Below are 450823 nucleotides of genomic sequence, written 5' to 3'. Positions count from 1 at the left end.
GCAAGGCGAAGGTTTCGCCGCCGACGTAGATCGTGTTTGGCTGCGTGGCACTGCGCACTTCGTCCACGTAGGCCTGCGTGTAGACCTGGGCGAATTCGGCCGGATACATCCAGACCAGATTGTGCATGGCGACAGCCATCACGGCGATCCCCGCCGTTTGCGCCATCATGTGACGCATGGATTTCTGGTTGATCATCCCGCCCAGAACAAAGGCCATGACGGCAGCGATGCCGAAATCCATCAGCATGACGATATGTGCCGATGTCGGATCTTCCACGATGCCCGCAAGGTTGAATCGCCCGTATCGGGCCGCAGCCAAACAGGCCAGACCGACAATCAGCGCCATCAGAAGGCCAAAGAGCGTTGGTTTTGCGTGCTTGCCCTTGCCCAGAACGGCGGCCTTGGACACTCGCTTGGGAATGTTGATCCCCGATTCCGGGTCGCGATAGTAGATGTTGCGTGGGTCTTCGATGCGCTTGATCCGCGCGTTGAAAACCGACAGCTGCTCTTGCATGCGGTCCGACATGTGCCTGTGCCTCGTCCGTCATCGCCCCCGCGTTCGGATATGCAATCCGATCAAGGCCGAAGTGAGGCAGCGCCATGACGGCACCACGGCAGTTATGTCTTGTTGCGCAAATCATACTTAGCCGACGGATCCTTCCAGCGAAATCGCCACAAGCGCCTGCGCTTCCATCGCGAATTCCATTGGCAGTTCCTGCAGCACTTCCTTGCAGAACCCGTTGACGACAAGTGCGACCGCTTCCTCTTCATCCATGCCACGGCTGCGGCAATAGAACAGTTGGTCGTCATCCACCTTGGATGTTGTCGCTTCGTGTTCCACGCGCGACGAATTGTTGCGCACTTCAATGTAAGGCACTGTATGCGCACCGCATTTGTCGCCAATCAAAAGCGAGTCGCATTGCGTGTAGTTGCGCGATTCCTTGGCTTTTGGGTGCATCGACACAAGACCGCGATAGGTGTTCTGCGCCTTGCCCGCGCTGATCCCCTTGGAGACGATCCGGCTCTTGGTGTTCTTGCCCAGGTGCACCATCTTCGTGCCGGTGTCGGCCTGCTGCATGTTGTTGGCGATGGCGATCGAATAGAATTCGCCCTGGCTTTCGTTACCGCGCAGGATGCAGCTTGGATATTTCCATGTGACGGCAGAGCCGGTTTCGACCTGCGTCCATGACACCTTGGACCGATCACCCCGACAGTCAGCGCGCTTGGTCACGAAGTTATAGATGCCGCCATTGCCGTCTTCATCGCCCGGATACCAGTTCTGGACCGTGGAATATTTCACCTCGGCGTCTTCCTCGACGATGATTTCCACGACGGCTGCGTGCAACTGGGCCGTGTCGCGCTTGGGTGCGGTGCAGCCTTCAAGATAGGACACGTATGATCCTTTGGCCGCAATGATCAGTGTGCGTTCGAACTGCCCTGTGTTTTCAGCATTGATGCGGAAATAGGTGGACAGTTCCATCGGGCAGCGCACCCCTTCGGGCACATAGACGAACGACCCGTCCGAAAAGACCGCGCTGTTCAACGTCGCATAGAAGTTGTCAGACGGCGGCACGACGGTGCCAAGGTACTTTTTCACAAGGTCGGGGTGCTTTTCGATCGCCTCGGAGATCGAACAGAAGATGACGCCGGCCTTTTCAAGCTCTTTCTGAAAGGTCGTGCCGACGGATACGGAATCAAAGACCGCATCAACGGCGACCTTGCGACCTTCCGCTGGCATGTTTTCGGCCCCTTCGACGCCCGCCAGAATGGCCTGTTCCTTCAGCGGAATCCCAAGCTTCTTATAGGTTTCCAGCAGTTTGGGATCGACATCGTCCAGCGACTTGGGCTTTTCTTCCATGCTTTTCGGGCGCGCATAGTAATAGATGTCCTGAAAGTCGATGTCAGGATAGCTGACCATGGCCCAGGTCGGTTCTTCCATCTTTTCCCAGCGGTCAAAGGCCGACAGACGCCAATCTGTCATCCACTGGGGTTCCTTGTTCTTGCTGGAAATCAGCTTGACGATGTCGGGGTTCACGCCCTTGGGGGCGTATTCCATCTCGATCTCGGTGTTCCAGCCGTGTTTGTAGGTGCCGGAAAGTTCTTTTACCGCGTCAACGGTATCCTGATCGACACCATCTTTGACGTCCACATTGTCCAAAGCAGCCATATCTCTTTCCTCTCAAGCAGCGGCCGTTGCGCCGCGCACCTTTGTTCTTTTCGCGGTCCATGCGTCAACGAAGCGCAAGACCTCTTCTTCCGTGTTCTGCGGCCCCAATGACACCCGCAAGGCAGACCCCGCCGCATCATCATCGTAGCCAAGGGCCTGCAACACCTTGCTGGCCTTGACCTTACCGCTGGAGCACGCAGAGCCCGCCGATACGGCAAACCCCGCCAAATCCATCGCCATGACCTGCGTTTCGCCTTTCCAGCCTGCACTGATCATGCAGGACGTGTTCGGCAATCGCGCAAAGTCTTTCCCGACAAAAATAGTACTCTTTTCTGCCGCGCCAATGGCCTTTTCTAGAATATTTCTAAGTTCTGCAACCCGGTCCCAGACCCCGTTCGCCAAATCCTGTTGCGCCGCAGCGCATGCGGCACCGAATCCGGCAATCGCCAGCACGTTTTCCGTTCCCGACCGACGGCCCATTTCCTGACCGCCGCCTTTGATTTGTGCGGCGATTTCATGCCCTTGCGGCACGATCAATGCGCCGATGCCTTTGGGGCCGCCAAATTTGTGGGCCGACAGGAACACCATTTCCACACCGGACCAGCCGTAAGCGAACGGCAGTTTTCCGAAACCTTGCGTGATATCGGAAACGGCAAGTCCTTTGGGCAATGCTTGCACGATACCTGTTTCAGAGTTGGCCAACTGAAGCGCCGTATGCGCCGGATCGCTGACCTGCACGACGCCATTCACCACCGGCAGCACCGGATCAACCCACGCCAAAACAGCCTCGTGTTCCAGTGCAGAGGCATGAAGCCCGCGCCCCGCCAGGGCAAGTGCCGCCGCTTCGGTCGCGCCAGAAACAAAGATTACATCGGCATTCGATGCGCCAACCGCCTCGGCCACTGCCATCCGGGACTTTTCGACAAGTCCTTTGGCCGCGCGCCCTTCGGCGTGGACAGACGACGGGTTTCCCGCGACATCCATCGCCGCGATCATCGCAGTGCGCGCTTCGTCGCGCAGGGGTGTTGTCGCGTTGTGATCGAAATAGATGCGCTGTCGTTCAGGCATCGTCGTCCACCACTTCAAACAGGGCTGGCACCGCTGGACAGGGTGCAAGCCCGTTGCTGACGACATCAGACAGACGCGCCTGATGCAAAAAGACATAGACCTGTGCAGACAGTCCTTCCCACAAACGGTTGGTCATGGATTGCGCCCGCGACCCGGACGCCGCCCCCGACGCCCCTGCCCCTTTGTGCAGCGCGTTCACAGTTTCATCCACAGCTTCAAGCACATCTGACACGCGAATGTCCGAAGGCGGGGCGGCCAGACGATAGCCGCCGCCCGGACCGCGCACGGATTCGACAAGACCGGCGCGGCGCAATTTCACGAACAACTGCTCCAGATAAGGCAAGGAAATGTCCTGTCGCTTGGAAATTTCGGTCAGATTTGTCAGCGTCCCACCGTCCTGCAATGCAAGATCGGCCATGGCGACCATCGCATAGCGACCTTTGGTGCTGAGTTTCATCGCGCAAACCCCCGTAAATCCGCAATTCCATTGACGTGGGCGGCGCACATGATTAGGTCAAGCCAACCCCGTCGGACGCCTTGAGCGGTCGATTTAGAATCCTTCTAAAGTGCCTGAGCGTTTTCGTCAAGAAAAGCGCGGGCCCCACGAAACGGAACAGAATGCCCGAAGTCATCTTCCCCGGCCCAGAAGGCCGCCTCGAAGGCCGCTACCATCCGCAAAAAGACCGTGATGCACCGATTGCGATTGTCCTGCATCCACATCCGCAGTTCGGCGGTACGATGAACAACCGGGTCGTCTATAATCTGCATTATGCATTCTATAACATGGGCTTTACCGTGTTGCGGTTCAATTTCCGCGGCGTCGGTCGCTCGCAGGGCGAATACGATCAGGGCGTGGGCGAACTGTCTGACGCGGCATCCGCACTCGACTATCTGCAGTCGATGAACAACAACGCAAAACATTGCTGGGTCGCCGGGTTCTCTTTCGGTGCCTGGATCGGCATGCAGCTTTTAATGCGACGCCCCGAGATCACGGGCTTTATCAGCGTATCACCCCCGGCGAACATGTATGACTTCAGCTTTCTTGCGCCCTGCCCGTCATCCGGTTTGATCATCAACGGCACGAACGACCGTGTGGCCCCGCCGCAAGACACCGTGAACCTTGTGAACAAATTGCACGAACAAAAGGGTATCACGATCACGCACGAGTGTATGGAAGGTGCCGGTCACTTCTTTGAAGACCCGCACATGGATCCGATGATCGACCATGTCACCGATTATGTCCGTCGTCGCCTCACGGAAAACACGCGCTGATCCATGAACTATACCGAAGAAACAGCAAACGAACTGGCGGATTTGGCGCTCGCCGAAGCAGAAGCATCGGGCAGCCCGAAAATCGTTGACCAGATCGGTGAACTGCTCGGCGCATCTTCACAGTCTTTGCAAGAAGCTTATCTGACCGCCGTGCGGGTGCGCCGTGCAGAAGCCCGCGCGCGCGAATTGCTGGCCGAAGCCGCCATCAAGCGCGGTGCGCAGCCGCCAGCCAAGCGTGCCCCGAAACCGGCACCTGTTATCGAAGTTGCGCAAACCGTGGAAGAACCGCCCGAACCGGCTGTCGAGGAGACACCGGTCGAGGACGCACCAAAGCCCAAGCGTAAGGGATGGTAGGACAATGCCTGCGCCGCAAGAAGCAGACATCTTCCTTGTTCCTCTGCTGAACGGCGATCACACGGTCGGTCAGGTCATCGAAGTCGAAAAAACACCAGAGAAAAGTGTGCTCTGCCTTTTGTCGCTGAAACGGCTGACACCGGACGACACCTCCGCGCCTTTGAACCTTTCCGAAATGATCGCACTGGTGCTGACGCGCCCTGATCACTTTGCCGATGGCACTTGGCCGATCATCGGGTTCGAACAACTGCCGCAGATCGAAAAGGTCTTCAAACTCGCCGAGGCCAAATCGAACGGGTTTGAAAACGTCGCAATCCACGAACCTGCAATCATTGAAGCGTTCGCGAATGCGTGCCACGGACATTATCCATGGGATGCGTTTCCCGATCCGCAGTTCTTCGACCGCCTTCTTGTCACGAAAGCCGCGCGACCACCTGCTGCGCGCATGAAATCGCAATTTCCCGCATGAGCGAACGGATCCACCAGCAACTTGCGTTCCTGAACGAGGCGGACAAGCTGAAATCCGTCGTGCGTGGAACAACGCTGAATGACGCGACCCGGCGCGAGAATTCGGCCGAACACAGCTGGCATATCGCGCTTTATGCGCTGGTCATGGCCGAACACGCCGAACGACCTGTGAATGTCGACCGCGTGATCAAGATGCTGTTGCTGCATGATCTGGTAGAGATCGACGCGGGCGATATCCCGATCCACAGTGCTGCCGCACGCGATGTCGCAGCGCAGGCCGCGATCGAACAGGCTGCCGCTGATCGTATCTTTGCGTTATTGCCGGCTGATCAGGCGGACGCGTGTCGCGCGCTTTGGGACGAATTCGAAGCGGCAGAGACAGACGACGCGATTTTCGCAAAATCCATCGATCGTGTGCAGCCTGTCATTGCCAACCTTGAATCCGGCGGTGGATCGTGGCGCGATTTCAACGTGACGGTTGAACATCTGGAAACACGGGTCGGGATCAAGGTTCGTCGCGGCGCCCCCGCTATCTGGGAAGCGCTTTCTGCGCGAATTAACGTGTGGTTCAGCACCAACACATGAATCACCCTCTATACAAAGCCACCTAACAGGCTTAGGCGCACCCCATCGCCGCACCGAAAGACCGATTTGATGATCCAGACCCTCGCCGATGCCCTTGCCAAGCAAGGCTACGACACGCTGACCCCTGTGCAAGAGGCCGTTACCGACCCGCAGCACGAAGGGCATGATCTGCTTGTGTCCGCGCAAACCGGATCGGGAAAGACGGTGGGCTTTGGTCTGGCTATCGGGCCGACGATCCTGAACGATGACGGACACTTTGGCCCTGCCGACACACCCCGCGCGTTGATCATCGCGCCGACTCGTGAACTGGCGCTGCAGGTCAAGCGCGAGCTGTCATGGCTTTACGCCGGTGCCGGTGCTGTCATGGCGTCCTGTGTGGGTGGCATGGATATGCGCACCGAAAAGCGCACGCTGGAACGCGGGGCTCATATTGTCGTCGCTACCCCTGGACGTTTGAAAGATCACATCCTGCGCGGCTCGCTTGATATGTCGGGTATCCGCGCAATCGTGCTGGATGAAGCGGATGAAATGCTGGACCTCGGCTTTCGTGAAGACCTAGAATTCATCCTTGGCAAAGCGCCCGAGACCCGCCGCACGCTGATGTTTTCAGCAACCGTCCCGCCGATGATTGAAAAGCTGGCCAAATCCTATCAGCGCAACGCGATACGGATCAGCACCGTCTCGAAGGCGACGCAACATACCGATATCGCCTATCGCGCACTGACCGTGGCCCAGCATGATGCGGATAACGCGATCATCAACGTGTTGCGCTATTACGAAGCCCCCAATGCCATCGTTTTCGCCAATACCCGCGCAATGGTGACACGTCTGACCACCCGCCTGTCCAACCGGGGTTTTGCGGTTGTCGCATTGTCGGGTGAATTGTCGCAAACCGAACGCTCGCACGCATTGCAAGCCATGCGCGACGGACGTGCGCGGGTCTGTGTGGCAACCGATGTGGCGGCACGTGGCATCGACCTGCCGAACCTTGAACTGGTGATCCACGCAGAACTGCCCACCAATGCGGAAACACTGATGCACCGGTCCGGTCGGACCGGTCGCGCGGGTCGCAAAGGCATTTCGGCGATGATCGTGCCGCCCAAGATGCGCAGGCGCGCAGAAAATTTGTTGAAGTGGGGCAAGCTCAAGGCCGAATGGGCAGCACCGCCCTCTGCGGATGAAGTGCAGGCGCGTGATGAGGAACGTCTGCTGACGGATGACGTCTGGACCGAGGAATTCACCGAAGGCGAACGGGCCTTCGCTGAAAAGCTGCTGGCGCAACACGCACCAGAGAAAATTGCCGCCGCCTATCTGCGCCTTTATGCCGGCAAGGCATCCGCCCCGGAAGACATTGCCATTATTGATCCGAACGCCCCGCCACCACCGCGTGAAAAGCGCGAGCGCAAGGAACGCGAGCCCTTTGGTCCGTCCAAGTGGTTCAGCGTCGATGTCGGGCGCGAAGGCAAGGCCGAAGCCCGTTGGCTTTTGCCAATGATCTGCAAGGCCGGTGACATCACAAAGCGTGAAATCGGGGCGATCCGTATCCAGCCGAACGAAACCTTCGTCGAGATCAGGGAAGATGCGGTGCCAGGATTCCTGAAAGCCGTCGGCAACGATATGCGGCTTGAAAATCAGGCCACCCTGAAGGCGCTTGATGGCGTGCCGCAGATCAGCGAACGCGGTGCGCGGCCCAGCAAGAAGTCCTATGACAAACCACAAGACCGGTCGGCCCCACCACCATCGCGCGCCCCGCAACAAGACGCGATCAAGCCAATCCCCGGTGCCGCCGATGATCCCGCACCTTACAAGCCGCGCAGCAAACCGCCTCGCAAGGATCACGGCGACGCGGTGAAAGCGAAAAAGCCATTCAAAAGCAAGGACGGTGGCAAACCTGACTTCAAAGGCAAGGGCGACGCAAAGCCACCGTTCAAGAGCAAAGGTGATGCAAAACCTCCCTTCAAGGGCAAGAGCGATGGCAAACCGCCACGCAAGGGCAAGCCCGGTGAAAAGCCGTTCCGCAAGCCGGACGGTGCGAAACCGGCAGGCAAGCCGCGCGCAAGTGCGTCCGATACGTCAAAGCGATTTGTCCCGCCAGGCGGCAAACCACGGTCAAAACCGGGTGGAAAAGGACCAAACGCAACACCGAAACGCCGGTCAAAATAAGGCGTTCCGCACGATCTACAGGCCGCGCCACATTCTTGCCTTATTTCCGCCGGTTTTCGGCCAAGGTCGTGTGCAACGGTTTTTCTACACCCGCTAAGAGGTGACGCGCAGGGACAACGCGCAACAAAGGCAGCAAAAGGAACAGGACCATGGCATCGGCACAGCCTATCGGGACGTCCACTCCAAAGAATTCAAAGCCACAGAAACCTGCGGCAACGGCAAAGAAACCTGAAGACGGCAAAGACAAACCGCTGATCTTCAAGGATTTTGCCAGTATCTGATCCACGCGGACGATCAGCCAAAGTGATGGCGCACCCCTCCCTTGCGCTGTCTTGAGGCTCCGCTCCGGCCAGTGGTGCGCGCGACCTTTCTCCTCCCGTTTGGTCGATCCGCCGCTGGCCCTTTTTTTGGTCAGGCGCTAGGATTTGCCCATGGCTGACCTGACAACCATTCGCAACATCGGCCCCGCCTTTGCAAAGGAACTGAAGGCTGCTGGCATATCCTCTGCCGAGGCCCTGAGAGAGGTCGGCGCGGATGCCGCGTACGAGAAACTCTTGCAGAATGGCACGCGACCGCACTTTATCGCCTACTACGTGTTGCACATGGGCTTGCAGGGCCGCCCGTGGAACGATTGCAAGGGCGCGGAAAAAGACGCCCTGCGCAAGAAATTCGATCAGCTGAAATCCCAAAGCTTTGATACGGATCGCTCTGAACTCGAACAATTCCTGAACCGGATTGGGGTCATCGACCCTCCTGCCTGACCGGATTCATCCCTTTTTGCGGGTTCGCTGCAGGCAAATCAGACGATTTGGATGTGAACCCCCTTCACATTTCCGTGATGGATTGCTATGTTAAGGGTATGAACATAGAACAGGATATCGACTTTGAACTTGCGGCGCTGCGCAAAATCGCGTGGCGCATGGATGCACTTTTTTACATTCCGCGCACAAATATTTCTGTCGGGCTCGACAATATTCTCGGTCTCGTGCCCGTGGTTGGCGACACGATGGCCCTGCTTCCGTCGGTCTGGCTGATCTGGAAGGCGCGCCAGTTGGGTGCCACGCCCGGCGCATTGGCATATATGACGTTGAACACGCTGGCCGACTATTTCATCGGCATGGTCCCCATCGTCGGTGACCTTTTCGACGTGCTTTATAACGCAAATATCCGCAACTACCGTGCGCTCGAACGGAACCTGAACAAACGGGCGGCCCGCGCGGCGGTCGTGCAGCCTGCGCGCAGCCTGCCCCTGCCCGGCTAGTTGATCCGGGCAACCCCGACGACATAATTCTGACCGTACGCTTTCGCGCAGCGCGGGCAGGTCGTGTAGAAGAAATAAACATCTTCGCTTGTGCTGCCTCTTTGCGCGGCCAGCGATTTCATCTCTTCATACCACTGCTTTGCGTCGCGATAGGGTCCTTCGAACACCTTGGTGACGAAATCGCCCGACAGCGTGGTCATGTCTTCATCCGCGACAACGCCGGACACCGAAAAATAGTGGTCTGCTTTCCAGCGTGACTGATCCTGGCTCAACACGATGATGTCGTCTTGGTCGTATGCGCCGGCCTCTTCGATATGGTTCTGCACGCGGCCAAAGACCGTGCCCATATTCAACGGAATATGGACAGCTGACCTGGTCGTCGCCTTGACGAAAGGTTTGTCTTCGAAATGCAGGGTCTGATCGTCCCATCCGTCGGGATTGAATTTCGGACAACAGCCGGTGGTATTGATGCTTTGGTCCAGATGCGGAACGGCGTTCGTTTGCATGCGTGCCTCCTTCTTGGCCACGTGCATTCTAGCATCCCGCAGACTGCCTTTATTGATTTTCGTCAACCACGACACACGAAACCGACAGGCAAAGAAAAAGCCGCCGCACCTGGCGGCGCAGCGGCTTTGTCAGTTTGGCAGAGATCGCTAGATTTAGCCGACCAGTTCGAGTCCCGAAAAGAAGAACGCGATTTCTTCTGCGGCTGTTTCCGGCGCGTCAGAGCCGTGGACAGAGTTTTCACCGATGGAAAGCGCGAATTCCTTGCGGATCGTGCCAGGTGCGGCGTCTGCGGGGTTGGTTGCGCCCATGACTTCACGGTTTTTTGCGATGGCGTCTTCGCCTTCCAGAACCTGCACGACGATCGGCTCGGAAATCATGAATTCGCAAAGCTCGTCAAAGAATGGACGATCCTTGTGCACACCATAGAACTGCTGGGCTTGGGCCAGTGTCAGCTGGATGCGCTTGGATGCGATGATACGCAGGCCGGCTTCTTCGAATTTGGCCACGATCTGGCCTGTCAGGTTACGCTTTGTCGCGTCGGGTTTGATGATGGAAAATGTGCGTTGGATCGCCATTGTCTTGTCCTTTGATCATGGGGCGCGCGCCCCGGAATACCATGTGGGCGCGCCCTAACATGGGGTGGGTGGCATGGAAAGGCCCTATCGCATTGACCGCGTCACGCGGATCAGGCAAAGCCGCGACATGCTCAAGATTTCAGACATCACCTATTCGATTCAAGGCCGCACGCTGATTGAACACACCAGTGTGACGATCCCGGCTGGCCACAAAGTTGGCCTTGTGGGGCGCAACGGCACTGGCAAGACCAGCCTGTTCAAGGTCATCCGTGGCGAATGGGTGCTGGACACGGGCAGCGTCAACATTCCACGCGGTTGGAAGATCGGCGGCGTCAGTCAGGAAGTGCCTGGCAATGAGGTGTCGCTGATCGACACAGTGCTGCGGGCAGATACCGAGCGCGAAGCGCTGCTGGCCGAGGCGGAAACCGCCACCGACCCCACACGCATCGCCGATATCCAGACTCGCCTGACCGATATAGACGCATGGTCTGCCGAAGCACGGGCAGCGACGATCCTCAAAGGCCTGGGGTTTACCCATGAAGAACAATCCATGCCCTGTTCGGCCTTTTCGGGGGGCTGGCGGATGCGCGTGGCCCTTGCGGCGGTGCTGTTCAGCGAACCCGATCTGCTGCTTCTGGACGAACCGACCAACTACCTCGACCTTGAAGGCGCGCTGTGGCTCGAGGCGTATCTGGTCAAATACCCGCACACGGTTCTTATCGTGTCGCACGACCGCGAGCTGCTGAACCGGTCCGTTGGCGGCATTCTGCACCTCGAAGACAAATCGCTGACCTATTACACCGGCAACTACGACAATTTCGCAAAACAACGCGCCGAAAAGCGGGCGCTGATGGCGTCCGCCGCAAAGAAGCAGGCCGACAAGCGCGCCCATTTGCAAGCCTTTGTTGACCGCTTCAAGGCCAAGGCCTCCAAGGCGAAACAGGCGCAGTCACGCGTCAAGATGCTGGAAAAAATGGAAACCATCCGCGCGCCCGAAGACGCCGCACGCACCGTTTTCACGTTCCCCGAACCCGAAGAACTCTCGCCCCCGATTATCGCAACCGAAGGTGCCGCCGTCGGTTACGGCAACAACATCGTACTGCACGATCTGAACTTGCGGATCGACCAGGACGACCGGATCGCACTGCTGGGCCGCAACGGTGAAGGAAAATCTACGCTTTCCAAGATGTTATCTGGCCGCCTTGATGTCGCACGCGGCAAGATGGTGACGTCCAACAAGCTGCGCATCGGCTTTTTCGCCCAGCATCAGGTGGACGAACTGCGGGTCGAGGAAACGCCGCTGGACCATCTGTTCCGTGAACGCCCACACGAAGGCCAGGCCAAGCTGCGCGCGCGGTTGGCTAGTTTTGGCCTTGGCGCGGATCAGGCCGAAACCGAGGTCGGGCGGCTTTCGGGCGGTCAGAAGGCGCGTCTGTCGCTGTTGCTGGCCACCCTGCCCGCACCGCACCTGTTGATCCTCGACGAACCAACGAACCACCTCGATATCGAAAGCCGCGAGGCCTTGGTCGAGGCGCTGACTGCCTATTCGGGTGCCGTCATTCTTGTCAGCCACGACATGCACCTGTTGTCGCTGGTTGCTGACCGGCTTTGGCTGGTGTCGGGCGGCCGCGTGAAACCTTACGAGGACGATCTGCCGTCCTATCGCAAGATGTTGCTGACGCCTGACAAGGTTGAAAAGTCGAAACCTGCCCCCGAAAAACCAAAACGCGCCAGCCGTGACGAGATGCTCGCGCTCAAGTCAGATGCCCGCAAATGCGAAGAACGTGTCAACAAGATCAATGACATGCGCGACAAACTTGCCAAGAAACTGGCGGACCCGGAACTTTATGAGGATGCCAAAAAGGGCGAGTTGGAAACCTGGAACAAGAAATATGCTGAAGTGATGGCCGGTCTTGAAAAGGCCGAGGCGCTTTGGATGGCAGCACTTGAAAAGCTTGAAAAGGCGCAGGCATGACCGAACTTCCCGCCTTGATCACTGCGTTCACGACGCTGTTCATCATCATCGACCCGCTGGGGCTGACGCCCTTGTTCATCGCGCTGACGCAAGGCATGACCCCGGCGCAACGCCGCGGCGTCGCAATCCGGGCTTGCCTTACGGCCGGTGCGCTCATGGTTGTCTTCACCTTGCTGGGCGAAGCCGTGCTGAATTTCGTCGGTATTTCCATGGATGCATTCCGCATCGCGGGTGGCATCCTGTTGTTCCTGACCGCGCTTGAAATGCTGTTTCAGCGCCGACAGGCCCGCAAGGCCGGTGAAGCCAACGAGGCCGCCAGCCACCTTGACGACGATCCGTCGATCTTTCCGCTGGCTTTGCCGCTGATTGTCGGGCCGGGCACCATCACGACGATTATCCTGCTGACGGGACAGGCGGACGGCAGTGCCGAGGTCTTGGCCGTGGGCGGTGTGTTGTTCGCGGTCCTGCTGATCGTCTTCGTCGCATTTCTGTCCGCATCATTTCTGGAACGCCTGCTGGGCCGGACGGGATTGAACATTGTCACCAGGGTTCTGGGAATGCTTTTGGCCGCACTTGCCGTTCAGTTCATTCTGGATGGTCTGAGGGGTTTCGGTCTCGGCGGCTAGCACATATATCAGTGCCATGAATGACGATATGCTCATGCGCGTGGTGTACCTTCTGATCCTGCTGGTCTGTATTGGCGGCAGTTTCTGGGCGTCCATGCGTCAGGATTTGTCCAAGTCGATGCAGCAGGCCGCCATCTGGGTCCTGATTTTCCTCGGTATGCTGGGCGGCATCGGACTCTATAACGATATCACCAACCGCCATTCGCCCCGTCAGGCGGTTGCGGAAGGCGGCGAAATCATCGCGCCCCGTTTTCGCGACGGCCACTATCATCTGACGTTGGATGTGAACGGCGTACCCATCGACTTCCTGGTCGATACCGGTGCGTCGCAGGTCGTTCTGACACAGGATGACGCCCGCCGCGTCGGGCTTGAACCGGAAAGCCTGAATTACTCGGGTCAGGCCTCGACAGCGAACGGCATCGTGCGGACCGCCCCTGTGACACTTCAAAGCGTCGCGTTGGAAGGGATCATTGATCGCAACCTGCCCGCCGTCGTCAACGATGGCCAGATGGACGGATCACTGCTTGGGATGTCCTATCTGGAATCGTTCAGAAGCATTGAAATCCGCGACAACGCTTTGGTGCTGACACGTTAGGATGATGACATGACACGTATGGTGATGATTTGCGCTTTTCTGGGCCTTGCCGCCTGCGCCAGCACAACCGCGCTGCCAGAAGATTTCAATCCCGAATTCGCGTTCTGATCCGCGTCCGGCCGGTCAGGCTTGCGCCTTCATTGCCCACCGCCCGTTGTCCTGCGCCCAGTATTGCGCGGACACGCCTGCCTGGGTCAGTGTTTTCCACTGTGTGCGGGCGTGATCCAGCGCGGCACCGTCGTGTCCGTCGAACAGCACGCAGGTGCGTTGCAGTGCCGTGACCTCCTCGGGCGCGACCTCGGCACCTGACACGCTCATGACGCAGTCAAAGCCATCTGACGAAACATCCGCCCCCAGCAGTATGGGCTGCTCCGCGTCATATGGTCCACCGGCCAGCCCGTGCGGCACAAAGCTGTCGACCGGTCCCTGCCAAAGCACGTTATCCAAGCGTTCAAGCAAGGCCGCATCAGTACCGCGCACCAGAATCCGCCAACCCGCATCGCGGGACTTGGACAACAGCGTGGGCAAGGTCGCTTCAAGCGGCGTCTCTGTCAGGTGATAGAAATAGACCGCGCCCATCCTATCCCTCGTACATGTCCGCAATCAGCCGGTTCAGCGCCATGACGCCCCAGCCTGTGGCACCCTTGGGCGCGAATGTCGTCTCGGACTTCACGGATGCGACGCCCGCGATATCCAGATGGCACCACGGCACGTCGTCATTGACAAAACGGCCAAGGAACTGCGCCGCGGTAATTGCGCCGGCGGGGCGACCGACACTGTTGCGGATATCGCCATATTGCGATTTCAGCTGTTTGTCATAAGCGGGACCCATGGGCATGCGCCATGCCCCCTCGCCCTCTGCATCCGCAGCCTTGAGGAAATCACCGGCCAGCGCTTCTGAATTGCTGAAAACGCCTGCGTTCTCGTGGCCCAGCGCAATGACGATTGCGCCCGTCAACGTGGCAAGATTGATCATCGCCCGCGGCTTGAAGCGGTCCTGCGCGTACCAAAGCACATCCGCCAGCACCAACCGCCCTTCCGCATCCGTGTTGATGACCTCGATCGTCGTGCCTTTCATGGATGTGACCACATCACCGGGCCGCGTGGCCGTCCCCGATGGCATGTTTTCAACCAATCCGACCAGCCCGACCACATTGGCCTTGGCCTTGCGCAGCGCCAGCGTGCGCATGACACCAGCAACGACACCGGCACCGCCCATGTCCATCGTCATGTCTTCCATGCCGGCACCGGGCTTGAGACTGATACCGCCGGTGTCAAAGACAACACCCTTTCCGACCAGCGCAAACGGGGCTTCGGACCCGCCACCATTCCACCGCATGACCACAACCTTGGACGGGCTGGCCGAACCTTGCCCGACGCACAACAATGCGCCCATGCCAAGTTCCTTCAATGCGTCCTCTTCAAGGATTTCCACGTCCAGACCCAGTTCCTGCATCGCCGCCAGACGGGCCGCGAAATCATCGGTAGTCAGCACGTTGGCGGGTTCATTCGTCAAATCACGCGTGAAGAATACGCCTTCGGTCACAGCCGCACCGTTCTGCGCGGATTTCGCCAGCGCTTCGGGCTTGGAGGCCATCATTGTCACCGGGCCGTAAGATTTGGGTTCATGGGTCTGGTGACGTTCGAAGGCATAACAGCGCAACGCCATCCCCAGCGCGATCTCATCTGCGCGTCTGATCGCACCGGCAAGGATCAGCATCGGCACGCCGGAATGGACCTTGGCCAAGGCGGCCCCTGCCGCGCGCGCCGTCGCCACGTCTGGATTGCGGGGCAGCTTGACCACGACAACTGACACAGCCGCAAGGCCACCGGGATAAGCCATCTGCGTCGCCTCCCCCAGCTTCATTGCCTTGAAGGGCTCACCTGCGGCCAGACGTGCAATCGCCTTGCGGGTCAGCGTGTTCACCTTGCGTGCACCGGCGTCCAGTTTGCCATCTTCGTCCACGAAAACGGCGATCACACCGGGTGCGTCTGCAACGCGGTTCAAATCGGTTTCCTTGAACTGGATCTGGATCGGATCGGACATGCGCGCTTCCTTTCTGTCAGGTTTCGGCAATCCCTAGCTTGAGCGCTGCCAAAACGCCAGTTATCCGTTCCATCCCCTGCCTGCTTGGGCTAGTTTGTCGCAAAACGAATTGGGGATAAGCGGTCCGTGGCACGATTTGACAGATATATGCTGTCACAACTGATGGTCGTGTTCGGCTTTTTCAGCCTCGTTCTGGTGATGGTCTATTGGATCAACCGCGCTGTCGTCCTATTCGACCGGTTGATCGCGGACGGGCAGTCAGCCGGGGTCTTTCTGGAATTCACGGCCCTGTCCTTGCCTGCGGTGATCCGGCTTGCCCTGCCGCTTTCGGCCTTTGCGGCTTCGGTCTATGTGACCAACCGCATGGCCACGGAATCCGAACTTGTTGTCGTGCAGGCCACCGGCTTTTCCGCTTACCGACTGGCGCGGCCTGTTTTGTATTTCGGCCTGATCGTCTTTGCACTGATGTTGGTGCTGATGCACTACCTTGTGCCGCTATCCACCGCGCAGTTGAACGAAAGACGCGCGGAGATTGCGCAGAACGTCTCTGCCCGGCTACTGACCGAAGGGCAGTTCATGGAACCGGCAGACGGGATCACCGTCTACATCCGCGACATTACGCCCGAAGGCGAATTGCGCGACATCCTCCTGTCCGACATCCGTGATCCGGACTCGCATCTGACCTACACGGCAGCAAAGGCCTACCTCGTGCGCACCGACGGGGATGCGCAGCTTGTTATGGTCGACGGGCTGGCACAGACGTTGCGGACCAGCGACCAGCGGCTGTTCATTACCTCTTTTGCCGATTTCGCCTATAACATCGGCGACCTGATGGCCGTGGCAGAGCGTGACGGACGTGCGTCCCAGGAACTGATGACATGGGAACTGCTCAACCCCACGCCCGAGCTGGAAGAAGAAACCGGCAAAGATGCCGCCCGCCTGATTTCCGAAGGGCATGACCGCTTCGGGCAGGCGCTGCTTGGCACTGTCGGTGCGCTTTTGGGCTTTTCGGCCTTGCTTGTCGGCGGGTTCAGCCGGTTCGGTGTCTGGCGACAGATCATCGGTGCGATCTTTTTGATCATCGTTATCAAAGCGCTGGAAACTGTCGGCCTGAACATTGCCCGCAGCAATCCACAGCTCTGGTTCAGCACGTACCTGTCGATCATCACCGGCTTTCTTATCATCTGGGCGTTGCTGTTTCTTTCGGGACGGCCCGCCCTTTTCAAGCGCCGCGTTCAGGTGCAATCATGATCCTGCACCGCTATTTCGCCCGCCGTTTCTTTTTTGCCTTTCTCGGCGTGTTCACGATTTTCCTGCTGATCCTGACGTTCATCGGTCTGGTGGACCAGCTGCGACGCTTTTCAGGGGACGAGGTGACGTTCGGCCAGATCCTTATCCTTGCGCTTCTGAACATCCCGCAGGGCATCTACCGTATCCTGCCGCTGATCATGATCATCGCGACCATTGCGCTGTTCCTCAGCCTTGCGCGGTCGTCCGAATTGGTCGTCACCCGCGCGGCGGGGCGATCGGCGTTGCGGGCGTTGAGTGCGCCGCTTCTGGTGGCGCTCACGCTTGGTATTGCCGCAATCGCGATCCTGAACCCGATCGTCGCGGCCACCACCCAGCAATATGAACTGCGCAGCAGCGATCTGCGTGGCGAAGGCAGCGCGCTGATCCTTGGCGAAACAGGACTTTGGCTACGACAGGGCGGAAGCGGCGAACAGACGGTAATCCGCGCAGCGGGCTCGAACCTCGATGGCACGGAACTCAGTAACGTCACTTTCCTGACATTCGCAGGCGAGTCAGGACCATTGCGCCGCATCGAGGCTGAACGGGCCGCGCTCGTAGCCGGGGCATGGGCGCTGACAAACGCAAAAAGCTGGCCATTGGACCGCGATATCGTGCCAGAGGCCGCCGCGACCGACCACGACAGCCTGCGCATACCCTCAACACTGACAGCGGACGAAATTCGCAACAGCTTTGGCACCCCGTCGTCCATTCCGATCTGGGAATTGCCTGCGTTCATCGACCGCCTGCAAAGCGCCGGCTTCTCAGCACAACGCCATCAGGTCTGGTTCCAGATGGAATTGGCATTGCCGGTCTTTCTGGTGGCAATGGTCATGATCGGCGCAAGCTTCACCTTGCGCCACCAGCGCGGCGGGCGGACCGGCGTGATGATCATGCTGGCAATCCTGCTGTCCTTTGCGATCTATTTCCTGCGCAACTTTGCCCAGATCCTGGGCGAAAACGGGCAGTTGCCTGCCATGCTGGCCGCATGGGCACCGCCGCTGGCGGCGATCGGGCTTGCGATGGGGATGCTCTTGCATCAAGAGGACGGCTGATGCGGCTTCTGGTGTTTCTTTTGTGTCTTCTGCCCTGCGCAGCGCTTGCGCAGGGCGTCGCAACGCTTGTTGCCGATGACGTGGTGATCGAAGACAGCACGCGCCTGATCGCATCCGGTAATATCGAGGTGATCTATGACGGCACCCGCCTCACGGCGCGGCAGATCACCTTCGACCAAACCACGGACCGGCTGACCATTGACGGACCGATCTTCATTCAAGGGCCAGACGGAACAATCCTGACGGCGAACCGCGCCGCACTTGATCCGCAACTCGAAAACGGCATCCTGCAGGGGGCCCGGCTGGTACTGAACCAGCAACTACAGCTTGCGGCCAACCAGATTGACAGGGCCGAAGGGCGGTATTCGCAGCTCTACAAGACGGCCGTCACCTCCTGTCAGGTCTGCGGCACACAGGCCCCATTGTGGGAAATCCGGGCCGAGCGTGTGGTCCACGACGAAGAGGCACAGCAGCTTTATTTTACAAATGCCACTTTCCACGTTCGCGGCGTGCCGATCTTCTGGCTGCCCCGCGCACGCCTGCCCGATCCGACGCTTGATCGCGCAAACGGGCTTTTGACGCCACGCATTCGCTCGTCCGATCAGTTGGGGCTGGGGATCAAGGTGCCCTACTTCCTGACGCTCGGGGATCATCGCGATGTGACGCTGACGCCCTACGGATCAAGCGAGACGACGACGCTTGAACTGGAATATCGTCAGGCGTTCGTCAGTGGTGATCTGACGGCTGAAGCCGCGGTAAGCCGCGATACATTGCTGCCAGAGGAACTGCGCAGCTACATCTTTGTCGAAGGCGCGTTCGATCTGGCCCGCGATTTCAAACTGACCTTCGATGTCGAAGCAGTCAGCGATCCGGCTTACCTGCTCGATTACAGCTACTCGGATAAGGACCGGCTCGACAGCGCTATCGGGATCACGCGGGCGCGGGACACAGACCTCTTCCAGACAAGTTTCACCTACTATGTGTCCTTGCGGGACGATGAATCCAACAGCACGCTGCCACCGATCGTGGCCGATATCGGCTATCGCAAACGCAGCTTTCCGCGCTTTGGCGGGACGCTGACCTGGGATTTAAGTGCTGACGCGATCGTGCGTTATGGCAGCGACGTCGGCGCAGATGGACGTGATGTGGCGCGGCTTGGGGCGGGCGTCGACTGGCAGCGGCAATGGATCAGCGACGCAGGTTTCATCACACGGACAGAGGCAGGTCTGCGCGCGGACGCCTATCGATTGGAAGACAACACCGCCTTCGGTGATGGCGTGCGCACCGTGCCCTCGGCACAGATTACACTTTCCTATCCGCTGGTGCGCAAGACCAACCGGTCGCGACAACTGCTGACACCGATGCTTGCCCTCGGTTGGTCCGATACTTTTGGCATCATGCCACCGAATGAAGACAGTACGCGCCCCGAATTCGATGCGGCAAACCTGTTTGCACTGTCGCGATTTCCGGGTGACGACGCGGTTGAAACCGGGCTGCGCGGGGCCGTCGGCTTGCACTGGAGTCGGCAAGGCAACGAAGGCGGCAGCGCCCATCTGACGATCGGTCGCGTGTACCGCGAAGAGGTGAATGACCAGTTCACGCAGACCTCGGGCCTGAAAGGAAACGCCTCTGACTGGCTTGTTGCGGGGCAGTTCGCGCTCCCGCAAGGCTTTCGTGTTGAAGGTCGTGCGCAACTTGGCGCCAATCTTGATCCCACGCTGGCTGCGGCCAAGATCGACTGGCAGGATGACAGCCTGAACCTGGCGGCCAGCTATATCTGGCAGACCGCCGACGAAGAGCTTGGCAGACCCGACCCGATTTCCGAATGGCTGATTGACACAAGGGTGCAGTTGAACCCGGCCTGGGCGGTCAGCTTTGACACGCGCTATGACGTGACCGAAGACCAACCCGCGCGCGCTGGGATTGGCGTGGAATGGCGCAACGAATGCGTGACGGTCGATCTTTCGGTCTCGCGCCGCTACACGTCTTCGACTACAGTGGACCCGTCAACAGACTACGGGTTATCTGTGTCACTGAACGGCTTTAGCGCCGGTCGGTCCGATGCAGGCCCGGCCAGAAGCTGTAACTAGGTAGAGCAACGAAGGACGACCCATGCGCCTGATCCAATTCCTGACCGCCCTGATGCTGACAGCCGGGGCCGCCGTGGCACAGGGGCAGTTCTCGCCCGCGGTTCAGGTGAATGACGATGTCATCACCGTCTACGAGCTGCAGCAACGGGCGCGATTGCTGGAATTGTTCCGCACGCCGGGCGATCCGAACGCACTGGCGCGCGAACAACTGATCGAAGACCGGCTGAAGCAACAGGCCATCGACCAGCGCGGTCTGCGTCTGACGGACGAAGCGTTGCAGGCAGAACTTGAAGCCTTTGCCGGTCGCGCGAACCTGTCGCTGGATCAGTTCAACACCCTGCTTGCCCAGAACGGGGTCGATCAGAAAACGCTGGCCGATTTTGTGCGCATCGGCGTGACATGGCGGGACTATATCCGCAGCCGCTATGGCAATCAGGCACAAATCAGCGATGCCGAAGTCGATGCCGCACTTGGCCGCGCGGGCAGCAATGACGGCTCCGGTATCGAAGTCCTGCTGTCTGAAATCATCATCCCGGCCCCGCCACCACGCGCCGCACAGGCGCTGGCACGGGCCCAGCAGATTTCGCAACTGACCAGCACCGCCGCGTTCGAGGCGCAGGCGCGTCAGGTATCGGCCCTGCCCAGCAAAGCGCGTGGCGGTCGGCTTGACTGGTTGCCGATCAGCAATTACCCGCCGCAACTGCGCTCGATCATTCTTGATCTTGCACCCGGTCAGGTGACCGCTCCGATCCAGATTCCGAACGGTGTCGCGCTGTTCCAGATGCGGGCCGTGCGTGAGGTACCGCAGGCACCACCAGCCCCGACAGCAATCGAATATGCGGCCTTCTATCTGCCCGCCGGGTCTGATGGCGGCGTCACCGCAGCCCAGCAGCTGGCCGCCCGTGTGGACACATGCGACGACCTTTACGGCGAAGCACGCGGCTTGCCGCAGGAAGTCCTGGAACGCGCGTCCCTGCCCGTCGCTGAAATTCCACAGGATGTGGCCATGGAACTGGCGCGTCTTGATGCAGGCGAAGTGTCCTATAACCTGACGCGGGCCGCGGGCGACACACGGGTTTTCCTGATGCTGTGTTCGCGCCAGTTCGGTGAAGGTGGTGCAGTTGACCGCGAAGCGGTGCGCAACCAGTTGCGCAGTCAGCGGCTTGCTGGTTTCGCGGCGGCCCTTCTTGAAGACTTGCGCGCCTCTGCCACCATCACGAATGGTTAAACCCGTCGCGATCAGTTGCGGCGAACCGGCAGGCATCGGACCAGAAATCGCTGTCACCGCGTGGGAAGCGGTGCGCGATGAATGTCCCGTCGTCTGGATCGGCGATCCAACACACCTGCCCGCCGGAACGCCATGGAAACACGCAGGCGACGGTGATCCGGTGCGGCACTTTCAGGTGATCGCGCGGGACCTTGGTGCGCCGCGCATTCCGGGCGTACCAAATCCGATGCATGCGCGCGGGGTTATCGACGCCATCGCGCACGGTGTCGAACTGGTCAAAGCAGGCGAATGTTGCGCGCTTTGCACCGCACCGATCCACAAGGCGGCGCTGATCGACGGGGCTGATTTCGCCTATCCCGGTCATACTGAATATCTTGCCGCGCTCGCCGGTGATGTGCCTGTCGTGATGATGCTGGCCTGCGACACCTTGCGGGTGGTGCCCGCGACGATCCACATCCCTTTGTCAGCGGTGCCAGCACAGCTGACCGCCGCCACGCTGACGGACACGATCCTTGTCACCCACGCAGCCATGCGCCGGGATTTCGGGATTGCTGCCCCCCGCATCGCCGTGGCCGGCCTGAACCCGCATGCGGGCGAGGACGGCAAGATGGGCATGGAAGAAATCGAGATGATCGCGCCGACGCTGGATGCATTACGCGCGCAAGGACTGCACATCAGCGGCCCCCTGTCGGCGGATACGATGTTTCATGCGGGGGCGCGCGCGCAGTATGACGTCGCGGTCTGCATGTATCACGATCAGGCGCTAATCCCGATCAAGACGCTCGATTTCGCGGGCGGCGTAAATGTCACGCTGGGGCTGCCCTTTGTCCGCACGTCCCCCGATCATGGCACGGCTTTCGATATTGCGGGCAAAGGCATTGCCGATGCAACGTCGATGATCGCTGCTTTGCGGATGGCCCACAAGATGGCAGAGGCCCGTCATGGATAAGCCGGATGGACGCCTCCGGCGGGGGAGTATTTCCAGCAAGATGATGCCAGCATGAGCCAGATCGACGACCTGCCCCCTTTGCGCACCGTGATCGAGACACACGGAATCGCGGCGAAGAAATCGCTGGGCCAGAATTTTTTGCTGGATTTGAACCTGACTGCGAAAATCGCGCGTCTGGCGGGCGATTTGTCCGCGGCCGATATTCTTGAAATCGGGCCCGGTCCCGGCGGTCTGACCCGGGGGCTTTTGGCCGAAGGCGCGCGCCGTGTGCTGGCGATCGAGAAGGATTCGCGTTGCATGGCGGCGCTGGCCGAGATCAGTGATCGCTATCCGGGCCGGCTGGAGGTCATCAACGCGGATGCGCTTGACGTCGACCCGCTTGCGCATCTGACACCGCCGATCAAGGTTGCGGCCAACCTGCCTTACAATGTCGGAACGGAACTGCTGGTCCGCTGGTTGACCCCGCCGGACTGGCCGCCATTCTGGGACAGCCTGACCCTGATGTTTCAGCGCGAGGTGGCGCAGCGCATCGTGGCACAACCGGGATCAAAGGCTTACGGGCGGCTTGCACTGCTGTCGCAGTGGCGCGCGGATCCGCAGATCGTGTTGGATTTGCCGCCAGAGGCTTTTACGCCCGCCCCGAAGGTGTCAAGCGCCGTCGTTCATCTGAAAGCTTTGCCCGCCCCGCGGTTCCCGGCAAATGCAGAGACCCTGAACCGCACGGTCGCGGCGGCATTCAATCAGCGGCGCAAAATGCTGCGGTCGGCCCTCAAAGCTGTCAGTCCGGATATCGAAACGCATCTGAAAGCGGCAGGCATCAAACCGACTGAACGCGCCGAACAGGTCAGCCTCGAAGCGTTCTGCGCCCTCGCACGGCAGCTGGACGCGGGTTAGGCTATTCCGCTGCCTCGGGTGGCGTGTCTTCGACAGGATCGGATTTCGGCTTGCGCGCCCGTGGCTTGCGCTTGGGCTTTGGTGCTTCTTCCGGGGTTTCAACCAGCCCACTGTCATCAGTTGACTCGCCGATATCAGCGGATGGCTGATCCATGCCGGATGGGTCGTTTGCTGCGGCTTCCTGCGCTTTGAGACGCTCGGCACGCTCGCGGTCACGTTCGGCCTGGCGCTGGCGGTTCTGTTCTTCCTGCTCTTCACGCTTGGCATCAACCTCGCGCTGCGCTTCGGCCAGCAAACGGGTATAGTGTTCGGCGTGCTGGGCAAAGTTTTCGGCATCCACCCGGTCGCCCGAAAGGACGGCGTCACGGTGAAGCTGGTTATACTTGTCGATAATCTGCTGCGGCGTGCCGCGCACCTTTCCGTCCGGTCCTGAACTGTCGAAGACGCGGTTGATGATATTGCCGCCCGAGGGGCGATTATTGCGGTTTTTATTCCGCGACCTTGATTTCGAAGATCTCATAAATGACTGTGCTTTCGTCAAGCCCTACGGCTTTGGTTGCGCTTTGATGATCGCGATGCACGCGGCAGCAGTTTTGGGCGATCAAGCGTTTCTGGCGACTTATCAGCGAGAGCAACTGCTCATCCTCCGATACAGACGAAAAAGCATGGTTGGATGCGCAGGGCAAGTACAAATACGGAAAATACACCCATTTCAGGCCGTTTTGCGCGGCTTTCTGCCCCAAACGACACGGTCACGGCCATCCAGATCGGGAATCACGGTGATTTCAGTCAGACCTGCGATTCCCATCATCTCTTTCACCGCCGCAGCTTGAGTCGGTCCGATTTCGACCATCAGGCGACCACCCGGCATGAGGTGGGGATCATGGTTTGCAATGATATGCCGATAGTGCGTCAGCCCGTCGGCTTCGTCCGTCAGCGCGATGCGGGGTTCGTGGTCGCGCACTTCTGGTTGCAGATCGTCCATCTCGTCTGCGGCAATGTAGGGCGGGTTCGACACGATAAGGTCGAACTCTTCGTCAAGGCCATCATACCAGTTCCCGGCCTGCAAGACGGCTCGTGGTGTAATATCAAGCCCAGAGGCGTTCCGCGCGGCAACGGCAATCGCTGCATCCGACACATCCACACCGACCCCACGCGCGGTCTGCCATTCAGCCAGAAGCGACAACAGGATCGCACCGCTCCCGACGCCAAGGTCGAGAACGCGCGCAATAGGTTCAGCCAAGGCACCTGCAACCAGTGTTTCTGTTTCGGGACGTGGGTCCAGCACATCGCAGGTCACTTCAAACCACCTGCCGAAAAACTGTCGCCCGCCGACCAAATGCGAGACAGGCACATGCGCCACACGCGCCGCGATCAGTTCCGAAAAACTTGCCTCGGCGACCGCGCCCACCGGATCACGCAGCAAAAGCGTCAAGCGGTCAGACGCGACGCCGGCCGCGTGGCACAGCAATTTGCGCGCGTCGCCATGCGCGTTTGCAATCCCGGCCTTGGCCAGCACAGCGGTGCCATGGGCCAGCGCCTGCTGGAATGTCACGCGCCCATCTCGGCCAGCAACGTTGCCTGTGCATCGGATTGCAAGGCGTTGATGACCTCATCCAGATCGCCCTGCATGATCTGCCCAAGCGAATAAAGTGTCAGATTGATCCGGTGATCCGTCATGCGGCCTTGCGGGAAATTGTAGGTGCGGATGCGTTCGGACCGGTCCCCCGACCCCACCTGCGCCTTGCGATCGGCAGAGCGTTCATCATCCGCCTTCTGTCGTTCCATATCGAACAGGCGGGTCTTCAGCACCTGCATCGCGATCTCGCGGTTGCGGTGTTGTGATTTCTCGGAGCTGACGACAATCAGACCTGTCGGAATATGCAGGATGCGCACGGCAGAATCGGTCGTGTTGACGTGCTGCCCACCCGATCCGCTGGCGCGCATCGTATCAATGCGCAGATCATTCGGATTGATATCAATCTCGACGTCCTGCGCCTCTGGCATCACAGCCACGGTCGCAGCAGAGGTGTGGATTCGCCCGCCGCTTTCGGTCTCGGGGACACGCTGGACGCGGTGCACGCCCGATTCATATTTCAGTTTCGCAAAGACCCCGTCACCTGCGACCCGCGCAACGACTTCCTTGATTCCCCCAAGCTCGGTCAGGGATTGTTCAAGTATCTCGAACTTCCAGCCATGGGCCTCGGCATAGCGCTGATACATGCGCAGCAGATCACCTGCGAACAGCGCTGCCTCGTCTCCGCCGGTGCCGGGGCGTATTTCCAGCAAGGCCGGGCGCGCATCGGCAGCGTCCTTGGGAAGCAGCGCCAGTTGCACCTCTTCCTCGGCGGTCTCAAGGCGGCTGCGCAGGTCCGGCAACTCGGCCTCTGCCAAGGCGCGCATCTCGGGATCGCGTAGCATCGCTTCGGTGTCGCTGATCTCCGCCAGCAACGACTTGTAGCTCTGCACCGTGTCAACAACGGGCTTCAGATCGCTGTATTCCTTGGCCAATGCCGCGATGTCGCCACCGTCGATGTCGCCCGACATCTTGGCTTCCAGAAACTGGAAGCGGTCTATCAACTGTTCAATCTTGTCAGAAGCAATCATGGCGTATGCCTTGGCGTATCAAGCTTCAACAATCAAGGGGCCAAGCGCGCCCAGCCAGCTTTCGACACGCGCCTTGTTAACACCCAGATCGGCAGACCCAAACCGCAAGCGTCCTTTGATGTTCAGGTGTGGACCATCACCATCAATGCCGCTGTCGACCCAGACTGTCGTGTAATCTGGAAATCCCATGATCCGGCTGCGCGTTTCATAAGTTAGAATGCCGTCTTCGACGCTGCCGGCCACGCGCTTTGTGCGTGCGGTCCCAAGAGCGATCGTATCGACAGCCTTCAGCATATCCGCCTCGGACGCCGTCATCCGGCGCACAGCATGGAACCCGCCAGCGGATGGGTAATCGCCAACCGGCTTGGGGTATGAGGGTTGGTTCAGCGCGGCGTGATCGGCCGGCGCCAGCCGGACATAAGCCATGCCGCCCAGCACAGAAACAACAATGGCAATCGCGATCCAGCGCATGAGACACTCCTAACGGTATGGCACGCCCGGCAGGATCGAGAGCATTTCAAACATGATGTTTGCACCCACCAAGGCTGTATTGCCTGATGTATCGTAGGGTGGCGAAACTTCAACCAGATCAAGACCGACAATCTGCAATCCGCGCAGGCCCCGGATCAACTCCATCGCCTGCATCGTCGTCAGCCCGCCAATCTCCGGTGTGCCGGTGCCAGGCGCAAAGGACGGATCAAGACTGTCGATGTCGTAGGTGATATAAGTCGGGGTGTTGCCGATCTGCGCCTTGATCTCGGCGGCCAGGGGCGACAGCGACTTGTGCCAAAGGTCAGGGGCCAGATGCTGCGTGAACCCCCATCCCGCCGCCTCGGTGAAATCATCGGCGGTATACCCCGTGCCACGCAATCCGATCTGAAACACCTTGTCAGGCTGGATTAGCTTTTCTTCATAGGCGCGGCGAAAGACGGTGCCATGTGTTTCACGCTCGCCAAACATCTCGTCGTTGACATCCGCATGGGCATCGACATGAACCAGCGCGACGGGTCCGTGCTTGCGCGCAATGCTGCGCAGGATTGGCAGCGTCAGCGTGTGGTCCCCACCCAGCGTGGCCGGGATCACATCATATTTTAGAAATTCATCGTAAGTATCTGTAATAATGCGAATACTTTTCGCAAGGGAGAACGTGTTGATCGGTACATCCCCAAGGTCGGCCATCTGCAACCCGTCAAACGGCGCAGCCCCTGTCTGGATATTGTAGGGCCGGATCATCGCCGATTGCTCGCGCAACTGCTTTGGCCCCATCCGCGTGCCAGAGCGCCATGATGTGCCGATATCCATCGGCACGCCGATAAACCCGACATCCAGTCCGGCAGCATTCACCGCAGACGGCAGGCGCATAAATGTCTGCGGCCCCGAAAAGCGGGCCAGTTCGTTCCCTGAAATCGGCTGGTTGGGCATCAGCTCCCCCTCTTCTGCCAAAGGGCAAGGCAGCACAGCTCCATTGCCACATGTGCGCCCGCAATCGCCGTCGCACCGGTGGTATCATAAGGAGGCGACACCTCGACCACGTCTCCACCGACAACGTTGATGCCAGCCATATCGCGCAGAATGGCCGCGGCCTGCCATGACGCCAGACCGCCCCAGACCGGTGTGCCGGTGCCCGGCGCAAACGCCGGATCAAGCGCGTCGATATCAAAGGTGACATAGGTCGGCGCATCTGCGACCTGTGCCTTCACCTCTGCAGCAACCCAGGCGGCCCCCTTTTCGTGGCACGTACGCGCATCGATATAGCGCATGCCAAGGTAGTCATCGCACTCGGTCCTGATGCCGATCTGCACGGACCGCGCGACATCGACCAGACCGGATTTCACGGCCTTGTACATGAACGTACCATGGTCAATCCGGCTCATATCGTCATCCGCCCAAAGATCGGAATGCGCATCGAACTGCACGACCGCCACGGGGCCAAATTTCTCGGCATAGGCGCGCAGGATCGGCAACGTGATGAAATGATCGCCACCCAGCGTCACAGTGCCCGGACCTTTGGCAAGAATGCCCCCGATATGCGCCTGAACCAGATCGGGCACGCCACGCACATTGGCGTAATCAAAGGCCATGTCGCCGTAATCCACGATCTCGAAGTCAGACAGGGGGTCAAACCCGTCCCAGCCATAAGGCGGATCATAAGGCTGCAGACAGGATGCCTCTCGGATCGCGCGAGGCCCGAACCGGGTGCCGGGCCGATGGGTCACCGCCTGATCAAACGGGATGCCCGTTACCACCAGATCGGCACCGGCAATCTCTTTGGAATAATTCCGTCGCAGAAAGGACACCGCCCCGCCAAAGGCATTTTCATAGGCCAACCCACGCCGCCCTTCGCGGGTAAACGCCAGATCGATCTGGCCTTTCGCATCTTCCAACGCCATCAAACCGTCTTTCTTTGTCCAATCAAACTTCCGCCGGAGGCATCCGGCTTTTCGCAGAAAAGCCGAACCCCTAAGCCACCGGCTGCGCCCGCTCGACGATGCGCGCGAAAAACGACGCGCCAGCACTCGCGGTTTCGTCATCAAAGTCGAACTTGGTGTTATGCAGCCCTGCGGTATCGCCGTTGCCCACAAAAAGATATGCGCCGGGCCGTTCTTCAAGGAAATAGGCGAAATCCTCTGCGCCCATCTCGGGGATCTGCGCGATATTGACACCCGCCTCGCCAGCGACCTCCTGCGCAACCTCTGCCGCAAATTGGGTCTTTTCAGGATCATTGACCGTCGCCGGATAACCCTTCTCATAACGGTATTCCACGCTGACCCCGTAACTGGCCGCCTGTCCCATCACGATCGCTTCCAGCCGTTCCATGACCAGCGCCTGCACGTCTTTGTCAAACGACCGGACGGTGCCGTTGATAAAGGCCGTCTCCGGGATGATATTGTCCGCCGATCCGCTGTGAATCTGCGTCACGGACACCACCAGATCCTTGCGACCATCGTGGTTGCGGCTGATGATGGTCTGGATTGCCTGCACCATGCCGACAGCAGCGATCAGCGGATCAATCGTGTCTTGCGGATAGGCTCCATGCCCGCCGCGCCCCTTCACATGGATATAGAATGTATCGACGGCGGCCATGATCGGCCCCGGCACGGTCTGAAACTGGCCAACTGGCAACCCCGGCACATTGTGAAGCGCATAAACCTGCGCAATCTCGAACCGGTCCAGCGCGCCTTCCTCAACCATGACGCCGGCCCCGCCGCCACCTTCCTCGGCAGGCTGGAAAATCAGCGCGACGCGCCCCGAGAAATTACGGGTTTCGGCCAGATAGCGAGCCGCCCCCAGCAGCATCGTCGTGTGCCCGTCATGCCCGCAGGCATGCATCTTGCCCGGAACGGTCGATGCATGGGGCAGACCGGTTTCTTCCTGCATCGGCAATGCATCCATGTCAGCACGCAACCCGATGGTCGGTCCGTCGCCCTGCCCGTTGATGATCGCGACAACGCCAGAGGTGGCAATACCCTCGTGGATCTCATCGACGCCAAAGTCCTTCAGTCGCGCCACGACAAAGGCCGCGGTGTTGTGGCAGTCGAACTGCAATTCGGGATGCGCGTGCAAATGGCGTCGCCATGTCTTCATGTCGTCTGCAAAATCCGCGATGCGATTGATGACTGGCATGACTGGCACTCCCCTAGGCGGTCCCCTAGAACAGAACCGCAAAGGAGACCCGAGTGCAATGCCAGATGACGCCCTGATCCACGACCCCGACGGCGGAATGCCACGTCTTCTTGAAATCATGCGCCGGTTGCGCGACCCGCAAAGGGGTTGCCCGTGGGACATCGAACAGGATTTCGCCAGCATCGCGCCCTATACCATAGAAGAAGCTTATGAAGTCGCCGATGCCATCGCCCGCAGCGACTGGCCCGAGCTGGAGGGCGAACTGGGCGATCTGTTGCTGCAAACAGTCTATCACACGCAAATGGGTGAAGAGGCCGGACATTTCACCTTCGACAGCGTGGTCAAAGCGATCAGCGACAAGATGGTTGCGCGCCACCCCCATGTGTTCGGCGACGAAAGCCGCGACAAGACGGCAGACCAGCAGGTCGCCGATTGGGAAAAGATCAAGGCGGCCGAACGGGCCGGCAAGGCACAGGCGCGCACGCTGGACGGCGTGGCAATCAACCTGCCTGCCCTGACCCGCGCGGTCAAACTGCAAAAGCGCGCCGCGCGCGTCGGTTTCGACTGGCCCGATGTGGCACAGGTCGTGGACAAGATCACCGAAGAGGCCGCCGAACTGATCGAAGCCCGCGACACCCAAAGCCACGCAGAGATGACCGAAGAATACGGTGATCTGATGTTTGTGATGGCAAACCTTGCGCGCCACCTCGACATCGACCCCGAAGAAGCGTTGCGTGCGGCCAACACGAAATTCACCCGTCGCTTTGCCGCGATCGAGGATGCGCTTGCCACCGATGGTCGCACACCGGCGGACAGCGATCTGGCAGAAATGGATGCGCTCTGGGATGCGGCGAAAATGCGCGAACGAAAATCCGACAAAAACGATTAGGTATTGACCCGACTCTTTTAGTCGGATTAATTCTGCGCCGACAGACAAGGAGATTCTACATGTCATTCCGTACCGCTTTGTTGGCCTCCGCCTGCACCGCAATCGCAGCCCCCGCTTATGCCGACGTGACCATCTACACGACCCGTCAGGCGGAACTGATCCAGCCCGTGATGGATGCCTTTACTGCCGAGACTGGCATCGCCGTGAACCTGAACTTCATGGAAGAAGGCATGGTCGAACGGCTCAAGGCCGAAGGTGCCCGCTCACCCGCCGATCTGATCATGACAGTCGATATTGCCAACCTGAAACAGATCGTCGACGAAGGTCTGACACAGCCGGTTGAAAGCGACGTTCTGACCGCGGCGATCCCAGAAACGCTGCGCAGCCCCGAAAATCTCTGGTTCGCGCTGACGACCCGTGCGCGGGTGATCTACGCCAGCAAGGACCGGGTCGCCGACGGGGAAGTCACCACCTACGAAGATCTCGCCTCTGACAAATGGGACGGGCGCATCTGCAGCCGATCCGGCGTGCATAACTACAACCTCGCCCTGTTGTCTGCGGTGATCGACCATGTCGGTGAAGATGGCGCCCGCGCATGGGCCGCGGCCGTGCGCGAAAACCTTGCCCGCAAGCCCGAAGGCAACGACCGCGCGCAGGTCAGGGCGATCTGGGCCGGCGAATGCGACATCGCTGTGGGCAACACCTATTACATGGGCCAGATGCTTGCGGATGAAGAACAGACCGAATGGGCCAATGCGGTGCGCATTGAATTCCCGACGTTTGAAAACGGCGGCACGCATGTGAACGTGTCGGGCGTGGCGATGACGACATCGGCCCCCAATAAGGACGAAGCCATCCAGTTGATGGAATTCCTCGTCTCGCCAACGGCGCAAAGCATCTACGCGGAAAGCAACTACGAATACCCGGTGCTCGAAGGGGCAGCATTATCCGATATCGTGGCAAGCTGGGGAACATTCACGCCTGATACGGCGTCTCTGTCCGATCTGGCAGCCCACCGCCCCATGGCCCTGCGGATTATGGAAGAAGTGAACTTCGACGGGTAATTAACTGATTTGAATTGAAAAGGGGCGATGTATATCGCCCCTTTTTCTGTGCTTAACCCGCTTTTTCTTCCAGCGTCAGCCATTCGTCCTCTGCCGCCGCCAAGGCCGCCTGCCGGTCGACCAACGCATCCGTGGCCTTTTGAAACTTCACCGGGTTGGCGGTGAACAAATCAGGGTCAGCAAGCAGGGTTTCCAGCTTTCCGATCTCGTCAGTCAGCTTGTCGATCACGCCGGGCAATTCATCAAGCCGGTGCTTTTCCGTAAAAGACAGCTTTTGCTTGGGTGCCGCAGGTGCGGCCTTTTCGACCTTCTTGGCCAGCGGCTTCGTCGCTTCACGGGCCTCAACAAAATCACCGCCGCGCTGGTTGCGGTAATCGGTCCACCCACCCGCGTAGGTGACCGCCTGCCCGTTGCCTTCCATCGCGATGGTCGTTGTGGCGACACGGTCCAGAAAATCACGGTCGTGGCTGACCAGCAGTACGGTCCCGTCATATTCGCCCAGAATATCCTGCAACAAGTCCAGCGTTTCGATGTCCAGATCGTTCGTCGGTTCGTCAAGCACCAGCAGATTGCTTTCGCGCGCCATCAGCCGCGCCAGCAGCAGCCGCGCCTTTTCGCCCCCCGACAGCGACCGGACAGGCGCGCGGGCCTGCGCATCATCGAACAGGAATTCCTTGAGATAGCCAACCACGTGTTTCGGTTGACCACGCACCATGATCTGATCGGCTTTGCCGGACCCGCCAAGGGCAGGATCGCTTGCAAGGTTTTCCCAAAGCGACATATCGGCATCAAGCTGCGCGCGCGCCTGATCGAACACCGCGATATCAAGATTCGTACCGTGCTTGACGGTCCCGGCATCAGGATGAACCTGATCCAGTAACATCTTGATCAGCGTCGTTTTTCCGACACCATTCGGCCCGACGAACGCGATCCGGTCACCACGCTGCACCGTCAGGTCAAAGTCCTTCACGATGGTCTTGCCATCAAAGGTTTTGGTAAGCCCTGTTGCCTCAATCACCTTGCGGCCGGATTGCTGGCCACCTTCAAAGGTCATCGCAGCCGTGCCTTGCCGATTGATCTGCGCGGCACGTTCAGCGCGCAAGTCCTGCAAGGCCCGCACACGTCCCTGGTTGCGTTTGCGACGGGCGGAAATACCTTCGACAGCCCAACGGGCCTCGGCCTTGATCTTGCGGTTCAGCTTGTGGCGCTGTTGGTCTTCTTCTTCCCACAGCTTGTCGCGCCAGTCCTCGAAACCGTCGAATCCCTGTTCGGCGCGGCGCACCTGCCCGCGATCAATCCACAATGTCGCGCGGGTCAAGGCGCGCAGAAACGCACGGTCGTGCGATATCAGGACAAAGGCCGCACGGGTCTGCGCCAGTTCCGCTTCCAGCCAAGCGATGGCTTCGATATCCAAATGGTTGGTCGGCTCGTCCAGCAACATCAATTCAGGGGCTTCGGCCATCAACTTGGCCAATGCGGCACGCCGTCGCTCACCGCCGGACGCCGTGGCAACGGCCCCTTCGGGATCGAACTTCAGACCTTCGGCCACAATCGCGACCTTGTATTCCTCGCCCGGCTCCAACCCGCTGGCAGCATATTCACCAAGCGTCATGAACCCGTCCATCGTCGGGTCCTGCTCCATATAGCCGACCGACACGCCGGGGGCCGCGACGACAGCGCCTTGATCTGGCTCGATCAGGCCCGCCATGACTTTCATCAACGTGGATTTGCCCGACCCGTTGCGCCCGACCAGCGCCACCCGATCCCCCGGCTGAACGACAAGGGACAGGTCTTCGAAAACAGGATCGCCGCCAAAAGTCAGCGCGATGTCGGATATCTGGAGATGGGGTGCACGTGCCATGAGCGACCAGCTAGACCGCCACCCGGCAAGGCGCAAGACCCCCTCTCAAATATGGCTGTTCGCAGGGTCAAGCAGGGCGCGCAATGCATGGGCGCGCTGGGGCGGCACCTTCGCGATTTCCAGCCCCGTGAAAACGTGCAGCGTGGCCATCTGCCGGTCGATCACGGCGTGATCGCTGACCCAACCGCCCATCGCGAGATAGGTGCGCAAAAGGGGCGGCAACTGCGCGGCAGCCCCCTGCTGTCTGTCAGCGACAAGCGGCACGACCTCAGGCGCAAGCCGGGCGGGGCGCAGCGTTGCAGGGCCACAATACTGCGACGCAAGCAGGCCGAAGGCGGCGGCGTATGGGGCAGGATCCGTACCGGCAAAACTGGAACAGCCGAACAACAGCCCGATGCCATGGGCATCGACAAGCTGGGTCAGCGCGCCCCAGGCCAGACGCAAAACATCGCCGTCCTTCGCCGCCGGATCGATGCAAAACCGGCCCATTTCCAGCATCGGCTGGTCGAACCGGGCAAGCGGTTCCAGATCATAGGCCTTCGCAGCATAGGTGCGCGGCAGCGCCGCTGCATCGGGTACATGCATGACGCGAAACGTTCCCACCAAACCGGTATCTCCGGCAATCATCACATGGGTGCAAAGCGGATCGAATCGATCAGCGTCCACCCCGTCCGTTCCGAAAAAGCAGCGATGGCGCAGCGTCTGGCAGGCATGCAAGTCCGCCGCATCCGCCGCGACCCGCACACCGTAGCGGCCTTTGTGAAACGCAATTGTCATCGCACCCCTTCTTGGCGGACACCCGCCCGCGCCCTACGTTAAGCGCGAAGTCGCAGAAGGAAAGACAAAATGGACAAGGTGATCAAATCTGACGCCGAATGGCGCGAAGAGCTGTCGGACATGGCCTATAAGGTGTTGCGCAAACACGCGACGGAACGGGCGGGCACCCATGACGACTTTCCCAAAGACCCCGGCACCTTCATCTGCGCAGGTTGCGGCGCACCCCTGTTCGAACAGGAAACGAAATTCGAAAGCGGCACGGGCTGGCCGTCGTTCTATCAGCCAATCGATTCAGACATGGTCGGTGAAAAGGAAGATCGCAGCCTGTTCATGCGCCGCACCGAGGTGCACTGCAATCGCTGCGAAGGTCATCTGGGGCACGTCTTTCCCGATGGCCCGAAACCGACAGGACTACGCTATTGCATCAACGGAGCTGCGTTGAAATTCGAACCCGAATCCTGAATGGCGGGTGCGTGGTTGCCACGCACCTACCCTTCGCCGAGGAAATCGCCGGCGTTGAAACGACCGATCGACCCAAGCAACTGACGGATAAACGTGCTGTCACGCACGCCATTGTCGGTCACGCGGCGTGACAGAACTACGACCCGTCCGTCTTCCAGACCAAAGCGTTCGATGTTCGTCACGACACCCGCATCATTGAAGGAAACAGCAAGCACTTCGCGGTCGATCTCTTCCGGCTCGAAGGCACCGAAATGGCGGAACTTGCTCGCGACATAATAATAGCCGCTGCCATCCAGAACGCCGTTCGCGGTTGGCGGTCCGACAGAAGCAATGACACTTTCACGGGTATCGACACCGACCTGGATCAGGGCCAGATCTTCGGAGAGCGGGATATAGCCGTGGTTGCGCACGATTGGCGTGCAGGCAACCGCACCCATCACCGCCCCCGCAACCAGCAATCGGCGGAGCGAAATCATCACGCGCTGTCCTGTCATCCCTGCCTGCCCTCTTGCCTTGGCGCCTTGCGCCTTTTAACGAGGCTTACAACATGCACACCCCAATGTTCAAGAATGGAACGGTCCTTGGCTGAACAGACCCGCTCACACTTGCGTTTGGCCGATCTGGCAAACCGTAAACCAACGACATTCGATCTGGTGCCCGATACCAAGCAGCGTGCGCGGATCGCAGAAGAACTTGGCATCCTCGGGATCAAGAAACTGCGATTCACAGGAGAGATCGCACCGACTGGCAAACAGGACTGGACGCTGACGGCCCATCTGGGCGCAACAGTCAGCCAGTCCTGTGTGGTCACATTGGATCCGGTCACCACTCGAATTGATGAGGACGTGACGCGCAATTACACCGCTGATTACGTCGAAATGTCAGGGACAGAAATCGAAATGCCCGAGGACGACACGATCGAACCACTTCCCGAAACAATCGATCTGGCCGTGGTGATGAGCGAAGCACTTGCGCTCGCGTTGCCCGCGTTTCCACGGGCAGAAGGGGCAAGCGTCGGGCAAGTCGTACATACCGAACCCGGCAAAGAACCGATGACCGACGATGATGCAAAACCCTTTGCGGGGCTTGGCGCGCTGCGCGACGCATTGCAAAAGAAGGATCCGGAGGACGGCTCCTAGAGCAGCAAGATAAAGGGTTGCGCGAAATAAGAATCGCAGTATGTTCGCGCCCTCTTGAACACCCCTCTCGACAGCGTGGCACGAATGTCCTAAACGCGGGCGAGAATGTGAAATCCGGGCACCGATTGCCCAACAAAACAAAGGTTGCGACATGGCTGTCCAGCAGAACAAAGTATCCAAATCCCGCCGGAACAACCGCCGTGCGCACGATGCACTGGTTGCGGCAAACCCGAATGAGTGTGACAACTGTGGCGAGCTGAAGCGCCCACACCACGTCTGCCCATCCTGCGGGCATTACGCGACACGCGAAGTGATCGCAGCAAACGACGAAATCGATCTGGACGACGACGCCGCGTAAAGTAGCGCTAGGGAGCACGACACATGACGCCAGGCCAGACGGGGACTTCCTCGACCGCGCAGGCGCAAAAGTCCAACGTGCTTTCGGTCGACGCCATGGGCGGAGATAACGGGCCTGCAACGGTGGTTGCGGGCCTTTCTGCGTTCTTGACGCAAGCGCCCGATGCGCGCGTCATCCTCCACGGGCCGGAAACGGAACTGGCCCCTCTTGTGGCGAAACACAACCTGGCAGATCGCGTCACGATCCACGATGCGCAAGATGTCGTCAAAATGACCGACAAGCCAAGCCATGTGCTGCGCAATGGCAAAGGCACGTCGATGTGGTCCGCGATCGAAGCCGTTCGCAACGGCGAAGCGGCGGTCGCGATTTCCTGCGGGAACACCGGCGGGCTGATGGCCATGTCCATGCTGCGTTTGCGCAAGGCCGATGGTGTGAACCGCCCGGCAATTGCTTGTCTTTGGCCATCGCGCAACAAGCAAGGCTTTAACGTCATGCTGGATGCGGGTGCCGATATCCGCGCCGATCAGGACGACCTGCTGACCTATGCGCTGATGGGTGCATCCTATGCCCGCAACGCGTTTGACCTCAAACGGCCACGTGTCGGCCTGTTGAATGTAGGCGTCGAAGAACACAAAGGCCGTGCCGAGTTGAAAGTCGCCCATGAATTGATCGGCAGTGCGACCGGCAAAGGCGATTTCGAATATGTGGGCTTTGTCGAAGGTGGCGATTTGCCGTCCGACCGCGTGGATGTGATCGTCACGGACGGTTTTACCGGCAACGTCGCGCTGAAAACCGGCGAAGGCACGGCAAACCTGATTACAGAGTTGATGCGCAAGGCGTTCCTCTCCAACCCGATTGCCACGCTCGGCGCCCTTCTGGCCCGGCGGTCCATCAACAAACTCAGCAAAAGCATCGACCCGCGACGGGTGAACGGCGGTGTGTTCCTCGGTCTGAACAAGACCGTGATCAAAAGCCACGGCGGCGCGGATGCAACCGGTATCGCCGCGGCGCTCCAGCTTGGCTACCAGCTCGCGCAATCAGAATTCAGTGATAAACTGGCGGCACGGGTTGCATCCGCGGCCGCGCTTGCCCAAGATGCGATCCAAGAAGGCGAAGCCGCAAAGGCCGCGCAGGACAACGAGTAGGTCAGCATATATGCGACGTGCAGTGGTAAAAGGGGTCGGTCACTACCTACCCGAACGTGTCGTCCCGAACGCTGAATTCGAAGCCACGCTCGACACATCCGACGAATGGATCAAGGCACGGTCCGGCATCGAACGCCGGCATTTCGCAGCCGAAGGTCAGACAACATCGGACCTCGCGACCCGTGCTGCAAAGGCCGCACTCGACAGCGCCGGGCTGAACGCCGACGATATCGACGCGATCATTCTGGCGACATCAACCGCCGACCTCACATTCCCCTCTGCCGCCACGATGGTGCAGCACGCCATTGGCAATACCAAAGGCTATGCCTTTGATGTGCAAGCGGTTTGCGCGGGTTTTGTCTATGCCCTGTCAAACGCGAACGCGCTGATCATTTCTGGCCAGGCCAATCGGGTCATGGTGATCGGTGCGGAAACCTTCAGCCGGATCATGGACTGGACGGATCGCTCGACCTGCGTACTTTTTGGTGACGGGGCCGGCGCACTAATCCTCGAAGGACAGGACGGCGAAGGAACCACCGAAGATCGCGGCATCCTCGCCACGGACCTCAATTCAGACGGGCGCTACCGTGATCTTCTCTACGTCGATGGGGGCGTGGCGACACAGAACACCGGCCAACTGCGCATGGAAGGCAAGGAAGTCTTCCGGCATGCCGTCGAAAAACTGGCCGCGACAGCGCACACCGCGCTTGAAAAGGTCGGTCTGGATGCCGATGACGTCGACTGGGTCGTGCCACATCAGGCCAATATCCGGATTATCCAATCCACTGCCAAAAAGCTTGGCGTGGGCATGGACCGCGTCGTTGTCACGGTTCAGGACCACGGCAACACCTCAGCGGCATCAATCCCTCTGGCGCTTTCGGTAGGTGTGGCGAACGGGCAGATCAAGCAAGGCGACCTTCTGGTGACAGAGGCGATCGGCGGCGGGCTGGCATGGGGTGCCGTTGTCTTGCGGTGGTAGGCAAATCAACACCTTTAAGTGCCTGATACAAGTGCTTGATATTGACTCTGAAAAACCCAGTCGCCTATGGTTCACGAAACTGTGGGGGATAATATGGCTGACAAGACTTTGACACGGATGGATTTGGCGGATGCGGTACATAGCCAAGTCGGTCTGTCGCGCAACGAAAGCGCCGACCTCGTTGAAAGCGTATTGACCCATGTGTCCGACGCCCTTGTGAATGGGGAAACCGTCAAAATTTCGTCTTTCGGCACCTTTTCCGTCCGCGACAAGGCGGCCCGGATCGGGCGGAACCCCAAAACCGGCGAAGAAGTGCCAATTCATCCCCGTCGGGTTCTGACGTTCCGGCCATCCCATCTGATGAAAGATCGCGTCGCCGCCGGCAACAAAAAGTAACGGAGGCCACATATGGCCAAAGCACCCGACGCGTTTCGCACAATATCCGAAGTCTCTGACACGCTGGATACACCCGCACACGTCTTGCGGTTCTGGGAAAGCAAGTTCAGCCAGATCAAGCCTGTCAAACGTGCTGGCGGGCGGCGCTATTACCGCCCCGAAGATGTTGCGCTGCTGGCCGGGATCAAAACGCTGCTGCACACGCAGGGCATGACGATCAAAGGCGCGCAGAAACTCCTGCGTGAAAAGGGCATCAAGCACGTTCAGGGCATCGGAATCGATGGTCCGATCCTTGCCGATCAGGCCAAACCGGCCACAGAGGCCAAATCATCTTCCAAACCGGACAAATCGGCAGACAAGGCGGAAAAGTCGTCCCCGATTGCCGAGGAAATCGCGGCGACCGAAATGCCCGAGCCTGTGCAACAAAGCCTCGAAATATCGAATATTACGGCATTCCGGCGACGCGCGCCCGACACGGACCCCGGCCCGCAGCCGCCGGCCCGCGCCGTACCCGATCTGCCGCCCAATCCGTCGTCCGACAAGGCATATGAACCGCGCTATTTCGGCAACGGGACACGTCTGGATGATGACGCGATCAAGGCACAGGCCGCAAAGATCGCACCGCTATTGGCCCGATTGGAAACTGTGCGCGACCAGATGCGCAAAAGCTGACGTTTCACGCTTGCGCGACGGGCGAATTGCGTTAAACACACCCACGTTCGGGCTATAGCGCAGCCTGGTAGCGCGTCCGTCTGGGGGACGGAAGGTCGCAGGTTCAAGTCCTGCTAGCCCGACCACACCAACCGCCCGCTTGCGAATCCTCGCAGCGGGCGTTTTGGTATCCGCGATGAAGGACGATGATATGACACCGGGCGTTCTGGCCGATCACCAAATCCGCGACATGATCGCAAACGGCGGCATCCGGTCGGATACACCAATCGCCGATGGGCAGATCCAGCCCGCGTCACTTGACCTGCGGCTTGGCAATATCGCCTATCGTGTCCGCGCCTCTTTCCTCGCCGGGCCGAAACGCACCGTCGCCGACCGGCTGGCGGATTTCCAGATGCATGCTGTGGACCTTACCGGCGGCGCAGTGCTTGAAAAGGGGTGCGTCTATGTCGTGCCATTGCTGGAAAGCCTCACACTGCCTGCGGGCATGACGGCGGCGGCCAGTGCGAAGTCCTCGATCGGGCGCCTTGATCTGTTGACACGGATCATCACCGATCAAGGGGTCGAATTCGACCGGGTGCCCGCAGGTTATGATGGCCCGCTTTATGTCGAAATTTGCCCGCGTTCGTTTTCAGTTGTTGCCGCACCGGGGCAAATGCTGAACCAGATCATCTTTCGGCAAGGCCACACACGCATGTCGGATGAAGAGCTTCGCGCCCTTCACGCCGCCGCCCCCATCGTCAACGTTGATCCGGTCATATCGGACGGCTTGGGATTCTCGGTTGATCTGAAACCGGCAAATGGCACGCTTGTCGGGTATCGGGCAAAGCCGCACACGGGTGTGATCGACCTTGCCCAACTCGATTACTATGACCCGGCAGAGTATTGGGAAGAGGTTCACACAGACAAGGGCTGGATCATTCTAGACCCCGGCGCATTCTATATTCTTGTCAGCCGCGAAGCGATTGTCATCCCGCCAACGCAGGCGGCCGAGATGGCCCCCTATCTGGCGATGGTCGGTGAATTCCGCGTGCACTACGCCGGATTCTTTGATCCCGGTTTCGGCTATGCCGATGCGGGCGGGGCCGGATCACGTGGCGTGCTTGAAGTGCGCTGTCACGAAGCCCCCTTTGTGCTGGAACACGGCCAGACTGTCGGGCGTCTGGTCTATGAACATATGGCCGCGATGCCAAAGGCGCTTTACGGACGCGAGATCAAATCAAACTACCAGGGCCAGGGCCTCAAGCTGTCAAAACATTTCCGAACCGTTTCTGCCGGGTAGGTTGTGGCCGCAACGCCCCGTCAAAAATCACGCGGTTCCGGCCATGGCGTTTGGCGACATATAGCGCATCATCCGCGCGTTTGATCGCAGCCTCGTACCCCCTGTCACCGGCAAGAAACGTGCTTACCCCGACAGATGCGCTAACCTTCACCGGGCCTTTCCCGTGGGACAGCGCGGGAAGATCGGAAATGGCCCTGATTGCCGCCCGAAGCCGTTCGGAAATATGCTGCAACTGGCGCAGGTCCGTATTCTTCAACACACAGATGAATTCCTCTCCGCCCCAACGGGCGACGATATCGTCCTGACGCAGATAGGGCAGCAAGGCCCCACGCACAGCGCGAAGCACATTATCCCCCATGTCGTGCCCGAACGTATCGTTGATGGCTTTGAAATGATCCAGATCGATCAGGATAATGGCCGAGGGAACGTTGAACCGCTGAAAGCGCGTCCAATACGTCGTCAGTCTGGCTGTTAATGCCGCGCGGTTAGGCAAGCCTGTCAAACTGTCCGTCAACGCCTGTTCCGCCAGCCGCTTTTCGGCTGCGCGTCGTTCCTTGTCTGCCCGTTCCTGGGAAAAACCAGAGGCCAGTGTGACAGCCAGCATCGTCCAGATGATCGCGCTGATCAGTGTCGCCTCGACATGGAATTCACGTTCCGGCACGCCATACCAGCGATATAGCAACAAGCCGCAGAACCAAGGGGCCAGAAATCCAACCGCCATCATCGTGCGTGTGCGAAAACCAATGCTGCCGGTCATAAAGACAACGCGGACAAGCGGGCGATGCAGGTAAAGCGCAAGCGTGCCGATCAAACAGCAGACCAACGACAAAAGGGTCAGAATCGCCATTTCGCCATCGAAATAGGGCAAACCATATGTGTGCCCGATGATCCCGTTCAGGATCAGCGCACAAGCCGCCAGCCAGGTCGCCAAACCAAGCACAGCCGTTTGAAATCGCATCAGAACGGAAACCGCCAACAGGCAAATGATCAGCATCGTATCCGTGCCAACGGTACCCGCCACAAAGTATGTGCCGAAAGGGATGTGATCCACAAACAAAGGCGCGACTCGCTGCGCACTTACCGCCAGGATCGCAAAAAGCGCGATTACGGACCCGTGCCAAGCATGGGCCTCGCGCCGGTCGCCCAGCGAAATCGCAAAAGCAAGCAGCGTGATACTAAAGGCAGACAACGGCGATGTCGCGGCATCTGTCCCGAACGTATAGGTAGAGAGCGAAACACCCAGCAGGTTTTCAGCCAGTCCAAAAAAGACCAGCACAATGGCGGCAAGCGTGACCCATTTGCGGGCAGCCTTCAGCCAATTGATATAGCGATGCTGTTCTGTTGCGTCGCGCTCCGGATTCTCCAGACCGACCAAGGCGGTTCCCCTTGCTCTAAACTCATACGAGCACATGGATGACGCGGGGAGGTGAAAATCTGCTTAAGACGCGGCCAATACCTAAAATTGTCTGAATAATTCAGGCGTCGTCTTCAAACATATCCGTCTGGTTTTCGTCCTCTTCTTCCGGGTCCTCATCAAGCGGGGTACCGGGGGGCGGACGGTTTTCCAGCAGACCAGCGGCGCGCAGTTCCTTCAGGCCCGGCAGATCGCGGGCGTTTTCCAGACCAAAGTGGTCAAGGAAACCTTGCGTCACCACGAACGTCACAGGGCGTCCCGGCGTCATGCGCCGACGCCCAAGCCTGATCCATTCCATCTCGATCAGCTGGTCAATCGTGCCACGGCTGACGCTGACACCACGGATTTCCTCGATCTCGGCGCGGGTGACGGGCTGGTGATAGGCAACGATCGCAAGCGTTTCGATGGCTGCGCGGCTTAGCTTGCGGGTTTCGACGGTTTCCTTTTGCATCAGGAACCCAAGATCAGCGGCCGTGCGGATCGCCCAGGCATCGCCGACCTTGATCACATTGACGCCCCTGCCCTCATAGCGTCTGCGCAAGTTGGCAAGCGCCTCGGCCGGGTCTGATCCATGCGGCATCCGTCCGATCAATTCATGCAAGGTCACAGGGTCGGCGGTCGCAAAAAGGATCGCTTCGACCATGCGTTCCTGTTCGCCCATCGGCGGAGCCTCGAACAGGCTGTCGTTGTCTTCAGCCATCGCGCGGCTCCCTTCTGCGGATCTGGATCGGTGCGAATGTCTCGCCCTGCCGGATGCTGATCTTGCCTTCCTTGGCCAATTCAAGAGAGGCCGCAAATGTCGCCGCCGTAGCAGAGCGCCGCTTGACCGGGTCGGTTTCCCACCCTTCGGGCAGATAACTTGCCAGATCGGTCCAGTCGCCCGCGAAATGGATCAGGTTGCGCATGCGTTCCAGCGATTGTTCCATCGTCATCACCGCGTCGCGATCCATGACAAAGGGGCGGAAATCATCCTTGGTCCTGATGCGCGCATAACCTTGCATCAGATCAAGCAGCGTCGCCGTATAGGTGACGCGGCGCACGCGCTGGACATCTTCGGTAATGCCACGGGCAAAGAAATCACGCCCCAACTGGTCGCGGGCCATCAGCTTGGCCGCAGCATTGCGCATGGCCTCCAGCCGTTCCAACTGGAACGCCAGATGCGCGGCCAGTTCCTCGCCTGATGGGCCTTCCTCGGACGGATCGGGCGGCAACAAAAGTCGGGATTTCAAAAAAGCCAGCCAGGCCGCCATCACCAGATAATCGGCGGCAAGCTCAAGGCGCAGTTGTTTGGCCTGTTCGACAAAAGCCAGATATTGCTCGGCCAAGGCAAGGATCGACACCTGCCGCAAGTCCACCTTCTGCGTGCGCGACAAGGTAAGCAGCAGATCAAGCGGGCCTTCAAAGGCACCCACATCGACGATCAGCGCCTCGGCAGCGATGCGTGCGCTGACGCTTACGACGTCTTCCTGAAACTCCTCAACCATGGGGGCCTTTTGTCCCTATCCCAGTAGGGATGCAAGTTCCGCTTCACAGGCCCGAATGTCAATCGGGACAGGCGTTTGACACTGGGCCAGTGCATGATCTGCGCGCTGCGTCGCGGCGGCACTCATGAGGGGGATCACGGCGGCCAGTGGTTCCTGAACGGCGCGTCCGCCATTGCACTGCAAAACCAGATCACAGCCGGCTGTCAGCGCGGCTGTCGCGCGTGCGGGAATACTGCCGGACAAGGCTTCCATCCCGATGTCATCCGTCATGATCAGTCCGTCAAAGCCGATTTCAGTGCGAATGACCTTCAGCAACTTGGCGGATGTTGTTGCAGGGTTGATCGGGTCGATGGCATCGAACACCAGATGGCACGTCATCCCCAGCCGTATGTCATTCAACGCCTTGAAGGTCGCAAATTCATGCGCTGCAAGGGCAGCACGGTCGGAACGGACTGTCGGCAGCGATTTGTGGCTGTCGACCTGCGCCTGCCCATGCCCGGGCATATGTTTCAGAACAGGCAAGACACCGCCTGCCAGATGTGCAGCAGCACAGACCTGCGCCGCTGTAACGACGGTTTCAACATCTTCGCCATACAGACGGTTGCGCAAAAAAGGGTGCGTTGCGGGTTCGGCAATATCGGCCAAGGGCGCGCAGTTCACGTCGATCCCGACGTCATATAATTCCTGCGCGATAAGACGGTTGCGCAACCAGAAAGCCCGAACCGGATCGCTGGAACGCTGCATCTGGTCGTAGGCCGGAAGATAGCTGCGCCAATGTGGCGGGCCAAGGCGCTGGACGCGCCCGCCTTCCTGATCAATCAGGATCGGGGCATCCCAGCCGACAGTTTCACGTAAAGACGCCGTCAGGCGGCGCAGCTGATCGGGATGATCGACGTTGCGGGCAAACAGGATAAAGCCCCAGGGATCAACATCCCGAAAAAAGTCGCGTTCCCAGCCGGTTAGCGTGTGACCTTCACAGCCGAAAATGACTGCGGCGCGGGTCAATTAGCGCACAACCACCGGGATGCATGCGGCATTGCCTGCCTCAAGTGCTGCGCAGAAGCGCCGCGCATCCGTCAGCTCTGCGAAACCTTGCGCACGCAGCCGATAGAAGGTGCGCCCGCCAGAGGATGCTTCCTGAATGACCTGCTGCTTGCCGTCCAGATAATCACCAAAGTCGCGCTGAAGGTTTGTCCACGCCTGCGCTGCGGTTTCCGGTGACGGGAACGCGCCCAGTTGCACAAGCTTGGTGCCGACAGGGATCGGTGCCGTGGTAACGCTGGCCTGCACCACGGCAGGTGTCGCGGCAGGTGTAGGCGTCGCCGCAGGGGCGGTCGCAGAGGCCGGGATCACAAGGCTGGCCGGACGCTTGAACGGACGCAGTGACGTGGCAACGCCGGGAATGTCGCGGGAAATGATCGTCAGGGAATCTGTCACCGCCTCACCGTCAAGCGCGACGGACGGCGGGACATCCTGCCCTTCGGCGAGATCGCTAAGCGGGCTGGCACCGGCTGCAATCTGATCGGCAAGTGCGAGAATATCATCGGTTTCAAGCGGGCCTTCAACGACCGGTTCAGGGTCATCGGTCAGGGCCGCCAGCAAAGCATCGACAGCCGCAGCGGTTTCGGCCCGCGGATCAACCGGCACAACTTCATCAGCCTCGGCCACGGGCTGCACTTCGATATCTTCCTGGGCCAGATCAATGTTGGCAGGGGCCAGCATCAGCGTGTCTTCCATCGGACCCGCTTCACCTTCGGCGGAAACCTCGTTGACCGAAAGGCCGGTATTGCGGGCGATTTCGCCACCTGGATTTTCAGGGGCGACACGCATGTCGCCTTCCATCGCCTGAACGACGGGAATGCCCGTGACATCGCGCATCACCAGTTTGTAGCCCCAGACACCGATGCCAACCATCAGTGCCAGCGATACTGCCGCACCGGCATATTGCGTCATCAGCCCCAACCGCGAGGTTGAAGTTACAGGAATCCCGTCATCGTAAACTGCCATTGTCCGCCTCACTGTCCGCACTTTTTGACGTGCGGTTTTTTCTGCTCTCGGGCCGGCGCGGACGCGTTAGCGCATCTCTTCTGCCGGTTTCACGCCCAAAATACCCAAGCCCGATGCAATAACAAGCTGCACGGCCCGGATCAGCGCAATTTTGGCGGATGTTGTGTCAATGTCACCCTCTTGGATGAACCGCAGGGCCGGATCGTCGTTGCCACGGTTCCACAAAGCGTGAAAATCCGACGCCAGATCATACAGATAGAAGGCAATCCGGTGCGGTTCGTGGCCTTTCGCGGCGATTTCGACCAGTCGCGGCCACTCGGCAAGTTTCTTCGCAACGGTGATTTCGGCCTCATGCGACAGCTTGGTCAGATCGGCAGATGCCAGCGCAGCATCAGCGAAATCGCCTTCGGCCTTGCGCAGAACCGAATTCACCCGCGCATGTGCGTATTGCACATAAAACACCGGATTATCTTTGGATTGCTCTGTCACCTTGTCGAAATCGAAATCCAGCGGCGCATCGTTCTTGCGCGTCAGCATGTGGAACCGGGTCACATCAGGACCGACCTGATCGACGACATCGCGCAAGGTCACAAACGTCCCTGCCCGCTTGGACATCTTGAACGGCTCGCCGTTCTTATAAAGCTTCACCAGCTGCGTCAGTTTGATATCCAGCGGCACGCGGCCATCGGACAAGGCAGACACCGCCGCCTTCATCCGCTTGACGTAGCCACCATGATCGGCCCCGAAGACGTCAATCAACGCATCAAAACCGCGCTGCACCTTGTCGTAATGATACGCGATGTCTGGCGCAAAATAGGTCCACGCCCCATCGGATTTCTTGACGGGCCGGTCCACGTCATCGCCATGGGCGGTTGATTTGAACAAGGTCTGCTCGCGCGGTTCCCAATCCTCGGGCATCTTGCCCTTGGGGGGTTCAAGGGTGCCCCGGTAAATCAGCCCCTTCGCGTCCAGTTCACTGATCGCCGCTTCAATCTTGCCGGTCCCGTATAGCGACTTTTCGGAATAAAACTCGTCCATCGCGATGCCGAGCGAGGCCAGATCGGACCGGATCAGGTCCATCATGGCGTTGGTCGCAAACTCCCGCACATCATCCAGCCAGAACTGCTCGCCCTTGCCCAGATACGCATCGCCGACCTTATCCTTCAGCGCCTCACCAACTTCGATCAGATAGTCACCGGGATAGCTGCCCTCTGGCCAGTCGACGGACAGATCATGCGCTTCCTCATACCGCAGGTACACCGACCGGGCGAGCACATCGACCTGCGCGCCGCCATCGTTGATGTAATATTCCCGCGTCACATCATAACCCGCGTAATCCAGCAGCGAGGCCAGCGCATCACCAAAAACAGCGCCCCGCGTGTGGCCCACATGAAGCGGGCCGGTCGGGTTGGCCGAAACGTATTCGACGAGCATCTTCTGACCGGCTCCAAGGTCCGATTTGCCAAAATCAGGGTTGGTCAGGACAGATTTCACCAGCCCCTGCCAGATTGACGGATCAAGCCGCATGTTCAGAAAGCCGGGACCAGCCACTTCGGCCACGGAAATCCGGGGATCGTCCGTCAGCTTGGCAGCGAGCGCATCAGCAATCGCCCGCGGGTTCATCTTGGCAGGCTTGGCCAGAACCATCGCCGCATTGGTCGCCATATCGCCATGGGCCGCATCACGTGGCGGTTCAACGGTGACGGCAGATGTCTCCAGCCCGTCAGGCAAAAACCCTTCCCGCACCAGCGCGTCAATCGCCTGAAGGACGGTCGCGCGGATCTCTGCAAAAAGGTTCATTGGTCTGTCTTTCTGGTCTTAATCGGGGAAGTTTCTTTGCGTTTACCACGGGCGCGGCAAAGGTCAACGCCAGCAAAAGGCTACAATCCTGCCGCAGTGCACGCCCATTCCGGGTTTAGCCATGTGTCAGAGACATCGACAACGTGCCACGTCATTATTTCAGGTCAGAAGCCTCGCCCGGATCGCGTATGAAAGATACCTACATCATCGAAAGCCCCACAACCTCTGTTTTTGTGCGGATTCCATTGCTGATCATCGGGGTGTTGTTCTTCGGAATCGGGTTCTTCGCGTTTGCCAAGACCGTCCTTGCCATGATCCAAAACCTATTCGGGGCATCCATCACAGGCGACTTCGGGCTTGGGCTGTTGATCGGTGTAGGCTTCATGGTCATGGGCGCATTCCCGGCTTATCGATCCATTGAACCAGCCAAAACGCTTTGCTTTGACGCGGCAGCAAAAGAAGTTCGCCTTGTCTTGCGGTATCCATTTGGCCTGAAAAGACGTTACACCGCCAGCTTTGACGAAAAGATGCTGCCAAAACCGGTCTGGATCGTCGATACGGACAGCATCAGCAAAGGCTATTGGGCTTTGGAAGCCGTCCTGCCCGATGGCAATGTGATGCACCGTCTTGATCGGCAACATCACCCGCAAATGCAACAAAAGGCCACGGTCGAACAATGGTGTGATGATATTGCGCGGTTGATGACATAACCGCCATTCCTTCAATACCACGTTAGGACCGTAACCTTCTTAGTCTGCCGGAGGCTGGCTGTCCTTATCGTCACCGGGGGGGCGCAAGGCAATGATGCGCACGTCCGGAGCGGGTTTGACGTCTTCGTCCTTGCGCACCAATTTGATGCCACCCTTCGGCCCGATCCGCGCAAAAATATGCGCCTCCGGATGCATTTCACGCCATTCGTCAAATCCGTGCTCTTCAGAAAGCCGCGAAACGCGGAAAGACCAGCCTTCACGGATCAGCCGGTTCATGCCCTCATGAGTCTCTTCAGGACCGAATGGCGCGCCCCCAAGCGTGCGGGGAAGTTGGTGGCGGGCGTTGTCGGACTTGGCGCGCATAACCTGAAAAACATTGTCACGGCCAAACTCAGGCGCCAGGTCTGTTGCAACAAGTGTGTTGTATGCGTCGTTGCTGGTTGCCGCGACGAGCGTTTCATAACTCACCAGTTCCAATCGCTGCTCTGCCGCCTCTGACAGGATGTCGCCGCTGAATGTATCCAGCCCCGCAGTCCGCGCGGCGCGCAGATTTCCATAGTTTGGATCGGCCATCAGAACCGGAACTTCAGCCTTTTTCAGCGCCTCGCCAAAGGCGGTCGTCCATGGTGAGCCACCAATCAGGATGACGCCGGGGCTTTCCGTGCTGGCAAGACCCAGAAACCGTGCAAACGGGGCCAGCGTGAAACCGTGCAGAACAACGGTCACAGCAACCAGCACAAATGCCAGCGGGCTGATCAGGTTCGCATCAGGCAGGCCCAAAGCCAGCAGGCGTTCACCGAACAGACCCGCAACAGCAACAAGCACAACACCGCGCGGGCCGGTAAAGGCCACAAGCGTCTGTTCCCGCCAGGGCAGCTTGGACCCCAAAAGCGAGACGTAGACCGTCAGCGGCCGCGCAACGAAGACCACCAAGGCGATGAAAAGAACGGCACGCCAGTTCAGTTGGCCCAGCACGGCGAAATCAAGGTTCGCCGCCAGCAGGATAAAGACACCCGACACCAGAAGGATCGTCGCATGTTCCTTGAACCGCAGCATTTCGACATAGCTTGGCAGGTTCGCATTGGCGATGACGATACCCATGATCGTTACCGCCAGCAGCCCGCTTTCGTGCAAAACGAAATCAGACAGCCCGAACACCAAAAGAAGGCTTGCGAAAACAACAGGTACCTTCATGTATTCCGGCACGAAACCGCGCTTAAACGCATATGCCAGACCAAAGCCACCCGCTGCACCCAAAACCGTGGCGACGGAAATGCCGATAAGCATGGTCATCACGGCCTCTGACACGCTTGTCGCTGTATTCAGAACAACAACAACCTCATAGGCCAGAACCGCTGCAAGTGCGCCGATCGGATCGTTGATGATGGCTTCCCATTGCAACAATGCGGCAGGGCGCTTTTGCAGTTTTGCGGTACGCAGCAAAGGCGCAATAACGGTCGGTCCGGTGACGATCATGATGCCGCCAAAGACAGCTGCGGATTGCCACGTCAGCCCTGCCCCGTAATGCAAGGCCGCAGCAGAGGTCAGCCAGCCAAGCGGTGCACCCACAAAAACCAGCCGCTTCACGCCAACGACAGCATCCTGCAGCTTGTGAAAATTCAGGGTCAGGCCCCCTTCGAATAAAATGATGGCAACCGCGATTGATATCATCGGACCGACCAGCGGGCCGATATCGCGGGACGGATCGAAAATCCCCGTCACAGGACCGATCAGAATACCGGCCAGCAGCATCAACACGATGGCCGGCATACGCAAACGCCAGGCAAGCCATTGCGACCCGACGCCCAAGGCGCCGACCAGCGCGAAGGCGACGACAGGTGCCATGGCCCCGTCTGCAAGTTGTTCAGTGGCCATCGGTTACTCCTGCTGGAACGGGGGTGCCGCCGATCAGGCGGGCATGTTGTTGAATCGCGAAACGGTCGGTCATGCCGGCAATGTAGTCAGACACGATCCGCGCAAGCGCTGTCTCGTCGCGGGCATCGGCGACATCCTTGCGCCATTGCTTTGGTAATTCTTCCGGGTTCGTCATGAAAAAGGGAAATAGCTCGTCAATCATCTGAGTCACGGCCACACGCATTTCAACGACAGCGGGTGCACGATACATCCGGGTGAAAAGAAACTGGCGGATGGTTTTCAGATCGCGCCAAAGGGCTGGCGAGAACTGGATCATCATACGCCCGGCCGCACGGACATCGCGCACCGACGCAGGCGCAAGCGCCTTGATGTTGGCAGCAGAAACCGCAAGAACGTCCTCGACCAGAAGGCCGAAGAAACGGCGCAATGCTTCGTGACGGCGGCGATAATAATTCAGCTCGGGATACTGGCGATCCACTTCGGCAAAGCAATCATGCAAGATCGGCAATTCGGCAAGTTCATCGGTGCTGAACAATTCCGCGCGCAAGCCATCGTGCAAATCATGGTTGTTATAGGCAATGTCGTCAGACAAGGCCGCGACCTGCGCCTCGGCACTCGCGTGGGTGTGCAGCTCCAGATCGTGACGCTTGTTGTATTCGGCCAGCGCCCAGGGAATATCGCCCGTGACCGGACCATTGTGTTTGGCTATGCCCTCCAGTGTTTCCCAGGTCAGGTTCAGCCCGTCCCATTCCGCATAATGGCGTTCCAGGTCAGTGACGATCCGCAGGGCCTGCGCATTGTGATCGAAACCGCCATAAGGGGCCATCAAGGCATTCAGCGCCTCTTCCCCGGTGTGGCCAAAAGGGGTGTGGCCCAGATCATGGGCCAGCGCGACAGCCTCGGTCAGTTCGACATTCAGATCAAGCGACGCGGCCATCGTGCGGGCAACTTGGGCGACCTCGATCGAATGGGTCAGACGGGTGCGAAAATAGTCGCCCTCATGCTCGATAAAAACCTGTGTCTTGTGTTTCAGACGACGGAAGGCACTGGCGTGAATGATCCGGTCGCGGTCGCGTTGAAACAACGACCGGTGCGCGCTTTCTTCTTCCGCGTAAAGCCGGCCGCGCGATTGCGCGGGGTCGGTTGCGTAGGGGGCTGCCATGCCTCTGCCTGTCTTGTCGTGTTTGCCTGGCGCCCTTATATCTACAAGGAATAGAAACTGGTAGGTGCATCATGCTGACCATTCCACCCAAAGTGACAGAGCGGGCCTTTGAACGGCTCTCGGAAATCGGTGCGGCATCGCAGGGCAAGGCGCTGCGGGTCGCGGTCGAAGGCGGCGGATGTTCGGGATTCCAGTATGAAATCGACCTCGACGACCCCAAGGACGGTGACCTGATTCTTGAAGGATCGGGGGAAAAGGTTGTGATCGACGACATATCCCTGCCCTTTCTCGCCGACGCAGTGATCGACTTTTCCGAAGAACTGATCGGCGCACGGTTCGTGATCAACAACCCGAATGCAACCAGTTCATGCGGTTGCGGAACATCCTTTTCGATGTAAGCGATAACACGGACCTCGTGTGAATAGCCGCATGGGGGACTAAGCTGCCAAAGTTAAGCCAGCTTTGATCGTCTGTAATTGCCCGGCAGCTGGTGGGCGCGCGATATGTGGATGAGATTTCCGACAGATCTTCTTCATCGCCATTAGATCCAGCTTTGTTGCTGCCTGTGGAACATTCCCGCGACACCGTCCGTTGAACATCAAGAGGGGTAATGAAAATGAAATTCTCGCGTACGAGCAGATCCAATGGCGCTGGTTCACCAGACGTGACTGGCTTTTACGATGATGACTCCGGCAGCATTCAGTATCTCGTTTCCGATCCAGACACCCGGAAGGCCGCGCTCATTGATGTCGTTCTCAGCTTCAATCCAGAAAGTGCTGCGACAAATACCGATAGCGTTGACAAGATTCTGCGATTTGCTGACCACGCAGGGCTGGAAATTGATTGGATACTGGATACCCACCCGCATGCTGATCATCTGATGGCCTCCTCATTGCTCAAGGACCGGCTGAAAAAGCCAAACGGCATCGGGGAAAAAATCCTCGAGATCGCAGATCTTTGGCGGGACTATTACAATCTGCCGGATGCATTTGATCCCAAGGCAGACTTTGACCACCTGTTCAGTGACGGAGATACATTCGAAATCGGGTCACTGCCGGTGCGCGTGATGCTGTCGCCGGGGCACACTCTCGGCTCGATCACCTATATCGTAGGGGACGATGCCGCGTTTGTGCACGACACATTCATGCAACCCGATGTCGGAACTGCGCGGGCTGATTTCCCCGGTGGGACGGCGGCAGACCTCTACGAATCCCTGCAAAGCCTTCTGGAACTGCCCGATAACACACGGCTTTTTGTGGGCCATGACTACGGTACAGACTACCGAAAACAGCCGAACTGGGAATCGACGGTAGCCGAACAGCGCAAACACAATCTGCATATCGGCGGCGGCACTGCAAAAGACGACTACATCAAACAGCGCGAGGCGCGCGATAAAACACTCGCCCTGCCCGACAGAATGCTGCACGTCCTGCAAATGAACCTGTGCGCGGGGCAGTTGCCCGACCCGGAAGACGATGGAAACCGCTATTTGAAGATACCGATGAACCGATTTTAAGGAGGCCAAAAATGGAAACCGAGAAGACAGAACATGGCGTGCTGGAACACTGGACACCCCAAGAAGTCAAAGTAGCCTTCGGACGTGACGAAATCGTGCTGATCGATGTGCGCACGCCACAGGAATTCAATGTCGAGCGTATTGAGGGTGCATTGCTTGCACCAATGCAGGCTTTCCAGCCCAATCACATGCCCAGCCAGTCCGACAAGCAAATCGTGTTTCATTGCGGCTCGGGCGCGAGATCAAGCAAGGTCGCCAAGCTGTGTCTCGAAAGTGGCGTTGATCGCATCGCTCACATGAAAGGCGGGTTCGGCGCGTGGAAAGATGCGGGTTTCGAATATACGGGAACAGACATGTCGACCGGCGCGCCAAAGGTGATGAAGAAGGCATCCGATTGAAACAGGGCCGCATCGTTGACTGAAACCACGGATCGGCCCGCGTAGAACGGCTAACTGGAATTTTGCTGATACTGAATAAACGTCTCGCACCGCTACAGACCTGTCGAATTTCACGCCGTTGAACGTGACCCGCGACCTGTCCGGCTAAACTTCCTTGATCAAGTCATTAAAAGGCAACCTCGCCCGCGCGCTGAACAGACCTTCGGGCTTTCCGGTCCCCGCACCAATCACCATTGTGGGCTCGGCCCTGCTTGGCAGCCCCAGCAGCTTTCTGATGCCACGTCGGTCAATCCCACCGATCGGACAAGACTCGTACCCGTGCGCCGCAAGCGACAGCATCAGGGTCTGTGCGGCCAGACTTGCCTGAATATGACCGTAAACGCGGTGGTCGGCGCGCGAAACAGGGCCATTCACCGTCGGCTCACGGCGGCTTTTGTACCATAAAATGATCCGCCGCATCAGATTATGCAGACCCAATCGATCCGTTTTCATCAACATGGGGATCGTGTTTTCGTAATAGTCTTGCACCGGTCCGGTCAGTGGTTTCTTCCCGTGATCGGTCATAATGTCGGTCAGCTTTTTCAGATGCGTTTGCCACAGATCACCCCGCGACACGACAACCAACAGATCCCCCGCCGTGGTCGCTGCCGGTTGGTTCAGGCAAAGCGGCGCCATGCGCTGTCTCATGTCCTGATCGCGCACCCAATAGATTTCATAACACTGCAGATTTGATGAACTCGGTGCCAAAACAGCATCCCGCAGGCAATCGCGTATGACGTCTTCGGGAATGGGAATACCATCAAAGATCCGAATTGCGCGGCGCCCTTGAACGGTTTTCTTGAAACCGGGCAATGCAGATGTCCTGAAAGACGGGTTGGGCCGCTCATCCTTGGTGACAATGACGTTCGTGAAATCGGCCATCTCAGTCAGCGGATTTGATCTGTCTGGCATCATACGCACTCCAGTTCATATCGATGGATCACGTCACAAACCTATCGCCACGGGTGCGGCCGGGATTGACTTTCCTCAATGGTGCAAAGGTCTGCCTTGCTAAAATTGGGGTCATTGCACAGTCACAAGGGAGCAAAGCAATGGAGCAATCCCAAGCCTATCAATCTGCCAAGAAACGCGTTGAGGCCAAGATGAGCTTTTATACGCATCTATCGGTTTATGTCGCTGTCATACTGCTTCTTGCGGTGATCAACCTCATGTCGTCGCCAGGCACGATCTGGTTCCACTGGCCCATGATGGGTTGGGGGATCGCGGTGATTATTCATGCCTTTGCAGTGTTTGTCTTTCCCGGCCGGTTCGAGGTCTCCGAACGGATGATCGAAAAGGAAATGAACAAATCCCACTCGAAAATCTGAGGGTCGTCACATGCATAACGGCAAAACACAGACATGGGATGCGATTGTTGTCGGCTCTGGCATGGGCGGCATGACAGCCGCTGCCGCACTCTCGAAAACGGGCCACAAAGTATTGCTTCTGGAACAATACACCACCTTGGGCGGTCTCACACACAGCTTTTCGCGCGACGGCTTCTCTTGGGACGTTGGCATTCACTACCTTGGCTGTGTTGCACCGGGTGACCGGGAAAGGTCACTGATTGACTGGCTGACCCTTACGCCGATGGCATTCGAACCCATGGGGGCGGTCTATGACAATCTGCATATCGGAAACGCGCCGCCACTGGCGCTGTCGCGCCCGTTTGAAGCGCAAGAGCGTGATCTGAAAGACCGCTTTCCTGACGAGGCAGATGCAATCGAGGCATGGATCACCGCGCTACGCAAAGGACGGGACCTGATGTACACGTTGGCGTCAACACGCGCGACGCCGGAATTTGTTGGCGACATGATTGCGTGGTGGAACCGGCGGGCGATCGACAAATGGTGCAAGCGCACACTGCAGGACGTTGTCGACAGCATCACGCAAAACCCTGAACTTGCCGCCGCCTTTACCGCGCAATGGGGCGATCATGGCGGCCGCCCCCACAAGGCCAGCTTTGCTATGCACGCATTGGTCTACGGCTGTTATCTGACAAGCGGCGCATGGTATCCTGTGGGCGGCGGCAAGTCGTTTGCAGATCACCTGATCCCGACGATCACCCAAGCAGGCGGAGAGGCCCGCGCGGGCGTGAAGGTCAAAACGCTATTGGTCGAAAACGACAAGGTCGTCGGCGTGCGCACATCTGATGGTGAAGACATCCGGTCGGACGTGGTGATCTCCAATATAGGCGCGCGCGAGACGATAAACAAACTGCTGCCGGCAGGATTTGGTCCGCAGGACTGGATCGACGAGATTCAGTCACTGCCCCCATCCATCGCGCATTTCAGCCTATTTCTGGGCTTCGAAGGCGACGTGACGCAGGCAGGTGCAACAAGGACGAACCATTGGTTCTATCCGAACGGCGAAATCGACGCGATTTGGGGTGACGCCCCAGACGGCGACCCACCCGGTTTTTTCGTTTCGTTTGCATCATTGAAAGACCCAAGCCACGATCCGGGGCCCAAACAGAAATATGCAGGCGAAATGGTCGTCTGGACAGACTGGGATTGCGTCGCCCGCTGGTCCGACCTTCCCTCTGGCAAACGGGGTGCGGACTACAAAGCCTTCAAACAGCAGGTTGAAGACAAAATGTTCGCCCTCTTCCAGGCGAACTTCCCTGAATTGGCCGAACTGGTCGTATTGCGCGAACTTTCAACGCCTTTGGCAACAGAAGGAATCACCGGCCACTATCAGGGTCGCTTTTATGGATTGGACGGCACACCCGAACGCGTGCTGAGCGATGCACTCAGGACAAAGACCCCAATCGACGGGCTTTATCTTTCGGGGCAGGACGTAGTCAGCCAAGGCATCCAAGGCGCGCTTTGGGGCGGGATCCTGTGTGCGGCCAGCGTCGATCCCAAGGTCTTTCGAAAGATCCGTGGATAATTTGGAAAGGAAATTCAGATGACCCGCTACCAGATGGTTGAATGCAAAGAACAATCCTATCTCTACAACGAACGGAGCTGTTCGATGGATCCCGCCGATATCAGTAAGAACATGGGGGTCGCGTTTCAGGCTGTTGGCGATTTGATCGCAAGCAAAGGCATCACAAGCGCCACAAAACCGCTGTCCGTCTATTACGGCTATGACCCACAGATCATGACATTCCGGGCCGGGTTTCTGGTCTCTGCGGCAGAGACCGCGAAGGCCGAAGGCGACGTAAAGGCGGATGTCCTGCCCGCAGGCCAGATGCTGAATTACATCCACAAAGGCCCCTATGCCATGCTGCGCGTCAGTTATGACGCAGCAATGAAATACATCTCTGAAAACGGAATGACCGTCGGGGCGCCGACTTGGGAAATCTATCTCAATGAACCGGACGATGTGAAATCAGAGGACGCGCTGAGAACCGATATCTACATCACGGTCAATCAGGCCTGATCAACAACCGCGACAGGTCCGCCAAATGAATGAAAGGGGTTATCAATGCACTGGTTCTTGCTGGCGATCGGGATCGCGATCGAACTCCTCGCGACCACCGCCATGAAGCTGTCGGACGGTTTCACAAGGCTGGGGTTCGCCGGGCTGACACTGATCTGCTTCGGGCTTGCGTTCTACGTGATGTCACTGGTGGTGCGCACCATGCCGCTGGGCATCGCCTATTCGGTCTGGGCAGGCGGCGGTATCGCTGGCGTCACGTTGATCGGTGCTGTGGTTTTCGGTCAGGAACTCGACGGTTTCGCCCTTCTTGGTATCGGCCTGATCCTTGCCGGAGTGATCGTGTTGAACGCGCTATCGACGGCCGCGAGCGGTTGAAATGCAAGGCACCATGAAAGCAGCCGTCTACGAACGCTATGGACCGCCAGAGGTCGTGGAAATCAAGGACGTGCCCCGCCCGGTTCCCGCCGACGATGAAGTCCTGATCAAGACGATTGCCGCCACCGTCACCAGCAGTGACTGGCGCGCGCGCACCATGATCGGACCAGCCGGATATGGCCCCATACCGCGCCTTGCCTTTGGTATTTTCGGGCCGCGCCGCAAAATCCTTGGCACCGAAATGGCCGGACGCATCGCGGCCATCGGCAAGGATGTGACCGCCTTCAAAAGCGGCGATGCCGTGATCGCCTATCCGGGCTTCGCGATGGGCTGTCACGCTGAATACATCACAATACCCGCTTCGGGAAAAATCATCCCAAAGCCGCAAATCCTGACCTTCCCCGAAGCAGCGGCCCTTTCATTCGCCGGAACGTCTGCATTGCATTTCCTGCGCACAAACGGCGACGTCAAACCAGGTGAGACTGTGCTGATCATCGGGGCATCAGGTGCGCTTGGCACTATGGGGGTGCAAATTGCCAAATACTTCGGCGCACATGTCACCGGGGTTTGCAGCGCGGCGCACCTGGAACGCGTGGCGTCGATCGGCGCAGACCGCGTGGTGGATTACACGCAAACCGACATCACCAGATCAGGCGAAACCTTTGACGTCGTGTTCGACACGGCCGGCGCGCTGCCACTTGGAAAGATCAGGCAACTGTTGCGCCCTGCGGGGCGCGGCGTTGCGGCTGCTGGCAGCCTGCGCGACACGATCACCGCACCTCTTTGGTCACGGCTGAGGGACCAAAAATTCTACGCCGGGGTCGCGGCGGAAACTGTGAACGATATGCACTTTCTTGCGGATTTGGCGCAGAAAGGCGCCTTGAAACCCGTGATCGACCGGGTCTATCCGTTCGACCAGATCACGCAGGCCCACGCCCATGTTGGCAGCGGTCACAAGGCTGGCAACGTCGTGGTGGAATTCGCGCAAGCCTAACGCAACCAAAAAAAGACCACGCCGATCAGCGTCAATCGGCAGCGTGCTGCAATGCACGTGTGTTCGGCAATGTGCGGGAATTCATGCCGTCCATTTGGCTCACTCCAGCAGTTGTAAATACAGACAGGGTAAGCCCGCTCCTGCCCGTCCACATTGATTTTTGTCGGTGGCGAGTTCACCTGCCACCCAGACGATTATCGCCAGTCCCGAAAGAATGGCCTGCCCGCACGCCAGAAATGGCAAAGACAGTGCCCGAGATCGGTTCTGCATGGACAGCAGACTTACAGGATGGACACGACGCTGACGCATGCTTCATTTGCGCCGGTTTTTTCGGTGTACGCCCGGTGCACGTCCGGTGTACGACTATCACACGAAGAAAAACGGGGGCTGACGTGAAGATTGCGACGTTCAATATCAACGGGATCAAGGCCCGCATGGAGGCCCTTACCGACTGGCTGACCGAAAGCGCGCCGGACGTGGCACTGCTCCAGGAAATCAAGTCGATTGACGAAAATTTCCCGCGCGAACACTTTGAAGACATGGGCTATATCGTTGAAACCCATGGACAAAAATCGTTCAACGGTGTTGCGATCCTGTCGAAAATCCCGTTGGAGGACGTAACCCGCGGCCTGCCCGGCGATGACGAGGATGAACAGGCCCGCTGGATCGAAGCAACCGTCATGGGTGACACCCCGATCCGCGTCTGCGGGCTGTATCTGCCCAACGGCAACCCCGCTCCCGGCCCCAAGTACGACTACAAGCTCGCCTGGATGGATCGCCTCCACGCTCGCGCAAAAGACCTTTTGAATCAAGAGGTTCCAGCGCTGATGGCAGGTGACTACAACATCATTCCGCAGGCCGAGGATGCCAAGCGACCCGATGCGTGGCGCGACGATGCGTTGTTCCGCATGGAAAGTCGCGAGGCGTTTCGCCGTGTGCTGAACCTCGGCTTCACCGAAGCGTTTCGCGCGACCACGCTGGGGCCGGAACATTATTCCTTCTGGGATTATCAAGCCGGTGCATGGAACCGCAATGACGGGATCAGGATCGACCATTTCCTCCTGACCCCGCAATGTGCAGATCTGCTTGGCAACTGCTGGATCGAAAGCGACTTGCGCGGCCGCGACAAACCCTCGGATCACGTCCCGGTCTGGGTTGAACTTGCAGCTTGAGGGACGTGATATAACATGTTGAAATACATTATGTTATTCGCACTTTTTGCCACAACCGCAGATGCTACCTGTCGAATCCAGACAACGCTTGGTTCTTGCCAAACGCCGCCGCGATCGCCCAAACCCCCCGCCGCGGGTCTAGGGCCGGCACCCATCGAGATCGGCACGATCCTTGAACGCGGCGAATACTCCATCGTGTTGAATTCGCAGTGGTATGGGCTCCCCCGCCCAAAGGACGGTTGGGTCTATTTCCGCATTCAAGATGACGTCTACCGGGTCGATTACGAAACACGCGAAGTGCTGGAGCGCGCTACACGCGAGGCGAACCAGAACTGGCCGTAACGTCGTGATCATAAAGCCATGACAGGCGGTTCAGAAAAGCATCGGGCGCAGCCTTGCCGATCCCCTTCAGAACCAGATGCGATACGGCCCTGCGAGGACCGCGCAGATGGTAGTTCACAGCATTTGCATTCGCAGTATTGATTGCCCGCCTGACCCGTTCCTTGCGCCGCTTCTGATAGCTCGCAAGTCCGTGTTCCAGCTCTCCCGATGCGCAGCACTGCGCCAACACATAAGCATCTTCGATCGCCAGATTCGCGCCCTGCGCCAGAAACGGCAGCGTCGGATGCGCCGCGTCGCCAATCAGGGCCAGACCTTCATCCGCCCAAATCTCGGCCACAGGATGGCGAAAGAGTCCCCAAAGCTTTACAGCGTCCACCTGACCCAGAATATCCCGCAATTCCCGACAGCTATTTGCGAAAGCTGATGCAAGATTTGCGGGCGCATCATCATGATGCCAGCCTTCCTGGGCCCAGGCGTCACGTTCCTGTACAGCGACGATATTCAACCGCGACCCCCTGAGCGGATACGTCACGACGTGGGCACCGGGCAACATCCAGATCCGCGCTTCTGGCTTGGCGACATGTTCCACGACTGCGCGCCACGCGACTTGCCGCGTAAAGAACGGTTTGCCCATGCCGTTCAGCACGGGGCGCGCAATGGAATGCAGTCCGTCAGCACCGATGGTTAGATCGGGATCTTTGCGTACACCGTCGACAGTGAACCGCCCGTCGGCCCCGACATCGGCGATACGGGTGCCAAGCTGCACTGTGACGCCGACGCGCTTGCAGGCCTCTTCCAGCACGCGGATCAGATCGGCACGGTGAACAAAGCGATAGCGCGGACGCCTGCGGGCGAGGTCAAAGCGTGTGATGGCCCTGCCCGTCAATCCGTCGGTTGGCACGACAGCCTCTGCCGCCACGCCGACGGACTCCATCGCCGCGCCAAGGTTCAGCGCCTGTAGGACCCGCATGCCATTTGGTGTGATTTGCAGCCCGGCACCGATTTCGCTGAGCACCGGGGCTTGTTCGTAGACGGTTACGGATGCACCATTGGCGGCGAACGCCAAAGCTGCCGTCAGGCCGCCGATGCCGCCACCAATGATGGCGACATTACGCATCAGTCTTTGCGGTGAACCTTCTCGCCGCGCTCGTGACGCTCTTGTGCCTCAAGGCTCATGGTCGCGATGGGACGCGCATCAAGACGCTTGAGTGAAATCGGCTCTCCGGTGATGGAGCAGTATCCGTATTCGCCTTCGTCGATCCGGCGCAGCGCGGCGTCGATCTTGGACACCAGCTTGCGTTCGCGATCGCGTGTGCGCAGTTCAAGGGCGCGGTCGGTTTCCTCGGACGCGCGATCCGCAACATCGGGAATGTTGCGGGTCTGGTCTTTCATACCGGCAACCGTGTCATTGCTGTTTTCAAGAATGTCAGCTTTCCAGTCCAACAGCTTGCGGCGGAAGTATTCCACCTGACGTTCGTTCATGAATGGTTCATCTTCTGCCGGCCGATAATCATCGTCCAGAAAGACCTCTGCTTTCATGCTTTTTTCCCCTGATTTGCCTGATGCCAATTTGGCGGTAGATGCGGACATCTTGCGTACCCCTAACAATTAGCGCTCGTTTACTCTGCAAAAGTTTGGATGTCACCCCCCATTTACGTGTGGATACAGTGTGTTGATGATGTGTGAAAAGCCACCTAGGTTGCGCGCGATAGTTAATGCAAGAGGCCCATATGCAGTTCCAAGGCACCGAAGATTACGTCGCCACAGACGATTTGAAGATGGCCGTAAACGCCGCCGTGGCGCTGGAACGTCCGCTGCTGGTCAAAGGTGAGCCCGGCACAGGCAAAACTGAACTTGCCCGTCAGGTCAGCACGGCACTTGGTCTGGAGATGATCGAATGGCACATCAAATCGACAACAAAAGCGCAACAGGGCCTTTATGAATACGATGCCGTCAGCCGGTTGCGCGACAGCCAGCTGGGTGACGCGCGGGTGAACGATGTCCGCAACTACATCAAGAAGGGCAAGCTTTGGCAGGCCTTTACCGCTGACAAAAAGGTTGTTTTGCTGATCGACGAAGTCGACAAGGCCGATATCGAGTTTCCCAACGACCTGCTGCAGGAACTCGACAAGATGGCGTTCCATGTCTACGAAACCGACGAAACGATTTCGGCAAAACACCGCCCGATCGTCATCATTACATCCAACAACGAAAAGGAATTGCCTGACGCGTTCCTGCGTCGTTGTTTCTTTCACTACATCCGGTTCCCCGACATGGACACCTTGCGCAAGATCGTCGCGGTCCATCATCCGGGGATCAAGGATGCCTTGCTGACGACGGCCCTGACCCAGTTTTACGAGATTCGCGAAACACAGGGCCTGAAGAAAAAGCCATCAACCTCTGAAGTGCTCGACTGGCTCAAGCTGCTATTGGCGGAAGACCTGTCGCCTGAGGATTTGAAACGTGACGGCGCAAATGCGCTGCCAAAACTGCACGGTGCGCTGCTAAAGAACGAACAGGATGTGCACCTGTTCGAGCGTCTGGCCTTTTTGGCACGTGGTGCCCGTTAAACCGGGCTGGCCAATGTTTGGCCAAATTTCTGGGATAGCGTCGTTCTGCGCAGTACCAAAGGACATCTCATGTGGAGTGCGATAAAACGGTTCGCCGCCGCTATTCTTATTACGCCACTTCTGGTGTTCGCTGGTGTCTTTGCATGGCTTGCCGGTGCGGGGACCAAGCCATCGCCCGAGGCATTTCTGGTCGGATCTGTTCTGCTTGTCGTGGTTGGTATTCCAATCGTTCTGATCAGTTGCGCGATCTATATCTGCCTCGCACTGGTGATCATTCCAGTCGACATGTGCATCGCCAAAGTCCGCAGGTTCAGACAGCGATCACGCCGGCACTGAATCAACATGTTGCCGTGCGTTTTGCACCATCTACCAGACACTTGAGTCTTTTGCGCAACGTCGGGCGTCAATAAATCAACCCACGACAATTAGAAGATGATTAACCACCTCTGGATAGAGTTAATCGACCTGCTTCCAGACGGGATGCAGGCGCTTGCCTGATCTCAAACAAGAGAAGCCGCAATCTGAAGGCAGACAGATTGACGACATTGAGGAGAGTGGATTTGACCAAGGCAAACATGCCGGTCGAAATACGTTCATTGCGTGCGGCTGACCGTGCAGCGTGGCAGGAACTGTGGACCGATTACCTGACGTTTTACGCATCATCCGTGAATGATGCTGTTTACGACACAACATTCGCACGGCTGCTTGGCGACGACCCGCAGGATTTCAACGGCCTGATCGCGACCGTCGACGGAACCCCCGTTGGTCTGACCCACTACCTGTTCCATCGCCATAACTGGAAAATCGAAAACGTCTGCTATCTGCAGGATCTTTATGCCGCCCCGTCCGTGCGCGGCCAAGGGGTCGGTCGCGCCTTGATCGAGTCGGTCTATTCTGCCGCAGATGCGGCTGGGGCCCCCACGGTCTACTGGCTGACGCAGGCTGGAAACAGTACCGCCCGCAAGCTTTATGACCGCGTCGCCGACTGCACCGATTTCATCAAATACCAGCGCGCATCATGAACCGACTTGCTGCCTTTGCCCTGTCCTTCATGGCCGCCTGTGCGCCTGTACCTCAGGATGCACCGCCAAGTCGTGCCACAACACTTGTGACTGACCTGCCGCCCGCAAAAAGTTTTTCAGGCTCTTACGCTGCGCCAGTGCGCCGGGCAAACGCGGAAATCGTGCAGGACTTCCTTGATCTGAGCTTTCGGATGGAAAGCGGCAAGGCGATTCCGGTCATGACCCGCTTTGAGGGGCCGATTTCTGTCCGGATCGCTGGCCCCGCCCCTGCAAGCCTTGGCCGCGATCTGCAATACCTGTTGGGCCGGTTCCGGTCCGAGGCCGGTATCGACATCATGCTGACGGATTCGGCGAACGCCCAGATCGTTGTCGAGGCGATCCCGCAAGCCACATTGCAACGCGCCGTCCCGCGTGCCGCCTGCTTCGTCGTGCCCCGCATCGCAAGTTGGGAAGGGTTCCTTGTCGCCCGGCGCACGCAACAGGTCGACTGGACCACGCTGACCAAACGCGACCGCGCGGTCATTTTCGTACCCGCCGATGCCGCGCCACAGGAAGTCCGCGATTGCCTGCACGAAGAACTCGCGCAGGCGCTTGGGCCCCTGAACGATCTCTATCGCCTGCCCGACAGCGTGTTCAACGATGACAACATCCACACAGTGCTGACCGGCTTTGATATGTTGATCCTGCGTGCCTACTACGCACCGGAATTGCGCAATGGCATGACCCGTGCGCAAGTGGCGGCGATCTTGCCGGGCGTCATGGCGCGGCTAAATCCCCAAGGCGATCGGATTCCTGCCAAGCTGGAAAACGACACGACCCGCGAATGGATCGACGCGATGGAACTGGCGCTGACAAGCGGTTCAACTCCCGCCCGCCGCCGCACCGCTGCGCAAGAGGCGATCCAGCTTGGCCAGCGGCTTGGCTGGTCCGGCACCCGTGAAGGGTTTGCCTATTATGCCTATGGTCGCCTGCAGGTCGGCAACGATTCCGAAAGCGCGCTATCGGCGTTCAACGCAGCAGAGGCGATTTACCGCCAAAGCCCGACCACGCAAATTCACGCAGCCCACATCGCCGTTCAGAAATCCGCCTTTGCCCTGCGGTCCGGCGATGCACAGGCCGTTCTCGGCCTTACCGAAGCGGCCATTCCCGTCGCCATGCAACACCAGAACGCCGCTTTGCTATCGACGCTGATGATGTTCAAGGCCGAAGCGCTTGATATGATCGGTAATACTGTCGCAAGCCAAGAGGTGCGTCTGGACAGTCTGGGATGGGCACGATACGGCTTTGGCGCTGATGCAAATGTGCAGGCGCGGCTGGCGGAGATTTCGGCACTGCGTCCATTCTAAAGGGCGACACAGATGATATTTCCTTTGGGCGGAATGCTGATCGGCGCAATCCTGGGCGCGATCACGGCCAAGCTGAAAGGCGGCAAGACGCTGGACCTTTTGCAGTGGGGCGCGGTTTTTGCGATCCTCTTTGGCATGGTCGGTCTGTTTGTGCTCGTCTTCTTTGAACGCAGCTTTACCTGACCGCGATGTTCCTGCCGTTTTTCGACAATCTGCGCCGCGCCAAAGTGCCGGTCAGCTTGCGCGAGTTTCTGGCGTTTCTTGAAGGCATGAATGCGGGCCTCGCGACCTACGACATCGAGGCGTTCTACTTTCTGGCCCGCGCAATCATGGTCAAGGATGAACGTCACCTTGATCGGTTTGACCAAGCGTTTGCCGCGACCTTTTCCGGCCTTGACGAAATCCCGGCAGAGGCGGTTCTGAACGCTGTCGACATTCCTGCCGAATGGCTCAAGAAGCTGGCCGAAAAGCACCTGAGCGAAGATGAAAAGGCCGAGATCGAAGCCGCGGGCGGGTTCGACAAGCTCATGGAAAAACTGCGCGAGCGATTGAAAGAACAACAAGGCCGCCATCAAGGCGGCAACAAGTGGATCGGCACGGCGGGCACCTCTCCTTTCGGGGCCTACGGCTATAATCCCGAAGGTGTGCGGATCGGTCAGAACGAAAGCCGCCACCAGCGCGCCGTCAAGGTCTGGGACAAGCGCGAGTTTCGCAATCTGGACGACTCTGTGCAGTTGGGCACCCGCAACATCAAGGTCGCCCTGAAACGCCTGCGCCGCTGGGCACGTGATGGGGCCGAGGACGAGCTTGATCTGGACGGCACGATCCGCGCGACCGCCGAACACGGCTATATCGACGTCAAAACACGCCCCGAACGGCGCAACGCGGTCAAGGTGCTGCTGTTTCTGGACGTCGGCGGATCGATGGATCCGCACATCCAGATGGTCGAAGAACTGTTCAGTGCTGCAAAGTCTGAATTCAAGCACCTTGAACACTTCTATTTCCACAACTGTCTTTATGAAGGTGTGTGGAAGGACAATCGCCGCCGCTGGAACGCACAAACACCGACCTGGGACGTGTTGCGCACCTACGGGTCAGATTACAAATGCATCTTCGTCGGCGATGCCAGCATGTCCCCTTACGAGGTCGCGGTGCCCGGCGGTGCGAACGAGCATTGGAACAAGGAAGCCGGTCACGTCTGGCTGGCGCGCGCCCGCGATCAGTGGCCAAGCCACCTCTGGATCAATCCGGTGCCCGAAAAATACTGGGACTACACGCAGTCCATCGGCATGATCCAAGAGGTGTTCGGCGCAGACCGCATGGTGCCCATGACCCTTGCGGGCATCGAAAAGGGCATGAAGGTGCTGACATGATCGACCGGATCAAGCGCCTGTGGGCGCACCACCGCCTGCTGTTGCTTGGCTTTTGCGTCGCGCTTGCTGCGCTTGGTTTTTTCGGCGTCCGCACGCTAAGTGCGACACTCTACTGGATGGACCCGGCGCATCAGGATCAGCCAATCGCCGGATGGATGACGCCCCGCTACGTGGCAAGATCCTACCAGCTTCCGCCCGAAGTCTTGGGGGACGCGCTGTTTCTGGTCAAGGGGGACGGCCCGCGCCGGGTTTCGCTGGATGTGATTGCTGCGGAAAACAATCTGACATTGGACGCATTGCAGACACGTATTGACGAAGCCGCAGCCGCCTGGCGCGCCCAAAATCAACCAAAAAATGAGTGAAATCGCCCTTGCCCTCGTCGCTGATTATGGCGTGCCGATCGTGTTTTGCGTCACCTTTCTGTCGTGCCTTGCCCTCCCTGTCCCGTCGTCGTTGCTGATGCTGGCCTCCGGCGGCTTTGCAGCCACGGGTGACTTGTCACTTACAGCAGTCCTTGTTGCTGCATTTGCCGGCGCGGTTTTAGGTGACAACACAGGGTACTGGATCGCCCGCGTCTCGGGCGACAGGATGTCCGACTGGTTCCAGCGCAATCCCAAGCGAGCGGCCCTGCGCAACCGCGGTCAGGGGTTCATGCAGAAATGGGGCGGGTCCTCGATCTTCTTTTCCTGTTGGCTGGTGGCGCCCTTGGGCCCCTACATCAATTATGTCAGCGGCCTGACGCGGTTTCACTGGCCGCGTTTCGCCCTTTGGGGCATTGCTGGCGAAACCGTCTGGGTCAGCCTCTATGTCGGTCTGGGCTACGTTTTCGCAGATAACATCACGGCGGTGGCAAGCCTTCTGGGGAATGCCAGCGGCTTTGTCACCGCATTTGCCGCAGTCGTGGGACTTGGTTATTGGCTGTGGACTGCCAGCGCACGCAAGAAAGGCGGCACCTCATGACCCTGCATTTTGATCCGGCCGAGCATGCCACCCGTCAGTCCCGCGCACATGCGGCCATGAAAGACGCAGGACTTGATGCGTTGCTGATGTTCGCGCCCGAAAGCCATAACTGGATTTGCGGCTATGACACGTTCGGCTTTGCGATGTTCCAATGTCTTGTGCTGACCCGCGATGGCGACCTGCACCTGCTGACACGGATGCCTGATCTGCGGCAAGCCCAGCAGACCTCCACCCTACCCCACGATCATATCCACATCTGGACCGAACGCTTTGACAGCGATCCCGCACAGGATCTGGCGCGCCTTCTGGCTGATCTTGGTGTTTCGGGGCGTATCGGGTTTGAAAATGCGACCGTTGGACTGACGGATGCGAACGGACAGACGTTGCGCGCTGCCCTGCCCGACCTGATACCGGCACCGCATCTGATCCGTGGGCTGCGACAGGACAAATCAGCCGCAGAGGTCGCCATGCACCGCAAGGCTGCCGCCCTGTCAGATGATGCGCTGGACGCGGGTCTGTCCCTGACCCGGGCTGGTGCGTTCGAAGGCGATATCCTTGCCGCGATGCAGGGGGCGGTTTTCAAAGGCGGCGGTGATTACGCGGGCAATGAATTCATCATCGGGTCCGGGGAACACGCGCTGCTGTGCCGCTATTATTCGGGCCGACGCCATCTTGATCCGTCCGACCAGCTGACGCTGGAATGGTCCGGTGCCTATGCCCGCTATCACGCCGCGATGATGCGCACCGTCGTGATTGGTGAGCCCTCGGACACACACAAGCGGATGCATGACGCCTGCGCCGAAGCGCTCGCCGCGTGCGAAGACGCCATTAAGCCGGGGCAACCGATGGGCGATGTCTATGCTGCGCACGCAGCGGTGTTTGACCGTCACGGGTTCGCAGATGCACGGCTACAGGCGTGCGGCTATGGCATGGGTGCGATTTATAATCCGATCTGGGTGGATTTCCCGATGTTCACCGAAGGCAACCCGACCTTGATGCGCGAAAACCAGGTGTTCTTTCTGCATATGATCCTGATGGACAGCGCGACGGGTGCGGCGATGACACTAGGGCATTCGGTCCTTGTGACAGCTGACGGTGCCGCGCGCTTGTCGCGCCACGATACCGCATTGCTTTGCCGCTAAGCGACCCCATATCTGGAACATGATAAAGTTCCTGCCGATCCTTCTTGCCGTGATCTATGGCGTCGTCATGTACCGATTTTCGGCCTGGCGGACAGCGAAGATGCTCGATCAACAGTCGACGCCCCTGAACGATCCACACTTGCTGGATCTGTCCGACCGGATGGCAGCCGCACTCGGCATTCCGAAAATCAAGGTGCACATCTATGAAATCGAACCGGTGAACGGGTTGGCCGCACCGGACGGGCGCATCTTTATTACGCGCGGATTCTTCAACCGCTACAAGGAAGGCAAAGTCAGCGGCGCTGAAATGGCCAGCGTCATCGCGCACGAGCTGGGCCATGTCGCACTTGGCCATTCACGCCGCCGGATGATCGACTTTTCCGGACAGAACGCGATGCGGACCGCCCTCGCGATGGTGCTGGGCCGCTTTGTCCCCTTTATCGGGCCCTGGATCGCGGGACTCTTGATGTCGCTGCTGGCTGCAAAGCTGTCACGCAAGGACGAATTCGAGGCAGACGCCTATGCCTCTGCCCTGCTGGTCAAGGCGGGGATCGGCGTGGCACCGCAGATTTCGCTGTTTGAAAAACTGGGCAAGCTGACCGGTGCAAACGGTGCAGCGGTGCCCGCATGGCTTTTGAGCCATCCAAAGCAGGAACAGCGCATCGCGGCGATCGAGGCAAACGCCGCGAAATGGGGACAAACTAGCTAAGCGCCTTGCCAAGGCGCGGCAACCGCGCCTTTTTCATAAGCTTGCGCATGGTCCAGTCTTCGCCCGACATCTGACGGGCGGTCTGCAACACGTCTTCGGCAACCCGCGCGACCTGATCGGGGGCTTGAACAAGAAGATCTGTCACAAAGCCGTCAGGGTCCCGCCGTTCAAGCCCTTCCTCGGCCAGAATATTGCGCGGGAAATCCTTGGCATTGGCCGTCAGGATCGCGTCACATGATCCCGCGACAGCACTTGCCAGCACATGGATGTCATGCGCGTCAGGCAGCCAAAGCCGGGCTTCAAGCCCGTCGCGAACCGGTATGATCGCGTGCGGAAAGGCGGCATTTACAAGCGCAATTTCACCGCGCGCGATGGTTTCGCCTTCGGGTCCGATCTTGCGTGCGGCCAGCGCCCATTCCTCCAACAGACGTTCCGACCACTTCGCTTCGAACAGCCCCACGCGGGCGCAGCCCAGAACAACCTCCCGCATCACGGTCGGGTAAAGCACGCAGGCGTCAATCAACACCCTCACAGGCGGAAGAACACGGATTTGAGATAACCGCTTTCTGCCAGATGCGGCATCAGCGGGTGATCGGGCCCTGCAAAACCGGTGTGGATGATCTGCCCGCGCCGCCCGGCCCGTCCGATCCCGCGTGCGGATGCGTTGCGGAATTTTGTCAGATCAGCGGCATGGCTGCATGAACACAGGCCCAGGTAACCGTTTTCGGCAACCAATGGTGCCGCCAGTCGCGCAACCCGTTCATAGGCGCGCAGCCCCGCATCAAGCGCCTTGCGGGAAGGCGCAAAGGCAGGCGGATCACAGATCACGACATCGAACATCGCGCCCTCATCCCCAAGTGCGGAAAGCACGTCAAAGGCATCGCCCTTCCGCGTGCTGAACCGGTCTGCGACGCCCATGGCCTTTGCGCCGTCTTCGGCCAATGCCAGTGCCGGTGCCGACCCATCAACCGCAAGAACCGAAGCGGCCCCCTGCGCCAGCGCGGCAAGCCCGAAGCCACCCACATGGCTGAACACGTCCAGCACACGCGCATCGCGTGACAGCCCCGCAGCAAACGCATGATTAGGCCGTTGGTCAAAAAACAGCCCGGTTTTCTGCCCGCCAAGCACGTCGGCCATATAGATCGCGCCATTCATCGGTACGGGGATCGGACCGGTGGGTGCGTTGCCGAAAACGACGTCTGTGCGTTCGGCCAATCCTTCAAGAGACCGCGCGCGGCCTGTCCCGTTCAGAATAACCGTCGTCACGCCCGTCACCGCAACCAGCGCTGCAACAAGTGTGTCGATCAGCACATCCGCCCAGGCCGCATTGGGTTGGACAACCGCAACATCGCCAAAACGATCGACGATGACACCGGGCAGTCCGTCGGCCTCTGCATGGATCAGGCGATAGAACGGATCAGGAAACAGCCTGGTCCGATGGGCCAACGCGCGTGTGATGCGGGCTGCGAACCATTTTTCATCGATTGTTGCATCGGGTTGCGGATCGAGCATCCGGCAGATGATTTTCGAGGCAGGGTTCAGCGCCACAATCCCCATTGCCGTCCTGTTGGAATCTTCAAGCACGGCCAGCGTACCGGCCTCCAGATTGCGGGTCCGCCGATCCAGCACCAACTCGTTTGCATAGACCCACGGAAAACCGTGGCGAACTGCGCGGGCATCCGCTTTGGGTGTCAGGCGCACAATGGGATAAGGGGATGTCGTCATGGCATCCCCTTACCCTGTTCGATCGCGGTTTGGAAAGGTCAGAGCGTGACTTGGCCAGAACAGCGGCAATCGTGATTTTGAAATGAGTCCAGTCAGTCCCACGCGCATGTGCCCCAAATTTCCGCATACGCAGCACCGTCGTTGAACTTTTATTTTCCAGTCTTTCAGGCGGAAATGTATTCAAACCAGACTGAAGAAAGGCTATTGCATGTTATGTTCGGTGAAACGGTTCTGATTAGGCCGATTGCCGCATTGTTAGCGCTAACGATGTGTGCTATGCGCCAGTCAGGCGATGACGGCACGAGGATAACATGACACTCCACCCCAAGATTGCAGCGGTCACGGACCGCATCCGCGCACGTAGTGAAACAACACGCGGCATCTATCTGGACCGCATGGCAGCAGCGGCTGCCGAAGGCCCGCGCCGGTCGCATCTGACCTGCGGGAATCAGGCCCATGCCTATGCGGCGATGGGTGGCGACAAGGACAGTCTGGTCGCTGAAAAATCCCCCAACATTGGGATCATCACCGCTTATAACGACATGCTATCGGCGCATCAGCCGTTTGAAACATATCCCGACAAGATCCGCGATGCCGCCCGCGCCGTGGGTGCTACGGCACAGGTTGCCGGTGGCGTACCTGCGATGTGCGATGGTGTCACGCAGGGCCAGACAGGGATGGAACTGTCGCTTTTCTCGCGCGACGTGATCGCGCTGGCCGCTGCGGTCGGGCTGTCCCACAACGTGTTTGACAGCGCGATGTATCTTGGCGTCTGTGACAAGATCGTCCCTGGCCTTGTCATTGCTGCCGCGACTTTCGGCTATATCCCAGGAATCTTCGTCCCCGCGGGCCCGATGGTGTCCGGCCTGCCAAACGACGAGAAATCCAAAGTCCGTCAGGAATTCGCCAAAGGCAACATCGGGCGCAAGGAACTGATGGAAGCAGAAATGGCCAGCTACCACGGCCCCGGCACCTGCACGTTCTACGGCACCGCCAATTCAAACCAGATGCTGATGGAGTTCATGGGGCTGCACATGCCCGGTGCGTCCTTTGTCAATCCAGGCACACCATTGCGCGAAGCCCTGACGGTCGCTGCGACCGAGCGCGCATCGCAGATCACATCGCTGGGCAATGATTACCGCCCTGTCAGCGAAATCCTTGACGAAAAAGCGTTCGTCAACGGGCTGGTCGGACTGATGGCGACTGGTGGGTCAACAAACCTCGTGCTGCACCTGCCAGCGATGGCCAAAGCCGCAGGCGTGATCCTCGATCTGGAAGATTTCGCTGATATTTCATCCGTCACGCCGCTGATGGCAAAGGTCTATCCGAACGGTCTGGCCGATGTGAACCACTTCCACGCGGCTGGCGGGCTTGGCTATATGATGGGTGATTTGCTCAAGGCCGGGTTGTTGCACGAAGACGTCAAGACAGTCGGCGGCGACGGCCTGTCGCTTTATACGCAGGAACCAAAGCTGAAGGACGGGCGCGTCGTTTACGGCCCCGGCACCGACAGCACGCTGAACGACAAGATATTGCGTCCTGCCAGTGATCCGTTCCACCCGACGGGCGGTCTGACACAGCTGAAAGGCAATCTGGGCCTTGGCATGATGAAGACATCCGCAGTCGCCGCAGAACGCCACATCGTCGAAGCACCGGCCCGCGTCTTTCACACGCAAGAGGCGGTCAAGGATGCCTTCAAGGCGGGCGAATTTACCGAAGACACGATCATCGTGGTCCGCTTTCAGGGACCACGCTCAAACGGGATGCCCGAATTGCACGGGCTGACACCGACGCTTGCGGTTCTGCAGGATCGCGGCCTGAAAGTGGCGCTTGTAACCGACGGGCGTATGTCGGGCGCATCGGGCAAGGTCCCCAGTGCGATTCACGTCTGCCCCGAAGCAGCCGACGGCGGCCCGATCGCAAAGGTGCAGGACGGCGATATGGTCCGGCTGGATGCGGTTGCGGGCACGATCGACGTGCTTGACGTCAATCTTGATACCCGTGCAGTCGCCGAGGCGGACCTGCGCGGAAATGGCAACGGTGTCGGGCGTGAACTGTTTGACGTCTTCCGCCAGAACGTCGGTCTTGCCGCAAGCGGCGCTGGCGTGGTGATCTGAACCTGCCGACACTAAGCGGCGCACGCCGTTCCCGCTGAAAAGCGTACCAAACAAGGAATACACGACCATGACCCCTGCCCAAGCATCCGAAAAGAACCGCGCCCTATGTCTGATGGCCCCCGTGGTGCCGGTTCTGGTTCTTGATGACGCCAGCAAAGCCGCCGGTCTGGCACGCGCATTGGTCGCGGGCGGTCTGCCGGCGCTCGAAGTCACATTGCGCACGCCAGCCGCACTTGACGCGATCCGCGAAATGGCAGCCGTCGAAGGTGGCGTCGTCGGTGCTGGCACCCTGCTGACGGCCAAAGACGTCGAAAACGCCAAGGCCGCAGGTGCGCAATTCGGCGTATCACCGGGTGCCACGGACCTGCTTCTCGACGCTTGCGAGGCCAATGAACTGCCCCTCCTGCCCGGTGCGGCCACCGCAAGTGAGGCGATGCGCCTGCTTGAACGCGGCTATACCGTGCAAAAATTCTTTCCAGCCGAAGCAAATGGCGGCGCCCCCGCCCTCAAGGCCATCGGCGCACCAATCCCGCAGGTCAGCTTTTGCCCGACAGGCGGCGTCAGCCTGAAAAATGCGAACGACTACCTTAGCCTGCCGAACACGCTTTGCGTTGGCGGGTCGTGGGTCGCGCCAAAGGACATGATTGCAAACGAAGATTGGGACGCAATCACCGCGCTTGCCAAAGAGGCCGCCGCACTGCCGCGCTAGGGTCTGGGAACCTGACAGGCGGCCTGATATCGCGCCTCTTGGGCCTCTGACGTGATCAGATCGGCAAAGCGGTCAGCGAAGTGATTGCAGTAAATCGAACCAGTAAGCGGAAACTGCTGGTTTGCCTGATTGCCCTGCCGGTCAACGTCAAAGAAGACATACATATAGATCGTGTGGACATAGCCGAACGTATCCCAGTCCGCTGTCCATTTGCCGTCGAAAAGGTCAGGTGCGTTCATGCGCGCTTTGAACGCCGCGCGCAGCGCCTCGGCACCGCCCTGATCGGTTCTGAGCGATCTAAGCTGGTCCAGATGCCCTTCGAAAACGTCCTGCTGCAATTGCGATTGACGATGCAGCGCGTCGGCTTGCGCCTGTAGCTGCCGTTGATGGATGGTCGGCCACGCGAGCAGAAGAATAACGCCAGCAATCAGCAGCGCGCTGCCTGTGTAACGTAACCACAGAATACGCCAAAGGATCAGCCAAACGGCCATCACCCCGAAAACAACTGTGCCGATGATTGCAACGACAGTAACACCGCCATGAAGGATCACCGCCACCTCGCCTTTCCCGGCAGGCGTCCCGAGAAGCAAAACTGCGATGACAAAGCACAAGATGGCCAGCATGATCGAGATCACAATTGCAATCCAGCGCAGGACGACCCACGCCGTCAGCGTGCTCATCACTGTCGTCCGGCCCTGCCGCCACGACGTTTGGCAGGGGCGGCATCACGCAGGGCGGCGATCAGCGTCTGCGTCATCGGGTGGCTGGTCGGTTCATCGGCGTATTGCACAAGCAGCGCCTTGACCTCGGTCTTGGTATCCTGATCGGCAGGCACGCCAAGTGCCCAATCCAGAAAGATGGTGCGGCATTCGCCCGCGGTGATCCCGTCGATGCGATAGGCCTCGCGGATCAGGCCGCGTGGATCACGTGCATCGCCCTTCATGTGCCGGTGCCGATCATGCGGTCGATCACCTCTGCGGCCCGCGTGCATGCAGTCGTGCAGGCCTCCTGCAGCGCGTCCATCGTATCAAAGCCCGTTTCGCGCAGCACCATGCGGCACCCACCTTCTCCGATTGCATCAGGGTCCAGCACCCCGGCGGTCAGCAACCGACCGGCTGCCTGCACCTGCCACAAAAGCCGTGCGGCGGCGGTCAATGCCTGCGCGTCAGCGGCATCCAGCCAGCCTGCTGCGACACCGGCTGCGATTTGGCTGGCCGTATCCGTCGCGGGGCTGCCTGCGATCAAGGCTGCGGTCTGTGCCAAAAGTTCGATGTCCTGCAGATGGCCGGGCCCAGATTTCATGTCCCAGACAGATTGGGCAGGCTTGGCTGCGGCCAAACGTGCGCGCATGTCGGCGACGTCCTGCAAAACGCTTTCGCCCTGTCCCTTGGCGGGCAACAGCGTGCGGCGGAAATCCTCGACAGCCTGGCCAAGTGGGGCGGCCCCCGCAACTGCCCGCGCACGGGTCAGCGCAAGGTGTTCCCATGTCCAGGCGTCGTTGCTTTGGTAATCCCGGAACGCCTGCAACGCGGTCGCAACCGGACCTTGGCGGCCCGACGGGCGCAAGCGCATATCGACCTCGTAAAGTCGCCCTTCGGCCATCGGGGCCGAAAGTGCAGTAACAAGCGCCTGCGTCAGTCGCGCATAGTAGGTGCGCGTCGGCAATGAACGCCGGCCGTCAGAGGCTTCCACCCCATCCGCATCGTAGATGACGATCAGATCAAGGTCGGATTCCGCGTTCAGCCGCGCTGCGCCAAGCGATCCCATGCCAAGCACGACAGCACCCTGCCCCGGCAATCCCCCGAACTTGCGCGCAAATTCAGCACAGACCGGCGGCCAAAGTGCAGCAATCGCCGCTTCGGCCAGATCGGCGTATTGGGTGGCGGCCGTATCGGCGTCGATCAGGCCACGCAGATGGTGCACACCGATACGGAAATGCCATTCCTTCATCCAGCGGCGGGCGGCATTCAACTGCGCCTCGTAATCGGCGGCTGCGTCCAGATTGGCGGTCAGTTCCGCTTTGAGCGCGTCCTGCCCCGGCCAGTCACCGAAGAATGACCCGCCGATCACCGCATCAAACACCCCTGCATTGCGCGACAGGTATTGGGCCAGCGCCGGTGCGGTCGCGCAGATATCGACGATCAACTGGGATAACTGCGGGTTCGCCTCGAACAGCGAGAAAAGCTGCACACCCGCTGGCAGACCCGCCAGAAAAGCATCGAACTGGACCAGCGCCTCTTCGGGCTTGGCAGCCTTCTGGAGCCGCGAAAGGATATCCGGACCGATCCGCTTGAAAATGGCGCTGCCACGGTCCGAACGCAGGGCCGGATAGGTGCGCCAGCGGGCGGTGATGTCGTTCCCCCATGCGGGGGCATCATCTGCGGGATCGTCGGTCGTGAAAAAACCTTCGGTCAATGCGTGGACTTCTTCCAGTCGCGCTTCAAGTTCGGACCGCAAGGCATTGATATCCTGACCAGTAAAGCAGGCCAGACGCTGGAACCCCTCCGCGTCCGTTGGCAAGGTATGCGTCTGCGCGTCGTTCACCATCTGCAAGCGATGTTCGATTTCGCGGTGCGCCTTGTAATGGGTATAAAGCGTTGCTGCGGCATCCGCGCTGATCCAGCCAGCCGCGGCAAGCCGCGTCAGTCCTTCACCCGTGCCGCGCACCCGCAAAGACGGATCGCGCCCGCCTGCGATCAGCTGGCGTGTTTGGGTAAAAAACTCGATCTCGCGGATACCACCACGACCAAGTTTCATGTCGTGCCCTTCAAGCGACAGCGCACCACCCAACCCCTTGTGATCACGGATTCGCAGGCGCATGTCGTGCGCGTCCTGAATAGCGGCAAAATCCAGATGCTTGCGCCAGACGAACGGGTCAAGCGTCTTCAGGAACCGCAGCGCGGCCTCAACATCCCCGCCAGAAGGTGCGGCCTTGATATAGGCCGCCCGTTCCCAGGTGCGCCCCACGCTTTCGTAATACCGCTCGGCCGTTTCCATCGACAGGCAAACCGGCGTCACCGACGCATCGGGACGCAGCCGCAAATCCGTGCGAAACACATAGCCGCCTTTCGTATCCGACAGGATCGCGGTCAAACGCCGTGTGACACGGATAAAGACAGCGCGCGCGTCAAAATAATCATCGGGATCAAAGCGGGTTTCGTCGAACAGGCAGATCAAGTCGATGTCCGAGGAATAATTCAGTTCGCCCGCGCCCATCTTGCCCATGGCAAGCGCGCACATGCCGCCTGAAGTGGCCGCATCTTCATCGCCCATGCCTGGCAGCTTGCCCCGCGCGATTTCGGCCGCGACAAGCGTCCGGATACCGTGATCGACGCAGGTATTTGCAAAATCGGTCAGCGCCTGCGTCACCGTTTCCAGCGGCCAAACGCCACCAAGGTCAGCCAGCGCGGTCAGCAAGGCTGTGCGCCGCTTGGCTTGCCGCATCACGGTGTGCATATCAGTCGTCGTGCTGGACCGGACAGCGTCATTGACGGCAACCAACGCAGCAGCAGGGTCATCAAAGGCTTCTGGCAGCCAGTCCGTTTCGGATCGCATCAGATCACCCAGATACGGGCTGCACCCAGCGGCACCATGCAGGACGTGCATAACGTCCGCAGCAAACTCTCCGATATCGCTCATCACGTCATCGGCGCGCGCCTTGTCGAATGCGTCAGGTGCGCGGGTGATGTGTGCTGCGAAACTCATGCCGGTGTGTCCTGACTGAAGATATTGACCCGGGTCGCACCCTGCGCCTGCCAGATCGAAGAGACATACATCGCCTTCATCTGCGTTTCTGACGGGCGGCGGAACGTCGCGTGATAGGCAAGCAGCACGGTGTCCGGTCCAAGGGGGCGGATCTGCGGCGCAGTGATTTCATACTCCGCCACGGTTGGCCCATCCTTCAACTGGCCCACGTGATCGGCTTTGCCCGCGAATCCGTCGGGATAGACGCCCAGAAAATCCGCGCTCAGCGCGTCAGCATCCGCGGCCATTTCGCCCGCGACAAGTGCATCCCACACTTTTCTTTCATGCGCGAGTATGGTGTTTTCCAAAGTGAAAGTGTCCGTCATCCGACAAGCTAGGCAGGAAGCAGCGAAATGAGCAAGAGCCTGAAACGCGTGGTCGGCGCACTGCGGGATGCGGGCCTGGATATTACGCCGCTCGAAATGGATGCCGACACGCGAACGGCGCAGCAGGCTGCAGATGTTGCCGGTTGTCATGTCGATCAAATCGGCAAGTCTGTCATTTTCGCAGGACAGGACAGCGAAAAGGCCGTTCTTTTCATCACAGCTGGTGGAAATCAGGTTGATCCGGTGAAAGCTGCAGCACTTGCAGGCGAACCGCTGGGCAAAGCGGATGCCGCGCTGATCCGTGCGCAGACCGGCTTTGCCATCGGCGGTGTGTCCCCCGTCGGCCATCTGAACCCGATCCGCGCGTTTCTTGATCCGCGCTTGCAGGACTTCGCGACGATCTGGGTCGCCGCAGGCACGCCGCGCCATATTTTTGAGATCGCGCCGGACCAGCTTCTAGCGCTGTGCTCGGCCACTGTGGGTGAGTTCACGACATGAAAAGGCGCAATCGCAAAGGCATAAAAGGCCTGTATTGCACGATGTGAAGAGAAACTGCGCCTTCCCAAGCCAAGCTGCACCTGATCGTAGCCTGACTAAATTCTGCCTGAAAGCAATGCTTTAGCGCCGCAATGTAAAAAACATTCACATTAAGTCTTGATCGGTCGCAGGGGTTATCCCATCTGTAGTGATGTGAAACGCATTTACATTCACGGCAACCAAGAGGAACAGACGCGCTATGCAAACTGCAAACCCCACCCATCCAACACCTGACATGGCCTATATGTCTGCCCGTCCCGGCATCTTTGCCCGCACCGAAGCGTGGCTGGATGAGCGTGGCAAGGGCGCATGGATCGCCGCCATGGTGGTTGGCTTCATCTTCTTCTGGCCCATCGGCCTCGCCCTTCTTGCCTACATGATCTGGAGCAAACGCATGTTCAACAAGTCCTGCACATCCGTCACCCGCCACAACGGGCGCTATGCCCGCCACGCGATGAAATCATCCGGCAACACGGCGTTCGACGCCTACAAGACAGAGACCCTGCGCCGCCTTGAAGAAGAGCAGACAAACTTCGAGCAATTCCTCGAGCGTCTGCGCGAAGCCAAGGACAAGGCCGAGTTCGACGAGTTCATGGACGAGCGTGCCAGAAAGACGGACCACGATAGCGACCATGACGACAAGGACGTCGCCTAAAAAAGCTAGGGCACCGGAAACGGTGCCCTTCACCGTATTTGAGAGTGAGAGGGACACCAGATGACGATTGCAATGAACACCCATTACGACACAAACGAACCCCCGCACCCCCGGCCATACGGATTGCCGGTCTCGGTGCAAATCCTGTCCACGATCCTTTTCGGCGCCTTTGCGATTACGGCGATTGCGATAACGTTCGATCATTCCTGGGTTGCCGGTTTCATCCTTGCCATAGTGCTGGGCTGGCGCGGCGGCTTTGCGCCCGGTGGCGCTGCGCTGCCGTCACCGCAGGTCGTTGACGCCAAACTGCGATCGCTTGTGCCGACAACCGGCACACAATCATCCGGCAACGCCAGCTTTGACGCATATCGTCAGGACATGCTGGCACGGCTTGAGACAGAACAGGCCAAGTTCGAAGGCTTCCTCGGACGCCTGCGCGACGCCAAGGACCAAAGCGAATTTGACAAGTTCATGGACGACCGCGCCACCAAACTACGCGCCGAGGCGCAAGACTGACTGCGGGCGGACCATCCCTTGTGCGGGGTGGTCCGGCTGCCTATCTCACCCCTGACCGAAAGCGAAACGAGATGACGATGACATCGCACCACCTGACCTCCGGCCTGCCCGATCCACAGACTGAAGCGGCATTCTACGAAGGCGTCCCGCTCAAGCGGTTCATCGCTTGGGTCGTCGATGCAATCGTGATCACGCTCTTCAGCCTGATCGCAGTTCCATTCACCGCATTCACGGCGATCTTCTATTTTCCATTCATGATGCTGTTTGTCGGCTTCATCTATCGGTGGGGCACAATTGCCAGCCGGTCCTCGACATGGGGCATGCGGTTGATGGCAATCGAATTTCGCAACGACGATGGGCATCGCTTTGATTCCGGAGAGGCAGCGCTGCACACGCTTGGATACACGGTCGCTTGGGCAGTCTTCCCGTTGCAGCTTGTGTCGATGGTAATGATGTGCGTCACCGAACGCGGTCAGGGCCTGATCGACACGATCATGCACACCACGGCAATCAACAAACCCGCCTAGGACAACACATCGCGGCTTCGCCATTTTCGGGGGGTTGCACGGCACCCGTTTTGCACGTCAGAATAAGGGCATGCGCCATACGCTACCAGTCGCTCCGCAGTTTTATGTCACTGCGCCCCAACCCTGCCCTTACCTCGAGGGCCGGATGGAACGTAAGTTGTTTACAGCACTTCAGGGCGACAACGCCGGGGCATTGAACGACAGCCTGTCCAAGCAAGGCTTCAGACGCTCGCAGAATGTGCTGTACCGCCCGTCCTGTGCGGAATGTGCGGCTTGCATGTCAGCGCGCATCCGCGTGGCCGACTTCACACCGTCCCGCAGCCAACGTCGTGTCATAAAACGTAATGCGCATCTCAAACGGCGCGCGACGTCGCCCTGGGCAACCGAAGAGCAATACAGCCTGTTCCGCCGCTACCTTGATGGCCGCCACGCAGATGGCGGCATGGCGGATATGGATATGTTCGAATTCGCCGCAATGGTAGAAGAAACGCCGATCCGCAGCCGCGTGATCGAATACGCCGACACGAATGTCGCCCCGAAGGATCGGGACGGCCCCGTGGCTGCCTGCCTGACAGACATCCTCGATGATGGCCTGTCGATGGTCTATTCGTTCTTCGCACCGGAATTGGCAAAGTCATCGCCGGGTACGTATCTGATCCTTGATCACATCGACATCGCGCGCGAATTGGGTCTGCCGTATGTCTACCTCGGCTATTGGGTGCCCGGATCACCAAAGATGGGATACAAGGCCAAGTTTGCCGGGCTCGAAGTCTATCGGGGCGGCCATTGGGGCGACCTTGGCGCGCTGGATGATTACCACACAGCGCTGCATCCGCTTTCGACGGATCCCATTGCCGAACAGGTCGCGCGGATCAGTCTGCCCGGCAGCCAGCCGGCTGGCGAATAAGCGACACCTCCCTACCTTCGCACGAAAAAAGGGCGCAACCCTCCAGTTGCGCCCCTCTTTGCGTCCGCACTGCCGAATGATCAGTTCAGCAGATTCGGAACAATCGTAACGACGCCGGGGAATGCCGCCAAAAGCGCCAGTCCGGCCACTTGGATGCCAATGAAGGGCAGCACACCTCTGTAGATCTGACCCGTCGTGATGTTCTTGGGGGCGACCCCGCGCAGATAGAACAGGGCAAATCCGAATGGGGGTGTCAGGAACGACGTCTGCAGGTTCACCGCAATCATGATCGTCACCCATTTCGGATCGAACGATCCACCATAGATTACCGGCCCGACAATCGGGATCACGATGTAGATGATTTCAAGAAAGTCGAGCACGAAGCCAAGGATGAACAACACCAGCATGACGATCAGGAAGACCTGCCATTCATTGCTGAAGGACTTCAGGAATTCCTGAATATAGTGTTCCCCGCCGAACGAGATCAGAACAAGGTTCAGCAGCTGCGATCCGATCAGGATAGTGAACACCATCGACGTCACCTTCGCCGTCTCGCGCACGACCGGCGCAAGCACGCCACCAGCCAGCAAGGTCCAGCAGCACCACAGCAAACCAAACATGGCAAACAGGAACGAACCGAACGCCACCAAGAACGCGATGTAGTTCTCGAACAGCACGTTCTCCTGACCAAGGCGCATGTCGAAATTCGTGCCAACCAGCAACATCACTGCGAGGGCACCAGTGGTCAGCAGAACCATGTTACCCGACCGCCCCTGATCCTGCAGCTTGCGATAGGTTGCCAGCAGGATCGCACCACCCGCACCAAGGGCCGCGGCCGGTGTCGGGTTCGTGATGCCGCCAAGGATCGAGCCGAGAACCGCAACGATGAGCACAAGCGGCGGGAAAACCACACGCAGGATTTCGTTGCCGAAAATCCGGCGCGAGGCATGCGCCAGCCCGTAGAATGCCACGATCAGTGGGATCGCGATAATCAGCGTCGTCGCACCCGGCGTCGTCAGTGGCCCGATCAGCGTTGCGTCCACGAACAACAGCAATAGCACACCGATGGCACCGACAATCAGCTCTGTCTGGCTGCGCGACGGTGCAACGCCGCGCGCAAGCACCAGCACAAGGGCCATCAACAAGGCCGCAACAGTCAGGCCCGACCCAAGCGGTGGCGCATCGTCGACGGCTTCCAGCACAAGCGCTGCGCGTTCTTCATCGCCCAATGCACGGGCCTGTTCGACCCCACCGGCCTCGTCGATGGCTGCCTGTTCGGCAAGGGCTGCGGCCCATGCCTCTTCGCCATGCAGTTCCTGCATCGCGGTCGCACATTGCTCGGATACGTTTGTACGCAGCGATGCGGTCTGACCGGCATCTGTAAAGCTATCCACGATCACGGACTGGCTACCGATCACATTGAAGCTCGAAAGCGCCATGAAAAGCGCGATCAGGCCGATTGGCACGGCAAGGAACCATGTCAGCCCTTCATTGCGGGTGATGACCTCATCACCACCGGCTCCGTCCATCGGGACGGCCGGGGCCTTTGACGGATTGAGCAAGGCAAATCCGAAGGCATAAAGCGCATAAAGCAACGCCAGCATGATCCCCGGCAGCAACGCCGCCTGGAACAGCGTGCCCACGGACACAACAGCCGGTTCGCCCAGATACGTCAGCGCATCCGAACAGCCCACGGCCTGCGCGCGTTCTTCCTGCGCGGCGGAATAAAGATCACCGGCAAGCGTGCCCAACAATACGATAACGATCGAGGGCGGTATGATCTGGCCCAAGGTTCCTGATGCGGCAATCACGCCTGTCGACAGCTCTGGCGAATACCCGTTCTTGAGCATCGTCGGAAGCGCAAGCAGGCCCATCGTCACAACCGTTGCACCGACGATCCCTGTGGACGCTGCAAGGAACGCCCCCACGATCACGATGGACACGGCCAGACCACCCGGCAGCGGTCCAAAGACTTTGGCCATCGTTGTCAGAAGTTCGTCAGCAATCCGCGAGCGTTCCAGCACGATCCCCATCATGACGAACATCAACACGGCAAGCAGGGTCTCGATCGACTGGCCCGCCAGAACGCGTTCGTTCATGCGGTTCACGACAAAGGAAACGTTGCGATCCATCGCGACCTGCCACCCGTCGGGGAACAGCGGGGTCGCGTAGCGCGGTAACTCCGGATGGCTGAAGACAGAGATACTATCCCCCCTCACCCCATCGGCCACAATCGCCGCGAATTCGGCCGTGTTTGGATCAACCGCAAAGTGGGTCAGCATGCCACCGCCGTCCAGCACGGCAATGATCGTAAAGGAAATCACGGCAGAACCGGAGATCGCGAATGCGACCGGAAAGCCTGACAGGATGCCCGCAAAGAGCGTCAGGAAAACAATGATCAGGCCGATTTCGACGCCATCAAGTCCGAAAAGCATATCTTATCCGCCTGTCTTTAATGAATCTGCGCGACAAGCTCTGCTTGCTCATCGCCCAGTTTGTCTTTGTCGAGGTATTTGCCTTCGCTCGGCTCACCTTCCTTGCGTTCAAGGTAGGAGCGGTAAAAGAAGGCCACGGCCTGCAGCATCACCAGCGCGGTAAAGGTGATCAGCAGGATCTTGAAAAGGAAGTATGCGTTAAAGCCATTCGGCGAAAAACCGATGGTTTCTACGTTCCAGCGCAATGCACGCGCCTTGTTCATCAACCGCTCAAGACTGTCGGACGCAGATGGATTGGGGACCACCAGATGCCGCCACATAAAGAACCAGCCATAAAGCCATGTCAGGATCGCAGCCGGAACCATAAAGACAAGTGCACCGATCATGTCGATCAGCCGTTTGGTGCGGTAGCTGACGACTGAATAGACAAGGTCAACGCGGACGTGCCCGCCCTGGATGAACGTGTATGACACGCAAAGGCAGACGATCAACGCGTTGTAAAGCTTGAGTTCCTCGGACCACCAGCTGACATCTTGCGAAAAGCTCATGCCGAAACCCAGACTGATCTCGGAAACCGCGAACACCCGCTGCATGAAGATGATGACGATCTGTTGCAGCACCATCAGAAGTCCGGCCCATGCGGCCAGTCGTCCAACCGCGTTACCGAAACCCTCAAGCCCCCGCACACAGCCCCACATGAAACGGTTGTTGATCATGCCGATGATCGTGACGATCAGGAAGATGACAAATACGACGAAAAACAGCTCGACCGAACCGCCGTAATAGATGAACCGGGTCAGCGCTTCGGGATCGGACCAGTTCAGCCACATTCCCGGATGCAAAATGGCGTAAAAGAAATTGTAAAACGCTTCGATCAGATGGGCAAAGAACCACCCGACCGGGTTGCCGCCCCATGCTTCGACCAGTCCCATGGCCTGTCCCCCGAAAATCTGTTGTCTTACCAGTTCAAAACCGGCGCAATGTGGGCCCAATCTGTCAGGGACAGCGGGCCCACATGTTGATCTGCATCAAATCCCCGCACAAATTATGCGAGGATTTGCAAAGCCTTAGCCCATGACGCGGTCACGCTGTGCGCGATATGCACCTTCGGACTGGGTGATCCAGTTCGAGGATGCCGCCATCGACGCATTGTAGGACGCGCGCATGCGGTCATACAGTTCGTCACCGGCGTACTGGTCCATGGTTTCCTTGGCTGCGGCACCCATTGCGTCCCAGACGGTGTCTGGGAATTCCAGGACCTTGACGCCACCGGCCTGCAGACGCTGCAGCGCCGCACCGTTGTTGTCCATGAACTGTGCAAGGTTCCACTGGTGTGCTTCGCCAGACGCGATCTCGACGATCTTCTGGTGCTCTGGCGACAGGCTTTCCCAAACATCAAGGTTTGTTGCCAGCGACAGGGCCGCACCCGGCTCGTGCATGCCGGCTGTGTAGTAGAACTTGGTGATTTCCTGGAAACCGGCCTTTTCGTCAGCCCATGGGCCGATCCATTCTGTGCCGTCAATCGCACCAGACGCCAGCGCTTGATACACTTCAGCACCCGGAAGGTTCTGAACGGATGCACCCATCTTGCCCAGCGCTTCACCGCCAAGACCCGGCATACGGAACTTCAGACCCTGGAAATCTTCCGGGCCCGTGATTTCCTTGGCAAACCAGCCACCGGCCTGTGGGCCCGTATTCCCGGCAAGGAATGACTTCAGACCAAAGATTGAACCAAGCTCGTCATGGAACGCCTGACCTTCGCCCTGATAATACCAGTTCGAAATTTCCTGCGGTGTCATGCCGAAAGGCACAGACGTAAAGAAGGCATAGCCCGGATGCTGACCGACAAAGTAGTAGTCGGCCCCGTGATACATGTCCGCCTGACCAGAGGTCACAGCGTCAAATACTTCGAACGCACCAACAAGTTCGCCGGCTGCCTTCAAGTCGATTGTCAGGCTGCCGCCGGACATTGCCGTGATGGTGTCAGCAGCGCGCTGTGCGGCGTCATGCACACCGGCAAGGCCGCGGCCCCATGTGGTGACCAGCGTCAGCGTGCGGTTGCCCTGCGCAAGCGCTGGGGCTGCCAGCGTCGTTGCCGCAGCGGCGGTGCCACCAAGCGCGGAATTTTTCAGAAATGAGCGACGATCCATAGGTTTCCTCCCGAATTAACAACACCCGATAAGTCCAAGGACCGGACTCCGGGCGGATCAGTGCGTGCGGTGACCCTAGCGATGCATTGCGCGATTACAATTCCGTAGTTTTGCGTAGACATGCGTTTTCCAGTGAAATCAGACATGTAAACCATGAAATGAACCAAATTTCGCGCGCGCCGGATTGGCTGAACCGCCATGTTAGCGCTCACGAAAAATCGAATCACGAGACGGTTTGCCCTGCCGGTGATCTTCCTGCTACTGTGCGCGCCAGCCACAGTGGAAAGTCACCTGAAAATGTCGTTCTGGCTTGCCCGGATCCGTGCCGCATTCGATCTGTCTTACGGACAAAAGCTGTTCTTGCTCGCAACAGTGCCGCTGATCGTGGCGGTGACGTTGATCACGCTTGTCGTCACCATCCAGTCACGCCAACTTGCCGAACGCGAAATCGCAGCGCTCGAAGCGGAACTGATCGAGGCAAAGAAAGAAGAGTTGAAGAACTACCTGTCGATCGCCCGGACCGCCGTCGTGAACACCTATGGGCGCGCCGCGCCTGATGACGAAGCGGCCAAGCTGGCGGTGACGCAGGAACTGTCGGCAATGCTGTACGGGCAGGATGGCTATTTCTTCGTGTTCGAATACGACGGCACCAATATCGTCGCGCCACGCCAGACCTATTTGATCGGCAAGAACTGGACCGGCCTCAAGGACATCAACGGCATTCCCATCACGGACGAAATCATCCGGATCGCCCGCACCGGCGGCGGGTATCATACGTTTGAATGGCCCAAACCCTCGACCGGGGCCAATGGCCAGATGATCGTCTATGTGAACGGCCTTCAGGATTGGCGGTGGGCCATGGGCACAGGCATCTTCATCGACGACGTGGTCCAAAGTGTCGCGGCGGCGCGCGCTGACGTGGAACAGCGGATCAACCGCACATCGCTTTATATTGTCGGGATCGCGACCATTGCTGTTCTTGGCGTCTTCATTTCGGGGTTGATACTGAATATCCGCGAACGCCGCCTGGCCGATACAAAGCTCAAGGCGCTGACACAACGCATCTTCGACACACAGGAAGAAGAACGCGGCCGCGTAGCGCGCGAATTGCACGACGGGATCAGCCAGATGCTTGTCGGGGTGCGCTATGCGCTGGAACTGTCCAAACGCCGCCTCGGCATGGATAACGCCAAGGCGGGCGACAGTCTGGACAAGGGCATCGCAAGTCTTGGCGGCGCCATTCAGGAGGTGCGCCGCATCAGCCGCGATCTGCGCCCCGGCGTGCTGGACGATCTGGGTCTTGGCCCTGCCCTGCAGGCCTTGACGGATGAATACACCAACCGCACCGGGATCCATGTCGATTTCGAAACCGTCGTGTTCCGCAATCGTCTGGATCAAGAGGCGCGCATCGCGCTCTATCGTATTGCCCAAGAGGCACTGACCAACATCGAGCGCCATTCCGGCGCGACGTCCGTGTCGGTCTCGCTCAAGGGAAACCGCAAAGGAGCGGTGCTCAACATCGCTGACAATGGTACAGGCATGGTCTGGCCCGGTGCCGCCCGTGGCCGCGCACAGGGCATCGGGATGCGCAACATGCAGGAACGGGTGGAACAACTTGGCGGCACGCTTCGGGTGCTGTCGACCAGTCAGGGCACCACCATCGTTGCACAGGTGCCGCTGACCCATATGCTCAAACCCGAAGAAACACGAAAGAAGACGGCATGACGATCCGCGTTTGTATTGTTGACGATCACCCCATGGTTGCCGAAGGGATCCAGTCCATCCTCGAAAGCTATGACGACATCGACGTTGTCGGGACGCTGACGGATGGGCAATCAGCGGTGGAACAGGTCGAAAACCTTGCCCCCGACGTCATGCTGCTGGACCTGAACATGCCCGGGCTGTCAGGGCTGAATGCCACCGAGATGATCCTTGAACGGCGGCCCGAGACGCGCATCCTGATCCTGTCGATGCACGACAGCCCCGAATACATCTCGATCGCACTCAGCCACGGGGCAAAAGGCTATGTCCTCAAGGACGTGCCGACCGAAGAAATCCGCACCGCCATCGACACGGTCATGGCGGGCGGTGAATATCTTTGCACGGGTGCGAAAGGGTCGCTGAAACCCAAGATCGCCGACGGGCGTGAACCGCTGACCAGTCGCGAACAGACGATCCTGCTGCAACTCGCACAGGGCAATTCCAACAAGGAAGTGGCCCATGAACTGGGAATTTCCGTGCGCACCGTGGAAACCCACCGCAACAACATCCGGCGCAAGCTTGGGATCAGCAGCACCGCAGGGCTGACCCGCTATGCGATGGAACACGGGGTTTTACAGGGCACCGGCATCTGACCACCCTTTTGCACACCGCATTGTGCGTTCACGAAGACTGGTCGTTTGGCGACCTGCCAGCTACCTCAGGTCCAAAGGAGATCCGACATGACTGACTACACCCCGCCCAAGGTCTGGACCTGGGACGCCGAAAGCGGCGGCGAATTTGCCAAGATCAACCGCCCCATTGCGGGTGCGACCCATGAAAAGCCCCTGCCCGACGGCAAGCACCCGCTGCAACTCCATTCGCTTGCGACACCCAACGGGGTCAAGGTCACGGTGATGCTCGAAGAACTGCTCGCAGCGGGGCATGACGCCGAATACGACGCGTGGCTGATCAACATCACCGAAGGCGATCAGTTCGGATCAGGCTTCGTTGGCATCAATCCGAATTCCAAGATACCGGCGCTGTTCGACAAGGGCACAGGCGTGCGCGTATTCGAATCCGGCCATATCCTGCTCTACCTCGCGGAAAAATTCGGGGCGTTCCTGCCCGAAGATCCGGCAGAGCGGGTCGAGGCGATGAACTGGCTGTTCTGGCTGCAAGGCGCTGCTCCCTACCTTGGCGGCGGGTTCGGTCATTTCTATCACTATGCCCCTGAAAAGCTGGAATACCCGATCAACCGCTTTGCGATGGAAACCAAGCGGCAGCTTGACGTGCTGGACAAGCGGCTGGGTGAAGCGCGCTATCTGGGCGGCGACACCTATTCCATCGCCGACATGGCAACCTGCCCGTGGTACGGGTCACTGATCCAGGGCAGTGTGTATGGCGATGCCGCGACCTTCCTTGATACCGCATCCTACAAGAACGTGGTCCGCTGGACGCAAGAGGTCAGCAACCGGCCGGCCTATCAACGCGGACGCCGGGTGAACCGCGTCTGGGGCGAGGAAAACGAACAGATGAAGGAACGCCACAGCGCTGCCGATTTCAACAGCTGATCAGCGGGCGCGTGCGACCGGCATTCCGATCTGCATGAATATTTTCAACGCCCCCTAGGCAAGCGCAGGCGGCCTCGCCATGTAGCGATGGCAAGGGGGCGTTCATGCTGACATATCTGATCCTGTGTGGTGGCCTTCTTGGGCTGTTTCTTGGTGGTGACCTGCTGGTCCGGGGCGCCAGCGCCATCGCTGTGCGGCTCGGGATGTCGCCCATGGTCATCGGATTGACCATCGTCGGCTTCGGCACCTCGACCCCGGAACTGCTGGTCTCGCTAAATGCGGCCCTGAACGGGCAATCCGGTATCGCCATCGGCAATGTCGTTGGGTCGAATATCGCCAACCTTTTGCTGATCCTCGGGCTTGCCGCCCTGATCGCGCCAGTGGAAAGCCGGTTTCAGGACAATCGCGGTGACCTGTTCTGGATGTGCGGTGCGGTGATCATTCTGCCGGTGCTGTTTTATTCGGGACATATCGGGCGGATCGAAGGTTTCGTGCTGGCGCTTGGCCTTGTCAGCTATCTGGTGCTGCGGCTGCGCGGCGCGCGCGACGGTGAACTGACAGTGGACGCCGCGCCCTTGTGGCGCTCGCTCCTGATCACAGCGCTTGGGCTTGCGGCTGTCATGGCCGGGGCGCATTACCTTGTGCAATCCGCGACCATCATCGCCCGCGACTGGGGCGTATCCGAAGCGATGATCGGACTGTCGATCGTCGCGATCGGCACATCGCTGCCGGAACTTGCAACAACCTGCGTCGCCGCGTTCAGGGGCCAACGCGACATCGCGCTTGGCAACGTCATCGGGTCGAACATCTTTAACGTGCTCGGCATCCTCGGGATCACGGCCCTTATCGCCCCCATCCCCGTCGATGCGCGGTTTCTGACGCTCGACACGCCTTTCGTGATTGCGGTCTCGCTGATCATTCTTGCACTGATCGCATGGCGCAACGGGTTCGGGCGCATTGTCGGGCTCGCGATGCTGGCGACTTACGCCGGTTACATCGCCTATTCGGCCATGATCTGACAAACGCAGAAACCGCCGCCCCGGGAAAGGGAACGGCGGCGATCAGGCGTCAGTGGGAGGTCTGCGTTGTGATCTGTCACATCATGTTTGCCACCGCACACCGGCCCGCGTCCATGCGAAAATGCGTGCATTCACGCGCAGATGAATGGGCTGTAACAGAACCTGAAACAAACGCCGCCCAGCGCTGACGGCGGCGTGAAACGGCGTCACATTGTTACAAGACAAAAATGCCGATTGCAGCATTTTTCTTGACTGATCAGGCTGATTGGCCGCACGATTTGGAAGTCGCGGGCCATGTTGACGGGCCTGCGCTTCCGAAAACGACCGAAAGGCCGCCGCTTGAACACGCGCTTGTTCTCCGAATGGATCACGCTCGCCCTCATCGGCGGGTGCTATGCGCTCTGGATGATAGCGGGATTGCTCTGGACATCGGGGGTCTGGTTCCTGGGCGCGTTGGCGCTTCCCGTGCTTGCCGCGTTTCACGGATCGCTGCAGCACGAGACGATCCACGGGCACCCGACGCGCCGGGTCTGGCTGAACGAATTGCTGGTCAGCCTGCCCCTGATCGGCATCTTTCCGTACCGGCGCTACAAGGCGCTGCACCTGCAACACCACCGCGACGAGCACCTGACAGACCCCTACGAAGACCCGGAAAGCTATTTCTGGCCCGCGGATGCTGTGGCGCGGATGACGGATTTCCAGCGTCACCTGTTCGCCCTGAACAACACCTTCGTCGGGCGTCTACTGGTCGGGCCCGCATTAACGATCATCGGCTTCACCAAGACCGAGCTGGCGCGGCTCAAGGCCGACGAGCCTGGCGTGCGCCTTGCATGGGCGCTGCACGGGGTGGGTCTGGTTGTGCTTGCGGTCATGGTTACGCAAGTCTTCGGGATGCCGCTGTGGGTCTATTTCCTGTGCGTCACCTACCCGGCGCTGTCGCTGACCGCGATGCGATCATACGCGGAACATCAGGCGGCTGAAAACGTCGGCGCACGGACGGCCATCGTCGAAACCTGTTCGCCGCTCGCGCTGCTTTATCTCAACAACAACCTGCACATTGTGCATCACGCCAGTCCTGCTACACCGTGGTACCGCCTCCCGGCGCTCTACAATGAACGGCGGGACAATTATCTTGCCGCGAACGAGAACACGCTGTTTGTCGGCTACAGCGACATCGCGCGACGGTTCGCGTGGCGAGTGAAGCAGCCGGTTGAACACCCCCATCGTCAAATCAGAACGCCATAGAAAAAGGGCAGCCCATTGGACTGCCCCATGTCACGATTTGTTAAATCAAATCAGGTCTTGCGGCGTCTTGCGAAGCCAAGTGCGCCGATGCCGACAAGCAGCAGCAACCCACCCGCTGGAAGCGGAACAGTCGAAACTTCGTTACCTTCCACGCCATACAAGGTCAGGTGGCTAAGTCCGGGAACGTTATTACCGTTGCTCAAGGCAACGCCGTTCAGGTTGGCCACATCAAACATGTTTCCAGTGATCCCGCCGGCAAAGTATTGACCGATCCAGCCTGGCCCGCCTTTGTAGACGACGACATAAGGCGTGTCGCCACCAGTGTACGTCCAGCTCCCCTTCTTGGAGTCGTCCAACGTGACACTTAGGCCAACGCCTTCGTAGTCGTTGTCGTCTACATCATATTTTGCGATCTGATAGATCGAAAAACCTGGGTCGAAGTAAGGAGAAAGAAGCGTATCGAATGCAGCAAGCGTCGTAGCGACATCCGGTGATCCACCAGATACCTTGTCATTGCCTGCGATTTGCGGTGTTTGCGCAGTCGGAAGTATCGTAGCTGCAGATGCGAGTTGGCCAACTGCGATGAATACCGCAGCAATCAGGCCTCTAGTTAATATCCCCATTTTGGAGCACCCCTTAAATTAAGGTTTGATCTTAACACGTTGTTAACCTTTCGGGAAGTGGGCACGTAAAGGGGCCACTTTTTGCGAAGCTGAACAAATTCAATGGATTGAATGATGTGCCTGACCGGCGGAACAAAAGCGCTTTCAGGTGTCGCGACTACCGGTTCGACAAAAGCAGCGAATCATCCCCCTGAAAGAAAGTTGCGAAAACGTGCCGCAAAACGACATTTTCTCCAGATCGGCTGTTGACCCCCCTCACCCATCCGCTTAGGTTCCCCGCACGCAAAGGAACTCTGATAATGTCGATTGTCGTACTAGTGGTAAAGAAAACGCGCATGGGCCGGTGACGGTAAGACCATAACGATCCCATGCGCCTCCGACATCCTCGGGGGTTTTTTTGTGGCTGATGAAAACAAACGCGAAGGACGCGAAGACTATGGCTAAACAGATGACCGGAGCAAAAATGGTCGTGCAGGCGCTGATTGATCAGGGCGTGGACGTCGTCTTTGGATATCCCGGCGGTGCTGTCCTTCCGATCTATGACGAAATCTTTCAGCAAAACCATATTCAGCATGTTCTGGTGCGTCACGAACAAGGCGCTGTGCATGCGGCCGAAGGGTACGCGCGCTCGACAGGGAAAGTCGGGGTGGCCCTGGTCACATCCGGCCCGGGTGCCACGAACGCCGTCACCGGGCTGACCGACGCGCTGATGGATTCGATCCCGATCATCGTGCTGACAGGTCAGGTGCCGACATTCATGATCGGTTCTGATGCGTTTCAGGAAGCCGACACCGTTGGCATTACGCGGCCCTGCACGAAACATAACTGGCTGGTCAAGGAAACGGACATGCTGTCCCAGACCCTGCACGAGGCGTTTCACGTGGCGACCTCGGGCCGCCCCGGCCCCGTTTTGATCGACATCCCGAAGGACGTGCAGTTTGCCACCGGCAAATACACCGAAGTCCAGAAGATGGAGACGCATTACGCGCCACAGGTCAAAGGCGATATCGACAGCATCACCGAATTGGCCAAAGCGATGGAAACCGCCAAGCGCCCGATCTTTTACACAGGCGGCGGGGTCATCAACTCTGGTCCGGCGGCCTCTCAACTGCTGCGTGAACTGGTGGCCGCGACGAACTTTCCGATCACATCCACCCTGATGGGGCTGGGATGCTACCCCGCGTCGGGCGACAACTGGCTGGGGATGCTGGGGATGCACGGGCTGTACGAAGCCAATATGGCCATGCATGACTGCGATCTGATGATCAATATCGGTGCGCGTTTCGATGACCGGATCACGGGGCTGATCTCGGAATTCAGCCCCAAGTCGAAGAAAGCACATATCGACATCGACGCGTCGTCCATCAACAAGGTCATCCACGTGGATATCCCGATCCTTGGTGACGTCGCACACGTGCTGGAAGACCTGCTGAAGGTCTGGAAATCCCGCGGCCGCAAGACCAACAAGGAAGGTCTGGGCAAATGGTGGGGTCAGATCAATGAATGGCGCAAGGTGGATTGCCTGGCCTTCAAACAGGAAGGCAAGGTCATCAAGCCGCAGTATGCCCTTCAGCGTCTGGAAGAGCTGACCAAGAAGCACGACCGCTACATTTGTACCGAGGTCGGCCAGCACCAGATGTGGGCCGCGCAGTATCTGGGCTTTGAGGACCCGAACCGCTGGATGACATCCGGAGGCTTGGGCACGATGGGTTACGGTTTCCCCGCGTCCATCGGCGTGCAAATGGCGCATCGCGACGCGACTGTTATCAACGTCGCAGGCGAAGCGTCATGGTTGATGAACATGCAGGAACTGGGCACCGCGATGCAGTACAATCTGCCCGTAAAGCAATTCATCCTGAACAATGAACGTTTGGGGATGGTGCGCCAGTGGCAGGAACTGCTGCACGGCGAACGCTATTCATCCAGCTGGTCGGAATCACTGCCCGACTTTGTCAAACTGGCGGACGCGTTCGGGGCAAAGGGTATCATCTGCTCTGATCCCGCCGATCTGGATGACGCGATTATGGAGATGCTGAACCACGACGGGCCGGTCGTGTTCGACTGCCTGGTAGAAAAGCATGAAAACTGCTTCCCGATGATCCCGTCAGGCAAACCGCATAACGAAATGCTGCTGGGCGAAAATGCAGATACGGCAAATGCCATTCAGGCCGGCGGCGCGGTGATGGTCTGATTTCATGGTGCACGGGTTGTGCACGCGCTGTGCACGCCCGGTGTACCCTTCAAATAGGCATTCGGCAGGGACCTTCCCGGCCACACAACGATAGAAATGAAAGACTGAAATCATGTCCCCGCTCAAGATCAAAAAAGGCGCTACAAGCCACTCTGCCTACAACCTCCGCTCGACCTTTGGCGATGAAATCGAACGCCACACGCTTGCGGTGATCGTGGAAAACGAACCCGGCGTCCTTGCCCGAGTCATCGGCCTGTTTTCGGGGCGTGGCTATAACATCGAAAGCCTGACCGTCGCCGAAACCGACCACACAGGCCACCTGTCGCGCATTACGGTCGTGACCTCTGGCACGCCGCAGGTCATCACGCAGATCAAGGCGCAACTGGGCCGGATCGTCACGGTTCACGAGGTTCACGACCTGACCGTCGAAGGCCCGTCAGTCGAACGGGAACTGGCCTTGTTCAAGGTTGCCGGCACCGGTGAGCATCGGATCGAAGCGATCCGCCTTGCCGATATCTTTCGCGCCAACGTTGTCGATAGCACGTTGGAATCGTTCATTTTTGAAATTACGGGCACACCGGAAAAAATCGATGCATTCGCTGATCTGATGCGTCCGCTGGGCCTGCAGGAAGTGGCGCGTACAGGCGTTGCGGCATTGTCGCGCGGCCCACACTGAATACACAAAGGCCCCGCTGATCGCGGGGTCTTTGGTGCGCTTTAATCATCGTCTTCGTCGTCGTCTTCATCTTCGAAGTCCTGATCAAGATCATCACGTTCGTCACCGTCAATGACGCCATCGCCATTTGCGTCATATTTGGCAAAGTTGCCGGCGTTGAATTCGTCTTCGCTCAACATCCCGTCGCCATCGGAGTCCCACTCCTTGAACATACCCGCAGCAGAGTTGCCGGCATTGAATTCCGTGCTGGAGTAACCGCCGTCTCCGTCGGAGTCCCAGTCTTCCTCGGCAATCGCCGGGGCTGCGACGATCAACGCCGTGCTGGTCAGAAGTGCGGTCAAATATGTCTTTGGCATGGTCTGCTCCTCTTTTTGTTACAGGCCCTTAACGGTCGGGTATTTGTGATGGAAACTGACGTGAGTGGGATTTGTTCCAACGGGATCTTGTGCCTTTTTGCGGCTATACTTCGTCTAACGGCGGTCGATAACACGTTGGAATATCTGCCTTTTGCAACTTGCGCGTTTGCCTTGCAGGCCATTGCCCGCACAGGTCTGTCGCAAACATGCAAAGGCCCCGCGCATTGCGAGGCCCATGGTTTGATTTACGAATCGTCGTCGATTGTCAGACCGCCGATTGCGTCTTCGTCGCCGATCAGCGCCTGCTCGGATTCATCAAGCACATTGTCATTGTTGCGGTCCAGTTGGCCGAACTCGATAATGGACAAATCGTCATAAAGGTCTTTTGCTTGTTCATATGTCAGGCCGGGACCGGTGCTGACGGCGGTGGGCATTATATTGGTTTCAGCACAGGCTGACAGGGCAAGTGCGGCTGCGGCAGGGAGAATGATCTTCGGAGTCATTGGTTTTCCTTTTGTTGTACCCATGAAAAACCAGCGTTCCCGCGCATTGTTCCAAAAACGAAAACGCGCACCAGCCGGGAGGCAGCGGTGCGCGTCAACGTCACAACCCCCCGCGCCCGATTGGGGCGAGACGCGAGGGGCGCTGGCTTTTTCAGTTGGCCGGAGAGGCCAGCCAATTAGCCATCACTGGCGGGCAGCAGACCTGCGTCTGTACCAGCGGCAATTTCGTCAGCATCCAAAAGGCCATCGCCGTTCGCATCGAGGGTTGTGAAAGTGTCCTCTGTCATGTCGGGCATTACGGCCTGCAGCTCTGGGAAGCTGTACATCCCGTCTGCATTCACGTCGATTGCGGCATCTTGTGCTGCCAGCGGCGTGGCAAGAAGCAATGCAGCGGGGATCAGCATAAGTGTCTTACGAGTCATCAAAAGTCTCCTTTGGACATGTCGCATCCGTTTTGTCTGCGATGACTGTAATCTGGGGTGTGCGGGGTCGGGTTGCTATAAGTGACCGGAAATGCGCCAAAAATCGGCGCTGGGGTGCTTGATAGTAGATGAACGTTCGGCGGACCAAGGCCGAGTTTTTTCACCCGGTCAAAACTGGCAATCCGGCACCGACGACAGATGGTCGCTTTGGCGTATTTCCGCAGCCTTTCGCCTTGCCCCTTGAAGATAGACCCTGCACTCTCCAACGCACCCAGATAGAGAGACGCAGATGCCGCCCCGCAAGATCATTATTGATACTGACCCCGGCCAGGACGATGCCGTTGCCATTCTTCTTGCCCTTGCCTCGCCCGAAGATGTCGAGGTTCTTGGGATCACGGCCGCTGCTGGTAACGTGACGGTCGCAAAGACGTCCCGCAATATCCGTATTGTGTGCGAACTGGCAGGCAAGCCTGAAACGAAGGTCTACGCCGGATCGGATCATCCCATCGGCCGCCCGCTGGTCACGGCAGAGCATGTGCATGGCGATACCGGTATTGATGGTCCCGAGATGGTCGAACCCACCATGCCCCTGCAAGAACAAAACGGCGTGGATTTCATCATCGAGACCGTGCGCAACACCGATGATGTCACGCTTTGCACCCTTGGTCCGATGACAAATGTCGGCCTTGCCTTTCAGAAGGCACCCGACATCATCCCCCGTGTGCGCGAGATCGTTTTGATGGGTGGCGCCTATTTCGAGGTTGGCAACTACACCCCGGCGGCTGAGTTCAATATCTATGTCGATCCCGAAGCCGCCGAGATCGTGTTCAAGTCGGGTCGCCCAATCACGGTCATGCCGCTGGATGTCACCCACAAGGCGCTGACCACCCCCGAACATGTCGCCGCCATCCGCAATCTTGGCACAAAGGTCGGTGACATGACGGCCGCGTGGCTGGATTTCTTTGAACGTTTCGACAAGGACAAATACGGCACTGACGGCGCACCGCTGCATGATCCGTGTGTGATTGCCTATCTGATCAAGCCGGATCTTTTCAAAGGCCGCTTTATCAATGTCGAGATCGAGACCCAATCGGACCTGACGCGCGGCATGACCGTTGCAGACTGGTGGGGGGTCAGCGACCGTGCGCCGAATGCGATGTTCATGGGTGACATTGACGCCGATGGGTTCTATCGCCTGCTGGCAGAGCGGCTTGCCCGCCTTTAGCCAGCGAAAGGCCACCCCTATGACGACAGCGATCAATCTTGCAACCGAAGACGACGCGGACCGTGTGTTGTCACTGATGGCCCGCTATCATTCCGAGGCTGGATTTGACTATGATGACGACCACCGCAGCGCCGTCATCGCGCCGTTGCTGACCGGCAGCCCGCTAGGTGCTGTCTGGCTGATCGGACCGGCGCGCGCGCCGCTTGGCTATGTGATGGTGACCTTTGGTTGGTCCGTCGCGCATGGCGGTATGGTCGGCTGGCTTGAAGAGGTCTTTATCCGTGCTTCGGTGCGCAATCGCGGCATCGGCACCGAAGTTCTGCACGCAGTCGTTGTCAACCTGCGGCAAGCGGGCCTGAAAGCGATGCATGTGCAACTTGCCCCGGACGCACCGGCGAAGGGATTTTGCAAGCGTTGCGGCTTTGCCCCTGTCGATGGCTTTGTCCAGATGACCGATCCGCATTGATGGCTATTGCGTTCGACAACAGTTTTGCCCGACTGCCCGCGACGATGTTCACGGCACTTTCGCCGACCCCGGTCGCCGAGCCCGCATTGATCGCGTTCAACGATGCATTGGCTGAAAACCTCGGCATTGATGTGGATGATCCGGCGGCCGTGTTTTCGGGCAATGTCGTGCCAGAGGGTGCCACCCCACTTGCCCAGCTTTATGCAGGCCACCAGTTCGGAAACTGGAACCCGCAACTGGGCGATGGACGTGCCATCCTGTTGGGTGAAGTAGTGGATGCTGGCGGTATCCGCCGCGACATCCAGTTGAAAGGGTCAGGTCGCACGCCCTATTCGCGCGGCGGCGACGGTCGCGCGTGGCTTGGCCCTGTTCTGCGCGAATATATCGTCAGCGAAGCGATGCATGCGATGGGCGTGCCCACGACCCGCGCGCTGGCAGCCGTCGCGACCGGCGAACAGGTTTATCGTGAATCCGCCCTGCCCGGAGCGGTACTGACCCGCATCGCAAGCAGCCATATCCGTGTTGGCACCTTTCAGGTTTATGCCGCCCGCGGCATGATGAATGAGCTGAAAACGCTCACCGATTATACCATTGCCCGTCATTATCCCGATGCGGATGGCCCGCAGGCGCTTTTGGATGCCGTCATCGCGCGACAGGCCAAACTGATCGCGAAATGGATGTCGCTGGGCTTTATCCACGGTGTCATGAACACGGATAACGCCAGCATCGCCGGTGAAACCATCGACTATGGGCCTTGTGCCTTCATGGATGACTATCAACCGGGCAAGGTGTTCAGTTCCATCGACCAGATGCGGCGCTATGCTTACAACAACCAGCCGAACATTGCCGCCTGGAACATGGCGCAGTTTGCGACTGCCCTGATTCCGCTGATGCCTGATCAGGACACTGCTATTGAAAGTTTCACACTCAGCGTGAACCGTTTGCCGCAGCTCTATCAGGATGCGTGGCTGACAGAATTCGGTGGCAAGCTGGGACTGAAACAGCCGACCGGCGATGATGTGTCGCTGGTTTCGGATCTGCTTGATCTGCTTGCACGTGAAGGCGCTGACTTTACCAACAGCTTTGCGTCCTTGTCAGAAGACAGGCCAGAGGATCATTTCATGGATCGTGACGGCTTTGCGACATGGGCGGCACGCTGGCAGGCCCGCAAGCCCGATGAAGCGCTCATGAAGGCCGCGAACCCCCGCGTCATCCCGCGCAATCATCAGGTCGAAGCCGTCATTCAGAGCGCTGTGGCGGGTGATTTTGCGCCGTTTCAAACGCTTTTGCGCGAAACGACCGATCCGTTTGCCCCACTTGACGCGATACGTCGCCCGCTTGCCGCCCCGCCAGCCGAAGGCGAAGCGGTGCTTCAGACATTCTGCGGTACGTAAGAAAAACGTCGTTTCAGGTCGGCAGTGATCGGCCGCTGCCTTTGGCACAGCCCCCGCCAATCGAGAGGGGGCTGTGCGTGAGTTTATTCGGTGACGCGCACTTCGGACATGACGTCAGGTGTGCCGGATACGGCACCTGATTGACCCTGCCCGCGCTTGATCGCGTCTACGACCTCCATGCCGGAGGTCACTTCTCCGACGACCGTATACTGGCCGTTCAGGAAAGCGCCTTCGTCGAACATGATGAAGAACTGGCTGTTGGCGGAATTGGGATTTTGCGAACGTGCCATGCCGACAACACCGCGTGCAAAGTTGATGTCCGAAAATTCTGCCGGCAGGTCAGGCAGTGTCGACCCGCCTGTGCCAGCGCGACCAAGATTGTCGATCTTGCCGAATTCGACATCACCGGTTTGCGCCATGAAACCTTCGATCACGCGGTGAAACACGACGCCGTCATAGTCGCCGTTTTCCGCGATGGTCGTGATCTGCGTCACATGCTGGGGTGCCACGTCTTCGAACAGGTCGATGACTATGGTGCCGTTTGCTTCGCCAGTGACATCGATTTCGAGCCCTGCCGACATCGCAGGTGTGGCCAGTGCGGCGCAGCCAGCCGCAAGAAGAAACTTATGCATCGGCGGCCACTTTCACACTGATCATGCGGTCCGGGTTCGCGGGTGGTTCACCCTTTGCGATGTTGTCCACATGCGCCATGCCCGAAATGACCTGTCCATAGACCGTATACTGGCCATTCAGGAAATCGTTGTCGCTGAAGTTGATGAAGAACTGGCTGTTGGCCGAGTTCGGATTGGCAGAGCGTGCCGCGCCAAGCGACCCACGGGCGTGCGGAACCTTCGAGAATTCCGCTGGCAGGTCCGGATAGGATGATCCACCTGTCCCGGCGCGGCCGGGATTGTAGTCGTTTTCCATATTTGCGTTCTGCACGTCACCGGTCTGCGCCATGAAACCGTCGATCACGCGGTGGAACGCCACGTTGTCATAGGCCCCTTCGCGGGCCAGTGTCTTCATCCGTTCCACATGCTTTGGTGCCACGTCGGGCAGCAGCTTGATGATGACATCGCCATCTTTCAGCGTCATGATGATCGTGTTTTCTGGGTCGTCGATATCGGCCATGGGGCCCTCCTCGTTTATCTTTGGCGCAGTGATAGGCCGCATCTGGCGGAATGCCAAGCAACCCGGTTGACGTCTGCGCATCCTTGCCGCACCTAGGGGCAACTTTTCGCCTTCAACGGGATTACGGACATGGCCTGGAAAACACTCGACGACATGGATCTGAACGGGAAACGCGTGCTGGTGCGCGTGGATATCAACGTGCCGGTCGAAGATGGCAAGGTCACGGACACCACCCGGATCGAGCGGATCATCCCGACAGTCGATGATATTCAGGACGCGGGCGGCAAGGTCATTCTGATGGCCCACTTCGGACGCCCCAAGGGCAAGGTCGTGCCGGAAATGTCGCTGGAACATATCTCGCAGGCTGTCGCGGATACGCTTGGCGTGCCTGTCTCGTTCGTTGACAGCGACTACGGGCAGGCCGTGTCCGAAATGGAAGGCGATGAGGTTCTTTTGCTTGAAAACCTGCGTTTCAATCCCGGCGAGGAAGCGAACGACGAAGCCTTTGCCAAGCGGCTGGCGTCGCTTGGCGATGTGTATGTCAACGACGCCTTCTCTGCGGCGCACCGCGCGCACGCGAGCACCGAAGCCATTGCCCGCCTGCTGCCAGCCTGCGCGGGCCGTTTGATGGCAGAAGAACTGTCCGCCCTGGAAAAAGCCCTTGGCACGCCGGAACGCCCGGTCGTCGCCGTTGTCGGCGGGGCGAAGGTATCCACAAAGCTGGACCTGCTCGGCAATCTGGTCACCAAGGTAGACCATCTTGTGATCGGTGGCGGCATGGCCAATACGTTTCTGGCCGCACAGGGGTATGATGTCGGCAAATCGCTTTGCGAACACGATCTGGCAGATACCGCGCGCGACATCCTTGCAAAGGCAGAAGCCGCGGGCTGCGAAATCATCCTGCCCCGCGATGTTATCATCGCACGCGAATTCAAGGCCGGTGCAGAAAGCGAGAATCGCGCGCCAAGCGATTGCCCACCCAACGCGATGATCCTCGATGCTGGCCCGGCTACTGTCGCCTATATCTCGGATGTGTTTGAAAAGGCGAAAACGCTGGTCTGGAACGGCCCGCTGGGTGCCTTCGAGATTGATCCGTTTGATGCAGCCACAAACGCCGCCGCCAAGAAAGCCGCCGAACTGTCCAAGGCGGGAAAATTGATTTCCGTCGCTGGCGGAGGTGATACGGTCGCCGCGCTGAACCAGGCCGGGGCGGCGGATGATTTCACCTATATCTCCACGGCTGGTGGCGCGTTTCTGGAATGGATGGAAGGCAAGACGCTGCCGGGTGTCGCCGCACTTGGCTAGAATTTTCAGATGGGTCGGTCTGGGTCTGCTGATCCTTTTGATCGGCCTTGGCCTGTACCGCGCCAATGACCGCTATGAACGCGGTATGCTTTACCCTTGGGTTGAAGCGCTGGTCATGCCCGAAAATCCGTATGACGGCGTCTACGTGATTGATCCTGCCCTGCTGGATCAGGAACCGTTGAAAGGCAATATCCTCGCCACCCGCGCCCGCGGAATCGAGGAACCGCGCATCATGATCGACCGCTACAGACTGCGTACTGTCGGCTATCTGATTGACACACCGGTCAGTTTCAACAGTGCAGAAATCTGTCTGGATCGCGCAAAGATGCGCATGTACTTCAGCCGCCGCATCAGCGGGTATTGTCGCAGCGAAGACATCGGGGAAAACCTTGGTTTTACCCTTGAGGCACGCGGCGACGGTCGGCTGACCTGTATAGACTGCAATACTGCCGCGATGCCGCTGAATTGGATTCGGATTGGTGATCTGCCCTGAGCGGGGCGCGAAGGTATGGAATACCCGCCCTTTATGAACGTTGTTCATTAATGCTATCACCCGATAGAATTTCTTATCGGAGAGACAGTATGAAACCGATCTATGCCCTGACACTTTCGTTTGCGCTAGCGCTGGCCGCGGCCAACCCCGCGATCGCGCAAGACCGCGATCCCCAAGCAACCCTGGCCGAGGTGTTCGCCCCCGATCGCATCGCAACCATCCTTGCAAATGCCGCCGTTTCGGCGATCCGCACGCAGATGGAGCTGCAATACGATCACCTGCAAGCCGACCCGCTGCGCGGCACGGTCACGATTTCGGGCCTCGTCGCCCGCCCGCTGCTGCCTTACGATCAGGCCCGCCAGTGTGAAATCACGGTTGAGCGCGCCACGCTGTCCAGCGCGGCGACAAGCCAGTTCCAGACTACCGCCGACCTGAACCTGAACCTGATCGGGGGCCGCGCCACCCTTGCCTGCCTTGAACGCGAAGTCGCCCTTGCGCTGCGTACGGCCGGTTACAAGGACGTCCCGCTTGACCAGTTCAAGGTCAGCGCGAGCTATTCCTATGCCACCGGTGCAACCTCTGTCGATGGCACGGTCGCAGTGAATGGCTTTGGCATTCTGGATCTTTCGGGCAGCGGCACCATCCTGCCCCGCTTGGGTGAATTCGGATATCCGGGCGACCCAGCAGTGCGCGTGACGCGGGCCGTTGCAACGTTGAAAGATGATGGCGGATGGGAAGCCATTTCCCAAGTCATCCCCGAAAACCTGCGCGATCCACAGACAATTCGCGAATTGGGCACCGAAGCGGTGTCGCAAGCCCTGTCGGAAGGAGGGTTACGCCCGCTTGGCGCGGTCGAGCGCGACTTTGTCAGTGACCTGATGGATCAGGTCGAAGCCTTCGTCACCGATCCCGGTGAAATAACGTTGCAGGCTAACCTGCCACCGGACGGAATCGTGGTCGAACCGGAGATGTATGAAGCGCCGCAGTTCCTGATTGCTGCAATCGGGTTGCAGGCACGTGCCACACCGATCGAGAGGTCCGAGATTATTGACGTGGCGACCCTTGCCAAGTTGAACGAACCCGGCGCGTTGAGCGCGGTCGAAACCATCGACCTGGCGACCGCCATCCTGGGCGGTGACGGCGTACCGATGGGCCGCGCACTGCTGGAAGATGCGCTGACCCCACTGTTGGCCGATCGCGATGCAGCCGGCCCTGCCGCCGCCTTGCTGGCCGAGGCAACGATGGACGCCGCACCGGCTGAGGCCTATTCCTATGCTTTGATCGCATCCGCCGCGTCGATCCCCGGCACCGTCGGCTTGATGGACAAGCTTGAGGCGCGGATGACGACGCAGGCCGTGCTGGACGCGCAGTCCACGTTCCGGAACGAGATCGAGGCCTTGCCGACGTTGGCCAACATCACGTCAGACGATCCGCGTGAATTGCGCCGAATGGGGCTGGCCTTGTTCACTGGCGAAGGTCAGCGACGTCACTACGTTCAGGCCTACTATTTCACACTTTTGGCTGAGGCTGCGGGGGACATCGCAGCCACGTCATTGCGCGAGGAAATCGAAGGACGCTTCAAAGGGCGGGGTCCAGAGGTCGCAGCCACGTGGCGCGCGGCGGTGGCGGATGCGCAACAAGCGGCCCTGAACGACTGGATCAGCAACGATCTGCCCGCGCGCTATCTGACAAACTGAGATGTTGCGGGCCCCGGTATGTCGCCGGGGCCCGGACACTGCGCAAAAAAAGGTTCGCGACTGTTAGCGCGACCAGAATTGCCACCCCGCACGCACCCCGATAGGACAGGCAAGACAGTAGCGATTTAATCAGGGGAAGAAGATGCCAAAGCAGGAAATGGCCGAACAGGTCCGCAATGCCAACGGGTTCATTGCAGCATTGGACCAAAGCGGCGGATCGACCCCCAAAGCGTTGAAAGCCTATGGCATCGGCGAAGACGCATACGCCACAGACGACGAAATGTTCGACCTGATCCACGGCATGCGGTCGCGGATTGTGGATGCCCCCGCCTTTACGGGGGCCAAGGTGATCGGTGCCATCCTGTTTGAAATGACGATGGACCGCACATTCGGCGGCAAACCTGCAGCACGTTATTTGTGGGAAGACCGGCGGGTCGTCCCTTTCCTCAAGATCGACAAGGGGCTGGAAGCCGAGGTTGACGGCGTCCAGTTGATGAAACCGATCCCCGGCCTTGAAGACCTGCTGCGTCGCGCGACCGAAAACGGCGTGTTCGGCACCAAGATGCGTTCGGTCATCTATGCGGTATCCCAAAGTGGAATTGCTGCGAACGTCGCCCAGCAGTTCCAGATTGGCAAAGAGGTGATCTCGCACGGGCTGGTCCCGATCCTTGAGCCTGAAATCAACATCAAGATGACCGGCAAGGCGGAGGCCGAGGAAATCCTGCGCGATGCGATCCTGGCCGAGCTTGATCAACTGGCCCCCAATGCCACCATCATGCTGAAGCTGACGCTTCCGGAAATCCCGAACATCTACAAACCGCTGGTCGATCACCCGCAGGTCATGCGTGTCGTCGCCCTGTCTGGCGGATACAGCCGCGCGGAAGCCAACCGGCGACTAGCCGAGAATACCGGTGTCGTCGCCAGCTTTAGTCGTGCGCTGACCGAAGGCCTGTCGGCACAGCAGAGCGATGCCGAATTCAACACGATGATCAGCGAGACGATCGAGGATGTCTTTGCGGCCTCTGTCGCGGGCTGACCCTTCGCGGGATTCCCCTGATTTTTCTGCGATTTCCTGAAAAAAGGGATTCCCTTTGCGAATCGTTTGTGCGATTCTGTCCGGACCTACCCGCCAAGAGGTAGGAAGAGGCACACGACAATGACCCGACGCAATCGTCCGCCCATGGGCACATTACTTTACTTTCTTTGCATGGTGATGCTGGGACTGTATTTTACCTTTGCCGCCGTGCAGGGTGACTATGGCGTATTCAAACGGGCCGAAGTGCAGTCGCAAGGCCGTGCGCTGACCGAAGAACTTGCCGTTCTTCAGGCCGAAGTGGCGCGGATGGAAAACCTTACGATCCGTCTGTCCGACACGTACCTTGATCTTGACCTGCTGGATGAACAGGCGCGCGACGTCCTTGGTCTGATCCGCTCGGACGAGATTGTTATCCGCTAGGCGCGGACATCAGCAGTAACCTCCGCAACCGCCAGAGGCGTCTTTCTCGCGGATATCCGGCGGAATCATGACCAGCCGGAACCCTGAGCCGCCAAATTCTTCCCGATAGTGTTTCACGGGTTCGGTGGACTGCACCTTGTAGACCGGGATTTCATCGCAGCCCGCGCATGGGTCGTATTCCAACTTTCAGAACTGTATTGCTGACGTTATCCTAGAAGTCGCGTTTATAGGTCAGATGTAGGTGCCGGACGTCGTCAACAGGTTTGGAAGGTGTCATAGGCTTTTCGGACACTGCCGGAAGATGTGCGAAATTCAGGTAATCGCTGTTGGCTTTGTCAGGATTGGGATGCTGGCATGTATCTACCCCAAACGTATAGGATTGGACCCGCCATTTCCATAAAACCGACCGTGTTCTCGCCCGGCGGGCGCATCGCAGGTATGCACTGAGCGGTTGACGTAAGGGCGCATTGCATCTCGCTTTCATGGAACGTATGCTTTATGGAATAGTTTAACGTTAAACTATCTTGCCACGCGACCGGGAGGGACCGATGCCACCAAAGAAATCTGCGGCGAAGAAGAAGGCGAATGTATCCGCCGAAGAACTTCTAGGCCATTACCGCGAAATGCTGATGATCCGACGCTTTGAGGAAAAGGCGGGTCAACTTTATGGGATGGGTTTGATCGGCGGTTTCTGCCACCTTTATATCGGTCAGGAAGCTGTGGTTGTCGGCCTTGAGGCCGCAGCCGAGGAAGGCGACAAGCGCGTCACATCCTACCGCGATCACGGTCATATGTTGGCCTGTGGCATGGACCCCAAGGGGATCATGGCTGAACTGACTGGGCGCGAGGGCGGCTTTTCCAAAGGTAAAGGCGGCTCCATGCACATGTTCTCGAAAGAGAAGCATTTTTATGGTGGCCACGGAATCGTTGCTGCCCAGGTGCCGCTTGGCGCAGGGCTGGCCTTTTCTGACAAGTACAAGGGCAATGACCGCGTGACCTTTACCTACTTTGGTGATGGTGCTGCGAACCAGGGCCAGGTCTATGAAACATACAATATGGCCGAGCTTTGGGACTTGCCCGTCGTTTTCGTGATCGAGAACAACCAATACGCAATGGGTACATCGGTAAAGCGGTCGACCAAGTCACCATCCCTTTGGGAGCGCGGTGCTGCCTATGGCATTCCGGGTGAGGAAGTCGACGGCATGGACGTGCTGGCCGTCAAGGAAGCAGGCGAACGCGCTGTGGCGCACTGCCGCGCTGGCAAGGGGCCATATATTCTTGAGGTGAAGACCTATCGCTATCGCGGCCATTCCATGTCTGACCCGGCCAAATACCGGACCCGCGAGGAAGTCCAGAAGATGAAGGATGAGCGCGATCCTATCGAACAGGTCCGCGACATGCTGCTGACCGGCAAGCATGCGAGCGAAGACGATCTCAAAGCCATCGACAAAGAGATCAAGGCCATCGTCAACGAAGCTGCGGAATTCTCCAAGGAGAGCCCGGAGCCTGCCTTGGAAGAGCTTTGGACTGATATCTACACCGAGGAGGCTGTATAAATGGCAACTGAGATTCTGATGCCCGCCCTCTCGCCCACGATGGAAGAAGGCACACTCGCCAAATGGCTTGTCAAAGAGGGCGATACAGTGTCGTCCGGCGACATCATGGCAGAGATCGAGACTGACAAGGCGACGATGGAATTCGAAGCCGTGGATGAAGGCGTGATCGGCAAGATCGTCGTCCCCGAAGGCACCGAGAGCGTCAAGGTTAACGACGTTATCGCGATCCTTGTGGAAGAAGGCGAAGAGGTGCCGGACGGTCCGGTCGAGTCCGCCAGCGCACCAGCACCCGCGGACAAGGAGCAATCATCTGAAACCGCGCCTGCCGCTGCGATGGAGCATCCTGCCCCCGCACAAGCAGACACTTCGCCCGATTGGGAAGACGGCACAGAGGTCAAATCGACAACTGTCCGTGAAGCCCTGCGCGATGCGATGGCCGAAGAAATGCGCCGCGACGACAGCGTTTTCCTGATGGGGGAAGAGGTCGCGGAATATCAGGGTGCCTACAAGATTTCCCAAGGGCTGCTGGATGAATTCGGTGCCAAGCGCGTCATCGACACGCCGATTACCGAGCACGGTTTTGCCGGGATCGGTGTGGGTGCTGCCTTTGGCGGTCTGCGTCCGATTGTCGAGTTCATGACGTTTAACTTCGCCATGCAAGGTATTGACCACATTATCAACTCTGCCGCCAAGACGCTTTACATGTCCGGCGGTCAGATGGGTGCGCCGATGGTGTTCCGTGGCCCGAACGGTGCAGCCGCGCGTGTGGGTGCACAGCACAGCCAGGATTACGCCGCATGGTACATGCAGGTGCCCGGCCTGAAGGTTGTGATGCCCTACTCTGCCTCTGACGCCAAAGGTCTGCTAAAGACGGCGATCCGCGACAATAATCCGGTGATCTTCCTTGAAAACGAAATTCTCTACGGTCGGTCATTTGACGTGCCGGTTATGGATGATTTCACCATTCCATTCGGCAAGGCCAAGATCGAACGTTCGGGCGATGACGTGACCATCGTGTCCTTCGGCATCGGTATGACCTACGCGCTGGAAGCGGCGCAAAAGCTGGCTGATGAAGGCATCAATGCCGAGGTCATCAACCTGCGGTCTATCCGCCCCATGGATACGGCGACGATCCTTGACTCCGTGCGCAAGACCAACCGTTGTGTCACGGTCGAAGAAGGCTGGCCTCAGGGCAGCGTCGGCGGCTACATCAGTTCTGTCATCATGCAGGAGGCGTTCGATTACCTTGATGCGCCGGTGATTACGCTGACAGGCAAGGACGTTCCGATGCCATATGCGGCAAACCTTGAAAAGCACGCGCTTGTCACCACCGATGAGGTGATAGAAGCCGTGAAAAAAGTCACCTACCGGTAAGGAGAGAATATTATGCCGATTGAAATTCTCATGCCCGCCCTGTCCCCCACGATGGAGGAAGGCACCCTTGCCAAGTGGCTGGTAAAAGAGGGCGACACCGTGTCCAGCGGTGACGTCATGGCCGAAATCGAAACCGACAAGGCGACGATGGAGTTTGAAGCTGTCGACGAAGGCACGATCGGTAAGATCATCGTTGCCGAAGGCACCGAAGGCGTGAAGGTCAACGATGTCATCGCGGTGTTGCTGGAAGACGGCGAAAGCGCCGATGACATTGGCGACACCTCTGCACCAAAAGAACCGGCGTCATCCAACGCCGCACCGGCAGAGGCAAGCGATCAGACTGCCCCCGCCAAAGGTTATGGCAAGGGGGAAACTGACGCGACCCCTGCCCCGGCAGCCGGAACAAAAGACGGCAACCGCATTTTTGCGACGCCGCTTGCTCGCAGGATCGCAGCTGACAAGGGCCTTGATCTGGCGTCGATCAAAGGATCCGGGCCGCATGGTCGGATCGTCAAGGCCGACGTCGAGAACGCGAAGCCTGGTGCGAAGACTGCCGAAGCCACTGCAGCACCTGCCGATAAGGCTGCTGCCCCAGCTGCAAGCATGGCCGCCGGTCCATCGACCGATGTCGTGCTGAAAACATATGAAGGACGTCCTTTCGAGGAGGTCAAACTGGACGGGATGCGCAAGACCATCGCGTCGCGTCTGACCGAAGCCAAGCAGTCTGTGCCGCACTTCTACCTGCGTCGCGATATCATGCTTGACGATCTGATGAAGTTCCGCAGCCAGTTGAACAAGCAGTTGGAACCCCGCGGCGTCAAGCTGTCGGTCAACGACTTCATCATCAAGGCCTGTGCATTGGCGCTTCAGCAGGTGCCGGATGCGAATGCTGTCTGGGCGGGTGATCGGACGTTGAAGTTCAAGCATTCCGATGTGGCTGTCGCTGTAGCGATCGAAGGCGGGTTGTTCACACCGGTGTTGAAAGACGCCGAGATGAAATCGCTGTCCGCCCTGTCGGCGGAAATGAAAGACCTTGCAACCCGTGCCCGTGATCGCAAGCTTGCGCCGCATGAATTCCAGGGTGGCAGTTTTGCGATTTCCAACCTTGGAATGTTCGGGATCGACAACTTCGATGCGATCATCAACCCACCACACGCAGCAATCCTTGCCGTGGGCGCTGGCGTCAAGAAACCAATCATTGGTGCCGATGGCGAGGTGAAGGTCGGGATCGTCATGTCCACCACCCTGTCTGTCGATCACCGTGTGATTGATGGCGCGTTGGGTGCGAACCTTTTGAATGCGATCAAGGACAACCTTGAAAACCCGATGACCATGTTGGCCTAGACGCAACATCATCTTGCATGTTTGAATGACCATACGGCATCCGGATCAACCGGGTGCCGTATGAATATGCGGACAGTGATAAGATGAGCTTTTATTTCTCGCTTGAAACAAGCGCGCCGTTTTCCCCCGAAAGCGTACTGCGCAATCTGGCTGACGATCAGGTCACGTATCTGGAGCATGTGCCAGACCAGATAACGTTTTTCAAACCGGGCAAGTCGCTGCGCGGGGTTTGCGTTTATCAGAAGTCCGGCAAAATCGATATCGGTCTGAATGCCTTTACCACGCGCTATGACGCAACGCTGATGCGCGATATCGCGGCAGCCATTGCCACGGCTCTGAACTCCAAAGTCCAGCCAGAAGACAGCGAGACCCCCATCAGCGCCGCCGACGTTGCCGCCTATTGTGACACCACGTGGCAAAACACACGCTACGCAGAGGCCAATAGCCTGATCCATCCCAATGCCGGACTTGATGGCACCGAGCTTTTAACGGTCGCTGGCTATCGTCGCGCTTTTGGCTTTTCGCAGGATCACGTGGGCAAGCTGCGCGCGCAGGGCCTGTCAGATGACGCGATCGTCGCCAATATCATGGAAGATGGGATGGACGTTCAGGAAATCGACCAGACCGAGGACATTTTTGTCCCCAAGCTTTTGGAACTTCGTCCACCAGCCCCACCACCTGTCAAACCCGGCTTTTTTGCGAGTCTGTTCGGCAAGACAGCTGCAGCGCCGCAAGTTGGCGAACCCTTTGTCGCATTCAGCCTGCCCGAAAACGTCAGGACCCTGACACCCGTGAACGCGGCTAGCGGACCGCTATTCGCACTCCTCCAATCGGCTGATGGCGGCTATCAGCGCGTTCCTGCGGATGCTGTCGTGCAAGCTGCGCGTGCCATTCAGGCCCGCGAATACGGGGTTGGTGTCTTTGACCTGACGCTGTCGGGGGCGGATTATGTCAATCTGGCCGCCAAAGGCGAACAGATGTAGCGCTAGCTGCAACTGCCTAGCAGTTGGTCCATGGAAATCGATGGCTGCGCGCAGCCCGCCTCGCCGACAATCCGTGCTGGCACGCCGGCCACGGTCTTCATCGGCGGAATATCCTCTAACACGACCGAGCCTGCCGCAATGCGGCTGCAGTGACCCACGGTAATGTTGCCAAGCACTTTTGCACCGGCACCGATCAGGACACCGTCGCCGATCTTGGGGTGGCGGTCGTCGTCTTCTTTGCCTGTCCCGCCGAGCGTGACAGAATGCAACATCGACACGTTGTCCCCGACAACGGCTGTTTCGCCGACCACGATGGAATGCGCATGGTCGATCATGATGCCCTTGCCGATACGGGCAGCGGGGTGAATATCGACGCCGAAAACTTCGGAAATGCGCATCTGCATGAAGTAAGCGAGGTCATGCTTGCCTTGCACCCACAGCCAATGGCCAAGGCGGTACGCCTGTACCGCCTGAAATCCCTTGAAATAGATCAGCGGCTGCATGAACCGGTGGCAAGCGGGATCGCGGTCATAGATCGCCACCAAATCCGCACGCGCATCCAGCGCCAGCGAGGAATCCGCTGCGTAAGCGCGCGCCGCGATCTCTTTCAGCGTCTGTTCGGACATTTCGGACGATCCGAGCTTCATCGCGATGCGATAGCTTAGGGCCGCTTCAAAGCTGTCATGATGCAAAATTCCGGCATAAATCAACGACCCGATCAACGGCTCATCCGCAACCGCAGCCTTTGCTTCTTCGGTGATCCGTTGCCAGACAGGATCAACTTCGCGGAGTGTTTGTGGTGCTGTTGCCATGACGGCCATCCTTCTTTCGACTGTCCCTTATGTAGGACAGCCGGGCGAGAACACCAAGAATAAACCTGTGATCCGCGAAATCACGCGGATTGATGCGTCAATGCAGAAAGCAACGTTTGCAGACACTTGCGGTAATCCGCGTGACAATATGGTGTTCCGGCCCGTGTCATGTCGCTGACCGCTGAAGTAAGTGTTCCTGTCCCATACGCGGTATGGGCCTTGCGCAATCGCTTGCGATAACGATCTGCCGTGTCCGCTGCAAAAACGATGTGCCGGGCCAATACTGCCCGATCTTCGGGCGGCACCGCGAGCAAGGCCCGCGCTGCCGCATCCAGATCGCACAAATAAATTGGCCGCATCAGGTGCCCGTGACCCGCAAGGTCCGTGCCGGGCCGGGGCCATAGCGCGTTGAGATCTGCGAAACGCGCAGATTGTAGTCGGCAGATCCGATGTCGGCCTGTCGCTGGGCATCACTGTATGTCCAGTTCGGATCCGATACGGTCTCAGTCCGGCGAATGACCCCGCTTTCCTGCACTTCGATGCGGTACTGTTCTGCATCCTCGCCCAGCGGAACATCGCCCTGCCCCCAGATATCGCCATCGATCCGCGTGCGCCTGATCCACGAGAACGCCGTGCCGGTCCCGATCTGCGCCGCCTTCAGGTGGCTGACCCGGTAGGGCCTGTAACCCACACCGTCAAATTGGTGGATCACATGGCGGAAACTCGGGTCGTCCAGCGGCCGCTTTAACGGCCCAAAGCGATAGTGACGGGGCTGGCCTCGCGAAATCGTCGGCACGGTGATCTGTTCCGGTGTGCCGTTCATCACCACGACAAAGGACCCTGCGGCCCATTCATCAGGGATCACCGCGTCGCTGCCCGCCTGTCCGCGCAGGAAACCGTTTAACTGAAAGGTCCGCAAATCGGTCGGTTCGGCGTTCTGAAACTGGACCAGCTCCCACCCTGCTGCCGTCCCATCACCGATGGCGATCATGTTGGCGCCTGTCAGCACGTCCTCGACGCTGGCACCGCTCAGACTGCCCGCGACCAGCTTGACCTCCAAACCGGCTTGGCGGTCCCAAAGCCCGACACGACCTGCCTTGAACGGGTTCAGCGTGCGCCCCATCACGGCCCGTTTCTTGACGATCTCTTGCAGCACGTAATTGCTGTCGGTGGGCGAGGAATGTAGCCCGATCGTGCCCGGCCATGGCTGCGCCGTCGCCGCGACGTAAGGTGATTGGGGTGCCTCGTCCCCCGTCAAGAGCGGGAGGTCGAGGAAGAGCATTTCCACAGGTGTCGGTGCGGAAACCGGACGCAGGTTCGCGCCTTCTTCAAAGCGTTCCGCCTGTTTGTAGACTTCCGGAACGACTCGCGTCGCTTCGGCCAGCCTGATTCCGGATTCTTCAATCCGGTCAATGCGGTACAGCCCGTTATCAATGCTGACCGTATCGCCGGTATCAAGTGTCGCGCGCGATGGTGGCAGTGCGAACGTAACGCTTTCCTTGGCCACACGCGCTTCGTGGGTCCACCGATCGACGATGCGCGCGCCTTCTGCACGGGTCAGCGCGATCGGGAATTCAGAGCGTGTGATGGACAGGCCGTTGTCGTCGGGATGGATGGCTTCGGCGATAACCGCTTCGTAATCACCATCAGCATCAAGGTAGCCCACTTGTACGCGCCCAGCGATTTCGGCGGCAGGCGCGCGGGTGCGCGACATATCCGTCTGCTTTTCAGGATCATAGGCAAGTGTCGCGAGATCAAGCACTGCGTCCGACTGTCCTGTCCGGTTCTTGAAGACCAGAACGCCGCCCCGCTCTGCCGCCTCGACGCCGTAGGCGATCAAAAGCGGTTGCAGTGCTGCCCGTCCGGTGCCGTTGTCGGAGATAGAATACCCGCGCACGACACCGTAGACTTCGGACACATCGAAGTGCGTCACGCCTGCACGCAGACAGATGTCCGCGATAACGGATGCGAGCGTGCGGGATGTGCTGCGCCCATTCAGCCAGTGGCCCCGCGCATAGTTGTCCCCATCAGACCAAAGCGTCGCGTTTGCTGGAAAGAATGGAAACGGGCGCGTATCCCATGCCCAGACATGGAGACGCGACATGTCGAGCATCTTACCGCCATAAACAGGCGACACAGGATTATTCTGTGCCTTTGCGAAATGACCGTAGATCGCGCGCAGATACTGCATCTGCATCACATCATCGCGCATCCCATCCGAATAATGGGGCAACTGAGATTCCGATGATTTCGGATCAAGAAACTTGTTGGGCTGGTTGGTTCCCTTGTTGATTGCCGCGCAGCCGAACTCTGTAAACCAGATCGGTTTGCTTTGCGGGTCCCAGGCTGTTTTCTGCGGTACGCGCACCCCATCAACCCGGTCGTGATGATCGTGCGACCACCATCCAATTAAATCCTTGTAACGCCAAACCCAAGGTTCGCCGTCGCCGTCCGTGATCGGCGTGCGGATTTGCGCATCGCGCGCTTCGGGCGAGTGGTAAAACCAGTCGAACCCTTCCCCGCCTGCGACATTGGATTTCAGGTAATCGAGGTTGTAGATGCTTTTCCAACCCGCGTCCGCGTGGTCCGATTTATCGCGCCAATCTGACAGCGGCATATAATTGTCGATGCCAATGACGTCGATGTTCGGATCTGCCCACAGCGCATCGAGGTGGAAGAACTTGTCACCCGTCCCTTCGGGTTGATAGCCGTGATATTCCGACCAGTCCGCCGCATAGGTGATTATCGTATCCGGGCCGAGGATCATGCGCACGTCGCCTGCAAGCTGGCGCAGCGCGTCAACACCCGGAAAACTGTTACCGGGTCCGCGAATCTGTGTCAGACCGCGCATTTCCGAGCCGATGCAAAAGGCAGACACCCCGCCCGCTGCCGCGCAAAGATGCGCATAATGCAGGATAAAGCGCCGATAGCGCCACTCATCCGGCCCACTATAGCTGACCGTGCTGCCATCGACGCTGAAATCGCTGGTCTGTGCTGTTCCCATGAAGTCGGCGACCTGTGCGACAGCGGTGGCCGTGCCGTCCGTTGACCCTGCCTGACCCGGTGCCTTGTCCAACGTGATCCGCCCGCGCCACGGCAGGACGGCTTGATCGCCATTGCCCCATGGGTTCGGCAACCCGTTCCCTGCCATCTGTTCCATCAGGATGAACGGATAGAAGACAGGCCGCAGGCCACGATCCCGCAGGTCGCCGAGTGCTTGCACGACAGAGGCATCAGACGGTGTGCCTCCGTAAACAGGCCGGTCATCCCGCAAAGGCACACGATCCGCGTCCCCACGCGTGAGGCTGGACACGGTCCAGCCAAAGTCTTCGGCGTCAGCGTCCTTTTGTTCCACCTTTGGCGCAATCAGGCAATCGCCGCAGCGCAAATCCGAACCGAACCAGGATACGACGAGCAGGCCGGATGTGCAGGCTGGCAATTCTTCGGTCAGCGCGTCCATCGAAACGGTAAAATCGGTCCCGCCTGCCGGCGTGTTTACGTTTATCGCCTGCCGTTCCGCGTAGCCCGTCGCCAGATAGGCGGGTTTCGTTGCGAGCGCAAATTCACCTGTGCCGGGGATAATGCAGACGCCTTGCACCTGACGGGCAACATCGGCTGTTTCTGCTGCTTCATCCGCTTCGGAAGGCCGCATCACCTCGAATGTGAATTGCGGCACACGATTGCCGAATTGGTCGAGTTGCAGGTCTTCGAGCACGACATAGGCAACACCGCGATAGGCTGGTGCCTTGTCCGCGCCTTCGACGGCGACAATCTTGGGATCTGGGGTTTGATTATCCGATCCTGTATAGACGCGCATGTTCAGCGTATCGGTCGCAATCTCGACCCCGTCGGCCCAGACACGACCGACGCGGGTGATCTCGCCCTCGCAAAGCGCGACGGCCAAGCTGACAGAATAGCTGTATTCCGTGGTCTTGGGCTGTGGCCCCGCACCTTTGCCACCGCCGGATGTTTCGGTGTTTTCCAGAAAACGTGTCGCCCAGATGACTTGCCCGCCAAGACGCATCCGGCCAAAGGTCTGGCCAAGCGCAGCACCCTCGCTTGCCCCCGTCAACCGAAAGCGGTCAACCCTTCCAACTTCGACAGGTTCGCTGCCGGATCCCAGAATACGCTGGTCGATCATCCGTCCCAGCGTTGCGCCGGCGGCCCGACCGATCGTGGCCATCGACAGGCCCAGCACAGACCCGCCAATCGAGCCGCCCAGCGCCATGCCCGCCGCAGAAAGTACAATCGTCGCCATATCGGGTTATCCTTTTTGCAAGTCAAAGCGCGCCACAACACGGCGCCGCCACGGCTGTGAAAGCGGGCTTTCGACGACGCCATGGCCAGTGTAGGCGTGAATGAACGCAGGGGTGTCATCCGTCGCCGACAGGATGCCCAGATGCTTGGCCACCGCCCCGCCGCGCATCCGGAACAAGAGCACCTGCCCCGGCACCCATGCGCCACACACTGATCTCATATGACGCGACGCCGCCGCAGCCAGAGTCTCAAGGCCCTGCGGTTCGTCCCAATCAGCGGTGTAAGCTGGTATAGCTTCTGGCTCTGCGCCGTTCACGGCCCGCCAGACGCCTCGCACAAGGCCGAGGCAGTCACATCCCGCCCCTTGCACAGAAGCCTGATGGACGTAGGGCGTTCCGATCCACGCCCGCGCTGTGTCCACGACCGCGTTCATCTGTTCAGGCTCCCGCCATCTGCATCGGCACTGGCGCGGGGCACGCTGACAAGCCAGTCATCGCCAGGAATATGCGGAAAGCCCCGAAAATTCGCGATGTTGGCGAATTTTTCGCGGCAGGTGTCAGCCCGTTTGTCACAGCCAGCTTCGAGCCGGACGGTGTCGCCAGTGGCCAGACCGGTCAATGGCTCCCAGAGTGTGATCTGGCGTAGCCCAGCGTCTCGATCATGTTTAATCGCACCGACCATCCCCTTTGCGCGGCCGTCCAGCACGCGCAAGCGCCCGTGCGCAAACCAGCTTGCATTAAAACCAGCCACAGGGAGCGAAAGCAGCGTTTCGTCGGTGACCTTTTGGACAATTGATTCTGCGTAGTAAGCAGGATCGTCCAGATCAAAGCCACAGGACACATCACCCAGAACAGCCGAACAGCTTTTGATGAAGCTGCGTCCAAGGGGTTGGTTCAGCGGGTCGGTCAGACCGCGCAACTCTGCCTCGAACGCACCTGCGCTGCGGGTGATTTCCCCGATCGTGCCGCGAAACTTGACCTGTCGCGCAGCGACATTGTCCCATTGCACCAGCCAGTTCGTGACTTCAGCCCCGTCAAAGCGCCCCGCGGTGATGTCTTCGGGATCAATGGCATCGGACTGCAAAAGACCGACCGCTTCGGTGTTGTTGACGGAAAGGCCCGTCGTCGCGGAAAGCGCCTTGGCCGACAGGCCGCTGTCGGCCATGAAGGTCACGCCATCGAACACGAGGGGGCCGTCATGGTCGGTAAAACCGAAAGTTCGACCGTCGCGCCGTTTGATCATCCAGCATTGGCAGACGTGAGTCTGCCCGCCGGCCAAATGGGCATGGAGGTCTGCAGCACTCATACCCGCACCTCAATCACGGGTACGCTGGGCGCCTCACCCGCCTGAAAGCTGCTGACGGCTGTGTGAATGCGATCGGAATCAAAGCGCACCGGCACGTCAAATTCAAAGCCTGCGCGTACTTCGGCCCCCTCGCCCGGAGGGCTCGTGAAATGCACAATACCGGTGACCGGATCGACAGTATAGTCGATGCTGTCCGCGACTTCGTCCCCGCCGATAGCAACCCGCACGGTGCCAATCACGGGTTTGGAAATGACGCGGCCATAACACTGATCGCCAGACGCATAATCCTTGATCAACTGAAAGCGGTCGGTTTCGCCATCCCCGATCCCAAGCAGCTGGTCCTGCGCACCGGGCTTGTCGCATGGTGCGCAGGATTTGAAATCGCCCCAGTCCTTCCAGCGAAACCCGAACAACTGGCCTTGACGCGCCTCGAAAAACGCGACCAGCAAGGCCACATCGTCAAGCGAGCGCAGACCCAATCCCGCGTCATAGCGGCGGCGCGAATGTGCCCAGGGCGTGTTGCGTTCCTCAAACCCGTTAGCGAGGGTGACAATCTCCGTGCGCCGCTCCGGCCCGCCGAGGGCGCCGAACGAAAGAGAGGCCGGAAAGCGGACTTCGTGAAATGACATGGGGGGATCCTTCCTAGCGATTGCGTTGAGCACGACCCAGCACGCGCGCCATCTGCGCGGCGATCTGGCCTTGGGATCGCTGAAAGCTTTGCGCATCCGGCGTCGTGATATTCATGGTGACGTTGACCGCTTGTCCACTTCCGCCGCGCACACCAAGTTTGCCGTCGGCCCCGCGCGCAAGAGGCATGATCGCTTCCGGTCCCGCTTCGCCCATCAGTCCGGTGCCGCCGCGCATCGGAAAACTCGTCGCGCCGGATACGACACCACCACGTGCGAAAGGCATGACGCGCCCTTGGGAAAAGGCACCGCCGTCTGCGAACGGCATCAACCCAGATACGGCCGCGTTCACGCCATCGGACAAAAGGCCCCCAAGATGATTGGTGACCGGGGCAATCGCCGCATTGTAAGCTGTGTCAGCCATCGACTTTGCGATGCCGGATAGGGCATCTGATAGATTCATTCCGTCAAGTACAAGGCCGTCAAATGCCTTGCGCAATCCGTTGGAAAACCCCCGTTCGAGGTTCCCTAGATCACGCGTCGTAGCGGCAAGGCTTGATTGTACGCCACGCAATTGCCCGTCAAAGGCGCGTGCCACCGCGGCGGCATCGCCAAGCGTGCGTTCGAGTGCGGATACGTCGGCATCTAGATCGTCAATGCGGTCGATATCATCCATCGTTCATCCTTTCGGGATCGGGGTAGCGGGCCAGAAGATCATCCAGCTGCGCGCGGCACAGCGGCGCTGGCGCATCGGCGATGCCCAGCATCAAGGCAAGCTCTGCAGGTGAGAGTCGCCAGAACTGATCCGGTGTCAGGCGCAATCCGCCCATCCCGGCTTTCATCAGTGCGGGCCAGTCAAGGCCCGTCATGCGGGTGGCGTAAATGCGCGGGCCAGCAAAGTCGCGGCGATCTGCGCGGCACCAATCGGACCGCCCGCGATATCAGCAGTCAGCAGATCGGCAGTACTGCCCTGCCAACCACCACCACGCAGGCCCGCGACGATCAAGGCCATCACGTCACGCCCCGCGTAGTTGCCGCTTTCGAACCGCTTGACCAGATCGACCATCGATCGTTCTTCCAGCTGGCTTTCCAGTTCCGCCAGCGCGCCCAGCGTCAGTTTGCAAACATGGGCGTTGCCGTCGATGAAGACAGACACTTCGCCCGCTAGCGGATTGACCATCAGACCAGCGCCTCGAAAATCAGCGCACTGGCAGAAGCGAGCGCCATTTCATAGGTTGCCTCACCGTCATAGGTGCCTGCGTATTCGATCGATGTGATCTGGAACGCGCCTTCGACCGTGCCGAAATCGGGGATGATCACCTGAAACGTGGGCGTTTCGCCATCAAAGAAGATCTGACGCACGCGTTCATCAGTGGCAGCATCCTTGAACACACCGGACCCTGAAATCGACGCGGTCTTGACGCCTGCCCCCGCCAGCAATTCACGCCATCCGCCCGCGCTTTCGAGGCTCGTGACATCGACGCTTTCCGCGTTGAAGCTGATCCTTGTGGCCCGCAAACCTGCAGCCGTTTCAAACGCGCCGTCGCCCGTCATATCAATCTTGACCAACAGGTCCTTACCGTTCTGAGCAGCCATGGCTGTCACTCCTTTGGATTATGGGGTTTGGGGCGCGTCGCAGACGCGGGCGCGGAAAAACAGATCGATGCGGCGGGTATCACCGGTCCCGACACGTGCGGCAGCCGCTTTGAAGAAATTCAGGCTGACCAGTGCGCCACGCGACAGCGGCAGATCCGCATTGACGAGCGCATCAGAGACGAGACCCGCAGCTTCCTTTGCCACCGCGAAACCGGCGGCATCGCTGACGACGGAAATTGTCAGTTCATGCAGGGCACCACCGCCTGTTGCGTCGGACGCATCGCGCACCTTTTCAGGACCAAGCGCGACATAAAGCGACGGCACGGACCCGCTGGGCAAGGCGTCGAAGATATTGCCCGCCACAAGTGCTGACAGATCAGGATCCGTGAACAGCTGCTGAAAGACAGCGGCCTGCAAAGGGGCGGACATGGCATAGCTCATGTTGTGACCTCCTCTTCTGCGTGGCACGTGAGGTAACGGGCAAAGCGATCAACCTCGGTAACTGCCGTGATTTCGAACAGGCGTTCGCCTTCACGAAACCGCTGTCCCGGCGTGGGGCGCTGGTCTGAACCAACTGGCGCAGAACGGACAACGATACGCAGTGGAACGCGGCTGCGTGGCAGGTTATGTGCGGCCAGCTCGCGGCCCGAACCCGGCACAATTTGTGCCCAGAGCGTTCCAACAGTGTCCCAGACAACTGTGAAACCGCCAGCATCGTCAGACACGCGCGTCTGTGTCTCTAGTTTCAGTCGGCGGTTGAGATGCGGCGTCTTCATGTCCGACCACCCATGAACAGGCGGACGGTGCGATAGGGTTCGATCAGCGCAGCGACACCAAAAGGCAGCGCCTGCTGCGGCGTCATCGCGTCCATCCGGTATTCGTAATAGTGTGCGGCAAGCATGAAGCAGGCATGTGCCAGATCGACGGGTAAGTCAGACCATTCAGGACCGAATCCGGCAAGCATTTCGATCCGCACATGACCGCCGCATGGGATCGCCGGGAGTGTTGAACTTTTGGCTTCAAGCGTCGGGCGCTGCATGTCGGGTCGCAGGGTCCAGCGATCTGGGGACAGTACTTCTGTCCCGTTAGAATCGACAAGCACCATCTGGGAAATCGCATTGACCGGTGCCAGTGGCAACGGTTGGCGCGTATCGTTGCGCCATGCCGTCAACGTCCAGCTGAACGCACGTTCGATCAGAACCTTGCCCGTTCGCGCTTCAACCGCTGCGATCGCGGCACGCAGAAAACCTTCCAGCACGCCATCCTGCAGATCACCGTCAGAAAAGCCCGACCCCAGGCGCAGGTGGTCCTTGAAGGCGTTCAAGGGAATTCCCCCCTGCGGGACTGTTGTCAACTCGACTAACATCATGAATTTACTCCGCATTCATTGCTTGCTGATGAAAATCCCGGACACGCTGTGGCTCCCTCCGGCACCGATTGCTCGGACGGAAGGAAGCAGCTGGACAACCAGCACCGAAAGGACAGCGCGTCCGGGGCTAAGGGCGGATGCAGCAACGCACCCCGCCCCTATGCCTTTAGCTTTCTGAGAATTTCAGCAGCTTGATCGCGGCATAGTCACTGACGGCACCGCCGACACGCTTGGTCGCATAGAACAGGACATGCGGCTTGGCCGAGAACGGATCACGCAGCACGCGCAGATCAGGTCGTTCGGCAACGGTATAACCGGCCCCGAAATCGCCAAAGGCAATTGCTGCTGCATCCGCGCCGATATCCGGCATGTCTTCGGCAATCAGAACCGGATAGCCCATCAGCCGTGCAGGTTCGCCGGCGGCAAGTCCGTCTGACCACAGGAAACGACCGTCGGAGTCCTTGAGCTGGCGTACCGCACCAACGGTGCGTGAATTCATCACAAAGGTTGCACCGGCGCGATACTGGGCCCCAAGCGCATAGACCAGATCGATGATCTTTTCAGCACCGCCAAGATCGCCTGACACGCCCGTCGGCACATAGCCAAGGTTGCCCCAGACCCAAACATCATTGTCGACTGTCGGCGCGGTCAGGAAACCCTGCGGTTTTTCAATCCCGTCACCGTTGACGAAAGCGGCCGCTTCAGAGCGTGCAAATTTCGTAGCGATGCGATCCGCCAGCCAGCCTTCAATGTCAAAGGCGCTGTCATCCAGCAGACGCTGTGATGCCTTCGGCAGCGCGGACAATTCATGCAGCGGGATCGTGATGCGATCAATCTGCGGGCTGTCCGTTTCTGCAAGCGAGCCGGTTTCGGTCGCCCAACCGGCACCGATATCGGCGTGATCGACCAGCACATCGAAAGACGTCGCATCGACGTTCACGACATTGGCGATCGCGCGGATCGAGGCTGTCGCTGACAAGGTGGATTTGATTGTGTCCGCGGTTTGCGGGTCCACAAGGTATCCGCCATCAGCCGCCACAGCAGTGCTAAGCGCCTTACCTTCAAGTTCCAGGCCGCGCAGCCCGTCATCATCGCCCGAGCGCAGATAGGCCGAAAAAGCCTTCTGGTGGGGGGCGTCAATCTCTGCTGTCATACCCAGTTCCGGGCGGCGCGCCAGCATCGTCTTTCGGTCCAATTTGTTCATGCGATCTTCCTGTTTTTGCAATGTGGCGTGAATGCCGGTGGAAAAAGATTTGAATTCGCTCATGAAACCGCCAATCGCGGTCTTGAGATCATCGGCCGGAGACAAAGCTTCCCCGGTCCGAGAAACGCTCTCGGGTACAGTCATTTTCAGTCCTTCTTTGTCGGTGGTTAGCGGGTGATCATCGCGTTGCGGGCTTCCGTGAATACCGCCGCCAATTCGCGCATCGTGATCTCGGCAGGATCATCGCCCTTGCCTGCCACACGCGCATCAGGAAGCATCGGGAAAGTCACAAGCGACACTTCCCAGAGCTCCAGTTCAGACAATAGGCGTCCACCCTTGTCATTCTTTGCAGCCTTCACGGCGCGATAGCCAATTGACAGACCATCGATCGCCCCGGCAGCAATCAAAGCGGCAACATCGCGCCCCTTTGCAACATCGGTGAGGATACGCCCTTTCACCCACAGCCCTTTGCTGTCCTCGCGGACTTCGTCCCAGACGCCGATGGGTTGCGCCGGATCGTGCTGCCACAGCATCTTGATGCCGGACTTCATGGTCTTCAACGACGTGGCATAGGCCCCTTTGGCGACAACATCGCCACCCTGATCCTTGCGATCGAAAAGCGATGCATAGCCTTCGATCACGGTCCCGTCCGAGACATTGACCGTATCTCCCAATCGGCAGAATTTATGTTCCAGTTCCATGCATTCAGCCTTTCAATACAGCGAGAAGTTCGAGGACAAAAACGGCGGCGCAGGCGCAGACGATCAGCAAGATTTGCCATTCCAGCCGGTTCACCATGAGTTCGATCCGACCAAGGCGGTTATCCACCTGGGCAAACCAGAAATCGGTCACAGGCGGCTGCACGTATTCAGGCCGCTTCAATTCGACGATCTTGTCATTCATCCCCGACCTCCAATGCTGGCAAGCCCAGCAGGTTCCGCTTTTCAGCGGTGGTCAAAAACGTTGAATCCGCCACGCGGCGCCATTGTGCATCGCGTTCTGCTGACAAGGCCGGGATCTGGTCAAGGTCGGGGCGTAATTCAACGCGCTCGCCTGCAAAATCAGACAGCCAGTCAGCAATTGCGCTGACCACCCTTGTCGCAAGCGGCAGAACAGTCAGGCGATAGAAGGCGCGGTTGGCTTCCTGATAGTTTGCATAGGTTGCATCACCGGGAATTCCCAAAAGCATGGGCGGCACACCGAAGGCGATCGAAATCTCGCGCGCGGCAGCTTCTTTGGTTTTCTGGAATTCCATGTCGGATGGCGAGAACCCCATCGGTTTCCAATCAAGCCCGCCTTCCAGCAGCATAGGCCGGCCTGCATTGCGGGCACCCTGATGCTGGCTTTCCATCTCATCGACCAACCTTGCGTATTGGTCCTCGGACATGGATGCCTGTCCGTCAGCACCGCGATAGACAATGGCACCAGACGGACGCGCCGCATTGTCGAGCAACGCCTTGGACCAGCGCGATGCAGCATTGTGCACGTCAATCGCGCCTGCTGCGGCCTGGAGCGGCGAAAACCCATAATGATCGTCTTGCGGATGGAACGACCGGATATGGCAAATCGGGCTGACGTCACCGACGACAAAACGATGCTTCTTTGCCCCCACGACGTATTCATAGGCAACGGGCCAGCCGTCTGTCCCCGGAATAAGGCGCATCCGGTCTGAACGCAGCACATGCATCTCAAGTGGCAGACCATCATCCGCAACCGCTTCGAGATAGCCATTTCCGGTCAGTAGCAACTGACCAAAAAGTGCTTCCAGCAGCTCTGCACGGCCTTGCCCTGCGTTGGGTCGGGCCAGCAAGGCTTGTACGGGGTGCGCGTCGTAGCGGCGTTCACGGTCCTGTACAAGCAGCGGGACAGCGGCAGCAGCCTCTGCGATCAGCTTGACCGCGCGAAATCCGATCGGATTGCCGGTGAAACCGGCGCGGGTCAGTGACGCCGTATCACGCGGTGTCCAGGCCACGCGACCTTGTGTCGACCAAGCCACGACCGGACCTGTCGCAGAGGCTTTCACCTCTTCGACGGGCTGCGGTTTCGACTTGTTCAGAAATTCAAACATACAGTTCTCCTTGGTCCGAAAGGCCACCTGCCCTTGGTCGTTGAAATGAATGTGCACGGAAAAAATGAAGGTGTAGAAAACCGACCGCGCGGAGCAATGAACAAAACGTTAAAGGGAGCGAATCCGCGCAGCGGACGCATTCGCCGTTCTGCCGATTTCCAGATCGTGAATAGCCCAGACAAGCGCGTCGACACGGTCTGGTGATCCGCGCCCCTGATAGCCGTCCGACGACATCAAGGCCATCTGATCATGCAGGGCGACAAAGCGATCCGCATGGCGCACGCGTCCTTCTTCATAAAGTGCTGACACGGGTTCAGCGCGCGCTACTTTCGCCCGCGTGGCGTGAACCGCGCGAAATGGTGCGTTCGGATCAAGGGTGTGGATCGTGGATTTGACCATATCGCCACCTTGGTTGACCTCGGCGACGATGCGGTCTGCCTTATGGCGCGCCATTGCGGAAATTGCCGCCCTTGCCCATTCGTTCGGCGTTGCGCGGCTGACAGACGCGTCTTCAAGCACGTAAACATGACGCGCCCCATCCCTGCCCGTACGCGCCACACCTGCAACCACGATTCCACATTCATCGGACGTTGATTTACTTGTCGCTGGCGGATCGACAGCAACAACGATGCGATCAAGGTCTGGCACATCCGACACCACAAGCTGATCAAGCTGTGCGAGCGACCAGAAGGCCCCCGCCACATCGCTCAATAGCTCCCCTTCAAGCTCTTGCCGACCCAGCCGCGTACCACCGTATTTGGCCGTGACTTGCGCAAGATAGGACGGTGCCAGATTCGCTGCGTTTGCGTAGGTGGTTGCATGGGTTTGCACTGTCGCCGGATCTGAAAGCAGATCCCGAAGGACGGGCACGTTCTGGGGCGTCGTCGTAATGCAGACCTGCGGGCTATCGCCTAGGCGCATGCAGAACTGCAGCATGTCCCAAGTGCTCTGCCCATTGCGCCATTTCGCAAGCTCGTCCACCCATGCCGTATCGAATTGAGGACCGCGCAGCATTTCGGGGTCTTGTGCAGAAAAGACGCGCAGCTCTGCCCCGTTCGGCCAGATGAGTGTGCGGCGGGTCGCGATCCAGTCTGGGGCACCACCAGGCGGATAGACGGACATGATGCCGCTTTCACCAAAGACCATGACCTCTTTCGCCTGGTCGAATGTGTCACCGACAATGGCAAGTCGCCGCGCGCCCTCTGCCACTTTCGTACGTACCCACTCTGCCCCTGCACGGGTCTTGCCCGCGCCACGCCCACCAAGAATGACCCAATTGCGCCAATCACTGTCTGGAGGCAACTGGTGAGGCATAGCCCAGAATTCCCACAGGTATTCCAACGCTGCAATCTCATGTTCGGATTGCGCGCTTAGAAAATTAGCCTGAACCGTCGGCGGCGCGGATGCTATCAAGCGCGCGCCCGATCTGATCCCGGATATCGGCGATATCGACCGCGTCGTCGGCAAGGGGGTTTCCTGTTTTCTCATGAAATGCCTCTTCAGCTTTGATCAACACGACATGGACCGTCTGCAGTTCAGAAAGTTTTGCCATCAGCGGCTTTGTCAGCGCCGGTGTAACCGGGCCGATTTCCTCGATTCCGCATTGCAGGAGTTCGCGAATACTTTTGAAAAGGTTTTTGATATGTTGAATCCGGATGCGTGCGTCATCGGCATCGTCATCCGGGCGTACGAGATTTCGTGTCATTGGTTCGCCTGTCGGAAAACTTCCGTATCAGTCGAGCAATCATGTCGCGCAGTCAAAGTGCGTGACACAGCGTCCAGCATGGAAAGAGTATAGGCTTTCAAAGATTAACAAGGTCTGAAATCGCGGACGATGCCGCCCGCGAATATCAGACTTCATTCACCACGAATGGTCAGTTGTTGCTTTCAGCCCGTTCTGCTTCGATCTGACGCCACGCCGCAACGTTTCGGTTGTGGTCGTCCAGATTGTCAGCAAACGCATGCCCACCAGTGCCGTCCGCGACGAAGAAAATGAAGTCGGTGTCGTCGGGATTAACTGCAGCTTGGATGCTTGCGCGGCCCGGATTCGCAATCGGGGTCGGTGGCAGCGCCGGAATCACATAGGTGTTCCAAGGTGTTTCAGTGCGCAGTTCACTTTGACGCAATCCCCGTCCCAGAATGCCCTCACCCCGCGTGATTCCGTAAATCACGGTCGGGTCTGTCTGCAATTTCATGCCCTGGTTCAAACGGTTGATAAAAACGCTCGCCACCTGACGACGTTCTTCGGCGACGCCGGTTTCCTTCTCGATAATACTTGCAAGGATCAGCATCTCTTCGGGACTGGACAGTGGCAAACCTTCATCGCGCGATGCCCATGCTTCTTCGATGATGCGGGTCTGATCGGCCGCCATCTTTGCGACAATCTCTGACGCCGGCGAGCCTGGCACAAAGGAATAGCTGTTCGGAGCAAGCAAGCCCTCGGCTGGTACTTCTTGAATATCGCCGTCAAGAACGTCCAACCGGTTCAGGCTGTCGGTAATTTGCCAACTGGTGACACCTTCGGCGATGGAAACACGGTATTGCGTATCGGATGCTTCACGTACCGCCAAATACTCGGCGGGGGCTTTCTCTTCGGCCGGATCGAACGCGGCGACTTCATCATAGCCGCCCGTAATCGGATCCAGTTCACGCACTTGCACCGTGGTGCGATTCACGCCAACGCGATAGACAACCTCTGTGCCGCAAGTATTCTGGCCGCCGCGGGTCACGATGTCGACGATCTCGGCCATTGATGCGCGTTCCGGGACCAGAAAACTACCCGCTTTCAACTGTCCGGATTTGCCAGAATAATCCACGCCGACGTTGAAGATAAGTCCGCTTGAAATGGCACCCTGTTCAACAAGATTGTCACTGACGCGGGACATGTTCGATCCCGGTGCGACCTTGAGACAGATTGCAGAGGCCAAGGGCCCCGGGTCGTCATACTGCTTGCCGCCCCAGGCGATTGCCCCGGCGACCAGAAACAGACCGACGATAAAAACAGTCAGTGCGTTGGACGCAATATGTCGCCACATTTAGGAAACCTTCCCAAATACAACACTCGCATTCGTGCCGCCAAACCCAAAGGAATTGGACAGGGCGATATCGATTCTGCGCTCGCGTTTGCTGTTGGCGCAAAGGTCGACCTTTGTTTCAGCGGCTACCTTGTCAAGGTTGATGGTTGGCGGTGCAACCTGATCGCGGATCGCAAGTATCGAAAAGATCGCCTCGATCGCGCCAGCGGCACCAAGAAGATGGCCAGTCGCAGATTTTGTCGAGGACATCGTCAGTTTCGCCGCCGATTCCGGCCCGACAAGGCGCTCGACAGCCCCCAATTCGATCGTATCGGCCATGGTCGACGTGCCATGCGCATTCACGTAATCGATCTGGCTTGGCTCGATCCCCGCATTGCGGCAAGCAGCCCGCATCGCGCGCTCTGCGCCTTCGTGATCTGGTGGCGGCGCGGTGATGTGATGTGCATCCCCACTTAGTCCATAGCCCAAGACCTCGGCATAGATTTTTGCACCGCGCGCCTTGGCATGTTCGTATTCTTCCAGAACGACGATACCGGCACCTTCGCCCATGACGAACCCGTCGCGATCTTCATCCCATGGGCGCGATGCCTTGGTTGGATCATCTGCCCGACCAGTGGACAGCGCCTTACACGCGTTGAAACCGGCGATCCCGATCTTGCAAATAGCCGCTTCGGCGCCGCCCGCAATCATCACATCAGCGTCGCCGTGCTGGATCAGACGAGATGCATCACCGATGGCATGAGCACCAGTCGAACAGGCAGTCACGACGGAATGGTTCGGGCCCTTGAAGCCATAACGAATGGACACCTGACCCGAAATCAGATTGATCAGCGCACCGGGCACAAAGAATGGTGATACGCGGCGCGGGCCTTTTTCTTCCATCATCACGGCGGTTTGCGCAATCGAGTTCAAACCACCAATGCCAGAACCGATCAACACGCCCGTGCGTTCAAGGCTTTCCTGATCCTCCGGAGTCCAACCGGCATCCGTGATCGCCTGCTGCGCGGCGGCCATCCCGAACAGAATGAAGGTATCGACCTTCCGCTGTTCTTTGGGTTCCATGTAGGTGTCGGCATTAAAAGTGCCATCAGACCCGTCACCCAGCGGCACCTCGCAGGCGTACGTCGTGGCAAGCCCCTCGGGGTCGAAACCGGTAATGGGGCCAGCGCCCGACTGGCCTTCAAGTATGCGGCTCCAGGAGGCCTCTACGCCATCTGCCAGAGGAGTGACCAATCCAAGACCTGTAATAACGACACGGCGCATTTTTCTGCCCCCAAGTAAGTTTTTCCCGCTCATCCCCGTCATAGCGCAGGCAAAGCGAGAGGGGCAAGAGCAGGTCGTCGCGTGCCAACACCGGTCTGCCGAACTCCGCTGTCGATATGACGGGCGCGTTTGACGCCACTGCAATGCATGTTCCGCACGAAACGGGAAGGATCAGTCGATCTCAAGTCGATAGCGAAAGAACTCATCTCCGAACTCGAACGCAGCAGTCCCGCCCAGCTGACTAGGAATGATGCTGGTCAGCAGCAACGTTCCGTAACCGCTGTTTTCTGCTTGTTGCTTTACCACGATCCCGACTTCCTGCCATTCCAGACGGCAACCACCGTTGGGCAGATTTTCCCAATGCAGGGAAATCTCGCCCTTATTTTGAGAGATCACGCCGTATTTCAGCGAATTGGTAGCCAACTCGTGTATTGCCATCGAAATCGCCTGTGACTGCAACATGGAAAGCGGGTAGTCGGGACCATCGATTTTCATGCGATTGCGAGCTTCATCAGAATGCACGACCATCTGCTGTTCGATGACGGACGCAATTGTCTCATCTGGTGCGCTGACACCGGTAAGTTGACGATTCACCCGCACCAAGGCCCCGATGCGCGCTTCGAATGTAGATAGAAACTGCGCAATATTGTCGCTTGCACGCCCTGTCTGGCGTGCAATAGCGCTGACAATGCTGAATATATTCCCAACGCGATGCTGCAATTCCCCCATCTGCGCATTGCGCATTTGTCTGGCTTTCACAGCTTCAGAAACGTTTTCGCTGTATTGGATCAGGTATTTCTCGTCAGAGTTCTTGCCAGTCAGCACAGCGTGACGCGCGGTCCACCAGTATTGCTTCATCTTTCCGTCAACATTGATGCGGAAAGGCATTTCGGTAAACGTGATCGGCTTCCCCGCAAATGTCTCTTCGAAGACAGTCAACATGTGTTCAATTCGGTCGGAATTCTCTGGAAACACCTCGAAAACTTGATTTCCGATCAGATCCTCTTCGGATTTACCGACCATGGCCAGATAAGCCGGATTCGCGGCAACGAACCCCAGTTGGCGGTTCAAGATCATGCAAGGTGCGGGGGACTGAACAAAAACCGCTTTGTAGTCGAGGGGCATCACAACCATCTTCCAAGGTCATCGAAGTGGCGACAGAATACGACCGCCCGAAATAAAGAAAAGATCGAAAAAATACTGATGGAAACGAAGAACGGCGTCCCGAAGGACGCCGCTCTGAAAATCAACAAAAAGCGCAGTCTTATGATGCGCTGTTGATAAACTTTACTGCATCGCCGAACGTCTGAATTGTCTCGGCAGCGTCATCAGGAATTTCGATCCCGAACTCTTCTTCAAACGCCATAACCAATTCAACGGTGTCAAGGCTGTCAGCGCCCAGATCGTCGATGAAGGACGCGCCCTCGACAACTTTGTCTTCTTCAACACCAAGATGCTCAACTACGATCTTGCGTACGCGGTCTGCAACGTCGCTCATGGACTAATCCTCACGTTCTTGTCTGGCCCCACAAAGAGGCGGTGGTCATTTCTGTCGTGGCCTATAGCAGAGAAATCAGTAAGCGCAAACGCTTTGTCCTCCCCCGCCATCGGTTCAAGAGAACATGGCCATTCCGCCGTTCACATGCAAGGTGCTGCCTGTGACATAGGCCGCTTCGGGACTTGCCAGATAAAGTACGGCCGCAGCAATTTCCGTCGGATCACCCATCCTGCCGGCGGGAACCTGACCAAGGATTCCGGTCTTTTGGTCATCCGTCAGCTTGTCGGTCATAGCCGTCGTAATAAAGCCCGGTGCAACGCAATTGACCGTGATTCCCCTGCTTGCGACTTCGTAGGCGATCGATTTCGACATCCCCACCATCCCGGCTTTCGAGGCAGCATAGTTCGCCTGCCCCGGATTGCCGGTCGCCCCGACAACGGAGCTGATGTTCACGATCCGGCCCCAGCGGGCTTTCATCATGCCGCGGATGACACCTTTGCAAAGACGCATTGTCGAAGTCAGGTTCACATCCAGCACGCTGGACCATTCCTCGTCGGACATGCGCATAAAGATATTGTCGCGGGTAATTCCGGCATTGTTGACAAGAATATCCACCGATCCCATCGCTTCTGCGGCCTGCTTTGGAAGGGCATTCACAGCTTCTGCATCGCTTAGGTTGCACGGCAGCACATGCACACGGTCACCCAATTCGGCGGCAAGCGCTTCAAGAGGATCAACCCTTGTTCCCGACAAGCCAACTGTTGCACCGGCTCCGTGCAGGGCCTTGGCGATGTCGCCGCCGATACCGCCGGAAGCGCCAGTGATCAGCGCATTCTTTCCTGTCAAATCAAACATCTCGTATTCTCCACTGGGCAAGGTTCACCCCGCCTCTCCTTTCAACGCGGCAACTGCCGCCACGACATCTTCTGGCCCACCGACATTCATCGTCGCCATGTCTTTGTGAATCCGCCGGATCATTCCTGTCAGCGCCTTGCCCGCCCCGACCTCATAGGTCTCGGTCACGCCATGAGCTGCCATCCACATCACCGACTCGCGCCAGCGCACAGACCCTTGGACCTGCTGGACCAGCAGCTTGCGGATTTCATCCGGGTCATCGACGGGGGCTGCGATGACGTTTGCGATTAAAGGTACTGCAGGTGCCTTGATCTGCACCTCCGCCAGCGCCTCCGCCATGCGCTCCGCTGCAGGTGCCATCAGCGAGCAATGAAACGGGGCACTGACCGGCAAGAGCATCGCGCGTTTGGCACCCTTGTCCTTTGCGATGGTCAGCGCCCGTTCAACGGCCGCTTTATGACCAGACACGACGACCTGCGCCGGATCATTATCGTTTGCCGCCTCGCAAACTTCACCTTGCGCTGCGTCCTTTGCGACAGCACGGGCAGTCTCGAAATCCAGCCCCAAAAGGACCGCCATGGCACCAACACCAACTGGTACGGCTTCCTGCATCGCAGTCCCGCGCAAGCGCAACAGCCGGGCGGTATCAGACAGCGTCAATGCGCCCGCGGCAGCCAATGCAGAATATTCGCCTAAGGAATGACCGGCGACATAGTCGACCAAGGACATATCGACGCCTTCCGCTTCCAGTGCACGCATCGCGGCGATGGATGTCGCCATCAATGCGGGTTGGGCGTTCTTGGTAAGGGTCAACTCTGCAATATCACCGTCCCAGATTAACCCAGACAGGTTCTCGCCCAGTGCGGCGTCCACCTCATCAAAAACGGCTTGTGCCGCCGGATAGGCTTCGGCCAACGACTTGCCCATACCGACCGCTTGTGCGCCCTGTCCCGGAAATACGAATGCCCGCATCGCGTTGGCCCCCTGTGAATTCTTTTGCATTGGCTTAACGGGCCAGACACAAACGCACAAGGTATCTGCACGAAACCGCAATTTGCGCGTGAAGCCTGAAAGACTATCATCTACGAAAACGAAAAAGGATGAATCATGGCGCTCGCAAACACACAAGACAGCTACGGCAGCGTGACAAAGGTCTTTCACTGGCTGACCGCCGCCCTCATCCTTGCGATAATCCCATTGGGGGCCATCGGTAACCGGCTTCCGATCAACACCGAATCCGAAATCGCGACAGCCTTCACTGTGTTTACGTGGCACAAAACTCTTGGTGTCACGGTCTTCTTCGTGGCATTGCTGCGCATTCTCTGGGCGCTGTCACAGGTCAAACCGGGCAGTCTTCATCCGGACCGCAAAGGCGAAACGCTGGCCGCGGAGACTGTTCACTGGCTGCTTTACGGATCGCTGGTTATTGCTCCGCTGACTGGCTGGATTCACCACGCGTCTGTGACCGGATTTGCCCCGATCTGGTGGCCGTTCGGGCAAGGACTGCCATTCGTGCCCGTCGATGAAGGTGTCGCGCATACCTTCGAGCTGCTGCACTGGATCATGACCAAGGTCATGATCGGCGCTCTGCTTTTGCATATCGCTGGCGCGCTGAAGCATGTGTTCGTAGACAAGGACGCCACGCTGCGGCGGATGTGGTTCGGACAAGCGCAAACACCCCCCGTCACAGCGCACCGCAGCCCGATCACCGCACCAATCGTCGCAATAGCCGTGTTTCTGGTCGCCGGATTCGGCATCCTCGCCACGGACAGCAAACCGGCGGCGGCCGAACTTCCAACAAGCGAGTCAGATTGGGCAGTTCAGAACGGCACGTTGGCCATCACGGTCTTGCAACTGGGGTCCGAGGTTTCAGGCACGTTTGAGGACTGGAGTGCGGACATCTACTTTGACCCCGAAAGCCAATCCGGTGAAGTCACGGTCACCATCGCGATCGGTTCACTCTCGCTCGGGTCGGTGACGGGTCAGGCGATGGGACCGGACTTCTTTGATGCGACACAATTCCCCACTGCCACTTTCAGTGGACCTATCGAAAACACAGGTGGTGCCACATTCGTGTCAGACGGAACGCTCACGATCAAAGGGATCGCCATTCCGGTGCAGTTCGCATTCGACCTCATTGAAACCGACGGGGTCTGGCAGATGGACGGAACCGCCGAGGTCGACCGGTTGGATTTTGACATCGGCACAGGAACAGACGCTGCATCACTCGACCCGAAGGTCGTTATCGACGCTGATCTTTCGGCCACGCTCTCGGAATAAAAAGAGGACCGCTGCACCTCTCCGTGCAGCGGTCCCTCTGTTTGGGCAGCAAATTTGCCGCTTACTCGGCCTTCTCTGCCTCGATAGAGATCATGACGTTAACTTCGTCGCCAACAAATGGCGCAAAAGCACCAACCTCGAAATCGGAGCGTAGCAGCGTCGTGGTCGCATCAAACCCGGCCCATGGCTTCTCCAGCATCGGATGGTTGGCGGCCTGATTGAGCTTGGCGTCCAGAACCACCGACTTTGTGATTCCGTTCATTGTCAGGTCGCCAGTGATATTGGCAGTGTCTTCACCTGTCACTTCGATTGACGTGGACGTGAATGTAATCATGTCCTCATCCGTCGCGCCGAAAAAATCCTCGGACATGAAATGTTCTGTACGCTGTTCCCAGCCAGTGAACATAGACTTTGTCGGCATCGATACGGAGACTGAAGAGTTTTCAGGGCTCTCCTGATCAAACATGATCTCACCTTCAAAACCTGCGAACACGCCGTAAGTGGTCGAATAGCCAAGGTGGTTGTAGCTGAAAACAACCTGGCTATGGCTGGAGTCAAGTGTATAGGCCTCTGGTGCTGCAACGGCAGGCGCGGCAAGAAGGGCGATAAGTGCGGATGAATACAGTGCTTTCTTCATGAAAGAAGCTCCTCTGTCTGAAAGATTTAGCAGTTTGATTACTTGCGATAAAAGCGCGCGCTTCTGCAATTCGGCAAATATGAACAGACAGTGTTCAAAAGAGAAAAGGCGACCCAGGGGCCGCCTCTTCTTAATCAATCTGTTCGCCCGAAAGGCTCAGGCAGCCTGTTTCTCGACTGGTGCCTCAGTAGCAACCACCTTGCCCGGCTCGACAAGGTCTATGATCAGGTCCTGTCCCAACCGGTTGCGCAAAGCCTCAAGTGCGGTGACGGACCCGCGGGCAACCGGAAGCACTTGCGAGGTATTGCGATAGCGCAGCATCAGCGCAGCCTCGTCTTTACCACCCACCGCGCGGTCAAGGAACACGGCACCGATCGCGTCAAAACCGTAACGACCGACAAGTGTCGATTTTCCTGCCCGGTTGCGCATGACCTCGCGCACTTCGCCAAGGCTGTTATCGATCTGAAGTTCCGTCTGGACACCGCGTGTGGCAAACCACAGCAGCAATGCAGCCACGCCACTGAACAGAATGGCAGCAACGCCGCGCATCATGATGTCCAGCGATCCGCTCATTGCCTGCGGCACGACCATGAGGCCAATCGCGACAGCGATGAAACAGGCGCCGAAAAACATGGCAAGTCCCTGCAATACGGCGATTGAAAAGCCCGGACCGTCGTTTGACCGGATAATATAGCCCCAATAGGTTTCGTCCAACTCAAACCGCGGCGCACTTGCCGCCAACTCTTTACTGACCGTTGGACCCATGGTGGGATCGAAAGTGTCAGTCATGTCGTTCTCTCCGAATTAACTCTCTTGCAAAGGATGTCGGCGAAAAGCGGCAAGAAAGCGGCATCGTTATGTTGTTGTTAAGAATTAGCGCACGCGTAGCGGGTGTTCTTGCTGGCAAAAAACAGTCCGGACAGAGGACACTTGCAACCTGTGCCTTCGGCTGTATAAGGCCCCATCCTTCCGCGAAGATTTTCACTGCGCAGTCTCTCGTGGTTGGGGCGCGGTTGGATGTAAAACGCCCCTCCCTATGAAATGCGTCGAACAAATGAATAGGAGCACTCATGCCACTCTATGAGCATGTGATGATTGCGCGTCAGGACTTGTCCAACACGCAAGCCGAAAGCCTGATCGAACACTTCGGCACCGTTCTTGCAGATAACGGCGGTAAGCTGGTCGAGAACGAATACTGGGGCGTCAAGACGATGGCCTACAAGATCAACAAAAACCGCAAAGGCCACTATGCCCTGCTGCGCACGGATGCACCTGCACCTGCCGTTCAGGAAATGGAACGCCTGATGCGCCTGCACGAAGATGTCATGCGCGTCCTGACCATCAAGGTCGATGCACACGAAGACGGTCCATCCGTCCAGATGCAGAAACGCGAAGAACGTGGCGACCGCCGCGAACGCCGCTAATTTAGATCAGGAAAGGACCATAAATCATGGCTACGAAACCATTTTTCCGTCGTCGCAAGTCCGATCCGTTTGAGGGCGATGGCGCCCCTGTGATCGACTACAAAGACACACGTCTCCTGCAGCGCTACATCTCAGAGCGCGGCAAGATCGTTCCTGCCCGTATCACCGCAGTTGGTGCCAAGAACCAGCGCAAGCTCGCCCAGGCGATCAAGCGCGCGCGTTTCCTTGCCCTGCTGCCCTACGCTGTAAAGTAAGGAAGGCACCGCTATGGATATCATCCTACTCGAACGCGTCGCAAAGCTTGGCCAGATGGGCGAAGTTGTGTCCGTCAAGGAAGGTTACGCACGTAACTACCTGCTGCCACAGGGCAAAGCCCTGCGCGTCAATGCAGCCAACATGGCCCGCTTTGAAGCTGAGAAAGCACAGATGGAAGCACGCAATCTGGAGTCCAAGAAAGAGGCCGAAGCAATGGCCGCAAAACTGGACGGCCAGCAGTTCGTCGTGATTCGCTCTGCGTCCGATGCTGGCTCGCTTTATGGTTCGGTCACGCCACGTGACGCCGCCGAAGCCGCAACCGAAGACGGCTTCAGCATCGACAAAAAGCAGGTCGCCCTAATCAACCCGATCAAGGAACTTGGTCTGCACGATTTGTCTGTCAGGCTGCACCCGGAAGTCGAAGCGACGATCACGCTGAACGTCGCCCGCTCCAAGGAAGAGGCCGAACTTCAGGCATCCGGCAAATCTATCGCCGAACTCGCCGCTGAAGAAGAAGCCGCCGCTGAATTCGAAATTCAGGAGCTTTTTGACGATATCGGTGCCGCTGCATCCGACGATGATGAACTGGCTGAATCAGCCGGCATCGCACAGGAAGAAACAGCCGACGAAGCGACCGACGAGAACTAATCGTCCGTCGCCCGAAACATTTTAGGCCGCTCCCGCTGGGGGCGGCCTTTTTTTGTTACTAGTTCAAGCTCCAAAGTAACAGCATGGCCAAGTTCCCACGGGAATTTGCCGCGTCCCGCTTTCAATCCGAAGTCGAAGCGAAGCTCTACCGTTACTGCCTTTTGATTGCGGCAATGCACATCTGTTGGCTGTTACGAAAACAATCATTCCTTGCCAGACTCGCTGCAAAAGCCAAAGATCAACTGGCAGGATTTCGCCAAAATCCCGCAGGACGCCGCCGCAGAGTTGTGACAGGCCCGCGTCAGGTATCGTCTAACGCCAAACAGCTTCGATCTTGGGGGATCACATCATGCCGATTTCATTGAACCGCCGCCACTTCATGGCCAGCACTGCGGGCTTCATTGCCCTGCACCCTTTTTCCGCAAACGCTTCCACCAATCAGGCGCATCTACGCATCATGGAAACGACCGACTTGCACGTGCATGTGTTTCCCTATGACTATTACGCCGACAAACCCGTTGATACGGTCGGACTTGCAAGAACGGCGGCGCATATCGCCGACATCAGGGCCGAGTCCACGAATGCCCTGCTGATCGACAATGGCGACTTCCTGCAAGGGAATCCGATGGGCGATTACATCGCGTACGAACGCGGCATGAACGATGGCGACGTGCATCCGATCATCGCCGCGATGAATACGCTTGCCTATGACGCCGCGACCATCGGCAACCACGAATTCAACTACGGGCTGTCGTTCCTTGAAAAATCGCTCGCCGGAGCGGCCTTCCCCGTTGTCTGCGCCAATATCGCCAAGGAATTGGGCGCAACGCCCCGCGAAGATACGACCTTCGTACCGCCGTATGTCATCATGGAACGCACGGTAACGGACGGTGCGGGCGTTGATCATCCGGTCAAGTTGGGCCTGATCGGATTTGTGCCACCGCAGGTCATGGGCTGGGATAGAAAGCACCTCGAAGGCAACGTGCAGGCCCGCGACATCATCGAAACTGCGCGCGCATACGTGCCTGAGATGAAGGAACAGGGCTGCGACATTATCATTGCCCTTTCCCACTCAGGCATCGGGGCCGCCGAAGCCGAGGACGGCATGGAAAACGCCTCGATCCCGCTTGCCGCTGTCGATGGGATCGACGTGATCCTGACGGGTCACAGCCACCTTGTCTTCCCGTCCTCCAATTACGCCGACTGGCCCGGTGTGGATGCAGAGGCGGGAACTATCATGGGCAAACCCGGTGTGATGGGTGGTTTCTGGGGCAGCCACATGGGGCTTGTGGATCTGCTTCTCGAACGGGACGGTAACGGCTGGCGCGTGCTATCACACACTTCCGAGGCCCGTCCGATCTCTCAACGCAACGAAGATCGCTCTATCACGCCTCTGGTCGAAAGCGATGAAGCGGTGCTTGCATCCGTACAAGCCGATCACGATGCCACGCTTGCCTATGTGCGCACGGCAGTCGGCAAGACCGACGCGCCGCTGCACAGCTACTTCGCTTTGGTTGCTGATGATCCGTCCGTCCAGATCGTGTCTAACGCGCAGACTTGGTATATTGCCCAGCAAATGGTCGGCACGGAATACGAAGGCCTGCCGATACTGTCAGCCGCTGCGCCCTTCAAGGCAGGCGGACGCGGCGGGCCGGAATACTACACGGACGTGCCTGTCGGGGATGTGGCGATCAAGAACGTGGCAGACCTCTACCTCTATCCCAACACGGTGCGGGCAGTGAAGGTGAGCGGCGCACAAGTCAAGGATTGGCTGGAGCGCTCTGCCGGGATGTTCAACCAGATCGAGGCAGGCGCATCCGACGCCATCCTGCTGAACCCCGATTTTCCCAGCTACAACTTCGACGTCATTGACGGTGTCACCTATCAGATCGACCTGTCCCAGCCATCGAAGTTTGATCGCGAAGGTGCCGTCATCAACGCGGACGCGCACCGTATCAAGAATCTGAATTTCAACGGGGACCCAATTGACCCGGATCAGGAATACATCATCGCAACGAACAACTATCGTGCATCAGGCGGCGGCAGCTTCCCGGGGACGGGTGACACGATCATATTCGAAGGTCCGGACACAAATCGTGATGTGATCGTGCGCTACATTGTCGAACAAGGCACAGTCAGCCCGCGCGCAGACGGAAACTGGTCCTTTGCCCCGATGACCGATACCACTGTGATCTTTGAAACCGGCCCTGCTGGCACAGCCTACGCCAGCGACGTCCCCGGCGTCACAATCGAAGAAGCAGGCCAGTCCGATACTGGCTTTGCCCTCTTCCGCATCACGCTCTGAAAACGCAAAAGGGCCGCCCCCCGGCGGCCCTTCCGTAACACCATCATACTCGTTAACGCGCAAAAGTCTCCAGCCTGAGCCGGGCGTTACAATACTCACCGTCGTATGTGCCCATCCAGACATCGATGCGACCATTCGCCGGACGGGTCAGCACGATGCGCGGATCAAGATTGCCGTTGTCGTCATCATCATAGTACCAGCTTGCGGACCCGGTATTGATCAACAGGGCCGAGTCACACTCGCTCACGGCACTGATGACCAATTGCAGGCCGCCCATACCCGACAGATCAAAGGAAAAGTCAGGCTGGGATGTGAAATACCCGGCACCCTGATCTGTATTGGGGCGCACGTTCCGGCAATTCCAGACGTAGTTGTCACCACCAGCGACGACATTGAACGTCTTGGGCGAACGCAATTGCGAACCTGACGCTTGGTAGGCCTCTACCGCACGCAAGTTGAAGTCCGGACACGCCATCGCTGCACCAGCAAAGCCGACCATGGAAACGGCCGCCAAAATCAATGCCTTCATAACCCTACTCTCTTCCCTCAAAATGACGCGCGAGCAGTCAACCATGCTCACATGAGACAAAAGACAGGAAATGAATTCTGCATACGAGTCTGGATTTCCTGACCTTACGATCAAATCCTGCGCGACAACGCCTTGCTATTCAATAGCAGCCATCTCCAGGGGTAACCTTTGTCTAGCCCGGACACGTTTCGCAACGACGTGTGGAAACGAAAAAGGCACCCCGCAGGGTGCCTCTCGGAATCACTGACAAGATTGCAGTCTTATTCTTCTTCAAGCTTTTCGACAGCATTCTGCAGGTCGTCCTTGCTGACTTCCTTGTCCTTTACTGCAGCCTGTTCAAAGATGTGGTCCACAACCTTGTCTTCGAACAGCGGGGCCTGCAGTTGTTGGCGGAACTGCGCGTTCTGCTGAACGAATTCAAAGAACTGACGTTCCTGCCCCGGATACTGGCGCGCCTGGTTCATGATGGCCTGCGTCATCTCGGCATCCGTCACCTTGACGTCGGCTTTCTGACCAATGTCGGCAAGCAGCAAACCCAGCTTGACGCGGCGGGCAGCCAATTTCTTGTGCTCGTCGGTTGGCTCGATCTCGGGGTGGTCATGGCCCTGCACGTCGGGGTTTTCTTCGTGCCACAGCTGATGGGCAATCTGACCGGCCTCTGCATTCACAAGGCTTTCTGGCAGATCAAAGTTGACCTTCTTGTCCAGCGCATCCAGCAGGGCACGCTTTGTGACCGCACGTGACGCACCGGTATATTCGGCTTCCAGACGTTCTGTGATCTGGGCTGTCAGCGCTGCAAGATCTTCCGCGCCGAACTGCTTGGCCAGATCGTCATTGATTTCTGCAGGCTTTGGTTCCTTGACGTTCTTGATGGTGCAAGTGAACACGGCCTTCTTACCAGCCAGATGCTCTGCCTGATAATCGTCGGGGAAGGTCACTTCGACGTCCTTCTCATCGCCGGCTTTCACACCGATCAGACCATCCTCGAATCCGGGAATGAACGATCCAGAGCCAAGCTCCAGCGGGAAATCTTCGGCAGAACCACCTTCAAACGGCTCGCCGTCAACTTTACCAACAAAGTCCATGACGACCTGATCGCCTTCTTTTGCTTTCGCGGTCTTCTTGCGGTCTTCAAAGTTTTTCGCAGACCCGGCAAGGTTTTCTAGCGCTTCCTTGACCGAGGCGTCATCCGCTTTGACGACCATACGCTCCAGCTTGATCTTTGAGAAATCAGTCTCCGGCACATCGGGCAGCTTCTCGTAAGAAACGGACACTTCGACGTCGTCGCCTTCTTTCCAATTCTCATTGGTCATCTTCATTTCAGGCTGGCTTGCAGGACGGTCGCCAGACTCTTCAAGATGCTTGTTCATGGCACCGTCAATGCTTTCCTGCATCGCTTCGCCCATCAGGCGCTGACCGAATTGCTTGCGCAGCAATGCCATCGGGACTTTGCCCTTGCGAAAGCCCTTCATCTCGACTTCAGGCTGGGCTTCCTTCAGCTTCGTTTCAACTGTCGCGTCCAGTTCGGCGGCAGTGACAGTGATATCATATGCGCGCTTGAGGCCTTCGTTCAGGGTCTCTTTGACCTGCATGAGGTGTCGTCCTTCTTCATCTATATCTGGTGCGGGTGAAGGGACTTGAACCCCCACGCCTTGCGGCGCCAGAACCTAAATCTGGTGCGTCTACCAATTCCGCCACACCCGCATTGTAAAAGGGGACAGAATCCCTGCCCCCATTCGTTGCCGCGGTGTCTAGCAAAGGTCACCCTGGGATGCGAGTGGAAAAAGCAACATGGAATAAGCAAGACAATGCCGCTTTTGTGCCTTATTCCGGTTTCAATAATCGACGCAGTCATAAGCAAGAGCGGGAAACAACGCCATGCAACTGGGAACCATCGATACGGCCGCAGCAGCAGCCGTCAAAACAACACAGAATTCTGGCGTGTGTACCGGCACGACGATTATGACACTCGAAGGTGAAACACCTGTCGAGCATTTGTCCGTCGGCGATCGCATTATCACGCGCGACAGCGGCATGGCCATTCTGAAGGGCATCCGCATGACCAGCGCGAGAATCGCACCGATCCGCATCAAGGCCGGATCACTGGGCCACACGCGCCCCGACCGTGACATGATCGTCGCCCCCGGCGCGCGCATTCATATCCGCGACTGGCGCGCAGAAGCTATCTTTGGTGCACCAACCGCAATGGTGCAGGCGCAACAGCTTGTCGACGGAGAATACCTTGCCGTTCAGGAAGCCCGCGAGATGAACACGTTCGAACTGATTTTCGAGCGTCAGCACATCATCTATGCAGACGGAATTGAAATGGTCACGAGCGAGTAACGCTCAAACAACCAAAGTTCCTGAATGCCGCACCGCGAGGGGCGGTATTTTCATTTGTTGGAACATATATCCGCCAACACGCGCGGCAGGATCTCTGGCAGATCTTCCGCGATCAGTCCGGGGCCGAAGTCAACGGCGCACTCCGTATGCAACCATGCACCGTACTCGGCAGCTTCCAGTGGTGCATATCCCCGCGCCAGCAGCCCCGTGATGAATCCCGCCAGCACATCGCCGGACCCCGCCGTCGCCAGCCAAGGCGCCGCACGATCTTGGAAACTCGCATTGATACAACATCGCCCTCCGGGTGCTGCAATCACGGTATCAGGCCCTTTGAATAAAACAACGCAGCCAGAAAGTTTGGCCGCCTCACGTGTCGCATCGACCTTGGAATAGGCCGGTCCCTGCGTCGCAGTCGCGCTCAGCTTTTCAGCCATCTCTGGAAAAAGCCGCCCGAATTCGCCCGCATGAGGGGTCAGGACACATTTGGGATGAAGCTGCACGAACAGGTCAGGATGCTCCGCCAGGATCGTCAGCGCATCCGCGTCCAGCACAAGCGGGCGATCTGCATCGATGGCCGCCGCCAGAAGGCGCACCTCACGCGAAGACGTCCCGAAACTCGGCCCAATGCAAAGCGCGTTGATCCGCGCATCGCGCAGAACGGCAGACAGATCAGACGCCTGTCCGATCATCTTCAACATGACCGCATTCAACTGCGCTGCGTTTTCAACCAGCGCCGCAGGCGGCACGCCGACCGTGACTGCACCTGCCCCAACCCGCAACGCACCACGCGCCGCCAGGCGGGCCGCACCACCTTTGCCAACACCGCCAGACAGGACGTAGGCGTGACCATGGGAATATTTATGCCCCTGCGCCTTATCTATGGTCCGCTGGCCATGCAGTTGCGCGGTCGGCATGTCATCCCTGTCCGACATCCGTACGACGACAGCGCGATTGGCCTCTCGTGCCTCATCCGCCGACGACAAAAAGCCCAACTTGCGCAAGGCATCACGTCGGTCCAGGCCAATATCAACGGTCCGCAGCTTCGCTATGGCAAGCGGGCAATCCGCCAGACTATGGCCGATCTTGCGTACATGAAATGTCACGCAAAGTGACACGCCGACTCCGGGCGGCATGCCCTCACAAAGAAAGCGCCCGCTATCCGCACAAAACCCCGAAATGATGTCGATTGCGACCGTTCTGTCTAACGTGCAAAGGTCACACAACTTTTCAACAACCGTGGCCTCCAGCGGGCGGGTCAATCCGGTGCCAAAAAGCGCGTCGACACCCAGCGCATACGCTTGTGCCTGAACATCATACGCGGAAAGAGGCATTACCTCACCCAGCGCGGCCCACTGCGCGTAGTTTTCGCGCGCATCCGGCGGCAGTTTCTCTGCATCACCATACAGAAAGACATCGACCTCCCAGCCGGCCTCTTTCAATAGCCGCGCAACAACAAACCCATCCCCGCCATTGTTACCGGGGCCGCATAAGACAACTGCACGCTGCTCCCCCTCATCATCTTGCCTAAAATACTCCGGGGGTGAGGCGTCAGCCGAGGGGGCTGGCCCCCTTTTTGCGCCCACCGCAGGTGCAAGGTCCGGCCACTGGGCAAAAATCGCAGCGACAACGCCCTGCCCTGCGCGCTCCATCAGCGCCAAACCGGTCACTCGACCTTGTGCGATGGCGGCGGTTTCAATGGCGCGCATTTGGGCGGCTGTCAGGAGTTCGGTCATGGATTGGGCACCTGATGTTCTTAAAGCGGCTATATTCGGGGCGATGTGATGAATTTTTGTGCAAATGCTTCACATTCGTCTGGCCCCGATATACCCAAGGTGGCGGACGAATTGTTCACCTTCAACAGAAATGTTCTGACCCAACCAACGCATCAAGGGGAGTCGCGCACGTGAAAAAGATTGAAGCGATCATCAAGCCATTCAAACTGGACGAAGTGAAAGAGGCTCTTCAGGATGTCGGCGTTCAGGGCCTTTCGGTCATCGAAGTCAAAGGCTTTGGCCGTCAGAAGGGACATACCGAGCTTTACCGCGGTGCGGAATACGTCGTTGATTTCCTGCCCAAGGTCAAAATCGAAATCGTGCTGGCCGACGATCAGGTCGACGCTGCCGTCACCGCGATCATTGAAGCCGCCAAAACAGACAAGATCGGTGACGGCAAGATTTTCGTCTCGCCCGTCGAACAAGCCATTCGCATTCGGACCGGCGAGTCCGGCGAAGACGCACTGTAATCAAACCCATATCGAAACAAGGGGATCCAGTTCATGGACAACAAAGCTGTTCTCAAGCTCATCAAGGATGAAGAGGTCGAATACGTCGATATCCGCTTCACCGACCCACGCGGTAAACTCCAGCACGTGACGGTTGTCGCTGATCTGGTCGACGAAGACTTCCTTGAAGAAGGCTTCATGTTCGACGGATCTTCGATCGCTGGCTGGAAGTCGATCGACCAGTCCGACATGAAACTGATGCCGCAGTCCGAAAGCGCATATCTCGATCCGTTCTATGCAGAACGTACGATATGTATTCACTGTAATGTTGTCGAACCTGACACCGGCGAAGCCTATGATCGCGATCCGCGCGGCACGGCCGTCAAGGCAGAGGCCTATCTGAAATCCTCCGGTATCGGCGATACGGCATACTTTGGCCCCGAAGCCGAATTCTTCATCTTTGACGATGTGCGTTTCCAGGTTGCCATGAACAAGGTGGCATTCGAAGTGGATGCAATGGATGGTGCCTGGAACACAGACGCCGAATACGAAATGGGCAACACAGGCCATCGTCCAGGTATCAAAGGCGGCTATTTTCCGGTGAACCCGATTGACGATGCACAGGACATGCGTGGCGAAATGCTTTCCACCATGAAACGCATGGGCATGAAGGTCGACAAGCACCACCACGAAGTGGCGTCTTGCCAGCACGAACTGGGTTTGATCTTTGGTACGCTGACGCATCAGGCGGACGAGATCCAGAAATACAAATACGTGATCCACAACGTTGCACAGGCCTACGGCAAATCCGCGACATTCATGCCAAAGCCGATCGCAGGCGACAACGGTACCGGCATGCACGTAAACATGTCCGTCTGGAAAGACGGCAAGCCACTGTTTGCAGGCGACAAATATGCCGACCTGTCACAGGAAGCCTTGTACTTTATCGGTGGTATCCTGAAGCACGCCAAAGCGCTGAACGCGATCACAAACCCGTCGACAAACAGCTACAAGCGTCTGATCCCAGGCTTTGAAGCCCCCGTGCTGCGCGCCTACTCCGCTCGCAACCGCTCTGGCTGCGTGCGTATTCCTTGGGCCGAATCCCCGAAGGCAAAGCGCGTCGAAGCCCGCTTCCCGGACCCTGCCGCGAACCCATACCTTGCGTTCTCTGCGCTGTTGATGGCTGGCCTTGACGGCATCAAGAACAAGATCGACCCGGGCCCGTCATCGGACAAGGACCTCTACGATCTGCCACCAGAAGAACTGGCTGCGATCCCGACTGTCTGCGGCTCCTTGCGCGAAGCGCTCGAAGCACTCGAAGCCGATCACGACTTCCTGCTGGCCGGCGACGTTTTCACCAAGGACCAGTTGCAAGGCTACATGGAGCTGAAGTGGGAAGAAGTCTACGAGTACGAGCACTGCCCACACCCTGTGGAGTACAAGCTCTACTACAGCTGCTAGTTACAAGCGGGTTTACGCCCACGCAAAAAACCAGACAAAGGGCATCCTCAGGGGTGCCCTTTTTGCATGGGAAATTGACTACCTTGCAAATGGCCGCCGCCTTTATCGCCGCACAACGGTCGTATGGATTGCAAAGACGACGGCTTGCGTGTGCGGCAACCGAAACAGCGTTTGACGCTCGCTGCGTTCAAACGGGCTGACAGCCGAACCGACTGGACGAGGGTCAGCCTCCTTGTGAGGCTGAAAAAGGGCCGGGTTATCGTAGTTCAACAGGTTTGCCCGCCAGATAGGGCGCGCTGCTTGCACCCCATCGAACAAGCGCTGCACCCGCCGTGCGACGTCGCTCGTATAACGTTGAACGGGGGCGTGGATGTCCAGCAAAGGACGCCCGATCTTTTCCGACAGGGTCCAGCCTGCAGGAAAACACAGCGTCGCAGCTGTCAGGACGTGACGATCACCACGCTTTTGCAAAATGCACAGATCCTCTTGCAGCAGTCGGGCCAGAAGGTCCGGTTCACCGCGTGAAACGATGACGCCATCCGGTCGCTCTATCGTATCTGCCTGCACGTCAAAATCAGGACGCGCCTTAAGCAGATCCAAGACATGTGCGTCCAATTCTGCCAATGCAGCTTTTGTGCCGGGAAGAGCAGCCACCACCGCGCTACGTTTGCCGGACAGCAGACGCGATTTCTCGGCCATCTGTGTAGCGTAGGCTGCATCTACTGTTATCCAATCCGGGGTTGCGCAGGGCGTCACCCCCGGCATCGCTGCTTCTGCCCTCGCGCGCTGTTCTTGCGGTATTTGCACCCACTTGCCCCCTCGTCAGGTTCATCCGGACCGTTTTTTGTCGATTTCAGACCGGATTTGCCGCCCGTTTCGGCGTCACAATGAATCAACGGAGGCACACATGAATACCCACTATCGCGACACGCGCAAGATTGATCCGACCAAAGGTCCGCTGCTGCCCGACGGCACACCCAACGACAATGACAGGCTGGAAATCGGCCCGACGCAGCGCGCATTCAAAGAGTGGGAAGAAGCGGGATTGACCCTGCCAAACCTCGACAACATGCGTGCCTACAGACACCAACGGCTGGTGGATGCGATCAATCAGCGCGGGTGGGGTGGCGTGTTGATGTTCGACCCCCTAAACATTCGCTATGCCACCGATACGACGAACATGCAGCTTTGGAACACGCACAATCCGTTTCGCGCCTGTCTGGTTTGCGCAGATGGCTACATGGTGCTTTGGGATTACAAGAACGCGCCGTTCCTTGCAGACTACAACCCGCTGGTGCGCGAAAGCCGCTCTGGCGCGTCGATGTTCTATTTTTCTGTTGGCGACAAAGCCGAAAACGCAGCGGACAGCTTTACCAGCGGGGTGCTGGACCTGCTGCGCGAACATGCGGGCGATAACAAGAAACTTGGCGTGGATAAGATCATGGTCGTAGGCCTGCGCAGTCTTGAAGCGCGCGGCATAACAGTGATGGAAGGCGAGGAACTGACCGAACATGCCCGCTCGGTCAAAGGCCCCGACGAAATCCTCGCCATGCGCTGCGCGTCCCATGCTTGCGAAGCTTCCTGTCAGGCGATGGAAGATTTCGCGCGCGCCGAGGTGCCGAACGGAAATGTCAGCGAGGACGACATTTGGGCAGTTCTGCATGCCGAAAACATCAAACGCGGCGGCGAATGGATTGAAACGCGGTTGCTGTCATCCGGCCCGCGCACGAACCCATGGTTTCAGGAGTGCGGCCCGCGCATTGTGCAGAACAACGAAATCGTCGCCTTCGACACCGATCTGATTGGCGCTTATGGCATCTGCATCGACATCTCGCGGACATGGTGGATCGGCGATCAGAAACCCCGTCAGGACATGATCGATGCGATGAACCTTGGCATCGAACACATCCAGACAAACATGCAGATGCTGAAACCGGGCGTGACCATCCCGGAACTGACTGCGGGCTGCCACGTACTGCCCGAAATTTTTCAGGACCTGAAATATGGCTGCCTGATCCATGGCGTTGGCCTGTGCGACGAATGGCCGATGGTGGCCTACCCTGACAAGGCAGTGCCCGGTGCATTCGATCATCCGCTTCTGCCCGGCATGACGCTTTGCGTCGAAGCACTGATCAGCCCCAAGGGCGGTGACTTTTCAATCAAGCTTGAAGATCAGGTGCTGATCACCGAGGACGGGTTTGAAAACCTGACAAAATACCCCTTTGATCCGCGCCTGACGGGACATTACTGATTTTCACCACTGCGTGACGCCGTGCAACTTTGGTTGCACGGGCCAAGCTTCCGGCGCACCTAGGGCGCATCACAAGAACGGAGCACGCCATGCCCACCGAAAAATTTCCCTTTACGGGCCACGCCGGCCACACACTTGCCGGCCGCCTCGAACGGCCCGCCGGTCCACATCTTGCAACAGCGCTGTTTGCACATTGCTTCACCTGTTCGAAAGATATCAGCGCGGCCCGCCGGATCGCGACCCGCCTCGCGGCCATGGGAATCGCGGTGCTACGGTTCGATTTCACAGGGCTCGGCGCATCGGACGGTGATTTCGCGGACACAAGCTTCACCTCGAACGTCGAGGATTTGACCGCGGCGGCAGCGGCTCTTGACGCAGCAGGCATGGCTCCGTCGCTGCTGATCGGCCATTCTCTTGGAGGGGCCGCCGTATTGAAAGCAGCGGCAGACATGCCGGAAATCAAAGGCGTCGTGACGATCGGGGCCCCGTTCGATCCGGCGCATGTCACACATAATTTCGCGGATGCATTGCCCGAGATCGAAAAGTCGGGGAAGGCCGAAGTCTCGCTTGCCGGACGTCCATTCACCATTGGCAAGTCATTCGTGGATGACGTCAGCAAAGCGTCCCTGACCGAGGCCATCGGAAAACTCCGCGCCGCCCTGCTTGTACTTCACGCCCCGCGCGATCAGACGGTTGGAATCGAAAACGCGACCCAGATCTACACTGCGGCAAAGCATCCAAAAAGCTTCGTCACGCTGGACGGTGCCGACCATTTGGTCAGCGACGCGACAGACGCAGCCTACGCCGCCGACACCATCGCAACATGGGCAATGCGCTATCTGGACCTGCCTGAACCCGAGGTGCGCGGAAGCGTGCCTGAAGGCATCCTGCGCGTGACAGAAGCTGACCCGAGCGGCTTTCTCCAAGACGTTCAATCCGGCCCGCATCATGTACTTGCCGATGAACCTGCATCCGTGGGCGGCACCAATCAGGGCCTGACCCCTTATGGTTTCCTCTCTGCGGCACTTGGCACCTGCACATCGATGACGCTGCGAATGTATGCGCGCCGAAAAGGCTGGACGGTCACAGGGATCAGCGTCGATGTGAGCCATGCAAAATCCCATGCAGACGGACAGCGGATCGATAACTTTACCCGTGTGATTGCGCTGAGTGGAGAGCTGGATGCAGACCAAAAGGCGAAACTGCTGGAAATCGCGGACAAATGCCCGGTACATAAGACGCTCGAAAGCGGCGCACATGTGACGACGCGACTGGCCTGATGCGGCGTGGCTGATACCTTAATTGCGTTGTTACAATGCAAAAAAGAAAAGGCGCAGCCAGTGGCTGCGCCTTTCGATCGTTGATTTAGTGTCGCCAATCAGGCGCGCGCGTTACCGAAAAGCTTCCAAAGCCCCGGTACGATCAGCGCGGCAAGCACCAGTTTGAGCGCATCACCCAGCAGGAACGGTGTCAGGCCCCACGCGAGGATCGGCTGATCCCAACCATAAAGCTGCCCCAACCAAGCCAGACCAGGTGCATAAATCAGGATGTTGCCGACAAGCATCGCTGCACCCATCAACAGGATCGAACGGTCCCATCCGGCACGGGCCGCGAACCCGAGCGCTAGCGTGGCCAAGACGTATCCGACAAGATAACCGCCTGTGCCACCCATCATATAGGTCAGGCCGTATGCTTCTGCAGATGAACCGGCGAACACGTCAAGCCCCAGCGCTCCAAGGATCATGTAACCCATGATTGTCGCAAACCCGAGCCGGGGGCCATAGGCCGCACCGATTGTCAGGACGGCGAATGTACCCATCGTGATTGGTACGGGCCACATCGGAATCTTGACCTTTGCGAAAATTGCCAGCGCAGCAATGCCCAGCACAACCATGGCGACCTGCTTGATACGCAGTGCTGCGCCCTCGGTTGGGCCAAAGATCTCTGTCAGGACTTTATCGTTCATCGTGAGGGCCATCGGCACTCTCCCCTATATCTTCTTTGCTCCATAAGTGCCTTAGCAATGCTGCAACTGCAAGACTGTTAGCGACAATAGCGTGATCGAGAAGTGTAATCCTTGCGCGGACCAACCACCGTCCAAATGGCCGTCCACTCAGGCCATGCGCTGAAATCATAGGTGACACGATAAAGGTCGTTCCCGCAGGGATGTTCCGTGCCCGCGACGCAGCCTTCTGGGACAAAACGGTGAAACGGCTGACCGTCCGCAAAGGTAACGTTCACGTCCTCGCCCGTAAAGGTCCAGCGATAACGCCGCGTTGCCGTCATCGGCTGCCCATCTCCAATCCGAATCTGGCCGTCTTCGCGATAGTGCATCGTGTTCCCGGACCCGGTCAGTTCTGCCGTACCATCGAAAGTACCCGCCTGCCCCAGCAGTTTGTCGTCGATTTGTCGAGACAGCTGCCACCGTCCTTCAAAGTCACCAGCGGTCAGCATCACTTCCGATAGGTCCCGACACTTTCGGTCCGATCCGGGCTGATGAACTTCACCGCACTCTCGTTGAGCTCGATATAATAGCAGGTCCATCCATCGGACGGCGGCCACTGGCTGCAGTACTGCCCATCACGCGCGGCCCAGCGACCTTCACTGAATCGTTCGGTGATGTATTGCGTGCTGCCATCCGCGCCGAACTGCTGGCGGGTATAAGCGTCATAGATCAATGTGCGGCCCGCCAAAGCACCATAGATCGCGTCATCAGTGATCAACGGCGACCAATCTTCAGCGGCGACCGGACCGGCCATCAGTGTCAGCATCGCAATGAACCGCATCAATCCCTCCTTGAGGCTGCAAGTTGACCCCTTTATGACGCCCTTGAACGTGCTGCCCAATCACAAAAAGGTGCCCCAAGATGATCCCACGCTATTCCCGCCCCGAAATGACCGAAATCTGGGAACCAGCCACCAAGTTCAAAATCTGGTACGAAATAGAAGCACACGCCTGCGATGCGATGGCAGATCTCGGGGTCATCCCGCGCGAAAATGCAGAAGCAGTCTGGAAAGCTAAGGACGTCGAATTTGATGTCGCACGCATCGACGAAATCGAAGCGGTCACGAAACACGACGTGATCGCCTTTCTGACCCATCTTGCGGAAATCATCGGCCATGACGAAGCCCGCTTTGTACATCAGGGCATGACGTCTTCGGACGTGCTGGATACCACGCTGAATGTGCAACTGGTGCGCGCAGCCGACATCCTGCTGGCGGATATGGACCGTGTCCTTGCAGCCCTGAAAAAGCGGGCAATGGAACACAAGATGACCGTGCGCATCGGGCGCAGCCACGGCATCCACGCGGAACCCACCACCATGGGCCTGACGTTCGCACGGTTTTATGCGGAGATGGATCGCGGCCGGCAACGTCTAATCAATGCACGAGCAGAAATCGCAACCGGTGCAATCAGCGGCGCAGTCGGGACATTCGCAAACATTGACCCCAAGGTCGAAGCACACGTCTGCGCAAAGATGGGACTGAGCCCCGAACCCATCAGTACACAGGTTATTCCCCGCGACCGGCACGCGATGTTCTTTGCAACCCTCGGCGTCATCGCCTCATCGATGGAAAACATCGCGACAGAAGTGCGCCATATGCAGCGCACCGAAGTGCTGGAAGCCGAAGAATTCTTTTCCAAGGGCCAAAAGGGGTCCAGCGCGATGCCCCACAAACGCAACCCCGTGCTGACGGAAAATCTGACCGGTCTGGCGCGCCTTGTGCGCATGTCCGTCACTCCGGCCATGGAGAACGTCACGCTTTGGCATGAACGCGATATCTCCCACTCGTCAGTGGAACGCGCAATCGGTCCGGATACGACCGTGACACTGGATTTCGCACTGAACCGGCTGGCGGGGATGATCGAAAAGCTGGTCATCTATCCTGACAACATGCTGGCGAACATGAACAAGTTCCGCGGTCTGGTGATGTCGCAACGGGTTTTGCTTGCGCTGACACAGGCTGGCGTTAGCCGCGAAGACAGCTACAAGCTGGTCCAGCGCAACGCGATGAAGGTCTGGGAAGAAGGCAAGGACTTCCAGACAGAACTGCTCGCCGACGCTGACGTGTGCGCCGCGCTCTCAGAAGATGAAATCAAGGAAAAGTTCGATCTTGGCTATCATACAAAGCACGTGGACACGATTTTTGAACGGGTCTTTGGCTGATCTGCCAGTTTGCCGCACTTCTGTGGCGTGACTTTACGTCAACCCGTGCTATCGTTTCCCTATCGACAACAGTAAGGAGGCGAAGATGAAGTTGAAGACGACAATTGCAGCCACCATTCTGGCACTGATGCCCGGCCTTGCCTCTGCATACGCATGCAACAGCGCCGCAAAGACGGACACCGCGTCCATGTCTTGCGCCGAAGGCATGGTGCTTGATGCTGCGACAAATACCTGCGTGGTGGCCACAGGCTAAGCCCCGCAAACCCTGCCAGGTATGCGGCGTCCGCCATCGCGGACGCCGCATTTGTTTTAGGCGACCGATGGCGCGTGCAGCGGCTGTGGCTGTGGGCGATGGGTTGCCTGCGGGACGGACGGCAGACCGCGCGCTGCTGGCATGCTCAACACCGCATAGCGACGCCCGTCGTGACCGTTCTTGTACGGCTCGCCGATCCGCTCTGCGCCAAATCCAAGCTGACGCAGCGCACGCATCAATGCGAGCGGCGACAAGGACATAAGCGATATTGCGCCTTGCTGTGCCGCGACATCGACAAGGCCTCCGACAATCAGGGACAAGCATGTGCTGCGTTCGGCATGGGTCTTGACGTCATGGGACATCACAAGCCGGGTGCATTCCCAGACGTCGGGCTGGGCGATGTCTTCGCCTAGTACTTCCGGTGGAATATCAATCAGTTTGCCTTTGACAGCATCGCGCAGCATGTAGGTGTGGGATCCCCACTTGGCGGTGGTTGACATCGCACGCGCGCCGCCAATCACTTCGCCATCACGCAAGACAAGGGAATACCAGGCCTTGGGGTTATCGTATTGATCCATCTCGACCGTGTCGTCATGCGGGATATCCCAGCCAAGCTCATCTACGAAGAACTGTTTTCTCAGACCAAGAAAGTCGTAGAAAGCAGTGCCATAGAGATGAATTTGAGACAAATTGAAGGTAATATTTTCCATTGGTACACTCTCCTTTAAGGTGCGGTTACATTAACACCGCAACCCAAGAGTGTCTTCCGATCATGCACAACCGGGTTGCGTCGGTTCACCAACGCGCGAGTGGCACCGTGGGGTGCAAAAAACTTTTAGATAATGCCGTGTTGGGCCGCGATGGCAGCAGCCTGCGTACTCGTCTTGGCTTCGAGTTTTGACTTGGCGTTCTTCAGCCGCTGTTTAACGGCCCCTTCGGATACGCCCAGGTCATGCGCGATCTCTTTCAACCGCTTGCCGTTCTTGACCATGCCGAGTGCCTGGATCTCGGCTTCGGTCAGATTGCTGGGCGGTTCCATTTCGGCGTGGCGCCGCTGCAGATAGGCCTGCAACAGCTTGATTTCGAGCTCGGTATACTCGCGATCCTGCCGTGCAAACGATCCGAAGGACCGCTGGCCTTCCTTGTTGCCGTCAAAAACGGCAATCGCGGCACCATAGCGCAACCCAAACGTTTGTGCCTGCTTCATGACGCCACGCGGATCGTCTGATTCCATCTCGCTCCAGCGGATGTAACCGGTGTTGGCATGGACCCAGCGAATCACCGGATCAAACAGCATCAACCGGTTCTGCGTGTAGTGCTGGACCCAGTCCCGAGGCAGGTTGTTCACCTCCTCGACAGGGAACGCAAAACCGACGCGAAGGGCAATATAATAACCCCCCGGAGCGATTTCAGCGATTTCTTCAAGTCCTAGCAGTGACGCCATCGATATAACCTTAGTCAAGGGTATTTCGATTTACCCTGTCACTCCGTTTGCATAACAACTACGTATTAACGAGTAACGATTAAAGTATAGTATTGAGAGAGCAACCGCATTGGCAACCTAAAAGCGAGTAGGCCGAGTATGTCCAGCCCAAACAACGTCATTGGAGAGCTTCGGCAACTTCAATCCAATGCCCCCGCCGGTTTCGCTCTTGCTTTCCATATCGATTATACCCGCCCGACGTTTTTGTTCCAGACCTATCCTGACGCATGGATCAGCGAATACTCTGAAAAAGGGTTGGTAATGTCCGATCCGACTGTGCTGTGGGCATTTGAAAACGAAGGCTGCCGGCGTTGGTCGGAATTGACGGAACACGACGGTGCCGGCGTTCTGGATATGGCGGCAAAGTACGGCCTTCAGTTCGGGGCAACCTGCGCTGTTGAAGCCGGAAACACCCGTAGCATGTGCAGTTTCGCGCGTTCCGATCGTGAATATACGGACGCCGAATGCCAGTCACTTCTCGAAAGCATTGCATTTCTGCATGACGCCACAAGAGGCATGACAGCCCTTCCGGAACACCTCTCGAAAGAGTTTGCAGAAATGGGCATTCGGGTCTCGCAACCGGGCGGAAAATAACCGTTTCTTCAGGCTTGCACAGTATGGCTATGCCATGCAGCAGAACACCTCCACCGCCCCAAAAACTGACAAGCCGGTCTTGTCATTGTCACGTCGTCGCAAGGCCGCCTTGATCGTCCAATTGATGATCGGTGATGGCGGAAAACTCGCCTTGTCCAGCCTGCCAGAACACCTCCAGGAATTACTGGCGCACGAACTTGGCGCGATCCGGCTGGTGGATCGTGATACCGTGAACGCAGTCGCCGATGAATTTGCAGACCTGCTCGGGGCGATCGGGCTATCAGCCCCAGGTGAAGCGGGCGCAGCGCTTGACGCACTATCCGCGCATCTCTCCCCTGCCCTTGCTGGCCGTCTGCGGGCACAACTCGGCGGACCGCGCAACACTGATCCATGGGTGCAGCTTGCGGGGCTCGACGTCGAAGAACTGACACCAATCATGCAGTCCGAAAGTGCTGAGGTCAGTGCCGTGATCTTGTCGAAACTTCCGGTCGGAAAGGCCGCTGCGGTTCTTGGCGCGCTCCCCGGCGAACTTGCCCGCCGGATTACCTTTGCTGTGTCGCGTACAGCTGACATCGCTCCGGATACGGTCAACCGGATCGGCGCTGCACTTGTTCGGGCCTATTGCACGGTCAAAGTGTCGGCCTTCGAAAAACCACCCGTCGACCGGGTCGGCGCGATCCTCAATTCCAGTCCCGCCGCAACGCGCGACGCGATGCTCGAAGGTTTGGACACGGCCGATGAAGGATTTGCAAAAGGCGTGCGCAAGGCAATCTTTACGTTTGCAGACATCCCGACACGGCTGGTTGCAACAGATGTGCCTGCCTGCATTCGCGGTGTCGATCCAGACCAACTAACGCTTGGGATCGCCGCAGCGCTCGGCCAGCCGGGGCCGCTGCAGGACGCGGCGGAATTCATCCTCTCTAACATCTCGCAGCGCATGGCCGGGCAAATGCGCGAAGATGCCGCTGAAAAAGGCACCGTCAAATCCAGCGTCGGCGAAGAGGCAATGAACGCAATCACCGCATCCATTCGCGATCTGGCCGACAGCGGCGCACTCACGCTCATCGACCCCGATGCAGAGGATGACGACTAGGTAACAATTCCTGCTCTGGACACGACCGAGGACCACGCCTAGCCTGCAGCTATGGCACATGATGCACCACCTTTCGTCGGAAGACGCTGGCACGACATGGGCGGCGAACTGGCCGGCCCGGTCCCGCAAGAAGACCATGATTTCGCCCTTTGGGAAAAGCGCGTCGATGCCCTGATGATCCTCTGCTCCGGCAAGGGATATTTCACAGTCGACGGCCTGCGCCGCGTCCTTGAAGACATGGGCGAAGACGCGTTTGAAACCATGTCCTACTACGAACGATGGATCGCGTCGATCAACCAGAACCTTATCGAAGCGGGTGCCTACACGACTGCCGAACTCGGCGCAAAAATGACCGAAGTGAAAGCCCGCGGCACAACCTATGGCGAGGCGACAGATGAGTGAGCGTCAGACCGTCCGCGTCCGCAAGGACATGCCACCGGGCCATGTGCGCACTCCCGCCTACCTGCGCGGCAAGACCGGTACGGTCGAACGCGTTCTCGGGCCTTTCCCGAACCCCGAAGAACTCGCATATAGGCAAAAGGGCACGCCGCTGCCACTCTACCGCGTGCGGTTTCGGCTGGGCGACCTTTGGGCCGCAGCGGACTCGCCCGATGACACGCTCGAAGCCGAAATCTATGCCCACTGGCTGGAACAAGTCACACACTGATGCCGCATGACCATCACGACACGCTTTCGCCGTCCGGACATCCATTTCGTCCGGATAACGACGCACCGCTGACCTATTGGCAGACCATGGAAATCGCTATCCGCGAGCTCCTGATCGAAAAAGGGGTCGTGACCGCAGCAGACATCAACAGCCAAATTGATGCCATGGATGCGCGCAGCCCGGCGCATGGCGCAACAGTTGTCGCCCGGTACTGGACCGATCCGGACTTCGCAAAAGCCTTGCTCGCCGATGCGTCCGCGGCGACAGCCCAAATGGGCTTTGACATCGGCCCGATGAAACTGATCGCGCTGCCCAACAGCCCGACATTACACAACATCGTCGTTTGCACCTTGTGTTCGTGCTATCCGCGCAACCTGCTTGGTCTGCCACCCGATTGGTACAAGTCCCGCGCATACCGCTCGCGCACCGTGCGCGAACCCCGCAAGGTACTTGCGGAATTTGGGGTCACACTGCCACCTGACGTCGAAGTGCGGGTGCACGACAGCACTGCAGACATGCGTTATATCGTGATCCCGAACCAGCCCGCCGGGACCGACGGCTGGTCAGCCGATGACCTCGCAACACTTGTCACCCGCGATTCCATGATCGGCACGGGTCTTCCCAAACCGCCCGGCTGACCGTATCAGACCCCATGGCAGAGGATGAGATCATCGGAACAAGGGCGGACTGGCTGGCCGACAAGGCGCTGCGCGGGCTGATCGCCTCTGTCATGGCCCTGCCGTACAGATCTCGCGTGCCCATGATGGGCAGCGCATTGCGACACGCCATCGGACCACTTGCTGGATACAGGCGACGCGCGGAAGAAAACCTCGCCCTCGTCTATCCGGATATGGGTGTGCTCGACCGGCGCCGCATCGCGGGTATGGTCTGCGACAACTTCGGCCGCACATTGATCGAAAACTATTCCCACAAAGACTTTGCTGCACATCTGACCGAAACACCGGCAAAGGGTGAAGGGCTTGATGCCATCGCCGAAAACAAAGGACGTCCGGTCATCTTCGTGACAGGACACTACGGCAACCACGAAGCGCCCCGTCAGGTTCTGACCCGGCTTGGTTATGTCATCGGCGGGCTTTATCGCAAAATGGCAAACCCCTATTTCAACGCGCATTACGCACCAACGATGACAAGCTGGGGCGGCCCCGTCTTTGAACAGGGTGGTGCCGGTACAATCGGATTTGCACGGCATATCAAGGGCGGTGGGATGGGCACGCTGCTGTTCGATGTGCATCAGGACAAAGGCACGCCACTTGATTTCCTAGGACTTCCGGCGCGTACGGCATTGTCCGCTGCCGAGATCGCGCTGAAATTCGATGCACTTCTGATCCCCTATTTCGGAATCCGGCACCCAGATGGCGTGGGTTTCGACGTGATCGTGGAAAGCCCTATTCCGCACAGTTCAGCGACTATGATGATGCAACAAGCAACGGACCGGCTTGCAGACAGGATCAGCGAAGATCCCGCGCAGTGGTTCTGGGTTCATCGCCGCTGGAAAACCCGCAAACGCGAAGTGATCAACGCAGCTGCGCCGCCCCCAGAATAGGCCCGTTGGTGCCGTCCTGCACGATGACCACAATCGGGTCTTCGCCTTCGACAACGGCTTGCAGACTCAAGGGGGCTGACGTGTCCCAGACAGTCGCCACTTCCCAGGAATAGACAACATTCACATAGGCCATGGTCCGACCGGCGTTCTCGCCTTTGGTGATGTTGCGAGTGATTTCAGGCACGTAGCGCACAAGCTGCACAACTGCGTCGCCACGCGTGTTCTGAACGGTTTCAGCATCAATGGTCAGTGTATCGCCCGAACGGGACATAGTGATGTCAACCGGATCTGGCCGCGCATTGTGGGCCACGATCTGGTCCATAACCTCCATCGGGCGCGATCCGATGACATGATCCATGCCGCCGATCACCATTTGCGGCGTGTAGATCGTCCGCGCACCCGCAGCCTCAGCGAATGCCTGCTGCCGCGCGGTGAAGGCTGGGTTCGCCAGATCATCGACCCAGCCGATATAGTCCCAGTAATCCACATGCAGCGCCAAGGGGATGACATCATCACGACTGGCAAGTTCCTTCAGCATGTCATCCGCCGGTGGGCAAGACGAACAACCTTGTGATGTATAAAGCTCGATCACGGTTCCCGTTGTCTGTTCCGCCACGGCAGCGCCGCCCGCAAGGCTTGCGGCGAAAACGAGTGCTGAGATCATTTGGCGCATGAAAGAATCCGTCGTTCTGTGGTCGACTACCCATCTATTGGGTGAGCCTTGTAATAGCCAATCAAGGAATTGCGAGTATCCGGTGAAAGATGTTTCAAGGCCACGCCCGCACTGTCGCGTACGAATTGTATGCAATAGTATGCAAAAAATCGCCGCACCCCCTTGAACGCCATACCAGCACGGGTGTAAAGCCTGACACAAGCCATTTGATCATACCCAAAGGAAGGGACCGCCATGACTGTCACCGTCGGCAAAGATACAGCAAAAACCCGAAAAACCCTGAAAGTCGGCGACCAGTCCTTCGCCTACTACTCCATTCCGGCCGCAGAGGCTGCCGGGCTTGGGGACTTCTCCAAGCTCCCAGCCGCGCTGAAAGTGGTCTTGGAAAACCTGTTACGCTTTGAAGACGACGGGTTCTCGGTATCGGTCGACGACATCAAAGCGTTTTCTAAGTGGGCAGACAATGGCGGAAAGAACCCCCGTGAAATTGCATATCGCCCCGCCCGCGTACTGATGCAGGATTTCACCGGCGTACCAGCAGTTGTCGATCTGGCGGCGATGCGCGACGGTATTGTTTCACTTGGTGGCAACGCACAGCAGATCAATCCGCTGAACCCTGTCGACCTTGTTATCGACCACTCTGTCATGATTGACGAATTCGGCAACCCGCGCGCGTTCCAGATCAATGTGGACCGTGAATACGAACGCAACATGGAACGCTACCAGTTCCTGAAATGGGGCCAGGGCGCATTCAACAACTTCCGTGTTGTGCCGCCGGGCACAGGCATCTGCCACCAGGTCAATCTTGAATATCTGGCGCAGACCGTCTGGACCGACAAGGACCAGAACGGAGAAGAGGTTGCCTACCCCGACACACTCGTCGGCACGGACTCGCACACCACGATGGTCAACGGCCTTGCCGTTCTTGGCTGGGGTGTCGGCGGGATCGAAGCCGAAGCGGCGATGCTGGGCCAACCTGTGTCGATGCTCATCCCCGAAGTCGTCGGCTTCGAGCTGACAGGCTCAATGACCGAAGGCACGACCGGTACCGATCTGGTGTTGAAGGTCGTTGAAATGCTCCGCGAGCTTGGCGTTGTCGGCAAATTCGTCGAGTTTTATGGCGAAGGCCTCGATCACCTGCCGCTAGCCGACCGGGCAACTATCGCAAACATGGCCCCTGAGTACGGCGCGACATGTGGCTTCTTCCCGATCGATCAGGAAACACTGCGCTACCTGCGCAACACAGGTCGCGACGAAGACCGCATCGCCCTTGTTGAAGCCTACGCCAAGGAAAACGGCTTCTGGCGCGATGCGAATTATGCCCCGATCTACACGGATACGCTTTCGCTCGACATGAGCACGGTCGTCCCGGCCATTTCAGGGCCGAAGCGGCCACAGGACCACATCGCCCTGACCAAAGCGGCAAAAACATTCGCGGAATACGTGAAAGGCCAGCGGCCTGAAAAGTCTGTCGCAAACATCGAAAAAGCCGAAATGGCCGCCGAAGGTGGCCCAACTGCCCCCGCGGTCATTCCGGGCAACGTCGGGCATCACAACAGCCAAAAGGTCAAAGGCGAAGACTATGCGCTGCATGATGGGTCCATCGTGATTGCCTCGATCACCTCCTGCACGAACACATCCAACCCTTACGTGATGATCGGTGCCGGTCTTGTTGCCCGCAAAGCGCGTGAACTTGGCCTGAACCGCAAGCCATGGGTCAAGACATCCCTTGCCCCCGGATCACAGGTCGTGTCGGAATACCTCGAAGCGGCTGGTCTGCAAGAAGATCTCGATGCCATCGGATTCAACCTGGTCGGCTATGGCTGTACCACCTGCATCGGCAACTCCGGCCCGATTCAGGCGGAACTGTCCGAAGCCATCACCGAAGGTGATCTGATCGCAACATCCGTGCTCTCGGGCAACCGTAACTTTGAAGGGCGCATCAGCCCTGACGTGCGTGCGAACTACCTCGCGTCCCCGCCATTGGTGGTGGCCTATGCGCTTGTCGGTGATATGAACGTCGACATCACAAAAGACCCGCTTGGTCAGGACAAGGACGGTAACGACGTCTACCTCAAAGATATCTGGCCCACGAACAAGGAAATCGCCGAACTGGTCGAACAGACCGTGACGCGCGAAGCCTTCGTCAGCAAATACGCAGATGTCTTCAAAGGCGATGAAAAGTGGCAGGCGGTTGAAACACCAGATTCCGAAACCTACGACTGGCCTGCGACATCGACCTATGTGCAGAACCCGCCGTACTTCCAGGGGATGTCCAAGGATGCCGGCACGATCAGCGATGTGAAAAACGCAAAAGTGCTCGCTGTTCTGGGCGACATGGTTACCACCGACCACATTAGCCCTGCTGGTTCGTTCAAGGACACAACGCCTGCCGGCCAGTACCTGATCGAACGCCAGGTGCCAGTGCGCGAATTCAATTCTTACGGTTCGCGCCGCGGCAATCACGAGATCATGATGCGCGGCACTTTCGCCAATATTCGCATCAGAAATGAAATGCTCGATGGCGTCGAAGGCGGCTATACCAAAGGCCCCGATGGCCAGCAGACGTCGATCTTCGACGCCGCGATGGCACATCAGGAAAACGGCACACCGCTGGTGATCTTTGCGGGTGAACAATACGGTGCCGGATCTTCACGCGACTGGGCTGCAAAAGGCACTGCACTCTTGGGTGTCAAAGCAGTGATCGCCGAAAACTTTGAACGGATTCACCGCTCGAACTTGGTTGGGATGGGTGTCATTCCGTTCGAATTCACTGGCGGCGACACGCGCAAGTCACTGGGCCTGACCGGCGATGAAACCGTCACAATCGAAGGCCTGGACTCGGTGAAACCGCTTCAGGAAATGACTGCAACGATCACGATGGGCGATGGATCGGTGAAAGAAATCACCGTCAAGTGCCGGATCGATACAGCGGTCGAGATTGAATACATCGAAAACGGCGGCGTCCTGCACTACGTGCTGCGCAACCTTGCAAAAGCCGCCTAACCACTGCTTTCAAAAACTAGAAATGGGCTGGCCACGCGCCGGCCCTTTTTCATGCCGCTACGCGAAACGCCCCGACAATCGGAAGATGATCTGACGCAAGTCGGGTCTGGGCCGTCAGCAACGGTTTGAGTTTGGACATTTCGACCAGCGCGTTATGCGCCATACGATCCAAAGCAATCCGCGGAAAACGGGAATGAAAGGTCGGACCCGCCGACAGCACCTTGAAATCGCTTGCAAACGGCTCAAAGCCGCGCGCTTGTGATCTCTCGTTGAAGTCACCGGCCAACAGCGTCGGCATCTCGCGGCGATGGTCAAGAACATCAACCAGATGCGCCATCTGTTGCCGCCGCGACCGGCGCAACAGGCCAAGATGCAGGCCGATAATCCTGACCTTGCCAAACCGGCCCGACAACTCGGCACAAAGCGCGCCACGCGGTTCCAATCCGGGCAATCTGATGAGATCGACGTCATCCACCGAAATGCCCCGGCGCAGCAGGATTGCATTGCCGTGCCAACCGATGCTGGGACTGGCAGGATGCGTATCCACGGCACGAAACCCGACATCCTGTAACAAATGGTTCGGCAGCGCAGGCTTGCGGTCGCCCAGCCTGAAATCGGCTTCCTGCAGTACCATGATATCGGCTTGAAGATAGTCCAGTATGGAAAGAATACGGGCCGGATGACGCTTGCGATCCGTGCCAAGCGCCTTGCGGATATTCCAGCTGCAGATACGTCCGGTCGTGGTCACCATCACTCCCCAGCGCGTTCCGTGACCGGTTCAAGGTGACTAGCGATCAAGGGCACCCTTCCCGGCAATAATCTTGTCGCGGAACTTGGCGATCCGCGCCATCCGTGTTTCCGGTTTCTTGGCACCGTTCAGGTTCAGGATATAGCTTTTTTGACGGCCCGGCGTAAGATTGTCGAAGGCTTCAGCTAGCTCCAGATCGGAATCAAGCGCTTCGCCCAACTCTTCCGGCCAGTCCAACGCTGTCTCGGTCTTCGGTGCCTTCATCCCTGCGTCCGCATATGCCATCGCTTCGCGCAGATAGGCACGCAGAACCTGTTCCATCTTCCTGACCTGCCCGTTCTCGGTAAAGCGGATCATGCCGGGCGTCTGACTGTTTGGCCCTTGGGTCTCCAAAACGCCTTCGGGGTCCTTCATCAATCCGGCATTGAAAAAGCTCAGACGGAAATAATCCCGAAACGCACCGATAATCGCAATGTTGCGATCCGCGTGCATGTAGCAGGGATGCCCCCACTTGACGGTTTCTGTCAGGGAAAGGTCTCGACAAATGGTTCGCAAATCATCAAGCCCTGCGCCCCAGACGTGCGCCGAACATTCCGGCGTAGCAAACCGACTACAGCGACCACATCCTTTGGTAAAATAGTCGTCAACGTCAGTGATCATCATGGCTAGAATCCTCGCGCAACTGACATCAGTGTCACGACTTTAGCGCGCTTCAAGTTACTCCGCCAAGGCCGCTTCCAGCATTGGCAAAAAACGCTGCTCGTAATCAGATCCGACAAGCGGCCCGATATAGCGGTTCAACACCGTACCATCCGGTCCCAAGATGAATGTCTCTGGCGGTGCAGTGACGCCCCAGTCAATTGCGGTACGGCCACGCGGATCAAAGCCAGTCGCAAAAAACGGGTTGCCGTCCTTTTGAAGATAATTCGATGCATCATCTTCGGCATCACGAAAATTCAGCCCCGCAATGCGATAGCCCTGCTCTTGCAAGGCAAGCAATGTTGGATGTTCAGCCCGGCATGGGGGGCACCAACTGGCCCAGAAGTTCACGATGGTGACCTCGCCGGTGCTGAAATCCTCAAGCGTCAACTGCGTTGTTCCGGGCACAGCCGCCTCAGGAACCGATGGGGCCTGCTGACCGATGATCGTCGACGGAATTTCACCGGCGTTGTCGCGCATCATCCCTGCAAAGAATAATCCGGCCAGCCCTGCAAAGATCAGTGGCGGCAATACCAACAATGGTGAAATCTTAGCCATTTTCAATCTCTTCCAAAGCCTTCTTCGCCTTGCGCGAACGTGACCACACGACCAATACAAGCGCGACCAACAAGGCGATACTGATGCCATAGGCCAGCAGCACTTCGGTGGCGTATTTCCCCAGATCAGGCATCATGCCCTCCGCGCTTGCAGCGCGCGCGTGCGGCGCGCCCGAATTTCCGTGCGGGTGCCCACCAGAACGAGGGCGATGAACAAAAGTGTGAAACCTGCAAGTGACACAAGCAACGGAAAGTAGAAGACGTCAGCGACGTTTTCTTCCTTGTCCAGCGAAAGCGATGCGCCCTGATGCAGCCCCTGATTCCAGAAATTCACCGCATAGCGCGACAGAAACGCAAAGACCGATCCGACAATCGCAAAAACACTTGTCAGATCGGCAGCAGTATCGGGATCTTCGATCGCAGCCCAAAGCGCTAGATAGGCGATGTAAAACACGAACAGCACAAGGAACGACGTCAGCCGCGGATCCCATGCCCAGTATGTGCCCCACATCGGGCTGCCCCATATCGCGCCGGTGACAAGCGCCATGACGGTCATGGTCACACCAATCGGGGCCGCAGCCTTTGCGGCCAGTGCGGAAACATGGTGCCGGCGGACCAGCCAGATGATAGATGTGACCACCATCATGAACCACGCATTGATCGCCAGAAATGCGCTTGGCACGTGCAGGTAAATGATCTTGACGGTCGATCCCTGGCGGAAATCGTCAGGCGTGAAAAAGAAACCCCAGATCAAACCGGTGCAAATACACAAGGCTGCTAGTCCGGACGCCCACGGAACAACTGGACCTGTCCAGTCCAGAAACTTCTTCGGATTTGCATATTCCCATATCGACATTGCGCTTATCTATCCCCTGCGTCCCTGCCCCTCAATCCCCGATCACCGCAGATTGATGCGTAAGGTGGCCGCTGTGGCAAAAGGCATGAAGGCAAGCACGCCAGCCGTAATTCCGGCCAGCATGATCATCGGCGTGGACGCATCAAGCCCGGCCGCCCCACGCTGCACGGCAGTCGCCCCGAAGATAAGCGTCGGGACATAAAGCGGAAGCACAAGCAATGAAAGCAGCAAGCCGCCGCGCCGCAAACCGATCGTCAGACCAGCCCCGAACGTGCCGATGACCGACAGGGCCGGCGTGCCAAGCGCAAGCGAGATGAAAAGATAGACATAAGCCTCAGTCGCAAGGTTCAGCAAAAAGCCAAATGCAGGGGCTGCAATGGTGAGCGGCAGGCCGGTTGTGATCCAATGCGCAAGCGCCTTCACCAACGCCGTCCCCTCTAGCGGCAGCGGTGCCGTCGCCAAAAGCGCCAGCGACCCGTCTTCGAAATCCAGCGCAAAGATCCGATCAAGCGACAGCAAGGCCGCCAACAAGGATGCCACCCACAGAATTCCCGGCGCGATCCGTGTCAGCACCTCGCGTTCCGGGCCGACGCCGAAAGGCACCAGAATGACAACGATCAGAAAGAAGGCGAGCCCAAGCCCGAATCCACCGCCTGCCCTGATGGCAAGCCGCAGATCGCGAACCAGTAATGCCTTCACAGGAAAGCCTCGTCAGCACCGCCTTCGGCCTCGCGCACAGCAGCAAACGGAGTCAGGTCCAATGTGGGCGCGTCTATCCCAAGGTCGATATGGGTCGCGATGACCGCTATTCCGCCCTTCGCCAAATGTTTATCCCGCAACCAATCGGCGAACAGATTGACTGAAAAACGATCAAGCGAAACGGTCGGCTCATCCAGATAAAGCAGCTTACGCGCGATAACACCAAGGCGTGCAAGGCCCAGCCTGCGCTTTTGCCCCGCCGACAGCGTCCCCGCCAATCGCTGCCGCAGTGAGGTCAGATCAAAGGCTTCATAGACAGATTCTGGAACGGTGTTTCCGTAAACCTCGGCCCAGAAACTCAGGTTCTCTTCCACCGTCAGCGCGGTCTTGATCCCGTCAGCGTGACTTGAATAGGCACTTTCGTCACTCGCGGCGATTTGACCAGCCAAAGGGGGCTGCAATCCAGCCAGCGTTCGCAACAGCGTCGTTTTGCCGATGCCGTTCGGCCCCCGCAGGATCAGCGCCTCACCCGGTGCGACCACGAAACTGACATCGCTCAGAACCGGCGTGCCGCTGCGGGCAACATCAAGAGAGGTGACAGTAAGAGTCATGCCAAAGACGTATCGTGGCGCGTGACCCGGCGCAACGGGCCATGACGGGCATCAGACTGGCAACAGGGCAAGCGCGACGCGGCGGCCTTCCGAAAGCAGCACGTTGTAAGTACGACAGGCCGCTGGTGACGCCATCGCCTCGACGCCGATCCCGGCCTCCTCAAGCAACGCGCGAAAATCAGCCGGCACATGTGCAATCTCGGCACCCGTGCCAATAAACAGAACGTCAATACTGTCAGCTTCGGACACCAATGACTCTGTGTCGTCATATCCGCCCCACGCCGCGACGCCGGACGGAAAAACGGTCACCGGCCCTTCGATTTTTTCACCGCCGATCCGGAAAAAACCGGGACCATACCCGTCAATAGGCTTGGACCCGTCGTACTGAATTTCTGTGAGGCGCATCAGGCGTCAATATCCGCATATTGGCCGCCCGCCGTGGGGGTCTTTTTCGACCAGTCACGCTTCACACCCAGCACAACCAGAATTGCTGTCGCCACGAATATCGACGAATACGTCCCGATAAAGACGCCCCACATCATCGCGAAGACAAAGCCACGGATCACATCGCCGCCAAGAACAAACAGCGCCAACAGCGCAAGCATCGTCGTCAAAGATGTCATCAAGGTGCGCGACAAGGTTTCATTGATCGACAGGTTCAACACCTCTTTCAACGGCTTCTGCTTGTATTTGCGCAGGTTCTCGCGAACGCGGTCGAACACGATCACCGTGTCGTTGATCGAATAGCCGACGATGGTCAGCAAGGCCGCAATGATGGCAAGGTCAAAGCGGATTTGAAGCTCTGAAAAAATACCGATTGTCAGGATCACATCATGAATCAGTGCCAGAACGGCACCCACCGCAAACTGCCATTCAAAGCGCAGCCAGATATAGAACAAGATCGCGGTTACGGCCAAGGATACAGCGATGATGGCATCGCTGATCAACTCACCAGACACCTTAGGCCCGACGGAATCGACAGACATGAATTCGATATTCGGCGCGACTTCCAGCAAGGCGGCTTCTACAGCGGAAATTGTCTCGGGCGTGACGCTTTCAACGCCATCCTGCGCCTGGATTCGCACCATGGCGACATGCTGGTTTTCGTCGAAACTCGGGTCGAACACCTGCGTAATTGATACATCGCCAAGTCCCAGCGGCTCGACAGCCGCACGATAGGCGGCGACGTCAATCGGCGTTTCAGCCTGTGTACGGATCGAGGTGCCGCCCTGGAAATCGATACCAAAGTTCAGGCCCTGATACATGAACGACGCGAACGCGATAATCATCATCGTGCCCGAAATACCAAGCCACAGTTTTGCACGCTTGAAAAAGTCGATCGATGTATCCTGTTTGACCAGTCTTAGTCGCATCTTACACCTCGATCGTTTTTGGACGACGTGATGCGAACCACATCACGACAATTGAACGTGTGACAAATAGCGCCGTAAAGACCGACGTCATGATCCCGAACATCAAGGTCCATGCAAAACCCTGCACCGGACCGGACCCCATGAGCAAAAGGATCACCGCCGTCATGAATGTCGTGATATTGGCATCAATGATCGACGACAGCGCCTTTTCATAGCCAAGCTCTATCGCGCGCGCAGGCCCTCGCGCTGTCTTGAGTTCTTCGCGTATTCGCTCGAATACGATCACATTGGCATCGACCGCCATGCCGATCGTCAGCACGATACCCGCGATACCGGGCAAGGTCAGCGTGATCCCGATCATCGACAAAAGGCCAAACATCAGCCCGACGTTAATGACCAAGGCGATATTCGCGAAAATACCGAAGAGCCCATAGCTCAGGAACATGTAAAGCAGCACGGCAATGCCCGCCGCGATACAGGCCACGGTGCCCGCATCAATACTGTCCTGCCCCAGTTCAGGGCCGACGGTGCGCTCTTCCAACCAGGTCAGCTCGGCTGGCAAGGCGCCAGCGCGCAACAAGACCGCAAGATTGGTCGATTCCTCGACAGAAAAGTTTCCGGTGATAATGCCCGACCCGCCGGCAATATGGCTTTGGATCACAGGCGCAGAGATCACCTGTTCATCCAGTACAATCGCAAAAGGCGAACCGATATTCTCGAGCGTGTAGTTGCCAAATTTCTGCGCGCCCGACACGTTGAAACGGAAATTCACTGCGGGTCGGTTATTCTGATCAAAGGCAGGCTGCGCGTCGACAAGTTCTTCACCGGTCACAACAGGCGCGCGTTCCAGAATGTAAAACACGCCCGGCTCGTCCAATGAAGGCAGGATTTCGTTCCCGACACCGGCGGGCTCGGTATCAGACGACGTGCGGCCCACGACGGGTTGAAAGGTCAGCTGCGCTGTCGTGCCGATCAGCCGCTTCAGCTCTTCGGCGGATCCGATTCCAGGGACCTGGATCAGGACGCGATCAGCCCCCTGCCGCTGGATATTCGGCTCGCGTGTGCCGGCTTCATCGATACGATTGCGCACGATTTCAAGCGTTTGCGCCATCGTGCGTTCGTTGATCTGCTCTTTCTCGGCGTCGGAAAAAACAACCGTCAGCGTGGTGCCGTCGGCCGTCACTTCGATATCGGATGAACCGACACCGGTCAGCGCTGTGATCGGGCGTGCAAGTCCCTGCACCAGTTCAAGCGCGCGCGCAACGCCGTCCGGCTCCGAGATCGTGAACCGCAGCACGCCGGGCGGCGCATTTTCGACCTGCTGCACGAATCCGACAGCATCACGTTCAGCGACCAGCGTGTCCCGCACACTCGGCCACATGGAGGTCATCAGCGTATCGTAAACATCCTCAAGCTGCACTTCCGCCAGCAAATGCGCACCGCCACGCAAATCAAGGCCCAGATTCACGACACCGCTTGGCAAGAATGAGGGCCAGCTCGTGTCCTCGACACCTGCAGCGATAGCATCATTGTGCGCCTCAACACGGCTGTAGAACGTGTTGGGCATCGCAAAGACAAGACCGACCACAACGGTCAGCCAGATCAGGATCAACTTGCCTGCCGAGAAATTCATCATGACTGCGCCCCCTTCGGGTTCTTATTTTGCAGGCTCTGTCTTGTTCAGCACTGTTGCAATGGTCGAGCGGACGACACGCACGGTCACACCGGACGCGATCTCGACTTCGACTTCTGTGGCGGCGTCCTTGACCTTTGTGACCTTGCCGATAATGCCGCCTTGCGTGACGATCTGATCGCCCCGGCGCAGGGCGGCCACCATGGCCTGATGGTCTTTCAGCTTTTTCTGCTGCGGACGGATCAGCAGGAAATACATGATCGCGAAAATCAGGATAAGTGGAATAATGCCTTCGATGCCCTGCATGGTCGTCCCTTTTGTTGTGCCCGCACGCGGCGGTAAAGTCGCGGCACATTAGGTGCAGCGCCCCTTGATGGCAACCGCATCTGCCCGGCTTTTCGCTGTTCACAGGCGGCTTTCTTTGGGGCATATGGGGGCACGGTTTTCAAACGCCAACCCAAGGACCAGAATTATGCATGACATTCGCTTCATCCGTGACAATCCCGCCGCTTTCGATGCGGCCCTGTCCCGTCGCGGAATGGACGCAATGTCGTCTGACATCCTTGCCATCGACGCCGAACGGCGCGAGGCGATCCAGGCTGCCGAAACAGCACAGGCCGAAGCCAACAAGGCCGCAAAGGAAGTCGGTGCAGCCAAAGGGCGTGGTGATGACGCCGAGTTTGAACGTTTGCGCGCACTTGTCGCCGCCAAAAAGGCAGAAATCGCAGACCTGAACGACAAGGCCAAAGCGCTCGATGACAAGCTAAACGCCGTGCTGGCCGAGATCCCGAACCTGCCTGCCGATGATGTGCCAGATGGCGCGGATGAAAACGACAACGTCGAAGTAAACCGCTGGGGCACCCCGCGTGACATCAAGAACGCCAAGGAACACTTTGAAATTGCCAGCGTTCAATCCGGTTTTGACTTCGAAACTGCCGGCAAGACGTCAGGCAGCCGTTTTGTCTTCATGAATGGAGTCGTCGCCCGCGTTCACCGTGCACTCGCGCAGTTCATGCTGGATGTGCACACAGAAGAAAACGGCCTGACCGAAGTGTCCCCACCGGTGCTTGTCCGTGACGAAGCCATGTATGGCACCGACAAGCTGCCCAAGTTTGCTGAAGATAGTTATCAAACGACGAATGGCTGGTGGTTGATTTCCACCTCAGAAATCTCACTTACCTACACGGTTGCCGGCGACACGTTGGACGAAGCCGACCTGCCCCGCCGCCTGACCGCACATACGCTTTGCTTCCGCTCGGAAGCCGGATCAGCAGGCCGTGATACGGCGGGAATGCTGCGCCAGCATCAGTTTGAAAAGGTCGAAATGGTGTCCATCGTGCATCCCGATCAATCTGACGCCGAACAAAAGCGCATGCTGCGCTGCGCTGAAGACATCATGGAGCGCTTGGAGATCCCATATCGCACCGTCCTGCTGTGCACCGGTGACATGGGCTTCGGCGCGCGACGGACCTACGACATCGAAGCGTGGCTGCCAGGACAGAACACCTATCGTGAGATCAGTTCGGTTTCCACCACCGGCGATTTTCAGGCCCGCCGGATGAATGCCCGTTTCAAGCCCAGCGACGGCGGCAAACCACAGTATCTGCACACGCTGAACGGATCGGGGCTCGCTGTCGGGCGGACGCTGATCGCAGTATTGGAAAACGGTCAGCAAGAAGACGGGTCCATCACATTACCCGCAGCCTTGCACCCCTATTTGCGTGGCAAGTCGCGGATCGCTGTGGACGGCACCCTCGCATAAGCTAGGTTAAGTCTTATGAAAAACCTGACCGCATACCTGACACTGTTGCTGGCCGTTGCTTTCGCAGCGGCCCCCTTCATCACCTCGCCTTTTAGCGGGTTCGAGGCGGATCAACTGCCCATCCCGCAGGTAGACCCACCGGTGCAGCCTGCGGGCTATGCGTTCGCAATCTGGGGCGTAATTTATGCGTGGCTGATCATTTCGGCGCTCTACGGCGCTCTGAACAGGCCCGACGCGCCTGACTGGGACGATGCGCGCTGGCCGTTGAATGTCAGCCTTGCCGTCGGCGTGCCATGGCTCGCAATCGCCAACGCCAGCGCGGTCTGGGCCACGGTCACGATCGTTATCATGGCAATCGGTGCAATTATTGCGCTCGCACGCGCGCCGCTTGATGACCGCTGGCTGTTTCAAGCACCGGTCGGGCTTTATGCCGGGTGGCTGACAGCGGCAAGCTTCGTTTCACTCGCCACGACATTTGCCGGATACGGCATTGGCTTGGGGTCTTTCGGCTGGGCACTCGTCGGGATCGCAGGGGCTCTCACGGTCGCCTTCATCGTGCTATCGCGTCGCCAGACAGCACTCGGCTATCTGGCCGCCGTCGTCTGGGCATTGGTCGGGATCGTCGTGGCCAATGGCATTGCCGGCTGGATCGTATCCCTCGCCGCAGCCATCGGAATTGCGATCCTTTTGCTGCGTTTCGGCCCTGTCGCGGTCCGGTCTATTCGCCCCGGTTTTTCTTGAGGTGTTTTGACAGGCGTGACGGCTGGGCTGACTTCTTGTCCTTGTAAGGATTCTTGTCGCCCTGATCGCGCAAATACAACCGGATCGGCGTGCCCGGCATATCAAAGTCTTCGCGCAACCCATTGACCAGATAGCGTTTATAGCTTTCGGGAACCATGTCTGGGAACGATGTCATGACGACAAACGCAGGCGGACGCGTCTTGACCTGCGTTGCATAGCGCATCTTGATCCGCCGCCCGCCGGGTGCCGGTGGCGGGTGCTGTTCCAGCATGCCTGTCAGCCAGCGGTTCAGGTGTGCTGTGCTGACACGGCGGTTCCAGACATCATGCGCGCGCATGATCGCCTGATGCAGGCGGTCCAGCCCCTTACCCGTCTTGGCGGACACGGTAACCAAAGGGGCACCTTTCAACTGCGGCAGAAGGCGCTCGAACGACTGGCGCAAATCCTTCAGCTTTGACTGTTTTTCGGTCTCGACGTCCCATTTATTGACGGCCACGACAACGGCGCGGCCCTCGCGCTCGGCAAGGTCGGCGATCCGCAGATCCTGCTGCTCGAACGGAATTTCAACATCGAGCAGCACAACAACGACCTCGGCGAATTTCACCGCGCGCAGTCCATCCGAAACGGACAGCTTCTCCAGCTTTTCCTGCACCTTGGCCTTCTTGCGCATGCCTGCGGTGTCAAAGATGCGCATGGGCACACCGTCCCATTCCTGGCTGACGGAAATCGCATCGCGCGTGATCCCCGCTTCGGGCCCGGTAAGCAAACGTTCCTCACCGATGATTTTGTTGATCAGCGTTGATTTCCCCGCATTAGGGCGACCAACCACAGCGATCTGCAAGGGTTTCGCCTTGGTCGGAATGCGCGGCGCGTCTTCGTCATCATCACCGACATCCACGTCCGTTTCAGGTGCATTCGCCTCTTCACGTGCGGCAAAGGCTTCCGACAGCGGGCGCAGACGATCCATTAATTCGCCCAGACCCTCGCCATGTTCGGCCGATAGACGGATCGGCTCACCCAGACCAAGGGCAAAGGCTTCCAAAATCGTCGAATCAGCCGCCTTGCCTTCGGCTTTGTTGGCCGCAAGGATCACATTGGCGTTCTTCTTGCGCAGGATATCGGCAAAGACCTCATCGGCAGGCAGCAAACCGGCGCGCGCGTCGATCATGAACAAACAGACGTCGGCCATCTCGACTGCACGTTCCGTCAGACGACGCATCCGGCCTTGAAGACTGTCATCCGTCGCATCTTCCAACCCGGCGCTGTCGATTACGGTAAAGCGCAAGTCGGCGATGCGGCCCTGCCCTTCGCGCAAGTCGCGCGTCACACCCGGCTGGTCATCGACCAGCGCAAGCTTCTTGCCGACCAGACGGTTGAACAATGTGGATTTGCCCACGTTCGGGCGGCCCACAATGGCAAGGGTAAAGGACATGTCACGCGCTCCAGACTCTCAAGCGCCAGCGGTTACACCACTTGTGCGCTAACGGAAAGCCACCAACTGACCGGCCTTACTGACAACATAAAGCGTCTGCCCGGCGACAACCGGATTCGAGGCCGCTCCGCCGGAAATTTCCGCCGTTCCGATCAACGCGCCCGATTGCGGGTCGAACTCGCGCATCAATCCGTCCGAAGAACCGACGATCAGGCGTCCGCCAGCCAGTACGGGGCCATAATGCGCGACAACAGACCGGTTCGTGCGGAACAAAAGGCCCGATGCGACCTCTGATGGCAAGGCGGTCTTCCAGACCGGGATGCCTGTTGCAGCGTCAAGGCGCACAAGCTCGTTCAGGTCATTCACAAGGAATACAGAATCGCCAGCAGGCCAGACCGGGCTCAGCGTGCCTTCGGATGCGGTCCACAGACGTTCGCCGTTCGCCACATTCATGGCCACGACACGGCCCGAGAAATTGCCGACGTAGACGGTGTTGCCGTCTATCACCGGATCACCGGCGATGTCAGAGATATTGGCTGCAGCCTGCCCCAGACGTTCGCCTGTGACAACTGTGGACCAACGGCGCAAGCCACCTTGCGGGAAGGTTGCGATAACCTCACCCGAACCAAATGGAAAAATGGCGATGTCGCTTGTTACGGCAGCACCTGCACCGCCTGAAAAGTTGCCGACCGACGGCGTGCCAGCCAAAGTCCAGCGGATACGGCCCGTCGTGACATCAATTGCCCAGGCAGTGTTGTCGCGTGACACGACATACACAAGATCGCCAAAGACAGTTGGCGCGGACGTGCCGGGGGCGTCCAGATCCTGACGCCAGAAGATCGCGCCGGTGCTGGCATCAAGGGCTGTCAGTTCGCCAAAGCCGGTCGTGACAAAGACAGTATTCCCGCCAACAGCAATGCCTCCGCCAGATGCATCCGTGGCCCCGTCACTGCGCGGCGTCAGATCACTTGACCAAACGGGTTGTCCGGCAGTGGTCGTTGCGCTGACGCGGGATCGCGCATCCAGCGTGTAGATCACACCGCCGGAAACAACAGGGTCGGCAGTGATGCGGGCCTTGCGACTGTCGCCTTCACCAATATTGACAGCAAAGACCGGGGCGAGCCCCGGCGACAAGGCCGGATGTGTCGTCCGGTGATCCGGTCCGCCGTTGCGGTGGGTCCAATTCGCGTTGCTGACCTGCGCGGGCAGACGAATGCCGCGGGTTTCGTTGACGATGGCGGCATCCGGACGAATGCTTAGCCGCTCTCCGGGCAGGATGACGTCGGTTTCGCCACAGGCCGCAAGCAGCGCAAGGCCCAGCGTCGCACCGATGATTGACTTGGATATCACTGGCAGCCCTCTTTCAACGGATCACTCCGATGCCTGTTCTTCGGTTTCCGCGGCTCCAGCATCCGGTGCGAGTTCGACACCCAACGCAACAAGCAGTGTTCTTGAACGCTCAAGCAATCCGCGCGTTACGGCGGCATCTTCGGCAATGGCCTGCAGCTTTGCAATGGCTTCTTCTGTTTTGCCTTCTGACACGTCCATCAAGGCCAGTTGCTCCTGTGCAAGCAACGCGAAGGTGGCACCGGGCTGCGCCAGGGCCTCAAGATTCGTGCGGCGCGTGGCCGGGTCTTCATTCGTCTCAAGCATTGCAGCCTTGAAGGCTGAAAGATCACGGTAGATTTCAGGAACGTCCGGATTGACGGCCAGCGCGCCCAAGGTCGCCGCAGCATCATCCATCGCACCATTTTCCTGCTGCGCCGCGGCCGTCAAAAGCGCGGTCACGGCAATCGCGGCACCGTCGGCTTCGACTTGGGTCAAGGCAGCTACTCGGGCATCGGGATCATCGGCACTCAAAGCCGCAATCAGCGCGTCGCCTGTTGCCTCTGCCTCGGCCTGTGCCTGCGATTTGGAATATTCATTCCATGCTGCACCACCGACAAGCGCCAGAATGGCAAGAACCGCAATCCAGCCGTAGCGGCGCAGATATCCGTAAAGGGCATCCCGCCGCACCTCTTCGGATACTTCATTGATAAAACTGTCGCTGTCGCTCACCGCACGGTCCCCGCATAGATGCTGCATTCCAGACCGCAGCACGCTGTTTTGCCGTTCTTATCGTGAAGCCCTACCCCTTGCCAAGACCCGTGACCTCCATGTGATCAAAGACTTATGCGGCAACGCAGAAAAGTAACCTTGCGGAAATCGTGTCACACCGGTAATCTGAACTGGTCAGTTCAGTTTGGTTTTTGTGAACCGAATCTCAATATGGCACGTAAGACAGGCATAAGAACAAAGGCGGCAGTGCTCTGCCAACCTCGCTTTAGCAAAGGCTCACGATGAAGATTTTCCCGATCAGCGCCGCCATCGTGGTTATCGTCGTACTCTATGCCGTGGTTTTCCAACGCGATGCTGTGCGCGACTGGCTTGGGCTTACGGCCCAAACCGCAGAAGTCCTGCCCGAAATCGAAAAACCTGTCGACACGGGCACCGTGCGCGTCGTTGCGCTTGCATCAGAGGCGCAGGTCGTTGAAAGCGCTGTCATTATGCGTGGCCGAACAGAAGCGGCACGGCAAGTCAGCGTCGCCTCGGAAACGTCGGGTCGCGTGACATCTCCGCCATTACGCAAGGGCAGCTTTGTCGATGAAGGACAGGCACTTTGCCAGCTTGACCCCGGTACCCGTGAAGCATCACTCGCCGAAGCGCGCGCCCGCCTTGCAGAGGCCGAAGGCCGCGTCCCCGAAGCACAAGCCGCCGTTGCCGAAGCGAACGCACGGATCGCAGAAGCGGAAATCAACGTGAATGCGGCCCGGCAACTTAGTGCCGACGGCTTTGCCTCTGAAACACGCGTGATCAGCGCCGAAGCCGTGCAGGAAGCAGCGCTTGCTGGCCTGCAACGGGCCCGCACTGGCGTCACCTCTGCACAGGCCGGAATTGAAGCCGCTGAAGCTGCGGTTGCAGCAGCCGAACGTGAAATAGAAAGGCTGACGATCGTTGCACCGTTTTCAGGTCTGCTTGAAACCGATACGGCCGAACTTGGCACTTTGATGCAGCCGGGCAGCCTTTGCGCCACGATTATCCAACTTGATCCGATCAAGCTGGTCGGTTTCGTGCCGGAAACAGAGGTCGCAAACATCACCGTGGGTGCCATGGCGACAGGCCGCCTCAATAATGGTGAGGCACTCATGGGCGAGGTGAAATTCCTGTCCCGTTCTGCGGATGACACGACCCGCACCTTCCGCGTCGAAGTCGAAGTGCCAAATCCTGACCTTGCTGTGGGCGACGGACAGACCGTTGAAATCATTGTCGCGTCCGAAGGGCAGAAGGCCCATCTGATCCCACAATCGTCGCTTACGCTGAATGATGACGGTGTGCTGGGCGTGCGTACAATCGCCGAAGACAACACAGCACTGTTTATGCCCGTCAACCTGCTGCGCGATACGGCCGAAGGTGTCTGGGTAGCGGATTTGCCGGAAAACATTAACCTGATCACGATTGGGCAGGAGTTTGTCACCGATGGCGTGCCCGTCACGCCCACCTACAGCGAGGCTGAAGGATGACCGGACTAGTCGACTGGGCCGCAAGCCGCGCCCGTATGGTAATTGCATTTATCTGCCTGTCAGTCATGGCAGGTGGTTTGGCATATACGGGCCTGCCGAAAGAAGGCGAACCGGACATCGAAATTCCGGCAATCTTTGTCTCCGTGATCTTTCCGGGCATTTCGGCGGCCGACGCGGAATTGCTGCTGGTCAAACCGATGGAAAACGAACTGTCCGATCTGGACGGGTTGAAAACAATGACCGGCACCGCCGCCGAAGGCTATGCTGGCGTTGCGCTCGAATTCGAATTCGGTTGGGACAAAACCAAGGTTCTGGCCGACATCCGCGATGCCATGAACAAGGCCCAGGGATCGTTTCCCGTCGGGGCCGAGAACTATTCCATCAACGAAATCAACTTTTCCGAATTCCCCATCGTCATCGTCAACCTGACGGGCGAAGTGCCTGAACGCACACTGTTGCGTGTCGCCAAGGACCTGCAAGATCGCATCGAAGGGCTTGATGCCGTTCTCGAGGCAGGTCTGGCCGGTGAACGCGACGAGATGCTTGAAGTGGTTATCGACCCGCTGAAACTCGAAGCCTACAACGTGACCGCTGGTGAACTCATCAACGTCGTCACAAACAACAACCTGTTGATCGCCGCGGGCGAGGTAGAGACAGCGCAAGGCTCCTTCGCCGTCAAGATCCCTTCCTCTTTCGATGAACCGCAGGACGTTTACGAACTGCCGGTCAAGATGAACGGCGACCGCGTCGTCACACTCGGCGATCTGGCAACGATCCGCCTGACCTTTGAAGACCGCGCCGGCACCGCCCGCTTTAACGGGGTCAACACGGTCGCCCTACAGGTGGTCAAACGCAAGGGCTTCAACCTGATCGACACGGCCGCACTTGTTTCCGAAGTGGTCGAGGAAGAGCGCGCAAAGTGGTCCCCCGAACTGCAGGCCGCCATCGACGTGGGCACATCCAATGATCAGTCGCGCAACGTCGCATCCATGGTCAGCCAGCTCGAAGGGTCAGTCCTGACGGCGATCGCCCTTGTGATGATCGTCGTGCTGGCAGCATTGGGACCACGGCCCGCGTTTCTTGTTGGTTTCGCGATTCCGACGTCCTTCCTGCTCTGTTTCGCACTGCTTGCAGTGATGGATATCACGATCTCGAACATCGTGATGTTCGGTCTTATCCTCGCGGTGGGGATGCTCGTGGACGGTGCCATCGTCGTTGTCGAATACGCAGATAAACGCATCAGTGAAGGTGTCGGACCGATGTCGGCCTACACAGAGGCAGCCAAGCGGATGTTCTGGCCGATCATCTCTTCCACCGCCACGACACTCTGCGCGTTCCTGCCGATGCTGTTCTGGCCCGGCGTGCCAGGGCAGTTCATGGGGATGCTGCCGGTCACATTGATCTTCGTGCTGTCCGCATCGCTTGTCGTCGCACTGATCTATCTGCCAGTCATGGGCGGCGTGACAGGACGTTTCAGCCGCATGCTCGGCGCAGTGTCCGACTTGCTGCGCGAGTCTACACCGTGGATCCTGCGCGCGGCACTTGTCCCTGTCGGGATCATGGCGACCTATATCGGGGCCATGCTGGCACTCAACCCGGGCTATATCTCGGGCGAGGCCGTGCAGACGTCCGGACTCTGGGAATCACGTCAGGGCATTATTCTGTTCTTCATCGGTGCGATACTGACCGCGATTGCTGTCGGCGCAGCGAAACGCGAGGCAAAACAGAAACGGGTCAATGCCGGATACAAACGCTCCCTTTTCGGCAAGTTCATCGGCTTTTTGACAGGCAACCCAGTAATGCCAGTCGTGGCGGTCGCCACGGTCATCGGAATGGTAATTTTCACCTTCGGATACTACGGCGCGAACAACAACGGGGTCGAATTCTTTGTCGAAAGCGAACCCGAACAGGCCATCGTTTACGTGCGGGCGCGCGGCAACCTGTCGCTTGAAGAAAAAGACGCGCTGGTCAAACAGGCAGAAGATATCGTCGTTGCGCACCCCGGTGTCGTCAGCACGTTCGCTTTCGCCGGAGAGGGCGGACTGAATTCCAATACAGGCGGCGCACAGGGCCCCCGTGACAGCGTCGGTCAGATCCAGCTCGAACTCATCCCTTGGGAAGACCGCGCAGGTGTTGCTGCCCTAGACGGGGACCGGGTACTTGCAGAGATCGACCGCGATCTCGCGACAATTCCCGGCATCGAATACGAAATCCTGAACCTGTCGCGTGGACCTGCATCGGCCAAGCCCGTGCATCTTCGGATCAAGGGCGACAACTTTGAAGAGCTGCAGCAAGCGACAGCAATCGCGCGCGCAAAGTTCGATGGAACCGAAGGCCTGACACAGATCGAAGACACGCTGCCGCTGCCCGGTATCGACTGGCAGATCGACGTCGACGTCGAGAAGGCAGGTCGTTACGGGGCTGATGTCGCCACAGTCGGTGCGATGGTGCAGATGGTGACACGCGGCATTCTGCTGGACACGATGCGCGTTGACAGTTCTGACGAAGAAATCGAAATCAGGGTGCGCCTGCCAGAACAGGACCGCGTGCTTTCAACATTGGACAGCCTGCGCGTGCGCACGCCGTCCGGCCTCGTGCCACTGTCAAACTTCATCACACGCACGCCCGTCGCAGAACTCGCCCAGATCGACCGGATTGACCAGAAACGCTACTTCGACATCAAGGCTGGCGTGACCGAGGATGCAAACCCGACCGAACGGATCGGCGTACTGACGGACTGGCTCGAAGCAAATCCCCTCCCCGCCTCCGTGTCTTGGGAATGGACGGGCGACCAGGAAGATCAGGCAGAAAGCCAAGCATTCCTTGCCGTGGCAGGGATCGGTGCCTTGGGGCTGATGTTCATCATCCTGCTGGCGCAGTTCAACTCATTCTACAATACAGTTTTGGTACTGCTCGCTGTCGTCATGTCCACGGCCGGAACGTTGGTGGGAATGCTCGTTATGGACCAGCCCTTCTCGATCATCATGACCGGAACAGGGATCGTGGCGCTGGCAGGCATTGTCGTAAACAATAACATTATCTTGATCGACACCTATCAGGAATACAGCCAGTACATGCCACGAACCGAGGCGATCGCTAGAACGGCAGAAGACCGCATTCGGCCAGTGCTTCTGACAACGATCACCACGATGGCGGGTCTGGCGCCGATGATGTTCGGACTCTCGCTCGACTTCTTCAATGGCGGGTATTCGATCGACAGCCCCACAGCGCTGTGGTGGAAACAGCTTGCCACGGCGGTTGTCTTCGGGCTCGGGATCGCGACGGTCCTGACTCTCGTGTTCACGCCTTCCATGCTCGCAATTCGCGTTTGGGCAGAGGATGGCTCGTATGCGATCTTTAATCGCCTGCGCGCCAGCAGCTTTGGTCAAACGGCAGTCAAGGCGCGGCAGGATCTCAACCTTGGCAAACGCGCAAAGCAGGTCAAATCGCCGCTGATCATCTGGGATGATGATGAAGACACACCGCGCGAACCGCGGCCGCTGAACGCACCGCTCAGGGCAGCTGAATAGACCGTAGCATTCAATCCGGACCTGCTGGAAATCGGTCGAAGCCGTTTACACGAAAAGCGAAATCACGTCTTGCGCAATGGACCGGCTGCCGCGAAATAGCGTTGCGGTCTCAAATGTGATGATGAACGCAAGGGGGTAGGACACGTAGTCAGGTACGACATCGGGCGAACCCAACCTGCGACGAACGACGATGCGGCTAATTTGGGGGTAAAGTATCAACGCGAAAACGCCTCCGATGATAACCCCACCCAGAATGTCCGCCGGCCAATGCAATCCCAAATAGATGCGCGGCAGGCAGATAAAGACGCAGGTGTAAGCCAACGCGAAAAGGCCGACCTTTCGGTTTACAAATATCAATGCCAAAGAAAATGCTGCGAAAAGAACCGCATGATCGCTTGGAAAGGCAGAGAAATCACTAAAGAGGCTTGGCGCGGGTCCGAAGATCGAATTGATCTCACCATCGAGTGCGCGAATAGGACGATCTCGGTACGGTAGAAAATTCGCGGCTCCCCGCGCGACGAGCACCGCAAGCGGTGCGACGACCAGCACGCTCAACATCCGCGACCGGTGGTGCCAGTCGGCAGGTTTGCCCAGGCCCCAAGCAAGCCAGAACAGCATCATGATGACCCCTCCCTTCAGATGATCACCAAACGCAAAGCGGAACACGACCACGTCAAGAAAGTCACTGCGTCCGGCAAGCGAATTGATACTCTTCAACAGGTATTCGTCGAAGGCGAGGATTGTTTCCAAGATCGTACCGTACCCTTTACGCCGCTTCTTCCGCTTCCTGCCGATTCCACAGGTGCGCATAGCGGCCATCTTTCTCCAACAACTCATTGTGGCTGCCGGTCTCGACTATCAGTCCGTCTTCCAGAACTACGATCCGGTCCGCATCGGCGATAGTCGATAAGCGGTGCGCGATGGTAATGACGGTGCGTCCCTGCCCCATAGCCTTGAGCTCATCCTGAATCTCCATCTCTGTCTCGGTGTCAAGCGCGCTGGTCGCCTCATCAAGCAGCAGAATTGGGGGATTCTTCAAAAGCGTCCGCGCGATACCGACCCTTTGCTTTTCACCGCCTGAAAGCTTCAGACCCCGTTCGCCGACGGCTGTATCATAGCCGCGCGGAAGGGACATAATGAAGTCATGAATCTTGGCGGCCTTGGCGGCCTCGCGGATTTCCGCCTCGGTTGCGTCAGGGCGCCCGTAGGCGATATTATAATGGATGGTATCGTTGAAAAGGACAGTGTCCTGCGGCACGACACCGATCTGCGCGTGAAGGCTTTCCTGCGTCACATCGCGGATATCCTGCCCGTCGATGCACAACGATCCATCCGTGACGTCGTAGAACCGGAACAACAGACGGCCAATGGTGGATTTGCCGGAACCGGAAGAGCCGACAATCGCGACCGTCTGACCGGGCCGCACCTCCAGATCGACGCCTTTTAGGATCGCGCGTTCCGCCTCATAGCCAAAGGCCACGTCCCTAAGGCTGATGGCCCCGCCGTTCACCTGCAATGGCTTGGCACCGGGCTTGTCCTGCACCTCTGCCGGTTGGCCCAACAGATCGAACATATCGCCCATATCAATCAAAGCCTGCCTGATTTCACGATAGACCGTGCCTAGAAAATTCAGCGGCATCGTGATCTGGATCATGTAGGCGTTGACCATCACGAAATCACCAACCGTCAGTGCGCCGTTCTGTACACCAACCGCCGCCATGACCATGACAGCAACAAGCCCGCTTGTGATCAGAAAGGACTGGCCGAAATTCAGGAAGGCGAGCGAGTAGTTGGTGCGGATTGCCGCGGCCTCATACTGCTGCATCGCGTGATCATAGCGGTTGGCCTCCCAACGCTCGGCCCCGAAATACTTTACAGTTTCAAAATTCAAAAGGCTGTCGATTGCCTTCTGGTTGGCGTCCGTGTCCTGATCGTTCATCTCCTTGCGGATTTTGACGCGCCATTCGGTGACTTTGAATGTAAACCAGACGTAGACAGCGATCGTTCCGACAACGACGGCCAGATACCAGACGTCGAACAGGAAAAAGAGGATGACAGCGATCATCAGCAGTTCCAGCACCAGCGGGCCGATACTGAACAGCAAAAAGCGCAACAGGAAATCGACGCCTTTCACACCGCGCTCGATAATCCGTGACAGCCCGCCAGTCTTGCGGGTGATGTGATAGCGCATGGACAGGCGATGAATATGCGTAAACGTCTCAAGCGCGAGTGCGCGCAAGGCCCGCTGACCGACACGGGTAAAGATGACATCCCGCAACTGCTGGAATCCGACGTTCATCAGTCGGGCAATGCCATAGGCAATCGTCAACCCGACAGCACCTGCCCCCAGAAAGGTCGCGGCACTCGCGCCATCTGGGGCCAATGCGTCGACGGCCTGCTTGTAAAACAACGGGGTCGTCACAGCGATAACCTTGGCCAGAACAAGCACCAGAATGGCAGCGACAACCCGGCGTTTCACCCACCCCTGCCCATCTGGCCACAAATAGGGGATTACGCGGCGGATCACCTGCCATCCCTGTATCTGGGCATCGTTGAGATTGGCGTTAGTCTTGGGAAGGCGGCGCATCAATTTCTCCGGTCGGCCCCCATACTTAGGAAGGCAGAACGGAAATGACCACCCTAGTCTGCGGTCTCGATAGCATCGGGCATACGAAACACCTGACCGGGATAGATCAGGTCAGGATCACGGATCAAATCCTTGTTCGCCTCGTAGACGGCGACATAAAGAATACCCTGGCCCAACTCCTCCCGGGCGATCGCCCAAAGGGTCGCACCGGGCTGCACAGTGCGCACGGCAACGTCAAAATCTTCTTCGGCGGTTTCTTCTGCAAGGACAGCAGCGACGGTTTCGGCCTCTTCGCGTTTGAACGGAGTTTCGATGCGGGACACGACGGTGCCTGCGTCATCAACCTCGTCCACGCGCAAGGTATAAACACCAGTCTCAATCTGCGGCAAATCAGTGCGCCAGTTGCCGCCTTCTTCAATGCGTGAAGATGTTACCGGTTGATTGTCGATGTAGACCTGCACGAACCCGTTACCGCTTGCACGGCCAGCGATTACGACCTCCCCTTCGGGATCATAGGTGATCGTGTCCAGTGCGATGTTCGGGGCAATTTCCGGCGGCGTCTCGCGGTCATTGGACACGACGCGAACCCCTTCCGCGTCGGTGACGAGCACAGTGGCGGGATTCGCATCAGGCGTCGCGATGTCCACCGATCCCAATGCAGGTAACTCCGGCACGGCGACATCCGTTGATGCCACGATTTCAGCTCCGACCTCTGATGTGACGGCCCCGACGACGACGGGCGTTGTCGGCTCTTCAATAGCGACGGGGCTCGCAGCGAAAGGTTGGACAAGGAACGTCTCGGTCGATCCGACTGCTGTACCTTCAGGATCGGCCAGCAAGGCAAGCCTGCGCGCCTGATCAGAGGGTTCCAACATCAGGACGGCTCCGAACGACCCGCTTGCATCTGCAACGACCCGTTCGACCGATCTGCCGGCCAGCATGATATCGACGGTTTGCCCTGCTTCGGCCTTGCCTGCGATCACGAACAGCCCGTCGCCTTCAACGCGAAACGTATCGAACGCAGGCCGCACCACGTCCGCTTCGTCAGCCGGGGCACTGGTCGTTACCGTTTCTTCTGCCGGAGCAACGGTCGTTGCTTCAGTCAGAGCAATGTTCGTTTCTTCAGCCGGGGCATTGGTCGTCTCGGACGTTTCGGGAGCCTCTACCGCAACAGGTATTTCGGGCACGTCCTCTGTTTGCGCGAACTGGACCAAAAGCACCACCGCGACCCCGACTGCTGCCGCAACCAGCGCACCCATTGCCAAGTGCCGTGTCTGAGAAGCCATCGAACCGCCTTATCTTTCCGCCCCTGTCTCGCCTTTAGCGAGGTTGAGCAACAATAGCCCCACCGCTACAAGCGGTCAAAGAAACACCGCGAAAGAGGCCGTAATGAACAAAGTTTTGAAGTCAGTGTGTGTTTATTGCGGCTCGCGCGATGGTGGCGAGCCCGCCTACGCATTGGCTGCCGAAGAAACCGGCGCGATGCTTGCCGACAATGGCTGGCGGCTGGTTTACGGCGCGGGTGATGTGGGTTTGATGGGTCGTGTGGCCAACGCCGTGCAAAAGGCAGGGGGCGCGACGTTCGGTGTGATCCCTGTCCATCTGCTGGATTGGGAGGTCGGGAAACGCGATCTTGACACGTTTATCATCACCGAGACGATGCACGAGCGCAAAAAGGTGATGATCATGAACGCCGATGCGGTGGTCGTACTGCCCGGCGGGGCCGGATCACTGGACGAATTTTTCGAGGCACTGACTTGGCGGCAACTTGGTCTGCACAACAAGCCGATAATCCTGTTGAATATCGATGGGTTCTGGGATCCGTTAAAAACCCTGCTCGACCACGTGGTCGAACAGGACTTTGCCGGTCAAAACATCATTGATTTCGTGCAGGTGGCAGAGGATGTGCCATCGCTTGCCAGCCTGCTGCGTGCGTCACTCTCATAATCTACGACGCAAGATCTGCCTTGATGATCTCGGTCAGTTCGTGGACCGGGTGGTTGGTCAGTGTTTTCGGGATTTCTCCGATCACCTTGTCCGTCACTTCCTGATGAAGTTCACCGCGCAGCTCTCCAAGGATATTCGGGGCTGCGACTAGAACGAGATGCTCGAACTTCCCCTTGTGGGCCTTCTCGTACAGCTTGTCGGCCAGGTCAGCGGCAAACCGTTCCTTCGCCAACTCATGCCAATCCGTGTCGTCAAACGCAGATCGCTGGCCATGACCCTGCGGACCATTGTCATGGCCGCGGCCGGGTCGGTTGGCACCTTGGTCGATGGACTTCGGGTTGTCTTGCTCGTCCTTGGCAATCACCTTCAGGTTCGGGTTTTCGCCGTCAGTCAAGTTTTCAAGGAACAAAGCCTTTTCGCCGTCCGCGACCACGACCCATGTGCCATTCTTGATTTTAGTCATCGCGTGTATCCTCTCCGGTTGCCAATTCGTCGCCCTTGGTCACCCGGGTCGTGCTTTCTCCACCTTGTGTGACCTTGCGCAGCTCGTCGCGCGTTCCAACGCGGCGCTGCAAATGCCCACCGCTACGACCCTGCTGGTCCGGGGTGTCCGTTTCGGGCAGGAACTCTTCTGTTTCGGATTTGCCATCTTTTGATCTGACGCGTTCGGCCATGATGTTCTCCTTGCATACGCTTTGAAAAAACAACCAGCGAAACGGCAAATCGTTCCGCGATCAGCCCGTCAATTCTTGAAACCGCGCCAGACTGATATTCGACCCACAGGCAATGATTCCAACCTTGCGACCACGCAGATCGTCCCGGAGCGGCCCCATGATCGCCGCCAACGATGCAGCACAGGCGGGTTCCGCAACCAAACTTAACTTGGTGAACAAGATCCGCATCGCCTTGCGCATTGCGTCATCGCTGATCTGCACCATCCGGTCCACATTTGCTGCGGTGACCCCAAAGGAATAAGGCAACGCCTTGGGTGCACCGAGGCTGTCAGCAATCGTGTCGATCCGCTCCAGCGTCACAGGCGCACCCGCTGCAAGACTGCGCGACATACTGTCAGCGCCAACAGGTTCGACACCGATAATCAGCGCATCCTTGCGCAACTGGCGGATCGCGGATGCCATGCCGGAAATCATCCCGCCGCCGCCAACCGGAATGACAAAGGTATCAAGATCAGGGGCTTGCGCCACGTATTCCGCACCCAGTGTCGCCGCGCCAAGTGTCATATGCGCCGCTTCAAACGGATGCATCAGTGTCTTCCCCGCGTCTGCACCCTTCTCCATCACGGCAAAGGCAGCGGGCATGTCGTCAGCCAGAACGACCTCAGCCCCCAGCGCCCGCGTGCCGTCAATGCGCAGCGGATCTGTGGCTTTGGGCATGGCAATGGTGGCCTGCACCCCCGCCTCTGCCGCAGCCCAGGCCACCGCCATCGCATGATTGCCACCGCTCGCGGCGATAACACCGGCGGCACGCTGCCCGTCAGTCAGACCCGCAATCCCAAGAAAGGCACCGCGCGCCTTGAACGATCCGGCTTGCTGAAAAAGCTCCAGCTTGATGGTGACATCGGCAGCGGGCAAGCGGTCCCACCCGGCGGTGTTCAGGCGCAAGATCGGGGTGTGCACCATCACGCCACGCAGAAGGTCAGCGGCGGCAGAAATTTCGGTAAGTGTCGGGCCCATGCAACGGCTCCGCGAAATGAAAAAGGCCCGCAGGGTGTCCCACGGGCCTTCAAAATCGTCAATGGACAGGGATTACATGCGCGATGCGACGTTTTCCCAGCTAACCAGATTGTCGAGGAAATTCGACAGATAGTCAGGACGCTTGTTGCGGAAATCGATGTAGTAGGAATGCTCCCACACATCGCAGCCCAACAAGGTGGTCTGGCCGAAACAGACAGGATTCACGCCGTTTTCTGTTTTGGTGACCTTCAGTCCGCCGTCGGTGTCCTTGACCAGCCAGGCCCAGCCCGACCCGAACTGACCACCGCCGGCCGCCTTGAATTCATCCTTGAACTTGTCGACTGAACCAAAGCTCTCGGTAATCGCCTTTTCAAGCTCACCGGGCATCTTGCTGTCGTCGGGCGACATCATTTCCCAGAACTGGTTGTGGTTCCACAACTGGCTGATGTTGTTGAAGATTCCACTCTGGGCGACAGCGTTCTTGTCATAGGTGCCCTTGATGATCTCTTCGAGGGACTTGCCCTCCCATTCTGTGCCCTCAATCGCCTTGTTGCCATTTGTGACATAGGCGTTGTGGTGCAGATCGTGGTGATATTCGAGCGTTTCCTTGGACATGCCCTTGGATGCAAGGGCATCGTGTGCGTAAGGAAGATCGGGAAGTTCAAAAGCCATTTCAGGGGCCCTTTCCATGCATGTTTCCGTTGCGACTTAACAAAGCGCAAAAGGTCGCAGGGTCAAGGCGAAAGCATCAACAACGCTAGAAGTGGCCGACAGGGCCCGCTTTTGCTGAGGCTTCGAGCAACCGAAATGTGTAATCCCCGACTGATCTGAAACAGATGACGGTAAAGGCATCGTCCGCGTGCATCCAAAAGGCTGCTGCAACCTGCCCGAGTCGCGTGCGTCGAAAATCGCCCACACCAAAACTGCCGGGATGCAGATCGACGGGCGCAAGCTTTGCAATAACCTCGCGGGCGTATGGCCCCGAAACGGTCATCACCGCACGGGCGTCCGACACATTGACGGCAAGATGATGCCGCCCTTTTAGCGCTTTGGCGATTTTCGCAAGCGCGGTCTCCACGGTGTTGTAATCGACCATGATCAATACTTCGTCGCGCGACATCCACGCGAGGCCGCCGCTGGCCTTGCCCTGCTCGGGGAACTGGGCACCCGTCAGGTCCGTGCAGACCTTGCGAAGCTTGCGCGACGACAGATCACCCCGCAGGCTGATCATGCCCCGCAATCCAACATCGGCGACCTTGATCGCACCTTCGGACACGCGGCCGTCCAATGCACTGACAGCGTTAGACATTCTGTTTGTCCCCTTCTTTGTCGTAGAACACAGGATCGACGATCTTGGCCCGCACCGGCTCGCCACCGATATTGGTGAAATCCAGAACTTCGCCAATGCGATCCGGCCCCTTGTGGACCAGCCCCATTGCAATGCCCTTTTTCAAGGTCGGGGAGTAATAGGTCGATGTCACACGGCCTTGTGTGTTGGTCTGGTCATTCTCGTTCTTGCCGTCTGCAATGGCATAAGCGCCATCGGGCAAAACGGACCCATCGACGGTCTCGAGCCCAACCAGCTTCCAGCGGTTCGGGTCGGCCATATGGGAACGTTCATGCGCCCGTTTGCCAAGATAGTCGTCCTTCTTCTTGGACAGCGCCCAATTCAGGTTCAAATCCTGCGGGATGATTGTGCCATCGGTTTCGTCACCGATCATGATAAAGCCCTTTTCGGCCCGCATGATGTGCAGCGCCTCGGTGCCGTAAGGCATGATCCCGAACTCTTCACCAGCGGCCAGCAGGGCATCCCAGAACGCACGCCCCTGCGATGCGAGAACGGCGATCTCATAAGATAATTCTCCTGAAAAACTTATGCGATAGACGCGGGCCTTGAAGTCACCCAGCGTGCCGTCAGCCCATTGCATGAACGGCAGCGTTTCCTTGGACACATCCATGCCACCCAGCTTCTCCAGCAGCAAACGTGCCTTCGGGCCAACCACGGCCACCTGCGCGAACTGTTCCGTGACATTGGCAACATAGACCTGCCAATCCCACCATTCGCATTGCAGCCAGTCTTCCATCCAGGCGTGGATGCGTTCAGCCCCGCCAGTGGTCGTGTGACAAAGCCAGGTCTGGTCGTCGATGCGGGCGACCACACCGTCGTCAGACAAGAACCCATTCTCGGTGCACATCAGGCCATAGCGGCATTTGCCAACCGGCAGGGACGACATGAGGTTCGTGTACATCATGTCGAGGAACTTTCCGGCATCAGGCCCGCTGACGATCAGCTTGCCAAGCGTGGAGGCATCCAGAAGCCCGATGTTGGTGCGCGCGTTCACCACCTCGCGGTTGACCGCATCATGGACGCTTTCACCGTTGCGCAGATAGGCATAAGGGCGACGCCACGCGCCGACCGGTTCGTTGTCGGCCCCGTTGGCATTGTGCCAGTCCGACATTGGCGTCTTGCGGATCGGCTGGAACAGATCACCTTTCGCGACACCCGCGATCGAGGACATTGAAATCGGCGTATAGGGCGGACGGAACGTCGTTGTGCCGACATTCGGAATTTCGTTGTTCAGTGCTTTCGAAAGAATCGCAAGTCCGTTGATATTGCTCAACTTTCCCTGATCGGTCGCCATGCCCAGCGTGGTGTAGCGCTTGGCATGTTCAACGCTTTCGAATCCTTCCTGCGCGGCAAGCTGCACGTCGCTGACCTTTACATCGTTCTGGAAATCCAGCCACGCTTTGGCGCGCAGTTCATATTTCGCGCCTTGCGGCATCAGCCAGACGGGCGAAAGCGGCGCTTCTTCTGCGTCGTGACCGATGGGGCAGTCGCCTGCCTTTTTCGTGTGACCCGCGATCCTGGCCGCTTGCCGTCCGGCAGCGAAACCATCGGCGACGGCTTCTGCCGTGAATAGATGGCCATTTGCCATACCGGCGCAGGTGACAAAGCCTTCGCCATTACCGTCGGTCGGTGGTTGATCGGGATCGGGGCGGAACATGGCCTGCCCCGCGTCCCACGTCAGCTTGCCACCGCAATGGGACCAAAGATGGACCACAGGCGACCAGCCGCCGGACATGGCAACGCAGTCACACGCGATTTCCTCTGTCACTGCGCCTTCACCGGCCTGTTTGCACAGGGCCACGCCAGACACGCGCTTGCCGCCTTTGACTTTGGCAACGCCGGTATCGTTCAGAACACGAATGCCCAGCGCTTTGGCTTCCTGCACCAACGGGCTGTCTGCGGGTGCGCGGGCGTCCACAATGGCGGGAATATCCAGTCCTGCTTTTTTCAATGTGATTGCCGTGCGGTAAGCATCATCATTGTTCGTTACGACAACAGTCCGATCCCCGATGGAAACACCGTAGTTCACGACGTAATCCCGGATCGCCGCAGCTAGAAGAACGCCGGGTATGTCATTGCCTGCAAAGGACAAAGGACGCTCAATCGCACCAGTCGCTGTCACGATCTGCTTGGCACGGATGCGCCACAAACGATGGCGCGGCCCGTCTTGCGCGCCATGATCGCAGAGCCGTTCGTATGCAAGCGCATAACCGTGATCGTAGACACCCGCACCCATGCAGCGGGTGCGAAGACTGACGTTCTCCATCCCTTCCAGTTCGGTGAGGGTGGCGTTCACCCAACCTTCCGCGCATTGGCCTTCGATCTCAGGCGCATCCACAACAGCCCGCCCGCCCCAATGCGGCGTCTGTTCGACCAGCAGCACCCGCGCGCCCGAGCGGCCGGCGGCGAGCGCGCTGGACAGGCCGGCGATGCCGCCGCCGACGATCAGGACGTCGACGTTGACATTAAAATGCTCATAGGTGTCCTCATCCCGCTCTTTCGGGGCCTGCCCCAGACCGGCGGATTGGCGGATGAAGGGTTCGTAGACGTACTTCCAAAGCGGGCGCGGATGGATGAACATCTTGTAATAAAAGCCCGCAGGCAGGAACCGCGACAGGTGCGTGTTGATCGCACCCACATCGAATTCGAGTGAGGGCCAGTGGTTCTGCGACGTCGCGAAAAGCCCGTCGAACAATTCCTGCGTGGTGGCGCGCTGGTTGGGTTCAAACGACGCGCCTTTGCCAAGATTCACAAGCGCGTTCGGTTCTTCCGCACCCGACGCCACGACAGAACGGGGCCGGTGATATTTGAACGACCGCCCCATCAGCATCTGGTCGTTTGCCAGCAATGCAGAGGCCAGCGTATCCCCCTGATAACCCTTGAGATATTTCTGGTTGAACTGGAATGCAATCTGCTTTGACGTGTCGATAAGACGACCGCCACCGGACAAACGTGTGCTCATGATTGGCTCTCCCATGTCCAGTCGGGACGGCGTGATTTGATCGCATCCTTGATGTCCTGCGGCGGCTCTGGCGTCTGGGCGGAATAGGTGCCGAATACCTCAAGCGTGGCGGTGCAGCGCGCGGCCAGAAACCACTTTCCGCAGCCATAGGTGTGGTGCCAGCGTTCGAAATGCACACCCTTCGGATTGGCCCGGCGGAACAGATAATCCTCGAATTCGTCATCCGTTGATCCGGGGCCGAACCGTTTCAAATGGGCCTCACCACCGGCATGAAGATCGGTTTCATCGACATCTTGGCCGCAGTTCGGACAATGCAGGATCAGCATGGGTAGGAAGCCTTGGAATTGGGGGGTGATTTGCGTGCACAGGGCGTGCACAACGCGTGCACCGCAAACACGCCAAAAGCGGACGCATCTCTGCGCCCGCCTTTCGCGGTTGAGTGGTTGTGAGTGTTATTCCGTGACGACCGGAGCGGTCTCTTCGACGGCTGGTGCCGCCTCGCTTGCCTCGGGTGCGACAAGCGCGGGATCAGCCGGGTCGGTTGTGGTCGTTGTTCCGCCACCTGCGAACAGCGCATAGAGCAGAACCAGCACGACGAGGCCAGCTGCGAGATAGATGCCGATGCCGCTGCCGCCGCCGGTGTCTTTGGTGTAGTCAACCATGTGCATTCCTCCTGTATGGCTGGATACACTTTCGCAGTTTGGCGCGGGATAGAAAGATAAGCGGGATTCCCCGGACGATTTGGGCGCCGGTTGGCCTGAACCGCGGTGCGGTCTGCGCGGAACGCTGCCGGGCAACAGGTGTTATCGGTTTCGCGCATCAATGCGCCACTCCTGCCGCGACGCTTTCGTCGATGAATTTGCCTTCGCGGAAGCGGAACATCGAGAATTCTTCGGTCAGCGGGCTTTCACCCTTTGCCATCAGCTCAGCCATTGCCCAGCCGGACCCGGGAATCGCCTTAAAGCCCCCTGTCCCCCACCCGCAATTCACAAAGATCCCGTCGACGGGGGTTTTTGAGATAATCGCAGACCGATCACCCGTCACATCCACGATTCCGCCCCACTGCCGCAGCATCTTGAGCCGTGCGATTATCGGGAAGGTTTCGACCAGCGCGCGCACGGTTTCCTCGATATGATGGAATGATCCGCGCTGTGTGTAGTTGTTGTAACCGTCCGTGCCGCCACCGATGACCATTTCGCCCTTGTCCGATTGCGACATATAGCCGTGCACCGTGTTCGCCATGACGACGACATCCATGCAGGGTTTGATCGGCTCGGACACAAGCGCCTGCAAGGCCACGGATTCAATCGGCAGTTTGAAACCGGCCATATCCGCCAGAACCGATGCGTGTCCCGCGACAACCATCCCGAGCTTGTCGCAGGCGATATCGCCCTTGGTGGTGTTCACGCCCGTGACCTTGCCACCTGACGTCAACACGCCTTTGACTTCGCATTTCTGGATGATGTGCATGCCCATGTCCGAACAGGCCCGCGCATAGCCCCAGGCCACGGCATCATGGCGGGCTGTTCCACCACGTGCCTGCCAAAGCCCGCCCAGCACTGGATAACGCGGCCCGTCGATATTCATGATCGGGCACAGTTCCTTGACGCGCTTTGCATCAATCCATTCCGTTTTTACGCCTTGCAGGCTGTTGGCGTGTGCTGTGCGCTGGTAGCCGCGGATTTCGTGCTGGGTCTGGGCGAGCATGATCACACCACGGGGGCTGAACATGATGTTATAGTTCAATTCTTGAGAGAGGGTTTCATATAGGCTGCGTGCCTTTTCGTAGATCGCGGCAGACGGGTCCTGCAGATAGTTCGAGCGGATGATCGTCGTGTTTCGGCCCGTGTTGCCACCGCCAAGCCAGCCCTTTTCGATGATCGCCACATTGGTGATCCCGAAGTTCTTGCCAAGGTAGTAGGCCGTGGCCAGCCCGTGCCCGCCTGCACCGACGATCACGACATCATATTTCTTTTTGGGTTCGGGTGATGCCCACGCCCTGTCCCAACCCTTGTGCTGGCGGAACGCTTCTTTGGCGATGGCGAAGGCTGAATAGCGTTTCATGCACGAATCCCTTGCTGGCCCGACCCTTGGGCCTTGAGTGTTTTACTGAACCTGAACGGGGTGTGAAAGGATACTCGCAGCGGCATAGGGGCGCGGTTTTGCGACATCCCCCCGCAGGACACCGATTTGTCAGGGGTTGGCTCTTTCCACTCTGGGCAGAGGTGATTAGTTAGACAGCAAAGAAAGGCCGCAGATGTTGTTCTGGATTACGTGTGTTGTGATGACGCTGCTTGTGGGCAGCTATGTCGCGCTGCCCCTGTTGCGCCAGCGTCGCGACACAGAACAGGCACCGGACGTTGCCATATACAAGGCGCAGCTGGCAGAAATCGACAAGGATGTCGCCCGCGACCTGCTGGAACCCGATGAAGCCGAACGCGCCCGTCTAGAAGTATCGCGCCGCCTGCTTGCGGCCAGCAAGGCCAGCCATGAGACAGGTCATGCTTCTGCCGGTACGAATAAATTTCTGGCGCTTGTGATTGTTGCCGGTCTTGGGGCGGTTGGAATCGGTGTCTATTGGGTCATCGGTGCCCCCGGCGAACCCGACCAGCCGCTGGCCCAGCGTCATGCCATCGCCGCCGAAATGCGCGAGAACCGCCCGAGCCAGACCGAGCTTGCCGCCGCCGCGCCGGAACCGCCGCAGGTCGAGGCCTCTGATGCGTATCTGGAAAGCATTGCCCAGTTGCGCGCTATCGTCCCGACCCGCCCCGATGATCTGCAGGGCTGGGAATTGCTTGCCTTTCACGAAACCCAGTTGCGCAACTACAGCGCCGCCGTCGCCGCCCAAGAACGTGTGATCGCCCTGCGTGGTGACGATCTGGCGGTCGCCGATCTTATTCTGCTGACCGATCTCATGGTTGCCGCCGCTGACGGGATCGTTTCACCCGAAGCCGAAGTCATCGCCCGCCAGATTGTTGATCTGGACCCGGGCAGCGTGGCGGGGCGCTATTACATCGGGTCGATGCACAACCAGAATGCCCGCCCCGATATCGCCTTTCGTCTGTGGCGTCCGCTGGTCGAAAGCGGCGAGGACAGTTTTCATATCGCCCTTGCCCGCGCCCAGATCGAAAATGCGGCCGCGCGTGCGGGTGTGGATTACACCGCCCCTGCCAGCGTTGGCCCCGATCTGGCCCAGATCGCCGCAGCCGAGGATATGACCGAGGAAGAGCGGCAAGCGATGGTTGGCAACATGGTCGCGGGGCTTGCGGACCGGCTGGCGACCCAAGGCGGACCGCCGAGCGACTGGGCCCGCCTGATCACCGCTTACGGTGTGCTGGGCGACACCGAAAACGCCGGTCTGATCTGGCTGGAGGCGCAGCAGGTCTTTGGCAGTAATGAAGAGGCAATGGACGTCCTGCGCGCCGCGGCTGTCAGCGCAGGCGTCGCAGAATGATTTGCAACGATCCCGCCAGTTTTGCGCAGGCGATCCCGCCGTTTGGCGCATTGGCAGGGCTTGACCTTGGTACTGTCACCATCGGTGTCGCTGTGTCCGACGGGATGCGCAGTGTCGCGACCCCGCTTGAAACCATCAAACGCAAGAAATTCGGGCTTGATGCCGCACGCTTGCTGGAAATTTGCAAAGGGCGCGACATCAAGGGTCTGGTTCTGGGCCTGCCCATGAACATGGACGGCTCGGAAGGGCCGCGCTGCCAATCCACCCGCGCCTTTGCCCGCAATCTTGAAAAGCTGACGGACCTGCCGATCACCTTTTGGGACGAACGTCTGTCCACTGTCGCCGCCGAACGCGCCCTGTTGGAGGCGGATACGTCTCGAAAGCGTCGCGCAGAGGTTATCGACCACGTCGCGGCAGGCTATATCTTGCAGGGCCTGCTGGATCGACTGGCACATATGGGGAAGACGGCGTGACGGACAACGTTTGGAAACGGGACGAAATCGAAAGTCCTTGCGTGAAAATCTGCGTGATCCATCCGCAGTCGCGACTTTGCACCGGTTGTCTGCGCACGATTGACGAAATCGGGGCGTGGTCGCGCATGACACCCGAAACCCGTCAGGCCATCATGGCAGAACTGCCGACCCGTCAGGGCCAGTTGACCAAGCGACGCGGCGGTCGTGCTGCCCGTCTGGCCCCCTAGGCACCACCTGCGGGAAAGACAAAACAGCGATCGCGCCGGATCATCAGCCACAGCGGCGTGCCCGGTTTGGGCAGGAATACTGACGGCACCTGTGTCTTGAGCGTCGAGCCGTCGAAATCCATGACGAATTCCACAAGGCTTTCGGACCCCATGAAGCGCGCGCGTTTGACCACGCCGCGTGCTGGCGTGCCGTCGGCCGGTGTGGGCAGGGGCCCGCGACCACCGCGATCAAAATCGATCTTGAGGTGTTGCGGGCGGATGCAGATATCCACCTGTGTTCCGTCAGGCACGCCGGGGGCAAGGAATTGTCCGAACGGCGTTTCCGTCAGCGCGCCTTCAACTGTGCCCTTGATCACGTTGATATCGCTGAAGAATTGCGCGGCCTTCAAATCGACGGGTGTATTGTAGATATTGTATGGTGCCCCGCGCTGCACAATCCGCCCGGCCCGCATCAAGGCGATTTCATCAGCCATGCGCATCGCTTCTGCCGGTTCGTGGGTGACCAATAGAACCGCTGCGCCCGCGTCTTTGAGCACTTCGAGCGTTTCGTCGCGGATGTCGTCGCGCAGCCGGTCATCAAGGCCCGAAAACGGTTCATCCATAAGCATGACCTTGGGTTTCGGCGCCAAGGCCCGCGCCAGTGCGACCCGCTGCTGTTCGCCACCCGAAAGTTCATGCGGATAGCGGTCGATGTGGCGCAGCATGCCGACGCGTTTCAGCAGGTTTTCCACCTGCCCGCGCATGTCAGCCTTGCGTCCCTTCAGCCCGAAAGCCACGTTTGCCGCCACGTCGAGGTGCGGAAACAGCGCGAAGTCTTGGAACATTAACCCAATGGAGCGATCTTCCGGCGGGATCATCGTGGTCTGGTCACACACCATCACGCCGTCGACGTGGATTTCACCGCTGTCGGGCCGTTCGACACCGGCAACCGCGCGCAGCGTCGTCGATTTTCCACAACCGGACGGGCCAAGCAGGCAGGTCACCTGCCCCGGCATCACCGAAAGGCTGACGTCATTGACGACCTGACGACCGTCAAAGGACTTGCTCAGGTGCGAAATGGTAAGACGTGGCGTGGTCACGCTGGCGATTCCGACAAAAACGATAAGTTATCGGTGACCTAGCAACTCCGTCCCCGCGAAACAAGCATTCTAGATCGTCGCATTGATCGCGCCGCCGTCCAGAACGATGTTCTGCCCGACGATGAAACCGGCATGCTGCGAGCACAGGAATGCGCACATCGCACCGAATTCGGACGTGGTGCCGTAGCGGCGGGCGGGGATCGTGGCTTCGCGCTGTGCCTGCGCCTTGTCCATGCTGATGCCTTGCGCCTTGCTGACGCCGCTATCGAGGCTGGTGGCGCGGTCGGTGGCATGAATGCCCGGCAGCATGTTGTTGATCGTTACACCATACGGCGCGACCTGCCGCGACGTGCCCGCAACATAGCCGGTCAGTCCCGCGCGTGCCGAATTGGACAGGCCAAGCTGCATCACCGGTGCTTTGACCGAACTGGAGGTGATGTTGACCACCCGTCCCCATTTGCGGTCGATCATGCCTGGCAACAGCGCTTTCATCAGTGCAATCGGTGCCAGCATGTTCGCATCCAGAGCTGCAATGAAATCATCGCGGTCCCAGTCTGACCACAGGCCCGGTGGCGGGCCGCCGGCGTTGTTCACCAGAATGTCGACCTCTTTGGCCGCGCTTAGCAGTTCAGCGCGTCCGGCCTCTGTCGCGACATCTGCAGCCACCGTCACCACATCGACGCCGAAAGCATCACGAATATCGGCGGCTGCCTGTTCCAGCGTTTCGGCGTTGCGCCCGTTCATCACAAGGTTCACCCCTGCTTCTGCCAGTGCCGCAGCGCAGCCGCGCCCCAGTCCTTTTGACGAAGCGCAGACAAGTGCCGATTTTCCTTTGATCCCCAGATCCATGATTTGCATCCTTCACATTCTATTTTGTCTTCACAGGTATCATGGTTGGATCGCGTGGCAAGGTATCTTGACCATACTGGTCGTTGACCCCTTTGCTGCCCACCCATAAACATGTCCAAAGCGTAAGTTGCGAGTTTTCATGCCTGACCCGTCCCCTTCACAGACCGTTGCCGTCTATGCCGCCCGCGCGTTTCGCGTCACGGACGGCGTTGCAGAAGGCGAAGGAATCTCTTTCGCGGACGAACTTGTGCTGGACGACGTCTATCAATTGTCCAACGAAGCGGCGCGCCTGCCACTGACCCTGAGTGCGACCGAAAAATCAGGTGGATTTGTCGTCTCGGACGCCAGTGCAACCGGACTGGCCGGCAATCAGGTCGTACTGGATTGTTGCCTGACCTTGATGGCCCCCGACAGCACCACATACGAGGCCCTTGTTTTGGTAGAGGTCGTTTCGGGCGGGGTCGAGGCCGTTTATCTGTTGCCTTTGGCGACCCTGCGCCCCCTGACCGATTACCGGCTGGTCGGTGTTGACAGGCACGCCGCGACGACACGGTTTGCCGAGGTTGCCTGCGTGTCCTTTACGCGTGGCACGCATATCACCCTCGCATCCGGTCGCCAGATCCCGATCGAGGAAATGAAGGTCGGTGATCGTGTCCTGACCCGCGATGATGGCCCGCAGGCTGTGCGCTGGATCGGGCAGACGACCTTGCGTGCCGTGGGTGATTTCGCACCCGTCGTGATCAAGAAGGGTGCGCTGCACAACGAACATGATCTGGTCGTCAGCCCAGACCACCGCATTTTCGTTTACCAGCGGCAGGACCGTTTGGGTGCCGGGCGCAATGAAGTGCTGATCAAGGTCCGCCACCTGATCAACGGCGAAAGCGTTTATCAGCGTGATGGTGGTTTCGTGGACTATTTCCAGCTGTTGTTCGACGATCACCAGATCATTTACGCAGAAGGGATCGCCGCGGAATCGTTGTTGATCGACCCGCGCACCCGTGATGCCTTGCCCACGAATGCGACGAAATCCGGCCGCCATGCCCATCGCCGCCATCTGGATTACGAGGTGCAGGAGCAGTTGTTGGCCCAGCCCGACGCGGTCGAACTGTTGCGCAAGGCGTCATCAAGCTAATCCGTGGCGGCCGAGAATGTGCCGTTGAAGATATCGGTGCCAAGCGGGCCGATCGTGTCGCCAAACACCTGCCCCCGCAGTGTTTCGGCGTTCTGCCCGTTGAAATCCCCCAGCAGCGTGCCCGTGATTACCATATTCCGAAACGCATCACCGCTGAGCGTGCCGCTGATCCCCGCTTCGAGTGTGTAATCGGAGGCGACATTCGTTTTGCGGTCGATCACCCCGTCCGTGACGGCGAGTCGTCCGCGCATATTAGTCCCGCCGCCGTCGGTGAACCCGCTGGCCTGCCCGGTCACTTGCGTTGCGGCTGCGTCGAAATCCACATCAAGGCCGAGGTTTCCGGTGTAGGGTGCGCGCCCGTCTGCTGTCGGGAGGTTGACCGTCAAAAAACCGTTGTAGCGCGCAAAACCGCTGACCGGCAGTTCGCCGGGATCCGTTATGCCACCGCCGCCGCCCGCGCCAAGCTGATTGCCCGAACCCCCACCGCCGCCACCGCAGGCCGCAAGCGGGACAAGGACGAGAAGTGCAAACCAGCGCATCATGACAGAAACGATCCCATGATCGCACTCGATCACAGCGAGGTTAATCAGCCGTTAATGTTTTCTGCTCTGCAACGATATCGACACGGAACGGCATTTCGACCCCATTCACCAGCGCCGTATCGGACCCGTCCGAGCGCCCTTCCATCGTGCGCACTGGTGTGCCTTGAAAATCGCCCCGGATTGTCCCGCCGCTGACGATCCGGTCGCCGTTGCCCCGCAACGTCCCGGAATATCCGGCCGACCAGTCATTCGGTCGGTCCACGCCGATGCGACCATCACCCACACGCAACTGCCCACGGTATTCGGCCAGATCATTGGACCCGTCCACACCGAAAAGCCGGTCAATCTGCCCGTCAATGCCACCCGTGGCGTAGTCGACGGTGAGGCTGACGTCACCGGCAAGCCGCGTGCGTGCATTGTCAGGCCCAAAGCGTACGGCGGCGGCACCGTCGAATCTTGCCTGACCCTGTGTCGGCATCGCGTCCCATGCACTGTTGGGGACGTCACTGTTACGGTCGCGCAAAGCGGCATAGGCATCGGTGCGTGAACTGAGGTTGCGTGCCTCTGACGGGGTGACGATATCGCCACCGAGACATCCGCCAAGCGCAAGCAACGCAGTACTACACATAATCTGACGTACGATCCGCATCACTTTCGACCCCGCGCAACACATCCATTGCAGCAGTGTTAGGTCAAAAGGGTGATCATTCGGTTAGCGAGGACCAGCGATTGCGATGATGACACACCGTCGCGGATTGCCCTTTCCGCGCAACGCAATTACAGCAGCGTCATGACAAATCGCCCACAGCTTCCCCCTGAAATCGCCCGCCGCCGGACGTTTGCGATCATTTCGCATCCGGACGCTGGCAAGACCACGTTGACTGAAAAATTCCTGTTGTATGGTGGTGCGATCCAGATGGCCGGACAGGTCCGCGCCAAAGGCGAAGCACGGCGCACGCGGTCCGATTTCATGCAGATGGAAAAGGATCGTGGCATTTCGGTCAGCGCATCCGCGATGTCATTTGATTTTGATAAGTACCGGTTCAATCTGGTGGACACGCCCGGTCACTCTGACTTTTCCGAGGACACCTATCGCACCCTAACGGCGGTCGATGCTGCTGTCATGGTGATCGACGGGGCCAAAGGTGTGGAAAGCCAGACGCAGAAACTGTTCGAGGTCTGCCGCCTGCGCGATCTGCCGATCCTGACCTTTTGTAACAAGATGGACCGCGAAAGCCGCGATACATTTGAAATCATCGACGAAATTCAGGAAAACCTCGCGATTGACGTCACCCCCGCCGCCTGGCCGATCGGTGTCGGGCGTGAATTCATGGGCACATATGACATTCTGCGTGACCGGCTGGAGCTGATGGACCGTGCTGATCGCAACAAGGTCGCCGAAAGCATCAAGATCAGCGGCCTTGATGATCCGAAACTTGCAGAACATGTGCCGGCCCACCTGCTTGAGAAATTCCTTGAAGAAATCGAGATGGCGAAAGAGCTGCTGCCGAAGCTTGACCCTGAAAGCGTGCTGAACGGGTCCATGACTCCGATCTGGTTCGGCTCTGCGATCAATTCCTTTGGTGTCAAGGAACTGATGGACGGCATCGCCACTTACGGGCCTGAACCGCAGGTCCAATCCGCTTCACCGCGCAATGTGGCCCCCGAAGAACCCAAAGTCGCCGGTTTTGTTTTCAAGGTGCAGGCCAACATGGACCCGAAGCACCGCGACCGTGTCGCCTTTGTCCGCCTTGCGTCGGGACATTTCGAGCGTGGCATGAAGCTGACCCATGTGCGCACCAAGAAAATCATGGCTGTCACAAATCCTGTGATGTTCCTGGCCGCCGACCGCGAATTGGCCGAGGAAGCCTATGCTGGGGATATTCTGGGGATCCCAAACCACGGCCAGTTGCGCATCGGCGACACACTGACCGAGGGCGAGGCGATCCGAGTCACCGGCATCCCGTCATTCGCACCGGAATTGCTGCAGACCTGCCGCGCGGGCGATCCGATGAAGGCAAAGCATCTGGAAAAGGCCCTGATGCAATTCGCTGAAGAAGGGGCTGCAAAGGTATTCAAGCCGACATTCGGATCCGGCTTTATCGTCGGCGTTGTCGGGGCCTTGCAGTTCGAAGTGCTCGCCAGCCGGATTGAGATGGAATATGGCCTTCCCGTTCGTTTTGAAGGCTCGCAGTTTACATCGGCCCGCTGGGTTCACGGCCCCAAGGACGCGGTCGAGAAATTCGCAGACGCCAACAAGCAGCACATCGCAGAGGACAACGACGGCGACGTCGTCTATCTGACCCGCCTGCAGTGGGACATCGACCGGGTCGAGCGGGACTATCCCGACATCAAGCTGTCAGCGACGAAAGAAATGATGGTGTAGGATGCCCCTTCAGAACCGCGTTCTGCCAACGGGAGACATCGTCGCGACCCCTGCGCGCGGCACCGTTCTGGGAAACCGCGGTATTCTGCATGACGCGACCCGCACGCTCGAGTCCCGCCGCTGGCAGCATCAGAACTGGGTTTGCTGTGTCCTCTCATTCAAGGGCCGCCGCCGCGAAGTCATGGCCCCGCGCCGCTATACGGAGCTGTTTTTCCTCGATGAAGCCGTCGCCTTTGCTGCCGGTCATCGTCCGTGCGGCGAATGTCGTCGGGCCGCTTATCATGCTTACCTCGATGGTTGGCAGGCCGCCTTTGGGGATCGTCCCGCCCCGCGTGTAATGGACAAGGCGCTGCATCGGGCGCGGGTGAACCGTGATCGCAGTCAGGTCCGTTTCGAGGCCCTGTCCGACAGCCTGCCGGACGGTGTTTTCATTCTTTGGGATGGTCTGCCGCATCTGGTGCATGGTGCCGCGCTTTACCGTTTTGGTCCTGCCGGATATGCGCCGTCTGTCCGGCGCCCACCCTGCACGATGGTCACCGTTCTGACCCCTGCACCCACTGTGGCCGTCTTGCAGACCGGGTACGCCATCGGCGTCCATCCGTCAGCGACCATTGACGTTTCGCCTCCAAAGGCCTAAGTCGCCTTCAGTCGACGCCCTGCAATCCGGCCGGGCGGGCCGCGCAATATGAGCGGCCAAGAAGCCGCACCATATTGAAAGGGCGAACTTGACCAAATTCACTGATATGAACCTCGACAAGAAGGTTCTCAAAGCCATCGAAGAGACTGGCTATGACACCCCGACCCCGATTCAGGCCGGTGCGATCCCGCCCGCCCTTGAAGGCAAGGACGTTCTGGGGATTGCGCAGACCGGCACGGGGAAGACCGCCGCTTTTACGCTGCCCATGATCACCATGCTGAAACGTGGCCGTGCCAAGGCGCGGATGCCCCGCTCACTGGTGCTGGCCCCGACCCGCGAGCTTGCCGCACAGGTCGCCGAGAACTTTGACCAGTATGCGAAATACACCAAGCTGACCAAGGCGCTGCTGATCGGTGGCACGTCCTTCAAGGATCAGGACAAGCTGATCGACAAGGGCGTGGACGTGCTGATCGCGACGCCGGGCCGCCTGCTGGACCACCTTGAACGCGGCAAGCTGATCCTGACCGACGTGAAGATCATGGTCGTGGACGAAGCCGACCGCATGCTGGACATGGGTTTCATTCCTGACATTGAAGAAATCTTCAAACGCACGCCATTTACCCGTCAGACCCTGTTCTTTTCCGCCACGATGGCACCAGAGATTGAGCGGATCACCAACACTTTCCTGTCCGCGCCAGCAAAGGTGGAAGTGGCCCGTGCCGCGACGACCAATACGAACATCAAGCAAGGCGTCGTGATGTTCAAGGGATCGAACAAGATGCGCGCCGATTCAGAAAAGCGTGCCTTGCTCCGCGCCCTGATCGATGCCGAAGGCGACGCCTGTTCCAACGCCATCATCTTTTGCAACCGCAAGTCGGACGTGGATATCGTTGCCAAATCCCTGAACAAGCACGGTTATGACGCGGCCCCGATCCACGGTGATCTGGACCAGTCGCACCGCACCCGCACCCTTGACGGGTTTCGTGACAACAAGCTGCGCTTTCTTGTGGCATCCGACGTGGCCGCGCGCGGTCTGGACATTCCTGCCGTCACGCACGTCTTCAACTTTGACGTGCCTTCGCATGCCGAGGATTACGTTCACCGCATCGGCCGTACCGGCCGTGCTGGCAGGTCCGGCGTTGCGATCATGATCTGCAATCCGCGCGACGAGAAGAACCTTGCCGATGTCGAACGGCTGGTGAAGCAGGAAATCCCGCGTCTGGAAAACCCGCTGGCCAAAGGCGGCACCCCTGCCCCGCAAGCCGAGAGCACGACGGAAGAAAAGCCCAAGCGCACCCGCACGCGCCGCAAAAAGGACGACGCCCCCAAGGTGGAAGAGGCCCCTAAGGTCGAAGCCCAAGCCGAGGTCGCACCTGAGCCAAGGAAGGCACCTGAACGCAAGTCGCGTGACGACCAGCCGCAGGCTGACCGCAAGCGGCAGAACGATCGCGGCAGACGTCAGGAAAAGAACACTGTTGTCGGTCTTGGGGATGATGTCCCCACGTTCATTGCAATGAGCTTTGATGAGCGTGGCAAGAACTAGATGTCTTGGGTTGATTGCTGGCCTGTTTTGGGCCAGCCCAGCACTGGCTGACGATTGCACCGTCCGCGTGAACGCGATGGACGTCGCGATCAATGCCGAAGCTTTTGACGCTGGCGCGCGCACCATCCCCGAAACCGTTCTGGCATGGCCCAAGCAGGGCATTTCGCGCCTGCGCGGACGGCTTCCCACCTGTCCCGGCGACCTGACGCTTGAATTCATGGCCGGTCTTGAAGGCCTGCCCGATACCGATGGCTATTGTCTGGCGGAGGGCAGTGAAGAGGTCGGTCTGCTGCTGGTTCCCGGAGAGCGGAACTTTCGTGGGCAATGCGCCACGTCCGTTTGCCAGAAGGTCACCGGCACAGCGGATGAGATGGTGGATATGACGGGCATGTTGGCGTCTTTTGTCTATGCGCCCGAAGACAACCCGAACGTCAGCACATTGACACACGCTTCAGGCGCGCTGATGATGACGGCCACGCGCGAATACGTGCGCCAGTCGCTGGCTGGCGGTTCGACGACGACGCTTGGCACCTTGCTTGGATCCACCACGTTCCTGACAGCGGCAGCCGTAACTGTCGTGGGTGTGGGCGGCGGTGTCTACCTTTGTTCAGACTGATCCGGTTAACGGATTGTCGCTGAAGGGCAAGCAGCTTTCGCCGAAGTTTCAATCCTAACTCAACCGGCTCACGATCACCGTCACTTCCGGCTTCTTTCCGATTTCCGCGACGGCCGACTTGCGCGTGATTGTCCGCAGTTCTTTTTCGAGCTTTTCATCATCCCGCAATGTCTTGGCGTTGGCGCGGTTTACGAACTGGCTGAGGTCTTGTTCGAGCACATCGACAAGGGCGGCATTGCTGTTCCCTGTCTCGGCCAGACCGGCCAGTTCGACCCATGGGTCGCCCAGCGGTTCGTCGTTTTCATCGATCACAAGTGTCACCACCACATGACCGTTCAGTGCCATACGGATGCGGTCGCGCACGATCCCGTCAAGCGCGCCGACCATAACGGACCCGTCCAGATAGGTCCGACCCGTTTCAATGTATTCCGCAACGCGTGGCGCGTTGCCTGAAAGGTCGATCATCATGCCGTTCACCGCCACGATGCCCGATAGCCCGTTCTTGTTGGCGACCTTCACGTGTTCGCGCAGGTGCCGGTGTTCACCGTGCATCGGGATCAGCGTTTGCGGTTTCACGATGGCATGGAAGGCTTCGAGGTCGGGCCGGTTTGCGTGGCCTGACACATGGTAACGCCCGCCGGCATCGTCGATCACATCCACGCCCATTTCGGAAAACTGGTTCATGATGCGGATCACGCCGCGTTCGTTTCCGGGGATCGTCTTGGAGGAGAACAGGAATGTGTCGCCCTCTTGCAAGGTGATGCCCAGGTATTTGCCGTTGGCCAGTTGCGCCGAGGCTGCGCGCCGTTCGCCTTGTGATCCGGTGACCAGCAGCAGCAGGTTTTCACGCGGGATATTGGGCACGTCTTCGGGGCTGACCGTGCTTGGGAAATCCTTCAGGATGCCCGTTTCTGTCGCCGCTTCGACCATGCGCCGCATGGCCCGCCCCAGAAGGCAGACGGACCGGCCCGCAGCCTTGGCGGCGTCCGCCAGCGTTTTCAAGCGTGCGATGTTGGATGCGAAGGTCGTCGCCACCACCATGCTCGGTGCGTCGCGCATCAGGCCTGTGACCTCGTCCATGATCGAGGCTTCGGAGCGGCCTGCCGTGGGTGAGAAGATGTTCGTGCTGTCGCAGATCAGCGCCTTGACGCCATCTTTGGACACTTCTGCCCAAAGCTCTTCGTTGAAAGGGTCACCGACGACGGGCGTGTGGTCGATCTTGAAGTCGCCCGAGTGGATCAGACGACCTTCGGGGGTGTCGATCACGAGGCCCGCGCTTTCAGGGATGGAGTGGCTGATCGGTACGAAGGAGACCTTGAACGGGCCGCACTCCACAACGTCTGGATAAGCCTCGACCACGCGTACGACGCTTTCGGGGTGGCCGTATTCATCAAGTTTGCGCCGGGCGATATTGGCTGTAAACTTCCGGGCATAGACGGGCGCGCCCAGCTGTTCCCAGTAGTGCCCGATCGCCCCGACGTGGTCTTCGTGGGCGTGCGTGATGAAGATGCCGTCAATCATCGCGCGGCGTTCTTTCAGCCAGGCGATATCGGGCAGGATCAGGTCCACGCCGGGCGATGTGTCCATATCAGGGAACGTGACCCCCAGATCGACAACGATCAGCCGTTCTGCGTCTTTTGGCCCATATCCGTAGACATAAGCGTTCATCCCGATTTCGCCGGCACCCCCGAGGGGCAAGTAGATCAGTCGACTCATGAAAGTCCTTTGTTGTAGGCGTGGATCACGGTCAGTCCGTGGATCGTGAGGTCATCTTCGAACGCGTCAAATAGCGCTTCGGCTTGTTGGAACAAGGGGGCCAGACCGCCGGTCGATATGACCTTCATATCCCGCCCGCGTTCGGCCTTGATGCGTGCGCATATCTCACGCACGAGACCGATGTAACCCCAAAAGACCCCTGACTGCATGCAGGCAACCGTATTGGTCCCGACGACCTGTTGCGGCTTGGTGATATCGACATGCGGCAAGGCGGCGGCTGCGTTGTGCAATGCCTCTAACGACAGGTTCACGCCCGGCGCGATGACACCGCCCACGTAGGCCCCGTCATCATCGACCACGTCAAATGTCGTCGCTGTTCCGAAATCCACGACGATGAGGTTGCCACCGTGCCGGTCAAACGCCCCTGCCGCATTCACAAGCCTGTCTGGACCGACCTGCGTGCCTTCGTCCACGCGCGGATTGGCAGGCAAGGCGCATTCCGGCTTGCCCACGACGATGGGCCGCGCGTTGAAGTAGCGATCCGCAAAGACTCGCAGGTTGAACACCACGCGTGGCACGGTCGAGCTGATGATCACCTCGTCGATGTCCACGTGGATCTTTTGAAAGTGCATGAGTGTGGAGAGCCAGACATAGTACTGGTCCGCCGTACGTTGCCATTCCGTGCTTGTCCGCCAGTGGGCGATAAAGCTTTTACCATCCCAGATCGAGAACACCGTGTTTGTGTTTCCACAGTCGATAGCAAGCAACATGATGTTCAGTCCCTGAAATAGATGTCCGCTGCCGCGATGTGGCGCGGGCCTTTGGCCGTAATCAGCACAAGGTTTCCGTCTTTGTCGATGGTGTCAAATATGCCCTGGATAACCTCGGTTCCCTGGATCGCAGTTATGTTTTCGCCGATCCGGGCCGCGTTCTTGAGCCAGTCCGTGCGAATCCGGTCAAATCCGAGGTGCCCGAGTTTCGCCTCTTGCGTGGCAAACGCATCCGCAAGTGTGATGAGGAATTCTTCGGGCGAGACTGGTTCCCCCCCTTCACCCGCAAGTGACACAGGAGGGAATTCGTTTTCGACGTTTGTTGGTGCGTACGCCAGGTTGACACCGATTCCGACAGACAGCCAGTCTATGAACGGCCCCTTGCCGCTGCTTTCCAACAGAATTCCGGCCACCTTCCCCCCGTGCAGCAACACGTCGTTTGGCCATTTCAGCGACAGCGCGCGCCGGTCGATATACATCGACAAGGCTTCGTGAAGCGCATTGGCCGCAATGAAAGATCGCTGTGCTGCGACCTGCGGTGTGCAAAGTGGTTTGAAGATCAGCGTCGCAGAGAAGTTACCCTTGGGCTGTTCCCACACCCGCCCGCGTCGCCCGCGCGCTGCGGTCTGGTGGCGCGCAATAATCCATGTCGGGGCGTCGAGCGTTGGCGCAAGTCGCGCGGCCTCTGACATCGTGCTGTCGACGGTGTCGCGCATGATGCAGCGGTGGCCTTCCGGCCATCGCTTGCGGTGTTCGGGGTTAATTGACAAGCGTCGCGGCGGCCGATGCGATTGCCGGTTCGATGCCGAACAAATTGAAGACACCCAGCACCAGCACAGCGGTCGCGCCCATCAGGAACGTCCAGAGAATCGGAGAGCCGTTTGTTTCGAGCCGATCCTCTGTTTCGCCGAAATACATGAAGTAGACGATCCGGATATAATAGAAGGCCCCGATCACCGACGCGATCACACCCGCAACCGCAAGCCAGCCGAGACCTGCGTCATAAGCCGCCTGCAGCACGCCAAGTTTGCCGAAGAACCCAAGGAACGGCGGCACACCGGCAAGCGAGAACATCAGGATCAGCACGGCCACTGCGCGCAGCGGTTCTTCGCGGGAATACATTTTCAGCGCATGGATATCCGTCACCGGCCGCCCGTCTTTTTCCATTGTCAGGATGAACGCGAAGATACCGATGTTCATGGTGATATAGATCGCCATGTAGATCAGCATCGCCTGCACGCCCAGTGCCGTGCCTGCCGCCAGCCCCATCAGGGCAAACCCCATGTGCGCGATCGAGGAATACGCCATCAGCCGTTTGATGTCGCGTTGCCCGATGGCGGCAATTGCCCCAAGGAACATTGATACCACGGACAGGAACGCCACGATCTGTTGCCAGTCCCCGACAATGCCACCGAAGGCGTCATGTACGACGCGGGCGAACAGTGCCATCGCCGCCATTTTCGGCGCAGTCGCAAAGAAGGCCGTGACCGGCGTGGGCGAGCCTTCGTAGACATCGGGTGTCCACATGTGGAACGGTGCAGCAGAGACCTTGAACGCGAAACCTGCCAGCAGGAACACGATGCCAAACAGCATTCCAAGCGACACGCCATCCGCAGTCGCGGCGATGATGCCAGAGAACAGCGTTGTCCCTGCAAAGCCGTAGACCAGCGAGGCCCCATAAAGCAGCAAACCCGAAGAGAGCGCGCCAAGTACGAAATACTTCAGACCGGCCTCTGTCGATTTGAGGCTGTCACGGCGCAAGGATGCCACGACATAAAGCGAGAGCGATTGCAGTTCGAGCCCCATGTAAAGCGCCATCAGATCGCCTGCGGAGACCATGACCATCATGCCGACCACGGCCAGTGCGACGAGCAGCGGGTACTCGAACCGCAGGAGGCCGCGACGCTGCATGTATCCTTCGCTCATCAACAGGACGGCGGCCGCAGAGACGAGGATCACGATCTTTGTGAACCGCGCGAATGCGTCTTCGATGAACATCCCACCGAACGCCGTTGTTGTTCCGGCCCCGTTGATCCCGATCCAGACTGCAACCAGCAGGAAAATGCCGGATGTGGCCCATGTCAGAAGCGATGCCGCATCGTCCTTTGTCGTATAGACAGCACCGATCAGTGCCGCCATCGCATAGACCGACAGCAGGATTTCCGGCAGGACGGTTTGTAAATCAGCAGAGATCATCAATCCCGCTCCTTAATTCGCAGCAAGTTGTGTGGACGCCTCGAAGGCGGCGGTGGCTGTGTCATATTGGCCGATCAACGCGCCGACGGACGGCCCGATGATATCGGTCACAAGGCTTGGATAGACGCCCAGAAGCAGTGTCATTGTCACGAGTGGTGCAAAGATCGCCCGTTCGCGGCGCGTCATGTCTTTTATCGTCTTCAGGCTTTCCTTGATCAGATCACCCATGACCACCCGGCGATAAAGCCAGAGTGCATAGGCCGCCGACAGGATCACCCCCGTTGTCGCGATTGCTGCGACCCAAGTGTTCACCTGGAAGATCCCGACCAGCACGAGGAATTCCCCGATGAACCCGGATGTTCCCGGCAGGCCGACATTCGCCATCGTGAAGAACATGAAGATCAGTGCATAGGCCGGCATCCGGTTGACCAGACCGCCATAGGCGTCGATTTCGCGCGTGTGCATCCGGTCATAGATCACACCAACACACAGGAAGAGCGCGCCGGAAATAAAACCGTGAGAGATCATCTGGAAGATCGCGCCGTCAATCCCCTGCTGGTTCACAGCAAAGATCCCCATTGTCACGTAACCCATGTGCGCGACGGAGGAATAGGCGATCAGCTTTTTCATGTCTTGCTGCACCAGTGCGACCAGCGAAGTGTAGACAATCGCAATCGCCGAGAGCCACAGGACCAGCGGGCCCATTACCTCTGACCCGATGGGGAACATCGGCAGGCTGAACCGCAAGAAGCCGTAGCCGCCCATTTTCAGCAGGATCGCCGCCAGCACTACCGACCCCGCCGTCGGGGCCTGCACGTGCGCGTCAGGCAGCCATGTATGCACCGGCCACATCGGCATTTTCACCGCGAAGGACGCGAAGAATGCGATCCACATCAGCGTTTGTGCGCCACCGAGGATCTGCACGCCCAACAGGCTGAACGTTTCGGACCCGAAGGTGTGCGCCATCAGTGTCGGGATGTCGGTCGTGCCGGCATCCACGTACATCGCAACCATTGCCACCAGCATCAGGACAGAGCCGAGGAAGGTGTAGAGGAAGAATTTGAAGGAGGCATAGATCCGGTCTTTGCCGCCCCAGATGCCAATGATCAGGAACATCGGTATCAGCCCTGCCTCGAAGAAGAGGTAGAACAGGATCAGGTCGAGCGCCATGAACACGCCGAGCATCAGCGTTTCCAGGATCAGGAACGCAATCATGTATTCCTTGACCCGGCTTTTCACATCCCAGCAAGACGCGATGACCAGCGGCATCAGGAAGGTCGTCAGCATCACGAACAGGATCGAAATCCCGTCAACGCCCATCTTGTAATTCAGGCCCATCAGCCATGCGCGTTCTTCCACCATCTGGAAGCCCGTGTCAGCCGGGTTGAAGCCAAAGAGGATGAACAGCGAGACGACAAATGTAGCCACCGTTGTGGCCAGCGCCACCCACTTCGCGTTGCGCTGTGCTGCAACATCGTCACCACGCAGGAACAGCGCCAGGATCAGCGCGCCCAGCAGCGGGATGAATGTGGTGAGGGAAAGAAGGTTGCCCATTAGTTGGCTCCTCCGAACAGCGTGATCCAGGTCAGGATCACAACGATCCCCATGACCATCGCGAAGGCGTAAGTGAAGACATAACCGGACTGTGCGCGGCCTGCGAGGCGGGTGAAGAATGGAATGATCCCCATGGCCAGCCCGTTGATACCCCCGTCGATCGTGCCTTGATCGCCGCGCTTCCACAGGAAGTTGCCGATGGCGACGGCCGGTTTGACGAAAAGGAAATCGTACAGCTCATCAAAGTACCATTTGTTCAGCAGGAAGTTGTAAAGCGGGCGCTGCTGCTGCGCGAGTTGTGCAGGCAGATGCGGGCTGCGGATGTAGAAGATATAGGCAGTGAAGAACCCGATCAGCATCGCGATAAACGGCGAGACCTTGACCCATGTGGGCACCAGATGCGCTTCGTGCAGGACGTGGTTGTCAGGGTGCTTGAAGATCGCGCCCTTGCCCGGCGTTTCGGGCCAGGCTGCGGAGCCATGGTCGTCACCGTCGGCGGTTTCCTCACCAGCGGCATAGGCGGGTGCGATCAGGTAGAAGGCATTCGCATGGTCTTCGGCTGATACCTCGGATTTGTCGAGGACACCAAAAAACTTGCCGACGCTTTCGTCCGATCCAAAGAAAGGCTTGTAAAAGAACATCCCCGAAAAGACCGCGCCGATGGCCAGCACATAAAGCGGGGCCAGCATCGTCGTCGGGCTTTCGTGCGCATGTTCATGCGTGTGCTTGTCGCCACGCGGTGTGCCGTAGAACGTCAGGAACATAAGCCGCCAGCTGTAGAAGCTGGTGAAAAGCGCCGCGATCAGCAGCATCCAGAACGCGTAGCCGCCTGCCGTGCCAGCATAGGCGCTTTCGATGATCGCATCTTTGGAAACAAAACCGGCAAAGCCGACAGGGAAGCCGATGTAGAGCAGTGGAATACCCACACCGGTAATTGCCAGCGTGCCGATCATCATCATCCAGAACGTCTTGGGCATCTTGTCTTTCAGCCCGCCATAGTTCCGCATGTCCTGTTCGTGGTGCATCCCGTGGATGACGGACCCTGCTCCAAGGAACAGCATCGCCTTGAAGAACGCGTGTGTCAGAAGGTGGAACATCGCGACAGAGTAAACGCCAAGACCAGCGGCGACGAACATGTAACCAAGCTGCGAACAGGTTGAATAGGCGATGACACGTTTGATGTCATTCTGTACCAGACCGACGGTCGCGGCGAAGAACGCTGTTGTTGCACCAAGGAAGACGATGAAGGCCGTCGCAGCAGGTGCGTATTCCATCAGCGGCGACATGCGGCAGACAAGGAAGACACCGGCTGTCACCATGGTCGCGGCATGGATCAGGGCAGACACTGGTGTCGGGCCTTCCATCGCGTCGGGCAGCCATGTGTGCAGGAAAAGCTGCGCCGATTTACCCATCGCACCGACAAACAAAAGGAATGCGATGACGTTTGCCGCGTTCCAGTCAGTCCACAGGAAGGTCATCTGGGTTTGCGCCAACTCTGGCGCGACGGCGAAGATATCATCGAACTTGATGCTGTCTGTCAGGTAGAACAGCGCAAAGATGCCAAGCGCAAAGCCGAAGTCACCCACGCGGTTGACCACGAAAGCCTTGATCGCAGCCGCGTTGGCTGAAGGCTTTTTGTAGTAGAATCCGATCAGCAGATAGGATGCGACGCCCACGCCTTCCCAGCCAAAGAACATCTGCACGAGGTTGTCGGCAGTCACCAGCATCAACATCGCGAAGGTGAAGAAGGACAGGTAGGCAAAGAAGCGGGCCTTGTAATGCTCGCCCTCTTTGAAATTCTCGTCATGGGCCATGTAGCCGAAGGAGTAGAGGTGCACGAGCGCCGAAACCGTGGTGATGACGATCAGCATCGTCGCCGTCAGACGGTCCATGCGGATCGCCCAATCGGTGGACAGACTGCCGGACTCAATCCAGCGCAGGATCTGGATGTTTTCGGTTGTGCCGTCAAAGGTCAGGAAAACGATCCACGACAGGAAGGCGGCGAGGAACAACAGGCTGGTGGCGGTCCACTGCGCAGCGGTCTCACCAATGAACTTCCAACCGAAGCCTGCAATCAATGCACCGACCAAGGGGGCGAAGAGGATGATGGTTTCCATGGTACTAGTTATCCTTGGCCATACAGCGCAGCAAATCAGGCGAAAGATACCCGATTTCAGTGTTAAATTTGTCTTGGTCGAAAGCAGCCGCGACGTCCAAAAGATTAAACGTATCTGGGCTGGCGATCATTGTTTGAAGTTGACCAACAACGCCAAACAATGATCCGTTTTCTCGTGCGCGAATGGTAAGACCGCGTCTTTGCTCCGGAAATCCAAGAACAACTGAACTGCCATTTCGTGACGTCTCTACAAGACTGATCTCGTTGGAGTCAGCACCTTGAAACCGGATTTCGGTCCCATCTCGGAGCGTACAATCCGCCGGTGGCGGTGGGAGAACCAGCGCTGACGCCGCCGATGCGGTCAGGCAAAACGCGACACCGATAAGATATGATGCGAAACGCCACATATCCCTACCCCTTCATCACATTGACGTCTTCAACATCAATGGTCCCGCGGTTGCGGAAGAAACAGACAAGGATCGCAAGGCCAATTGCGGCCTCGGCGGCGGCGACGGTCAGAACGAACAGGGTGAAGACCTGCCCGACCAGATCGTCGAGATAGCTTGAGAAAGCGACAAAGTTGATATTCACCGCCAGCAGCATCAATTCGATGCTCATCAGCAGGATGATTACGTTCTTGCGGTTCAGGAACAGCCCGAAGATGCCAATGACAAACAGGGCCGCGGCCACTGTGAGGTAGTGTTCAAGTCCGATCATGATTACAATCCCTGCCCCGGTTTGACGTCTTTCAGCTCCATCGCGACCGCCGGGTCGCGGTGCATTTGGGCGATGACGTTCTGGCGTTTGATGTCCACGCGGTGGCGCAGTGTCAGCACAATTGCCCCGATCATTGCGACCAGCAGGATCAGGCCGGACAGCTGGAACAGCATGAAATACTTGTCGTAAAGCAGCATCCCGAGGGCGGCGGTGTTATCCAGATCGCCTTGCGGTGCAGCGATGCGGGTTTCGACCCCTTCGGAATATCCCCAGACACCAAAGGCCATCGCCATCTGCATCAACATGATCACACCGATCAACAAACCCAGCGGGAGGTATTTCGACATTTCTGCCTTCAGCTCGGCGAAATCGACGTCGAGCATCATCACCACAAAGAGGAAGAGCACGGCAACCGCGCCCACGTAGACGATCACCAGCAGCATCGCGACAAATTCCGCCCCGAGTGTGACGAAGAGGCCCGCAGCCGACAGGAACGCGAGGATCAGCCATAGTACCGAATGCACCGGGTTCCGGCTTAGCACGGTCATCAGACCGCCCAGCACCGTCGAAACGGCAAAAACGTAGAAAGTGAAAGCGAAGACAGTCATGCCTCGTCCCCTTTGTCCAATACTTCGGTGGCGAGTTCCATCGCCTTTGTCATCGCTGGCACCCCGCCGAACATCGCGGCCTGCGCGATAGTTTCAGCGATCTCCTGCTTGGTTGCCCCCGCCTCGACAGCGTGGCGCACCGTCAGGCGCACCTGTGCCTCTGCCTGTGCGCCCATGATCGTCAGGCCCATCAGTGTCAACAGCAGACGCGTCTTCGCATCAAGCCCTTCGGGGTTCAGCCCCTTGCCCATGAAGGCTTCCATCATGTCCTTGGGCATGGTCGGCATCATCGCCTCCCACGCTTTGGGCGTGAAGGTTTCCATTGCAGGGTTCATTTGCTTGGCCCAGTCCTGGCCCATTTTCATCATGGCTTCGAAGGGGTTATCGGTCATGCGGGACAGCTCCCCTCGCGTTCGATCATGGTGGATACAACAAGAACGCGATCGTTCGTGGTTTCCCGATAGCCTATGCCTACGAAGGCCTCGGTACCTTCGAAGTCGAGTGTGATTTTTGTCGGTTCTTTGGTCGCAGATCGCCATGCAATCCGTGCTTCTTCTTTCACGACGTAGTGCAGGTTCTGAATGACATTCGGCAGATGCGTGTGCCATACGATGAATGACGCGGCGCACACACACTTTTCATCACGCGCGAAAAGCTCAAGGTTTGGGCCATCGGAAAACAGCGTGACGCCGATCGACTGGCTGCGCTGCTGCATAAGCCGGTGGGTGTCGTTGAACGAAGGCGCTGAATCAAGGCAATTTTCTGCAAAGAAGCGCAGTGCGCCCATACCTGCCCTGTCCGCCGTCAGCTCTTGGCCAGTGGCAGGTGATGCAAATAATCCGCACACGGCCAAGCCGCACATATGATGTGCAATCGACTTCATCTGTACGGCGCATCCATTTCGAGGTTACGGGCGATTTCGGCTTCCCAGCGGTCGCCGTTTTCCAGAAGCTTGTACTTGTCGTAATACAGCTCTTCGCGTGTTTCGGTGCTGAACTCGAAATTCGGGCCTTCGACAATGGCATCGACCGGACAGGCTTCCTGGCAGAAACCGCAGTAGATACATTTGGTCATGTCGATGTCATAGCGCGTCGTACGGCGTGATCCGTCATCGCGGGGTTCTGCGTCGATAGTGATCGCTTGTGCCGGGCAGACGGCTTCGCAGAGCTTGCAGGCGATGCAGCGTTCTTCGCCGTTCGGATAGCGGCGCAGCGCGTGCTCACCACGAAAACGCGGGGACAGAGGCCCCTTTTCGTGCGGGTAGTTCAGCGTAGCCTTGGGCGAAAAGAAATACTTCATGGTCAGCCCAAAGGCTTTCCAGAAGTCCATCAACAGGAAGTATTTCGTGGCGCGGTTATAGTCCATCTTAACCTCCCATGACCAAGTAGCGCGCCCAGATGGCACCGCCGACTTCGAATTTCGTCAGGAACGCGACCAGAACGACCCAGCCGAGCGAGAGCGGCAGGAAGACCTTCCAGCCGATCCGCATCAACTGGTCGTAGCGGTAGCGCGGTGTGATTGCCTTCACCATGGCGAACATGAAGAAAACGAGGCCCATTTTTATGACCATCCAGAAGATGCCATCGGGCAAGAACGGAATGGGCGACAGCCAGCCGCCAAGGAACAGTAGCGAGACGAGCGCGCACATCAGCACCACGGCCATCAGTTCGCCGATCATGAACAGCAGGAACGGCGTCGAGGAATATTCCACCTGATAGCCTGCCACCAATTCGGATTCCGCTTCTGGCAGATCGAATGGCGGGCGGTTCGTTTCGGCCAGTGCCGAGATGAAGAACAGAAACAGCATCGGGAAGTGCGCGACCCAGTACCAGCTAAAGAGCCCGGCCCCGTCCTGCGCCTTGACGATGTCTGTCAGGTTCATGGATCCGGTGGACATGATGATGCCGATTATGATCAGGCCTAACGACACCTCGTAAGAGATCATCTGCGCTGCCGAGCGGAGCGATCCAAGGAACGGGTACTTTGAGTTCGACGCCCAACCGCCCATAATCACACCATAAACTTCGAGTGAGCCTACAGCGAAGATGAACAGGATCGCGACGTTGATATCCGCCAGAACCCAGCCGTCGTTGAACGGGATGACCGACCACGCAATAACGGCGAGGACGAACGTGATCATCGGCGCGAGGAAGAAGACAGCCTTGTCCGCACCGGCGGGCACGACGATTTCCTTGACGATGTATTTCAGGAAGTCTGCAAACGACTGCAACAAACCGAAAGCACCGACGACGTTTGGCCCCTTGCGCATCTGCACCGCAGCCCAGACCTTGCGGTCGGCATACATCAGGAAGGCCAGCGCCACGAGTACCGGGATCAGAACCAGCAAGCACTGACCCAGGATCACGAGCACGATCCCAAGGTTCGTATTGGTGAAAAACTCTACCATTGTTGTTCCTTACACCGTCGGGATGCCGGAGACGCCGCAGTTTGCGACCGTCACTTCAGCGTCGATTGTGCGTGACCCGCGCGGCAGGTCAGGCGAAATTGTATAGATGGCATCGGCCACGAAGGCCCCGCCGTTGCGATCAACGGTTGTGCGCACGTGCCGTGCGAACCCGAAACCGCGGATCAATGTGTACTGCGCTGCTGCGCATTCTGCGTATTCGATCGCGTCCTCGCGCGTTGCATTCCCCGACGCGCTCACGATGAAGTTGACGAGATCGCCTTCGAGCAGATTTGTCTGCACACCTTCATAGATCACGGCGTTCTCCAGCCCTGACGGAACAGTCGTACCAGCGCAGGCCGCAAGGGCCAGCATGGGAAGAAGGGCGGCGCGCATGTCTCACTCTGCCGCCATCGGGGTCGCCGCACGCGCCTTGGCGTTCGCCGAGAGTTCGGCCATCAGCTGGCTTGCACGGGCAATCGGGTTCGTGAGGTAGAAATCGCTAAGCGCATAGCGGAAGTCGGCCTTGCCCATCTTCTTGGCTTTCAGCGGCGTCCATTCGTTTTCAGCAACATCATCGATGTTACCAAGATGTGGGTGCTTGCCGATGAGCGCCGTGCGCAACTGTGCAAGGCTGTTGTAGGGCAGTGTCGCGTCGAGCTCTGCGGACAGGGCCCGCAAGATCGCCCAGTTTTCCTTGGCCTGACCGGGTGCAAAGCTGGCCCGCATCGCAAGTTGCGGCCGCCCTTCGGTGTTCACGAACAGCCCGTTTTCTTCGGTATAGGCCGCCGCCGGGAGGATGATATCGGCGCGATGCGCACCGCGATCACCGTGGCTGCCCTGATAGATCACGAAAGGTCCGGATGGGACATCGCCCTCTTCAGATCCGAGGTTGTATACGACATCTGCTCCGTTAAGCGCGGCAGTCAGGCCACCCTCTGTCACGGCGTTCACGTCCATTGCACCAACGCGCCCTGCGGCGGTGTGCAGGATCAAAAGGCCGGATTGTGTACTTTCGGCCAATGCCATGGCTTTGGCCAGCACGGCCTCGCCATCCTCGCGCGCCAAAGCGCCCTGCCCCAAAATGATCAGCGACGGCCCGTCGGTGTCTGGATCAAAGCCGCTCTCGGACAGGGATTCCAGCGCAGCCGGGCCTGTGCCGACGTGATTATAGTCGTAGGTCAGATCCACGGGATCGCCGACAAGACCCACCGTCGCGCCGTGCGTCCATGCCTTGCGGATACGCGCATTCAGAACCGGCGCTTCAATCCGGGGATTGGTCCCGATCAACAGGATTGCGCGCGCGCTGTCGATGTCTTCGATAGAGGCCGTGCCGACATAGCCCGACCGGTTCCCCGCTGGCAGCTTTGCACCGTCTGTGCGGCATTCGACGTTCCCGCCCTGCCCTTCGATCAGTTCTTTCAGTGCATAGGCTGCTTCGGCCGGGGCCAGATCGCCGACAAGTCCGGCGATCTTCTTGCCCTTCATCGCCGCAGCCGCGGCAGAGAGCGCTTCTGGCCACGTCGCTTTGCGCAGTTTGCCGTTTTCACGGATATAAGGTGTATCCAGGCGCTGACGACGCAGGCCGTCGAAGACAAAGCGGGTCTTGTCGGAAATCCATTCTTCGTTCGTGCCGTCGTGGTTGCGCGGCAGGATTCGCATCACTTCGCGGCCCTTTGTGTCCACGCGGATCGAAGCACCCATCGCGTCCATCACGTCGATGCTTTCCGTTTTTGTCAGTTCCCACGGGCGGGCAGTGAACGCATATGGTTTAGAAACAAGCGCGCCGACCGGGCAGAGGTCGATGATGTTGCCCTGCAAGTTCGAGTCGAGCGTTTCGCCAAGATAGCTGGTGATTTCCGCATCTTCACCGCGGCCCGTCTGACCCATCTGGTGAATGCCCGCGACTTCGGTCGTGAAGCGTACGCAACGGGTGCAAGAGATGCAGCGCGTCATGTGGGTTTCGACAAGTGGCCCGAGATCAAGATCCTCAGTCGCGCGTTTGGGTTCGCGGAAACGGGAAAAATCGACGCCATAGGCCATCGCCTGATCCTGAAGGTCGCATTCGCCGCCCTGATCGCAGATCGGGCAATCAAGCGGGTGGTTGATCAGCAGGAATTCCATCACGCCTTCGCGGGCCTTCTTGACCATCGGGCTGTTCGTCTTGACGACGGGCGGCTGGCCTTCAGGGCCAGGGCGTAGATCGCGGACCTGCATCGCGCAGGACGCGGCAGGCTTGGGTGGACCGCCCACAACCTCGACCAGACACATGCGGCAGTTGCCGGCAATGGACAGGCGTTCGTGATAGCAGAAACGGGGGATTTCGACCCCAGCCTGTTCACAGGCTTGGATCAGGGTCATTGCCCCATCTACTTCAATCTCATTACCATCAATAATGACTTTGCGAAGATCGGACATGGCGCGCCTTTTATTCCCTATGAGGCGGACCTGGCTAGGGGTTGCCTCGCTCAGAGGCGTTCTATCGAATGCAGCGGGGCGATGCCAGTAGGAAGACGCGGTTTTTTGGCCGAAAGGACGTGACTTAACGCAGCAGCCTGCCGACCTGTGTGCCTTGGCTGATTTGCGTGCGGCCCACAGTGCAATAGGTGGTTTCCTGACCTTCGACGACGCCCAGATCCGCCAGACGCGCGCGCGCGATCGCCTCTAGGCGGCGCTTTTCGTCCTTGTTGTCCACGAAATCGTCGATTTGCGATTGCGAAAAACCAAGATCGCGTGCGTGATTCTGCAAGCTTCTCAGGAAAGTGATGCCGCGCAGGGTGCGCGGCGACAGATCACCGCACTTGTCGCTCAACTCCACCGCCATGCCGACGGCAATCAGCCCTTCGGTGACGCGGCTGACGTCCTTGAGTGCGGATTGCGCGGACAGATTTCCCGCCAATCCGACGGTTGCAGCCGCAAAAGCGAGGGCGAGGATATGTGTGTTGCGCATGTGATAGCTCCTGTCAGGCATTGGGCCTTTGTTAGGTCAGACATCGACATACAGGCGGTGATATTCAATATCAGGTCAGGTGTTTTCCGATCCGTCGGCGGAAACCTGTTCGGGGGCGTGGGGATGTGCGCGCAGGTAGGTCCATCCGAATGCATCCGGTGTTTCGCCGTGATCGCGCAGGTGTTGCAATTTGCCCATCGCCTCGTCCAGCGACGGGTGATGCCCTTCGGGCACCCACCACATAACGAAATGCATGTCCCCAAGAACTTCGAACCATTCCGCGCGCCGCGCCATGAAAGCCTTGTGCAATGTCTTGAACACGAAGATTTCAAGACTTTCGGCCGTTTCCCAAACGGTCAGGTTCGGCACAAGCCGACCCGAGTCGTCCAATTTGGCATCCGTATTCCCTTGTCCGCCGGTGCCTTCCATCATCCACACAAAACCGGGCATCCGTTTGCCAAGGCCGTTGATTCGGTCGAGGTTGTTCATGAACTCTGCGACGCGCGGATCGTCAGTGTCGGCGACAAGCCGTCCGATGTTCAGTTCAGCGAGGTGCATTATGAGCCTTGTCCACTGGCCATCGTTTGATCGCTAGCGCCCAAAGCATGGCAATGTTGACAACAGGAATGAGGATCAAAAGTCCCCAAAGCCCACTGTGCCCTGTTCGTTTCCAAAGCTGGAAATGCGGAATGACGAGGATCACGGCGAAAACGATCCAACCAATTGCGGCCCCGGCTGAGATGTCCGCACTAGTCAAAAACATCGGACTTCGCCTTTTCTTTTACCTCGACCGGCCAGCGCTTGAAGGCCAGAACGTAGGGCACGAGAAGATTGGTCACCGGAAGCAACAAGAACAACGACCATGCGCCATGATGACCCGCGCGTGTCCAGATGATCCAATAGGGTGCAACAAACGCCGCGACTACCAGCAGAATGATGATAGCGTTCATAGACGTAACCCCGGAATCTTGTTCTGAAGAACCCGCGCTACCAGCACGGCCAATGGTGCGGCGGAGAAAACAAACCCGAGGAAACCCGTGGCGACAGAGTTCCAAAGGATCGCACTTTCCATCTGCCAAGCCGTGAAGTTGATCATGAACGACACGATCGGGATTAGGAACAAGCCAGAGAGCGGCAATACGGCCACCAGCAACCATTCCGCGCCATGTCCAAGTTTGTGGAAAAGCACCCACCAAAGCCCCGAAAGAATGCAGGCCTGCGCCAACCCAGATATCCCGAGAATGAGGGCGAGTGACACTGTCTCCATTGCTGTCGTTATTCGGCCGATGTGGTTGCCGGTGCAGCAGCCGTCACAAGCGGCTGCGGCGCGCGACATTCACCGGCGATCAGCCATGCCCCGTCACGGAATGTCGGCAAGCCGAGCGTTAGATCGACGCCACGCCCGCTGAACGTGCCGCCTTTCGAGCCGCAGAATTGACGTGTCGCAGTCAGGGCGAGGTTGAGATCATTTGCTGTCAGTGGCGCTTCGTTCACGCGGGTGACTGCGATATACGGAATGTTCTGAACAAAGGTCACGCCACCGGGCAGACTGTCATCGACGGCCTGGACGTTTTCGTTGAATTCAAATCCAGGCACAGGTGGTTCAAGACACCCGGCCAATCCGATCAATACCAATGGAAGTAATTTCTTCATCTTTTCCTCATCCGTGTTGGTGCGACACCCTGCACCGCTTTGCGGAAAAAGGCGAGAGTGAGGATTACACCAATGATACCCAGTGCGGCAGCAAAGCCATAGGCCCAGGTTGGCGCGATTCCTGCGCGCACCGATTGAATGGTGAACCAGACAGGACCTCCGCAGATTGCGACCGTCAGAAGAGCGGCAAGAAAGCTGGCGATGCGATCAAAGAAGCGTTGCATCAGATTGGCTGAAATAACGCGCTCATGGCTGTGACTTGGATGATCTCAGCCTCGATCGCAGCGCATGTATTGTCTTGCCCAAGGGTGATGCCATGTTTTGCTTGGAGACTGCGACGTATGACATCGGCTTCGACATCTGCCCCGACAACCTGCGTATTACGCGCAGCTTCGAGAGTGACAGTTTGACCGGGGATATCTGATGTCAGGCGGACAAGCTCATTGCGCACACGATTATTGTATTTGTATGTCGGGCAGCTCTGAACGACGTCCTTGGCGACTTCGAGCGTTGCTGCAAATTGTGCGCCGGGCAATGCCAACATGGCATCCATAGACGGACCTGTTGGTCGTCTTTCCGTCGCTGCGCACGCTGCCAGAAAGCATGCGGTCAATATGCAGGCAACGCGCATCACTCGGCCGCGATCGGGGTTCCCGCGGGCGGACGCTTGTGCGCAATCCGGTCTTCGATTTCGTCACGGAAATTCTTGATGAGGCCCTGGATCGGCCAGGCCGCAGCATCGCCAAGCGCGCAGATTGTGTGGCCCTCGACCTGTTTGGTCACATCCAGCAGCATGTCGATTTCTGCGACTTCTGCATCGCCTTTGACAAGGCGATCCATGACCCGCATCATCCAGCCGGTGCCTTCACGACACGGCGTGCACTGGCCACAGCTTTCGTGTTTGTAGAACTTGGACAGACGCCAGATGTTTTTGATCATATCCGTGGACTGATCCATGACGATGACAGCGGCGGTGCCAAGGGACGAGCCTTTTTCCTTCAGCGCATCGAAATCCATGATTGCATCACGCATATTCTCACCGCGCACGCATGGAACGGATGATCCGCCGGGGATGACCGCCTTGAGGTTGTCCCAACCGCCGCGAATACCGCCGCAGTGCTTTTCAATCAGTTCTTCGAACGGGATCGACATTTCTTCTTCGACGACACAGGGGTTGTTCACATGCCCCGAGATCGCGAACAGTTTCGTGCCCGCGTTGTTCGGGCGGCCCATGGACGAGAACCAGCTGCCACCACGGCGCAGGATTGTCGGGACAACGGCGATGGATTCGACATTATTCACAGTTGTCGGGCAGCCATAAAGACCGGCACCCGCCGGGAATGGGGGCTTCATGCGCGGCATGCCTTTTTTGCCCTCAAGGCTTTCCAGCAGTGCGGTTTCTTCGCCGCAGATATACGCGCCGGCACCGTGATGCAGATAGATGTCGAAATCCCAACCAGATTTGCTGGCGTTCTTGCCAACAAGACCGGCGGCATACGCCTCATCAATCGCGTTTTGCAGGGCTTCTTTTTCGCGGATGTATTCGCCGCGGATATAGATGTAGCAGGCGTGCGCTTGCATCGCGAAAGATGCGATCAGGCAGCCTTCAATCAGCGTGTGCGGATCGTGACGCATGATTTCGCGGTCTTTACACGTGCCCGGTTCGGATTCGTCGGCGTTGACAACAAGGTATGCCGGACGACCGTCGCTTTCCTTGGGCATGAATGACCACTTCAGTCCGGTTGGAAATCCTGCCCCGCCGCGCCCGCGCAGGCCGGAGGCTTTCATTTCGTCAATGATCCAGTCGCGTCCCTTTTTGATGATGGCCGCAGTGCCATCCCAATGGCCACGCGCTTGCGCGCCTTTGAGCGTGCGGTCATGCATCCCGTAGAGGTTTGTAAAAATGCGATCCTGATCTTTGAGCATATCGGGTCGGTCCTATCGTGTGATGGCTAATCGCGGGTGTTTTGCCACAGCTTCCACGTGACCACCAGTGACCAAATGAACGCAGCCAGCGATATCAGGTAGAAGAGTATCTCGAATCTGGGTGCAAGACCAAACAGGCGAACAAGGCCCGGCGCGAAAATGCTGAGCAGACCTGCAACCGCGATCGTGATCGCGATAGTGCGTCCCTGTCTGCTGCGTTCGTCGTCGGTCATGGCATGGTCCACAAAAAAGCCCTGCCCTCGTGTGCCACGGACAGGGCGATTGAAGCAAGTTTAACAGGCCTAGTAAACGCCGCCCTTGCCGACTTTTTTGGAAAACTCGGTTGTTCCGCCATCCGCCAGAATTCGGGCTTGCGCCACCCAGTCGTCGCGGGTCACCCGGCCTTTGAAACCCTCGAGGTTTTCGTCGACCCATTTCACTTCTTTTTCGCGCCAAGCGGCGACTTGGTCAAAGTGATAGAACCCCATGGAATGCAAAAGCTTTTCCAGCTTCGGCCCGACGCCTTTGATCTGCTTGAGATCATCCGGCTGACCGTTGCGTGCCGCATCAAGCGTTGGTGGTTTTCCATCTGCACTGACAGGCGGCAGGTCTGCCGTCGCTGTGGGTGCTGCCGCCGCCGGCACTGCTGCGGGCTTTTTCTTGGCCGGTGCAGGCTTTGCAGGTGCTGCCGGTTTCGCGGCTGCAGGCGCAGCGACCGGTGCGGGTGCGGCGACAGGCGCCGGTTTCACCGGCGCGACCTCTTTCGTCTGCGTGCCCGTTTCAGCCGACCGCGCGGCCTGTGTTTCCTGCAAGTTCGGTGCCGGTTTACGCCAGCCCAGCAACAGCAGCACAATAACAAGTGCCGCGATCAAGGCCGCGATAAAGACCGCGCCAATCAAACTGAACTCGTACATGACAAAAGCGACGCCGCCGCCCACGATGCCAAACAAAGCCGCGACGGCCAGAATACCAAGACCAATTGGTGCCGTATCTTTCATTATCTTCTATCTCCCACCCGGCGGACTGCCGTCGGCCATTTATCAGCGTGACTGCACCGGCAGGTCAAGCCTGCAGCCGTTCATCACGCCCTGATAGAAGGTTTTAAGCTGGAAAACGCGCGCTTTGCAGGCAAATCGCCTGCCCGTCACTCGGCCGCGAATTTCGTCGCCTGTCCGATCCAATCGTCACGCTTGATGCGTCCCTTGAATTTCAGTCGGCTGTCGACCCATGTGATTTCCGCATCAGTCCACTTGGCGATCTGGTCAAAATGCCAGAAACCCAGTTCGTTCAGCGTCTGTTCAAGCTTCGGACCCACCCCGCTGATGCGCTTGAGATCGTCGGCACCGGACTTGCGCGGTGCTGTCAGGGTTTTCGGTTTCTTTTCGGTGCTGGCACCATCCACTGGCGGATTGCTTTTGCCACGCGGTTTTGCGGCTGAGTCGGCGTTTGCCTCTTGCTTGGTAATCCCGTGCTTGCTTGCCGGTTTGTTGGCGGCAGGCTTTGGTCCCGGTGTTTTCTTGGCTTTCGGCTTTTCCAAGACATCCGTGCCACCATCGCGCCACGGTGTGAGGATCGGCACTTCGGTCCCGTCAATCCGTTTGACCGTGTCGCCGATATCGACTGCCAATTGCACCGAGGCGTTGTACTGGGTTTTTCCGCTATCGTATTCCTGAAGACTGGTCAGGCCCTTCAGCGGTTCCGCCGCATAGCGTCCGTTCTGGGGGCCCGGTACAGGCACCTTGCCTGCGGCCAATTCATCAATGATCTCGCCCAGGCGTTCGGCGGTCAGGTCTTCGTAATAATCCTTACCAATCTGAGCCATCGGCGCATTGGCGCAAGAGCCGAGGCATTCGACCTCTTCCCAGCTGAAATTGCCGTCGTCTGATACCACATGCGGTTTCTTGGCGATCTTGTCCTGACAGACGGCCACCAGATCTTCTGCCCCGCAGATCATGCAGGACAGCGTGCCGCAAATCTGAATATGCGCAATTTTACCAACCGGTTGCAGCTGAAACATGAAGTAGAAGGATGCGACTTCAAGGGCCCGGATATAGGCCAGATCAAGCATCTCTGCCACATGTTCGATTGCCGGACGCGTCAGCCAGCCTTCCTGTTCCTGCGCACGCCACAGCAGCGGAATGATGGCCGATGCCTGACGCCCTTCGGGGTACTTTGTGATCTGCGCCTCGGCCCATTCCTGATTGGCTGGGGTAAAGGCAAAGCTGTCAGGCTGGTCGTGGTGCAAACGGCGGAGCATATCTGGTCTTTCTTCGTATCAGTGCGGCGCTGTGCGCCGATATTTTAGGCGCAGTTGCCGCCGGTCAGGCGCACCGTGCTGTCACCGTCGACTGTCGCGCGCCCGGCAGCGGCCAGTTGTGGCACGATCTGGACGACATCATCCTGGCTGACGGATGCCTGCGCCATGATCGGGCCGATCGTGTCGGGGTTGATGACGCAACCGTTTGCTTCGGTTGCATTGATAAGACGCTGTTCTGCGGTCAGCTGCACAACTGCGGGTGCTGGCGCAACAGAAGGTGCAGGACCGCTGATGCCCGCCGGAATACCGTTGGTGCAAGCGGAGATAGCGACAAAAGCGGGGAGGATGGCGTAGCGGATCATAGTCTTCTCCAAAAAAGCGATTAGCGGTCGATTTCACCGAACACGACGTCCATCGTACCGATGATTGCGGCAACGTCGGCCAGTTGGTGACCTTTCGCAACATAGTCCATGGATTGCAGGTGCAGATAGCCCGGCGCACGCAGCTTGGCGCGATATGGCTTATTGGTCCCATCGGCCACAAGGTAAACACCGAATTCACCTTTCGGCGCCTCGACTGCAGCATACACCTCGCCTTCGGGGACATGGAAACCTTCGGTGTAAAGCTTGAAGTGGTGAATCAGGCTTTCCATGTTGGTTTTCATATCGCTGCGGGTTGGCGGTGTCATCTTACCGCGTGCCATGACGTCACCCTTCTCATGGCGAAGTTTTTCGCAGGCCTGACGGATAATGGATGTGGACTGGCGCATTTCTTCCATGCGGACAAGGTAGCGATCATAGCAGTCGCCGTTCTTGCCGACAGGGATCTGGAAGTCGAATTCGTCATAGCATTCATACGGTTGTGCACGGCGCAAGTCCCACGCCAGACCTGATCCGCGCACCATCACACCAGAGTATCCCCAGTTCTGGATGTCTTCTTCTGTGATGATACCGATATCGCAATTGCGCTGCTTGAAGATCCGGTTTTCGGTCAGCAGGGACGAGATGTCGTCAATGATCTTGGGGAATTCGACAGCCCATTGGTCGATGTCCTCGACCAGCTGGTCTGGCAGGTCCTGATGCACACCGCCGGGGCGGAAGTAGGCCGCGTGCAGGCGCGCGCCGCAAGCGCGCTCATAGAACACCATCAGCTTTTCACGCTCTTCAAAGCCCCATGACAGTGGTGTCATCGCCCCCACGTCCATCGCCTGCGTGGTAATGTTAAGCAGGTGGTTCAGCACGCGTCCGATTTCGCAATAAAGCACGCGGATCAGCTGTGCGCGGCGAGGCACTTCGGTCTTGGTCAGCCGCTCGATCGCGAGACACCATGCATGTTCCTGATTCATTGGCGCGACATAATCCAGCCGGTCGAAATAGGGCAGGTTCTGCAGATAGGTCCGGCTTTCCATCAGCTTTTCGGTGCCGCGGTGCAGCAAACCGATATGCGGATCGCAACGTTCGACGATTTCGCCGTCGAGTTCCAAGACAAGACGCAAAACGCCATGTGCCGCAGGGTGTTGCGGCCCGAAGTTGATGTTGAAATTCCGGATCTGCTGTTCACTTGTCGCCGCGTCGGAAGACCCGTCGTCATAGGTGTTCGTGCGGATGTTGCTACCGTCCATCATGCGTAAGCCCTTTTCAAGCTGTGCTGCCAGTGATCCGGCAGTGGCGCGACGTTCATCGCGACCCAATCATACTGTTCTTTGAGGAAGTCTGCCACCTTCGGGCGCAAGTCATCCCGCATCTTGACCGCTTCGCCTTCGTGAACGCGTTTCGCGTCCGAAGGCTGGTATGGAATACCCAAAAATTCACACAAGCGCGTCAGCCCATCCACGGTGAACAGTGTTTCAGCAAAGCCAAGAAACAACCGCCCTTCAGGAACAATCCGGCGCAGCCTTGCGACCGTGGCGGCATAGTCGCCGCGTGCCATCAAATGTGTTTCCTGCCCTGCATTCACAACGCGCCACAGAATATTGTTCGCCTTCTTGGCATAGACTTCGCCATCCTGACGAAACCGCCGTGCCTGCATGCGGATATGGCTCCACAGCCGGTCGATCGGGTCGCGCATCAAATAGATGAAGCGCGTCGTCGCGGATAGATCCGCCATGCGCTGCAAGGTCGCGTCATCCACCAGCGCATAGTTCGGCGTCATATCCGCCACGAGGCGCGCGTGCTCTGCCCCGTCAAGAAGCCAAGCAGCATAGGCCAGATCACCATCACGATCCCCGCCCAGCACCGCAATCAGCCCGCGCATCGACGCGATCCGCCGTTCCATATTCGCAACCTTCCAGCCAAGCCCCGCCGCTTTTGCATCGTCACGCATGACATGCAACTCGGACAGGCGGTCGCGATAGGCGATGATCTGCTTTTCACGAATGGCGGGATCGAAGGTGTCCCAATAGTGCGCCTCTTTCACGGGTGGCAACTTGCACGCGTCATGATCGTGCAGATAACGATAGAGGGCAGACGTGCCCGCTTTCGTTGCGCCAACGCAGTAAAGGAGGGTCGGATCAGCCATCCGGACTTACCCCTTCGCCTCTTCTTTGGCTTTGTCATCGCCGGGCAGGATGTATTCGGCCCCTTCCCACGGCGACATGAAGTCGAACTGGCGGTATTCCTGAACAAGGCTGACGGGTTCATAGACGACGCGCTTTTGCACTTCGTCATAGCGCACTTCGGTATAGCCCGTGGTCGGGAAGTCCTTGCGCAGCGGATGCCCGCGGAACCCGTAATCTGTCAGGATCCGGCGCAGGTCCGGGTGGCCGGAAAACAGGATACCGAACATGTCGAAGATTTCACGCTCGAACCAGTTGGCCGCCGGATGGACCGGCATGATTGACGGCACCATGTCGTCTTCTCGCACTTCGATTCGCAGGCGGATACGGTGGTTCTGATACATCGACAGGAAATGATAGACGACGTCGAACCGCTTTTGTCGCGACGGGTAATCAACTGCCGTGATGTCGACAAGTGACGAGAACTGGCATGCAGGGTCGTTCTTGAGGAATTCGACGAATGTCACGAGCCGTGAAGGCGACACGGTTACCGTCAATTCGTCATTTGCAATTTCCCAAGACAAAACGCAATCCGTGCGCTTTAATTCGATGTGCGTGCCGAGTTCGTTCAGCGCTTCGGTCATTGCATTTTCTCCTGCAAGAGAACGTCGTGAAAGCTTGCCTCTGGGTCAGCAGCGACAAAGAATGGCTTCATGAAGTCGGGGATCACGGCTTTGGCGGGTGTGTCACCTGCAAATCGGATCACGGCGTCCATGTCATCCCACGTGGTCAGCGCTGTGACACGGCATGGATCTGTATCCCGCTCGGCCAGGAAGACGACTTCGCGGAAACCGTCCACTTTTCTCACGTGGTCCAGCATTTTGCCGCGATAGGTCGCCACCCAATCATCCAGATCGGCACGGGCCACAGTTGCATTCCATTTTCGGACAACCGGAGCTGTCATCTTACAATCGTCCCGGTCCGGCGGATTTTGCGCTGCAGTTGCAGGATGCCGTAAAGCAGCGCCTCAGCCGTGGGCGGGCACCCGGGCACGTAGACATCGACTGGCACAATCCGATCGCAGCCGCGCACGACGGAGTAGCTGTAATGATAATATCCGCCGCCGTTTGCACAGGACCCCATCGAAATCACGTAGCGTGGTTCCGGCATCTGGTCGTAGACCTTGCGCAGTGCCGGAGCCATCTTGTTGGTCAGCGTGCCGGCCACGATCATCAAGTCGGACTGGCGCGGAGACGCGCGTGGCGCGGTGCCGAAGCGTTCCAGATCGTACCGCGGCATGGAGGTGTGCATCATTTCGACAGCGCAACAGGCGAGCCCAAATGTCATCCAGTGCAGCGATCCGGTCCGCGCCCAGTTGATCATGTCGGCGGTCGATGTGACGAGGAAACCCTTGTCCTGCAGTTCCTTGTTCAGAAGCTGCGTCCCATGTTCCTTGTCCGCGCCAACGGATGTGCCTGTCATCACTCCCATTCCAGCGCTCCTTTTTTCCATTCATAGGCAAAGCCAATGGTCAGCACCCCGAGGAACACCATCATCGACCAGAAACCGACCATGCTGATATCCTTCAGTGCGACAGCCCATGGGAACAGGAATGCAACCTCGAGGTCGAAGATGATGAAGAGGATCGACACCAAATAGAAGCGCACATCGAATTTCATCCGCGCATCGTCGAACGCATTGAACCCGCATTCGTAAGCAGACACTTTTTCAGGGTCCGGATTGCGCACCGCCACCACGGCGGCAGCAAGGATCAGGATCAGACCTAACCCTATGGCAAGTCCCAGAAAAATCATAATGGGCAGATATTCAGTCGCAAGCTCTTGCAAGGGGTGTTCCTTTCCCTGTCAGGCAGGCGGCAACCCCTGCCCCGAATTGGCTACCCCTCACTTAACCCTGCCCCGCGAGAGGGTCAACGGGGGTGGGACAGTTTGACCGTTGGAATTACGGGGCTTTCACGGCGGAAGAGCTTATCACCGGATTGCCAGTGCGATAGACCGGATCATTCGGCCCAGCGCGGCTTTCGCTTGTCGAAAAAGGCTGCGATTCCTTCGCGTGCCTCGCCCCCTTCCCATGCCGCGACGAGCGCATCGGCACTCGCCGCGATCACCGTATCGTCGATCGGCGTGCCAAGCGACCGCGTCAGGGCTTTGGCCGCGGCAACCGCCCCTGGTGCGCAGGCAAGATATGGTGCGACCTCTTCCGCGATGGCTTTGTCCAGTTCATCTGTCGCGACAACATGCGCGACTAGTCCGAAGTCTTTCGCATCCTGTGCCGTGAACAGGCGCGAATTCATGAACACGCGGCGTGCGTTTGTTTCCCCGATCCGCGCCACGACATAGGGGCCAATCGTTGCCGGAATCAGCCCCAATTTCGTTTCCGTCAGCCCGAATTTTGCCTCTGGCACCGTGATGACAGTGTCGCACACCGACATCAGACCGACACCGCCTCCGAAAGCGTTCGCATGCACCCGCCCGATCAGCGGCTTGGGCAGCGTGTTTAACGCCTGCAACATGCGCGCAAGCCGCATGGCCCCCGCCCGCCGGTCAGCGTCGCTTGCGTCCATCTGGTCGCGCATCCAGCCCAGATCGCCACCGGCACAGAACGTCGGCCCGTCAGCGGCAAGTACGACGACGCGCACCTTGTCATCCGTGCTGAGCGTTTGCGCTGCATCCGCGATGTCGTCGATCATCTGCGCCGACATCGCGTTGTGCTTTTGCGCGCGTGCAAGCGTCAGTGTGCAGACGCCCCGCGCATCTGTTTCAGTTCTGATCAGCGCCATTGCGCATCCCCTTTGCCATCTTTGCCGCAGCTACCAGTTTTTCCGCGTCGATTCCGGTATCGAATCCGTCTGCATGGAGCATTGCCACCAGCGCTTCTGTTGCGAGGTTACCCGGTGCCCCGGGCGCGTAAGGACAGCCGCCAAGCCCGCCAGCCGCACTGTCAAAGGCGCGAAGCCCTTTCGCAAGGCTGGCGCGCACGTTGTCCAAGGCCCGCCCACTGGTGTCATGGAAATGACCGGCCAGATCGCTTGCAGGCATGATGTCGAGAACCGCATCGAGCATCGCGGCGACCCTTTCGGGAGTGCCTTTGCCGATCGTGTCGCCGAGCGAGACCGGCATTGGCGCGAGATTACGCAATAGCGCGACGGCTTGCGCGACCTGTGCAGGCGCGATTTCACCAACGAACGGGCAGTCCGTGACGCAAGAAACATACCCTCTTACGGGCACGCCAGCAGCTTCGGCTGCTGCCACGACCGGTGCCAGCCGTGTCACGCTTTCCGCAATCGTGCAGTTGAGGTTGGCGCGGCTGAACCCTTCTGATGCGGCGATGAAGACGGCAATCCCATAGTTCCCCTGTCCCCGCGCCGCGTCGAAACTGTCCCAGCCCTTTTTGTTCGGGACGAGCACATCATACTGCACGCCGGACATCTGTTTCAGTCCGGCCATGACAGCATCCGTATCTGCCATCTGCGGCACCCATTTCGGGCTGACGAAGGACCCGATTTCGATACGTTTCAAACCTGCGTCACGCAGCGCATCAATGAATGCGATCTTTTGCGACACCGATATGACGCCCGGTTCGTTTTGCAAACCGTCGCGCGGCCCGACTTCATGGACGGTGACGAAACTCATCCATGCTCTCCCGCTGGATCCCATGGCGGATAGAAATCGCGGGCGTAGATGCCATCGTTGTTGGGCAGCGATTTCTGGAAAGCCGGGCGCGCGGTGACCCTGTCGTACCAAGCTTGAAGATTGGCAAAGCCGTCGCTTTTCGTGTAATGCAGCCCCATGTAGACCGCTTGCGCCACACCGATATCGGCAGCCGAAAACGCTGACAGCAGATGGTCGCGCCCTGCCAAGGCCTGATCGACCACGCCAAAGGTCTTGGCGAGCCGCTTGGCCTCGAGCTTCATGATAATGGGAGAGCGCATGTGGTCCTCGAACAGCATGATGTGCTGTTGTGTGAGGGCCGCGACGTGCTGGCTGATCGTTTCGGCAAAGTGGATCCAGTTCAGCCAGTCATAGCGTTCCGGATCGCCCGGTGCTCGCCCTAGCCCGGCTTTGGGGAACCGTTCGCACAACGCTTCGGCGATGGCACCGCTTTCGAACAGTACCGCATCATCCAGTTCAAGCGATGGCACCCTGCCCGCGCCGTTCAGCGCCAGATACGCTGGTGATTTGATCGCCGCGTCGAAGCCGTAGGTCTTGAGGTCGAAATCGACACCAAGTTCGTACAGCAACCAGAGGCTGCGCATCGAACGGGTCTGCGGGACGTGATGCAGCCTGATCATGTCGGTTCCAGCGATACAAGGATCGCACCTGCCGTAACCTGATCGCCAGCCCTGACGCGCACCTCTGCCACGATACCGTCGCGCGGGGCGCGCAGCACATGTTCCATCTTCATCGCTTCGAGTACGATCATGCGGTCGCCCGCGCTGACACTTGCCCCCGGCGCGACCGCGACGGATTGGACCAGCCCTGGCATCGGGGCCTGCACGTCATCCCCGCCAGCCATGGTACCGCCGCGCGCCAGCGGGTCGGGAATGTCGAAGGTAATGGGATCAAGGCCGAAAACCGTCACCTGATCCCCATGCCGCAACGCCTGTCTTATGTGGCCGTCCGTGGCACGCCAGCCGTCTGCCGCATGCCCGAACGTCATGACCTGATCACCAAGCGCCACGTCATGGGCCGCATCTTGTGCCCTGATCCACACATCGAGGTCTTCGCCCCCGTGTGAAAGCGGCACCTGCTGGAACGGGGTGTCCCACAACGCGAAGCCCGCGTGTGGCTGCGGCTTGACATGGGCCGTCAGCGCGGCGACACCGACCGTGGCAAGCGTCAGATCGGGCGATGCGCAGAGGTGTTCCTGATCGCGGGCAATCACCCCCGTGTCGACCTTTCCCGCCGCGAAACCTTCATGCGCGGCAAGACGTTGCAGAAACCCTAGGTTCGTCGTCAGCCCCGCGACTTGTGTTTGTGCCAGCGCGCTGTGTAGTGCGCGCAGTGCTGCGGCGCGATCCGACCGGTGCACCGTGATCTTGGCGATCATCGGATCATACCAAGGAGAGATTTCGCTGCCTGTCAGCACGCCGGTGTCGATGCGGGCATCGTCCGGAAACGCCAGATGTGCGAGATGGCCCGTCGCGGGTAGGAACCCTGCTGGCACATCTTCGGCATAAAGCCGCGCCTCGAATGCATGGCCGTTGACCTCTAATTCCTCTTGCGCCACAGGCAGCGGATTGCCTGCGGCGACATGCAATTGCCACGCAACAAGGTCGACCCCTGTGATTGCTTCGGTCACGGGGTGTTCGACCTGCAGGCGCGTGTTCATTTCCATGAACCAGAAACCATCGGTGCGCAGTCCGTCCGCGCCATCCACGATGAATTCAATCGTTCCCGCGCCCGCATAACCGATCGCTTCGGCCGCGCGCACGGCGGCTGCGCCCATTGCGGCGCGCACCTCTTCGGTCATGCCCGGTGCGGGGGCTTCTTCGATCACCTTTTGATGGCGCCGCTGAAGAGAGCAATCCCGCTCGAACAGATGCACGGCCTTTCGACCGTCGCCGAACACCTGCACTTCGATGTGGCGCGGGCTGGTGATGTATTTTTCGATAAGCACATCGGCATTGCCAAAGGCGGTCCGTGCTTCGGCCTGTGCCGACGCGAGGTTTTCAGCAAAATCAGCCGCCCGTTCCACAAGCCGCATTCCCTTGCCGCCGCCGCCTGCGACCGCCTTGATCAGAACGGGATAACCGATCTGTTCAGCCTCTTTCGCAAGATGGCCAGCGTCTTGATTTTTGCCGTGATAGCCCGGCACGACGGGCACGCCCGCCTTTTCCATCAGTGCCTTTGCTGCGTCCTTGAGACCCATTTTACGGATCGCATCTGCGGAAGGGCCAATAAAGGTCAGCCCGGATTTTTCGACTTCATCCACGAAGTTCGGGTTTTCAGAAAGGAAGCCGTAGCCCGGATGGATCGCCTGCGCGCCCGTCTGGCGTGCGGCTGCAATGATCAGATCGCCACGCAGATAACTGTCGGCCACCGGGGCAGGCCCAAGGCGGACGGCTTCGTCGCAACTGCGAACATGGAGCGCGTCAGCGTCGGCATCCGAATAGACAGCGACAGTTTGAACGCCCAGCGCACGGGCGGTTTTTGCGATACGCACCGCAATCTCGCCGCGATTGGCGATGAGTATTTTAGTGAACATCTTCGCCAGCCTTAAATTCAATTACGGTCGGAGGCTGTTCACGCTCGTTTAGCACCACAATAAAGCCTCCATTCTTGTCTGATCTCAAGAATCAGTGATTCTGCAACAATGCAACAAACAGCCGAGCCTTTAACTCTGACATGCATTCTGAATAAAGGCGTGCTTCCTCGCCCATCACATTCTGAACACACCAAAGCGTGTCTCCTCGATCTTGCGGTTCATGCTGGCGGCCAGCGACAATGCCAGCACTTCGCGCGATTTGCGTGGGTCGATGATCCCATCGTCCCAAAGCCGCGCTGACGCATAAAGCGGGTGCGATTGTTCGGCGAACATGTCGATGGTCGGTTGCTTGAATGCGGCTTCGTCCTCCGCGCTCCAGCTTTCGCCCTTGCGTTCGATGGCATCGCGCTTGACCGTCGCCAGAACTCCGGCGGCTTGCGCGCCGCCCATGACGGAGATGCGGCTGGTCGGCCAGGTCCAGAGGAAGTCGGGGCTGTAGGCCCGCCCGGCCATGCCGTAGTTTCCAGCGCCGAACGAACCACCCACAAGCATCGTGATTTTCGGGACATTGGTCGTTGCGACCGCCGTCACCATCTTGGCACCATGGCGCGCGATGCCTTCGTTTTCGTATTTCTGGCCGACCATGAAGCCTGTGATATTTTGCAGGAAAATCAGCGGGATGCGCCGCTGAGAACACAGTTCTACGAAATGCGCGCCCTTTTGCGCACTTTCGGAAAACAGCACGCCGTTGTTCGCGACAATGCCGCACGGCCAGCCGTCGATATGGGCAAAGCCGGTGACAAGCGTTTCGCCGAAGCGTGCCTTGAATTCGTCAAAACTGGAGCCATCCACGATCCGCCGGATCACTTCGCGGATGTCATAGGGCGTGCGCAGATCAGCGGGCACCACATCAAATAGCGTATCAGGGTCAAGCGTCGGGGGGCGAGGTTCTGCGCGCACCACATCCGTCGACGTGAGCGCGCAACTGGCGACGGCTTGCCGCGCGAGGGCAAGCGCATGGGCATCATCCTCTGCCAGATAGTCGGCCACGCCGGACAGGCGCGTGTGTACATCGCCGCCGCCCAGATCTTCGGCGCTCACGACCTCTCCGGTTGCGGCTTTGACCAAGGGCGGGCCGGCCAGAAAGATTGTCCCTTGTTCTTTCACGATAATCGACACATCGGCCATTGCGGGCACGTAAGCCCCGCCAGCGGTGCATGATCCCATGACCACAGCGATTTGCGGAATGCCCAGCGCGGACATCTGTGCCTGATTGTAAAAGATGCGGCCGAAGTGGTCGCGATCCGGAAAGACCTCGTCCTGATTGGGCAGGTTCGCACCGCCACTGTCGACAAGGTAGACGCACGGCAGATGGCAGGCCTGCGCGATTTCCTGCGCGCGCAGGTGTTTTTTGACGGTCATCGGATAGTAGGTGCCGCCTTTTACCGTCGCATCATTGCAGATCACCATCACCTGCTGACCGTTCACGCGCCCGATCCCGGCGATGACACCAGCGCAAGGAGCAGCACCATCATACATACCGTGCGCAGCGGTTGCGCCGACCTCCAGAAACGGGCTGCCGACATCGAGCAAACCGGCAACGCGATCACGGGGAAGCATCTTGCCGCGTTTCACATGACGCTCACGCGCGGTTTCACCGCCACCGGCAGCCGCAAGACTGGCTGCGGCGCGGACATGTTCAAGAGCGGATTCATGATCGGCACGTGTCATAGGCGAATGTGCCTTTCACTTATTTGCGATGAAGTCGCTGCTGGGTCGGCCACTGGCCTGTCGCCGCAAACATGAAGACGCAGATTACTTGTTTGCCGGTTCAACGTGACGTTCTGCCATGTGGATGAGGATGGCGACGGGATGATGTATGTCATGTTTCCGGACCATCCTGTTCCATCAGGACACGTCCTTGCCGGTCAACGGCCGTACGCTCGACGATGCCGCTGTCATGACGACAGATAACGGTGATCCAAACTGTATCCACTTCGCCCGGAACGCCAAAGCAATCCGTTTTTTCGGCACCGTCCGGCCCTGTCTGAACCCAGATATCAGCGTGATGGTCAAGAACGGCGGATTCGCTGAGCGGCTTTCCCATCTGCCAGCCGACATAGGCGGACAGTGCCACCACGCCTGCAAATGGAAGAAACAGAATGCGCATGTCCATCCTACGCCGCCCCTGACTTCAGCGGGCTTAAGTGGGTTCCCATGCTTTTCACCGCATCGCCCCCATCAATTCTCGCCCGACCAGCATACGGCGGATTTCGGACGTCCCTGCCCCGATCTCCATCAGTTTGGCGTCGCGGAAAATGCGTGCGACGGGGGCATCGTTGAGGAATCCAGCGCCTCCCATTGCCTGCACGGCCTGATGCGCCTGCTTCATGGCCTCCTCTGAGGCATAAAGACAGCAAGCCGCCGCATCCTGACGGGTCACGGTGCCACGATCACAGGCTTTCGCGACTTCGTAGACATAGGCGCGGGCCGAATTCATCGCCGTATACATATCCGCGATCTTGCCCTGCATCAGTTGGAAGTTCCCGATGGGTTCGCCGAACTGTTTGCGGGACGCCAGGTAAGGCATGATTTCGTCCAGACAGGCCGCCATGATTCCAAGGCCGATCCCTGCAAGCACGACCCGTTCGTAATCCAGGCCAGACATGAGCACGCGCACGCCCTTGCCTTCTTCTCCAAGCACGTTGTCAAAGGGGACTTCGACGTCATCAAAGACCAGCTCTGCGGTATTGGACCCCCGCATCCCGAGTTTGTCGAAATGGGGCGATGTGCTGAAGCCTTTGAATTCCTTTTCGATCAGAAAGGCTGTGATGCCTTTTGATCCGGCATTCGGGTCGGTCTTTGCATAAACCACCAGCGTGTCCGCGTCGGGGCCATTGGTGATCCAGTATTTATTACCGTTCAATCGGTAATGATCGTTACGCTTTTCCGCGCGCAACGACATCGACACGACATCGGACCCCGCGCCCGCTTCGGACATTGCCAGCGCCCCGACATGTTCACCGGATATCAAGCGCGGGAGGTATGTCTGCTTTTGTGCCTCTGTTCCGTTGAGCTTGATCTGATTGACGCACAGGTTCGAGTGCGCCCCGTAGGACAGCGACACGGAGGCAGAGGCGCGGGCAATTTCTTCGATCGCGACGGTATGCGCCAGATAGGACATACCCGCACCGCCGTAGTCTTCATCGACCGTCACGCCAAGCAGGCCAAGTTCACCCATTTCGCGCCAGAGTTCAGGTGGAAAGCTGTTCTTGCGGTCAATATCGGCGGCCACCGGTTTGACCCGTTCTTGCGCCCAGCCATGCACCATATCACGCAGGGCGTTCACATCCTCACCAAGGTCGAACGTCATGGATGCAAGGAACATCGCGCAGTCTCCGGATTAATTGAACGCCCGTTCAGTTTAGCTTGTCTCGATTCAAAGTCGAGTCATTTATGACCGGAACATGAACCTGCCGGAACAATTATCTGCGGGGCGAGTTTATCTGACATGAAACACCTTCTTATCGCCTGTCTGACCTGCCTGCCGTTCACTGCCAACGCTGAAAAAGTTGGTCAGGTTGGCGTCGATTGGGTCGGGAACGACATCATTATCGAAGCCATCGAAGATCCCGAAGTGCAAGGCGTGACCTGTCACATCGCGTATTTTGAACGGTCTTTCTTTGATCGCGTGTCCAACGGGAACTGGTTCGAAGATCCGTCAAACGCATCAATTGATTGTCGCCAGACCGGCCCGATCGTCATCGGTGACATTGATCGCGGCCGCGATGGGGAAAACGTCTTTCGCGAACGTCAGTCGATCATCCTGAAATCCCTGCGGGTCAAGCGGATCTACGACGCAGACAACGAAACGTTGATCTATCTGGCCCACGCAGCTGAACTGACGCAGGGCTCGGCAAAAATGTCGATTTCGACAATTCCGCTTTACCAACCCGACAACTGATTATTCCGCTGCCGCCTGGCCTTGGTAAACGGCTGACACCTCGGACCGGATGATCTGCGCTATCAGTGTGCAATCCGCAAGCGAGAACGTCAGTGGTAAGCGCATGTCCACGATTCCTGCGAGAATTCGATCCGTCTTTGGCATTGGTGCAGATGGTGCGTAATGCCAACTGTCATAGCGGGATGTGAAGCCCTTGGGTTCAGCACCGCCAAACCATTTCAGCTCGACCCCGCGCGCGGCACAACGTGCGATCACGTCCGATACGGCATCCGGTGCCCAATCCAGCAGCAGAAACTGAAACGAGGAGGCGACGAACGCTTCTTCTTTCGGGCGGTGCGGCAATTGCAACCCCGGTACGTCTGCCAACCCATCGGCAATCACACCATAACGTTCATTCCAGCGCCCGGCCTGTTCTGCCAGATTGCGTAGCTGCGGGCGCAATATTGCGGCGCGCAAATTGTCCATCCGGCCCGAAATATTCGGCGTCTCGTACTTGATCTGCGCAAATGTCTCTGGCGGCGGCGCGGCGCGGTGGCGCTCGAACAGCATGTAGCTGCCAGACAGCATGATGGCCCGTGCCATGCCTTCTGCGTCGTCGGACACCAACAACCCGCCCTCGCCCGAGTTGATATGTTTATAGGTCTGCGTCGAAAAGCAGCCGAACTTGCCCCAGCGCCCGGATGGCACACCGTCCCACGAGGCCCCCATCGTATGTGCGCAGTCTTCGATAACAGTGACGCCCGCCGCGTCACACATGTCCATCAACCGGCGCATGTCGCACAGGTGTCCGCGCATATGCGACAGCATCAGCACTGACGCTTGATCCAGTTTGGTGGTCAGTTCATCAAGGTCGATTACGAGGTCTTCGGTTACGCCGACGAAAACAGGCATCGCGCCAACGGCGGCAATCGCACCCGGCACGGGTGCCAAAGTAAACGCGTTTGTCAGTACCTTGTCGCCGTGACCAACGCCGCAAGCGCGCAACGCAGTTGCCATTGCGTATCCGCCAGATGCCACGGCAAGGCAGTATTGCGATCCGATGTAGGCGGCGAATTCTTCTTCCAACAAGGCCGCTTCGGCTATTTCTCCATCAACCGTATTATAACGGTGCAGGCGACCATGTTGCAGGACAGCGTTTGCAGCCGCGATTCCGGAATCGGGAATCGGTTCCTGCTGGGTAAAGAGGCCTTTGAAAACGTCGTTCATGTTCAAATCATGTGATGTGGCAGACGGTGCGTCAATGGAGCTTCGGGAAAGTCAAAGACCGCTTTAGCCAATCAGGTCACGCACGATGTCTGAAAGGTCTTTGTAGTCGTGCAACAGCGCCTCTGGCTTCAAGGCGGCCATGTCTTCGCCGCTGGGACCGAAGGTCACGAGGATCGACGGAACGCCCGCATTCGCCGAGGTATCGCGGTCGGTCTTTGTATCGCCCACCAGAACGGAACGCTGCGGATCACCGCCGGACCGGCGCACGGTTTCGAACAGATGTTCGGGATCGGGTTTGCGCACTGGCAGGCTGTCGGCCCCCAGCAACGCACCAAAGGCATCACGCACACCAAGCCGGGTCAAAAGCGTTTGAGCAAGGCCCTCGGGCTTGTTCGTACAGATCCCGACAGCATAGCCCGCTGTCTTGAGGTTTTCGACCGCATCCATCGCGCCGGGATACATGACCGTATGGGTGTCGATGTCATTGGCATAGTGATTGAGCAGCGGGTCATACTGGCCGTCGATATCATCTTCGCCGTAACCGTCGACACGGCTAAAGCCGAGGCGGAGCATCGCCCGCCCGCCTTTCAGTGCGGTTCCTGCGTCTGCCGGGCCAAGCAGGTCGCCAAGCCCCAGATCCTGAAAGCACATGTTTGCCGCCGCCAGAAGATCGCCGGACGTATCCGCCAGTGTGCCATCCAGATCGAAAATTACTGTGCGCATCGCCACTCTCCTTATGTCCTCTGTAACGATCCGAAATCGGATGTGAAGCCCAAAGGCTTGTGCTAGACTGACGCACAGGTACAAGACCAACAAACGACACCGGATAACCGGGACATGGGGCGTGGCGGGTATGGCGACAGCATTTGTTATTTTGGGCGCGGGCAAAGGCACGCGGATGAATTCGGACTTGCCCAAGGTTCTGCACCAGATCGGTGGGGCACCTTTGCTTGTGCACGCGATGAAATCAGCCGAACAGCTGGAACCTGAACACATGGTCGTTGTGACCGGCCACGGATCCGAAGCCGTCGCCAAGGCAGCGACCGCCTGGAACCCCGATGCCAAGGTCGTGCACCAAGACGAACAACTTGGCACAGCACATGCCGTCGCTCAGGCCCGCGATGCCTTGAAGGCGTTCGAAGGAACGGCCATCGTGTTGTATGGCGATACGCCGTTCATCGCGCCCGAAACCCTGCGCAAGATGGTCGACAAATGCGGCACGGACGATGTCGTTGTGCTTGGCTTTGCGGCGACCGATCCGGGACGGTACGGACGATTGGTGACCGATGGTGCCAAGCTGTCCAAGATCGTCGAATACAAGGATGCAACACCCGAAGAACGCGCGATAACGCTTTGCAATAGCGGCGTTATTGCTGGAGACGCACAGACACTGTTTGCACTGATCGATGCGGTTGGAAACGAGAACGCCGCCGGTGAATACTACTTGACGGACATTATCGGGATTGCGCGTGAACGCGGTTTGACCGCCAGTGTCGTGGCCTGTGATGAAAGCGAAACGCTGGGGATCAACTCGCGCGCGGAACTTGCCGCGGCAGAGGCGATGTTCCAGGGGCGGATGCGCGCCAATGCGATGGAAGACGGCGTTGCCATGCCTGCCCCTGAGACCATCGTTTTCGCCCATGACACGGTTATCGGGCGCGATGCCACCGTCGAACCCCACGTGGTCTTTGCGCCGGGCGTTTCGGTCGAAAGCGGTGCCACGGTCCGTGCCTTTTCCCATCTGGAAGGCTGTCACGTAGCGCGCGGTGCAGTGGTCGGACCCTATGCGCGCTTGCGCCCCGGTGCGGAACTGTCTGAAGACGCCAAGATCGGTAATTTTGTCGAGATCAAAAACGCCATGATCGGCGAAGGTGCCAAGGTGAACCATTTGTCATATATCGGCGATGCCGAAGTCGGTCCGCGAGCCAATATCGGTGCGGGAACCGTAACCTGCAATTACGACGGGTTCTTCAAGCACAGGACAACTATTGGCGCTGACGCCTTTATCGGGTCCGATACAATGCTTGTGGCCCCCGTATCCGTCGGTGCCGGTGCGATGACCGGCAGCGGATCGACGATCACCGAAGACGTGCCGGACGGGGATCTGGGTGTCGGCCGCGCGCGACAGCGCAATGTGCGGGGATTTGCTGGAAAGCTGTTCGCACGACTGAAAAAACAAAAAGAAGCCAAGCACTAAAGGGGCAAAGCTTATGTGTGGAATTGTCGGGGTTCTTGGAAACCATGAAGCCGCGCCCCTGTTGGTGGAGGCGCTGAAGCGGCTTGAGTATCGTGGCTATGACAGCGCCGGAATCGCGACGATCAACGGCAAAACCTTGGATCGGCGCCGTGCTGTCGGCAAGCTGGTCAATCTGTCGGACGTGCTGGTTCATGATCCGCTGCCGGGCAAGGCTGGCATCGGGCACACGCGCTGGGCCACCCATGGTGCGCCGAGTATCGAGAATGCCCACCCTCACCGTGCAGGCGGCGTCGCTGTTGTGCACAATGGCATCATCGAGAATTTTCGCGAGTTACGCGCATTTCTGGCCGACGAAGGTGTCGGGTTCGAAACGGACACAGATACAGAAACCGTCGCACTGCTCGCGCAATACTACCTGAGCCTTGGCCATAGCCCCGCTGAAGCCGCGACCGACACGATTGCACAGCTTGAAGGGGCTTACGCCTTATGTTTCCTGTTTGATGGCGAGGATGACTTGCTGATCGCCGCGCGCAAGGGCTCGCCTTTGGCAATCGGACATGGCGCGGGTGAGATGTTCGTCGGTTCTGATGCGATTGCGCTGGCCCCGATGACCGACCAGATCACTTATCTGGACGAAGGTGACATGGCCATTGTCACCCGTACCTCGCTCGAAATCCGGGATGCCGCTGGCAATCTCGCCAACCGCGACCAGCGCACGATCCGCATGGATTCCGCGATGGTGGACAAGGCCGGGTTCAAGCATTTCATGGCCAAGGAAATCGCCGAACAGCCGACGGTTCTGCAAGGGGCTTTGTCCCACTACATCGGTGCCGATGGCGTTGTTTTGCCCGAACCCGGCCTTGCGTTTGACCAGATCGAACGGATGACCTTGGTTGCCTGTGGCACAGCGTTCTATGCATGTATGGTTGCGAAATACTGGTTCGAACAGATCGCACGTCTGCCGATCGAAATCGACGTGGCGAGCGAATTCCGCTACCGCGAACCCCCTGTCACGAAAGGCACAGTCGCCTTGTTCGTCAGCCAGTCCGGTGAGACGGCGGATACGCTGGCCGCCTTGCGTTACATGCACGAAAAGGCCGATAAGATCGTTTCTGTCGTCAACGTTCCTGAAAGCTCTATCGCGCGCGAAAGTGATCTTGCCCTGCCGATCCTTGCGGGTACGGAAATCGGTGTGGCGTCGACAAAAGCATTTACCTGTCAGCTGACAACCTTGGCCATGTTGGTCCTGAAAGCCGCGCAGGACCGTGGGCAGATGTCGCCGCAGGACGTGCAGACCAAGCTTGCCGCCTTGCGCGGGCTGCCGGGTGTCATGAACATCGCACTTGGCATCGAAGCACGCACGCAAGCGATCGCGCAGGAGCTGTCAGAGGCTCGTGACATCCTGTTTCTGGGGCGTGGCCAGATGTATCCGCTAGCGCATGAAGGTGCCCTGAAACTGAAGGAAATCAGCTATATCCACGCCGAAGCTTATGCATCTGGCGAATTGAAGCACGGCCCCATCGCCCTTGTAGACCCGAACGTGCCGGTGATCGTCATGGCTCCGCGCGATGCGCTTTTCGACAAGACCGTCAGCAACATGCAGGAAGTCATGGCGCGCGGCGGAAAGGTGCTTTTGATTTCGGATCAGAAAGGCGTCAACGAGGCTGGCGATGGCGTCTGGCAAAGCATCGTGATGCCCGAAGTCGATGATTTCCTCGCCCCGATACTTTACGCCATCCCAGCGCAACTGCTGGCCTATCACACAGCTATTGCGAAGGGGACGGACGTGGATCAGCCCCGAAATCTGGCCAAATCGGTCACGGTGGAATGACACCGGACGACGCCATTGCAGCCTTGGGCGGTGATCCGCAGAAGGCTGCGGAAATGCGCACCTATCACAAAGTCGACCGCCCGTATTTGGGCGTCGCGAACCCTGTTATCGACGCGCATGTCAAGGATTGGCGGGCGGCATGCACGTTGGAAGACCGTCTCGCGCTGGCTGATGGTCTTTGGCAAACGAATGTCCACGAAGGTCGGGTTGCGGCGGCGAAACTGCTGACGCAAGCGCGTATCCGGCCAGACGATGCGGGCGCATGGGCCTTGATCGAAAGCTGGGTTCCCGACTTCGACGCCTGGGCCGTCGCCGATCATGCATCCATCGCTGGACAGAAACGGCTGACCGCAGACCCGACACGGCTCGACAATGTCGAGACATGGATCGCGTCAGACCATATGTGGACGCGCCGCGCCGCCCTTGTGATGACCCTGCCATGGACGAAACAGAACCACCCCAAACCGGCAGAACTTGTCGCGCGGGATCGAATCCTCGGATGGGCTGCGCGGCTTGTGACCGACCACGAATGGTTCATTCAGAAAGCGATTGCCTGGTGGCTGCGCGAATTATCAAAGCACGATGCAGACCGCGTCAAAGCATTTCTGGCGACCCATCAGGACGCCATGAAACCCTTTGCGGTCAAGGAAGCGTCTCGCAAGATCAGCGTTTGAACACGGTGATTTCAGGCAGGCTGGTCAGTGGGGCTTCGATCAGCCGCATCGCGGCAAGGCTCATCTGGCTGCCGGATCCTGCGGCACCGCCCGACGGGCGCAATTCGACATTGACCGAATTGCCCTGATATTCGACGCGTCCGGGTGTCAGCGTCGTGACAAGCGGTGTCTTCAGCCAGATACCCGGTTCCGCCGGTGATCCAAGCGAGGCAATCGTCGTTCCAAGTTCGTTGCTGGGTTCGGGTGCTTCAGGCGCGGCGAGGGCCTCGGCCCGGTCTTCTGCGGTTGTTGTATCGAACTGTTCCACTGTGCGCGCGCTGGGTGGCGGCGGTGGTGGCGGCGTCGGATCCAGTGTTGCAACGGGTGCTGTACCTGCGACGGCTGGTGTCACGCTTGCCGGTCCATCGGCTGGCGTCATAAGTCCCTGCAGTGAGGGGGATTCACAGGCGGCAAGCGCCAAGACGGGGAGTAGGGCAATATATCTCATGATCGTGACCGTATGTCCAAGATCACGACGGAACAAGAGGCCCGTTCGCCCTTGCGCAATCCCCTGCCCGACCGTAGCCTTGCGGCCATGAATGCCCCACTGATTGACCCATTTGCACGTGCCATCAGCTATCTGCGTGTCTCTGTGACGGACCGCTGCGATTTTCGCTGCGTTTATTGCATGTCCGAAAACATGACCTTTCTGCCCAAGAAAAACCTACTGACACTGGAAGAACTGGATCGCATGTGTTCGGCCTTTATCCGTCTTGGTGTGCGCAAGTTGCGCATCACAGGGGGCGAACCGCTGGTGCGGCGCGAGATCATGACGTTTTTCAACCAGATCGGGCGTCATCTGGAAAGTGGCGCGCTTGATGAGCTGACTTTGACAACAAATGGCTCGCAGCTTGCGAAATATGCTGCCGACTTATACGCCGCCGGCGTGCGCCGTGTGAACGTGTCGCTGGATACACTGGACGCAGCAAAGTTTGCCGAAATCACCCGATGGGGTCGTCTGCCGCAGGTTTTGCGCGGCATTGACGCTGCCTTGGCCGCTGGTTTGAAGGTCAAGATCAACACCGTTGCGCTCAAAGGTTTCAACGAGGACGAATTGTTTACCCTTGCCGATTGGTGCGCCCAGCAAGGTATGGACCTGACCTTTATCGAAGTCATGCCTATGGGTGACATCGGAAACGAGGACCGGATCGGCCAGTACTGGTCATTGACGGACCTGCGCGCGGAACTTGAAAAACGCTTTACGCTTGTTGATCTACCCGATCGCACGGGCGGCCCAGCCCGGTATGTCCAGATCAAGGAAACCGGACAGCGCATTGGTTTTATTACACCTTTGTCCCATAATTTCTGCGAAAGCTGTAACCGCGTGCGCATCACCTGCACGGGCGAAATTTATACATGCCTTGGTCAGGAAGGTCATTCCGACTTGCGCGAACCGCTGCGATCGTCGGAAAGCGATGCGGTTTTGGAAGACGCCATTCGCGCAGCCATTGCATTGAAACCAAAGGGGCACGATTTTGACTATTCGCGCCAGCAGGTCGATGGGCAGGTCAGCCGTCACATGAGCCATACAGGCGGTTAATTTTTTGATCAGGACGCTGAGCGCCGCGCGAGGAAGTCGGCAACCGACGTGTCCGTGACCGTGTCCTTTTCAATCGCATCAACGATCCGCATGACCCGTTTGAGATGCTTCTGGCTGTCCACAGTCTTGTTCGACCCGCGATTGACCTTGGCCTGCAATTCCGCGTTTGATCGGGTGTAGTAGTGGTTCAACTGGATCGCAGCGTTAGAATAGAAGGCCTTGTTCTTGCGATCATCCAGTTGCGCCAATAGCCCGACGTCATTGACCGTGATCGGTGCATTTTCGATATCAAAGCCATGCACACGCACGCCTGTCACCTTGCAGGGATCGACGATGCATTTCCAGTTCAACGCATGTTCAGACGAAAGCGGATCCTTCATCCGCTGCGTGTAATTCGCAAGGATCCCGCCCGCTGGCGGTTTTTCATGGCCACAACGCCCGAACATGTGCCAGGGCAACGAAATCTGTGCCTTATCTGCGAGTGGGGCAAGGGCGTCTGGGATGGAAGCTTCTGCCGTCGGGACAAGAAATTCATCGACGTCGATGAACGCCATCCAGCGGTATCCCGCTCCGAAGTTTCGCAGGCAATGCGCGTAGGCGAGAACCTGATTGTGGATTTCGGCCTTTGATCGTCCATCGCATAGTTTTTGATCCCACGGGAGAATGGTCACCTTGTCGCCCAGCGCATCACGGATGATCGGCACCGTCTTGTCGCTGCTGCCGTTATCATAAACGAAAATATGGTCGACACCGGCCCGGATATGGAACTTGGCCCATTCGCCGATATGGGTTTCCTCGTCCTTGACGATCAGACAGATCGCCAGCGGCGCGCGGGTTTCGAAAGGTGCCGGCGGCGTCAGTCCGATTTTGCTGATGGTGCGGGATTTCCAGAACATGCGCGGGCCTCTGCGATACGTTTCTTGATGGCGTCTTGGTCGAAGCCCTTTTCGGTTTCACCGATGTAATAGTCTTTGGCAAGCCAAGTGAGGAAACGAGCGCGAAATTCCGGATCGAATTGCAGCGCTGGCGCACGTCCCATCAGATCCCGCAGTGTCGCGGCATCGCCTGCATGTTTGGTCAGCCCGCGCATCGCATAGAAACAACGCCCGGTGGTGATGACCGGCACGTCGTGGAACATCGCTTGCAGACCCATGGACGAATTGCAGGTCAGAACCCCACGGCTTGCGCGAAGCTGTGCAAAGCTGTCCGTTTCATTGTCAAGTTCGAGGCGCGCCCCGTCAGCGATCAGTGCGTTGATCTGATCCGTCAGGCGAATTCTGGATGAGGGATGCTCTTTCAGTCGCAGATGCCAGCCATCCGGCAAATCGCGCGCGGCAGTGGCGATGGCGTTGATGAACCCTTCCATCGACCCGACCCAACCGGCGAACAGCACCATCTGGCTATCGTCAGGGACTTGCAGCGGGACGAAAAGATAGGGGCAGTCTGTCGTGCGCTTTTGCCCCTGCCCCACATCCTTGCGCCGCGATTCCCGGGCCGTCAGCTTTCCGCGGATCTGGTCGAGAAGCGCGGGGTCCGGAGTGACATCGTCGAAAAAGCTCGGGACCCGCGGAACGCTGCTTTCGGCGTTCACGCCTTCGGGGTCGAGCGTTTTGTAGCCAGGCAACGGCGCAAGTTCGGAAAAGAGCCGCGCCGCGCCGGCATCACGCGCACCTTCCATGAAAACACGGCGCGTGCCGGTCAAACCCTGCCAGCATAGCGCCAGATCGTCCGGATGGGCTGCAAAATACCGGCGCGCCCAATTGTAGCGCCCTTTGAGAAAGGCCAGCTTGAGGGCATAGCCAACTGCGGATTTCGGCTGCTTCTTGGCCCGCGCCAGACACGCGGCGGCACGGGCATTGGTTTCAGGAAAATGTTGAAAAGAAACTGGCCAAGTGCGCAATGCACGGCCGTTGCTTTCGCCGATGGCTTGAAAGAACCGCTCTTTTTCGGCGTGGGGTTCCTTCAACCAGACAATCGGCATGTGACATCTCTTTTTACGGCGTGCGGATACGTCCGGTTTTGACATCAAGACGCAGCCCTGACAACTCTGCCTGCGTCGCGGGACGACCCGTCGACCTGCAATTGGCCATCTGGCCCATCAGTTTGGACTGATAGTGCGCGCTGGAGATGTTGTTGAAAAACGACAGTGTGTTCAGCACGGTGTTTCCGTTGACGTCAACAACTTTGGATTGCTGCATGACGACGCGGCTCAGGCGCGTGATCTTGGTGCCACCGATGTTCGAATACGCGCCGCAGATGAGGATTTCACCGTTTGACGGCACAGGTGCCCAACGAATCTGCGTGCGTGCAGGGCCATCCCAGTTCAATTCGCCGCCCGCGAAGTTCTCGGTGATGGCCGTTTGCTGGGCAGATGCTGGCAGTGCTGCAAATGTCGCTGTTGCGGCCAGAATGGCTGCCAATAATTGCGTCTTCATGTCGTCGTCTTTCGCTTAAGGGTTGTAGAGCGCCCGCCCTACGCGACTTTTAAGCGTTGTTCAACGATTTCTGCCCACCAGCTGCACCCTGCCGGAATTGCATCGTCATTAAAGTTGTATTCAGGGTGGTGCACTGACGCACTATCGCCGTTGCCAACAAGGATATACGCGCCGGGGCGTTCTTCGAGCATGAAGGCGAAATCCTCGCCGCCCATCACCAGCGGCGCATCGTCACAGTCGCCAGATACGGCGCGTGCAACCTCGGCTGCGAAGGCGGTTTGTTCGTCGTGATTTACCATGCATGGATAGCCACGGTGATAGGTCACTTCTGCCGTTGCACCAAAGGTTTCAGCGACTCCGGTGCAGATCGCTTTCAGTCGGGTTTCAGCCAGATCACGCATGTTCTTTGACATTGTCCGCACGGTCCCCTTCATCGCGACGCGTTGCGCGATGACATTGAACGCTTTGGAGGAGCTTTCGATGGATGTCACCGAGACCACGACCTGATCCACAGGGTCTGCATTGCGTGATGCGATGGATTGGAGCGCGGTCACGCAGTGGGCGGCGACCAGCGTACTGTCCACCGTTTCCTGCGGTTTGGCCGCGTGGCCGCCTTTGCCTTCGATGACGATGTCAAACTGATCTGTTGCCGCAAAAAATGCGCCAGGCCGGATCGCGAAACTGCCGACTGGTCTGCCCGGCCAGTTGTGCATGCCGTAGACCTCATCGATGGACCAGCGATCCATCATCCCGTCTTCGCACATCTCACGGCCACCGCCGCCGCCCTCTTCGGCCGGCTGGAAAATCACAACGACTGTTCCGTCAAAATTGCGGGTTTCGGCCAGATACTGTGCGGCCCCCAGCAACATTGCCGTATGTCCGTCATGACCGCAGGCGTGCATTGCGCCATCTGTCTTTGACGCATACTCAAGGCCGGTTTGTTCATGGATCGGCAAGGCGTCCATATCGGCCCGCAAGCCGATAGTCTTGCCGGACGTATTCGCCTTGCCCTTGATGACGCCGACAACACCCGTGCGCCCGATCCCGGTCACCACCTCGTCGCAGCCGAACGCCTTGAGCTTGTCAGCCACGATCGCCGATGTGCGGTGCGTTTCGAACAGGATTTCAGGGTTTTCATGCAAATCACGACGAATTGCGGTGATGTCGGGCAGCAGTTCGGCAAAGCGATTCTTGACGGGCATTTCTGGTCCTTTTCTGTCCGTCCTTGGCTGAGAACGGGTGCCTCTGTCGGGCAATTGCGTTGAAAGATGATCTGATCAGGAACTTAGATGGGTGACGGGGCGGTTCAAGAACGCCTCTCTTTTCCGGAACTGATAGATGGTGATGAATTCGTTGGGTTGAGGGGCTTGTGCGATGTCGCCATCGTCCGCAGGCACGACATCCGTATGCCCCGACAGAACGACACCGCCTGCGATATCCGACCCAACATGCGCATAGAGTGCGGCCTTGGTGCCGTTCCCATTGGAGACGCGCGTTCCTGTGATACCAAAGTCTGCGAAGTCGCTTTCAGCGAAATCAATCAGGTTCAGACTGGTGTCCCGACAGACTGTCGGGGCGCTGACCGGATTTTCGAGAACCGCACAGACCGTCATATCAGCACGAAATGTTCAGGGCCCACTTCCTTGTAGCGCGAAGGCGGGGGTTCATATCCGACCGGATGGATCGGCGACGGGATCGGTGTGAAGTCTAGATCACCCACCAGCTTGCGTTCGCGCGGGTTTGCGACCGGCACGGCTGACAGCAGTTTTTGTGTGTATGCGTGCTGTGGATTCTCGAAAATCTCGCGCCGTGGACCGATTTCGACGATGCGGCCCAGATACATGACCCCGACGGAATGGCTGACCCGTTCGACGACCGCCATGTCGTGACTGATGAACAGGTAGGACACTCCAAGTTCAGCCTGTAGCTCCATCATCAGGTTTAGCACCTCGGCCTGGACCGAAACGTCCAGCGCACTGACAGCTTCGTCAGATACGATCAACTTCGGGTTCAGCGCCAGGGCACGTGCGATCGCGATGCGCTGCCGCTGCCCGCCGGACAGTTCGTGTGGATAGCGCTGCATAAATGAGCGGGGCAATTGCACGCGGTCGAACAGTTTCGCCACACGCTCTTTCAGCACGTCGCCTTTGCATATCTTATAGTTGATCAGCGGTTCAGACACCTGATCTTCGAGGGTCATTTGCGGGTTCAAAGATGCGAACGGATCCTGAAAGACCATCTGCATATCGCGGCGCGCTTCGCGCAGTTCGCGCGTGTTGAGCGCGATGATATCCTTGTCATCCAGTATCACTGATCCCGACATCGGTTCGACAAGTCGCAAGAGCGAGCGCCCGCAGGACGATTTTCCACACCCGGATTCACCCACAAGCGAAAGTGTCTGTCCCTTCTTGATTGTGAAAGAGACATCTTCGACGGCGTGAACATTCGCCACGGTCCGGCGCAAAAGCCCTGCCTTGACAGGAAACCGTGTGGTGAGGTTCTTGACCTCCAAAAGCGGTTCGTTCTTGCCGGGTATGGGTTTGGGGTCATAGTTGTCCACACCGAACAGCCGCATGGCTTCAGGATAGTCCTTGCCTGTCATTTCCCCAAGGCGGGGCACAGCTGACAATAGCGCGCGGGTATATTCGTGCTGCGGGTTCTCGAAAATGTCGAAAACGGTGCCTTCTTCCACTTTTTCGCCGCGATACATCACGACCACGCGGTCGGCGATCTGTGCGACAACGGCCATGTCATGGGTGATGAACATGACGGCAGTGCCGGTTTCGCGTTTCAGTTTGTCGATGAGCGCAAGGATTTCGGCCTGAATTGTCACGTCCAAAGCCGTCGTGGGTTCGTCTGCAATCAACAGGCGCGGTTCGCATGCAAGGGCCATCGCAATGACGATCCGCTGACGCATGCCCCCTGACAGTTCATGCGGATACTGGCTCAGGCGCTTTTCCGGCTCGGGGATGCGCACTTGGCGCAGCAATTCAATGGCCCGTGTCTCGGCCTGCTTTTTGGTCATGCCCTTGTGGGTTCGCAACCCTTCGGTCAACTGCGCGCCAAGTGTGAAAACAGGGTTGAGAGACGTCATCGGCTCTTGAAAAATCATGCCGATGTTGTTGCCACGAACCTGCCGCATCTCGCGCAGCGGCTTGTGGGCGAGGTCTTCCTTGAGGTGGTCTGAGTCCAGATCAAACAGCAGCTTGCCATCAGCGATCTTGCCCCCGCCGAAATCGATCAGTCGCATCAGCGACAGCGACGTCACCGATTTGCCAGATCCGCTTTCGCCGACGATGCACACCGTTTCGCCGGGTTTTACCGTAAGCGACATATCCTTGACCGCGACGATCTCTCCGCCCTTGGTGGGAAAGGTGACCCTGAGATTTTGGATATCGACGATTGGCGCTGTGTCGTGCATGACCCCTCCGATGACAGACCGGATCACGCTACATGCCCCAACGTGGCTGTCAAATGCCGAATGGCTGCGCCGCCCGATTTTTGACCATTTGCACAAAAAATTCAAATCTCAAGCAGAGTTATGCTTGCAAACGGCACGAATCCTGTTTGGTATGGCGTGCATGACCGCTGGGGGTGATCATTCTGACAAGTCTGGAAACAACTGCGAAATGTGGTTTCTCCCCCCTCGGACACCTCAAATCGACCGGGAAACCCGGCGACATCAACAAACCAACAAGGAGAGGTTTATGAAACTCACAACAGCCCTGATGGGTGCCGTCGCACTTGGTGCCACCGCATCCATGGTCATGGCGGACGGCCACGAAGGTGAGCGCGGACGCGATGGCGAAGTCAGCATTATCTATTGGCAGGCTCCATCCATCCTGAACCCGTTTCTGTCAGGTGGCACAAAGGACGTTGAGTCCGCCTCGCTGGTGATCGAACCGCTTGCCCGCTACAACAGCTCGGGCGAGCTTGTCCCCTGGCTTGTGGACGAAATTCCCACCGTGGCCAATGGCGGCGTGACCGAAGACCTGTTGTCGATCACGTGGAAAATCACACCTGGTATCACATGGTCCGATGGCACACCGTTCACAGCGAACGATGTCAAGTTCACTGCCGACTACTGCATGGACCCTGAAGGCGGCTGTGCGCAGGTCACGAAGTTCGAAGGCGTCGAATCCGTCGAAGTCATTGATGACCTTACCGTCAAAGTCCGCTTTGGCACGCCGACACCTTTCCCCTACGGCCCGTTCGTTGGTGGTGAAAGCCCGATCATTCAAGCCGCCCAGTTTGCCGATTGCATGGGTGCGAAAGCCCCCGAGTGTACCGAGCAGAACTTCGGCCCCATCGGCACCGGACCATTCGTTGTGACGGAATTCCGCACCAACGACGTCATCCAGCTGGTTGCCAATGAAAACTTCCGCCATGAAGGCAAGCCGGCATTCGCTTCGGTTAACTTCAAAGGTGGCGGCGATGCGACGGCTGCAGGCCGTGCTGTCATGGAAACGGGCGAATTCGACTATGCCTGGAACCTGCAACTTGCGCCCGACGTGATCGCGTCGATGGAAGCTGGTGGCATGGGGACACCGGTTGCAGGCTTTGGTCCGCTGGTCGAGCGGATCATGCTGAACAACACAAACCCTGATCCGGCGCTTGGCCCGGATGAACGGTCAGTTGTACGCCCGCACCCGTTCCTTGGCGATCCGGCCGTTTACAACGCGATGTCCATGGCGATCGACCGCCCGCTTCTGGTCGAGGTTGGCTACGGACAGGCTGGTAAGGTCACCTGTAACTGGGTCCCCGCTCCGGACGCAGTCAACTCTGACACGCTGACCTGTGACACGCAGGATCTGGAAGGCGCGAAGGCCATGCTGGAAGAAGCAGGCTATGTCGATACTGACGGTGACGGCGTTCGTGAAACACCGGACGGCGTAAAAATGTCGATCCTGTACCAGACATCCACAAACGCTGTTCGTCAGGATTTCCAGGCCTTGATCAAGGAATGGTGGAACGAGATCGGAATCGAAGTGGAACTGCGCAACGTCGATTCATCGGTCTTCTTCGGTGGTGATCCAGGCTCGCCCGACACCTTCCAGAAGTTCTATGCCGACGTCGAGATGTACGCCAACACCTTCAACGGTACGGACCCACAGTCCTATCTGGCCAACGCACTGTGTGACAAGGCACCAAGCCCGGCAACACAGTGGCAGGGTGAGAACATCAGCCGTTTCTGTGACGAAGAGTACGACACGCTGCACGAGCAACTGACACAGACTGCAGACGCTGGTGAACGCGCTGCAATCGCACGCCAGTTGAACGACATCGCTGTCACACGTGGCGCGATGATCCCGCTGGTGCACCGTGGTCGCCTGTCGGCACATGCAACCAGCCTTGGCGGCGTTGATCTGAATGTGTGGGACAGTGAGCTATGGAACGTAGCTGACTGGTACCGCATCGGTGAGTAAGTAGCGACATGCGCGCCCCGGGTATCACCCCGGGGCGCGTTGCTGCTTTTGACTGCTCGCCCCTCGTTTCGGAAACCATGTCCTAAGGCGCCCCGTATATGCTGACCTACACCCTCCGCAGGTTATTGCTGTCGATCCCGACGCTTTTGTTCATTGCTTTTGTGATTTTCATGCTGCTCGAGCTCGCCCCCGGCGATCCGATGGCAAACATGCCGCTGACGATTCCGGATGACGTCAAACAGCGCATGCGCGAGGCCCTCGGTCTGGGTGAACCATGGTACACGCGGTTTGGTCTATGGCTGTATCAGTTCTTTATTGTCGAGCCGCAATATTGGATCGACAATGCATGGGGCACCAATTTCGCAGATGGTGCACAGCGCATCATCAGCTTTCAATCGCGCAGCCCTGTCTTTGACGTAATCGCTGAACGCATGCCACAGACTCTTTGGGTTGTTGGCATGTCCTATGTCGTCGGCGTCGCGATTGCCCTGCCAATCGGGATCATCAGCGCATACAAGCAGTATTCCGTCTTCGACCAGGCCGGCACGTTCGTTGCAATGATCGGATTTTCCGTTCCGCCGTTCTTTTCCGGTGTTCTGGTCATCGTGATCTTTTCGGTGAACCTTGGATGGCTGCCGTCGATCTATGACACGACCCACGTCGTGAACGACTGGGCAAGTTTCAAAGTCCAGCTTCAGCAAATGGTCATGCCCGTCATGGTGCTGGCCTTGCAAACCACTGCGCAAGTCAGCCGCTATATGCGGGCCTCCATGCTCGACAACCTGTCGATGGATTACGTACGCACAGCACGGGCCAAAGGGCTGAGCGAAAGCGTCGTGGTCATGAAGCACGTCGTGCGCAATTCGATGATCCCCGTTGTAACGGTCATCGCGCTTGGTATTCCCGCCATTTTCGGCGGCGCGATCATTACCGAACAGATCTTCAAGGTGAATGGCCTCGGCCAATTGTTAATCATCGCCCTGCAAGGGTCCGACATTCCGATGGTCATGACTATCACCTTCCTTTTGGCGGTGCTGATCGTCCTCATGAACCTGATTGCCGATGTGCTTTATGGCATCCTTGATCCGAGGATCCGCTATGACTGATACCACCGTCATCCTGAACCCGGACGCCAAACCGACAAGCCAGTGGCGGGATGTCTGGGTCCAGTTCCGCAGCCACAAGGGCGCGGTCTTTGGGCTTGGGTTCCTGATCTTTATCACGCTTTTCTGTGCCATTGGCCCATGGATCTGGGATGTTGACCCCGGCAAGCTGGACATCCGCAACAAGGATGTACGGCCCATCTATATCGCCCTGCTTGACGGTGACGCGAAAACCAGTTGGGCGCGCCCCATGGGAACCGACCACCTTGGGCGCGATTTGATGGCGAACCTGATGCAGGGCGGACGCGTCAGCCTTGCTGTCGGTTGGACGGCCATGATCCTGGCCGTGCTGCTTGGCACGACAATCGGAGTCGTTGCAGGATATTTCCGTGCGCTGGACGGTATCCTGATGCGCTTTACCGATCTGGTTCTCTCCTTGCCGATCCTGCCGCTGCTGCTTGTGATGATGCTGTTGTTCCGCGATCCGTTGCGTGCGGCATTTGGGCCGGAAAACGGTATCTTCATCCTGATCGTCATCGCCATCGGCATCACAAGCTGGATGCAGACGGCGCGGATCGTGCGCGGCGATGTCATGGCCCTGAAAGAGCGTGAATTCGTTCTGGCTGCGCGGTCGATCGGCACACCGCCCGGCAAGATGATTACGCGTCACCTGCTTCCCAACGTTCTGTCCCCCATCATGGTATCTGCCACATTGGGTCTTGCAGCCGCGATCATTACCGAAAGCGCGCTTTCATTCCTTGGCCTTGGCTTTCCGTCCGACTTTCCCACATGGGGCAAGATCCTATTCGACAGTGTCGACAGGATGCAGGCATTCCCGGAACGCGTGATCTGGCCCGGTCTTGCGATTTCCCTGACGGTTCTTGCCGTGAACTACATCGGCGACGGTCTGCGCGACGCGCTTGATCCGCGCATTCGCGGAAAGTAGGGAACAACCGCGTCACCTTGTTGTTTCTGTGGGACGGACAGATGAAAGCGTGACATGGCAAATGACGACAAACAGCTGACGGATGGACCGATCTGGCGTGGACTGACGGTCATGTCGGCACCCATGGTCCTGGGTATCCTTGCCGTGCTGAGCGTGGGACTGGCCGACGCCTATTTCCTTGGCAAGCTTGGCGGTGCGCCCTTGGCTGCGGTTGGCTTTATTTATCCGGTCACAGCAGCCATCACGTCGCTGTCTATCGGTTTGTCCGCTGGCGCGAATGCTGCCGTATCACAGGCCATCGGTCGCGAAGACGATGCCACGGCCACGGCCCGGATCGGGCTGCATGCTGTTGCGCTTGGCGTGTTCCTGGCTGTCGGCGTCGCCTTCCTTCTATTCCTGATGATCGGTCCGCTGTTCGGCGTTCTTGGCGCAAGTGACAACGTGATGACGGAAATCCGCGCATTCGTGCCGTGGTGGTGCCTGTCGTTCCCGTTCGCGGTCACAAGCATGTTGATCAACGCACTATTCCGCGCGCACGGAAATGCACGTATCTCGGCCATATTCATGGTGTCGGAATCTGTTTTGAATATCGCCCTCACCCCTTTGCTTGTTTTCGGTTGGGCGTTCATTCCGGGCTTTGAAACGGCTGGTGCAGCGATGGCGACGTTTGCGGCACGCGCAGTCGTGGCCACCGCCGCCTTCGTCTGGGCCATGCGGCGCGGGCTGATCTTTTTCAACTGTCAGCCGACGAAGAATTTCCTGCAATCGGCAAGGACGCTGGTCAAGGTCGGTGGGCCGGCAGCGTTTTCCAATGCCATCAACCCCGCGGGTATGGCCGCGGTCACGGCTGCGGTTGCAACAGTTGGCGAAACGGCAGTGGCCGGATTTGGCGCTGCGACCCGCATCCAGTCATTGGCGCTGGTACCTATGTTTGCGCTGTCATCCGGCATCGGCCCCGTTGTCGGCCAGAACTGGGGGGCAGAGCAACACGACCGCGCCGGACGCGCTGTGCAGGTCGCATTCGCATTCTGCGCTGCCTATGGCATTGCGATCGGCCTGATCCTTGCGTTCTTTGCCGAGGGGCTGGCCGGATTTATTGCCAGCGGGGGCGAAGCGACATCCTACGCAGCCCAATACCTGCGTATCGTTGGCATGAGCCTGTTCGGCTATGGTTTCATCGTGACGGCGAATGCGGCGATGAACGCCCGGTCCAAGGCCGGCTATTCCATGGCGCTCAGCCTGACGCGCATTTTCGTCCTTTACCTGCCACTTGCCTGGGTCGGTGTCAGTCTGTTCGGCTATACCGGTATCCTGATCGCCGCGGTCTGTGCGAATGTGCTGGGGGCAGCCTGTGCCGTCTATGCGGTCAACCGAACCGAACTGTTCAAGCGCGACAACCTTGCACAGACGTTTGCCTAATCATTCAATGTGTCGGCGAATGCGGCGCACCATGAACCACACGGCTAGCAGGACCAGCGGCGTTGCGATCGCTGCCATTACTGTCTTGGAGACGTTCAGCGCTTCTTCCAGCGGTCCGGTTACATAAAGCACAAGGTTCACGGCGTAATAGCTGATCGCAACCACCGATAGGCCTTCGACGGTACGCTGCAAGCGCAGTTGCAGGTCAGCGCGCTTGTCCATGCTGGTCAGCAGTTCCTGGTTTTGCGCGGACCGTTCCACGTCAACGCGCGTTCGCAAAAGGTCGCTGGCACGCTGCGCCCGCGCCGACATACGTTCGAGGCGCGCCTGTGTCGATTTCACAGTGCGCATCGCCGGATCAAAACGGCGCATCATGAATTCCGCAAAAGTCTGACGCCCCTGAAAGTGTTCTTCGCGCAGGATCTCGATCCGTTGGTTGACGATGGTTTCATAGGCTTCGGTCGCACCGAACCTGAACGAAGTTTGCGCGACGATGTTTTCAAGTTCGGCGGAGACTTCCAGCAAGGATTGCAACATCACGTCCGGTTTGCCGATCGGCCCGCACATGTCACCCAGCAAAGATGTCAGGGTCGTGTCGATCTGTGCCATTTCACGGCTCAGCCCGCGGGCGCGTGACAGACCCAGCATCGACATGGCCTTGTAGGTTTCAATCTCGCAAAGGCGTTGCACGACGCGCCCGACCCGCCTGTCACCCGTTTCCGGACGGGCAAAGACGGCGATGCGCATGTGTCCGCTGGCATCAATCCGGAAATCGCTAGCGATGATCAGATCGTTATCAAGCACACGGCTGATGGCGAGGCTTTCCGGCACAAACCAGTCCGTTGCCTTGTCCAGAACACCGTCGTCGTTTTCTGCCACCTCGATACGGATCAGCGCAGAGGTCACGCGGGTGCCGGGTGCTTCCTCCAGCCACTCGTCGGGGAACACGCTGAAAGTCGCCGCGTCGAATGGCCGATCCGCCAGACCTTCGCCGAATAGCGTGTAGGTGACGAATTCCGTATGGCTTTCCCACTTGAGCAGATGCTTTCCCAATTGCCCCGAATAGTGTGTCGCCCCCGGCTGTGGGTGCGGTGCCCCAAATCTGTCGAGCAACGCGACAAGATGGGCACGATCCGCATCCCGATCCCGTCCTGCTGCGTTTTCCTTTGGCTTGATGGCAAGATATGCCGCACGGCTTGGTTTGTTCACGACAGGGAAGGGTCGTGCGTGCAGTTCGTTTGCCATAGCATAGCGGAGTGGATGGTCTGGGATCGGGGGCATGAGGGCGCGCCTTGGTTTTTCTATGTTTCATTACCTAACGGCAGAATGTCGCATGTAAAGGAAAAATGCATATTTTATAGATAGTTAGAAGCACACGATTGTATACCGTTGGCGTCTTTGCGGGTTGAAACCCGAAAAAACCAGCGCACAGATGACATGGACCTTTGCCCACTTCCCGGTTTAGGAGAACGGTCATGGCGCGCGTGATCCTTTTCAACAAACCCTTTGATGTTCTGTCCCAGTTCACGGACGTTCGAAATCCGACGCCCCGGCGGACCTTGTCGGAATTTGTTGATATTCCAAAGGTCTATCCCGCAGGCCGGCTTGACCGGGACAGCGAAGGCCTGATGATCCTGACCGATGATGGCAAGCTGCAAGCGCGCATCAGCGACCCAAAAAACAAGATGGCGAAGACATATCTCGTTCAGGTCGAAGGTGCGCCAACCGATGCCGATCTTCAGCCGTTGCGTGACGGTGTGTCATTGAAAGACGGCCCAACCCGCCCCGCCACCGTCGAGCTGATGGCCCCGCCTGATTTATGGGACAGGAACCCACCCGTGCGCTTTCGCAAGACCGTTCCCGATCAATGGCTGAAAATTATCATCAGCGAGGGGCGCAACCGGCAGGTCCGGCGCATGACGGCGCATGTCGGTTTTCCCACACTGAGACTTGTGCGCTGGTCCATCGGTCCGTGGGACGTGGCAGGGATCGCATCTGGGAAATGGCGCGAAGTATCATCCGGAAATGAATAAGGGCCCGCGGCGTAAACCGGGGCCCCGAAGTTTTGAAATGACCTTGGTTTTTATTCGGTTTCGCCAAAAAGACCGATTTCGACGTCAAACGTCTCTGCCCCGATCGTGGCGACACCGTCGTCATCAGTGATCTGCACCGCACGGATCGGAAAATCGGTGCTGCCTGCGCTGCGAGTTCCTTTGAATTCGCCCAACGCGCGCCCATCGACAACATATCCGTCAGCGCCAAGCGTGCCGTCATAATCAACACCAAACGCGTTGGGGCGCAGGGTAAAGATGTCACCACGGCTAAGCGAAAGTTCACCGGAAATATCGCTGGTATCGTCCATCGCAGCCGTTGCAGCAGCAACTTCCGCAGCCGTGCCAGTGTAGCCCGTGATGTTCGTCAGACCGCCCGAGACCGCTTCTGTACCGAAATCCACAGTGACCGAGACATCGCCCATCCCCGAAAGAACAACGCCATCTGCGTCCGAAATCTGCACGCCACCAAGCCCGGTGAAAGTCGCATCGCCGGTCGTCGGTACAGCATCAAAGCGGGTAAAAGAGTAGCCATCCACGCGGGTCGCGATCTCTTCCAATTCAGCCATTGGGTTCTCTGCCCCGGCTACACCGCCGCCGCTGCCGCCGCCGTTGCTGGAACTGCTACACGCAGCGAACGAAAATGCCGCCAAAGCAGCCAGACTTACTTTACCAAAGCGTGCAACGCTCATGCCATTTATCCCTTTGAACCGAAGATTACCAAATCGTTAATTGCAGCCATACCGTCACAAGTTGCGGATCATGGCAACTTATTGGCGTCATTAACCAATATCGGCCCTACAATGGGGATCGGTCTGTGGGGATTAGTGGAAAAGCCGAAACAATATCGGGCAGTTTCAGGCAGAAACTGGGCGATGTGCCGATGTGTCAAAGACTCGGTTAATTCGGTGAGGATTGCCACAGTATGTTGGCGGCGAAGACCGCCGCCAACATAGGTTTCTTGCGGCTTTTCAGCCTAGTCGATCTTTGGCAGCAGGCTGTCGAGCGATGCTTTCGCATCACCGTAAAACATCCGCGTGTTCTCTTTGAAGAACAACGGGTTTTCTATGCCGGAATAGCCGGTCCCTTGCCCGCGCTTGGACACAAAGACCTGCTTGGCTTTCCAGCATTCCAGAACCGGCATGCCTGCGATCGGGCTATTGGGATCGTCCTGCGCTGCCGGGTTCACGATGTCGTTGGATCCGATCACGATGGCGACGTCCGTATCGGGGAAGTCGTCGTTGATTTCGTCCATTTCCATCACGATGTCATATGGCACCTTGGCTTCGGCAAGCAGCACGTTCATGTGCCCGGGCAGACGCCCGGCAACAGGGTGAATGGCGAACCGCACGTTCTTGCCCTTGGCCCGCAGTTTGCGCACCAGGTCGGCCACGGCCGTCTGTGCCTGCGCGACGGCCATCCCATAACCCGGGATGATGATGACGCTGTCGGCCTCATTCAATGCCGTGGCGACACCGTCTGCATCAATAGCGATCTGTTCGCCCTCGACTGCCATCTGTTCCCCTGCAGGGCCACCAAAGCCACCGAGGATCACGCTGACGAATGACCGGTTCATCGCCTTGCACATGATGTAGGACAGGATCGCACCGGAAGACCCGACAAGCGCGCCGACCACGATCAACAGATCGTTGCCAAGCGAGAACCCGATCGCCGCGGCCGCCCAGCCGGAATAGCTGTTCAGCATCGACACGACGACGGGCATGTCAGCGCCGCCAATCCCCATGATCAGGTGATAGCCGATAAACAACGCGGCCAACGTCATCAGGAAGAGCGGGAAGAAACCGCCCGAGTTGAAATACCAGATCAGGCAGATCGCAGAGACAGCTGCCGCTGCGATGTTCAGCAGATGCCCACCGGGCAGCTTTGTCGCCGCACTGTCAACCTTGCCGGCCAGCTTTCCGTAGGCAATGACCGAACCGGTAAAGGTGATCGCACCGATGAAAATGCCAAGGAACAGTTCGACCCGCAGGATGTTGATTTCGACCACGGACTTCTTGGCTAGAAGTGCCGCAAAGGTCCCGAGATTTTTGGTTTCATCGCCCGACAGCCCCATGACACGCACGACTTCGAAATGCGCAATGAAGCCTACAAAGACAGCCGCAAGGCCAACAAGGCTGTGCATAGCCGCAACAAGTTCCGGCATCTGTGTCATCTGCACCCGCGTCGCCAGCACATAGCCGATGGCACCACCGCCAGCGATCAGGATGAGCGAGAGCAACCAGAAGCCTGCCCCCGGCCCGATAAGTGTCGCGATGACGGCAAGCGCCATACCTGCGATACCGTACCAAACCGCCCGTTTCGCGCTTTCCTGCCCAGACAAGCCGCCGAGGGACAGGATAAAGAGGATCGCTGCGACGACGTAAGCCGCTGTTGTAAATCCGAATTCCATTTTTCTTTCCCCTTACGACTTCTGGAACATGGCGAGCATGCGCCGTGTCACGAGGAAACCCCCGAAAATATTGATCCCCGTCATGAAGACCGCCAAGGCCGCCAAAATCACGACAAGTGCGGACCCTGAACCAATCTGGGTCAATGCCCCGAGAATGATGATCGATGAGATCGCATTGGTCACGGCCATCAGCGGTGTATGCAGCGAATGTGCCACGTTCCAGATCACCTGGAAGCCGACAAAAACGGCCAGCACAAATACGATGAAGTGCTGCATGAAGCTTGCCGGTGCAACAAGCCCGACCCCAAGAAGGAGGGCGGCACCCACGGCCAGCAATGTCACCTGACTGCGGGTTTGTTGCTTGAACGCGGCAATTTCGTTGGCGCGTTTTTCTTCGTGGGTCAGTTCCTTTGGTGCGGCCTTCTTTGGCTGCGCTGCGATGGCTGCAACCTTTGGCGGCGGCGGCGGGAACGTGATTTCTTTCTTATGTGTCACCGTCGCGCCCCGGATGACATCGTCATCCATGTTATGGACCGGCTTGCCACCTTTTTCAGGTGTCAGGTCTGACATCATGTGACGGATGTTGGTGGCGTAAAGGGTTGATGATTGCGCCGCCATCCGGCTTGGGAAATCAGTGTAACCCACGATGGTCACACCATTTTCCGTCACGATCTTTTCATCCTTTACGGTCAGCTTGCAATTGCCGCCCCGCTCTGCGGCGAGATCGACAATCACCGAACCCGGTTTCATGCTTTCGACCATGTCCTTGGTCCAAAGCTCTGGCGCATCTCGGCCAGGGATCAGCGCTGTCGTGATGACAATGTCCATATCCGGCGCAATTTCGCGAAACTTTGCAAGTTGGGCTGCGGCAAACTCCGGGCTGGAGACAGCAGCGTAACCACCCGTCGCCGACCCGTCCTGCTGTTCTTCCTCGAAATCGAGGAAGACGAATTCGGCCCCCATGGATTCGACCTGCTCGGCCACTTCCGGGCGTACGTCGAACGCATAGGTGATCGCGCCCAGCGATGTTGCAGTTCCGATTGCAGCAAGCCCTGCCACACCGGCACCGATCACCAGCACTTTGGCTGGTGGCACTTTACCAGCTGCCGTCACCTGCCCCGTAAAGAAGCGGCCGAAATTATTCCCGGCCTCAATCACGGCGCGGTAACCTGCGATATTTGCCATGGACGATAGCGCGTCCATCTTCTGGGCGCGACTGATACGTGGAACCATATCCATCGCAATGACTGTTGCGCCTTTTTTGTTGGCGGCTTCCATCAGCTTTTCGTTCTGCGCCGGATAGAAGAACGAAATCACCGTCTGGCCTTCGCGCAGGCGCTTGATTTCAGGCTCCTCGGGCGGACGGACCTTTGCGATGATATCCGCAGCCTTGTAAAGCGCGGCTGCGGTCTTGACGACGGCGACCCCGGCTTCCTTGTAAGCGGCGTCCGTGAAACCGGCGGCAACACCTGCCCCCGTTTCGATTACGCATTCGTATCCAAGCTTTTGCAGGTCTTTCGCGGATGCGGGTGTCATCGCAACGCGATCTTCCCCGGCGAATATCTCCTTTGGCGCACCGATTTTCACGGGCTGTCCCCCTTTTTGTGACGCATGGTTAAGGTCGGATTATAGCGCGCAAGATCATTTCGCAAGACAGGGCAGCGATGCAACGTTGTGTTACACCCCAACAAACAGGCGTTTCAGATCCAGCGGCGGGTCATATCGCAGTAATCGTCGAACGCTTGGCCGAATTTCGCGTGCAACCTTTGCTCTTCCGGCAGGACGAACCGCTGCCGGATGATCCAGACAAACAAAGGCACCAGAAAAAGCGCTAGGGGTGCACCCCAGATGATTGCAAGCCCGGCCAGCACAAGCGTGTCACCAACGTAGATCGGATTGCGCGAAAACGCGAAAATACCCGACTGCACCAAGGTATCTGCATCCTGATGCGGAATAACCGTCGTGCGGTTCCGGACCAATTCGACGATGGCAGCGGACATGGTGAACAAACCTGCGGCAATGAGCAATTCCCCACCCCAGCCGATCCGGTTCGGCCCAACCCAGATACCAAGAAATTCGAAACCGGGCCGTTCCGTCAAAAGATCCATCGTGCCGATCCAATAGGTCAACAGGGCAAACAGAGCGAGCCAGACGGGTGGAAGATCAATCCATTTCATACGATCTTTCCTGCACGATCCATCGGCCCTTGTCACGCGTCCGTGCTGGTTTAGGCTGATCTGATGGAACACACAGGAAAACATGCATTGGTCACCGGTGGCGGCACCGGCATTGGGAAAGGGATCGCGCTTGCCCTTGCCGATGCAGGAGCAGACGTGACAATCACCGGACGCCGCAAGGACGTGCTAGAAGCGGTTGTGCATCCGCGCATCCATGCACTGCAGATGGACGTTGCGAATGAGAAATCCGTACGGGATGGCATCGCGACCGCCGCGCAGGATCGCGGTCCGATCCGCATTTGCGTGGCAAATGCCGGCATTGCTGAAGGGGGTCCCTTCGGCAAAACCAGCCTTGAAAGCTGGCGACGCATGATGGCGATCAACCTTGACGGGGCGTTCCTGACGCTTCAGGCCGCGCTGGAGACCTTACCGCCTGACACATCGGGTCGGATGATCGTCGTCAGTTCCATCGCAGGGCTCAAGGGCCTGCGCAACGCCATTCCATATACCGTGAGCAAACACGGACTTGTCGGCCTGATCCGCGGATTGTCCGAAGAGTTCATGGGCGGTCCTGTGACCTTCAACGCGCTTTGTCCCGGTTATGTCGATACCGATATCGTGCGCGGGCAGGTTCCAGGACTAATGCGCCGCTTTCAAACGGACGAGTCCGGTGCCATCGCCGCGATTGCGAAAGGCAACCGCCATCAACGGCTGCTGGATATCGATGAGACCACTGCCGCGGCGATGTGGCTTTGCAGCGACGCAGCCCGGAGCGTTAATGGACAGGCCATTGAAATCGTTGGTGGCCAGCTTTGAAACTTGACACAAGCCGCGTGCCCCGGGCAAAGAAGCAGGCATGACCCATCGCCAAATCCAGACCCAGCGATTTTATCGCCGCGCGACATAGCAGCGGCCCGTCAGTCATTTCCCAAATCTGAAACCATGCCGCCACCAAAGCGGGAGAGGTTCGTAGCTTTGTGTGGCCCACACACGAAAGCCAGAACATGCCACATATCACCACCCGCTCTGCAAGACGCGCCGATCTCGGTGAATTGCGCCAGATGATTACCGCTGTCGCAGCGCATCACGGGGATGTCGCCCAGATTGATCTTGATCACCTCAACCGCGATCTTTTCGGATCGCACCCGTGGGTACATGTCTTGGTGGCATGCCACGGAACCCGGGTGGTGGGCTATGCCGCGCTTTGCCCTCTTGTCAAATTGCAGTACTGCGCGCGCGGGATGGATTTGAACCATCTTTTTGTCGTGGATGATCTTCGCCGCCACGGTGTCGGGCGCAAACTGATCGACACGGCGATCGATCACGCGCGTGCACGGCATTGCAGCTATCTGATGGTTGGCACCGATCCGGACAATGATGCAGCGAAGCGGGTCTATCTGGCCTGTGGCTTCACCCCGCTGGCGCACAATCCCGATCGCTTTTCCCGCGCGATCAATTGACCATGTGCCAGACGCGGCTGGAAAGATCGAGAACGAACCGGCCTTTGGACGCTTTTGCGGCTGGTCCAAGCGTGCCGCCACTGACTAAAATGGCATCGCCAATCAGCTGCGCCTTATGGCCACTGATCAAACCCGGACTCTGGCCGGTTGTCGCGACCTTGTGGATCGAGAAATCAAGCAGCGAGAGCCAAAGCACCTGGGTTTGTTTGTCGTAGCCAAGACCACACCCGCCAATGAGCCAGAGGCCCTCGTCAGACAACGTCGCGCTGTGAAAGCAGGTCGGCGGGAAGGCGGCACCGGGATAGATATACTGGTCGATCTGGCCATCTGGCCCCACAACCGTCACATCACCGTAGATGCAATGATCAGGTTCGCGACGGTCCCCATGTTCACCACCGACAAGCACCATGCGACCATCAGGCAACAGGGTGGCCGTCCGCCCGACCCGCTGAAAGGACCAAACCGGACCAGCAACCGCCACGTCTTGCCCGACGATCTCTGTCTTGGCCTGAACGCCTGTCCGACCAGAACGGACCTGTTCGTGCCAGAACGGCATATCAACCTGTTGCGGGTTGGTGCGGCCCCTTCTGACCGGGTATTGCGCAGCAAACTCATCCCGCGATATCGCGATCGGCGGGTTCCGATCGACACCGATGGCAGCATTGAATGCCTCGCCTGCAAAGCGCGCGGGGTCAGCACCATATTTGACTAGCAATCGGATGATTGCCGGGTCGTAGGCTGCATCATAGATCGTATTGCGCTGCAGCACCCCTTGCAGTGGCACCAGATCCGCGACTGCAGACAGCATGTTATCGACCACTTGTTGCAGGCGTGCGGACCGTTCTACCGCGACAGGCGCAACAAAAGATGCATCCATCGTCGCTTCCAAAGACGCGCCAGAGTTCAAGAGCAGTTCGACCAAATCAACGTGCCCCGCTTCGATGGCAAGAAACAGCGGTGTTGCGCCGTCAGGGGATGCCGCATTTACATCGGCACCTTTGGACAACAACCAGTTCATGATCTGGCAAGACCCAGACCGCGCCGTGACACGCGCTGCTTCTTCCAGCGCGTTGGAATCAAAAAGCAGTGTGGCCATTTCCGGTCGAGCGAACCGACACGCCAACAGAAAGGGTGTGTCACCAACCCTGTCACAAGCTTTGAGATGCGCTGGGTCGATCGCCTGCGCATCATCCCTGATGACGGCCAGATGCGTTTCACTCCAACGATAGACTCCCGCATCGGCACCGTTCTCAAGTAGCAACGCAATGCCGTCGGCATCGCCATCCGTATAAAGCGTATCAATCGCCGTTGCGCCCCACGGGCAAGGCGTATTGGGGTCCGCACCTTGCGCGAATGCCGCGCGCAGCGCTGTGTGTCGCTCGGATACGGGCTCTAATGTGCAAAGCTGCATGACATGCGGCAGACCGGTCGCGTCGTTTGCGACCAGATCCGGATCGGACATACCTGGTAAACCCAATTCTTTCAGAGCCGCATCCAATTGTTTATCGAGTTCCTCGAACTGCGCCAAACCATCGCGCAATTTATCTGACAGATCGCCCATTTAACACATCCCTCGCTACAAGGTAATCTGTCGTGCGCAACTATGGCCCGGATTTGACATCAGCGAGGATATGTCGGGGCGTATGTGTTCGATTGAGAAAACTGCCGCACCCATAAGGTGCGGCAGTCCTCTGGAAATGTGGTGTTTGGCGCTTTGGAACTTAGGGCTCCTGCAACGCTTCCCCCCCACGGTAAAGCGGTTTGGTAAGATACTGCAGAACGGTCTTTTCGCCTGTGTGCAGTTCTACGGTTGTTTGCATGCCGGGCCGGATCACGATCTGGCTCTGACGGGCGTCGAGGTTTTCTGTATCGACACGCAACGTAACCTTGTAATGCGCCTGATCGTCCTGCCGGCGTTCGTCCTTGAAGGTATCAGCAGAGATAAACTGCACCTCGCCTTCGAGGCTTCCGTAGACGGTGTAGTCGTAAGCCGAGAATTTGATCGTGGCGAGCTGGCCAGGCACCACATTGGCGATGTCTTCCGGTTTTACCTGTGCTTCGACGAAAAGTTCGTCACCCAAAGGAGTCAGCTGAAAGATTTCTTCGCCCGGACGAATGACGCCACCGATGGTTGTGACCCCAAGGTTGTTCACGATCCCGCGCATGGGTGCACGAATGATTGTCCGTGACAGCTGATCGTTTGCAGTGCGCAAATCCTGCGTCAGAGACGCCAGTTCCTGCAAGGTCTTGGAATATTCCGAAGCGCGCTCAAGCTCTGCTTCGGTGATGATCTCGTTATACTTGATTTCAGCATCCGCGTTGCGCTTGCGCGCTGCAGTGACTTCGATCAGGGCCACAATTTCGCGGGCATACATATCTTCCATCGCGGCAAGTTCACGGCGCGTTTCTTCCAGCACGGCGCGGGCACCATCAACCTTGGTGACGTAGTCGGACTGGCGTGCACTCAGCAGAGCCTTTTCAGAGGCAACGATGGTCGGGCTGCGCGTGGCAATCTGTTCGGGCACGTCAAAATCGAACATGCCGCTGATTTCCGCTTCAAGTCGCAGACGCTTGATTTCATGTGCAAGAACCTGTTCTTCCAGATCGGCGACATTTGACGAAAACTGCGTGCCGCGCAGACGGGCCAGCACGTCGCCTTCCTGAACGACATCGCCTTCGCTCACCAGAAGCTCTGCAAGGATTCCCCCTTCAAGGTTCTGAATGATCTGTGGCCGCGACGCAGGCACAACCTCGCCCTGCGCGCGCACGATTTCGTCGAGCGGCGCGAACTTGGCCCAGAGTAGGAACAGGCCGACAGTGGCCAAAACGAGCCAGATCGTCAGGCTGGGGCCACGCATCTGGCCGGAAAATTCTGCGTCAATCGTTGCCATGTGCTTACCCGGCTTTCTTGTTCATATGTGCGAGGACCTCGTCACGCGGTCCGTCAACGGCCAAGCGGCCATTCTGCAAAATCATCGTGCGCGTCGTTAGAGACAGGATCGGTATGCGGTGTGTGGCGATCACGGCGGTGCGCCCTTCCAGCCATTCTTCCAGACGGCTGACAAGTGTGGATTCAAGTGTCTGATCGAGGGCCGCGGTCGGTTCATCCAGCAAACAGACGCTCGGGTCCTGCAGCCAAAGCCGCGCCCAGCCGATTGACTGGCGTTGCCCGATGGAAAGACCTTCACCACCGTCGCGGATTTCAAGATCCAGCCCTTTGGGGTGGTTGCGCACGAACGGGCCAAGGCCTGAAAAATCAAGTGCCGCTAGCAACCGCTCGTCGTCACGTTCCAGCAATGTCAGGTTCAGGTTCTCGCGCAGCGTTCCGGCAAACAGCCGGACTTCCTGGCTCAGATACCCGATAGAGCGGCGCAGATCGCGGGCCATCACCTGCCCCATGTCGACACCATCGATCAACACACGGCCCGATGTCGGACGGTGCAGACCGGACAGTACCTTGAGCAACGTCGATTTGCCCGACCCGTTCGCGCCCAGCACGGCAATCCGCTGGCCTGCTTCGATCCTGAGCGCGGGAATGTCGAGCGTCTTGGCCCCTTCTTCGTCGTAGGCATACCCCAACTCGCGCAATTCATATGCGCCTTTGATCTTTTCGCGGCGCAGATAGGTGCGTTCTTCTTCCATGTCCTGCGGCGCTTCCACGACATCATCCAGCATGTCGAGTGCGGCCTTGACGTTCGCCCAGCGCGCCAGTGTCGCGGCGAGACCTGTCAGCGGTCCCAGCGTGCGGCTTGTCAGGATGCCCACCGCGATGATCGTCCCGATTGTGAATTGTCCTTGAAAGACCATGAAGGTCCCGACGACGACTGCTGACACATAAGTCGCCTGCTGTACGCCCTGTGACCAGAAGGTCAGGGTTGTGGCCAGCTTGCGCTGTTCGGATGTCGCGAGCGAAGAAAGTGCTGTCAGTTCGCCCCAGATCCGGCGGAACCGTTCCTCGCCGCGTTGCGACTTGATCGTATCAGCATCGTAGATCGCTTCGTGCAGCAGGCGCGACGACTTGGTCGAAGCGCCCTGTGTTGCAAGCGTGAGCTCCATCATCTTCTTTTGCATAAAGAATGATGGCAGCACCATCAGGATACCCCCGATAAACAACACCCAAACAACGTTTCCGCCGATCGACGCGACAAGCGCCAGAAACAGAACGATGAATGGCAAATCGGTCAAGGTGCCGATGGTTGATGCGGTAAAGAACTCACGGATCGAGCTGAATTCGCGGACAGCTGCAAAGGTGTTCGAGGGCGATTGCCCCGGTCGGCCTGCCTGCATGCCCAGCAGTCTGTCCATCAGCATGTTCTGAATACGCAATTCGATCCGGCGACCGGCCCCGTCCATCAGGCGCGCGCGCGCGATGCGCAGGAAGGCTTCAAGCAACAATGCAATGCCAGCACCGATTGCCAGCACCATCAGCGTCGAGGTCGATTGATGAGGAATGACGCGATCATAAACCTGCAACGAAAACAGGGCGACCGCGACGGCCAGAAGGTTGGCGACGAAAGACCCAAGCGCGACCTCAAAGATGATGCGGCGGAACTTGGAGATTTCGCCCCAGAACCAATGGGCCTTTTGCCCCTTTTTGGCATGTCGGGTTGTCAGCTCCTGCACGGCAATATCCGCCCGGATCACACGCCCGCCAAAGTAGGGCAGAAATTCCGCCATGCTCACTTCGGCGCGATTATCTTTGCAGGTGGTATCGTAGACGGTCAGTGTATCGCCCGCCTGTGCCAGCACCAATACCACCTGCCCCGATGTCATTTCAGCCAAAGCAGGCCAATCAGTTGCCTTGGGATGACGGATGTCATTGACCACGGTGATCAATCCAACCTCTGACAATGCTGCCGCAATGGCCTCGCTGCCCAGATCTTCGCTTTCATCAATGGTCAGCCGTTCCAGCAGGTCGGATTTTTGCAGCTCGACACCCAGAAAGCCGGCGTAAATGCTGGACACTTCTGCCCGCGCGTCTGCCTTTTCGTTGAAACGGTTGATCGCCGGAGACGGTGCCGGATCATTGGCAACCTCTTCCACGGGCAGCTCAATCTGCTTTGGTTCAATACGGGCCAGCTTGGCACCGCGCGTCGCGTTCATGTCAAACGCAAGGATTGGTCCGCTCATATCTGGTCCCCATTCACCAACACGCCCTTCAGGGCGGCAATCTTCAAATCCACACGCGCAACGTCGTACCGCAACGCCGCAGCCTCGCGTTCCGTGCGGACCTTCGTTTCAAAAATGCCAACGGCTTCGGGAACGGTGCGCTGTCCGGCCCGCTGCTGTTCTGCAAAAATATCGTAGTTTGCCGCAGCTTGTGCGGCGAGCGTCTGCGCCTGTGCTTCCTGTCGGCGCAAAGATGTCAATTCGCCCTCCAGGGCACGCAGGCGGCGATTTGCGTCTTCCTGCACCTGCCCGACACGGGCCTGCGCGGCTGCGCGCTGCTGTTCGATGGCCTCAAGATTGGCACCAAGACCAAAACCGATGCCATTGGCCGCCCCGACCGTCAGCCCGCCACTGCCGCCATCGGCGAGGTTGCCACTTGCAGTCAGGCTCGGGAGAAAGCCTGCGCGGGCAACGGTTGCCTCGGCGACAGCGCGGGTTGCCTCAGCTTCAGCTTTCATGACGCTGAGGGGCTGCGCTGTCAGATCCGTGGTGAGGGAGGAGACACCAGAGATACCCGTCACCGGGCTTGCGGACATCGCAGAGAGTTCGGAAAGCGCCGCGGCTGCGGCTTCTTGGTCTGACGCCATATCGGCGCGCATCTGGTTCAGCTTTTGCTGTACAATTTGCAGATCAACACGGCCGGACACACCGCCACGGACCCGTTCAGACATGATGTATTCAAAGCGTTCCATCTTTGACATTGCGGCCTTGTTGACCTCTGCGCGGGCGAGCGCCTGCTGCGCAGTCAGGTAAAGCTCCAGACCTTGAAGAACGCGGTCGTTCGTATCTTGGGCAAGGGTCACAGCTGCGACTTCGACGTCAGCGGCAGCATAATCGCGTTCAGCCCGCTTGCGTCCGTTGTCGAACAGGACAGCATCGACAACCAGGCCAGTGACAACATCGCCAAGCGACGTCAGGCTGACTGTAGGGCCAAGCGTCGGCAGCCAGTTGTTGGCCCTTGCCTGTGATCTCAGCTTTGCTGCACGCAGGTCAGCCTCGGCGGCGCGGGAATTCGCGGCCAGCACGGCGCTTGCCACGTCTTGGTATGGGCCAGATTGCAAAACGGACCGCCGGTTCAGCAGTCCGTTGATAATTTCCGATTGTGTGCCATTGGCCTGCTCGACCTCAAGCGTCTGCGCAGGGGCGGATGCATTCGCAGCCTTGTCGCCGCCAAGCATGGACAGAGGCGCATCAAGGTTCAAACCATCTGTCGGCAGACATGCAGGCAGTGCGAACACTGCAAGCAACACCGCTGCCCGAGATAGATTTGCCCTGCCCTCTTTCATACCGCCTGCCCCCCGAAGTGTTTTTGTTTTTTGTCCCGGGTCGGGAAGTAGGGGCGCATGTGCTGCGCCCCTAGAAGTCTTAGACCACGTTCTGGTTGAACATGATGTCGCTGTTGATGATCAGCTGCCCGCCATCATCGCCAACGCTGTAGACGTCATAGTCCTTGCCGTTGATCGTCTCGGTTCCGGTCTTGGCGGCTGCACCGTCCAGATTGACCGTATCCGTATCACGACCGTGGATCACAAGGATGTTGTCATTGGCAGACATCGCTTCCAGATCGGCTGTGGACAGATCGACGACGCTGTCTTCGGCGTGCTCCAGATCAATCGCACCGATGTTGAAGCCATCCAGTGCACCGGCAGTGATATCGACGTTGTCATTGCCGTTCACGTCCAGCACCATAAGCGTCGAATTGGTGTTACCCGCATCGTCCTCTTTCTGGACCACCAGATGCGAGCCGTTGGGCACCACATACTCGTCATCAAAGCCGTAGTAGATGTTCCCACCGACTTGGCCACCCGTTGCCGCGATCTCTTTCGCGCCACCGGCGGCACCTTCGCCGACCTGATGGATCGTGACGTCGTTTTCGCCGCTGATCACGTCAGAGCTTGCGCGGATGATCGCACCTGCCGTGTCGTTTTGCACTTCGATGAAGCCTGTCACGTCCGCCGCATCAGGCGCGTCGGTATCGACAGCAAAGGTTTCGTTGATTGAAGCTTTGTTGCCAGCCGCATCTGTTGCGTCGATCTTGACCACTGCGTCATATGTGCCCGATGGGATTTCATTCGCATCGAATGTAACGGTCCATGTCCCGTCGCTGGTCACTGTTGCCGCCTTCGTGACGCCTTCGAATGTGGCTTTCACCGTAGAGCCCTTTTCGACCACACCCGTCAGTGTGATGCCATCGGACGCTTCTGCGTTGTTGACCACATCGTCGCCCTCAATCGGGCTGGATGTCGACGCAAGACGGTTGACGTATGTATCCAGTGTTACCGTGCCGCTTGTTGTTGCAACGTTGCCGGCTTCATCAGTCGCAACGACCGCTACAGGCAGATCCGTTTCGATATTGCCGGTGGGCAGTTCGCCTCCGGTATAACCGACGGCCCAGTTACCATCCGAGTCAGCCTGCGTTTCGCGCGTGATACCCTGGAACGTCACTTCGACCATCGCATTCGGATCGGTTTCACCGCTCAGCAGCACGCCGTCACCGCGTTCAACCGCGTTGATCACACCATCCACACCACCGCCGGTTTCTTCCAGCGTGACGTCGATTTCAGTGTCGATGGTGATGTCGCGTGTCGTCGTTGCAACGTTGCCCGCAGCATCCGTCGCCGTTGCGGTGACCGGTGCCTCAAGTTCGCCTGTTGGCACTTCAGAGGCTGTGAAACTTGCGCTCCAGTTGCCGCTGCCATCGGCCGTCACAGTGCGGGTTCCCGTACCGAAGGTTACAACAACGCTGGCGCCGGCTTCTGTCGTGCCGGTGATATCTACACCGTCGGACTGTTCAACTGCGTTGACAACCCCGTCGCCCTCGACGTTGCGATAGTTGATTGTGACATCAAGCTCGGTATCCACATGGACCGAACCGGACGCCGTGGCTGTATTTCCGAACGCATCAGTGGAAACCGCAGTCACGCCCAGATCATATGTGCCTTCCGCAACTTCGGAAGATGCGAAAGTCGCTGTCCACGTACCTTCGGACGTCGCCATGACAGTTTGCGTCGCGCCACCGGATGTCGTGACAACCACTGTCGCGTTCGCTTCGGCCAGGCCGTTTACGGTAACGCCGTCAACATGCTCGACCTCGTTGACAGTACCGTCGCCGCCAGCTGCGCTGGTATCGATTGTGACCGTCGTGATCGTGTCGATGACAAGCGTGTCGGTTGCAGTGGTAGACCCGCCTTCGTTCGTAACCGTGATGCTGACGCCAGTTTCATATTCACCGCCCTCAACCTCTTCGGTTGTCAGTGAAACAGTCCAGGTGCCATCTTCACCGATGACCACATCCTTGGTGACGTCGCCGACAGTGATCGTTCCGGTCGCACCAGGGGTTCCAGTGCCGGAGATTTCGACCCCATCAGAATGATCTTCGTCGTTTACTGTGTGACCAACGCTCTTGACGCCATCCGTGATCGCAACTTCCGGGGGATCAATTGGATCGGGGTCAACCGGATCTGGATCGACGGGATCAGGATCAACAGGATCGGGGTCTTCCCCACCCGGGCTGACCGCCCCACCTTCGCCGCCTTCACTGCCGCCGCTTAGCAACAGCGCGCCACCAAGACCAGCAGCACCGATCGCCGCTGTGCTGCCAAGGCCACCAAGGCCGCCCAGAAGCGGAACGCCCAACATGCCCGCGTCGGGGCCAGACGGCTCTACGCCTGCGATGGCAATGCCGCCGTCATCGGTGAAATAAAGTGCGTCGTCAGGCGACCACTTACCAAAAGCGTCCGCGTCAACATATTGACCGTAAAGCAGGTTGCCCTCACCTGCGACCAACTGGACTTCGGCCAACTGGCCGCTTGCAGACAGGAACAGCTTGTTCTCTGCGACACCATCCGGAGAAAAGAAGCCCTGCAGTGTAATCGTCTGGCCATCAACCAGTGTGATTTGCAGTGCTTGCCCATTGCGCGTGTAGGAAAGAACGCTGTTGCGCTGGAGGTTCAGAGAGATGTCCTGCCCTGCTCCAACAACAATTGAATCAGAACCGGATGCCCCAACGGCTCCACGTTCCACGACGCCCGCGTCTCCACGGACAACGAAATTAATCGCTGACATAATACTGCTCCGCCTCATATGCGCGCCCTCATTCACGGGGTCGCGTCAATTTTCATTAGAAACACCGTATCTAGGGTGTTCTTCGATTTCTAGGGGGAATTTTGCGCAAAGATCGCCCGAATTCCGGCAAACTTTTGCCACAATTCAATTTTTTCAGAATTTGCTAGCTATTCCGAAACCGGGTCGCCCGCCACTTTTCCGTGAATGTGTAGATTTAATGCCGCACCTAGCAGAATGAGATAGGCCGTAATGTAAAGCCAAAGCAACATACCGATCACGGCACCAATCGAACCGTAGACCTCATTGTAACTCGCGAAGTTGGAAAGATAGTAAGACAACCCGAATGACGCAGCGATCCAAAGGAAGATGACGGTCACCGCGCCGATGGTAAACCAGCGCAGCCGAGCGTGGCGCTGGTTTGGCCCGAAACGGTAAAGCAGGCTTAACGCCGCATAGAGCGCGACCAACGCAACGACCCAGCGCACGCCTTCAAGCACATTAGCGTTTCCTTCGGTCAGCGGGGCGAATGCCAGAATGATCGGCGCGACAATAACCGCGAACAAGGCCGTAACCGCCAGCGCGACAAGGCAGATCGTCAAAGTCAACGCCACGACGATCTGCTTGATGCCGTTGCGGGGTGGGCGTTTTGCGATTTCGTTCAGACCGCCGATCAGGCCTGCGACCCCTGCCCGTGCAGCCCAAAGCGCCAGCGCAATGGATACGAAAGTCGCCCAGCCAAGCGTCTCTCCACGCGCGCCAAGAAGCCGCATTATCTGACCGGTCAGAATTGCATAAGCATCGCTTGGGATGATGTCTTTCATCAGTGCCAACTGTTCGGCGACAACAACCGGATCCGCAAGAAGACCAAAAACAGCGATCACCGCCGCGATCGCCGGAAAGATTGCAAACATGCCGAAGAACGCCACACCGGCAGAGATCAAACCGATGTTTCGATCCGATGCAGTTGTCCAAACACCAAACAACATGCGGTAAAACCGCAGATACCATGGCTTTTCAACTTCCAAGCGCTCATCCCTTTGTCTTTGCGCTTACTTAGTGCGCAAGCCTGCCTCTGACCATCGGCAGTTTCAAGCCGAGGGGCATTTTTTCGTCGCGGGGCCGTAATCGTTCGGCTAAGACAGACGAAAAAGCGAAGACAGGCAGACACGTGCAAGATATTTCACATCACATCAACCAGTTGGCTGATCGGATCTACGCGCTCAAAGCCACGCAGGACCGGATTATCATTGCCGTTGCGGGTGCGCCGGGCAGCGGTAAATCGACACTGGCAAGTGAACTGAGCCGCCGCCTGAGCGACCAGAAAACGCGAAATGTCGTTGTCCCCATGGACGGTTTTCACCTCGACAACCGCATTCTAGAGGATCGCGGCCTGATGCAGCGCAAGGGCGCGCCGGAAACCTTTGATGCCGGCGGACTTGTCAGGTTGGTCAAGGCTCTTGCATCCGCAGAAGACGTCTATGCACCGGTTTTCGACCGGCCCCGCGATCTTGCGATTGCTGGCGCTGTGCATATTCCACCCGACTGCCCCGTGATCATTGTCGAAGGGAATTACCTGCTTTTCGATGAAGACCCGTGGACCGAGTTGCAGCAATACTGGGATATTACTGCATTCCTTGACGTACCAATGCCCGAGCTGCGTGCGCGGCTAATCCAGCGCTGGCTCAATCTCAACTACAGCCGGACAGTGGCAACCCGCCGCGCTGAAAGCAATGATATCCCCAACGCGCAAAGGGTGCGCGACCATATCATCACAGCAGAGTTTACGTTGACGCCCTGAGGTCACTTTTACCTGAACACGATCGCGTAACAAACTGTTTTAATGTAGATAAATTATGTTGAAATGCCCACAGACTAGAAACTTTTGGGATCACTGCGCGATGCTGAAATGGTTTCGAGCTGAGGTGAGGAAGGTGCCGGCAACGGCGGAAAAACAGACAGGGCATACGCATTTACTTTGTGGAACAGGCGCGCAATGTGTTTCGTCTTTCAGGCACCTGTAAAGATGAGGCAACCTTGCGGGTCTTCCTGAAACAGCGTGCGGCCCGGGACAATGGAACCCCCGCATGTCTCGATCTGAATCCGCAAAATGCGATGGCGGACTTGGCCAAAGCAGCAGATAATTTGACACGGATCACGGAAATGACAAACCCTAAAAAGCCTGACGTCATCACGCGATTGCGCGGTGGCGTCGGCGCGACGCTGGGTATATACGGCTCGCATCTGCCATTCACGAACGCACCATTAATGTCGCTGCCGCCCCTTTCTGATCTTGTTGCTTGCCCGCATTGCGACACGCTGCACGTCGCCACTTCGCTCGCGGCGGGTGAAAAGGCGTATTGCCAGCGTTGCGGCATCGCGATCATGACGCATCAGCCCGAAGCGTTTGCCCGGATCCTCGCGCTTGCGCTTACGGCATTTGTCTTGATGCTTGCTGCGATCAGTTTTCCGTTTCTCGACCTCGACGTGGCAGGCAACCACAATGCAACGTCGGTTGTGGGTGCAATCCTTGCATTTAACGACGGGCTTGCCATCCCGCTTGCAATAGCTGTTGCATTTTTCATCATCATTCTGCCACTCACCCGACTTGCAGCGCTGATCTATGTGATCGGGCCGCTTGTGCGCGGTCAACGACCACGCAAGGGCGCACGTGCGATGTTCAGGCTGGCGTCGCGACTGCGGCCATGGGCGATGGCGGAAATCTTCATGGTCGGGGTGACTGTTGCCCTGATCAAGGTCGCCGGTCTTGCGACCGTGACGATCGGCCCTGCGTTCTGGGCTTTCGCCGGACTCGTGGTGATCACGGTTCTCAAAGATCAACTCATCTGCAGGTATTCGATTTGGGAAGCGCTGGACACATAGACGGGCTGATCACCGCCCGCGAAGCCGGTCTTGTCGCCTGCCAGAACTGTGGGCAGGTGCACGAGGCCAACGCCACGGTTTGCATCCGTTGCGAAGGGCGTATTGCCAGCCGCAAGCCGCAAAGCCTGCAAAATGTCTGGGCCTGGCTGATCGCCGGTATCATCACCTTCATCCCGGCGAACGTCTACCCGATGCTGCGCACTAACACGCTGGTCGAAAGCAGCGAAAGTACGATCATCGGCGGTGTTGTGGAACTGATTCACTATGGAAACTACGGGATTGGGGCCATCGTATTTATCGCGTCGATCCTGATTCCGTTGGGCAAGTTCCTTGCGATCATCTATCTTGCGCTTTCGGTGCAGAAGCGGTCTGTACTGAACATGCACCAGCGCCACAAACTCTATGATATCGTTGAATTTATCGGACGATGGTCCATGATTGACGTCTTCGTCGTCGCAATTCTTTCAGCCCTCGTCCAACTGAATACCGTCGCCTCAATCAACCCGGGAATTGCTGCTGTAAGCTTCGCGCTTTCGGTGATATTCACCATGCTTGCGGCGCAGAGTTTTGACCCCCGCATGATCTGGGACGCCGATAGGAAATCTGAATGAGCGATACACAAGAACCTGCAAAAATGGACGTGCGCCCGGCAAAGGCGAAGGGCGTCAGGCGCGTCTCATTTGTCTGGCTCGTGCCCTTGGTCGCTTTGGCCGTGTCTCTTGGTGTGGCCTATCAGAATTACGCTAGTCGCGGGACACTGATTGAAATCACCTTCGAAAATGCGTCCGGTATCAAGGCTGGCGAAACACTCATCAAATATCGCGATGTCGAAGTCGGCCGCGTAGAGGGCGTGACCTTTGCCGACGGCCTAGGCGATGTCGTCGTCACGGCAGAGATCGACAAGGAAGTCGCCGTATTTCTTGATGATGATGCGCAGTTCTGGGTTGTTCAACCGGACGTGTCGCTGCGCGGCGTGTCAGGTCTGTCCACTGTTCTTTCAGGTGTCTACATTGAAGGTAGCTGGGATACAGAAAACGATGTGCAGCAGTATGTCTTTACAGGTCTTGAAGAACCGCCGCTGATAAGGCCGAACCAACGGGGAACGCAGATCGTATTGCGCTCTCGCGATGGCAGCAGCCTCGCGGATGGTGCGCCGATCTTGCACAAGGGAATTCAGGTCGGATATCTTGAAACACCACGGCTTGCGTCCGATGGCCAAAGCGTTGTCGTGAATGCCTTTGTCGAAGATCCCTATGATCGCCGCATCACCACCTCGACACGGTTTTGGGATTCCTCTGGTTTCTCCGTCAACTTTGGTACGGCTGGCCTACAGCTGAACGTGAGCTCGCTTGCCTCCCTGATCGAGGGCGGCATCGCATTCGACACGGTTGTGTCTGGTGGGCAGCCCATTCGGGACGGTCAGGTGTTCGATCTGTTTCAAGATGAATCTACCGCACGCGACAGCCTGTTTGCCGACCCGGATCGGCCGGTTCTGAATGTTGCCGTTCTTTTTGACGGGTCCGTTAGTGGTCTGACGAAAGGGTCAGAAGTCCGCTTTCAGGGTATCCGCATCGGCGAGGTCACCGAACTTTCGGCCGTCGTCGTCGATAATCGCAACGTCGCACAAGTACAGCTACGTACGGTGCTTGCAATCGAACCCGAACGGCTCGGCCTTGGTGAAAACGCGTCTACCGAGGATGCACTTGGCTTTCTTTCGGATTTTGTTCGACAGGGCCTGCGCGCACGCCTGACGACAGGAAACATCCTGTCAGGATCGCTCATCGTTGAATTTGTCGAAGTTGAAGACGCACCTATCGCTGTGTTGAACACCGACGCTGAACCCTACCCGCTCTTCCCGATTACCGAATCCGCGATCACCGATGTCGCCGACAGTGCCGAGGACGTTCTGACCCGCATCAACAACCTGCCGGTCGAGAAATTGATGGAAGGTGCCATCGACCTGATGGACAGCCTTGAACGGCTCGCCAACGAAGACAGCTTTCGCGAGGCACCGCAGGAACTGGTCGCCCTGCTTGAAGATACGCGCAACCTGATCGGGTCAGAAGACATTCAGGCCGTACCAGCCGAACTGCGCAGCGTCATTGACGGCTTTGATAGTATCGTTACCGATATTGCCCAGGCACAACTGGCCGCAAAACTGACCGAAACGCTCGATAGCGCGAATGCACTCACCGCAAACCTGCAAGCGGGCACCGAAAACCTGCCTGCCGTGACCGCGCAATTAGAAGAACTGACGACGAAAGCCAACGCGCTAGAACTTGAAGCGCTGGTCAGTGAAGCCACGGCAACGCTGGACAGCATCAACACGCTGGTCGGCAGCGAATCCACGCAGGACATTCCTGCCTCCCTTTCCGCTGCGCTGGACGAAATGTCCTTGTTTCTTGAAGAAGTGCGCGAAGGTGGAGCAATCAACAACGTAAACGCGGCACTCGCCTCGGCCAGCGAAGCTGCACAGGCGATCGAACAATCCGTCGAAGGATTGCCCGCGCTGGCGAGCCGCGCCAACTCACTTGTCGCGCAGACAGAGGCCGTGATCTCTGGCTATGGCGACCGGTCGCGTTTCAACAACGAAACACTGGCGACATTGCGCGAGATTCAAGCAGCAGCCGACGCGGTTTCCGCTCTGGCACGCACGATCCAACGAAATCCAAACTCACTTCTGACAGGGCGATAATCATGTACACGAAACTTTTTGCCGCCCTTGCGCTTGCACTTTTGACAGCCTGTTCGGGTCCATCCAACCGATTGGACATGAGCCCGGTACAGTCCCAGCTGCAGCTGCGCGCGCTTGTCAGCTCTGTGATGGTGCGAACGGTGTCCCTGCCGACCTATGCCGCGTCGGAAGAAATTGCCGTCGAAGTCGCACCGGGGATCATCGGGACCAGCGCTGATGTCCTTTGGGCGGACGATCCGGAACGTGCGGTCACGCTGTCCATGACCCGTCATCTCGACAAGATCCTAAGCGCAACTGTCGGGCCCGACCCCTGGCCGTTCGCCGGCCTGCCAGATGTCGCCGTTGAGGTGCAGGTGTCACAGATGCTTGCGGGTGCGGACGGTATCTTCCGGTTTACAGGCCAGTATTACATCGGTGGCGACGGAATCGACTTTCCGAACCGCTCAACCAGCTTCGACATCTCCCGCCCGCTGATCGGCGAAGGCACTGCTGCGGTCGCGCGGGCCCAGGCAGAAGCCATTCTTGAACTGTCCGAGGATATTGCGCGGAAACTCGCACGCTGACGAACAGGTGTTATTGCCTATCAACTCGTGAAACTGGCACATCTGGCCTGACATGCATAACAGGATTCCAAATATGACACGCATCATCTTCACCGCACTCGCCGCGCTTTCAATATCCGGCACCGCAGCACTTGCCTGCACAACCGAAGACGTGCAGGCCCGTCAGGATGCGCTTGTCGCCGCTGTTCAGGCGCTCGTCGCCACGGACCCGGCAAAGGCGCAATCTATCGTTCTTAAAATGCAGCAGGATATGGATGCCGCGGCTGCAAACAATGACGATGAAGCCGTTTGCCAGATCATGGACGAAGCACTGGCCGCCGCGCAAGAATAAGGCAACTGCCCACTGCTGGACATCGAACTTCCATATTGACGCCCCAACACCATGCGATCCGTCCGGAACGCGTGGGGGCGCTGAGATGGGTTCGACATGGCATCCGTATTTGAGAACGAAGATACAACAGGTATCGACACGCCTTACCAGATCGCTGCGGGCGACACATTTACTGGCGTCATTTCAAGGAATTACGACCGCGACTACGTGGCTGTTTACCTGACCGCTGGTCAGTCACACAAGATTTCTGTCGGCGCGAGCAATTACGCAAACATGACCGGCACACTGCTTGATGGTGACGGGAATGATCTTGCCAACTTCCTCGAAACGCGCGGCGATACGCAGCTGCATTACACGCCAGAACAAAGCGGCATCTACTATGTCGCGGTCGGCATGGATATCACGCAAACGGGCACATATGATGTCAGTGTCGTCGAAGACAATGATTACGGTCTCGTCGACATCATGGAAATCGTTTCCCAACTGCAGACTGGCTACTGGCTCGAAGCCAACGAGACACCATCCAGGTGGAACGTGCAGGTCGGTGATGTGATCACATATGACCTTTCTGATCTGACCAACGACGGCAAGGAACTGGCCCGCTGGGCCTTTGCCGAATGGGAAGAAACCATCGGAATCGACTTCACCGAAGTGACAAGCGGCGGTGACATCACTTTTGGTGACGACGACTACGGCGGGTATGAATACCACTCTTCACAGGGCGGCTATACCACCGAAGCCTTCATCAATGTCGAAGCCTACTATTCCTCGGAATACAGCGGCATCGGCGGCTATGGCTATTACGTGTTCCTGCACGAAATCGGCCATGCGCTTGGTCTTGGCCATGGCGGCCACTACAACGGCGACGCCGATTATGCGCGCGACAGCCTGTGGCAAAACGATACGATGATGACCTCCATCATGTCGTATTTCGATGCTGATGATGACGTCCACAACCAGACGAACGCCGGCTGGGCGGTCACTCCGATGTGGGCCGACCGCCTTGCATTGCAGGACTACTACGGAACGCCTGACATCAACGATGGCGATACGCGTTACGGCACGAATGGCAACAATGGTGGTGCCTTCCAGATTGCAATGGACGCGCTGACGGGCAAGACGGACAATCGCAATATCAGCGACGAATATATGCTGTTCACGATTCAGGACACCGGCGGGATCGACACGTTCGACGCGTCCGGTTTCAAGAATGCGCAGGAAATCGACCTGCGCGGTGGCGAGTTGATGACCGCATTCGACAACCCCAACGGGCTGTTCATCATGCCCGGCACCGTAATCGAAAACGCGGTGGGATCATCATTTGACGATCTGATCAAAGGCAACGGAACGCGCAACCGTCTGGAAGGCAGTGGTGGTGACGACATTATCAAAGGCCTCGGTGGCAACGACTATCTGTTTGGCGGGTCGGGCAATGACAGGATCTATGGTGGATCTGGCAATGATCTGATCAAGGCTGTCAGCGGCAAAGAACATTTTGATGGTGGCGCTGGAGATGACTATATCAGCTACTACAACAGCTCCAAAGGCGTGCGCATCAACCTGTCAAAGGACGAAGTATCCGGTGGTGCCGGCGCAAACGATTCCATTCGTAATTTCGAAGGTGCCAGTGGCTCCAAAACGGGTGACGATGTCATTGCAGGGACCAGCGGTGACAATATTATCAAGACCTTTGGTGGCGATGATCGCGTCTTTGGCGGGCGCGGTGATGACAGGATCGAACTTGGCGACGGCGATGACTTCGTGCGGGCAGGTGGCGGTGAAGAGACGTTTTATGGCGGTTCCGGGCGCGACACCATCAGCTATGAAAAGGCGGGAAGCGGTGTCCGGCTGGACCTTTACAAGGATACGGCGTCCGGCGGCTGGGCCACAAACGACACGATCGACAGCTTTGAAAACGCTGAAGGCTCAAAGGGTGACGATGTCATTCTCGGCACCGTTGGGGGTAATGTCATCAAGGGTAATCGCGGCGACGACAAGCTGATCGGGCGCAGTGGCAATGATACGCTTTTTGGCGGATCAGGCGACGACTTCTTTGACGGCGGGACCGGTCGCGATGTCCTGTATGGCGGCAGCGGCGCGGATGTATTCCACTTTGACAAGGGTGAAGATCGCGACTTTATCAAAGGGTTCGAAAACAACGTCGACACGTTGCAGTTCGACGGCTTTGCATCCGGATTCGACGCCTTCGACTTCGCCGAACAACGCGACAATGACGTCATCTTCCGCTTTGGAAACGGCGATACGGTCGTCGTCGAAGATATACGGCTGGCTCAACTCAGCAACGACATCGAATACGTCTAGGACGTCGATTTGTCGCAGCGCTCAACTTGAATAGAATGCGTGCCGGTTGCGGGCTCATACCCCGCAATCCCGACATCGGCGCACATCCGACCTGATTTCTCTCAGCCTTGGCGTTTGGGCGTTTGTCGTTTGGCGATCTGGTTCTCGCGCCAGACAGTATAAAGACCGGACCCGAGTATCAGCGCGATCCCGACCCATGCCACAAGGTCGGGCCATTCATCGAAGATCAGCATGCCTAACAGGATCGACAACGGCAGAGCGAGGTATTCGAACGGTGCCACAAGAGCGGCTTCGCCCAACCGGTAGGCATGGCTGATAAAATAACCACCCACGGACGCGAAGACGCCAAGAACAAGTAGGTAAGGCAGATCGGCACGGGTCGGCATGACCCAGGCGCGAAACAGGAAGTCGAGCGACGGGTCGCTATCGCCTGCAAATTTTCCATCGCCCATAATCAATCCCAACGCCAGCGTCGCGACGATGAACATCAACTGGATGTAGAACACCATTGAAACTGCACTTTCGGTGTCACGCAGATACCGTGTCATGATGTGCAATCCACCGTATCCAAACGCAGCAGCAATTGGCAAAAGCGATGCAAGCTGGAAACTGGTTGTGCCGGGCCGCAGGATGATAAGGACGCCGAGCATGCCCACAGCCACAGCGGCCCAGCGGCGCGTGCCGACGATCTCTCCCAAAAACAACACGGAAAAAATGGTGATAATAAAAGGGGAAACGAAAAACAGGGCGACGGCATCTGCAAGCGGAAGTGCCGCGAGGCCAAGGAAAAAAGTCATGTTGGCAAAGAACACCATGCCGGCCCGCGCCATCTGCGCGCCAAGGCGTCCGGTTTTCAACGCCGCAAGGCCGCCCTGAAAGGGCACCATTAGAAGCAGCACCACCGACATACCCACAAGAGAACGGATCAATACGATCTGATGGAGCGCGTAGCCGCCTGAAAGAAATTTCATCGTGACGTCGTTCAAAGAGAACAAAGTCACCGCAATCGCTGCGAAAAGGGGCCCAAGTGTTGCAGGGGATAGCTTCATTCTCTGGACGCTAAGCCTGTCTTAAGCCAGCGTCCAGCGTCTGACGTTGATGTGCAATTGCATGCTATTTCACGCCACGTTCTAAAACGGCTCTCTTCCGCCATCCCCGTCAGTCAGTGTTGCGCTTCGGCGATATAGACCTGCGCTGCAATTGGATCAGCAACTGTTCCTGTTTCCAGTGCAAGACACAGAACGAATACAAGACGGATATTCCCATCTCTGCATGGCCTGCTCATGCTGCTGTCACCCGACACTGCGACACCGGAGAGGTTTCATCGCATAAAGAAGGTGCCTTCACCGAAGACACCTTCCTATTCACTTAATTACTGAAAAGCGATGAAACCGCCATTGATCGCAGCGGCATCGCCTGTGATCTCGAGGCTCCCGCCCACTTCGTCAGCGTCCGGTCCAAAGAGTGTGCCTCTGACACCGCCGGGGGCCCCAGCGGAAAAGGCATCCGTTTCATCGGTATCAACTGTAGCTTCACCGCCTCTGAGCCGGTTTCCATCCAGATCGATATCCGAGATTTCGATGCTTCCGAAGTCATCGACCGCATCGGGAGCGGACAGACCTGTCGCCTGCGTACCTGACAATTCGTCAAGCGTCAGATCGGCACGGCCACTTGCGAAACTGACATCGACGGATGCATCGCCAGTCAGATCAAAGACACCTTCGGGCGCGGTCACAACCACGATCGAACTGCCTGAATAAGACGCGCTACCACTTGGGATGTCGCGGCGATCTGTGCTGACCCCATAGGCCCCGAACGCGGACTCTGCGCCGCTTAGAACGAACAGACGAGAGTATTCATTGTCCAGACCGCTAAGCGACATCGTCGCTCCGGACGGGAACGTCACACTATCGCCAGCCGCATTGATCTGTCCTTCCTCACCATTGAAGGTCAGTGTATTGGTGTCGCGATCAAACGACGCGCTGGCACCGGCGACAGTCGATGCAACAGGCGTTTCACCCGTCCCGTCCAATGCAACATAAACCTTGTCTGGATCACCACCGCCCGAGCAGCCAGCAGCAAATCCGATTGCGAAAAGAGCATAAAACTTATTCATTGTCCGTTCCTTTTAGACGAGTTCGAAGTTGTCAGCGGTCAGGTCACTGGCCTGTATACCGACAATCAGAATATTTGTGCCGTCACTCGCGAATACCGCACCTTCGGATGTGTCGGTGACAGCGCCAAGGGCAGCATCTTCATCGGCAAAGCTGAATCCGACCAACTGGATGATGTCCGCATCGACGTCAAAGTCGCGACCGTTCGCGGTGGCAGTGCGGTTGGCGTAATTGATTTCAAGCTCGGCAATCACGTCATCACCGGCCTCTGTTGTGAACACAAAGGTATCCGCGCCCAACCCGCCTTCAAGGAAGTCGTTTCCAGCTCCGCCGATCAGTATATCGTTGCCGCCAATGATATCGCTGATATCCCCGACCAGAACGTCATTCCCGGATCCGCCCTGCAAGGCATCTGATCCGATACCGCCAGTAAGAACATCCCTGCCCTCGCCGCCGGACAGAACGCCATCTTCGCTATAGTTGGCAAGAATATCATTGCCGCCTTCACCCGCTTGCAGGTTCGAACCAGCCGAGTCGACGATTTTGTCATTACCGGCACCGCCACGCAGCACATCGTTACCGTCGCCGCCTGACACCTTGTCGTTGCCATCACCAGCAAGCACGAGGTCATCGCCGGCACCGGCGTTGATCGTGTCGTTGCCTGCTTCACCAAAGATCGCCTCGGCAGAGGCTCCGCCGTTCAACGTATTGGCTTTAGCATCACCTCTGATGGCAGTCGCCTCGATGATCGCAGGCTTGTCAGCCGAAGTCTCGGCCTTGCTGCTTGTCGTTGCCGCAAAACCTGTCGCCGCCGCACCGGCCGCAGCCGCTGCAACACCCAGACCTGCTTCAGCCTCTGCCTCAGCTTCGACTTCTGCTTCTGCCTGCGTGCCGCTGACAGCCTCCGACCCTTCGGGGCTTGTGGCTGTCATGGACTCGCTCCCTTCGGAACCGGACCCTTCGGATGACTCACTACCTACTGGCTCGGACGCAAGCGTGAACGTCGGCACGGCGTTTGAATCATACGCAAATGTGTCGAGCGAATAATCAAGGATCACCGAGAAGTCGCCCTCAGCTTCAATCTCGAATTCGTTCTCGCTGCCATCGCTCAGCGGCGTCCCAGCCAGCGCGACCGCAGCGGCCACACCGCGACCTTCAATATCCCACGCCGCGGCGTAGGCTTCGATTGTGCCTGCAGAACCGCTTTCAGGTAGCACGACGTAGGTGGTCACCCGCGCCCCTGCTGCAGCTGCGGCAGCTGCGGCGTTCTTTGTTGCGCCGACAGCCGAGTCGGCCTTGATCCCTTCGTAGCCGGCGGCACCTGCAGCCGCTGCTGCGGCCCCCGCGCCAATGCCAACCTCGGCTTCAGCCTCGGCTTCGGTTTCGACTTCGAACACACGGCCATCGCCGTCGCCTTTTGGCGCGCTGATGGCCGCATGTGAGAACTTGTCCGATGGTGCATCAAAGACGGTTGTGCTGGTCGCCGATGACGATGCGGCACCCAAAAGCGTGTCATTGCCATAGGTATGACCAAGGGTTGCAACGGCGGCAACTCCCGCGGCGGCGGCGTTTACGCCAACCTCGGCTTCGGCTTCAACTTCCGCTTCGGCTTCGATCTCCAGTTCAATTGGCTCTAGACCATCCTCTGATCTGTTGGCCGTCGGGCCTTCAAAGTCGGGGGACAGGTTTTCGACAACCCGGTCTGTCACCATCACACCGCTGGTCGGCAAATCTGGACCGCTGCCAGAGACCAGCTGAACTTGCGCTTCAGATGTGCTTTCGCCGGTCGTGTCCGTCGTCGTTGCAGCGCCCGCAACGCTATTTCCCAGCGCCGTTTCCGGCGCGCTGGCTTCTGCCTCACTTTCAACTTCGGCTTCAGCTTCCGCCTCTGCCTCGTCAAGCGAACCTAACGCGCGCGCAGCCAGAACTTCTTCGGCGCGATCAAAATCAGGATCGGAAAGCTGGCCCTGTATCTGGGTCAGGTCATTGTTGATCATGAACTGACCAGTGTGACCGTAAGTTGATGCCGAACCCGACGTGCTTGCGGCGGCGCGGGCGTCAGACCCGATACCTGCGGCACCACTTCCGCCGGACGCAATCACAGCGACTGCGGCAGCGTTGTTCCCGACTTCCGCCTCGACTTCTGCTTCGGCTTCAGCTTCTGCCTCTGCTTCGCTTTCAAAATCCAGATCGGATGGCGGGGTACTTGTATCCGGGGTCGGATCTGTAACGTCCGATGTGATTTCCTCGTCATCGACTGTCGCCGTGCCCTTTGCACGCACGATGCGGATATCATCAACATCTGCGGGCGAAGCAAGCAGGACGCCACTTAAAAGCTCTGCAATCGACTCGTATGTTCCAACACTTGTCGCGGTTCCAGCAGATGTATCTGCGTCACCAATCGCATAATTACCGACGATCGCCGCACCGACACCGCCACTGGCAGCCGCTGCCGCCACCCCGTCACCAGCTTCAGCTTCGGCTTCCGCCTCGGCTTCGACTTCTACTTCGGACTCAGCTTCGGCAGCACCTTCCTGCGGCGCAATCGCGACACGCGTGATGCCTTCGCGTTCTTCGGTTTGCCCAGCGGCAGTTTGATTGGCTACAAGCCCGTCTGCTGCGCGGTTTTCGGTCGTCGCAACGGACGTGGAACTGGCACCGTCCAATGCAGCAAAGACATCCGTCAAAAAGACATCACCGTTGCCGCCAAGACCAGAACCGACCGAGGCAAGTGAGATCGACGTTCCCGCCACCGCAGCGGCACTCCCATTCCCGATGTCCGCCTCGGCCTCTGACTCCACTTCACTTTCTGCTTCAGCTTCGATCTCGGCTTCAGACTCTCCAAGTGGAGAGTCCGTCTTGATCTGCACGATGGTATTGGTCGTTCCTGGCTGGCTGTCGAATTCATCGTTGCCGGTCTCTGGCAAGAACGGTGTGTTTTCAGACGCTTCACCGTTTGCCGCTGTCGCGATTGATCCGCTTGCCAGCGTGTAGGTCAATGCGTTGGAGCCCGAAGCAGCCGCTGCAGCCCCAAATGCGCCTGCCGCTGTCGCAACACCGTCTGCCGCTCCGGCCTCGGCTTCGGACTCAGACTCTGCTTCGGCTTCGCTTTCAGCTTCGAATTCGAACTCCGACCCAAGCGTTTCGCGGCGATCTCCATCGGTCGTCGTGCCACCGCCATCAACCACAAGGTTCCCGTCGGAAGACCCCTCGCCCGTCGCGCTGCCATCTGCAGCAACACGTGTTTGGAATACGGTGACGTTCAAAAGCGTCGAGTCGACTGCTGTGCCGCTGCCGTCAAATGCGGTCGCTTCGATTTCAAGAGGTCCGGTCTGCCATTTGTAATCTGCAGATTCGTCGGGCCCCAATGTCAGGGCAAATGGCTCTTCTGTGATCGTGAAAATCTGATCGTTAAAGCGATACTCGATCCGGCTGACGCTGTCCTCAACCGAAGATTTCGTGTCGGGCACAATCAATACCGTCCCGAGTGCTTGAATGGAAAGTTCGCTACCGGACCCAAAATCGTTGATGCGGTCGCCGGTTGCGGGGTCTACAAAGAATAATTTCATTTATTGCTCTTTCTCGTTCAAACTCGGGCTTCGGTGCGCCAGACATCGCACCCAAACGCCCGATCACATCGCGGATCACGTCTGGAACTAACAGTATGTTGTGGCTTGAGATGGGCCTTGTCCCCACGTGTTTCTGTCCACCGACACAAGCGGTTTTTGTTGGTCGGCTTTCCTCAGCCCTTTGGAGATGAACCAGGAATGTCATCGTTAGTTCCGAAAAAATGTCAAAAACAGGGATTATCGGGGTTCACGCTAAGAACGCGATCTCGCTTAGCTTGAATCGAAGCGACCACTGATCAATTGAGAGCAACGCTCTCGCGACTACTGAAAAAATGCAGCTGAAGTGAAAATTCGATCCGACATCGCACAAACAAAAAGGGCCGCACAAAGCGACCCACGATTATTCATTCAGTAAGTGTGGTGGCGGAAGCTCAGGGATTCGAACCCTGGGAGGACTTTCACCCTCGTCGGTTTTCAAGACCGGTGCATTCGACCACTCTGCCAAGCTTCCGTCGCGGGTCTTCTAGCGTGACGCATTTGAGGACGCAAGCACCTTCCCGCAATGGGGATTTTCGCCGACAAAACGGTCGGCGCACTTCCAAAGCGGTGCATAACTGGCTAATGTACGCGCTAAGAGAGCGGCCCGACGAAACGGGTCTCAAACGGCGTGGGTGTCTTTGCGTTCAGAATGGCTGAAAGAACAGCTGCAAAACGCAGGCATCAAAATAAAAGCGAGGGGCGCGCAATGTCAGGCAAGGCACTGATGATACAGGCGAAAATGAGATTCTCTTTTATCTTGGTAGCAGGTTTGGGCTTGGCTGCCTGCGATGAAAACGGCGAATTCGCCATGCCGTCATTCGGTGGTGATGACAGCGAAACCGCGCAAGGTACAGCACCGTCGCTGTCCGCACCCAGTGCGGGTTTGGTGGAACGTGATGTCGAAGCACCAGAGGTGTTCTCTGTATCAGAGACAGGCCTTTGGGACGGACGCCCCTCACTTGGTGGCGTTTGGGTCGCACATCCGGACGTTACCGACCCGGAACGGGTCATCATCCGCAATCAGGCGAACCAGCAATTCGTGATCGGCGCGCTTTTCCGCCGTGAACGCGAAAATCCCGGACCAAGCCTTCAGGTGTCCTCGGATGCAGCCGAAGCGCTTGGCATGCTGGCCGGTGCGCCGACACAGCTCGAAGTGGTTGCACTGCGCCGCGAAGAAGGCCCCGCAGAAGTCGCGTCGACCGCGATCACGAATTTCGATGCACCCGAACAAATCGTGGCCACGCCACTTGATGAAGACGCGGCCCCGACAGCCAGCGGTGACATCGCGGATGCCGCTGCTGCTGCCATCGCTGCCGCATCCGCAGCTTCGGCCGCACAAACCACAGCACCCGCCGCAGCACCGATACCCGCACCTGCGCCGGCACCCGTCGCCGCACCGACGTCTACTTTGGAAAAGCCGTTCATCCAGATCGGTATCTTCAGCGTGGAAGCAAATGCCAACAACACCGCTGATCTTCTGCGCAATGACGGGCTTTCCGCCCGCGTCCTGTCGCAGCAAAGCCAGGGGCGTGCCTTCTGGCGGGTCGTCGTCGGTCCTTCGCCGAACGCAGATGACCGTGCGGCTGTCCTTGCCAAGGTCAAGGCGCTTGGTTTCTCGGACGCCTACTTCGTCACCAACTAACCGGATAGAGGTTCGACATGCGCGCTGCCACACGCACCGTCATTTCCAGTTTGATCGCAGCTTGGCTGCTTGCGCTTGCCACGACCGCAAGCGCGTTCGAAACCCGCGCGTCTGCGGCGTTTATCATCGATCAGACAACAGGCACGATCCTGCTGGAAAAGAACGCTGACGAACCTCTGCCACCGGCCTCCATGTCGAAACTCATGACGATCTACATGGCGTTCGAGGCCGTGGCGGACGGACGCCTGATCATTGATGAAGAACTGCCGGTCTCGGCCCATGCCGCCGGTTATGGCGGGTCGTCGATGTTTCTGGACACGACCGACCGCGTCACCGTCGAGGACCTGTTGCGCGGCGTCATCGTTCTATCCGGCAATGATGCGAGCGCGGTTCTCGCAGAAGCCTTGTCTCCCGACGGGTCCGAGGCCGGCTTCGCCCGCTATATGACCGAGCGTGGCCGCCAAATGGGCATGACCAATTCGACCTTCACCAATTCCAACGGATGGCCAGCGGCCGGGCATCGCATGTCGATGCGCGATCTCGCCCTGCTCGCCGAACGGATCATTGTCGACTATCCTACCTACTACCCACTATTTGCTGAGACCGAATTCGAATTTGACGGTCGCGTGCCGTCCAATTCGCGTAACCGCAATCCGATCCTGCAAATGGGAATTGGTGCTGATGGGTTGAAAACGGGTCATACCCAAGAAGCAGGCTACGGGCTTGTCGGCTCTGCCAAGCAGGGTGATCGGCGCATCATCTTTGTCATCACCGGTTTGGAAACCGCTGAAGAACGCGCGGAGGAATCTGCAAAGATCGTGAATTGGGCGTTCCGCCAGTTTGCACAAAAGGATGTTCTGAAAGCGGGCACCGAAATCGCCCAGGCCGAGGTCTGGATGGGTGAACGGCCCAGTGTCGGCTTGACCGTACCGGAAGATATCTCGCTCCTCGTGCCGGTCCTGTCCGAAGACAAGGTCGATGCAAACATCGTTTATACAGGCCCGATTGAAGCCCCTGTCACAGCCGGACAAGAAGTCGGCGAACTTGTCATTTCGCTTGATGGTCTGCCCGACAACAGGTTTCCGCTTGTCACGACGTCCGCCGTCCCTGCCGGCGGTTTCGAAACGCGCCTGCGGGTTGCGGCCGAAGTCGCCTTTGGCAAGCTGATGGCATGGCGCAACGCCCCTGAAGAAGAACCCGCCTAAGTGGCAGTGGGACGTTTCATCACGTTCGAAGGAATCGACGGTTCTGGTAAATCCACCCAAGCGCGCCGCCTCGCAGACCGCTTGCAGGACGTCGTGCTGACGCGCGAACCCGGCGGAAGCCCCGGTGCCGAAGAAATACGCAAGCTTGTCCTGACCGGCGACCCAGACCGCTGGTCTGCCGAAACCGAAATCCTGCTGTTCACAGCGTCCCGCCGGGATCATCTGGAAAAGACGATCGCACCCGCCCTTGAAGCAGGGAAAACCGTGATCTCCGACCGGTTCGCCGATAGCACCCGCGTCTATCAAGGTGCAACACGCGGTGATCTGCGGCACATGGTCGATAAACTCCACGAACTGATGATCGGGCGTGAACCTGACTTGACCTTCGTGATCGACATGGACCCGGCTGTCGCACTCGAACGCGGCCTAGCACGCAAATCCGGCGAGGACAGGTTCGAAGACTTCGGCCTGCCGTTTCAGGAAACCCTGCGCCACGGCTTCCTTGCCTTGGCCAAAGCACACAAGCGCTGCGTGCTCATCGACGGCAATCGCGATATCGACGATGTCGCCGCCGATGTCGCAACCCAATACGCTGCAAGGACATGAGCGAGGACGCACATCCACAACCGGATCGGATCGAAGGGGCACCCCACCCGCGCGAAACGCAGCGGTTATTCGGTCAGGACGCTGCGGTGCAGGACTTCCTCACCGCCTACAATTCCGGACGGCTCCATTCTGGCTGGCTGATCACCGGTCCGCGTGGCGTCGGCAAGGCAACCCTGGCCTGGAAAATCGCGACATTCCTGCTGTCTGAACAAAAAGACGATGGCCTCTTCGGTGACGCTCCACCGCCGACGTCCCTCGACGTCTCACCCGACAACCCCGAGGCGCGTCTCGTGCAATCCGGTGCGCACCCGCGTCTCTATGTTGTCCGCCGCCCATTTGATGAAAAAGCGGGTAAGCTGAAAACCGAAATCACGGTCGATGCGGTGCGCGGATTGAAAGGGTTTTTCCAGATGTCCGCCACCGACGGCGGCCGCCGCGTCGTCATCGTGGATGCCGCTGACGAACTGAACCGGAACGCAGCCAACGCCATCCTGAAAGAACTCGAAGAACCCCCTGCACGCACGACAATCATGTTGATTGCGCATCAACCGTCGCGGCTGCTGCCGACCATCCGGTCGCGTTGCCGCGAGTTGCGATGCGCACCGCTGTCACCAAACGCTTTGGCAGAAGCGCTCGCACAGGCAGAACAGCACAATGAAGCAAGCGAAGCGCTTGCCGCCTTGTCGGGTGGCTCTGCCGGGGACGCGATCCGACTCCTCAATCACGACGGGTTGCCGCTTTATGGGGCGCTGATTCAGTTGTTTGAAAGTTTGCCGCATGTAAATCGTCCCGCCGCGCTCAAACTGGCGGACAGCTGCACCGGCAAAGGTGCCGAAGTCCGCTTTGGACTGACGCTCGATCTGATCGACCACTTCATCGCCCGCCTTGCGCGGGCAGGTCTGCTCGGTCCGCCCCAGACGCAAGGGGCCAAAGGCGAAGCACTTTTGCTGGCACGCCTTTCCCCGCATGATGGGGCCGCCCGGCAATGGGCCGACCTGCAACACCGGATCAGCGCAAGGGCACGCCACGGCAAGGCCGTCAACCTTGACCCCGCCGCGTTGATCCTTGATATGATTTTCCAGATCGAACAGACGGCGCAAAAGACCGCCGCAGCCTGAAAGCGGCCCTTGCATGAGCGCACCCATACTTGTCGACAGTCACTGCCACCTCGATTTCCCCGATTTCGATGACGAACGGGACGCTGTCATCGCACGCGCGCACGACGCTGGCGTGACGCGAATGGTGACCATCTGCACCAAACTGCGCAATGTGCCAGCGGTGCAGGCCATCGCCGAAAACTACGAGTCCGTCTACTATGCCGCTGGCACCCATCCGATGAGCGTCGCCGACGAACCCATGGCAAGCTATGACGACCTCATGGCGCTTACCACCCATCCAAAGATGGTCGGGATCGGGGAATCCGGCCTCGATTATCACTACACATCCGACAGCGCGGCCGTGCAGCAAGACAGCCTGCGCACGCATATTGCCGCCGCGCGTGACAGCAAACTGCCCCTGATTATTCACGCGCGCAGTGCAGATGAAGACATGGCAAAAATCCTGACTGATGAGTTCAGGAACGGGGCCTACAGCTGCGTCATGCACTGCTTTTCGTCAGGGGCGGCGCTCGCGCAGACGGCACTCGATCTGGGGTTCTATCTCTCCATGTCAGGTATCACGGCCTTTCCGAAATCGCAGGAGCTACGCGATATCTTTGCCGCCGCGCCTGTCGATCGCATCCTTGTCGAAACCGATAGCCCCTACCTCGCCCCGCCTCCCCACCGGGGCAAGCGAAACGAACCTGCCTACACCGCGCATACCGCGCGCAAGGGGGCAGAAGTGTTCGGTATGGATTTCGCAGACTTCGCAGCGCAGACAACCGCGAATTTCGACCGCCTGTTCTGGAAGGCAGCATGAGCACGACCTTCACCATTCTCGGCTGCGGATCATCCGGCGGGGTGCCACGCCTTGGCGGGCATTGGGGGGCATGCGACCCTGATAACCCGCGCAATTACCGGCGTCGCTGCTCCATGCTGGTGCAGCGAACCGGGCCGAACGGCACCACGAATGTGCTCATCGACACGACACCCGACATGCGCAGCCAGTTGCTCGACACTGGGGTCGGTGAACTGGACGCCGTGATCTATACGCACTCACATGCCGATCATGTGCATGGCCTCGATGATCTGCGCATGATCGTCTACAACATGCGCCAGCGGCTGCAGGTCTGGGCGGACGGCGACACCGGAAACGCGCTTCTCGACAGGTTCGGCTATGCGTTCGTACAACCAAAAGGGTCGCCCTATCCACCGATCTGCGAATTGAACACGATTGACGGCGACGTCGCGATCGACGGGGCTGGTGGCCCGATCACCTTCGTCCCCTTCGAAGTCGCGCACGGCAGCATCGAAGCACTGGGCTTCCGGATCGGTGACCTTGCCTACCTGCCCGACGTGTCCGAGATTCCCGATGCCGCCTGGGCCAAGCTGGAAAACCTCGACACCTGGATTATCGACGCACTGCGGCGCGACCCGCACCCGACGCATGCGCATCTTGCAAAAACACTCGACTGGATCGCAAAAGCCAAACCGCGGCGGGCGATCCTGACGAACATGCATATTGATCTCGACTATGCGACACTCGAAGCGGAAACACCCGATCACATCACTCCCGCATTCGATGGTTTGCAAATCACGCAGGCAGATCAATGACACGGTCCATCCGTCTTTCTTTGTCCACTCAAACTTCCGCCGGAGGCCTCCTGTATTTCCCTGAAATACAGGATAATGAATGACCGCCCTGCTGGATGTCATCCTGCCGGTCTTTCTTGTGATCGGGTTTGGCTACACTGCCGTCTGGAAAGGTTATTTCAGCGAAAGCGGCGTCGACGGGCTGATGAAATTCACCCAGCACTTCGCGATCCCTTGCCTGCTGTTTCGCGCCATATCAACGCTCGACCTCGGGCAGAACTTCGATATCGCCCTCCTTGGCAGCTTTTATGCCGGGGCCCTGACAGGTTTCGGTGCGGGATACCTTGGCGCGCGCCACATCTTCGGGCGTGACGTCGAAGACAGCATCGCGATCGGGTTCTGCTGCCTGTTCTCGAACTCCGTCCTCCTCGGATTGCCAATCATGGAACGCGCCTACGGACCGAACTCGCTTGAAGCCAACTATGCCATCATCGCGATCCATTCGCCATTTTGCTACGGGGTTGGGATAACGGCGATGGAAATCGCACGCAATCGCGGGGCAAGCGCCTCTGCGCTGCCTGCCAAAGTCCTCAAGGCGATGTTCTCGAACGCACTGATCCTCGGAATCAGTCTTGGTTTTGTTGTGAACCTGACTGGCATCGCCTTGCCAACTGTGTTGACAGACGCGCTCGACCTGATGGTGCGGGCAGCATTGCCCGCCGCGCTTTTTGGCCTTGGGGGCGTACTCTATCAGTACCGCCCCGAAGGCGACATGCGCACAATCCTCTTCGTTGTCGGTGTCTCGCTGATGCTGCATCCGGCAATCGTCTGGACACTTGGGAAAACAACCAACCTTTCGACAGACGCAATGCGCTCGGCCGTAATCACGGCCGCCATGGCCCCAGGCATCAACGCCTATGTCTTTGCGAACATGTACGACCGCGCCAAACGGGTCGCCGCCTCTGCCGTGCTTCTGGGCACCGGCGGATCAATCCTGTCAGCGTGGATCTGGCTGTCCGTCCTGCCTTAGCCGGGCGACATCCCGCGCAAACGCTCTGACCGACGGCGAAGCAATTCAAGCGTGGCCAGCAACAGCACCGACAGCAGCACAAGAATTGTGGCAACAGCCAGAATGGTCGGGCTGATCTGCTCGCGCAGGCCCGTGAACATCTGCCAAGGCAGTGTTTTCTGTGCCGCGGCACCGACGAACAACACGACGACAACCTCGTCAAAGGATGTGATAAACGCGAACAGACCGCCAGAAATGACACCCGGCAGGATCAATGGCATCTGCACGCGGAAAAAGGTCGTCACAGGCGTTGCACCCATATTGGCCGCAGCGCGGGTCAGCGAATTGTCAAATCCGACAAGCGTGGCCGTGACGGTGATAATCACGAACGGAATACCCAAGGCGGCGTGTGCGAGAATGACCTTGATATAACCCGTGAGCGCCTTGGACATGCCAAAGGTGTCTTCCATCCACAGCCCCATCTGGCTGTAGAAAAAGAACATGCCCGTGGCGGAAATGATCAGCGGGACGATCATCGGCGAGATCATGATCGCCATGATCGCCCGGCGAAATGGCACGTGGCTCTGGCTTAGGCCAATCGCGGCAAGCGTGCCAAGGGACACGGAAATCAGCGTCGCGAAAGGCGCAATAATCAGAGAGTTCTTCAGCGGCACCAGCCACGCGTCGTTCGTAAAGAAGTCGCGATAGTGCTTGAGCGAATAACCCTCCGGATCAAGCGCAAGCATTTTTGGCGTGAAGGTAAAAAAGTTCTCGGCGTTGAAGGACAGCGGGATCACGATCAGGATCGGCGCGATCAGGAAGAAAAAGATCAAGCCACAGATCAACCGGAAACCATTGTGCCACAGCACTTGCCCCGTCGTCGCATAAGGCGGAACACCTTTCCGATAGTCACCCAACGACAGCCAGTAGCTACACCATCCGATGATCGCTCCTGCGACAATCCCCGCGACAAATCCCGCAAGCGAACCGAAGATCGCGCCAAGAACAGCGCAAACAACGATCGCTGTAAGCCGGCCACGACCGCGCGGCAGATATGATGACAGGATGAATGAAAGGGCGGCCGCAAGAACAGCCCCCGCGATCAGCCCAACCACTGGTCCCAATCCCGCCGCCTGTCCGCCAAGAAACCCAAGGACCGCGCCCAATGCCGCCGTGATGGGCACTGTGAAGTTCAGTGGATTGTTCTGCGCAACCGCGCGTTCTGCTGCTGTCAGCGCCATGCGGTCAGCCCCCCAACTTCACGTTGTCGATGCCCACGATCCTGTCGTAGAGCCAGTAGAATATCAGCACCAACGCCAGCAGGATCGACCCGAGCGCCGCCGCAAGCCCCCAGTTCAAAGAGGTCGAGATGTGATAGGCGATCCGGTTGGAAATGAAGACACCTTTGGTGCCGCCGACGATTTCCGGCGTGATGTAGTAACCGATCGACAGAATGAAAACGAGGATTGACCCCGCGCCAATACCCGGGACCGACTGCGGAAAATAGACGCGCCAGAAGGCCGTAAAGTTTGTCGCCCCAAGCGATTTCGCGGCCCGCAGATAACTTGGCGGAATCGTCTTCATCACCGAATAAAGCGGCAGGATCATGAACGGCAAAAGGATATGCGTCATCGCGATGATGGTACCGGTGGCATTGTTGATAAGCGCAAGGCGGTTGTCGTCAGCCACGATTCCGATCCACACAAGCAAATCATTGATCACACCTTGATTTTGCAGCAACGCCTTCCATGCCGAGGTACGCACAAGAAGTGACGTCCAGAATGGCAACAGCACAAGGATCATCAACACGTTCGCTGTGCGCATTGGTAGGTTCGCCAGCAGCCATGCGACAGGATAGCCTAGCAATATGCAGGACACCGTAATCACGACGGACATGATCATCGTGCGCAGGAACAGGGTCAGGTAAATGCGTTCGTCCTCAGCGCGCAGTTCCACCCCATCCGGTGTCAGCTGGCGATCAACGGATGTCAGGAAATAGCCGCTGGTGTAGGGACCGCTATAGGTCTGGATTGTTTCCCAGACATCGGTCGACAGCCAGTCCTCGTCGACATCCGCAAAGGCGGCGCGCAAGTCTTCCAGTTCGAAATCAGCGGATACCCCCTGCACTTCAGCCAAAGGAAGTGCGGGCTGCAAACCGGTCAGGTCAGCGTTCGACAGTTCGACAGCCAATGTGTGATAGATGATCGGCCATACGTCTTCCTCGGCTGGGTTGTCGCCTTCGGACGCAACGAACCTGACGAAATCGGCGTAGATGCTTGTTGTCTCCGGCAAGACGGCGCGGATGTCGGCATCGGCCGCGAAGGCCGGCACGCGACCTTCTTCACCACCAGCGGACCACTCAGCCAGACGGTCTGCCCAGGTATCAGACCCGAATGTGTTCACCCATGCTGCGGGCTCTGCGAACGCCGGATCAATGTCTTCGAATTGCTCCTGCGCCGTTTCACCGAATTCGTCAACGGCACGTCCAGACTTGCGGAACAGCGATGAAACGCCTGTCAGTTCATAATTCAAACGCGAGCCAAGACGCGTGTGGTCTTTCTTTTCGACCGCAACAACCATGTCCTGCGCGAGCGCACGGAATGTGTCCTGATCCGGCACGTCGGACTGCTCGACCTCCCATGACGCCAATGCGGCGACCGTGCGGGGAAGCGTGTCGGCAACGATGTTGTTCTCGACCGACCGGAACAGCATCTGCCCGATCGGCACAATGAAGGTGATCATGATGAAAAGCAAAAGTGGGGCGATCAACAGCAGCGCGCGGATTTTCTGCCGGCGCAATGCGCGATTGAGGCTGGATTTCAGCGGACGGCCATCTGCCGCCATCATCGGCCCCGATGTAGTTGCGTCTGTCATTCATGTCCCCCTGATGTTGCGCGGGCAACAGTGTCGCCCGTGCACGTTTTTTCAGGCAAAGGACGCACCGGGGCGCGTCCTGCCTTGGCTTATTGTGCCAACCACGCCTGGAACTTGGCGTCCAGGTCGTCGCGATAATCAGCCCACCATTCATAGTTGTAGAGGAAGGTGTTCGTCGCGTTTGCAGGGTCAGTCGGCATGTGCTGCGCCATGTCGATACCCAGGTCAGCGTGCTGGCCGACAAGCGGTGCGGACGACATGCGTGCAGGACCGTACGAGATGTACTTGGACTGGTCAGCAAGGCGCTGTGTGTCTGTCGCAAAGCGGACAAAGTCGAGTGCTCGCGCCTGACGCTCCGGGCTCAGACCGGCTGGAATGATCCAACCGTCAAGGTCAAAGACCTGCGCGTCCCAAAGCATCGCGACCGGCTGGTCCTGCTCTTCGATCAGGCTGAACAGACGACCATTGTAGGTCGAGCCCATGATGACTTCGCCGTCAGCAAGAAGCTGTGGCGTGTCAGCACCGGCGGACCACCAGACGACGCTGTCCTTGACTGTATCCAGCTTGGCAAATGCCTGCGCCTGACCTTCGTCAGTTTCCAGAACGTCATAGATGTCTTCCTTTGCAACACCGTCGCAAAGCAATGCCCATTCCAGGTTGCCGATCGGACGCTTTTCAAGCGAACGCTGGCCCGGATAGGTGTCGGTGTCGAAGATCGCGCAAATGTCTGTTGGTGGCGTGTCACCGACAAGGTCTGTGCGGTAGCCGACTGTCGTGGAATAGACGATCTGCGGAATAAAGCAGTCGGATACGATCAGTTCACCAAAGTCATCGGATGCAGTTGATCCGTCATCACCCGGTGCCAGCATTTCGTCGTGGTCGATTTCCATCGCCAGACCTTCGTCGCACAGACGGATGGCATCAGACGCAACGACGTCAACGACGTCCCACGTGATGTTGCCAGCTTCGTTCATCGCACGCAGCTTTGCCACGGCTTCAGCCGAAGATTCATCCCAGACAGCCGTCACGCCCGGATTCATTTCCAGATATGGCTTGACGTAGGCGTTGTCCTGGCTGGCCTGATAGGCTCCACCCCAACTCACCAGCGTCATGTTAGACGCCATGTGGCCGTCAGCACCAGCCATTGATGCCGCAGCGGACAGGGCCGTTGTTGCCATCAGAGTTTTGGTCAGTTTCATGTAGTTCTCCCGTTAGAATACCCGGTTTAGGTTCTTGAAGGATCGTACGCCGGGCGCGCGCAATCCGTAACTGTTAGGCATCAAGCGCGCGACAGTCGCGCGCAAGCCAGCCGATTTCGATCTGCGCGCCCGGCTCAAGGCGAACCTGATCCGGGGCATTTCTGGTTTTGATGATAAAATCATCAGATCCCGCAACACGCAGACGTGTCCGGAAAATATCGCCCATGTAGATGAACTCCAACACTTCAGCCTTGAGCGTATGGGCATCCGGCGACAATCTGCTTTTGTCGAATTCCACCCGTTCGGGGCGGATCGACACCTTAGTGCGCTCCCCGACCGTAAAAACATTGACCGGCATGGCATCAATGATGTCACCGCTATCAAGTTTGACGATACAGGTCTCACCCCGGATTTCCTGGACGACACCGTCCAACGTATTGTTTTCACCAATAAATTGGGCAACAAAGCTGTTTTGTGGAGCCTCGTAAAGCTCGTCCGGCGGGGCCAGTTGCTGAATACGACCGTCATCGAAAACAGCGACACGGTCGGACATCGTCAGCGCTTCGGTCTGGTCGTGCGTCACATAAACGACGGTAATGCCCAGATCATGCGCAAGGTTCGTGATTTCGAATTGCAGTGTTTCGCGCAGCTGTTTGTCCAATGCTCCCAACGGTTCGTCCATCAAGACGAGCTCCGGCTCGAAGACAAGGGCACGTGCGAGCGCGATACGCTGTTGCTGACCGCCCGAAAGCTGTGCAGGACGCCGGCCACCGAACTTGTCCATCTGGACCATGCCCAGCGCACGGGCGACTTTTTCTTCCTGCACCGATTTGCTTAGCTTGCGGACCTGCAAGGGAAATGCCAGATTTTCGGCGACAGTCATGTGCGGGAACAGAGCATAGTTCTGGAAAACCATCCCGATGCCGCGCTTATGTGGCGGGATGTTGTTGATCGACACCCCGTCCAATTTGATTTCGCCATGTGTTGCAGTTTCAAACCCAGCCAACATCATCAAGCAAGTCGTTTTGCCCGAACCGGATGGCCCCAACATCGTCAGGAACTCACCTTTGGGCATGGATAGGTTCAGGTCTTTGACGACAAGATTTTCACCGTCATAGCTCTTCTGGACACGCTCAAACTCAACAAATGCGGCGTGATTTGATTCAGACACGCAAACCCCCTTTATGGCGGCACCGGCAGCGGTGCTCGCGTTTGCGAAACTAAAGCAACGACCGGAATTGATTGCAAGCAGCTTTACAGTATTTCCGCCAGAACCAAACTGACTAAGGAATTTTGCCTGATGTGTTCCTTTTGAACGGGCGATCTGACCTGTCAGACCGTGTGCATCTGCCAGAATCGCATGTTGACCGGCTGCATCCGCACCATGACGCGGATGAAAAGCGTCAGTTCATCGGGGGACAAGGGATACCTTGGTGCGGTCGGGGGGACTCGAACCCCCACTCCGGTTAAAGAACAGCGACCTCAACGCTGCGCGTCTACCAATTCCGCCACGACCGCATTTGTCAGGCTGCGTGGCGTATAGAACAGGCCCCTGCCCTTGCCAAGAGAAAATCAATCCATTCCGTTAGCGGTTTATCCCATGACCGGATCGAAGTCCGCAATATGCGCAGAAAGCGTGCGGAACGGCGCGAACGCCCTTGCCTGCTGGCCATAGGCAGCCTGCACTCCCGCGCTGAATAGATCGGGAAAAAGAACGGCCATTTCAGCCATTTCCTCCTGACGCAAGGATGCCATCGCCTGCGGTCCGGGATAAAAACTTTCGGTCCAGATCCCGGCAGACAGGATGACTTGATGCGACTCGAACATCAGATGGACATAGGTCACTTCGGATGTGCCGTGTGCGATCCGGACTTTCCCGCCGTTGATGCGGGCCAAGTGGCGCGCGCGCACGAACTGTTCGGACCCGCCACCGCCTCTGTCACGCAGCAACAACCCGTGTTGTGGAGAGAACATAACAGGTGTCTCGTTGCCAAACACACCAGCATCAACGCGGATCGGGCGCAGTTTCGGATTCGCCAGCAGTGTCTTGCGGCACAGGCGACGCTGCCCGGCCCAGATAATGCGCTGCAGGCCAGTGTCGCGGGTCATGACAAGGTCGCCGGCTTTCAGGTGTTCGACAGCAATTTCGCCCTTTGGCGTCAGAATGGGTGTTCCGGCTGTAAAACAGGGGATGCCAGCCGCTCTCAACTGCATCGGGGTCAGCATCAAGGCAGCGGGAACGCCTTGCAAAACGATCGACTCACCCTCTGGAAAACCTAGCCGGGCAAAACCAAGGCCTGTCACCGACACCGTGACATCGCTTACATTGACGGGATTGCCGTCAAGATTGCGTAACCCGCTGACGTCCAGCTGATCGTTGTAAAACCCGTCGCCGTCGGCATCTCCGGTATCAAAGTCAATGATAACGTCTTCGGCGGACCCTTCTGAAGCGACAAAAACATTGTTACCGGCACCACCGCTAAAGGTTTCGCTGCCCGCTCCTCCAATCAGGGTGTCATTGCCATCATCGCCCGCCAGTTCGTTGTTACCCGCACCGCCGAACAAAGTGTCATCGCCGCTTCCTCCAAAAAGGGTATCCCGTCCATCGCCACCAGAAAGGATATCCGCGCCAGCGTCACCATAAAGCGTATCGTTCCCCGCATCGCCCGACAGACTATCGTTGCCAGTGCCGCCGCCGATCGTGTCATTTCCCGATCCGCCAAAAACGGTGTCGTTCCCTGCATCTCCACCGATAGCATCGGAATCTTCGCCGCCATAAATCGTATCGTCACCGTCACCGCCGCCAATCGCGTCTTCGCCAGCGCCGCCGAACAATTGGTCATCCCCGGCATCACCGCCAAACCCATCATTGCCGCTACCACCATAGATCGAGTCGTTGCCATCACCACCACCGGCCATGTCCTGATCTGCACCGGCAAAAATGACATCGCCGCCGCTGCCCCCACCGACGCCATCTGCGCCTTCACCCGCGACGATGAACGCTGGGGCACCGCCGGGCGCGCCAAGCGAATTTGCGTCGTTGGTCCCGACGACCAGATCAAAAGTGCCCTCGGCGAACTGGATACGTTCGATACCGGTCAGTGTGTCCGTGTCGCCCGTCGCAGTCTCCGTGACTTCAAGCGCACCGGACGCGTCAATCTGGAAGGTGTAGTCGGTATAGGATCCCCCATAAACGACAAGATCCGCGGCACCCAAGCCGCCTGATAATGTGTCACTTCCAGCACCGCCGAAGAACGTATCATTGCCGCTGCCGCCATACAGCGTGTCCGATCCGTCATCCCCGCGTAGCATGTCGTCACCCGCGCCACCGAAAACCGTGTCGTTGCCTGCGCCAGCCGTTACATCGTCATCAAAGTCACTGCCATTGACAGTTTCATCAGACGCAGTGGAGTAATCCTGCGATACCATTCCCGCGCTTTGCGGGACGTTCACAGACGCCACATTGAACACACTGGTGATCTCATAGGTCACGCCCGGATCGATTGGCCCGTTCGCCACCATCCCGACAGGTACGCCCGCAATTTCAACGAACCAGACTGAAACGGTGTTCCCGGCCCCGTCATCTAGCCGCATCCCGCTTTCTAGATATATGCGGCCCGACCCGATGATCGTGCCATTGGTGTCCGTGACTGTCCCGATCTGGTCGCTGTCGTCGCCGACTTCGTCCGACATTTGATCGCCGTCAAAGTCGGTCCCGATTCCGCCATCTGTAATATCAAAATCGTAGCTGTTGCTTTCCACAGTCCAAAGCGGATCAAGACGAACAAACGCGCCGACAGTGAAACCGCCCCCGCCAAGGACGACGAAACTGTCGTTTGCAAATCCGTTGAAACGATATGACGGCACGGCACTCCTCGCCCGGTGTTCGAACATAGCAATTACCGCAAACAAACGAATTCTAGGTTAATGACCCCCTTTGCATTGCCTGACGACTTGGCCCATATCTGGGATATGGTTGAATGGATTACGTCCCCCGGGCTGACTGACTATGAAAAGGCGCTTTCAGTGATGGAAACGCGGGCGAACGCCATTGCTGCGGGCACGGCAGACGAACTGGTCTGGCTGGTCGAACATCCGCCACTCTACACCGCCGGCACATCCGCAAAGGCCGCCGATCTTGTCGATCCTGCACGATTTCCCGTTTACGAAGCCCGCCGCGGTGGTGAATACACGTACCATGGCCCCGGTCAGCGCGTGGCGTATGTCATGCTCAACGTCGCCGCGCGTGGACATGACGTGCGTAAGTTCGTCGCCGACCTGGAAGACTGGATTATCGCCACCTTGGAGCAGTTCAATGTGCGCGGTGAACGACGTACAGGCCGCGTCGGCGTCTGGGTTGTGCGTGATGACAAACCACTCACCGCAGCGGGACAAAAACCGGAAGACAAGATTGCCGCACTGGGGATAAGATTGCGCAAATGGGTCAGCTTTCACGGGCTTTCGATCAACGTCGAACCCGATCTAGAACATTTCTCAGGCATTGTGCCCTGCGGAATCAGCGAACACGGCGTGACGTCCCTTGTCGATCTGGGTTTGCCCGTGACGATGGATGACGTGGATGTCGCGCTCAAGAAAACCTTTTCAACGGTGTTTGCGACACCGCAACCGGCATGAGCATTCTCGGCTGGTCCATCGTCGTCATCATTGCGGCCTTCACGCTTGCGCCTTTCAGCAAGATTCCACACGGAATCATCAGGGGTCTGGCATTCCCGCGGCTTCAGTGGTTCTGGCTTGCCATGGCCGCGCTGGTCGCGCTGCCTTACCTGCTCGAGGGCAAAGCACTGATCTTCGGCGCGACAATCCTCGGCCTCTCGGCCGTAACGAATGCGTTTTTTATCGCCAAGTTCACACCACTTTGGCCGTGGCAATCACGACCACCGGAAGATCGGTCAGACGGTAATGAAGAAAGCGAAGTCAGCCTGATTGCCGCGAACGTCAAGCAATCCAATGACAATTACGACGCGGTTTTGCGGATGGTCGATGAATACAAGCCCGATATCCTCATGCTTGTGGAAACGAATGACCGCTGGATCGAGGCACTTGCCCCGCTAAACGAACACTATGACGACAGCGTGATCTGCGCCAAGGAAACAGGCTACGGGATGTGCCTGTTCTCGAAACTGTACCTGTCCAACAAAGAGGTAAAGGATCTGGTCACGGAAGGTGTTCCATCGATTCAGGCGAACGTTACCTTGCGGGACGGGTCGCAATTCCGCCTGTATGTCGTGCACCCGGAACCACCTGTTGCAAGTCACGATACGCTTGGACGTGACAGCGAAATTGCCAAGGTCGGCCTGCTCGCGAAATCCCATCCGCTGCCCGCGATCGTATCGGGAGACCTGAACGATGTGGCCTGGTCAACGACAACACGGCGATTCCAGCGACTATCAGGGCTTCTTGATCCCCGTGTTGGACGCGGTTTTTACAATACTTTCAATGCGTTCTATCCCGTCTTTCGCTGGCCTCTGGATCACCTCTTTCATGATCAGCGGTTCCGCTTCATTTCGATGGATCGGCTGGGCAAAATCGGGTCAGACCACTTTCCGATGTATTATCGCTTGACCTTGGGGCCGGAACCAAAGGCGGAAAATCCGGTGCCGGAAGCTGACGCCGAGGAAAAGGAAGACGTCAAGGAAATGATCTCGGAAGAGACGAATCGGTCACGCAAACCCATCGGAACAGACTGGGAAGACTGAAAGGCACCTGCGCCAATTTTACCCATGTCTACGGACCCTTCGCATCTTGCTCTACCCCAAGGGGTCCACTAGAAGCATGCCAAACCGATGGGCGCAGTCCGACTCGACCATCGACAGAGGTAGCCAACGCGAGGGAGAGCCACATGGCAGACGCAGCCATCCACGGCCACGAGCATGAAGACAACCGCGGTTTCTTTACCCGGTGGTTCATGTCCACAAACCACAAAGATATCGGGATCCTGTACCTGTTCGTTTCAGGTGTCGTCGGGTTCATTTCGGTTGCATTTACGGTGTATATGCGACTGGAGCTCATGGAACCTGGCGTGCAATACATGTGCGTCGAAGGCGCACGGTTTATTGCCGATGCGGCAAACCCATGTACGCCAAACGGGCACCTCTGGAATGTGATGATCACGTACCACGGCGTCCTGATGATGTTCTTCGTGGTTATTCCGGCGCTGTTTGGCGGCTTTGGTAACTACTTCATGCCGCTACAAATCGGCGCGCCGGACATGGCGTTCCCGCGGATGAACAACCTGTCTTTCTGGATGTATGTTGCAGGTACAGGCCTTGGCGTTGCGTCGATGCTTGCACCGGGCGGCAACGGACAGCTTGGTTCTGGCGTGGGTTGGGTGCTCTACCCACCGCTTTCGACGACCGAAGCCGGTATGTCGATGGATTTGGCGATCTTCGCGGTTCACGTGTCGGGTGCGTCCTCGATCCTTGGCGCGATCAACATGATCACGACGTTCCTGAACATGCGCGCACCGGGCATGACACTGCACAAGGTGCCGCTGTTCTCCTGGTCGATCTTCGTCACAGCCTGGCTGATCCTTCTGGCCCTGCCTGTCCTGGCCGGCGCGATTACGATGCTGCTGACAGACCGGAACTTTGGGACAACCTTCTTTGATCCGGCCGGCGGCGGCGATCCGATCCTGTACCAGCACATTCTCTGGTTCTTCGGTCACCCGGAAGTCTATATCATCATCATCCCCGCATTCGGGATCATCAGCCACATCATCGCGACATTCTCGCGCAAGCCGATTTTCGGCTACCTGCCGATGGTCTATGCGATGGTTGCAATCGGTGTTCTGGGCTTCGTCGTCTGGGCGCACCACATGTATACTGTTGGCATGTCACTGACACAGCAGTCCTACTTCATGCTGGCGACAATGGTGATCGCGGTCCCGACAGGGGTGAAAATCTTCTCGTGGATTGCAACGATGTGGGGCGGCTCCGTTGAATTCAAGGCACCGATGCTTTGGGCCTTCGGCTTCCTGTTCCTCTTCACCGTGGGCGGTGTGACCGGGATCGTCCTGTCACAGGCTGGCGTCGACCGGGCTTATCACGACACTTATTATGTCGTGGCGCACTTCCACTACGTGATGTCGTTGGGCGCTGTGTTCGGTATCTTCGCGGGGATCTACTTCTACTTCCCCAAGATGTCCGGCAAGATGTATCCTGAATGGGCAGCCAAGCTGCACTTCTGGGCGATGTTCATCGGCGCGAACGTGACCTTCTTCCCGCAGCACTTCCTGGGTCGTCAGGGCATGCCACGCCGCTACATCGACTATCCGGAAGCCTTCGCGTACTGGAACTACATCTCCTCTTGGGGCGCGTTCCTGTCGTTTGCTTCGTTCCTCTTCTTCATCGGCGTGATCTTCTATGCGCTGATCTGGGGACGTAAGTGCACAGAGGCGAACCCATGGAACGAATATGCCGATACGCTGGAATGGACACTCCCATCCCCGCCGCCAGAGCATACGTTCGAGCAGCTGCCAAAGCAGTCTGACTGGGACAAGCAGCACGCACATTAATCTGCTGGATTTGTTGGAAAAGGGCCTGCTTCAAAAGCGGGCCCTTTTTTCGTACCTCGTCGGACATGCATCGTGCAATCCTGACAACTCTCCAATTGCGGCGAGCCTGTTCATCGACTCGTTCGTCCGAATTGCGCCATGCGTTACAGCTTTGGTTGGCCATGAATGCCCCAGAAGAAAACGACAGTAGAGGTAGGCAATTTCTATGGATATCACTGTCAAATACAAAAAGGGTCGCGCCGATCTGATCTTCGGCAAGGACCCCGCGAAACGTGTCTATTTTCAATGCGCACACCCCGATCATCGCGCACCCGTGGTTTGGGATTTCGCCGCCTTTGCTGCGCAAGTCATCGCGCAGAACTTTGAAACCGACGTCACCTTGCACGCGGCTGTCACGCAAACGGCCACGCAGAATTGCGGCTACCTCAGCGAATTTCATCGCATGGCCCGCAACGAAGATACGGCGTATCGCGTGCGCCCCACCACGATCGTCCCTGATCAACCTGCAACGGGAGATATCAAAGCGCTGTGCCTTAGCACAGGGATTGACTCCACCTATGCATTGGTCAGCAAGCAGGCGGAAATCGAATTCACCCACGCGATGGTTGTCCACGGTGCGGATTACCGGCCAAGCCATAAGGTTGGGTTCCAAACACTTCTGAACCGGGTCACGGCGATGTCTGACATTGCCGGGCTCAAACCAGTGGTCGTAAAAACGAACCTGCGTCGTATCGGTTTCGATTGGCGCATGCATCACATCGGACAACTTGCAGCCTGCATGCATTTTCTTGGTCCGCAATTTTCTGATGTCGCATTTGCGGCGGATAAAACCATTGCACAGGATCTGATCAGGTTTCCGTGGGGCAACAATTTCGCGATCGGGACCCATGTCGGAAGCGGAACGAATACAACGCACTACATCGGCAAAGACACAACGCGATACCACAAGGTCAAAGCCATTCAAAAAGACGCCCGCTTTCTGAACCACATCGGCGTGTGTGCCGCACAGAAGGAGCAAGGGGGCAACTGCGGCGTGTGTTCGAAATGCGTAATGACACGTGTTGCCTTCGAATGTGGCGGCATGCCCTGCCCGCCGATCTTCAAGGCAATGCCCGATCTGGCCAAACAAATCACCGCTTTGTCCAAACAACGATCGGTCGTGAAATCGCGCGGTGCCCCGATCCGTGCAGGGGAAATGCTGCCCTACATCACTGACCCAGAACTACGCGCAGCTGTCATTGCGTTCCGCGACGCGAGCCTTCAGACCCAGCGGCCCTATGCAATCGCAAACTTGTTTTATGCGCTGCGTAAACGGCTTGGCATGGTCAGGGATTAAGGATGATCTCCATGCCATCTTTGCCCACTTGCACCGGGCCAGAATAGGTCTTCGCAACTTCGGCCAGCCAATCGGCATCCCCGAAGTCAGGATCGTCAATCGGCACCATATGGTTCAAGACGAGACGCCTAACAGCGGCATCCGCCGCAATACGTCCGACATCGGCGGCTGGCGTGTGCGACGCCATCAAATGTGCGCGCAGGCGATCTGCACCTGGTGTGCGGCGCACAAGGGCGTCCACGCCCGCAACCAGCATCGCCTCATGAACGAGGACATCAGCCGCTTTCGCAAAGTCGGCAAGCGGCGGGAAATAGCAGGTGTCGGATGAAAACACGACGTTCTTGTCCGCAGTCTGGAACCGCAGGGCAAAACAATCGGTAACCGGCGGGTGGTCCACACGTAAGGCCGAAACATCAATTTCATCAATGCTCGCAACTGGGCCCTCTCCAAAGACATGAAATGCAACCAAGTCACGAATGGGCTGACGGCCTTCGTCGGCAATACGTATCTGCTGATCGAACGCCATGGATTGCAAAAAACCATCCCAATATTCCGCAATCCCCGGGGGACCGTAGACCGTGATCTGACGGTTCAGGCCAGTGGTCCAGGCCGTATAAAGCAAAGGGCCAAGCTCCAGCACATGATCCGAATGAAGGTGCGTGATGAAAATCACGTCGATCTGCAAAAGCGAGACGCCAGCCTCGACACAGCTGCGCGAGACGCCGATCCCGCAGTCGATAACGATGTTGTGGCCAACAAGTTGCAACAACGACGCCGTCGGCATCTGGCTGTTCTTGCGGACAGCGGGGCCGCCTTTGACACCCAGAAGGACAATCCGGTCCATTGCGCAATCACTCCCGTTTGACAAACCCATCCGGTTCGCATCCTGCACCTTATTGCAGGAAACGGCCATATCGCCATAACAAGGCACGCGACAAAAGCGCGACGACTTCGCGCATTTGCCAAGCAGCAGAAACGGGATAATTCCTTTATATGCCTTACGAATGGTCATCAGAACCGCCACACGCAAATCCGGACTGGCAACTCAGCCTCTGGCCGTACCGGTCTTTGCTGCGCAAGGACTTCGTGCTGTTTATCGGCGGAACAGCGGCAATCATATCGCTGCCGCTTTTCGTCGTCATCGGGACAGCTGTCCTGTGGGGCCTGCTGCCGTTTTTCGCGATGATGCTCGGTGGCCTCTGGTATGCCCTGCACGTGAGCTACAAACGAGGCGAGGTTCTTGAAGAACTCACGGTGACGGACGACACCGCGCATCTGACGCGTCACAATCCGGACGGGGAACGGCAAGATTGGAAGGCGAACCGCTATTGGGTCAGTGTGCATCTGCACCCGAAAGGCGGTCCGGTTGAAAACTACATCACCCTGCGCGGCGGTGACCGCGAGGTGGAAATTGGCAGTTTTCTGGATTCAGCCGAACGGCTCGCGCTTTATGGTGATCTGAAACGCAGCCTGAAAGGCCCTTAGCCAGGGGCGACCTAGCCCAAACGGGCCTTCACCATCGGGCCGGTCTTGGCGAAATCCATCTGCCCTGTGTACTTGCCCTTGAGCACGGCCATGACTTTGCCCATGTCGCGAATATTTTCCGCACCAACTTCGGCGATCGCGGCATCAACGGCGGCAGCGGCTTCGTCTTCATCCAGCTGCTTTGGCAGGAATTCCTCGATGATCTTGATTTCCTCAAGTTCTTTCTCGGCCAGTTCCAGACGGCCACCTTCTTCATAGGCACGCGCGCTTTCCTGACGCTGCTTGACCATGCGCCCCATGATCGCAAGAACGTCGGCATCGCTCACGCCTTCTTCTTCCTGATCGGTACCACGCAAGGCGATATCCTTGTCCTTGATTGCGGCATTGATCAGCCGAAGCGTCGCAAGGCGGTCCGCTTCTTTTGCTTTCATCGCGTCCTTGAGGGCCGCGTTGACCCGGCTGCGCATATCCATTGGATGTCCCTATCCATGTCAGTATCCCGAGGGCGCACCATAGCCATGCCGCACAGCACTGACAAGCAGAGTGCACGCAACGTCAATCCCTTGTTTCTATGGCCTTGACCCGCCCCGCACAGGGGCCTATTCACGGCCAAGTTTGCGCAACCGCGGGGGAAATGCACATGCCAACCAAACCGACAGCCTGTCTTGCCCTCGCCGATGGAACAATCTTCTATGGGATGGGGTTCGGGGCGACCGGACAAACGGTCGCGGAACTCTGCTTTAATACGGCGATGACCGGGTATCAGGAAATCATGACCGACCCGTCCTACGCCGGGCAGATCGTGACATTCACCTTCCCGCATATCGGCAACACCGGCGTGAACCCCGAAGACGATGAAACCGCCGACCCGGTTGCAGATGGCATGATCGTCAAGTGGGATCCGACGGATGCTTCAAACTGGCGCGCGACCGACGAACTGACCACGTACCTGGCCAAACGCGGGCGCATCGGGATGGGCGGTGTCGACACACGGCGGCTGACACGGGCGATCCGGCAACAAGGCGCACCACATGTTGCGCTTGCCCATGATCCGGATGGCAATTTCGATATCGAAGCGCTCGTCGCGGCAGCTCGCGCATTTTCAGGGCTGGAAGGCCTCGACCTTGCCAAGACCGTCACCTGCAGACAGTCCTATCACTGGAACGAAATGCGCTGGGCATGGCCGGAAGGCTACAAGCCGCAAACCAACCCCGTGCACAAGGTTGTCGCCATCGACTACGGTGCAAAGCGCAACATCCTGCGCTGTCTTGCATCCGCGGGTTGCGACGTAACGGTTCTGCCAGCGTCTGCCACGGCAGAAGATGTGCTTGCGCTGAACCCCGACGGTGTCTTTCTGTCGAACGGCCCGGGGGATCCGGCCGCGACAGGCGCATACGCCGTGCCGATGATCCAAGGCGTTTTGGATAAAGATATTCCTGTCTTCGGGATTTGTCTGGGCCATCAAATGCTGGCGCTGGCGCTTGGGGCGCAAACGATCAAGATGAACCACGGCCACCACGGCGCGAACCATCCGGTAAAGGACCATGACACGGGCAAGGTTGAAATCACCTCGATGAACCACGGGTTCACGGTTGATGCGCAAACGCTGCCCGAGGGTGTGATCGAAACCCATGTATCCCTGTTTGATGGATCGAACTGCGGGATTCGCATGGCCGACCGGCCGGTGTTTTCGGTGCAATACCACCCCGAGGCAAGCCCCGGACCAATGGACAGCTACTATCTGTTCGAACGCTTCGCAGCCGCGATGGCGGAACGGGCCGCTTAATTCTTTATCAACGTTAACCCCACATTAATGCGGGACATGCATCTTCAGGGTGAACAACTTGAAGGTGCATATGGGTCTGGTTTCCAACATCGCTTTGCCAACGGCCAGCAGTGCCGTGGCATTTACCCCGCTTGGGCAGGAACTTTTGAACCGCGGAACGCTTTGCGTCGATGATCTGCTTACCGCGATGTGGACAGCGAAACGTCAGAATGTGCCGCTTGAAACAGTGCTTTGCGCGGACTGGCACCTGTCAGAAGACGAAATTTGCAGCGCGCAGGCGACGGCCTTTGATGCATTGCGGATCGACCCTGTCGCGGCCCCGCCAGACCCACGGCTGATCGCGGCCTTTGGTGCACAACGTATCCTGAAAACCGGCCTGTTGCCTTGGCGCAATGCGGGTGCCGCGACGGTCGTGCTTTGCACCAGCGTCGCCGGGTTCATGCGCCACCGCGACGCGCTCGCGGCGTATCTGGGGCCCGTGCGCCTTGCGCTGACAACGCCGACCCAGCTTGCAAAAGCGATGCGGCAATTACGCGACCCGCATCTGACCCATGCCGCCGAAACGCAACTGCCTGAAAGGGACAGTTCACGCTGCTGGAACAGCGCCGTTGCACAGCGCTGGGTCTTTGGCATGGCGACATTCCTCGGGGCAGCTCTGCTGACTGCACCGGTTGTCATGGCGGCGCTTTTCTGTCTGCTTGTCAGCGCGCTGGTCATCCTCACGACAGCGCTGAAACTTGCGGCGACAATCGCGGGTTGGAAAACCGCATCTGGCACGGAACACCGGTCCGCCGCTCTTCCCGTGCGGTTGCCAACGATCACGCTGCTCGTCCCGCTCTATAAAGAACGTGACATCACCGCCCATCTGATCAGGCGGCTGGATGCCCTGGACTACCCGCGCAGCCTGCTTGACGTTTGTCTGGTTCTTGAAGCAAACGATACAACAACGCGGCAAGCCATTGATGCGGTGGCGCTGCCTTCCTGGATGCGCCCCATCGCGGTGCCCGAAGGCACGCTGAAAACCAAGCCCCGCGCCTTGAATTACGCCATGACCTTTGCGCATGGCAGTATCATCGGGGTCTATGACGCCGAAGATGCACCGGCCCCCGACCAATTGCGCACGGTGGCCAATCACTTTGCAAATGCCACGCATGACGTCGCCTGTCTCCAGGGCACGTTGGATTACTACAACCCGACTGCCAATTGGCTAACCCGCTGTTTCACGCTCGAATACGCCAGCTGGTTTCGTGTGATCCTGCCCGGATTCGCGAAATTGGGACTGGTCGTGCCACTAGGAGGAACGACGCTCTTTTTCCGCCGCACGGTTCTTGAAAAACTGGGCGGGTGGGATGCGCACAACGTGACAGAAGACGCGGACCTTGGCGTCAGACTCGCGCGGCGGGGATACCGGACCGAATTCATGGCGTCCGTGACCGAGGAAGAAGCGAACGGTCGTATGTGGCCATGGGTCAAACAGCGCTCGCGCTGGCTCAAGGGGTATGCGATCACCTACGCCGTCCATATGCGTGACCCGTTCGCCCTTTGGCGCGACCTTGGGGCATGGCGGTTCTTCGGCGTGCAACTGCTGTTTCTGGGGACGTTGCTGCAATTCGCGCTGGCACCCGTGGTCTGGTCATTCTGGCTGATGCCGCTGGGCATTCCGCATCCGCTGCAAGCCGTCGTCCCGCCGGCAGTCATCTGGGGACTTGCAGGTGCATTCATCGCGGCGGGCTTGATCAACCTCGCAATCTACATCATCGGCGCGCGGCGTGCGGGCAAGCCAAGGCTGGCGTTCTGGGCCCCGACACTGCAGTTATATTTTTCGCTGGCCGTCGCCGCCGTGTACAAGGGATTGGTCGAACTGACGTGGAAACCGTTTTATTGGGACAAGACGACCCACGGCGTGCTGATGCCGGATGCTACTCTGCCGCCTCGACGGCCTGCGCATCCAGCTTCAGACGGACAACAAATGCCTCACTGATGTGATCGCGCAGCGCTTTGTAGGCCGCATCGCCATCGCCCGCCTCGATCGCCGCAACAATGGTCGCGTGTTCCTTTAGTGTATCCGCACCGCGCCCTTCGGCGGAAATAGAAGTCGTCGCCAAAAGTGCCATGGACCGGTGCACAAGGTCCAGTTGCTGCACCAGAAACCGGTTATGCGATGCCAGATGTATTTGCTTGTGAAAGCGGCGATTGGCACGGCTCAAGGCGTCGGGATCGTTGATCAACGCCTGATCGGCGTCCAGCATAGAGCGCAGCACCGTCACCTCTTCTGGGGTGGCATGGCGGGCGGCAAGACGGGCGGCAAGACCCTCCAACTCGCCGCGCACCACGTAAAGCTCTGACAATTGCGAATGGTCGAGCGAGGCCACGATCAGGGATCGACCGTCACGTGTCAGCAATGACTGGGTTTCAAGACGCTGCAGCGCCTCGCGCACCGGTGTGCGGCTGACACCCAAACGCTCGGCCAGCTCACTCTCGACCAGCCTGTCGCCCGGCTTGTAGATATGGCTGTCGATCGCCTCAAGAATCAACGCATAGGCGTCTTTCTGCGGTTGGCGCGGATCGTTCATCTGTCGAAACCTTTCACATCGTACCCTACCCTAGTCCCGCAGACCCCCGTCGGGCAAGCACAGGCGTTCTGTCGCAACCCCTTTCCCGCGCCATTTGCGCAAGCTATGTCTGGCATATGACACGAGAACAAACCGACATTCTGATTTCAGGCGGCGGCGTCGCCGGGCTGACCGCCGCCGCAGCCTTTGGCAGCGCCGGGTTTAGCGTCGTGATCGTGGACCCTGCCCCACCGATCACCACGCAATCCGACAGCGGCGCAGACCTGCGCACCACGGCTTTCCTGCAACCGGCGCGGGATTTCCTTGCGCGGGCAGGTTTGTGGGATGCACTTCAGCCGCACGCGACAGCGCTTGAAACGATGCGGATCATCGACGCGGGCAACGATCCCGCGATCCAACGTGATTTCAACGCCAGCGATATTTCCGCCGAACCATTTGGATGGAACTTGCCGAACTGGCTGCTGCGCCGCGAAATGGTTGCGCGCCTGAAGGACTTGCCAAACGTCGATTTCCGCCCCGGTGTCGGCTTTGCGGCGATGCTGTCACGCACACAAGCAGCTTTGGTCAAACTCAGCGACGGAACGACTGTCGCGGGCAAGCTGGTAATCGGCGCGGACGGGCGCCAGTCGGCTGTGCGCAGCGCGATTGGCATCAATGTGAAAACGTATCGCTACGGGCAAAAGGCGCTGACATTCGCCGTGACACATGACGCCCCGCACAACAATATATCGACCGAAATCCATCGCTCGGGCGGCCCTTTCACACTCGTCCCATTGCCCGACCACGATGGAAAGCCATGTTCCGCAGTGGTCTGGATGACGGATGGGGCGACGGCGAACCATCTGCTGACGCTGTCCGATCAGGATTTTGAGAATGCCGCGACAGAGCGAAGCGGCCATTTCTACGGCCCGCTGCATCTGGCCACCCGGCGCACGGGCTGGCCGATCGTCAGCCAGATTGCCGACACCATCATCGGCCCGCGGACGGCCCTTGTGGCAGAAGCCGCCCATGTCATGCCGCCGATCGGCGCGCAGGGGCTGAACATGTCGCTCAAGGATCTGGCTTGCCTGCTTGATCTGGCAGAGGCGCATCGCGCGGATCCCGGCGTGCCCGCCCTGCTGGATCGCTACCAGCAACTGCGCCATGCCGACATCAAGCTCCGCGTGACAGGGATCGACCTGCTCAACCGCGCATCCATCGCTGGACAACCGGTCATGCAGGATCTGCGCGGCTTCGGAATCAAGGCGCTGCACGGAATCAAACCGATCCGCACAACCCTGATGCAAATGGGATTGGGTGCCCGCTAAAGCACCTTGTCCAGCACCGGCAACAACCGCTGCAATGTCGCGTCAACATCGTAAAGCTTGTCCAGACCGAACAGTCCAATGCGGAAGGTGCGGAAATCTTCTGGCTCATCACATTGCAGCGGCACCCCCGCCGCAATTTGCATGCCCTGGGCTGCGAACTTGCTGCCGTTCTGGATATCCGGATCATCGGTATAGCTGACCACGACACCCGGTGCACCAAACCCGTCTGCCGCGACCGATTTGATGCCCTTGTGGGCCAGCGCCTTGCGCACAGCATTGCCCAGCGCCCATTGCGCCTCTTTCAGTTTCGCAAACCCGAAATCACGGGTTTCCTGCATTGTATCGCGAAACGCCCTCAGACCATCTGTCGGCATCGTGGCATGATACGCATGGCCGCCGTTTTCATAGGCGTCCATGATCGCCGACCATTTCTTCAAATCGACGGTAAAGCTGTTCGAGTTCGTATCCGCCATGCGCGCGACCGCGCGGTCGGACATCATGACCAGACCGGCGGATGGTGTCGCGGACCATCCTTTCTGCGGGGCAGAGATCAGGACATCAACACCGGTCGCCTTCATATCCACCCATGCGCAACCAGACGCGATGCAATCCAGCACCATGATCGCCCCAACGTCATGCGCCGCGTCTGCAAGGGCGGTGATGTAGTCATCGGGCAGAATGATCCCGGCCGATGTTTCGACATGCGGCGCAAAGACAACATCGGGTTTGGCGTCGCGAATGGCCGCGGTCACATCTTCGATCGGGGCTGGCGCAAAGGGGGCGCGTGTGTCGTTGCCCGCCTGTCGCGCCTTCATCACTGTCGTTTTTGCCGTGAAATCACCGGCCTCGAAAATCTGCGACCAGCGGTAGGAAAACCAACCGTTGCGCACAACGAACGCATGCGCGCCGTTGCCGAACTGGCGTGCGACCGCTTCCATCGCGTAGGTGCCCCCACCTGGGACAAGCGCGACCTTATCGGCGTTATAAACCTCTTTCAGCATCTCGCGGATGTCGTTCATGACACCCTGAAACGCCTTGGACATGTGGTTCAGCGACCGGTCGGTAAAGACCACTGAAAATTCCATCAGCCCGTCAGGGTCAACCGCTGTTTGATTGCCGTCCATGTCAGATCCTCCCTCGCAACGGGCTCAGACGTATGCTGCCAAGCCGCGCAAAGCAAAGTCTATTTCGGTATACAGCCCAATGCCAAGGCAGTTGCTAATTCAGGTCGCGCTCGCAGCGCTTCCGATGCCGGGGGCCGCGGTGGGCAGGACATCATCCGCAAAGACCGACCGGTCCCGTCCGGCGTTCTTCGCCGCATAAAGCGCCACATCAGCGGCCTTGATCACTTTCTCCAGCGAATCGCAAACCCGTTTCTGCGCCCCGCCAATCGACACAGTCACCGCAATCGGCGTGCCGTCACTTACGGGCGGTTCAGCGGAAATCGCCTTTCGCATCCGCTCAGCAACCCGCAATCCGGATTCCATGTCCCGTTTGGCGAGAAAGACGATAAATTCCTCTCCGCCAAAACGGGCAACGATATCGCTCTGGCGCAGATTGCGGCGCAGCACATTTGCCGTGTGCTGGATCACGCCGTCACCAGCCAAATGGCCATGGGTGTCATTCACCGTTTTGAAATGATCGATGTCCACCATCAGAATAATCCCCTGACACTGCGAGATCTTGCCGATGTGGCGGAAAAAGAAATCACGGGTCGCAACATCGGTAAGCCGGTCGCGGTTCACCATACGCTGCAGTTCGCGGCTCAAATGAATGTTCTTGCGAACCTGCGCCCAGACAAAGATGCAAAAGGGAAATGCCGTCAGAAAAGCGATGGACGGCGTATTGCGCATGGCCTCGGACTGGTGCGCCGGCGCATACAACATGAAGGCAAGCACCGATGCGACAAAGATCGCAGCCAGGGTCGTCAGGAATGCAATAAAGACGACTCCGGGCCAGGTGGTAAGGATTCGTGACATGCGTTCCAATCAGACAATAGCCCATGCGAGTTTAACCGCGGGATACTTAATGATTGGTTAAAGCGGCCCCGGCCGGCGTTCTTCACTCAGCAGAACATTGGCTTCAACGTCGCCCACGCCCGGCAATGTCATGATCCGTCGCCGCAGCACCCGTTCAAAATCCGCCAGATCACGGGCAACAACACGCAACCGGTAATCGTAAAGTCCCAGCACGTGATCCACAGTCTGCACTTCGGGAATGCCACCAATCGCCCGCTCGAAATCCTCAAGGCTCACGCGGCCTTTGGTGGCCAGCTTGATGCCCAGAAACACCGTCACCCTGAACCCGAGCTTCTCAGCATCAAGGCGCAGTTGCCGGCCCCGGATCACGCCGATTTCCTGCAACCGTTTGATGCGCCGCCACGTCGCAGGCTGGCTCAACCCCAGTTTCTTGCCCAACCGCGTGGTGGATTGCGCAGCATCCAATTGCAGCGCCTTCAATAGGGCGCGGTCTATCTCATCCAGCATCATAGCGGCAGCCGCCGTTCGGATTTCACGTTCGCCACATCCATCAATGCCTCGATATCGGCGATATGAGGCAAGGTCAGGACGTTCTCGCGGTACAGCTGTTGATAATGCGCCAAATCACGGGCAACCAGCGAAAGACGTACATCGACGCGACCCAGAAACGTCTGGATTTCGATGACCTCACGGACCGCGCGCGCAGCAGCAATGAATTCGTCAAAGGCGCGCGCCTGCGTCTTGTCGAGTGTGATGCGCAGGGACACATGTACGCTAAACCCCAAGGCGGCCCAGTCGATCACAGCCTCCTGCCCCAGCAGCACGCCAGCCGCGACAAGCTTTTCGATGCGGCGGGTCACCCGCGCGGCGGTCATCCCCACACGATCAGCAATGTCAGGCACACCCAGGCTCGGGTCTGCCTGCATTTGGCGCAAAATCGCACGATCATCGCTATCTAACATGAAAATACGCGTATCTGTATAATCTGCGAATAACAATCATCATCTTGCCAAAAATACTCAAGATTCCAACCTCCCCAAATGCACGACGACCCGCTACACAGCGGCCAGCAAATCAAAGGAGTGCAGATATGCGCGTTTATTACGATCGCGATTGCGATGTGAATCTCATCAAGGACAAAAAAGTCGCCATCCTCGGCTACGGCTCGCAGGGTCACGCCCATGCGCTGAACCTGCGCGACAGCGGTGCCAAGAACCTTGTCGTCGCACTGCGTGACGGCTCCCCCTCTACAAAAAAGGCCGAAGGCGAAGGCCTCAAGGTTATGGGGATCGCAGAAGCGGCCGCTTGGTGTGATGTCATCATGTTCACGATGCCCGACGAACTGCAGGCAGAGACATACAAGAAATACGTGCACGACAATCTCAAGCCTGGCTCTGCCATCGCCTTCGCACACGGTCTGAACGTTCACTTCGGTCTGATCGAACCCAAAGAAGGCGTCGATGTCATCATGATGGCCCCCAAAGGTCCCGGCCACACAGTCCGTGGCGAATACACCAAAGGCGGCGGCGTGCCTTGCCTTGTGGCTGTGCACACGGATGCAACCGGAAAAGCGATGGAAATCGGCCTGTCCTATTGCTCGGCCATCGGTGGCGGTCGCTCGGGGATCATCGAAACCAACTTCCGTCAGGAATGCGAAACCGACCTCTTTGGTGAACAGGCCGTGCTTTGCGGCGGTCTGGTCGAACTGATCCGGATGGGCTTCGAAACACTGGTCGAAGCCGGCTACGAACCTGAGATGGCCTATTTCGAGTGTCTGCACGAGGTCAAGCTGATCGTGGACCTGATCTACGAAGGCGGCATCGCGAACATGAACTACTCGATCTCGAACACGGCCGAGTACGGTGAATATGTATCCGGTCCGCGCATCCTGCCCTACGCAGAAACCAAGCAGCGTATGAAAGATGTTCTGGCCGACATCCAGACCGGCAAATTCGTGCGCGACTTCATGCAGGAAAACGCCGTGGGCCAGCCTTACTTCAAGGCGACACGCCGCATTAACGACGAGCACCAGATCGAACAGGTCGGTGAAAAGCTGCGCGCCATGATGCCATGGATTTCCGATGGCAAAATGGTCGACAAGGCCAAGAATTGATCTTTTATCGGATCACAACGACGAAGGGCACCCAACTGGGTGCCCTTTTGCGTCTCAGATCAATCCTTCGAGGTAGGTGATCGCACGGCGTTCGTCCGGGAAAGTCCGCCCGTCTTCCATGCATGCGATCAGCAACCGGACAAACGCGGGATCAGACCGCGCGATGCTGGCCATGAGGGCACCGTGTTTCGCCTGCATCTTTTCGGTGTACTGAACGGCGATATCATCTGAATCCGAATAGTGATGCTTGACCAGCCAGTTGAAAATCTTGGTCAAACGCGGCGGGTTGTTGCCAATTGTCGTCAGGAACTCGGCCAGCCCGTCCTCGTCCATGCTTGCCGTCATCCGGAACGCGCCCCAGCGAAAACGGTTCACGACGAATTCGGCATCCTGGTTCATATAGACCTCGAATCCGTGAGAGATCAGGCCGGGTGTAAATCCGACCTTGATGTTCTTGAAGCTGTGGCGGTAATTCAGCCAACTCACCGGATCGAACGTGAATGAATGGTCATACCGGGTAATGCCCGGCGGCCAAAAGCGGCTGGGTGACCCAAAACTGTAGACTTCCATCCCCCGGATTGCATTCTTGCCAAGGGCAAGAGCGACAGCCGTCAATGCATTGCTGGTGATCAGGTTGCCTTGCGAATGCGCAAACAGCTTGAGCGCGTCGCGCTGTCTTGAGGTACGTGAACAGACATAGCGATACAGGCTGACCGTCGCAGGATTGCCCGAAATCAGGCCTTCCATGAAATCGACCTTGCTGACACTTGGATATTTCAGTTTTGCCGCCTGATAGGCGATATTGAACCCTGTTTCCCAAGAATCATAATCGCCCGCCTGCGCAAAGACCAAGACGCCTTTGTCCCGCAGACATTGACCCAGATCGGCCCAAAAGCCATTGGTCTGATTATAGACGCCCACGACAGGACAGCCTTGGATCAAAGACAACCCCAGCGCGCTTTCCATGTGGTTTTTCGGGCTGTTCGCCATGCCGTTGATAAAAACCACTTCGCGGGACCGGTTGAACCAGCTTTGCTGGGACCCTTCGGCCGAAATATAGCGGTTGATATCACCATCGCCAATCGGGGCATTGCTGCCATCCTTGACCTTGATCGACATGGGGAACTCCTTCGGGCGTTTGCGTTAGGTCAACTTATGCTTGTGGTGAACATCTTCACAAGCACTGTCAGAACCAGAAACAAACAAGTCGCAAACAGTGGACAATCGGCACCGCATCTATTTGATCTTGCCGCCTTTCGCGGAAAGCCCCACAAGACAGGGAACCCAAAGGCATCTTGATGACTGACTCTCCCACCCTGACAAACTGGCTGTCCATTCTGGCGCTCGGCGTCATCTGGGGCGGCACGTTCATGGTAGTGTCCATTGCACTCGAAGGGTTCGGACCGCTGACGGTCGCCTGCGCGCGCACAACCTTGGGTGCGGTCGCGCTGCTGGGCCTGATGTTCGCCATGGGACGACCCATGCCGGATATTTCTGGCCGCCTCGTGAAATATCTTGTCCTGATCGGCCTGTTGAACACGGCCCTGCCCTTCGCGCTGCTCAGCTGGGGACAACAGTATGTGCCGTCCGCCTTTGCCGGAATTTCGATGGCCGCCTTGCCGCTGTTTGTTCTGCCCCTCGCCCATGTTTTCACGGATGAAAAAATGTCATCGCGCAAGCTGGTCGGGGTGGTGCTGGGATTTATCGGGGCACTTGTTCTGATCGGTCCGGGCGTCTTGCGGATCGGCTCAGGGCTTGAACCGCTTGGCCAGATCGCCTGCATTCTCGCGTCACTGTCCTATGCGGTGTCCAGCATCATGACCCGGCGTTGCCCACCCATTGACTCGATCGTCATGGCGGCTTTGACACTGACAGTCGGCGCAGCAGCTTTGTTGCCCGCGATGTTCCTGTTCGAAGGCATTCCCGCATGGGATGGCACGCGCGCATCCTATGCGATCATCTTCCTTGGCCTGATCCCGACAGCACTCGCCGCACTGATCCGGGTCGTGACGATCCGCACGGCAGGGGCGGTATTCATGACTCTGGTGAACTATCAGGTCCCGCTCTGGGCAGTCGTATTCGGGGCGCTGATCCTGAAGGAAGACCTGCCCCTGCGTTTTTTCGTAGCACTTGGCATGATCCTCACCGGTCTGGCGATCAGCCAATGGTTGGGTTTGCGGTCGCTGTTCATGCGATCGGCGCGGCCTCGGTCAGGGTGATCGATACCGGAAAGTGATCGCTGAACCCGGCGGTATTGACGTTCCGGTCTGCATCGCCCTTTGGCAATCCGAACCGGATCGGGCCAAAGCTGACGGACGGACTGACCATTTCTGCAAAGGCAAGCACACCTGCCGAACCATCCACCACGGTAAACGGGCCCTTCCCGTCAAGCACAGACCGGTTGACAAGCACCTGATCAAAGACATTCCCGTCCCCGCGAAAGTACAACGTACCATCCAGCGTCTTCGGATTACCCTCTGCATCCGTGGCTTGATACTGCAAATACTCCCAGGCAAAATTGTAAAACTGTGCCGACCGCCCGCGCACCACGTCGCCGCGTTCGCGACCCGCAACGGCGTTGAACCGCAAGGACGGATCAAAGGGATCGTCATTGAAATCGCCAAAGGCAACGACAGCCGCGCGGTCGCCGCATTCCTCCAGAATACGCTGGTGCCAATAGCCAAGCGTTTCGCCAGCCGTCGCGCGAAAACCGGCGCTTTCGACGGTGCCACCTGACCGCGACGGCCAGTGATTGCACAGAACGATCAGATCCTGACCTGCACCGGTCTTGAATGTCGCCTGCAAAATATCGCGCGTACCGGTGCGCCGCAAAACGAAGTGATTGAAGATCAGATCAGGGTCCACATCATACATCGCCGTATCGAACAGAAACGCGGTATCAATGCCGCGGCGGTCACGTTCGCTATTGGCATGGGCCACGCCATAGATGCGGTTGGGTACATTCAATGTGGCAACCAAGTCATTCAGAACAAAGGCGTCTTCGACTTCGCAGACCCCAAGAATGTCAGGGCCCGCACCACCGTTCATCTGGGCAATGATACGGGCAAGCTGGTCAAGCTTGGTCTGGTAAAGCTCCGGCGTCCAACCACGCAAATCATTGGCGACGCGGCTCTTGATCCATTCGATACGGGGCGGATGATCCTCTGGACCAAACAGGTTTTCGAGGTTCCAGAAAGCGAGAAAATGCGCGGTCATGATGAAAATCCTATTGTTGAAAATAGGACCAGCTTAAACTGCGGCCTCCACTTCTGCTACAATTCCGTTCACGACCTGTGCCAGCAGATCGGCGTCCTCGCACTCGGCCATGACCCGAACCAACGGTTCGGTGCCGGATTTGCGGATCAACAGACGCCCCTTGCCTGTAAGCTTGGACTCTGCGTCAGCAATGGCTGATTTGACGTTCGCGGCCTCCAGCGGGGCCTGCCCGGTGCCATAACGGACATTCTTCAGCATCTGCGGAACAGTCTCGAAGGTCTGGGTCAGCGCACTGGCCTTCTGACCGGTTTCGATCATCGCGCACAGGAACTGCAATCCCGCTAGCAGACCGTCCCCCGTGGTAGCGTAGTCAGTCATGACGATATGGCCCGACTGCTCACCACCCAGATTGTAACCGCCCGCGCGCATCGCCTCGACCACATAGCGATCGCCAACGCCCGTGCGCTCAAGGCGCAGCCCGTTTGCTTCCAAATGCCGTTCAAGACCCAAATTGGACATGACCGTCGCCACAAGCGTGCCACCGGCCAGCCTGTCCTGGAGCGCCCAGCGCGTCGCGAGCAGCGCCATGATCTGGTCACCGTCTGCCACGCGCCCGTGTTCATCAAGGATCATCACGCGATCCGCGTCACCGTCCAGACAGATTCCCACGTCGGCCCCGTGAGTCACAATCGTCTCGGCTGCGGTTTGCGGCTTGGTCGACCCGCACCCATCATTGATGTTGAAACCGTTCGGGGTGACACCAACCGGAATGACCGTGGCCCCCAACTCCCACAGAACTTCGGGCGCGACCTTGTATGCGGCGCCGTTGGCACAATCGATCACCACCTTCAGCCCATCCAGACGCATCCCGCTTGGAAAGGTGGACTTCACACGCTCGGCATAGCGGAACCGACCGTCATCGATCCGCTTGGCGCGACCGATATTATTGGCCTGCGCCGGTTCGATCTTGCCGGCAATCAGTGTTTCGATTTCGGCTTCGGCCTCATCGGACAGCTTAAAACCGTCAGGACCAAAGAACTTGATGCCATTGTCCTGATGCGGATTATGACTGGCGGAAATCATGATGCCCACGTCGGCGCGCATGGAGGTGGTGAGCAATCCGACCGCCGGTGTCGGCACGGGGCCAAGCAACAGCACGTTCATGCCCGTACTGGTCAATCCTGCGGTCAGCGCATTCTCGAACATGTAACCGGACAGGCGCGTGTCCTTGCCGATCACGACCCGGTGGCCGTTCGATCCGTCGTTACGAAAATAGCGGCCCGCCGCCGCCCCGATCTGAAGCGCCATTTCCGCCGTCATCGGGTACGTATTCGCCTTGCCGCGAACGCCATCCGTGCCGAAAAGTTTACGTGTCATTGCCCGCAGTCCCGATCATCGCCATCTGCAGGTCAAGCGCCTGCTTGGTGGCAAATGTATCGTGAACGCGCAGGATTTGCACGCCCTGTCTTACGCCCTCAAGAGCGACGGACAGACTTCCGCCGAGCCTGTCTTTCGCTTCGGGCGCGTTGCCGATGGTCCCGATGAACCGCTTGCGCGACGCACCCAATAGGATCGGGCACCCAAGACCGTGAAACAGCGAAAGGCCGCGGATCAGGATCAGGTTGTGTTCCAGCGTCTTGCCAAAACCGATCCCTGGATCGACGATAATCTTGGCGCGCGCGATGCCGTTCTTTTCTGCAAAGGCAATGCGCTCTTCAAGATGGTCATAGACATCCAGCAGGACGTCGTCATAGGCCGCATTGGCCTGCATGGTTTCTGGCGTGGCAATGGAATGCATCAGGCAGACGGGGGCACCCTTGCCCGCAACAGTCCGGGCCATGTCACTGTCAAAGCGCATCGCGGACACATCGTTCACCAGAACATCCGCCGTGATACCCGCGACGACAGCGGCCTTGCGGGTATCAACAGACACGACAGCATGCTCCAACGCGGCGACGCGTTCGACCACGGGGGCGACACGCTGCAATTCCTCCGCAACCGGCACCTCGCGCGCACCGGGTCGCGTGCTTTCGCCACCGATATCGATAAACTGCGCACCATCCGTCAGCATCTCTTTCGCGCGACAAACAGCGTCGGCCGTCGTAACGAAATCACCGCCATCCGAAAAACTGTCCGGCGTGACATTCAAAATGCCCATGACACGCGGCTGATCGAGTGACACGGACATGATCGCAGGCCGCGGGGCGGTCAGTCTGGTCCGGATTTCATCAGGAATGTCTGCCGCTGCCACGATGCGGGGGGCCGCGCCGCGTGTCAGAACCTCGACCCGATCAAACCGAGCCCACCCGCCAGCCAACACAAACGCCCCGTCGGTCTGCACCAATGGACGAAAGTACGTCATGTGAGGCTGGTCGCCTCGACATTGCAGGTGCGACACGGCGTGCTGATTTTTGGGGCTGCATCACCAACTACAACCAACTCCTTTGCCTGCATCATGTCCGCGAACCATCCCACAAGGGCCACCGCATCACGCGGGCTGGCAGAGGGGCCATCAACGGCATCCAACACGATCTTGGACGGGGCCCAAACGCAAATTTGGCCATTCTTCATCGCCCAGTCGAGTTCTGTACGGGTCGCCACGACCTTGCAGCGATGATCGCGGGCGGCCAGCACCCAGGCGTTCTGTTCAATGGCAAGCAGGTCGATACGTCGCTGTGTCAGCGCGTGGCCCGTGCGCGGGGCAGCGATGTCGCCTGCACCAACACAAATGATCAGCGGGGCATCCATCGCTTCAGCCTCATCAATCCATCCGGTCAGGTTCTCAGACCCAACAGCGGCATTGGACAGATACATGATGCGCGGATGCGGGGCCTCTTCATGGGTCAGCGCATCGGGCGAAAAACCGTCACGGGCACGCACGATTTCAACGCCAAGGGCAAAAGGACCCCGATCCAGCTTTTCGATGCGCACAAAAACGCGCTCGGCCTGTGGCTCAAGCAGGATACGTTCGGCCACGCGGGCGGCAAGCGTTTCCAGCAGGTTGATGCGTTCGGCCTTCAACTCCGCACCGATCGCCTCGGTGACGCGGTCATAAGACAGGATCCGGTCAACATCGTCCTCGATCGGCCCACGATCCGGCAACACCTCGACCACGACGTTAAAGCGGACGCGCTGCAACTTGCCGCGTTCTGCCTGAAAGGCACCGATTTCCACTTCAACGGTGTAATCCCGCAAAGAAATCCGGTCATAAGGGATTGTGCTGCTGGCTTCAGCCCGTTCAGACGGATGTGCAAAGGCCAGGCGGATATCGTCGGACATGAGGCGCGCTTTCGTTCTTCACGCCCGTCGATAAGGCAGGCCAGCCGCCATCACAAGATGCGGGGCGGCACGCCTGCGTGCATTTGCGACCTTAGTTCGACGCTGTCCGATAAGACTGGCGATAGAACAGGTGAGAACCGATCGCGGCCGTGCGCGGATAGCGACGGGCCCACGAGGGGCTGACAGCCTTCGTGTGATAATGGGTTGCCCCGTCAGTCAGGCCGCGTGGCGCACCGTCAATCAACAGGCGCGCAACCTTGCCAACACGGGTGAACGCGCGCGGCTCGCTGATGTTTTCAGGACGGCCGTCACAGGTATAGGTGAACTGGCAGCCATACTTCCGGCCAGTGCCCTGATTGATCACTGCGCAGACACTGTTGGGATAATTCGCGCTGTCGACGCGGTTCATGATGACTTCACCAACCGCAAACAGACCTTGTGTGGTTTCACCACGCGCCTCGAAATAGAGCGCTTCGGCCAGACAGCGCCACTGCGGGCCACCGGATGCGACCGGCATGCTGGCCAGAAACGCGCTGGAATAGGATACAGTCTTCGGGGCCGTTGCGACGCCGCGCTCTTCGGGCGACGGCAAAACAGTCAGGGCAGACAGACGGCTGTCGGGCACCGTGGCAAGGGCGGCACGTTCCTGCCCCAACAATGCGCCAAGACGGCTCGCCAAAACTTCATCGGCAGCACCAGCCACCGGGATTAAACAAGAAACTACAAAACCGGCCACCAGGCCACCAAAACCGAAACGCATCGTCCCACCTTAATCTCCGCGCGGTCCAGCCCCACGCAGGCGGGGGCTCTTTAGGCGGTTTTTACGGGGGCGTAAAGCGGGGCGAATGCATTGTGCACGAACGGGAAACAGTGCATATCCAAAGAATAACTTAAAATGACAGAATAAGGCGTTAGCAGAGGTTCTTAAGACAATATCTAGGCAGAAGTCTCATTTTCAAGGGCCAATTGGGCGGCGGAAAGTCGCGCAACTGGAACACGGAACGGTGAGCAAGAGACATAGTCAAACCCCTGCGCGCGACAAAACGCAATTGCAGTGCGGCTGCCGCCATGTTCGCCACAGATCGACAGAACAACATCAGCGCGGCCCTTGCGGCCACGTGCAGCGCCGATCGACAGCAACTCACCGACGCCTTCAATGTCCAGCGTATGAAACGGATCCTCTTCATAAACGCCCTGCTGGACGTAGGCCGACATAAAGCGGCCCGCGTCATCACGAGACAGACCATAGGTCATCTGTGTCAGATCATTCGTGCCAAAGGACAGGAACTCGGCCTGCTGCGCAATATCCTCGGCGCGCAGGGCGGCACGCGGTGTCTCGACCATGACGCCCAGCTTATAGCGGAACGGGGTGCGGCTTTCGGCCTGCACGGCACTTGCAACGGAATCGATGTGGGCCTTGACCAGCTCGACTTCACGCACCGCGCTGATAAGCGGGATCATGATCTCGGGCACCACATCGGTACCGTCACGAGCAGACTCGACGGTTGCCTCGAAAATGGCGCGGGCCTGCATTTCATAGATCTCGGGGATCGAAATACCCTGTCGCACGCCACGCATCCCCAGCATCGGGTTGTATTCCGACAAGGCTGCAACGCGCTCCGTCACAGCTGGCAGCGGCAAGGCAAGCTGTGACGCCAGGTCGCGCTGGCCTGCCTTATCGAAAGGCAGGAATTCGTGCAGCGGCATATCAAACAGGCGGATGCACACGGGACGCCCCGCCATGATCGAAAAAAGCTCTTTGAAATCAGCGCGCTGCATGGGCAACAAGCGATCAAGGACCGCGCGGCGATCTTCAGGTGTTTCCGCAAAGATCATCTCGCGCATGACACCAAGGCGGTCGCCTTCGAAAAACATATGCTCTGTCCGGCACAGCCCGATGCCTTCAGCCGCGAAATTCTGCGCTGTCTGCGCATCAGCAGGCGTGTCGGCATTCGCACGCACGCCGATATCGCGGAAATCATCGGCCCAGGTCAGCAGCTTTTCGAACGGACCATCAAGCGAGGCTTCGAGCATGTCGACTTCACCGGCAAGCACTTCGCCCTTCGTGCCATCCACGGTCAGGATATCACCGGCCGCAAAATGGCGGCCATCAGGTGTAACGATGACACCTTTCTTGCGATCAATCATCAAATTGGAAGCACCCACAATGCAAGGCACACCCAGACCGCGCCCGATCACGGCGGCGTGGCTGGTGATCCCGCCACGCACTGTCAGAACGGCCTGTGCGGCGTGCATGCCGCGGATATCTTCTGGCGTCGTTTCGCGGCGCACCAGAACGCAGGCTTCCCCGCGCGCGGCACTTGCCTGCGCTTCATTCGCGGTAAAGACAATACGGCCGGATGCAGCACCGGGGCTGGCAGGGATACCGCTGACCAGCGTGTCGCGCTTGGCGCGCGGGTCGACCTGACGGTGAAGCAATTCGGATAATGCCGCCGGCTGCACGCGCAAGACCGCCTCTTCGCGGGGAATCACCGCATCTTCAGCCAAGGCCACGGCAATACGGATCGCCGCGCGCGACGATCGCTGCACACGGACCGCATCCAGAATACGCAACTGACCGTTTTCCAGCGTGAATTCTACCTGCATCTCTTCGCGCAGACGCGCGCGGCAGACGGCCCCGTGGGCCACCAATTCGGCAAAAACCTCAGGACAGGCATCTTCCAGCGACGGACCGCGCGGATCATGCGTCAGATAGAACGCGCCTTCCTGATCATTCAGCGCCTCGCGCCCTTGGCTCTGGCTCAGGTAGCGGCCGGTAATCTGCGGCTTGCCGCTCTCGCTGTCGACAAACTGGATCACACCCGACCCGCTTTCGCCCTGCCCGACACCCAGCGCCATGGCCTGCACCACCAGTCCCAGACCAGCATCAGCAGGCGCACCTTTCGCCTCGCGCAATAGGCGGGCCGAGGTGCCATCCCATGCCCGCGCCATCGCGCGCAACACTTCAGACAGCTGTTCGCGGACATCCTGGGGAAAAGGTTCATCAGCTTCGAATTCATACGCTTCAAGGCTCGCCCTCAGGGCATCCGCGCCTCGCAGGTCTGGAAAGTCAAAAGCCTCGGGATCAAGGCGCGCGACGTCTGTGGCATAAGAATGGACGAAACGCAGATAAAGCGCAGTGGCCGCAGCCTCGCCGACGGTTTCACACATCGCGGCATGGCGGGCATCGTTCATGCCGATATTTAGAACCGCCCCCGGGCCGCCCCAATCAGGGTCCTGACTGGACGGGCGCACGGACAACAGCGGGTCTTTGCCGAAATGTGTCAGGACCTGATCCAGATCGGGCATCTCGCCCCGCGCGATCCACATGACCTGATCAAAAGACAACGCCACCGTGGTTGGCACCGGCATGTCCAGCCGGATCAAACGCTGCAGACATTTCGCGCGACCACCGTGCACCTCGCCATGCATCGCTGCGGTTGGCGTGATCAACGTCACGGCTTGATATGTCGTCTGCTGCTGCACTGCGGCACGTCCTTTGTTCACCTGCAGCATAGGGAGGTGGTGCGCAGAGTGTAAACGAAAAGTGACAGATGCGGCGATCAGCCCTCGATTTTCGTCAAATCAGCCACAGACAGGCAGATCGTGCGGATACGGTTCAGCAGATTAAGCCGGTTGCGGCGGATCACCTCGCCGTCCGCATTGACCTGCACCTCGGTGAAAAACGCATCAATCGGCCCGCGCAGATCGGCCATCGCCGCCATTGCTGTCGTGAAATCCTCTTGCGCCATCGCCGGCGCGATCGTCGCCTCTGCTTCGTCCAGGGCCGCAAACAGCGCCTTTTCCGCCGGGTCTTCCGCGAATTTCAAATCGGCCCCATAGGAATATTCAACCCCGTCCTTTTCCTCGGCCTGCGCCAGAATATTATTGGCGCGCTTGAAGCCCTGGATCAGGTTCTCACCGTCATCCGTCGCCAGCGTTTCCGCCAGCGCCTTGGCGCGTTTGACCAGCAACGTCAGATCATCATCCCCCGGCGTCGCGATGCAGGCATCGATGATGTCATGGCGAATGCCTTGGTCCTTGAGGTAGACTTTGAGGCGGTCGTGGAAGAAGGCGAGTAGCTCGAATCTTTCTTTCATGCCCGAATAGTCGTCCTCATCATTTTGACGAGGCTCAGCACTACCATTCAGTTCAAAGCCCTTTGAGGTAATGGCTGAAATATCAAGCGATAAGTCATTCTCCAACACCAACCGAATAACCCCAAGCGCGGCGCGCCGCAGTGCAAACGGATCCTTACTCCCAGTCGGCTTCTCATCAATCGCCCAGAAGCCTGTCAACTTATCCAGCTTCTCGGCCAATGAAACAGCCACCGACACGGGTGCTGTCGGCACATCATCTGACGGCCCAAGCGGCGAATAATGTTCCTGCGCGGCGTTGGCGATGGCATCCGACATCCCCGCCTCTTTCGCGTAATAACGACCCATAAGCCCTTGAATTTCCGGGAATTCATAGACCATCTCGGACGATAGATCAGCCTTGGCCACGCGCGCCGCGGCGGCAGCCTCATCTGGATCAGCACCCACAATCGGCGCAATCTCGCGCGCAAGCGCCTCGATGCGGTCGATCAGGTCGCGCTGGCTTCCCAACTTGTTGTGGAAGGTCACATTCGCAAGACTGTCCAGCCACGGCCCCATACCGGCCTTGGCCACACGCAAGTCGTTCTCCCAAAAGAATTTTGCATCTGACAGGCGGGCAAACAGTACCTTCTGGTTTCCGGCAATGATGGTCGCCCCGTTGTCGGCCGTTTCGATATTCGCGACCGTCACAAAGCGTTCAATCCGGCCCGTCTTGCTGTTACGCACGGAAAAGAACTTCTGATGCTCTTTCATCGACGTCTGCAAGACTTCGGGCGGCAAGCCAAGGAACGTCGCGTCGATCTCGCCCATCAACACGACCGGCCATTCAACCAGCCCCGCGATTTCGGTCAAAAGACCTTTGTCCTCGACCACCTCACAGCCAATTGCAAAGGCCTGATTGGTTGCCTCCTGCCAGATCGCATCGGCACGTTCGTCGGCCCGCAGGATCACGTTGGCCCTCTTCAAGCTCGCTTCATAATCCTCGAAAGACGTTACAACTATCGGCGCAGGCCCCATGAAACGATGGCCGTATGTCACCGCACCTGTTGTGATCCCGTCAATATCCAGCGGCACCACCTCCGCCCCGGTTTCGTCGGTCAGTATGCAGATCATGGAATGAAGCGGGCGCACCCATTTCAAGCTGCCATCACCCCAGCGCATCGATTTGGGCCATGGGAAACCGCGAACCGTCGCTTCAAGCACCTCTGCGACGATATCCGCAGCCTTGCGACCGGGCTTTTCGATCACCGCAAAATAGACCTGCCCCTTCTTGTCATCGCGTACTTCGAGGACATCACGGTCCACGCCAGCCCCGCGGCAGAATCCTTCAATAGCTTGATCCGGCGCGCCGACCTTCGGACCTTTGCGCTCTTCGCGCACAGGCTTGCTTTCGGCCAGCAACCCCTCCACCGACAATGCCAGACGGCGCGGTGTGGCAAAGGCGGCAGCGGCAGCATACGTCAGCCCGGCCTCGACAAGGCCATCCGTCATCAAACGGCGCAAATCATCGGCGGCCTTGCCCTGCATGCGCGCCGGAATTTCCTCAGAAAAAAGTTCAATCAGAAGATCAGGCATTAATTCAGGCTTTCGGGTGGTGTTGGGCATTCTTCGGGAACAGGATCACCGTCAAAGACGACCTCGCCGCAGAAATTGATCTGGTTCCAGACATAGCCGCGCCCATCTGGGTAAACGGCGACGACGCGGTCAATGCCATAGGTAACGTTCTCGACACCCATGAATGCCAGCGCCGTCCCGTCTTCAAGATCGCCACCGATCTGGGCGGCATCAAAACAATCGAACCAACCGGGCGCAACCAGGGGCACAGCGTCGTCAATCCCGACGTAGGTTTCGGTCAACAAGGCAAGCGACAGGTCGGTTTCAAAACATGCGCGATAGCGCACCGGGCTGCTGTCGCTGTCGATGCCTTGAAAATTCTCCGACAGAATGACTTCGGGGGTGCCCGACATCAGTGAGGTCAGTTGCACATTCTCTTCATCGACCGGCACTTCTTCATAGAAGGCATAGACCTGAAGATAATACATCGCGATCCCGGCAACGAGAGCAGACATGAGCAGAAATCCTATGTAGATACGACCGACGTTCATGAGGCAGCAATCACGTGATAGCGTGTGGCGATGCTGGTCTTTGGGGCGGCGCCCGCTTCGGGCCACCACGCATCCTGTGTGCCTTCAAAGGCCATCCGCACTTTCAGCGCACCGGGCAGCCCCGCGCAATACTGAAAGAACGACACTGAAACAGGGATGATTGCGGTACAATCCAACGTGTTGCGGGCGCGTTCGGTCACGCGCAACAACGGGCGATGGGATTCATCGCCATGATTGGGTCTTTCGTAAATCACGACCATCTTGCGGTCGAAATTGGCGAATGATCCCTGTGCCATCTCCGCCCAGAAATCAGGGGTCTCATCGTCGACAACGTCCGCCGAATAAACAAGGTTCTGCAACCCGTCGAGTTCGGCATAACGCGGCGATCCGACCTGCCTGATCGGCCGCACAAGCGTCGTCAGTTCGATCCGGCTCATGCTGCCGCCCCCGCTGCATCGGTCTGCACAAAGGCATCCGCGCAGGCCTTGGTCAGCGCACGCACGCGCCCGATGTAGGCCTGCCGCTCGGTCACCGAAATCACACCGCGGGCATCAAGCAGGTTGAAGACATGGCTGGCCTTGATGGCCTGATCATAGGCGGGATGCGCCATGATGATCTTCTTGCCGGTCTTGGGATCAACATGCGGCTGCTCCAGAATGCGGGCGCATTCGGCCTCGGCATCCTTAAAGTGCTGCAACAGCGTTTCGGTATCCGCGACATCAAAGTTCCAGCGCGCATATTCTTCCTCGGTCTGCTTGAAGACGTCGCCATAGGTCAGCGCGATCGGTGTCTGTGGATCGTTGAAGGGCATGTCCATCACGTGATCGACGCCCAGCACATACATCGCAAGCCGTTCGAGCCCGTATGTCAATTCGCCCGACACCGGCTTGCAGTCATGGCCACCAACCTGTTGGAAATAGGTAAATTGGCTGACTTCCATGCCGTCGCACCAGACCTCCCAGCCCAGGCCCCATGCGCCAAGGGTCGGGCTTTCCCAGTCATCCTCGACAAAGCGGATATCGTGCATCGCAGCATCAATGCCGATCGCGGCCAGTGATCCAAGATAAAGATCCTGCAAATCCGGCGGGCTCGGTTTGATCAGCACCTGATACTGATAATAATGCTGCAAGCGGTTCGGATTCTCGCCATAGCGCCCGTCCGTCGGGCGACGCGACGGCTGGACATAGGCCGCAGCCCAGGGTTTCGCGCCCAAGGACCGCAGCGTGGTTGCCGGGTGAAACGTGCCTGCCCCGACCTCCATGTCATAAGGCTGCATGATCGCGCAGCCCTTGGCCGCCCAATAGCTTTGCAGCTGCAGGATGATATCTTGAAAACTGCGTGGTTTCTCGGCCATTTCGCCCTCGTTTCTCTCTGGATGTGTCAATAGGCGGGCCAGCCGGAAGGGTCAATCAGGCCACGTTCGCTTAATTCCTGAGGATACGGGTTGATTTCTGCTGCACCCCTTGTCCGCTGTGATACACATCCCGCCGGGGAGGCCCTTTCAAGGGCCAAGTGATTCACTAATGGAATAACGATGATACGCGCGTTTGCTGCTCTACTGATGACACTCTGGCTGACCGGTGCGGCCCATGCCCAGCAACCCGTCTGGGTCCAGATCGAGGCCCAACCGACACTCAGTCAGGCACAGGACCGTGTCCGCGCCTATGCCGGCCAGCTTGAAGACGTGTCGGGTTATTCCATCGGTGGCGGATGGTATGGCATCGTTCTGGGGCCTTACAGTCGCGCAGATGCCAACACGCTTTTGCGCCAGTACAAACGCGAAGGGCGCATTCCCGCCGACAGCTTCATCGCGCTCGGGCGCAACTTCCGTCAGCAGTTCTGGCCAGTCGGGGTTGGCGCACAGACAACGGCACAACCCCTGCCCGGCACACCGCAGCCACCCGCCCTGACACCGGACGCACCAACTGATGAGCCGACCGAACTCGTGGTCGCCCCTGTCGAACCCGACCCGATCACACCTGCAGATGAAACACCGCAGGAAGCGCGCGCCTCCGAAGCACTCCTTGATCGCGCCGCACGCGAAGACCTGCAAGTCGCGCTGCAATGGGCGGGCTATTACAACGCCGCCATCGACGGTGCGTTCGGACGCGGAACCCGCAGCGCCATGGGCGAATGGCAGGCCGCCAACAACCACGAAGTGACAGGTATCCTGACGTCAGCGCAACGCGTCGAACTGCTCGGTGCCTACAACGCTGTGCTTGACGGGATGGATTTGCAACTGGTGCGCGACGACGCATCCGGCATCCAGATGCTCGTGCCGACGGGCGTTGTGGCGTTCAGCGAATACGAACCGCCTTTCGTGCGCTTTGACGCCAAGGGCGACCTTGATGCAACGGTCCTGTTCATCAGCCAGCAAGGTGACCAGAACCGCCTGTTCGGCCTGTACGAAATCCTCCAGACGCTCGCAATCATGCCAACAGAAGGTGAACGATCACGCCGCGACAGCAGCTTTCAGATCGAAGGCATCGGCGAGGGCATCCATTCCTATGTGACGGCACGGCTTGATAATGGACAGATCAAAGGCTTCGCGCTGATCTGGCCCGAAGGTGACGACGAACGCCGCCGCCGTATTCTGCAGGAAATGTTGGACAGCTTTGAAGCCATCGACGGCGTGCTGGACCCGGCACTTGCCACGCCCGGCGAAGATCAGGCGATTGATCTGGTCGCGGGCCTCGAAGTGCGCAAACCAAAGCTCTCGCGCAGCGGGTTCTACATCGACGCCCAAGGCACGGTGCTGACCACGGCAGAGGCAATCGGCTCTTGCGACCGTGTGACGATCAACTCCGAACATGAGGCAACAGTCGCCTATACAGATACAGAGGCGGGCATCGCCGTCCTGCGCCCTGATGAACCGCTTGCCCCGCTTGCGGTTGCCGCTTTCCAGCTTGGCGTGCCACGCCTGCAATCCGAAGTCGCGGTCGCGGGATATCCCTATGGTGGCATCCTTGTGACTCCGTCCCTTACCTTCGGGCGCTTGGCAGACATCCGTGGCCTGAACGGTGAAGAAGAAGTCAAACGGCTCGATCTGACCGCGCAGCCCGGTGATGCTGGTGGCCCGGTCTTTGATAACGGCGGCTCTGTTCTCGGGATGTTGCTACCGCGCGAAAACCAGAACGGGCAGGTTCTGCCACCAGAGGTCAGCTTTTCAGTCGATGCAGAAGTCATCCTCGCTTCGCTCGATGCCGCAGGAATCGCAGTGCAAACCACTGACACGGTCGCTTTCATGCCGCCCGAAACACTGACGCTGCGCGCCGCCGATCAAACCGTACTTGTCAGCTGCTGGTGATTCACAAATTCCTTTTTGGTACGTGAATCAATGCGCGGGCCACGGTGACCAATTAGGGACTTGAGGCAATATCCGCGCGCACGTAAATCAATGTCGGCCCTTTCGCACCTAGTGCGGTCCGCACGGCAGCCTTGAACGCATCCAAGGTTTCAGGTGCCGCCGTATCGGCACCATAAGCCTCAGCCAGCTTGATGAAATCGGGGTTCTTCTGGATCACGGCGTTTGGTGCGATCTGGGCGCGCACCATGCTGTCCTCGATCTCACCCAGCTTGCCGTTGTCCCAGATAATAATGGGCAGGGTCAGTTCCAGTTCCACTGCGACCATCAGTTCCTGCAACGTATATTGAAAGCCATAGTCGCCAGCGATGGCGATGACGGGCTTATCGCCGACACCAATCTTGCCACCGATGGCCGCAGGCAGCGCGTAGCCGAGCGTGCCGAAGCCGTAGGGGTGGTGCCAGTGCCCGGGGCGGTCCATGGGGTAAACCTCTTTGGCGGCATAGGCGAATTGGGTCATGTCGGAGTAGATCATAGTGTCGGGAGGGAGCGCTTCTTTGAGCGCATCCGCGACAGGCAGTATGCCGGGGCGTTCTGCGTCGATTTCAGCACGCACACGGGCGCGAAAGTCGGCGACTTCGGTGGGGGTCCATTCAGATGTTCCGCCTTCACTCAGTTCTTCCGACAACAACGCCATGAATGTCGCCGCATCTGCGCGCACGGGGATCTGCTGATTGGACGTTGCGGACAAGACCTCCGGATCGATATCGACGCGGATCGTCGGGCAATCATGTCCCGGATGGGCGCGCCACAAATCGACTTCAGACAGTTGCGTGCCCACGGCAATGACCAGATCGGCGCGGGCAAAGACGTCAGCACTCGCTGGACGAGCAAGTGTTGCGCCAAAATGCAGCGGCGCGTCATCAGGAACGATGCCGCGTCCGGCGTAGGTCGTGAAACTGGCCGCAACGGTTCGTTCAAGAACACGCATCAGGGTTTTGGGCAGTGCTTCGCCCATGTCAGGAAATCCGACCTGCTTTGCCCCGCCACCAAAGATAAAGACCGGGCGGTGCGCGTTCTTCAATCGGTCAGCCACATATGCAGGCCACTCCGGTTCCGGCGGTGTGGGTCGGGGGCCAAGGAACGCGCGCGTCTGCCATCCCTTGTCTGCTTTTCCCTCAAGCTGTGCAATCGGCACGCTGATGTGCTTGGGTTTGGACAGATCAGTACGCATCTCGGCTAACGCGCGATCAATCAACGCATAAGCCGCCTCTGCCGTCCGTGCTGTCTCGCTCCAATCACAAACCGCCCGTGCCGCCCCTTCCTGATCCTTCATCTGGTGCAACTGCCCGCGCGTCGCCGCTGTCTCATCCAAGCACGACGAAATCACCAGCATTGGCACGCTATCCGAATAGGCCTGCCCCATCGGTGTCATGATGTTGCACAGCCCCGGCCCGGTGATCACATATGCGACGCCCGGCTTGCCCGTCGCCCGCGCATAGCCGTCGGCCATGAACCCGGCACCTTGCTCGTGGCGGGCAAGAACATGGCGCAAACCGGCCTCTTCGATCCCGCGATAAAGCTCCTGATTATGCACGCCGGGAATGCCAAAGATTACCTCGACCCCGCGATCTTTCAGCATATGGGAAATCTGGGCACCAAGGGGACGTTGCATCAGTTTCTCCAGAAACGGACAGACAGGATTGTGAACACGACAAGAACTTCCAGACGGCCGATGAACATCGCCAGCAGCAAAATCCACTTTGCAATATCATTGAGCCCCGCAAAATTCCCCGCCGGTCCGATTTCCGGGCCAAGACCGGGACCGATATTGCCAAGGGCCGTCGCGGCACCACTGACAGACGTAATGAAATCAAGACCTGTCAGCCCAAGCAATACCGCGATGACACCCAGCGTCAGGATGAAGATGGTGAAGAACGAAATAACCGAGTTGATGACGTCGTCCCCAATAGGCCTGCCCTCATAGCGCGGGGCGAACACACCGTGCGGCGCGTGGATCTGGCGGATCTGCGATTTGATGGAGGCAATCAGGATCTGATAGCGAAACACCTTGATCGAACAGGCAGTCGACCCCGCGCAACCACCAATCAAACCGACAAAAAAGAACAGAACGACGGGAAATGTGCCCCATTGCATGTAATCGGCACTCGAATAGCCGGTGCCGGACATGATCGACAGGACGTTGAAAAGCGACTCGCGGAAGGCGACTTCACTGATTTCGCCCTGCCGTCCCCATAGCCATGAGGTAATCAGAAGGACACAAATCATCAGGATCGTGAAAAACGTCCTGATCTGACTATCCTGCAATATGGGCCGTGCCGTTCCCGCGACAAACTGGACAAAACGCACGAAAGGCAATGCAGCCAGAAACATGAAGACAACAGCGACGTAATGCGCCGCTGCCCCGTATGCACCGAATGACGCATCGGAATTCGCCATGCCACCTGTCGACACGGTCGTCATCCCGTGCACGATCGCGTCAATCGTGGGCATCCCGGTCGCTACATAACAAAGGATGCAGGACACCGTCAGAAAGATATAGATAAACGAAATCTGCTTGGCGATCTCACCGGCGCGCGGCAAGATTTTTCCCATCGTATCAAAGGCTTCTGACCGGAAAATCTGCATACCCCCGACGCGCAGCTCTGGCAGGAAAACCATGGCAACGACGATGATCCCGACACCGCCCAGCCACTGCAACATGCCGCGCCATAGTTTCAACCCGTCTGGCAACGCCTCCAGCCCGGAAAACACCGTCGCCCCTGTTGTCGTCAGACCCGACATCGCTTCAAAGAAGGCATCAGTGAAACTGGCGTTCGTCGCCCCCAGCACAAAAGGGATCGCCCCGAAGACCGGCAACATCCACCAAACCAGCGCCGTCAGCAAAAAGGTCTGGCGCAGGCTCAGCCCCTCGCTGACACCATTGGCGCAGGCCAGCGCGATCAGACCGCCGGTCAGGATGGTGAAAATCGCGCTTTCAACAAAGACAGGCCAATGCCCGTTTCCCGCCATCAGGTCGGCAATCAGCGGCACGCACATCGTCGCGCCCAGCGCGGCCACAAGCAGGCCAATCACATATCCAACCGGGCGCAAATCTATCATGTCGCAGGGTTGGCCTGTGCCAAAGGCCAAGTCAAGCGCACCCGCCCCCTTGCAAGCCTGTGACCTGCCGCCGTATCTTTGCAGCAACCGCAAAACGAAAGATGCGCATGTCCCATCCTTACCGCGACCTTCCAACCCGTGCCTTCTGGCGCACGGCTGTGACCGACGCGGACCGCACGCAATTTCCGGGGCTTTATGCGCCACGTTTCGGAATCGACCCGACAACGCGCGTTGCGACCGCAGGAAGCTGTTTCGCCCAACACATCGGAACCTATCTGCGCGCTGCGGGTTGCAAGGTGCTGGATTGTGAAAAAGCCCCGCGCGGGATGACGGAAAAGACAGCCAAACGGTTCGGCTACGGGCTATTCTCGGCACGCTACGGAAACGTCTATACCGCGCGACAAATGCGCCAACTGCTGCAGGACGCCGTCGCACCTGACCCGTCCAAAGACCACGTCTGGCCACTGGGCGACCGCTTTGTCGATGCGTTCCGCCCGACGGTCGAACCCGAAGGTCTCGACAGCGTGGAAGAGGTGTTGCTGCACCGCCGCCATCACCTTTTGCGGCTGGGGAACATGCTGAAGAAAACCGATGTCTTCGTCTTCACGCTTGGCCTGACCGAAACCTGGGAAGACGTGCAGACAGGGCGGGTCTTTCCACTTAGCCCCGGTGTGGCAGGCGGCACGTTCGATCCGGACCGTCACCGGTTCTACAACCAGACACATGCCGATGTTCTGGCAGACCTCGCGCAAATCCGCGACCTACTGCGCCAGTTCAATCCGGCAATGGAACTCCTCCTGACGGTCTCGCCCGTGCCACTCACAGCGACGGCGACACCAGAACACGTGCTAAGCGCAACGACCTATTCCAAGGCGACATTGCGCAGCGCAGCGGGCGCATTCGTGGCGGCGACGGACGACGTCGACTACTTCCCGTCCTACGAAATCATCACCGCGCCCGCATCGGGCGGCCCGTGGTTCGCGCCCAACATGCGCAGTGTCTCTGCAGAAGGGGTGGAAAAGGTCATGGGGATCTTTCTTGCCGCGCACGGTCTGTTCGATCCGGCACCACCTGACGAGTCGACACCCGATGACGACCCGGACGAAGATGACGATCTGGTCTGCGACGAATTGCTGCTGCAAGCCTTCGCCAAATGACATTGAACGTCTGCGTGTTCGGCAATTCGCACCTCGCGGCAGTGCGCGACGGGTTCAAACGTCACGAAGGGCGCTGGCCCGACCTGAACCTGACCTTTGTCGGCGCGCACAAGAACGGGCTTGCGGAAACGTCCTGCACGGACGGAATACTGACGCCGGAATCCGAAGACGCAAAATTCTCGTTTTCGCGACTTGCCGGTCTGGACCAGGTCGATCTGCGCGATACCGATGCAATCGTCATCACCGGATGCGGGTTCGCACTGTCACGTATCGCATGGCTTTACCGCAAGGCCCGCTGGGCCGCCCTGCCCTCGGTCCAATCCGACCCGGCCCCAACGAAAGCATGGTCACTCGTGTCCCGACCGGCATTCCTTGCCATGGCGACAGAAAAACTGACCGACGAACTGGCGGGACGGTTTATCCGTGTCCTGCGCCAAGGCACCGATGTGCCGATCTACTTGTGCAGCCAACCGCGCACCACAACAGGCATCCTGACGGTCGGAAAGCACAGCCTTGACGTGCTGCCCTTTGCGATCAATTCAGGCGATGCAGCAGCTTTGTCAGACCTGTATGAAACGGCGGCAGAACGGGCTGGGGACGCCCTTGGCGTGCGCTACATCGCGCAGAACGCACGCACAATCACCGACCATGTGCTGACAGCCGATCCTTTCACCAAGGGCGCAATCCGCCTGACGATGAAAGGGCGCTATGCGCAGCCAAAAGACGATATACTCCACGCGAACGCGACCTACGGCAAGGTCGTCCTTGATCAGATCGCGGTCGCGGTCAGACGCGATTTAGCCGCACGCTAAGCCTAAGCCGCGTCAGCCGACGTGGAACAGCGATGCAAACAGACGCGGATCAAGGCTTTCAGCGGCAAAGGTCGTGCCTTCGGTTAGCACGGACACCGCATCATGGCTGTGCAGGCTTTCCTGATGGCTCGCGATAACGCGGAAATCACTGATACGCGCATCAAGCTGAAGCTGCTGCGTGAACAGCCGCGCAGCATCCTCAACAAAGATCGGGTTCGCTGCATTCAATTCGGCGAATGCCTGCTCGTCCTCGCGTTTGACCATGACCTGCGTTTCAGTCGGCACAGCTGCGCGGGCACGGTCGATCAGGTCCTCGAACCACAGGCAAGGTCCATCCTCGACCAGAACCGAAATGCGCGCGACAGACCGCTGCGAATGCGGCGTCGCCAACTGGCCGCGGAATTGACGGGCATGTTCCGAAAGTTCCAGCGAACATGGGCAGGTCGATGAATAGACATAATCCAGATGGACAATCTTCTTGCGCACACCTGCTGTTTCAACCAGTTCCAGCGCAATATCGTAATACTGATAGCCTTCCAGACCGGACCGCAAACTCTGAACTTTCATCGGAAAGGAAAACCGCATCTGGATGCGGGCATCAAAGCTTTCCAGATCGGATTTATAGGCATCAAGCGCCTTCTCGATGACGTCAAAGCTGAATGTTTCCTCGGCATGCTTGTAGAATGTCCGCATGATGCGGGACATGTTGATGCCCTTCTTTTCGGCCTCCAGCGATACGGTGCCGGTGACAGACGTCTCCAGCGTCAGATCGCCGTTGTCGCGGGTGTGAAACCGGATCGGCAGACGGAAATTCGATATGCCGACATGTTGAATCTGCTGCTTGGCGCCACGGATCAGGCTGGCAGGACCGTTCTGCAAATCCGGCATCGACGCCTTGTAGGCGTCATCGACAGCAAAATCCTCGGGATAGGCACGGGCCAGGGCAGGATAGTTCGATACTTCCTGACCTGGGATCAGGCGGGCGACCAGCGGGTCGAGTGTTGCGACCTCTTCAGGGGTCACATTGCCGACCCAACGGCGCAGCATCGCAAGCGCGGCCTCTGCCTCTTCACGGCTGGGATCGCGGTCAAAGTCCGGGGAGTGAATGTTCATATCGGCAGCTTTCTGTCGTGCATCCGACCCCTCAAACTGGGCCTTCGTTGACGATTTTCCAATCGTTTGTTCATAGATACGCAACAGACCCGCACGTGGATCATTAGGAATCGGCATTCTCCTCGCAATGCGCCGTGGCGGCACGGTGATCAGCGTCGCATGGACAGCGCCACCGGATCAAGTGCGCGAAAACCCTGCGTTTACAGGGTTTTCAGACCATTCATCAGATCGGCCAGCAGATCTTCCGCATCTTCCAGCCCGATACTCAGCCGGATCAGACCGGGCGTGATGCCAAGGCTGTCGCGTTGTGCGTCACTCAGCCGCTGGTGCGTGGTTGTCGCTGGATGGGTCGCAATGGATTTCGCATCGCCCAGATTGTTGGAAATCAGAAAGATCTCCAGCGCATTCATCAGGCTGAACGCCGCCGCCTGCGAACCGCAATCAATCGCGATGACCGTGCCGCCAGCCCCCAGCTGATCCATGGTCAGCTGATACTGCGGATGGCTGTCGTGACCCGGATAAATCACCTGTGCCAGCTTCGAATGGCCAACCAGACCGTCAGCAATGCGCGTCGCGGCAAAGGTCTGGGCGCGCACGCGCAAATCCATAGTCTCCAGCCCCTTCAGCATCATCCACGCGGTAAACGGCGACATCGCGCCACCCGTATGCTTCAGGTACGGCTCGACAGTGCCACGAATGAACGCCTTCGTCCCAAGGATCACGCCGCCCAGCGCACGGCCCTGCCCGTCGATATGCTTGGTCGCGGAATAAACAACAACATCAGCGCCTTGCGCGATGGCGTTCGAGTATATCGGCGTGGAAAACACGTTATCCACAACCACGCTCGCACCAACAGCATGGGCCAGCTTGGAAACAGCCGTGATATCCACCACCTGCAAGGTGGGATTGGAGATAGACTCAAAGAACACAGCCTTCGTATCGGCACGGATCGCAGCGGCCCATTGGTCCAGATCGGTGCCATCGACAAATGTCACTTCGACACCGAAACGGGTCAGGATGTTTTCAAGAATATAAAGACAGGACCCGAACAAGGCACGTGCGCTGACCACGTGATCGCCAGCGGACAGCATCGACATCAATGCACCGTTGACAGCAGCCATGCCCGAAGCCGTGGCAAAGCCATCCTCGGCCCCTTCAATGGCGGCAATCCGATCCTCGAACATCGCAACGGTCGGGTTGCCATAGCGGGCATAGATAAATTCATCCGGACCGCTTTCGATAAACCGCGCTTCGGCAGCCTCAGCGGTGGGATAAACAAAGCCCTGCGTCAGAAAGATCGCCTCGCTGACCTCGTTATATTGGCTGCGCCGCGTGCCGGCGTGAACCGCCTTGGTGCGCTTGTTCCATTCGTTTTTCATGGCTGACCCTCTCTGCCAAAACAAAACCCCGATACCCGTCAAAGGTATCGGGGCTGCGCCCTGACCCCTCTTTAGCAGCATATTTAACGTGGCCCGCAATCCGGTAACAAATCGCCACGTTGTCGGGGATAGACTCCTGCCCGATTCAGGTCAAGCTACTGCTTGGGTTCGATCAGATATCTTTGAAGCAGAATAATCTGTGACCAAAGAAACAGGAACAGCACGGCGGGAAAGGCAAAAGTCTCGATCTTGACCCAGGCTTCCTCGGACATATTGCGCCAGACCAACTCGTTGGCAATCGCGAGTGCTATGAACATGAAGGTGATGCGCCGCGTCAGGATCATCCAGCCCGCTGGCTGCATCGGCAGAAAATCCTCAAGCACCCACTGCAAATAGCTGCGCCCCTGCAGTAATCCCAATCCAAGAATACCCGCAAAGAACCCGTAAACGATCGAGGTCTTCATCTTGAAAAAGCGCTCGTCGTTGAAATAGGCGGTCAGACCGCCGAACACGATGACCATGAACCCCGTGAATATCTGAATGCGGGACAGTTTGCCCGTCATGGCCCAAAGGATTGCCATCGCGGCCAGCAAAAGCGGAATGAAAACAAGGGCAGCCACGATAAAGCCTGAATATTCGACCCCGCGGAAAGTGTAGGTTTCGTCCTTGATCCACATATAAAGCACGAAATACACAATGGTCGGCCCCAGTTCGAGAACCTGCTTTGTAAACGGATTGATCTTCTTGATTTCGGCCATGGGTCTCCCTCTCAGCCTCCCATTTCCACGATCACGGCACCAAGTGCAACCAGTGCCATCAGCACGGTGCGGCGCGGGCCGACTTTCTCTTTCAGAAACAGCCAGCCGATCAGCGCGGCAAAAACCGTCGATGTCTCGCGCAGAACCGCCGCCTCGCCCACTTTATCCAATCGGGTCGCCAACATGACACCGCCAAAACTGAACCAGGCGATCACTGCACCGATCACACCGCGCCACATAAGTGGCCCCAGGGTAGGCGGGTTGATCATGCGCCGATACCGCCATGCCGCCAGCACCGGAAAATCCAGCGCGGTGACGAAAAAGAACCACGCCAGAAAGGTGAACGGGTTGGCGCTCTGGCGAATTGCAAAGGCGTCATAGGTTGTATAGACCGCAACCAGCACGCCCCCCGTCAGCGCCCATGCCAGCCCGATCTTCAGCGCACGCAGATCGATGGTCTCTTCCGACAGATTGCGCAAGGCCAGCAGCAGGATACCGCCCGACAGGCAGGCAACGCCAAGCCACTGCACCGCGGTGAAATGCTCCTGAAAGATCACCGACGCGGCCAGCACTGTCACAAGTGGGCCCGTCCCTCTGACCACTGGATAGACCACCGTATAGGCCGCCCGCTCATAAGCCAGCGCCATGGTCACCTTGTACCCGAAATGAATGACCAACGCCCCGACCAGCAGGACAGCGACCTGCCCGCTGGGCCATGGCACCAGGAACAGCGCCACAGGCGCTGAAATGACGACCAACCAGCCATCAATCGCGCCGCGTGTCAGCCAGGGATCATGCCGCCCTTTCTGAAGTGCGCCGAAAATCGCATGCGCAATCGCGGACATCAGCGCAAGAAGCGTCGCAACACGCGCGCCCTCTGGTGTGCCGGCGATGGACACGATCCAATCGCTCATTTGTGCGAACAGCCCACAAGGGGGCCCAAATGCCTAACGATCAAGGCCAACCAGCGCATTGGCGAAATCCTCGGGATCGAACGGCGCGAGGTCGTCAATCTGTTCACCAACACCGATGGCATGGATCGGTAGCCCGAACTTGTCGGCCAGCGCGACAAGCACGCCGCCTTTGGCTGTGCCATCAAGCTTGGTCATGACCAAACCGCTGACATCCGCCAATTCCTGAAATACCTTCACCTGTTGCAGCGCATTCTGGCCAGTGGTCGCATCAAGCACCAAAAGCGTGTTGTGCGGCGCATCGGGGTCTTTCTTGCGAATGACGCGCACGATTTTGGACAATTCCTCCATCAAGTCGGACCGGTTCTGCAACCGCCCCGCCGTGTCGATCATCAACAGATCAGCGCCATCCTGCTGGGCTTTTTCCATCGCATCAAAGGCAAGACTGGCCGGATCGGACCCTTCCGGCGCTGTCAACACAGGCACACCTGCGCGGTCACCCCAGACCTGCAATTGTTCCACTGCCGCCGCACGGAACGTATCGCCGGCCGCGATGACCACCTTCTTGCCTGCCGCCTTAAACTGGCTGGCCAGCTTACCGATGGTCGTGGTCTTGCCCGACCCGTTCACGCCAACCACCAGCACGACCTGCGGCTTGTGGGCATAAAGCGGCATCGGACGCGCCACACCGTCCATGATCCGCGTGATTTCCTGCGCCATCAATTCCTTGATCTCGGCGACAGACAGCTTCTTACCCAACCGCCCTTCGGCCATGTTCGCAGTCACCCGCAGCGCGGTATCCACGCCCATATCCGCCGTGATCAGCAGTTCTTCAAGCTGTTCAAGCATATCGTCATCCAGTGTGCGACGGACGACGGTTTTCTTCTCGCGCCCGAAAAAGCGACCCAGCAACCCCTTCTGCGCGTCGCCCGCCTTCGGTTCATCTTCATCCAGTGCGGATGGCGTCAGTGTTGTCATCGGCGCGACAACCGCCTCGCGCACAGGTGGTGCGTTTGCAGCGTCTACAGCGGCCTCGACCTGCTCCTCGATCTCCTCGGCAAGCGCCTCGATCTCGGTATCCGACATCCCTTCTGCAGCTTCGGCCTGCGCGATCGCCTCTTCTTCCTGCGTGACCCGCGCAGCCTCGGCCTCAGCCGCCAATCGCGCCGCTTCAGCGTCTTTCGCGGCACGTTCTTCTGCGGCCAGACGTTCGGCTTCAATCTCTGCCGCTTCACGCGCTGCGCGTTCCTCTGCCGCACGCGCCTCGGCGGCTTTTGCCTCACGTTCCTGCGCTGCACGCTCTTCCGCTGTTTTCGCCTCAAGCGCCTGCGCCGCCGCGCGCTCCTCCGCCGCTTTTGCTTCAAGCTCCTGCGCCGCGCGTTCCTCGGCAGCTTTTGCCTCCTGCGCTTGCGCCGCCACACGCGCGTCCTCTTCCTTCTGGCGTTGCTCCTCGGCCACGCGGGCGGCTTCCGCTTCACGCGCGGCCGCTGCCTCATCATCCTTCAACCGCTGGGCTTCTGCCTCCGCTGCGGCGCGTTCGCGCTCAGCGTCCTCCACTGCCTGAAGTCGGGCGGCCTCGGCCTCTTCGGCGGCCGTATCGACCGTGACCTCCTCCGCCTCGCCACCGTCATTGACGATCGCGTCCAGTCCTTCGTCGATCTTGGACGACGACCGGAACATCCGGTCCTTCAGTTTCTTGAAAAACGACATGGGGCAGGCCTTTGGATCAGTGTTGCAACTGACCTAATGCGCCCCGCCCCGATTTGGAAGCCTCCGCAAGCGTCAGATTTCGTCCTTGAAGTGTTTCATGACCAGCTTGATCGGATTCGGTGCCGCCTGCCCCAGCCCGCAAATACTGGCATCCGACATGGCCGTGCAAAGATCGGCCAGCAGGTCCTGATCCCACGTGTCAGCCTGCATCAGCTTGACGGCCTTCTCGCAGCCGACGCGACACGGGGTGCACTGGCCACAGCTTTCATCCTCGAAAAACCGCAGCATGTTCAGTGCGGCATCACGGGCGGCGTCCTGATCGGACAGAACGACAACAGCAGCGGACCCGATGAAGCTGCCAAGAGGCTGCAACGTATCAAAATCCAGCGGCACGTCATTGATCGACGCGGGCAATAGGCCGGAGGACGGGCCACCCGGCTGATAAGCCTTGAAGACATGGCCATCCGCCATGCCACCTGCCGCATCGATAATATCCATAATCGTGGACCCGGCGGGCAAAAGATAAACACCCGGCTGCGCCACGCGGCCCGACACGGAATAAGACCGCAACCCCTTGCGGCCATTCCTTTCAACCGACGACAGGATTTCCGGACCCTCACGGCAGATGCGGCCAACCCAATGCAGGGTTTCGACATTATGCACCAGCGTCGGGCGGTCAAATACACCGACCTGCGCAACAAAGGGCGGGCGATGTCGCGGAATGCCGCGTTTGCCTTCAATGGACTCAATCATCGCGGATTCTTCGCCGCAAATGTAAGCACCTGCACCACGGCGCAAATCGATGTAGCCGGGGGCAACCAGCCCTGCGTCTTCCAACGCTTTGATCTCATTGGCGAGGATATGCAGCACGGCAGGGTATTCATCGCGCATGTAGATGAAACAGGTCTTCGCTTCGACAGCCCAAGCGGCGATCAGCATGCCTTCAAGAAACAGATGCGGGGTGCGTTCCAGATAATAGCGATCCTTGAAGGTGCCCGGCTCGCCCTCGTCCCCGTTTACGGCCAGATAGCGGGGGCCATCATTGGCACGCACAAAGCCCCACTTTTTACCTGATGGAAAACCCGCACCTCCAAGACCGCGCAAGCCCGACGACAAAACCTTTTCCTGAACGGCCTCCCAGTCCGCGCCATCGCGCAACTTCAAAAGCGTCTCGTAACCACCTGACGTCACGTACTTATCATAATTTTCATAATCTGGAATGCGCGGATGCGTATCACCCTTGGCAATCGCGGCCTTCACCTTTTCAGGGGTGGCATTGTCAATGTGCAGATGGCCCAGCTCCAAAACCGGTGCCGTGTCGCAACGGCCCATGCACGGGGCGCGCATCACACGCACCTCAGCCGGATCCAACCCGTCTTCCAGCGCGGCTTTCAACTGCTGCGCACCCGCCAATTCACAAGACAGGGAATCGCAGACGCGGATCGTCAGCGCGGGTGGCTTGGGCTCGCCCTCTTTGACTACATCAAAGTGGGCATAAAAGGTCGCGACCTCGTAAACCTCGGCCTGACTCAGGCGCATTTCCTCCGCCAGCGCGCGCAAATGCGGGGCAGACAGGCAACCGTATTCATCCTGAACAAGATGCAGAAATTCGATCAGCAAATCACGACGACGCGGACGATCGCCCAACAGGGCCTTGATCTCGTCCCATGCCTGATCCTCGACCTGACGGCCCTTGGGACGGTGACGCCCCTTGCCCTTGCCGGATTTCCAGACACCCTTGCGCTCGTCCAATGCCATGATCTGCTCCCGTAACGTGCGCCCTTGATAACGCAGCCGCGCGCGAAAAACGACGCAAATGCGACATCACAAATGCCACAAACGTTGCCGGAAACAACTTGTCGCAGCTTGCATAGCTTATCGGAAACAAATGGCGTGCTATATCGACCCCATGAGATCGATGATCCTGTTCAGCCTGGCGACACTGCTGCCCGTGCCCTTGCTCGCACTCGGGGCGGTGTCGGGTGGCTGGTGCACAGCGCTTGCGCTTGTCTATCTGACGGGTCTGACATTCACGCTCGACACGCTGATCAAGATCGTGACACCCCCAGTGCCCGAAAGCGAGTTTCCAGCAGCCAACGGCCTGTCTGTCGTTCTGGCCGTGCTGCATTTCCCGCTTTTGGGGTTGATCGTATTCGGGTTGGCCGGTGACACGCTGTCGACGGTCGCAAAGATCGCGTTGTTCCTCGCCGCAGGCATGTATTTCGGGCAAGTCGGCAATTCCAACGCGCATGAACTGATCCATCGCGGCGCACGGCATCTGCACCAGCTTGGCAAATGGGTCTATATCTCGCTTTTGTTCGGGCATCACACCTCGGCGCATCCGCTGGTACATCACCGCTTTGTCGCCACAGACATGGACCCGAACACATCGCGTCTGGGCGAAACGTACTACGCTTATCTGCCACGCGCATGGATCGGGTCGTTCAAGGCCGGGCTGAAGGCCGAAAACGCACGTCGCAAGGGCCAGCCGCTTTGGACGCACCCTTATGCGCATTATATCGGCGGTGCGGTTTTGATGATCGCCATCGCGGCAGTGATTGGCGGGCTGAAGGGGGCGGCGATTTATGTGCTGTTGGCCGGATATGCCCAGTCGCAACTGATGCTGTCCGACTACGTGCAGCACTACGGTCTGACGCGCAAGATTGACGAAAACGGCAAGCCGGAACCGGTCGGCGCGAAACATAGCTGGAACAGCCCGCACTGGTTCTCATCCGCACTGATGCTGAACGCGCCGCGCCATTCTGATCATCACGCACATCCGTCGCGGGAATACCCCGCACTCGACCTGCCGGTGGACGGACCAATGCTGCCACGCTCCTTGCCGACGATGGCGACGCTCGCGCTTTTTCCGTCGCGCTGGTTCAAGGTCATGAACCCGCGCGTCAGGCGGTTGCGGGCATGATGCGGCTAGCCACCATCCTGTCGGTCTTGGCGACACAGGCGCTTGGTGAAACACCGATGTCGGGGGCAGAGTTCGACGCTTATTCCACCGGACGGACACTGACCTTCGGTACGATTGGCAATCCGGATTATGGGGTTGAACAATACCTGCCCGATCGCAAGGTGATCTGGTCACCCGGACCTGGCCGCTGCGTCGAAGGCTCTTGGTTCGATCGCGGCGACAACATCTGCTTTGTGTATGAAACCGACCCAGAACCGAAATGCTGGCAGGTTTACCGGACCGAAACAGGAATCCGGGCGGTGTTTACCAACCAACCGGGTACAACAGTTCTGTTTGAAAGTAAGGACAACACCAAACCGCTGGTCTGCCCTGGTCCTGATCTGCTCGGCTAAAGCAGGCGACCCTGATCGTCTGTGCTGTCGGATTTGCTCTTCTTGGTCCCTGCCCCTTGCAGTAGCACGCGCCCATCCGCAAATTCGATTTCAAGCGACTTGGCCGCTTTGGCGGCATCGACATGCGTGACCAGCGCCTCGCCGTCGCGCACGACCGCGTAACCGCGTTTGAGCGTTTCGCGATAGCCAAGCGTTTCGCGAAGCCTGTCGAGTGACTCCAGTCTCGCCACGCGTTCAGATTGCTGGCGGGTGGCAATCGCGGCCAGTCTGGCCGCCAAAGTGTCATAAGCGGTGTACGCCCTGTGCACGTCCGGTGCACGCAGTGTGACACGCCGAAAACCGTCCCGCCGCGCGGCGACGCCACGGGTCAGCGCAGGGCCAAGCCGGGCTGTCAGCTCGTTCAAACGGCGGTGCTCCTGCCCCATCCGCCCCGTCAGAACGGACGGGCGCAGCCCCAGATTCGCCAGCTGCAATTTCTTCTTTTGCGCCGCCTGTATCAGCGCCACGGGCAGCTTTTCCGCCCAGTAATCAAAGCGTTGCTGCGGTGTGTCCAGCAAGGCTCCCGGCTTTGGCAAGGCCCGCGCCAGATCGCGCAATCGCTGTTTGCGCTGCTCCAGCCCCGCGCTTGCGGCATAATTCAGTCGACCACCCTGCTGATCGACCCAGCCCAGCAGCTCCATGCGGACCGGCACCGCCAGTTCCGCCGCCGCCGTCGGCGTCGGCGCCCGCATATCCGACACAAAATCAATCAACGTCGTATCCGTTTCGTGCCCCACCGCCGAGATGAGTGGGATGTCGGATGCGGCGGCGGCGCGCGCGACGATTTCTTCGTTAAAGCCCCATAGATCCTCGATCGATCCACCTCCGCGGGCGACGATGATCAGGTCGGGGCGTGGCAAGGCACCGCCGGGGGTGAGCGCGTTGAAACCTGCAATCGCGCGGGCCACTTCGGGGGCGCAATTCTGCCCCTGCACGGCGACCGGCCAGACCAGCACCTTGCGCGGAAAACGATCACGCAAGCGGTGCAGGATATCGCGGATGACTGCACCAGAGGGCGAGGTCACAACGCCAATGATTTCAGGAAGATACGGCAAGGGCTTCTTGCGCTCGGGCGCGAATAGCCCCTCTGCCGCGAGCGCCTTCTTGCGCTTTTCCAGCATCGCCATCAAAGCGCCTTCGCCGGCAACCTCGATACTGTCGACGTTGATGTTGTATTTCGACTGCGGGCCAAAGGTGGACAGCTTGCCGGTAACAATAACTTCAAGCCCTTCTTCAGGCTGCACGCCCAGCCCCGCGACCTGCCCTTTCCAGGAATTGCAGGCGATGACATTCCGGTCATCCTTGATGTCATAATAAAGATGGCCCGACTTCGCGCGCACGACGCGCCCGACTTCACCGCGCACACGCACACGTCCAAAAGCCCCTTCAAGGGTCTTTTTGACCGATCCGGTCAATTCGGAAACGGTGAACTCCGGGGCATTGCCCTTGGGTGTTTCTTCTTCGAAAAGGTCCATGCGCCGCCCTTGTTCTCTGCTCGTCGCAACCTTAGAACGCGAGGCAGAAAAGGCCAAGCGGGGGACGCCGATGAACATACTCATTCTGGGCAGTGGCGGGCGTGAACACGCACTGGCATGGGCAATCAAGCAGAACCCGAAATGCGACCGCCTGATCGTCGCCCCCGGCAACGCGGGGATGGCCGATGTCGCGTGGTGCGCCGATCTCAACATTCTGGACGGAGATGCCGTCGCGACCTTTGCCGAGGAAAACGCGATTGATCTTGTCGTCATCGGTCCCGAAGCCCCGCTGGCCGCTGGTGTCGGCGACAGCCTGCGCGCCACCGGTTTGCTGGTGTTCGGCCCGTCCGAAGCAGCGGCCAAGCTGGAAGCGTCAAAATCCTTTACCAAGGAAATCTGCGACGCCGCCAATGCGCCGACAGCAGCCTATGCCCACTTCACCGACGCCGAAGCCGCGCGTGATTACATCAAGGCACAGGGCGCCCCGATTGTTGTCAAGGCAGACGGTCTGGCGGCCGGGAAAGGCGTCATTGTCGCGATGACCGAAGACGAAGCGCTTGCTGCCATCGACGATATGTTTGACGGATCGTTCGGGGATGCAGGCGCGGAAGTCGTGATCGAAGAGTTCATGGACGGCGAAGAGGCTTCGTTCTTTGTTCTGTCTGACGGGGAAACCCTGCTGCCAATCGGAACCGCGCAGGATCACAAGCGCGTTGGCGATGGCGATACCGGCCCGAACACGGGCGGCATGGGGGCCTATTCACCCGCACCTGTGATGACAGACGACGTGATCGCCAAGACGATGGACGAAATTGTCACGCCAACGATGATGGAGATGTCCAAGCGCGGCACGCCCTTTCAGGGTGTCCTGTTTGTCGGTCTGATGATCAAGAACGGCCAGCCGCGACTGGTGGAATACAATGTGCGGTTTGGCGATCCGGAATGCCAATGCCTGATGATGCGTCTTGGCGGTCAGGTGCTGGATCTGGTGCACGCCTGCGCCGAGGAGCGGTTGAAAGACGTCCAGGTCAACTGGGCTGATGATCATGCACTGACGGTTGTCCTGGCGGCGAACGGTTACCCGGGACCATATGAAAAAGGCAGCGTCATTAAAGGGCTTGATACACTGCCAGAGGATTCATTCCAGATGACGTTTCACGCCGGCACCACATTGTCCGGCGGACAGGTCACGGCGACCGGCGGGCGTGTTCTGGCGGCAACCGGGCGCGGTGCGTCCTTGAAAGATGCGCACGAGAGGGCCTATGCGCTGATCGATCAGATCAACTGGCCTGGCGGGTTTCATCGCACCGACATCGGTTATCGCGCCTTGGCGCGGGCAGACGACTAGGGATTGAACCGCGCACGAAAAAAGGCGGTGCCACATGGCACCGCCTTTTTTTCATAGGACCGGTTTGATCAGGCTGCGCGGCCAACCAATACGCTGTCGATTTCTTCCGCTGCCGCAACTTCGTCGTTACCAGCCACTGCCGCGATTTCGCGCGTCAGGCGTTCAAGTGCAGCTTCGTAGAGCTGGCGTTCGGAATAGGACTGTTCGCGCTGGTCATCCTGCCGATGCAGGTCGCGCACAACTTCGGCAATCGCGATCAAATCGCCCGAGTTGATCTTTTGTTCGTATTCCTGTGCCCGGCGGGACCACATGGCTTTCTTTACCTTGGCCTTGCCCCGCAATGTTTTCATGGCGTGCGAGACGACATCCGGAGTTGCCAGCGCCCGCATCCCGACCTCGGTTGCCTTGTGCGTCGGCACACGCAGGGTCATCTTGTCCTTCTCGAATGCGATCACGAACAGTTCCAGTTCGAAACCGGCGACTTCCTGTTCTTCGATCGACACGATCTTGCCAACGCCATGCGCGGGATAAACCACGAAGTCATTGGGCTGAAATTCTTTTTTCTTCGACTTGCTCATGTTCATCCTTCCATGAAGACGGGCATTCAGACGTCAAAAAGACCAGCGCGGGTGTCTTCCACCCCCGTTAGTCAGAAATCCGCTGAATTATTGTCAGTGCTTTGGCGTCATTAAGCCTACTATACCACAAAACGCCCCCCCCTGCCAGCGCAGGGGCAATTCCGGCGATCATTCCAAGAAAACATCAGCTTATCGGCGCATGATTGGCGAATCAGCCGCCTTCGCCAGCGGCTTCGGAAAAGAGTTCGATCTTTCCGTCTTTGCCGTCCATTTCTTCTGCATTCGGCAGCGGGTCTTTCTTGGTAATGATGACAGGCCACATTTCGGAATACTTGCGGTTGAATTCGACCCACTTTTCCATATCGGGTTCGGTGTCCGGGCGGATCGCGTCGGCCGGGCATTCGGGTTCGCAGACGCCACAGTCGATACATTCGTCAGGGTGGATAACCAGCATGTTTTCACCTTCATAGAAGCAGTCCACAGGGCAGACTTCGACGCAGTCGGTGTATTTGCAGGCAATGCAGTTGTCGTTGACGATGTAGGTCATGGGCCGTTCCGTTTCGTATCCGCGGACTCGCTAGACCAAGAGGCGCAATCATTCAAGCGGGAACGACCCGTCATCACGCAACCGCGACGACAAGTCTCGGCGATCTTTCTTGGTTGGCCGCCCCTTGCCCTCGAAACGCGGGTTTTTTTGGCGCACGACGGGTTCAGGTGACATGTCTTCGTAAAGCGCATGTGCTTCGGGGGCGGGCCCGCGTCGTGATCCGCAATCCAAGATCTTGACGATCTTGACGTCGTTTTCCTTGGCAAATGTCAGGACATCACCCGGACCGACCGCCCTTGCGGGCTTGCTTGCCGGGGTTCCGTCAACGCGTACCTTGCCCGCCGAAACGACCCCGGCGGCCAGACTGCGCGATTTGAAAAACCGCGCATGCCACAGCCATTTGTCCAGCCGGATTGTCGGGCGTTCTTCGCTCAATCCTTCTTGAACCCGGCAAGCGCTGCCGCAAACGGGTTGTCGGGATCGATCGCTTTTTCCTTCCTTGGCTTGGCCTGGAAGGATTGCGGTTTGTTGCCGCCAGCCTTGGGGCCCTTGCCCTTTGGCTTTCCCTTGCGATGGGGTCGGTCGTTTGCAGGTTTGGGTCGTACAGCACGCCCCCCCCAAGTGAACGTGAAGAACGTTTCCATTTCCGGCACTTCGGTCGGCGGAGCCGGTGGAATGTCGGTTTGTGGATCGGTTGGCGGCACACCGACGGGTTCTTCGACGGGCGGCACGCCAATTGGCTCTTCGCTTGGCGGGACGTCGATCGGCGGCGCTGGCGGCACTTCGCCCGGCTTGTCGCCCGGGACTTCGTCTGGCGGATTTTGAACGGCGGCTTTCATTTTCTCGCGCTCTCCCTTTTCGGCCTTGTATCCAAGACCAACCATCAGGTTCGCGAACTGTTCCAGCGTCATGCCCGTGATTGACAGCATGTCGGGCGTGGCCTCAAAGCCGCCACGCGAATCCTGATCGCGCAGCATGTCTGCAAGCCGTTCGACCATGTCGATGCGGATCGCACGTTCGCCCGCAGCGCGGTAGCCGGCCATCGCATAGTAACCAGGCACGGCGTCTTTGGCGGCTGGCACAGTGACCAGACCGGGGGGCGGGCTTTCGGGGAATTCCTGCAGGCCTTTGGACAACGACCAAAGCACCAGACGCAGACGGGTTGGCGCGGGTTTCAGCAGGAGCGGCATGAAGATCGTGAACTGGCCAAAGCGGATGCCGTGCTTGCGCAAAGCACCACGGGCGTCCTGATCCAGCGCCTTGACCTCGTCCGCGACTTCGCCGCGCGGGATGATCCCGAAACCTTCGGCCATGCGAAAGGCAAAGCCTTTGGCGGAACCTGTCAACGTCTCGTCATTGCGCAGGGCCAGCAGCGGTTCGAAACCCGACGCGATCTTGCGGTCGATGAAATGCTGTAGGCGACGTCGCACCTTCTCTGTGACGTCTGGACCTGCTTCATCATCAACGAAGGCTTCGACGACAGGTTTATAGGGGTCATCGCCCTTGGTCAGTTTGCCGACAGCGGCATCGCCCCACATCAGCCCGCCCTGTTCAGTAAAGTCGATTTCCGGATCGGGCGCGTTATAGAAACGGTCGGCCAGCAGATGGAATTGCGGCACAAGCGCCTGCACCGATGCCTGGCGCAGCGTCTTGGCCTCGTCCGGGCTGCCGGTCTTGTCCATGCGGAAGCGGAAACCTTCCAGTTTGCCCACGAATTCACCTTCAACGGTGACTTCACCCTTATCGTTTACGTCAGCCAATAACTTGTCCTTCTGGTTGAGCCGGCGAAGCAAGACAGATGTCCGCCGGTCCACAAATCTTTGCGTGAGAGCGCCGTGAAGCGCATCCGATAGGCGGTCTTCTACCGCGCGCGTCGCGTCGCGCCAATGGGAATCGTCGCGCAACCACCCCTTGCGCTGGGCCACGTAGGTCCATGTGCGGATATATGCCAACCGCTTGGACAGTGTATCAATGTCCCCGTCAGAGCGGTCGATCCGTTTGATCTGCAGTGCGAACCAGTTTTCGTCTACATGGCCCGTCTGGTGCAGATCGTTGAAGATCCGGGTCAGCAGGTTGGCATGTTCGCCCTTGCTGATGCCGCGAAAATCGGGGATGCGGCAGACGTCCCAAAGCAGCCGCACGGACGGTCCGTCACTGGCCCGCGCGGCAACCTCTGCATCGCCTGCCAGTGCCTTGAGCGCGGCCAGATCATCGCTTTCGCGCACGCGGGTCAACCATTGGTCCTGCGTCTGTTCTTCGAGCGTTTGCAGCAGTCGTTTGATTGACCCGAATTGAAGATCAGTATTGCGCCACTGCAATTTGGTGACAGGGCGGAAGCGGTGATTGGTAATTGCGTCCGCGACTGCTTCATCAAGTTCGGGGGCTTCACCGGTCACCCCGAACGTACCAGCATCCGTATGCCGCCCTGCCCGACCGGCAATCTGGGCGAGTTCTTCGGGGAAGAGGTTTCGCATCCTACGCCCGTCGAATTTCGACAGGCCAGAGAACGCGACGTGCTTGATATCGAGGTTGAGCCCCATTCCGATGGCATCAGTGGCGACAAGGTAGTCCACGTCGCCATTCTGGTACATCTCGACCTGCGCGTTGCGCGTGCGCGGCGATAGCGCGCCCATGACGACGGCGGCTCCACCCTTTTGGCGTCGCAGCAGCTCTGCAATTGCATAGACATTTTCAACCGAAAAACCGACGATAGCCGACCTTGCGGGCATGCGGCTTAGCTTTTTCGAACCTGTACACGTCAGCGTGCTGAAGCGGTCCCGTTTCAAAAAATCCGCTTCGGGCACAAGCGAGGCTATGGCCCCCCACATCGTTTCGGCCCCTAGAAACAGTGTTTCATGCAGACCCCGCGCGTGCAGCAACCGGTCAGTAAAGATATGCCCGCGTTCGGCGTCCGCACAAAGTTGGATTTCATCGATAGCAAGGAAATCGCAGCCCATACCGGGCGGCATGGCTTCGACCGTGCAGACCCAATAAGCCGCACGCGGCGGCACGATCCGTTCTTCGCCGGTAACAAGCGCGACGACGCCCGGACCGCGTTTTGCGACGATCCGGTCATAGACCTCGCGGGCAAGCAGACGCAGCGGCAGGCCGATAATGCCGGTACGATAGGCCAGCATCCGTTCAATCGCGTAATGCGTCTTGCCGGTATTGGTGGGGCCAAGGACAGCCGTCACGCGGGCGTTCATATGCGGTCCCCCGGGGGTGGTTCAGGCTAGAGCGCCTGACCTTCCAGCTGCAGATTAACGCGTTCCAGCGCTTCGAGTGTATCCGGTTCGAGCGGATAGATTTCGAGGATCGCGCGATAGACTTCGCGCGCATCTTCGGGGCGTTCCAGACCTTCCATGATGATCCCGACGCCGAACATCGCGTTGAAATGGCGCGGTTCCAGCACCAGTGCGGCGCGCAGGTCATCCAATGCCGGACCGATCATTTCAAGGTTGAAGTAGGCCTGCGCACGCCCCGAATATGCAGCCGAAAATTCCGGCGCATGGTCGATTGTTGCAGTGTAGTGTTCAGCTGCCGCGACAAAGTCGCCCTGCTCCAGGGCTTCCTCACCCCGGCGCAGCAACAAATCGATGGTCGCAGAACCGGATTTATCGAGCCGATCGAGAATGCGGTCAGCAATCCGTTCGTGATTGGTCTCGTCTGCGGTCAAAAGCTCTTGATATAGGTCGTCCAAAGACGTTTCTTGCGCGAAGGCAGATGACGAAAACGTCACCCCCAGCAGAAATGCCGTAACGACAGAATTGAAGCGGATCGGATGCTTGCCCATACTTGTAATGTAGCGTCTCGGCCCGAAGGTGCCAGAGGGGACGCGCCCTGAAAGCGAAAAAAGGACAACGATCATGAGCAAAGTAATCGACGAGGCCGTCATAGCCCTGAACGAAAAGATGGGCGGGGCCGGGTTTGATGGCACCGCGAAGTTCGTCATTGAGGACGAAGGCGCGATCATGATTGATGGCGACGGTGCCCGTGCGGGTGACGAAGAGGCAGACGTCACGCTGACTGCCTCTACCGAAACCTTCAAGGCGATCCTTGACGGTGAACAGAACCCCACGGCTGCCTTCATGACCGGCCAGCTGACAGTCGACGGCGATATGGGCAAGGCGATGGCTTTGTCCGGCGTTCTTGGCTAAGTGATGGAAACTGCACCGCTTTACAATGATGTGGCCTATGGGCCTGAAGGCGGTGCAGCCCATTGGGTGACAGCCTCTGACGGGGTGCGCATCCGCGTGGCCCACTGGATGGCGCCGCAGGCAAAAGGCACCGTTCTCGTCTTTCCGGGCCGCACCGAGTTTATCGAAAAATACGGCGATGCCGCGCTGGAATTCACCAACGCCGGCTATGCCACCGCTGTGATTGACTGGCGCGGTCAGGGTCTGGCTGATCGTATGCAGCCGGATCGTGGGCTTGGCTACGTACGCCAGTTTTCCGATTATCAAGATGATGTGACCGCCATGTTGGATCATGTGCGCGCCCTGTCATTGCCGGAACCTTATTATCTTGTTGGTCATTCCATGGGCGGCTGTATCGGCTTGCGTGCCTTGCTGAACGACTTGCCCGTCAAGGCCTGCATGTTTTCCGCCCCGATGTGGGGCATCATGATGGCCCCACCGACACGTCCGTTTGCTTGGGTTGTAACCACTGCGGCCCGTGCCTTAGGTCTTGATTCCCGTATTGCACCGGGCCAGACGACCCAGAACTATACCGCGATTACGCCGCTGGCGGACAACACCCTGACCTCTGATCCCCGCATGTACGAGATCATGCAAGAGCAGTTGCGCAAGTACCCTGATCTGGCCCTTGGCGGCCCGTCCATGACTTGGTTGAACGAGGCCTTGCGCGAAATGCTTGCCCTGTCGCGGATGCCAAGCCCCGACATCCCTTGCCTGACGTTCCTTGGCACGGACGAGCAGATCGTCACCCCCTCGCGTATCCACGAGCGTATGAAGCGTTGGCCCAAAGGCGAATTGGTCATCGTTCCGGATGGCCGCCACGAGGTCATGCTGGAAACCTCGGCGATCAGGCGCACGGTCTATGACCGCACGATCGCCCATTTCGCAGCGCATTCTTAGACTTTCCCTTTTGTCACCTGGCTCTACCATGGGATCATGGCCGATGTGCTGACATTCACCGACCGCGGGATTTATTGCCCTGCTGGCGATTTCTATATTGATCCGTGGCAACCTGTTGCCCGCGCGCTCATCACGCATGGGCACGCGGACCATTCGCGATGGGGGATGGACAGCTATCTTGCGACCCGTGCCGCCGCCCCCGTCATGCAGCACCGCCTTGGTCCGGATGCACATATCGAAACGGTTGATTATGGGGAGACCCGCCAGATCGGCGGAGCACGCGTATCCTACCACCCTGCTGGCCATGTGCCGGGGTCCGCGCAGATCAAGGTGACGGTCAAAGGCGAGACATGGGTCGCTTCGGGCGATTACAAGACCGTCGACGACGGTCTGTCCGAGCCGTTCGAGCCAGTCCGGTGCCACGCGTTCATTACCGAATGCACCTTTGGCCTGCCGGTTTTCAAATGGACGCCGCGCGACGTGCTGACCGACCAGATCAATCAATGGTGGATTGCGAACAGGGATGCAGGGCGATTTTCCCTTCTTGGGGCCTATGCGCTGGGCAAGGCGCAACGGCTGTTGACGACCGTAGATGCCGAAATCGGTCCGATCCTCACGCATGGAGCGATCGAGAACACAAACGAGATTCTGCGCGCACAGGGGATCAAGCTGCCACGGACAACCCGCGTAACTGCCGAGACGCAGGTCAAGGACTATCCCGGTGCGCTTGTCCTTGCGACGCCGGGTGCGCTGGCGCAGCCATGGGCGAACAAGTTCAAGCCCGGCTCTGCTGCCTTTGCTTCCGGCTGGATGGCCCTGCGTGGCGTGCGCAGGCGACGTGCGATGGATCGCGGATTTATCGTATCGGACCACGCAGACTGGGACGGGCTGAATAGCGCTATTCAGGCCACCGGTGCGGAAAAAGTCTTTGTCACCCACGGCTATACCGCGCCGTTCGAACGGTATCTGCGCGAGCAAGGCTATGACGCCCATACCGTCAGCACCGAATACACCGGCGAGGTGGCAGAAGATGCCTAACCGCTGTCATTTGCGCAGAGCTTGGCGTCGATGAAACAGTTCGCAGACCTGTTCACCCGGATTGACGAAACCACGAAGACGACCGTGAAGACGGCCGCGCTTGCCAGTTTTTTTCGCGAGGCACCGGATCAGGACAAGCTTTGGACCGTTGCATTGTTTACCGGTCGCCGCCCCAAGCGGACGATCACGGCGACCCGCCTGCGCGAATGGGCGGCAGAGGCCGCAGATATTCCGCTTTGGCTATTCGAGGAATCCTATAGCATTGTCGGCGATCTAGCGGAAACGATCACGCTGATCCTGCCCGACGCCGAATCCCACGAAGATCGCCCGCTGACCGACTGGATCGCTGAATTGAAACGCCTGTCCGGCCTTGATGAGGACGCACGGAAAGCCGGCATCCTGAATGCATGGGCCAAGCTGGAAAGCAAGGAACGGTTTCTGTTCACGAAACTGCTGACGGGCGGGTTTCGCATCGGTGTTAGCGCAAAGCTGATCACGCGCGCATTGGCCCAAGCGACCGATCAGGATGAAGCAAACCTGACCCACCGCCTGATGGGTAACTGGACACCCGAAACCACCACATGGCACGCGTTGATTGAAGCCGACGATCCGACGGCCGACCTGTCACGCCCCTATCCGTTCTATCTGGCCTATGGGCTTGAAGATCTCGACGCGCTTGGCCCGCCGGACGATTGGTCTGCGGAACGCAAGTGGGACGGTATTCGTGGGCAATTGATCGTGCGTGGCGGCGAGCACCATTTGTGGTCGCGCGGCGAAGAGCTGATGACAGACCGTTTTCCGGAGCTGTCGCAGTTGAAAGACTTTCTGCCCGACGGCACGGTAATCGACGGCGAAATCCTTGCGTTTGCTGATGAAGCGCCGTTGAGTTTCAACGCCCTTCAGAAACGGATCGGGCGCAAGACCGTGCCGAAAAAGCTGTTGAAGGATTCGCCCGCGATCATCATGGCCTACGATCTGTTAGAGCAGGATGGCCGCGATATCCGTGATGCACCATTTGAAACCCGGCGGGCCGGGTTGCAGATGCTGATCGAACAAGCCCCGGCTGAGTTGCCGATCCGGCTGTCGCCGTCCGTTCCATTCAAAAGCTGGACCGAACTGGCCCGCGAACGCGACAAGTCGCGTGCGATGAATGCCGAAGGCTTGATGCTCAAACGACTGGATTCCGCCTACCTTGCAGGTCGCAAAAAGGGTGACTGGTGGAAATGGAAGGTCGATCCTCTGACCATTGACGCTGTGATGATCTATGCACAATCAGGGTCCGGACGACGTGCGAACCTGTTTACCGATTACACATTCGCGGTGTGGAACGGCAACGAACTGACACCATTCACCAAGGCATATTCAGGGCTGACCGACGCCGAATTCCGTGAAATCACGGCATGGGTGCGCAAGAACACCTTGCAGAAATTCGGCCCGGTCCGGCAGGTCACGCCAGAGCATGTCTTCGAAATCGCCTTTGAAGGGATACAGGAATCGCCGCGTCACAAATCCGGGGTTGCCTTGCGCTTTCCCCGTATGCTCCGCTGGCGCAAGGACAAGCCGTTGTCCGAAGCCAATACACTGGATGACCTGAAAGACATGCTCGCGACCTATGGCTAAACCTGCCGCCCCTTTGCCACCGCGCCCCGCACCGGTGAGCGAACGCGCGCCCGAAGGTGCGTGTGACACACATGTGCATCTGTTGGCGGGTACGGATGAGCTGGCGCTATATGCTGGCCGCACGCAAGATCCGGCCCAGCCTTATGCCGCCTACCTCGCTGATTACAAAGCGCATCTTGAAAACCTTGGCGTGTCCCGCGGTGTCATCGTCCAATCCATTTTTTACGGTACGGACAACACAGTCACAGCCAATGCTGTGCGGGACATGGGGGAAGGGTTCAAAGGGATCGGATTGGTGCCTGATGCGGCAACGGATGCGGACCTTGACCGGTTTGTGGACTGGAATTTCAAAGGCGTGCGCCTGAATTACGTGCATGGCGGCGTGCTGACATGGGACGGCGTCAAGGCGATGGCCCCGCGGCTTGCGGAGCGTGGTTTACACATTCAGATGCTGATGCATGCCGACCTGCATATGGAAGACCTTGCTGCCGATATCACCGCCCTGCCCGTTCCTGTTGTTTTCGATCATATCGGCTGGCCGTCGGATATGTCGAAAGGCCCAGCGCATCACGGGTTTCAGGCGCTTTGCAACGCACTTTCTGACGGAGATGCCTATGTAAAGCTGTCTGGTCTTTACCGGCTGTCAGACGCCCCGCACACCGCGACAGACGCGTACGTCCGCGCACTTGTGCGGGCCAATCCAGAGCGCTGTCTTTGGGGGTCGGACTGGCCGCATATCATGCTGAACGGCGCGCAGATGCCGCAGGGCGCGGACCTTTGGCACGCCTTCTTGCGTGCGGTCCCCCATGCTGACACACGCCATCGCATTCTGGTGCAGAACCCTGCCGAACTCTATGAATTCTAGCGGGTATCGCTTTCCCTTTTGATGCGGTCTGCCTATGTAGGGCAGGACACAATCCAAGAGGCTATTTCATGCGCTTTCCGACCCCCCTGTTCGATGCGAATGCCACCGGTGGCAATCAGTTTGGTGAATTGCCCGAATGGGATCTGAGCGATCTTTATACCGCCGAGGACAGCAAGGAATTGCGCCGTGACATGGCTTGGCTGGAAACCGAATGTGCCGATTTCGCCCAAAGCTATGAAGGCAAACTGGCTTCGCTAGATGCGGAGGGTATGCTTCAGGCGGTCAGACGATACGAAGAAATCGACGTCATCGCAGGTCGGATCATGTCGTTTGCAGGACTGCGGTATTATCAGATGACCACGGATGCCGATCGTGCGAAATTCATGGCCGACTGTCAGGACAAGATCACGGCCTATACCACCCCGCTGGTGTTCTACGGACTGGAATTCAATCGGCTTGACGACGACCACTTGTCCGGGCTGATCGCACAGAACGCGGATCTGGCTCGCTACAAGCCCGTCTTTGACCGGATGCGCGCGATGAAGCCGCACCAGTTGTCGGACGAGTTGGAAAAGTTCCTGCACGATCAATCGACTGTGGGTGCCTCTGCGTGGAACCGTCTTTTTGATGAAACGATGGCCGGGCTTGAATTTGACGTCGATGGCGAAACGCTGAACCTTGAATCGACGCTGAACCTGCTGACCGAACAGGATCGGTCAAAGCGTGAAGCTGCGTCTCATGCGCTTGCCGCTGTCTTTCAGAATAACATCAAGCTCTTCGCGCGTGTTCACAACACGCTGGCGAAGGAAAAAGAAATCGAGGATCGCTGGCGCAATATGCCGACCCCGCAGACCGGACGGCATCTGTCCAATCACGTGGAACCCGAAGTGGTCGAAGCGCTGCGCAATGCGGTCGTGAAGGCCTATCCGCGCCTGTCGCATCGCTATTACAGGCTGAAGGCCAAGTGGTTGGGTCTTGATCGCATGGAAACATGGGATCGCAACGCGCCATTGCCGATGGAAAATACGCGCACTGTCGATTGGGCCGAGGCGCAGAAGACCGTCATGGATGCCTATGGCGATTTCGCACCCGAAATGGCCGAACTTGCCGAACCGTTCTTCAGCAAAGGCTGGATCGACGCGCCGGTGAAACCCGGCAAGGCACCCGGCGCGTTCGCCCACCCGACCGTGACCACGGTGCACCCTTACGTAATGTTGAACTATCTTGGTAAGCCGCGTGACGTGATGACACTAGCCCATGAGTTGGGCCACGGCGTGCATCAGGTGCTGGCCGCCGAACAAGGGGAGCTGTTGTCCTCGACCCCGCTAACGCTGGCCGAAACCGCGTCTGTCTTTGGTGAAATGCTGACCTTCCGCAAGCTTCTGGAAGGTGCCAAGACCAAGGAAGAACGCAAGGTGCTTTTGGCCGGCAAGGTCGAGGATATGATCAATACGGTCGTGCGCCAGATCGCGTTCTACGATTTCGAATGCAAGCTGCACGACGCGCGCCGCAGCGGAGAATTGACGCCCGATGATATCAACGCGCTTTGGATGTCGGTGCAGGCCGAAAGCCTAGGTGACGTGTTCGATTTCCATGAAGGCTATGAAACCTTCTGGGCCTATATCCCGCATTTCGTCCATTCGCCGTTCTATGTTTACGCTTATGCCTTTGGCGATGGCCTCGTGAATGCCCTTTATGCCGTCTATGAGGAAGGTGATCCCGACTTTAAGAGCAAGTACTTTGACATGCTCAAGGCTGGCGGGTCCAAGCACCACAAGGAACTGCTTGCCCCCTTTGGGCTGGATGCGTCCGATCCGGCATTTTGGGACAAGGGCCTGTCGATGATCGAGGGTTTTATCGATGAATTGGAAGCACTCGAGTCGTGATCACCATCGCGCCATTGCCGCGGCAGCAAATTGCCAAGGTGGCGCATTTGATCCTGACAGAGCCGCAGTATCCGTTCGTCGGCGAAATCCTTGATATGACTGCAGAGCGTGATCCGAAAACGGACTTTCACTGCGGACTGCGGGGCAAGACCTATGTCGGTTTCTTCAAGATCGATCATGATCTGTCCCGCAAACTGCCCGAGCTGGCCGTTGGCAGCTACGGTTTTCGCGGCTTGCTGATTGGCGGGCAATATCAGGGGCTTGGCTATGGCACCGCACTGCTGAGCGCCCTTCCCGATTACCTGCGCAAGACCTATCCGAAAATGGATACGCTCTGGCTTAGCGTTGATACGATCAACACTCATGCCATCGGCTGTTACGAAAAGACTGGCTGGACTGCGACCGGTTTGGAGCGCGACGGGCGGTCGGGACGTGAGATGATCATGCACCTCGACCTGAGTGCGGATCAGTCCCCGCGATAGGCCGCTTCCAGGGTCGCGATATCAATCTTGGTCATCTGCATCATCGCGTCTGTCGCGCGTTTTGCGCCAGCTGTGTCTGGCCCGCCCACGGTTGCTGGCAACGCCTTTGGCACTACCTGCCAACTGACGCCAAAGCGGTCGACACACCACGCGCATTGGCTTTCTGCCCCGCCATCGGCAATCAGCGCTTTCCACAACATGTCCGTTTCGGCCTGATCTTCGGTCATGACCATGATGGAAGCGGCAGGATTGAGCTTGTAATGCGGTCCGCCGTTCAACGCGAGATAAGGGACACCCGCAAGGTGAAAGTTGACGAGCAACGGTTCGGCATCCGGCGCGATATCGTCCTCGACAGCGGAACCCGGAATGAGTGACGTGTAAAAGTGCGCGGCTTCTGCCCCGCGACTTTCAAACCAAAGGCACGTGCGAATTTTCGACATCAATCCAGCTCCGTCCAAGGCCAGGGCTTCACTTCGCTCGCGCCGGTCTGGTAGCGGGCGGCCTTTGCGATCCAGACCCCCATCGTGGTGCCGAATTCGGCCAGTTGTTCGTTCGGCTGGCGCTGGTTCGCAAGCATGATGATGAATTGCGCGATCGTCATGACCCCAAGCAGTGTATGGGCAAACGACAGCAGCACCGCGATGATAATCATGAAAATCAATCGCACGAACATGTTGTCGAAATCTGTTTCGGGGTTCTGATCTTTGTCAGCCATCGCGCCCTCCTGCGGCAAACACCATGTCCATCATCTCTTGTGTGCCACGAGAGAACTCGAGTGGGCAAGGATATGGCGCACCGGTGCGGGCGGAATGAACGAAGTTTTCGACCTGAAGCACATACTGGTTCACCGCCGGCCAGCGTTCATGCGTTTTCACCATGCCATCGTTTTCCAGCACAAGTTCGGACAGGCCAAAGACGTTGGCATTGTAGGGGCATGTCAGCGTCAGCACACCTGTATCGCCATGAAACGAAATCTGCTGTCGCGTGAACATCCGCATCGATACAACGGCGGAATACGTAAAATCCGGGAACACGGCAGCAACCTGCGCGAAGACATCCACCCCGTTTTCGTAAGCCAGTTTTGCGTAAGGCACGGAGTCCGGTTCCTGACCGGTCACGAATCGCGCGGATCCGAACGTATAGACCCCGATGTCATAAAGCCCGCCGCCCCCTTTCGTCGGGTCCAGCCGGATGTTGCCAGTGTCGCCTGCGTTGTTGAAGGAAAACACTGCATCTACGTGCGTCAGTTTGCCAATCGCCCCACCCTGTACCAATTCGCGCGCCCGAATGAACTGCGGATGATGCACAATCATGAACGCCTCTGCCGCCAGTTTGCCCGCGGCGTCACGGGCCGCGATCACCTGCGCAAAATCATCTGCGCGCAGGGCAAGCGGCTTTTCACACAATACGTGCTTGCCGGCCTCAAGCGCTTTGATCGTCCAGGGAACGTGCAGGTGGTTGGGCAGCGGGATGTAGACCGCATCAATCGATGGATCGTCCAGAATAGCGTCGTAGCTGTCATGGACTGTCACACCGGGCGCGAACGCCGCAAATGCGTCGGCTTTTCCGCGATCAGATGTCGCGAGCGCGGCCAGTTCCGCCCCGCGCGCCGCATGGATTGCCGGCCCCATGTATTCGCGCGCGAATTGCGCAGCCCCGAGAATACCAAATCGCATCTATGCCCCCCTGGTCCGTCCCTGTCAGGCTAGCGGCACCAATGGTAACTTGCAAAAAAATATCCCCGCCAGACGGGCTGGCGGGGATCTATCTCTCGATCGTATTTCGGAACGCTTAGACGCTGGCCAGCATCCCTTTGGTTTTCGCCAGTTCCTTCATCCGTTTTTGCAGCTTTTCAAAAGCGCGGACTTCGATCTGGCGGATGCGTTCGCGCGACACGTCGTACTGACCGGACAGGTCTTCGAGCGTAATCGTTTCCTCGGCAAGTCGGCGCTGCATCAGGATGTCTTTTTCGCGATCATTCAGCACTGACATTGCTTCGGCGAGCAGCTCGCGCCGCGCTTCCAACTCGTCGCTTTCTTCGTATGCTGTGGCTTGATCGGCGTCTTCGTCTTCGAGCCAGTCCTGCCATTGCATCGTGCCTTCGCCATCGGACCCGACCTGCGCGTTCAGCGAGGCATCGCCGCCCGACAGACGCCGGTTCATGCTGACAACTTCGGCTTCGGTGACGCCAAGGTCATGGGCGATACGGGCCACGTTTTCCGGGCGCATATCGCCATCTTCCAACGCGCCAATCCGCGATTTCGCCTTGCGCAGGTTAAAGAACAGTTTCTTTTGCGCCGATGTCGTGCCCATTTTCACAAGCGACCACGACCGCAGCACGTATTCCTGAATCGACGCACGAATCCACCACATGGCGTAGGTCGCCAGACGGAAGCCCTTTTCAGGATCGAATTTCTTGACGGCCTGCATCAGCCCGACGTTTGCTTCCGAAATCACCTCGGCTTGTGGCAAGCCGTAGCCGCGGTAGCCCATGGCGATTTTCGCAGCAAGGCGCAGGTGCGATGTGACCAGCTTGTGTGCCGCTTCGGTGTCTTCGTCCTCTGCCCAGCGCTTGGCGAGCATGTATTCTTCTTCGGGTTCCAGCATCGGGAACTTCCGGATTTCCTGCATATAGCGGTTTAACCCACCTTCTGGGGTCGGTGCTGGAAGTGTTGTATAATTTGCCATCTCGTAGGTCTCCCCCGTTAGTCGCCGATGTTTACGGCGTTAACATGGATATGGTGCCATATCTGGGCCGTTTCAAGTGCTCCAGATACGATTTCTTGCCACTGATATGTACCGATGCAGCGCGGTTGACTAGGTGGATTTCAGTGCGCTCACGCACATGGGATGGAATATTTCACCCGTTTTGTCGAAGATCGCGCAGTAAACCGCCCAGATCAGCGGGGATTTCCGCTTCGAATGCCAGATCAGCCCCGGTGACGGGATGCACAAAACCTAGAGTCGCCGCATGCAGCGCCTGCCGCGAAAAGTCATGTGCCCCGCGCACGCCGGCAACGCCCAATGCTTTTTCAGACAGCTTGCGCCGTCCACCATAGACCGGATCACCGATCAGCGCGTGGCCACAATGCGCCATATGCACCCTGATCTGGTGTGTGCGGCCGGTTTCCAGCCAGCATTCGACAAGCGCTGCCGCAACAGGCTGCCCGAACCTTTCCAGAATGCGCACGCGCGTCACTGCATGCCGCCCGTCCTGGAAGGATACGGCCTGCCGCTGGCGGTCAGTTCTGTGGCGCCCCAGAAAGGTTTGCACCCGCAGGATATTCCCCGGCTCGAACGATGTCCCCTTGATCCCGCGCAAGCGTGGGTCATTGCTGTCAGGCGCGCCATAGCACACGGCAAGGTAGCGACGTTCGACCGTGTGCTTTTCGAACTGCGCAGCAAGACCGTGATGTGCGGCGTCCGACTTGGCGACCACAAGCAAACCGGACGTTTCCTTGTCGATTCGGTGTACGATGCCGGGGCGTTTCATGCCGCCGACACCGGACAGATCATCGCCGCAGTGATGCAACAGCGCGTTGACCAGTGTTCCAGATGGTGTGCCGGGGGCGGGATGGACGACCATGCCTGCGGGTTTATTCACAACGATCAGGTCGGCATCTTCGAAGATGATGTCGAGCGGGATGTTTTCGGGGCCGATGTGGCTTTCTTCCGCCGCTTCGAGTGTGACAGCGATTTGCGCGCCTTCGATAACTTTGAAGCGGGGGTCGGTGATGGCTGTCCCATCCACGCTGACGGCACCGCCTTCGATCAGCTTGCCAAGCCGCGACCGGCTGAGGTGTGCGTCGTCTGGCACATCACGGGCCAACGCCTTGTCCAGCCGCGGCGGCGGGCTGGCTTGGATGGCGAACGTGATCAGTTTCGACATGCGCGTCACCTTTTCCGTGCGAGAGACACCAAACAGCCCCATGCAGAATCCCACATGATTGGGCCATTAGGCTTTGCGGGATTGGCGCGAATTTGGCAACCACATGCCGTATCGGCGCGAAAGACGGGAAATGGAAGGGTGGTACCACCTCCTGGTCTCGAACCAGGGACCTCTTGATCCACAATCAAGCGCTCTAACCAACTGAGCTAAGGCGGCACACCGCGCGATTTAGCCCCATGATCCAACGATTGCAAGTCCCAAGACGACAACATCTTGCACCCTCCCCCCTGCCCGCGCTAGTGACATTCCCAGCAATTCAAAGGGATACGCCATGGGCATCAATGACGAACGCGACATCGAAGCGAACATGCAGATCGGGCCCACAGACATGGGCTTTGTCCGTATCTTCATCGAATCCCAAGGTGTCGAAATCCCGATGGATTTCGAACCCGACGAAGCCGAGGACATCGCAGAAGAAATTCGCGCAGCCGCGATGGCCGCACGTGCTGTCGGAAAAAAGAAAAGGCGTTAAGGCGTTCGGCTTAGAAAAGGACGACCATGCCCGGATCGCGGGCGGCTTGCGCCCTGACAGCGGCATGGCGCGCGAATTTCTGAATCATGACCTTGCGGCGCGCCGGTGCCAACTTTGATTCCGGCCCCATGCGGATGATTTCCGCGTCATATGCATCTGCGATGATCAGCCCGGTTCCTTCTGGCAATAGCTCGGTCGGAAAATCCGTATCGACCGCCCAGAAGAACCGGTCACACCATTCAAGATATCCGTCCCATTTGCTGTCCGATTGAAAATCGGCGCGCGAGGACTTGCATTCTACCACCCAGATTTCGCCCTTCGGACCTAGCCCCATCACATCCACACGCAGGCCCGGTGTTGGCACAAGTTCTTCAACACTGACAAAATCATGGCTGCGCAGGTGGCGCGAGACGCCACGGGCCAATAACTGGCCCGGCATCAATTGCGGGAGCTGGAGGTCGTCTGGCATGGTTCAAAAAATGAACAATAGGTGAACAAAAATCAATCCCCTTCCTGAACAGGAGATTGAACAGTCAGTGCCGCGGACGGCATTGCATATGCTAAGTTATTGTTTATTATTGCAATAAGGCGAAGATCGGTCGCCGCTTTGGCGTTGGGAGCCAAAGTTTGTTCTCATCTGGGTGCAAGGCTGACCGACCTTCTGGATCAGATATACGCGCGAACGAGACACGCGTATCGCGGATTATTCTTGCCTTTGACATGAATAATTCTCATGGATGAGTGATGGATATTACGCTTCTGAAGACTTTCCTCGAAGTCGCGGCGACCGGATCTTTCGTGTCCGCCTCTGAACGGCTTTATGTCACGCAATCGGCGGTCTCTCTTCGGATCCAGCGGCTAGAAGACACGCTCGGCAAACCGCTGTTCTTCCGTTCCAAGGCAGGTGCGGAACTCACACCGGCGGGGCGCGAATTCGAACGCTATGCCTTGTCGATGATTCGGGTCTGGGAAGAAGCGCGCCAGCAGATCGCCATTCCCGAAGGATTCACGCGAAGTTTGACGATCGGGGCGCAGTACTCGCTTTGGCCGCGTCTTGGTTTTCGCTGGATCGACGTCTTGCGGCGCGACATGCCGGATCTGAACATCCGCGCAGAACTGGGAATGCCGGATCGTCTGACCCGATTCTTGGTCGAAGGAATCATGCAGGTCGGTCTTGTCTATAACCCCAACCTGAGACCCGGCCTGTCTGCGCAAAAGATATTTGATGAAGAACTTGTCATGGTTGCGTCATGGCCAGACCCGACGCTGGATATCGGGCGGGACTATGTCTTTGTCGATTGGGGGTCAGAGTTTGTCGGCGCGCACGCGATCGCCCTGCCCGAGCTGACAAACCCCGGCCTGACGATGTCGCTGGGCGCCATGGCCGCTGAATTCGTGATCAATCGGCGGGCTGCCGCGTATCTGCCTGCACGTTATATTAAGAAGTACCTTGATAGTGGACAGCTTCACCTTGTGCCCGATGCGCCCCGGTTCCCCTATCCTGCGTGGGCGGTCTGGCGTGATGACATGGAAGAAGTGCTGCGCGGAGAGGCCACCAAGGCATTGATAACAGTCGCAAAGGCCGCAGCGCAGGATGGCGACGCCGTCATTGCCGCGCTTGAAGACATCAGCGAGGAAGAGATCGAAATCCTCGGTGAAGAGGAATGACTTGAGAGATTCTCGCTTTAAGCATGAATATTTTGAATTTCCCTCACGCATAAACACTTCCTATCTGAGGATCAGCAGAGATGCTCCCGTTCCTCGAACAGGACGGGTCACCTTGTTGGGAAAGGATAGACCCATGAAACAGAACGTATTCGTATTGGCAGCTATTGCAGCCGTTATGTCATCGTCCGCCATTGCGCAGACAACAGCATTCGACAACCGTGACGCCGCACTTGATGCGGTAGACGATCTTGAAGAAGCTATCAGTGAAGACGCAGAGCGCGACATCCGCAACTTTGGCAACGAAGGTCGTGAAGTCGGCTCCTACGGTAGCCTTGCCCTGCGCGGCACATCGACAAGCAACGATGGCGATACAAGCAACGACCTTGGTATCGGTCTGCGCTGGGGCACCTATGACGGTGTCAACGGTTTTGATGCGACTGCCAGCTTTGCCTATGGCGATGATGACGGCGTCGAAACCGAAAACAACCTGCTGATCGGTCTCGACTATCGTCGCGACTTTTCGGACGCTTTCTTTGGTTACGCACAGGCTGACGCAGCTTTTGACCGCCTGTCCGAAACAGAAGGCGAATATTCGCAGGACGTCTTTATCGGTGCCGGTGTTGGTTACCGTATCCTGAACAGCGCTGACACACAGTGGTCGGTTCAGGCTGGTCCTGGCTACCGCTTTGCGGAAGTCGTCGGTGGCGCAGATGTCGAGGAAGCAGCCGCGTCTGTCTCCTCCAACTTCTTCACAAGCCTGACAGAGACATCCTATGTCACGAACGACACAGACGTCATCTACTCTGACACAGCGACAACAGTGACCAACGAGCTGGCATTGAACGTTGATGTGACAGAAACACTGACAATGCGGACAAGCTACTCCACGAACTTCAACGATCAGACAGACAATTCTTTCTCTGACGCTGAAAACAAGTTCGGGATCGCTGCGGTCTACAACTTCAGATGATCTGAGGCCTCTGCATTCCCAGAAGAATAGGATGCCGGATCATGGGGTGGCTGCGAATAGCAGCCACCCTTTTCCATTGCGTGTCAGCAATAAGGCGAGTGACGCAAGGTCACGCCGCAACTTGAATCCAATCTTGCCCATTTTCTGACATGGTTAATGGCGAAAACATGAGTACGCAAAACGGAGCTGCCACTCATGTTGTTCATAGAAAACATTTCATTCCTCGACGTTTGCCTCGCACTGGTGACACTTGCTGTCGCTGAACGGCTGGTTGTGCAGTATCTTCCCGAAGACATGGTTGGCCCGGAAGGCTGGTTGTTGAAAACCAACAACTGACACTTGGCAAAGCGCTCTGCGCGCCCTATCTCCAAAGACGGCGGGCTTCTGCTCTTCTTGTCAAAATGTTGGTTACATTCCAGTGGCCTTAAGCAAATCCGAGGGAACTGGCTCTGTCGTAGCCCTGGCTTCGTTATCTGGTGCCCACCTGTACATACAGGTCCTCGGGAATAAACCTTCGACGGTTGCTGCGGTTCCCGCCACCTCAGTCCTCTGCATAGCCCATGATGACCAGACTGAATTGCACGCCCCCGAATAGCGTCGCAGTAAACACCCAGAACACCAGCGCCATGATGTAGCCGCCTTCCGTATGCAGGATCAGGTGGCCGACGTTCATCAGGTTGAACCAGATCAGCATTGCCAGAAACAGGGCTGACAGCAAAAATCCAATGCCCCAACTTACGAAGAAAATCCGCATCAGATGTGGGTCTTTTTCCTGTGCCATGGCCGGGCCTCGTCTCTTGGGATGCCGGTCAATATAGGCCGGACTGCGGCAAGGTCACGTGACTTTGTCACCGTCCTCAGCGGATTTCGGCCTTTGTCTTTGGCGTTTGCGCACTAGCTCATGGTCATCTGACACCGAAAGGAAGACCCGATGCGCCTTGCCCTGATCGCCTGTATGATGACCGCGACCGCCGCGCAGGCGGATGGCCTGCTGGTCCAGTTTGCAGATGGTGCACCGAAGGATTCGCTCGTTTTCCAGAACAATGGCTGCCCCTTGCGTGATGCCACCATCGTCATCGATCTGCGCGGCACGGCGGCTGGCCTGATCTTTGATGTCACCGCATCCGGCGCAGGTGTCGAGGTGTTCCAGCCCGTCGAAGTGGAAACCGGCAACGTTCTGATCAGCCCCGTCGCGGATGGTGGGCAGGTTCTGCATCTGCATGTGCCCGATTTCGCAAGTGGCGAGTCGATCCGCCTGACGGCCGATCTGGATGACACGACCTCCAATCGCCAGATCACCGTGAACGGATCCGAAATGGTAGGAGCAACCGTCACGGTCGCCTATGGTGCGTTCATGCAAACGGCTCCTTTCGATTCCGATGGCCTCGCGGCTGTGACCTTGCCGCCCACGGCAGACGGCTGCCTGTCGACGTGATCCGTTATGTGCTGCCCCTCTTCATGGCCACGCCCTGCGCGGCCGATGGGTTGTTGGTGCAGTTTCAGGACGGCAACCCGCTGGACAGGTTCATCGCCTACAATCGTGGATGTCCGCTAAGCGACGTCACACTGACGCTTGACTTCAACACATCCGAGGGTGGCGTTGTCATCGATACGGAATATGGCGGCATCGGTACGCGCGATCCTGCCCCTGTGACGTTGACCGAAGGGGCCGGGGTGTTGCGCGATGTGCAAGACGGGGACCGGAGACTGATCGTTGATGTGGCGCGCTTGCCAACCCTTGCCGCGATCACGGTCACACTTGACGTGGACGATACAAGCGATGCGTTCGAAGACGCGCGGGTGTTTGCGGACGGGCGTGATGTCGCAGGGACCACAGTTACAATTCAAAGCGGTAATCAGACGTCGACAACGATCCTGAACGACCTCGGACGCGGCGAGCTTGAAATCCCGCCAAACGCCAACGCGTGCGCGTTGTCTTGAAACCGGATCAGAACGCGTCTGGCACTGCTTCGTGGGCCATATGATCCAGTACGGCATTGACGAAACGCGGCTCCTTGCCTTCGGGAAAGAACGCGCCCGCGATATCGACGAATTCGACGATCACGACCTTTGGTGGCGTTTCACCGATCAGGATTTCGGCGGCTGCGGCGCGGAACAAGCCGCGCAATGTCGGATCAATGCGGCCCAGCGGCCATTTCGCAACAAGCGCACGGTCCGTCAGCTGGTCGATTTTGGCCTGTTCGTCGACAGCCTTTTCCATGAGCGCACGAAATGTGTCGACATCACCTTCCTGCATTTCGATATCGTCGAACACCTCGCCAAAGCGATGATCTTCGAACTCGCGCATGACCTGATCGACGGTTTGCCCCGAAAGCTCCATCTGGAACAACGCCTGTACTGCGTAAAGCCGGGCGGCAGATTTCATCTTGCGCCGCTGATTTCCCGAAATGGTCATACGGTATCGCCACCCTTGGCCAATAGCTGAGAGGTAAAGCCGACGCCTTTGCCGGCATTGCCCCATTTGCGGGCCAACGCGATCAAATGCAAGGCCGCTGCCGCAGCACCGCCGCCTTTGTTCTGATCCTGCGGATCGGCACGCACCTCGGCCTGTTTGCGGTTTTCGACAGTCAGGATTCCGTTGCCGATGCACAGCCCTTGCAAGCCCTGCAATTGGATCGCGCGTGAACTGTCATTGCATACCGTGTCGTAATGTGTGGTCTCACCCCGGATCACGCATCCCAGGGCGACGTAGCCGTCATAGTTGCTCATTCGCTCGGCAATCCCGATTGCCGTCGGGATTTCAAGTGCGCCCGGCACCTCGACAACCTCATGCGTGCCGCCCGCCGCTTCGATTTCAGACTGCGCACCTGCGACCAGATTGTCCGCGATGTCCTTGTAGTAAGGGGACACGACGATCAGGATCTTGACCGGCTTGTCAAATTCCGCCCGCGGCATAATGTAATGCGATGGTCCAGCCATTAGCCGATCTCCGAGATTTTGCGCGTACCGATGATTTCCAGCCCATAAGCGTCAAGCCCCACGATTTTCGGCTTGGGAGAGTTGGTGAGCAATTCGATCTCGTGCAGGCCAAGCGAAGACAGGATCTGCGCGCCGAGCCCGTATTGGCGCAAAGTGCGGGGCGACGCCTCTTCCACCGTATCAAGCTCCATATGGACATCCCGCAGCAAGACCAGCACGCCCCGTCCTTCTTGCGCGACAAGGGTCATCGCATCGCCGAACTCGTTGCGCCGCCCCTTGGGGCCAACGCCGACGACATCAAGCATCGGGTCCATCGCATGCATTCGCACCAGCACAGGTTTGCCGTCTGCAATGTCGCCCTTGATCAGGGCGATGTGTTCCGCGCCCTGCGTTTCATCAGAGAAAATGCGGAGTTCCCATTCGCCACCAAATTCAGACGTGATGGTTTCGGTCGATTTGACCCGCACGAGGTTGTCGTGGCGGCGGCGATAGGCGATCAGGTCCGAAATCGTGCCGATCTTCAGCCCGTGCAACTGGGCAAAGCCGACCAGATCGGGCAGCCGCGCCATTTCGCCGTCTTCCTTCATGATCTCGCAGATCACGCCCGACGGGTTCAACCCGGCCAGCCGGGAAATATCAGTCGCCGCTTCAGTATGGCCGGCGCGCACCAACACGCCGCCATCACGTGCGCGCAGCGGAAAGACATGGCCGGGGGTTGCGATGTCGACCGCACCTTTTGACGCATCAATGGCGACGGCGACGGTGCGCGCGCGGTCATGGGCGGAAATTCCGGTCGTGACACCTTCGCGGGCTTCGATGGAGACGGTAAAGGCGGTTTCGTGGCGCGATGAATTATTGGTGGCCATCAACGGCAGTCCCAACGCCTCGATCCGCTCGCTTGGCAGCGTCAGGCAGATCAGGCCGCGCCCGTGCTTGGCCATGAAGTTGATCGCATCAGGCGTGGCCATCTGTGCAGGGATGACCAGATCACCCTCGTTTTCGCGGTCCTCGTGATCGACAAGGATGAACATGCGCCCATTGCGGGCATCCTCAAGGATGTCCTCGATCGGGCTTATCGCATCCGACCAGTCCATTTCGACGGGTCCCGGAGTCTCGTAAGTGTTGGTCATAGCGCGTCCTTGCAGGGCTTCCTGCGCAGATAGCCGAGGCGACGCTTGAAGAAAAGACCGCCGATCAGAAACGTCGCGCCACACCCCGTTTTTCTTTGTCCAATCAAACTTCCGCCGGAGGCCCCGGCCGGCCCAGATGCGGACCGCACGAAAAACTGGACGCGTCAGGCGTATTCGCGCAGGCGCGCAACATAGCGGGCCATTGTGTCGATCTCCAGATTGATCAAATCACCGACCTGCGTCTGGCCCCACGTTGTCTGCGCCTTTGTATGGGGGATGAAATTGATGCCGAATTCACGCCCTGCCACTTCATTCACGGTCAGCGAAGTCCCATCCAGCGCGACCGATCCCTTCGGGGCGATGAACCGCGCGAGCGGTTCGGGGGCGCGGAAAGTGACCCGTGTACTGTCGCCTTCGTCGCGCATCGCCACGACCTCGGCCACACCGTCCACATGGCCCGATACGATATGGCCACCCAATTCGTCACCGACCTTCAATGCGCGTTCAAGGTTCAAGGGGGTGCCGACCGACCAGCGCCCAACATTAGTGGCCCCGACGGTTTCTGCGGAAATCTGGACATCGAACCAGTTTTGCGGTGTATGCCCCAGTGCGATAACGGTCAGACAGACACCGTTGCAGGCGATGGACGCCCCAAGATCGATGCCGTCAACATCATAGGTGGTGCCGATCCGGGCGCGCAGATCGCCTTTCTGTTCCAGCTCTAGAACCTTGCCCACATCCGTGATGATGCCCGTAAACATGACGTTATCCTTTCAAAGTTACCCCTGACGTAGCGGGCTAGATCGGGGCAGACAAGCCACAGACACTCGCCATTCTGCGCACGCTGCCATATTTCTGCCCGCAAGACCTGCCAACTACGTATGGTTAACTCGAAAGCTGTTTCCTCGTGACCGATCCGACGATCCGCCACTTTCTGTTTCTGCAAGGTCCGCACGGGCCGTTCCTGCACCGTCTGGCAAAGATGCTGCGGGCCGCTGGCAGTCAAGTTTCGCGCGTCGGGTTCAACGCCGGTGATCGCGCCTTCTGGTTCGGCGGTCCGGGATACATCCCCTATCGCGGCAAGGCCGAAGACTGGCCGGACACCTTCGCCGAAATCGTACAGGATCAGGGCGTTACCGATATCGTTCTGTACGGTGACACAAGGCCGATTCACGCCGACGCCATCGATATTGCCCGCCAAAAGAACATCCGCGTTCACGTCTTCGAAGAAGGGTACATGCGTCCGTTCTGGGTCACCTACGAACGCGGTGGTACCAACGGCAACTCGCGCTTGATGGACCTATCAATCACAGACATGCAAAAAGCGCTCGCGCTTTCCGATCTTGAAGTGCCGACACCACCTGCCCATTGGGGTGACATGCGCCACCATGTCTTCTATGGCGCACTTTATCATTGGTTCGTCATGTTCCGGAACCGTGATTACCGCAACTTCATACGCCACCGCGAATTGCCCGTCGCCGTCGAAGCCTGGCTTTACACGAAACGCCTGTTGCTGATGCCCTTCATCTCACTTGACCGCATGATTGCGCAATGGCGCATCCGGCACGGCGGCTTTCCTTATCATCTGGTGCTGATGCAGCTGGAACATGACAGCAGCTTCCAGATGCACTCCCCTTTCACCCGCATGGGCGAATTCATCGAAGTCGTGATGGAAGGGTTCGCCAATGGCCCACCACGCCATCACCATCTTGTCTTCAAGGCACATCCTTTGGAAAACGGGCGTAGCCCTGTGCGGCAGATCATTCGCGAACATGCCAAGAAACATGGCGTTTCGGATCGCGTCCATTACGTGCGCGGTGGCAAACTTGCGCGTCTTCTCGATCACGCGCGCACGGCCGTGACGGTCAATTCCACCGCCGGACAACAGGTACTCTGGCGCGGCATCCCATTGAAAGTGTTCGGCAAGGCGGTCTATTCCAAACCGGAATTCGTGTCCGAGCAACCGCTGACTGAATTCTTCGCCAATCCTTCGCGTCCTGACAGCCGAGCCTACAAAGACTATCGTCGCTTCCTGCTTGAAACATCGCAAGTGCCCGGTGGCTTTTATGCTGCACGCGGACGGCGACAGTTGATGCGGCAAGTGGTCGACATGATGCTTGCCGACGAAGACCCCTATGACGCATTGGCTGCGGGCAAGGTGCCGCCACGCCAGCCCCTGAAGGTCGTGAACTAGGTGGCGCACCTGCGCCCCCAATTGTGACCTGGCATCCTGCCAACCCCCAACGCGATTGTTGACGTGCTTGACTGTCCACCTACACCACCTTGCGTGCGTGTAAATCACCGACCACTATCCCTAGCGCCGGTTTGCAAACCCGCAACACCCATTGTCCCCATTTCCGAACCAATGGGACGGAGTCCTCGCTTTAGTGACCGGATTCCCGTAGTTTAAAAGAAAAACCTGAGGCAGAATAATAACAGGTCGAGGAGACCGAGCAGTGATAACCCTGACATTGCGCTTTGCAAAAGGCGCGGCCCTTGTGGTGACCCTTGGCCTGACGGCCGCGTGTGGTTTGCCCTCTTCCGGGCCGAACAAATCCGACATTTTCTCTGGCTCCGTGATGGAGCAAGGCGATGCATTCGTCCTGACAGTTGATGATCGTGTAAACCGGATCGCATCTATCACGCCGGCGCTTGGCTTTGCCGCGGGTTTCCGCAACGCAGGTATTGTTGGCTCTGACACGATCAATGCTGGCGATGTGCTGGGCCTGACCATCTGGGAGAACGTCGACGACGGGCTTCTGGTGCCGACGGGACAGAACGCCACGGTTCTTGAAGAAGTGCAGGTCGACGGCTCTGGATTTATCTTCGTGCCTTATGCAGGCCGCATCCGCGCAGCCGGCAATTCACCCGAAACGATCCGCCGTATCATCAGCGAAAAGCTGGGGGAGCAGACACCGGAACCGCAGGTGCAGGTGCGCCGCCTTGCCGGTGACGGTGCCACGGTATCCATCGTTGGTGGCGTGAACGCCCAAGGTGTCTATCCGATTGAACGTCCGACGCGCACACTGGCCTCTATGCTGGCAGCCGCTGGCGGCGTGGGCGTTTCACCTGAAATCGCCAAAGTCACAGTAGTGCGCGGCAATCATTCCGGCTCGATCTGGTTTGAAGATCTTTACGATCATCCGGGTCACGATATTGCCCTGCGCGGCGGCGACCGTATTTTCGTTGAAGAATCAACGCGCTACTTTACGGCCTTGGGTGCGACAGGGGCGCAGGACCGCGTGCAGTTCGAAAGCCAGGCAATCAGCGCCATCGAAGCCATTGCACAGGTCGGCGGTCTGAACACAAACCTCGCCGATCCAACCGGTGTCTTTGTCTTCCGCAACGAGCCTGAAGCCATTGCGCGTCAGCTGCTGGGCCGTGATGACATCATCGGTACACAGCGAATTGTGTATGTCCTTGATCTGACACGGCCGAACGGCGTCTTCATGGCGCGTGACTTCGCGATCCGCGATCAGGACACTGTCTATGTGACCGAAGCGCCGTTCACACAGTTCAACAAGACGATTTCCGCGATCACAGGCACATTGTCCGCCGCTGCTGGCGTCAACAACATCGTGCAATAACCTGTGGGCGACAACCCGACATCAGCCGTCGCAGGGGACACTCTGCGGCGGCTTTACGTTTATAACGGCGGATTTCTGACGCAAAAACGGATCCGCCGCGTCCTGACGCTCGCGGGTTACGATATCCGTTTGGGCAAGCCCGGTGACGGTGATGCCATCGGCGTTTGGGGCCATTCCCCAACCGCCCCGCGTGGCGAAATGGTTGCCGAAAAGACCGACGCACCGATCATCAGAGTCGAGGACGCTTTTCTGCGCTCTGTCCTGACAGGACGGGACGGTGATGCCCCACTGGGCCTGCATATCGACAAGAACGGTGTGCATTTCGACCCCGGAACAAGATCAGACCTTGAACAACTTCTGGCCGAACACCCGCTGGATGACACAGCACTGCTGAACCGCGCCAAAGACGCCATCGCAGATTTGCAACGGCTCCACCTGTCGAAATACAACGCCTTTGACCCCACGGTGCCGGCCCCTGCCCCCGGCTATGTAGTCGTGATCGACCAGACCCGCGGCGACGCCAGCATCAAGGCCAGCGGTTGTGACAGCAATACGTTCAAGGAAATGCTCTATTACGCGCAGTCGGAACATCCTTCTGCGCGCATTATCATCAAGACACATCCCGAAACGCGCGCGGGACACCGCGAAGGGTATTTCAAGGATACCGATTGCACCGATCGCATCAGCCTGATGGTCGACGCGATATCACCCTATACATTGCTCGAAGGGGCCATCGCGGTTTACACCGTCTCCTCTCAGATGGGCTTTGAAGCGATCCTCATGGGGCATAAGCCGGTCGTTTTCGGGCAGCCGTTCTACATCGGTTGGGGGCTTAGTGACGATCGCAAGCCACTTGACCGCCGGCAGCGCAAATTGACCCGGGCGCAGCTATTTGCGGCGGCAATGATCCTGTATCCGGTCTGGTACGATCCGTATCGCGACCGGCTTTGCCAGCTTGAAGATGTGATTGCCACGCTTTGGGCACAGGCACGGGCATGGCGCGACGATCATCAGGGCTTGGTCGCCGCTGAAATGTCGCTTTGGAAGCGGCGTCACCTGCAGGCTTTCTTTGGCAGCGTCAAAAAAGTCGTATTCGGAGAGCATCAGAAAGACGGCAGACGAATGATGATCTGGGCCAGCAAGGCGATGGACATCGGCAATGCCTTGCGGCTTGAAGACGGTTTCATCCGCTCACGCGGGCTTGGGGCCGATCTGATTGCGCCGCTCTCACTCGTCCTTGATGATCTCGGGATCTACTACGACCCGTCGCACGAAAGCCGCCTGGAACGTTTGATTGAAGCGTCGGTCACTTTACCGAATAGTGCACGGCTGCGGGCAGAGAAGCTGGTGCGCAAGCTCAGCAACGCGCGGCTATCGAAATACAATGTTGGCGAAACTCGAAACCTGTCTTTGCCGATGGGCCGCCGCATCCTAGTGCCAGGTCAGGTCGAAGATGATGCCTCGATTTTAAAAGGATGCAGCGATATTACGACCAATGCTGCCTTGCTCGACGCTGTCCGCGCGGCAAATCCTGCGGCCGTGCTGGTCTACAAGCCGCATCCAGATGTCGAGGCCGGTCTACGGGATGGTGATGTACCCCATGCTGCAGAGATCGCGGATGTCGTTCTGACCCAAACGGACGCGATCACGGCAATCGATGCCGTAGACGAAGTCTGGACGATGACGTCGCTCATCGGATTTGAAGCCTTGCTGCGCGGGAAGAAAGTCACCTGTTTCGGCACGCCGTTCTATGCGGGCTGGGGCTTGACGGACGATCGCGCCATGCCAGTGACACGCCGCGTTGCGACGCCCGATCTGACCGCGCTGGCCCATGCCGTGCTGATTGACTATCCGCGTTACTTCGATCCGGTGACCCAGATGCCCTGCCCGCCCGAAGTCGCCGTTGATCGTCTTGCTGACGACGATCTGCCCAAACCCGGCGCAGGAAATCGGACTTTGGCGAAACTGCAGGGACTGTTTGCAAGTTACGCTTATCTTTGGCGTCGCTAGTCCTTTGGTGTGGCGGGCCGCCAGCAGGTCAACACGTCGGGACCAACCGCTTGTATCCCGGTTCTTACGAAACGCGGCGCGTCATCCATCGTGTCTACGCCAATTGCTTGCAATGACGGCGTGCCGTCAGCACCAATGGCACAGCCGGCAGTGAACACGACGAGTTCGTCCACCAGCCCCGCCTGCAAGAGCGATGCGCCCAACGTGCCGCCGCCTTCGCAAAAGACACGCGTTATTCCACTCTCTGCAAGCGCCACCATGACGGCCCTCAAGTCTTTCGGGTCTTGTGCAAAGGTGTCCGCTCCACGGTTTTGCCAGCGCAGCGGGTCCACATCCGGGCGATGGAACAGCCAGACCGGCTGCTCGCGGGCAGTTGCCGCAATGTGCAACCCGTTCCGCAGGTCAAGTTTGCCTGACAGCACGATGCGGACCGGCTGGGGAACCGTCCCCATGCCGCGCACATTCAGCATCGGGTCATCCGCTTCTACCGTGCCCGCACCCACCATCACGGCATCGTGCCGCGCACGCATTGCATGGACGACACGGCGCGACTGCGCGCTGGTGATCCACTGGGAATGGCCCTGATGTGTGGCGATACGGCCGTCCAACGTACTGGCCAGTTTAAGGGTCAAGAAAGGGCGCTGCTGTGTAACCTTCTGGAAGAATCCCTGATGATCCAAATCCGCTTCGGCCTTGCGACAGCCGATGTCGACCGGGATACCAGCTGAGCCCAGCATCGCAATACCTTTGCCCGCAACCCGCGGGTCCGGATCACCTGTCGCAATGACCACGCGCGCGACGCCCGCGTCGATCAGAGCCTGCGCGCAAGGTGGGGTTTTGCCGTGATGGGCACAGGGTTCAAGGGTGACATAGGCTGTCGCTTCCTTTGCATTGCCGGCCTGGGAAAGCGCGATCGTTTCCGCATGCGGGCGGCCACCATCACCAGTCCAACCGCGTCCGAGCACGACACCGTCGCGCACGAGAACACATCCGACTGCCGGGTTCGGCCAGACCCGCCCCATGCCGCGCCGCCCCAACGACAGGGCGAGCGCCATAAAGCGGGCATCACTCACGTTTCAGTTTTGGTATCGGGCCGCAATTCGCTGACGAATTTGTCGAAATCGTCGGCCGCCTGGAAATTCTTGTAGACACTGGCAAAGCGCACGTAAGCCACAGTGTCGATCCGGGCGAGGCTTTCCATCACGATCTCACCGATTGTAGTGGACGGAATGTCGGTTTCACCCATACTTTCAAGGCGCCGCACGATCCCGGAAATCATCTGGTCCATCCGTTCGGGTTCAACAGGACGTTTCTGAAGCGAAATACGGATCGAACGTTCCAACTTGTCACGGTCGAAATCTTCACGCCGTCCGTTTGATTTTATGACAACCAGATCACGCAATTGCACGCGTTCGTAAGTCGTGAAACGGCCACCGCAGGCCGGGCAGAAACGGCGGCGACGGATTGCAACATGATCTTCGGCCGGCCGTGAGTCTTTCACTTGTGTGTCGACGTTTCCGCAGAATGGGCAACGCATAGTCCTGTCCTCTTCGTATCCCGTCTTGGGTATGCTCCCAAGTTATCCACAGGCACTATAGGAGCCTGCGCACAATTTGGGTAGTGCCTTTCGTTCGCTACCAAATGGTGTGGCGTCAGGGACTCGGGTGCAATGTCTGAGAGCGGCGATCATGCTTGAGGCTGATCTGATCCGTCCTTGGAGACGCGTCCATTCCCCTGCGCAAAAGGGCCATTGTCGGTTTAGTCACCAGCCATGTGCGCCACAACGCACCTGTGGTGCGGACGGTCACGATGTTCGAAAAGGTAAATCCCTTGCCAAGTTCCAAGCAGCAACTCGCCATTCTGAACAGGAATTGACAAGCTGGTTGGCATCATTGCCGCCTTGATATGGGCCGGCATGTCATCTGGACCTTCATAAGTGTGCGTTAGATAGCGCATTGCAGGGTCGGTTGTCGGCGGCACCAGCCGTGCAAAGAAATTTTGCAGATCGGTCTGGACCTCAGGATCTGCGTTTTCCTGAATCACGATAGAACAAGAGGTGTGCTGCACAAACAATGTCAGCAGGCCGGACCCCGATACCCACTGTGCAACTTGGGCTGTAAATTCATAAAGGCCGGGACCGTCTGTCGGAACCGTGAACGTGGTCTGCATCCCTGTAGAATGGGCAGGCTTACTCTGCTTCGCAAGTGGCGAATTCGCCTTCGCTCTCTCGCGCTTCGAGCGGCATCGACAAGCCCAACGCCGTGGCCAAGACCGGTGTCACGCTCAACGCGCATATACCGTCCTGATGGTCCGCCGTCGCGCCCATGAGAACGTTGATCCGCTCGACCACCGAAATTTCCATGTCTGTCGTTTCCGGCCCGACAGCATAGGCCTGAGCGGCCGGAGCAAGCGACACTGTAAGTGTCGCGATCGCAAATGTCATACGGAGTCTGGTCATGTGCATTTCCTTTGTATCCCTTTGATGTGGCCCGCGCCCTGCCGCAAGGCAACCATGTGAAACCGCTTCTCACGTGTTCGTTTTCGCACATGAGCGTGGTGTGATGGATTGTTACAGGACGGAACAAAGCTGAACGCGATCGGTTCCCTTGCGCATTACGCCAGAGCGAAAGGAAATCATCATGGCCAGCAAGACATTGTTCATCACGGGTGCATCAAGCGGGATCGGGGCGGCCACAGCACATGCCGCAGTGAAGTCCGGATGGAACGTCGGTCTGTTTGCCCGCAGTGCTGACAAGGTGAAAGAACTCGCTGACAACCTAGGCGATGCGGCGATTGCGCTTCCCGGCGATGCAACTGATTACAGCGCGCAACTGCGCGCCATCGAAAAGCTGAAGGAAGCCTATGGATCGATAGACGCCGCCTTTGCCAATGCGGGGATGGGCGTAGACAATCCGGGGGCTGAAGAAGGTGATCTGGACGAATGGGAAAAGGTCGTTGATCTAAACGTCATGGGTTTGCTCAAGACGGTCAAGGCGACCCTGCCGCATCTGAAAGACAGCAAGGGACACATTGTGCTGACAGGATCAGCCGCGGGCCGTATCCACCTATCCGGGTCTGTCTACGGAGCCACCAAATGGTTCGTCCACGGCTTTGGCGGGAATCTTGCGCAAGAAATGAAAGAATGGGGCGGGCGCTGCACCGTCGTCGCCCCCGGCATGGTGAATACAGAATTCTTTGATGAGCCAAAGCCCGGCAAACTGGAAGCCGAAGACGTTGCAAATGCGGTCATGCACGCACTGGATGCGCCAGAGCGCAACAACATCCGTGAAATCTTTCTGATGCCGCGCGAGTGATCAGCGGCTGAACAGCTTGTCGCCCTGTTCGTCGATCATCTGCTTTGATTTACGCACACAGGTCGCGACAGCTTCGTCGTAATCGTTGATGGTGTCTGCGCGGATCAATTGATGGGTCTGCGCGGCACCATCGACAGTTTTGGTAATCGTTGCCCCAATCCGATAGCCGCCGGGTTCTTTCATCGGGGCGGGTGTGATTGTGAAGTCTTTGTAGGTTTCTTGTGCGGCAGCGTGAGGTGTTTTCGGGCCACCCCCGAAGAGTTTTGAAAGAATGCCCATCCTAGTCCCCCTTACAATTGGCTCTTCTTGCTAAAAAATTTGACTAGATACAAAGATAGCAGTGCCTGACAAGAAGAAAACCAACCCGATGAATGGGCCCTCCCAAGAATCTGAGGCGTAGCGCGAAGGATCGTCGGGATCGATCATCAATGGGTACTTGCTTCCTTCACTTTTCATTGTGGTTTCGTTTATCACTGCATTGTAGCGCAACCCTTTGTAAGTATACATTAATCGAAGCGTTGGCGGATCACCGCTTTCGTATTCTTCGACAGTCGCATCGCATGGCACCCAATAGCGCCCCCGCAAATAATTCTGAAGTAGAAGACCAAGCCCGACCAACCCGAACCCCAATGGTAAGATTTGGGTCGGTCGGTCAAAAATAAGCGCTGACACAAGCCCGATGGCAATAATCGCGCCACCACCGGCAAGCAGCATTAAATATAGCCAGCGCCCCTTCAAAGCGGCAGTCTACTGATCCAAGAACGACCGCAGTTTGCGCGACCGGCTTGGGTGCTTGAGCTTGCGCAGCGCCTTGGCTTCGATCTGACGGATCCGTTCGCGGGTGACGCTGAACTGCTGACCGACCTCTTCCAGCGTGTGGTCGGTGTTCATGCCGATGCCAAAGCGCATGCGCAAAACGCGTTCTTCGCGTGGTGTCAGTGACGCCAGCACACGGGTTGTGGTTTCCTTCAGGTTTTCCTGAATGGCGGAATCCAGCGGCAGGATCGCGTTCTTGTCTTCGATGAAATCGCCAAGCTGTGAATCTTCTTCGTCGCCGATTGGCGTCTCCAAGGAAATCGGCTCTTTCGCGATCTTCATGACCTTGCGCACCTTTTCCAGCGGCATCTGCAGCTTGGCTGCCAATTCCTCTGGCGTGGGTTCGCGGCCGATTTCGTGCAGCATCTGACGACCGGTGCGGACCAGCTTGTTGATGGTCTCGATCATATGGACCGGGATACGGATCGTACGGGCCTGATCGGCAATCGAGCGCGTGATCGCCTGACGAATCCACCAGGTCGCGTAGGTGCTGAATTTATAGCCGCGGCGGTATTCGAATTTATCGACCGCCTTCATCAGGCCGATGTTACCTTCCTGAATAAGATCAAGGAATTGCAGGCCACGGTTCGTGTATTTTTTCGCAATCGAAATAACGAGACGCAGGTTCGCTTCGACCATTTCCTTCTTGGCCTGCCGCGCTTCTTTTTCGCCCTTCTGGACCTGCTGCACGATGCGGCGGAATTCTGTGATGTCCACCCCGACATACTGACCAACCTGGGCCATGTCGCCACGTAGTTCTTCGATTTTGTCTGTCGAGCGTTCAATCAGCATCTGCCAACCACGACCTGGCTTTTCCGCGATTTCATCCAGCCAGTTCGGGTCAAGTTCGCGACCACGGTAGGCTTCAATAAATTCACGACGGTTAATACGGGCCTGATCTGCCAGTTTCACCATGGCGCTATCGATCGACATAATACGCCGGTTGATCCCATAAAGCTGGTCGATCAACGCGTCGATCCGGTTGTTGTGAAGGTGTAGCGAATTCACCAGCTCAACGATTTCAGAACGCAGCTTCTGGTATTTCTTTTCCGCCTTGTCAGAGAAGGATGAATCCTCATTCAGGGTCGCGGACATCCGCGCATCCTGCATGTCCGACAATTTCGAAAAGTCCCGCGCGATCAGGTCCAGCGTTTCCAGCACACGCGGCTTGAGCGCGGCTTCCATCGCGGCAAGCGACATATTCGCTTGATCGTCATCGTCGTCGTCATCTTCTTTCGCGATGGGGTTCCCATCCGCGTCCAGTTCCTGGGTCTCTTCCTTCTTGGGTGCATCGGTGTCTGTGACCGGTGCGACGACTGGTTCGTCGACGTCGTCTTCACCCAGCTGGTTGCCAAAGGTCGTTTCAAGATCGATGACATCGCGCAGCAAAATGTCTTCGGATAGCAATTCGTCGCGCCAGATCGTAATCGCCTGGAATGTCAGCGGGCTTTCGCACAGCCCGAGGATCATCGTGTTGCGGCCGGCCTCGATCCGTTTGGCGATGGCGATTTCGCCCTCGCGCGACAGCAATTCGACGCTGCCCATTTCACGCAGATACATGCGGACCGGGTCGTCTGTGCGATCCAGCTTTTCGGTTTCACCCGATGACAGCGCTACTTCGCGCGCACCAGCAACAGTGGCGACGGCTGTCCCACTCTGGTTTTCCTCGACCTCCTCGGATTCTTCTTCCTCAGTGACCTGAATGCCCATTTCCGACAGCATCGACATCACGTCCTCGATCTGGTCAGAGGAAACCTGATCCGGCGGCAATACCGCGTTCAACTGGTCGTATGTGATATAGCCCCGTTCACGCGCATCAGCGATCATCTTCTTGACGGCGGCCTGGCTCATGTCGAGCGAAGCATCATCACTATCAGAATCTTTGCGGTCGTCGTTGTCCTTCGCGGCCATCGGCGGCTCCCTCATGCTGGCTAGCGAATCACTCGTAAGGTGATTCGGTTAAATTCGAATCAATCTTGGAATCCGGTGATTCGCAACCCGCTGACCCCTGATTTCCTTGGGCTGTTGCTTGACCGAATGTCTTTTTAGCGTTGTCGTTTACTACCTTTGGCAAAGTCGATCTGTCCCAAAAGCGAATCAAACGCACTGCGTTCATCCCGTTTCATCCGGGCACCATTATCCCCTAGTTCGTACTCGGCCTTGTCTTCCCCATCGACACGCCCTGCCTGATTTAGTGCCTGTGCCGCCTCTTTCAAACGCCAAGTCAGCCCTTCATCCGCGACGCCATCCAGATCTTCGACCGCCTCGGCGATCTCGCGGGCGTGCCCGCGTCGTGCTGTCAGTTTCGCGAATTCCTCTGCAAGGCAAAGCGTGGCGAGGTCAATGTCACCGGCACGCCGCACAGCGGGTGCAATGGCGACATGGTTCTGCACGAACAGCTTTTCAAGTGGTGCCGGCCCAATGTCTGCTTCAACTTGCAAGAATAATTCTGCGCTGTCGCCAAATCTCAGGACCGCATCCCTTACACGCTGATGATCGGGATCGACACATTCCATGCGTTCCAGATCAGCTTCGAACCGGGAAAAAACGGCAGGGTTTTTAAGAAGCACGGCCAATATGACGGCCTCGCGCAGCACATCTTCGGTTCCGGCCCCTGTCCCAAGCACGGACGCCTTGTTGCTTGCGACGGGCTTTGTCGCACGCTGCCAGTTCTCTTGCTTGCCATTCCACGCAGCACGCTTTGGCGTGGCCGGTCGCGGGGTCGCGAACAGCGCCCATCGCATATCCTTGATCGCCTGCCCATAGTGCGTTCGGATCGAAGGGTCCGCGATCAGTTTGATCTTTTCACGCAACGCCTTGTCGAGCGCGGCCTTGCGCTCTGGGCTGTCGAACGTCTTGCCTTCCGTCTCGCGTTGCCAAAGCAGTTGCACCATTGGCATGGCCTGATCCAGCAGCTTTTGCATCGCGCCCTTGCCCTGCTGTTTCAGCAGATCATCCGGATCCAGCCCTTCCGGCATCATCGCAAAGCGTAGGGATTTTCCCGCCTCCAACATCGGCAGCGCGATGTCGATTGTGCGCATGGCCGCACGGATCCCAGCCGTATCACCGTCCAGCGCAATAATCGGCTCATCCGCCATGCGCCAGAGCATCGCCAGATGGTGTTCGGTCACAGCGGTGCCAAGCGGGGCAACGGCAGCTTCAAAACCGGCTTCCGCAAGGGCAATGACATCCATGTAGCCTTCGGCGACGATCAAAGGCTGCCCTTTGCCAGCAGCCTCGCGGGCGTTCTTGTGGTTGAACAGGGTGCGGGATTTGTCAAACAGCAACGTTTCGGGCGAATTGAGGTATTTCGCCCGCGCATTTGGATCAAGGGAGCGCCCGCCGAGTGCAATCGCACGCCCACGCACATCGCGGATAGGAAAAATGATGCGCCCGCGAAACCGATCGTAAGGTGCACCGCCGCGGTCGCTTTCCGCAGCCAGTCCGGCATCGATCACCTGTTTTTGTGGCACGCCCTTGCCAGTCAGATGTTGCAGGACACCGCCCCCGTCCGGAGCAAAGCCGATATCCCAACGCGCTTGTGCCGCCTCGTCAAGCCCCCGCCGGGCAAGATAGTCCCGCGCCTCACCGGCCGCGGCGGTCTGCAGGTTCAGACGGAAATGCTGGACCGCCTGTTCCATGACGTCTGCCAGCACGGTGCGCTCATCCGCCTTTTCCTGCGCGCGCGGATCACGGGCCGGCATCGGCATGCCCGCTTCAGCGGCCAGAATCTCGACGGCCTCCATGAAACCGACATTCTCGGTCTCACGCACAAAGGAAATCGCATCACCCTTCGCGTGACAGCCAAAGCAGTAATAATACCCCTTGCGGTCATCGACGTGAAAACTGGCGGATTTTTCCTGATGAAACGGACACGACGCCCAAAGGTCGCCTTTGCCCTGGTTGGACTTGCGGGTGTCCCACATGACCTTGCGTCCGACGACCTGTCCAATCGACAGCCGGGTACGCAATTCATCAAGGAAACCGGGTGGCAGACTCATCGCGCTAAAATGGGCGCTCTACCGCGAAGAGTCGAGAACCCCCATCATCTTTCTTTGTCCAATCAAACTTCCGCCGGAGGCTGCAACGACAGCAAAGACCTAGCGCGCGAAGTAGATCCGCGCCGCCCTCTCAAGATCATGGACCAGCGTGCCCGCCATGGACCGCATGACCATCAGCTCAAAGGCCTGTGTCCCCACCTTGGTCACCGATCCGGTCATATGGGCGATCATCGTCCGTGCGGTTTGGCCGCTGCGCATTGTACGCAGATCGACTGGCACAAGACGTGCCAGAACATCCAGCACGTCCGGCCCTGCGACCTGCACAATCGCCCAACTGTCACTTTGATCGACAACAGCGGCGGGCAGTTCCGGCAAATCGGTCCCGATGACCAGCGCCTGCCCCGGCCCGATCCAGATCGCGCGCGGGTCAGTGCCGGTGACGCGGTTCGGTTTTGGAAAGGCGATCGGCATTGCGTCGGACACGGCCTTTTCCTGCCGTTTGAACGGGGCCACCGCAAATGCCTTGCCAACAGCAACTTCCGTTAATGACAGCGTGCCAATGGTCATCGGCAAAAGGCCCGCACAAGGTGATTTCGCGATCAATCTAGCCACGCAGACGCTCTCCCTCTGGATCAAGAAAGACCGGGTGGCACACTTCGACTTCGGCCGTCAGGTCTCGCAGATGATCGCGCATCTTGATCGTTTCCCCATGCCTGTCGCGCCCGTTTTCAAGGAATCCAAGTCCCAGGTAGCAGTCAAGCGTCGGCGAATAGCAATGCGAGGTGACGTAACCTTGATGGTTCAACCGCGTCGCCGCAGCACCAGCATTGAACAAATGCGCGCCGCCAGACAAAGGCGCTTTGGCACGCAAGCCGACAAGCTGTTGGCGGTCCGCCCCTCGCAGACCGGGGCGTTCGGCGGCTGCTTGGCCAATGCAGTCTTTCTTGCGGCTCACCATCCGGTCCATACCGATATCAAAGGCCGTGACGCGTCCGTGGATTTCCGCATGCGTGATGAACCCCTTCTCGATCCGCAGCACATTCAGCGCCTCCATTCCGTAAGCACCACCATCCATCGCTTCGGCCTGCGCGACCAGCAAGCGGAACAAGCTGTCGCCATAGCGCGCCGGCACGGCAACTTCGTATGCATGCTCGCCCGAAAACGAAATCCGGAACAAGCGCCCGGGCACGCCGCAAACGTCGACTGCCCCGCACGACATGTAGGCAAACTGGTCACTGTCAATCGGCGCATCCAGCACCGCGTTCAGCAGATCGCGAGAGCCGGGTCCTGCAACGGCGAATTGCGCCCATTGTTCGGTCACACTGACGATCTGCACGTCCAGTTCGGGGCGTAAGGCCTGCCGGACAAATTCGAGATGTTTCATGACCTGACCGGCCGCTGCCGTGGTCGTCGTCATTACGTAATGGTCGGGCGCAAGACAGGCTGTCGTACCATCATCCATGACATGCCCATCTTCGCGAAGCATCAAGCCATAGCGCACCTTGCCGGGCTTCAGAGTACTGAACGTATTGGCATAGACGAAATCTAGAAACACAGCCGCATCAGGGCCTTGGATGTCGATCTTGCCAAGCGTGGACACGTCGCAAATTCCGACTGTCTCACGGACCATGCGCACTTCGCGATCGCAGCTTTCGCGCCAGGTTGTCTCTCCTGCGGCGGGAAAATAGCTCGGGCGATACCAAAGCCCCGCTTCGATCATCGGTGCGCCACGCGCGACGCTGGCGGCGTAAGATGTGGTCAGCCGTTTGGGTGCAAAACCATGCCCCTGCGAACCTGCCCCCAAGGCCGCGATCGACACCGGCACGTAAGGTGGGCGGAAAGTCGTGGTGCCGGTTTCAGGAATGCCGCGCCCCGTCGCGTCGGCGAGGACAGCAAGTGCCGCGACATTCGAGGATTTCCCTTGATCTGTCGCCATCCCTTGCGTTGTGTAACGCTTCATGTGCTCGACGGATCTGAAGTTCTCCTGCGCCGCGAGGCGAATATCCTTCACATGGACATCATTCTGGAAATCAAGCCACTTGCGGCCTTTGCCCTCCACCGCCCAAAGCGGCGCAATGCGGTATGCGCTATCGTCTGCGACTGGCACTTGCGCTTGCGCAACTCCAAGCACGTCAGACGCAACCCGTGCCCCTTCAGCCAGACAACCGGCTGTATCAAATATTCCCTTACAGGCACCCGCCGTCACCATCCCTGGAATCATGCCATCAACTGGAACAAAAGATGCAATATCTTCAGACCATTGCGGCCGACCATTCATGTGACACGTCAAGTGGACAGTGGGGTTCCATCCGCCTGACATGGCCAGACAGTCCGTGCGTACAAGCCGCGTCCCGCCAGCGTGTTCGATCGTGACGCTTTCCAGCTGATGCCGCCCTTTTGTTGCGACGATCCGGCCATCGCGATAGATCGGAAAATCGCCGGACACGTCAACGTCTGCCCGGCTGTCCACCAGCCCGACAACGTTCACACCTGCGGCAATCAGATCATGGGCGGTGCGATGGGCATTATCGTTATTTCCAAAGACCATAACGTTCTGTCCCGGAGCCACACCCCAGCGATTGACATAGGCGCGCACAGCACTCGCCATCATGATGCCAGGACGATCGTTGTTCGGAAATGCAATAGGCCGTTCCAAAGCGCCCGCACAAAGAATGGCGTGTGCGGTCACGATCCGCCAGAAACATTCGCGCGGCCCCTCGCCCCGGCGCGAGACTGTCTCTAGCGCGCCATAGGTGCCCTGATCATAGGCCCCGGTAACCGTTGTGCGCGTCATCACGCGAACGTTCTTCATCTGCGACAGGCGCTGTTGCATCGCGGCAGCCCACTCTTGTCCGGGCTGGCCGTTTACGGCCTCACTCTCGGCCAGCAGCCGCCCGCCAAGCAATGTATCCTCATCGGCCAGAATGACATCTTTGCCCGCTTCGGCGGCAGTCAGGGCTGCCATGATCCCTGCCGGACCACCGCCAATGACAAGCACATCGCAGAACGCAAAGGCCTTCTCGTAGTTGTCCGCAACGGATTTGCCCGCCAGCGCGCCAAGTCCCGCCGCGCGTCGGATGATCGGCTCGTACACTGCCTCCCAAAAGGACTTCGGCCACATGAATGTCTTGTAATAGAACCCGGCCCCAAGAAACGGGGAGATCAAGTCATTGACGGCCATGATGTCGGTTTTCAGCGACGGCCACGCATTCTGGCTGCGCGCGGCCATGCCTTCGAAAATCTCCAGCGTCGTTGCTCTGATATTTGGCTCGTCAGCGACGCTCACCAGTGCGTTGGGTTCCTCTGACCCGGCGGTCAGCACGCCGCGCGGACGGTGATATTTGAAGGACCGCCCCATCAGGCGCACGCCGTTGGCCAATAGTGCCGAGGCCAGCGTATCCCCCGGATGCCCTTGATAGACCTGACCATCAAAAGTGAACGAAATGGTCTTGCTGGTATCGACCAATCCCTTGCCTGCGATCCTCATCGCCTGGCATCCCCGACAAGTGTCGCGCCATGGACACTGTGGGTCACGGTATCGCGGTCAATGGCAACCCAGGCTCCGCATGGTTCATGCTGCCATAGATCCCGTGTTACTCCGGCAGGATTATCACGCAAATGCAAATAGTTATCCCACGCCTCTAAACCAGATTCCCGCTCTGGTCTGTCCAAAGCGACAGCGTCGCCCTGGTAGTAGAATTCGCGCCGGTCGCGGGTGCCGCAGTGGGGACAAGTCAGGCGCATGGGATCACTCTCTGCAGTTGGAAATTTCAAAGGAAAACAGAGGCCGTCCGGTGATGCTGACAACCTCGTAGCGGATTGTTCCGCCATTCGTCAGGATTGGTCCGGCAAATGGATCATCGCAAGGTGCCGCCGGGGAAAACGTACCGATGAAGTCCTGCTCTAATTTCGCAGCGTCGGCGTCATAAGCCAATTGTCCTTCAGAACCAAGCGCCACGTCGATGATCAGTGTATCACCGTCGCTACGCGCACCGTTCAGCGTAAAGAAGTCGTAAAAGTTGTCAGGACCGGCCTGTTCGGACTCTGTTATGATTGCCTCAAAGATCGGGGCCAGCGCGGCATTCGCAGGCTCGCTTGTCGCGCAACCAGTCACGCCAACTGAAAGGATCAATCCGATGACTGTCTTTCGCAAACGATTCAAACTTTCCCCTCCTACCGGAGCCACCATTCAATGCAAGTTATGCTGAGAGCCGGTGCCCTCTTCATCCATCAGCCCGGTGCCAGTGCGGAACCGGTCCAGCCGAAATCTTGACGCCGGTTCATGATGGTTTCCCGTAGCCATCAGGTGCGCAAAGCTGAATCCTGATCCGGGCACCGCCTTGAACCCGCCATAGCACCAGCCACAATCAATAAAGAGCCCCTCTGTCGGGGTCTTGTCGATAATGGGCGAGCCATCCGGCGTCATGTCCATGATCCCGCCCCATGATCGCAGTACCTTGGCCTTTCCGATCATCGGCATCAACGTCATGGCGGCGTCCATGACGTGTTCCTTCATTGGCAGGTTTCCACGGGCCGCATAAGAGCTGTAGAAATCAATGTCGCCGCCAAAGACAAGGCCGCCCTTGTCGGACTGGCTGATATAGAAATGGCCCATGCCAAAACTGACGACATGGTCGATGCAAGGCTTCAGACCCTCAGTGACAAAGGCCTGCAGGACATGGCTTTCGATCGGCAGACGCATCCCCGCCATGGCCGCCACCTGTCCCGACCGCCCGGCAACGACGATCCCGACCTTCTTGGCGCGGATCGCACCGCGCGTGGTCTGAACGCCGCGCACAACCCCACCTTCGATGTCGATGCCTGTGACCTCGCAATTCTGGATCAGATCGACGCCCCGCTGGTCAGCCCCACGGGCATACCCCCATGCCACAGCATCATGACGCGCGGTACCGCCACGCGGGTGCAGCAATCCGCCATAGATCGGAAACCGCACGTTTTCGAAATCCAGATACGGCAGGTACTGACGCACACCGTCGCGATCCAGAAGGATCGCATCATCACCTTGATTGATCATCGCATTGCCGCGCCGTGCGAAAGCATCGCGCTGGCCGTCCGAATGGAACAAGTTGATCAGGCCACGCTGCGAATGCATCACATTGTAGTTCAGATCGCTCTCCATCCCTTCCCACAGCTTCAGCGAATGAGAATAGAATTCGGAATTGCCCGGCAGAAAGTAATTGGCACGCACGATCGTCGTGTTGCGCCCGACGTTGCCGCCACCCAGATAGCCTTTTTCGAGAACGGCGACATTGGTGATCCCGTGCTCTTTGGCAAGGTAATAGGCCGTCGCAAGCCCGTGTCCGCCGCCGCCAATGATAATCACGTCATATTCAGATTTGGGGTCTGGATCGCGCCAGACCGGTTTCCAGCCAGACTGCCCGAACAGCCCTTCCTTGATGACCCGAAAACCGGAATATCCCATAAGTCTTTTCCCTGTCGCTCGCCCGCACTCTAACAAGCGTATCGGGAACGAAAAGCCAGTTTACGGCACATCATGTCGCGGATGGGCACAGTGCGCATGATCGGCCAGCGTTTCGATGACCTTGCATTCAGCGACGCTTCCACCGCCACAACTGTCAATCATCCGTTCGAGTTCGGCCCGCAACCCATTCAGCTGCGCAATACGGGCTTTTACGGATGCCAACTGCTTTCGGGCCATACTATCGGCCGCATTGCAGGTTTGTTCCGGATCATCCGACAGGGCCAGAAGTGCCGCGATATCATCAAGGTCGAAACCCAACGCGCGGGCGTGTTTGATGAATTTTAGGCGGTCGACCAGATCAGAACCATACATGCGCCTGCCGCTTTGTGTGCGTGGTGGGGCGGGCAACATCCCGCGCTCTTCGTAGAACCGGATCGTGGTGACCTTCACGTCGGTTTCAACGGATGCCTGACCGATCGTAAGTTCCATGGATAACCCTCTTGCTTCTACAGTGACTGTAGGAGTTATGGATGTTCTGCACCAGTAGGAATCGAAAGGATTTCGCGCATGTCCGCCGGATGTCAAAACCATCACGCCACTCGTTTTGACGGCACGTCGCCCGCTTATCGGCGCGCGCTTTGGATCGTGATCGCGATCAACGCGGCCATGTTCTTCATCGAAATGGGCGGTGGCGCATGGGCAGGGTCACAGGCTCTCAAAGCCGATGCCCTGGACTTTCTCGGCGACAGTCTGACCTATGGGTTGTCGCTTGCGGTGATCGGGATGCCACTGGCACGCCGCGCAGAGGCTGCACTGTTCAAAGGCATTACCTTGCTTGCAATGGGGCTGTGGGTGTTCGGCACGACGCTGTGGAACGTGTTGATCCTTGGCGTGCCCAGCGCGCCCGTCATGACGATCATCGGTTTTCTTGCGCTCACAGCCAATGTCGCGAGTGTTCTGATCCTGATGAAATTCAAGGATGGGGATGCGAACGTGCGCTCTGTCTGGCTGTGCAGCCGCAACGATGCGATCGGCAATATCGCGGTCATCGGCGCAGCGGGGCTTGTGGCGCTGACGCAAAGCGGCTGGCCGGATCTGGTGGTTGCCGCACTGATGGCAGGGCTGTTCCTGTCTTCGGCGCGGCAAATCCTCTGGCAGGCCTGGCACGAACGCCAGGTCGCCGTTTCAGCGGACTAGGCGATCAAAGGCCCTTCGCACGGTAGCTTTGTGCAACCTTGCCGATGGACACGAGGTAGGCCGCTGTACGCAAATCCTTCACGTCGTCCCGCGCATGCCAGACCTCGCGCATATCCTGATAGGCTTTGCGCATCGTATCATCGAGGCCAGAGCGCACGAGTTCCAGTTCACCCGCACCGCGCAGGTATTTTTCCTTGAAACCGGGGCTCAGCTCCCAGCCGAGACCTTTGTCGGACGACAGACGCTCAAGCTCATCAACGACAAGCTGGTGGCGGCTTTCTTCGGCGCGCCGCTGCATCCGGCCAAAGCGGATGTGGGACAGGTTCTTGACCCATTCGAAATAGGACACGGTGACACCACCGGCGTTGGCATACATGTCGGGGATGATGACGCAGCCCTTGTCGCGCAAAATTTCATCGGCACCGGCGGTAACAGGACCGTTGGCCGCCTCGATGATCAGCGGGGCCTTGATCCGGTCGGCGTTGGACAGGTTGATAACACCTTCCAGTGCTGCAGGGATCAGGATGTCGCACTCCTGTTCCAGAAGCTGGGCTCCATCCGCCTGATGGCGGGCGGCCGGATAGCCCGCAACGCCACCATGCTTGATGATCCATGCGCGCACCGCTTCGATATCGATGCCAGCTTCGTCATGCAGTGCGCCATCGCGTTCGATGATCCCGGTAATCAGCGCACCATCTTCTTCGGACAGAAACTTTGCCGCGTGATATCCCACGTTACCAAGGCCTTGCACGATCACCCGCTTGCCTTTCAGCGATCCGCTGAGTTTGGCAATCTTCACATCTTCCGGATGGCGGAAGAATTCCTGCAAGGCGTACTGCACGCCACGACCGGTTGCTTCGACGCGGCCCGCGATCCCACCGGCATGCGGCGGTTTGCCTGTGACACAGGCGGCCGCGTTGATATCGGTCGTGTTCATGCGGCGATACTGATCGGCGATCCACGCCATTTCACGTTCACCTGTGCCCATATCCGGGGCAGGAACGTTCTGCGAGGGGTGGATCAGGTCGCGCTTGGCCAATTCGTAGGCGAACCGGCGGGTAATCAGTTCAAGTTCATGTTCTTCCCATTCGGTCGGGTCGATGCACAATCCGCCTTTGGACCCGCCGAACGGTGCCTCGACCAAGGCGCATTTGTAGGTCATCAGCGCGGCAAGTGCTTCGACTTCGTCCTGATTGACGGCCGAGGCATAGCGGATCCCGCCCTTGACCGGTTCCATATGTTCGGAATGAACGGACCGATAGCCGACAAAGGTGTGGATATCCCCCCGCAGACGCACGCCGAAACGGACCGTGTAGGTCGCATTGCACACCCTGATCTTCTGCTCGAGTCCGGGACTAAGATCCATCAGGGCCACGGCCCGGTTGAACATGATGTCGACGGATTCACGGAAACTTGGTTCGTTCGGTGAGGTGTCCAGTGGGGCCATATCGCGATGTCCTTTGATTATTGGCGTCCGGGCGACCGTCAATTCCGGAGAATTTTCCATATCGCCTAAGATTTAATCTAAACACGATTCGTCTTAATCATCTCATTATTTCGACCAGTTTTCGGGTTAGTTAACGGGGCTGGCCACCTTTAGACGACTCAACCACCGTTTTAGCTGCTGATTGTCCACCTGCGCACAACAGTGGCAGTACAGTAGTCGGACTGTCAGCCAAACGCCGGATTATCAGGTTTGATATTCCACAATCTTGCCAAATTTCAGACACATCGAAATGGTTTAACCAACAGTGGTGGAGAATGGTTATCCGAAGTGCGTCTTGCTGCTTGTGACGCCAAGGGAATGGGATTGTAACGATGAAGAAGACACTTGACGGTCTGTATAAGCTGGTACCTGAAAGACAGCGCAACCGCCTTGCAAGCTTTCACGACGATGAAAGCGGAAGCATGGTGATCTTCACACTTTTCATACTTGTGTTGATGTTGATTATCGGCGGCATGGCGGTCGACTTCATGCGCTTTGAATCGCGGCGTGCGATGATGCAGGGCGCACTTGATTCCGCGGTCTTGGCCGCAGCCGATCTTGACCAGCAACTTGATCCGGCCGTCATTACGCAGGACTACATCACCAAGTCGCAGGCCGGGAACTGCCTGAACGGCCCTGTGATCGTTGACGACTCCGCCCTGAACTATCGCAGCGTGTCAGCCAACTGCCAGCTGACGATGAATACATTCTTCCTGCGCTTGATCGGCATCGATCAGTTGACCGCTTCCGCTGAATCGACAGCGATCGAAGGTGTCGGCGATATCGAGATCTCGCTCGTTGTCGACGTCTCCGGCTCCATGCGCGAACTGACTGGTGGCGGTGGCGAAACGAAAATCGAAGCGCTGCGATCGGCAGCAAGCTCTTTCGTGGACGAACTGCTTCTGCCCGAATACGAAGACAAGATTTCCTTGTCGCTCATCCCCTACTCCTGGCACGTGAACGTCGGTGAAGAGCTGTTCGGCACGCTGAATGCCCCGGAACGTCACGGCTGGTCGCATTGCGTCGATATTCCGAACTCAGAATATTCGACCACAGCATGGAACAACAATGTCGAACTGCTGCAGACCCAGCACGTCCAGACCAACCCACAAGGTTCGGACCCCGGACCTGTGGACTCTCCGACCTGCCCACGTTTCGCTTATGAAGAAATCATCCCGCTGTCTCAGAACGCAAACCAGCTGAAAGGTGCCATCGGGCAGCTGCAGCCGCGCTCGGGTACGGCGATCTACATGGGCGTGAAGTGGGGTACAACGCTACTTGATCCAACATTCAAGAGCAATCTGGAAGCCCTGCCAAATGGCATGATCGATGCAGCGTTCTCGGACCGTCCGGCGCCGTATCCTGATCCGGACAACCGTCGCTCGAACGATACTTTCAAGTATCTCGTGCTGATGACGGATGGCATGAACTCTGATGTGCTGCGACTGAACGAGGACTACTACCAGACGCCAAGCCAGATCGCGCATTGGAATACGATGAACATCCAGCAGTTCTTCAGCAACGTTTCGACATGGAACAGCTCGGTCGTCGGCCGCTATCGCGAAACAATCCAGGTCGCCGCGGACGGTGACATCATGATGCAAAGCATGTGTACGGCCGCGAAGGACGCAGGGATCATCATCTTCGGTATCGGCGTCTTCGAAGCAGACGATCCGAACAACCCCAATGAACCGCAGGACAACGGTCGCAATCAGTTGCGCAACTGCTCGTCCTCCAGCGGCCACTATTTCGAAACCACCGGCGATGAACTGACAGAAATCTTCGAAGCCATTGCCGGTCAGATTACAGACTTGAGGTTGACACTATGATGTTCGGTATCCTCAACCAACTTGCCAAAGGGCTGCGTCGCTTCAAGCGTGACGAGTCCGGCAGCGCAACACTGGACTTTGTCCTGATGCTGCCCGGCTTCATGCTGATCTTCACATCGGCCTATGAATCCGGCGTACTCTCGACACGGCACGTGATGCTGGAACGTGGTCTTGACTCGACCGTACGCGAAGTGCGGATCGGCAAGATCCCGAACCCGTCACACGACCGTCTTGTCGAGCGCATTTGCGAAATCGCATCGATCATTCCTGACTGCACCGCCAACGTGCGTCTTGAAATGGTGCCACGCGATCCGCGCAACTGGCAGGATCCACCTGCCGACGTGGCTTGCGTTGATCGCGCCGAAGAAGGCGACCCCGTGTTGAACTTTAACACCGGTCTGAACAACGAATTGATGGTGCTGCGCGCATGCGCCCTGTTTGACCCGATGATCCCGACCACCGGTCTCGGCAAAGAAATCCCAAAGGAAAGCGGCGGTGCATATGCGCTGGTTGCAACCTCGGCCTATGTGATGGAGCCATTCCAGAAATGACCTACCTCGCACGCATCAAGAACTTTGCTGCCAAATGGCAGCGTGACGAAGACGGATCGGTTGCGGTTGAAACCGTGCTGATGGTCCCACTGTTGGCTTGGGCCATGCTGGCCACGCTGACGTACTTCGACGCCTACCGGACCGAAGGGATCAGCTACAAGGCTGGTCTGACGGTAGCAGACGCGATCAGTCGCGAAGCCGACTCTATCGATGACGACTACATTGACGGGGCCTACGGCTTGCTTCGCTTCCTGACACTCAAGGATGGTGATCCTGACCTGCGGGTCACTGTCTTTAAGTATCGTGCCGGCCAGGACGACTATCGTCGCGTATGGAGTAAAGCGCGCGGTCAAACGACAGCACTGAACCATGCTGACCTGGAAGCCATGCGCGGACGTCTACCACTGATGGTCGGCGGCGAACGGGCAATCCTTGTCGAAACATGGACAGAATACGAGGCACCATACGCAGTTGGTCTGGGTGATTTCACGATGAGCACTTACAACGTGATCAGCCCGCGTTTCACCGCACGCCTTTGCTTTGACACGACGCCAGCAGATGGCGGCGATACGGGTCTGAGCTGCTAATCAGCTTTCCTGCGCCACCCGAAGTGACAATTGCTCGGCCATGAATTTGGCCGCGCCGGCCGACGTAATCCCACCGATCCCTACGCGTGTGCCGAACCGCCACCACAGCCCAGGCACCCAGAGAAAACTGTGCTTCTCGCGCAGGGTGACTGAAAATCCATTCGACGGTTTCAAAGCGAATGAACCGCGGCTGACACTGACGATTTGGTCCATTGCGGCAAGCACTGTTCCATCGTTGGTCACAATCCCTTCATCGGTGAGCCAGATTTCACGTTTCGCATTCGCGCGCAGGCGGTTGGCCTGCACCAACATCGCGATGCCAAACACGACAATGATCGCTTTTCCGAAGATCCCTGCCGGGCTGATGAATGCCATGTAGATCAGCAGAAGGCCAAGCGCGATCTGCACCAGAAACGCGAACTGGAACCGGGCTCCCGATACCGTGATTTTTGCAAAGATACCGTCTTCGTCTGGCTGAAACATGACCGCCCCCTTCGACACTTGACCGGCACTAACCCAGTCACGCGGCTTTGAAAAGTCTCAGCGCGGCGGGACGACCTCGTATCCCTGCTCTTCGGGTTCGTCATCGACCATTTCGTCTGGAAAGCCGGGGGCTGTGATATCTAGTCCCGTCGCCTCTTCCAGCCGACGGATAATGTCATCGGACTGTGCACGCGGCCCATAACGGGCAATGCCGTCGTTGAAAATATCGACCATGAGGGGGCTGATCTCCAAGGGCACACCATGCGAGCGCGCGATATCGTCGAACAGGCCGATATCCTTTTTCACCAGATCCATCGTAAAATTGATGTCGCGACAGCCGTTCAGGATCATCTGGCTTTCGGTTTCATGCACGAAACTGTTGCCCGAGCTGATCTTGATTGCCTCATAGGTTGTCGCAAGATCCAGCCCCGCCGCCTTCATCGTCACCAATGCCTCGCAAAGGGTCAGCAGGTTCGCGGTGGCCAGATAGTTTGTCATCACTTTCAACTTGCTTGCTGTGCCGATCGGACCAGTGTGCAGGACACGGCGGCCAAGTGTGGTTAGCAAGGGCAACACGCGGTCAAACGTGGCACGATCGCAGCCTGCAAAGATACTGATGTTGCCTGTCGCCGCGCGATGGCAGCCGCCTGACACGGGACACTCTACCGCAGCGCCACCACGCGCGGTGACGAGATCGGCCAGTCGCGCAACTTCGGACGCGTCCGTTGTAGACATTTCCATCCAGATCTTGCCCGGGCCGACCTCGGGGATCATGGCGCTGACGACAGCGTCGCAGGCCGCGGGCGATGGCAGGCAGGTCACGACGACATCGCAATCGCGCATCAATTGCGCAGGATTTTCGCCCTTATGTGCGCCCTTGGCAACAAAAGCCGCGATGGCGTCCCCACTCAGATCATGGACCCAAAGATCATGACCGTTGCGCAGCAAACTTCCGGCCAGCTTTGCGCCGACATTTCCCAAGCCGATAAATCCTGTCTTCATCCCGTAACTCCCGTTTTCAGGGCAGTCTTCTGTAGCAGATCAACGGCGTCTGATCCAAAACCGACACGATGCACCAATTGCGTGCGATGTCGCACAGGTCGTCCCATTGTCGTAGCACATCAGGCAGCTTACCTCAGACGCAACACCGCCTTGAGGAGAATGCCATGTCCATCCGTCCAGTTCTTGAACAGCGTCCCGCCCAACCGGCGATCGAAGGGGCTGGCGTCAAGCTGCACCGCGCGTTTGGTTTCCATGACCCAAGCGAGTTGGACCCTTTTCTGTTGTTCGATGATTTCCGCAACGAGCGCCCCGAAGACTATGCCGCCGGCTTTCCCTGGCATCCACATCGGGGGATCGAAACGATCACATACGTGCTTGATGGAACGGTCAGCCACGCCGACAGCCTTGGCAATACGGGCGATTTGAATGCAGGTGATGTGCAATGGATGACGGCCGGGTCCGGCATTTTGCATCAGGAAATGCCACGCGGGAACGACAAGGGCCAGATGCACGGCTTCCAGCTTTGGGCGAACCTGCCCGGATCCATGAAAATGACAGCCCCGCGTTATCAGGACGTGGCAGGCAAGGATATTCCCACCGTCGTCGACGATGACGGCACATCGGTGCGCGTGATCGTCGGGGATTTTTGGGGCAAGAAAGGCCCGGTGGACGGTATTGCTGCCGACCCGCAGTATCTGGATATCTCTGTCCCCGCTGGCGTGCGCAAGACGTTCAAGGTCGATACTTACCGCCGCGCCTTTGCCTATGTCTTTGCAGGCTCGGGCAGTTTCCGCGACGCATCATCCCCAACCGGCGTTCTGCTGGAAAAGGAAGTCATGGGCCAAGAGGTCAACATCCGCGACATGTCGGGCGATCGCACGCTGATCCGGTTCGGCACCGGTGACGAGGTGACCGTGCAAGCGGGCGAAGAAGGTATCCGTTTTCTGCTGATTTCCGGCGCACCACTGGAAGAGCCGGTCGCATGGCATGGTCCTATCGTGATGAACACGCAAGACGAATTGCGCACCGCGATCCGCGAATTGAACAACGGAACGTTTATCAAACCAGCGCACTGATCCGCCAGATAAATGTCGTGGCGCGGCTTAGGCTGCGACCACGGCCTTGCGGACGAGGCTCCAGTAAATTTCCTCGACCTCGGCGATGCTAAGCCGACCGTTCGCACGATACCAGTTGGTGATGCCTGTCAGCAGCGCGATAAGGGCAAGTGTGCTGACGCGCGTGTCTGGCAACGCAAACACGCCTTCCGCTTCGCCGTCCTTCAGGATGGTCTCCAGCGCATCTTCGTATTGACGTCTTAAGGCTTCGACCTTTGCGAAATTTTCGGGCGTGAGATTGCGCAGTTCCATGTAGGATACGAATACCTGATCGCGGCGTGGCAAGTGAAACCGGATGTGAAAGCGGGTGAAGGCTTCAAGCCGCGCCATGGCCGTGCCGTAAATCGGTGCATCTGCCAATGCTGCCAGCAATTCATCCATATGCGTGCACATCAGATCGAACAGCAAGCTCTGCTTGTCTGGGGTATAATTATAAAGTGCGCCAGCCTGTACGCCGACCTCGGCCGCGATCTGGCGCATGGACACAGCCGCGCAGCCGTGGCGTGCAATCAGGCGCAATGCAGCGTCGCGGACCTTTGGACCAGTAATGTCTGAATGTGAACCTTGCTTGCGCGCCATGACCGCATTTAACTGAACACCTGTTCATTTGAAAAGCCCTAGCTTGCGCTCGTCCTGAATTGCGCCATATGGTCCGCGCGAAAACATTGGGCAAATTCGCGCATGCGTACCGTCGTTCTGTCATTGCTTATCGGGCTTTGCGCCTGTGCCGAATTTCCGGCGCTGGACGAACGGATCGACGATGCCGCGCGCGCCGCCCCCTATCCGACACTGACGAATATCGCACCGTTGATCGCGCAGGCCAACGCATCCGGCACGGCAACCAATTCGGTTGCGACGGAAATTGACGGGCGCCGCGCCAATCTGTCCGCCCGCGCAGACAGGTTGCGCGGCGCGATCATCGAACCTGCTCTACGCAACAGGATGCAACGCGGTGTCGACACCTCTGCGTTGCCCTGACCTTCGGTTTTCGCTAACACGCCCCAACACATACTTCGAAACGGATCGGATCGCCCACATGACAACTCCCCTGCGCCTTGGAATTGCTGGTTTGGGCACTGTTGGGGTTGGAGTCGTCAAGATCGTGCAGACCCACGCAGCCTTGCTTGAACAGCGCGCCGGACGGCCCATTGTGATCAGCGCGGTTTCTGCCCGCTCCAAAAGCAAAAACCGCGATGTGGACCTGAGCGACTACGCCTGGGAAGACGATCCAGTTGCGCTGGCCAAGCGCGATGATGTGGACGTCTACATTGAACTGATGGGCGGACACGAAGGCGCGGCAAAAGACTCGCTCGAAGCGGCCATCGCGGCGGGCAAGGACGTTGTAACCGCGAACAAGGCGTTGTTAGCGATCCACGGTCAAGCGCTTGCCGAAGCCGCAGAAGAAAAGGGGCATGTGATCCGCTTTGAAGCCGCTGTCGCTGGTGGCATCCCCGTCGTAAAGGCCCTGACCGAAGGGCTCGCTGGCAATGAGATCAAGCGCGTCATGGGTGTGATGAACGGCAGCTGCAACTACATCTTGACCCGCATGGAAGACGCCGGATTGTCCTACGATGCGGTGTTCGACGAAGCCAACCAGCTAGGCTATCTCGAAGCTGATCCCGAACTGGACGTCGGCGGCATCGACGCGGCGCACAAGCTTGCCCTGCTCTCCAGCATCGCCTTTGGCACACAGGTGGATTTTGACGCGGTCGAACTTGAAGGTATCGGGTCGGTCACGATTGATGACATCCGTCAAGCCGCCGACATGGGCTACAAGATCAAGCTGCTGGGCGTCGCACAGATGACCGGGCGTGGCCTTGAACAGCGCATGTCGCCGTGTCTGGTGCCCAACAGCTCTCCGTTGGGTCAGTTGCAGGGCGGCACGAACATGGTCGTTCTCGAAGCAGACGCCGTCGGCCAGATCGTTCTGCGGGGCCCCGGCGCGGGCGAAGGCCCGACAGCCAGTGCGGTCATGGGCGACGTGATGGACATCGCACGCGGGTTTCGGCTGTCGACCTTTGGCCAGCCTGCCAAGACGTTACGCAAGGCCCGCGCGGCGCGCGCTGCAGTGCCAGCGCCCTATTATTTGCGGATGCGCCTGCTCGACAAACCGGGGGCGCTGTCCAAGATCGCAGCGATCCTTGGCGATGCAGGAATCTCGATCGACCGGATGCGGCAGTACGAACACGCGGACACCGCGGCACCTGTTCTGATCGTGACGCACAAGACCACCCGCACAGCACTTGACGAGGCACTGGCCCAGTTCGAAACAACGAACGTCATGACCGGCACGCCCGTCGCCATCCGGATCGAAGCTGTATAGGCTTTTAGCAGCACAGAGCGCCTTTTCCGCCTGGCGTTAGCGCCACCACGGTTGTGTTGCTTCGCCCGCAGAGCTAGGCCAGTCTGAACAGTTACCAAAGGAAAAGCTCATGGCGTCACCTGTCGATTTCAATGATCGGAACCTGTCCCTTGGCCTTGCCCGCGTTTCAGAAGCGGCGGCCATCGCCTGTGCGCCACTGATCGGGCGCGGCGACGAAAAGGCAGCAGATCAGGCGGCGGTCGATGCGATGCGCACGCAGCTGAACAAGCTCGATATTTCGGGTGTCGTTGTCATCGGCGAAGGCGAACGGGACGAAGCCCCGATGCTATACATCGGTGAAGAAGTTGGCAGCGGCACTGGCCCGGGTGTGGATATCGCACTTGACCCCCTTGAAGGCACTACACTGACGGCAAAAGATATGCCCAACGCGCTCGCCGTGATTGCGATGGGGCCGCGCGGCTCGATGTTGCATGCACCGGACGTTTACATGGACAAGCTGGCCATCGGCCCCGGTTATCGCAGCGGTGTTGTCACGCTGGACATGTCGCCGTCAGAACGTGTTTCCGCGCTTGCGGCGGCGAAAGGGTGTTCAACAAACAATATCACGGTCTGCGTGCTGGAACGCCCGCGACACGAAGCCATCATCGCAGAAATTCGCAGCACAGGTGCTGCGATCCGGCTGATCACCGACGGCGATGTCGCAGGCGTCATGCATTGCGCGGAATCCGCCAAGACCGGAATCGATATGTATATGGGTGAAGGCGGTGCCCCCGAAGGTGTGCTGGCCGCTGCCGCGCTAAAGTGCATGGGCGGTCAGATCTACGGGCGGCTCTTGTTTCGCAACGATGATGAACGCGGACGTGCGACCAAAGCGGGAATCACGAACTTCGACCGTGTTTATACACGCGATGACATGGTCACGAGCGACGTAATTTTTGCCGCAACAGGTGTGACTGACGGTTCATTGCTGCCAGGAATCAAACGCGAGGTCGGTTTTGTGACTGCCGAAACCGTGCTCATGCGTTCCAAGACAGGCTCGGTGCGCCGGATGCAGTACCGCAACCCGACGGCCTGATCCGAATTCTTTTTCGCAGACAGATTTGGGCGTGGTCCTGGCTGCGCCCTTTCTATATTGTGCCTGTCTATGGATGGGACACAAGATCGCGCGTTTTTGGGGGTAACAGCGTCGGCGACCGGACGGCGCTGGGTCGGCCCCACCGCAGAAGAAGACAGGCTGGCCGAAGCAATGGCGCAAGCCACTGATCTGGCCCCTGCCCTCTGCCGGATACTGGTACGCCGTGGGGTTTCCCCTGATGCATCCGCCGCATTCCTTGCCCCGACATTGCGTGATCTGCTGCCCGATCCGCGAAGCCTGCGTGACATGGACACCGCAGCAGCACGGGTCCTGAAGGCAGTCAAACAGCGCGAACGGATTGCGATCTTCGCCGATTATGATGTGGACGGCGGGGCCTCGGCGGCCTTGCTGATTGCATGGCTGCGCGATCTTGGCCAGCAGGCCACGCTGTATGTCCCTGACCGGATTGACGAAGGCTACGGCCCGAACGACGAAGCAATGGCGCAACTGGCTGAAACTCATGACCTGATTATCTGCGTCGATTGCGGAACCCTGTCGCATGGCCCCATCGCGGCTGCCAAGGCGGCTGATGTCGTGGTGCTCGACCATCATCTTGGCGGCGAAACGCTGCCGGATGCGCTGGCGGTCGTGAACCCGAACCGGCAGGACGAAAACGGCGATCTGGCACATCTTTGCGCCGCAGGCGTGGTTTTTCTGATGCTGGTCGAAGCAAACCGGCAGTTGAAGGCCTCAGACCAGAACGGCCCTGATCTGATGGGTCTTCTTGATCTTGTCGCGCTGGCGACAGTCGCCGATGTTGCTCCGCTGATCGGTGTAAATCGCGCGCTGGTGCGTCAGGGGCTGACGGTCATGGGCCGCAGGCAGCGCGCAGGGCTCGTCGCGCTGGCTGATGTGGCGGGACTTGATACGAAACCGACATCTTACCACCTTGGTTTTCTGCTGGGGCCGCGGGTCAATGCGGGCGGGCGGATCGGCAAGGCGAACCTTGGGGCGCGGCTTCTGGCAACGAACGACCCGCGCGAAGCCGAATCCATCGCGGCGAAACTTGATGAGTTGAATACCGAACGCCGTACAGTCGAAGCAGAGGTGCGCGATCTCGCGCTCGCCCAAGCCGAAGACCGCGGGCTTGACACCCCGCTGGTCTGGGCCGCCGGCGAAGGCTGGCATCCCGGCGTTGTCGGCATTGTCGCATCGCGCCTGAAAGAGACGACCAACCGTCCGGCAATCGTGATCGGTTTGGACGGGGACGAAGGCAAAGGGTCGGGCCGTTCTGTCAATGGAATCGATCTTGGGGCAGTCATCCAACGGGTCGCAAGTGAGGGCCTTTTGCTGAAAGGCGGCGGACACAAGATGGCCGCAGGTCTGACCGTCGCGCGCGACAAGCTCGACGTCGCCATGGCGCGGATCGGAGAGCTGCTGGCCAAGCAGGGTGCGGACCGGATCGGTCCTGCCGATCTGCGGCTGGACGCGGTGTTGATGCCGGGCGCGGCAACGGTCGAACTGATTGAACAAATCGAACAGGCGGGCCCGTTCGGGGCCGGTGCCCCTGCCCCGCGTTTCGTCTTTCCAGATTGCCAGATTCTCTTTGCCAAACAGGTTGGCGCGAACCACCTTAAGGTGTCCTTTGGTGACGGGCTGGGCGCGCGGATCGACGCCATCTCGTTCGGGGCAATGGATGGGCCGCTGGGGCCGATGCTGACGCAACATGGCGGCGCGCGATTCCATCTTGCTGGACGGCTGGAAGTGAACGTCTGGCAGGGAAGACAAAGCCCGCAACTGCGTTTGGAAGACGCGGCACCGGCGGCGTAACATTCCGCAAGAAAGGTGAAAAAAACCTCTTGCCCTTATGCAGGCGTTTCCCTAAATACGGCCCACCAAGTGCGGTCCCTTCGTCTATCGGTTAGGACGCCAGGTTTTCAACCTGGAAAGAGGGGTTCGATTCCCCTAGGGACTGCCATTGGTTTCCCCGACATTGCTAGCCTTGTATCGCATCAGCGGTTCGTGATCCACTTCGGCGCAACAAGGAGCAATCCCATGATCCGATTGAAACTGTCGTCCGCCGAAATGTTGGCTGCCGCGCGGGGCCGCATCAACGAAATCGAAACGCCCGACCTGATTGCGAGGCTGAATGACCCCGATCTTGTGATCATCGATATCCGCGATGTGCGCGAACGCCAGCGCAGCGGCTTCATTCCCGGCAGCTTTCATGCGCCACGCGGCATGATCGAATTCTGGGTCGATCCCGATAGCCCCTACCACAAGCCGATCTTCAGTACGCCCGGCAAGACATATGTCTTTCACTGCGCCTCTGGCTGGCGCTCGGCACTGACAGTCGCAACGCTGCAAGAAATGGGCTTCAAAGCCGCTCACCTGCGCGAAGGTTTTTCCACTTGGGAAGACCAAGGCGGACCTGTCACGCGGGAGGAATAATGAGCGGAGTGCCGCATTTTCGGATGCCGCGGGCAGCAATACGGGGCAATGCGCGATCGCGCTGAAGCAACGCTTATGGCCGCTTTCACTGCGTCGATCGAAAACGGCTGATAAGGGTGAAAAAATAGCGTCTCGCCAACTTCTGCTTTACTACATACCGACCGTATTGTATGTATATACTTATGCCTAGACCTACCAAACAATCTCCAGAACGCGGCGATGCGCGGACAAGGCTTCTTGAAGCTGCCCGTGATGTTATCCGTCAGAAGGGCTTCGCTGCGACTTCGGTTGATGACCTGTGCCAATCGGCAGGGGTGACGAAGGGCGCGTTTTTCCATCACTTCAAGACGAAAGACGCGCTTGGCGTAGCGGCGGCGAACCACTGGGCCGAAACGACCAGTGCCCTGTTTGCCAGTGCGCCCTATCACAAACACGACGATCCGCTGGACCGTGTTCTGGCCTATCTCGATTTTCGCCGGGCGATCATCGACGGCGAAACCTTTGAATATACCTGCCTCGTCGGCACAATGACGCAGGAGGTCCATGAAAGCACCCCAGCGATCCGTGATGCCTGCGCCGCAAGTATTTTCGGACATGCCGCGACGCTTGAAGCGGATATCGAAGCGGCCCGTACGCAACGCGGCATCGATGCCGATTGGACCGCCGAAAGCCTCGCCCGCCACACCCAGGCGGTTCTTCAGGGCGGTTTCATTCTGGCGAAAGCTACCGGCGATCCAGATCTCGCGCGTGAGAGCGTCGATCACCTGATCCGCTACGTGCGGGGCCTGTTCGGCCTCGGACCGAATCCACGCGAAACTCTTCAATCCAACCGAAAGGAACAAAAATCATGACCAGCCAGAAGATTACCGTCGAGACGACGATCAACGCTCCCGTGGAAAAGGTCTGGAGCGCCTACACGACCCCGGCAGATATCACGCAATGGAATTTCGCGAGCGATGACTGGTGCTGCCCGCGCGCCGATGTCGACCTGCGGGTCGGCGGCAGGCAGACCGCACGCATGGAAGCCAAGGATGGCAGCATGGGCTTCGACTTTGGCGGCACCTTCGAAGCAATCGAACCGCAGGAGTCGATCACGTTCGTTCTCGATGACGGCCGCAAGGTACATACGACCTTCACGGACCGGGACGGAAAAACCCACGTAGCGACCACGTTCGACCCCGAGACGCAAAACCCGGCCGAGATGCAGCGCGGCGGATGGCAGGCGATTCTGGACAGCTTCAGGGCCCACACCGAAGGCAAGCGCGGCTGAACACCTCAGGCTCGGCAGGACGAGACGGCAAGCCGAAAGGCTCAACAAGGGAGAAACACAAGATGGAACACGCCGCAAAAGTCCGAACCTGCTTTTGGTTCGAGAAAAAGGGCCATGAGGCCGCAAAGGAATACGTTGCCCTGGTGCCCGACAGCCGGATCGAGGCGGTGCGCGAGAACGGTCAGCCCGACGATCCGATGATTGTTGAGTTCACCTTGGCCGGTGCGCCGATGATGATCCTGACAGCAGGGCTAGGGTTTGAGCTGACGCCCGCCGCGTCGATCAGCATCCTCACCGAGGATCAGGAGGAAACCGACCGGCTCTGGAATGCGCTGATCGCCAATGGCGGTGAGCCGGGGCGCTGCGGTTGGGTCGTGGATCGTTTTGGCGTCTCATGGCAGGTCGTGCCGAAGCGGATGCCGGACCTTCTTGCCAGCGATGATCCTGCCGTAGTGGGCCGGGTAAGCGAAACCATGATGCAGATGGGAAAGATCGACATCGCGGCACTAGAAAAAGCCGCTAAGGAGCCAGCACATGAGTGAGAGCACCGAAATCGCATGTTCCTGCGGACAAACCCGCCTTGAGGTGCACGGCAAGCATATCGCGAGCGTCGAATGCTGCTGTTCTTCGTGTCGCGAAGCGGCTGTACGAATGCAGAATCTCGATGGTGCACCGCCGATCCTAACCGACTATGACGCCACGCCTTATGTGATGTATCGCAAGGACCGGGTGCAGTTCGTGTCTGGGATCGAAAACCTTGCCTCGTTTCGGTTGGCGCCGGAGTCATCGTCCGAGCGGGTGATCGCCACCTGCTGCAATACGCCGGTCTATCTGGAATTCAAACACGGCCATTGGCTGAGCCTGTACGGCACGCTTTGGCCAGAGGGCGCGATACCGCCACCGGAAATGCGGACCATGGCGTCGGACCTGCCCGAAGGAGCGCATTTACCGGGCGACATTCCCAATTCCAAGAAACAGAGCCTTGGCTTCTTTGCAAAACTTTTTGGCGCATGGGTTGCGATGGGCTTCCGCAATCCGAAGTCGCCTGAAACAGGAGAAATCAGCGTCTGATCCTGACAAAAAAATCGAAAGCATTGGCTCACCCGGCCGGTCCGAGCGCGTGAATAAGGAGAAATGCATGGCCATGCGCGAGACTGGATCAGAAAATTGACCGCACATGTCATCTGAAGCATCAGTCCTGCAATGAGTTTTGCGTGACGCGTGCACCCAGAAAATTTCCAAATGTACTTAGAGACGAGACATGGTCACAAATGACCTTCACCAGCACCAGAATGGGCACAGCCATGAGCGCGCCCGGAATGCCCCATAGCCAACCCCAAAATATGACGGTTATGAACACCGCAACGGTGTTGAGTTGTAGACGTTTGCCCAGCAGGTATGGCGTCACAAACTGAGCCTCAATAGAGGTCAAGAGGAGGTAGGTTATAGGTGCTAAGACTGCATAAGTGATACTGTCAAAGCTGACGATCGAAAACCCAGCCACGCCAAGTGTGCCGACAACGCCACCGACAAACGGCAAGTAGTTCAAGAAGAACGCAGCCACACCCCACACAAAGGCATAGGGCACACCGATGGCAAACATCGCGAGCCCAACAGCAAGGCCCAGCGCTGCATTTATTAGTGTTATCGCAAGGAGGTAATGAGAGATACTGCGCTCGATCTCATAGACCGCTGTAAGGGCGGCCTTCTTGCCACTGAGATTTGGAAAGGATTCGATGATTTTTTCGTAGAACAGGTTGCCAGACGACAGCAAGAAAAGTGCAAGAATCAATCCTACTGTGAGAGACGTCACAAAACTGGCCAGATTACTGACAGCGGCGGTGATCAACCCAGGTTGTTGCACAACGACAGTCTGAACACTGTCTGCTTCACCGCTGGCGATTTCCTCAACTTGTTCAGCGGCTTCCTGCACCGCTTCGACAGAGTCTGTTAGCCCGCGTAGTTTCTGGCGAACCTCCGCCTCGATCCGCGGAATATCATCGAACCAACTTGATACAGATCCTCCAAGTAGGCCGACACCGGTGCCAATAATTCCGCAGAAGCCAAGAATTAGGATCGCGGAAGAAATCACGGCGGGCACGCCTAGCCGCCGAAACTTACGCACAACGGGCCCAAGTGTCAGAGACAGCAAAATCCCTATCACGACGGGCAGAACGACGTCCTTGGCAAAAAAGACTGTCGCAAAAATCATGAGTAATAGAATGGCCGCAAGCAGCCGGTTTGTTATCTTTTGCTCGTCCAATTGACGCCCTGACTTGGATTTTGTGGAACCGCTCGATGGTACGTCATGGCTCTCCGCGTGCGAAGCATACCACGACGTCCCTATCCAGTGATTACCCTAAGGTTCGCTCCGGCAAGAGACACCCGGTTGCAGTCACCTTAAATCTTACCGAAGGCCTAAAAAGCCCAAGATGAACAGAACAACAACAACTAGACCAATAATGTAAATGATACGGTTCACTGTATCCCCTCCCTACGAAATTCAAACCAACGTGGCGATTAAGATGTAATGAGCCGCCCCACCGGGCGGCTCATGCAATCAAAGCCCGTCTATAAACTCATCAACTTCTTTCTTGGCTTCTTCCTTGGACTTACCGTACTTGGCCTGAATTTTGCCCTCCAGTGCCTCACGGTTGCCGTCCACTTCGGCGACTTCGTCGTCGGTCAAATCGCCCCATTTTGCTTTGACAGAGCCGACCATTTCTTTCCACTTACCTTCGACTTGATCCCAATTCATGATGATATTCCTTTTTCATGTTGAGTGTTGACGGGTGGCTGGTGCCATCCCGCGTTGCGGTGATCGATGCCGCGTTACGCCGTTGCGGCGTTCCCTCGGGGTCCTGCAAAGAACCAGATGATAAAACCAACGACCGGCAGAACGAGCACGAGAAGTGTCCAAAGAACCTTGGCACCAACCGAAGCGCGGCTCGAAATAATGTTGATGATTGCGTAGACGTCTGCGACGAGGACCAGAAGGCCGAAGATGCCGTATTCCATGACAAGATGCCTTTTGCTGCGATTGCTTGCACTCTAGCCAATTAACTCGGCAGCACTTCTTTAGTTCCAATGTTTTGCGAATTGGCATGCGACCTCAACAAACCGCAGGCAGGTACAGGCATGTGACTATCCTCGCTTGTTGCTTAGCTTCGCGAAACTGGGTTCACAGCAAGGGCAAGAGTTGATCTGTAAAGAAGTCTAGTTGGATTTCAGCATACAGCGGTATACTTCGTCGTGAATATGGAACGCCTGAGGCGTTCACCAGTTTCGAATACTACAAGGTAACAATACTGGCGTTTGGGCGTTGCATTAACCGCGACAACGTTGCTGCAGGCGACGAAGACAAGGCAAACCAAGAAATGAGCAAATTTCTTCCGCGCGTACTCTTCTGGGTTCTCACCGGTTTGGTCGTTGCAACGACGCTTCTTCCGTTGTCCGGAAACCAGGAATGGTGGATCAGAGGTTGGGATTTTCCGCGCTTGCACATCGCATTGGTAGCCCTTGCAACCGCCGCCCTTGGGCTCCTGTTTTGCAGCAGAAGTATCGTCTTTGGTATCGCCCTCTTGGCTGCAGCGTTTGCATATCAGTCACTCCGGATTTTTCCGTACACCATGTGGGCAACTCAAGAGATTGCCATCACGGACAATGCTCCGGAAGAGGAGCAGATTTCGATCATTTCGGTCAACGTCCTCATGCAGAACACTGACTACTCAAGCGTTATTGAGATGGTCGAGCGCGAGGTCCCTGACGTCCTGTTTCTAATGGAAACTGATGAAACATGGGTTGAAGCGTTGAAACCGGTGTTGGCACGTTTCGAAACGGTAATCACCTATCCGCTTGAAAATCACTACGGTGTCGTTTTTGCGACAAACCTTCCTGTAGTTGACGCAGACGTTGTCTTCCTGAGCGATGACGAAACCCCCAGTATTCTTGCTGATCTCGAAGGACCGACTGGAAACTTCTTCTTTGTAGGTTTGCATCCACGTCCGCCGGTTCCTGGACAGGACACTGACGAACGGGATGAGCAGATCAAGCGTGCAGCGCTTCTGGCGGACCGCGAAGTGTTGCCGGTTGTGGCGATGGGGGATTTCAACGATGTTGCTTGGTCGCGGACTTCCGAGCGGTTCAAGGAATATGGAGAGTTCCGTGACCCGCGTGTCGGTCGCGGCATGATCCCCAGCTTCGATGCAACGTCCTGGTGGATGCGTTTTCCCATTGATCAGCTCTACCTGACCGAGGGACTGGACCTTATCTCATTCAGTCGATTGGATCCTGTCGGGTCTGATCATTTCCCGATGAAGGCTATCATTGCTGTGCAAGACGACACGAAGTTCGAATGAAGATGCGGCTGAGCAGCTTCCAGGTGGCTTTCTCTGACAACGCGGAGTTCTGGCCAGTCACCAGCTAACCGTCGATCAGAACAACTGACTCCCAGTCTTCGCCCTTGACCTCCAAGGGCCGATGCCAGCTCAATCTCTGCGCCAGCATCCTTCCGCACATAGTACGTTGATGCGAATTCTTACAACGAGATGCCGGTTTGCTTACCTGTATCTCCCAATTGATCGTGCGATGTGCGTGCCGAGAGAATTTTCTAATCTTATTCCCTTGGAGTTTCGTTTTTATGATGCGGCATAACTTGCGATGGGCGCAAAAAAGGTCGGGCTTGGGCCCCGGCCGTTCATCCCGTCAACTGATCAAACTAGCCTTCGTTTTCTGGCAGTTGTTCCAACGCTTCCTGCGTGCTGTCGATGCAAACACGCAGATCGCCACCGTCGTGGAACCGAACGATTTCCATCTCGTCTCGTGTCACAGCAATCGGGCGTTCACCCATACCCAAGAACCCGCCGACATCAGTCACTGCGCGGTCTAGTTGACCGTCGTCCGTCAGCATCAATTCACTGATTTCGCCCACGTCTTCGTTATCCGGACCATAAACCCGTGCGCCGGTGAGGTCTTCTGTAGTCAGGTCGTCACGTTCAACAAAGGCGTATGGGGTGTGTTAGATTGACTTGGTCACCTGTATAGTAAAAACCTATATTATTGAATTGAACGCCACCAATGGGGGATATGAGTGATCCAGAAAGCCAACACTGGCCTGGCGTCGCGTGGCGGCGTTTCCGCAGAAAGCGCTTTCCTCGCATTTCACGATGTGACCCCCGATGGCTTCATGATGTTCGACCCGGTGAGGGGAGACGCTGGCGATATTGTCGACCTCGAATGGACGTTTGCAAACAAGGCTGCGGGCAAAATTATTGGTCGCGACCCGGAGACGCTGCTGGGTAAGCGTCTCTTGGTCGAGATGCCAGGAAACCGGGATGAAGGTCTGTTTGATGCCTACGTAGAGGTCCTAGAGACCGGCAAGACCTGGCAGAATGAATTTCATTACGATCACGGCAGCATCAAGGCTTGGTTCCGAACCACGGCTACCAAGTCTGGCGATGGATTGGCACTATCATTTGCGGACATCTCCGAAGCACGCGCGGGTGAGGAAAGGCTCAAGAACCTAATTGATGGTGTGCTCGCCTTTGTTGGTGTTCTCTCTCTTGACGGCACCTTGTTAGAGGCGAATGAACCGGCCATTGCCGCCGCAGGGGGGGAGCGTGATCAGGTGATCGGTCGTCCTTTCTGGGATTGTTTCTGGTGGGATGTCGATGAGGCTACGAAGGATAAGCTGAAACGTGCGGTTGTCACTGCGGCCAGTGGTGAACGGATTCGATATGACGCGAAAATTCGCGTTGCCGGTGACCAGCAACTTTGGATCGATTTTCAGATCGCGCCAGTGTTCAATGCTGCCGGGGAGGTGACAGAGCTTATTCCATCCGGGGTTGATATTAGCGAACGCAAGGCCGCGGAAGCGCACCGAGAGCTTTTGATCAGGGAACTGAGCCACCGGGTTAAGAATACGCTGGCCACGATCCAGTCAATCGCGGGGCAGTCCGTCCGGGCCGCTGAGAACATAGATGGCTTTCGGTCGTCGTTTAATGCACGCCTGCGCGCCATCGCGGCGTCGCACGATCTGCTGGTCGAGTTCGATCATGACGTCGTTCCGCTCAAGGCCCTCCTGCAGGGGCAGGTCCTGCAGTATGCAGCAGACGATACACAACTTGTGATGAATGGCGAAAATATTGACCTGCCCGGAGATGTCGCGCACGCGCTGGGTTTGGTTTTGCACGAGCTGGCGACGAATGCGTCAAAGTATGGTGCGTTATCGTCCGAATCCGGGACCGTGAAAGTGTCTTGGCATGTCATCGTCGATGGCGGCAAAACGAGGCTCTTCCTGTCATGGTGTGAACGTGGCGGACCTGAAGTGAAGGTGCCAACCCACAAGGGTTTTGGTAGTCGCCTGATCGAACGAAGCCTTGCACCCAAGGGTGACAGCGCGGTGATTGACTATGATCCCCGGGGGCTTTCCTGCGAAATACTGATGGATCTCGAATGAAGATATTGATTGTTGAAGATGACCCTACCATCGCGATGGATCTTGAGGACGAGCTCTCTGATCGCGGATATGACCCGGTTTCTGCCGCGACTGTTCCGGATGCGCGGAAATTGTTGGAGCGGCAAGCGCCATCTTTTGCATTTCTCGATATGCATCTCAGAACAGATACAAGTTTCGATCTGGCAAGAGAGCTCCGCGAGCAAGGCGTACCATTTGCTTTTGTCTCGGGTAACGATGCATCCGCTCTTCCCGAAGATTTACGAACCAGCAAGATCCTGACGAAGCCGATCAACTACGATGACTTGATTAAAATGATCGCTGGAGCGGAAAAGAGTAGCTGACTCGGCGCTTTCAAAATCGAGCCGAGTCTGAGTTCAGACAGATTTCTTACGTCCCGAACGTCGCTACATCGCTGCTACGACTAATTTGGAAAACAGCAAGGTCCCGCAACGAGTGAGTTGGGTCCAAATTTTGTGCTCGTGGGTGTGACTGGCTGGTTTGGCCACGGCATGACAGCTTCTTCCTCTTAACAACTGCGGCAGATTTCGTGCCGCGAGCGCACGCAGCACAATCGCCGAATTCACCGTTTGGGCTCTCTGCTGATCTTGGAGCGATCGAACCACGCGCACAATGGGCCGCGTCGCTGCTTTCAGAGTTCCGCCCGAAACCTGCTGTCCCGCTGCGGGTTTCGCGGCGTCCACGCAGATGCCGATTTAGGAGATGCGATGAAATCCAACAGGGTGCCTTATGAAGCAGCCAATCAGCGTCTCCTCACTTCGGGTCCCAAGGCGCCCAGAGAGAGCTAGAGGGGTGGGGGTACGGGTACCGCGGGAGGCGTGGGAAGGCCACGACATACCAACCCACCGGCCGAAAGAATTGCCCCGATACTGATCAGTTAAAACAAAGTGATGATATTAGCGTTCAGCAGATTGTCGAATGTGTTGAATGTGGCCATGACCACTTCGCTTCCCGCGTCCCGACCGGCGCCGCTTTCCGCCCTCTTCGTAAGAACAACATGGTGCCGGCGCAAAAACCAGCCGATGAGCAGAACGCGAGCGTCTTCCCGCTTCCAATGATTGCTGCGTCGCTACACAAAGATGATCGCTCTGGCTTCGGCAGAAATGTTCGCAGCAACCCTTCGACAGACGCGACTGCTGCAGGAATTGGGAAATCAGACTTCTCACGACAACCCAAGATACAGATTAATCTCAATATCTGATGTTGGAATGGTGCCCGGGGGCGGAATCGAACCACCGACACGAGGATTTTCAATCCACTGCTCTACCCCTGAGCTACCCGGGCACGGGAACGGTGAAGACCGTTGGGTAGCGGGTGTTTAGGCGCAAGTTCGGGGTGTGTCCATACCGAAAATCTGATTTTCTAGTGTGGTTTGCGCTGCTCTTCTTCAAGCGCCTCTGACAGGGCCTCGTCATCGTCTTCCTGCGCCGAAGGGATCGCATAACTTCCCGTCAGCCATTTTGCCAGATCAAGGTCCGCGCAGCGCTTGGAACAGAATGGGCGGTACTTCGGATCGGTGTCCTTGTTGCAGATCGGACAGCTCATGTCAGAAGGTTCCTGATCGGGCGACGCTCGCGTTTTCTTTGCAATTCAAACAGGCCCATGGGCGACCATCCGACAAGCGATGTTTCGATCGGATCCGCCTTGAAGGCCGCGCGCAGCGATTGTTCAACCTGCTTGCGATGCGCCTTTGACATCGACACGAAGTCGACCGATATCTGTCCGCCCAGCCCGCGTACCCGCAACGCTCGTGGAAGCGCACGTGCAGCCGCCAGATTAGCCTTCAACGCGGCGGCGGGCGACATATCGCCACCGGTGTTCACATCGACTGCGACAAGGGCACGGGTCGGCTCGACATACATCGTACCTTCGTTCAGATCAGACCGCGGCTGGCCAAGTGCCTCAATCTGGTCAAGCACCCCAAGGGCTTCGAAACTGCCCGGTTCGGTCACCACGTCCGCCCGGGCCGTCCATTCCCGCCAAGCCAGCACATGTGGCCCGTCGCCATCTGTCAGCGCCTCGGGATCAGCCCCCTCGCCTTCGCTCATGATTGCCGCGGCCAGATCCTGCATCGCGAGAATGTCTTCTGCAATGTCTTCCGAAGCGGCACCAGCGCAGGACGACCGCAAAATCAGCCCGTGCACACCGTCGTGAACTTCGTGTGCGGTTTCAAGCAAGCTGTCGCGCAGTTCTTCGTCATCGATTTGGCGACTGATGTTCAGACCCGGTTTTCCAGGAGTCACAATGGCATAGCGGGATTTGAACAGGACACGGTCCGTAACGGGTATCGCTTTGCCATCTTCGCCGTAGCCCGTCACCTGCACCAGCAGCGGCTGACCGGGACGCAACCCCTTACCTTGACGCAGAAACGCCGTTTCACCATCTGGCAAGCGCAGCATCATGCCACCCTGCCCCTTCAAAGGCCTGTCGCAGATCGCGCGAAAGATCGCACCAGGGCGTGGGGCGGTATCGTCGTCGATCAACAGATCATCAAGTCTGCCATCCACCAGCAAAGCCGCCGCCTCGCGGTCTGCGATATGATCCAGAATGATCGTGCGACCCTTCACGCCTTGCCCTCGAAAAGTGAAAAACCAGCTGCTGTCAAAAGCCCCGCGGTTTCGGGGACGGGCAAGCCCATGACCGCGTGGAATGATCCGTTGATCCACGTGACAAAGGCAGCGGCCGGACCTTGAATACCATAGCCACCCGCCTTGCCGTGCCAGTCCTGCGTGGCAAGATACCAATCGATTTCCCGCGACGACAAAGTCTTGAGCGCGACGGTGGTCTGCACATCCTTGGACCAGATCGTGGTGCCCCGCTTCACGGCAACAGCGGTGATCACCTTGTGACGGCGGCCCGACATCTTTTGCAGGAAATCGCGGGCTTCATCCGCATCGGCGGGTTTGCCCATGATCCGGCGGCCCAGCGCGACAGTCGTATCAGCGCAAAGGGCGACTTCATCCGGGCCGATGGTCACGGCCTCTGCCTTCTGGCGGGCGACGCGATTGACATAGTCGCGCGGCACTTCCGCCTTGGCAGGATCTTCGTCGATATCAGGCGGGCGGATATCGCTGGGTGTCAGTCCCAACAACGCCAAAAGCTCCAGTCGCCGGGGCGAGCCAGAGCCAAGCACCAACTTGAGGCCCGGTTGGGCCGCAAGCGTCGTCATTATTTGAATCTGTAGTTAATCCGACCCTTAGTCAGATCATACGGTGTCATTTCCACCTGCACCTTGTCGCCAGCCAGAACACGGATGCGGTTCTTGCGCATCTTACCTGCCGTATGTGCGATGATCTCATGGCCATTCTCAAGTTCGACCCGAAATGTCGCGTTCGGCAGAAGTTCCTTCACGACACCGGGGAATTCGAGAATGTCTTCCTTGGCCATGTGATCTCCTATCTTTGCTTCTGAGCGTGTAAATGCGCCGGATTGGTCACCTTTTCAAGGGCTAATCCGCGCAATTGCGCTTCAGCTTTTGGTAATAGGGGCGAGATCTGGTCAGGCTGTCTTGGTCTTGCGCAGACGGCGCATTCCCAACAGCCCGCCAAGACCGGCCAACAGGAGCAAGCCCGCAGACGGAAGCGGAACAGCGGCAACGGTCAGAACGCGCACAGCATCAAAGCCCTGATTGACGGTAAAGCGGGCACGCACTTCATTCGTGCCAACAAAGATTTCATTGCGCTCGTCATCTTCAAGGCCGAAGAATCCGAATGCGGATTTGTAAATCGTTCCGGGCAACTTAAAAAGATCATGCGTCGCATTCAGTTCTTCAGTCGTCATGATGACTGCGATGATTTTCTGCGAGAAGCTAAACGCGTTCAGCGATGTGATGTATTCGGTGCCTGAGGCGCGGTCGTGATAAAGCAGGTGGCTGTCCAGTGCCGTACCGGCAACGACCAATGTGCCGTTAAACACCATATCCGTATCGAAAATGACGTTGGATCTTTCGTTGAAACCGACTGTTATCCCGTCGTTATTCCCATAAATCGGGTTGGCAACCTCGGCGGGTGCGACGCCGACGAAACTTGCGTCATTCAATGCCTTGATCGTCGCGGCAGACGCCGGAATACTCAATCCGATAAGGGCAGCAATAGTGGCAGCAAGCAAGCGCATGCGGGTTCTCCGGTCTAAATTCACGACGCTTTTCACATACAATTGTGACTACTTTTAGGCAGAAACCCGTTTGACGTAAGGTTCTGTTAACCTTCTTCTTCCGGAGCGAAGGGCTCTGTCGGGGGACCGAAACGCTCTTTCAGCCGGGCGATGATCTGATCGCGGGCCTGACGATAGCCGACCATGCGCGCCTCGCGGGTTTCGCCAAGACCGGTCGGGTCCAGAATCGGCCAGTACTCCACCTCAAGGTGATAGAACTGCGTCAGATCTAGTGCACGGCGCTGGCTTGCGGGCGACAGGGCCAGAACAAGGTCAAATGACGACAAATCATCCCCCCAATCCTCCATTTCATCGAAAGACCGCGAACGATGGCGCGACAGTTCAACCCCGATCTCTGCACAGACAGCAATTGAAAAACCATCAATTTCAAGATCATTTTTCACACCGACCGACTGGATGTAGCAGCGCGTGCCGTACATCTTTTTCATGATCCCCTCGGCCATGGGCGAACGAACGGCATTGTGATCGCAACAAAAAAGCACCGACTGTGGGAAGGAGTCGCCTCTCACATTAGCCCCCAAAATGTAGGACGCAAATCAGTGTAAAAAGGCGGCGCGCAGTGTCGATATCGACGTCGGCTTTGCCTTCCAGCCGTTCTTGCAGTACGCGGGCCCCTTCATTGTGGATGCCGCGGCGGGCCATATCGATCGTTTCGATCTGGCTGGGCGGTAGGGATTTCACCGCGTCGAAATAGCTTTCACAGATCTGGAAATAATCCTTCACCACCTGCCGGAAAGGACCAAGCGACAGATAGAACGCAGCCTCGCCCGTGTCGTCGGACAGGGCAAAGACCAGACGCCGTTCCTGGATCGACAGCCCCAGCTTGTAGGGCCCCGATGGCACATCGCGATCCTCGCGACCGGCAAGGACAAAGCTGTTGTCCTCCAGAAGATCGAAGATAGCGACCTTGCGCTCCTGTTCGATTTCCGGGGTTGGCGGCGGCAGGCCGCTGTCATCCAGTTCCAAGTCGATAATCTTGCTCATGTGCGATTCAACCTCTCCAACCGGGCAAGTACGGACAGACCGTGTGCCTCAAGGCTTTCCGATTGCGCCAGTCGCGCAGCTGATGGGCCGATTGCGGCAAGCGCCTCGGGAGTCATTCTGGCCAGTGTCGTGCGTTTGACGAAATCCATCACCGACAATCCGCTTGAAAACCGTGCAGACCGCGCCGTGGGTAACACGTGGTTGGGCCCACCGATGTAATCACCGATCGCTTCGGGGGTCCAACCACCGATGAAGATGGCACCGGCATGGGTGACCTGCCCAGCCAGCGCGTCGGCATCAGCGACACAGAGCTCCAGATGTTCCGGGGCAATCCGGTCGGACAGCACAACGGCTTCGGCCATATCCGCGACCGTGATGATCGCGCCAAAGTCACGCCAGCTTGGCCCTGCAATCGCCCGCCGTTCAAGCGTTTCCAGCCGCTTGTCGACGGCGTCCGCCACGGCACGGCCAAAATCCGCATCATCCGTAATCAGCAGCGATTGCGCGCTCTCGTCGTGTTCCGCCTGCGAAAGCAGATCAAGCGCGATCCAATCAGGATCGTTGTCCTTGTCTGCGATGACAAGAATTTCAGAAGGACCAGCAATCATGTCGATACCGACCTTGCCAAAGACACGGCGCTTGGCGGCGGCAACAAAGGCGTTGCCGGGCCCGGTGATCTTGTCCACCGGCGCAATCGTTTCGGTGCCATACGCCAGTGCCGCGACAGCCTGCGCACCGCCGATTCGGTATACCTCATCAACGCCGGAAAGGCGGGCAGCCATCAGAACCAGCGGATTGATGGCACCGTCAGGCGTCGGAACGACCATCGCAAGACGCGCGACACCCGCCACCTTGGCCGGTATCGCATTCATCAGGACAGACGACGGATAGGTCGCAAGCCCACCCGGCACATAAAGCCCTGCAGCAGACACCGGGGTCCAGCGCCAGCCCAGCATCGCACCCACATCATCAGTCCATGATGCGTCTTCAGGCATCTGGCGGGCGTGATAGGCACGGATGCGCTCCGCTGCCAGTTCCAGCGCGTCCCGATCTTCTGGCGAGACATCAGCGCAGGCGGCGTCAATCTCTGCATCGGAAAAGCGGATCTGGTCGGCGCTCATATCCAACCGGTCAAATCGCGCAGTCAGTTCAAGAACGGCAGCATCCCCACGCGCGCGCACATCGGCAATGATATCAGCCACGATCTGATCCACGTCCGGGCTGTCTTCGCGCTTGGCAGACAGCAATGCCTGAAAGCGGGCTTCGAAATCAGCATCACGTGTCGACAGGTACTGTGGCATCAAAAGGCTCCTTTACCGCCCGTGACATAGCGGGGCATACCCCGCGCTTCAACGGCGAAACCTCTCGTCTGTGTCAGTGTGTACGGACTGCCCGGTCAGGCAGGATGCGACGGGGCCTTACCCGATGGCGCAATATAGGGGCGCGTGACATCTTTCAGCATCACTTCGAGCGCCTCGACATCGCAGGCAATTGCCCCGTCCCCCGCCAGTGTCAGCACGACACGGCCCATGCCGTCCTCGGCAGGCTCGAACGTGATCGACAACAGCGACATGACGGTTTCGGCATCCTTCTCGACACCATGTTTCTTGACGGCCATCACGTCTTCGATAACCAGCACTGACTGGACACGTTCATAGGCCCGCTTGCGCGCGCTTGCCCCGTCGGCATCTTCCCAGCGGAACCGGTTCAGCAAGATAGCAAAGCGGCGATCCTTGCGCGACCAGGTCATTTCGTTCGCCGGAAAGACCGCATCCTGCGCAAGTGCCGACAGAATTTGCAGGTCGTCGGCATCCAGCGCTTTCAGGCGCAGCGGGCGTTCGGCTCCGTCTTCAAATGTTGCATCAACCATCGCGGTCACTGACCCTTTCGATCTGCGCACCCACGGCACCCAGCTTTTCCTCGACATGTTCATAGCCGCGATCAAGGTGGTAGACGCGGTTGACAACGGTTTCGCCTTCGGCAGCCAGTCCGGCAAGGATCAGCGACACAGAAGCGCGCAAATCGGTCGCCATGACCGGCGCACCTTTCATGCGGTCCACACCATGCACAGTCGCCGTACCACCGTGGACTTCGATATCGGCCCCCATGCGGATCAGTTCGGGGGCGTGCATGAAGCGGTTCTCGAAAATCTTCTCTTCCAAAACCGACGTGCCCTCCGCAATACAGAGCATCGCCATCATCTGCGCCTGCAGATCGGTGGGAAACCCGGGGAAGGGTTCGGTCGTGACGTTGACAGCGCGCGGACGACCGTTGGAACGCTTGACCTTCAGCCCATCGGGGGTCTCTGTCACATCGACACCGGCCATTTCCAGCTTCTCAACGAAGGATGTGACCAGCGACAGGCGGCCACCAAGACACTCGACCTCGCCTCCCGTAAAGACGGGGGCCAGCATATATGTGCCAAGCTCGATGCGGTCAGTGACAACGGGGTGGGTTGCAGCGCCCAACCGGTCAACGCCCTGAATTTCGATGCGGGACGAACCGTCACCTTCGATCTGCGCGCCCATCCGGCGCAGGCAGTCGGCAAGGTCCACGATTTCGGGTTCGCGCGCGGCGTTCTCGATGACGGTGGTGCCTTTCGCAAGGGTCGCTGCCATCAGTACGTTTTCCGTGGCACCGACAGAGGCAAAGCGCAGCTTGACAACTGCCCCTTTCAAACCGCCCTTGGCGACCGCATGAAGATAGCCGTCCTTCAATTCGATTTCGGCACCCATCGCCTCAAGCGCGGTTGTATGAATATCCATCGGACGGGCTCCGATGGCACAGCCGCCAGGCAGCGAAACGGTGGCCTTGTGGTGGCGCGCGAGCAAGGGACCAAGAACAAGGTTGGACGCGCGCATCTTGCGCACGATTTCATAGTCAGCCGTGGTCGAGGTCATGTCATGGCTCGACATGACCTGCACCTTGCCACCTTGCATGGACGTAACCTCGACACCCAGCGATTGCAGCAAGGCTGTCATCGTCTTGATATCCGACAGGCGCGGTGCATTGGTCAGGGTCAGTGGTTCTTCAGACAGCAAGGTCGCAGGCATCAGCGTCAGCGCGGCATTCTTCGCCCCCGCGATGGCAATCTTGCCGTTCAGCGGTTTGCCGCCTTTAACTACGATGGAATCCATGCCCTGCCCTACTCTTTGCGGTCTGTATCGGATGCCTTGCGCGCCCGTGCCTGTGCCTTGCGTTTCGCCATATTTGCCTTCAGCGCCGCCTTCAACCGATCTTCGCGGGTTTCTGCAGCGTTCTTGGGTGGCTTGTCGCGCTTATTTGTCATGACCACCCTGTTAGCAAGGTGGGCAAAAAGCGTCCAGAGAGGGCTTGCACCATTTGCCATTCAGGGCTAAATCCGCGCGACGGATGCTGTGGTAGCTCAGTGGCAGAGCACACCCTTGGTAAGGGTGAGGTCGAGAGTTCAATCCTCTCTCACAGCACCATCCCCCTCGGTCAGACGACCTCCAGATCGTTTCGCAGTTGGCCAATGGTGACGTCTTCGATCGTCAGCGTGTCGCCGCCCCCAAAATCAAAAACGACGTCCGCGCCGACCTGGTCTGCGAAATCGAATGGATCGTCAGTATTGGAACCGCCTGAAAACTGGAAGTTATCCAGTTCGATCGTGTCGATATTATTCTGGAAATCCCTGATGGTGTCGCGGTCCTCTCCGCGGTCGAAATGAAAGACGTCCGAATTGGCTCCGCCATAAAGGATATCGTCGCCTCCACCCCCGTCAATCCGGTCAGAACCGGACCCGCCGAACAGCTTGTCATTGCCACCGCGCCCGTTCAGCCGGTCATCACCACCATAGGATCTGATGACATTCACGGTGGACGTGCCGGATATATTGTCGCCACCGGTCCGCGATCCGGATGCGCCCTCGAAACCGGATATTGCATCGTTGGCCCCCCATGACCGGGAAACGGTGTTCGCCTGCAGGTCAAGCGTCACGCCGCCAGTGCTGTAGTAGTAGCTAATATAATCGGTTCCATTGCCCCCATAGAACTGCTCTGCGCCTCCGCCGACACGCACATAGTCGTTGCCGTCGCCAAGATGGATCACGTCAGCACCACTGCCGCCATAGACCTTGTCGTCGCCGCCGTAGGTTTTGATAAGATTTGCGCCGGACGTGCCGACGATCTTGTCGCCACCGGTTTTCGAGCCGGACACACCCTCGAAATTCGCGACAAGGTCGTTTTCTGCCCATGACCCGGACGCCGTATTCGCCGCAAGATTGATTGTGACGCCACTACTGCTGCGGTAATAGCTGATATAGTCGGTGCCCGCACCGCCATAGAACGCCTCTGCCCCGCCTCCGGCGAGCACATAATCGTCGCCGTCATCAAGAAAGACTTCATCGGCACCGCTGCCACTATAGACACGGTCATTCCCGACACCGCCATAGATCGTATCATTGCCCGACATGCCAGAAAGCGTGTCATCCCCCGCACCGCCAAAAATCGTATCATGTCCACGGCCACCATCGGCGACATCATTGCCACCGAACATGTCGAAATAGTCGTTGCCCGCACGGCCATAGGCCCGATCACCCTGACTGCTGCCGCGCAATTCGTCATTGCCGGCCTCCGTGTCATGCGTGCCGCCATACAAGAACGATCCATATCCTGTCAGCGCCCTGACGGAATCGTCACCGGCCCCGCCATAGGCATACGCCCCCGTGACGCGGTCATTTCCGCTGCCGCCGTACGCATGGTCAATCCCTTGCGTGCCATTGACCGTATCGTTGCCGTTTTCACCATAAAGCGTATCGTTTCCGGACCCCGTGCCGATCAGGTCGTCACCCAGCCCCCCGAACAGCACGTTCGTGCCGGAATGCACACTGATCGTATCGTTGCCATCGCCACCATAGAAAGTCGCATCGCCGGTCGAGCGGACATAAAGGGTGTCATCGCCAATGCCACCGTCCAATGTGTTGTTGCCGTTGCCCCGCGCCTCAAGCGCGTCGTTTCCGGACCCGCCATAAAGGTAATTGGACCCGTAAGAGGCATAGACATAGTCGTCATCATCACCACCATACAGGATATCATTGCCGGTCCAGCCAAAGATGCTGTCGTTGCCGCCAAATCCTTGAACGAAATCATCCCCTTCGTAGGCCAGGATGTAATCGTCAAACAACGTTCCCGGCAAATTGTCCGCACCGGATGTGCCGTAAATCGTATTCGGGGCCATTCGCTCAACCTTGCATCACAGAAACGCCCCTACGTTAGGCGTTTTGGGTCAGCAATACTAGGTTCGGCACCTGATCAGCGATGGGAAACAGGGATTCCGCGAAACAATGCAGGGCAAAGCGGCGACATTGTCAGCGCAGGGTAGGAATACGACCGACAACTTCGACATTGGGATTACCCTGACTCATTGATGTTGGGATTGGTTTTCATCCTGCTGTCGCAGGCGATCCAGCAATTCCTTGAAGCGGTCAGGGATTTCGGCCGTTTCAATATTCGAGAAGACAAGCCGCAGGTTCTGGTCGATATATTCATCGACGGATCTATCGCGGCGTCTGTCATTCATCGTCATGATCGGTTCGAACCTTCACCAGGTGGGGCCAACGGCGGTGTGCTCATACAACGCGCGACAGCGCCATTCGTTCCCTTGATGCCGCATAATCCTTAACATGCGGCAAAACTACCAGCAGAAGATTTACCGATCTGTGTGAAAAAGCGTGCCTTCGTATCGGACAATCAGCTGTCGGGTCAGCGGGGCCCTGATACTGACATCGAATGTAAACGCGCCGTCGACCGCGCGCTCGACGGCGACGCTTTCGGGCAGAAACGCGGTGGGCAGTGGCAAGGGGCCAAGCCGCCCGCCCGTGATCGGATAGTGCAGATTGCCGTCCTTGGCGTAAAGACCCAGATCGAATGTGAAGGGGCCAAAGCTTTCGGTGATCCCGCGCGGACCACGGCGCAGATGCGACATGAACGATTGCCTGCCGAACTGGCGCACCCAGGTTTCGCCCTTTGCATGCGGTGTTTTCAGAACGCGCACGGGTATGTCTTGCGCCGCTGCAGGAAATCCGAAAATTATCGCGATCAGATTTGGCCAAATACCACGACTGCGGGTGATGCGCGCCGTTCCTGTCAGACGTTTGGGGGCGAATACCTGATGGGACGCCTGCACAGCCGGGGCAAGTGTCATGAATTCCGTGCCAAGTACCGAAGGGAACAGGGGAACAAGCACCTCTGCCGCCATGTCCGTCTCAACGGCAAGGTCCGACATCGCGTTCTCGGCCTCTGTCAAGGTAAACGCCTCTAGACCAGCTCGCGCGCCCGTCGGTACATCGTAGGGTTTGCGCAAGACGGTCCGCGCAGACACTGCGGGAATGAAAGGCCCCTCGCCCTTGCGAGCCAGCAAACGCCATGTGCGCGCATGCCATTGCGCGCCATTGCGCTGCACGACACGCACGCTCATGCCGCCCGTATCCGTGCCCAGCCAACCCACCAACACGGCCGCGCGCCGAACAGTACGGGCAAACCAGTCAGGAATCCCGAACCCGATCTTGTGGCGTAGCCATGCAAACGCGGCAAGGCCGTGGTTCATCAATCCAACTTCCAACCCCGCATGAAAGGTGACGGTGCGCGCCCCGAAATGCGCAGGAAACAGCGATTGATCCGGCACACGAATGGCATAGCCACGCCGCTTGATGCCGCCAGGCAGATCAAAAACCTGCGCATGCGACCAGCTTTGCACCTGCGTGACAGCGCCATCGACAGTGACATCAATATCGGTCCCCGCTTGAAACAGGATACTGTCCACGACCGCCTGCCCGCGTGGAGCACGGTTACCGGGCAGGATCGCGGTTTCGATCAGATCAATGCTGTCCGCCCCTTCACGCAGCGCTGCAACTGCTGCGGATGACAAGGCCGGCACACTCGACATGCCAGACAGGGCAAAGACGCCTGCCGCTTTTGCCGCTTCATCCAGCACTTTGATGCCTGCGCAAAAATCGGCATCATCGGCAAGATCAAGATAGTGCACACCGTTCGCGATCGCTTCGCGTGCCAGCCGATAGGGATCGTCCCCATAGGCGTGAAACGGTCCGGCAGCATCAACAATGGCATCCGGTGCCATAGCCCACAGCGGCGCAAGATTGCCAGCGCGATCAAGCGTCAGGGACGACGCGTCCAATTCCTGGGCCAATGCACCAGCAGACTCTGCATTGCGGCCCGCCACGATGACGTCATGCTTGTCGCGCACCAAAAGGCGGCACAAGCGGCTGCCAAACACGCCATAGCCGCCAAGGACGGCAACTTTCATTGCATCAGCCTGCGCTGGAAGGACTCATCAGGAATTGCGCACATGTCTCCGCGCCCGAACAGGCGATAGCGGTTGCGGGCAATCGTGTAGTAAAGCCAATTACGTGTGCCTTTGGGCAAAAGGCGCAACACCGACAGGATACGGCCGAACCCGCCGCAACGTTCGCCGACGCGAATGACTGCATCAAAGTTGTGATAAACACGGGGGCCTTCAATAAACAGCCAGCTGTCCGGGTCCAGCGCATCCAGCCCTTGCGCGGCCAGCAACAGGCGTCCCTTGTCTGTCTGGATCGGGCAAATGCGGATATCGCCGGACCGGTCAAGCCGATGGATCATGCGCGCGCCGAAACTGCACAAAGCGCAGGTCGCATCCATCACCGCGATGGGCTGGTCGTTATGCATTCCGTCGTCCTTCCACCTGATAAGATGGTTTGAAATCAGCCCACTGGCATGTGTCAGAATAGCACAAGGGCGGCCCGATGGACCGCCCTTGCTGCATGATTTTCAGGATGTGGCCTAAGCAGCCCAGTCCCATGGATTGGTATAGCTGGACATGACTTTCTTGACCGCGTCCTCATCCACACCGCTTGGCTTGTCGAGCTTGGCAACAAGACCGCGCTTCTTGTCTTCGACGACGTCAACAACCGTGACACCGTGATCTGCCAGCGCTGCGTTGAACACGCGCTTCATAGCGTTCTTGCGCAGGTCCGGCTTGAACACCTTGCCGACCGCCGTCTTGGGGAGTTCGTCAAGAATGGTCAGATGCTTTGGAAAGGCCGCGCGTTCGTGGATATGCTCCTTGGCATAAGTCATCAGCTCGTCCTCGGTCACCTTGGCACCGTCCACCAGTTCGACAAAGGCGCAAGGCAATTCGCCCGCATGGGCATCGGGCTGGCCAATGGCACCGGCAAACGCGACGGCGGGGTGCCCGGCAAGCGCCTCTTCGATCTCGGCCGGGTCGATGTTGTGACCGCCGCGAATGATCAGGTCCTTCGCACGTCCGGTGATCCACAGATAGCCGTCCTCGTCGATCCGGCCCAGATCGCCCGTGCGCAGGTATTGCACCGACGGTCCCAACGGCGAATCGGCACCGGGATAGAACAGGTCCTTGTTCTTGTCGGTCTCCGTGTAGGTCTTACCGTCATAGACACCGGGCGAGGCGACGCATATTTCGCCGATCTCGTCCACACCGCAATCAACCTGTGTGGCGACACTGACGATGCGCACATGGGTGTAGGGGAACGGAATACCGATGGACCCGACCTTCTTTTCACCATCCGGCGGGTTGATGGAAACAAGACATGTCGCCTCTGTCAGACCATAGCCTTCGCAGATGGTGACACCGGCAGCTTCCTCGAAACGACGATAAAGCTCCAGCGGCAACGGGGCAGACCCGCAGAACGCAAGTTTCAGGGTCGAAATATCAGCATCGACCTTGCGCTGCATCAGGGCAGACATGGCTGTCGGGACAGTGATCATGAAAGTCACCTTGTGACGCTCGACCAGCTTCCAGAAGTTGTCGAAAACGCCTTCACCGCGATAGCCCTGCGGGGTCGGAAAGACGATCTGCGCGCCCGACGCAAGCGAGGCCCCCAACGATACGATCCCTGCAAAAACGTGGAACATCGGCAGCGGGCAAATCTGCACATCGGTTTCAGTGAACAGCAAACGGGCACCCAGCCAGGCGTTATAGACGATGCCAGAGTAACGGTGCTGCGCGACCTTTGGCATGCCGGTGGTTCCGCCAGTATGGAAATAGGCAGCGACGCGGTCTTCCTTGCTGTCCTCGAACGCAAGGGTCTTGGGCTGTTTGGCAATTTCAGCATTGAAATTCAGCACCTTGGCCTTGTGCGTCACCGGGTTCTTGGGACGGATCAGCGGGACGATGAACTTCTTGACACCAGTCAGATAGCGCAGCAGGTCGACTTCCAGCACAGTTTCGACATTCGGCGCCATCGCGACGGCTTCAGCGGCCTTTTGGGCCACGTCTGTCTTTGGAAACGCACGCAGGGTGACAAGCACCTTGGCCTTCGTTTCGCGCAGGATGGCCGCAATCTGTTCGGCGTCCAGCAAGGGGTTGATCGGGTTCACGATGCCCGCGACCTGCCCACCAAGGAAGGACAGAACCGTTTCATTCGCGTTCGGCAGAATGTAGGCGACGACATCGTTTTCGCCCACACCGAGAGAGCGGAAAAGGTTGGCCGTCTGGGCTGTCAGTTCACGCAACTCGTTCCAGGTGAATGTCTCACACGGATCAGTCGGACCCGATTGTAGTTGATAGCTGAGCGCCTTGCGGTTCCCATGCTTGGCGGCTGTCTGCGACAGCAGTGCGAACGTCGTCTTGGGCATATCGCGGGTATCCCACGGGCCCTCTGCTTCGATCGCATCACGATCGGCCATGTTTGCATATGTCATGCGTCCTCCCCTTCTTTTTCTGTCTTATTGCGGGCCAGTCACACGAACGGCCGCCTCCCTGCGGGATACGATGGAAAAAAAGGGGCTGCCGCGCAAGGGACTTGCGCAGGAAACGCCACGTTATTCAGCGGCAAGACCGGACGTAAACTGCAGGCGCGCCAGCCGGGCATAAAGCCCGCCTTCGGCTACAAGGCTGTCGTGCGTGCCCTGGGCGACGATCTTGCCGTCCTCGAACACGACGATGCGGTCCGCTTTCTTCACGGTGGCAAGACGGTGGGCCACGATCAGGGTCGTGCGATTACGGGCCAGTTCCTCGACCGCCTGCTGCACGGCACTTTCGCTTTCCGCATCAAGGGCAGAGGTCGCTTCGTCCAAAAGCAACACAGGCGCATCGCGCAGAATTGCGCGGGCAATGGCAATACGCTGTTTCTGACCGCCGGACAGCATCACACCACGCTCTCCCACATAGGAATCGTAACCTTCCGGCAAGGCCATCAGGAAATCGTGGGCGGCGGCAGCTTTGGCAGCAGTTTCGACTTCGGCGTCAGATGCACCTGGCCGTCCAAAGCGAATATTCTCGCGGGCGGTGTCAGCGAAGATGACGGGGTCTTGTGGTACAAGGGCCATATGCGCACGGAACGCACCACGGTGCATGTCTTTCAGATCAACGCCGTCCAGCAGGATCGCGCCTTCGGTCGGATCGTAAAAGCGTTGCAGCAACTGGATGATCGTTGTCTTGCCCGCACCCGACGGACCGACAAGCGCGACCGTTTCACCCGGTAAGACACGCAGGTTGATTCCGTCCAGCGCGGCAACCGTCGGGCGGCTTGGATAGCGGAAACTGACGTTATCAAAGACAATCTCGCCGCCCTGCACGTTCGGAACAGGCAGCGCGGCAACCGGATCGATTACGGCATCATCGGCATTCAACAGCTCGACCAGTCGCTCGGTTGCACCCGCTGCGCGCTGCACCTCACCCCAAACCTCGGTCAGGGAACCAACGGCCCCGGCAACCATCACGGCATAGATGACGAACTGCACCAGCTCGCCCACGGTCATCATCTCGTTGCGCACATCGGTCGCGCCGATCCACAAGACACCAACAACGCCGGAAAAGATCAGAAAGATGACAATGGCCGTCATCAGGGCGCGCGTGCCGATCCGTTTTCGGGCAGCGACAAAGCTTTTTTCTGTCACGTCGTTAAACTTGGACCGGCTTGCGCGTTCATGGGTGAAGGCCTGCACGGTCTGGACGGACAGCAATGCCTCAGAGGCATTGCCCGAACTCGCGGCGATCCAATCCTGGTTCTCGCGGCTCAGTGTGCGCAAGCGGCGGCCAAGCACAACGATTGGCACGATCACAGCGGGAACGATCAGCAGGACAAGACCCGACAGTTTGGCAGAGGTGATCAGCATCAGGATCATTCCGCCAATGAAAATAAGCACATTGCGCAGCGCAACGGACACAGAACTGCCAATGACGGACAGGATCAACGTAGTGTCCGTGGTAATGCGGCTCAGCACCTCGCCGGTCATGATCTTTTCAAAGAACGCAGGCGACATGCCGATCATGCGATCAAACACGGCCATGCGGATATCGGCAACGACACGTTCGCCAAGCCGGGTCACAAGGTAATATCGCAGCGCCGTACCCAGCGCGAGCAAGGCCGCAATCGCAAGGGCCGCCGCGAAATACTGGTTCAAAAGCTCGCCGGACCCGGACTCGAAACTGTCAACGACACGGCGGACGGCAAGAGGCAGGACAAGGGACACAATCGCGGTTAACGTCAGCGCCAGACCGGCAAGAACCATCATGCCGCGATATGGCCACATAAACGGCCAGAGCGCGCGCAGTGATCCGACCTGCTTAGAGGCTGCGCGTTCCGCGTCCGTGGTTTTTGGGGCTTCTGCCATGCGTCTCTCGTCGTCGTTTTCTTTGCAATTGCTTACGTGTGACCCGAAAGGACCACAACCCGGAACGCTGCGACGAATGGACATGGAGCGGGCGACGGGAATCGAACCCGTATCTTTAGCTTGGAAGGCTAAGGTCTTACCATTACACAACGCCCGCGCGCTAATTGTTGATATATGTCCAGCAAGTGCAGGGCTGCAAGGCCTATTCTCCACGATTCGTCACTTATCCCGCCATATATTCGCCCAAATTGACCGTTAAGCATTGTCTTTGACCGGGTGTGCCCTGTGGGGGGTAACGATGAAGGATTGCTGCGATGAAACATATTAAGAACCTCGCCTTGGCCGCCGTTCTGGCGCTGCCAGCGGCCGCGTCTTCGGCGCAGGAAGCGACAGAGCATCTTGTTCTTGTCGAACGCTACGGCTTCTATCCAAGCAAAATCTACGTCGAGGCGGGTGATACGATCGTCTTTGAAAACCGCTCTCCGAACTGGGTGCGTCTCTTCTCGGAAGATCCCTATGACAACGGCCCTGACTACGAGGACGACGATCCTTGTGACGATGATGGTGAAAACTTCGACGGTAGCCGTGACGGCTTCTCGATCAGCTGGTTCAGCATTGGATCACAGCGCACTTACCAAGTGTCAGCCTGCTCCGAAACACGCTTTTACGCTCCGGAAGTCTACAACTCCGGCGGGACGGACTGGAACAAGCGGATCGACCTGATCGTCTATGGCGAAGCGCCAAACGGCTAATCACCTTCCCAGGGTTCGATCAGTTCGGGCCCGGACGCTCTGTTTGAATTGACCGCGGTCCTGACGCGGGTGAATGAAAGCGCATCTTCGGGTGCGCTTTTCATCAATGTGGCGGCCCCTTTTCCGTCCTCTCCCAGCCAAAGCGCCCATTGGTCCGGTGTCAGGATCACCGGCAGACGATGGTGGATCGGGGCCATGGCGTCATTGGCTGCGGTTGTCACAATGGCACACGTTGTCAGGCTCTCATCGCCAGCCGACCAGTCCTGCCAGATCGCAGCAAAGACCATGATTTCGCCGTCCGCACGTGTCACCCACCAGGGCTTGGGGGTCTCGCCTTCGACGCGCTTCCATTCGTAAAATCCGCTGGCCGGCACAAGGCAGCGCCGCGCGCGGCAGGCCGCCTTGAACGCCGGTTTTTCGGCGATGGTTTCCGACCGCGCATTGATCAGCAGCGGGCCGCCGGACGGTTTCTTGTACCAGTGCGGGATGAAGCCCCAGCGCATCGGACGCAGCCGTCGTTGGCCTTCGTCAGAGGTAACGGTGTGGATCTGTGTCGTCGGGCAGATGTTGTAATTGGGCGTTTCGGGCAGGTCGTTTGCCGGTGTCGCGCCAAAGACGTGCACCATCGCATCATGGGGGAGGGTCAGGGCCATACGTCCGCACATGACCCCAAAATAGGCGATGCACCGGACGTGCACAACGTGTGCACAACGCGTATGACCAAATTACAAAAAAACGCGCCGCAGTGACCTGCGGCGCGTTCAATACATTCACATATCGTAAACGGTTTACTTCACCGTGATACGACCGTCGGTGTAGGGTGTGAAGTCACCCTGTGCGGCGATGTATTCGGCTGTGACGTCGGCCAGATCGGGGCCGAAGTCATAGGCGTTCGCGGCGTCCTTGAACATGTCGTAACCGTCGCCACCATTGCGCACGTAGTTGTTGGACACAACGCCGTAGGTCGCAGCAGGATCAAGCGGTGCATCACCGACCATCACGTCAGAGATGCGGCTGCCTGCTTCGGCTGCCGGATCGACGGTATAGCTCATGCCTGCAACCTGCGGGAAACGGCCAGCACCTTCTTCCAGCTGGCTGACGCCGTTTTCAAGTGCGGCAAGCAGCACGTCGCCAGTGACCTGGAAGGTCGACAGCGTGTTCTGGAACGGCAGCACGGTCAGGACTTCGCCCATGGTGATTTCACCGGCATCAATGGACGCACGGATACCACCACCGTTCTGGATCGCGACCTGAATGCCCTGATCGGCAACGCGTGCGAGCATCGCATCAGCGATCAGCGACCCCATTTCGCATTCCATCGCCCGACAGACATCACGTTCACCGCCGATCGGTGCATCGGTGCTGGCAACAACCTTGTTGCGGATTTCATCCAGGGGCGTGGCCAGTTCGGCGATGCGGGCCTTTGCGGCTGCGTCTTCGACAACTTCACCGTCGATGATCACAGGCGCGCCAGCGGCTTCGGTGACGACACCGTCATCATCAAAAGTGACGTTCAGTTCACCCAGGAACTTGCCATAGGCATAGGCCTGCACGACCGCAGTATCGCCCACCATCGTCGGATAAGGTCCGGCAGCGCCGTCCATGTCACCAAGGAGCGTGTTGGAGTGCCCACCGACGATGACGTCAACGCCGGTTGTCGCTTCGGCCACGGCCAGATCGACAGCATAGCCGGAGTGGGACAGCACGATGATCTTGTTCACGCCTTCGGCAGTCATCTTGTCCACTTCGGCCTGCACGGCTGATGCGGGATCAGAAAACGTGATGTTGTCGCCCGGGCTGGCCAGTTCATCGGTGTCCTCAGGTGTCAGACCGATCAGGCCGATTTTTTCGCCGCCCCGTTCGATCACCGCGGATTTCGGCAGCTTTTCAGCCAGAAGCGGTTCTTGCGAGACATCGGCGTTTGACATCAGCACGGGGAATTCGACCGTGTCGATGAATCCGGCCAACACTTCGGGGCCGTCGTCGAATTCGTGGTTGCCGACAGTCATACCGTCATAACCAAGCTGATTCATGAACTCTGCCGCCATCGCACCTTTGTAGTAGGTGTAGAACAACGTACCCTGAAACTGGTCGCCGCCGTCCACAAGGATGGTGTTGTTGGAACGTGCGCGCGCATCGTTCACAGCTGTGATCAGGCGCGCCGTGCCACCAAAGCATTCGCCAGCGTCGTTGTCTTCGGCAGAACACGGCCCGTCAAAGCGGCTGATCGGCTCGAAACGCGCGTGAAAGTCGTTGGTGTGCAGGATTGTCAGCGTGTATTCCGCTGCAGCTGTTCCGGCCATCAGGGCCATTGCGCAGCTTGTTGTTAAGATTCGTGAAATCATGGTTTTGAACCCCCAAAGTTGGTAATGACTCAGCTTGGGCAAGCCCCGCGGCAGAGTCAAACAGTCTGCGAGGCCGACGTTACGACACCCGCGCGACAGGCGGGTGGTTGCGCAACCGCTGCTGCCATTCTAAGCATCCCGCGAACGGGGGGCAGACATGCTGATCTACAAGATATTCCGCGCGCCCGAATGGGCAGACCTGCAGGCAAATGGCCAGACTGACGGCGCACCGATTGATCTGGCCGATGGCTATATCCATTTTTCCACCGCTGAAACGGTCGCCAAGACAGCGGCCATGTATTTCGCGGACGCCGACGATCTGGTCCTTGTCGCGGTGCAAAGCGACGGGCTGGCACCGGTCAAATGGGAAGAAGCGCGCGGCGGCCAGTTATTCCCGCATCTTTACCGCGCGCTGCGCCTTGATGATGTAGTTTGGCACAAGGCCCTGCCGCTGGTCGATGGTGTCCACCAGTTTCCGGCCCTGGCATGAGCGCGCTGGAACAGATCGGTCTGCGCGCCCTGCGCAGCTTTGATCCCGAACGGGCGCATGGGCTGGCACTGACCGCATTGAACCTTGGGCTGGGTCCGAAAGGCGGGCCTGTCACATCGCCCCGGCTGCGCACCACCCTTGCCGGTATAGACCTGCCCAACCCCGTCGGGCTGGCCGCCGGATTTGACAAGAACGCGACCGCCCTGCCCGCGCTGCTGCGCACCGGTTTCGGCTTTCTGGAGGTTGGTGCCGCCACCCCGCGCCCGCAACCTGGCAACCCCCAGCCGCGCCTGTTCCGTCTGAGCGAAGATCAGGCTGCCATCAACCGCTTTGGGTTCAACAACGACGGGATGGATGCGATTGCCGCGCGGCTGGCCGCCACGCAAGGTCTGATCGGGCTGAACCTTGGCGCGAACAAGGACAGCACAGATCGCGCAGGCGATTTCGCCAGAGTGCTGACCCGGTGCGGCGATCACATTGCATTTGCCACCGTCAACGTGTCGTCGCCCAACACTGAAAAGCTGCGCGATCTGCAGGGCAAGGATGCCTTGTCCGCCCTGCTCGCCGGTGTCATGGCCGCGAACGCGCAACTTGAAACGCCGGTGCCGGTTTTCCTGAAGATCGCCCCCGATCTGTCGCGCGACGAAATCAGCGATGTGGCCGAAGTGGCCAATGCGTCCGGCATCGACGGTCTGATCGCCACGAACACAACGCTGGACCGCGATGGTTTGACATCGCCGAAGAAGGCCGAAGCGGGCGGCTTGTCCGGCCAACCCCTGTTCGAGAAATCCACCCGCGTTCTGGCGCAGTTGTCGACCCTGACCGATCTGCCGATCATCGGCGTTGGTGGTGTGGGGTCCGCCGCGCAAGCCTATGCCAAGATCTGCGCAGGTGCGTCAGCGGTGCAGCTTTATACGGCGCTGGTCTATCATGGCATCTCGCTTGCCACGGAAATCGCGCAAGGGTTGGATGATTTGCTGGCTCGCGATGGTTTTGACACTGTCGCCGATGCCGTGGGCACCCAGAGGGACCGCTGGCTTTAGCGCGCCGCCGCTTCAAGCGCAGGATAGCGCAAGCCCAGTGTGATCCCCCGCACAACAAAGCTGATGAGAAGACCGATCCAGAGCCCGTGATTGCCGTAGGCCGCCATCAGGGGGATGACACTGAGGAAGTAGATGATGGTCGAGACGATCATCATGTTGCGCATGTCCACGGTGCGCGTCGCCCCGATGAAGATGCCATCGAACATCCAGGCCGCACATCCGACAAGCGGGGCGGCGATCATGTAGGGCAGATACGCGCGTGCCGCGCTGCGCACGTCCGGTGCCGTGGTCATCACGTCGATCATCAAACCACCGCCCAGCGTAAAGGCCAGCGCCATCGCGATGCAGATTCCTGCTGCCCACGTTCCTGTCATCAAGGACGCGCGGCGCACGGCCTGCGGCTGTTTTGAACCGATCGCCTTGCCCACAAGGCTTTCGACCGCGAAGGCAAAGCCGTCCATCGCGAAGGACGTGAAGAACAGGAATTGCAGCAGCACTTGATTGGCCGCCAGCGGCACGTCGCCAAAGTCCGATCCGAACAGCATGAAGCTGACAAAGATTGCCTGCAGCAAGACCGACCGGATCAGTATATCGACGTTCACCATCGCCATCTTCTTGAGCCGCGCAGGGTCCAGCAGCCGCACGCGGTCCCGCCATGCCGGATGGTCGAACACATCGCGGCACAGCCAGATGCCCAGCGCCAGCCCGGACCATTCGGCAATGAACGTGGCGAAGGCCACGCCGCTCACGCCCCAGTCAAAGCCGATCACGAACAGGATATCGAGCCCGATGTTCGCCCCGTTCATCAAAAGCTGGATCGCCATGACCGCGCGCGTACGTTCCTGCGCGATCAGCCATCCCGTCACCCCGTAAAGTGCAATCGCCGCCGGGGCGGACCAGACCCGGATCGCCATGTACTGCCGCGCGAGGGATTCGACCTCGGCACTTGCCGGTGAGATCTTGAACGCCTCACGGAACAGCCAGCCTTGCGCCAAGATGATGACCGCACCCGCGACCATGCCGATCAGAACAGCACGGCTGAACAGGGCCGTGACCTCGGCCGTGTCGCCTGCCCCGTCCGCCTGCGATGTCAGCCCGACCGTGCCCATCCGCAGAAAGCCGAAGATCCAGTAGATCGACCCGAGGATGATCGCACCGATCCCGACGGCACCGATCGGGGCTGCCTCGCCCAGCTGGCCGACCACGCCTGTATCGACAAGCCCGAGGATCGGCACCGTTGCATTGGATATGACAATCGGCACCGCGATATGCAGGATACGGCGGTGCGTGAGGTCAGCCATCGCGGGGCGGCATCAGGAAATGCGCATTGGCTTGCGCGAAAGGCCGCATCCGGTTGTCCTGCCACGCTTCGACCTGCACCGACGCATAGCGCCGGCCAGACCGCGTGACCCGCGCGCGGGCATAGGCGTCACGGGGCAGACCGGTGCGCAAGTAATCGACGGTAAAGTCGATGGTCTTGGGCAGGCTGCGCGCCTTGGTATCAACGGCGACACCCTTTTCCATATCTTCCCACATCATCGCCCAGCTAAGTTCGATGATCGCTGTTACTTCAAGAAAGGCCGCCGTCACTCCGCCATGAAGCGCGGGCAAAACCGGATTGCCGATGTGCGCGTCCGCAAAGGGCAGCAAGCCGGTCAATTCGTCACCGCGCCGGTCAAACCGGATACCGAGGAACTGGATGTAAGGCACGCCTTCGATCAGGGACTGCAAGGTTGCATCGCGGCGTTGCTTGACGACCTGGATCGGCTCGGGACGCCGGCTCATGCGCCGACCTCGACCACGGTAAAGGCACCGGTCGCGGTGGCAACAGGTCGGTCGGTGTCGGCATCGGTGGCAATGGCACGCACAAAGGCAACCGAACGGGTGACGTGATAACAGGTGGCCGTCGCAGTGATGGTATCGCCGGGCGTGGCCGGGCGCATGTAGTCGATTCGCAGATCGAGCGTGGCGGTGCTGCCGAGGGCTGCGGGATGGGACATCACAGCCGCCCCGCCGCAGGTATCCATCAAGGCGGACACTGCACCACCATGAATGACGCGCGTATCGGGATCACCGATCAGCCGCTCGTCATAGGGCATCGAGATCGTGGCTTGGCCATCGCCGATCTCCTCCATCTTCAGATTCAGCGCGCGCGCATGCGGAAGCGCCTGTATGAACGCCTTTGCGACACGGTCCTTGCGGTCCTGCTGGGTCACGTTCTTTTCGATCATGGTCTTTCCCCCGTCTTGACGCGCAGTGTCACACGTCAGTCAGCCATCGCAAGTCGTTTATTGTGAATTGATCCACGTTGCCCGATACAAATCCTTGCGTTACCCTGACGTTAAGGAGAACCACATGAGCGAACCGCGCCTGTCATTCAAAGAAATGTGTGCCAAATTCGATGTCACACCGCGCACCCTGCGCTACTACGAATACATCGAATTGCTCAGCCCCGAAAAGGAAGGGCGGTCGCGGTACTATGGCCCCCGCGAACTGGCGAGGATGACGCTGATTCTGCGTGGACGCCGCTTTGGATTCGCGCTGGAAGACATTCGCCAGTGGTTGCTGATCTACGAGAACGAAGGCAACGAAGCGCAGATGAAATCATGGATCGAGCTGGCGGACCGGCAGATGGTCGAACTACAGGAACAGCGCAAGCAACTGGACGAGACCATGCAGGAACTGAAGGAATTGCGCGACCTGACCGCAAGCAGCCTCGGCTAGATCAAAAACGTACCGCCGATTCATCACTGCGATGCCCCTCACCCACCAGAATCAAACAGCTGGACTGGCGGAATATGGCCGCAGGACATGGACCTGCCGGGCCTCAATGACCGTTTTGCGGCGTTGCAAACGCAGACCTTACGACACGGGAATCCCGATCTGAAAACGTTTCAAATAGGAACTAAGGGGGAAAAATATGATATTTCTCCCTGTTTTATCATTGCGCTTTCCCGTGCGTCATCTTTCGTGACCTTTCGTCAGCTTTCTTGTGACGCCACGTTCCGTTTACGTTAACGTCAATTTTGTTTGTAGAGTGCCACAAGACGTCTCACGTGCTGGTCATCGAAGGCAAAACTTTTACATGACAGGAGCCGAGACAATGTCGACCGAAACTCTCAGCATTCGCCAGATGTGCGATGCATACGATGTAACCCCGCGCACGCTGCGCTTTTATGAGGCAAAGGAATTGCTGTTCCCGATCCGCGAAGGTCAGAAGCGACTTTTCACAAAGCGTGACCGTGTGCGGTTGAAGCTGATCCTGCGCGGCAAGCGTTTCGGGTTTTCGTTGGAAGAAATCCGCCAGTTGCTGGACCTGTACCATCTTGAAGGTGGACCCGAGGCACAGCTGGCACAAAGCTACAAGCTTGCCGAGAAGCATCTTTCTGACATGGAAGCCCAAAAGGCCGAGCTGGAAGAAGCGATCAGAGAGCTGAAAGAACAGATGGCCTGGGGTGCTGCAAAGCTTGAAGCCCTTGCCAAGAAGAAAAACGTAGCGGCCTGATCTGAAGGCCCCTGCCACACATTCACACGATCCAAAGGACCGACACATATGCCCATCTACAACGCCCCGACAAAAGACCTGCAATTCGTTCTGCATGATCTCTTGAAGGTCAGCGAGCAGGATATCCCCGGATTCAGCGACCTGGACCGCGATTTCACTGCTGCCGTTCTTGAAGAAGCCGGTAAGGTTTCGACCGAGGTTCTGGCCCCGCTGAACGTTGTAGGCGACACCGAAGGCTGTGTGTTGGAAAACGGCGTGGTCCGCACGCCGACCGGTTTCAAGGAAGCCTTCGATCAGATGCGCGAAGGGGGTTGGACAGCCCTCGACGCCGCTGAGCAATACGGCGGCCAGGGCCTGCCTTACGTCATGCACACGGCGGTGAACGAACCTTTCGTCTCCGCGAACATGGCGTTCAACATGTACCAGGGCCTCACTCACGGAGCCTACTCGGCCATTCTTGAACACGGATCAGACGCGCAAAAAGATCTCTACCTGCCCAAGCTCGCGTCTTGCGAGTGGACCGGCACCATGAACCTGACAGAGCCCCATTGCGGCACTGATCTGGGTCTTATGCGCACCAAGGCGGTACCGCAGGACGACGGCACATACAAAATTTCCGGCCAGAAGATCTTTATCTCGGCCGGTGACCACGACATCTCCGACAACGTCATCCATCTGGTGCTGGCCAAGATTCCCGGCGGCCCCGATGGTATCAAGGGCGTGTCGCTGTTCATCGTTCCCAAGATCCTGCACGACGATGACGGAAAACTGGGTGCGCGCAACGGCGTGTCCGTTGGCAAGATCGAAGAAAAGATGGGCATCCATGGCAATTCGACATGTGTCATGAACTATGACGAGGCCGAAGGTTATCTGATCGGGGAAGAGCACAAGGGCATGCGCGCCATGTTCGTGATGATGAACGAGGCCCGTCTGGGTGTTGGCCTGCAGGGCTATGCACAGGCCGAGGCCGCCTATCAGAACGCAGTGGCTTATGCGAACGACCGTCTGCAAGGTCGCGCCGTCACAGGTGCGGAAAACCCCGATGGCCCTGCCGATCCGCTGATCGTGCATCCCGATATCCGTCGCAACCTGATGGACCAGAAATCCTTTGTGGAAGGTGCCCGCGCGCTGACCTTCTGGGGTGCCTATCTGATTGATCGCGCCCACAAGAACAACGACGCCGAAGCCGATGGCCTGATTTCCCTGCTGACACCTGTCATCAAGGGCTTCCAGACGGACAAGGGTTTTGAATATGCGGTTGCCGCTCAGCAAGTTTACGGCGGGCACGGCTACATCGAAGAATGGGGCATGTCCCAGTTCGCGCGTGATGCGCGGATCGCGATGATCTACGAAGGCGCGAACGGCGTGCAGGCGCTGGACCTTGTCGGGCGCAAGCTTGCACAGGATGGCGGCAAGCACGTCATGGCCTTCTTTGACATGATCAAGACCTTCATCAAGGAAAACGACGGCAACGAAGCACTGAAAGCGGACTTTCTTGAGCCTTTGAAGGCTGCGTCGAAGGATCTGCAGGCTGCTGGCATGTACTTTATGCAGAACGGCATGAAGAATCCGAACAACGCGCTGGCCGGGTCCTATGACTTCATGCACATGATGGGTCACGTCTGTCTTGGCCTGATGTGGGCACGTATGGCGAAAGCGGCGATGGAAGCCTTGGAGGACGGTGCGTCCGACAAGGAATTCTACGAGACGAAGATCGCGACGGGCCGTTATTACATGCAGCGCCAGTTGCCGGCCACCGCGATGCACCTTGCGCGCATCAACACCGGTGCCGATACGGTGATGGCGCTGGAAGCCGCAGCCTTTTGATGGAAGGATGGGGGCAACCCCATCCGCCACCGCCGACCGCCTGAAAGGTTCCGATGCCTAAACGTCTTCGTCTCACCCGCCGGTTTCCCGTCGCCATGAGCGAGGACGGATATCGGCGGCTGAAGCGTTTTGCCAAGGAGTCCGATCTGGACGAAGGCGAGGCGCTGTCATTCCTGTTCGAAAATTTCGACAGAATTCTGAACGAAGACACGTTTGGTCACAAGTTGCGCAATTTTCAGGCCACATTGGCGGATCGTAAAAAGTGAACGGGGTATCCGAAAGTGACCGGCCCTCCGGGGGGAGTTCTCCTGGCCAGATGAAGACCAGAAGAAGTGTGATCCACCCCCGCCCGCCTTACGGTATGGCTAACCGGCTTATCGCGCGGGGGCTTCACCTGGCACGCGGCTCAGCTCTCCAGCCTGCCGCGCGTGTCGACACTAGGGCCGTTAACCTTAACGGTTGATGAAGATCGGTAAGATGATCCATTTCATCTGGCCAAATAAACTCGAAATCCTGCCGGCTCCGGCGGGTGCGCCGTCTGGGAGGAAAGGCACATGACCATCAAGCTGCACTGCTTTGGCGAAAGCGGCAATTCCTACAAGGCTGCCTTGCCACTTGAGCTGAGCGGCCTCGACTGGTCCCCCGTAAAGGTCGATTTCTTTGGTGGTGCCGCCCGCACCCCTGAATTTCGTGCCGTCAATCCCATGGGTGAAGCCCCTGTCATGATCGACGGGGATATCGTCCTCACCCAGTCAGGTGCGATCCAGCAGTACATCACGGACAAGACCGGCAAGTTCGGCGGCGGAGCGGCTGACAAATACGAGGTGTTGCGCTGGGTCCTGTGGGACAACCACAAACTGTCATCGGTCGCGGGCATGACCCGTTTTCTGATGAATTTCCTTCCCGCTGAAAAGCGACCGCTTGAAGTCATCGGTTTCTCGCAAGGCCGCCTTGCTGCCGCTTATAGCGTGCTGAACAGCCACCTTGAGGGGCGCGACTTCATCGTCGGCGATGGCGTGACCAACGCCGATTTCTCGTGCTGCAGTTATCTTTATTATCCCGAACCGTTCGGTTTCGAACGCAAGGATTTCCCGCATATCGACCGCTGGTTGGACAACATCGCCGCCCTGCCCGGTTGGAAACACCCCTATGATCTGATGCCCGGCTCCCCTGCGGACCGCGCGTAACGAAAGGACCACCATGACCGAAGCCTATATCTACGACGCCGTGCGCACACCGCGCGGCAAGGGCCGCAAAGACGGCAGCCTGCATGAAGTCACTGCTGCCCGCCTGTCTGCGGGCGTCCTGAACGCACTCAAGGAGCGCAATGGCCTTGAAGGCCACGCCGTCGAAGACGTGATCTGGGGCAATGTCACCCAGGTTGGCGAACAGGGCGGGTGTCTTGCCCGTACCGCGGTGCTGGCCTCTGACCTTCACCAGTCCATTCCGGGCCTTGCCATCAACCGGTTCTGCGCCTCTGGCATGGAGGCTGTGAATCTTGCCGCCAACCAGATCAAAGGCGGAGCCGGTCAGGCCTATATCGCCGGCGGTGTCGAGATGATGGGCCGCGTTGCCATGGGCTCGGATGGTGCGGCGATTGCCGTCGATCCGTCCATCGCGATGGAGACCTACTTTGTCCCGCAGGGTATTTCTGCCGACATCATCGCCACCGAATACGGCTTTTCCCGCGATGACGCAGATCAGCTGGCCATGGAAAGCCAGCGCCGCGCCAAGGCCGCCTGGGACGACAAGCGTTTCGACAAGTCCATCGTCCCTGTCACCGACATAAACGGGCTGACCATTCTGGATCATGACGAATACATGCGCCCCGGGACGGATATGCAGGCCCTTGGGTCGCTCAACCCCGCCTTTCAGGCCATGGGCGAACAGATGCCAGGTTTCGACAAGGTCGCGTTGATGAAGTATCCCCACCTTGAGAAGATCAATCACATCCACCATGCCGGGAACTCCTCGGGCATCGTGGACGGGGCCGCGGGCCTTTTGATCGGCTCCAAGGAATATGGCGAAGCCATGGGCATCAAGCCCCGTGCCATCATCAAGCACACCGCCAAGATCGGCCTTGATCCGACGATCATGCTGACCGGTCCTGTCCCAGTCACCGAAAAGATCATGGCCGACAGCGGCATGGCCATCAGCGATATCGACCTTTTCGAAGTGAACGAGGCTTTCGCGTCCGTCGTGCTGCGCTTCCTGCAACGCTTTGATGTCGATCCCGCACTGGTCAACGTCAACGGCGGGTCCATTGCCATGGGCCACCCGCTGGGGGCCACAGGTGCCATTATCATCGGCACGTTGCTGGACGAGCTGGAGCGCACCGGCAAGGGCACGGGGTTGGCGACACTCTGCATCGCATCTGGTATGGGAGCTGCAACAATTATCGAGCGGGTATAGGTATGGCACTGCGCGACCACGCGGAAGCAAGAGCGATTTATCAGGCCCTGATGGACGAGATCGACGTCTGTTTCATGGCGGAGGATTGTGCGCGGCACGCGGAGTTGATCCACGTGCCCCACCACATTCGCACCCGTTCTGAAACATTCAATATCCGCACCCAGCAAGAGCTGGAAGTCGCTTTCAGACGCTACGTCGACTACGCCGCTGAACTTGGTGCGACCTCGTGCAAGCGCGAATGCATCAATGCCCGTTTCCGCACCAAGGACTGCATCGAGGGCTCGCATCGCGTGTCCTACAAGGACAAGGACGGAAACAACGTGACCCAACCGACCCTGACCCAGGCCATCGTCATGCGCATGCAAGGCCGCTGGATGGTGTGCGGTTCGGACAACAACTCATCGGACGAGACCGGCATCAGCGACGCTGTCCGGGCCTGCGTCCAACAGAATATCGCGGCCCAGTAGGGCCGCACAGACACACACTCCGCAAATGAACAGGAGACGACATGACTGATTTTACAATGCAAAAGGACGCCGACGGCGTTGCGGTCATCACATGGGACGTCAAGTCCAAGTCGATGAACGTCATGACCCGCGACAGCATGGCCGAATTGAACGGCCTGATTGACGAAGTCCTTGCCGATGACAGCATCAAGGGGGCCGTCATCACATCAGGCAAGGACAGCTTTGCCGGTGGTATGGACCTGAACGTGTTGGCCACGATCCGCGAGGAAAGCGGCGACAACCCTGCTGCCGGTCTGTTTGAATTCACGATGAACGGCCACAAGGCCCTGCGCAAGATCGAGCGCGCAGGCATGGACCCGAAGACCAACAAGGGTGGCAAGCCCATCGCTGCCGCTCTGCCCGGCACCGCCCTTGGGATCGGCCTTGAAGTTCCGCTGGCCTGTCACCGCATCTTTGCCGCCGACAACCCCAAGGCCAAGATCGGTCTGCCCGAGATCATGGTCGGTATCTTCCCGGGCGCCGGTGGTACCACCCGCCTTGTGCGCAAGCTGGGTGCGATGGCCGCATCCCCGCTGCTGCTGGAAGGCAAGCTGAACGATCCAAAGAAAGCAATGGCCGCCGGTGTCATCGACGAGGTCGTGCCTGCCGATGAATTGTTGGCAAAGGCCAAGGAATGGGTTCTGTCCGAACCCAAGATCGTCAAGCCATGGGATGAGAAGGGCTATAAGATGCCCGGTGGCACGCCCTACCACCCTGCCGGTTTCATGACCTTTGTGGGTGCTTCGGCGATGGTCAATGGCAAGACGCAAGGCGTTTATCCGGCGGCCAAGGCGCTGCTCTCTGCTGTCTACGAAGGCGCACTGGTCCCGTTTGACACGGCGTTGCAGATCGAAGCCCGCTATTTCACGAATATCCTGATGAACCCGTCGTCCTCTGCGATGATCCGCAGTCTGTTCATCAACAAGGAAGCGCTTGAAAAGGGTGCGAACCGTCCTGCGGTCGACGACCAAAAGGTCAGCAAGGTCGGCATCATCGGAGCCGGTATGATGGGCGCAGGTATCGCGCTTGTTTCTGCCCGCGCGGGTATCGAAGTCGTTCTGATCGACGCCAAGCAGGAAGCGGCTGACAAAGGCAAATCCTACACGGCCGATTACATGGACAAGGGCATCGCCCGCAAGAAAGCGACGCCAGAGCAGAAAGAGGCGATGCTTGGCCTGATCAACGCAACAACTGATTATGACGCGCTGAAAGGCTGCGATCTGATCGTCGAGGCCGTGTTCGAAGACGTGGGCGTCAAGGCCGAGGTCACCAAGAACGTGCAGGCGCAGACTGATTGCGTGTTCGCCACGAATACTTCCACCCTGCCGATCACCGAACTGGCAAAGGCCGCCAAGGATCCGTCAAAGTTCATCGGTATCCACTTCTTCAGCCCCGTCGACAAGATGATGCTGGTGGAAATCATCAAGGGCAAGGAAACCGGCGACGTCGCTGTGGCGAAGGCGCTGGATTATGTGCGCCAGATCAAGAAGACGCCGATTGTCGTCAATGACGAACGCTTCTTCTATGCCAACCGCTGCATCATCCCTTACATCAACGAAGGTATTCGGATGGTGAAGGAAGGTGTGGAACCTGCGCTGATCGAAAACGCGGCGAAGCTGGTGGGCATGCCGCTGGGACCGCTGCAGTTGACCGATGAAACGTCGATCGACCTTGGCGTCAAGATCGCCAAGGCGACAAAGGCCGCGATGGGCGACGCATATGACGATGCGCAGGACGAGGTACTGTTCTGGATGTTTGACGAAGGGCGTCTTGGTCGCAAGTCGAACGCGGGCTTCTATGCTTATGATGACAAAGGCAAACGTCAGGGTTTGTGGGAAGGTCTGGCGGACAAGTATCCGGTCGCAGATGAACAACCTGATCTTGTCACAGTCCAGCACCGCCTGTTATTCGCGCAAGTTCTGGAAGCGGTTCGCGCGCTGGAAGAAGGCGTTCTGGAAGACATCCGCGAAGGCGATGTGGGTGCGATCCTTGGCTGGGGCTTTGCACCTTGGTCGGGTGGTCCGTTCAGCTGGCTGGATATCATCGGCACACCTTATGCGGCGGAACGTTGCGACCAGTTGACCGAACAATTCGGTGACCGGTTCAAGACGCCAGACCTGCTGAGCGAGATGGCGGACAAAACGCAGACCTTTTATGGCCGCTTTGGACCACAAGCGAAGTCTGCCGCGTAACGTATTCTGACAGCACAAAAAAAAGCGCCCCGCACGGTAAACCGGCGGGGCGTTTTAGTGTGAGGAGGTCGCTTCTTAGGCTGCGGCGCTGGCCACGGGGGCGTGCGTCCGGCCATCTTCCATTTCAAGCAAACAGACAATTGCGTCGGCCTGTTCGATATTCAGAACCTGATATGCTGCATTTACTGCTGGTGCCTGCAACAAATCGACCGACTTGGGGCAAAAGAACAACGCCCCGATATTCGCAAAAACAACTTCGTCCTGCGCGAATTGCAGGGTGACGATTTCGATCCGCTCGGCCGGGGCCATCCGCGTGATGCGGCGGAACCCTTCAAGGGCAGCGGCGGGGATCATGGCGAAAGGATCGCCAAAGGCGTTTTCGGCCGCATCACTTTCGACCAGAACCGCCTGATATGGCAGGATCGTCATATCCTCGCGGTTGCCAAGCGCGCCGGCAGGGACGTGCAGCGGCCAGGTCGCGGGGTTGGCGGCCACGTTGTCAGTCCAGATGACTTCGCGCTGGACGCTTACGACGGCCTGCATGCCGCCATCAAATGTCAGCACCATGTCACCGGGGGCAATCGCTTCGATGCAGCGCCAGCCTGTCGGCGTCGCCACTTTGGTGCCTGCAACGATGCCATGTGTCAGATCAGCCAGTGTCAGATCGGTGCGGCGCGGTGCCTCTTCGGCGCGCATCCGATCCCAGGTGTCATTTCCAAATGCAAACATCGCTTTCCCCTCGTGACGATTTCGTCTGTTGCATTCATGGGCCATGATTCCCGTGCCCCCGATTGGGTCACAAAGGGGCAAGTTTGTGTCATTGGTAAGATGTGCCTTTCCAATCCGGCCGGAACGGTCCGATTAACCATGATTTCGAAACAATGGGGCCTAATCGTCGAAGGAATAGCCGCCGTCAGCGATATCATCCGCACATGCCTGCGCGACCAGATCGACCTCTGCTGCTGTATAATAAAGCCGATAGTCGCGCGCGCGCATCGACGCGTTGACCCGTGTCAGGACAATGTCAAAGCCAAGCTGCGCACAAACCGGTGCGATATCCTTTTCCCAGTGTTCCAGCCGGATCAGATGCGTCAGATGATCGGTACCCGCGCCGTCCGTGCCCATCGTGCGGACAGGTTGCGCAGCAAAGGCTGGCAGGATCGCTTCGTGTTGCAGGAAATCGTTGAATGACAGTGTCTTGGCCAGCCCCACAGCCTGATGATCGAAGTCTTGCATTTGCAGCCAGTGATAGTAGCTGACCAGCCGGTCCCAAGGGTTGCGGGTCAGGGTAAAGACCATCATCCCTGCCATCTGGTCACGGCTGATGATCCCTTCGATATCGGCAAGCGTGCTGTGCTTCCAAAGCCGCCCCTTTGGCGTCAGCCGCTTGAGCCGATTGCGGCGTTTTATGGCCTTGGGTGTGTCACCGATGAGGATGTCATCCTTCATCGCGCGGTCTTCCAGTGCCAGCGCCATTGCTGTGCCGCCGGTCTTGGGCGCATGCACGAAGATATAGTTTCGCCCCGGAGAAATGATCATCCGTCCGACCGCACCGCGATGATTGTTCCTGCCAGCGCGATCAGCACCATCCCGAGCCCGGCCAGCAAGGATACGCTTTCCTGCCAAAGCACGTAGGCCCAGAAACTGGCGAAGATCAGCAGCGAATATTCAAAGACCGCGACAAAGCTCGCCTCGCCCACCTGATACGCGCGAAACAGGCAGGCGATGCCGATCAGCGCGCCGACGGACTGGACCGCGATCCAGAACAGGTTGGCGTCCGTCATCGGCATCCAGCCCCGCAGCGCGAAACCGGCCGCGCCCGTGCCCGTCCCCGGAAGCAACAAGCATCCCAAAGCGCCGGTCAGCGACAGCATCGCAAAGAACGTTGCGGTCAGCGCCAGCGTGCCTTCGCCTTCGCACCACGCCCGCGTGGCCACGGCACTACAGGCATAAAGGAACCCCGCCACCACCGGCAGAAAGACCACCGGATCAAGTGCGGCCGGATCCGGCTGGATCACCATCAACGTGCCTGCGAACCCGACGCCAACCGCCGCCCAGCGGATGGGTCCGACACGCTGACGCTGGATTAGTACCGTGATGATGACAACGAACAGGGGGGCCGTGAACAGCCCTGCGACTACGACACCAATGGGCAGGATCGACAGGCAGCCGAAATAGATCACCATCGCCCCCGTCACGAGGGCGGATCGCCCAAGCACGGCCAGCGGCTTTTTGGGGCGGATGATCCCCCAGCCAAAGGCCGCCGCGATGGCCAGCATCGCAAAGGCAAACGCCCCCCGGATGAAATGGAACTGCGCAAGCGAGCTGTCCTCGGTCACGTAGCGCAGAAAGTTGTCGGTCAGCCCGAGCGTCATCATACCGGCAAGCACGAAGAGTGCCGCAAGGCCCGGTGCAGATGTCTGTGCTGTCATGTGAATGATCCCTTGCCCGCAATTCACTCTTCCAAAGGTGGCGACGGGAGGCAATACTCCTTCTTCAAGATGGAAAGCGGGGAGGTTCGCCATGGGTTGGATGAGTGACGAGACCGGATTGGACAAATGCGCGGCCAATTACGTCGCGCTGACGCCGCTGAGCCATCTCAAACGTGCAGCGACCGTCTTTGCCGATCGCACCGCGTTGATCTATGGCGACACGCGGCTGACCTATCGCGCCTATCATGACCGGGTGACGCGCCTTGCTTCTGCACTGGTCAAGATCGGCGTGAACCCGGGCGATGTCGTCGCCACCATTCTGCCCAACATCCCCGCGCAATCCGAAGCCGCATTTGGCGTACCCGCCTGTGGTGCGGTGCTGAACACGATCAACACCCGTCTGGATGCGGACACCATCGCCTATATCCTTGATCACGGGGCGGCCAAGGTTGTGCTGGTCGACAGCCAGTTCCTGCCGCTGCTGATGCAGTCCATCGAACTGATGGACGGCCCGCCGCCAGGTATTGTCGAAGTGCCTGATACAACTGCCGGTGTCGGCGGAATTGGCGAGCAGATCGACTATGAGGATTTCATCGCCACAGGTGATCCCGATTTCGCGTGGATCATGCCAGAGGACGAATGGGAAAGCCTTGCGCTGAATTACACATCCGGCACGACGGGCCGCCCGAAAGGCGTCGTCTATCACCATCGTGGCGCTTACCTGATGACGGTCGGCACGCCGATCAGCTGGCAGATGCCGCTTTATCCGACCTATCTGCAAATCGTGCCACTGTTTCACTGCAACGGCTGGAATCACACATGGATGATGCCGGCCCTTGGCGGCACGGTGGTGTGCTGCCGCGATATCACGCCGGCGAACATCTATAACGCCATCGCCGATCATGGTGTCACCCATTTTGGCGGGGCCCCGATCGTGCTGAACCTGCTGGTCAACGCCAAGGCTCAGGACCGACGCAGCTTTGATCACACGGTCGAGGTTTTCACCGCAGGCGCGCCCCCCGCCCCGGCAACACTTGCTGCAATCAGCAAGCTGGGGTTCAACGTCATGCAGGTTTACGGGCTGACCGAAACTTACGGGCATGTCACTGAATGCATCTGGAATGCCGACTGGGACGATCTTCCGCCAGATGAACAATCGGCGATCAAGGCACGTCAGGGCGTGGCCCTCCCGATGATGGAGGACATCACGGTCATGGACGATCAGATGCAGCAGGTCAGAATGGACGGCGCGACACAGGGCGAAATCGTCATGCGCGGCAACGCGGTGATGAAAGGCTACCTCAAAAACCCAGAGGCGACGCAAAAGGCGTTCAAGGGCGGGTATTTCCATTCCGAAGACCTCGCCGTGCAACATCCGGACGGCTACATCCAGATTTCGGATCGCGCCAAGGACATCATCATTTCGGGCGGTGAGAACATCTCTTCGGTCGAGGTCGAAGGGGCCTTGATGAACCATCCGGCCGTGAATCTGTGTGCCGTCGTCGCCAAGCCGGACGAAAAATGGGGCGAAGTCCCTTGCGCTTTCGTGGAACTGAAGGAAGGGGCATCCGCTGACGAGGCCGAGATTATTGCGTTTATGCGCGAACGGCTGGCCGGTTTCAAATGCCCCAAGAAAGTCGTGTTCCAGGAACTGCCGAAAACTTCGACTGGGAAGATCCAGAAATTCGAGCTGCGCAAGGCCGCGAAAACCCTTTAGAAGCGCGCGTTTGCATGGAACCTGTCACGCAATCAGCCTACCGTCCGCCGCCAAAAGCAGCTAGACTGGCAGCAGAGGCAGTTGCAGGCAAATGACAGCGCTTAAAGAGTATGCACGGTTGGAAAGCGGCGGTATCTGGCGCGAAAGCCCGGACAAGGCTGCGCGCGAGGTGATCGTGTCTTTCGGTGATGCCACGCTGGTGGTGTCAGATGGCAGCGGATCCGCGCTGACCCATTGGTCGCTGCCCGCCGTCACCCGTCTGAACGCGGGTACCCGTCCTGCCCTTTTTGCACCGGATACAGACGCGGACGAGACGCTTGAAATCGAAGACCCGCTGATGATCGACGCGATCGAAAAGGTGCGCAAGACCATCGCAAGAACACGCCCACGGCCGCGCAAACTGCGCCATTTGTCGACGGTGCTGATTATCGGCACACTGGCCGCGGCAGGCGTGTTCTGGTTTCCGGGTGCGCTGCGCGAACAGACCCTGTCCGCCGTGCCACAATCAAAGCGGGCAGAAATCGGGGCAACCGTTCTTGGGCATATCCAGTTCCTGACCGGTCCAAGTTGTCGCGGCCCCCAAGGGCGTCAGGCGCTCGCACAATTGCACCGCAGGCTTCTGGGCCGCGATGCGGACGGGCAAATCATCGTCGCACCAACAGGTTTTGGTGACGCAGTCGGCCTGCCCGGCGGGATTATCGTGCTCGACAAATCCATTCCCGAAAGCACCGATGATCCGGCCATTACCGCCGGATATGTGCTGGCCGCGCATACGACCCGCACCATCAATGATCCGCTGGCCCCGATACTGGAAACGGCAGGACTGCGCGGCACGTTTACGCTGTTCACGACAGGCGAACTGGCACCGGAGGTCCTGAAGACCTACGCGCAGTCGCTGGTGGATGGTGCACTGCCGCCCCGCGATCCTGTTGCACTGGTGCAAAGTTTCGACGCCGCGCGCCTGTCCACAACACCGTTTGCGACGCACCTTGCCAGTCATGGCGCCCCGATGCCCTATCTGATCGCGAACGATCCGGTTACAGGCGATGATGTCGCCCCGATCATGGGTGATGGTGCATGGGTCAGCCTACAGGGGATCTGCGACACGTGATCGTCAGACAAAGAAAAGCCCTGCAAATCGTCCGCAGGGCCTTTCCCGGGAGAAACCTCTAATTG

General features: G+C 58.3%; 466 protein-coding genes, 9 tRNA genes, 2 pseudogenes and 1 riboswitch (2 of these 478 cut by a window edge). Of the genes and pseudogenes, 199 read left to right on the top strand and 278 right to left on the bottom strand.

The genetic code is table 11. The annotated features are described in order from the left end of the window. The 4 genes from BMY44_RS04555 to iscR all read right to left on the bottom strand — a co-directional run. Positions 1-526 carry the 5' portion of a hypothetical protein gene (locus BMY44_RS04555; RefSeq protein ID WP_089990806.1) on the bottom strand. The gene continues 29 nt to the left of window position 1, outside the view, so the window shows 526 of its 555 coding nt (coding positions 1-526); it begins with the start codon at positions 524-526; the stop codon falls past the left edge of the window. 117 nt (positions 527-643) lie between these two features. Beyond that, positions 644-2167, bottom strand: a complete 1524-nt coding sequence (gene sufB / locus BMY44_RS04550) for a Fe-S cluster assembly protein SufB (RefSeq protein ID WP_089990803.1) — start codon at positions 2165-2167, stop codon at positions 644-646. Positions 2168-2179: 12 nt separating this feature from the next. Next, the gene (locus tag BMY44_RS04545; protein WP_089990800.1) at positions 2180-3235 is read right to left on the bottom strand and encodes a cysteine desulfurase family protein; all 1056 of its coding nucleotides are present in this window, start codon (positions 3233-3235) and stop codon (positions 2180-2182) included. Further along, the gene (iscR, locus tag BMY44_RS04540; protein ID WP_089990797.1) at positions 3228-3692 is read right to left on the bottom strand and encodes a Fe-S cluster assembly transcriptional regulator IscR; all 465 of its coding nucleotides are present in this window, start codon (positions 3690-3692) and stop codon (positions 3228-3230) included. Before iscR ends, BMY44_RS04545 begins: the two co-directional genes overlap by 8 nt. Positions 3693-3853: 161 nt before the next feature. Here iscR and BMY44_RS04535 point away from each other — a divergent pair, with 161 nt between their 5' ends. From BMY44_RS04535 to BMY44_RS04500, 8 genes are all read left to right on the top strand, one after another. After that, the gene (locus BMY44_RS04535) at positions 3854-4507 is read left to right on the top strand and encodes an alpha/beta hydrolase (protein WP_089990794.1); all 654 of its coding nucleotides are present in this window, start codon (positions 3854-3856) and stop codon (positions 4505-4507) included. Positions 4508-4510: 3 nt separating this feature from the next. Next, positions 4511-4861 carry a hypothetical protein gene (locus BMY44_RS18285; RefSeq protein WP_207510481.1) on the top strand — a complete coding sequence of 117 codons (351 nt, stop codon included), beginning with the start codon at positions 4511-4513 and terminating at the stop codon, positions 4859-4861. A 4-nt stretch (positions 4862-4865) separates the two neighbouring features. Beyond that, positions 4866-5330 carry a hypothetical protein gene (locus tag BMY44_RS04525; RefSeq protein WP_089990792.1) on the top strand — a complete coding sequence of 155 codons (465 nt, stop codon included), beginning with the start codon at positions 4866-4868 and terminating at the stop codon, positions 5328-5330. Next, positions 5327-5914 carry an HD domain-containing protein gene (locus BMY44_RS04520; RefSeq protein ID WP_089990790.1) on the top strand — a complete coding sequence of 196 codons (588 nt, stop codon included), beginning with the start codon at positions 5327-5329 and terminating at the stop codon, positions 5912-5914. The genes BMY44_RS04525 and BMY44_RS04520 overlap by 4 nt, the downstream gene beginning before the upstream one ends. 69 nt (positions 5915-5983) lie before the next feature. Beyond that, positions 5984-8077: a DEAD/DEAH box helicase gene (locus BMY44_RS04515; RefSeq protein WP_089990788.1), complete on the top strand. Its 2094-nt coding sequence runs from the start codon at positions 5984-5986 to the stop codon at positions 8075-8077. Between the two features lie 149 nt (positions 8078-8226). Beyond that, the gene (locus BMY44_RS18450; protein WP_278246562.1) at positions 8227-8358 is read left to right on the top strand and encodes a hypothetical protein; all 132 of its coding nucleotides are present in this window, start codon (positions 8227-8229) and stop codon (positions 8356-8358) included. 150 nt (positions 8359-8508) lie between these two features. Next, the gene (locus tag BMY44_RS04505) at positions 8509-8838 is read left to right on the top strand and encodes a TfoX/Sxy family protein (RefSeq protein ID WP_089990783.1); all 330 of its coding nucleotides are present in this window, start codon (positions 8509-8511) and stop codon (positions 8836-8838) included. A gap of 98 nt (positions 8839-8936) precedes the next feature. Next, positions 8937-9338 carry a DUF4112 domain-containing protein gene (locus BMY44_RS04500; protein WP_089994527.1) on the top strand — a complete coding sequence of 134 codons (402 nt, stop codon included), beginning with the start codon at positions 8937-8939 and terminating at the stop codon, positions 9336-9338. Here BMY44_RS04500 and BMY44_RS04495 read toward each other — a convergent pair. Beyond that, positions 9335-9844, bottom strand: coding sequence for a hydrolase (locus BMY44_RS04495; protein ID WP_089994525.1), 510 nt, complete (start codon positions 9842-9844; stop codon positions 9335-9337). The two genes, BMY44_RS04500 and BMY44_RS04495, sit on opposite strands and share 4 nt — an antisense overlap. 153 nt (positions 9845-9997) lie before the next feature. Next, the gene (gene ndk, locus BMY44_RS04490) at positions 9998-10420 is read right to left on the bottom strand and encodes a nucleoside-diphosphate kinase (RefSeq protein WP_089990779.1); all 423 of its coding nucleotides are present in this window, start codon (positions 10418-10420) and stop codon (positions 9998-10000) included. A gap of 127 nt (positions 10421-10547) precedes the next feature. Here ndk and BMY44_RS04485 point away from each other — a divergent pair, with 127 nt between their 5' ends. Genes BMY44_RS04485 through BMY44_RS04475 form a run of 3 tightly spaced genes read left to right on the top strand, consistent with a single transcriptional unit; the run spans position 10548 to position 13616 of the window. After that, the gene (locus BMY44_RS04485) at positions 10548-12395 is read left to right on the top strand and encodes an ABC-F family ATP-binding cassette domain-containing protein (protein WP_089994522.1); all 1848 of its coding nucleotides are present in this window, start codon (positions 10548-10550) and stop codon (positions 12393-12395) included. Further along, the gene (locus tag BMY44_RS04480; protein ID WP_089990776.1) at positions 12392-13021 is read left to right on the top strand and encodes a MarC family protein; all 630 of its coding nucleotides are present in this window, start codon (positions 12392-12394) and stop codon (positions 13019-13021) included. Before BMY44_RS04485 ends, BMY44_RS04480 begins: the two co-directional genes overlap by 4 nt. 16 nt (positions 13022-13037) lie before the next feature. After that, complete coding sequence (locus BMY44_RS04475) at positions 13038-13616, top strand: retropepsin-like aspartic protease family protein (RefSeq protein WP_089990775.1); 579 nt, start codon at positions 13038-13040, stop codon at positions 13614-13616. 123 nt (positions 13617-13739) lie between these two features. On the opposite strand, the gene BMY44_RS04470 is transcribed toward BMY44_RS04475, so the two are convergent. Continuing rightward, positions 13740-14195, bottom strand: coding sequence for a DNA polymerase III subunit chi (locus tag BMY44_RS04470; RefSeq protein WP_089990772.1), 456 nt, complete (start codon positions 14193-14195; stop codon positions 13740-13742). 1 nt (position 14196) lies between these two features. Next, on the bottom strand, positions 14197-15663 hold the full coding sequence (locus tag BMY44_RS04465; RefSeq protein ID WP_089990770.1) for a leucyl aminopeptidase: 1467 nt from the start codon (positions 15661-15663) through the stop codon (positions 14197-14199). A 147-nt stretch (positions 15664-15810) separates the two neighbouring features. On the opposite strand from BMY44_RS04465, the gene lptF reads away from it, so the two are divergent. From lptF to rsmA, 6 genes are read left to right on the top strand one after another with little or no spacing between them, the layout of a single operon-like run. Beyond that, positions 15811-16914, top strand: coding sequence for an LPS export ABC transporter permease LptF (gene lptF, locus BMY44_RS04460; RefSeq protein ID WP_089990768.1), 1104 nt, complete (start codon positions 15811-15813; stop codon positions 16912-16914). Next, positions 16911-18005 (top strand): LPS export ABC transporter permease LptG, encoded by a 1095-nt coding sequence (gene lptG / locus BMY44_RS04455; RefSeq protein WP_089990765.1) that lies wholly within the window; start codon positions 16911-16913, stop codon positions 18003-18005. Before lptF ends, lptG begins: the two co-directional genes overlap by 4 nt. Further along, positions 18005-20095, top strand: a complete 2091-nt coding sequence (locus BMY44_RS04450; protein ID WP_089994519.1) for an LPS-assembly protein LptD — start codon at positions 18005-18007, stop codon at positions 20093-20095. Before lptG ends, BMY44_RS04450 begins: the two co-directional genes overlap by 1 nt. Positions 20096-20117: 22 nt before the next feature. After that, on the top strand, positions 20118-21323 hold the full coding sequence (locus BMY44_RS04445; RefSeq protein ID WP_089990761.1) for a peptidylprolyl isomerase: 1206 nt from the start codon (positions 20118-20120) through the stop codon (positions 21321-21323). After that, complete coding sequence (pdxA, locus tag BMY44_RS04440; RefSeq protein WP_089990759.1) at positions 21316-22272, top strand: 4-hydroxythreonine-4-phosphate dehydrogenase PdxA; 957 nt, start codon at positions 21316-21318, stop codon at positions 22270-22272. Before BMY44_RS04445 ends, pdxA begins: the two co-directional genes overlap by 8 nt. Before the next feature lie 51 nt (positions 22273-22323). Then, on the top strand, positions 22324-23166 hold the full coding sequence (gene rsmA, locus BMY44_RS04435; protein WP_089990756.1) for a 16S rRNA (adenine(1518)-N(6)/adenine(1519)-N(6))-dimethyltransferase RsmA: 843 nt from the start codon (positions 22324-22326) through the stop codon (positions 23164-23166). 1 nt (position 23167) lies between these two features. On the opposite strand, the gene BMY44_RS04430 is transcribed toward rsmA, so the two are convergent. The 7 genes from BMY44_RS04430 to BMY44_RS04400 form a co-directional block, all read right to left on the bottom strand. After that, complete coding sequence (locus tag BMY44_RS04430; protein ID WP_089990753.1) at positions 23168-23686, bottom strand: DUF4167 domain-containing protein; 519 nt, start codon at positions 23684-23686, stop codon at positions 23168-23170. Between the two features lie 192 nt (positions 23687-23878). Then, the gene (gene prmC / locus BMY44_RS04425) at positions 23879-24721 is read right to left on the bottom strand and encodes a peptide chain release factor N(5)-glutamine methyltransferase (protein ID WP_089990751.1); all 843 of its coding nucleotides are present in this window, start codon (positions 24719-24721) and stop codon (positions 23879-23881) included. Next, on the bottom strand, positions 24718-25773 hold the full coding sequence (gene prfA / locus BMY44_RS04420) for a peptide chain release factor 1 (RefSeq protein WP_089990748.1): 1056 nt from the start codon (positions 25771-25773) through the stop codon (positions 24718-24720). Before prfA ends, prmC begins: the two co-directional genes overlap by 4 nt. Before the next feature lie 18 nt (positions 25774-25791). Further along, positions 25792-26244, bottom strand: coding sequence for a DUF1499 domain-containing protein (locus tag BMY44_RS04415; protein ID WP_089990747.1), 453 nt, complete (start codon positions 26242-26244; stop codon positions 25792-25794). A gap of 9 nt (positions 26245-26253) precedes the next feature. Then, a complete protein-coding gene (gene speB / locus BMY44_RS04410) occupies positions 26254-27195 on the bottom strand; it encodes an agmatinase (RefSeq protein WP_089990744.1) in 942 nt (313 codons plus the stop codon). After that, entirely contained in the window at positions 27195-28163 is a 969-nt protein-coding gene (gene speB, locus BMY44_RS04405; RefSeq protein WP_089990742.1) for an agmatinase, read from the bottom strand. Before speB (BMY44_RS04405) ends, speB (BMY44_RS04410) begins: the two co-directional genes overlap by 1 nt. A gap of 70 nt (positions 28164-28233) precedes the next feature. Then, a complete protein-coding gene (locus BMY44_RS04400) occupies positions 28234-29397 on the bottom strand; it encodes a M20 aminoacylase family protein (RefSeq protein WP_089990739.1) in 1164 nt (387 codons plus the stop codon). Between the two features lie 58 nt (positions 29398-29455). Between BMY44_RS04400 and mazG the strand changes: the two genes are divergently transcribed. Together mazG and BMY44_RS04390 are read left to right on the top strand one after the other, a co-directional pair. Next, the gene (gene mazG, locus BMY44_RS04395; RefSeq protein ID WP_089990736.1) at positions 29456-30286 is read left to right on the top strand and encodes a nucleoside triphosphate pyrophosphohydrolase; all 831 of its coding nucleotides are present in this window, start codon (positions 29456-29458) and stop codon (positions 30284-30286) included. Between the two features lie 59 nt (positions 30287-30345). Next, positions 30346-31350, top strand: a complete 1005-nt coding sequence (locus tag BMY44_RS04390) for a Fe(3+) ABC transporter substrate-binding protein (protein WP_089990734.1) — start codon at positions 30346-30348, stop codon at positions 31348-31350. Between the two features lie 52 nt (positions 31351-31402). Here BMY44_RS04390 and BMY44_RS04385 read toward each other — a convergent pair whose 3' ends face one another. Together BMY44_RS04385 and BMY44_RS04380 are read right to left on the bottom strand one after the other, a co-directional pair. Beyond that, positions 31403-33211, bottom strand: a complete 1809-nt coding sequence (locus tag BMY44_RS04385; RefSeq protein WP_089990732.1) for an ABC-F family ATP-binding cassette domain-containing protein — start codon at positions 33209-33211, stop codon at positions 31403-31405. Positions 33212-33256: 45 nt separating this feature from the next. Beyond that, positions 33257-33988, bottom strand: coding sequence for a GNAT family N-acetyltransferase (locus BMY44_RS04380; protein ID WP_089990730.1), 732 nt, complete (start codon positions 33986-33988; stop codon positions 33257-33259). A gap of 69 nt (positions 33989-34057) precedes the next feature. On the opposite strand from BMY44_RS04380, the gene msrB reads away from it, so the two are divergent. Then, positions 34058-34450, top strand: coding sequence for a peptide-methionine (R)-S-oxide reductase MsrB (gene msrB / locus BMY44_RS04375; RefSeq protein WP_089990729.1), 393 nt, complete (start codon positions 34058-34060; stop codon positions 34448-34450). Between the two features lie 26 nt (positions 34451-34476). Here the strand turns inward: msrB and BMY44_RS04370 are convergent, their stop codons facing one another. After that, on the bottom strand, positions 34477-34944 hold the full coding sequence (locus tag BMY44_RS04370; protein ID WP_089990726.1) for an outer membrane protein assembly factor BamE: 468 nt from the start codon (positions 34942-34944) through the stop codon (positions 34477-34479). A gap of 87 nt (positions 34945-35031) precedes the next feature. On the opposite strand from BMY44_RS04370, the gene BMY44_RS04365 reads away from it, so the two are divergent. The 8 genes from BMY44_RS04365 (at position 35032) to BMY44_RS04330 (ending at position 40418) form a co-directional block, all read left to right on the top strand. Beyond that, entirely contained in the window at positions 35032-35589 is a 558-nt protein-coding gene (locus BMY44_RS04365; protein ID WP_242650479.1) for a YceD family protein, read from the top strand. 151 nt (positions 35590-35740) lie between these two features. Beyond that, a complete protein-coding gene (rpmF, locus tag BMY44_RS04360; RefSeq protein ID WP_089990721.1) occupies positions 35741-35947 on the top strand; it encodes a 50S ribosomal protein L32 in 207 nt (68 codons plus the stop codon). A gap of 23 nt (positions 35948-35970) precedes the next feature. Next, entirely contained in the window at positions 35971-37092 is a 1122-nt protein-coding gene (gene plsX / locus BMY44_RS04355) for a phosphate acyltransferase PlsX (protein ID WP_089990719.1), read from the top strand. Positions 37093-37102: 10 nt separating this feature from the next. Then, positions 37103-38071 (top strand): beta-ketoacyl-ACP synthase III, encoded by a 969-nt coding sequence (locus tag BMY44_RS04350; RefSeq protein ID WP_089990716.1) that lies wholly within the window; start codon positions 37103-37105, stop codon positions 38069-38071. Between the two features lie 93 nt (positions 38072-38164). Further along, positions 38165-38467, top strand: coding sequence for an integration host factor subunit alpha (gene ihfA / locus BMY44_RS04345; RefSeq protein WP_089994516.1), 303 nt, complete (start codon positions 38165-38167; stop codon positions 38465-38467). A 12-nt stretch (positions 38468-38479) separates the two neighbouring features. Then, a complete protein-coding gene (locus BMY44_RS04340; RefSeq protein WP_089990713.1) occupies positions 38480-39139 on the top strand; it encodes a MerR family transcriptional regulator in 660 nt (219 codons plus the stop codon). Between the two features lie 48 nt (positions 39140-39187). After that, positions 39188-39264, top strand: a tRNA-Pro gene (locus BMY44_RS04335). A 65-nt stretch (positions 39265-39329) separates the two neighbouring features. Then, positions 39330-40418 carry a 2'-deoxycytidine 5'-triphosphate deaminase gene (locus BMY44_RS04330; protein WP_089994514.1) on the top strand — a complete coding sequence of 363 codons (1089 nt, stop codon included), beginning with the start codon at positions 39330-39332 and terminating at the stop codon, positions 40416-40418. Here the strand turns inward: BMY44_RS04330 and BMY44_RS04325 are convergent. From BMY44_RS04325 to argS, 6 genes are all read right to left on the bottom strand, one after another. Further along, positions 40378-41793: a GGDEF domain-containing protein gene (locus tag BMY44_RS04325; RefSeq protein WP_165611781.1), complete on the bottom strand. Its 1416-nt coding sequence runs from the start codon at positions 41791-41793 to the stop codon at positions 40378-40380. The genes BMY44_RS04330 and BMY44_RS04325 overlap by 41 nt on opposite strands. 100 nt (positions 41794-41893) lie before the next feature. Further along, positions 41894-42532: an SMC-Scp complex subunit ScpB gene (gene scpB, locus BMY44_RS04320; RefSeq protein WP_089990709.1), complete on the bottom strand. Its 639-nt coding sequence runs from the start codon at positions 42530-42532 to the stop codon at positions 41894-41896. Further along, entirely contained in the window at positions 42525-43316 is a 792-nt protein-coding gene (locus tag BMY44_RS04315) for a segregation and condensation protein A (protein ID WP_089990706.1), read from the bottom strand. Before BMY44_RS04315 ends, scpB begins: the two co-directional genes overlap by 8 nt. Positions 43317-43331: 15 nt before the next feature. After that, on the bottom strand, positions 43332-44321 hold the full coding sequence (locus BMY44_RS04310; protein ID WP_089990704.1) for a glycoside hydrolase family 3 N-terminal domain-containing protein: 990 nt from the start codon (positions 44319-44321) through the stop codon (positions 43332-43334). Then, positions 44322-45323 (bottom strand): SPOR domain-containing protein, encoded by a 1002-nt coding sequence (locus tag BMY44_RS04305; RefSeq protein WP_089990701.1) that lies wholly within the window; start codon positions 45321-45323, stop codon positions 44322-44324. It abuts the gene before it with no gap. Positions 45324-45389: 66 nt separating this feature from the next. Next, complete coding sequence (gene argS, locus BMY44_RS04300; protein WP_089990699.1) at positions 45390-47123, bottom strand: arginine--tRNA ligase; 1734 nt, start codon at positions 47121-47123, stop codon at positions 45390-45392. Between the two features lie 188 nt (positions 47124-47311). Here argS and BMY44_RS04295 point away from each other — a divergent pair, with 188 nt between their 5' ends. Continuing rightward, a complete protein-coding gene (locus BMY44_RS04295; protein ID WP_089990698.1) occupies positions 47312-47833 on the top strand; it encodes a hypothetical protein in 522 nt (173 codons plus the stop codon). A 39-nt stretch (positions 47834-47872) separates the two neighbouring features. Here BMY44_RS04295 and BMY44_RS04290 read toward each other — a convergent pair whose 3' ends face one another. Continuing rightward, positions 47873-49708, bottom strand: a complete 1836-nt coding sequence (locus BMY44_RS04290; RefSeq protein WP_089990695.1) for a cation:proton antiporter — start codon at positions 49706-49708, stop codon at positions 47873-47875. Beyond that, positions 49698-50870 carry a deoxyguanosinetriphosphate triphosphohydrolase gene (locus BMY44_RS04285; RefSeq protein ID WP_089990693.1) on the bottom strand — a complete coding sequence of 391 codons (1173 nt, stop codon included), beginning with the start codon at positions 50868-50870 and terminating at the stop codon, positions 49698-49700. The genes BMY44_RS04290 and BMY44_RS04285 overlap by 11 nt, the downstream gene beginning before the upstream one ends. Positions 50871-50944: 74 nt before the next feature. Here BMY44_RS04285 and BMY44_RS04280 point away from each other — a divergent pair, with 74 nt between their 5' ends. The 3 genes from BMY44_RS04280 (at position 50945) to BMY44_RS04270 (ending at position 52784) form a co-directional block, all read left to right on the top strand. Next, positions 50945-51268 (top strand): HesB/IscA family protein, encoded by a 324-nt coding sequence (locus tag BMY44_RS04280; RefSeq protein WP_479723316.1) that lies wholly within the window; start codon positions 50945-50947, stop codon positions 51266-51268. Between the two features lie 218 nt (positions 51269-51486). Then, entirely contained in the window at positions 51487-52386 is a 900-nt protein-coding gene (locus BMY44_RS04275) for an MBL fold metallo-hydrolase (RefSeq protein ID WP_089994511.1), read from the top strand. A gap of 11 nt (positions 52387-52397) precedes the next feature. After that, positions 52398-52784, top strand: a complete 387-nt coding sequence (locus BMY44_RS04270) for a rhodanese-like domain-containing protein (protein ID WP_089990688.1) — start codon at positions 52398-52400, stop codon at positions 52782-52784. Between the two features lie 144 nt (positions 52785-52928). On the opposite strand, the gene BMY44_RS04265 is transcribed toward BMY44_RS04270, so the two are convergent. Further along, positions 52929-53738 carry a nitroreductase family protein gene (locus BMY44_RS04265; RefSeq protein ID WP_089990685.1) on the bottom strand — a complete coding sequence of 270 codons (810 nt, stop codon included), beginning with the start codon at positions 53736-53738 and terminating at the stop codon, positions 52929-52931. A gap of 137 nt (positions 53739-53875) precedes the next feature. Here BMY44_RS04265 and BMY44_RS04260 point away from each other — a divergent pair, with 137 nt between their 5' ends. From BMY44_RS04260 to BMY44_RS04230, 7 genes are all read left to right on the top strand, one after another. Continuing rightward, on the top strand, positions 53876-54151 hold the full coding sequence (locus BMY44_RS04260; protein WP_089990682.1) for a 2TM domain-containing protein: 276 nt from the start codon (positions 53876-53878) through the stop codon (positions 54149-54151). A 10-nt stretch (positions 54152-54161) separates the two neighbouring features. After that, positions 54162-55715: a phytoene desaturase family protein gene (locus BMY44_RS04255; RefSeq protein ID WP_089990680.1), complete on the top strand. Its 1554-nt coding sequence runs from the start codon at positions 54162-54164 to the stop codon at positions 55713-55715. 18 nt (positions 55716-55733) lie between these two features. Beyond that, positions 55734-56210, top strand: a complete 477-nt coding sequence (locus BMY44_RS04250) for a GyrI-like domain-containing protein (protein WP_089990677.1) — start codon at positions 55734-55736, stop codon at positions 56208-56210. Between the two features lie 45 nt (positions 56211-56255). Further along, positions 56256-56585: a DMT family transporter gene (locus BMY44_RS04245; RefSeq protein ID WP_089990675.1), complete on the top strand. Its 330-nt coding sequence runs from the start codon at positions 56256-56258 to the stop codon at positions 56583-56585. Positions 56586-56598: 13 nt separating this feature from the next. Continuing rightward, positions 56599-57579, top strand: coding sequence for an NAD(P)-dependent alcohol dehydrogenase (locus BMY44_RS04240; RefSeq protein ID WP_089994507.1), 981 nt, complete (start codon positions 56599-56601; stop codon positions 57577-57579). Between the two features lie 392 nt (positions 57580-57971). After that, positions 57972-58751 carry an exodeoxyribonuclease III gene (gene xth / locus BMY44_RS04235; RefSeq protein ID WP_089994506.1) on the top strand — a complete coding sequence of 260 codons (780 nt, stop codon included), beginning with the start codon at positions 57972-57974 and terminating at the stop codon, positions 58749-58751. A gap of 30 nt (positions 58752-58781) precedes the next feature. Beyond that, positions 58782-59093 (top strand): hypothetical protein, encoded by a 312-nt coding sequence (locus BMY44_RS04230; protein WP_089990673.1) that lies wholly within the window; start codon positions 58782-58784, stop codon positions 59091-59093. On the opposite strand, the gene BMY44_RS04225 is transcribed toward BMY44_RS04230, so the two are convergent. Both BMY44_RS04225 and dksA read right to left on the bottom strand, forming a co-directional pair. Beyond that, positions 59062-60210, bottom strand: coding sequence for an FAD-dependent monooxygenase (locus BMY44_RS04225; protein WP_089990671.1), 1149 nt, complete (start codon positions 60208-60210; stop codon positions 59062-59064). The genes BMY44_RS04230 and BMY44_RS04225 overlap by 32 nt on opposite strands. After that, positions 60210-60632: an RNA polymerase-binding protein DksA gene (gene dksA, locus BMY44_RS04220; protein ID WP_089994503.1), complete on the bottom strand. Its 423-nt coding sequence runs from the start codon at positions 60630-60632 to the stop codon at positions 60210-60212. Before dksA ends, BMY44_RS04225 begins: the two co-directional genes overlap by 1 nt. 191 nt (positions 60633-60823) lie before the next feature. On the opposite strand from dksA, the gene BMY44_RS04215 reads away from it, so the two are divergent. The 10 genes from BMY44_RS04215 to BMY44_RS04170 all read left to right on the top strand — a co-directional run bounded on the left by BMY44_RS04215 (position 60824) and on the right by BMY44_RS04170 (position 68215). Continuing rightward, the gene (locus BMY44_RS04215; protein ID WP_089994501.1) at positions 60824-61663 is read left to right on the top strand and encodes an AAA family ATPase; all 840 of its coding nucleotides are present in this window, start codon (positions 60824-60826) and stop codon (positions 61661-61663) included. 69 nt (positions 61664-61732) lie between these two features. Beyond that, positions 61733-61999, top strand: coding sequence for a hypothetical protein (locus BMY44_RS04210; protein WP_089990668.1), 267 nt, complete (start codon positions 61733-61735; stop codon positions 61997-61999). A gap of 239 nt (positions 62000-62238) precedes the next feature. Further along, positions 62239-62685, top strand: a complete 447-nt coding sequence (locus tag BMY44_RS04205; RefSeq protein ID WP_089990666.1) for a GNAT family N-acetyltransferase — start codon at positions 62239-62241, stop codon at positions 62683-62685. Beyond that, positions 62682-64031 carry a DUF2927 domain-containing protein gene (locus BMY44_RS04200; RefSeq protein ID WP_089990663.1) on the top strand — a complete coding sequence of 450 codons (1350 nt, stop codon included), beginning with the start codon at positions 62682-62684 and terminating at the stop codon, positions 64029-64031. The genes BMY44_RS04205 and BMY44_RS04200 overlap by 4 nt, the downstream gene beginning before the upstream one ends. 12 nt (positions 64032-64043) lie before the next feature. Continuing rightward, positions 64044-64214 carry a hypothetical protein gene (locus BMY44_RS18150; RefSeq protein WP_089990661.1) on the top strand — a complete coding sequence of 57 codons (171 nt, stop codon included), beginning with the start codon at positions 64044-64046 and terminating at the stop codon, positions 64212-64214. A 5-nt stretch (positions 64215-64219) separates the two neighbouring features. Further along, positions 64220-65404 carry a vWA domain-containing protein gene (locus tag BMY44_RS04190; protein ID WP_089990658.1) on the top strand — a complete coding sequence of 395 codons (1185 nt, stop codon included), beginning with the start codon at positions 64220-64222 and terminating at the stop codon, positions 65402-65404. Beyond that, positions 65401-65766, top strand: coding sequence for a hypothetical protein (locus tag BMY44_RS04185; RefSeq protein ID WP_089990655.1), 366 nt, complete (start codon positions 65401-65403; stop codon positions 65764-65766). Before BMY44_RS04190 ends, BMY44_RS04185 begins: the two co-directional genes overlap by 4 nt. Continuing rightward, a complete protein-coding gene (locus tag BMY44_RS04180) occupies positions 65759-66364 on the top strand; it encodes a DedA family protein (protein ID WP_089990653.1) in 606 nt (201 codons plus the stop codon). Before BMY44_RS04185 ends, BMY44_RS04180 begins: the two co-directional genes overlap by 8 nt. Next, positions 66361-67506, top strand: coding sequence for a M24 family metallopeptidase (locus BMY44_RS04175; protein ID WP_089990650.1), 1146 nt, complete (start codon positions 66361-66363; stop codon positions 67504-67506). Before BMY44_RS04180 ends, BMY44_RS04175 begins: the two co-directional genes overlap by 4 nt. A 19-nt stretch (positions 67507-67525) precedes the next feature. Beyond that, on the top strand, positions 67526-68215 hold the full coding sequence (locus BMY44_RS04170; RefSeq protein ID WP_089990647.1) for a M48 family metallopeptidase: 690 nt from the start codon (positions 67526-67528) through the stop codon (positions 68213-68215). Here the strand turns inward: BMY44_RS04170 and BMY44_RS04165 are convergent. Beyond that, entirely contained in the window at positions 68208-68747 is a 540-nt protein-coding gene (locus BMY44_RS04165) for an RSP_2648 family PIN domain-containing protein (protein ID WP_089990645.1), read from the bottom strand. The two genes, BMY44_RS04170 and BMY44_RS04165, sit on opposite strands and share 8 nt — an antisense overlap. After that, a complete protein-coding gene (locus BMY44_RS04160) occupies positions 68744-69940 on the bottom strand; it encodes an RSP_2647 family RNA methyltransferase (RefSeq protein WP_089990642.1) in 1197 nt (398 codons plus the stop codon). The genes BMY44_RS04165 and BMY44_RS04160 overlap by 4 nt, the downstream gene beginning before the upstream one ends. A 311-nt stretch (positions 69941-70251) precedes the next feature. Here BMY44_RS04160 and edd point away from each other — a divergent pair, with 311 nt between their 5' ends. Then, positions 70252-72057 carry a phosphogluconate dehydratase gene (gene edd, locus BMY44_RS04155; protein ID WP_089990640.1) on the top strand — a complete coding sequence of 602 codons (1806 nt, stop codon included), beginning with the start codon at positions 70252-70254 and terminating at the stop codon, positions 72055-72057. Positions 72058-72124: 67 nt separating this feature from the next. After that, entirely contained in the window at positions 72125-72766 is a 642-nt protein-coding gene (eda, locus tag BMY44_RS04150; RefSeq protein WP_089990638.1) for a bifunctional 4-hydroxy-2-oxoglutarate aldolase/2-dehydro-3-deoxy-phosphogluconate aldolase, read from the top strand. Here eda and BMY44_RS04145 read toward each other — a convergent pair. From BMY44_RS04145 to BMY44_RS04130, 4 genes are read right to left on the bottom strand one after another with little or no spacing between them, the layout of a single operon-like run. Next, positions 72763-73446 carry a hypothetical protein gene (locus tag BMY44_RS04145; RefSeq protein ID WP_089990636.1) on the bottom strand — a complete coding sequence of 228 codons (684 nt, stop codon included), beginning with the start codon at positions 73444-73446 and terminating at the stop codon, positions 72763-72765. The genes eda and BMY44_RS04145 overlap by 4 nt on opposite strands. Beyond that, positions 73446-73709: a hypothetical protein gene (locus BMY44_RS04140; RefSeq protein WP_089990634.1), complete on the bottom strand. Its 264-nt coding sequence runs from the start codon at positions 73707-73709 to the stop codon at positions 73446-73448. Before BMY44_RS04140 ends, BMY44_RS04145 begins: the two co-directional genes overlap by 1 nt. Next, a complete protein-coding gene (locus BMY44_RS04135) occupies positions 73706-76471 on the bottom strand; it encodes a [protein-PII] uridylyltransferase family protein (RefSeq protein WP_089990631.1) in 2766 nt (921 codons plus the stop codon). The genes BMY44_RS04140 and BMY44_RS04135 overlap by 4 nt, the downstream gene beginning before the upstream one ends. Continuing rightward, entirely contained in the window at positions 76468-76836 is a 369-nt protein-coding gene (locus BMY44_RS04130) for a nuclear transport factor 2 family protein (protein ID WP_089990628.1), read from the bottom strand. The genes BMY44_RS04135 and BMY44_RS04130 overlap by 4 nt, the downstream gene beginning before the upstream one ends. A gap of 27 nt (positions 76837-76863) precedes the next feature. Here BMY44_RS04130 and BMY44_RS04125 point away from each other — a divergent pair, with 27 nt between their 5' ends. The 5 genes from BMY44_RS04125 to BMY44_RS04105 all read left to right on the top strand — a co-directional run bounded on the left by BMY44_RS04125 (position 76864) and on the right by BMY44_RS04105 (position 79978). Further along, on the top strand, positions 76864-77334 hold the full coding sequence (locus BMY44_RS04125; RefSeq protein WP_089990625.1) for a YbaK/EbsC family protein: 471 nt from the start codon (positions 76864-76866) through the stop codon (positions 77332-77334). 238 nt (positions 77335-77572) lie between these two features. Continuing rightward, positions 77573-78028 carry a DUF2852 domain-containing protein gene (locus BMY44_RS04120; RefSeq protein WP_423219731.1) on the top strand — a complete coding sequence of 152 codons (456 nt, stop codon included), beginning with the start codon at positions 77573-77575 and terminating at the stop codon, positions 78026-78028. 60 nt (positions 78029-78088) lie between these two features. Beyond that, a complete protein-coding gene (locus BMY44_RS04115; protein ID WP_242650478.1) occupies positions 78089-78544 on the top strand; it encodes a DUF2852 domain-containing protein in 456 nt (151 codons plus the stop codon). 71 nt (positions 78545-78615) lie between these two features. Further along, the gene (locus tag BMY44_RS04110) at positions 78616-79071 is read left to right on the top strand and encodes an RDD family protein (RefSeq protein ID WP_089990620.1); all 456 of its coding nucleotides are present in this window, start codon (positions 78616-78618) and stop codon (positions 79069-79071) included. Between the two features lie 70 nt (positions 79072-79141). Next, on the top strand, positions 79142-79978 hold the full coding sequence (locus BMY44_RS04105; protein ID WP_089994495.1) for an arginyltransferase: 837 nt from the start codon (positions 79142-79144) through the stop codon (positions 79976-79978). A gap of 80 nt (positions 79979-80058) precedes the next feature. Here BMY44_RS04105 and BMY44_RS04100 read toward each other — a convergent pair whose 3' ends face one another. The 3 genes from BMY44_RS04100 to BMY44_RS04090 form a co-directional block, all read right to left on the bottom strand. Beyond that, on the bottom strand, positions 80059-82413 hold the full coding sequence (locus tag BMY44_RS04100; protein WP_089990617.1) for a TRAP transporter large permease: 2355 nt from the start codon (positions 82411-82413) through the stop codon (positions 80059-80061). Between the two features lie 17 nt (positions 82414-82430). Continuing rightward, positions 82431-83345: a TRAP transporter small permease subunit gene (locus BMY44_RS04095; RefSeq protein WP_089990614.1), complete on the bottom strand. Its 915-nt coding sequence runs from the start codon at positions 83343-83345 to the stop codon at positions 82431-82433. A 135-nt stretch (positions 83346-83480) separates the two neighbouring features. Continuing rightward, positions 83481-84563 (bottom strand): TRAP transporter substrate-binding protein, encoded by a 1083-nt coding sequence (locus BMY44_RS04090; RefSeq protein WP_089990612.1) that lies wholly within the window; start codon positions 84561-84563, stop codon positions 83481-83483. A gap of 297 nt (positions 84564-84860) precedes the next feature. Here BMY44_RS04090 and BMY44_RS04085 point away from each other — a divergent pair, with 297 nt between their 5' ends. The 5 genes from BMY44_RS04085 (at position 84861) to BMY44_RS04065 (ending at position 90099) form a co-directional block, all read left to right on the top strand. Continuing rightward, positions 84861-86288 (top strand): cache domain-containing protein, encoded by a 1428-nt coding sequence (locus BMY44_RS04085; RefSeq protein ID WP_089990609.1) that lies wholly within the window; start codon positions 84861-84863, stop codon positions 86286-86288. After that, positions 86285-86917 carry a response regulator transcription factor gene (locus tag BMY44_RS04080; RefSeq protein ID WP_089990606.1) on the top strand — a complete coding sequence of 211 codons (633 nt, stop codon included), beginning with the start codon at positions 86285-86287 and terminating at the stop codon, positions 86915-86917. The genes BMY44_RS04085 and BMY44_RS04080 overlap by 4 nt, the downstream gene beginning before the upstream one ends. An 87-nt stretch (positions 86918-87004) precedes the next feature. Beyond that, entirely contained in the window at positions 87005-87835 is an 831-nt protein-coding gene (gene yghU, locus BMY44_RS04075) for a glutathione-dependent disulfide-bond oxidoreductase (RefSeq protein WP_089990604.1), read from the top strand. A gap of 104 nt (positions 87836-87939) precedes the next feature. Beyond that, positions 87940-88854, top strand: a complete 915-nt coding sequence (locus tag BMY44_RS04070) for a calcium/sodium antiporter (RefSeq protein ID WP_089990601.1) — start codon at positions 87940-87942, stop codon at positions 88852-88854. A gap of 294 nt (positions 88855-89148) precedes the next feature. Then, a complete protein-coding gene (locus BMY44_RS04065; RefSeq protein WP_089990599.1) occupies positions 89149-90099 on the top strand; it encodes a fatty acid desaturase in 951 nt (316 codons plus the stop codon). A 50-nt stretch (positions 90100-90149) separates the two neighbouring features. Here BMY44_RS04065 and BMY44_RS04060 read toward each other — a convergent pair whose 3' ends face one another. Further along, on the bottom strand, positions 90150-90722 hold the full coding sequence (locus tag BMY44_RS04060; RefSeq protein ID WP_089990596.1) for a VPLPA-CTERM sorting domain-containing protein: 573 nt from the start codon (positions 90720-90722) through the stop codon (positions 90150-90152). A 436-nt stretch (positions 90723-91158) separates the two neighbouring features. Between BMY44_RS04060 and BMY44_RS04055 the strand changes: the two genes are divergently transcribed. Both BMY44_RS04055 and ilvN read left to right on the top strand, forming a co-directional pair. Beyond that, positions 91159-92913 carry an acetolactate synthase 3 large subunit gene (locus BMY44_RS04055; RefSeq protein WP_089990594.1) on the top strand — a complete coding sequence of 585 codons (1755 nt, stop codon included), beginning with the start codon at positions 91159-91161 and terminating at the stop codon, positions 92911-92913. 112 nt (positions 92914-93025) lie between these two features. Continuing rightward, positions 93026-93589 (top strand): acetolactate synthase small subunit, encoded by a 564-nt coding sequence (ilvN, locus tag BMY44_RS04050; RefSeq protein WP_089990591.1) that lies wholly within the window; start codon positions 93026-93028, stop codon positions 93587-93589. Positions 93590-93630: 41 nt separating this feature from the next. On the opposite strand, the gene BMY44_RS04045 is transcribed toward ilvN, so the two are convergent. The 3 genes from BMY44_RS04045 to BMY44_RS04035 all read right to left on the bottom strand — a co-directional run bounded on the left by BMY44_RS04045 (position 93631) and on the right by BMY44_RS04035 (position 94870). Next, a complete protein-coding gene (locus BMY44_RS04045; RefSeq protein WP_089990588.1) occupies positions 93631-93945 on the bottom strand; it encodes an EF-hand domain-containing protein in 315 nt (104 codons plus the stop codon). 245 nt (positions 93946-94190) lie between these two features. Continuing rightward, complete coding sequence (locus BMY44_RS04040) at positions 94191-94448, bottom strand: hypothetical protein (RefSeq protein ID WP_089990585.1); 258 nt, start codon at positions 94446-94448, stop codon at positions 94191-94193. 176 nt (positions 94449-94624) lie between these two features. Continuing rightward, positions 94625-94870: a hypothetical protein gene (locus BMY44_RS04035; protein ID WP_089990582.1), complete on the bottom strand. Its 246-nt coding sequence runs from the start codon at positions 94868-94870 to the stop codon at positions 94625-94627. A 289-nt stretch (positions 94871-95159) separates the two neighbouring features. On the opposite strand from BMY44_RS04035, the gene BMY44_RS04030 reads away from it, so the two are divergent. Genes BMY44_RS04030 through BMY44_RS04020 form a run of 3 tightly spaced genes read left to right on the top strand, consistent with a single transcriptional unit; the run spans position 95160 to position 97955 of the window. After that, entirely contained in the window at positions 95160-96095 is a 936-nt protein-coding gene (locus BMY44_RS04030; RefSeq protein ID WP_089990580.1) for a nucleoside hydrolase, read from the top strand. A gap of 19 nt (positions 96096-96114) precedes the next feature. Next, positions 96115-96561, top strand: a complete 447-nt coding sequence (locus BMY44_RS04025) for a GNAT family N-acetyltransferase (protein WP_089990577.1) — start codon at positions 96115-96117, stop codon at positions 96559-96561. Then, positions 96561-97955 (top strand): protein adenylyltransferase SelO, encoded by a 1395-nt coding sequence (locus tag BMY44_RS04020; RefSeq protein WP_089990574.1) that lies wholly within the window; start codon positions 96561-96563, stop codon positions 97953-97955. The genes BMY44_RS04025 and BMY44_RS04020 overlap by 1 nt, the downstream gene beginning before the upstream one ends. 83 nt (positions 97956-98038) lie before the next feature. On the opposite strand, the gene BMY44_RS04015 is transcribed toward BMY44_RS04020, so the two are convergent. Together BMY44_RS04015 and BMY44_RS04010 are read right to left on the bottom strand one after the other, a co-directional pair. Beyond that, positions 98039-98587: a peptidylprolyl isomerase gene (locus BMY44_RS04015; RefSeq protein ID WP_089990572.1), complete on the bottom strand. Its 549-nt coding sequence runs from the start codon at positions 98585-98587 to the stop codon at positions 98039-98041. Continuing rightward, the gene (locus tag BMY44_RS04010; protein WP_089990569.1) at positions 98580-99086 is read right to left on the bottom strand and encodes a peptidylprolyl isomerase; all 507 of its coding nucleotides are present in this window, start codon (positions 99084-99086) and stop codon (positions 98580-98582) included. The genes BMY44_RS04015 and BMY44_RS04010 overlap by 8 nt, the downstream gene beginning before the upstream one ends. A gap of 129 nt (positions 99087-99215) precedes the next feature. On the opposite strand from BMY44_RS04010, the gene BMY44_RS04005 reads away from it, so the two are divergent. The 9 genes from BMY44_RS04005 to BMY44_RS03965 all read left to right on the top strand — a co-directional run bounded on the left by BMY44_RS04005 (position 99216) and on the right by BMY44_RS03965 (position 109294). Then, positions 99216-100391 carry a phosphoglycerate kinase gene (locus tag BMY44_RS04005; RefSeq protein WP_089990566.1) on the top strand — a complete coding sequence of 392 codons (1176 nt, stop codon included), beginning with the start codon at positions 99216-99218 and terminating at the stop codon, positions 100389-100391. Beyond that, a complete protein-coding gene (locus BMY44_RS04000) occupies positions 100384-100884 on the top strand; it encodes a hypothetical protein (RefSeq protein WP_089990564.1) in 501 nt (166 codons plus the stop codon). Before BMY44_RS04005 ends, BMY44_RS04000 begins: the two co-directional genes overlap by 8 nt. Before the next feature lie 89 nt (positions 100885-100973). Continuing rightward, positions 100974-102581, top strand: coding sequence for a hypothetical protein (locus tag BMY44_RS03995; protein WP_089990561.1), 1608 nt, complete (start codon positions 100974-100976; stop codon positions 102579-102581). Between the two features lie 142 nt (positions 102582-102723). Next, entirely contained in the window at positions 102724-103617 is an 894-nt protein-coding gene (locus tag BMY44_RS03990) for a fructose bisphosphate aldolase (protein WP_089990558.1), read from the top strand. Between the two features lie 120 nt (positions 103618-103737). Beyond that, positions 103738-104037: an FtsB family cell division protein gene (locus tag BMY44_RS03985; RefSeq protein ID WP_089990556.1), complete on the top strand. Its 300-nt coding sequence runs from the start codon at positions 103738-103740 to the stop codon at positions 104035-104037. A gap of 548 nt (positions 104038-104585) precedes the next feature. Beyond that, the gene (gene pdhA, locus BMY44_RS03980) at positions 104586-105593 is read left to right on the top strand and encodes a pyruvate dehydrogenase (acetyl-transferring) E1 component subunit alpha (RefSeq protein WP_089990553.1); all 1008 of its coding nucleotides are present in this window, start codon (positions 104586-104588) and stop codon (positions 105591-105593) included. Then, positions 105594-106967, top strand: coding sequence for a pyruvate dehydrogenase complex E1 component subunit beta (locus BMY44_RS03975; protein ID WP_089990552.1), 1374 nt, complete (start codon positions 105594-105596; stop codon positions 106965-106967). Positions 106968-106979: 12 nt separating this feature from the next. Then, the gene (locus BMY44_RS03970; RefSeq protein ID WP_089990550.1) at positions 106980-108311 is read left to right on the top strand and encodes a pyruvate dehydrogenase complex dihydrolipoamide acetyltransferase; all 1332 of its coding nucleotides are present in this window, start codon (positions 106980-106982) and stop codon (positions 108309-108311) included. An 83-nt stretch (positions 108312-108394) separates the two neighbouring features. Beyond that, positions 108395-109294 (top strand): hypothetical protein, encoded by a 900-nt coding sequence (locus BMY44_RS03965; RefSeq protein WP_089990548.1) that lies wholly within the window; start codon positions 108395-108397, stop codon positions 109292-109294. Positions 109295-109296: 2 nt separating this feature from the next. Here the strand turns inward: BMY44_RS03965 and cysE are convergent, their stop codons facing one another. The 25 genes from cysE to fabD all read right to left on the bottom strand — a co-directional run bounded on the left by cysE (position 109297) and on the right by fabD (position 130154). Further along, complete coding sequence (gene cysE / locus BMY44_RS03960; RefSeq protein ID WP_089994493.1) at positions 109297-110106, bottom strand: serine O-acetyltransferase; 810 nt, start codon at positions 110104-110106, stop codon at positions 109297-109299. 80 nt (positions 110107-110186) lie between these two features. Beyond that, positions 110187-110465 carry a DUF7742 family protein gene (locus tag BMY44_RS03955; RefSeq protein ID WP_089990546.1) on the bottom strand — a complete coding sequence of 93 codons (279 nt, stop codon included), beginning with the start codon at positions 110463-110465 and terminating at the stop codon, positions 110187-110189. After that, complete coding sequence (locus BMY44_RS03950) at positions 110465-114364, bottom strand: baseplate multidomain protein megatron (RefSeq protein WP_089990544.1); 3900 nt, start codon at positions 114362-114364, stop codon at positions 110465-110467. Before BMY44_RS03950 ends, BMY44_RS03955 begins: the two co-directional genes overlap by 1 nt. Positions 114365-114370: 6 nt before the next feature. Next, the gene (locus BMY44_RS03945) at positions 114371-114796 is read right to left on the bottom strand and encodes an NlpC/P60 family protein (protein ID WP_089990542.1); all 426 of its coding nucleotides are present in this window, start codon (positions 114794-114796) and stop codon (positions 114371-114373) included. After that, positions 114793-115668, bottom strand: a complete 876-nt coding sequence (locus tag BMY44_RS03940) for a DUF2163 domain-containing protein (protein WP_089990539.1) — start codon at positions 115666-115668, stop codon at positions 114793-114795. Before BMY44_RS03940 ends, BMY44_RS03945 begins: the two co-directional genes overlap by 4 nt. Then, positions 115665-116297, bottom strand: a complete 633-nt coding sequence (locus BMY44_RS03935; RefSeq protein ID WP_089990537.1) for a DUF2460 domain-containing protein — start codon at positions 116295-116297, stop codon at positions 115665-115667. The genes BMY44_RS03940 and BMY44_RS03935 overlap by 4 nt, the downstream gene beginning before the upstream one ends. A gap of 13 nt (positions 116298-116310) precedes the next feature. Then, the gene (locus BMY44_RS03930) at positions 116311-116970 is read right to left on the bottom strand and encodes a phage tail tape measure protein (protein WP_089990534.1); all 660 of its coding nucleotides are present in this window, start codon (positions 116968-116970) and stop codon (positions 116311-116313) included. Next, entirely contained in the window at positions 116963-117163 is a 201-nt protein-coding gene (locus BMY44_RS03925; RefSeq protein WP_089990532.1) for a rcc01693 family protein, read from the bottom strand. The genes BMY44_RS03930 and BMY44_RS03925 overlap by 8 nt, the downstream gene beginning before the upstream one ends. Further along, a complete protein-coding gene (locus BMY44_RS03920; RefSeq protein WP_089990529.1) occupies positions 117160-117474 on the bottom strand; it encodes a gene transfer agent family protein in 315 nt (104 codons plus the stop codon). The genes BMY44_RS03925 and BMY44_RS03920 overlap by 4 nt, the downstream gene beginning before the upstream one ends. Then, positions 117474-117890 (bottom strand): phage major tail protein, TP901-1 family, encoded by a 417-nt coding sequence (locus BMY44_RS03915; RefSeq protein WP_089990526.1) that lies wholly within the window; start codon positions 117888-117890, stop codon positions 117474-117476. The genes BMY44_RS03920 and BMY44_RS03915 overlap by 1 nt, the downstream gene beginning before the upstream one ends. An 18-nt stretch (positions 117891-117908) precedes the next feature. Next, the gene (locus BMY44_RS03910) at positions 117909-118331 is read right to left on the bottom strand and encodes a DUF3168 domain-containing protein (RefSeq protein WP_089990524.1); all 423 of its coding nucleotides are present in this window, start codon (positions 118329-118331) and stop codon (positions 117909-117911) included. After that, positions 118328-118666, bottom strand: a complete 339-nt coding sequence (locus BMY44_RS03905; protein ID WP_089990522.1) for a head-tail adaptor protein — start codon at positions 118664-118666, stop codon at positions 118328-118330. Before BMY44_RS03905 ends, BMY44_RS03910 begins: the two co-directional genes overlap by 4 nt. Then, complete coding sequence (locus BMY44_RS03900) at positions 118663-119259, bottom strand: head-tail connector protein (RefSeq protein ID WP_089990521.1); 597 nt, start codon at positions 119257-119259, stop codon at positions 118663-118665. The genes BMY44_RS03905 and BMY44_RS03900 overlap by 4 nt, the downstream gene beginning before the upstream one ends. Before the next feature lie 166 nt (positions 119260-119425). Then, a complete protein-coding gene (locus tag BMY44_RS03895) occupies positions 119426-120607 on the bottom strand; it encodes a phage major capsid protein (protein ID WP_089990518.1) in 1182 nt (393 codons plus the stop codon). Between the two features lie 23 nt (positions 120608-120630). Next, positions 120631-121164: an HK97 family phage prohead protease gene (locus BMY44_RS03890; protein ID WP_089990516.1), complete on the bottom strand. Its 534-nt coding sequence runs from the start codon at positions 121162-121164 to the stop codon at positions 120631-120633. Between the two features lie 4 nt (positions 121165-121168). After that, positions 121169-121366, bottom strand: coding sequence for a hypothetical protein (locus BMY44_RS03885; RefSeq protein ID WP_089990513.1), 198 nt, complete (start codon positions 121364-121366; stop codon positions 121169-121171). After that, positions 121359-122531: a phage portal protein gene (locus tag BMY44_RS03880; RefSeq protein ID WP_089990510.1), complete on the bottom strand. Its 1173-nt coding sequence runs from the start codon at positions 122529-122531 to the stop codon at positions 121359-121361. The genes BMY44_RS03885 and BMY44_RS03880 overlap by 8 nt, the downstream gene beginning before the upstream one ends. Positions 122532-122639: 108 nt before the next feature. Next, entirely contained in the window at positions 122640-124019 is a 1380-nt protein-coding gene (locus BMY44_RS03875; protein WP_207510479.1) for a DNA-packaging protein, read from the bottom strand. Continuing rightward, the gene (locus BMY44_RS03870) at positions 123910-124236 is read right to left on the bottom strand and encodes a hypothetical protein (protein WP_089990508.1); all 327 of its coding nucleotides are present in this window, start codon (positions 124234-124236) and stop codon (positions 123910-123912) included. Before BMY44_RS03870 ends, BMY44_RS03875 begins: the two co-directional genes overlap by 110 nt. A gap of 169 nt (positions 124237-124405) precedes the next feature. After that, positions 124406-125566, bottom strand: coding sequence for an endolytic transglycosylase MltG (gene mltG / locus BMY44_RS03865; RefSeq protein WP_089990505.1), 1161 nt, complete (start codon positions 125564-125566; stop codon positions 124406-124408). Then, complete coding sequence (fabF, locus tag BMY44_RS03860; protein ID WP_089990501.1) at positions 125567-126829, bottom strand: beta-ketoacyl-ACP synthase II; 1263 nt, start codon at positions 126827-126829, stop codon at positions 125567-125569. A gap of 171 nt (positions 126830-127000) precedes the next feature. Further along, on the bottom strand, positions 127001-127954 hold the full coding sequence (locus BMY44_RS03855; protein ID WP_165611779.1) for a sensor histidine kinase: 954 nt from the start codon (positions 127952-127954) through the stop codon (positions 127001-127003). Between the two features lie 139 nt (positions 127955-128093). Next, entirely contained in the window at positions 128094-128327 is a 234-nt protein-coding gene (locus tag BMY44_RS03850) for an acyl carrier protein (RefSeq protein WP_089990495.1), read from the bottom strand. Between the two features lie 114 nt (positions 128328-128441). Next, entirely contained in the window at positions 128442-129182 is a 741-nt protein-coding gene (fabG, locus tag BMY44_RS03845; RefSeq protein WP_089990492.1) for a 3-oxoacyl-[acyl-carrier-protein] reductase, read from the bottom strand. A 24-nt stretch (positions 129183-129206) separates the two neighbouring features. Next, positions 129207-130154 (bottom strand): ACP S-malonyltransferase, encoded by a 948-nt coding sequence (gene fabD / locus BMY44_RS03840; protein ID WP_089994487.1) that lies wholly within the window; start codon positions 130152-130154, stop codon positions 129207-129209. A gap of 135 nt (positions 130155-130289) precedes the next feature. Between fabD and BMY44_RS03835 the strand changes: the two genes are divergently transcribed. Then, on the top strand, positions 130290-131462 hold the full coding sequence (locus BMY44_RS03835) for a cytochrome b/b6 domain-containing protein (protein WP_089990489.1): 1173 nt from the start codon (positions 130290-130292) through the stop codon (positions 131460-131462). Between the two features lie 61 nt (positions 131463-131523). Here BMY44_RS03835 and BMY44_RS03830 read toward each other — a convergent pair whose 3' ends face one another. Continuing rightward, positions 131524-132099: a YceI family protein gene (locus BMY44_RS03830; protein ID WP_089990487.1), complete on the bottom strand. Its 576-nt coding sequence runs from the start codon at positions 132097-132099 to the stop codon at positions 131524-131526. Between the two features lie 156 nt (positions 132100-132255). Beyond that, on the bottom strand, positions 132256-132888 hold the full coding sequence (locus BMY44_RS03825; RefSeq protein ID WP_089990484.1) for a hypothetical protein: 633 nt from the start codon (positions 132886-132888) through the stop codon (positions 132256-132258). A gap of 281 nt (positions 132889-133169) precedes the next feature. On the opposite strand from BMY44_RS03825, the gene rpsF reads away from it, so the two are divergent. The 4 genes from rpsF (at position 133170) to BMY44_RS03805 (ending at position 136731) form a co-directional block, all read left to right on the top strand. Beyond that, a complete protein-coding gene (rpsF, locus tag BMY44_RS03820) occupies positions 133170-133523 on the top strand; it encodes a 30S ribosomal protein S6 (protein WP_089990481.1) in 354 nt (117 codons plus the stop codon). 26 nt (positions 133524-133549) lie between these two features. Next, a complete protein-coding gene (gene rpsR / locus BMY44_RS03815; RefSeq protein ID WP_089990478.1) occupies positions 133550-133777 on the top strand; it encodes a 30S ribosomal protein S18 in 228 nt (75 codons plus the stop codon). Between the two features lie 13 nt (positions 133778-133790). Then, the gene (gene rplI / locus BMY44_RS03810) at positions 133791-134426 is read left to right on the top strand and encodes a 50S ribosomal protein L9 (RefSeq protein WP_089990476.1); all 636 of its coding nucleotides are present in this window, start codon (positions 133791-133793) and stop codon (positions 134424-134426) included. 349 nt (positions 134427-134775) lie between these two features. Beyond that, positions 134776-136731, top strand: coding sequence for a bifunctional 2',3'-cyclic-nucleotide 2'-phosphodiesterase/3'-nucleotidase (locus tag BMY44_RS03805; RefSeq protein WP_089990473.1), 1956 nt, complete (start codon positions 134776-134778; stop codon positions 136729-136731). A gap of 52 nt (positions 136732-136783) precedes the next feature. Here BMY44_RS03805 and BMY44_RS03800 read toward each other — a convergent pair whose 3' ends face one another. The 3 genes from BMY44_RS03800 to BMY44_RS03790 all read right to left on the bottom strand — a co-directional run bounded on the left by BMY44_RS03800 (position 136784) and on the right by BMY44_RS03790 (position 138964). Next, positions 136784-137260 carry a hypothetical protein gene (locus BMY44_RS03800; protein WP_089990470.1) on the bottom strand — a complete coding sequence of 159 codons (477 nt, stop codon included), beginning with the start codon at positions 137258-137260 and terminating at the stop codon, positions 136784-136786. Positions 137261-137520: 260 nt separating this feature from the next. After that, positions 137521-138852, bottom strand: a complete 1332-nt coding sequence (gene tig, locus BMY44_RS03795; RefSeq protein WP_089990465.1) for a trigger factor — start codon at positions 138850-138852, stop codon at positions 137521-137523. Between the two features lie 27 nt (positions 138853-138879). Next, positions 138880-138964: transfer RNA gene (locus tag BMY44_RS03790), tRNA-Leu, on the bottom strand. Between the two features lie 174 nt (positions 138965-139138). On the opposite strand from BMY44_RS03790, the gene BMY44_RS03785 reads away from it, so the two are divergent. Continuing rightward, positions 139139-139603, top strand: coding sequence for a Hint domain-containing protein (locus BMY44_RS03785; protein ID WP_089990463.1), 465 nt, complete (start codon positions 139139-139141; stop codon positions 139601-139603). A gap of 50 nt (positions 139604-139653) precedes the next feature. On the opposite strand, the gene BMY44_RS03780 is transcribed toward BMY44_RS03785, so the two are convergent. Then, positions 139654-141336, bottom strand: a complete 1683-nt coding sequence (locus BMY44_RS03780) for an NAD(P)H-hydrate dehydratase (RefSeq protein ID WP_089990460.1) — start codon at positions 141334-141336, stop codon at positions 139654-139656. 170 nt (positions 141337-141506) lie between these two features. Here BMY44_RS03780 and BMY44_RS03775 point away from each other — a divergent pair, with 170 nt between their 5' ends. Then, complete coding sequence (locus BMY44_RS03775) at positions 141507-141845, top strand: P-II family nitrogen regulator (RefSeq protein WP_089990457.1); 339 nt, start codon at positions 141507-141509, stop codon at positions 141843-141845. A 33-nt stretch (positions 141846-141878) separates the two neighbouring features. Further along, a complete protein-coding gene (glnA, locus tag BMY44_RS03770) occupies positions 141879-143285 on the top strand; it encodes a type I glutamate--ammonia ligase (protein WP_089990455.1) in 1407 nt (468 codons plus the stop codon). Positions 143286-143387: 102 nt separating this feature from the next. On the opposite strand, the gene BMY44_RS03765 is transcribed toward glnA, so the two are convergent. Beyond that, a complete protein-coding gene (locus BMY44_RS03765) occupies positions 143388-144092 on the bottom strand; it encodes a heme-dependent oxidative N-demethylase family protein (protein ID WP_242650477.1) in 705 nt (234 codons plus the stop codon). Between the two features lie 100 nt (positions 144093-144192). On the opposite strand from BMY44_RS03765, the gene dddP reads away from it, so the two are divergent. After that, complete coding sequence (gene dddP / locus BMY44_RS03760) at positions 144193-145536, top strand: dimethylsulfonioproprionate lyase DddP (protein WP_089990453.1); 1344 nt, start codon at positions 144193-144195, stop codon at positions 145534-145536. 89 nt (positions 145537-145625) lie between these two features. Continuing rightward, positions 145626-146816, top strand: coding sequence for a bifunctional alpha/beta hydrolase/OsmC family protein (locus tag BMY44_RS03755; protein WP_089990451.1), 1191 nt, complete (start codon positions 145626-145628; stop codon positions 146814-146816). Between the two features lie 98 nt (positions 146817-146914). Here BMY44_RS03755 and BMY44_RS03750 read toward each other — a convergent pair whose 3' ends face one another. The 3 genes from BMY44_RS03750 to BMY44_RS03740 all read right to left on the bottom strand — a co-directional run bounded on the left by BMY44_RS03750 (position 146915) and on the right by BMY44_RS03740 (position 148322). After that, positions 146915-147514, bottom strand: a complete 600-nt coding sequence (locus tag BMY44_RS03750) for a biotin transporter BioY (RefSeq protein WP_089990449.1) — start codon at positions 147512-147514, stop codon at positions 146915-146917. A gap of 65 nt (positions 147515-147579) precedes the next feature. Then, positions 147580-147990 (bottom strand): DUF6314 family protein, encoded by a 411-nt coding sequence (locus tag BMY44_RS03745; protein WP_089990446.1) that lies wholly within the window; start codon positions 147988-147990, stop codon positions 147580-147582. After that, positions 147990-148322, bottom strand: coding sequence for a hypothetical protein (locus tag BMY44_RS03740; protein ID WP_089990443.1), 333 nt, complete (start codon positions 148320-148322; stop codon positions 147990-147992). The genes BMY44_RS03745 and BMY44_RS03740 overlap by 1 nt, the downstream gene beginning before the upstream one ends. 80 nt (positions 148323-148402) lie before the next feature. Between BMY44_RS03740 and purB the strand changes: the two genes are divergently transcribed. Both purB and BMY44_RS18065 read left to right on the top strand, forming a co-directional pair. After that, entirely contained in the window at positions 148403-149704 is a 1302-nt protein-coding gene (purB, locus tag BMY44_RS03735; protein WP_089990441.1) for an adenylosuccinate lyase, read from the top strand. An 85-nt stretch (positions 149705-149789) separates the two neighbouring features. Next, positions 149790-149957, top strand: a complete 168-nt coding sequence (locus tag BMY44_RS18065) for an adenylosuccinate lyase (RefSeq protein WP_110521941.1) — start codon at positions 149790-149792, stop codon at positions 149955-149957. 56 nt (positions 149958-150013) lie between these two features. On the opposite strand, the gene BMY44_RS03730 is transcribed toward BMY44_RS18065, so the two are convergent. Continuing rightward, positions 150014-150667 carry an acyl-homoserine-lactone synthase gene (locus BMY44_RS03730; protein WP_089990438.1) on the bottom strand — a complete coding sequence of 218 codons (654 nt, stop codon included), beginning with the start codon at positions 150665-150667 and terminating at the stop codon, positions 150014-150016. Positions 150668-150792: 125 nt separating this feature from the next. Next, positions 150793-151401, bottom strand: a complete 609-nt coding sequence (locus BMY44_RS03725; RefSeq protein ID WP_089990435.1) for a helix-turn-helix transcriptional regulator — start codon at positions 151399-151401, stop codon at positions 150793-150795. Between the two features lie 138 nt (positions 151402-151539). Here BMY44_RS03725 and BMY44_RS03720 point away from each other — a divergent pair, with 138 nt between their 5' ends. The 6 genes from BMY44_RS03720 to BMY44_RS03695 all read left to right on the top strand — a co-directional run bounded on the left by BMY44_RS03720 (position 151540) and on the right by BMY44_RS03695 (position 155358). Further along, on the top strand, positions 151540-152034 hold the full coding sequence (locus tag BMY44_RS03720) for an autoinducer binding domain-containing protein (protein ID WP_089990432.1): 495 nt from the start codon (positions 151540-151542) through the stop codon (positions 152032-152034). A 34-nt stretch (positions 152035-152068) separates the two neighbouring features. Beyond that, on the top strand, positions 152069-153127 hold the full coding sequence (locus tag BMY44_RS03715) for a FliG C-terminal domain-containing protein (protein ID WP_089990430.1): 1059 nt from the start codon (positions 152069-152071) through the stop codon (positions 153125-153127). Between the two features lie 96 nt (positions 153128-153223). After that, on the top strand, positions 153224-153529 hold the full coding sequence (locus BMY44_RS18445) for an SH3-like domain-containing protein (RefSeq protein WP_089994484.1): 306 nt from the start codon (positions 153224-153226) through the stop codon (positions 153527-153529). Further along, positions 153522-153794, top strand: coding sequence for an SH3-like domain-containing protein (locus BMY44_RS18440; RefSeq protein ID WP_165611778.1), 273 nt, complete (start codon positions 153522-153524; stop codon positions 153792-153794). Before BMY44_RS18445 ends, BMY44_RS18440 begins: the two co-directional genes overlap by 8 nt. Continuing rightward, positions 153794-154432 carry a nitrile hydratase subunit alpha gene (gene nthA, locus BMY44_RS03700; protein WP_089990424.1) on the top strand — a complete coding sequence of 213 codons (639 nt, stop codon included), beginning with the start codon at positions 153794-153796 and terminating at the stop codon, positions 154430-154432. Before BMY44_RS18440 ends, nthA begins: the two co-directional genes overlap by 1 nt. Positions 154433-154446: 14 nt before the next feature. After that, the gene (locus BMY44_RS03695) at positions 154447-155358 is read left to right on the top strand and encodes a lysophospholipid acyltransferase family protein (RefSeq protein WP_089990421.1); all 912 of its coding nucleotides are present in this window, start codon (positions 154447-154449) and stop codon (positions 155356-155358) included. Here the strand turns inward: BMY44_RS03695 and BMY44_RS03690 are convergent. Continuing rightward, positions 155330-156031: a DUF1223 domain-containing protein gene (locus BMY44_RS03690; RefSeq protein ID WP_089990419.1), complete on the bottom strand. Its 702-nt coding sequence runs from the start codon at positions 156029-156031 to the stop codon at positions 155330-155332. The two genes, BMY44_RS03695 and BMY44_RS03690, sit on opposite strands and share 29 nt — an antisense overlap. Before the next feature lie 234 nt (positions 156032-156265). Between BMY44_RS03690 and acnA the strand changes: the two genes are divergently transcribed. Next, positions 156266-159037, top strand: coding sequence for an aconitate hydratase AcnA (gene acnA, locus BMY44_RS03685; RefSeq protein ID WP_089990417.1), 2772 nt, complete (start codon positions 156266-156268; stop codon positions 159035-159037). A 49-nt stretch (positions 159038-159086) separates the two neighbouring features. Here the strand turns inward: acnA and BMY44_RS03680 are convergent, their stop codons facing one another. Genes BMY44_RS03680 through yajC form a run of 11 tightly spaced genes read right to left on the bottom strand, consistent with a single transcriptional unit; the run spans position 159087 to position 166519 of the window. Next, entirely contained in the window at positions 159087-159788 is a 702-nt protein-coding gene (locus BMY44_RS03680; RefSeq protein ID WP_089990414.1) for an endonuclease/exonuclease/phosphatase family protein, read from the bottom strand. 36 nt (positions 159789-159824) lie between these two features. Continuing rightward, entirely contained in the window at positions 159825-160448 is a 624-nt protein-coding gene (locus tag BMY44_RS03675; protein WP_207510478.1) for a YdeI/OmpD-associated family protein, read from the bottom strand. A gap of 54 nt (positions 160449-160502) precedes the next feature. After that, positions 160503-161042: a DsbE family thiol:disulfide interchange protein gene (locus tag BMY44_RS03670; protein WP_089990412.1), complete on the bottom strand. Its 540-nt coding sequence runs from the start codon at positions 161040-161042 to the stop codon at positions 160503-160505. Then, the gene (gene ccmD / locus BMY44_RS03665; protein ID WP_165611777.1) at positions 161035-161178 is read right to left on the bottom strand and encodes a heme exporter protein CcmD; all 144 of its coding nucleotides are present in this window, start codon (positions 161176-161178) and stop codon (positions 161035-161037) included. The genes BMY44_RS03670 and ccmD overlap by 8 nt, the downstream gene beginning before the upstream one ends. After that, positions 161175-161897: a heme ABC transporter permease CcmC gene (gene ccmC / locus BMY44_RS03660; protein WP_089990410.1), complete on the bottom strand. Its 723-nt coding sequence runs from the start codon at positions 161895-161897 to the stop codon at positions 161175-161177. Before ccmC ends, ccmD begins: the two co-directional genes overlap by 4 nt. A 42-nt stretch (positions 161898-161939) precedes the next feature. Beyond that, complete coding sequence (gene ccmB, locus BMY44_RS03655; protein WP_089990408.1) at positions 161940-162596, bottom strand: heme exporter protein CcmB; 657 nt, start codon at positions 162594-162596, stop codon at positions 161940-161942. Continuing rightward, positions 162593-163207 carry a heme ABC exporter ATP-binding protein CcmA gene (gene ccmA, locus BMY44_RS03650; protein WP_089990404.1) on the bottom strand — a complete coding sequence of 205 codons (615 nt, stop codon included), beginning with the start codon at positions 163205-163207 and terminating at the stop codon, positions 162593-162595. The genes ccmB and ccmA overlap by 4 nt, the downstream gene beginning before the upstream one ends. A 51-nt stretch (positions 163208-163258) precedes the next feature. Beyond that, on the bottom strand, positions 163259-163612 hold the full coding sequence (locus BMY44_RS03645) for an Mth938-like domain-containing protein (RefSeq protein WP_089990401.1): 354 nt from the start codon (positions 163610-163612) through the stop codon (positions 163259-163261). Continuing rightward, positions 163612-164580 (bottom strand): protein translocase subunit SecF, encoded by a 969-nt coding sequence (gene secF, locus BMY44_RS03640; RefSeq protein WP_089990398.1) that lies wholly within the window; start codon positions 164578-164580, stop codon positions 163612-163614. Before secF ends, BMY44_RS03645 begins: the two co-directional genes overlap by 1 nt. A gap of 1 nt (position 164581) precedes the next feature. Further along, positions 164582-166216, bottom strand: a complete 1635-nt coding sequence (gene secD / locus BMY44_RS03635) for a protein translocase subunit SecD (protein WP_089990397.1) — start codon at positions 166214-166216, stop codon at positions 164582-164584. A 21-nt stretch (positions 166217-166237) separates the two neighbouring features. After that, positions 166238-166519, bottom strand: coding sequence for a preprotein translocase subunit YajC (yajC, locus tag BMY44_RS03630; RefSeq protein WP_089990394.1), 282 nt, complete (start codon positions 166517-166519; stop codon positions 166238-166240). A 166-nt stretch (positions 166520-166685) separates the two neighbouring features. On the opposite strand from yajC, the gene serS reads away from it, so the two are divergent. Both serS and BMY44_RS03620 read left to right on the top strand, forming a co-directional pair. After that, positions 166686-167975, top strand: a complete 1290-nt coding sequence (gene serS / locus BMY44_RS03625; protein WP_089990392.1) for a serine--tRNA ligase — start codon at positions 166686-166688, stop codon at positions 167973-167975. A 15-nt stretch (positions 167976-167990) separates the two neighbouring features. Further along, on the top strand, positions 167991-168716 hold the full coding sequence (locus tag BMY44_RS03620) for a hypothetical protein (RefSeq protein ID WP_089990389.1): 726 nt from the start codon (positions 167991-167993) through the stop codon (positions 168714-168716). Here the strand turns inward: BMY44_RS03620 and der are convergent. The 3 genes from der to BMY44_RS03605 are packed head-to-tail and all read right to left on the bottom strand — an operon-like array spanning position 168694 to position 172206. After that, positions 168694-170148: a ribosome biogenesis GTPase Der gene (der, locus tag BMY44_RS03615; protein ID WP_089990386.1), complete on the bottom strand. Its 1455-nt coding sequence runs from the start codon at positions 170146-170148 to the stop codon at positions 168694-168696. The genes BMY44_RS03620 and der overlap by 23 nt on opposite strands. A gap of 48 nt (positions 170149-170196) precedes the next feature. Beyond that, entirely contained in the window at positions 170197-171498 is a 1302-nt protein-coding gene (locus tag BMY44_RS03610) for a PQQ-like beta-propeller repeat protein (protein WP_242650476.1), read from the bottom strand. 21 nt (positions 171499-171519) lie between these two features. Continuing rightward, positions 171520-172206, bottom strand: a complete 687-nt coding sequence (locus BMY44_RS03605; RefSeq protein WP_089994474.1) for a hypothetical protein — start codon at positions 172204-172206, stop codon at positions 171520-171522. A gap of 281 nt (positions 172207-172487) precedes the next feature. On the opposite strand from BMY44_RS03605, the gene BMY44_RS03600 reads away from it, so the two are divergent. Both BMY44_RS03600 and BMY44_RS03595 read left to right on the top strand, forming a co-directional pair. Next, entirely contained in the window at positions 172488-173708 is a 1221-nt protein-coding gene (locus BMY44_RS03600; RefSeq protein WP_089990383.1) for an efflux RND transporter periplasmic adaptor subunit, read from the top strand. Further along, positions 173705-177238 (top strand): efflux RND transporter permease subunit, encoded by a 3534-nt coding sequence (locus tag BMY44_RS03595; RefSeq protein ID WP_089990380.1) that lies wholly within the window; start codon positions 173705-173707, stop codon positions 177236-177238. Before BMY44_RS03600 ends, BMY44_RS03595 begins: the two co-directional genes overlap by 4 nt. A 45-nt stretch (positions 177239-177283) precedes the next feature. Here the strand turns inward: BMY44_RS03595 and BMY44_RS03590 are convergent, their stop codons facing one another. Genes BMY44_RS03590 through BMY44_RS03580 form a run of 3 tightly spaced genes read right to left on the bottom strand, consistent with a single transcriptional unit; the run spans position 177284 to position 181111 of the window. After that, positions 177284-177988 carry a phosphatase PAP2 family protein gene (locus BMY44_RS03590; RefSeq protein WP_165611776.1) on the bottom strand — a complete coding sequence of 235 codons (705 nt, stop codon included), beginning with the start codon at positions 177986-177988 and terminating at the stop codon, positions 177284-177286. 16 nt (positions 177989-178004) lie between these two features. Next, positions 178005-179825 carry an ABCB family ABC transporter ATP-binding protein/permease gene (locus BMY44_RS03585; RefSeq protein ID WP_089990375.1) on the bottom strand — a complete coding sequence of 607 codons (1821 nt, stop codon included), beginning with the start codon at positions 179823-179825 and terminating at the stop codon, positions 178005-178007. Positions 179826-179878: 53 nt separating this feature from the next. Continuing rightward, the gene (locus BMY44_RS03580) at positions 179879-181111 is read right to left on the bottom strand and encodes a LysM peptidoglycan-binding domain-containing protein (RefSeq protein WP_089990373.1); all 1233 of its coding nucleotides are present in this window, start codon (positions 181109-181111) and stop codon (positions 179879-179881) included. A 103-nt stretch (positions 181112-181214) separates the two neighbouring features. On the opposite strand from BMY44_RS03580, the gene BMY44_RS03575 reads away from it, so the two are divergent. Next, positions 181215-181772 (top strand): LOG family protein, encoded by a 558-nt coding sequence (locus tag BMY44_RS03575; protein ID WP_089990370.1) that lies wholly within the window; start codon positions 181215-181217, stop codon positions 181770-181772. A 1-nt stretch (position 181773) separates the two neighbouring features. Here BMY44_RS03575 and BMY44_RS03570 read toward each other — a convergent pair whose 3' ends face one another. From BMY44_RS03570 to BMY44_RS03530, 9 genes are all read right to left on the bottom strand, one after another. Beyond that, positions 181774-182235 (bottom strand): host attachment family protein, encoded by a 462-nt coding sequence (locus tag BMY44_RS03570; RefSeq protein ID WP_089990367.1) that lies wholly within the window; start codon positions 182233-182235, stop codon positions 181774-181776. After that, the gene (locus BMY44_RS03565; protein WP_089990365.1) at positions 182228-182446 is read right to left on the bottom strand and encodes a hypothetical protein; all 219 of its coding nucleotides are present in this window, start codon (positions 182444-182446) and stop codon (positions 182228-182230) included. The genes BMY44_RS03570 and BMY44_RS03565 overlap by 8 nt, the downstream gene beginning before the upstream one ends. Positions 182447-182506: 60 nt before the next feature. Beyond that, positions 182507-183463, bottom strand: a complete 957-nt coding sequence (locus tag BMY44_RS03560; RefSeq protein WP_089990362.1) for a threonine ammonia-lyase — start codon at positions 183461-183463, stop codon at positions 182507-182509. Positions 183464-183535: 72 nt separating this feature from the next. Beyond that, positions 183536-184135 carry a superoxide dismutase gene (locus tag BMY44_RS03555; protein WP_089990359.1) on the bottom strand — a complete coding sequence of 200 codons (600 nt, stop codon included), beginning with the start codon at positions 184133-184135 and terminating at the stop codon, positions 183536-183538. 85 nt (positions 184136-184220) lie between these two features. Further along, positions 184221-184772 (bottom strand): sarcosine oxidase subunit gamma, encoded by a 552-nt coding sequence (locus tag BMY44_RS03550; RefSeq protein ID WP_089990356.1) that lies wholly within the window; start codon positions 184770-184772, stop codon positions 184221-184223. After that, positions 184765-187773 (bottom strand): sarcosine oxidase subunit alpha family protein, encoded by a 3009-nt coding sequence (locus BMY44_RS03545; RefSeq protein ID WP_089990354.1) that lies wholly within the window; start codon positions 187771-187773, stop codon positions 184765-184767. Before BMY44_RS03545 ends, BMY44_RS03550 begins: the two co-directional genes overlap by 8 nt. Next, positions 187770-188099 (bottom strand): sarcosine oxidase subunit delta, encoded by a 330-nt coding sequence (locus BMY44_RS03540; RefSeq protein WP_089990351.1) that lies wholly within the window; start codon positions 188097-188099, stop codon positions 187770-187772. The genes BMY44_RS03545 and BMY44_RS03540 overlap by 4 nt, the downstream gene beginning before the upstream one ends. Before the next feature lie 126 nt (positions 188100-188225). Further along, positions 188226-188435 carry a hypothetical protein gene (locus BMY44_RS03535; protein WP_089990349.1) on the bottom strand — a complete coding sequence of 70 codons (210 nt, stop codon included), beginning with the start codon at positions 188433-188435 and terminating at the stop codon, positions 188226-188228. A 157-nt stretch (positions 188436-188592) separates the two neighbouring features. Beyond that, positions 188593-189837 (bottom strand): sarcosine oxidase subunit beta family protein, encoded by a 1245-nt coding sequence (locus BMY44_RS03530; RefSeq protein ID WP_089990347.1) that lies wholly within the window; start codon positions 189835-189837, stop codon positions 188593-188595. A 193-nt stretch (positions 189838-190030) separates the two neighbouring features. On the opposite strand from BMY44_RS03530, the gene ccmI reads away from it, so the two are divergent. From ccmI to BMY44_RS03515, 3 genes are read left to right on the top strand one after another with little or no spacing between them, the layout of a single operon-like run. Further along, entirely contained in the window at positions 190031-191227 is a 1197-nt protein-coding gene (gene ccmI / locus BMY44_RS03525; RefSeq protein WP_089990344.1) for a c-type cytochrome biogenesis protein CcmI, read from the top strand. Continuing rightward, on the top strand, positions 191224-191700 hold the full coding sequence (gene ruvX / locus BMY44_RS03520) for a Holliday junction resolvase RuvX (RefSeq protein WP_089990342.1): 477 nt from the start codon (positions 191224-191226) through the stop codon (positions 191698-191700). Before ccmI ends, ruvX begins: the two co-directional genes overlap by 4 nt. Then, the gene (locus BMY44_RS03515) at positions 191697-191927 is read left to right on the top strand and encodes a DUF1289 domain-containing protein (protein WP_089990339.1); all 231 of its coding nucleotides are present in this window, start codon (positions 191697-191699) and stop codon (positions 191925-191927) included. Before ruvX ends, BMY44_RS03515 begins: the two co-directional genes overlap by 4 nt. On the opposite strand, the gene BMY44_RS03510 is transcribed toward BMY44_RS03515, so the two are convergent. Further along, positions 191924-193006 carry an ABC transporter ATP-binding protein gene (locus tag BMY44_RS03510; RefSeq protein WP_089990336.1) on the bottom strand — a complete coding sequence of 361 codons (1083 nt, stop codon included), beginning with the start codon at positions 193004-193006 and terminating at the stop codon, positions 191924-191926. The genes BMY44_RS03515 and BMY44_RS03510 overlap by 4 nt on opposite strands. Positions 193007-193075: 69 nt before the next feature. Beyond that, positions 193076-193855 (bottom strand): SDR family oxidoreductase, encoded by a 780-nt coding sequence (locus BMY44_RS03505; protein ID WP_089990334.1) that lies wholly within the window; start codon positions 193853-193855, stop codon positions 193076-193078. A gap of 139 nt (positions 193856-193994) precedes the next feature. On the opposite strand from BMY44_RS03505, the gene BMY44_RS03500 reads away from it, so the two are divergent. After that, positions 193995-194987, top strand: a complete 993-nt coding sequence (locus tag BMY44_RS03500) for a Hint domain-containing protein (protein ID WP_089990331.1) — start codon at positions 193995-193997, stop codon at positions 194985-194987. Here BMY44_RS03500 and BMY44_RS03495 read toward each other — a convergent pair. Next, the gene (locus tag BMY44_RS03495) at positions 194984-195529 is read right to left on the bottom strand and encodes a hypothetical protein (protein ID WP_131801570.1); all 546 of its coding nucleotides are present in this window, start codon (positions 195527-195529) and stop codon (positions 194984-194986) included. The genes BMY44_RS03500 and BMY44_RS03495 overlap by 4 nt on opposite strands. Positions 195530-195569: 40 nt before the next feature. Next, a complete protein-coding gene (locus tag BMY44_RS03490) occupies positions 195570-196178 on the bottom strand; it encodes a hypothetical protein (protein WP_089990326.1) in 609 nt (202 codons plus the stop codon). A 141-nt stretch (positions 196179-196319) separates the two neighbouring features. Here BMY44_RS03490 and BMY44_RS03485 point away from each other — a divergent pair, with 141 nt between their 5' ends. From BMY44_RS03485 to BMY44_RS03470, 4 genes are all read left to right on the top strand, one after another. After that, entirely contained in the window at positions 196320-197915 is a 1596-nt protein-coding gene (locus BMY44_RS03485) for a peptide chain release factor 3 (protein WP_089990323.1), read from the top strand. A gap of 1 nt (position 197916) precedes the next feature. Further along, the gene (locus tag BMY44_RS03480) at positions 197917-198552 is read left to right on the top strand and encodes a hypothetical protein (protein ID WP_089990320.1); all 636 of its coding nucleotides are present in this window, start codon (positions 197917-197919) and stop codon (positions 198550-198552) included. Between the two features lie 88 nt (positions 198553-198640). Beyond that, positions 198641-200095, top strand: coding sequence for a DEAD/DEAH box helicase (locus tag BMY44_RS03475; protein ID WP_089990318.1), 1455 nt, complete (start codon positions 198641-198643; stop codon positions 200093-200095). Beyond that, the gene (locus BMY44_RS03470) at positions 200076-200711 is read left to right on the top strand and encodes a hypothetical protein (protein ID WP_131801569.1); all 636 of its coding nucleotides are present in this window, start codon (positions 200076-200078) and stop codon (positions 200709-200711) included. Before BMY44_RS03475 ends, BMY44_RS03470 begins: the two co-directional genes overlap by 20 nt. A 54-nt stretch (positions 200712-200765) precedes the next feature. Here BMY44_RS03470 and BMY44_RS03465 read toward each other — a convergent pair whose 3' ends face one another. The 41 genes from BMY44_RS03465 to BMY44_RS03265 form a co-directional block, all read right to left on the bottom strand. Next, positions 200766-202427: a ribonuclease J gene (locus tag BMY44_RS03465; protein WP_089990312.1), complete on the bottom strand. Its 1662-nt coding sequence runs from the start codon at positions 202425-202427 to the stop codon at positions 200766-200768. Beyond that, the gene (locus tag BMY44_RS03460) at positions 202424-203197 is read right to left on the bottom strand and encodes a type III pantothenate kinase (RefSeq protein ID WP_089990310.1); all 774 of its coding nucleotides are present in this window, start codon (positions 203195-203197) and stop codon (positions 202424-202426) included. Before BMY44_RS03460 ends, BMY44_RS03465 begins: the two co-directional genes overlap by 4 nt. Positions 203198-203202: 5 nt before the next feature. After that, positions 203203-203913: a biotin--[acetyl-CoA-carboxylase] ligase gene (locus BMY44_RS03455; protein ID WP_089990308.1), complete on the bottom strand. Its 711-nt coding sequence runs from the start codon at positions 203911-203913 to the stop codon at positions 203203-203205. A 43-nt stretch (positions 203914-203956) separates the two neighbouring features. After that, on the bottom strand, positions 203957-205393 hold the full coding sequence (nuoN, locus tag BMY44_RS03450) for an NADH-quinone oxidoreductase subunit NuoN (protein WP_089990305.1): 1437 nt from the start codon (positions 205391-205393) through the stop codon (positions 203957-203959). Positions 205394-205405: 12 nt separating this feature from the next. After that, a complete protein-coding gene (locus BMY44_RS03445; protein ID WP_089990303.1) occupies positions 205406-206947 on the bottom strand; it encodes an NADH-quinone oxidoreductase subunit M in 1542 nt (513 codons plus the stop codon). Next, a complete protein-coding gene (gene nuoL / locus BMY44_RS03440) occupies positions 206947-209064 on the bottom strand; it encodes an NADH-quinone oxidoreductase subunit L (protein WP_089990301.1) in 2118 nt (705 codons plus the stop codon). The genes BMY44_RS03445 and nuoL overlap by 1 nt, the downstream gene beginning before the upstream one ends. Before the next feature lie 4 nt (positions 209065-209068). Beyond that, the gene (locus BMY44_RS03435) at positions 209069-209470 is read right to left on the bottom strand and encodes a hypothetical protein (RefSeq protein ID WP_089990299.1); all 402 of its coding nucleotides are present in this window, start codon (positions 209468-209470) and stop codon (positions 209069-209071) included. Between the two features lie 4 nt (positions 209471-209474). Beyond that, positions 209475-209780, bottom strand: coding sequence for an NADH-quinone oxidoreductase subunit NuoK (nuoK, locus tag BMY44_RS03430; protein ID WP_089990296.1), 306 nt, complete (start codon positions 209778-209780; stop codon positions 209475-209477). Between the two features lie 2 nt (positions 209781-209782). Beyond that, a complete protein-coding gene (locus BMY44_RS03425) occupies positions 209783-210388 on the bottom strand; it encodes an NADH-quinone oxidoreductase subunit J (protein WP_089990294.1) in 606 nt (201 codons plus the stop codon). Next, positions 210385-210780, bottom strand: coding sequence for a carboxymuconolactone decarboxylase family protein (locus BMY44_RS03420; RefSeq protein ID WP_089990291.1), 396 nt, complete (start codon positions 210778-210780; stop codon positions 210385-210387). Before BMY44_RS03420 ends, BMY44_RS03425 begins: the two co-directional genes overlap by 4 nt. Further along, positions 210777-211271 carry a hypothetical protein gene (locus BMY44_RS03415; RefSeq protein WP_089990288.1) on the bottom strand — a complete coding sequence of 165 codons (495 nt, stop codon included), beginning with the start codon at positions 211269-211271 and terminating at the stop codon, positions 210777-210779. The genes BMY44_RS03420 and BMY44_RS03415 overlap by 4 nt, the downstream gene beginning before the upstream one ends. Then, on the bottom strand, positions 211268-211753 hold the full coding sequence (nuoI, locus tag BMY44_RS03410; RefSeq protein ID WP_089990286.1) for an NADH-quinone oxidoreductase subunit NuoI: 486 nt from the start codon (positions 211751-211753) through the stop codon (positions 211268-211270). Before nuoI ends, BMY44_RS03415 begins: the two co-directional genes overlap by 4 nt. Before the next feature lies 1 nt (position 211754). Next, entirely contained in the window at positions 211755-212795 is a 1041-nt protein-coding gene (nuoH, locus tag BMY44_RS03405) for an NADH-quinone oxidoreductase subunit NuoH (protein ID WP_089990283.1), read from the bottom strand. A 9-nt stretch (positions 212796-212804) separates the two neighbouring features. Further along, a complete protein-coding gene (locus BMY44_RS03400) occupies positions 212805-213188 on the bottom strand; it encodes a hypothetical protein (RefSeq protein ID WP_089990281.1) in 384 nt (127 codons plus the stop codon). Between the two features lie 3 nt (positions 213189-213191). Then, positions 213192-215210, bottom strand: coding sequence for an NADH-quinone oxidoreductase subunit NuoG (gene nuoG / locus BMY44_RS03395; RefSeq protein WP_089990278.1), 2019 nt, complete (start codon positions 215208-215210; stop codon positions 213192-213194). 124 nt (positions 215211-215334) lie between these two features. Further along, the gene (locus BMY44_RS03390) at positions 215335-215742 is read right to left on the bottom strand and encodes a DUF5333 domain-containing protein (protein ID WP_089990276.1); all 408 of its coding nucleotides are present in this window, start codon (positions 215740-215742) and stop codon (positions 215335-215337) included. Positions 215743-215817: 75 nt separating this feature from the next. Next, complete coding sequence (locus BMY44_RS03385) at positions 215818-216300, bottom strand: DUF3291 domain-containing protein (protein WP_089990273.1); 483 nt, start codon at positions 216298-216300, stop codon at positions 215818-215820. After that, complete coding sequence (locus BMY44_RS03380) at positions 216287-216505, bottom strand: DUF805 domain-containing protein (RefSeq protein ID WP_207510477.1); 219 nt, start codon at positions 216503-216505, stop codon at positions 216287-216289. Before BMY44_RS03380 ends, BMY44_RS03385 begins: the two co-directional genes overlap by 14 nt. Next, positions 216492-216692 (bottom strand): hypothetical protein, encoded by a 201-nt coding sequence (locus tag BMY44_RS03375; RefSeq protein ID WP_089990270.1) that lies wholly within the window; start codon positions 216690-216692, stop codon positions 216492-216494. The genes BMY44_RS03380 and BMY44_RS03375 overlap by 14 nt, the downstream gene beginning before the upstream one ends. Further along, a complete protein-coding gene (locus tag BMY44_RS03370) occupies positions 216689-217000 on the bottom strand; it encodes a hypothetical protein (protein WP_131801568.1) in 312 nt (103 codons plus the stop codon). The genes BMY44_RS03375 and BMY44_RS03370 overlap by 4 nt, the downstream gene beginning before the upstream one ends. Positions 217001-217017: 17 nt before the next feature. Further along, positions 217018-217395: a hypothetical protein gene (locus tag BMY44_RS03365; protein ID WP_089990265.1), complete on the bottom strand. Its 378-nt coding sequence runs from the start codon at positions 217393-217395 to the stop codon at positions 217018-217020. Next, positions 217392-217619, bottom strand: a complete 228-nt coding sequence (locus tag BMY44_RS03360; protein WP_089990262.1) for a hypothetical protein — start codon at positions 217617-217619, stop codon at positions 217392-217394. The genes BMY44_RS03365 and BMY44_RS03360 overlap by 4 nt, the downstream gene beginning before the upstream one ends. Next, positions 217619-217948 (bottom strand): hypothetical protein, encoded by a 330-nt coding sequence (locus tag BMY44_RS03355; RefSeq protein WP_089990260.1) that lies wholly within the window; start codon positions 217946-217948, stop codon positions 217619-217621. Before BMY44_RS03355 ends, BMY44_RS03360 begins: the two co-directional genes overlap by 1 nt. 77 nt (positions 217949-218025) lie before the next feature. Next, entirely contained in the window at positions 218026-219321 is a 1296-nt protein-coding gene (nuoF, locus tag BMY44_RS03350) for an NADH-quinone oxidoreductase subunit NuoF (protein ID WP_089990258.1), read from the bottom strand. Between the two features lie 26 nt (positions 219322-219347). Then, entirely contained in the window at positions 219348-219554 is a 207-nt protein-coding gene (locus BMY44_RS03345; RefSeq protein WP_089990255.1) for a DUF5337 family protein, read from the bottom strand. A 69-nt stretch (positions 219555-219623) separates the two neighbouring features. Continuing rightward, positions 219624-220319: an NADH-quinone oxidoreductase subunit E gene (locus BMY44_RS18280; protein WP_089990253.1), complete on the bottom strand. Its 696-nt coding sequence runs from the start codon at positions 220317-220319 to the stop codon at positions 219624-219626. A gap of 146 nt (positions 220320-220465) precedes the next feature. After that, positions 220466-221578 (bottom strand): NADH-quinone oxidoreductase subunit E, encoded by a 1113-nt coding sequence (locus tag BMY44_RS03335; RefSeq protein WP_089990251.1) that lies wholly within the window; start codon positions 221576-221578, stop codon positions 220466-220468. A gap of 44 nt (positions 221579-221622) precedes the next feature. Next, positions 221623-221940: a hypothetical protein gene (locus tag BMY44_RS03330; RefSeq protein WP_089990250.1), complete on the bottom strand. Its 318-nt coding sequence runs from the start codon at positions 221938-221940 to the stop codon at positions 221623-221625. Positions 221941-221960: 20 nt separating this feature from the next. Next, complete coding sequence (locus BMY44_RS03325; RefSeq protein WP_242650542.1) at positions 221961-223202, bottom strand: NADH-quinone oxidoreductase subunit D; 1242 nt, start codon at positions 223200-223202, stop codon at positions 221961-221963. Further along, positions 223199-224095: a sulfotransferase gene (locus tag BMY44_RS03320; protein WP_089990248.1), complete on the bottom strand. Its 897-nt coding sequence runs from the start codon at positions 224093-224095 to the stop codon at positions 223199-223201. Before BMY44_RS03320 ends, BMY44_RS03325 begins: the two co-directional genes overlap by 4 nt. 6 nt (positions 224096-224101) lie before the next feature. Next, a complete protein-coding gene (locus tag BMY44_RS03315) occupies positions 224102-224716 on the bottom strand; it encodes an NADH-quinone oxidoreductase subunit C (RefSeq protein ID WP_089990243.1) in 615 nt (204 codons plus the stop codon). After that, positions 224713-225036 carry a hypothetical protein gene (locus BMY44_RS03310; RefSeq protein ID WP_089990241.1) on the bottom strand — a complete coding sequence of 108 codons (324 nt, stop codon included), beginning with the start codon at positions 225034-225036 and terminating at the stop codon, positions 224713-224715. The genes BMY44_RS03315 and BMY44_RS03310 overlap by 4 nt, the downstream gene beginning before the upstream one ends. After that, a complete protein-coding gene (locus BMY44_RS03305; protein ID WP_207510476.1) occupies positions 225033-225563 on the bottom strand; it encodes a NuoB/complex I 20 kDa subunit family protein in 531 nt (176 codons plus the stop codon). The genes BMY44_RS03310 and BMY44_RS03305 overlap by 4 nt, the downstream gene beginning before the upstream one ends. Continuing rightward, positions 225554-225886: an NADH-quinone oxidoreductase subunit A gene (locus BMY44_RS03300; RefSeq protein ID WP_423219743.1), complete on the bottom strand. Its 333-nt coding sequence runs from the start codon at positions 225884-225886 to the stop codon at positions 225554-225556. The genes BMY44_RS03305 and BMY44_RS03300 overlap by 10 nt, the downstream gene beginning before the upstream one ends. A 206-nt stretch (positions 225887-226092) precedes the next feature. Continuing rightward, positions 226093-226872: a crotonase/enoyl-CoA hydratase family protein gene (locus BMY44_RS03295; RefSeq protein ID WP_089990234.1), complete on the bottom strand. Its 780-nt coding sequence runs from the start codon at positions 226870-226872 to the stop codon at positions 226093-226095. After that, complete coding sequence (locus BMY44_RS03290; RefSeq protein ID WP_089990232.1) at positions 226853-227725, bottom strand: hydroxymethylglutaryl-CoA lyase; 873 nt, start codon at positions 227723-227725, stop codon at positions 226853-226855. The genes BMY44_RS03295 and BMY44_RS03290 overlap by 20 nt, the downstream gene beginning before the upstream one ends. Beyond that, the gene (locus BMY44_RS03285) at positions 227722-228384 is read right to left on the bottom strand and encodes a glutathione S-transferase family protein (RefSeq protein WP_089990229.1); all 663 of its coding nucleotides are present in this window, start codon (positions 228382-228384) and stop codon (positions 227722-227724) included. The genes BMY44_RS03290 and BMY44_RS03285 overlap by 4 nt, the downstream gene beginning before the upstream one ends. After that, positions 228381-230300 (bottom strand): acetyl/propionyl/methylcrotonyl-CoA carboxylase subunit alpha, encoded by a 1920-nt coding sequence (locus tag BMY44_RS03280; protein ID WP_089990226.1) that lies wholly within the window; start codon positions 230298-230300, stop codon positions 228381-228383. The genes BMY44_RS03285 and BMY44_RS03280 overlap by 4 nt, the downstream gene beginning before the upstream one ends. Before the next feature lie 174 nt (positions 230301-230474). Further along, on the bottom strand, positions 230475-232031 hold the full coding sequence (locus tag BMY44_RS03275) for a carboxyl transferase domain-containing protein (RefSeq protein WP_089990224.1): 1557 nt from the start codon (positions 232029-232031) through the stop codon (positions 230475-230477). A gap of 151 nt (positions 232032-232182) precedes the next feature. Continuing rightward, positions 232183-232470, bottom strand: coding sequence for a hypothetical protein (locus BMY44_RS03270; protein WP_131801566.1), 288 nt, complete (start codon positions 232468-232470; stop codon positions 232183-232185). Between the two features lie 54 nt (positions 232471-232524). Continuing rightward, positions 232525-233688 (bottom strand): isovaleryl-CoA dehydrogenase, encoded by a 1164-nt coding sequence (locus tag BMY44_RS03265; protein WP_089990218.1) that lies wholly within the window; start codon positions 233686-233688, stop codon positions 232525-232527. Between the two features lie 123 nt (positions 233689-233811). Here BMY44_RS03265 and BMY44_RS03260 point away from each other — a divergent pair, with 123 nt between their 5' ends. Next, positions 233812-234264, top strand: coding sequence for a CreA family protein (locus tag BMY44_RS03260; protein ID WP_089990216.1), 453 nt, complete (start codon positions 233812-233814; stop codon positions 234262-234264). On the opposite strand, the gene BMY44_RS03255 is transcribed toward BMY44_RS03260, so the two are convergent. Both BMY44_RS03255 and BMY44_RS03250 read right to left on the bottom strand, forming a co-directional pair. Then, positions 234265-235470 (bottom strand): DegT/DnrJ/EryC1/StrS family aminotransferase, encoded by a 1206-nt coding sequence (locus tag BMY44_RS03255; protein WP_089990214.1) that lies wholly within the window; start codon positions 235468-235470, stop codon positions 234265-234267. A 63-nt stretch (positions 235471-235533) separates the two neighbouring features. Further along, positions 235534-236193 carry an HAD-IA family hydrolase gene (locus tag BMY44_RS03250; protein WP_089990212.1) on the bottom strand — a complete coding sequence of 220 codons (660 nt, stop codon included), beginning with the start codon at positions 236191-236193 and terminating at the stop codon, positions 235534-235536. A gap of 130 nt (positions 236194-236323) precedes the next feature. Between BMY44_RS03250 and glmU the strand changes: the two genes are divergently transcribed. Genes glmU through BMY44_RS03235 form a run of 3 tightly spaced genes read left to right on the top strand, consistent with a single transcriptional unit; the run spans position 236324 to position 240172 of the window. Beyond that, positions 236324-237667, top strand: a complete 1344-nt coding sequence (glmU, locus tag BMY44_RS03245) for a bifunctional UDP-N-acetylglucosamine diphosphorylase/glucosamine-1-phosphate N-acetyltransferase GlmU (RefSeq protein ID WP_089990209.1) — start codon at positions 236324-236326, stop codon at positions 237665-237667. Positions 237668-237680: 13 nt separating this feature from the next. Beyond that, a complete protein-coding gene (glmS, locus tag BMY44_RS03240; protein ID WP_089990207.1) occupies positions 237681-239498 on the top strand; it encodes a glutamine--fructose-6-phosphate transaminase (isomerizing) in 1818 nt (605 codons plus the stop codon). Continuing rightward, a complete protein-coding gene (locus BMY44_RS03235; RefSeq protein ID WP_089990204.1) occupies positions 239495-240172 on the top strand; it encodes a DNA alkylation repair protein in 678 nt (225 codons plus the stop codon). The genes glmS and BMY44_RS03235 overlap by 4 nt, the downstream gene beginning before the upstream one ends. On the opposite strand, the gene BMY44_RS03230 is transcribed toward BMY44_RS03235, so the two are convergent. Next, on the bottom strand, positions 240162-240659 hold the full coding sequence (locus tag BMY44_RS03230; RefSeq protein ID WP_165611775.1) for a D-galactarate dehydratase: 498 nt from the start codon (positions 240657-240659) through the stop codon (positions 240162-240164). The genes BMY44_RS03235 and BMY44_RS03230 overlap by 11 nt on opposite strands. An 87-nt stretch (positions 240660-240746) precedes the next feature. On the opposite strand from BMY44_RS03230, the gene moaA reads away from it, so the two are divergent. Continuing rightward, positions 240747-241751 (top strand): GTP 3',8-cyclase MoaA, encoded by a 1005-nt coding sequence (gene moaA / locus BMY44_RS03225; RefSeq protein WP_089994466.1) that lies wholly within the window; start codon positions 240747-240749, stop codon positions 241749-241751. 8 nt (positions 241752-241759) lie between these two features. On the opposite strand, the gene BMY44_RS03220 is transcribed toward moaA, so the two are convergent. The 6 genes from BMY44_RS03220 to BMY44_RS03195 form a co-directional block, all read right to left on the bottom strand. Then, complete coding sequence (locus BMY44_RS03220; RefSeq protein ID WP_089990200.1) at positions 241760-242647, bottom strand: glycosyltransferase family 92 protein; 888 nt, start codon at positions 242645-242647, stop codon at positions 241760-241762. Continuing rightward, positions 242608-243732 (bottom strand): capsular polysaccharide export protein, LipB/KpsS family, encoded by a 1125-nt coding sequence (locus BMY44_RS03215; RefSeq protein WP_089990197.1) that lies wholly within the window; start codon positions 243730-243732, stop codon positions 242608-242610. The genes BMY44_RS03220 and BMY44_RS03215 overlap by 40 nt, the downstream gene beginning before the upstream one ends. A gap of 13 nt (positions 243733-243745) precedes the next feature. Next, positions 243746-244186: a hypothetical protein gene (locus BMY44_RS03210; RefSeq protein WP_089990195.1), complete on the bottom strand. Its 441-nt coding sequence runs from the start codon at positions 244184-244186 to the stop codon at positions 243746-243748. Positions 244187-244224: 38 nt separating this feature from the next. Continuing rightward, positions 244225-245388 (bottom strand): M20 aminoacylase family protein, encoded by a 1164-nt coding sequence (locus BMY44_RS03205; RefSeq protein WP_089990192.1) that lies wholly within the window; start codon positions 245386-245388, stop codon positions 244225-244227. Positions 245389-245463: 75 nt separating this feature from the next. Next, positions 245464-245799: a hypothetical protein gene (locus BMY44_RS03200; protein ID WP_089990189.1), complete on the bottom strand. Its 336-nt coding sequence runs from the start codon at positions 245797-245799 to the stop codon at positions 245464-245466. Next, positions 245796-247607: an ABC transporter ATP-binding protein gene (locus BMY44_RS03195; RefSeq protein WP_089994464.1), complete on the bottom strand. Its 1812-nt coding sequence runs from the start codon at positions 247605-247607 to the stop codon at positions 245796-245798. Before BMY44_RS03195 ends, BMY44_RS03200 begins: the two co-directional genes overlap by 4 nt. Positions 247608-247893: 286 nt before the next feature. On the opposite strand from BMY44_RS03195, the gene BMY44_RS03190 reads away from it, so the two are divergent. The 4 genes from BMY44_RS03190 to BMY44_RS03175 all read left to right on the top strand — a co-directional run bounded on the left by BMY44_RS03190 (position 247894) and on the right by BMY44_RS03175 (position 253080). Then, positions 247894-249612 carry a peptide ABC transporter substrate-binding protein gene (locus tag BMY44_RS03190; protein WP_089990186.1) on the top strand — a complete coding sequence of 573 codons (1719 nt, stop codon included), beginning with the start codon at positions 247894-247896 and terminating at the stop codon, positions 249610-249612. Positions 249613-249710: 98 nt separating this feature from the next. Beyond that, positions 249711-250718, top strand: coding sequence for an ABC transporter permease (locus tag BMY44_RS03185; RefSeq protein ID WP_089990183.1), 1008 nt, complete (start codon positions 249711-249713; stop codon positions 250716-250718). Next, positions 250711-251661: an ABC transporter permease gene (locus BMY44_RS03180; RefSeq protein WP_242650475.1), complete on the top strand. Its 951-nt coding sequence runs from the start codon at positions 250711-250713 to the stop codon at positions 251659-251661. Before BMY44_RS03185 ends, BMY44_RS03180 begins: the two co-directional genes overlap by 8 nt. A 54-nt stretch (positions 251662-251715) precedes the next feature. Further along, entirely contained in the window at positions 251716-253080 is a 1365-nt protein-coding gene (locus BMY44_RS03175; RefSeq protein ID WP_089990178.1) for an MATE family efflux transporter, read from the top strand. Here the strand turns inward: BMY44_RS03175 and BMY44_RS03170 are convergent, their stop codons facing one another. Next, on the bottom strand, positions 253081-254361 hold the full coding sequence (locus BMY44_RS03170; protein WP_089990176.1) for a DUF3422 family protein: 1281 nt from the start codon (positions 254359-254361) through the stop codon (positions 253081-253083). Positions 254362-254555: 194 nt separating this feature from the next. Between BMY44_RS03170 and BMY44_RS03165 the strand changes: the two genes are divergently transcribed. Next, positions 254556-255113, top strand: coding sequence for a pseudouridine synthase (locus BMY44_RS03165; protein ID WP_089990173.1), 558 nt, complete (start codon positions 254556-254558; stop codon positions 255111-255113). A 50-nt stretch (positions 255114-255163) separates the two neighbouring features. Here the strand turns inward: BMY44_RS03165 and BMY44_RS03160 are convergent, their stop codons facing one another. The 4 genes from BMY44_RS03160 to BMY44_RS03145 all read right to left on the bottom strand — a co-directional run bounded on the left by BMY44_RS03160 (position 255164) and on the right by BMY44_RS03145 (position 259718). Then, on the bottom strand, positions 255164-255823 hold the full coding sequence (locus BMY44_RS03160; protein ID WP_089990171.1) for a hypothetical protein: 660 nt from the start codon (positions 255821-255823) through the stop codon (positions 255164-255166). A 284-nt stretch (positions 255824-256107) separates the two neighbouring features. Next, positions 256108-257541, bottom strand: coding sequence for an NAD(P)(+) transhydrogenase (Re/Si-specific) subunit beta (locus tag BMY44_RS03155; protein WP_089990168.1), 1434 nt, complete (start codon positions 257539-257541; stop codon positions 256108-256110). A gap of 12 nt (positions 257542-257553) precedes the next feature. Then, positions 257554-259128, bottom strand: a complete 1575-nt coding sequence (locus tag BMY44_RS03150; RefSeq protein ID WP_089990165.1) for a Re/Si-specific NAD(P)(+) transhydrogenase subunit alpha — start codon at positions 259126-259128, stop codon at positions 257554-257556. A gap of 113 nt (positions 259129-259241) precedes the next feature. Beyond that, the gene (locus BMY44_RS03145; RefSeq protein WP_089990163.1) at positions 259242-259718 is read right to left on the bottom strand and encodes a methyltransferase family protein; all 477 of its coding nucleotides are present in this window, start codon (positions 259716-259718) and stop codon (positions 259242-259244) included. A gap of 63 nt (positions 259719-259781) precedes the next feature. Here BMY44_RS03145 and BMY44_RS03140 point away from each other — a divergent pair, with 63 nt between their 5' ends. Together BMY44_RS03140 and BMY44_RS03135 are read left to right on the top strand one after the other, a co-directional pair. Further along, positions 259782-260534 (top strand): SDR family NAD(P)-dependent oxidoreductase, encoded by a 753-nt coding sequence (locus tag BMY44_RS03140; protein ID WP_089990160.1) that lies wholly within the window; start codon positions 259782-259784, stop codon positions 260532-260534. A 188-nt stretch (positions 260535-260722) separates the two neighbouring features. Continuing rightward, the gene (locus tag BMY44_RS03135) at positions 260723-261178 is read left to right on the top strand and encodes a GNAT family N-acetyltransferase (protein ID WP_089990157.1); all 456 of its coding nucleotides are present in this window, start codon (positions 260723-260725) and stop codon (positions 261176-261178) included. On the opposite strand, the gene BMY44_RS03130 is transcribed toward BMY44_RS03135, so the two are convergent. From BMY44_RS03130 to BMY44_RS03105, 6 genes are all read right to left on the bottom strand, one after another. After that, complete coding sequence (locus BMY44_RS03130) at positions 261171-262739, bottom strand: ankyrin repeat domain-containing protein (RefSeq protein ID WP_089990155.1); 1569 nt, start codon at positions 262737-262739, stop codon at positions 261171-261173. The genes BMY44_RS03135 and BMY44_RS03130 overlap by 8 nt on opposite strands. 160 nt (positions 262740-262899) lie before the next feature. Next, on the bottom strand, positions 262900-264069 hold the full coding sequence (locus BMY44_RS03125) for a beta-barrel domain-containing protein (RefSeq protein WP_089990152.1): 1170 nt from the start codon (positions 264067-264069) through the stop codon (positions 262900-262902). A gap of 4 nt (positions 264070-264073) precedes the next feature. Next, positions 264074-266308 carry an ATP-binding cassette domain-containing protein gene (locus BMY44_RS03120; protein ID WP_089990150.1) on the bottom strand — a complete coding sequence of 745 codons (2235 nt, stop codon included), beginning with the start codon at positions 266306-266308 and terminating at the stop codon, positions 264074-264076. Then, positions 266305-267594: a TolC family protein gene (locus BMY44_RS03115; RefSeq protein WP_165611774.1), complete on the bottom strand. Its 1290-nt coding sequence runs from the start codon at positions 267592-267594 to the stop codon at positions 266305-266307. Before BMY44_RS03115 ends, BMY44_RS03120 begins: the two co-directional genes overlap by 4 nt. Before the next feature lie 118 nt (positions 267595-267712). Next, complete coding sequence (locus BMY44_RS03110; RefSeq protein ID WP_089990146.1) at positions 267713-270412, bottom strand: BapA/Bap/LapF family prefix-like domain-containing protein; 2700 nt, start codon at positions 270410-270412, stop codon at positions 267713-267715. A 167-nt stretch (positions 270413-270579) separates the two neighbouring features. Continuing rightward, positions 270580-271437, bottom strand: a complete 858-nt coding sequence (locus tag BMY44_RS03105; RefSeq protein ID WP_242650474.1) for a YihY/virulence factor BrkB family protein — start codon at positions 271435-271437, stop codon at positions 270580-270582. A 143-nt stretch (positions 271438-271580) separates the two neighbouring features. On the opposite strand from BMY44_RS03105, the gene BMY44_RS03100 reads away from it, so the two are divergent. The 8 genes and pseudogenes from BMY44_RS03100 (at position 271581) to BMY44_RS03070 (ending at position 279203) form a co-directional block, all read left to right on the top strand. Further along, positions 271581-272210 (top strand): nucleoside/nucleotide kinase family protein, encoded by a 630-nt coding sequence (locus BMY44_RS03100; RefSeq protein ID WP_089990141.1) that lies wholly within the window; start codon positions 271581-271583, stop codon positions 272208-272210. A gap of 161 nt (positions 272211-272371) precedes the next feature. Further along, positions 272372-272584: pseudogene (locus tag BMY44_RS18535) on the top strand (alpha-D-glucose phosphate-specific phosphoglucomutase); the annotation flags it as partial. Further along, positions 272573-273292, top strand: coding sequence for a paraquat-inducible protein A (locus BMY44_RS18355; protein WP_341349639.1), 720 nt, complete (start codon positions 272573-272575; stop codon positions 273290-273292). The pseudogene BMY44_RS18535 and the gene BMY44_RS18355, both read left to right, overlap by 12 nt. Next, positions 273271-273903 (top strand): paraquat-inducible protein A, encoded by a 633-nt coding sequence (locus BMY44_RS03090; RefSeq protein WP_242650473.1) that lies wholly within the window; start codon positions 273271-273273, stop codon positions 273901-273903. Before BMY44_RS18355 ends, BMY44_RS03090 begins: the two co-directional genes overlap by 22 nt. Further along, positions 273900-275987 carry a PqiB family protein gene (locus tag BMY44_RS03085; protein ID WP_089990131.1) on the top strand — a complete coding sequence of 696 codons (2088 nt, stop codon included), beginning with the start codon at positions 273900-273902 and terminating at the stop codon, positions 275985-275987. Before BMY44_RS03090 ends, BMY44_RS03085 begins: the two co-directional genes overlap by 4 nt. 2 nt (positions 275988-275989) lie before the next feature. Next, complete coding sequence (locus BMY44_RS03080) at positions 275990-276550, top strand: PqiC family protein (protein ID WP_089990128.1); 561 nt, start codon at positions 275990-275992, stop codon at positions 276548-276550. Positions 276551-276623: 73 nt separating this feature from the next. Next, positions 276624-276881, top strand: coding sequence for a hypothetical protein (locus BMY44_RS03075; RefSeq protein ID WP_131801564.1), 258 nt, complete (start codon positions 276624-276626; stop codon positions 276879-276881). 96 nt (positions 276882-276977) lie between these two features. Further along, positions 276978-279203, top strand: coding sequence for a M10 family metallopeptidase C-terminal domain-containing protein (locus BMY44_RS03070; protein ID WP_089990122.1), 2226 nt, complete (start codon positions 276978-276980; stop codon positions 279201-279203). Between the two features lie 101 nt (positions 279204-279304). Here the strand turns inward: BMY44_RS03070 and BMY44_RS03065 are convergent, their stop codons facing one another. The 5 genes from BMY44_RS03065 to BMY44_RS03050 form a co-directional block, all read right to left on the bottom strand. Beyond that, a complete protein-coding gene (locus tag BMY44_RS03065) occupies positions 279305-280252 on the bottom strand; it encodes a DMT family transporter (RefSeq protein WP_089990118.1) in 948 nt (315 codons plus the stop codon). A gap of 113 nt (positions 280253-280365) precedes the next feature. Then, on the bottom strand, positions 280366-280488 hold the full coding sequence (locus tag BMY44_RS18435) for a hypothetical protein (RefSeq protein ID WP_278246561.1): 123 nt from the start codon (positions 280486-280488) through the stop codon (positions 280366-280368). Positions 280489-280575: 87 nt separating this feature from the next. Continuing rightward, positions 280576-281319, bottom strand: coding sequence for a transferrin-binding protein-like solute binding protein (locus tag BMY44_RS03060; RefSeq protein WP_089990116.1), 744 nt, complete (start codon positions 281317-281319; stop codon positions 280576-280578). Between the two features lie 12 nt (positions 281320-281331). After that, positions 281332-284886 carry a calcium-binding protein gene (locus tag BMY44_RS18050; protein ID WP_110521938.1) on the bottom strand — a complete coding sequence of 1185 codons (3555 nt, stop codon included), beginning with the start codon at positions 284884-284886 and terminating at the stop codon, positions 281332-281334. 421 nt (positions 284887-285307) lie between these two features. Further along, positions 285308-285397 (bottom strand) — tRNA-Ser (locus tag BMY44_RS03050). Positions 285398-285664: 267 nt separating this feature from the next. Between BMY44_RS03050 and BMY44_RS03045 the strand changes: the two genes are divergently transcribed. The 7 genes from BMY44_RS03045 to BMY44_RS03015 all read left to right on the top strand — a co-directional run bounded on the left by BMY44_RS03045 (position 285665) and on the right by BMY44_RS03015 (position 292098). Then, positions 285665-286567, top strand: coding sequence for an SPOR domain-containing protein (locus tag BMY44_RS03045; protein WP_242650471.1), 903 nt, complete (start codon positions 285665-285667; stop codon positions 286565-286567). Between the two features lie 17 nt (positions 286568-286584). After that, on the top strand, positions 286585-287772 hold the full coding sequence (locus tag BMY44_RS03040; RefSeq protein WP_089990112.1) for a D-alanyl-D-alanine carboxypeptidase family protein: 1188 nt from the start codon (positions 286585-286587) through the stop codon (positions 287770-287772). Next, on the top strand, positions 287773-288378 hold the full coding sequence (gene tmk, locus BMY44_RS03035; protein WP_089990109.1) for a dTMP kinase: 606 nt from the start codon (positions 287773-287775) through the stop codon (positions 288376-288378). Then, complete coding sequence (locus BMY44_RS03030; RefSeq protein WP_089990107.1) at positions 288375-289496, top strand: DNA polymerase III subunit delta'; 1122 nt, start codon at positions 288375-288377, stop codon at positions 289494-289496. The genes tmk and BMY44_RS03030 overlap by 4 nt, the downstream gene beginning before the upstream one ends. Positions 289497-289509: 13 nt before the next feature. Further along, complete coding sequence (locus BMY44_RS03025) at positions 289510-290295, top strand: TatD family hydrolase (RefSeq protein ID WP_089990104.1); 786 nt, start codon at positions 289510-289512, stop codon at positions 290293-290295. Further along, a complete protein-coding gene (locus BMY44_RS03020) occupies positions 290292-291089 on the top strand; it encodes an MBL fold metallo-hydrolase (protein ID WP_089990101.1) in 798 nt (265 codons plus the stop codon). The genes BMY44_RS03025 and BMY44_RS03020 overlap by 4 nt, the downstream gene beginning before the upstream one ends. Positions 291090-291168: 79 nt before the next feature. Continuing rightward, positions 291169-292098, top strand: coding sequence for an AEC family transporter (locus BMY44_RS03015; protein WP_089990098.1), 930 nt, complete (start codon positions 291169-291171; stop codon positions 292096-292098). Here BMY44_RS03015 and BMY44_RS03010 read toward each other — a convergent pair. The 6 genes from BMY44_RS03010 to BMY44_RS18430 form a co-directional block, all read right to left on the bottom strand. Next, a complete protein-coding gene (locus tag BMY44_RS03010; protein WP_089990096.1) occupies positions 292095-293318 on the bottom strand; it encodes an ABC transporter permease in 1224 nt (407 codons plus the stop codon). The genes BMY44_RS03015 and BMY44_RS03010 overlap by 4 nt on opposite strands. Positions 293319-293322: 4 nt before the next feature. Continuing rightward, positions 293323-294951, bottom strand: coding sequence for an ABC transporter permease (locus tag BMY44_RS03005; protein WP_089990094.1), 1629 nt, complete (start codon positions 294949-294951; stop codon positions 293323-293325). An 89-nt stretch (positions 294952-295040) separates the two neighbouring features. Beyond that, on the bottom strand, positions 295041-296150 hold the full coding sequence (locus tag BMY44_RS03000) for an extracellular solute-binding protein (RefSeq protein ID WP_089990090.1): 1110 nt from the start codon (positions 296148-296150) through the stop codon (positions 295041-295043). Positions 296151-296223: 73 nt separating this feature from the next. Further along, positions 296224-297321, bottom strand: a complete 1098-nt coding sequence (locus tag BMY44_RS02995) for an ABC transporter ATP-binding protein (RefSeq protein ID WP_089990087.1) — start codon at positions 297319-297321, stop codon at positions 296224-296226. Between the two features lie 260 nt (positions 297322-297581). Next, positions 297582-297668, bottom strand: a tRNA-Leu gene (locus tag BMY44_RS02990). A 75-nt stretch (positions 297669-297743) separates the two neighbouring features. Beyond that, complete coding sequence (locus tag BMY44_RS18430) at positions 297744-300017, bottom strand: Hint domain-containing protein (RefSeq protein ID WP_165611773.1); 2274 nt, start codon at positions 300015-300017, stop codon at positions 297744-297746. Between the two features lie 105 nt (positions 300018-300122). Here BMY44_RS18430 and lipB point away from each other — a divergent pair, with 105 nt between their 5' ends. The 4 genes from lipB to BMY44_RS02965 all read left to right on the top strand — a co-directional run bounded on the left by lipB (position 300123) and on the right by BMY44_RS02965 (position 305020). Next, positions 300123-300785 (top strand): lipoyl(octanoyl) transferase LipB, encoded by a 663-nt coding sequence (gene lipB, locus BMY44_RS02980; protein ID WP_089994459.1) that lies wholly within the window; start codon positions 300123-300125, stop codon positions 300783-300785. Continuing rightward, on the top strand, positions 300782-301867 hold the full coding sequence (locus BMY44_RS02975; RefSeq protein WP_089990082.1) for an endonuclease/exonuclease/phosphatase family protein: 1086 nt from the start codon (positions 300782-300784) through the stop codon (positions 301865-301867). Before lipB ends, BMY44_RS02975 begins: the two co-directional genes overlap by 4 nt. A 143-nt stretch (positions 301868-302010) precedes the next feature. Continuing rightward, on the top strand, positions 302011-303684 hold the full coding sequence (gene ctaD, locus BMY44_RS02970) for a cytochrome c oxidase subunit I (protein ID WP_089990078.1): 1674 nt from the start codon (positions 302011-302013) through the stop codon (positions 303682-303684). A 205-nt stretch (positions 303685-303889) separates the two neighbouring features. Then, positions 303890-305020 carry a hypothetical protein gene (locus BMY44_RS02965; protein WP_089990075.1) on the top strand — a complete coding sequence of 377 codons (1131 nt, stop codon included), beginning with the start codon at positions 303890-303892 and terminating at the stop codon, positions 305018-305020. Here the strand turns inward: BMY44_RS02965 and BMY44_RS02960 are convergent. Beyond that, on the bottom strand, positions 305010-306032 hold the full coding sequence (locus BMY44_RS02960) for an MBL fold metallo-hydrolase (protein WP_242650470.1): 1023 nt from the start codon (positions 306030-306032) through the stop codon (positions 305010-305012). The two genes, BMY44_RS02965 and BMY44_RS02960, sit on opposite strands and share 11 nt — an antisense overlap. Here BMY44_RS02960 and BMY44_RS02955 point away from each other — a divergent pair. Further along, positions 306014-306505 (top strand): DUF2244 domain-containing protein, encoded by a 492-nt coding sequence (locus BMY44_RS02955; RefSeq protein WP_089990070.1) that lies wholly within the window; start codon positions 306014-306016, stop codon positions 306503-306505. The genes BMY44_RS02960 and BMY44_RS02955 overlap by 19 nt on opposite strands. An 11-nt stretch (positions 306506-306516) precedes the next feature. Here the strand turns inward: BMY44_RS02955 and BMY44_RS02950 are convergent, their stop codons facing one another. Next, positions 306517-306978, bottom strand: a complete 462-nt coding sequence (locus BMY44_RS02950; RefSeq protein ID WP_089990068.1) for a GatB/YqeY domain-containing protein — start codon at positions 306976-306978, stop codon at positions 306517-306519. 167 nt (positions 306979-307145) lie between these two features. Here BMY44_RS02950 and carA point away from each other — a divergent pair, with 167 nt between their 5' ends. After that, positions 307146-308291 carry a glutamine-hydrolyzing carbamoyl-phosphate synthase small subunit gene (gene carA / locus BMY44_RS02945; RefSeq protein ID WP_089994456.1) on the top strand — a complete coding sequence of 382 codons (1146 nt, stop codon included), beginning with the start codon at positions 307146-307148 and terminating at the stop codon, positions 308289-308291. A 49-nt stretch (positions 308292-308340) separates the two neighbouring features. Then, a complete protein-coding gene (locus BMY44_RS02940; protein ID WP_131801562.1) occupies positions 308341-310272 on the top strand; it encodes a glycosyltransferase family 2 protein in 1932 nt (643 codons plus the stop codon). On the opposite strand, the gene BMY44_RS02935 is transcribed toward BMY44_RS02940, so the two are convergent. Further along, a complete protein-coding gene (locus BMY44_RS02935; protein ID WP_089990064.1) occupies positions 310211-310864 on the bottom strand; it encodes a GntR family transcriptional regulator in 654 nt (217 codons plus the stop codon). The genes BMY44_RS02940 and BMY44_RS02935 overlap by 62 nt on opposite strands. Positions 310865-310980: 116 nt before the next feature. On the opposite strand from BMY44_RS02935, the gene BMY44_RS02930 reads away from it, so the two are divergent. After that, the gene (locus BMY44_RS02930; RefSeq protein ID WP_089990061.1) at positions 310981-312171 is read left to right on the top strand and encodes a UbiH/UbiF family hydroxylase; all 1191 of its coding nucleotides are present in this window, start codon (positions 310981-310983) and stop codon (positions 312169-312171) included. On the opposite strand, the gene BMY44_RS02925 is transcribed toward BMY44_RS02930, so the two are convergent. The 4 genes from BMY44_RS02925 to BMY44_RS02910 form a co-directional block, all read right to left on the bottom strand. Then, a complete protein-coding gene (locus BMY44_RS02925) occupies positions 312168-313295 on the bottom strand; it encodes an aminotransferase class V-fold PLP-dependent enzyme (RefSeq protein ID WP_089990058.1) in 1128 nt (375 codons plus the stop codon). The two genes, BMY44_RS02930 and BMY44_RS02925, sit on opposite strands and share 4 nt — an antisense overlap. Before the next feature lie 99 nt (positions 313296-313394). Continuing rightward, positions 313395-314150, bottom strand: coding sequence for a GGDEF domain-containing protein (locus BMY44_RS02920; RefSeq protein ID WP_089990056.1), 756 nt, complete (start codon positions 314148-314150; stop codon positions 313395-313397). 57 nt (positions 314151-314207) lie between these two features. Then, on the bottom strand, positions 314208-314660 hold the full coding sequence (locus tag BMY44_RS02915; protein ID WP_089990053.1) for an Lrp/AsnC family transcriptional regulator: 453 nt from the start codon (positions 314658-314660) through the stop codon (positions 314208-314210). Then, positions 314657-315112: an Lrp/AsnC family transcriptional regulator gene (locus BMY44_RS02910; protein WP_089994454.1), complete on the bottom strand. Its 456-nt coding sequence runs from the start codon at positions 315110-315112 to the stop codon at positions 314657-314659. Before BMY44_RS02910 ends, BMY44_RS02915 begins: the two co-directional genes overlap by 4 nt. Before the next feature lie 128 nt (positions 315113-315240). Here BMY44_RS02910 and ilvC point away from each other — a divergent pair, with 128 nt between their 5' ends. Beyond that, positions 315241-316263: a ketol-acid reductoisomerase gene (ilvC, locus tag BMY44_RS02905; protein WP_089990051.1), complete on the top strand. Its 1023-nt coding sequence runs from the start codon at positions 315241-315243 to the stop codon at positions 316261-316263. A gap of 54 nt (positions 316264-316317) precedes the next feature. On the opposite strand, the gene BMY44_RS02900 is transcribed toward ilvC, so the two are convergent. Continuing rightward, positions 316318-317382, bottom strand: coding sequence for a hypothetical protein (locus tag BMY44_RS02900; RefSeq protein WP_089990049.1), 1065 nt, complete (start codon positions 317380-317382; stop codon positions 316318-316320). A gap of 179 nt (positions 317383-317561) precedes the next feature. Here BMY44_RS02900 and BMY44_RS02895 point away from each other — a divergent pair, with 179 nt between their 5' ends. Continuing rightward, the gene (locus tag BMY44_RS02895; protein WP_089990046.1) at positions 317562-318482 is read left to right on the top strand and encodes a DMT family transporter; all 921 of its coding nucleotides are present in this window, start codon (positions 317562-317564) and stop codon (positions 318480-318482) included. Here BMY44_RS02895 and BMY44_RS02890 read toward each other — a convergent pair. The 10 genes from BMY44_RS02890 to BMY44_RS02845 all read right to left on the bottom strand — a co-directional run bounded on the left by BMY44_RS02890 (position 318451) and on the right by BMY44_RS02845 (position 330314). Then, a complete protein-coding gene (locus BMY44_RS02890; RefSeq protein WP_089990044.1) occupies positions 318451-319479 on the bottom strand; it encodes an endonuclease/exonuclease/phosphatase family protein in 1029 nt (342 codons plus the stop codon). The genes BMY44_RS02895 and BMY44_RS02890 overlap by 32 nt on opposite strands. A gap of 33 nt (positions 319480-319512) precedes the next feature. Beyond that, a complete protein-coding gene (gene glmM / locus BMY44_RS02885) occupies positions 319513-320856 on the bottom strand; it encodes a phosphoglucosamine mutase (RefSeq protein WP_089990041.1) in 1344 nt (447 codons plus the stop codon). Next, the gene (folP, locus tag BMY44_RS02880) at positions 320846-321841 is read right to left on the bottom strand and encodes a dihydropteroate synthase (protein ID WP_089990038.1); all 996 of its coding nucleotides are present in this window, start codon (positions 321839-321841) and stop codon (positions 320846-320848) included. The genes glmM and folP overlap by 11 nt, the downstream gene beginning before the upstream one ends. Beyond that, positions 321838-322758: a dihydroneopterin aldolase gene (locus BMY44_RS02875; protein WP_089990037.1), complete on the bottom strand. Its 921-nt coding sequence runs from the start codon at positions 322756-322758 to the stop codon at positions 321838-321840. Before BMY44_RS02875 ends, folP begins: the two co-directional genes overlap by 4 nt. Before the next feature lie 91 nt (positions 322759-322849). After that, entirely contained in the window at positions 322850-323518 is a 669-nt protein-coding gene (locus BMY44_RS02870) for a cell wall hydrolase (protein WP_089990035.1), read from the bottom strand. Between the two features lie 176 nt (positions 323519-323694). Further along, positions 323695-326244, bottom strand: coding sequence for a putative PEP-binding protein (locus tag BMY44_RS02865; RefSeq protein WP_423219730.1), 2550 nt, complete (start codon positions 326242-326244; stop codon positions 323695-323697). Positions 326245-326321: 77 nt separating this feature from the next. Further along, positions 326322-328430, bottom strand: a complete 2109-nt coding sequence (gene glyS / locus BMY44_RS02860; protein ID WP_089990029.1) for a glycine--tRNA ligase subunit beta — start codon at positions 328428-328430, stop codon at positions 326322-326324. Further along, positions 328430-328924, bottom strand: a complete 495-nt coding sequence (locus BMY44_RS02855) for a DUF6446 family protein (protein WP_242650469.1) — start codon at positions 328922-328924, stop codon at positions 328430-328432. The genes glyS and BMY44_RS02855 overlap by 1 nt, the downstream gene beginning before the upstream one ends. Positions 328925-328956: 32 nt before the next feature. Next, the gene (locus BMY44_RS02850) at positions 328957-329397 is read right to left on the bottom strand and encodes a hypothetical protein (protein WP_089990026.1); all 441 of its coding nucleotides are present in this window, start codon (positions 329395-329397) and stop codon (positions 328957-328959) included. Next, complete coding sequence (locus tag BMY44_RS02845; protein WP_089990024.1) at positions 329394-330314, bottom strand: glycine--tRNA ligase subunit alpha; 921 nt, start codon at positions 330312-330314, stop codon at positions 329394-329396. The genes BMY44_RS02850 and BMY44_RS02845 overlap by 4 nt, the downstream gene beginning before the upstream one ends. Before the next feature lie 180 nt (positions 330315-330494). Between BMY44_RS02845 and BMY44_RS02840 the strand changes: the two genes are divergently transcribed. After that, complete coding sequence (locus BMY44_RS02840) at positions 330495-332267, top strand: trypsin-like peptidase domain-containing protein (protein WP_089990022.1); 1773 nt, start codon at positions 330495-330497, stop codon at positions 332265-332267. Positions 332268-332319: 52 nt separating this feature from the next. Here the strand turns inward: BMY44_RS02840 and BMY44_RS02835 are convergent, their stop codons facing one another. Next, positions 332320-333939 (bottom strand): thiamine pyrophosphate-binding protein, encoded by a 1620-nt coding sequence (locus tag BMY44_RS02835; protein WP_089990019.1) that lies wholly within the window; start codon positions 333937-333939, stop codon positions 332320-332322. Then, complete coding sequence (locus BMY44_RS02830; protein WP_089990015.1) at positions 333939-335387, bottom strand: TrkH family potassium uptake protein; 1449 nt, start codon at positions 335385-335387, stop codon at positions 333939-333941. The genes BMY44_RS02835 and BMY44_RS02830 overlap by 1 nt, the downstream gene beginning before the upstream one ends. Before the next feature lie 107 nt (positions 335388-335494). Here BMY44_RS02830 and BMY44_RS02825 point away from each other — a divergent pair, with 107 nt between their 5' ends. Together BMY44_RS02825 and BMY44_RS02820 are read left to right on the top strand one after the other, a co-directional pair. Continuing rightward, on the top strand, positions 335495-336544 hold the full coding sequence (locus tag BMY44_RS02825) for a GSCFA domain-containing protein (RefSeq protein WP_165611772.1): 1050 nt from the start codon (positions 335495-335497) through the stop codon (positions 336542-336544). After that, complete coding sequence (locus BMY44_RS02820) at positions 336541-337356, top strand: hypothetical protein (protein ID WP_089990009.1); 816 nt, start codon at positions 336541-336543, stop codon at positions 337354-337356. Before BMY44_RS02825 ends, BMY44_RS02820 begins: the two co-directional genes overlap by 4 nt. A gap of 12 nt (positions 337357-337368) precedes the next feature. Here BMY44_RS02820 and folE2 read toward each other — a convergent pair whose 3' ends face one another. The 6 genes from folE2 to BMY44_RS02790 form a co-directional block, all read right to left on the bottom strand. Continuing rightward, complete coding sequence (gene folE2, locus BMY44_RS02815) at positions 337369-338469, bottom strand: GTP cyclohydrolase FolE2 (protein ID WP_089994452.1); 1101 nt, start codon at positions 338467-338469, stop codon at positions 337369-337371. Positions 338470-338669: 200 nt separating this feature from the next. Next, a complete protein-coding gene (gene metZ, locus BMY44_RS02810) occupies positions 338670-339848 on the bottom strand; it encodes an O-succinylhomoserine sulfhydrylase (RefSeq protein WP_089990007.1) in 1179 nt (392 codons plus the stop codon). 48 nt (positions 339849-339896) lie between these two features. Continuing rightward, positions 339897-339976: riboswitch (SAM riboswitch) on the bottom strand. 27 nt (positions 339977-340003) lie between these two features. Further along, positions 340004-340606, bottom strand: a complete 603-nt coding sequence (locus BMY44_RS02805; RefSeq protein WP_089990005.1) for an inner membrane-spanning protein YciB — start codon at positions 340604-340606, stop codon at positions 340004-340006. An 11-nt stretch (positions 340607-340617) separates the two neighbouring features. Beyond that, positions 340618-341520, bottom strand: coding sequence for a DMT family transporter (locus BMY44_RS02800; protein WP_089990002.1), 903 nt, complete (start codon positions 341518-341520; stop codon positions 340618-340620). 33 nt (positions 341521-341553) lie between these two features. Then, on the bottom strand, positions 341554-342723 hold the full coding sequence (gene ftsY, locus BMY44_RS02795; protein WP_423219742.1) for a signal recognition particle-docking protein FtsY: 1170 nt from the start codon (positions 342721-342723) through the stop codon (positions 341554-341556). A gap of 576 nt (positions 342724-343299) precedes the next feature. Continuing rightward, the gene (locus BMY44_RS02790; protein ID WP_089989996.1) at positions 343300-344985 is read right to left on the bottom strand and encodes an NAD(P)H-dependent oxidoreductase subunit E; all 1686 of its coding nucleotides are present in this window, start codon (positions 344983-344985) and stop codon (positions 343300-343302) included. Between the two features lie 160 nt (positions 344986-345145). Here BMY44_RS02790 and BMY44_RS02785 point away from each other — a divergent pair, with 160 nt between their 5' ends. Continuing rightward, positions 345146-346150, top strand: a complete 1005-nt coding sequence (locus BMY44_RS02785) for an alkane 1-monooxygenase (protein ID WP_341349638.1) — start codon at positions 345146-345148, stop codon at positions 346148-346150. Continuing rightward, complete coding sequence (locus tag BMY44_RS02780) at positions 346147-346542, top strand: hypothetical protein (RefSeq protein WP_089989994.1); 396 nt, start codon at positions 346147-346149, stop codon at positions 346540-346542. Before BMY44_RS02785 ends, BMY44_RS02780 begins: the two co-directional genes overlap by 4 nt. Here BMY44_RS02780 and xseA read toward each other — a convergent pair. Continuing rightward, complete coding sequence (xseA, locus tag BMY44_RS02775; protein WP_089989991.1) at positions 346539-348056, bottom strand: exodeoxyribonuclease VII large subunit; 1518 nt, start codon at positions 348054-348056, stop codon at positions 346539-346541. The two genes, BMY44_RS02780 and xseA, sit on opposite strands and share 4 nt — an antisense overlap. 70 nt (positions 348057-348126) lie before the next feature. On the opposite strand from xseA, the gene purD reads away from it, so the two are divergent. Beyond that, on the top strand, positions 348127-349404 hold the full coding sequence (gene purD, locus BMY44_RS02770; protein ID WP_089994447.1) for a phosphoribosylamine--glycine ligase: 1278 nt from the start codon (positions 348127-348129) through the stop codon (positions 349402-349404). Between the two features lie 68 nt (positions 349405-349472). Here the strand turns inward: purD and BMY44_RS02765 are convergent, their stop codons facing one another. The 5 genes from BMY44_RS02765 to BMY44_RS02745 form a co-directional block, all read right to left on the bottom strand. Beyond that, positions 349473-349982: a CarD family transcriptional regulator gene (locus BMY44_RS02765; protein ID WP_089989989.1), complete on the bottom strand. Its 510-nt coding sequence runs from the start codon at positions 349980-349982 to the stop codon at positions 349473-349475. 211 nt (positions 349983-350193) lie between these two features. Next, a complete protein-coding gene (gene fdxA / locus BMY44_RS02760; RefSeq protein ID WP_089989985.1) occupies positions 350194-350529 on the bottom strand; it encodes a ferredoxin FdxA in 336 nt (111 codons plus the stop codon). A 48-nt stretch (positions 350530-350577) separates the two neighbouring features. Then, complete coding sequence (locus BMY44_RS02755) at positions 350578-350964, bottom strand: RNA-binding S4 domain-containing protein (RefSeq protein WP_089989982.1); 387 nt, start codon at positions 350962-350964, stop codon at positions 350578-350580. Further along, positions 350961-353735: a helicase-related protein gene (locus BMY44_RS02750; protein ID WP_089989980.1), complete on the bottom strand. Its 2775-nt coding sequence runs from the start codon at positions 353733-353735 to the stop codon at positions 350961-350963. Before BMY44_RS02750 ends, BMY44_RS02755 begins: the two co-directional genes overlap by 4 nt. Positions 353736-353761: 26 nt before the next feature. After that, entirely contained in the window at positions 353762-354397 is a 636-nt protein-coding gene (locus BMY44_RS02745; protein ID WP_242650468.1) for a tetratricopeptide repeat protein, read from the bottom strand. On the opposite strand from BMY44_RS02745, the gene BMY44_RS02740 reads away from it, so the two are divergent. From BMY44_RS02740 to BMY44_RS02710, 7 genes are all read left to right on the top strand, one after another. After that, on the top strand, positions 354396-354686 hold the full coding sequence (locus BMY44_RS02740) for an SCP2 sterol-binding domain-containing protein (RefSeq protein ID WP_089989978.1): 291 nt from the start codon (positions 354396-354398) through the stop codon (positions 354684-354686). The two genes, BMY44_RS02745 and BMY44_RS02740, sit on opposite strands and share 2 nt — an antisense overlap. Positions 354687-354689: 3 nt before the next feature. Further along, positions 354690-355625, top strand: a complete 936-nt coding sequence (locus BMY44_RS02735; RefSeq protein ID WP_089989976.1) for an alpha/beta hydrolase — start codon at positions 354690-354692, stop codon at positions 355623-355625. A gap of 36 nt (positions 355626-355661) precedes the next feature. Further along, positions 355662-356663, top strand: coding sequence for a ligase-associated DNA damage response exonuclease (locus BMY44_RS02730; RefSeq protein WP_089989973.1), 1002 nt, complete (start codon positions 355662-355664; stop codon positions 356661-356663). Positions 356664-356693: 30 nt separating this feature from the next. After that, positions 356694-358283, top strand: a complete 1590-nt coding sequence (locus BMY44_RS02725) for an ATP-dependent DNA ligase (protein WP_089989970.1) — start codon at positions 356694-356696, stop codon at positions 358281-358283. Continuing rightward, the gene (locus BMY44_RS02720; protein ID WP_089989968.1) at positions 358276-359148 is read left to right on the top strand and encodes an amidohydrolase family protein; all 873 of its coding nucleotides are present in this window, start codon (positions 358276-358278) and stop codon (positions 359146-359148) included. The genes BMY44_RS02725 and BMY44_RS02720 overlap by 8 nt, the downstream gene beginning before the upstream one ends. 68 nt (positions 359149-359216) lie before the next feature. Then, complete coding sequence (locus BMY44_RS02715; RefSeq protein ID WP_089989965.1) at positions 359217-361034, top strand: M3 family oligoendopeptidase; 1818 nt, start codon at positions 359217-359219, stop codon at positions 361032-361034. Continuing rightward, the gene (locus tag BMY44_RS02710; protein WP_089989963.1) at positions 361031-361516 is read left to right on the top strand and encodes a GNAT family N-acetyltransferase; all 486 of its coding nucleotides are present in this window, start codon (positions 361031-361033) and stop codon (positions 361514-361516) included. The genes BMY44_RS02715 and BMY44_RS02710 overlap by 4 nt, the downstream gene beginning before the upstream one ends. Here the strand turns inward: BMY44_RS02710 and BMY44_RS02705 are convergent. From BMY44_RS02705 to BMY44_RS02680, 6 genes are all read right to left on the bottom strand, one after another. Next, a complete protein-coding gene (locus tag BMY44_RS02705; protein ID WP_089989960.1) occupies positions 361501-361956 on the bottom strand; it encodes a VOC family protein in 456 nt (151 codons plus the stop codon). The genes BMY44_RS02710 and BMY44_RS02705 overlap by 16 nt on opposite strands. After that, positions 361956-362231, bottom strand: coding sequence for a DUF4389 domain-containing protein (locus tag BMY44_RS02700; protein WP_089989958.1), 276 nt, complete (start codon positions 362229-362231; stop codon positions 361956-361958). The genes BMY44_RS02705 and BMY44_RS02700 overlap by 1 nt, the downstream gene beginning before the upstream one ends. Further along, entirely contained in the window at positions 362224-363192 is a 969-nt protein-coding gene (locus BMY44_RS02695; protein WP_089989955.1) for a Gfo/Idh/MocA family protein, read from the bottom strand. Before BMY44_RS02695 ends, BMY44_RS02700 begins: the two co-directional genes overlap by 8 nt. A gap of 115 nt (positions 363193-363307) precedes the next feature. After that, a complete protein-coding gene (gene rpoH, locus BMY44_RS02690) occupies positions 363308-364204 on the bottom strand; it encodes an RNA polymerase sigma factor RpoH (RefSeq protein ID WP_089989953.1) in 897 nt (298 codons plus the stop codon). Between the two features lie 172 nt (positions 364205-364376). Continuing rightward, the gene (locus tag BMY44_RS02685) at positions 364377-365405 is read right to left on the bottom strand and encodes an RluA family pseudouridine synthase (RefSeq protein ID WP_089994443.1); all 1029 of its coding nucleotides are present in this window, start codon (positions 365403-365405) and stop codon (positions 364377-364379) included. 139 nt (positions 365406-365544) lie between these two features. Continuing rightward, positions 365545-365621, bottom strand: a tRNA-His gene (locus BMY44_RS02680). Between the two features lie 115 nt (positions 365622-365736). On the opposite strand from BMY44_RS02680, the gene BMY44_RS02675 reads away from it, so the two are divergent. Further along, the gene (locus tag BMY44_RS02675; protein ID WP_089989950.1) at positions 365737-365937 is read left to right on the top strand and encodes a DUF6324 family protein; all 201 of its coding nucleotides are present in this window, start codon (positions 365737-365739) and stop codon (positions 365935-365937) included. Between the two features lie 10 nt (positions 365938-365947). Here BMY44_RS02675 and BMY44_RS02670 read toward each other — a convergent pair whose 3' ends face one another. Further along, the gene (locus BMY44_RS02670) at positions 365948-366406 is read right to left on the bottom strand and encodes an MmcB family DNA repair protein (protein ID WP_089989948.1); all 459 of its coding nucleotides are present in this window, start codon (positions 366404-366406) and stop codon (positions 365948-365950) included. 275 nt (positions 366407-366681) lie between these two features. Here BMY44_RS02670 and BMY44_RS02665 point away from each other — a divergent pair, with 275 nt between their 5' ends. The 3 genes from BMY44_RS02665 (at position 366682) to BMY44_RS18145 (ending at position 368911) form a co-directional block, all read left to right on the top strand. Beyond that, positions 366682-367605 (top strand): LysR family transcriptional regulator, encoded by a 924-nt coding sequence (locus BMY44_RS02665; RefSeq protein WP_089989945.1) that lies wholly within the window; start codon positions 366682-366684, stop codon positions 367603-367605. Positions 367606-367738: 133 nt separating this feature from the next. Further along, complete coding sequence (locus BMY44_RS02660) at positions 367739-368575, top strand: DUF481 domain-containing protein (RefSeq protein ID WP_165611771.1); 837 nt, start codon at positions 367739-367741, stop codon at positions 368573-368575. Between the two features lie 195 nt (positions 368576-368770). Further along, positions 368771-368911: a hypothetical protein gene (locus BMY44_RS18145; protein WP_165611770.1), complete on the top strand. Its 141-nt coding sequence runs from the start codon at positions 368771-368773 to the stop codon at positions 368909-368911. Positions 368912-369116: 205 nt separating this feature from the next. Here the strand turns inward: BMY44_RS18145 and BMY44_RS02655 are convergent, their stop codons facing one another. Then, positions 369117-369356 (bottom strand): hypothetical protein, encoded by a 240-nt coding sequence (locus BMY44_RS02655; protein ID WP_089989940.1) that lies wholly within the window; start codon positions 369354-369356, stop codon positions 369117-369119. 150 nt (positions 369357-369506) lie between these two features. On the opposite strand from BMY44_RS02655, the gene BMY44_RS02650 reads away from it, so the two are divergent. Next, a complete protein-coding gene (locus BMY44_RS02650) occupies positions 369507-370010 on the top strand; it encodes a hypothetical protein (protein ID WP_089989938.1) in 504 nt (167 codons plus the stop codon). Further along, on the top strand, positions 370007-370516 hold the full coding sequence (locus tag BMY44_RS02645; protein ID WP_089989936.1) for a hypothetical protein: 510 nt from the start codon (positions 370007-370009) through the stop codon (positions 370514-370516). Before BMY44_RS02650 ends, BMY44_RS02645 begins: the two co-directional genes overlap by 4 nt. A gap of 7 nt (positions 370517-370523) precedes the next feature. Here the strand turns inward: BMY44_RS02645 and nusB are convergent, their stop codons facing one another. From nusB to BMY44_RS02625, 4 genes are all read right to left on the bottom strand, one after another. Next, on the bottom strand, positions 370524-370991 hold the full coding sequence (gene nusB, locus BMY44_RS02640) for a transcription antitermination factor NusB (protein ID WP_089989933.1): 468 nt from the start codon (positions 370989-370991) through the stop codon (positions 370524-370526). Next, entirely contained in the window at positions 370988-371515 is a 528-nt protein-coding gene (locus BMY44_RS02635) for a 6,7-dimethyl-8-ribityllumazine synthase (protein WP_089989930.1), read from the bottom strand. The genes nusB and BMY44_RS02635 overlap by 4 nt, the downstream gene beginning before the upstream one ends. Further along, positions 371515-372645: a 3,4-dihydroxy-2-butanone-4-phosphate synthase gene (gene ribB / locus BMY44_RS02630; RefSeq protein ID WP_089989928.1), complete on the bottom strand. Its 1131-nt coding sequence runs from the start codon at positions 372643-372645 to the stop codon at positions 371515-371517. Before ribB ends, BMY44_RS02635 begins: the two co-directional genes overlap by 1 nt. A gap of 164 nt (positions 372646-372809) precedes the next feature. Then, positions 372810-373406 (bottom strand): riboflavin synthase, encoded by a 597-nt coding sequence (locus BMY44_RS02625; RefSeq protein WP_089989925.1) that lies wholly within the window; start codon positions 373404-373406, stop codon positions 372810-372812. Between the two features lie 146 nt (positions 373407-373552). On the opposite strand from BMY44_RS02625, the gene BMY44_RS02620 reads away from it, so the two are divergent. From BMY44_RS02620 to BMY44_RS02610, 3 genes are all read left to right on the top strand, one after another. Beyond that, positions 373553-374839: a capsule biosynthesis protein gene (locus tag BMY44_RS02620; RefSeq protein ID WP_242650467.1), complete on the top strand. Its 1287-nt coding sequence runs from the start codon at positions 373553-373555 to the stop codon at positions 374837-374839. 262 nt (positions 374840-375101) lie between these two features. Next, positions 375102-376232: a polysaccharide biosynthesis/export family protein gene (locus BMY44_RS02615; RefSeq protein ID WP_479723314.1), complete on the top strand. Its 1131-nt coding sequence runs from the start codon at positions 375102-375104 to the stop codon at positions 376230-376232. A 3-nt stretch (positions 376233-376235) separates the two neighbouring features. Continuing rightward, on the top strand, positions 376236-378242 hold the full coding sequence (locus BMY44_RS02610; RefSeq protein WP_089989923.1) for a capsular polysaccharide biosynthesis protein: 2007 nt from the start codon (positions 376236-376238) through the stop codon (positions 378240-378242). Here BMY44_RS02610 and ribD read toward each other — a convergent pair. The 4 genes from ribD to BMY44_RS02590 all read right to left on the bottom strand — a co-directional run bounded on the left by ribD (position 378239) and on the right by BMY44_RS02590 (position 380700). Then, entirely contained in the window at positions 378239-379315 is a 1077-nt protein-coding gene (ribD, locus tag BMY44_RS02605) for a bifunctional diaminohydroxyphosphoribosylaminopyrimidine deaminase/5-amino-6-(5-phosphoribosylamino)uracil reductase RibD (protein WP_089989921.1), read from the bottom strand. The two genes, BMY44_RS02610 and ribD, sit on opposite strands and share 4 nt — an antisense overlap. After that, positions 379312-379779, bottom strand: coding sequence for a transcriptional regulator NrdR (gene nrdR / locus BMY44_RS02600; protein ID WP_089989918.1), 468 nt, complete (start codon positions 379777-379779; stop codon positions 379312-379314). Before nrdR ends, ribD begins: the two co-directional genes overlap by 4 nt. A gap of 221 nt (positions 379780-380000) precedes the next feature. Further along, complete coding sequence (locus BMY44_RS02595; protein WP_089989915.1) at positions 380001-380411, bottom strand: secondary thiamine-phosphate synthase enzyme YjbQ; 411 nt, start codon at positions 380409-380411, stop codon at positions 380001-380003. Positions 380412-380430: 19 nt separating this feature from the next. After that, entirely contained in the window at positions 380431-380700 is a 270-nt protein-coding gene (locus BMY44_RS02590; RefSeq protein WP_131801560.1) for a hypothetical protein, read from the bottom strand. A gap of 181 nt (positions 380701-380881) precedes the next feature. Here BMY44_RS02590 and BMY44_RS02585 point away from each other — a divergent pair, with 181 nt between their 5' ends. Beyond that, the gene (locus BMY44_RS02585) at positions 380882-381556 is read left to right on the top strand and encodes an SDR family oxidoreductase (protein ID WP_089989910.1); all 675 of its coding nucleotides are present in this window, start codon (positions 380882-380884) and stop codon (positions 381554-381556) included. Here the strand turns inward: BMY44_RS02585 and BMY44_RS02580 are convergent, their stop codons facing one another. From BMY44_RS02580 to BMY44_RS02535, 10 genes are all read right to left on the bottom strand, one after another. Then, positions 381557-381835 (bottom strand): HlyU family transcriptional regulator, encoded by a 279-nt coding sequence (locus BMY44_RS02580; RefSeq protein WP_089989908.1) that lies wholly within the window; start codon positions 381833-381835, stop codon positions 381557-381559. A 30-nt stretch (positions 381836-381865) separates the two neighbouring features. Beyond that, positions 381866-382270 carry a hypothetical protein gene (locus tag BMY44_RS02575; protein ID WP_089989906.1) on the bottom strand — a complete coding sequence of 135 codons (405 nt, stop codon included), beginning with the start codon at positions 382268-382270 and terminating at the stop codon, positions 381866-381868. A gap of 33 nt (positions 382271-382303) precedes the next feature. Then, positions 382304-384283 (bottom strand): RNA polymerase sigma factor RpoD, encoded by a 1980-nt coding sequence (rpoD, locus tag BMY44_RS02570; protein WP_089989905.1) that lies wholly within the window; start codon positions 384281-384283, stop codon positions 382304-382306. Between the two features lie 134 nt (positions 384284-384417). Then, positions 384418-386373, bottom strand: a complete 1956-nt coding sequence (gene dnaG, locus BMY44_RS02565; RefSeq protein ID WP_089989903.1) for a DNA primase — start codon at positions 386371-386373, stop codon at positions 384418-384420. A gap of 99 nt (positions 386374-386472) precedes the next feature. Continuing rightward, on the bottom strand, positions 386473-386985 hold the full coding sequence (locus tag BMY44_RS02560; RefSeq protein WP_089989901.1) for a sarcosine oxidase subunit gamma: 513 nt from the start codon (positions 386983-386985) through the stop codon (positions 386473-386475). Next, complete coding sequence (locus BMY44_RS02555; protein ID WP_089989898.1) at positions 386978-389860, bottom strand: sarcosine oxidase subunit alpha family protein; 2883 nt, start codon at positions 389858-389860, stop codon at positions 386978-386980. Before BMY44_RS02555 ends, BMY44_RS02560 begins: the two co-directional genes overlap by 8 nt. Then, positions 389857-390117, bottom strand: coding sequence for a sarcosine oxidase subunit delta (locus BMY44_RS02550; RefSeq protein WP_089989894.1), 261 nt, complete (start codon positions 390115-390117; stop codon positions 389857-389859). Before BMY44_RS02550 ends, BMY44_RS02555 begins: the two co-directional genes overlap by 4 nt. A gap of 4 nt (positions 390118-390121) precedes the next feature. Further along, entirely contained in the window at positions 390122-390535 is a 414-nt protein-coding gene (locus tag BMY44_RS02545; RefSeq protein ID WP_131801559.1) for a hypothetical protein, read from the bottom strand. A gap of 27 nt (positions 390536-390562) precedes the next feature. Next, entirely contained in the window at positions 390563-391816 is a 1254-nt protein-coding gene (locus tag BMY44_RS02540; RefSeq protein ID WP_089989888.1) for a sarcosine oxidase subunit beta family protein, read from the bottom strand. Between the two features lie 60 nt (positions 391817-391876). Beyond that, positions 391877-392305: a MerR family transcriptional regulator gene (locus tag BMY44_RS02535; RefSeq protein ID WP_089989885.1), complete on the bottom strand. Its 429-nt coding sequence runs from the start codon at positions 392303-392305 to the stop codon at positions 391877-391879. A gap of 78 nt (positions 392306-392383) precedes the next feature. Between BMY44_RS02535 and BMY44_RS02530 the strand changes: the two genes are divergently transcribed. Then, on the top strand, positions 392384-393013 hold the full coding sequence (locus BMY44_RS02530; protein ID WP_089989881.1) for a cation efflux transmembrane domain-containing protein: 630 nt from the start codon (positions 392384-392386) through the stop codon (positions 393011-393013). 4 nt (positions 393014-393017) lie between these two features. On the opposite strand, the gene BMY44_RS02525 is transcribed toward BMY44_RS02530, so the two are convergent. Further along, entirely contained in the window at positions 393018-394460 is a 1443-nt protein-coding gene (locus tag BMY44_RS02525; protein ID WP_089994435.1) for a Glu/Leu/Phe/Val family dehydrogenase, read from the bottom strand. 371 nt (positions 394461-394831) lie between these two features. On the opposite strand from BMY44_RS02525, the gene BMY44_RS02520 reads away from it, so the two are divergent. The 3 genes from BMY44_RS02520 to BMY44_RS02510 are packed head-to-tail and all read left to right on the top strand — an operon-like array spanning position 394832 to position 397466. Continuing rightward, a complete protein-coding gene (locus tag BMY44_RS02520) occupies positions 394832-396328 on the top strand; it encodes a TadE/TadG family type IV pilus assembly protein (RefSeq protein WP_089989879.1) in 1497 nt (498 codons plus the stop codon). Continuing rightward, entirely contained in the window at positions 396325-396879 is a 555-nt protein-coding gene (locus BMY44_RS02515; protein WP_242650466.1) for a TadE/TadG family type IV pilus assembly protein, read from the top strand. The genes BMY44_RS02520 and BMY44_RS02515 overlap by 4 nt, the downstream gene beginning before the upstream one ends. Continuing rightward, positions 396876-397466, top strand: a complete 591-nt coding sequence (locus BMY44_RS02510; RefSeq protein WP_089989876.1) for a TadE/TadG family type IV pilus assembly protein — start codon at positions 396876-396878, stop codon at positions 397464-397466. Before BMY44_RS02515 ends, BMY44_RS02510 begins: the two co-directional genes overlap by 4 nt. On the opposite strand, the gene BMY44_RS02505 is transcribed toward BMY44_RS02510, so the two are convergent. Together BMY44_RS02505 and BMY44_RS02500 are read right to left on the bottom strand one after the other, a co-directional pair. Further along, a complete protein-coding gene (locus BMY44_RS02505) occupies positions 397467-397949 on the bottom strand; it encodes a hypothetical protein (protein WP_089989874.1) in 483 nt (160 codons plus the stop codon). It lies immediately after the preceding gene. Between the two features lie 57 nt (positions 397950-398006). Beyond that, positions 398007-398954: pseudogene (locus BMY44_RS02500) on the bottom strand (NAD(P)-dependent oxidoreductase); the annotation flags it as partial. 161 nt (positions 398955-399115) lie between these two features. On the opposite strand from BMY44_RS02500, the gene BMY44_RS02495 reads away from it, so the two are divergent. Beyond that, positions 399116-400027 (top strand): pirin family protein, encoded by a 912-nt coding sequence (locus BMY44_RS02495; protein WP_089989869.1) that lies wholly within the window; start codon positions 399116-399118, stop codon positions 400025-400027. A gap of 27 nt (positions 400028-400054) precedes the next feature. On the opposite strand, the gene BMY44_RS02490 is transcribed toward BMY44_RS02495, so the two are convergent. Then, positions 400055-400645 carry a TetR/AcrR family transcriptional regulator gene (locus BMY44_RS02490; RefSeq protein WP_089989866.1) on the bottom strand — a complete coding sequence of 197 codons (591 nt, stop codon included), beginning with the start codon at positions 400643-400645 and terminating at the stop codon, positions 400055-400057. A gap of 102 nt (positions 400646-400747) precedes the next feature. Here BMY44_RS02490 and BMY44_RS02485 point away from each other — a divergent pair, with 102 nt between their 5' ends. From BMY44_RS02485 to BMY44_RS02440, 10 genes are all read left to right on the top strand, one after another. Next, a complete protein-coding gene (locus BMY44_RS02485; RefSeq protein WP_089989864.1) occupies positions 400748-401044 on the top strand; it encodes a hypothetical protein in 297 nt (98 codons plus the stop codon). 58 nt (positions 401045-401102) lie between these two features. Then, positions 401103-402389: a homoserine dehydrogenase gene (locus BMY44_RS02480; RefSeq protein WP_089989862.1), complete on the top strand. Its 1287-nt coding sequence runs from the start codon at positions 401103-401105 to the stop codon at positions 402387-402389. Positions 402390-402498: 109 nt separating this feature from the next. Beyond that, entirely contained in the window at positions 402499-403464 is a 966-nt protein-coding gene (glpX, locus tag BMY44_RS02475; protein WP_089989861.1) for a class II fructose-bisphosphatase, read from the top strand. A gap of 69 nt (positions 403465-403533) precedes the next feature. Then, on the top strand, positions 403534-405294 hold the full coding sequence (gene recJ, locus BMY44_RS02470) for a single-stranded-DNA-specific exonuclease RecJ (RefSeq protein ID WP_089989858.1): 1761 nt from the start codon (positions 403534-403536) through the stop codon (positions 405292-405294). 73 nt (positions 405295-405367) lie between these two features. Further along, positions 405368-405442 (top strand) — tRNA-Glu (locus BMY44_RS02465). Between the two features lie 77 nt (positions 405443-405519). Beyond that, a complete protein-coding gene (locus tag BMY44_RS02460) occupies positions 405520-405915 on the top strand; it encodes a rhodanese-like domain-containing protein (RefSeq protein ID WP_207510475.1) in 396 nt (131 codons plus the stop codon). 182 nt (positions 405916-406097) lie between these two features. Next, positions 406098-406766 carry a TetR/AcrR family transcriptional regulator gene (locus tag BMY44_RS02455; protein WP_089994427.1) on the top strand — a complete coding sequence of 223 codons (669 nt, stop codon included), beginning with the start codon at positions 406098-406100 and terminating at the stop codon, positions 406764-406766. After that, positions 406763-407185 (top strand): SRPBCC family protein, encoded by a 423-nt coding sequence (locus BMY44_RS02450; protein WP_089989856.1) that lies wholly within the window; start codon positions 406763-406765, stop codon positions 407183-407185. Before BMY44_RS02455 ends, BMY44_RS02450 begins: the two co-directional genes overlap by 4 nt. Positions 407186-407247: 62 nt before the next feature. Next, a complete protein-coding gene (locus tag BMY44_RS02445; RefSeq protein WP_089989853.1) occupies positions 407248-407727 on the top strand; it encodes a VOC family protein in 480 nt (159 codons plus the stop codon). Continuing rightward, positions 407720-408256 carry a GFA family protein gene (locus tag BMY44_RS02440; protein WP_089989850.1) on the top strand — a complete coding sequence of 179 codons (537 nt, stop codon included), beginning with the start codon at positions 407720-407722 and terminating at the stop codon, positions 408254-408256. Before BMY44_RS02445 ends, BMY44_RS02440 begins: the two co-directional genes overlap by 8 nt. Before the next feature lie 121 nt (positions 408257-408377). On the opposite strand, the gene BMY44_RS02435 is transcribed toward BMY44_RS02440, so the two are convergent. The 3 genes from BMY44_RS02435 to BMY44_RS02425 all read right to left on the bottom strand — a co-directional run bounded on the left by BMY44_RS02435 (position 408378) and on the right by BMY44_RS02425 (position 410203). Next, positions 408378-409448: an AI-2E family transporter gene (locus tag BMY44_RS02435; protein WP_242650465.1), complete on the bottom strand. Its 1071-nt coding sequence runs from the start codon at positions 409446-409448 to the stop codon at positions 408378-408380. 297 nt (positions 409449-409745) lie between these two features. After that, positions 409746-409943, bottom strand: a complete 198-nt coding sequence (locus BMY44_RS02430) for a CsbD family protein (protein ID WP_089989845.1) — start codon at positions 409941-409943, stop codon at positions 409746-409748. A gap of 74 nt (positions 409944-410017) precedes the next feature. Continuing rightward, the gene (locus tag BMY44_RS02425) at positions 410018-410203 is read right to left on the bottom strand and encodes a PLDc N-terminal domain-containing protein (RefSeq protein WP_089989842.1); all 186 of its coding nucleotides are present in this window, start codon (positions 410201-410203) and stop codon (positions 410018-410020) included. A 359-nt stretch (positions 410204-410562) separates the two neighbouring features. On the opposite strand from BMY44_RS02425, the gene BMY44_RS02420 reads away from it, so the two are divergent. Continuing rightward, entirely contained in the window at positions 410563-411543 is a 981-nt protein-coding gene (locus BMY44_RS02420) for an endonuclease/exonuclease/phosphatase family protein (protein ID WP_089989837.1), read from the top strand. A 359-nt stretch (positions 411544-411902) separates the two neighbouring features. Here the strand turns inward: BMY44_RS02420 and BMY44_RS02415 are convergent, their stop codons facing one another. Next, positions 411903-412169 carry a PRC-barrel domain-containing protein gene (locus BMY44_RS02415; protein WP_089989835.1) on the bottom strand — a complete coding sequence of 89 codons (267 nt, stop codon included), beginning with the start codon at positions 412167-412169 and terminating at the stop codon, positions 411903-411905. 105 nt (positions 412170-412274) lie between these two features. On the opposite strand from BMY44_RS02415, the gene BMY44_RS02410 reads away from it, so the two are divergent. Next, on the top strand, positions 412275-413642 hold the full coding sequence (locus BMY44_RS02410) for a sensor histidine kinase (protein WP_089989832.1): 1368 nt from the start codon (positions 412275-412277) through the stop codon (positions 413640-413642). Further along, positions 413639-413983 carry a response regulator gene (locus BMY44_RS02405; protein ID WP_089989830.1) on the top strand — a complete coding sequence of 115 codons (345 nt, stop codon included), beginning with the start codon at positions 413639-413641 and terminating at the stop codon, positions 413981-413983. Before BMY44_RS02410 ends, BMY44_RS02405 begins: the two co-directional genes overlap by 4 nt. An 886-nt stretch (positions 413984-414869) precedes the next feature. On the opposite strand, the gene BMY44_RS02400 is transcribed toward BMY44_RS02405, so the two are convergent. The 12 genes from BMY44_RS02400 to BMY44_RS18140 form a co-directional block, all read right to left on the bottom strand. Continuing rightward, positions 414870-414944 (bottom strand) — tRNA-Phe (locus BMY44_RS02400). Positions 414945-415022: 78 nt separating this feature from the next. After that, positions 415023-415205, bottom strand: coding sequence for a DNA gyrase inhibitor YacG (locus tag BMY44_RS02395; protein ID WP_089989827.1), 183 nt, complete (start codon positions 415203-415205; stop codon positions 415023-415025). Further along, entirely contained in the window at positions 415202-416227 is a 1026-nt protein-coding gene (locus tag BMY44_RS02390) for a ribonuclease E/G (protein WP_089989825.1), read from the bottom strand. The genes BMY44_RS02395 and BMY44_RS02390 overlap by 4 nt, the downstream gene beginning before the upstream one ends. Beyond that, the gene (locus BMY44_RS02385; protein ID WP_089989822.1) at positions 416224-416829 is read right to left on the bottom strand and encodes a Maf family protein; all 606 of its coding nucleotides are present in this window, start codon (positions 416827-416829) and stop codon (positions 416224-416226) included. The genes BMY44_RS02390 and BMY44_RS02385 overlap by 4 nt, the downstream gene beginning before the upstream one ends. Continuing rightward, a complete protein-coding gene (gene infA, locus BMY44_RS02380) occupies positions 416829-417047 on the bottom strand; it encodes a translation initiation factor IF-1 (protein ID WP_010137880.1) in 219 nt (72 codons plus the stop codon). The genes BMY44_RS02385 and infA overlap by 1 nt, the downstream gene beginning before the upstream one ends. Before the next feature lie 111 nt (positions 417048-417158). Continuing rightward, entirely contained in the window at positions 417159-417773 is a 615-nt protein-coding gene (locus BMY44_RS02375) for a hypothetical protein (protein WP_089989820.1), read from the bottom strand. Between the two features lie 86 nt (positions 417774-417859). Further along, positions 417860-418342, bottom strand: coding sequence for an arsenate-mycothiol transferase ArsC (locus BMY44_RS02370; protein ID WP_089989817.1), 483 nt, complete (start codon positions 418340-418342; stop codon positions 417860-417862). Between the two features lies 1 nt (position 418343). Beyond that, positions 418344-418817 carry a UPF0262 family protein gene (locus tag BMY44_RS02365; protein ID WP_089989815.1) on the bottom strand — a complete coding sequence of 158 codons (474 nt, stop codon included), beginning with the start codon at positions 418815-418817 and terminating at the stop codon, positions 418344-418346. Next, positions 418814-420118 (bottom strand): histidinol dehydrogenase, encoded by a 1305-nt coding sequence (gene hisD / locus BMY44_RS02360; protein ID WP_089989812.1) that lies wholly within the window; start codon positions 420116-420118, stop codon positions 418814-418816. Before hisD ends, BMY44_RS02365 begins: the two co-directional genes overlap by 4 nt. Before the next feature lie 95 nt (positions 420119-420213). Then, entirely contained in the window at positions 420214-420687 is a 474-nt protein-coding gene (locus BMY44_RS02355; RefSeq protein ID WP_089989809.1) for a DUF2948 family protein, read from the bottom strand. Next, positions 420680-421954, bottom strand: coding sequence for a UDP-N-acetylglucosamine 1-carboxyvinyltransferase (murA, locus tag BMY44_RS02350; protein WP_089989808.1), 1275 nt, complete (start codon positions 421952-421954; stop codon positions 420680-420682). Before murA ends, BMY44_RS02355 begins: the two co-directional genes overlap by 8 nt. Positions 421955-421962: 8 nt before the next feature. Beyond that, positions 421963-422106 carry a hypothetical protein gene (locus BMY44_RS18140; protein WP_165611769.1) on the bottom strand — a complete coding sequence of 48 codons (144 nt, stop codon included), beginning with the start codon at positions 422104-422106 and terminating at the stop codon, positions 421963-421965. 85 nt (positions 422107-422191) lie between these two features. On the opposite strand from BMY44_RS18140, the gene BMY44_RS02345 reads away from it, so the two are divergent. Next, positions 422192-422266, top strand: a tRNA-Thr gene (locus tag BMY44_RS02345). A gap of 10 nt (positions 422267-422276) precedes the next feature. Here the strand turns inward: BMY44_RS02345 and BMY44_RS02340 are convergent. From BMY44_RS02340 to BMY44_RS02310, 7 genes are all read right to left on the bottom strand, one after another. Further along, positions 422277-424013, bottom strand: a complete 1737-nt coding sequence (locus tag BMY44_RS02340; RefSeq protein WP_089989804.1) for a calcium-binding protein — start codon at positions 424011-424013, stop codon at positions 422277-422279. 183 nt (positions 424014-424196) lie between these two features. Then, positions 424197-424355 (bottom strand): NepR family anti-sigma factor, encoded by a 159-nt coding sequence (locus BMY44_RS18040; protein ID WP_242650538.1) that lies wholly within the window; start codon positions 424353-424355, stop codon positions 424197-424199. 129 nt (positions 424356-424484) lie between these two features. Beyond that, positions 424485-426098 (bottom strand): saccharopine dehydrogenase family protein, encoded by a 1614-nt coding sequence (locus tag BMY44_RS02330; RefSeq protein WP_089989800.1) that lies wholly within the window; start codon positions 426096-426098, stop codon positions 424485-424487. Next, entirely contained in the window at positions 426095-426499 is a 405-nt protein-coding gene (locus BMY44_RS02325; protein WP_089989797.1) for a thiol-disulfide oxidoreductase DCC family protein, read from the bottom strand. Before BMY44_RS02325 ends, BMY44_RS02330 begins: the two co-directional genes overlap by 4 nt. Before the next feature lie 114 nt (positions 426500-426613). Continuing rightward, on the bottom strand, positions 426614-428512 hold the full coding sequence (locus BMY44_RS02320) for an acyl-CoA synthetase (RefSeq protein ID WP_089989794.1): 1899 nt from the start codon (positions 428510-428512) through the stop codon (positions 426614-426616). A 120-nt stretch (positions 428513-428632) separates the two neighbouring features. Continuing rightward, the gene (locus BMY44_RS02315) at positions 428633-430426 is read right to left on the bottom strand and encodes an ABC transporter transmembrane domain-containing protein (protein ID WP_089989790.1); all 1794 of its coding nucleotides are present in this window, start codon (positions 430424-430426) and stop codon (positions 428633-428635) included. An 83-nt stretch (positions 430427-430509) separates the two neighbouring features. Then, positions 430510-430583: transfer RNA gene (locus tag BMY44_RS02310), tRNA-Gly, on the bottom strand. Between the two features lie 157 nt (positions 430584-430740). Here BMY44_RS02310 and BMY44_RS02305 point away from each other — a divergent pair. Then, positions 430741-431178, top strand: coding sequence for a hypothetical protein (locus BMY44_RS02305; protein WP_089989787.1), 438 nt, complete (start codon positions 430741-430743; stop codon positions 431176-431178). On the opposite strand, the gene BMY44_RS02300 is transcribed toward BMY44_RS02305, so the two are convergent. After that, the gene (locus tag BMY44_RS02300; protein WP_089989784.1) at positions 431175-431843 is read right to left on the bottom strand and encodes an SOS response-associated peptidase; all 669 of its coding nucleotides are present in this window, start codon (positions 431841-431843) and stop codon (positions 431175-431177) included. The genes BMY44_RS02305 and BMY44_RS02300 overlap by 4 nt on opposite strands. Positions 431844-431966: 123 nt before the next feature. Then, positions 431967-433523, bottom strand: coding sequence for a bifunctional metallophosphatase/5'-nucleotidase (locus BMY44_RS02295; protein ID WP_207510473.1), 1557 nt, complete (start codon positions 433521-433523; stop codon positions 431967-431969). Between the two features lie 157 nt (positions 433524-433680). Between BMY44_RS02295 and BMY44_RS02290 the strand changes: the two genes are divergently transcribed. After that, a complete protein-coding gene (locus tag BMY44_RS02290; RefSeq protein ID WP_089989779.1) occupies positions 433681-434013 on the top strand; it encodes a DUF952 domain-containing protein in 333 nt (110 codons plus the stop codon). Then, entirely contained in the window at positions 434010-435056 is a 1047-nt protein-coding gene (locus BMY44_RS02285; RefSeq protein ID WP_089989777.1) for a quinone-dependent dihydroorotate dehydrogenase, read from the top strand. Before BMY44_RS02290 ends, BMY44_RS02285 begins: the two co-directional genes overlap by 4 nt. On the opposite strand, the gene BMY44_RS02280 is transcribed toward BMY44_RS02285, so the two are convergent. The 3 genes from BMY44_RS02280 to BMY44_RS02270 are packed head-to-tail and all read right to left on the bottom strand — an operon-like array spanning position 435053 to position 437287. Beyond that, entirely contained in the window at positions 435053-436357 is a 1305-nt protein-coding gene (locus BMY44_RS02280) for an MATE family efflux transporter (RefSeq protein ID WP_089989774.1), read from the bottom strand. The two genes, BMY44_RS02285 and BMY44_RS02280, sit on opposite strands and share 4 nt — an antisense overlap. After that, positions 436350-436841 carry a PaaI family thioesterase gene (locus tag BMY44_RS02275; protein ID WP_089989772.1) on the bottom strand — a complete coding sequence of 164 codons (492 nt, stop codon included), beginning with the start codon at positions 436839-436841 and terminating at the stop codon, positions 436350-436352. Before BMY44_RS02275 ends, BMY44_RS02280 begins: the two co-directional genes overlap by 8 nt. Next, a complete protein-coding gene (locus BMY44_RS02270) occupies positions 436838-437287 on the bottom strand; it encodes a PaaI family thioesterase (protein WP_089989769.1) in 450 nt (149 codons plus the stop codon). Before BMY44_RS02270 ends, BMY44_RS02275 begins: the two co-directional genes overlap by 4 nt. 124 nt (positions 437288-437411) lie before the next feature. Between BMY44_RS02270 and BMY44_RS02265 the strand changes: the two genes are divergently transcribed. From BMY44_RS02265 to BMY44_RS02230, 8 genes are all read left to right on the top strand, one after another. Then, positions 437412-437780: a MerR family transcriptional regulator gene (locus tag BMY44_RS02265; RefSeq protein WP_089989766.1), complete on the top strand. Its 369-nt coding sequence runs from the start codon at positions 437412-437414 to the stop codon at positions 437778-437780. Between the two features lie 379 nt (positions 437781-438159). Further along, a complete protein-coding gene (locus tag BMY44_RS02260; protein WP_089994421.1) occupies positions 438160-438561 on the top strand; it encodes a MerR family transcriptional regulator in 402 nt (133 codons plus the stop codon). Positions 438562-438609: 48 nt separating this feature from the next. Then, positions 438610-440388, top strand: coding sequence for an acyl-CoA dehydrogenase C-terminal domain-containing protein (locus BMY44_RS02255; protein ID WP_089989763.1), 1779 nt, complete (start codon positions 438610-438612; stop codon positions 440386-440388). Positions 440389-440441: 53 nt separating this feature from the next. After that, entirely contained in the window at positions 440442-440654 is a 213-nt protein-coding gene (locus tag BMY44_RS02250; RefSeq protein ID WP_089989760.1) for a hypothetical protein, read from the top strand. A gap of 288 nt (positions 440655-440942) precedes the next feature. Then, the gene (locus BMY44_RS02245; RefSeq protein WP_089989755.1) at positions 440943-441575 is read left to right on the top strand and encodes a glutathione S-transferase family protein; all 633 of its coding nucleotides are present in this window, start codon (positions 440943-440945) and stop codon (positions 441573-441575) included. A gap of 13 nt (positions 441576-441588) precedes the next feature. Then, positions 441589-442800 carry an acetyl-CoA C-acetyltransferase gene (locus BMY44_RS02240; protein WP_089989752.1) on the top strand — a complete coding sequence of 404 codons (1212 nt, stop codon included), beginning with the start codon at positions 441589-441591 and terminating at the stop codon, positions 442798-442800. Between the two features lie 2 nt (positions 442801-442802). After that, positions 442803-443267 (top strand): hypothetical protein, encoded by a 465-nt coding sequence (locus tag BMY44_RS02235; protein ID WP_089989749.1) that lies wholly within the window; start codon positions 442803-442805, stop codon positions 443265-443267. Between the two features lie 41 nt (positions 443268-443308). Then, entirely contained in the window at positions 443309-445498 is a 2190-nt protein-coding gene (locus tag BMY44_RS02230; protein ID WP_089989746.1) for a 3-hydroxyacyl-CoA dehydrogenase NAD-binding domain-containing protein, read from the top strand. Positions 445499-445573: 75 nt separating this feature from the next. Here the strand turns inward: BMY44_RS02230 and BMY44_RS02225 are convergent, their stop codons facing one another. The 3 genes from BMY44_RS02225 to BMY44_RS02215 form a co-directional block, all read right to left on the bottom strand. Beyond that, positions 445574-446227 (bottom strand): Hint domain-containing protein, encoded by a 654-nt coding sequence (locus tag BMY44_RS02225; protein WP_165611768.1) that lies wholly within the window; start codon positions 446225-446227, stop codon positions 445574-445576. A 159-nt stretch (positions 446228-446386) separates the two neighbouring features. Continuing rightward, positions 446387-447037 (bottom strand): sulfotransferase family 2 domain-containing protein, encoded by a 651-nt coding sequence (locus BMY44_RS02220; protein ID WP_089989741.1) that lies wholly within the window; start codon positions 447035-447037, stop codon positions 446387-446389. Then, the gene (locus tag BMY44_RS02215) at positions 447034-447930 is read right to left on the bottom strand and encodes a DMT family transporter (protein WP_089989738.1); all 897 of its coding nucleotides are present in this window, start codon (positions 447928-447930) and stop codon (positions 447034-447036) included. The genes BMY44_RS02220 and BMY44_RS02215 overlap by 4 nt, the downstream gene beginning before the upstream one ends. Before the next feature lie 91 nt (positions 447931-448021). Between BMY44_RS02215 and BMY44_RS02210 the strand changes: the two genes are divergently transcribed. Both BMY44_RS02210 and BMY44_RS02205 read left to right on the top strand, forming a co-directional pair. Beyond that, positions 448022-449647, top strand: a complete 1626-nt coding sequence (locus BMY44_RS02210) for an AMP-binding protein (RefSeq protein WP_089989735.1) — start codon at positions 448022-448024, stop codon at positions 449645-449647. Between the two features lie 91 nt (positions 449648-449738). Then, complete coding sequence (locus tag BMY44_RS02205) at positions 449739-450758, top strand: hypothetical protein (RefSeq protein ID WP_089989732.1); 1020 nt, start codon at positions 449739-449741, stop codon at positions 450756-450758. A 58-nt stretch (positions 450759-450816) separates the two neighbouring features. Here BMY44_RS02205 and BMY44_RS02200 read toward each other — a convergent pair whose 3' ends face one another. Next, positions 450817-450823 carry the end of an SPOR domain-containing protein gene (locus tag BMY44_RS02200; RefSeq protein WP_089989729.1) on the bottom strand. 1439 nt of this gene lie beyond the right edge of the window, so the window shows 7 of its 1446 coding nt (coding positions 1440-1446); its start codon lies beyond the right edge, outside the window; the stop codon is at positions 450817-450819.

It is taken from the genome of Cognatiyoonia koreensis (genome assembly GCF_900109295.1).
Classification (GTDB): Bacteria; Pseudomonadota; Alphaproteobacteria; order Rhodobacterales; family Rhodobacteraceae; genus Cognatiyoonia; species Cognatiyoonia koreensis.
Note: the sequence above shows the minus strand (reverse complement) of the source record. Positions and strands in the feature narration are given on the sequence as shown.

Coding starts and splice junctions, on each gene's coding strand:
- BMY44_RS03360 (WP_089990262.1), bottom strand. CDS start 217,619: ATGCAACGCTTCTTTGATCGCATCGCCAGCTTTCTTGCCGCTCTTCTG.
- BMY44_RS03500 (WP_089990331.1), top strand. CDS start 193,995: ATGCCTGACCCGTCCCCTTCACAGACCGTTGCCGTCTATGCCGCCCGC.
- BMY44_RS03570 (WP_089990367.1), bottom strand. CDS start 182,235: ATGACTAAAATCAAGAATGGCACATGGGTCGTGGTCGCGGACGGCGAA.
- BMY44_RS02725 (WP_089989970.1), top strand. CDS start 356,694: ATGAAACAGTTCGCAGACCTGTTCACCCGGATTGACGAAACCACGAAG.
- BMY44_RS04090 (WP_089990612.1), bottom strand. CDS start 84,563: ATGGATCGTCGCTCATTTCTGAAAAATTCCGCGCTTGGTGGCACCGCC.
- BMY44_RS02505 (WP_089989874.1), bottom strand. CDS start 397,949: ATGTTTCAGCCAGACGAAGACGGTATCTTTGCAAAAATCACGGTATCG.
- BMY44_RS03850 (WP_089990495.1), bottom strand. CDS start 128,327: ATGAGCGACGTTGCAGACCGCGTACGCAAGATCGTAGTTGAGCATCTT.
- BMY44_RS03265 (WP_089990218.1), bottom strand. CDS start 233,688: ATGTTCCTTGCATCCATGACGTTCGACCTTGGTGAGGATGTGAACGCC.
- BMY44_RS03400 (WP_089990281.1), bottom strand. CDS start 213,188: ATGCGCGCCGCCCTTCTTCCCATGCTGGCCCTTGCGGCCTGCGCTGGT.
- BMY44_RS03460 (WP_089990310.1), bottom strand. CDS start 203,197: ATGTTGCTTGCTATCGACTGTGGAAACACAAACACGGTGTTCTCGATC.
- BMY44_RS02670 (WP_089989948.1), bottom strand. CDS start 366,406: ATGCCAGACGACCTCCAGCTCCCGCAATTGATGCCGGGCCAGTTATTG.
- mltG (WP_089990505.1), bottom strand. CDS start 125,566: ATGTGGCGACATATTGCGTCCAACGCACTGACTGTTTTTATCGTCGGT.
- BMY44_RS02850 (WP_089990026.1), bottom strand. CDS start 329,397: ATGAGCCGGATCGAACTGACGACGCTTGTGCGGCCGATCAGGCAGGTC.
- ndk (WP_089990779.1), bottom strand. CDS start 10,420: ATGGCGATCCAACGCACATTTTCCATCATCAAACCCGACGCGACAAAG.
- BMY44_RS03885 (WP_089990513.1), bottom strand. CDS start 121,366: ATGAATGACAAGATCGTCGAATTGAAGCGGCCTGAATACGTGCAGCCG.
- BMY44_RS02705 (WP_089989960.1), bottom strand. CDS start 361,956: ATGTCGAAAATTCGCACGTGCCTTTGGTTTGAAAGTCGCGGGGCAGAA.
- BMY44_RS03080 (WP_089990128.1), top strand. CDS start 275,990: ATGTACACGAAACTTTTTGCCGCCCTTGCGCTTGCACTTTTGACAGCC.
- glyS (WP_089990029.1), bottom strand. CDS start 328,430: ATGCCTGATCTTCTGATTGAACTTTTTTCTGAGGAAATTCCGGCGCGC.
- BMY44_RS04120 (WP_423219731.1), top strand. CDS start 77,573: ATGCAAACTGCAAACCCCACCCATCCAACACCTGACATGGCCTATATG.
- BMY44_RS04095 (WP_089990614.1), bottom strand. CDS start 83,345: ATGGGACTGGTCGAAGCATGGGGCGGCAACCCGGTCGGGTGGTTCTTT.
- BMY44_RS02895 (WP_089990046.1), top strand. CDS start 317,562: ATGACTGACTCTCCCACCCTGACAAACTGGCTGTCCATTCTGGCGCTC.
- BMY44_RS03930 (WP_089990534.1), bottom strand. CDS start 116,970: ATGGATGATATCGACCGCATTGACGATCTAGATGCCGACGTATCCGCA.
- pdxA (WP_089990759.1), top strand. CDS start 21,316: ATGGTTAAACCCGTCGCGATCAGTTGCGGCGAACCGGCAGGCATCGGA.
- BMY44_RS02930 (WP_089990061.1), top strand. CDS start 310,981: ATGACACGAGAACAAACCGACATTCTGATTTCAGGCGGCGGCGTCGCC.
- BMY44_RS03750 (WP_089990449.1), bottom strand. CDS start 147,514: ATGGCCCTCACGATGAACGATAAAGTCCTGACAGAGATCTTTGGCCCA.
- BMY44_RS02730 (WP_089989973.1), top strand. CDS start 355,662: ATGGCCGATGTGCTGACATTCACCGACCGCGGGATTTATTGCCCTGCT.
- BMY44_RS04145 (WP_089990636.1), bottom strand. CDS start 73,446: ATGAGCACGCTGACGGCGTGGGTCGTCCTGCGCTGGATTGCAATTGTG.
- BMY44_RS04260 (WP_089990682.1), top strand. CDS start 53,876: ATGGAGCAATCCCAAGCCTATCAATCTGCCAAGAAACGCGTTGAGGCC.
- BMY44_RS04005 (WP_089990566.1), top strand. CDS start 99,216: ATGGCCTGGAAAACACTCGACGACATGGATCTGAACGGGAAACGCGTG.
- BMY44_RS02275 (WP_089989772.1), bottom strand. CDS start 436,841: ATGAGCCGGCGTCCCGAGCCGATCCAGGTCGTCAAGCAACGCCGCGAT.
- BMY44_RS18440 (WP_165611778.1), top strand. CDS start 153,522: ATGAGTGAGCGTCAGACCGTCCGCGTCCGCAAGGACATGCCACCGGGC.
- BMY44_RS02355 (WP_089989809.1), bottom strand. CDS start 420,687: ATGGTTGATGCAACATTTGAAGACGGAGCCGAACGCCCGCTGCGCCTG.
- BMY44_RS04100 (WP_089990617.1), bottom strand. CDS start 82,413: ATGCTTTTCGGACTTGATGGCGTCGAAATCGGCCTGATCATTGTTTTC.
- BMY44_RS03940 (WP_089990539.1), bottom strand. CDS start 115,668: ATGAGTGCTGCAGACCTCCATGCCCATTTGGCCGGCGGGCAGACTCAC.
- BMY44_RS02920 (WP_089990056.1), bottom strand. CDS start 314,150: ATGTCACGAATCCTTACCACCTGGCCCGGAGTCGTCTTTATTGCATTC.
- BMY44_RS02450 (WP_089989856.1), top strand. CDS start 406,763: ATGACCAGCCAGAAGATTACCGTCGAGACGACGATCAACGCTCCCGTG.
- BMY44_RS02535 (WP_089989885.1), bottom strand. CDS start 392,305: ATGGAACTTACGATCGGTCAGGCATCCGTTGAAACCGACGTGAAGGTC.
- BMY44_RS04085 (WP_089990609.1), top strand. CDS start 84,861: ATGTCGTTCTGGCTTGCCCGGATCCGTGCCGCATTCGATCTGTCTTAC.
- BMY44_RS04175 (WP_089990650.1), top strand. CDS start 66,361: ATGACCCTGCATTTTGATCCGGCCGAGCATGCCACCCGTCAGTCCCGC.
- BMY44_RS04330 (WP_089994514.1), top strand. CDS start 39,330: ATGACACCGGGCGTTCTGGCCGATCACCAAATCCGCGACATGATCGCA.
- BMY44_RS03210 (WP_089990195.1), bottom strand. CDS start 244,186: ATGAAGACGCAATTATTGGCAGCCATTCTGGCCGCAACAGCGACATTT.
- ruvX (WP_089990342.1), top strand. CDS start 191,224: ATGATTTGCAACGATCCCGCCAGTTTTGCGCAGGCGATCCCGCCGTTT.
- ccmD (WP_165611777.1), bottom strand. CDS start 161,178: ATGATGCCTGATCTGGGGAAATACGCCACCGAAGTGCTGCTGGCCTAT.
- BMY44_RS03365 (WP_089990265.1), bottom strand. CDS start 217,395: ATGAAGAAATTACTTCCATTGGTATTGATCGGATTGGCCGGGTGTCTT.
- BMY44_RS04240 (WP_089994507.1), top strand. CDS start 56,599: ATGAAAGCAGCCGTCTACGAACGCTATGGACCGCCAGAGGTCGTGGAA.
- BMY44_RS04390 (WP_089990734.1), top strand. CDS start 30,346: ATGTCATTCCGTACCGCTTTGTTGGCCTCCGCCTGCACCGCAATCGCA.
- ccmI (WP_089990344.1), top strand. CDS start 190,031: ATGTTGTTCTGGATTACGTGTGTTGTGATGACGCTGCTTGTGGGCAGC.
- ccmC (WP_089990410.1), bottom strand. CDS start 161,897: ATGTCGATATGGGAATATGCAAATCCGAAGAAGTTTCTGGACTGGACA.
- BMY44_RS03170 (WP_089990176.1), bottom strand. CDS start 254,361: ATGCCCCCGATCCCAGACCATCCACTCCGCTATGCTATGGCAAACGAA.
- secF (WP_089990398.1), bottom strand. CDS start 164,580: ATGCGACTAAGACTGGTCAAACAGGATACATCGATCGACTTTTTCAAG.
- moaA (WP_089994466.1), top strand. CDS start 240,747: ATGAATGCCCCACTGATTGACCCATTTGCACGTGCCATCAGCTATCTG.
- BMY44_RS02490 (WP_089989866.1), bottom strand. CDS start 400,645: ATGGCGCGCAAGCAAGGTTCACATTCAGACATTACTGGTCCAAAGGTC.
- BMY44_RS02700 (WP_089989958.1), bottom strand. CDS start 362,231: ATGGCTGACAAAGATCAGAACCCCGAAACAGATTTCGACAACATGTTC.
- BMY44_RS04265 (WP_089990685.1), bottom strand. CDS start 53,738: ATGATGCCAGACAGATCAAATCCGCTGACTGAGATGGCCGATTTCACG.
- BMY44_RS03415 (WP_089990288.1), bottom strand. CDS start 211,271: ATGAAGTCGATTGCACATCATATGTGCGGCTTGGCCGTGTGCGGATTA.
- BMY44_RS03305 (WP_207510476.1), bottom strand. CDS start 225,563: ATGGGAGTGATGACAGGCACATCCGTTGGCGCGGACAAGGAACATGGG.
- BMY44_RS03540 (WP_089990351.1), bottom strand. CDS start 188,099: ATGCTGATCCTGCATTGTCCGAACTGCGGCCAAGATGTCGATGAAACC.
- BMY44_RS03920 (WP_089990529.1), bottom strand. CDS start 117,474: ATGGTCAATCCGCTAGCGGGCGAAGTGTCTGTCTTCATCGACGGCAAC.
- BMY44_RS04545 (WP_089990800.1), bottom strand. CDS start 3,235: ATGCCTGAACGACAGCGCATCTATTTCGATCACAACGCGACAACACCC.
- BMY44_RS03535 (WP_089990349.1), bottom strand. CDS start 188,435: ATGGTTGACTACACCAAAGACACCGGCGGCGGCAGCGGCATCGGCATC.
- nusB (WP_089989933.1), bottom strand. CDS start 370,991: ATGACCATTTCGGGAAATCAGCGGCGCAAGATGAAATCTGCCGCCCGG.
- BMY44_RS03830 (WP_089990487.1), bottom strand. CDS start 132,099: ATGAAGAAAGCACTGTATTCATCCGCACTTATCGCCCTTCTTGCCGCG.
- nuoN (WP_089990305.1), bottom strand. CDS start 205,393: ATGATCTCTGCTGATTTACAAACCGTCCTGCCGGAAATCCTGCTGTCG.
- BMY44_RS03645 (WP_089990401.1), bottom strand. CDS start 163,612: ATGCGCCTCACAGAAATTCAGTACGACGGGTCCAAGCCTATTGACGGG.
- BMY44_RS18150 (WP_089990661.1), top strand. CDS start 64,044: ATGATATTTCCTTTGGGCGGAATGCTGATCGGCGCAATCCTGGGCGCG.
- BMY44_RS04215 (WP_089994501.1), top strand. CDS start 60,824: ATGCAGTTCCAAGGCACCGAAGATTACGTCGCCACAGACGATTTGAAG.
- BMY44_RS02325 (WP_089989797.1), bottom strand. CDS start 426,499: ATGCATAACGACCAGCCCATCGCGGTGATGGATGCGACCTGCGCTTTG.
- BMY44_RS03175 (WP_089990178.1), top strand. CDS start 251,716: ATGGCAAATGACGACAAACAGCTGACGGATGGACCGATCTGGCGTGGA.
- BMY44_RS03195 (WP_089994464.1), bottom strand. CDS start 247,607: ATGCACGACACAGCGCCAATCGTCGATATCCAAAATCTCAGGGTCACC.
- BMY44_RS18280 (WP_089990253.1), bottom strand. CDS start 220,319: ATGAAAGATACGGCACCAATTGGTCTTGGTATTCTGGCCGTCGCGGCT.
- rpsR (WP_089990478.1), top strand. CDS start 133,550: ATGGCTACGAAACCATTTTTCCGTCGTCGCAAGTCCGATCCGTTTGAG.
- BMY44_RS04225 (WP_089990671.1), bottom strand. CDS start 60,210: ATGCGTAATGTCGCCATCATTGGTGGCGGCATCGGCGGCCTGACGGCA.
- BMY44_RS04080 (WP_089990606.1), top strand. CDS start 86,285: ATGACGATCCGCGTTTGTATTGTTGACGATCACCCCATGGTTGCCGAA.
- secD (WP_089990397.1), bottom strand. CDS start 166,216: ATGATGAATTTCTCGGCAGGCAAGTTGATCCTGATCTGGCTGACCGTT.
- BMY44_RS04040 (WP_089990585.1), bottom strand. CDS start 94,448: ATGACTCCGAAGATCATTCTCCCTGCCGCAGCCGCACTTGCCCTGTCA.
- BMY44_RS18140 (WP_165611769.1), bottom strand. CDS start 422,106: ATGACAAATAAGCGCGACAAGCCACCCAAGAACGCTGCAGAAACCCGC.
- BMY44_RS03745 (WP_089990446.1), bottom strand. CDS start 147,990: ATGCTGACCGCTGGTGACTTTGAAGGACGGTGGCAGCTGTCTCGACAA.
- BMY44_RS02590 (WP_131801560.1), bottom strand. CDS start 380,700: ATGACCAGACTCCGTATGACATTTGCGATCGCGACACTTACAGTGTCG.
- rpoH (WP_089989953.1), bottom strand. CDS start 364,204: ATGGCAAATTATACAACACTTCCAGCACCGACCCCAGAAGGTGGGTTA.
- BMY44_RS02780 (WP_089989994.1), top strand. CDS start 346,147: ATGATGCGGCTAGCCACCATCCTGTCGGTCTTGGCGACACAGGCGCTT.
- BMY44_RS04275 (WP_089994511.1), top strand. CDS start 51,487: ATGAAATTCTCGCGTACGAGCAGATCCAATGGCGCTGGTTCACCAGAC.
- BMY44_RS02785 (WP_341349638.1), top strand. CDS start 345,146: ATGATCCTGTTCAGCCTGGCGACACTGCTGCCCGTGCCCTTGCTCGCA.
- BMY44_RS04160 (WP_089990642.1), bottom strand. CDS start 69,940: ATGACGACATCCCCTTATCCCATTGTGCGCCTGACACCCAAAGCGGAT.
- BMY44_RS02750 (WP_089989980.1), bottom strand. CDS start 353,735: ATGAACGCCCGCGTGACGGCTGTCCTTGGCCCCACCAATACCGGCAAG.
- BMY44_RS04115 (WP_242650478.1), top strand. CDS start 78,089: ATGACGATTGCAATGAACACCCATTACGACACAAACGAACCCCCGCAC.
- BMY44_RS03495 (WP_131801570.1), bottom strand. CDS start 195,529: ATGATGCGCTGGTTTGCACTTCTCGTCCTTGTCCCGCTTGCGGCCTGC.
- nuoF (WP_089990258.1), bottom strand. CDS start 219,321: ATGCTCAAAGATCAGGATCGCATTTTTACAAACCTCTACGGGATGCAT.
- BMY44_RS04125 (WP_089990625.1), top strand. CDS start 76,864: ATGAGCAAGAGCCTGAAACGCGTGGTCGGCGCACTGCGGGATGCGGGC.
- BMY44_RS02320 (WP_089989794.1), bottom strand. CDS start 428,512: ATGACATATGCAAACATGGCCGATCGTGATGCGATCGAAGCAGAGGGC.
- rsmA (WP_089990756.1), top strand. CDS start 22,324: ATGAGCCAGATCGACGACCTGCCCCCTTTGCGCACCGTGATCGAGACA.
- BMY44_RS03220 (WP_089990200.1), bottom strand. CDS start 242,647: ATGTTCTGGAAATCCCGCACCATCAGCAAAATCGGACTGACGCCGCCG.
- glmM (WP_089990041.1), bottom strand. CDS start 320,856: ATGACACGTAAACTTTTCGGCACGGATGGCGTTCGCGGCAAGGCGAAT.
- BMY44_RS02480 (WP_089989862.1), top strand. CDS start 401,103: ATGACAACTCCCCTGCGCCTTGGAATTGCTGGTTTGGGCACTGTTGGG.
- tig (WP_089990465.1), bottom strand. CDS start 138,852: ATGCAGGTCAAAGAGACCCTGAACGAAGGCCTCAAGCGCGCATATGAT.
- BMY44_RS02740 (WP_089989978.1), top strand. CDS start 354,396: ATGAGCAAAGTAATCGACGAGGCCGTCATAGCCCTGAACGAAAAGATG.
- BMY44_RS03470 (WP_131801569.1), top strand. CDS start 200,076: ATGAGCGTGGCAAGAACTAGATGTCTTGGGTTGATTGCTGGCCTGTTT.
- fabD (WP_089994487.1), bottom strand. CDS start 130,154: ATGCGGGCATTCGTATTTCCGGGACAGGGCGCACAAGCGGTCGGTATG.
- BMY44_RS03290 (WP_089990232.1), bottom strand. CDS start 227,725: ATGAGTTTCGTCACCGTCCATGAAGTCGGGCCGCGCGACGGTTTGCAA.
- sufB (WP_089990803.1), bottom strand. CDS start 2,167: ATGGCTGCTTTGGACAATGTGGACGTCAAAGATGGTGTCGATCAGGAT.
- nrdR (WP_089989918.1), bottom strand. CDS start 379,779: ATGCGTTGCCCATTCTGCGGAAACGTCGACACACAAGTGAAAGACTCA.
- BMY44_RS02975 (WP_089990082.1), top strand. CDS start 300,782: ATGAGCATTCTCGGCTGGTCCATCGTCGTCATCATTGCGGCCTTCACG.
- BMY44_RS03600 (WP_089990383.1), top strand. CDS start 172,488: ATGAAGATTTTCCCGATCAGCGCCGCCATCGTGGTTATCGTCGTACTC.
- BMY44_RS02675 (WP_089989950.1), top strand. CDS start 365,737: ATGGGCATCAATGACGAACGCGACATCGAAGCGAACATGCAGATCGGG.
- BMY44_RS02955 (WP_089990070.1), top strand. CDS start 306,014: ATGCCTTACGAATGGTCATCAGAACCGCCACACGCAAATCCGGACTGG.
- BMY44_RS02375 (WP_089989820.1), bottom strand. CDS start 417,773: ATGCGCTTGCTTGCTGCCACTATTGCTGCCCTTATCGGATTGAGTATT.
- BMY44_RS02230 (WP_089989746.1), top strand. CDS start 443,309: ATGACTGATTTTACAATGCAAAAGGACGCCGACGGCGTTGCGGTCATC.
- BMY44_RS02240 (WP_089989752.1), top strand. CDS start 441,589: ATGACCGAAGCCTATATCTACGACGCCGTGCGCACACCGCGCGGCAAG.
- yghU (WP_089990604.1), top strand. CDS start 87,005: ATGACTGACTACACCCCGCCCAAGGTCTGGACCTGGGACGCCGAAAGC.
- BMY44_RS03800 (WP_089990470.1), bottom strand. CDS start 137,260: ATGAAGGCATTGATTTTGGCGGCCGTTTCCATGGTCGGCTTTGCTGGT.
- BMY44_RS02525 (WP_089994435.1), bottom strand. CDS start 394,460: ATGGCCCCACTGGACACCTCACCGAACGAACCAAGTTTCCGTGAATCC.
- BMY44_RS02870 (WP_089990035.1), bottom strand. CDS start 323,518: ATGCGTTTCGGTTTTGGTGGCCTGGTGGCCGGTTTTGTAGTTTCTTGT.
- BMY44_RS04340 (WP_089990713.1), top strand. CDS start 38,480: ATGGCCAAAGCACCCGACGCGTTTCGCACAATATCCGAAGTCTCTGAC.
- BMY44_RS02825 (WP_165611772.1), top strand. CDS start 335,495: ATGTCCCATCCTTACCGCGACCTTCCAACCCGTGCCTTCTGGCGCACG.
- BMY44_RS02950 (WP_089990068.1), bottom strand. CDS start 306,978: ATGGATATGCGCAGCCGGGTCAACGCGGCCCTCAAGGACGCGATGAAA.
- BMY44_RS03455 (WP_089990308.1), bottom strand. CDS start 203,913: ATGCGCGACACCGTCGACAGCACGATGTCAGAGGCCGCGCGACTTGCG.
- BMY44_RS03250 (WP_089990212.1), bottom strand. CDS start 236,193: ATGCGCACAGTAATTTTCGATCTGGATGGCACACTGGCGGATACGTCC.
- BMY44_RS02430 (WP_089989845.1), bottom strand. CDS start 409,943: ATGAATTGGGATCAAGTCGAAGGTAAGTGGAAAGAAATGGTCGGCTCT.
- BMY44_RS03905 (WP_089990522.1), bottom strand. CDS start 118,666: ATGAAGACGCCGCATCTCAACCGCCGACTGAAACTAGAGACACAGACG.
- BMY44_RS18285 (WP_207510481.1), top strand. CDS start 4,511: ATGAACTATACCGAAGAAACAGCAAACGAACTGGCGGATTTGGCGCTC.
- BMY44_RS04045 (WP_089990588.1), bottom strand. CDS start 93,945: ATGCCAAAGACATATTTGACCGCACTTCTGACCAGCACGGCGTTGATC.
- BMY44_RS04450 (WP_089994519.1), top strand. CDS start 18,005: ATGCGGCTTCTGGTGTTTCTTTTGTGTCTTCTGCCCTGCGCAGCGCTT.
- BMY44_RS03805 (WP_089990473.1), top strand. CDS start 134,776: ATGCCGATTTCATTGAACCGCCGCCACTTCATGGCCAGCACTGCGGGC.
- BMY44_RS04130 (WP_089990628.1), bottom strand. CDS start 76,836: ATGACGGACACTTTCACTTTGGAAAACACCATACTCGCGCATGAAAGA.
- BMY44_RS03140 (WP_089990160.1), top strand. CDS start 259,782: ATGGAACACACAGGAAAACATGCATTGGTCACCGGTGGCGGCACCGGC.
- BMY44_RS03890 (WP_089990516.1), bottom strand. CDS start 121,164: ATGGAACTGGAACATAAATTCTGCCGATTGGGAGATACGGTCAATGTC.
- BMY44_RS03180 (WP_242650475.1), top strand. CDS start 250,711: ATGACTGATACCACCGTCATCCTGAACCCGGACGCCAAACCGACAAGC.
- BMY44_RS02425 (WP_089989842.1), bottom strand. CDS start 410,203: ATGGAATACGGCATCTTCGGCCTTCTGGTCCTCGTCGCAGACGTCTAC.
- recJ (WP_089989858.1), top strand. CDS start 403,534: ATGGATGGGACACAAGATCGCGCGTTTTTGGGGGTAACAGCGTCGGCG.
- BMY44_RS18445 (WP_089994484.1), top strand. CDS start 153,224: ATGGGCGGCGAACTGGCCGGCCCGGTCCCGCAAGAAGACCATGATTTC.
- BMY44_RS04415 (WP_089990747.1), bottom strand. CDS start 26,244: ATGCGCTGGATCGCGATTGCCATTGTTGTTTCTGTGCTGGGCGGCATG.
- scpB (WP_089990709.1), bottom strand. CDS start 42,532: ATGGCTGAAGACAACGACAGCCTGTTCGAGGCTCCGCCGATGGGCGAA.
- BMY44_RS04055 (WP_089990594.1), top strand. CDS start 91,159: ATGGCTAAACAGATGACCGGAGCAAAAATGGTCGTGCAGGCGCTGATT.
- BMY44_RS04185 (WP_089990655.1), top strand. CDS start 65,401: ATGATCGACCGGATCAAGCGCCTGTGGGCGCACCACCGCCTGCTGTTG.
- BMY44_RS02365 (WP_089989815.1), bottom strand. CDS start 418,817: ATGAGCAAGATTATCGACTTGGAACTGGATGACAGCGGCCTGCCGCCG.
- BMY44_RS03955 (WP_089990546.1), bottom strand. CDS start 110,465: ATGCGGCCAATTTATTTGTGCGATCTGGATGCGGCAGCGCGGGCCTTG.
- BMY44_RS04110 (WP_089990620.1), top strand. CDS start 78,616: ATGACGATGACATCGCACCACCTGACCTCCGGCCTGCCCGATCCACAG.
- BMY44_RS02305 (WP_089989787.1), top strand. CDS start 430,741: ATGAAACATATTAAGAACCTCGCCTTGGCCGCCGTTCTGGCGCTGCCA.
- BMY44_RS04315 (WP_089990706.1), bottom strand. CDS start 43,316: ATGGTTGAGGAGTTTCAGGAAGACGTCGTAAGCGTCAGCGCACGCATC.
- BMY44_RS04520 (WP_089990790.1), top strand. CDS start 5,327: ATGAGCGAACGGATCCACCAGCAACTTGCGTTCCTGAACGAGGCGGAC.
- BMY44_RS02405 (WP_089989830.1), top strand. CDS start 413,639: ATGAAGATATTGATTGTTGAAGATGACCCTACCATCGCGATGGATCTT.
- BMY44_RS04035 (WP_089990582.1), bottom strand. CDS start 94,870: ATGACTCGTAAGACACTTATGCTGATCCCCGCTGCATTGCTTCTTGCC.
- BMY44_RS03085 (WP_089990131.1), top strand. CDS start 273,900: ATGAGCGATACACAAGAACCTGCAAAAATGGACGTGCGCCCGGCAAAG.
- prfA (WP_089990748.1), bottom strand. CDS start 25,773: ATGATTGCTTCTGACAAGATTGAACAGTTGATAGACCGCTTCCAGTTT.
- BMY44_RS03985 (WP_089990556.1), top strand. CDS start 103,738: ATGACCCGACGCAATCGTCCGCCCATGGGCACATTACTTTACTTTCTT.
- BMY44_RS04270 (WP_089990688.1), top strand. CDS start 52,398: ATGGAAACCGAGAAGACAGAACATGGCGTGCTGGAACACTGGACACCC.
- nuoK (WP_089990296.1), bottom strand. CDS start 209,780: ATGATCGGACTTGAACACTACCTCACAGTGGCCGCGGCCCTGTTTGTC.
- BMY44_RS02715 (WP_089989965.1), top strand. CDS start 359,217: ATGCGCTTTCCGACCCCCCTGTTCGATGCGAATGCCACCGGTGGCAAT.
- BMY44_RS03295 (WP_089990234.1), bottom strand. CDS start 226,872: ATGGCGCTGATCAGAACTGAAACAGATGCGCGGGGCGTCTGCACACTG.
- BMY44_RS04515 (WP_089990788.1), top strand. CDS start 5,984: ATGATCCAGACCCTCGCCGATGCCCTTGCCAAGCAAGGCTACGACACG.
- BMY44_RS04495 (WP_089994525.1), bottom strand. CDS start 9,844: ATGCAAACGAACGCCGTTCCGCATCTGGACCAAAGCATCAATACCACC.
- BMY44_RS03165 (WP_089990173.1), top strand. CDS start 254,556: ATGGCGCGCGTGATCCTTTTCAACAAACCCTTTGATGTTCTGTCCCAG.
- BMY44_RS04060 (WP_089990596.1), bottom strand. CDS start 90,722: ATGGGGATATTAACTAGAGGCCTGATTGCTGCGGTATTCATCGCAGTT.
- argS (WP_089990699.1), bottom strand. CDS start 47,123: ATGAACCTTTTTGCAGAGATCCGCGCGACCGTCCTTCAGGCGATTGAC.
- BMY44_RS04180 (WP_089990653.1), top strand. CDS start 65,759: ATGAGTGAAATCGCCCTTGCCCTCGTCGCTGATTATGGCGTGCCGATC.
- BMY44_RS02745 (WP_242650468.1), bottom strand. CDS start 354,397: ATGATCGTTGTCCTTTTTTCGCTTTCAGGGCGCGTCCCCTCTGGCACC.
- BMY44_RS04430 (WP_089990753.1), bottom strand. CDS start 23,686: ATGAGATCTTCGAAATCAAGGTCGCGGAATAAAAACCGCAATAATCGC.
- BMY44_RS04385 (WP_089990732.1), bottom strand. CDS start 33,211: ATGGCACGTGCACCCCATCTCCAGATATCCGACATCGCGCTGACTTTT.
- nuoL (WP_089990301.1), bottom strand. CDS start 209,064: ATGGAAACCATCATCCTCTTCGCCCCCTTGGTCGGTGCATTGATTGCA.
- BMY44_RS02575 (WP_089989906.1), bottom strand. CDS start 382,270: ATGCTGCTTGCCGGTGGTGGCGCGATTATTGCCATCGGGCTTGTGTCA.
- BMY44_RS03205 (WP_089990192.1), bottom strand. CDS start 245,388: ATGCCCGTCAAGAATCGCTTTGCCGAACTGCTGCCCGACATCACCGCA.
- BMY44_RS03200 (WP_089990189.1), bottom strand. CDS start 245,799: ATGACGGTCTGTGCGGTTCTCGAAAATCCGGTCAGCGCCCCGACAGTC.
- cysE (WP_089994493.1), bottom strand. CDS start 110,106: ATGGCAACAGCACCACAAACACTCCGCGAAGTTGATCCTGTCTGGCAA.
- BMY44_RS03145 (WP_089990163.1), bottom strand. CDS start 259,718: ATGAAATGGATTGATCTTCCACCCGTCTGGCTCGCTCTGTTTGCCCTG.
- BMY44_RS03690 (WP_089990419.1), bottom strand. CDS start 156,031: ATGCGCCAAATGATCTCAGCACTCGTTTTCGCCGCAAGCCTTGCGGGC.
- BMY44_RS04285 (WP_089990693.1), bottom strand. CDS start 50,870: ATGGCAGCCCCCTACGCAACCGACCCCGCGCAATCGCGCGGCCGGCTT.
- BMY44_RS02245 (WP_089989755.1), top strand. CDS start 440,943: ATGACCATCAAGCTGCACTGCTTTGGCGAAAGCGGCAATTCCTACAAG.
- BMY44_RS03900 (WP_089990521.1), bottom strand. CDS start 119,259: ATGATGTTAGTCGAGTTGACAACAGTCCCGCAGGGGGGAATTCCCTTG.
- BMY44_RS04105 (WP_089994495.1), top strand. CDS start 79,142: ATGCGCCATACGCTACCAGTCGCTCCGCAGTTTTATGTCACTGCGCCC.
- BMY44_RS03780 (WP_089990460.1), bottom strand. CDS start 141,336: ATGACCGAACTCCTGACAGCCGCCCAAATGCGCGCCATTGAAACCGCC.
- edd (WP_089990640.1), top strand. CDS start 70,252: ATGACACTCCACCCCAAGATTGCAGCGGTCACGGACCGCATCCGCGCA.
- BMY44_RS02635 (WP_089989930.1), bottom strand. CDS start 371,515: ATGGCTGGACCATCGCATTACATTATGCCGCGGGCGGAATTTGACAAG.
- BMY44_RS03950 (WP_089990544.1), bottom strand. CDS start 114,364: ATGGCGACGATTGTACTTTCTGCGGCGGGCATGGCGCTGGGCGGCTCG.
- BMY44_RS02965 (WP_089990075.1), top strand. CDS start 303,890: ATGGATATCACTGTCAAATACAAAAAGGGTCGCGCCGATCTGATCTTC.
- BMY44_RS03490 (WP_089990326.1), bottom strand. CDS start 196,178: ATGCGGATCGTACGTCAGATTATGTGTAGTACTGCGTTGCTTGCGCTT.
- ccmA (WP_089990404.1), bottom strand. CDS start 163,207: ATGACTCTTACTGTCACCTCTCTTGATGTTGCCCGCAGCGGCACGCCG.
- BMY44_RS04350 (WP_089990716.1), top strand. CDS start 37,103: ATGCGACGTGCAGTGGTAAAAGGGGTCGGTCACTACCTACCCGAACGT.
- BMY44_RS02530 (WP_089989881.1), top strand. CDS start 392,384: ATGTCCGCCGGATGTCAAAACCATCACGCCACTCGTTTTGACGGCACG.
- ilvN (WP_089990591.1), top strand. CDS start 93,026: ATGTCCCCGCTCAAGATCAAAAAAGGCGCTACAAGCCACTCTGCCTAC.
- pdhA (WP_089990553.1), top strand. CDS start 104,586: ATGCCACCAAAGAAATCTGCGGCGAAGAAGAAGGCGAATGTATCCGCC.
- BMY44_RS02385 (WP_089989822.1), bottom strand. CDS start 416,829: ATGACGACGCTTGCGGCCCAACCGGGCCTCAAGTTGGTGCTTGGCTCT.
- BMY44_RS03875 (WP_207510479.1), bottom strand. CDS start 124,019: ATGAGAAAACAGGAAACCCCCTTGCCGACGACGCGGTCGATATCGCCG.
- BMY44_RS02265 (WP_089989766.1), top strand. CDS start 437,412: ATGAGCGAACCGCGCCTGTCATTCAAAGAAATGTGTGCCAAATTCGAT.
- BMY44_RS03975 (WP_089990552.1), top strand. CDS start 105,594: ATGGCAACTGAGATTCTGATGCCCGCCCTCTCGCCCACGATGGAAGAA.
- BMY44_RS02695 (WP_089989955.1), bottom strand. CDS start 363,192: ATGCGATTTGGTATTCTCGGGGCTGCGCAATTCGCGCGCGAATACATG.
- purD (WP_089994447.1), top strand. CDS start 348,127: ATGAACATACTCATTCTGGGCAGTGGCGGGCGTGAACACGCACTGGCA.
- BMY44_RS03355 (WP_089990260.1), bottom strand. CDS start 217,948: ATGGATGCCATGTTGGCATTGCCCGGCGCACAATTTGCAGCAACGCTC.
- glmS (WP_089990207.1), top strand. CDS start 237,681: ATGTGTGGAATTGTCGGGGTTCTTGGAAACCATGAAGCCGCGCCCCTG.
- BMY44_RS02515 (WP_242650466.1), top strand. CDS start 396,325: ATGATGTTCGGTATCCTCAACCAACTTGCCAAAGGGCTGCGTCGCTTC.
- BMY44_RS03445 (WP_089990303.1), bottom strand. CDS start 206,947: ATGGGCAACCTTCTTTCCCTCACCACATTCATCCCGCTGCTGGGCGCG.
- dksA (WP_089994503.1), bottom strand. CDS start 60,632: ATGAAAGCAGAGGTCTTTCTGGACGATGATTATCGGCCGGCAGAAGAT.
- BMY44_RS02840 (WP_089990022.1), top strand. CDS start 330,495: ATGATACGCGCGTTTGCTGCTCTACTGATGACACTCTGGCTGACCGGT.
- xseA (WP_089989991.1), bottom strand. CDS start 348,056: ATGGACCTTTTCGAAGAAGAAACACCCAAGGGCAATGCCCCGGAGTTC.
- BMY44_RS02215 (WP_089989738.1), bottom strand. CDS start 447,930: ATGACAGCACAGACATCTGCACCGGGCCTTGCGGCACTCTTCGTGCTT.
- BMY44_RS02800 (WP_089990002.1), bottom strand. CDS start 341,520: ATGAGCGATTGGATCGTGTCCATCGCCGGCACACCAGAGGGCGCGCGT.
- BMY44_RS03480 (WP_089990320.1), top strand. CDS start 197,917: ATGCCCCTTCAGAACCGCGTTCTGCCAACGGGAGACATCGTCGCGACC.
- BMY44_RS04250 (WP_089990677.1), top strand. CDS start 55,734: ATGACCCGCTACCAGATGGTTGAATGCAAAGAACAATCCTATCTCTAC.
- speB (WP_089990742.1), bottom strand. CDS start 28,163: ATGGCGTTGGAAGATGCGAAAGGCCAGATCGATCTGGCGTTTACCCGC.
- BMY44_RS03010 (WP_089990096.1), bottom strand. CDS start 293,318: ATGGCGCTGACAGCAGCAGAACGCGCGGTTGCGCAGAACAATCCACTG.
- BMY44_RS04200 (WP_089990663.1), top strand. CDS start 62,682: ATGAACCGACTTGCTGCCTTTGCCCTGTCCTTCATGGCCGCCTGTGCG.
- BMY44_RS02580 (WP_089989908.1), bottom strand. CDS start 381,835: ATGGGCATTCTTTCAAAACTCTTCGGGGGTGGCCCGAAAACACCTCAC.
- rpmF (WP_089990721.1), top strand. CDS start 35,741: ATGGCTGTCCAGCAGAACAAAGTATCCAAATCCCGCCGGAACAACCGC.
- BMY44_RS03260 (WP_089990216.1), top strand. CDS start 233,812: ATGAAACACCTTCTTATCGCCTGTCTGACCTGCCTGCCGTTCACTGCC.
- BMY44_RS04170 (WP_089990647.1), top strand. CDS start 67,526: ATGATAAAGTTCCTGCCGATCCTTCTTGCCGTGATCTATGGCGTCGTC.
- BMY44_RS03345 (WP_089990255.1), bottom strand. CDS start 219,554: ATGACCGACGACGAACGCAGCAGACAGGGACGCACTATCGCGATCACG.
- BMY44_RS03275 (WP_089990224.1), bottom strand. CDS start 232,031: ATGACACGTGCCGATCATGAATCCGCTCTTGAACATGTCCGCGCCGCA.
- BMY44_RS03505 (WP_089990334.1), bottom strand. CDS start 193,855: ATGGATCTGGGGATCAAAGGAAAATCGGCACTTGTCTGCGCTTCGTCA.
- fabF (WP_089990501.1), bottom strand. CDS start 126,829: ATGCGCCGTGTCGTTATTACAGGTCTTGGATTGGTCACTCCTCTGGCA.
- BMY44_RS03380 (WP_207510477.1), bottom strand. CDS start 216,505: ATGTTTTTGACTAGTGCGGACATCTCAGCCGGGGCCGCAATTGGTTGG.
- BMY44_RS04135 (WP_089990631.1), bottom strand. CDS start 76,471: ATGAGTTTCGCAGCACACATCACCCGCGCACCTGACGCATTCGACAAG.
- serS (WP_089990392.1), top strand. CDS start 166,686: ATGCATGACATTCGCTTCATCCGTGACAATCCCGCCGCTTTCGATGCG.
- hisD (WP_089989812.1), bottom strand. CDS start 420,118: ATGCCACAGTACCTGTCGACACGTGATGCTGATTTCGAAGCCCGCTTT.
- acnA (WP_089990417.1), top strand. CDS start 156,266: ATGACTGTCACCGTCGGCAAAGATACAGCAAAAACCCGAAAAACCCTG.
- BMY44_RS02295 (WP_207510473.1), bottom strand. CDS start 433,523: ATGATTTCACGAATCTTAACAACAAGCTGCGCAATGGCCCTGATGGCC.
- BMY44_RS02445 (WP_089989853.1), top strand. CDS start 407,248: ATGGAACACGCCGCAAAAGTCCGAACCTGCTTTTGGTTCGAGAAAAAG.
- BMY44_RS02660 (WP_165611771.1), top strand. CDS start 367,739: ATGAAACAGAACGTATTCGTATTGGCAGCTATTGCAGCCGTTATGTCA.
- BMY44_RS04505 (WP_089990783.1), top strand. CDS start 8,509: ATGGCTGACCTGACAACCATTCGCAACATCGGCCCCGCCTTTGCAAAG.
- murA (WP_089989808.1), bottom strand. CDS start 421,954: ATGGATTCCATCGTAGTTAAAGGCGGCAAACCGCTGAACGGCAAGATT.
- BMY44_RS04535 (WP_089990794.1), top strand. CDS start 3,854: ATGCCCGAAGTCATCTTCCCCGGCCCAGAAGGCCGCCTCGAAGGCCGC.
- BMY44_RS02910 (WP_089994454.1), bottom strand. CDS start 315,112: ATGTTAGATAGCGATGATCGTGCGATTTTGCGCCAAATGCAGGCAGAC.
- BMY44_RS03545 (WP_089990354.1), bottom strand. CDS start 187,773: ATGAGCACACGTTTGTCCGGTGGCGGTCGTCTTATCGACACGTCAAAG.
- BMY44_RS03910 (WP_089990524.1), bottom strand. CDS start 118,331: ATGAGCTATGCCATGTCCGCCCCTTTGCAGGCCGCTGTCTTTCAGCAG.
- BMY44_RS03280 (WP_089990226.1), bottom strand. CDS start 230,300: ATGTTCACTAAAATACTCATCGCCAATCGCGGCGAGATTGCGGTGCGT.
- rpsF (WP_089990481.1), top strand. CDS start 133,170: ATGCCACTCTATGAGCATGTGATGATTGCGCGTCAGGACTTGTCCAAC.
- BMY44_RS03935 (WP_089990537.1), bottom strand. CDS start 116,297: ATGTCATTTCACGAAGTCCGCTTTCCGGCCTCTCTTTCGTTCGGCGCC.
- BMY44_RS03000 (WP_089990090.1), bottom strand. CDS start 296,150: ATGAAACTGACCAAAACTCTGATGGCAACAACGGCCCTGTCCGCTGCG.
- BMY44_RS04400 (WP_089990739.1), bottom strand. CDS start 29,397: ATGCCAGTCATCAATCGCATCGCGGATTTTGCAGACGACATGAAGACA.
- BMY44_RS03375 (WP_089990270.1), bottom strand. CDS start 216,692: ATGAACGCTATCATCATTCTGCTGGTAGTCGCGGCGTTTGTTGCACCC.
- dnaG (WP_089989903.1), bottom strand. CDS start 386,373: ATGAGTCTGCCACCCGGTTTCCTTGATGAATTGCGTACCCGGCTGTCG.
- BMY44_RS02300 (WP_089989784.1), bottom strand. CDS start 431,843: ATGTGCGGACGTATGGCCCTGACCCTCCCCCATGATGCGATGGTGCAC.
- plsX (WP_089990719.1), top strand. CDS start 35,971: ATGACGCCAGGCCAGACGGGGACTTCCTCGACCGCGCAGGCGCAAAAG.
- BMY44_RS03855 (WP_165611779.1), bottom strand. CDS start 127,954: ATGCCCCTCGACTACAAAGCGGTTTTTGTTCAGTCCCCCGCACCTTGC.
- BMY44_RS03015 (WP_089990098.1), top strand. CDS start 291,169: ATGACCGCCCTGCTGGATGTCATCCTGCCGGTCTTTCTTGTGATCGGG.
- lptG (WP_089990765.1), top strand. CDS start 16,911: ATGATCCTGCACCGCTATTTCGCCCGCCGTTTCTTTTTTGCCTTTCTC.
- BMY44_RS03025 (WP_089990104.1), top strand. CDS start 289,510: ATGAGCGCACCCATACTTGTCGACAGTCACTGCCACCTCGATTTCCCC.
- BMY44_RS03185 (WP_089990183.1), top strand. CDS start 249,711: ATGCTGACCTACACCCTCCGCAGGTTATTGCTGTCGATCCCGACGCTT.
- BMY44_RS03485 (WP_089990323.1), top strand. CDS start 196,320: ATGACAAATCGCCCACAGCTTCCCCCTGAAATCGCCCGCCGCCGGACG.
- BMY44_RS18050 (WP_110521938.1), bottom strand. CDS start 284,886: ATGAAATTATTCTTTGTAGACCCCGCAACCGGCGACCGCATCAACGAT.
- BMY44_RS03835 (WP_089990489.1), top strand. CDS start 130,290: ATGGCGCTCGCAAACACACAAGACAGCTACGGCAGCGTGACAAAGGTC.
- BMY44_RS03620 (WP_089990389.1), top strand. CDS start 167,991: ATGAAAAACCTGACCGCATACCTGACACTGTTGCTGGCCGTTGCTTTC.
- BMY44_RS03550 (WP_089990356.1), bottom strand. CDS start 184,772: ATGTCTAACGCTGTCAGTGCATTGGACGGCCGCGTGTCCGAAGGTGCG.
- BMY44_RS03155 (WP_089990168.1), bottom strand. CDS start 257,541: ATGGAATTCGGATTTACAACAGCGGCTTACGTCGTCGCAGCGATCCTC.
- BMY44_RS02665 (WP_089989945.1), top strand. CDS start 366,682: ATGGATATTACGCTTCTGAAGACTTTCCTCGAAGTCGCGGCGACCGGA.
- BMY44_RS02960 (WP_242650470.1), bottom strand. CDS start 306,032: ATGACCATTCGTAAGGCATATAAAGGAATTATCCCGTTTCTGCTGCTT.
- BMY44_RS03040 (WP_089990112.1), top strand. CDS start 286,585: ATGCGCGCTGCCACACGCACCGTCATTTCCAGTTTGATCGCAGCTTGG.
- BMY44_RS04070 (WP_089990601.1), top strand. CDS start 87,940: ATGCTGACATATCTGATCCTGTGTGGTGGCCTTCTTGGGCTGTTTCTT.
- BMY44_RS03715 (WP_089990430.1), top strand. CDS start 152,069: ATGCAGCAGAACACCTCCACCGCCCCAAAAACTGACAAGCCGGTCTTG.
- glmU (WP_089990209.1), top strand. CDS start 236,324: ATGGCGACAGCATTTGTTATTTTGGGCGCGGGCAAAGGCACGCGGATG.
- BMY44_RS02340 (WP_089989804.1), bottom strand. CDS start 424,013: ATGGCCCCGAATACGATTTACGGCACATCCGGTGCGGACAATTTGCCG.
- folE2 (WP_089994452.1), bottom strand. CDS start 338,469: ATGAACATTCACTCCCCGGACTTTGACCGCGATCCCAGCCGTGAAGAG.
- BMY44_RS03120 (WP_089990150.1), bottom strand. CDS start 266,308: ATGAGCGGACCAATCCTTGCGTTTGACATGAACGCGACGCGCGGTGCC.
- BMY44_RS02655 (WP_089989940.1), bottom strand. CDS start 369,356: ATGGCACAGGAAAAAGACCCACATCTGATGCGGATTTTCTTCGTAAGT.
- BMY44_RS02900 (WP_089990049.1), bottom strand. CDS start 317,382: ATGTCGATCAAGGTCAAGGATGGCAGCAATGCCCCGATTGGCGATGGT.
- BMY44_RS03285 (WP_089990229.1), bottom strand. CDS start 228,384: ATGATCAGGCTGCATCACGTCCCGCAGACCCGTTCGATGCGCAGCCTC.
- BMY44_RS02830 (WP_089990015.1), bottom strand. CDS start 335,387: ATGATAGATTTGCGCCCGGTTGGATATGTGATTGGCCTGCTTGTGGCC.
- ihfA (WP_089994516.1), top strand. CDS start 38,165: ATGGCTGACAAGACTTTGACACGGATGGATTTGGCGGATGCGGTACAT.
- BMY44_RS02205 (WP_089989732.1), top strand. CDS start 449,739: ATGACAGCGCTTAAAGAGTATGCACGGTTGGAAAGCGGCGGTATCTGG.
- BMY44_RS02925 (WP_089990058.1), bottom strand. CDS start 313,295: ATGGACGGCAATCAAACAGCGGTTGACCCTGACGGGCTGATGGAATTT.
- BMY44_RS03065 (WP_089990118.1), bottom strand. CDS start 280,252: ATGAAGCTATCCCCTGCAACACTTGGGCCCCTTTTCGCAGCGATTGCG.
- BMY44_RS03160 (WP_089990171.1), bottom strand. CDS start 255,823: ATGAGCGTTGCACGCTTTGGTAAAGTAAGTCTGGCTGCTTTGGCGGCA.
- ilvC (WP_089990051.1), top strand. CDS start 315,241: ATGCGCGTTTATTACGATCGCGATTGCGATGTGAATCTCATCAAGGAC.
- BMY44_RS02485 (WP_089989864.1), top strand. CDS start 400,748: ATGCGTACCGTCGTTCTGTCATTGCTTATCGGGCTTTGCGCCTGTGCC.
- BMY44_RS02875 (WP_089990037.1), bottom strand. CDS start 322,758: ATGTCCGACGATATCCGCCTGGCCTTTGCACATCCGTCTGAACGGGCT.
- BMY44_RS04230 (WP_089990673.1), top strand. CDS start 58,782: ATGTTATTCGCACTTTTTGCCACAACCGCAGATGCTACCTGTCGAATC.
- BMY44_RS03970 (WP_089990550.1), top strand. CDS start 106,980: ATGCCGATTGAAATTCTCATGCCCGCCCTGTCCCCCACGATGGAGGAA.
- BMY44_RS02685 (WP_089994443.1), bottom strand. CDS start 365,405: ATGTCGAAACTGATCACGTTCGCCATCCAAGCCAGCCCGCCGCCGCGG.
- folP (WP_089990038.1), bottom strand. CDS start 321,841: ATGACGTACTTTCGTCCATTGGTGCAGACCGACGGGGCGTTTGTGTTG.
- BMY44_RS03575 (WP_089990370.1), top strand. CDS start 181,215: ATGAACAAAGTTTTGAAGTCAGTGTGTGTTTATTGCGGCTCGCGCGAT.
- metZ (WP_089990007.1), bottom strand. CDS start 339,848: ATGAAAAACGAATGGAACAAGCGCACCAAGGCGGTTCACGCCGGCACG.
- lipB (WP_089994459.1), top strand. CDS start 300,123: ATGGTTGAATGGATTACGTCCCCCGGGCTGACTGACTATGAAAAGGCG.
- BMY44_RS04485 (WP_089994522.1), top strand. CDS start 10,548: ATGCTCAAGATTTCAGACATCACCTATTCGATTCAAGGCCGCACGCTG.
- BMY44_RS03320 (WP_089990248.1), bottom strand. CDS start 224,095: ATGGCTGATCCGACCCTCCTTTACTGCGTTGGCGCAACGAAAGCGGGC.
- BMY44_RS02510 (WP_089989876.1), top strand. CDS start 396,876: ATGACCTACCTCGCACGCATCAAGAACTTTGCTGCCAAATGGCAGCGT.
- BMY44_RS02315 (WP_089989790.1), bottom strand. CDS start 430,426: ATGGCAGAAGCCCCAAAAACCACGGACGCGGAACGCGCAGCCTCTAAG.
- BMY44_RS04015 (WP_089990572.1), bottom strand. CDS start 98,587: ATGCATAAGTTTCTTCTTGCGGCTGGCTGCGCCGCACTGGCCACACCT.
- infA (WP_010137880.1), bottom strand. CDS start 417,047: ATGGCCAAGGAAGACATTCTCGAATTCCCCGGTGTCGTGAAGGAACTT.
- BMY44_RS03695 (WP_089990421.1), top strand. CDS start 154,447: ATGGCAGAGGATGAGATCATCGGAACAAGGGCGGACTGGCTGGCCGAC.
- BMY44_RS02855 (WP_242650469.1), bottom strand. CDS start 328,924: ATGTCTGCTCTCGTTGCCGGGATCGCGATGTATTATCTTCAGGTCTAT.
- BMY44_RS03255 (WP_089990214.1), bottom strand. CDS start 235,470: ATGAACGACGTTTTCAAAGGCCTCTTTACCCAGCAGGAACCGATTCCC.
- BMY44_RS02765 (WP_089989989.1), bottom strand. CDS start 349,982: ATGAGCAAGTCGAAGAAAAAAGAATTTCAGCCCAATGACTTCGTGGTT.
- BMY44_RS04295 (WP_089990698.1), top strand. CDS start 47,312: ATGAAAGATACCTACATCATCGAAAGCCCCACAACCTCTGTTTTTGTG.
- BMY44_RS02495 (WP_089989869.1), top strand. CDS start 399,116: ATGTCCATCCGTCCAGTTCTTGAACAGCGTCCCGCCCAACCGGCGATC.
- BMY44_RS18450 (WP_278246562.1), top strand. CDS start 8,227: ATGGCATCGGCACAGCCTATCGGGACGTCCACTCCAAAGAATTCAAAG.
- BMY44_RS04465 (WP_089990770.1), bottom strand. CDS start 15,663: ATGTCCGATCCGATCCAGATCCAGTTCAAGGAAACCGATTTGAACCGC.
- BMY44_RS03580 (WP_089990373.1), bottom strand. CDS start 181,111: ATGGCTTCTCAGACACGGCACTTGGCAATGGGTGCGCTGGTTGCGGCA.
- BMY44_RS03005 (WP_089990094.1), bottom strand. CDS start 294,951: ATGACAGACGCAACTACATCGGGGCCGATGATGGCGGCAGATGGCCGT.
- iscR (WP_089990797.1), bottom strand. CDS start 3,692: ATGAAACTCAGCACCAAAGGTCGCTATGCGATGGTCGCCATGGCCGAT.
- BMY44_RS02935 (WP_089990064.1), bottom strand. CDS start 310,864: ATGAACGATCCGCGCCAACCGCAGAAAGACGCCTATGCGTTGATTCTT.
- BMY44_RS02420 (WP_089989837.1), top strand. CDS start 410,563: ATGAGCAAATTTCTTCCGCGCGTACTCTTCTGGGTTCTCACCGGTTTG.
- BMY44_RS18145 (WP_165611770.1), top strand. CDS start 368,771: ATGTTGTTCATAGAAAACATTTCATTCCTCGACGTTTGCCTCGCACTG.
- fabG (WP_089990492.1), bottom strand. CDS start 129,182: ATGTTTGATTTGACAGGAAAGAATGCGCTGATCACTGGCGCTTCCGGC.
- glpX (WP_089989861.1), top strand. CDS start 402,499: ATGGCGTCACCTGTCGATTTCAATGATCGGAACCTGTCCCTTGGCCTT.
- BMY44_RS04470 (WP_089990772.1), bottom strand. CDS start 14,195: ATGGGCGCGGTCTATTTCTATCACCTGACAGAGACGCCGCTTGAAGCG.
- BMY44_RS03585 (WP_089990375.1), bottom strand. CDS start 179,825: ATGCGCCGCCTTCCCAAGACTAACGCCAATCTCAACGATGCCCAGATA.
- BMY44_RS04380 (WP_089990730.1), bottom strand. CDS start 33,988: ATGACAATTGCGTTTCACAAAGGCCGCTACGGTGTGCGGGTCGCGGCG.
- BMY44_RS03385 (WP_089990273.1), bottom strand. CDS start 216,300: ATGCACCTCGCTGAACTGAACATCGGACGGCTTGTCGCCGACACTGAC.
- BMY44_RS02820 (WP_089990009.1), top strand. CDS start 336,541: ATGACATTGAACGTCTGCGTGTTCGGCAATTCGCACCTCGCGGCAGTG.
- BMY44_RS03045 (WP_242650471.1), top strand. CDS start 285,665: ATGAGATTCTCTTTTATCTTGGTAGCAGGTTTGGGCTTGGCTGCCTGC.
- BMY44_RS04010 (WP_089990569.1), bottom strand. CDS start 99,086: ATGGCCGATATCGACGACCCAGAAAACACGATCATCATGACGCTGAAA.
- BMY44_RS02625 (WP_089989925.1), bottom strand. CDS start 373,406: ATGTTTACGGGCATCATCACGGATGTGGGCAAGGTTCTAGAGCTGGAA.
- lptF (WP_089990768.1), top strand. CDS start 15,811: ATGCTGTCACAACTGATGGTCGTGTTCGGCTTTTTCAGCCTCGTTCTG.
- BMY44_RS04210 (WP_089990668.1), top strand. CDS start 61,733: ATGTGGAGTGCGATAAAACGGTTCGCCGCCGCTATTCTTATTACGCCA.
- BMY44_RS04475 (WP_089990775.1), top strand. CDS start 13,038: ATGAATGACGATATGCTCATGCGCGTGGTGTACCTTCTGATCCTGCTG.
- rplI (WP_089990476.1), top strand. CDS start 133,791: ATGGATATCATCCTACTCGAACGCGTCGCAAAGCTTGGCCAGATGGGC.
- yajC (WP_089990394.1), bottom strand. CDS start 166,519: ATGCAGGGCATCGAAGGCATTATTCCACTTATCCTGATTTTCGCGATC.
- BMY44_RS04205 (WP_089990666.1), top strand. CDS start 62,239: ATGCCGGTCGAAATACGTTCATTGCGTGCGGCTGACCGTGCAGCGTGG.
- BMY44_RS02280 (WP_089989774.1), bottom strand. CDS start 436,357: ATGGCTGACCTCACGCACCGCCGTATCCTGCATATCGCGGTGCCGATT.
- purB (WP_089990441.1), top strand. CDS start 148,403: ATGATCCCACGCTATTCCCGCCCCGAAATGACCGAAATCTGGGAACCA.
- BMY44_RS03075 (WP_131801564.1), top strand. CDS start 276,624: ATGACACGCATCATCTTCACCGCACTCGCCGCGCTTTCAATATCCGGC.
- BMY44_RS03070 (WP_089990122.1), top strand. CDS start 276,978: ATGGCATCCGTATTTGAGAACGAAGATACAACAGGTATCGACACGCCT.
- BMY44_RS04290 (WP_089990695.1), bottom strand. CDS start 49,708: ATGGCCACTGAACAACTTGCAGACGGGGCCATGGCACCTGTCGTCGCC.
- BMY44_RS04245 (WP_089990675.1), top strand. CDS start 56,256: ATGCACTGGTTCTTGCTGGCGATCGGGATCGCGATCGAACTCCTCGCG.
- BMY44_RS02835 (WP_089990019.1), bottom strand. CDS start 333,939: ATGCAACGTCCCCTTGGTGCCCAGATTTCCCATATGCTGAAAGATCGC.
- BMY44_RS02220 (WP_089989741.1), bottom strand. CDS start 447,037: ATGATCATTTCTCCGGGGCGAAACTATATCTTCGTGCATGCGCCCAAG.
- BMY44_RS04255 (WP_089990680.1), top strand. CDS start 54,162: ATGCATAACGGCAAAACACAGACATGGGATGCGATTGTTGTCGGCTCT.
- BMY44_RS02520 (WP_089989879.1), top strand. CDS start 394,832: ATGAAGAAGACACTTGACGGTCTGTATAAGCTGGTACCTGAAAGACAG.
- BMY44_RS03270 (WP_131801566.1), bottom strand. CDS start 232,470: ATGCGCATTCTGTTTCTTCCATTTGCAGGCGTGGTGGCACTGTCCGCC.
- BMY44_RS04030 (WP_089990580.1), top strand. CDS start 95,160: ATGCCGCCCCGCAAGATCATTATTGATACTGACCCCGGCCAGGACGAT.
- BMY44_RS03825 (WP_089990484.1), bottom strand. CDS start 132,888: ATGACTGACACTTTCGATCCCACCATGGGTCCAACGGTCAGTAAAGAG.
- BMY44_RS04500 (WP_089994527.1), top strand. CDS start 8,937: ATGAACATAGAACAGGATATCGACTTTGAACTTGCGGCGCTGCGCAAA.
- der (WP_089990386.1), bottom strand. CDS start 170,148: ATGTCCTTTACCCTTGCCATTGTGGGCCGCCCGAACGTGGGCAAATCC.
- BMY44_RS03465 (WP_089990312.1), bottom strand. CDS start 202,427: ATGAGTCGACTGATCTACTTGCCCCTCGGGGGTGCCGGCGAAATCGGG.
- BMY44_RS03880 (WP_089990510.1), bottom strand. CDS start 122,531: ATGTTTGAATTTCTGAACAAGTCGAAACCGCAGCCCGTCGAAGAGGTG.
- BMY44_RS18065 (WP_110521941.1), top strand. CDS start 149,790: ATGAAGTTGAAGACGACAATTGCAGCCACCATTCTGGCACTGATGCCC.
- BMY44_RS04370 (WP_089990726.1), bottom strand. CDS start 34,944: ATGACAGGACAGCGCGTGATGATTTCGCTCCGCCGATTGCTGGTTGCG.
- BMY44_RS03995 (WP_089990561.1), top strand. CDS start 100,974: ATGAAACCGATCTATGCCCTGACACTTTCGTTTGCGCTAGCGCTGGCC.
- BMY44_RS03435 (WP_089990299.1), bottom strand. CDS start 209,470: ATGTGGCGTTTCGCATCATATCTTATCGGTGTCGCGTTTTGCCTGACC.
- BMY44_RS03135 (WP_089990157.1), top strand. CDS start 260,723: ATGCCACATATCACCACCCGCTCTGCAAGACGCGCCGATCTCGGTGAA.
- BMY44_RS03560 (WP_089990362.1), bottom strand. CDS start 183,463: ATGGGCCCGACACTTACCGAAATTTCTGCCGCCGCTGACCTTCTGCGT.
- BMY44_RS04065 (WP_089990599.1), top strand. CDS start 89,149: ATGTTGACGGGCCTGCGCTTCCGAAAACGACCGAAAGGCCGCCGCTTG.
- BMY44_RS03235 (WP_089990204.1), top strand. CDS start 239,495: ATGACACCGGACGACGCCATTGCAGCCTTGGGCGGTGATCCGCAGAAG.
- BMY44_RS03060 (WP_089990116.1), bottom strand. CDS start 281,319: ATGAATAAGTTTTATGCTCTTTTCGCAATCGGATTTGCTGCTGGCTGC.
- speB (WP_089990744.1), bottom strand. CDS start 27,195: ATGCCCAACCAGCCGATTTCAGGGAACGAACTGGCCCGCTTTTCGGGG.
- fdxA (WP_089989985.1), bottom strand. CDS start 350,529: ATGACCTACATCGTCAACGACAACTGCATTGCCTGCAAATACACCGAC.
- BMY44_RS03555 (WP_089990359.1), bottom strand. CDS start 184,135: ATGGCTTTTGAACTTCCCGATCTTCCTTACGCACACGATGCCCTTGCA.
- eda (WP_089990638.1), top strand. CDS start 72,125: ATGACCCCTGCCCAAGCATCCGAAAAGAACCGCGCCCTATGTCTGATG.
- BMY44_RS03325 (WP_242650542.1), bottom strand. CDS start 223,202: ATGATGGACGGTAGCAACATCCGCACGAACACCTATGACGACGGGTCT.
- BMY44_RS02270 (WP_089989769.1), bottom strand. CDS start 437,287: ATGATCGAAAAGAACGTGACCCAGCAGGACCGCAAGGACCGTGTCGCA.
- BMY44_RS03595 (WP_089990380.1), top strand. CDS start 173,705: ATGACCGGACTAGTCGACTGGGCCGCAAGCCGCGCCCGTATGGTAATT.
- nuoI (WP_089990286.1), bottom strand. CDS start 211,753: ATGGACTATAACCGCGCCACGAAATACTTCCTGTTGATGGACTTCTGG.
- BMY44_RS03335 (WP_089990251.1), bottom strand. CDS start 221,578: ATGCTCCGCCGTTTGCACCACGACCAGCCTGACAGCTTTGCCTTTACC.
- BMY44_RS04025 (WP_089990577.1), top strand. CDS start 96,115: ATGACGACAGCGATCAATCTTGCAACCGAAGACGACGCGGACCGTGTG.
- BMY44_RS03310 (WP_089990241.1), bottom strand. CDS start 225,036: ATGACAGCTCCGGTTGTCCGAAAATGGAATGCAACTGTGGCCCGTGCC.
- BMY44_RS02455 (WP_089994427.1), top strand. CDS start 406,098: ATGCCTAGACCTACCAAACAATCTCCAGAACGCGGCGATGCGCGGACA.
- BMY44_RS02550 (WP_089989894.1), bottom strand. CDS start 390,117: ATGCGCCTGACTTGTCCCCACTGCGGCACCCGCGACCGGCGCGAATTC.
- BMY44_RS02460 (WP_207510475.1), top strand. CDS start 405,520: ATGATCCGATTGAAACTGTCGTCCGCCGAAATGTTGGCTGCCGCGCGG.
- BMY44_RS02235 (WP_089989749.1), top strand. CDS start 442,803: ATGGCACTGCGCGACCACGCGGAAGCAAGAGCGATTTATCAGGCCCTG.
- BMY44_RS03675 (WP_207510478.1), bottom strand. CDS start 160,448: ATGATGATCACTGACGTTGACGACTATTTTACCAAAGGATGTGGTCGC.
- BMY44_RS03730 (WP_089990438.1), bottom strand. CDS start 150,667: ATGGAAAATATTACCTTCAATTTGTCTCAAATTCATCTCTATGGCACT.
- dddP (WP_089990453.1), top strand. CDS start 144,193: ATGAATACCCACTATCGCGACACGCGCAAGATTGATCCGACCAAAGGT.
- nuoG (WP_089990278.1), bottom strand. CDS start 215,210: ATGTCCGATCTTCGCAAAGTCATTATTGATGGTAATGAGATTGAAGTA.
- ribB (WP_089989928.1), bottom strand. CDS start 372,645: ATGACCAACACTTACGAGACTCCGGGACCCGTCGAAATGGACTGGTCG.
- BMY44_RS02790 (WP_089989996.1), bottom strand. CDS start 344,985: ATGGCATTGGACGAGCGCAAGGGTGTCTGGAAATCCGGCAAGGGCAAG.
- BMY44_RS03870 (WP_089990508.1), bottom strand. CDS start 124,236: ATGACACGAAATCTCGTACGCCCGGATGACGATGCCGATGACGCACGC.
- BMY44_RS03990 (WP_089990558.1), top strand. CDS start 102,724: ATGCCAAAGCAGGAAATGGCCGAACAGGTCCGCAATGCCAACGGGTTC.
- BMY44_RS18355 (WP_341349639.1), top strand. CDS start 272,573: ATGACAAACCCTAAAAAGCCTGACGTCATCACGCGATTGCGCGGTGGC.
- BMY44_RS02890 (WP_089990044.1), bottom strand. CDS start 319,479: ATGACCGCGCATTTTCTCGCTTTCTGGAACCTCGAAAACCTGTTTGGT.
- BMY44_RS04020 (WP_089990574.1), top strand. CDS start 96,561: ATGGCTATTGCGTTCGACAACAGTTTTGCCCGACTGCCCGCGACGATG.
- BMY44_RS02330 (WP_089989800.1), bottom strand. CDS start 426,098: ATGAAAGTTGCCGTCCTTGGCGGCTATGGCGTGTTTGGCAGCCGCTTG.
- nuoH (WP_089990283.1), bottom strand. CDS start 212,795: ATGGTAGAGTTTTTCACCAATACGAACCTTGGGATCGTGCTCGTGATC.
- BMY44_RS02255 (WP_089989763.1), top strand. CDS start 438,610: ATGCCCATCTACAACGCCCCGACAAAAGACCTGCAATTCGTTCTGCAT.
- BMY44_RS03530 (WP_089990347.1), bottom strand. CDS start 189,837: ATGAAACGCTATTCAGCCTTCGCCATCGCCAAAGAAGCGTTCCGCCAG.
- BMY44_RS03300 (WP_423219743.1), bottom strand. CDS start 225,886: ATGATTTTTCTGGGACTTGCCATAGGGTTAGGTCTGATCCTGATCCTT.
- BMY44_RS02805 (WP_089990005.1), bottom strand. CDS start 340,606: ATGGCCGAAATCAAGAAGATCAATCCGTTTACAAAGCAGGTTCTCGAA.
- BMY44_RS18435 (WP_278246561.1), bottom strand. CDS start 280,488: ATGAGCAGGCCATGCAGAGATGGGAATATCCGTCTTGTATTCGTTCTG.
- BMY44_RS03110 (WP_089990146.1), bottom strand. CDS start 270,412: ATGTCAGCGATTAATTTCGTTGTCCGTGGAGACGCGGGCGTCGTGGAA.
- BMY44_RS02395 (WP_089989827.1), bottom strand. CDS start 415,205: ATGAGCTGTCCGATCTGCAACAAGGACACCGATCCGAAGTACCGCCCA.
- BMY44_RS03190 (WP_089990186.1), top strand. CDS start 247,894: ATGAAACTCACAACAGCCCTGATGGGTGCCGTCGCACTTGGTGCCACC.
- BMY44_RS02555 (WP_089989898.1), bottom strand. CDS start 389,860: ATGAGGATCGCAGGCAAGGGATTGGTCGATACCAGCAAGACCATTTCG.
- BMY44_RS04190 (WP_089990658.1), top strand. CDS start 64,220: ATGTTCCTGCCGTTTTTCGACAATCTGCGCCGCGCCAAAGTGCCGGTC.
- rpoD (WP_089989905.1), bottom strand. CDS start 384,283: ATGGCCGCGAAGGACAACGACGACCGCAAAGATTCTGATAGTGATGAT.
- BMY44_RS03925 (WP_089990532.1), bottom strand. CDS start 117,163: ATGACGGGCCTTGACTGGCCCGCACTGATGAAAGCCGGGATGGGCGGA.
- BMY44_RS04480 (WP_089990776.1), top strand. CDS start 12,392: ATGACCGAACTTCCCGCCTTGATCACTGCGTTCACGACGCTGTTCATC.
- ctaD (WP_089990078.1), top strand. CDS start 302,011: ATGGCAGACGCAGCCATCCACGGCCACGAGCATGAAGACAACCGCGGT.
- BMY44_RS02440 (WP_089989850.1), top strand. CDS start 407,720: ATGAGTGAGAGCACCGAAATCGCATGTTCCTGCGGACAAACCCGCCTT.
- BMY44_RS04445 (WP_089990761.1), top strand. CDS start 20,118: ATGCGCCTGATCCAATTCCTGACCGCCCTGATGCTGACAGCCGGGGCC.
- BMY44_RS04140 (WP_089990634.1), bottom strand. CDS start 73,709: ATGAAGGGCGATGCACGTGATCCACGCGGCCTGATCCGCGAGGCCTAT.
- BMY44_RS03215 (WP_089990197.1), bottom strand. CDS start 243,732: ATGCCGATTGTCTGGTTGAAGGAACCCCACGCCGAAAAAGAGCGGTTC.
- BMY44_RS02250 (WP_089989760.1), top strand. CDS start 440,442: ATGCCTAAACGTCTTCGTCTCACCCGCCGGTTTCCCGTCGCCATGAGC.
- BMY44_RS02210 (WP_089989735.1), top strand. CDS start 448,022: ATGGGTTGGATGAGTGACGAGACCGGATTGGACAAATGCGCGGCCAAT.
- BMY44_RS03895 (WP_089990518.1), bottom strand. CDS start 120,607: ATGACTGTACCCGAGAGCGTTTCTCGGACCGGGGAAGCTTTGTCTCCG.
- BMY44_RS03230 (WP_165611775.1), bottom strand. CDS start 240,659: ATGAGATATATTGCCCTACTCCCCGTCTTGGCGCTTGCCGCCTGTGAA.
- BMY44_RS03670 (WP_089990412.1), bottom strand. CDS start 161,042: ATGGCTAAGATTTCACCATTGTTGGTATTGCCGCCACTGATCTTTGCA.
- BMY44_RS02845 (WP_089990024.1), bottom strand. CDS start 330,314: ATGGCCGAGAAACCACGCAGTTTTCAAGATATCATCCTGCAGCTGCAA.
- BMY44_RS03020 (WP_089990101.1), top strand. CDS start 290,292: ATGAGCACGACCTTCACCATTCTCGGCTGCGGATCATCCGGCGGGGTG.
- BMY44_RS03755 (WP_089990451.1), top strand. CDS start 145,626: ATGCCCACCGAAAAATTTCCCTTTACGGGCCACGCCGGCCACACACTT.
- BMY44_RS03740 (WP_089990443.1), bottom strand. CDS start 148,322: ATGCGGTTCATTGCGATGCTGACACTGATGGCCGGTCCGGTCGCCGCT.
- BMY44_RS02650 (WP_089989938.1), top strand. CDS start 369,507: ATGCGCCTTGCCCTGATCGCCTGTATGATGACCGCGACCGCCGCGCAG.
- BMY44_RS03315 (WP_089990243.1), bottom strand. CDS start 224,716: ATGACCGAAGCGCTGAACGAACTCGGCACGCACATCGAATTAAAGCGC.
- BMY44_RS03125 (WP_089990152.1), bottom strand. CDS start 264,069: ATGGCAACGATTGACGCAGAATTTTCCGGCCAGATGCGTGGCCCCAGC.
- BMY44_RS03725 (WP_089990435.1), bottom strand. CDS start 151,401: ATGGCGTCACTGCTAGGACTTGAAGAAATCGCTGAAATCGCTCCGGGG.
- BMY44_RS03720 (WP_089990432.1), top strand. CDS start 151,540: ATGTCCAGCCCAAACAACGTCATTGGAGAGCTTCGGCAACTTCAATCC.
- BMY44_RS02735 (WP_089989976.1), top strand. CDS start 354,690: ATGGAAACTGCACCGCTTTACAATGATGTGGCCTATGGGCCTGAAGGC.
- carA (WP_089994456.1), top strand. CDS start 307,146: ATGCCAACCAAACCGACAGCCTGTCTTGCCCTCGCCGATGGAACAATC.
- mazG (WP_089990736.1), top strand. CDS start 29,456: ATGCCAGATGACGCCCTGATCCACGACCCCGACGGCGGAATGCCACGT.
- BMY44_RS18040 (WP_242650538.1), bottom strand. CDS start 424,355: ATGAATGACAGACGCCGCGATAGATCCGTCGATGAATATATCGACCAG.
- BMY44_RS02720 (WP_089989968.1), top strand. CDS start 358,276: ATGGCTAAACCTGCCGCCCCTTTGCCACCGCGCCCCGCACCGGTGAGC.
- BMY44_RS02915 (WP_089990053.1), bottom strand. CDS start 314,660: ATGATGCTGGATGAGATAGACCGCGCCCTATTGAAGGCGCTGCAATTG.
- BMY44_RS02540 (WP_089989888.1), bottom strand. CDS start 391,816: ATGGGATATTCCGGTTTTCGGGTCATCAAGGAAGGGCTGTTCGGGCAG.
- BMY44_RS03680 (WP_089990414.1), bottom strand. CDS start 159,788: ATGGTGACCACGACCGGACGTATCTGCAGCTGGAATATCCGCAAGGCG.
- BMY44_RS02260 (WP_089994421.1), top strand. CDS start 438,160: ATGTCGACCGAAACTCTCAGCATTCGCCAGATGTGCGATGCATACGAT.
- BMY44_RS02595 (WP_089989915.1), bottom strand. CDS start 380,411: ATGCAGACCACGTTCACGGTTCCGACAGACGGTCCCGGCCTTTATGAA.
- BMY44_RS03945 (WP_089990542.1), bottom strand. CDS start 114,796: ATGAACGCGGTCGTGGACACAGCGCGGGCGTGGATCGGAACGCCCTAC.
- BMY44_RS03915 (WP_089990526.1), bottom strand. CDS start 117,890: ATGGCTGCTCAGAACGGTAAGGACCTGTTGGTCAAGATTGATATGACG.
- BMY44_RS03130 (WP_089990155.1), bottom strand. CDS start 262,739: ATGGGCGATCTGTCAGATAAATTGCGCGATGGTTTGGCGCAGTTCGAG.
- BMY44_RS04305 (WP_089990701.1), bottom strand. CDS start 45,323: ATGGCAGTTTACGATGACGGGATTCCTGTAACTTCAACCTCGCGGTTG.
- BMY44_RS03420 (WP_089990291.1), bottom strand. CDS start 210,780: ATGACCGATAACCCCTTCGAAGCCATGATGAAAATGGGCCAGGACTGG.
- BMY44_RS03965 (WP_089990548.1), top strand. CDS start 108,395: ATGAGCTTTTATTTCTCGCTTGAAACAAGCGCGCCGTTTTCCCCCGAA.
- BMY44_RS03330 (WP_089990250.1), bottom strand. CDS start 221,940: ATGATCCGCTACGCCATCCTCCCCGCTTTTGTCGCTATCTCCGCTTGC.
- BMY44_RS03565 (WP_089990365.1), bottom strand. CDS start 182,446: ATGGCCGAACGCGTCAGATCAAAAGATGGCAAATCCGAAACAGAAGAG.
- BMY44_RS03425 (WP_089990294.1), bottom strand. CDS start 210,388: ATGACTGTCTTCGCTTTCACTTTCTACGTTTTTGCCGTTTCGACGGTG.
- BMY44_RS02225 (WP_165611768.1), bottom strand. CDS start 446,227: ATGTTTGCATTTGGAAATGACACCTGGGATCGGATGCGCGCCGAAGAG.
- BMY44_RS02290 (WP_089989779.1), top strand. CDS start 433,681: ATGCTGATCTACAAGATATTCCGCGCGCCCGAATGGGCAGACCTGCAG.
- glnA (WP_089990455.1), top strand. CDS start 141,879: ATGGACAACAAAGCTGTTCTCAAGCTCATCAAGGATGAAGAGGTCGAA.
- msrB (WP_089990729.1), top strand. CDS start 34,058: ATGGACAAGGTGATCAAATCTGACGCCGAATGGCGCGAAGAGCTGTCG.
- BMY44_RS03030 (WP_089990107.1), top strand. CDS start 288,375: ATGAGCGAGGACGCACATCCACAACCGGATCGGATCGAAGGGGCACCC.
- nthA (WP_089990424.1), top strand. CDS start 153,794: ATGCCGCATGACCATCACGACACGCTTTCGCCGTCCGGACATCCATTT.
- BMY44_RS02285 (WP_089989777.1), top strand. CDS start 434,010: ATGAGCGCGCTGGAACAGATCGGTCTGCGCGCCCTGCGCAGCTTTGAT.
- BMY44_RS03785 (WP_089990463.1), top strand. CDS start 139,139: ATGCAACTGGGAACCATCGATACGGCCGCAGCAGCAGCCGTCAAAACA.
- BMY44_RS02585 (WP_089989910.1), top strand. CDS start 380,882: ATGGCCAGCAAGACATTGTTCATCACGGGTGCATCAAGCGGGATCGGG.
- BMY44_RS03390 (WP_089990276.1), bottom strand. CDS start 215,742: ATGCGCAACACACATATCCTCGCCCTCGCTTTTGCGGCTGCAACCGTC.
- BMY44_RS04525 (WP_089990792.1), top strand. CDS start 4,866: ATGCCTGCGCCGCAAGAAGCAGACATCTTCCTTGTTCCTCTGCTGAAC.